At 40.9% G+C, this 461,373-nt stretch carries 417 protein-coding genes, 2 tRNA genes, 1 other RNA gene, 12 pseudogenes and 3 riboswitches (1 of these 435 only partly in view); of the genes and pseudogenes, 265 read left to right on the top strand and 167 right to left on the bottom strand.

All coding sequences use genetic code 11. The annotated features are described in order from the left end of the window. From MORIYA_RS10300 to MORIYA_RS10260, 9 genes are all read right to left on the bottom strand, one after another. On the bottom strand, nucleotides 1–930 hold the 5' portion of the coding sequence (locus MORIYA_RS10300) for an ABC transporter ATP-binding protein (protein WP_112714948.1). 708 nt of this gene lie to the left of the window's left edge; the window shows 930 of its 1,638 coding nt (coding positions 1–930); the start codon lies at nucleotides 928–930; the stop codon falls past the left edge of the window. Nucleotides 931–940: 10 nt separating this feature from the next. Next, complete coding sequence (locus tag MORIYA_RS10295; RefSeq protein WP_112714946.1) at nucleotides 941–1,801, bottom strand: ABC transporter permease; 861 nt, start codon at nucleotides 1,799–1,801, stop codon at nucleotides 941–943. Nucleotide 1,802: 1 nt separating this feature from the next. Continuing rightward, complete coding sequence (locus tag MORIYA_RS10290; RefSeq protein WP_112714944.1) at nucleotides 1,803–2,756, bottom strand: ABC transporter permease; 954 nt, start codon at nucleotides 2,754–2,756, stop codon at nucleotides 1,803–1,805. Between the two features lie 224 nt (nucleotides 2,757–2,980). Next, nucleotides 2,981–4,465: an ABC transporter substrate-binding protein gene (locus MORIYA_RS10285; RefSeq protein ID WP_232011595.1), complete on the bottom strand. Its 1,485-nt coding sequence runs from the start codon at nucleotides 4,463–4,465 to the stop codon at nucleotides 2,981–2,983. 620 nt (nucleotides 4,466–5,085) lie between these two features. Continuing rightward, the gene (locus tag MORIYA_RS10280) at nucleotides 5,086–6,930 is read right to left on the bottom strand and encodes a bifunctional molybdopterin-guanine dinucleotide biosynthesis adaptor protein MobB/molybdopterin molybdotransferase MoeA (protein ID WP_112714940.1); all 1,845 of its coding nucleotides are present in this window, start codon (nucleotides 6,928–6,930) and stop codon (nucleotides 5,086–5,088) included. Between the two features lie 10 nt (nucleotides 6,931–6,940). Then, nucleotides 6,941–7,528 carry a molybdenum cofactor guanylyltransferase MobA gene (gene mobA / locus MORIYA_RS10275; RefSeq protein ID WP_112714938.1) on the bottom strand — a complete coding sequence of 196 codons (588 nt, stop codon included), beginning with the start codon at nucleotides 7,526–7,528 and terminating at the stop codon, nucleotides 6,941–6,943. Further along, nucleotides 7,515–8,219 carry an ATP-binding cassette domain-containing protein gene (locus tag MORIYA_RS10270; RefSeq protein ID WP_112714936.1) on the bottom strand — a complete coding sequence of 235 codons (705 nt, stop codon included), beginning with the start codon at nucleotides 8,217–8,219 and terminating at the stop codon, nucleotides 7,515–7,517. Before MORIYA_RS10270 ends, mobA begins: the two co-directional genes overlap by 14 nt. Nucleotides 8,220–8,234: 15 nt before the next feature. Further along, entirely contained in the window at nucleotides 8,235–8,936 is a 702-nt protein-coding gene (locus tag MORIYA_RS10265) for an ABC transporter permease (RefSeq protein WP_112714934.1), read from the bottom strand. A gap of 15 nt (nucleotides 8,937–8,951) precedes the next feature. Next, a complete protein-coding gene (locus MORIYA_RS10260) occupies nucleotides 8,952–9,788 on the bottom strand; it encodes a substrate-binding domain-containing protein (protein ID WP_112718563.1) in 837 nt (278 codons plus the stop codon). Between the two features lie 177 nt (nucleotides 9,789–9,965). Here MORIYA_RS10260 and MORIYA_RS21795 point away from each other — a divergent pair, with 177 nt between their 5' ends. The 5 genes from MORIYA_RS21795 to MORIYA_RS10245 all read left to right on the top strand — a co-directional run bounded on the left by MORIYA_RS21795 (nucleotide 9,966) and on the right by MORIYA_RS10245 (nucleotide 13,263). After that, nucleotides 9,966–10,076 (top strand): sigma 54-interacting transcriptional regulator, encoded by a 111-nt coding sequence (locus tag MORIYA_RS21795; protein ID WP_174216973.1) that lies wholly within the window; start codon nucleotides 9,966–9,968, stop codon nucleotides 10,074–10,076. 33 nt (nucleotides 10,077–10,109) lie between these two features. Further along, nucleotides 10,110–10,280: a hypothetical protein gene (locus MORIYA_RS20930; protein ID WP_174216921.1), complete on the top strand. Its 171-nt coding sequence runs from the start codon at nucleotides 10,110–10,112 to the stop codon at nucleotides 10,278–10,280. Between the two features lie 121 nt (nucleotides 10,281–10,401). Next, complete coding sequence (locus MORIYA_RS20925) at nucleotides 10,402–10,590, top strand: hypothetical protein (RefSeq protein ID WP_174216920.1); 189 nt, start codon at nucleotides 10,402–10,404, stop codon at nucleotides 10,588–10,590. Between the two features lie 153 nt (nucleotides 10,591–10,743). Beyond that, nucleotides 10,744–12,774 (top strand): PhoX family protein, encoded by a 2,031-nt coding sequence (locus MORIYA_RS10250; RefSeq protein WP_112714932.1) that lies wholly within the window; start codon nucleotides 10,744–10,746, stop codon nucleotides 12,772–12,774. 147 nt (nucleotides 12,775–12,921) lie between these two features. Beyond that, a complete protein-coding gene (locus MORIYA_RS10245; RefSeq protein ID WP_112714930.1) occupies nucleotides 12,922–13,263 on the top strand; it encodes a Fis family transcriptional regulator in 342 nt (113 codons plus the stop codon). Nucleotides 13,264–13,365: 102 nt separating this feature from the next. On the opposite strand, the gene MORIYA_RS10240 is transcribed toward MORIYA_RS10245, so the two are convergent. After that, a complete protein-coding gene (locus MORIYA_RS10240; RefSeq protein ID WP_112714928.1) occupies nucleotides 13,366–15,348 on the bottom strand; it encodes a methyl-accepting chemotaxis protein in 1,983 nt (660 codons plus the stop codon). A 139-nt stretch (nucleotides 15,349–15,487) separates the two neighbouring features. Continuing rightward, a complete protein-coding gene (xseA, locus tag MORIYA_RS10235; RefSeq protein ID WP_232011730.1) occupies nucleotides 15,488–16,741 on the bottom strand; it encodes an exodeoxyribonuclease VII large subunit in 1,254 nt (417 codons plus the stop codon). Nucleotides 16,742–17,038: 297 nt separating this feature from the next. Between xseA and guaB the strand changes: the two genes are divergently transcribed. Continuing rightward, nucleotides 17,039–18,502 carry an IMP dehydrogenase gene (gene guaB / locus MORIYA_RS10230; protein WP_112714924.1) on the top strand — a complete coding sequence of 488 codons (1,464 nt, stop codon included), beginning with the start codon at nucleotides 17,039–17,041 and terminating at the stop codon, nucleotides 18,500–18,502. A gap of 112 nt (nucleotides 18,503–18,614) precedes the next feature. Beyond that, nucleotides 18,615–20,195, top strand: a complete 1,581-nt coding sequence (guaA, locus tag MORIYA_RS10225; protein WP_112714922.1) for a glutamine-hydrolyzing GMP synthase — start codon at nucleotides 18,615–18,617, stop codon at nucleotides 20,193–20,195. 195 nt (nucleotides 20,196–20,390) lie between these two features. On the opposite strand, the gene flhA is transcribed toward guaA, so the two are convergent. Genes flhA through MORIYA_RS10190 form a run of 7 tightly spaced genes read right to left on the bottom strand, consistent with a single transcriptional unit; the run spans nucleotide 20,391 to nucleotide 26,684 of the window. After that, nucleotides 20,391–22,466, bottom strand: a complete 2,076-nt coding sequence (flhA, locus tag MORIYA_RS10220; RefSeq protein WP_174216918.1) for a flagellar biosynthesis protein FlhA — start codon at nucleotides 22,464–22,466, stop codon at nucleotides 20,391–20,393. Between the two features lie 15 nt (nucleotides 22,467–22,481). Beyond that, nucleotides 22,482–23,609 carry a flagellar biosynthesis protein FlhB gene (gene flhB / locus MORIYA_RS10215; protein ID WP_112714920.1) on the bottom strand — a complete coding sequence of 376 codons (1,128 nt, stop codon included), beginning with the start codon at nucleotides 23,607–23,609 and terminating at the stop codon, nucleotides 22,482–22,484. Continuing rightward, nucleotides 23,602–24,384: a flagellar biosynthetic protein FliR gene (gene fliR / locus MORIYA_RS10210; RefSeq protein ID WP_112714918.1), complete on the bottom strand. Its 783-nt coding sequence runs from the start codon at nucleotides 24,382–24,384 to the stop codon at nucleotides 23,602–23,604. Before fliR ends, flhB begins: the two co-directional genes overlap by 8 nt. Nucleotides 24,385–24,386: 2 nt before the next feature. Continuing rightward, nucleotides 24,387–24,656: a flagellar biosynthetic protein FliQ gene (locus MORIYA_RS10205; RefSeq protein ID WP_112714916.1), complete on the bottom strand. Its 270-nt coding sequence runs from the start codon at nucleotides 24,654–24,656 to the stop codon at nucleotides 24,387–24,389. A 2-nt stretch (nucleotides 24,657–24,658) separates the two neighbouring features. Beyond that, complete coding sequence (gene fliP / locus MORIYA_RS10200) at nucleotides 24,659–25,399, bottom strand: flagellar type III secretion system pore protein FliP (RefSeq protein ID WP_112714914.1); 741 nt, start codon at nucleotides 25,397–25,399, stop codon at nucleotides 24,659–24,661. Then, nucleotides 25,396–25,773, bottom strand: coding sequence for a flagellar motor switch protein FliN (gene fliN / locus MORIYA_RS10195; RefSeq protein ID WP_112714912.1), 378 nt, complete (start codon nucleotides 25,771–25,773; stop codon nucleotides 25,396–25,398). Before fliN ends, fliP begins: the two co-directional genes overlap by 4 nt. Nucleotides 25,774–25,790: 17 nt before the next feature. Continuing rightward, nucleotides 25,791–26,684, bottom strand: coding sequence for a FliM/FliN family flagellar motor switch protein (locus MORIYA_RS10190; RefSeq protein WP_112714910.1), 894 nt, complete (start codon nucleotides 26,682–26,684; stop codon nucleotides 25,791–25,793). A gap of 401 nt (nucleotides 26,685–27,085) precedes the next feature. After that, nucleotides 27,086–27,168, top strand: a riboswitch (cyclic di-GMP riboswitch). 215 nt (nucleotides 27,169–27,383) lie between these two features. Between MORIYA_RS10190 and MORIYA_RS10185 the strand changes: the two genes are divergently transcribed. From MORIYA_RS10185 to MORIYA_RS10150, 8 genes are read left to right on the top strand one after another with little or no spacing between them, the layout of a single operon-like run. Further along, nucleotides 27,384–28,238 carry an OmpA family protein gene (locus MORIYA_RS10185; protein WP_112714908.1) on the top strand — a complete coding sequence of 285 codons (855 nt, stop codon included), beginning with the start codon at nucleotides 27,384–27,386 and terminating at the stop codon, nucleotides 28,236–28,238. A gap of 1 nt (nucleotide 28,239) precedes the next feature. Further along, nucleotides 28,240–29,571: a sigma-54-dependent transcriptional regulator gene (locus MORIYA_RS10180; RefSeq protein WP_112714906.1), complete on the top strand. Its 1,332-nt coding sequence runs from the start codon at nucleotides 28,240–28,242 to the stop codon at nucleotides 29,569–29,571. A gap of 15 nt (nucleotides 29,572–29,586) precedes the next feature. Beyond that, on the top strand, nucleotides 29,587–29,916 hold the full coding sequence (locus tag MORIYA_RS10175; RefSeq protein WP_112714904.1) for a flagellar hook-basal body complex protein FliE: 330 nt from the start codon (nucleotides 29,587–29,589) through the stop codon (nucleotides 29,914–29,916). Between the two features lie 8 nt (nucleotides 29,917–29,924). After that, complete coding sequence (gene fliF, locus MORIYA_RS10170) at nucleotides 29,925–31,667, top strand: flagellar basal-body MS-ring/collar protein FliF (protein WP_112714902.1); 1,743 nt, start codon at nucleotides 29,925–29,927, stop codon at nucleotides 31,665–31,667. Beyond that, a complete protein-coding gene (locus tag MORIYA_RS10165; RefSeq protein WP_112714900.1) occupies nucleotides 31,657–32,670 on the top strand; it encodes a FliG C-terminal domain-containing protein in 1,014 nt (337 codons plus the stop codon). The genes fliF and MORIYA_RS10165 overlap by 11 nt, the downstream gene beginning before the upstream one ends. Further along, nucleotides 32,670–33,359, top strand: a complete 690-nt coding sequence (locus tag MORIYA_RS10160; protein WP_112714898.1) for a FliH/SctL family protein — start codon at nucleotides 32,670–32,672, stop codon at nucleotides 33,357–33,359. The genes MORIYA_RS10165 and MORIYA_RS10160 overlap by 1 nt, the downstream gene beginning before the upstream one ends. Nucleotides 33,360–33,391: 32 nt before the next feature. After that, nucleotides 33,392–34,726 (top strand): FliI/YscN family ATPase, encoded by a 1,335-nt coding sequence (locus tag MORIYA_RS10155; protein ID WP_112714896.1) that lies wholly within the window; start codon nucleotides 33,392–33,394, stop codon nucleotides 34,724–34,726. After that, nucleotides 34,716–35,129, top strand: a complete 414-nt coding sequence (locus MORIYA_RS10150) for a flagellar FliJ family protein (RefSeq protein WP_162629266.1) — start codon at nucleotides 34,716–34,718, stop codon at nucleotides 35,127–35,129. The genes MORIYA_RS10155 and MORIYA_RS10150 overlap by 11 nt, the downstream gene beginning before the upstream one ends. A 1-nt stretch (nucleotide 35,130) precedes the next feature. Here MORIYA_RS10150 and MORIYA_RS10145 read toward each other — a convergent pair whose 3' ends face one another. From MORIYA_RS10145 to flgA, 3 genes are all read right to left on the bottom strand, one after another. Next, complete coding sequence (locus MORIYA_RS10145; protein WP_112714892.1) at nucleotides 35,131–35,577, bottom strand: flagella synthesis protein FlgN; 447 nt, start codon at nucleotides 35,575–35,577, stop codon at nucleotides 35,131–35,133. Next, entirely contained in the window at nucleotides 35,574–35,849 is a 276-nt protein-coding gene (locus MORIYA_RS10140) for a flagellar biosynthesis anti-sigma factor FlgM (RefSeq protein ID WP_112714890.1), read from the bottom strand. The genes MORIYA_RS10145 and MORIYA_RS10140 overlap by 4 nt, the downstream gene beginning before the upstream one ends. An 84-nt stretch (nucleotides 35,850–35,933) precedes the next feature. Beyond that, a complete protein-coding gene (gene flgA, locus MORIYA_RS10135) occupies nucleotides 35,934–36,674 on the bottom strand; it encodes a flagellar basal body P-ring formation chaperone FlgA (RefSeq protein WP_232011592.1) in 741 nt (246 codons plus the stop codon). A 75-nt stretch (nucleotides 36,675–36,749) separates the two neighbouring features. On the opposite strand from flgA, the gene flgB reads away from it, so the two are divergent. The 33 genes from flgB to MORIYA_RS09970 all read left to right on the top strand — a co-directional run bounded on the left by flgB (nucleotide 36,750) and on the right by MORIYA_RS09970 (nucleotide 67,809). Continuing rightward, nucleotides 36,750–37,121 (top strand): flagellar basal body rod protein FlgB, encoded by a 372-nt coding sequence (gene flgB, locus MORIYA_RS10130; RefSeq protein ID WP_112714886.1) that lies wholly within the window; start codon nucleotides 36,750–36,752, stop codon nucleotides 37,119–37,121. A gap of 2 nt (nucleotides 37,122–37,123) precedes the next feature. Next, the gene (flgC, locus tag MORIYA_RS10125; RefSeq protein ID WP_112714884.1) at nucleotides 37,124–37,546 is read left to right on the top strand and encodes a flagellar basal body rod protein FlgC; all 423 of its coding nucleotides are present in this window, start codon (nucleotides 37,124–37,126) and stop codon (nucleotides 37,544–37,546) included. A 5-nt stretch (nucleotides 37,547–37,551) separates the two neighbouring features. Further along, on the top strand, nucleotides 37,552–38,208 hold the full coding sequence (locus tag MORIYA_RS10120; RefSeq protein ID WP_112714882.1) for a flagellar hook assembly protein FlgD: 657 nt from the start codon (nucleotides 37,552–37,554) through the stop codon (nucleotides 38,206–38,208). A gap of 9 nt (nucleotides 38,209–38,217) precedes the next feature. Next, the gene (gene flgE, locus MORIYA_RS10115) at nucleotides 38,218–39,420 is read left to right on the top strand and encodes a flagellar hook protein FlgE (RefSeq protein ID WP_112714880.1); all 1,203 of its coding nucleotides are present in this window, start codon (nucleotides 38,218–38,220) and stop codon (nucleotides 39,418–39,420) included. 13 nt (nucleotides 39,421–39,433) lie between these two features. Continuing rightward, nucleotides 39,434–40,156, top strand: coding sequence for a flagellar basal body rod protein FlgF (locus MORIYA_RS10110; RefSeq protein WP_112714878.1), 723 nt, complete (start codon nucleotides 39,434–39,436; stop codon nucleotides 40,154–40,156). A gap of 65 nt (nucleotides 40,157–40,221) precedes the next feature. After that, entirely contained in the window at nucleotides 40,222–41,007 is a 786-nt protein-coding gene (flgG, locus tag MORIYA_RS10105) for a flagellar basal-body rod protein FlgG (protein ID WP_112714876.1), read from the top strand. A 16-nt stretch (nucleotides 41,008–41,023) separates the two neighbouring features. Next, nucleotides 41,024–41,713 carry a flagellar basal body L-ring protein FlgH gene (gene flgH, locus MORIYA_RS10100; protein ID WP_112714874.1) on the top strand — a complete coding sequence of 230 codons (690 nt, stop codon included), beginning with the start codon at nucleotides 41,024–41,026 and terminating at the stop codon, nucleotides 41,711–41,713. A gap of 70 nt (nucleotides 41,714–41,783) precedes the next feature. Continuing rightward, the gene (locus MORIYA_RS10095) at nucleotides 41,784–42,896 is read left to right on the top strand and encodes a flagellar basal body P-ring protein FlgI (protein ID WP_112714872.1); all 1,113 of its coding nucleotides are present in this window, start codon (nucleotides 41,784–41,786) and stop codon (nucleotides 42,894–42,896) included. A gap of 22 nt (nucleotides 42,897–42,918) precedes the next feature. Next, on the top strand, nucleotides 42,919–43,353 hold the full coding sequence (locus MORIYA_RS10090) for a rod-binding protein (protein WP_112714870.1): 435 nt from the start codon (nucleotides 42,919–42,921) through the stop codon (nucleotides 43,351–43,353). Between the two features lie 21 nt (nucleotides 43,354–43,374). Beyond that, complete coding sequence (flgK, locus tag MORIYA_RS10085) at nucleotides 43,375–44,706, top strand: flagellar hook-associated protein FlgK (RefSeq protein WP_112714868.1); 1,332 nt, start codon at nucleotides 43,375–43,377, stop codon at nucleotides 44,704–44,706. Nucleotides 44,707–44,715: 9 nt separating this feature from the next. Beyond that, on the top strand, nucleotides 44,716–45,618 hold the full coding sequence (gene flgL, locus MORIYA_RS10080) for a flagellar hook-associated protein FlgL (RefSeq protein WP_112714866.1): 903 nt from the start codon (nucleotides 44,716–44,718) through the stop codon (nucleotides 45,616–45,618). Nucleotides 45,619–45,622: 4 nt separating this feature from the next. Next, nucleotides 45,623–46,657: a hypothetical protein gene (locus tag MORIYA_RS10075; RefSeq protein ID WP_112714864.1), complete on the top strand. Its 1,035-nt coding sequence runs from the start codon at nucleotides 45,623–45,625 to the stop codon at nucleotides 46,655–46,657. A 281-nt stretch (nucleotides 46,658–46,938) separates the two neighbouring features. Beyond that, the gene (locus MORIYA_RS10070; protein ID WP_112714862.1) at nucleotides 46,939–48,051 is read left to right on the top strand and encodes a flagellin N-terminal helical domain-containing protein; all 1,113 of its coding nucleotides are present in this window, start codon (nucleotides 46,939–46,941) and stop codon (nucleotides 48,049–48,051) included. Nucleotides 48,052–48,154: 103 nt separating this feature from the next. Next, nucleotides 48,155–49,522, top strand: a complete 1,368-nt coding sequence (fliD, locus tag MORIYA_RS10065; RefSeq protein ID WP_112714860.1) for a flagellar filament capping protein FliD — start codon at nucleotides 48,155–48,157, stop codon at nucleotides 49,520–49,522. 16 nt (nucleotides 49,523–49,538) lie between these two features. Next, nucleotides 49,539–49,931, top strand: coding sequence for a flagellar export chaperone FliS (gene fliS / locus MORIYA_RS10060; protein ID WP_112714858.1), 393 nt, complete (start codon nucleotides 49,539–49,541; stop codon nucleotides 49,929–49,931). 182 nt (nucleotides 49,932–50,113) lie between these two features. Further along, nucleotides 50,114–50,431, top strand: a complete 318-nt coding sequence (locus MORIYA_RS20835; protein WP_162629264.1) for a hypothetical protein — start codon at nucleotides 50,114–50,116, stop codon at nucleotides 50,429–50,431. Next, nucleotides 50,428–51,534, top strand: coding sequence for a flagellar hook-length control protein FliK (locus tag MORIYA_RS10055; RefSeq protein ID WP_162629263.1), 1,107 nt, complete (start codon nucleotides 50,428–50,430; stop codon nucleotides 51,532–51,534). The genes MORIYA_RS20835 and MORIYA_RS10055 overlap by 4 nt, the downstream gene beginning before the upstream one ends. Nucleotides 51,535–51,563: 29 nt before the next feature. Next, nucleotides 51,564–52,013, top strand: a complete 450-nt coding sequence (locus tag MORIYA_RS10050; RefSeq protein WP_112714854.1) for a flagellar basal body-associated FliL family protein — start codon at nucleotides 51,564–51,566, stop codon at nucleotides 52,011–52,013. Nucleotides 52,014–52,022: 9 nt separating this feature from the next. Further along, on the top strand, nucleotides 52,023–52,739 hold the full coding sequence (fliA, locus tag MORIYA_RS10045; protein WP_112714852.1) for an RNA polymerase sigma factor FliA: 717 nt from the start codon (nucleotides 52,023–52,025) through the stop codon (nucleotides 52,737–52,739). An 8-nt stretch (nucleotides 52,740–52,747) separates the two neighbouring features. Then, nucleotides 52,748–53,605, top strand: coding sequence for a flagellar motor stator protein MotA (motA, locus tag MORIYA_RS10040; RefSeq protein WP_112714850.1), 858 nt, complete (start codon nucleotides 52,748–52,750; stop codon nucleotides 53,603–53,605). After that, nucleotides 53,605–54,612, top strand: coding sequence for a flagellar motor protein MotB (locus MORIYA_RS10035; RefSeq protein WP_112714848.1), 1,008 nt, complete (start codon nucleotides 53,605–53,607; stop codon nucleotides 54,610–54,612). The genes motA and MORIYA_RS10035 overlap by 1 nt, the downstream gene beginning before the upstream one ends. A gap of 2 nt (nucleotides 54,613–54,614) precedes the next feature. Then, entirely contained in the window at nucleotides 54,615–55,031 is a 417-nt protein-coding gene (locus MORIYA_RS10030; RefSeq protein WP_112714846.1) for a hypothetical protein, read from the top strand. A gap of 153 nt (nucleotides 55,032–55,184) precedes the next feature. Further along, nucleotides 55,185–56,234 (top strand): tRNA preQ1(34) S-adenosylmethionine ribosyltransferase-isomerase QueA, encoded by a 1,050-nt coding sequence (queA, locus tag MORIYA_RS10025; RefSeq protein ID WP_112714844.1) that lies wholly within the window; start codon nucleotides 55,185–55,187, stop codon nucleotides 56,232–56,234. Between the two features lie 133 nt (nucleotides 56,235–56,367). Then, nucleotides 56,368–57,507 (top strand): tRNA guanosine(34) transglycosylase Tgt, encoded by a 1,140-nt coding sequence (gene tgt / locus MORIYA_RS10020; protein WP_112714842.1) that lies wholly within the window; start codon nucleotides 56,368–56,370, stop codon nucleotides 57,505–57,507. Nucleotides 57,508–57,625: 118 nt separating this feature from the next. Then, nucleotides 57,626–57,964 (top strand): preprotein translocase subunit YajC, encoded by a 339-nt coding sequence (yajC, locus tag MORIYA_RS10015; RefSeq protein ID WP_112714840.1) that lies wholly within the window; start codon nucleotides 57,626–57,628, stop codon nucleotides 57,962–57,964. Nucleotides 57,965–57,993: 29 nt separating this feature from the next. Beyond that, nucleotides 57,994–59,838 carry a protein translocase subunit SecD gene (secD, locus tag MORIYA_RS10010; protein WP_112714838.1) on the top strand — a complete coding sequence of 615 codons (1,845 nt, stop codon included), beginning with the start codon at nucleotides 57,994–57,996 and terminating at the stop codon, nucleotides 59,836–59,838. Between the two features lie 10 nt (nucleotides 59,839–59,848). Continuing rightward, nucleotides 59,849–60,793, top strand: coding sequence for a protein translocase subunit SecF (secF, locus tag MORIYA_RS10005; protein WP_112714836.1), 945 nt, complete (start codon nucleotides 59,849–59,851; stop codon nucleotides 60,791–60,793). Between the two features lie 160 nt (nucleotides 60,794–60,953). Continuing rightward, nucleotides 60,954–61,322 (top strand): rhodanese-like domain-containing protein, encoded by a 369-nt coding sequence (locus MORIYA_RS10000; protein ID WP_006031088.1) that lies wholly within the window; start codon nucleotides 60,954–60,956, stop codon nucleotides 61,320–61,322. Between the two features lie 208 nt (nucleotides 61,323–61,530). Beyond that, entirely contained in the window at nucleotides 61,531–62,307 is a 777-nt protein-coding gene (locus MORIYA_RS09990; protein ID WP_112714832.1) for an ABC transporter ATP-binding protein, read from the top strand. Then, entirely contained in the window at nucleotides 62,282–63,346 is a 1,065-nt protein-coding gene (locus MORIYA_RS09985) for a FecCD family ABC transporter permease (RefSeq protein ID WP_112714830.1), read from the top strand. The genes MORIYA_RS09990 and MORIYA_RS09985 overlap by 26 nt, the downstream gene beginning before the upstream one ends. Next, nucleotides 63,343–64,389 (top strand): FecCD family ABC transporter permease, encoded by a 1,047-nt coding sequence (locus tag MORIYA_RS09980; protein WP_112714828.1) that lies wholly within the window; start codon nucleotides 63,343–63,345, stop codon nucleotides 64,387–64,389. Before MORIYA_RS09985 ends, MORIYA_RS09980 begins: the two co-directional genes overlap by 4 nt. A 61-nt stretch (nucleotides 64,390–64,450) precedes the next feature. Further along, a complete protein-coding gene (locus MORIYA_RS09975) occupies nucleotides 64,451–65,422 on the top strand; it encodes an ABC transporter substrate-binding protein (protein ID WP_112714826.1) in 972 nt (323 codons plus the stop codon). A gap of 311 nt (nucleotides 65,423–65,733) precedes the next feature. Further along, on the top strand, nucleotides 65,734–67,809 hold the full coding sequence (locus tag MORIYA_RS09970; protein WP_232011590.1) for a TonB-dependent siderophore receptor: 2,076 nt from the start codon (nucleotides 65,734–65,736) through the stop codon (nucleotides 67,807–67,809). A gap of 76 nt (nucleotides 67,810–67,885) precedes the next feature. On the opposite strand, the gene MORIYA_RS09965 is transcribed toward MORIYA_RS09970, so the two are convergent. The 3 genes and pseudogenes from MORIYA_RS09965 to MORIYA_RS09955 form a co-directional block, all read right to left on the bottom strand. Next, nucleotides 67,886–68,590, bottom strand: a complete 705-nt coding sequence (locus MORIYA_RS09965; protein WP_112714822.1) for an ABC transporter ATP-binding protein — start codon at nucleotides 68,588–68,590, stop codon at nucleotides 67,886–67,888. Further along, nucleotides 68,587–69,188: pseudogene (locus MORIYA_RS09960) on the bottom strand (FecCD family ABC transporter permease). Before MORIYA_RS09960 ends, MORIYA_RS09965 begins: the two are co-directional and overlap by 4 nt. Nucleotides 69,189–69,490: 302 nt before the next feature. Continuing rightward, nucleotides 69,491–71,545: a TonB-dependent siderophore receptor gene (locus MORIYA_RS09955; RefSeq protein WP_112714820.1), complete on the bottom strand. Its 2,055-nt coding sequence runs from the start codon at nucleotides 71,543–71,545 to the stop codon at nucleotides 69,491–69,493. A gap of 139 nt (nucleotides 71,546–71,684) precedes the next feature. Between MORIYA_RS09955 and MORIYA_RS09950 the strand changes: the two genes are divergently transcribed. The 5 genes and pseudogenes from MORIYA_RS09950 to MORIYA_RS21790 form a co-directional block, all read left to right on the top strand. Further along, entirely contained in the window at nucleotides 71,685–72,698 is a 1,014-nt protein-coding gene (locus MORIYA_RS09950; RefSeq protein WP_112714818.1) for a helix-turn-helix domain-containing protein, read from the top strand. A gap of 349 nt (nucleotides 72,699–73,047) precedes the next feature. Next, nucleotides 73,048–74,022 carry a DMT family transporter gene (locus tag MORIYA_RS09945; protein WP_112714816.1) on the top strand — a complete coding sequence of 325 codons (975 nt, stop codon included), beginning with the start codon at nucleotides 73,048–73,050 and terminating at the stop codon, nucleotides 74,020–74,022. A gap of 57 nt (nucleotides 74,023–74,079) precedes the next feature. Then, on the top strand, nucleotides 74,080–74,751 hold the full coding sequence (locus MORIYA_RS09940) for a cytochrome b/b6 domain-containing protein (RefSeq protein ID WP_112718559.1): 672 nt from the start codon (nucleotides 74,080–74,082) through the stop codon (nucleotides 74,749–74,751). A 217-nt stretch (nucleotides 74,752–74,968) separates the two neighbouring features. Then, a complete protein-coding gene (locus tag MORIYA_RS09935; RefSeq protein WP_232011589.1) occupies nucleotides 74,969–75,475 on the top strand; it encodes an NADAR family protein in 507 nt (168 codons plus the stop codon). A 47-nt stretch (nucleotides 75,476–75,522) separates the two neighbouring features. After that, nucleotides 75,523–75,600, top strand: a pseudogene (locus MORIYA_RS21790) (GTP cyclohydrolase II); the annotation flags it as partial. Between the two features lie 184 nt (nucleotides 75,601–75,784). On the opposite strand, the gene MORIYA_RS09930 reads toward MORIYA_RS21790, so the two are convergent. Continuing rightward, nucleotides 75,785–76,540 carry a substrate-binding periplasmic protein gene (locus tag MORIYA_RS09930; protein WP_112714814.1) on the bottom strand — a complete coding sequence of 252 codons (756 nt, stop codon included), beginning with the start codon at nucleotides 76,538–76,540 and terminating at the stop codon, nucleotides 75,785–75,787. An 81-nt stretch (nucleotides 76,541–76,621) separates the two neighbouring features. Between MORIYA_RS09930 and MORIYA_RS09925 the strand changes: the two genes are divergently transcribed. The 8 genes from MORIYA_RS09925 (at nucleotide 76,622) to carB (ending at nucleotide 90,242) form a co-directional block, all read left to right on the top strand. Then, on the top strand, nucleotides 76,622–78,928 hold the full coding sequence (locus tag MORIYA_RS09925) for a response regulator (protein WP_112714812.1): 2,307 nt from the start codon (nucleotides 76,622–76,624) through the stop codon (nucleotides 78,926–78,928). A 272-nt stretch (nucleotides 78,929–79,200) separates the two neighbouring features. Next, nucleotides 79,201–81,129 (top strand): molecular chaperone DnaK, encoded by a 1,929-nt coding sequence (dnaK, locus tag MORIYA_RS09920; protein ID WP_112714810.1) that lies wholly within the window; start codon nucleotides 79,201–79,203, stop codon nucleotides 81,127–81,129. Between the two features lie 95 nt (nucleotides 81,130–81,224). Next, nucleotides 81,225–82,349 (top strand): molecular chaperone DnaJ, encoded by a 1,125-nt coding sequence (gene dnaJ, locus MORIYA_RS09915; protein WP_112714808.1) that lies wholly within the window; start codon nucleotides 81,225–81,227, stop codon nucleotides 82,347–82,349. Between the two features lie 267 nt (nucleotides 82,350–82,616). Then, complete coding sequence (locus MORIYA_RS09910) at nucleotides 82,617–83,549, top strand: ROK family protein (RefSeq protein WP_112714806.1); 933 nt, start codon at nucleotides 82,617–82,619, stop codon at nucleotides 83,547–83,549. A gap of 144 nt (nucleotides 83,550–83,693) precedes the next feature. Next, complete coding sequence (locus MORIYA_RS09905; RefSeq protein ID WP_112714804.1) at nucleotides 83,694–84,311, top strand: FKBP-type peptidyl-prolyl cis-trans isomerase; 618 nt, start codon at nucleotides 83,694–83,696, stop codon at nucleotides 84,309–84,311. A 542-nt stretch (nucleotides 84,312–84,853) separates the two neighbouring features. Further along, nucleotides 84,854–85,672 (top strand): 4-hydroxy-tetrahydrodipicolinate reductase, encoded by an 819-nt coding sequence (gene dapB / locus MORIYA_RS09900; RefSeq protein WP_112714802.1) that lies wholly within the window; start codon nucleotides 84,854–84,856, stop codon nucleotides 85,670–85,672. 166 nt (nucleotides 85,673–85,838) lie between these two features. Next, nucleotides 85,839–86,996: a glutamine-hydrolyzing carbamoyl-phosphate synthase small subunit gene (gene carA / locus MORIYA_RS09895; RefSeq protein WP_197713376.1), complete on the top strand. Its 1,158-nt coding sequence runs from the start codon at nucleotides 85,839–85,841 to the stop codon at nucleotides 86,994–86,996. Nucleotides 86,997–87,023: 27 nt separating this feature from the next. Next, on the top strand, nucleotides 87,024–90,242 hold the full coding sequence (carB, locus tag MORIYA_RS09890) for a carbamoyl-phosphate synthase large subunit (protein WP_112714798.1): 3,219 nt from the start codon (nucleotides 87,024–87,026) through the stop codon (nucleotides 90,240–90,242). Nucleotides 90,243–90,385: 143 nt separating this feature from the next. Here carB and MORIYA_RS09885 read toward each other — a convergent pair whose 3' ends face one another. Continuing rightward, a complete protein-coding gene (locus tag MORIYA_RS09885; protein ID WP_112714796.1) occupies nucleotides 90,386–90,607 on the bottom strand; it encodes a hypothetical protein in 222 nt (73 codons plus the stop codon). 212 nt (nucleotides 90,608–90,819) lie between these two features. On the opposite strand from MORIYA_RS09885, the gene MORIYA_RS09880 reads away from it, so the two are divergent. The 12 genes from MORIYA_RS09880 (at nucleotide 90,820) to tadA (ending at nucleotide 102,435) form a co-directional block, all read left to right on the top strand. After that, complete coding sequence (locus tag MORIYA_RS09880) at nucleotides 90,820–91,344, top strand: GspH/FimT family pseudopilin (RefSeq protein ID WP_112718557.1); 525 nt, start codon at nucleotides 90,820–90,822, stop codon at nucleotides 91,342–91,344. Beyond that, nucleotides 91,331–91,951: a hypothetical protein gene (locus tag MORIYA_RS09875; protein WP_112714794.1), complete on the top strand. Its 621-nt coding sequence runs from the start codon at nucleotides 91,331–91,333 to the stop codon at nucleotides 91,949–91,951. The genes MORIYA_RS09880 and MORIYA_RS09875 overlap by 14 nt, the downstream gene beginning before the upstream one ends. Continuing rightward, nucleotides 91,951–92,418, top strand: a complete 468-nt coding sequence (locus MORIYA_RS09870; RefSeq protein WP_232011588.1) for a hypothetical protein — start codon at nucleotides 91,951–91,953, stop codon at nucleotides 92,416–92,418. The genes MORIYA_RS09875 and MORIYA_RS09870 overlap by 1 nt, the downstream gene beginning before the upstream one ends. Further along, nucleotides 92,419–92,856 (top strand): type IV pilus modification PilV family protein, encoded by a 438-nt coding sequence (locus MORIYA_RS09865; RefSeq protein WP_112714792.1) that lies wholly within the window; start codon nucleotides 92,419–92,421, stop codon nucleotides 92,854–92,856. A gap of 153 nt (nucleotides 92,857–93,009) precedes the next feature. Next, nucleotides 93,010–94,236, top strand: a complete 1,227-nt coding sequence (sstT, locus tag MORIYA_RS09860; protein WP_112714790.1) for a serine/threonine transporter SstT — start codon at nucleotides 93,010–93,012, stop codon at nucleotides 94,234–94,236. A 245-nt stretch (nucleotides 94,237–94,481) separates the two neighbouring features. Next, entirely contained in the window at nucleotides 94,482–95,492 is a 1,011-nt protein-coding gene (gene ltaE, locus MORIYA_RS09855) for a low-specificity L-threonine aldolase (RefSeq protein ID WP_112714788.1), read from the top strand. Nucleotides 95,493–95,645: 153 nt separating this feature from the next. Next, nucleotides 95,646–96,056, top strand: a complete 411-nt coding sequence (gene yciA / locus MORIYA_RS09850; protein WP_112714786.1) for an acyl-CoA thioester hydrolase YciA — start codon at nucleotides 95,646–95,648, stop codon at nucleotides 96,054–96,056. 400 nt (nucleotides 96,057–96,456) lie between these two features. Further along, nucleotides 96,457–97,311: a sigma-70 family RNA polymerase sigma factor gene (locus MORIYA_RS09845; protein WP_112714784.1), complete on the top strand. Its 855-nt coding sequence runs from the start codon at nucleotides 96,457–96,459 to the stop codon at nucleotides 97,309–97,311. A 197-nt stretch (nucleotides 97,312–97,508) separates the two neighbouring features. After that, entirely contained in the window at nucleotides 97,509–99,197 is a 1,689-nt protein-coding gene (locus tag MORIYA_RS09840) for an NAD-dependent malic enzyme (RefSeq protein WP_112714782.1), read from the top strand. 241 nt (nucleotides 99,198–99,438) lie between these two features. Then, nucleotides 99,439–100,629 (top strand): glycine C-acetyltransferase, encoded by a 1,191-nt coding sequence (locus MORIYA_RS09835; protein WP_112714780.1) that lies wholly within the window; start codon nucleotides 99,439–99,441, stop codon nucleotides 100,627–100,629. Between the two features lie 95 nt (nucleotides 100,630–100,724). Further along, nucleotides 100,725–101,750 carry an L-threonine 3-dehydrogenase gene (gene tdh, locus MORIYA_RS09830; protein WP_112714778.1) on the top strand — a complete coding sequence of 342 codons (1,026 nt, stop codon included), beginning with the start codon at nucleotides 100,725–100,727 and terminating at the stop codon, nucleotides 101,748–101,750. Between the two features lie 124 nt (nucleotides 101,751–101,874). Next, nucleotides 101,875–102,435: a tRNA adenosine(34) deaminase TadA gene (tadA, locus tag MORIYA_RS09825; RefSeq protein ID WP_112714776.1), complete on the top strand. Its 561-nt coding sequence runs from the start codon at nucleotides 101,875–101,877 to the stop codon at nucleotides 102,433–102,435. A gap of 287 nt (nucleotides 102,436–102,722) precedes the next feature. Here tadA and mltF read toward each other — a convergent pair whose 3' ends face one another. Continuing rightward, entirely contained in the window at nucleotides 102,723–104,183 is a 1,461-nt protein-coding gene (mltF, locus tag MORIYA_RS09820) for a membrane-bound lytic murein transglycosylase MltF (protein ID WP_112714774.1), read from the bottom strand. Between the two features lie 277 nt (nucleotides 104,184–104,460). Here mltF and purL point away from each other — a divergent pair, with 277 nt between their 5' ends. Then, nucleotides 104,461–108,354 (top strand): phosphoribosylformylglycinamidine synthase, encoded by a 3,894-nt coding sequence (purL, locus tag MORIYA_RS09815; protein WP_112714772.1) that lies wholly within the window; start codon nucleotides 104,461–104,463, stop codon nucleotides 108,352–108,354. 196 nt (nucleotides 108,355–108,550) lie between these two features. Further along, complete coding sequence (locus MORIYA_RS09810) at nucleotides 108,551–109,438, top strand: chemotaxis protein (protein WP_112714770.1); 888 nt, start codon at nucleotides 108,551–108,553, stop codon at nucleotides 109,436–109,438. Between the two features lie 102 nt (nucleotides 109,439–109,540). Here the strand turns inward: MORIYA_RS09810 and arcA are convergent, their stop codons facing one another. Next, nucleotides 109,541–110,257 (bottom strand): two-component system response regulator ArcA, encoded by a 717-nt coding sequence (gene arcA / locus MORIYA_RS09805; RefSeq protein WP_112714768.1) that lies wholly within the window; start codon nucleotides 110,255–110,257, stop codon nucleotides 109,541–109,543. An 819-nt stretch (nucleotides 110,258–111,076) separates the two neighbouring features. Between arcA and MORIYA_RS09800 the strand changes: the two genes are divergently transcribed. Continuing rightward, entirely contained in the window at nucleotides 111,077–111,556 is a 480-nt protein-coding gene (locus tag MORIYA_RS09800; protein WP_112714766.1) for a putative 4-hydroxy-4-methyl-2-oxoglutarate aldolase, read from the top strand. Nucleotides 111,557–111,704: 148 nt separating this feature from the next. On the opposite strand, the gene aceK is transcribed toward MORIYA_RS09800, so the two are convergent. Then, entirely contained in the window at nucleotides 111,705–113,429 is a 1,725-nt protein-coding gene (aceK, locus tag MORIYA_RS09795; RefSeq protein WP_112714764.1) for a bifunctional isocitrate dehydrogenase kinase/phosphatase, read from the bottom strand. A gap of 332 nt (nucleotides 113,430–113,761) precedes the next feature. On the opposite strand from aceK, the gene thrA reads away from it, so the two are divergent. From thrA to MORIYA_RS09775, 4 genes are all read left to right on the top strand, one after another. Next, on the top strand, nucleotides 113,762–116,221 hold the full coding sequence (gene thrA / locus MORIYA_RS09790) for a bifunctional aspartate kinase/homoserine dehydrogenase I (RefSeq protein ID WP_112714762.1): 2,460 nt from the start codon (nucleotides 113,762–113,764) through the stop codon (nucleotides 116,219–116,221). Between the two features lie 2 nt (nucleotides 116,222–116,223). After that, on the top strand, nucleotides 116,224–117,180 hold the full coding sequence (gene thrB, locus MORIYA_RS09785; protein WP_112718553.1) for a homoserine kinase: 957 nt from the start codon (nucleotides 116,224–116,226) through the stop codon (nucleotides 117,178–117,180). A 34-nt stretch (nucleotides 117,181–117,214) separates the two neighbouring features. Then, nucleotides 117,215–118,504, top strand: a complete 1,290-nt coding sequence (gene thrC, locus MORIYA_RS09780; RefSeq protein WP_112714760.1) for a threonine synthase — start codon at nucleotides 117,215–117,217, stop codon at nucleotides 118,502–118,504. A 109-nt stretch (nucleotides 118,505–118,613) separates the two neighbouring features. Continuing rightward, a complete protein-coding gene (locus MORIYA_RS09775; RefSeq protein WP_112714758.1) occupies nucleotides 118,614–119,330 on the top strand; it encodes a siderophore ferric iron reductase in 717 nt (238 codons plus the stop codon). A gap of 12 nt (nucleotides 119,331–119,342) precedes the next feature. On the opposite strand, the gene MORIYA_RS21040 is transcribed toward MORIYA_RS09775, so the two are convergent. Together MORIYA_RS21040 and MORIYA_RS21035 are read right to left on the bottom strand one after the other, a co-directional pair. Beyond that, complete coding sequence (locus MORIYA_RS21040; protein ID WP_197713375.1) at nucleotides 119,343–119,783, bottom strand: hypothetical protein; 441 nt, start codon at nucleotides 119,781–119,783, stop codon at nucleotides 119,343–119,345. Next, the gene (locus tag MORIYA_RS21035) at nucleotides 119,764–120,072 is read right to left on the bottom strand and encodes a hypothetical protein (protein ID WP_197713374.1); all 309 of its coding nucleotides are present in this window, start codon (nucleotides 120,070–120,072) and stop codon (nucleotides 119,764–119,766) included. The genes MORIYA_RS21040 and MORIYA_RS21035 overlap by 20 nt, the downstream gene beginning before the upstream one ends. Nucleotides 120,073–120,230: 158 nt before the next feature. Here MORIYA_RS21035 and MORIYA_RS09765 point away from each other — a divergent pair, with 158 nt between their 5' ends. The 8 genes from MORIYA_RS09765 to fbaA all read left to right on the top strand — a co-directional run bounded on the left by MORIYA_RS09765 (nucleotide 120,231) and on the right by fbaA (nucleotide 129,707). Then, the gene (locus MORIYA_RS09765) at nucleotides 120,231–120,998 is read left to right on the top strand and encodes an ABC transporter ATP-binding protein (protein ID WP_112714756.1); all 768 of its coding nucleotides are present in this window, start codon (nucleotides 120,231–120,233) and stop codon (nucleotides 120,996–120,998) included. A gap of 65 nt (nucleotides 120,999–121,063) precedes the next feature. Beyond that, on the top strand, nucleotides 121,064–121,954 hold the full coding sequence (locus MORIYA_RS09760; RefSeq protein WP_162629262.1) for an ABC transporter substrate-binding protein: 891 nt from the start codon (nucleotides 121,064–121,066) through the stop codon (nucleotides 121,952–121,954). Nucleotides 121,955–121,957: 3 nt separating this feature from the next. Further along, the gene (gene fhuB / locus MORIYA_RS09755) at nucleotides 121,958–123,970 is read left to right on the top strand and encodes a Fe(3+)-hydroxamate ABC transporter permease FhuB (protein ID WP_197713373.1); all 2,013 of its coding nucleotides are present in this window, start codon (nucleotides 121,958–121,960) and stop codon (nucleotides 123,968–123,970) included. A gap of 56 nt (nucleotides 123,971–124,026) precedes the next feature. Further along, nucleotides 124,027–124,884: a TonB-dependent receptor plug domain-containing protein gene (locus MORIYA_RS09750; RefSeq protein WP_269461242.1), complete on the top strand. Its 858-nt coding sequence runs from the start codon at nucleotides 124,027–124,029 to the stop codon at nucleotides 124,882–124,884. Nucleotides 124,885–125,194: 310 nt separating this feature from the next. Further along, nucleotides 125,195–126,061 (top strand): acyl-CoA thioesterase II, encoded by an 867-nt coding sequence (gene tesB / locus MORIYA_RS09745; protein WP_112714752.1) that lies wholly within the window; start codon nucleotides 125,195–125,197, stop codon nucleotides 126,059–126,061. Between the two features lie 193 nt (nucleotides 126,062–126,254). After that, on the top strand, nucleotides 126,255–127,277 hold the full coding sequence (gene epd / locus MORIYA_RS09740; protein ID WP_112714750.1) for an erythrose-4-phosphate dehydrogenase: 1,023 nt from the start codon (nucleotides 126,255–126,257) through the stop codon (nucleotides 127,275–127,277). A gap of 54 nt (nucleotides 127,278–127,331) precedes the next feature. After that, on the top strand, nucleotides 127,332–128,498 hold the full coding sequence (locus MORIYA_RS09735) for a phosphoglycerate kinase (RefSeq protein WP_112714748.1): 1,167 nt from the start codon (nucleotides 127,332–127,334) through the stop codon (nucleotides 128,496–128,498). Between the two features lie 132 nt (nucleotides 128,499–128,630). After that, nucleotides 128,631–129,707: a class II fructose-bisphosphate aldolase gene (fbaA, locus tag MORIYA_RS09730; protein ID WP_112714746.1), complete on the top strand. Its 1,077-nt coding sequence runs from the start codon at nucleotides 128,631–128,633 to the stop codon at nucleotides 129,705–129,707. A gap of 95 nt (nucleotides 129,708–129,802) precedes the next feature. On the opposite strand, the gene MORIYA_RS09725 is transcribed toward fbaA, so the two are convergent. Continuing rightward, complete coding sequence (locus MORIYA_RS09725; protein ID WP_408632082.1) at nucleotides 129,803–130,930, bottom strand: alkene reductase; 1,128 nt, start codon at nucleotides 130,928–130,930, stop codon at nucleotides 129,803–129,805. An 89-nt stretch (nucleotides 130,931–131,019) separates the two neighbouring features. Here MORIYA_RS09725 and MORIYA_RS09720 point away from each other — a divergent pair, with 89 nt between their 5' ends. Further along, nucleotides 131,020–131,916, top strand: coding sequence for a LysR family transcriptional regulator (locus MORIYA_RS09720; protein ID WP_112714742.1), 897 nt, complete (start codon nucleotides 131,020–131,022; stop codon nucleotides 131,914–131,916). A gap of 106 nt (nucleotides 131,917–132,022) precedes the next feature. Here the strand turns inward: MORIYA_RS09720 and serA are convergent, their stop codons facing one another. The 6 genes from serA to MORIYA_RS09690 all read right to left on the bottom strand — a co-directional run bounded on the left by serA (nucleotide 132,023) and on the right by MORIYA_RS09690 (nucleotide 136,754). Continuing rightward, on the bottom strand, nucleotides 132,023–133,252 hold the full coding sequence (gene serA / locus MORIYA_RS09715; RefSeq protein ID WP_112714740.1) for a phosphoglycerate dehydrogenase: 1,230 nt from the start codon (nucleotides 133,250–133,252) through the stop codon (nucleotides 132,023–132,025). Nucleotides 133,253–133,530: 278 nt separating this feature from the next. Further along, a complete protein-coding gene (gene rpiA, locus MORIYA_RS09710) occupies nucleotides 133,531–134,187 on the bottom strand; it encodes a ribose-5-phosphate isomerase RpiA (protein ID WP_112714738.1) in 657 nt (218 codons plus the stop codon). Nucleotides 134,188–134,296: 109 nt separating this feature from the next. Then, the gene (locus MORIYA_RS09705; protein WP_112714736.1) at nucleotides 134,297–134,914 is read right to left on the bottom strand and encodes a 5-formyltetrahydrofolate cyclo-ligase; all 618 of its coding nucleotides are present in this window, start codon (nucleotides 134,912–134,914) and stop codon (nucleotides 134,297–134,299) included. A 53-nt stretch (nucleotides 134,915–134,967) separates the two neighbouring features. Then, nucleotides 134,968–135,150, bottom strand: a non-coding RNA gene (ssrS, locus tag MORIYA_RS09700) — 6S RNA. 4 nt (nucleotides 135,151–135,154) lie between these two features. Next, on the bottom strand, nucleotides 135,155–135,475 hold the full coding sequence (gene zapA, locus MORIYA_RS09695) for a cell division protein ZapA (protein WP_112714734.1): 321 nt from the start codon (nucleotides 135,473–135,475) through the stop codon (nucleotides 135,155–135,157). Between the two features lie 331 nt (nucleotides 135,476–135,806). After that, complete coding sequence (locus tag MORIYA_RS09690) at nucleotides 135,807–136,754, bottom strand: DMT family transporter (RefSeq protein ID WP_112714732.1); 948 nt, start codon at nucleotides 136,752–136,754, stop codon at nucleotides 135,807–135,809. Nucleotides 136,755–136,933: 179 nt separating this feature from the next. On the opposite strand from MORIYA_RS09690, the gene MORIYA_RS09685 reads away from it, so the two are divergent. The 8 genes from MORIYA_RS09685 (at nucleotide 136,934) to gcvP (ending at nucleotide 146,977) form a co-directional block, all read left to right on the top strand. Next, nucleotides 136,934–137,914, top strand: coding sequence for a LysR substrate-binding domain-containing protein (locus MORIYA_RS09685; protein ID WP_112714730.1), 981 nt, complete (start codon nucleotides 136,934–136,936; stop codon nucleotides 137,912–137,914). Nucleotides 137,915–137,958: 44 nt separating this feature from the next. Next, on the top strand, nucleotides 137,959–138,528 hold the full coding sequence (locus MORIYA_RS09680) for a UPF0149 family protein (RefSeq protein ID WP_112714728.1): 570 nt from the start codon (nucleotides 137,959–137,961) through the stop codon (nucleotides 138,526–138,528). Nucleotides 138,529–138,685: 157 nt separating this feature from the next. Further along, the gene (locus tag MORIYA_RS09675; RefSeq protein ID WP_112714726.1) at nucleotides 138,686–139,450 is read left to right on the top strand and encodes a tetratricopeptide repeat protein; all 765 of its coding nucleotides are present in this window, start codon (nucleotides 138,686–138,688) and stop codon (nucleotides 139,448–139,450) included. A gap of 97 nt (nucleotides 139,451–139,547) precedes the next feature. Next, nucleotides 139,548–140,753, top strand: a complete 1,206-nt coding sequence (gene ubiH / locus MORIYA_RS09670) for a 2-octaprenyl-6-methoxyphenyl hydroxylase (RefSeq protein WP_112714724.1) — start codon at nucleotides 139,548–139,550, stop codon at nucleotides 140,751–140,753. Nucleotides 140,754–140,775: 22 nt separating this feature from the next. After that, the gene (locus tag MORIYA_RS09665) at nucleotides 140,776–141,993 is read left to right on the top strand and encodes an FAD-dependent 2-octaprenylphenol hydroxylase (RefSeq protein ID WP_112714722.1); all 1,218 of its coding nucleotides are present in this window, start codon (nucleotides 140,776–140,778) and stop codon (nucleotides 141,991–141,993) included. Nucleotides 141,994–142,443: 450 nt separating this feature from the next. Then, nucleotides 142,444–143,538: a glycine cleavage system aminomethyltransferase GcvT gene (gene gcvT / locus MORIYA_RS09655; protein WP_112714718.1), complete on the top strand. Its 1,095-nt coding sequence runs from the start codon at nucleotides 142,444–142,446 to the stop codon at nucleotides 143,536–143,538. 55 nt (nucleotides 143,539–143,593) lie between these two features. After that, entirely contained in the window at nucleotides 143,594–143,980 is a 387-nt protein-coding gene (gene gcvH, locus MORIYA_RS09650) for a glycine cleavage system protein GcvH (protein WP_112714716.1), read from the top strand. A 90-nt stretch (nucleotides 143,981–144,070) separates the two neighbouring features. After that, the gene (gcvP, locus tag MORIYA_RS09645; RefSeq protein WP_112714714.1) at nucleotides 144,071–146,977 is read left to right on the top strand and encodes an aminomethyl-transferring glycine dehydrogenase; all 2,907 of its coding nucleotides are present in this window, start codon (nucleotides 144,071–144,073) and stop codon (nucleotides 146,975–146,977) included. A 258-nt stretch (nucleotides 146,978–147,235) separates the two neighbouring features. Here the strand turns inward: gcvP and MORIYA_RS09640 are convergent, their stop codons facing one another. From MORIYA_RS09640 to MORIYA_RS09615, 7 genes are all read right to left on the bottom strand, one after another. After that, a complete protein-coding gene (locus tag MORIYA_RS09640) occupies nucleotides 147,236–149,593 on the bottom strand; it encodes an AAA family ATPase (protein ID WP_112714712.1) in 2,358 nt (785 codons plus the stop codon). After that, complete coding sequence (locus MORIYA_RS20830; protein ID WP_162629261.1) at nucleotides 149,590–149,727, bottom strand: hypothetical protein; 138 nt, start codon at nucleotides 149,725–149,727, stop codon at nucleotides 149,590–149,592. Before MORIYA_RS20830 ends, MORIYA_RS09640 begins: the two co-directional genes overlap by 4 nt. An 87-nt stretch (nucleotides 149,728–149,814) precedes the next feature. Beyond that, nucleotides 149,815–151,434: an IS1634 family transposase gene (locus MORIYA_RS09635; RefSeq protein ID WP_112714498.1), complete on the bottom strand. Its 1,620-nt coding sequence runs from the start codon at nucleotides 151,432–151,434 to the stop codon at nucleotides 149,815–149,817. Between the two features lie 149 nt (nucleotides 151,435–151,583). Then, nucleotides 151,584–152,102, bottom strand: coding sequence for an ABC-three component system middle component 1 (locus tag MORIYA_RS09630; RefSeq protein WP_112714710.1), 519 nt, complete (start codon nucleotides 152,100–152,102; stop codon nucleotides 151,584–151,586). Continuing rightward, a complete protein-coding gene (locus tag MORIYA_RS09625) occupies nucleotides 152,095–153,426 on the bottom strand; it encodes an ABC-three component system protein (protein ID WP_112714708.1) in 1,332 nt (443 codons plus the stop codon). Before MORIYA_RS09625 ends, MORIYA_RS09630 begins: the two co-directional genes overlap by 8 nt. Before the next feature lie 593 nt (nucleotides 153,427–154,019). Continuing rightward, nucleotides 154,020–154,415 carry a hypothetical protein gene (locus MORIYA_RS09620; protein WP_112714706.1) on the bottom strand — a complete coding sequence of 132 codons (396 nt, stop codon included), beginning with the start codon at nucleotides 154,413–154,415 and terminating at the stop codon, nucleotides 154,020–154,022. Between the two features lie 408 nt (nucleotides 154,416–154,823). Then, a complete protein-coding gene (locus tag MORIYA_RS09615; RefSeq protein ID WP_232011586.1) occupies nucleotides 154,824–155,924 on the bottom strand; it encodes a transposase in 1,101 nt (366 codons plus the stop codon). A 214-nt stretch (nucleotides 155,925–156,138) separates the two neighbouring features. Here MORIYA_RS09615 and MORIYA_RS09610 point away from each other — a divergent pair, with 214 nt between their 5' ends. Together MORIYA_RS09610 and MORIYA_RS09605 are read left to right on the top strand one after the other, a co-directional pair. Continuing rightward, the gene (locus MORIYA_RS09610) at nucleotides 156,139–156,933 is read left to right on the top strand and encodes a M8 family metallopeptidase (protein ID WP_112714704.1); all 795 of its coding nucleotides are present in this window, start codon (nucleotides 156,139–156,141) and stop codon (nucleotides 156,931–156,933) included. A gap of 207 nt (nucleotides 156,934–157,140) precedes the next feature. Next, entirely contained in the window at nucleotides 157,141–157,389 is a 249-nt protein-coding gene (locus tag MORIYA_RS09605) for a helix-turn-helix domain-containing protein (protein ID WP_112714702.1), read from the top strand. Between the two features lie 186 nt (nucleotides 157,390–157,575). Here MORIYA_RS09605 and MORIYA_RS09595 read toward each other — a convergent pair whose 3' ends face one another. The 3 genes from MORIYA_RS09595 to MORIYA_RS09580 form a co-directional block, all read right to left on the bottom strand. Next, nucleotides 157,576–157,938 (bottom strand): helix-turn-helix domain-containing protein, encoded by a 363-nt coding sequence (locus MORIYA_RS09595; protein WP_162629260.1) that lies wholly within the window; start codon nucleotides 157,936–157,938, stop codon nucleotides 157,576–157,578. Continuing rightward, entirely contained in the window at nucleotides 157,935–159,287 is a 1,353-nt protein-coding gene (locus MORIYA_RS09590) for a type II toxin-antitoxin system HipA family toxin (protein ID WP_112714698.1), read from the bottom strand. Before MORIYA_RS09590 ends, MORIYA_RS09595 begins: the two co-directional genes overlap by 4 nt. A 473-nt stretch (nucleotides 159,288–159,760) precedes the next feature. Continuing rightward, on the bottom strand, nucleotides 159,761–160,156 hold the full coding sequence (locus MORIYA_RS09580; protein ID WP_112714694.1) for a hypothetical protein: 396 nt from the start codon (nucleotides 160,154–160,156) through the stop codon (nucleotides 159,761–159,763). Nucleotides 160,157–160,821: 665 nt separating this feature from the next. Here MORIYA_RS09580 and MORIYA_RS09570 point away from each other — a divergent pair. Then, the gene (locus MORIYA_RS09570; RefSeq protein ID WP_112714692.1) at nucleotides 160,822–162,966 is read left to right on the top strand and encodes a CHASE3 domain-containing protein; all 2,145 of its coding nucleotides are present in this window, start codon (nucleotides 160,822–160,824) and stop codon (nucleotides 162,964–162,966) included. 958 nt (nucleotides 162,967–163,924) lie between these two features. Beyond that, the gene (locus MORIYA_RS09565; protein ID WP_112714690.1) at nucleotides 163,925–165,694 is read left to right on the top strand and encodes a sensor domain-containing diguanylate cyclase; all 1,770 of its coding nucleotides are present in this window, start codon (nucleotides 163,925–163,927) and stop codon (nucleotides 165,692–165,694) included. Nucleotides 165,695–165,782: 88 nt separating this feature from the next. Here MORIYA_RS09565 and hflX read toward each other — a convergent pair whose 3' ends face one another. Further along, nucleotides 165,783–167,129, bottom strand: coding sequence for a GTPase HflX (hflX, locus tag MORIYA_RS09560; protein ID WP_112714688.1), 1,347 nt, complete (start codon nucleotides 167,127–167,129; stop codon nucleotides 165,783–165,785). A gap of 460 nt (nucleotides 167,130–167,589) precedes the next feature. Between hflX and MORIYA_RS09555 the strand changes: the two genes are divergently transcribed. Next, nucleotides 167,590–167,751, top strand: coding sequence for a DUF4223 family protein (locus MORIYA_RS09555; RefSeq protein ID WP_112714686.1), 162 nt, complete (start codon nucleotides 167,590–167,592; stop codon nucleotides 167,749–167,751). Between the two features lie 457 nt (nucleotides 167,752–168,208). Next, on the top strand, nucleotides 168,209–169,654 hold the full coding sequence (locus MORIYA_RS09545) for a methyl-accepting chemotaxis protein (RefSeq protein WP_162629259.1): 1,446 nt from the start codon (nucleotides 168,209–168,211) through the stop codon (nucleotides 169,652–169,654). Nucleotides 169,655–170,301: 647 nt separating this feature from the next. Here MORIYA_RS09545 and MORIYA_RS09535 read toward each other — a convergent pair. The 3 genes from MORIYA_RS09535 to MORIYA_RS09520 all read right to left on the bottom strand — a co-directional run bounded on the left by MORIYA_RS09535 (nucleotide 170,302) and on the right by MORIYA_RS09520 (nucleotide 174,859). After that, nucleotides 170,302–170,604: a hypothetical protein gene (locus MORIYA_RS09535; RefSeq protein ID WP_112714682.1), complete on the bottom strand. Its 303-nt coding sequence runs from the start codon at nucleotides 170,602–170,604 to the stop codon at nucleotides 170,302–170,304. Between the two features lie 239 nt (nucleotides 170,605–170,843). Then, nucleotides 170,844–173,978: a bifunctional diguanylate cyclase/phosphodiesterase gene (locus MORIYA_RS09525; RefSeq protein WP_112714680.1), complete on the bottom strand. Its 3,135-nt coding sequence runs from the start codon at nucleotides 173,976–173,978 to the stop codon at nucleotides 170,844–170,846. Nucleotides 173,979–174,226: 248 nt separating this feature from the next. Continuing rightward, nucleotides 174,227–174,859, bottom strand: a complete 633-nt coding sequence (locus tag MORIYA_RS09520) for a LysE family translocator (RefSeq protein WP_112714678.1) — start codon at nucleotides 174,857–174,859, stop codon at nucleotides 174,227–174,229. 201 nt (nucleotides 174,860–175,060) lie between these two features. Here MORIYA_RS09520 and MORIYA_RS09515 point away from each other — a divergent pair, with 201 nt between their 5' ends. After that, nucleotides 175,061–175,537, top strand: a complete 477-nt coding sequence (locus MORIYA_RS09515; RefSeq protein WP_232011585.1) for an Lrp/AsnC family transcriptional regulator — start codon at nucleotides 175,061–175,063, stop codon at nucleotides 175,535–175,537. A gap of 133 nt (nucleotides 175,538–175,670) precedes the next feature. Here MORIYA_RS09515 and MORIYA_RS09510 read toward each other — a convergent pair whose 3' ends face one another. After that, nucleotides 175,671–176,255, bottom strand: coding sequence for a LysR substrate-binding domain-containing protein (locus tag MORIYA_RS09510; RefSeq protein ID WP_232011584.1), 585 nt, complete (start codon nucleotides 176,253–176,255; stop codon nucleotides 175,671–175,673). Nucleotides 176,256–176,297: 42 nt separating this feature from the next. On the opposite strand from MORIYA_RS09510, the gene MORIYA_RS09505 reads away from it, so the two are divergent. From MORIYA_RS09505 to MORIYA_RS09485, 5 genes are all read left to right on the top strand, one after another. Beyond that, the gene (locus tag MORIYA_RS09505) at nucleotides 176,298–177,230 is read left to right on the top strand and encodes an HlyD family secretion protein (RefSeq protein ID WP_232011583.1); all 933 of its coding nucleotides are present in this window, start codon (nucleotides 176,298–176,300) and stop codon (nucleotides 177,228–177,230) included. A gap of 34 nt (nucleotides 177,231–177,264) precedes the next feature. Next, nucleotides 177,265–178,284 (top strand): DUF2955 domain-containing protein, encoded by a 1,020-nt coding sequence (locus tag MORIYA_RS09500; protein WP_197713371.1) that lies wholly within the window; start codon nucleotides 177,265–177,267, stop codon nucleotides 178,282–178,284. 138 nt (nucleotides 178,285–178,422) lie between these two features. Further along, nucleotides 178,423–179,340, top strand: a complete 918-nt coding sequence (locus MORIYA_RS09495) for a permease (RefSeq protein ID WP_112714672.1) — start codon at nucleotides 178,423–178,425, stop codon at nucleotides 179,338–179,340. 211 nt (nucleotides 179,341–179,551) lie between these two features. Continuing rightward, nucleotides 179,552–179,917: a type II secretion system protein gene (locus MORIYA_RS21595; RefSeq protein WP_112714670.1), complete on the top strand. Its 366-nt coding sequence runs from the start codon at nucleotides 179,552–179,554 to the stop codon at nucleotides 179,915–179,917. 27 nt (nucleotides 179,918–179,944) lie between these two features. After that, nucleotides 179,945–180,502, top strand: a complete 558-nt coding sequence (locus MORIYA_RS09485; protein ID WP_112714668.1) for a DNA-3-methyladenine glycosylase I — start codon at nucleotides 179,945–179,947, stop codon at nucleotides 180,500–180,502. Between the two features lie 264 nt (nucleotides 180,503–180,766). Here the strand turns inward: MORIYA_RS09485 and MORIYA_RS09475 are convergent, their stop codons facing one another. Both MORIYA_RS09475 and MORIYA_RS09470 read right to left on the bottom strand, forming a co-directional pair. After that, complete coding sequence (locus MORIYA_RS09475) at nucleotides 180,767–181,330, bottom strand: YceI family protein (protein WP_112714666.1); 564 nt, start codon at nucleotides 181,328–181,330, stop codon at nucleotides 180,767–180,769. Between the two features lie 415 nt (nucleotides 181,331–181,745). Then, nucleotides 181,746–182,567 carry a 2OG-Fe(II) oxygenase gene (locus MORIYA_RS09470; protein ID WP_112714664.1) on the bottom strand — a complete coding sequence of 274 codons (822 nt, stop codon included), beginning with the start codon at nucleotides 182,565–182,567 and terminating at the stop codon, nucleotides 181,746–181,748. 160 nt (nucleotides 182,568–182,727) lie between these two features. Here MORIYA_RS09470 and MORIYA_RS09465 point away from each other — a divergent pair, with 160 nt between their 5' ends. Then, entirely contained in the window at nucleotides 182,728–183,120 is a 393-nt protein-coding gene (locus tag MORIYA_RS09465) for a type 2 periplasmic-binding domain-containing protein (RefSeq protein WP_232011582.1), read from the top strand. An 84-nt stretch (nucleotides 183,121–183,204) separates the two neighbouring features. Continuing rightward, nucleotides 183,205–183,813, top strand: a complete 609-nt coding sequence (locus MORIYA_RS09460) for a LysE family translocator (protein ID WP_112714662.1) — start codon at nucleotides 183,205–183,207, stop codon at nucleotides 183,811–183,813. Between the two features lie 27 nt (nucleotides 183,814–183,840). Here the strand turns inward: MORIYA_RS09460 and MORIYA_RS09455 are convergent, their stop codons facing one another. Then, entirely contained in the window at nucleotides 183,841–185,058 is a 1,218-nt protein-coding gene (locus MORIYA_RS09455) for an MFS transporter (protein WP_112714660.1), read from the bottom strand. 165 nt (nucleotides 185,059–185,223) lie between these two features. Here MORIYA_RS09455 and MORIYA_RS09450 point away from each other — a divergent pair, with 165 nt between their 5' ends. The 5 genes from MORIYA_RS09450 to MORIYA_RS09430 all read left to right on the top strand — a co-directional run bounded on the left by MORIYA_RS09450 (nucleotide 185,224) and on the right by MORIYA_RS09430 (nucleotide 188,673). Then, nucleotides 185,224–186,099 (top strand): LysR family transcriptional regulator, encoded by an 876-nt coding sequence (locus tag MORIYA_RS09450; RefSeq protein WP_112714658.1) that lies wholly within the window; start codon nucleotides 185,224–185,226, stop codon nucleotides 186,097–186,099. An 86-nt stretch (nucleotides 186,100–186,185) separates the two neighbouring features. Then, nucleotides 186,186–187,031 carry an AraC family transcriptional regulator gene (locus tag MORIYA_RS09445; protein WP_112714656.1) on the top strand — a complete coding sequence of 282 codons (846 nt, stop codon included), beginning with the start codon at nucleotides 186,186–186,188 and terminating at the stop codon, nucleotides 187,029–187,031. Nucleotides 187,032–187,075: 44 nt separating this feature from the next. Then, entirely contained in the window at nucleotides 187,076–187,816 is a 741-nt protein-coding gene (locus MORIYA_RS09440) for an AzlC family ABC transporter permease (RefSeq protein ID WP_232011581.1), read from the top strand. A gap of 1 nt (nucleotide 187,817) precedes the next feature. After that, entirely contained in the window at nucleotides 187,818–188,141 is a 324-nt protein-coding gene (locus tag MORIYA_RS09435) for an AzlD domain-containing protein (protein WP_232011580.1), read from the top strand. A 10-nt stretch (nucleotides 188,142–188,151) separates the two neighbouring features. Continuing rightward, on the top strand, nucleotides 188,152–188,673 hold the full coding sequence (locus tag MORIYA_RS09430) for a GNAT family N-acetyltransferase (RefSeq protein ID WP_112714654.1): 522 nt from the start codon (nucleotides 188,152–188,154) through the stop codon (nucleotides 188,671–188,673). Nucleotides 188,674–188,708: 35 nt separating this feature from the next. Here MORIYA_RS09430 and MORIYA_RS09425 read toward each other — a convergent pair whose 3' ends face one another. From MORIYA_RS09425 to MORIYA_RS09410, 4 genes are all read right to left on the bottom strand, one after another. Beyond that, nucleotides 188,709–189,590 (bottom strand): VirK/YbjX family protein, encoded by an 882-nt coding sequence (locus MORIYA_RS09425; RefSeq protein ID WP_232011579.1) that lies wholly within the window; start codon nucleotides 189,588–189,590, stop codon nucleotides 188,709–188,711. 146 nt (nucleotides 189,591–189,736) lie between these two features. Then, nucleotides 189,737–190,060: a hypothetical protein gene (locus MORIYA_RS09420; RefSeq protein ID WP_112714650.1), complete on the bottom strand. Its 324-nt coding sequence runs from the start codon at nucleotides 190,058–190,060 to the stop codon at nucleotides 189,737–189,739. A gap of 2 nt (nucleotides 190,061–190,062) precedes the next feature. After that, entirely contained in the window at nucleotides 190,063–190,371 is a 309-nt protein-coding gene (locus MORIYA_RS09415) for a hypothetical protein (protein WP_112714648.1), read from the bottom strand. Between the two features lie 10 nt (nucleotides 190,372–190,381). Next, nucleotides 190,382–190,798 carry a hypothetical protein gene (locus tag MORIYA_RS09410; protein ID WP_112714646.1) on the bottom strand — a complete coding sequence of 139 codons (417 nt, stop codon included), beginning with the start codon at nucleotides 190,796–190,798 and terminating at the stop codon, nucleotides 190,382–190,384. 297 nt (nucleotides 190,799–191,095) lie between these two features. Here MORIYA_RS09410 and MORIYA_RS09405 point away from each other — a divergent pair, with 297 nt between their 5' ends. The 5 genes from MORIYA_RS09405 (at nucleotide 191,096) to MORIYA_RS09385 (ending at nucleotide 195,450) form a co-directional block, all read left to right on the top strand. Continuing rightward, nucleotides 191,096–191,518, top strand: coding sequence for a PACE efflux transporter (locus MORIYA_RS09405; RefSeq protein WP_112714644.1), 423 nt, complete (start codon nucleotides 191,096–191,098; stop codon nucleotides 191,516–191,518). Nucleotides 191,519–191,664: 146 nt separating this feature from the next. After that, complete coding sequence (gene yqfB, locus MORIYA_RS09400; protein WP_112714642.1) at nucleotides 191,665–191,988, top strand: N(4)-acetylcytidine aminohydrolase; 324 nt, start codon at nucleotides 191,665–191,667, stop codon at nucleotides 191,986–191,988. A 429-nt stretch (nucleotides 191,989–192,417) separates the two neighbouring features. After that, nucleotides 192,418–192,558: riboswitch (cobalamin riboswitch) on the top strand. A 154-nt stretch (nucleotides 192,559–192,712) separates the two neighbouring features. Continuing rightward, nucleotides 192,713–193,393, top strand: a complete 681-nt coding sequence (locus MORIYA_RS09395; protein WP_112714640.1) for an energy-coupling factor ABC transporter permease — start codon at nucleotides 192,713–192,715, stop codon at nucleotides 193,391–193,393. Between the two features lie 135 nt (nucleotides 193,394–193,528). Continuing rightward, nucleotides 193,529–194,236 (top strand): pseudouridine synthase, encoded by a 708-nt coding sequence (locus MORIYA_RS09390; protein WP_112718537.1) that lies wholly within the window; start codon nucleotides 193,529–193,531, stop codon nucleotides 194,234–194,236. Nucleotides 194,237–194,373: 137 nt separating this feature from the next. Then, the gene (locus tag MORIYA_RS09385) at nucleotides 194,374–195,450 is read left to right on the top strand and encodes a ChaN family lipoprotein (protein ID WP_112714638.1); all 1,077 of its coding nucleotides are present in this window, start codon (nucleotides 194,374–194,376) and stop codon (nucleotides 195,448–195,450) included. Between the two features lie 4 nt (nucleotides 195,451–195,454). Here the strand turns inward: MORIYA_RS09385 and MORIYA_RS09380 are convergent, their stop codons facing one another. Continuing rightward, nucleotides 195,455–196,384, bottom strand: a complete 930-nt coding sequence (locus MORIYA_RS09380; protein WP_112714636.1) for a hypothetical protein — start codon at nucleotides 196,382–196,384, stop codon at nucleotides 195,455–195,457. Nucleotides 196,385–196,515: 131 nt separating this feature from the next. Between MORIYA_RS09380 and MORIYA_RS09375 the strand changes: the two genes are divergently transcribed. Further along, the gene (locus MORIYA_RS09375; RefSeq protein WP_112714634.1) at nucleotides 196,516–196,785 is read left to right on the top strand and encodes an Lrp/AsnC ligand binding domain-containing protein; all 270 of its coding nucleotides are present in this window, start codon (nucleotides 196,516–196,518) and stop codon (nucleotides 196,783–196,785) included. 22 nt (nucleotides 196,786–196,807) lie between these two features. Here the strand turns inward: MORIYA_RS09375 and MORIYA_RS09370 are convergent, their stop codons facing one another. Then, a complete protein-coding gene (locus MORIYA_RS09370; RefSeq protein ID WP_112714632.1) occupies nucleotides 196,808–197,446 on the bottom strand; it encodes an alpha/beta family hydrolase in 639 nt (212 codons plus the stop codon). Between the two features lie 235 nt (nucleotides 197,447–197,681). Here MORIYA_RS09370 and MORIYA_RS09365 point away from each other — a divergent pair, with 235 nt between their 5' ends. The 9 genes from MORIYA_RS09365 to MORIYA_RS09315 all read left to right on the top strand — a co-directional run bounded on the left by MORIYA_RS09365 (nucleotide 197,682) and on the right by MORIYA_RS09315 (nucleotide 209,165). Next, complete coding sequence (locus MORIYA_RS09365; RefSeq protein WP_006030403.1) at nucleotides 197,682–198,059, top strand: DUF2237 family protein; 378 nt, start codon at nucleotides 197,682–197,684, stop codon at nucleotides 198,057–198,059. 99 nt (nucleotides 198,060–198,158) lie between these two features. After that, nucleotides 198,159–198,494: an ArsR/SmtB family transcription factor gene (locus tag MORIYA_RS09360; protein WP_112714630.1), complete on the top strand. Its 336-nt coding sequence runs from the start codon at nucleotides 198,159–198,161 to the stop codon at nucleotides 198,492–198,494. Nucleotides 198,495–198,731: 237 nt separating this feature from the next. After that, entirely contained in the window at nucleotides 198,732–200,177 is a 1,446-nt protein-coding gene (locus MORIYA_RS09355) for a glutathione synthase (protein WP_112714628.1), read from the top strand. 359 nt (nucleotides 200,178–200,536) lie between these two features. Beyond that, entirely contained in the window at nucleotides 200,537–201,487 is a 951-nt protein-coding gene (locus MORIYA_RS09350) for a helix-turn-helix domain-containing protein (RefSeq protein ID WP_112714626.1), read from the top strand. A 10-nt stretch (nucleotides 201,488–201,497) separates the two neighbouring features. Continuing rightward, complete coding sequence (locus MORIYA_RS09345; RefSeq protein ID WP_112714624.1) at nucleotides 201,498–202,700, top strand: EAL domain-containing response regulator; 1,203 nt, start codon at nucleotides 201,498–201,500, stop codon at nucleotides 202,698–202,700. Between the two features lie 201 nt (nucleotides 202,701–202,901). Then, the gene (locus MORIYA_RS09335; protein ID WP_232011578.1) at nucleotides 202,902–203,888 is read left to right on the top strand and encodes an ATP-binding response regulator; all 987 of its coding nucleotides are present in this window, start codon (nucleotides 202,902–202,904) and stop codon (nucleotides 203,886–203,888) included. Nucleotides 203,889–204,107: 219 nt separating this feature from the next. Next, nucleotides 204,108–204,743: a hypothetical protein gene (locus MORIYA_RS09325; protein WP_112714622.1), complete on the top strand. Its 636-nt coding sequence runs from the start codon at nucleotides 204,108–204,110 to the stop codon at nucleotides 204,741–204,743. 187 nt (nucleotides 204,744–204,930) lie between these two features. Further along, on the top strand, nucleotides 204,931–205,998 hold the full coding sequence (locus tag MORIYA_RS09320; RefSeq protein WP_112714620.1) for an efflux RND transporter periplasmic adaptor subunit: 1,068 nt from the start codon (nucleotides 204,931–204,933) through the stop codon (nucleotides 205,996–205,998). Further along, the gene (locus tag MORIYA_RS09315) at nucleotides 205,998–209,165 is read left to right on the top strand and encodes a multidrug efflux RND transporter permease subunit (protein ID WP_112714618.1); all 3,168 of its coding nucleotides are present in this window, start codon (nucleotides 205,998–206,000) and stop codon (nucleotides 209,163–209,165) included. The genes MORIYA_RS09320 and MORIYA_RS09315 overlap by 1 nt, the downstream gene beginning before the upstream one ends. A 69-nt stretch (nucleotides 209,166–209,234) precedes the next feature. Here the strand turns inward: MORIYA_RS09315 and MORIYA_RS09310 are convergent, their stop codons facing one another. Together MORIYA_RS09310 and MORIYA_RS09305 are read right to left on the bottom strand one after the other, a co-directional pair. After that, the gene (locus tag MORIYA_RS09310) at nucleotides 209,235–209,891 is read right to left on the bottom strand and encodes a glutathione S-transferase (RefSeq protein WP_112714616.1); all 657 of its coding nucleotides are present in this window, start codon (nucleotides 209,889–209,891) and stop codon (nucleotides 209,235–209,237) included. 102 nt (nucleotides 209,892–209,993) lie between these two features. Next, nucleotides 209,994–210,257, bottom strand: coding sequence for a YdcH family protein (locus MORIYA_RS09305; protein ID WP_112714614.1), 264 nt, complete (start codon nucleotides 210,255–210,257; stop codon nucleotides 209,994–209,996). 269 nt (nucleotides 210,258–210,526) lie between these two features. Between MORIYA_RS09305 and MORIYA_RS09300 the strand changes: the two genes are divergently transcribed. Further along, complete coding sequence (locus tag MORIYA_RS09300) at nucleotides 210,527–211,159, top strand: hypothetical protein (protein ID WP_112714612.1); 633 nt, start codon at nucleotides 210,527–210,529, stop codon at nucleotides 211,157–211,159. Nucleotides 211,160–211,273: 114 nt separating this feature from the next. Continuing rightward, complete coding sequence (locus MORIYA_RS09295; protein WP_112714610.1) at nucleotides 211,274–212,221, top strand: YeiH family protein; 948 nt, start codon at nucleotides 211,274–211,276, stop codon at nucleotides 212,219–212,221. On the opposite strand, the gene MORIYA_RS20920 is transcribed toward MORIYA_RS09295, so the two are convergent. Next, a complete protein-coding gene (locus MORIYA_RS20920) occupies nucleotides 212,207–212,377 on the bottom strand; it encodes a hypothetical protein (protein ID WP_174216916.1) in 171 nt (56 codons plus the stop codon). The two genes, MORIYA_RS09295 and MORIYA_RS20920, sit on opposite strands and share 15 nt — an antisense overlap. A gap of 465 nt (nucleotides 212,378–212,842) precedes the next feature. On the opposite strand from MORIYA_RS20920, the gene MORIYA_RS21715 reads away from it, so the two are divergent. From MORIYA_RS21715 to MORIYA_RS09285, 3 genes are all read left to right on the top strand, one after another. Next, nucleotides 212,843–213,061 carry a hypothetical protein gene (locus MORIYA_RS21715; protein ID WP_331838543.1) on the top strand — a complete coding sequence of 73 codons (219 nt, stop codon included), beginning with the start codon at nucleotides 212,843–212,845 and terminating at the stop codon, nucleotides 213,059–213,061. 54 nt (nucleotides 213,062–213,115) lie between these two features. Further along, nucleotides 213,116–213,244, top strand: a complete 129-nt coding sequence (locus tag MORIYA_RS21710; RefSeq protein ID WP_331838542.1) for a hypothetical protein — start codon at nucleotides 213,116–213,118, stop codon at nucleotides 213,242–213,244. 166 nt (nucleotides 213,245–213,410) lie between these two features. After that, a complete protein-coding gene (locus MORIYA_RS09285; RefSeq protein ID WP_112714608.1) occupies nucleotides 213,411–214,184 on the top strand; it encodes a ferredoxin--NADP reductase in 774 nt (257 codons plus the stop codon). 12 nt (nucleotides 214,185–214,196) lie between these two features. On the opposite strand, the gene MORIYA_RS09280 is transcribed toward MORIYA_RS09285, so the two are convergent. Further along, nucleotides 214,197–215,195, bottom strand: a complete 999-nt coding sequence (locus tag MORIYA_RS09280) for a LysR family transcriptional regulator (protein ID WP_112714606.1) — start codon at nucleotides 215,193–215,195, stop codon at nucleotides 214,197–214,199. 124 nt (nucleotides 215,196–215,319) lie between these two features. Here MORIYA_RS09280 and MORIYA_RS09275 point away from each other — a divergent pair, with 124 nt between their 5' ends. Then, entirely contained in the window at nucleotides 215,320–216,588 is a 1,269-nt protein-coding gene (locus tag MORIYA_RS09275; RefSeq protein WP_112714604.1) for a D-amino acid dehydrogenase, read from the top strand. Here MORIYA_RS09275 and MORIYA_RS09270 read toward each other — a convergent pair. The 5 genes from MORIYA_RS09270 to MORIYA_RS09250 form a co-directional block, all read right to left on the bottom strand. After that, nucleotides 216,585–217,514, bottom strand: coding sequence for a patatin-like phospholipase family protein (locus MORIYA_RS09270; protein ID WP_112714602.1), 930 nt, complete (start codon nucleotides 217,512–217,514; stop codon nucleotides 216,585–216,587). The genes MORIYA_RS09275 and MORIYA_RS09270 overlap by 4 nt on opposite strands. A 155-nt stretch (nucleotides 217,515–217,669) precedes the next feature. After that, entirely contained in the window at nucleotides 217,670–218,524 is an 855-nt protein-coding gene (locus MORIYA_RS09265; protein ID WP_112714600.1) for a sigma-70 family RNA polymerase sigma factor, read from the bottom strand. Nucleotides 218,525–218,854: 330 nt separating this feature from the next. After that, nucleotides 218,855–219,145, bottom strand: coding sequence for a YkgJ family cysteine cluster protein (locus MORIYA_RS09260; protein ID WP_112714598.1), 291 nt, complete (start codon nucleotides 219,143–219,145; stop codon nucleotides 218,855–218,857). Beyond that, nucleotides 219,145–219,816, bottom strand: a complete 672-nt coding sequence (locus MORIYA_RS09255) for a DNA-methyltransferase (RefSeq protein ID WP_112714596.1) — start codon at nucleotides 219,814–219,816, stop codon at nucleotides 219,145–219,147. Before MORIYA_RS09255 ends, MORIYA_RS09260 begins: the two co-directional genes overlap by 1 nt. A 243-nt stretch (nucleotides 219,817–220,059) precedes the next feature. Next, nucleotides 220,060–220,377: a DUF6172 family protein gene (locus MORIYA_RS09250; protein ID WP_112714594.1), complete on the bottom strand. Its 318-nt coding sequence runs from the start codon at nucleotides 220,375–220,377 to the stop codon at nucleotides 220,060–220,062. A gap of 153 nt (nucleotides 220,378–220,530) precedes the next feature. Here MORIYA_RS09250 and MORIYA_RS09245 point away from each other — a divergent pair, with 153 nt between their 5' ends. Then, nucleotides 220,531–220,995, top strand: a complete 465-nt coding sequence (locus MORIYA_RS09245) for a hypothetical protein (protein WP_112714592.1) — start codon at nucleotides 220,531–220,533, stop codon at nucleotides 220,993–220,995. Between the two features lie 8 nt (nucleotides 220,996–221,003). Here the strand turns inward: MORIYA_RS09245 and MORIYA_RS09240 are convergent, their stop codons facing one another. The 6 genes from MORIYA_RS09240 to MORIYA_RS20915 all read right to left on the bottom strand — a co-directional run bounded on the left by MORIYA_RS09240 (nucleotide 221,004) and on the right by MORIYA_RS20915 (nucleotide 225,616). Then, entirely contained in the window at nucleotides 221,004–221,831 is an 828-nt protein-coding gene (locus MORIYA_RS09240; RefSeq protein WP_112714590.1) for an MlaA family lipoprotein, read from the bottom strand. After that, a complete protein-coding gene (locus tag MORIYA_RS09235) occupies nucleotides 221,818–222,471 on the bottom strand; it encodes an MlaC/ttg2D family ABC transporter substrate-binding protein (RefSeq protein ID WP_112714588.1) in 654 nt (217 codons plus the stop codon). The genes MORIYA_RS09240 and MORIYA_RS09235 overlap by 14 nt, the downstream gene beginning before the upstream one ends. 51 nt (nucleotides 222,472–222,522) lie before the next feature. Beyond that, nucleotides 222,523–222,975, bottom strand: coding sequence for an outer membrane lipid asymmetry maintenance protein MlaD (mlaD, locus tag MORIYA_RS09230; protein WP_112714586.1), 453 nt, complete (start codon nucleotides 222,973–222,975; stop codon nucleotides 222,523–222,525). Between the two features lie 20 nt (nucleotides 222,976–222,995). Then, nucleotides 222,996–223,754, bottom strand: a complete 759-nt coding sequence (locus MORIYA_RS09225; protein WP_112714584.1) for an ABC transporter ATP-binding protein — start codon at nucleotides 223,752–223,754, stop codon at nucleotides 222,996–222,998. 7 nt (nucleotides 223,755–223,761) lie between these two features. After that, a complete protein-coding gene (locus MORIYA_RS09220) occupies nucleotides 223,762–224,565 on the bottom strand; it encodes an MlaE family ABC transporter permease (protein WP_112714582.1) in 804 nt (267 codons plus the stop codon). A gap of 883 nt (nucleotides 224,566–225,448) precedes the next feature. Then, a complete protein-coding gene (locus tag MORIYA_RS20915) occupies nucleotides 225,449–225,616 on the bottom strand; it encodes a hypothetical protein (RefSeq protein WP_174216915.1) in 168 nt (55 codons plus the stop codon). Nucleotides 225,617–226,047: 431 nt separating this feature from the next. Here MORIYA_RS20915 and MORIYA_RS21340 point away from each other — a divergent pair. Continuing rightward, nucleotides 226,048–226,203, top strand: a pseudogene (locus MORIYA_RS21340) (pyrimidine 5'-nucleotidase); the annotation flags it as partial. A gap of 153 nt (nucleotides 226,204–226,356) precedes the next feature. Next, complete coding sequence (locus tag MORIYA_RS09205; protein WP_112714578.1) at nucleotides 226,357–226,959, top strand: hypothetical protein; 603 nt, start codon at nucleotides 226,357–226,359, stop codon at nucleotides 226,957–226,959. A 2-nt stretch (nucleotides 226,960–226,961) separates the two neighbouring features. Here the strand turns inward: MORIYA_RS09205 and MORIYA_RS09200 are convergent, their stop codons facing one another. Beyond that, nucleotides 226,962–229,229 (bottom strand): EAL domain-containing protein, encoded by a 2,268-nt coding sequence (locus MORIYA_RS09200; RefSeq protein ID WP_112714576.1) that lies wholly within the window; start codon nucleotides 229,227–229,229, stop codon nucleotides 226,962–226,964. 158 nt (nucleotides 229,230–229,387) lie between these two features. Next, nucleotides 229,388–230,386, bottom strand: a complete 999-nt coding sequence (locus MORIYA_RS09195) for a GlxA family transcriptional regulator (protein WP_112714574.1) — start codon at nucleotides 230,384–230,386, stop codon at nucleotides 229,388–229,390. A 131-nt stretch (nucleotides 230,387–230,517) separates the two neighbouring features. Here MORIYA_RS09195 and MORIYA_RS09190 point away from each other — a divergent pair, with 131 nt between their 5' ends. After that, a complete protein-coding gene (locus MORIYA_RS09190) occupies nucleotides 230,518–231,126 on the top strand; it encodes a LysE family translocator (RefSeq protein WP_112714572.1) in 609 nt (202 codons plus the stop codon). A gap of 116 nt (nucleotides 231,127–231,242) precedes the next feature. After that, nucleotides 231,243–231,782, top strand: coding sequence for a thioesterase family protein (locus tag MORIYA_RS09185; RefSeq protein ID WP_112714570.1), 540 nt, complete (start codon nucleotides 231,243–231,245; stop codon nucleotides 231,780–231,782). Nucleotides 231,783–232,062: 280 nt separating this feature from the next. Here the strand turns inward: MORIYA_RS09185 and MORIYA_RS09180 are convergent, their stop codons facing one another. From MORIYA_RS09180 to MORIYA_RS09170, 3 genes are all read right to left on the bottom strand, one after another. Beyond that, nucleotides 232,063–233,892 carry a methyl-accepting chemotaxis protein gene (locus MORIYA_RS09180; RefSeq protein WP_112714568.1) on the bottom strand — a complete coding sequence of 610 codons (1,830 nt, stop codon included), beginning with the start codon at nucleotides 233,890–233,892 and terminating at the stop codon, nucleotides 232,063–232,065. Between the two features lie 250 nt (nucleotides 233,893–234,142). Next, nucleotides 234,143–234,823 carry a hypothetical protein gene (locus MORIYA_RS09175; RefSeq protein ID WP_112714566.1) on the bottom strand — a complete coding sequence of 227 codons (681 nt, stop codon included), beginning with the start codon at nucleotides 234,821–234,823 and terminating at the stop codon, nucleotides 234,143–234,145. A gap of 239 nt (nucleotides 234,824–235,062) precedes the next feature. Then, entirely contained in the window at nucleotides 235,063–235,404 is a 342-nt protein-coding gene (locus tag MORIYA_RS09170; RefSeq protein WP_112714564.1) for a HopJ type III effector protein, read from the bottom strand. Between the two features lie 225 nt (nucleotides 235,405–235,629). Here MORIYA_RS09170 and MORIYA_RS09165 point away from each other — a divergent pair, with 225 nt between their 5' ends. Both MORIYA_RS09165 and MORIYA_RS09160 read left to right on the top strand, forming a co-directional pair. Next, a complete protein-coding gene (locus tag MORIYA_RS09165) occupies nucleotides 235,630–236,175 on the top strand; it encodes a hypothetical protein (protein WP_232011577.1) in 546 nt (181 codons plus the stop codon). Then, entirely contained in the window at nucleotides 236,163–237,032 is an 870-nt protein-coding gene (locus MORIYA_RS09160) for an NRDE family protein (RefSeq protein ID WP_112714560.1), read from the top strand. Before MORIYA_RS09165 ends, MORIYA_RS09160 begins: the two co-directional genes overlap by 13 nt. Before the next feature lie 244 nt (nucleotides 237,033–237,276). Here MORIYA_RS09160 and MORIYA_RS09155 read toward each other — a convergent pair whose 3' ends face one another. The 3 genes from MORIYA_RS09155 to MORIYA_RS09140 form a co-directional block, all read right to left on the bottom strand. Further along, on the bottom strand, nucleotides 237,277–238,185 hold the full coding sequence (locus MORIYA_RS09155; protein ID WP_112714558.1) for a cyanophycin synthetase: 909 nt from the start codon (nucleotides 238,183–238,185) through the stop codon (nucleotides 237,277–237,279). Then, a complete protein-coding gene (locus tag MORIYA_RS09150) occupies nucleotides 238,145–239,017 on the bottom strand; it encodes a D-alanine--D-alanine ligase family protein (RefSeq protein ID WP_112714556.1) in 873 nt (290 codons plus the stop codon). Before MORIYA_RS09150 ends, MORIYA_RS09155 begins: the two co-directional genes overlap by 41 nt. A gap of 226 nt (nucleotides 239,018–239,243) precedes the next feature. Then, the gene (locus MORIYA_RS09140) at nucleotides 239,244–239,687 is read right to left on the bottom strand and encodes a YHS domain-containing (seleno)protein (protein ID WP_112714554.1); all 444 of its coding nucleotides are present in this window, start codon (nucleotides 239,685–239,687) and stop codon (nucleotides 239,244–239,246) included. Between the two features lie 183 nt (nucleotides 239,688–239,870). Between MORIYA_RS09140 and MORIYA_RS09135 the strand changes: the two genes are divergently transcribed. Together MORIYA_RS09135 and MORIYA_RS09130 are read left to right on the top strand one after the other, a co-directional pair. Further along, a complete protein-coding gene (locus MORIYA_RS09135) occupies nucleotides 239,871–240,113 on the top strand; it encodes a hypothetical protein (RefSeq protein WP_112714552.1) in 243 nt (80 codons plus the stop codon). Between the two features lie 17 nt (nucleotides 240,114–240,130). Continuing rightward, on the top strand, nucleotides 240,131–240,790 hold the full coding sequence (locus tag MORIYA_RS09130; protein WP_112714550.1) for a DUF2913 family protein: 660 nt from the start codon (nucleotides 240,131–240,133) through the stop codon (nucleotides 240,788–240,790). Between the two features lie 40 nt (nucleotides 240,791–240,830). Here MORIYA_RS09130 and MORIYA_RS09125 read toward each other — a convergent pair whose 3' ends face one another. The 6 genes from MORIYA_RS09125 to MORIYA_RS09100 form a co-directional block, all read right to left on the bottom strand. Beyond that, nucleotides 240,831–241,316, bottom strand: a complete 486-nt coding sequence (locus tag MORIYA_RS09125) for an ATP synthase subunit I (protein ID WP_112714548.1) — start codon at nucleotides 241,314–241,316, stop codon at nucleotides 240,831–240,833. A 137-nt stretch (nucleotides 241,317–241,453) separates the two neighbouring features. Further along, nucleotides 241,454–242,905: a methyl-accepting chemotaxis protein gene (locus MORIYA_RS09120; protein WP_112714546.1), complete on the bottom strand. Its 1,452-nt coding sequence runs from the start codon at nucleotides 242,903–242,905 to the stop codon at nucleotides 241,454–241,456. Between the two features lie 120 nt (nucleotides 242,906–243,025). Continuing rightward, nucleotides 243,026–243,589: a chalcone isomerase family protein gene (locus MORIYA_RS09115; protein WP_112714544.1), complete on the bottom strand. Its 564-nt coding sequence runs from the start codon at nucleotides 243,587–243,589 to the stop codon at nucleotides 243,026–243,028. Nucleotides 243,590–243,677: 88 nt separating this feature from the next. Then, nucleotides 243,678–244,583 carry a hypothetical protein gene (locus MORIYA_RS09110; RefSeq protein ID WP_112714542.1) on the bottom strand — a complete coding sequence of 302 codons (906 nt, stop codon included), beginning with the start codon at nucleotides 244,581–244,583 and terminating at the stop codon, nucleotides 243,678–243,680. 409 nt (nucleotides 244,584–244,992) lie between these two features. Further along, nucleotides 244,993–246,174 (bottom strand): DUF5692 family protein, encoded by a 1,182-nt coding sequence (locus tag MORIYA_RS09105; protein WP_232011576.1) that lies wholly within the window; start codon nucleotides 246,172–246,174, stop codon nucleotides 244,993–244,995. Nucleotides 246,175–246,250: 76 nt separating this feature from the next. Beyond that, nucleotides 246,251–247,159 carry a hypothetical protein gene (locus MORIYA_RS09100; protein WP_112714540.1) on the bottom strand — a complete coding sequence of 303 codons (909 nt, stop codon included), beginning with the start codon at nucleotides 247,157–247,159 and terminating at the stop codon, nucleotides 246,251–246,253. 309 nt (nucleotides 247,160–247,468) lie between these two features. Between MORIYA_RS09100 and MORIYA_RS09095 the strand changes: the two genes are divergently transcribed. Further along, nucleotides 247,469–248,323, top strand: coding sequence for a crotonase/enoyl-CoA hydratase family protein (locus MORIYA_RS09095; protein WP_112714538.1), 855 nt, complete (start codon nucleotides 247,469–247,471; stop codon nucleotides 248,321–248,323). Between the two features lie 287 nt (nucleotides 248,324–248,610). On the opposite strand, the gene MORIYA_RS09090 is transcribed toward MORIYA_RS09095, so the two are convergent. Then, nucleotides 248,611–249,261, bottom strand: a complete 651-nt coding sequence (locus MORIYA_RS09090; protein WP_112714536.1) for a hypothetical protein — start codon at nucleotides 249,259–249,261, stop codon at nucleotides 248,611–248,613. Then, on the bottom strand, nucleotides 249,254–250,414 hold the full coding sequence (locus MORIYA_RS09085; RefSeq protein WP_112714534.1) for an MFS transporter: 1,161 nt from the start codon (nucleotides 250,412–250,414) through the stop codon (nucleotides 249,254–249,256). Before MORIYA_RS09085 ends, MORIYA_RS09090 begins: the two co-directional genes overlap by 8 nt. A 240-nt stretch (nucleotides 250,415–250,654) precedes the next feature. Here MORIYA_RS09085 and MORIYA_RS09080 point away from each other — a divergent pair, with 240 nt between their 5' ends. The 3 genes from MORIYA_RS09080 (at nucleotide 250,655) to MORIYA_RS09070 (ending at nucleotide 252,487) form a co-directional block, all read left to right on the top strand. Further along, nucleotides 250,655–250,981: a MerR family transcriptional regulator gene (locus tag MORIYA_RS09080; protein WP_112714532.1), complete on the top strand. Its 327-nt coding sequence runs from the start codon at nucleotides 250,655–250,657 to the stop codon at nucleotides 250,979–250,981. Nucleotides 250,982–251,202: 221 nt separating this feature from the next. Then, a complete protein-coding gene (locus MORIYA_RS09075; RefSeq protein ID WP_112714530.1) occupies nucleotides 251,203–251,829 on the top strand; it encodes an IS4/Tn5 family transposase DNA-binding protein in 627 nt (208 codons plus the stop codon). Further along, on the top strand, nucleotides 251,804–252,487 hold the full coding sequence (locus MORIYA_RS09070; RefSeq protein ID WP_112714528.1) for an IS4 family transposase: 684 nt from the start codon (nucleotides 251,804–251,806) through the stop codon (nucleotides 252,485–252,487). The genes MORIYA_RS09075 and MORIYA_RS09070 overlap by 26 nt, the downstream gene beginning before the upstream one ends. Before the next feature lie 204 nt (nucleotides 252,488–252,691). Here MORIYA_RS09070 and MORIYA_RS09065 read toward each other — a convergent pair whose 3' ends face one another. Together MORIYA_RS09065 and MORIYA_RS09060 are read right to left on the bottom strand one after the other, a co-directional pair. Continuing rightward, a complete protein-coding gene (locus MORIYA_RS09065) occupies nucleotides 252,692–253,234 on the bottom strand; it encodes a hypothetical protein (RefSeq protein WP_112714526.1) in 543 nt (180 codons plus the stop codon). Nucleotides 253,235–253,381: 147 nt separating this feature from the next. Then, nucleotides 253,382–253,469: transfer RNA gene (locus MORIYA_RS09060), tRNA-Ser, on the bottom strand. A 277-nt stretch (nucleotides 253,470–253,746) separates the two neighbouring features. Here MORIYA_RS09060 and traF point away from each other — a divergent pair. The 5 genes from traF (at nucleotide 253,747) to MORIYA_RS09035 (ending at nucleotide 259,979) form a co-directional block, all read left to right on the top strand. After that, nucleotides 253,747–254,916: a conjugal transfer protein TraF gene (gene traF, locus MORIYA_RS09055; protein WP_112714524.1), complete on the top strand. Its 1,170-nt coding sequence runs from the start codon at nucleotides 253,747–253,749 to the stop codon at nucleotides 254,914–254,916. A gap of 171 nt (nucleotides 254,917–255,087) precedes the next feature. Beyond that, nucleotides 255,088–255,909, top strand: a complete 822-nt coding sequence (locus MORIYA_RS09050) for a crotonase/enoyl-CoA hydratase family protein (RefSeq protein ID WP_112714522.1) — start codon at nucleotides 255,088–255,090, stop codon at nucleotides 255,907–255,909. 17 nt (nucleotides 255,910–255,926) lie between these two features. Further along, nucleotides 255,927–258,380: a bifunctional acetate--CoA ligase family protein/GNAT family N-acetyltransferase gene (locus MORIYA_RS09045; RefSeq protein WP_112714520.1), complete on the top strand. Its 2,454-nt coding sequence runs from the start codon at nucleotides 255,927–255,929 to the stop codon at nucleotides 258,378–258,380. After that, complete coding sequence (locus MORIYA_RS09040; protein WP_112714518.1) at nucleotides 258,373–259,299, top strand: LysR family transcriptional regulator; 927 nt, start codon at nucleotides 258,373–258,375, stop codon at nucleotides 259,297–259,299. The genes MORIYA_RS09045 and MORIYA_RS09040 overlap by 8 nt, the downstream gene beginning before the upstream one ends. Before the next feature lie 68 nt (nucleotides 259,300–259,367). Continuing rightward, nucleotides 259,368–259,979 carry a LysE family translocator gene (locus MORIYA_RS09035; protein WP_112714516.1) on the top strand — a complete coding sequence of 204 codons (612 nt, stop codon included), beginning with the start codon at nucleotides 259,368–259,370 and terminating at the stop codon, nucleotides 259,977–259,979. 96 nt (nucleotides 259,980–260,075) lie between these two features. Here MORIYA_RS09035 and MORIYA_RS09030 read toward each other — a convergent pair whose 3' ends face one another. Beyond that, nucleotides 260,076–262,874: an insulinase family protein gene (locus tag MORIYA_RS09030; protein WP_112714514.1), complete on the bottom strand. Its 2,799-nt coding sequence runs from the start codon at nucleotides 262,872–262,874 to the stop codon at nucleotides 260,076–260,078. Between the two features lie 331 nt (nucleotides 262,875–263,205). Between MORIYA_RS09030 and sixA the strand changes: the two genes are divergently transcribed. Further along, entirely contained in the window at nucleotides 263,206–263,673 is a 468-nt protein-coding gene (gene sixA / locus MORIYA_RS09025) for a phosphohistidine phosphatase SixA (protein WP_112714512.1), read from the top strand. Between the two features lie 158 nt (nucleotides 263,674–263,831). Then, entirely contained in the window at nucleotides 263,832–264,029 is a 198-nt protein-coding gene (locus MORIYA_RS09020; RefSeq protein WP_112714510.1) for a DUF1107 family protein, read from the top strand. 83 nt (nucleotides 264,030–264,112) lie between these two features. Here the strand turns inward: MORIYA_RS09020 and MORIYA_RS09015 are convergent, their stop codons facing one another. Both MORIYA_RS09015 and smrB read right to left on the bottom strand, forming a co-directional pair. Further along, nucleotides 264,113–264,379, bottom strand: a complete 267-nt coding sequence (locus tag MORIYA_RS09015) for a hypothetical protein (protein WP_112714508.1) — start codon at nucleotides 264,377–264,379, stop codon at nucleotides 264,113–264,115. Between the two features lie 55 nt (nucleotides 264,380–264,434). After that, nucleotides 264,435–265,061, bottom strand: coding sequence for an endonuclease SmrB (gene smrB / locus MORIYA_RS09010; protein WP_112714506.1), 627 nt, complete (start codon nucleotides 265,059–265,061; stop codon nucleotides 264,435–264,437). Nucleotides 265,062–265,138: 77 nt separating this feature from the next. On the opposite strand from smrB, the gene prmB reads away from it, so the two are divergent. Further along, a complete protein-coding gene (prmB, locus tag MORIYA_RS09005) occupies nucleotides 265,139–266,068 on the top strand; it encodes a 50S ribosomal protein L3 N(5)-glutamine methyltransferase (protein WP_112714504.1) in 930 nt (309 codons plus the stop codon). A gap of 186 nt (nucleotides 266,069–266,254) precedes the next feature. Continuing rightward, the gene (gene aroC / locus MORIYA_RS09000) at nucleotides 266,255–267,343 is read left to right on the top strand and encodes a chorismate synthase (RefSeq protein ID WP_112714502.1); all 1,089 of its coding nucleotides are present in this window, start codon (nucleotides 266,255–266,257) and stop codon (nucleotides 267,341–267,343) included. 367 nt (nucleotides 267,344–267,710) lie between these two features. Here the strand turns inward: aroC and MORIYA_RS20820 are convergent, their stop codons facing one another. Together MORIYA_RS20820 and MORIYA_RS08990 are read right to left on the bottom strand one after the other, a co-directional pair. Continuing rightward, a complete protein-coding gene (locus MORIYA_RS20820; RefSeq protein ID WP_162629258.1) occupies nucleotides 267,711–267,938 on the bottom strand; it encodes a DUF2778 domain-containing protein in 228 nt (75 codons plus the stop codon). 13 nt (nucleotides 267,939–267,951) lie between these two features. Beyond that, a complete protein-coding gene (locus MORIYA_RS08990; protein WP_112714498.1) occupies nucleotides 267,952–269,571 on the bottom strand; it encodes an IS1634 family transposase in 1,620 nt (539 codons plus the stop codon). 544 nt (nucleotides 269,572–270,115) lie between these two features. Between MORIYA_RS08990 and MORIYA_RS21030 the strand changes: the two genes are divergently transcribed. From MORIYA_RS21030 to MORIYA_RS08955, 7 genes are all read left to right on the top strand, one after another. Continuing rightward, a complete protein-coding gene (locus MORIYA_RS21030; protein ID WP_197713370.1) occupies nucleotides 270,116–270,262 on the top strand; it encodes a hypothetical protein in 147 nt (48 codons plus the stop codon). 476 nt (nucleotides 270,263–270,738) lie between these two features. Next, nucleotides 270,739–271,152 (top strand): hypothetical protein, encoded by a 414-nt coding sequence (locus MORIYA_RS08980; RefSeq protein ID WP_197713369.1) that lies wholly within the window; start codon nucleotides 270,739–270,741, stop codon nucleotides 271,150–271,152. A gap of 103 nt (nucleotides 271,153–271,255) precedes the next feature. After that, entirely contained in the window at nucleotides 271,256–271,669 is a 414-nt protein-coding gene (locus tag MORIYA_RS08975; protein WP_112714496.1) for a DUF2000 domain-containing protein, read from the top strand. Continuing rightward, a complete protein-coding gene (locus tag MORIYA_RS08970) occupies nucleotides 271,666–272,424 on the top strand; it encodes a formylglycine-generating enzyme family protein (RefSeq protein WP_112714494.1) in 759 nt (252 codons plus the stop codon). Before MORIYA_RS08975 ends, MORIYA_RS08970 begins: the two co-directional genes overlap by 4 nt. A 253-nt stretch (nucleotides 272,425–272,677) precedes the next feature. Further along, nucleotides 272,678–272,860: a hypothetical protein gene (locus MORIYA_RS21025; protein WP_197713368.1), complete on the top strand. Its 183-nt coding sequence runs from the start codon at nucleotides 272,678–272,680 to the stop codon at nucleotides 272,858–272,860. A 17-nt stretch (nucleotides 272,861–272,877) separates the two neighbouring features. Beyond that, nucleotides 272,878–273,474, top strand: coding sequence for a LysE family translocator (locus MORIYA_RS08960; RefSeq protein ID WP_112714492.1), 597 nt, complete (start codon nucleotides 272,878–272,880; stop codon nucleotides 273,472–273,474). Between the two features lie 29 nt (nucleotides 273,475–273,503). Beyond that, a complete protein-coding gene (locus MORIYA_RS08955; protein ID WP_112714490.1) occupies nucleotides 273,504–274,319 on the top strand; it encodes an AraC family transcriptional regulator in 816 nt (271 codons plus the stop codon). Nucleotides 274,320–274,415: 96 nt separating this feature from the next. On the opposite strand, the gene MORIYA_RS08950 is transcribed toward MORIYA_RS08955, so the two are convergent. The 3 genes and pseudogenes from MORIYA_RS08950 to copA form a co-directional block, all read right to left on the bottom strand. Then, nucleotides 274,416–274,826 (bottom strand): recombinase family protein, encoded by a 411-nt coding sequence (locus MORIYA_RS08950; protein ID WP_232011727.1) that lies wholly within the window; start codon nucleotides 274,824–274,826, stop codon nucleotides 274,416–274,418. Further along, nucleotides 274,756–275,019, bottom strand: coding sequence for a cupredoxin domain-containing protein (locus tag MORIYA_RS08945; RefSeq protein WP_112714488.1), 264 nt, complete (start codon nucleotides 275,017–275,019; stop codon nucleotides 274,756–274,758). The genes MORIYA_RS08950 and MORIYA_RS08945 overlap by 71 nt, the downstream gene beginning before the upstream one ends. Nucleotides 275,020–275,072: 53 nt before the next feature. Continuing rightward, a pseudogene (copA, locus tag MORIYA_RS08940) lies at nucleotides 275,073–275,421 on the bottom strand (Cu+ exporting ATPase); the annotation flags it as partial. Between the two features lie 182 nt (nucleotides 275,422–275,603). Between copA and MORIYA_RS08935 the strand changes: the two are divergent. Beyond that, nucleotides 275,604–275,747: a DUF2933 domain-containing protein gene (locus MORIYA_RS08935; protein WP_331838553.1), complete on the top strand. Its 144-nt coding sequence runs from the start codon at nucleotides 275,604–275,606 to the stop codon at nucleotides 275,745–275,747. A gap of 107 nt (nucleotides 275,748–275,854) precedes the next feature. On the opposite strand, the gene MORIYA_RS08930 is transcribed toward MORIYA_RS08935, so the two are convergent. Together MORIYA_RS08930 and MORIYA_RS08925 are read right to left on the bottom strand one after the other, a co-directional pair. Further along, nucleotides 275,855–277,195: an SLC5/6 family protein gene (locus MORIYA_RS08930; protein ID WP_112714486.1), complete on the bottom strand. Its 1,341-nt coding sequence runs from the start codon at nucleotides 277,193–277,195 to the stop codon at nucleotides 275,855–275,857. Between the two features lie 552 nt (nucleotides 277,196–277,747). After that, nucleotides 277,748–279,034: a sphingomyelin phosphodiesterase gene (locus tag MORIYA_RS08925; RefSeq protein ID WP_112714484.1), complete on the bottom strand. Its 1,287-nt coding sequence runs from the start codon at nucleotides 279,032–279,034 to the stop codon at nucleotides 277,748–277,750. A gap of 353 nt (nucleotides 279,035–279,387) precedes the next feature. Between MORIYA_RS08925 and MORIYA_RS08920 the strand changes: the two genes are divergently transcribed. Further along, a complete protein-coding gene (locus tag MORIYA_RS08920) occupies nucleotides 279,388–280,755 on the top strand; it encodes a sodium-dependent transporter (protein WP_112714482.1) in 1,368 nt (455 codons plus the stop codon). Between the two features lie 310 nt (nucleotides 280,756–281,065). Then, nucleotides 281,066–282,070, top strand: coding sequence for a porin (locus MORIYA_RS08915; protein WP_112714480.1), 1,005 nt, complete (start codon nucleotides 281,066–281,068; stop codon nucleotides 282,068–282,070). 125 nt (nucleotides 282,071–282,195) lie between these two features. Here MORIYA_RS08915 and ybaK read toward each other — a convergent pair whose 3' ends face one another. From ybaK to MORIYA_RS08875, 8 genes are all read right to left on the bottom strand, one after another. Then, complete coding sequence (gene ybaK, locus MORIYA_RS08910; protein WP_112714478.1) at nucleotides 282,196–282,666, bottom strand: Cys-tRNA(Pro) deacylase; 471 nt, start codon at nucleotides 282,664–282,666, stop codon at nucleotides 282,196–282,198. Between the two features lie 155 nt (nucleotides 282,667–282,821). Further along, entirely contained in the window at nucleotides 282,822–283,628 is an 807-nt protein-coding gene (gene trpA / locus MORIYA_RS08905; RefSeq protein ID WP_112714476.1) for a tryptophan synthase subunit alpha, read from the bottom strand. Beyond that, complete coding sequence (gene trpB, locus MORIYA_RS08900) at nucleotides 283,628–284,818, bottom strand: tryptophan synthase subunit beta (RefSeq protein ID WP_112714474.1); 1,191 nt, start codon at nucleotides 284,816–284,818, stop codon at nucleotides 283,628–283,630. Before trpB ends, trpA begins: the two co-directional genes overlap by 1 nt. A gap of 11 nt (nucleotides 284,819–284,829) precedes the next feature. Then, nucleotides 284,830–286,218, bottom strand: coding sequence for a bifunctional indole-3-glycerol-phosphate synthase TrpC/phosphoribosylanthranilate isomerase TrpF (trpCF, locus tag MORIYA_RS08895; RefSeq protein ID WP_112714472.1), 1,389 nt, complete (start codon nucleotides 286,216–286,218; stop codon nucleotides 284,830–284,832). 43 nt (nucleotides 286,219–286,261) lie between these two features. After that, nucleotides 286,262–287,329 carry an anthranilate phosphoribosyltransferase gene (trpD, locus tag MORIYA_RS08890; protein ID WP_112714470.1) on the bottom strand — a complete coding sequence of 356 codons (1,068 nt, stop codon included), beginning with the start codon at nucleotides 287,327–287,329 and terminating at the stop codon, nucleotides 286,262–286,264. 3 nt (nucleotides 287,330–287,332) lie between these two features. After that, a complete protein-coding gene (locus MORIYA_RS08885; RefSeq protein ID WP_112714468.1) occupies nucleotides 287,333–287,938 on the bottom strand; it encodes an aminodeoxychorismate/anthranilate synthase component II in 606 nt (201 codons plus the stop codon). Between the two features lie 10 nt (nucleotides 287,939–287,948). Further along, the gene (locus MORIYA_RS08880) at nucleotides 287,949–289,604 is read right to left on the bottom strand and encodes an anthranilate synthase component 1 (protein WP_112714466.1); all 1,656 of its coding nucleotides are present in this window, start codon (nucleotides 289,602–289,604) and stop codon (nucleotides 287,949–287,951) included. Next, nucleotides 289,579–289,800, bottom strand: coding sequence for a hypothetical protein (locus MORIYA_RS08875; RefSeq protein ID WP_112714464.1), 222 nt, complete (start codon nucleotides 289,798–289,800; stop codon nucleotides 289,579–289,581). Before MORIYA_RS08875 ends, MORIYA_RS08880 begins: the two co-directional genes overlap by 26 nt. Before the next feature lie 148 nt (nucleotides 289,801–289,948). On the opposite strand from MORIYA_RS08875, the gene rnm reads away from it, so the two are divergent. The 5 genes from rnm (at nucleotide 289,949) to rluB (ending at nucleotide 293,884) form a co-directional block, all read left to right on the top strand. Beyond that, nucleotides 289,949–290,791, top strand: a complete 843-nt coding sequence (gene rnm, locus MORIYA_RS08870; RefSeq protein WP_112714462.1) for an RNase RNM — start codon at nucleotides 289,949–289,951, stop codon at nucleotides 290,789–290,791. Between the two features lie 6 nt (nucleotides 290,792–290,797). Beyond that, complete coding sequence (locus tag MORIYA_RS08865) at nucleotides 290,798–291,418, top strand: L-threonylcarbamoyladenylate synthase (RefSeq protein ID WP_112714460.1); 621 nt, start codon at nucleotides 290,798–290,800, stop codon at nucleotides 291,416–291,418. A 3-nt stretch (nucleotides 291,419–291,421) separates the two neighbouring features. Then, the gene (locus MORIYA_RS08860) at nucleotides 291,422–292,207 is read left to right on the top strand and encodes a segregation and condensation protein A (protein ID WP_112714458.1); all 786 of its coding nucleotides are present in this window, start codon (nucleotides 291,422–291,424) and stop codon (nucleotides 292,205–292,207) included. A gap of 14 nt (nucleotides 292,208–292,221) precedes the next feature. After that, on the top strand, nucleotides 292,222–292,788 hold the full coding sequence (gene scpB / locus MORIYA_RS08855) for an SMC-Scp complex subunit ScpB (protein WP_232011573.1): 567 nt from the start codon (nucleotides 292,222–292,224) through the stop codon (nucleotides 292,786–292,788). A 91-nt stretch (nucleotides 292,789–292,879) separates the two neighbouring features. Then, nucleotides 292,880–293,884 carry a 23S rRNA pseudouridine(2605) synthase RluB gene (gene rluB / locus MORIYA_RS08850; protein ID WP_112714454.1) on the top strand — a complete coding sequence of 335 codons (1,005 nt, stop codon included), beginning with the start codon at nucleotides 292,880–292,882 and terminating at the stop codon, nucleotides 293,882–293,884. A 99-nt stretch (nucleotides 293,885–293,983) separates the two neighbouring features. On the opposite strand, the gene MORIYA_RS08845 is transcribed toward rluB, so the two are convergent. Further along, nucleotides 293,984–296,473, bottom strand: coding sequence for a bifunctional diguanylate cyclase/phosphodiesterase (locus MORIYA_RS08845; protein WP_112714452.1), 2,490 nt, complete (start codon nucleotides 296,471–296,473; stop codon nucleotides 293,984–293,986). A gap of 309 nt (nucleotides 296,474–296,782) precedes the next feature. Between MORIYA_RS08845 and nhaD the strand changes: the two genes are divergently transcribed. Next, a complete protein-coding gene (gene nhaD, locus MORIYA_RS08840) occupies nucleotides 296,783–298,222 on the top strand; it encodes a sodium:proton antiporter NhaD (RefSeq protein WP_112714450.1) in 1,440 nt (479 codons plus the stop codon). A 98-nt stretch (nucleotides 298,223–298,320) separates the two neighbouring features. Here nhaD and MORIYA_RS08835 read toward each other — a convergent pair whose 3' ends face one another. Further along, nucleotides 298,321–300,465, bottom strand: a complete 2,145-nt coding sequence (locus tag MORIYA_RS08835; RefSeq protein ID WP_112714448.1) for an MFS transporter — start codon at nucleotides 300,463–300,465, stop codon at nucleotides 298,321–298,323. Between the two features lie 169 nt (nucleotides 300,466–300,634). On the opposite strand from MORIYA_RS08835, the gene MORIYA_RS08830 reads away from it, so the two are divergent. Continuing rightward, nucleotides 300,635–303,085, top strand: a complete 2,451-nt coding sequence (locus MORIYA_RS08830) for a DNA polymerase II (RefSeq protein WP_112714446.1) — start codon at nucleotides 300,635–300,637, stop codon at nucleotides 303,083–303,085. A gap of 167 nt (nucleotides 303,086–303,252) precedes the next feature. Here MORIYA_RS08830 and MORIYA_RS08825 read toward each other — a convergent pair whose 3' ends face one another. Beyond that, nucleotides 303,253–303,879 carry an arylesterase gene (locus MORIYA_RS08825; RefSeq protein ID WP_112714444.1) on the bottom strand — a complete coding sequence of 209 codons (627 nt, stop codon included), beginning with the start codon at nucleotides 303,877–303,879 and terminating at the stop codon, nucleotides 303,253–303,255. Here MORIYA_RS08825 and MORIYA_RS08820 point away from each other — a divergent pair. The 3 genes from MORIYA_RS08820 (at nucleotide 303,878) to MORIYA_RS08810 (ending at nucleotide 308,247) form a co-directional block, all read left to right on the top strand. Continuing rightward, nucleotides 303,878–304,696: an ABC transporter ATP-binding protein gene (locus tag MORIYA_RS08820; RefSeq protein WP_112714442.1), complete on the top strand. Its 819-nt coding sequence runs from the start codon at nucleotides 303,878–303,880 to the stop codon at nucleotides 304,694–304,696. The genes MORIYA_RS08825 and MORIYA_RS08820 overlap by 2 nt on opposite strands. Beyond that, on the top strand, nucleotides 304,693–307,209 hold the full coding sequence (locus MORIYA_RS08815) for an ABC transporter permease (RefSeq protein WP_112714440.1): 2,517 nt from the start codon (nucleotides 304,693–304,695) through the stop codon (nucleotides 307,207–307,209). The genes MORIYA_RS08820 and MORIYA_RS08815 overlap by 4 nt, the downstream gene beginning before the upstream one ends. 99 nt (nucleotides 307,210–307,308) lie before the next feature. Then, nucleotides 307,309–308,247: a DUF4382 domain-containing protein gene (locus MORIYA_RS08810; protein ID WP_232011572.1), complete on the top strand. Its 939-nt coding sequence runs from the start codon at nucleotides 307,309–307,311 to the stop codon at nucleotides 308,245–308,247. Nucleotides 308,248–308,343: 96 nt separating this feature from the next. On the opposite strand, the gene ribB is transcribed toward MORIYA_RS08810, so the two are convergent. From ribB to nagB, 5 genes are all read right to left on the bottom strand, one after another. Beyond that, on the bottom strand, nucleotides 308,344–308,997 hold the full coding sequence (ribB, locus tag MORIYA_RS08805) for a 3,4-dihydroxy-2-butanone-4-phosphate synthase (RefSeq protein WP_112714436.1): 654 nt from the start codon (nucleotides 308,995–308,997) through the stop codon (nucleotides 308,344–308,346). A 109-nt stretch (nucleotides 308,998–309,106) separates the two neighbouring features. Then, nucleotides 309,107–309,379, bottom strand: a riboswitch (FMN riboswitch). A gap of 407 nt (nucleotides 309,380–309,786) precedes the next feature. Further along, nucleotides 309,787–310,116: a stress response translation initiation inhibitor YciH gene (gene yciH / locus MORIYA_RS08800; protein ID WP_112714434.1), complete on the bottom strand. Its 330-nt coding sequence runs from the start codon at nucleotides 310,114–310,116 to the stop codon at nucleotides 309,787–309,789. A gap of 142 nt (nucleotides 310,117–310,258) precedes the next feature. Beyond that, nucleotides 310,259–311,482: an ROK family protein gene (locus MORIYA_RS08795; RefSeq protein WP_112714432.1), complete on the bottom strand. Its 1,224-nt coding sequence runs from the start codon at nucleotides 311,480–311,482 to the stop codon at nucleotides 310,259–310,261. 2 nt (nucleotides 311,483–311,484) lie between these two features. Continuing rightward, complete coding sequence (gene nagA / locus MORIYA_RS08790; RefSeq protein WP_112714430.1) at nucleotides 311,485–312,621, bottom strand: N-acetylglucosamine-6-phosphate deacetylase; 1,137 nt, start codon at nucleotides 312,619–312,621, stop codon at nucleotides 311,485–311,487. A gap of 4 nt (nucleotides 312,622–312,625) precedes the next feature. Then, entirely contained in the window at nucleotides 312,626–313,435 is an 810-nt protein-coding gene (gene nagB / locus MORIYA_RS08785; RefSeq protein ID WP_112714428.1) for a glucosamine-6-phosphate deaminase, read from the bottom strand. Between the two features lie 291 nt (nucleotides 313,436–313,726). On the opposite strand from nagB, the gene nagE reads away from it, so the two are divergent. Beyond that, nucleotides 313,727–315,181: an N-acetylglucosamine-specific PTS transporter subunit IIBC gene (nagE, locus tag MORIYA_RS08780; RefSeq protein WP_112718531.1), complete on the top strand. Its 1,455-nt coding sequence runs from the start codon at nucleotides 313,727–313,729 to the stop codon at nucleotides 315,179–315,181. Nucleotides 315,182–315,376: 195 nt separating this feature from the next. On the opposite strand, the gene MORIYA_RS08775 is transcribed toward nagE, so the two are convergent. After that, complete coding sequence (locus MORIYA_RS08775; RefSeq protein WP_112714426.1) at nucleotides 315,377–317,284, bottom strand: RecQ family ATP-dependent DNA helicase; 1,908 nt, start codon at nucleotides 317,282–317,284, stop codon at nucleotides 315,377–315,379. A gap of 143 nt (nucleotides 317,285–317,427) precedes the next feature. Here MORIYA_RS08775 and MORIYA_RS08770 point away from each other — a divergent pair, with 143 nt between their 5' ends. Further along, complete coding sequence (locus tag MORIYA_RS08770; protein ID WP_112714424.1) at nucleotides 317,428–318,057, top strand: outer membrane beta-barrel protein; 630 nt, start codon at nucleotides 317,428–317,430, stop codon at nucleotides 318,055–318,057. Nucleotides 318,058–318,114: 57 nt separating this feature from the next. On the opposite strand, the gene MORIYA_RS08765 is transcribed toward MORIYA_RS08770, so the two are convergent. Beyond that, nucleotides 318,115–319,305 (bottom strand): benzoate/H(+) symporter BenE family transporter, encoded by a 1,191-nt coding sequence (locus MORIYA_RS08765; protein WP_112714422.1) that lies wholly within the window; start codon nucleotides 319,303–319,305, stop codon nucleotides 318,115–318,117. 132 nt (nucleotides 319,306–319,437) lie between these two features. Here MORIYA_RS08765 and MORIYA_RS08760 point away from each other — a divergent pair, with 132 nt between their 5' ends. The 5 genes from MORIYA_RS08760 to MORIYA_RS08740 all read left to right on the top strand — a co-directional run bounded on the left by MORIYA_RS08760 (nucleotide 319,438) and on the right by MORIYA_RS08740 (nucleotide 322,945). Further along, nucleotides 319,438–320,082: a helix-turn-helix domain-containing protein gene (locus MORIYA_RS08760; RefSeq protein ID WP_232011571.1), complete on the top strand. Its 645-nt coding sequence runs from the start codon at nucleotides 319,438–319,440 to the stop codon at nucleotides 320,080–320,082. 119 nt (nucleotides 320,083–320,201) lie between these two features. Further along, nucleotides 320,202–320,741 (top strand): GNAT family N-acetyltransferase, encoded by a 540-nt coding sequence (locus tag MORIYA_RS08755; RefSeq protein ID WP_112714420.1) that lies wholly within the window; start codon nucleotides 320,202–320,204, stop codon nucleotides 320,739–320,741. Between the two features lie 59 nt (nucleotides 320,742–320,800). Then, a complete protein-coding gene (locus MORIYA_RS08750; RefSeq protein ID WP_112714418.1) occupies nucleotides 320,801–321,220 on the top strand; it encodes a GNAT family N-acetyltransferase in 420 nt (139 codons plus the stop codon). A 167-nt stretch (nucleotides 321,221–321,387) separates the two neighbouring features. Then, nucleotides 321,388–322,539 (top strand): AAA family ATPase, encoded by a 1,152-nt coding sequence (locus MORIYA_RS08745; protein ID WP_112714416.1) that lies wholly within the window; start codon nucleotides 321,388–321,390, stop codon nucleotides 322,537–322,539. Then, a complete protein-coding gene (locus MORIYA_RS08740; RefSeq protein ID WP_112714415.1) occupies nucleotides 322,532–322,945 on the top strand; it encodes a hypothetical protein in 414 nt (137 codons plus the stop codon). Before MORIYA_RS08745 ends, MORIYA_RS08740 begins: the two co-directional genes overlap by 8 nt. Nucleotides 322,946–323,010: 65 nt before the next feature. Here MORIYA_RS08740 and MORIYA_RS08735 read toward each other — a convergent pair whose 3' ends face one another. Then, on the bottom strand, nucleotides 323,011–325,848 hold the full coding sequence (locus tag MORIYA_RS08735) for an FAD-binding and (Fe-S)-binding domain-containing protein (protein WP_112714414.1): 2,838 nt from the start codon (nucleotides 325,846–325,848) through the stop codon (nucleotides 323,011–323,013). Nucleotides 325,849–326,036: 188 nt separating this feature from the next. Here MORIYA_RS08735 and MORIYA_RS08730 point away from each other — a divergent pair, with 188 nt between their 5' ends. After that, nucleotides 326,037–326,942 (top strand): LysR family transcriptional regulator, encoded by a 906-nt coding sequence (locus tag MORIYA_RS08730; RefSeq protein ID WP_112714413.1) that lies wholly within the window; start codon nucleotides 326,037–326,039, stop codon nucleotides 326,940–326,942. Nucleotides 326,943–327,020: 78 nt separating this feature from the next. Next, a complete protein-coding gene (nudC, locus tag MORIYA_RS08725; protein ID WP_112718527.1) occupies nucleotides 327,021–327,950 on the top strand; it encodes an NAD(+) diphosphatase in 930 nt (309 codons plus the stop codon). Nucleotides 327,951–328,031: 81 nt separating this feature from the next. On the opposite strand, the pseudogene MORIYA_RS08720 reads toward nudC, so the two are convergent. Continuing rightward, nucleotides 328,032–328,450 (bottom strand): annotated as a pseudogene (locus tag MORIYA_RS08720) (aldo/keto reductase); the annotation flags it as partial. A 359-nt stretch (nucleotides 328,451–328,809) separates the two neighbouring features. Here MORIYA_RS08720 and MORIYA_RS08715 point away from each other — a divergent pair. The 4 genes from MORIYA_RS08715 to MORIYA_RS08700 all read left to right on the top strand — a co-directional run bounded on the left by MORIYA_RS08715 (nucleotide 328,810) and on the right by MORIYA_RS08700 (nucleotide 332,851). Next, the gene (locus MORIYA_RS08715) at nucleotides 328,810–329,532 is read left to right on the top strand and encodes a LysR family transcriptional regulator (protein WP_232011570.1); all 723 of its coding nucleotides are present in this window, start codon (nucleotides 328,810–328,812) and stop codon (nucleotides 329,530–329,532) included. Nucleotides 329,533–329,806: 274 nt separating this feature from the next. Continuing rightward, the gene (locus MORIYA_RS08710; protein WP_112714411.1) at nucleotides 329,807–330,148 is read left to right on the top strand and encodes a c-type cytochrome; all 342 of its coding nucleotides are present in this window, start codon (nucleotides 329,807–329,809) and stop codon (nucleotides 330,146–330,148) included. 318 nt (nucleotides 330,149–330,466) lie between these two features. Beyond that, nucleotides 330,467–331,438: a porin gene (locus MORIYA_RS08705; RefSeq protein ID WP_112714409.1), complete on the top strand. Its 972-nt coding sequence runs from the start codon at nucleotides 330,467–330,469 to the stop codon at nucleotides 331,436–331,438. 393 nt (nucleotides 331,439–331,831) lie between these two features. Then, the gene (locus tag MORIYA_RS08700) at nucleotides 331,832–332,851 is read left to right on the top strand and encodes a hypothetical protein (protein WP_112718525.1); all 1,020 of its coding nucleotides are present in this window, start codon (nucleotides 331,832–331,834) and stop codon (nucleotides 332,849–332,851) included. 312 nt (nucleotides 332,852–333,163) lie between these two features. On the opposite strand, the gene MORIYA_RS08695 is transcribed toward MORIYA_RS08700, so the two are convergent. Then, nucleotides 333,164–334,756, bottom strand: coding sequence for an L-lactate permease (locus MORIYA_RS08695; protein ID WP_112714407.1), 1,593 nt, complete (start codon nucleotides 334,754–334,756; stop codon nucleotides 333,164–333,166). A gap of 672 nt (nucleotides 334,757–335,428) precedes the next feature. Here MORIYA_RS08695 and MORIYA_RS08690 point away from each other — a divergent pair. From MORIYA_RS08690 to MORIYA_RS08660, 7 genes are all read left to right on the top strand, one after another. Further along, the gene (locus tag MORIYA_RS08690) at nucleotides 335,429–336,289 is read left to right on the top strand and encodes a (Fe-S)-binding protein (RefSeq protein ID WP_269461241.1); all 861 of its coding nucleotides are present in this window, start codon (nucleotides 335,429–335,431) and stop codon (nucleotides 336,287–336,289) included. Between the two features lies 1 nt (nucleotide 336,290). Further along, on the top strand, nucleotides 336,291–337,790 hold the full coding sequence (locus tag MORIYA_RS08685; RefSeq protein ID WP_112714405.1) for a LutB/LldF family L-lactate oxidation iron-sulfur protein: 1,500 nt from the start codon (nucleotides 336,291–336,293) through the stop codon (nucleotides 337,788–337,790). Between the two features lie 2 nt (nucleotides 337,791–337,792). Further along, the gene (locus MORIYA_RS08680; protein WP_112714403.1) at nucleotides 337,793–338,506 is read left to right on the top strand and encodes a LutC/YkgG family protein; all 714 of its coding nucleotides are present in this window, start codon (nucleotides 337,793–337,795) and stop codon (nucleotides 338,504–338,506) included. Between the two features lie 157 nt (nucleotides 338,507–338,663). Next, nucleotides 338,664–339,566, top strand: a complete 903-nt coding sequence (locus MORIYA_RS08675) for a LysR family transcriptional regulator (RefSeq protein ID WP_112714401.1) — start codon at nucleotides 338,664–338,666, stop codon at nucleotides 339,564–339,566. Nucleotides 339,567–339,711: 145 nt separating this feature from the next. Next, a complete protein-coding gene (locus tag MORIYA_RS08670) occupies nucleotides 339,712–340,356 on the top strand; it encodes a LysE family translocator (RefSeq protein ID WP_112714399.1) in 645 nt (214 codons plus the stop codon). A gap of 75 nt (nucleotides 340,357–340,431) precedes the next feature. After that, complete coding sequence (locus tag MORIYA_RS08665) at nucleotides 340,432–341,898, top strand: hypothetical protein (protein ID WP_232011569.1); 1,467 nt, start codon at nucleotides 340,432–340,434, stop codon at nucleotides 341,896–341,898. A gap of 230 nt (nucleotides 341,899–342,128) precedes the next feature. After that, on the top strand, nucleotides 342,129–343,712 hold the full coding sequence (locus MORIYA_RS08660; RefSeq protein WP_112718521.1) for an ABC-F family ATPase: 1,584 nt from the start codon (nucleotides 342,129–342,131) through the stop codon (nucleotides 343,710–343,712). A gap of 152 nt (nucleotides 343,713–343,864) precedes the next feature. Here the strand turns inward: MORIYA_RS08660 and dcuC are convergent. After that, a pseudogene (gene dcuC, locus MORIYA_RS08655) lies at nucleotides 343,865–345,167 on the bottom strand (C4-dicarboxylate transporter DcuC). Between the two features lie 208 nt (nucleotides 345,168–345,375). Here dcuC and pepE point away from each other — a divergent pair. Beyond that, nucleotides 345,376–346,107 (top strand): dipeptidase PepE, encoded by a 732-nt coding sequence (gene pepE, locus MORIYA_RS08650; protein WP_112714395.1) that lies wholly within the window; start codon nucleotides 345,376–345,378, stop codon nucleotides 346,105–346,107. 131 nt (nucleotides 346,108–346,238) lie between these two features. Here pepE and MORIYA_RS08645 read toward each other — a convergent pair. From MORIYA_RS08645 to MORIYA_RS08635, 3 genes and pseudogenes are all read right to left on the bottom strand, one after another. Further along, nucleotides 346,239–346,796: pseudogene (locus MORIYA_RS08645) on the bottom strand (MFS transporter); the annotation flags it as partial. 302 nt (nucleotides 346,797–347,098) lie between these two features. Then, nucleotides 347,099–348,133: an IS110 family RNA-guided transposase gene (locus MORIYA_RS08640; RefSeq protein WP_112712331.1), complete on the bottom strand. Its 1,035-nt coding sequence runs from the start codon at nucleotides 348,131–348,133 to the stop codon at nucleotides 347,099–347,101. A gap of 52 nt (nucleotides 348,134–348,185) precedes the next feature. Continuing rightward, complete coding sequence (locus tag MORIYA_RS08635) at nucleotides 348,186–348,878, bottom strand: MFS transporter (RefSeq protein ID WP_331838541.1); 693 nt, start codon at nucleotides 348,876–348,878, stop codon at nucleotides 348,186–348,188. Nucleotides 348,879–349,189: 311 nt separating this feature from the next. Here MORIYA_RS08635 and MORIYA_RS08630 point away from each other — a divergent pair, with 311 nt between their 5' ends. Together MORIYA_RS08630 and MORIYA_RS21335 are read left to right on the top strand one after the other, a co-directional pair. Next, nucleotides 349,190–349,858 carry a transposase gene (locus MORIYA_RS08630; protein ID WP_232011568.1) on the top strand — a complete coding sequence of 223 codons (669 nt, stop codon included), beginning with the start codon at nucleotides 349,190–349,192 and terminating at the stop codon, nucleotides 349,856–349,858. Continuing rightward, the gene (locus tag MORIYA_RS21335; RefSeq protein ID WP_331838540.1) at nucleotides 349,809–350,216 is read left to right on the top strand and encodes an RNA-guided endonuclease TnpB family protein; all 408 of its coding nucleotides are present in this window, start codon (nucleotides 349,809–349,811) and stop codon (nucleotides 350,214–350,216) included. The genes MORIYA_RS08630 and MORIYA_RS21335 overlap by 50 nt, the downstream gene beginning before the upstream one ends. A 134-nt stretch (nucleotides 350,217–350,350) precedes the next feature. Here MORIYA_RS21335 and MORIYA_RS08625 read toward each other — a convergent pair whose 3' ends face one another. Beyond that, complete coding sequence (locus MORIYA_RS08625) at nucleotides 350,351–350,578, bottom strand: hypothetical protein (protein WP_232011567.1); 228 nt, start codon at nucleotides 350,576–350,578, stop codon at nucleotides 350,351–350,353. 451 nt (nucleotides 350,579–351,029) lie between these two features. Between MORIYA_RS08625 and MORIYA_RS08620 the strand changes: the two genes are divergently transcribed. The 12 genes from MORIYA_RS08620 (at nucleotide 351,030) to MORIYA_RS20810 (ending at nucleotide 368,177) form a co-directional block, all read left to right on the top strand. Continuing rightward, a complete protein-coding gene (locus MORIYA_RS08620) occupies nucleotides 351,030–351,227 on the top strand; it encodes a helix-turn-helix domain-containing protein (protein WP_112714393.1) in 198 nt (65 codons plus the stop codon). After that, on the top strand, nucleotides 351,224–351,814 hold the full coding sequence (locus MORIYA_RS08615) for a DUF1819 family protein (RefSeq protein ID WP_112714391.1): 591 nt from the start codon (nucleotides 351,224–351,226) through the stop codon (nucleotides 351,812–351,814). Before MORIYA_RS08620 ends, MORIYA_RS08615 begins: the two co-directional genes overlap by 4 nt. A gap of 2 nt (nucleotides 351,815–351,816) precedes the next feature. Beyond that, nucleotides 351,817–352,440, top strand: a complete 624-nt coding sequence (locus MORIYA_RS08610) for a DUF1788 domain-containing protein (RefSeq protein WP_112714389.1) — start codon at nucleotides 351,817–351,819, stop codon at nucleotides 352,438–352,440. 32 nt (nucleotides 352,441–352,472) lie between these two features. Continuing rightward, complete coding sequence (gene brxC / locus MORIYA_RS08605) at nucleotides 352,473–356,072, top strand: BREX system P-loop protein BrxC (RefSeq protein ID WP_112714387.1); 3,600 nt, start codon at nucleotides 352,473–352,475, stop codon at nucleotides 356,070–356,072. After that, on the top strand, nucleotides 356,069–357,130 hold the full coding sequence (locus tag MORIYA_RS08600) for an AAA family ATPase (protein ID WP_112714385.1): 1,062 nt from the start codon (nucleotides 356,069–356,071) through the stop codon (nucleotides 357,128–357,130). The genes brxC and MORIYA_RS08600 overlap by 4 nt, the downstream gene beginning before the upstream one ends. Continuing rightward, nucleotides 357,127–357,654 carry a hypothetical protein gene (locus MORIYA_RS08595; RefSeq protein WP_112714383.1) on the top strand — a complete coding sequence of 176 codons (528 nt, stop codon included), beginning with the start codon at nucleotides 357,127–357,129 and terminating at the stop codon, nucleotides 357,652–357,654. Before MORIYA_RS08600 ends, MORIYA_RS08595 begins: the two co-directional genes overlap by 4 nt. Nucleotides 357,655–357,671: 17 nt before the next feature. Then, the gene (pglX, locus tag MORIYA_RS08590) at nucleotides 357,672–361,136 is read left to right on the top strand and encodes a BREX-1 system adenine-specific DNA-methyltransferase PglX (RefSeq protein ID WP_112714381.1); all 3,465 of its coding nucleotides are present in this window, start codon (nucleotides 357,672–357,674) and stop codon (nucleotides 361,134–361,136) included. 20 nt (nucleotides 361,137–361,156) lie between these two features. Next, on the top strand, nucleotides 361,157–363,064 hold the full coding sequence (locus tag MORIYA_RS08585; RefSeq protein WP_112714379.1) for a DUF262 domain-containing protein: 1,908 nt from the start codon (nucleotides 361,157–361,159) through the stop codon (nucleotides 363,062–363,064). Continuing rightward, nucleotides 363,061–365,649, top strand: coding sequence for a BREX-1 system phosphatase PglZ type A (pglZ, locus tag MORIYA_RS08580; protein ID WP_112714377.1), 2,589 nt, complete (start codon nucleotides 363,061–363,063; stop codon nucleotides 365,647–365,649). The genes MORIYA_RS08585 and pglZ overlap by 4 nt, the downstream gene beginning before the upstream one ends. 68 nt (nucleotides 365,650–365,717) lie before the next feature. Further along, nucleotides 365,718–367,784, top strand: a complete 2,067-nt coding sequence (brxL, locus tag MORIYA_RS08575) for a BREX system Lon protease-like protein BrxL (RefSeq protein ID WP_112714375.1) — start codon at nucleotides 365,718–365,720, stop codon at nucleotides 367,782–367,784. Between the two features lie 36 nt (nucleotides 367,785–367,820). Continuing rightward, nucleotides 367,821–367,964 (top strand): hypothetical protein, encoded by a 144-nt coding sequence (locus tag MORIYA_RS20815; RefSeq protein ID WP_162629257.1) that lies wholly within the window; start codon nucleotides 367,821–367,823, stop codon nucleotides 367,962–367,964. Nucleotides 367,965–368,027: 63 nt separating this feature from the next. Continuing rightward, nucleotides 368,028–368,177 carry a hypothetical protein gene (locus MORIYA_RS20810; RefSeq protein WP_162629256.1) on the top strand — a complete coding sequence of 50 codons (150 nt, stop codon included), beginning with the start codon at nucleotides 368,028–368,030 and terminating at the stop codon, nucleotides 368,175–368,177. 89 nt (nucleotides 368,178–368,266) lie between these two features. On the opposite strand, the gene MORIYA_RS20805 is transcribed toward MORIYA_RS20810, so the two are convergent. From MORIYA_RS20805 to focA, 4 genes are all read right to left on the bottom strand, one after another. Continuing rightward, nucleotides 368,267–368,452 (bottom strand): hypothetical protein, encoded by a 186-nt coding sequence (locus MORIYA_RS20805; RefSeq protein WP_162629255.1) that lies wholly within the window; start codon nucleotides 368,450–368,452, stop codon nucleotides 368,267–368,269. Nucleotides 368,453–368,501: 49 nt separating this feature from the next. Beyond that, nucleotides 368,502–368,699, bottom strand: coding sequence for a hypothetical protein (locus tag MORIYA_RS08570; RefSeq protein ID WP_112714373.1), 198 nt, complete (start codon nucleotides 368,697–368,699; stop codon nucleotides 368,502–368,504). 341 nt (nucleotides 368,700–369,040) lie between these two features. Next, nucleotides 369,041–369,343 carry a DUF496 family protein gene (locus MORIYA_RS08565; RefSeq protein WP_112714371.1) on the bottom strand — a complete coding sequence of 101 codons (303 nt, stop codon included), beginning with the start codon at nucleotides 369,341–369,343 and terminating at the stop codon, nucleotides 369,041–369,043. A gap of 321 nt (nucleotides 369,344–369,664) precedes the next feature. Further along, on the bottom strand, nucleotides 369,665–371,128 hold the full coding sequence (gene focA / locus MORIYA_RS08560) for a formate transporter FocA (RefSeq protein ID WP_112714369.1): 1,464 nt from the start codon (nucleotides 371,126–371,128) through the stop codon (nucleotides 369,665–369,667). 163 nt (nucleotides 371,129–371,291) lie between these two features. Here focA and MORIYA_RS08555 point away from each other — a divergent pair, with 163 nt between their 5' ends. The 7 genes from MORIYA_RS08555 to MORIYA_RS08530 all read left to right on the top strand — a co-directional run bounded on the left by MORIYA_RS08555 (nucleotide 371,292) and on the right by MORIYA_RS08530 (nucleotide 377,925). Further along, nucleotides 371,292–372,197, top strand: a complete 906-nt coding sequence (locus MORIYA_RS08555; RefSeq protein WP_112714367.1) for a LysR substrate-binding domain-containing protein — start codon at nucleotides 371,292–371,294, stop codon at nucleotides 372,195–372,197. 321 nt (nucleotides 372,198–372,518) lie between these two features. Beyond that, nucleotides 372,519–373,097, top strand: a complete 579-nt coding sequence (locus tag MORIYA_RS08550) for a VOC family protein (protein WP_112714365.1) — start codon at nucleotides 372,519–372,521, stop codon at nucleotides 373,095–373,097. A 103-nt stretch (nucleotides 373,098–373,200) separates the two neighbouring features. Beyond that, entirely contained in the window at nucleotides 373,201–375,114 is a 1,914-nt protein-coding gene (locus tag MORIYA_RS08545) for an ABC transporter ATP-binding protein (RefSeq protein ID WP_232011566.1), read from the top strand. 46 nt (nucleotides 375,115–375,160) lie between these two features. Continuing rightward, nucleotides 375,161–375,583 (top strand): peptide-methionine (R)-S-oxide reductase MsrB, encoded by a 423-nt coding sequence (gene msrB / locus MORIYA_RS08540; protein WP_174216969.1) that lies wholly within the window; start codon nucleotides 375,161–375,163, stop codon nucleotides 375,581–375,583. A 12-nt stretch (nucleotides 375,584–375,595) separates the two neighbouring features. Further along, entirely contained in the window at nucleotides 375,596–377,101 is a 1,506-nt protein-coding gene (locus MORIYA_RS08535; protein WP_112718515.1) for a protein adenylyltransferase SelO, read from the top strand. A 168-nt stretch (nucleotides 377,102–377,269) separates the two neighbouring features. Then, complete coding sequence (locus MORIYA_RS21785) at nucleotides 377,270–377,389, top strand: HAMP domain-containing protein (protein WP_162629306.1); 120 nt, start codon at nucleotides 377,270–377,272, stop codon at nucleotides 377,387–377,389. Between the two features lie 251 nt (nucleotides 377,390–377,640). After that, the gene (locus MORIYA_RS08530) at nucleotides 377,641–377,925 is read left to right on the top strand and encodes a hypothetical protein (protein ID WP_112714363.1); all 285 of its coding nucleotides are present in this window, start codon (nucleotides 377,641–377,643) and stop codon (nucleotides 377,923–377,925) included. A gap of 160 nt (nucleotides 377,926–378,085) precedes the next feature. On the opposite strand, the gene MORIYA_RS08525 is transcribed toward MORIYA_RS08530, so the two are convergent. Further along, nucleotides 378,086–378,436 carry a phasin family protein gene (locus tag MORIYA_RS08525; protein WP_112714361.1) on the bottom strand — a complete coding sequence of 117 codons (351 nt, stop codon included), beginning with the start codon at nucleotides 378,434–378,436 and terminating at the stop codon, nucleotides 378,086–378,088. 363 nt (nucleotides 378,437–378,799) lie between these two features. Between MORIYA_RS08525 and MORIYA_RS08520 the strand changes: the two genes are divergently transcribed. The 9 genes and pseudogenes from MORIYA_RS08520 to MORIYA_RS08485 all read left to right on the top strand — a co-directional run. Further along, nucleotides 378,800–379,132 (top strand): hypothetical protein, encoded by a 333-nt coding sequence (locus MORIYA_RS08520; RefSeq protein WP_112714359.1) that lies wholly within the window; start codon nucleotides 378,800–378,802, stop codon nucleotides 379,130–379,132. Between the two features lie 290 nt (nucleotides 379,133–379,422). Further along, the gene (locus MORIYA_RS21015; RefSeq protein ID WP_162629254.1) at nucleotides 379,423–379,656 is read left to right on the top strand and encodes a hypothetical protein; all 234 of its coding nucleotides are present in this window, start codon (nucleotides 379,423–379,425) and stop codon (nucleotides 379,654–379,656) included. Further along, the gene (locus tag MORIYA_RS21010; RefSeq protein ID WP_162629228.1) at nucleotides 379,634–379,897 is read left to right on the top strand and encodes a zinc ribbon domain-containing protein; all 264 of its coding nucleotides are present in this window, start codon (nucleotides 379,634–379,636) and stop codon (nucleotides 379,895–379,897) included. The genes MORIYA_RS21015 and MORIYA_RS21010 overlap by 23 nt, the downstream gene beginning before the upstream one ends. Before the next feature lie 305 nt (nucleotides 379,898–380,202). Further along, the gene (locus tag MORIYA_RS08510) at nucleotides 380,203–381,102 is read left to right on the top strand and encodes a Fe(3+) dicitrate ABC transporter substrate-binding protein (protein WP_112714357.1); all 900 of its coding nucleotides are present in this window, start codon (nucleotides 380,203–380,205) and stop codon (nucleotides 381,100–381,102) included. Between the two features lie 2 nt (nucleotides 381,103–381,104). Further along, nucleotides 381,105–382,109, top strand: a complete 1,005-nt coding sequence (locus MORIYA_RS08505) for a FecCD family ABC transporter permease (RefSeq protein ID WP_232011565.1) — start codon at nucleotides 381,105–381,107, stop codon at nucleotides 382,107–382,109. Further along, on the top strand, nucleotides 382,110–383,084 hold the full coding sequence (locus tag MORIYA_RS08500) for a FecCD family ABC transporter permease (RefSeq protein ID WP_112714353.1): 975 nt from the start codon (nucleotides 382,110–382,112) through the stop codon (nucleotides 383,082–383,084). A gap of 1 nt (nucleotide 383,085) precedes the next feature. After that, nucleotides 383,086–383,850, top strand: a complete 765-nt coding sequence (gene fecE / locus MORIYA_RS08495) for a Fe(3+) dicitrate ABC transporter ATP-binding protein FecE (protein ID WP_112714351.1) — start codon at nucleotides 383,086–383,088, stop codon at nucleotides 383,848–383,850. 106 nt (nucleotides 383,851–383,956) lie between these two features. Then, on the top strand, nucleotides 383,957–384,604 hold the full coding sequence (locus tag MORIYA_RS08490) for a GntR family transcriptional regulator (protein ID WP_112714349.1): 648 nt from the start codon (nucleotides 383,957–383,959) through the stop codon (nucleotides 384,602–384,604). Between the two features lie 215 nt (nucleotides 384,605–384,819). Next, nucleotides 384,820–386,592, top strand: a pseudogene (locus tag MORIYA_RS08485) (TonB-dependent receptor family protein); the annotation flags it as partial. Nucleotides 386,593–386,656: 64 nt separating this feature from the next. On the opposite strand, the gene MORIYA_RS08480 reads toward MORIYA_RS08485, so the two are convergent. From MORIYA_RS08480 to MORIYA_RS08465, 4 genes are all read right to left on the bottom strand, one after another. Beyond that, on the bottom strand, nucleotides 386,657–388,021 hold the full coding sequence (locus MORIYA_RS08480) for a TrkH family potassium uptake protein (RefSeq protein ID WP_112714347.1): 1,365 nt from the start codon (nucleotides 388,019–388,021) through the stop codon (nucleotides 386,657–386,659). Nucleotide 388,022: 1 nt separating this feature from the next. After that, nucleotides 388,023–388,676 (bottom strand): potassium channel family protein, encoded by a 654-nt coding sequence (locus MORIYA_RS08475; protein ID WP_112714345.1) that lies wholly within the window; start codon nucleotides 388,674–388,676, stop codon nucleotides 388,023–388,025. Nucleotides 388,677–388,770: 94 nt separating this feature from the next. Continuing rightward, nucleotides 388,771–389,469, bottom strand: a complete 699-nt coding sequence (locus MORIYA_RS08470) for a response regulator transcription factor (RefSeq protein ID WP_112714343.1) — start codon at nucleotides 389,467–389,469, stop codon at nucleotides 388,771–388,773. Next, nucleotides 389,470–390,498, bottom strand: coding sequence for a sensor histidine kinase (locus tag MORIYA_RS08465; protein WP_112718513.1), 1,029 nt, complete (start codon nucleotides 390,496–390,498; stop codon nucleotides 389,470–389,472). A 228-nt stretch (nucleotides 390,499–390,726) separates the two neighbouring features. Between MORIYA_RS08465 and MORIYA_RS08460 the strand changes: the two genes are divergently transcribed. The 3 genes from MORIYA_RS08460 to MORIYA_RS08450 all read left to right on the top strand — a co-directional run bounded on the left by MORIYA_RS08460 (nucleotide 390,727) and on the right by MORIYA_RS08450 (nucleotide 391,883). Further along, nucleotides 390,727–391,275 (top strand): DUF2975 domain-containing protein, encoded by a 549-nt coding sequence (locus MORIYA_RS08460; RefSeq protein ID WP_112714341.1) that lies wholly within the window; start codon nucleotides 390,727–390,729, stop codon nucleotides 391,273–391,275. A gap of 9 nt (nucleotides 391,276–391,284) precedes the next feature. After that, nucleotides 391,285–391,509 (top strand): helix-turn-helix domain-containing protein, encoded by a 225-nt coding sequence (locus tag MORIYA_RS08455; RefSeq protein ID WP_006031345.1) that lies wholly within the window; start codon nucleotides 391,285–391,287, stop codon nucleotides 391,507–391,509. A 119-nt stretch (nucleotides 391,510–391,628) separates the two neighbouring features. Further along, nucleotides 391,629–391,883, top strand: coding sequence for a hypothetical protein (locus tag MORIYA_RS08450; RefSeq protein WP_112714339.1), 255 nt, complete (start codon nucleotides 391,629–391,631; stop codon nucleotides 391,881–391,883). Nucleotides 391,884–391,962: 79 nt separating this feature from the next. On the opposite strand, the gene MORIYA_RS08445 is transcribed toward MORIYA_RS08450, so the two are convergent. Next, nucleotides 391,963–392,550, bottom strand: a complete 588-nt coding sequence (locus tag MORIYA_RS08445; protein WP_112714337.1) for a LysE family translocator — start codon at nucleotides 392,548–392,550, stop codon at nucleotides 391,963–391,965. Between the two features lie 110 nt (nucleotides 392,551–392,660). On the opposite strand from MORIYA_RS08445, the gene MORIYA_RS08440 reads away from it, so the two are divergent. Then, a complete protein-coding gene (locus tag MORIYA_RS08440) occupies nucleotides 392,661–393,104 on the top strand; it encodes an Lrp/AsnC family transcriptional regulator (RefSeq protein WP_112714335.1) in 444 nt (147 codons plus the stop codon). A 64-nt stretch (nucleotides 393,105–393,168) separates the two neighbouring features. Here MORIYA_RS08440 and MORIYA_RS08435 read toward each other — a convergent pair whose 3' ends face one another. The 3 genes from MORIYA_RS08435 to MORIYA_RS08425 are packed head-to-tail and all read right to left on the bottom strand — an operon-like array spanning nucleotide 393,169 to nucleotide 394,370. Further along, nucleotides 393,169–393,636 carry a DUF6691 family protein gene (locus MORIYA_RS08435; RefSeq protein WP_112714333.1) on the bottom strand — a complete coding sequence of 156 codons (468 nt, stop codon included), beginning with the start codon at nucleotides 393,634–393,636 and terminating at the stop codon, nucleotides 393,169–393,171. Then, nucleotides 393,636–394,058 carry a YeeE/YedE family protein gene (locus MORIYA_RS08430; protein WP_112714331.1) on the bottom strand — a complete coding sequence of 141 codons (423 nt, stop codon included), beginning with the start codon at nucleotides 394,056–394,058 and terminating at the stop codon, nucleotides 393,636–393,638. The genes MORIYA_RS08435 and MORIYA_RS08430 overlap by 1 nt, the downstream gene beginning before the upstream one ends. A gap of 18 nt (nucleotides 394,059–394,076) precedes the next feature. Next, nucleotides 394,077–394,370, bottom strand: coding sequence for an ArsR/SmtB family transcription factor (locus MORIYA_RS08425; protein WP_112714329.1), 294 nt, complete (start codon nucleotides 394,368–394,370; stop codon nucleotides 394,077–394,079). A 178-nt stretch (nucleotides 394,371–394,548) separates the two neighbouring features. On the opposite strand from MORIYA_RS08425, the gene MORIYA_RS08420 reads away from it, so the two are divergent. The 5 genes from MORIYA_RS08420 (at nucleotide 394,549) to MORIYA_RS08400 (ending at nucleotide 398,515) form a co-directional block, all read left to right on the top strand. After that, nucleotides 394,549–395,067 (top strand): rhodanese-like domain-containing protein, encoded by a 519-nt coding sequence (locus MORIYA_RS08420; protein ID WP_232011563.1) that lies wholly within the window; start codon nucleotides 394,549–394,551, stop codon nucleotides 395,065–395,067. 124 nt (nucleotides 395,068–395,191) lie between these two features. Further along, nucleotides 395,192–395,503 (top strand): type II toxin-antitoxin system HigB family toxin, encoded by a 312-nt coding sequence (locus tag MORIYA_RS08415; protein ID WP_112714327.1) that lies wholly within the window; start codon nucleotides 395,192–395,194, stop codon nucleotides 395,501–395,503. After that, nucleotides 395,500–395,922 (top strand): helix-turn-helix domain-containing protein, encoded by a 423-nt coding sequence (locus MORIYA_RS08410; protein ID WP_112714325.1) that lies wholly within the window; start codon nucleotides 395,500–395,502, stop codon nucleotides 395,920–395,922. Before MORIYA_RS08415 ends, MORIYA_RS08410 begins: the two co-directional genes overlap by 4 nt. A 211-nt stretch (nucleotides 395,923–396,133) precedes the next feature. Next, nucleotides 396,134–396,307 carry a hypothetical protein gene (locus tag MORIYA_RS08405; protein ID WP_232011562.1) on the top strand — a complete coding sequence of 58 codons (174 nt, stop codon included), beginning with the start codon at nucleotides 396,134–396,136 and terminating at the stop codon, nucleotides 396,305–396,307. A gap of 297 nt (nucleotides 396,308–396,604) precedes the next feature. Next, nucleotides 396,605–398,515 carry a methyl-accepting chemotaxis protein gene (locus MORIYA_RS08400; protein ID WP_112714323.1) on the top strand — a complete coding sequence of 637 codons (1,911 nt, stop codon included), beginning with the start codon at nucleotides 396,605–396,607 and terminating at the stop codon, nucleotides 398,513–398,515. Nucleotides 398,516–398,599: 84 nt separating this feature from the next. Here MORIYA_RS08400 and MORIYA_RS21705 read toward each other — a convergent pair. Further along, nucleotides 398,600–399,061 (bottom strand): annotated as a pseudogene (locus MORIYA_RS21705) (anaerobic C4-dicarboxylate transporter family protein); the annotation flags it as partial. 9 nt (nucleotides 399,062–399,070) lie between these two features. Further along, nucleotides 399,071–399,178, bottom strand: a complete 108-nt coding sequence (locus MORIYA_RS21780) for a transposase (RefSeq protein ID WP_197713364.1) — start codon at nucleotides 399,176–399,178, stop codon at nucleotides 399,071–399,073. 51 nt (nucleotides 399,179–399,229) lie between these two features. On the opposite strand from MORIYA_RS21780, the gene MORIYA_RS21320 reads away from it, so the two are divergent. Next, nucleotides 399,230–399,487 (top strand): extracellular solute-binding protein, encoded by a 258-nt coding sequence (locus tag MORIYA_RS21320; protein WP_331838552.1) that lies wholly within the window; start codon nucleotides 399,230–399,232, stop codon nucleotides 399,485–399,487. A 306-nt stretch (nucleotides 399,488–399,793) separates the two neighbouring features. Further along, nucleotides 399,794–399,973: a hypothetical protein gene (locus MORIYA_RS08380; RefSeq protein WP_162629204.1), complete on the top strand. Its 180-nt coding sequence runs from the start codon at nucleotides 399,794–399,796 to the stop codon at nucleotides 399,971–399,973. Between the two features lie 3 nt (nucleotides 399,974–399,976). On the opposite strand, the pseudogene MORIYA_RS21775 reads toward MORIYA_RS08380, so the two are convergent. Continuing rightward, nucleotides 399,977–400,189 (bottom strand): annotated as a pseudogene (locus MORIYA_RS21775) (EAL domain-containing protein); the annotation flags it as partial. A 232-nt stretch (nucleotides 400,190–400,421) separates the two neighbouring features. Between MORIYA_RS21775 and istA the strand changes: the two are divergent. Further along, nucleotides 400,422–401,969 carry an IS21 family transposase gene (gene istA / locus MORIYA_RS08370; RefSeq protein ID WP_112712098.1) on the top strand — a complete coding sequence of 516 codons (1,548 nt, stop codon included), beginning with the start codon at nucleotides 400,422–400,424 and terminating at the stop codon, nucleotides 401,967–401,969. 10 nt (nucleotides 401,970–401,979) lie between these two features. Next, the gene (istB, locus tag MORIYA_RS08365; RefSeq protein WP_112712100.1) at nucleotides 401,980–402,732 is read left to right on the top strand and encodes an IS21-like element helper ATPase IstB; all 753 of its coding nucleotides are present in this window, start codon (nucleotides 401,980–401,982) and stop codon (nucleotides 402,730–402,732) included. A gap of 47 nt (nucleotides 402,733–402,779) precedes the next feature. Here istB and MORIYA_RS08360 read toward each other — a convergent pair whose 3' ends face one another. The 3 genes from MORIYA_RS08360 to MORIYA_RS08345 form a co-directional block, all read right to left on the bottom strand. Further along, nucleotides 402,780–404,159 carry a putative bifunctional diguanylate cyclase/phosphodiesterase gene (locus MORIYA_RS08360; protein WP_162629253.1) on the bottom strand — a complete coding sequence of 460 codons (1,380 nt, stop codon included), beginning with the start codon at nucleotides 404,157–404,159 and terminating at the stop codon, nucleotides 402,780–402,782. A gap of 366 nt (nucleotides 404,160–404,525) precedes the next feature. Then, entirely contained in the window at nucleotides 404,526–404,879 is a 354-nt protein-coding gene (locus MORIYA_RS08350) for a VOC family protein (RefSeq protein WP_232011726.1), read from the bottom strand. Further along, the gene (locus MORIYA_RS08345) at nucleotides 404,801–405,601 is read right to left on the bottom strand and encodes a helix-turn-helix transcriptional regulator (RefSeq protein WP_232011560.1); all 801 of its coding nucleotides are present in this window, start codon (nucleotides 405,599–405,601) and stop codon (nucleotides 404,801–404,803) included. The genes MORIYA_RS08350 and MORIYA_RS08345 overlap by 79 nt, the downstream gene beginning before the upstream one ends. A gap of 430 nt (nucleotides 405,602–406,031) precedes the next feature. On the opposite strand from MORIYA_RS08345, the gene MORIYA_RS08340 reads away from it, so the two are divergent. Next, nucleotides 406,032–406,325: a phage integrase N-terminal SAM-like domain-containing protein gene (locus MORIYA_RS08340; protein WP_232011559.1), complete on the top strand. Its 294-nt coding sequence runs from the start codon at nucleotides 406,032–406,034 to the stop codon at nucleotides 406,323–406,325. Here MORIYA_RS08340 and MORIYA_RS21315 read toward each other — a convergent pair. The 3 genes from MORIYA_RS21315 to malK form a co-directional block, all read right to left on the bottom strand. Next, nucleotides 406,249–406,695: a methyl-accepting chemotaxis protein gene (locus MORIYA_RS21315; RefSeq protein ID WP_232011753.1), complete on the bottom strand. Its 447-nt coding sequence runs from the start codon at nucleotides 406,693–406,695 to the stop codon at nucleotides 406,249–406,251. The genes MORIYA_RS08340 and MORIYA_RS21315 overlap by 77 nt on opposite strands. Nucleotides 406,696–406,978: 283 nt before the next feature. Beyond that, entirely contained in the window at nucleotides 406,979–407,278 is a 300-nt protein-coding gene (locus MORIYA_RS21310; RefSeq protein WP_232011558.1) for a hypothetical protein, read from the bottom strand. 307 nt (nucleotides 407,279–407,585) lie between these two features. Next, nucleotides 407,586–408,695 carry a maltose/maltodextrin ABC transporter ATP-binding protein MalK gene (malK, locus tag MORIYA_RS08330; protein WP_112714313.1) on the bottom strand — a complete coding sequence of 370 codons (1,110 nt, stop codon included), beginning with the start codon at nucleotides 408,693–408,695 and terminating at the stop codon, nucleotides 407,586–407,588. Nucleotides 408,696–409,092: 397 nt separating this feature from the next. Between malK and malE (MORIYA_RS08325) the strand changes: the two genes are divergently transcribed. The 5 genes and pseudogenes from malE (MORIYA_RS08325) to MORIYA_RS21770 form a co-directional block, all read left to right on the top strand. Beyond that, nucleotides 409,093–410,268 carry a maltose/maltodextrin ABC transporter substrate-binding protein MalE gene (gene malE, locus MORIYA_RS08325; protein ID WP_112714311.1) on the top strand — a complete coding sequence of 392 codons (1,176 nt, stop codon included), beginning with the start codon at nucleotides 409,093–409,095 and terminating at the stop codon, nucleotides 410,266–410,268. 76 nt (nucleotides 410,269–410,344) lie between these two features. After that, the gene (gene malF, locus MORIYA_RS08320) at nucleotides 410,345–411,943 is read left to right on the top strand and encodes a maltose ABC transporter permease MalF (protein WP_112714309.1); all 1,599 of its coding nucleotides are present in this window, start codon (nucleotides 410,345–410,347) and stop codon (nucleotides 411,941–411,943) included. A 24-nt stretch (nucleotides 411,944–411,967) separates the two neighbouring features. Next, nucleotides 411,968–412,858, top strand: a complete 891-nt coding sequence (gene malG, locus MORIYA_RS08315; RefSeq protein ID WP_112714307.1) for a maltose ABC transporter permease MalG — start codon at nucleotides 411,968–411,970, stop codon at nucleotides 412,856–412,858. A gap of 375 nt (nucleotides 412,859–413,233) precedes the next feature. Beyond that, complete coding sequence (locus MORIYA_RS08310; protein WP_112714305.1) at nucleotides 413,234–415,882, top strand: TIM-barrel domain-containing protein; 2,649 nt, start codon at nucleotides 413,234–413,236, stop codon at nucleotides 415,880–415,882. Nucleotides 415,883–416,522: 640 nt separating this feature from the next. Next, nucleotides 416,523–416,774: pseudogene (locus MORIYA_RS21770) on the top strand (DUF6404 family protein); the annotation flags it as partial. Between the two features lie 97 nt (nucleotides 416,775–416,871). On the opposite strand, the gene MORIYA_RS08305 reads toward MORIYA_RS21770, so the two are convergent. Beyond that, nucleotides 416,872–417,780, bottom strand: coding sequence for a LysR family transcriptional regulator (locus MORIYA_RS08305; RefSeq protein ID WP_112714303.1), 909 nt, complete (start codon nucleotides 417,778–417,780; stop codon nucleotides 416,872–416,874). A gap of 236 nt (nucleotides 417,781–418,016) precedes the next feature. Between MORIYA_RS08305 and MORIYA_RS08300 the strand changes: the two genes are divergently transcribed. The 5 genes from MORIYA_RS08300 to MORIYA_RS08275 all read left to right on the top strand — a co-directional run bounded on the left by MORIYA_RS08300 (nucleotide 418,017) and on the right by MORIYA_RS08275 (nucleotide 427,332). Beyond that, nucleotides 418,017–419,660, top strand: coding sequence for a glycoside hydrolase family 13 protein (locus MORIYA_RS08300; protein WP_269461240.1), 1,644 nt, complete (start codon nucleotides 418,017–418,019; stop codon nucleotides 419,658–419,660). A gap of 552 nt (nucleotides 419,661–420,212) precedes the next feature. Beyond that, on the top strand, nucleotides 420,213–421,517 hold the full coding sequence (locus MORIYA_RS08290; RefSeq protein ID WP_112714299.1) for a carbohydrate porin: 1,305 nt from the start codon (nucleotides 420,213–420,215) through the stop codon (nucleotides 421,515–421,517). Between the two features lie 131 nt (nucleotides 421,518–421,648). After that, nucleotides 421,649–422,500, top strand: a complete 852-nt coding sequence (locus MORIYA_RS08285; RefSeq protein ID WP_112714297.1) for a MalM family protein — start codon at nucleotides 421,649–421,651, stop codon at nucleotides 422,498–422,500. Between the two features lie 771 nt (nucleotides 422,501–423,271). After that, nucleotides 423,272–424,372 (top strand): maltose/maltodextrin ABC transporter substrate-binding protein MalE, encoded by a 1,101-nt coding sequence (gene malE, locus MORIYA_RS08280; RefSeq protein ID WP_112714295.1) that lies wholly within the window; start codon nucleotides 423,272–423,274, stop codon nucleotides 424,370–424,372. A 137-nt stretch (nucleotides 424,373–424,509) separates the two neighbouring features. Then, nucleotides 424,510–427,332, top strand: a complete 2,823-nt coding sequence (locus MORIYA_RS08275; protein ID WP_112714293.1) for an amylo-alpha-1,6-glucosidase — start codon at nucleotides 424,510–424,512, stop codon at nucleotides 427,330–427,332. Nucleotides 427,333–427,708: 376 nt separating this feature from the next. Here the strand turns inward: MORIYA_RS08275 and malT are convergent, their stop codons facing one another. After that, on the bottom strand, nucleotides 427,709–430,420 hold the full coding sequence (gene malT, locus MORIYA_RS08270) for an HTH-type transcriptional regulator MalT (protein WP_112714291.1): 2,712 nt from the start codon (nucleotides 430,418–430,420) through the stop codon (nucleotides 427,709–427,711). A 419-nt stretch (nucleotides 430,421–430,839) separates the two neighbouring features. On the opposite strand from malT, the gene MORIYA_RS08265 reads away from it, so the two are divergent. The 5 genes from MORIYA_RS08265 (at nucleotide 430,840) to MORIYA_RS08245 (ending at nucleotide 440,544) form a co-directional block, all read left to right on the top strand. Beyond that, nucleotides 430,840–433,296, top strand: a complete 2,457-nt coding sequence (locus MORIYA_RS08265; protein WP_112714289.1) for a glycogen/starch/alpha-glucan phosphorylase — start codon at nucleotides 430,840–430,842, stop codon at nucleotides 433,294–433,296. Nucleotides 433,297–433,314: 18 nt separating this feature from the next. Then, nucleotides 433,315–435,501, top strand: coding sequence for a 4-alpha-glucanotransferase (gene malQ / locus MORIYA_RS08260; RefSeq protein ID WP_112714287.1), 2,187 nt, complete (start codon nucleotides 433,315–433,317; stop codon nucleotides 435,499–435,501). A gap of 10 nt (nucleotides 435,502–435,511) precedes the next feature. Then, nucleotides 435,512–437,449, top strand: a complete 1,938-nt coding sequence (gene glgB, locus MORIYA_RS08255) for a 1,4-alpha-glucan branching protein GlgB (RefSeq protein ID WP_112714285.1) — start codon at nucleotides 435,512–435,514, stop codon at nucleotides 437,447–437,449. Nucleotides 437,450–437,669: 220 nt separating this feature from the next. Further along, complete coding sequence (locus tag MORIYA_RS08250; RefSeq protein WP_112714283.1) at nucleotides 437,670–439,139, top strand: carbon starvation CstA family protein; 1,470 nt, start codon at nucleotides 437,670–437,672, stop codon at nucleotides 439,137–439,139. Between the two features lie 301 nt (nucleotides 439,140–439,440). Continuing rightward, entirely contained in the window at nucleotides 439,441–440,544 is a 1,104-nt protein-coding gene (locus tag MORIYA_RS08245; RefSeq protein WP_112714281.1) for an OmpA family protein, read from the top strand. Nucleotides 440,545–441,146: 602 nt separating this feature from the next. On the opposite strand, the gene MORIYA_RS08240 is transcribed toward MORIYA_RS08245, so the two are convergent. From MORIYA_RS08240 to MORIYA_RS08230, 3 genes are read right to left on the bottom strand one after another with little or no spacing between them, the layout of a single operon-like run. After that, complete coding sequence (locus MORIYA_RS08240) at nucleotides 441,147–442,415, bottom strand: sigma-54-dependent transcriptional regulator (protein ID WP_112714279.1); 1,269 nt, start codon at nucleotides 442,413–442,415, stop codon at nucleotides 441,147–441,149. After that, a complete protein-coding gene (locus MORIYA_RS08235) occupies nucleotides 442,402–444,780 on the bottom strand; it encodes an ATP-binding protein (RefSeq protein ID WP_112714277.1) in 2,379 nt (792 codons plus the stop codon). Before MORIYA_RS08235 ends, MORIYA_RS08240 begins: the two co-directional genes overlap by 14 nt. Before the next feature lie 6 nt (nucleotides 444,781–444,786). Beyond that, nucleotides 444,787–446,055, bottom strand: coding sequence for an ABC transporter substrate-binding protein (locus MORIYA_RS08230; RefSeq protein WP_162629252.1), 1,269 nt, complete (start codon nucleotides 446,053–446,055; stop codon nucleotides 444,787–444,789). 375 nt (nucleotides 446,056–446,430) lie between these two features. On the opposite strand from MORIYA_RS08230, the gene MORIYA_RS08225 reads away from it, so the two are divergent. The 3 genes from MORIYA_RS08225 to MORIYA_RS08215 all read left to right on the top strand — a co-directional run bounded on the left by MORIYA_RS08225 (nucleotide 446,431) and on the right by MORIYA_RS08215 (nucleotide 449,679). Continuing rightward, nucleotides 446,431–447,786, top strand: coding sequence for an MFS transporter (locus MORIYA_RS08225; protein ID WP_232011557.1), 1,356 nt, complete (start codon nucleotides 446,431–446,433; stop codon nucleotides 447,784–447,786). Between the two features lie 66 nt (nucleotides 447,787–447,852). Beyond that, nucleotides 447,853–449,313 (top strand): pyruvate kinase, encoded by a 1,461-nt coding sequence (gene pyk, locus MORIYA_RS08220; RefSeq protein ID WP_112714271.1) that lies wholly within the window; start codon nucleotides 447,853–447,855, stop codon nucleotides 449,311–449,313. Between the two features lie 289 nt (nucleotides 449,314–449,602). Further along, nucleotides 449,603–449,679, top strand: a tRNA-Arg gene (locus tag MORIYA_RS08215). Between the two features lie 56 nt (nucleotides 449,680–449,735). Here the strand turns inward: MORIYA_RS08215 and MORIYA_RS08210 are convergent. Further along, complete coding sequence (locus tag MORIYA_RS08210) at nucleotides 449,736–450,392, bottom strand: nitroreductase family protein (RefSeq protein WP_112714269.1); 657 nt, start codon at nucleotides 450,390–450,392, stop codon at nucleotides 449,736–449,738. A 29-nt stretch (nucleotides 450,393–450,421) separates the two neighbouring features. Continuing rightward, nucleotides 450,422–450,715: a putative quinol monooxygenase gene (locus MORIYA_RS08205; RefSeq protein WP_112714267.1), complete on the bottom strand. Its 294-nt coding sequence runs from the start codon at nucleotides 450,713–450,715 to the stop codon at nucleotides 450,422–450,424. Nucleotides 450,716–450,827: 112 nt separating this feature from the next. Between MORIYA_RS08205 and MORIYA_RS08200 the strand changes: the two genes are divergently transcribed. Continuing rightward, nucleotides 450,828–451,040, top strand: a complete 213-nt coding sequence (locus MORIYA_RS08200) for a helix-turn-helix domain-containing protein (protein WP_232011556.1) — start codon at nucleotides 450,828–450,830, stop codon at nucleotides 451,038–451,040. 192 nt (nucleotides 451,041–451,232) lie between these two features. Further along, complete coding sequence (locus MORIYA_RS08195; RefSeq protein WP_112714265.1) at nucleotides 451,233–452,450, top strand: M24 family metallopeptidase; 1,218 nt, start codon at nucleotides 451,233–451,235, stop codon at nucleotides 452,448–452,450. Nucleotides 452,451–452,588: 138 nt separating this feature from the next. On the opposite strand, the gene MORIYA_RS08190 is transcribed toward MORIYA_RS08195, so the two are convergent. From MORIYA_RS08190 to MORIYA_RS08170, 5 genes and pseudogenes are all read right to left on the bottom strand, one after another. Continuing rightward, nucleotides 452,589–453,872 (bottom strand): sensor domain-containing diguanylate cyclase, encoded by a 1,284-nt coding sequence (locus MORIYA_RS08190; protein ID WP_112714263.1) that lies wholly within the window; start codon nucleotides 453,870–453,872, stop codon nucleotides 452,589–452,591. 290 nt (nucleotides 453,873–454,162) lie between these two features. Then, nucleotides 454,163–454,354 carry a hypothetical protein gene (locus tag MORIYA_RS21765; RefSeq protein WP_408632081.1) on the bottom strand — a complete coding sequence of 64 codons (192 nt, stop codon included), beginning with the start codon at nucleotides 454,352–454,354 and terminating at the stop codon, nucleotides 454,163–454,165. Nucleotides 454,355–454,482: 128 nt separating this feature from the next. Beyond that, nucleotides 454,483–454,707, bottom strand: a pseudogene (locus MORIYA_RS08180) (hypothetical protein); the annotation flags it as partial. 295 nt (nucleotides 454,708–455,002) lie between these two features. Continuing rightward, a complete protein-coding gene (locus tag MORIYA_RS08175) occupies nucleotides 455,003–457,150 on the bottom strand; it encodes a CHASE3 domain-containing protein (RefSeq protein ID WP_174216911.1) in 2,148 nt (715 codons plus the stop codon). A 365-nt stretch (nucleotides 457,151–457,515) separates the two neighbouring features. Continuing rightward, nucleotides 457,516–458,250: a glutathione peroxidase gene (locus MORIYA_RS08170; protein WP_112714261.1), complete on the bottom strand. Its 735-nt coding sequence runs from the start codon at nucleotides 458,248–458,250 to the stop codon at nucleotides 457,516–457,518. Nucleotides 458,251–458,758: 508 nt separating this feature from the next. Here MORIYA_RS08170 and MORIYA_RS08160 point away from each other — a divergent pair. Continuing rightward, nucleotides 458,759–459,049, top strand: coding sequence for an antibiotic biosynthesis monooxygenase (locus MORIYA_RS08160; protein WP_112714259.1), 291 nt, complete (start codon nucleotides 458,759–458,761; stop codon nucleotides 459,047–459,049). Between the two features lie 2 nt (nucleotides 459,050–459,051). Here the strand turns inward: MORIYA_RS08160 and MORIYA_RS08155 are convergent, their stop codons facing one another. Together MORIYA_RS08155 and MORIYA_RS08150 are read right to left on the bottom strand one after the other, a co-directional pair. Then, nucleotides 459,052–460,410: a heavy metal sensor histidine kinase gene (locus tag MORIYA_RS08155; RefSeq protein WP_162629251.1), complete on the bottom strand. Its 1,359-nt coding sequence runs from the start codon at nucleotides 460,408–460,410 to the stop codon at nucleotides 459,052–459,054. Next, the gene (locus MORIYA_RS08150; protein ID WP_006032580.1) at nucleotides 460,407–461,081 is read right to left on the bottom strand and encodes a heavy metal response regulator transcription factor; all 675 of its coding nucleotides are present in this window, start codon (nucleotides 461,079–461,081) and stop codon (nucleotides 460,407–460,409) included. The genes MORIYA_RS08155 and MORIYA_RS08150 overlap by 4 nt, the downstream gene beginning before the upstream one ends. Nucleotides 461,082–461,373 lie beyond the last annotated feature (292 nt).

Here is a 461,373-nt window from a genome sequence, read left to right as displayed (position 1 = left end):
GGCTTCAGGCTCTGCTTTTCGGGTTATTGATTGCCATAACGTGTTACGGTGATAGGATATTTTTAGATTATTTAACGAGATGCTGGTTTCTTTTTCCACCTCATCTTGCGGCGTTACTGGCAGGGTGTTTTTTTGGTTTTTACCAATAACCGGTACTGCTTTTAGTAACGCTTGGGTGTAGCTATGTTCAGGTTCTAATAATACTTTTTTGATGTCACCGTGTTCGACTATCTCGCCTTTATACATCACACATACTTTATTACACAGTCGAGAAACCGCACCAAAGTCATGACTTACAAAAACCATCGCCACGTTATGTTTATGGATTAATGCTTTTAATAAATCCAGAATATGGACCTGAGTGGTCGCATCAAGGCCAGTGGTTGGCTCATCTAAAATGAGTAGCTCAGGTTTGACCGCTAACGCCATCGCAATTGCTACGCGTTGTTGTTGACCGCCTGACAGTTGGTGTGGATAACGTGAAAATATTTGTTCTGGATCTGGTAATTTAACATCGTTTAATAGCTCAATGACTCTCGATTTATAATTTGCTTTGTCAATATCACTATGAAATTGTAACACTTCTTGTATTTGCGGACCCACTTTCATGGTTGGCGTTAATGCTTGTCCTGCATTTTGAGGTATTAATGCGATTTGACTACCTCGGATTGCGGCTAACTCTTTGATGGGTAGCTGTACGATATCTTTATTATCAAAATGGATAGCGCCAGATTTAATAAAACAACCGTCGTTGGTGTATCCCATTAAAGCCAGGGCTAAGGTGCTTTTTCCTGAGCCGGATTCACCCACCAGACCGATAATATCTTTGGGTTTAACTTGGAGATTGACATCTTTGAGAATATGACAGAAATCCCCCGATTTATTGTTGAATCCCAAATTTAAATTTGAAACTTCGATTATATGGTTCATCTTTTTCTCCTTATACTGGCGAGCTGTTATCACGATTTAGACCAACCACTTTTGATAAGGCGTCTGAAATAATATTGATTGAAAATATAAGTGAGCTTAAAGCGATTAACGGTGCAAGGGTAGCCCAAGGTGCGACTGACATAAATCCTCGCGTATCTGCGATCATCAAGCCCCAATCTGGCGTCGGCGGGTTAATACCAAAGCCTAAGAAAGATAAAGAACTGAAAATGAGTAACATCCATGACCAGCGCATCGCGCCATCCACTAAGATAACATTCATGATATTAGGTAAGATTTCATAGCGAATGATAGAACTGGTGCGTTCTCCGCGTAAGCGTGCGGCTAAAATATAGTCATGAGTAATAACGTCAAGGGTGGCACCCCTAACAACTCTTATCACAGCAATACCGTAGAAAAAGCCTAAGGTTAAAATTAATGTCGCATCGCTCTGTCCAATCACACTGATGATCAGCAGTAAAAATAGGATCCAGGGAATGGATAATAACGCATCGATGAAACGCATCACGACTTCGTCAAAACGTCCGCCTACAAAGCCGGTAATAATGCCTAAGCAGCTGCCCCATAGTATGGCGATGAAACTCCCCGCAAAGGTAATCATTAGCGCCGCTCTGCCGCCCATAATGGTTCGGCTTAAGATATCTCGGCCTAATTGGTCGGTGCCGAACCAGTGTTCCAGGCTTGGACCCTTAAGAATATTAAAGCTGTCGGTTTGTCCATAATCATAGGGAATAATATAGGTAGCAAAACAAGCTAATATAATATGGGAAATGAATAAGATTAAACCAACTTTAGCGGATGGTGTGGCGCTAAGTTGTTTAAAAAAGTCCACGTACAATTTAATCTGACTCATTTTAATATCCTTGCAGTGTGCGAAGTTTAGGATTAAGAACACCGGTTAGCAGATCTGCACAAAGGTTAACCAAAATATAAATAACCGCTAAAGCGATGGCAATACCTTGCACGACCGGGAGGTCTCTATCGTAAATAGCTGCAATCATCAGACTGCCAATACCAGGGTAGTTGAATACTTGTTCAATGATAACAACACCACCAAGTAGCCAGGCAATAGTAAGCGCGATAATGTTAATAGCCGGAAGCAGGGCATTAGGAAGTGCATGATAAAAAACGATATGCCAATAAGGCATGCCTTTTAAGTGACACATTTTAATATAATCTGAATTCATTACGGTGATCATACATGCGCGCACCATGCGTAATATATGGGCAATCATGACCATCGACAGGGTAATGGCTGGTAGTACTAAGTTAGGCAGTAATTCAGAAAACGAAGCACTGTCTCCGATTAACGTCACGGCTGGAAACCAGGGCAGCCAGATACTAAATACTAACGTTAATAGGGTGGCGGTTACAAATTCAGGTACTGTCATAGTGAAAAGGGAAGCCATTGAGATAATATGGTCTGATTTTGTATTGACTCTAAGGCCGGCGATACAGCCAAGCAGAATGGCGATTGGGATCCCTATCGAGGCTGCTATGCCGCCAAGAATTAAGGTGTTTTCTAATCGAGGAATAAGTATGTCACTAACGGGTTTTTGACGTTTTAACGATGTGCCCAAATTGCCATTAACAATATTTTCGGACCAAAGTGCAAAACGTTCAATTAAAGGGGCGTTTAAATTATTGTCGATGCGACATTGTTCTAATCGAGTGCCGCTGGCATTTTGTCCTAAATAACTAGTACAAAAGTCACCGGGTAATGATTCAGTAACAAAAAAAACCAGAACACCCACAATCATAAGAGAAAACATTGCGGTGAAAAGGCGTTTATAAATCATGGTAAACATGAAAGTCCTCATTATATTAAAAGATATATACCCAAGCCACTTCATCACCCCGAAGATGCCTTATTTCGGCTGGCCCTGTGGGGGGGTAGTTGATATAGCATAGTGAAGTAGCTTGGGTATAAATACAGATATACGTAAGTTGAAATTTTCTAACGAATAAAAGCATAAAAGTAGAATTTAAACTCTACTTTTATGCCATTAAAATTAAACTGTATTTTTAAACATTAGTCTTTAGTAACAAGATCCCATCGAATTGAAAAATCGTCTACAGCAGGGATCGTTACATTTTTCATCGTTACTCGATGATTGCGTAAGTGGAATGGAATTAAGCTACCACCTTCTTCCCATAGCATTTTTTGAGCTTCGATATACAGCTTCTTACGGGAATTAAAGTCTAACGTTAGACGCGCTGTATCTAATAACTGATCAAACTCGGTGTTATTCCAAACCGATTCATTCCATGACGCGCCGCCACGATAGGCTTCATTAAGTATTTGATCGGTTGGTCGCTGGCCCCACACTGTCGTAAATGCAGATTTTTTCATCCAGACGTCATTCCAATAACTATCAGACGGGGTCATTTTTATATGCACACGAATGTTGGCTTTGGCGGCTTGGCGTTGGTAAATTTCAACTAAAGGTCGAAAGTAGGTATCGGTGTTACTGGTATAAAGATCGATATCGATACCATCAGGAAAACCTGCTTCGGCTAATAATTTTTTAGCGCCTTCGATATCTTGTTTACACTCTATCTCCATGCGATATTGATCGCCTTTCCATACTGGTGTGTCGCAGCTGATAGCTCCGCCATCACCACCCAGTATAAGTCTGGCCATTTCTTCGCGATCAGCAACTATGCGCATTGCTTTACGTACTTTTGGATCGGTAAATGGCGCTACGTCATTTTTAAATATAATGCCACGCCATTCACCGGTGGCAATAGAATCGACCTTAAACATGCTGTTAGATTGAAATAAAGGCAGCTGTTGCGATGTTACTCCAGACCAACCAATCCAGTCGATTTGTCGTGCTAGCAGGGCTTGTACTCTCGCTGAATCATCAGCAATCGCGATTAAATCAATACCGTCAAGTTTCGGCTTGCCTTCCCAGTATTCATTATAGGCAATAAGGCTGGTGGTGCCTTCAACATTAAGATTTTCAAGTTTAAATGGACCTGTGCCTATACCGACGAGAGATTTATCTTGATCAACGTTTGCGGGTAATATTTTTACGCGATAATCCATCAATAAAATTGGAAAATCGGAATGCGCTTTATTCAGCGTAAACAGAACTGTATAATCATCTATGGCTTTTGCTTCTTGGATTATTGACAGTACTGAGCGGACAGGAGCATCACGTTTAACATCAAGAATTCGATCTATTGTCGCTACCACATCGGCAGCAGTGAGTGCTTGACCGTTATGAAATTTTACATTTTTGCGTAGATCAAACGTCCATTCAGTGGCCGTTTCATTCGCTGTCCATTTGGTTGCAAGTTCTGGAGATGGTGCGCCTGTTTCATCTTGTCTTACTAGGCGGCTATATAACATTTGGGTAGGGTAATAAAAGCGTGTTGATGAAATTGGATCAAGTGATTCCTGTCCTCGCCATTCTAATTGATGCGGCGTTCTCAGTGTTTCTGCATAGGCTGCTGAGGAGAGCATACACGTGACGAATAAACTTCCATACACTAGTTTTTTCAAAAGCATTTAATTATTGTCCTTTTTATCATTTATTATTAAATAATTATCCATTTACTATCTTGAGCCTAAGACTCAGAATTTAATTATCCCTTTTTCATTCGTTGAATAATGAAACCTTATCGCCGCAATACGATAAGCACTATGTTTATCTGCGACGTCTTCATCGTCAATCGTCATCTTTGTGTGCTTATTGATGTCCTTGATTGCAAGTTTTTAAAAGCGACGACGAAAATCATTCATGCATTGACACGACTAAGAGAATTCATAACGTTGTATCATCCAATTGACTGCACGCGTGACGGTTACTGATCGAGCCATTGTCGTAATGACGCGTAAACTCTGCCTGCTTCATCCATGATGAATCGGGTAAGATTATGTACTGCGGGGATTAATGTGTTCGTTTGGTGAATGACACCTAAATCTTGCGACGAGAATACCATTTTTTGAGCTGTATCACAAACAGGGTATTTTCCGTATTTAGGGTTATGCTGTTATTTGCGTTGCGGAATGAACATGATTTATGTTGTTTAGTACAGCGTAACATGATGAAAATAAAAGGGCAGCGTGGAATTAATTAAGCTAGCCTTGTCGTTATTCGTTAGCCATTTCAGGTGACAATTAATGGATTAAATACGTCCTTGCAGTGGAATAATGCGAACTAAATCACCAATCTCTGCATTAGTCTGTTCAGGTAATACTTCAACTAAACAATTTGCTTCACTCATCGAACGCAAGATACCTGAGCCTTGTTGCCCGGTACTTTTCACGATTAAACGACCGTTAGCATCAAAACTAAAAATACCACGTGTATACTCAGTACGATGAGGACGAGAGCGGAACCGTTCTGTGGCAATAGCATTGAATACTTGTGGCTGCCAATCTGTTATGCCTTGCAGTTTTCGGATCGCAGGTTCAACAAATTGTAAAAATACCACCATTACCGCCACTGGATTACCCGGTAAACCAAAGAATGGCGTATCGTTGATTTGGCCAAATGCTAACGGACGACCCGGACGCATGTTGATGCGCCAGAAGTTGATTTGTCCCAGTTTGTCCAACACGGTTTTGATGTAATCGGCATCACCGACCGAAACACCGCCGGATGACAAGATCAAATCCGCTTGTTCACTGCCTTGCTGTAATGTCGCTTCTAATGCGGCTTCGCAGTCTTCGATAATGCCTAAATCAATCACTTCACAGCCCGCTTGAGTTAGCATTGCATGTAAGGTGTAACGGTTAGCATCGTAAATACAGTTATTCTGTTGTGCTTCTCCAGGATGCTGTACTTCATCACCGGTTGAAAAGATAGCAACACGTACCGGCTTTTTAACGGTCACTTGGTTAATGCCGAGAGAGGCTATCATACCTAATTCTGGTGCAGTGATCTTACTACCTGCGGCTACGGCGGTTTGTCCTAATGCTAAATCTTCACCCGCTTGACGGACATTCTGACCTGGGTGGATGGAGGCCATGGCGAGATTAAAGCGTACCGTAGTTTTTATTACATTATCGAGAGCTGTATCTGTCTGTTCAGCTTGCTCACGCATGACGACAGTATCCGCAAATTTAGGTACTGCAGCGCCAGTCATGATCCGTACTGCTTGGCCTTTTTCGAGGGGTAAATCATAACTGTGTCCCGCCATTACATGGGCGACAACCTCATAGCTTGCACACGCTAAATCATCACCTCGGATCGCATAACCATCCATTGCTGAATTGGTATGTTGTGGCACATTTACTGGCGAAAGTACGTCATGTGCGACAATGTGACCCAAAGCTGTTTTTAAATTAACCGTCTGAGATTGCGTAAGTGGTACAATATGACCAAGAATACGCTCCCGTCCTTCGGCGACAGATAACATGCCTGGTGGTGTTAGGTCGCCACATTGTAACCCTTGTGGCTGTTCAAGCTGTGTCGCATGGACTTTACCTTGAATAAAGCTCACAACAAAATCAGTGATCTGATCAAGGTTGTTAATATCGAGCAGTGGCAATGGCGGCTTTTCTGCTAAAGGTGCTGATCCTGACGCGGGAATGGGCACATTGGCTGCAACAGCAATAATATTATGGTCTGTTGGATGTAACCAAGGTTTGCCCACTTCGGCACGGTGTAATTCAATTTTAGGGAAACTGAGTTTCTTAAAGCCTTCAACCAGAATTAGGTCGAGTTGAGTTTGATCTAACTGGGCGATCAAGTGCGGCAGTGTCGCTTCTTGATCAGGTGTTTCAGTGACTAAAGCGTGACGGCAACGAGATGAAATCAACATCTGGCTGGCACCCGCTTTACGCAGGCGGTGGCTGTCTTTGCCTGGCTGGTCGATATCAAAATCATGATGCGCATGTTTGATCACGGCCACACGAATACCACGTGCAACTAACTTGGGTAGTATGGCTTCAAGCAGGATGGTTTTGCCTGTACCACTAAATGCTGCAAAGCCGAGTAAAGGGAGTGATGCGTGTATTTGACTCATAGATGTAGACTCATTTTGTTTGTCCAAATTGTTGCAGTTCTGCAGGGGTATTTAAGTTTACAAAAGCATTGGGTTGATCGCTAAAGTCGACCGTGAGCATGTTGCATTGACGGTACAGTAAAATGATCTTACGGTCACCGTTCGCTAAAAAGGCTTCTAGTTTCGGAAGTATGCGACGATGTAATAGCGTCACTACTGGCTGAATATGTTCGCCATCATGGGCTACCACAATATCGGTATCGGCTTCACAAGCTGCCGCCATTCGGGTGACTAAATCGCTTGGTAATTGTGGACAATCACAGGGTACAAAGCCAATCCACTCAGCATTGTTTAAATGTAATATTGCCGCATGTATACCACCGAGAGGCCCTTGATAACCTTGTAATTGATCGCCGAATACATCGCCGTATTGGCGATAGCTATCTTGATTTCGATTGGCGTTAATGGCGATCTTGTTGGTTTGTGGCGACAGCGTATCGATGACATGCTCAATCATGGCTTTGCCGGTTAATGTGACTAAACCTTTATCATGACCACCCATGCGACTGGCTTGTCCGCCTGCTAAAATTACCCAACTTGTTTGTTCAGCCGAAGGCATAATGGTCCTTATCTTTGTTAATGAGCTGTAGATCTGCTCGTTCGATTAATTTGTTATTGCTAATACACCACTGACGGCGACAAAGTGCGGTAAGCGCATTCTGTTGGTGGCTGGTGATCACCAAGGTTGATCCACGTTCGAGTAAATCTTTAGCGAGTATCACCTGGCGCTCGATGGATTCTGTATCCATGCTGGCACTCGATTCGTCCATTAATAGTACGCTTGGTTTCAGTACCCATGCTCTTGCCATCGCCACGCATTGACGCTCACCACCGGATAATACCGAAATATGTTCATTAGCGAGAGTTTCTAACCCTACCATACGTAGGGCTGTTATCGCTTCACTTCGTTGTGCTTGGCGACCTCTAATGGCGAATTTTAAACCATAACTGACATTATCCAGTACGCTAGTATCAAACATGTAAGGTGTTTGATGCATATAGATAACGCCATTTTTAGCATTACTTTTAAATAAACGGGCAAACCAGTTGTTACACTGCAGGTTAACTTTACCTGTGGTTGGGCGTTGTAAACCGGATAATATTTTTAATAATGTGGTCTTACCTACGCCATTGGCACCGGTGAGGTAAATCGCTTCTTGTGGGCCGAATTTAAGGTGAGGTATGTGAAAAAGCAGCCGATCTTTAAAGCGGATCGAGATATCTTCTGCTTGAATTGTAATTTGCGACATGCTCTATACCTCAGCCTAATTGGTACGCAAGTGGGCTTTACCACGGGCGAACGATAATAAAAAATTAAGTCCTAGTGCCAAGATCAATAAGACCATGCCTAGGGCAACACCTTGTGCAAATGCGCCTTTTGAGCTTTCTAAAGCGATTGCGGTAGGAATATTACGGGTGGTATTTAAAATATTACCACCGACCATCATTGAACAACCAACTTCGGTAATAATACGGCTAAATGCCGCGATAATGGCGGCAAATAGTGGGAATCGACATTCCCACATTAAGCTTAACAAGGCGCGAGGTAAACTTGCGCCTAATGTCAGCGCTGTTTCCCAAGCGCGGCGATCACTGTTTTGAAACGCGGCGTGCATCATGGACACTAAAATCGGAAAACAAACGATCATTTGTCCTAAGATCATGGCCCTTTGGGTAAATAGCATCTGCCAGTCACCGAGTGGACCAGCACGAGACAGCATCATGTAAAGTAATAAGCCAATCACCACCGTTGGAATGGACTGACAGGTATTAAATAATGACAATAATAACCAACGCCCAGGAAATTTACTGTAGGCGAGGGCAAAGGCGATCAGTAACGCGGGTATTAATACCAGTGTTATTGCCAGTAAAGACACTGAAAATGATACCCCGACGATCCCCCACAGTGCCATATCACCACTGAAGAGTAGTTGTACGGCGTCTTGGGTTGTTTGCCAAATATCCATAAGGTATCTAAGTTGCTAAAGGATTAATGACGATTTTGCATTGGCTACAAATAGCTGTTTGCCGTTACGCTTATAACTGTTGATCATGGTTTGTGCTTTGGGATTGACTAACCAGTCACTGAAGATCTTAGCTCCTTGGTAGTTGATACCTGGGTAACGGCTTGGGTTAACTAAGATCACTTGGTATGGGTTAAATAAACGCTGATCACCTTGCACTACAATTTTAAGGTCTAGTTTATTTTGGTAAGCCAGCCAAGTACCACGGTCAGTTAAGGTGTACGCTTGCAGTTCCGATGCCATGTTCAGCGTTGGTCCCATGCCTTGGCCTACGGCTTTATAGCCAGCAAAGTTTGGTTCCATGTTAGTTTGAGCCCATAAGCTAAGTTCTTTTTTGTTGGTGCCAGAATCATCACCACGGGAAATGAAGGTGGCGTTGTAAGACGCGATGCCAGCTAATGCTTTCACTACATCGTTACCAGCATTTATTTTTGCGGGATCGGCTTTTGGACCAACAAGGACAAAATCGTTATACATGAGTTGACGTGGCAGGACACCGTAACCTGCATCGACAAATTTCGCTTCTGACTTTGGTGCGTGAGTCATGACCAAATCAACATCGCCATTTTGACCCATGCGCAGTGATTTACCGGTACCAGCAGCAAGTACATCAACCGTATAACCTGTGTCTTTTTTGAATTCGGGTAACAAGAAATCAAGCAGCCCTGAATGATAAGTACTGGTGGTGGTGGCCAAACGGATCGTCATGTCGTCAGCTGCATGGACACCTGCAGTCGTTGCCAGCGCGAATAGCGCAAGTGCTGTTTGGATACATGTCATCGGTATTACAGTCATCGATTTTATAGTCATAAGTGTTCCTGACGTGAAGTGCTGTTAAGAGTCTCCTCAGTGTAAAGGCAAATAAGGTGCCAACTCATCTGTCGTGTGAAATACCCGGTTTTTTTAATGTAATAACTTGATTTTAATCAATAAAACAATATGTAATTTAACTGGGTTCAGGAAAATCAGGAAATCATTCAGATTTCTCCATCCAAGGCCGCGGTATTAATTGCAGGTGAATCGGGTACCGATAAAGAATTAGTGGCGCTGGCTATGTACTGGACGGTGACGTATACATGGTAAAACGCCTTAATAAACGTAAAATCAGATCTTACTGTGGCGCATAACAGCATTGAGTTATTACAAAAAGAACAGCGGATGCAATTAACGTCGTTGTCATCCTCGTATGAGTTTCAGCGCTTGTTACGTACCGATGAAGCGGAATTGCCAGAATGGGTTAAACACCAAGCTGAAAACTATGCTACATCCTGCGTCAGACTTCGATGACTTCCCACTGATCAATCAGCAGTTATTATTAACGGCAAAACCATAGACATTTTTCCAAGTACTGAATAATCAGGAATTACACAGGTTAAATAGCAGTCTGCCTATCGCGGCTCATATCCCATTGTTAGGTGAAAAAGAATTTGAATCGAGAGGACTGATTAGTCGTAATTTACTGCCAATTTTTAGCAGTGAGAATAAGCTAGAATGGATCATGGATAGCGGTATATTACTCAATAATAGTACCCAGGTTGTTGATCGGATCTGCGATCTGATTTACGGCTCGGGCACATTGCCCGTTGAGGTGTGTTAGCAAGTCAGGATTTATTTGCCATTGAATTTAAAGTGTAATAATTTTAGCCGTTTATATGGTTGATTACAAAAACTGTCATATTATTAAAATAGAAAGTACATAATTGCTTGTTAGTTTATATCAGTCTTAAATTATAACTTGAGTAGATAAAGCATGAGCAAAGATACATTTGACCCCACTAAATATAATCACAGTAATAACGAACCATTTGCAGCGGTAATGGAAAGGGCGTTATCTCGCCGTAGTATATTAAGAGCGGGCATGGGGATGGCTGCTGTTGGTATGTTAACGAGTGTTGGTTTAGCCGGTTGTTCGAGTACTGCGAATAATAAAAATATGGCGGCTCGCTCGAAAGTGAAATTAGGTTTTGATTCTATTGCTGGCGCAAAGCTAGATGCTGTTGTGGTACCTAAAGGTTATAGCGCACAAGTTTTAGCGCCTTGGGGCACGCCACTCAATGATCTCGCTCAGGAGTGGCAAGCTGACGGTTCCAATACCGCGTTCGATCAAGCCAATTCACTGGGTATGCATCACGATGGTATGCATTACTTTCCGCTAAATGGTAGCGCTACCGATGGTCTATTATGTATTAATCACGAATACATAGATCAACAGGCATTACACCCAGCAGGTCCAACTCAAGATAGTCATAACTTACGGACAATCATCGATGAAGTGCGCAAAGAAATTAATGCCCACGGAGTGACAATTGTCCGTATTAAGCAAACTAATGGTATTTGGGAGGTAGTTAAAAATGATAGCCATAATCGCCGCTTTACTGGTGCTACTACTATGGATATTAGCGGTCCAGTGGCTGATAAAACGTTACTTGAAACGCCTTTCTCTCCCGCTGGCGATAAAGTCAGAGGCACATTAAATAACTGTGGTAATGGATATACGCCATGGGGTACTTACCTGACTTGTGAAGAAAACTGGCCGGGTTATTTTGTGAATACCGGCACACAGACTGCCGATCAGCAACGGATTGGCATTGATGCTAACAACACGCGTTATGGCTGGGATGATTTAACCGGTGTTCGTGATGAAATAGACGATGAGTTTAAGCGTTTTGATATTACCAAAACGGGGAAAAATGCCTCTGAAGATTATCGTAATGAAGCCAATGGCCACGGTTATATCGTTGAAATAGACCCTTATAATAATCAATCTAGCGCGATCAAGCGTACTGCTCTGGGGCGCTTCCGTCATGAAGGCTGTGTATTTGGTCAAGTTGTCGAAGGCAAACCGATTGTATTCTATTCAGGTCATGACTCGCGCTTTGAATACATCTATAAATTTGTTTCTGATGTGGATTGGCATGCTGCAGATGCAAAACGTGATGATCGCTTAGCGGTTGGCGCAAAATATATGGATCGGGGGACGTTATACGTGGCCCGTTTTGATGATAATGGTGCGGGTTATTGGTTACCATTAACATTAGCGAGCAAGACGAAGAATGGTGGCACACTGGCCGATACATTTACTGATCTTGCGGGGCTTATCCTTAATACTGCTGGCGCGGCTGATTTAGTGGGGGCAACACCGATGGATCGCCCTGAGTGGGCGGCGGTTGATCCGGTGAATGGCGCGGTATACATGACTTTGACCAATAATACCAAACGTACAACTGAAACTAACGCTGCGAATCCAAGATTGAATAACAGCACCGGCCATATTATTCGTTGGCAAGAAGGTGATGATGCTGAGCTATTTAGCTGGGATGTTTTTGTGTTTGGTGCGCCTGAGGATGGAACCGCAGAGGTTAACCGTTCTGGGCTTGAAGCGTTAAATCAGTTCGCCAGCCCGGATGGTCTTGCCTTTGATGCTCGTGGTATTATGTGGATCCAAACTGATAATGGCGCTCCAGAATTAACGGAATACACCAATGATCAGATGCTGGCTGTGGTACCAAGTCAATTAACGAATGACAGTGGCGATCTAGAGACCATTAACAGTGATAATCAAACTGCGCTTAAGCGTTTCTTCGTCGGCCCGAATGGCGCAGAAGTCACCGGTTTAGCGTTTAGTCCTGCGCAGACGGATCTGTTCTTGAATATCCAACACCCTAAAAATTGGCCACACAGTAATGATGCGACAATGGAAACGCCGAGTAATAAAACGGTTAGGCCACGGGCTGCGACGGTTATTATTCGTAAGAATGACGGTGGCGAGATCGGGGTTTAGTTAATACCAATGACGTTGTTAGCGATTAATGGCTAATTACACCTTGTTAAGTATTGCCAGCCTTGGGGGCTGGCTTTATTGTTTATCGGCGATGATTTACGGTAGGATAGCGTTATAAACAAATAAGAAGATAACAGCTGGCTGAACATGACCAAAACAGAAAAAAAGATTGATAATAATTTATGCAAAGTGCTTACCGTGGTTTGCGAAGAGGCAAAAGACGAAATTCAGGGCTTTCAATGGTTAACACATACCGTTAATTACGCTAATTTCCCCGCCTCTTTAAAAATAATCTGTGTGTTCGATAGTAATGCTGATATTGCCAAGTTGACGGCATCGAAGCAAGATCAGCGTTTACAGGGGTTAGTGACTCAAGCACTTAACGCTGTGGATGTGACACTCAAAAATATCAGCAAACAAGTGCAGTTCGACAGTGAAGAACATTGCAGCCGAGATCACGCCGGTAATTGGGCGAAGCGTTTGGGTTAAGTTCGTTACTTTTGATTAGGGTTACGATTAAGACAAACCAGCCTTGTCTGCGATAAACAAACAAGGCTTAGTAGGTTCAAGTCGAGTTAGTGATTGCGGTGGTTATAAATTAAATTTACTAACGACATCTTTTAATTCGGTATTCATCACCCCAAGTTCTGTCGTGGTCGTTGCTGTTTGCTCGGCATTACTTGATAGTTGGCTTACGATATGCTGTATTTCACTCATGTTACGCGTGACTTCGGCGCTGACCGTGCTTTGTTCTTCTGCCGCAGACGCTATTTGGATCGTCAGTTCACTAATGGTGGCAATCGCTACTTCCATGCTGTCTAGATCTTGGTTTACTTCTTGGGTATCCGTTGCTGTGGTAATACAGCGTTCTTTGGTTTTATCCATCGCACTGACCACTGCATTTACCCCAGAATTTAGCTTCGTCAACATGGCATTAATTTCAGCAGTACTGTTTTGTGTACGTGCTGCTAATGCTCTGACTTCATCGGCTACCACGGCAAAACCACGACCTTGTTCACCTGCTCGCGCAGCTTCAATTGCGGCATTAAGTGCGAGTAAGTTAGTTTGTTCAGCAATGTCACCAATGACGGTTAACACGGTACTGATTTGCTGGGTATGTTGCGCCATACTTTCAATATTGACCACGGTATCTTCAACATCATCGAGTAAAGTTTGTACATTATTCGACGCGCGAGCCACGGTTAATTTAGATTGCGACACGGAGTCATGTACTTGTTGGGTTGCCGCCGCCGCGTCTGCCGCGTTCGTTGCCACAATATTCGCGGTGGTGCTCATTTCTTCCATCGCAGTCACGGCTTGTTCCGTTTCTTTGGCATGACCGAGAATAATGCTGTGTGTGAGCTTTGTTTGTTCTTCGACCTGTATTAACGAGTCCGAAATTTTGATGGATGAATTATTTACTGACAGCATTAACGTATGTAAGTAGTTGATGAAATTATTTACGGAGTGACCAATATCACCCACTTCATCATTTGCCTTGATCTCTACACGGGTTGTGAGATCTGCATTACCTTGTGAAAGTAGGTCGATGTTTTCACGTAATATAATAAGACGCTGTGAAAGACGCTGAAAGGTGATGTAACAAAAACAAATAATGGCGAACATTAACGGTAATTGGATTGCCGCAATAAGGGATAAAATAATCGACTCATTTTCATGCAAAGAGGCAACGGGAACGGCGAGTGCAATTGACCAGGGTGTCCCCGTTAATGGCTGGAAGTATAATGCGTATTCTTCGCCATTTTCAGCGTCATAACTGATGTAATGACTGTTGTGTTGATTGTTTAAATTACCGTTGACGGCATTAATAAATGCAGAACGTGAGGCCAGTGATGCGGTGGTTTTTAATAATAGCTCCCCTGGCGTTGCCGCCGTATTATTCAGGATCTTACCGTCTTGCTCGACCACCAAAATGTAACCACCAAACTCTTGTTCTAAGTCTTTAGCAAGTTCATTGAAGAAACCGAGTGTTACGTCAATCGTTGCTACACCATATAGACGCCCGTCTTTATAAATACCCATGCTGCAGTTAGTACGCGCTTCGGTACTGGCTGAATCTTTGTATGCTGGCGCCCAGGCACAGCTGCCTTTGGGGGCATGTTGTCCGGCTCTGTGCCAAGACTGTTCAAAATAATTTGGCGCCGCCGCGGTATTCCAATAGTCGCTGCGGATCAGTTGATTGTTATTATCACGATGGACAAAAGAACTGAATTTACGTACGCCTGCTTCGCGCTGATCTGGGAGTGGCCAGATACCACCACCAAACACGTTACTGTCGCCATATTGATCGACCAAGGCAGGTAACAAAGCGTCAATTTGTTCACTCGAGAGTTCAGGAATAACTTGAGTAATATTTTTCTGTTGGGCCTCTACTTTATTAAGCTTTGCGAATACGTTTTCAGCGACTTTTTGTAATGACTTATGGATGAGATTTTCTGAAGATTTAAGTAATTCTGGTGAGACAAAGGTTTTAATTCCAACGGTTGTTAACACCATGATTGCGAGCATAAACGCAATGAAGTAGGAAGAGTAAGTATTTTTAATCGATTTCATGTAGAGACTGCCTTGTGATTACCATGATGATGAGCTAATCAGGTTATCGACCAAATCATGGATAACACAAGGGATTTATTCATTATTTTACCACTTTATATATATGACTTACTGTCATTATAGGGTTGATTGTTTGGTATTAATCAATCGTTGATTGTATTTCACCATCGGTAAAGCGGGTGATCAGCTTGTCGCCAGATTTTAATTTGGCTACCGAGGTGATGACTTGTTGTTGGTCATTCTGGGTAATTGAATAACCACGGGTTAATGTGGCTAACGGACTGACCGTTTGTAATTGCTGTGCCAGATTTTGTAAATGACTTTGTTCTTGTTGTATACGACGTTGCATGGCAGTGTGTAAACGCGTTTGCAAATTGGCTTGTTGTTGCTGCATCGCGGTAAATTTATGCATTGGTGAGCGCGACTGTAATCGGCCTGTTAGCTGGGTTAAGTGTAATTTCTGTTTGCTGATGTGGCGATTAACCGCTTGATTTAAACGTAGGCTGAGTTCATCGAGTTTTTGATTTTGTTGCTGCAGTTTATGCTGCGGATGCTGGTTTATCAAGGATTGTTGTAAGTAACGCTGCTGATGTTGTTTTTTCGCTAACTGGGTTTGTATGGCTTTGTTTAAACGCTGGCTTAGGTTGGTTACTTGTTGCTGTAAATGTGCTTGATCTTGACTGACTAATTCAGCCGCCGCAGAAGGGGTCGGGGCGCGCATATCGGCGACGAAATCGGCGATAGTGACGTCGATCTCGTGGCCTACTGCGCTGATAATCGGTAATTGACTGTTAAAAATAGCTTCGGCGACGCTTGCTTCATTAAAGCACCAGAGATCTTCTAACGAACCGCCACCACGACCAACAATTAACAGATCCACTTCGTTACGCTGATTGGCAATATTAATGGCATTAACAATCGCTGATGCTGCTTGTGCGCCTTGTACCAAGGTTGGGTAGATAATCACCGATAAGGTAGGACTACGACGTTCAAGTACGGTCAAAATATCATGTACCGCAGCACCGGTTGCCGACGTGACAATACCAATGCGTTTAGGATGTAAGGGCAGGGCTTTTTTATGTTCTTGAGCAAAATAACCTTGTGCGTCTAATGATGCCTTTAACTGTTCATATTGCTGTTGTAATAAGCCATCGCCCGCTGGGCTTAATGATTCAATGACTAACTGATATTCCCCCCGCGGCTCATACATAGTCACGCGTACTTTGGCTAATACTTGCTGGCCGTTGGCTGGGCGGAATGTCACCCGACGGTTATTGCCTTTAAACATGGCACAGCGAACTTGTGAACGACTATCTTTGAGGGATAAATACCAATGCCCAGATGCCGGGGCGACAAAGTTGGAGATCTCACCGGTTAACCACAGTGTCCCCATCTCTGATTCGAGCAATTGCCTAACGCTGGCATTTAAATGAGTCACGGTATAAATATTGGCATTGTTCAAAATAAGGCTCTCTAAGCGTTAAGCAGTTAAAATTAGGTGTAATTGCGTCGGCACCATTGTCGAGACATTGTAGCAGCTTTGCTTTTTAAAGGGCATTAAGATCAATGACAACTAAAAAAAGTTGAAATATAATTTGCTTTCCCACCTAACTATCAATATAATTCGTCCGCAATATTTATACCAAATATGTCGTCCATTTTATACCTTATACAAGGTGAGATATTGCCCATGCTAAGAATTGCCAAAGAAGCCCTTACCTTTGATGACGTACTACTTGTACCTGCTCATTCAACTATTTTACCGAACGATGCTGACCTCAAAACTCAACTAACAAAAAACATCCAACTAAATATCCCTATGCTTGCTGCTGCGATGGACACAGTAACTGAAGGCCGTTTAGCGATCGCGTTAGCTGAAGAAGGTGGTATTGGTTTCGTTCACAAAAATATGTCTATTGAACGCCAAGCAGCGGAAGTACGTTTAGTTAAAAAATATGTAAGTGGTATTGTTGCTGAGCCCGTTACTGTAAAACCTGATATGACTATTGCTGCGGTTGCTGAACTCGCTAAGCAATACGGTTTTGCTGGCTTTCCTGTAGTAACCGAAGCCAATGACCTAGTGGGTATCATTACTGGTCGTGATGTACGTTTTGTTGATGATTTAACTGCCCTAGTTGAATCTGTGATGACACCGAAAGATCGTTTAGTGACAGTAGGACGAGATGCTCCTCGTGAAGAAGTACTTGGTCTTATGCACAAACACCGTATTGAAAAAGTACTTGCAGTAAATGAAGACTTTAAACTAACGGGTATGATCACAGTTAAAGATTTTAAACAAGCTGAGAAAAAACCAAATGCATGTAAAGACGAATTAGGTCGTTTACGTGTAGGTGCTGCTGTAGGTGCTGGTGGTTCTACTGCCGAACGTATCGACGCATTAGTAGCAGCGGGCGTGGATGTATTATTAATTGATTCATCTCACGGTCATTCTCAAGGTGTTTTAAACCGCATTAAAGAAACACGCGCGGCATACCCTGATTTAGAAATTATCGGTGGTAACGTTGCAACTGGCGTTGGTGCTCTGGCATTAGTTGACGCTGGCGTTAGCTGTGTGAAAGTAGGTATCGGCCCTGGTTCAATCTGTACTACCCGTATCGTTACTGGTGTTGGTGTGCCGCAAATTACGGCAATCAATGACGCTGTAACGGCATTAGAAGGTACTGGTATTCCAGTTATCGCTGATGGTGGTATCCGTTTCTCTGGTGATATCGCCAAAGCACTTGCTGCTGGTGCATCATGTGTGATGGTTGGTTCTATGTTCGCTGGTACTGAAGAAGCACCGGGTGAAGTTGAACTTTACCAAGGTCGTGCATACAAATCTTACCGTGGTATGGGTTCATTAGGCGCTATGTCTAAGGGTTCATCTGACCGTTACTTCCAATCAGAAAACGCAGCTGACAAATTAGTACCAGAAGGTATTGAAGGCCGTGTTCCTTATAAAGGCAAATTGAAAGAAATCATCCATCAACAAATGGGTGGTATTCGTTCTTCAATGGGTCTAACTGGTTGTGCAACTATCCATGAGATGAACACCAAAGCTGAATTCGTTCGTATCACCGGTTCTGGCATCACAGAAAGCCATGTTCACGATGTGATCATGACTAAAGAAGCGCCAAACTACCGTTCAAACTAAGCTAGCTTAGCTGAACAGATAGTTAGAAACTGATAATGTAAGAGGAGGCAAGTGTCTCCTCTTACTATTATTACAAACATAACGACTAAATATATTTACAGGAATATCTTTAATGACCACAAATATTCATGAACAAAAAATCCTAATCCTGGACTTTGGTTCTCAATATACGCAGCTAATCGCGCGTCGTATCCGTGAAATCGGGGTTTACTGTGAATTATGGACATGGGACGTAGATGAAGCGGCAATCCGTGAATTCAATCCAAACGGTATTATCCTTGCTGGTGGCCCAGAAAGCGTAACAGAAGCGGGTTCACCACGAGCTCCTGAATATGTATTCAACGCAGGCGTACCTGTACTGGGTATCTGTTATGGTATGCAAACAATGTCTGAGCAACTTGGTGGCAAAGTCATTAAAGGGACAGGCGAAGGCGAATTTGGTTATGCACAAATCGAGATGCAAACGCCTTCTGCGCTGTTCAAGTCTATCGAAGATGCGGTATCGGATTCTGGTAAAGCACTATTAGACGTATGGATGAGCCACGGTGATAAAGTTGCTGCTATCCCTGAAGGTTTTGTAACGGTTGCTAATACCGCGACTTGTGAGTTTGCTGCGATGGCAAATGAAGAGAAACGTTTTTACGGTGTGCAATTTCACCCAGAAGTAACACATACTCGTCAAGGTGAGCGTATGCTTGCGCACTTTGCGAAAGATATCTGTGGCTGTGATGGACTTTGGACGTCAAGCTCAATCATCGATGATGCAATTGCACGTATGAAAGCGCAGATCGGTGATGATGAAGTTATCTTAGGTCTATCTGGTGGTGTTGATTCATCTGTTGTTGCGATGTTATTACAACGTGCCATCGGCGATAAACTGACTTGTGTATTTGTTGATAATGGTTTGCTTCGTTTAAACGAAGGTCAGCAAGTAATGGATATGTTTGGTGATCGTTTTGGGTTGAAAATTGTTCACGTAAAAGCTGAAGATCGTTTTCTAGATCAAATGGCTGGCGAACATGATCCTGAAGTTAAGCGTAAAATTATCGGCCGTGTATTTGTTGAAATATTTGATGAAGAATCAAAGAAATTAACCAATGCCAGATGGTTAGCACAAGGTACTATCTACCCTGATGTTATCGAATCTGCAGCGACCAAAAACGGTAAAGCACACGTGATTAAATCACACCATAACGTCGGTGGTTTACCTGACGATATGGCAATGGGTCTTATTGAGCCATTACGTGAATTATTTAAAGATGAAGTGCGTAAGATTGGTCTTGAATTAGGTCTACCATACGACATGCTTTACCGTCACCCATTCCCTGGGCCAGGTCTAGGTGTGCGTGTACTTGGTGAAGTGAAGAAAGAGTATTGCGACCTATTACGTCGTGCTGACGCTATCTTCATTGAAGAGTTACATAAAGCGGATCTTTACCATAAAGTAAGCCAAGCATTTGTGGTGTTTTTACCGGTACGCTCTGTCGGTGTAATGGGTGATTGCCGTAAATACGATTGGGTAGTCGCACTACGCTGTGTTGAAACAATCGACTTTATGACCGCGCGTTGGTCACATCTTCCGTATGATTTGATCGGTCATGTATCAAACCGTATCATTAATGAAATTGATGGTATTTCTCGAGTAGTTTACGATGTATCTGGTAAGCCACCTGCAACAATTGAGTGGGAATAATCCTCACCTAGTTAAGTAAGTAGTTAAGTAAGTAGTTAAGCAGTAAATACTGATATGAATATGAAAGCAGCTCTCGGGCTGCTTTTTTATTGGCTGATATTTAGTTTGCAATGAAATGCTAAGGTTGTTGGGAGTCGGTATCGGATCCATTCAGGTAACGGGCGCAGTTTAGTTATCCGAATAACGCGACATTAATTATCCCAAGGTTCCCACAACATCAACCTGAATATGTTCAGGTATTTCATTGTAAGATAAAACCGATAATCCTTTAGCAAACGATCGTGCATAGCGTGCAAGTAATGGACGCAGTTGCGGTGTCACTAATAGGGTGGCGGGATGACCATTTTGTTGTAATTGTTCTTTTACTGTCGGCATTTTTTGTTGTAATTTACTTAATAAACTTGGATCTATTGGGAAGCTATCTATTGCGGTTTTAGCTTCTTGCTGAGATTGGTTTAATGCTGTAAGCAGCGTTTGTTCTAATTCATCAGCAAGGGTAAAGGTATTCAGTTTGGTTCTATCGCCAATAGCGAGTGTGATCAGACTACGTTTTAAGGTGCAACGAATATCAGAACTTAATAAAATAGGGTCTTTGGTCGTTTCAGCTGAATCAATAATAGTGGTCGCAATATTCGCAATATCAACTAACGGCACTTGCTCTCGGAGTAACTGGCGGAAAACTTTAAGTTGATCATTATTTGTTAGTGCTTTCTCCAAATTATCGCTGAGTTTTGGCGATAAACTTTGGAGTCTTTCCATTAGCGCTTCATTTTCATTATAACCAAATATCTCAGCCAAGTTGTCACGAATTATTTTACTAACGTGTGTGGCAATGACCGTTGGACAATCAACCACAGAATAACCGAGATTGAGCGCTTTTGATTTCATGTTTGGAGAGATCCAAACTGCTTCCATGTTGTAAGCTGGATCACGTGTTATCTCACCGTCTAAGGTACCAAATATTTCACCTGATTTTATCGCAAGTAACTGGTCATGTTTAACAGAAGCTTCTGCGACTTTGGCTCCATTGAGTTTAATGCGATATTCACTCGGTTTTAATGTTAGGTTATCTTTTATACGCACTTCTGGTATTAAGAAACCCATTTTTTCAGAGTTGGTTTTGCGAATACCTCGAATACGATTGAGTAATTCACCATCTTGTTCTTGATCTACTAATGAAACGAGCTGATAGCCAAGTTCAATAGACAAGCAATCGATAATCGGTAAGTCACTCCATTTCAGCGGTTCATCTCTTTTTGTTAATGATTCAACTATTTTTTCTGCTTGCTGAATTGGCGCGTGATCTGTTAAGTGGTCTTTTTGTTTCCAACCCACGAGAGCAAGTACAGCCGCGAAGACTAAGAATACAAATGTTGGCATACCCGGAACGAGACCAAGTATCAGCATGACGATTGCTGAGGTATAAATGACACTTGGGTTAGCTAAAAGTTGGCGGCCAATCTGGCCCGATAGCTCACCATCATCATTATTAACACGCGTCACGATAATAGCAGCGGCTGTTGCTAATAATAGCGACGGGATTTGTGCAACTAATCCATCACCAATAGTGAGCAATGCAAAACGTTGAAAAGCATCGGTAACACTTAAATCATTTTGGAATACACCAATGGCCAAGCCACCGATCAGGTTAATGAAAAGGATCATCATACTCGCAATTGCATCCCCTTTTACAAATTTACTGGCACCGTCCATCGAACCATAAAAATCAGCTTCATGAGAAACATCGGCACGACGGATTTTCGCTTGATCCTTATCGATAATGCCGGCATTGAGATCGGCATCGATAGCCATCTGTTTACCAGGTAGCGCATCAAGTGTAAAACGAGCTGACACTTCAGCAATGCGCTCTCCACCTTTAGTGATAACAACGAAATTGATGATCATTAAGATAATAAAGACCACCATACCAACAACGTAATTACCGCCGATAACAACTTCACCAAACGCTTGGATTACTTTACCCACAGCATCGGGACCCTCATGGCCGTGTAGTAATACCATTCGGGTTGACGCGACGTTAAGCGTTAATCGTAATAATGTTGCAAGTAATAACACGGTAGGAAAGACAGAAAAATCCAGCGGACGCTTTGCTGATACCGCAACTAAGAGTACGAGTATTGAGAGTACAATGTTGAAGGTAAATAAGCTGTCGAGTATCCATGCTGGCAATGGCAGCATCACCATTGCGAGGACTGCGAGTAAGAATATCGGTACACTTACTTTAATATTTTTTATGGTGTTCCAGTTCACGAATAACCTCTTTAATTAACGTTTTAACGTTGCTGGTATTTCAAAGTTGGGTAATGTATTTGGCTGTTTTCCACGCCCTTTGCGGTATGCACTCAGTTGCATTATATGCGTTAGAATGTACGCGACAGCGGTATATAATTGTGCGGGTATTTCTTGGTCAACTTGTGTTGAGTGATAAATAGCACGCGTTAATTCAGGTGCTTCAATTATGTCTAAATCATGACTTTCGGCAATTTCTTTGATCCGGAGGGCCATGGTGTCAACACCTTTAGCCACAATAAATGGTGCTTGACTACGCGCCGCATCGTATTTAACTGCAACAGCATAGTGAGTGGGATTCACAATAATAAAGTCTGCTGTCGGGACGGCTGAATCAATTCTTTTTTGGCTCATTTGGCGTTGGATTTGCTTGATTTTTTGTTTTATTTCGGGGTTTCCCTCTGCGCCTTTATGTTCATCTTTTATTTCTTGTTTACTCATCTTCAGCTTTTTATTCATCGACCATTTTTGGTAAGGTAAGTCGATTGCAGCAACGATTAATAAAGCCGCACCCATAAAAGAGAGGGTGATAGACATGATATACATGGCATTGTTAAGGACGTTCAAGAGCGGCATTTGCGCCATTGCAGCCAATTCATGCCAATGTAAACTGAGCACTTTATACAAGGTGAAACTAATAAGCGAAATTTTTAATATGGACTTGATAAGTTCAATGATGGTGTCTTTAGATACCATGCGTTTCAACCCTGAAATAGGGTTCATTTTACTTATTTTGGGCTGAATATTTTTTAATACAAAGATCAATCCACCGGGCATTATACCGAGCAAAAATGTGGTTAAGTTTAATACCAAAATAAACGGAATTAATACTTTGAGCATGTTGATGATGGCTTCGCCCAACATAACGACCATATATTGAGGGTCGCGAGTGACCTCTCGGGTAAGCTGCATTTGAATGGTAAATAAGGCACTAAAAAACGCACTAAAAGAGGGGGCGAACCAACTCAAACTAGAGCCACTTATTAAGATTAAACCCGCAGTAGCAAGCTCTTTTGAACGTGCTATTTGACCTTCTTTTTTAGCATCATCTAGTTTTTTCTGGGTGGGTTCTTCGGTTTTATCTTGCGTTGAACTGTCAGACATTTAATCCCCCAGAAATGAATCGCATTTGTTCGAGAATAAATACCGAAAAATCAAAGAAACGGTTGGGAATGACACGAAATACCAGGCCTAAACAGATGATGCCCAACAACATGCCCATCGGGAAACCTAATGAATGAACGTTTAAAGACGGTGCACTTCGGTTCATGACACCAAAGGTGATATTAACTAACAGCATGGCGACAATAGCAGGCATGGCTAACATGAGTGCGGCCATAAACATCCAACTGACAAGTTTTAAAATTATATCAATATTTAATAAATAAATAGAAGAGCCGATTGGCCAAGTCGTAAAACTTTCAACTAGAATATCTAAGACAATTAAATGGCCATTGAAACTCAAAAATAACAGCGTAGCAAAAATAGTCAGTAAATGAGAGTTAACGTGAGAACTACCACCACTGCTTGGATCATTCATTACGGCCATCGATAAGCCCATTTGCATTGAAAGTATTTCACCAATCAATTTCATCATTGCAAATAGCATCGTTAAGCTGAGACCAAAAAATAGTCCAAACAAGATCTGTTCTAAAGCTAAAATGATACTACCTAAAGAAAAAGGATTGATGTTGTCAACGATGGGTACCACTGGAGCTATTAAAATAGCTAAAGTTAAAGCAAACAAAATACGCACACTTGGTGTAATGCGGGTATCACCAAATATAGGTAATAGCCATAATGCTGAAATAATGCGAAAGAACGGCCACCATATTTTACCAATAATGAGCATTAATTCGATGCTAGAAAAGTTAAGCATAGCTAACCGATTAACCCTGGGATATTTAAAAACATATAATCAAAAAGCGCTTTAACTTGTGCTAACAGCCAATGACCTGCAAATGTAACCATTAATAAAGTGACGATTAATTTTGGCAAAAAGCTTAACGTCTGCTCTTGAATTTGTGTTGCGGCTTGAAAAACACTGACAATTAAGCCGACAATTAATCCAGGGATCACTAATACAGACACCATGGCAATAATAGTGTTAACAGCTAAGCCCATCAACGATACGACCTGTTCAGGAGTCATAACTAGCCTCCAAAACTAGCGGTTAATGTACCGATCGTCATGGACCAACCATCAACCAAAACAAATATCATAAGTTTGAAAGGCAAAGAAATAATAAGTGGCGATAGCATCATCATGCCCATAGCCATTAGCACACTTGCGACGACAAGATCGATGACTAAAAATGGAAGAAACAGCATGAATCCAATCTGGAATGCCGTTTTTAATTCGCTGAGGACAAATGCAGGCATTAAGACAACAAAGGGGATATCATCAACCGAGGTTACTGGGGGTTCATTACCAATTTTCAACATTTGTTCAAGGTCGGTTTCGCGAGTTTGTTTAAGCATAAAGGTGCGCAAAGGGATCTCGGCTTTACCTAAAGCCTCAATAAGCGTAATGCTACCGCTATCGTAAGGTAAGAAAGCATCCTCGTGTATCTGAGTCCAGACCGGTCTCATGATCAGTATCGTTAGTGTTAGCGCAATACCAACGAGTACTCGATTGGGTGGGCTTTGTTGTAAACCAATAGCTTGTCGTAATATTGCCAGAACAACTATAATGCGGGTGAAGCTTGTCAGCATCAATAACATAGCGGGTAATAAACTCAATGCTGTCATCAGTAATAACAGTTGTAGTTTTATACTGTATTCTTGAGATTGCCCGCCATTATTGACAGAAAACAAGGCTAAATCAGCATGCGCTGGTGCCGCAAGACTGATAAATGCTAAGAATACGGCTAAGTAGATACTGAACTTTTTCATGTTTTTAATCCACTCACAACATCATCTACAACATCAATTAACTTAACGCCGTACTTACCATTGACAACAACCACTTCGGCGGTGGCTAAAAGTTGACCGTTAACTTTCAGATCAAGAGGCTCATCGGCGAGCTTATCTAATTCTATAACAGCACCGCTGCTTAGCATCATTAAGTCACCAATGACGAGCTTGGTGCTGGCCACTTCGAGCGTTACATCAATGGGGATATTATGAAAAAAGCTAAGATCTTTCTTTAGTGGCTTATTTTCTGCCGTCATAAGCGAACTATCATCTTGTAAGATATCGTCCAGACTATCGATAGTATCGATACTATCCAAATCTAGGTTGATATCTTCTACATTAAAATTACTCATTATTTAGATCTCCAAAATTAATCGTTTGTATCGGTTACTTGCATTACTAATCGTCCAGATTGGACGACTACTCGGCCATGAGCTATAACATGATTACCAGTGCAGGCACTGACAATTTCGGGTAAGTCCATCATAATGAAATCACCTGATTTTAGCTGTGTGAGTTGTACGAGATTAAGCTGAGTTTTCGCAAGAATAACCTTGATATTAGTTGGTATATTCGTTGCGGCGTTAGCCAGTTTTGCTGCTAACAATTCATAATCAGGCAGCGTACGGTTACTTGATAGTTTTTGGTTAATAAATTCTTTTGGGTACCAAATTCTCCAACTAGACATGTACTCTTTTATCGTACAATCAATAGTTGATGTAATAAACTCATCGCCTATAGTTGGTTGATTAGTATGGCTTATAGTCCATTCGTGATGATGGCTAAGCTGATTATCTAATGCGTCCAGCAGGATTGTTAAAATGCGTTTAAGTAGTCGATACTCAGAATCACTCGGTTGCGCTAAGTTATCTTTGTTGCTCGGTTTAGTTGCCCCAAGAAAGATTTCTGTCAGGGTATATAGCATCGTATTATTGATCGATAATAATACTTTCAGACCCGCGTTATTTTGGGCTTGAAGCCAAATTATATTGGTCCCTAAATCGACAGGGTTAACCTTCTCATAAGTGAATTTTTGTAGCGTTATTCTGTATTCATATTCATTAAATAATTGAGATAGACGGCGCTCAATTTCCCGATGAACCAAGGAAAGATCAGCATTAATGACTTCAAGGCAATCAGTCCACTGACGACGTTCACCGAGTAGATCGTATTTTTCAATCTCAGCTGATTCGGCAGCGAGAGTAATTTTAGAACTGGATTTTGTAATTTTGGGACTAACCGCTGTAGGTTTTACAACCAACATAGTAAATTCTCCAATGGATAATGCCTATAAGATTTAAAATGATATTTGATGACGCCAGTTGAGCATGTTAATCAACCGGAAAGTCAGGTTCGACATACGTATAAAATAAGTATTTCACGCGTATTTTTTTGGGGGGAGGGTAAATGCTAATTAATTTAACGGGGTATAGCAAATTAAATATCGATATTATTTTAATATAATACCACGGGCATTGCTTTGTGGGTATTACATTGTACTTTGGTTAATAATTATACCGATATTTTATGCTGTTTGTTCATTTTAATTTATCGAAAATCAATTTATTATCATATCGATATATCGATATTTACATATATTTACATATTTTTACATATTTTTGTATTTGGAATTGCTTTATGGTTTGCGATGTTGTTAAATGCACCTCTGTAAAAAGGCAAACAAATCGTGAGGTTTGGACGCAAAGTTACCAATCTGTATTTTTATTACAGATAGTGGAACTGCCAAAAGGTAAATTGTTTATATTTTTTGAAAATATTAACTCCGGGGGGAAGATCTATCTTTTTGCCGCTAAATACCTCATCTGTTGCTTTTTTCTTTACGTTTATAAGCTAGTCAATCGAGTGTTACTTAAACGTCGCTATTGAGCTACTTATCATCATCAACGTATTCATTTGGGTTGATCTTGTACTGTAAATGATTTAAGTAAGTGAGTGAGGAATCATGTCTCTAAAGGTTTTGTTGCCTGCTGCCGGCAGCTTGTTTTTTTGTTCAATATTGAATGCACAACCTTTTATTTCTGAGCTAGACCAAGTGCAATGGCAATTGAGCTCAAATTCGTTTGAGTGCAAAATGACAACGAATGTTGAAACATTAGGGACTGTTAGTATTGTTAAGAAAGCGGGCTATCCTGAATTTATCGACGTCACATCCACAATTTATACACAAAAAATTAAGCGTTATAGGCTTGGTAGTTCAAAGGCACCTTGGGGAGTTAAAATACTGCCTGACCCTCGTTGGCTAGGGCCTGCCTTGCCGTTTGAAAATGAAATTTTAGTCGGTGTTGCGAGTTTTACTCGACAGCTGCAGCAGGGGGATTGGGGACATATTGCCTTAACCTATGTTGACAGCGACAATATACATGCAGTACTACCCTCAGTAAATCTAGGTGACGTATTTGATGGTTACTATCAATGTCTCCGCGACATATCTCCTTTTTCATATGAGCAAGTAAGAGACCGGAATTTATATTATTCTGGTGGCTCGTATTTATTGAATACCCAACAAAAACAAGAAATGGCAGCGATCGTTAAATACATATCTCTTGATGGTTTAGTGACGAAAATACTCATCGATGGACATTCGAATAGTATTGGCAATACAGTAAATAATTTATTGTTATCACAACAACGTGCTGATGATGTGTATATGTATCTGATGGAGGCCGGTATCCCTACAAAACTAATGGAAGTGCGCTCTCACGGCGATCGTTACCCATTAAAATCAGATCGGACAGCCTCTGGTCGTGAAAAAAATAGACGCGTGAATTTACGTATTATTCGTCGGTTGGGTAAATAATATGTCGGCTAATCATGAACAAGATAATATGTTATTGATCCTCGAATCTCCTTCAGTAACGAGACTTGATAGCAAAGAGTTAGAACAACAAGGCTATGTCGTACATCGTTGTCTGAATGCTGACGACGCTTTATTAAATGCCTCGACGTTATCACCAGCCGTTGTTCTCGTCGATGCCGAATTAGCTGATATGTCATTAGTTAGTTTTGTGAATGTCTTCTCTCGTAATCACCCTGACACCGTTATCATCGTAATGGTGAAAAGTAGTCAATGTGAACTTGCTGCTGAGGCGATCGTAGTAGGTGCTGCGGATTATTTACTGAAACCATTCTCTGATTACCAGTTGATTAAAGCGATAAAGCGAGCTGAGAGCTTACGCAAACCAATGGATGATTTTATTCTTTGTTCGGCTGAAAGCCGTCAGGTTGTGCAACTCGCACATCGTGCTGCACAAACCGATGCAACTGTATTGATCCGAGGCGAATCGGGCACTGGTAAAGAGTTGTTGGCTCGCTATATTCACACACATTCTCCGCGTGCAGATGGGCCGTTTGTGGCTTTCAATTGCGCAGCCATGCCTGAATCGATGATTGAAGCCATGCTATTTGGTCATACAAAGGGGGCCTATACCGGTGCAACGAGTGAGCTGGTGGGGAAGTTTGAACTCGCCAATAATGGCACCATCATGTTAGATGAAATTGCTGAAATTCCATTGCAATTACAAGCTAAGTTACTGCGAGTGATTCAGGAACGTGAAGTTGAACGGCTCGGTAGTAATAAAAAAATCAAGCTTAATATTCGTATTATCGCTGCAACAAATAAAAATTTGCAAGAGGCCGTTGAAAAAGGTCTGTTCCGTCAAGATTTGTATTACCGATTAGATGTATTACCTTTGCAATGCGGGGCGTTGAGAGAGCGTAAAGATGACATCCTGCCTCTCGCGGAGTTCTTCATTCGTAAGTATGCGCCAACGCCTAATTATTTCATGAGTAGTGCTGCCACATTGATGTTATTAGGACATGCTTGGCCTGGTAATGTTCGTGAATTAGAAAATGTAATTCAACGGGCTCTCATTATTGCTCGAGGTATGGAAATACAAGTGGCAGATTTAATGCTGCCAGCGCAGTTAAATGAAAAGAAAACGGCGCTGAAAATTATTCACCAATCTGAAGGATTGGAATCAACTAAAAAAAGGGCAGAGTACCAATATGTTTTAGATACATTAAAACAATTTAAAGGGCATAGAATGAAAACCGCTGCAGCACTAGGTGTAACCACGAGAGCGTTGCGTTACAAAATGGTAGCAATGCGAGAGCAAGGTATAGCAATTTAACTGGTGGTAATTAATATGAAAATCGAAGCAAATACCCAATCAATTAATTTGATGAATAAAATGGAGCTAATGAAGCTTCAAGCTGGTAATGAAATTGCAGGTAATCCATTAGGTACTCATCAAGCTGTGTCATTTAACCAGACAATGAAAATGATGATCAGTGATGTTAATCAGCAGCAGTTAAAAGCTAATGGCATGATGTCAGCTGTCGATTCAGGCCGTAGTGATGACTTAGTTGGTGCGATGGTCATGGCAAAAAAAGCACAGTTAAGTTTTTCGGTATTAATGCAAGTTAGAAATAAGTTGATGACCGGTTTTGATAATATTATGCGTATACCGTTGTAGGGGCTAGTGTGGAAATTTTATCTCAAGAAAGAGGTCTTATCAAAAGCCCAGGTGCAGGTAATGGAAACGTGATAAAGAACATGCGATCAGGGTTGAAACTAACCCGCGACAAACTTTATCGATTTAGGTCTTTATTTTTAATCGGGTTGCTATCGAGCCTTATTGCTGCTGCTATTGTGGCCTCGTTATGGACTGCTGAGCAGTATGTTCCCATATATGGGAAACAAGAAATGTATGATAAAGCCAATATCCTTGAGCTGTTAGAGCAACAAAAAGCTGATTTTCAGTTAGATACCGAGTCGGGACAAATTTTAGTCGCGAAGAGTCAACTAGCTCAATTACGCATGGCGTTGGCTGCGCTGGGTGTCAAAAAGAACATCCCGATGGGGATGGGGGGTCTTGAAGGTAAAATGGGACTGGGCACTAGTCAGTTTATGGAGTCTAAAAGCTATCGTTTTGCACTTGAGGGCGAGTTAGCATTATCGATTATCACTATCGATGCTGTTCGTAATGCGCGTGTACATTTGGCGTTACCTGAGCGCACACTGTTTATTGGACGTGATGAGGCTTCGGCTTCGGCGTCGGTCATGCTTGATTTGCAACCCGGTCGAGAACTTTCTCAAGGGCAAGTTACCGCGATCATTAATTTAGTCGCGAGCAGTGTCATAAATATGAAGCCCGATAATATTTCAGTGGTCGATCAGGCGGGTAGATTATTAACCTTATCCGGTAGTCAGTCGAGTAATCGCGGCCAAGTGGCCACGCAACTGGTTACATTTAAACATGATCTCGAAGCACGGTTAATTAGTCGAATAAGTGATCTGTTATACCCACTTGTTGGTGCTGAAAATTTTAGAATACAACTAACCGCAGATTTAGATTTCAATGAAGTCGAAGAGACGATAGAGACGGTGAGCCCTGAAACTGTATTAACAAAGGAAAATATACGTGAACAAGTTTCTGGCGATGTCAATGCTGTTGGTATTCCAGGTTCGTTATCAAATTTACCACCAATCAAAAAAGTGGCAAAGAAAGGTGAAGAAACAGCATCGAGTGAAGCGGCATTATCGATGATAACTAAGCGTAATGATTACAGCAAAGAATATGCTGTTGGTCGCTCTGTGATGCATAAAAAATATGAATTTGGTCGTATTAATAACTTGAGTGTTTCTGTTATTTTGAATAATAAAATAGCAACGGGTAAAGAAGGTTGGAGTGATCAAGAGTTAGCTAAAATATCTATCACGATAAAAAATGCTATTGGTATCGTTGCTAGTCGTGGCGATCAGTTAAATATTTCTGGTTATGATTTTATCGCTGTTCCTGAAATAACGTTTGAAGCGTTACCTTGGTGGCAGATGGATGTAATACAAGCGTACTTGCGCTATATCGTTATTACAATCCTCGGCTTAGCGTTAATTATATTTGTAATCAGACCGTTAATTAAACACTTTGTTAGTCAATCACGACCAACAGAAAATGCTGCGCTTGCGTCGACAGAACAAACAAGTGACGCTAAAACGAATAGCTTAAGCACTGATATTAAGCCAGATGAGCTCAGTAAGGCAAGTAAGCTGGTCAATATGACTGAGTTGACATCAGTTGAAATACCCGCTTTACCAGCCCCAGGAAGTGAGTTTAGTGTGCAATTAAATCACCTACAAATTTTAGCAGATAAAGAAGCTGTTCGTGTTGCGGAAGTATTGAAAGGCTGGGTTAAGTCTAACGGAGGGAGTCAGAATGAGTCGTAATGATATGACTACAGCGTTTAGTGAAAGAGATAAAGCCGCTGTTTTACTGTTAAGCATGGGTGAAGAATCAGCTGCAAAAATATTGCGATTGATGGAACCTGAAGAAGTTAAAGATGTGTCAATGGCAATGGCTCGCCTCAGTAATGTATCAAGTATTGATGCTCAGCAAATTTTACAACAATTTTTTGAACAATATACTCAGCAAAGTGGAATAAGTAGAGCATCTCGCGAATATCTTGAGAAATCATTAGATATGGCGCTTGGACGAAAACTGGCTAGTGGCATGTTAGATTCCATTTATGGTGATGTAATGTCGAATGATATTCAGCGCTTACAGTGGTTACCAGCGGATGTTTTAGCACGTTTTTTCCGTCATGAACACTTGCAAATGCAAGCGGTTATGTTGGCATTTTTATCACCTGATACAGCCAATGCGGTGCTAAAACATTTACCCTTAGAGTCTCATGATGAATTGATCTATCGTATCGCTAATTTAGAAAACATCAGTGATCATGTAATCAGTGATTTAAGAGTCACACTACAACTTTGTATTGATTTTGTTGCTGAACAGTCGGGTGCTAAAGTTGATGGCAGCAGTCAAGCGGCGAATATCCTTAATCGTTATAGTGGCGATAAAGCTAACTTAATTGAATTAGTTGAGATGCATAACGTTGATACAGCGAATGCGATTAGAGATAACATGTTCAACTTTATGATTCTTGGACGACAGCCATTAGATATTCTGCAAGCGCTTATTGAAGCCGTTCCTAATGAGGTTTTCGCCACAGCGTTGAAAGGTGCGGATAAATCAATTATCAATAGAATTGAAGAAGCATTGCCAAAACGTATGGCTGAAGCGCTTAATGCTGAAATTCAACGTTTGGGTCCTATGCCGTTGAGTAAAATAGAAGTTTCACGCAAAGAGATTATGGCTATCGCCCGTAAGCTCTTTGAAAGTGGTGAGTTACAGTTACAATTATTCGAAGAACAAGTGGTTAGCTAATGAACTCAGCTCAAATTATTAAAGCCAATAACATCAGTTATCGACGGCATGTATTTCCGCCATATCGTGTTGGTGGCGGTGCGACCCTCGGCGCTGTGGATGACATATCACCTAATGTGGAGCAAGAATTTCAGCAGGGCTTGGAAGAAGGACATAAGGAAGGTGTTGAGCGTGGCTTGCAGCAAGGTTTAGTTGATGGTCGTCAAGAAGGGTATAATACGGGTCTTATGCAAGGTATTGCGGAAGGCCAAATTAAAGGCGCGCAGTTATTTAAAGATGCCATTACTCAGCTTTCAACAGTGCAGAAAAAAGTCGATGAATTAGCTAAGCATAAGCTCGTTGTTCAACAAGAACTGATTGCCGATTTAGTCGGACAAGTATCTCGCCAAGTTATTCGTGCCGAACTGACGTTAAACCCTAAGCAAGTGTTAAATCTTGTTGAAGAAGCAATCCAAGTGTTTGCCGATGATATTGACAAAGTACGTATCTTTTTAAATGTAGATGATAAAAAACGCCTTAAAGACCTCGGTATCTTAGACTTGAATGGTTGGGCACTGGAAGTTGATGAGGAATTAGCTGTCGGAGATAGCTATATTAAGAGTTCAGATAAGGAGATTTCAGTTGATACCGAAGAACGTTTTCAGCAGTGTATGGAATCTATGAATCAGTCAATGACAGACGCTAACTAGTCCAATTTTGATGTTACAAGGGGAACTCGGCGATGAATGAAGCCTTAAAAGAGCGGTTGATTCAGGCGGTGGAAAGTATTGATGCCGGTGCTGTCGCAAAAGTTTATGGGCGACTTGTGCGTATTAATGGTTTGACACTCGAAGTGACGGGTTGTCGACTTTTTATCGGTCAGCGTTGCTTTATTGAAACGCTAAACAATGGCAGTTTAGTTGCTGAAGTGGTTGGTTTCAACAGAGATATTAGTTATTTAATGCCACTTCAACATGCCGTGGGCTTGTTTTCGGGTGCGAGGGTTTCACCACAAAGTGGTATTGAAAAAATTGTTGTTGGCGAACAATTATTAGGCCGGGTTGTTGATGGACTACTGCAACCGCTTGATGGCCTGCCAGCCATTACTGGTGAGTCGATCCCCCTCTTTTCTTTGCCAAATAACCCACTTAGTCGTCAACCTATATCTGAACCCATTGATGTCGGCATTCGCTGTATTAACGCGGTGTTAACACCCGGTAAAGGGCAGCGTTTAGGTCTTTTTGCCGGCTCAGGTGTCGGGAAAAGTGTGTTATTAGGCATGATGACTCGTTATACCGAAGCTGACATTATTATTGTTGGGCTTATTGGTGAACGCGGTCGGGAAGTACGTGAATTTATAGAACATAGTTTAGGTGAGGAAGGCCTAAAACGCGCGATTGTTGTTGCAGCTCCAGCGGATTCTACCGCTCTGATGCGCTTGCGTGCGGCACAAGTTTGTCATCGTTTAGCTGAGCATTTCCGTGATCAAGGTAAGCACGTTTTATTATTAATGGATTCTTTGACCCGCTATGCGCAAGCGCAGCGTGAGATTGGTTTAGCGATGGGAGAGCCTCCGGTAACGAAAGGTTATCCGCCTTCCGTATTCAGTCTACTCACCCAATTAGTTGAACGCGCAGGTAATGGACTTGGTAGTGGTAGCATGACTGCTATCTATACTGTACTGGTCGAAGGCGATAACCAGCAAGAACCTATTGCTGATGCCGCTCGCGCTATTTTAGATGGTCATATCGTGCTTAGCCGTGATCTCGCTGAACAAGGACATTATCCGGCCATTGATATTAGTGCATCGATTAGTCGTGTTATGCCGCAAGTAGTGACAAAAGATTATCTCGCGCATGCGCTCAAACTAAAAAAACTATACAGCAGTTATCAACAAATAAAAGAACTGATCCCGTTAGGTGGTTATCAACCCGGCAAGGATATACAAGTAGATTATGCTGTACAGAAGTTTCCTGCGATTGCTGCATTTTTACAGCAGGGCCTCGATGAGAAAAGTGGGCTAAGCGATAGTATGAATCAATTGATAGATCTGATGGATAATGAGCATGCTAAATAGATTAATTGGTATAGAACAAAAAAAACTAGATGCATTATCGGCGCAGCGAGTACAGTTTAATGAACAACTGCAGCGCAAAAAATATCAAATATCTCAATTAGCGACTTACCAGCAAGCCTTAACTGCAAATAATGGCGATAGCCAAGTATTGCATTTACAAAATATGCAGTCGATGCGAAATCAAGTTGACGGTTTGATTGATAACCAACAGTTTGAAATTGATCTACATGAAGCGGACCTATTACGCCAGAACACGCTTATCAGCCAGAAAATTGGGCAGGTTAAAGGTTTTGAATCCGTGCTCAGGAGGCGTGAATCTAAGGCGCAGTTAGCACAAGATATAGCTGAACAATTTCAAAATGATGAACTAGCTATACAGGTTTTTTTACGGAATCGAGATTAACTTAGTATTCACCGGCGGTATTGGGTGAATACTCATCTTGCGGTTGAATATGTAAGACTTTATTTAATAGTTCGAATTGTAATGCGAGTAATTGACCATTCACTTCATTCTGGTCGTGGCAGTGGTGAGTTAGCTGCTTTAATTTATCCCATAATATGGCGACTTGAGGGCCAGATTGCGCATCGAGTGCGGCCAGTATTTTTTCCATACCCGCATTATCAGCAGTAACACCAATATGACACATAAGTTGTTTACGGCGTATAGCGTGCTTACTAATTGTTTCTATTAATATACTATGATCTTGATTTAACGTGATGAGTGCTTCACTGTTATGTTGCTGCATCAGGTTGTGCTGTTTGTGCAGTAATTCATGGAATCGTGAGTAATTTTTAATATCTGCCTTTAGGCCTGAAATTAAAGCGATGATAAATTGACGAACTTGACTCATCGACGGTGCATCTCAATAATACTATCAGTCAGTATGTCTAAATCTAAGCTTAGTTTACCTTCTCTAAGTAGTGCCGAAATGCGGTTCACTTTATCCATGTCTATATCCGAAGTCGGTGCTAACTTATTGCTGATATTAACAAAGTTATCGGCTTTTCGATTCACTTCAGTGGTTTGTTTCAAACCTTGAACTGCAGTATCAGTGGTTACTTTAGTTGCGCTTGATACGGCTTTAGCCATTGCGTGACCATTAATGCTATTGGTTATTTTCATGCTGTTTTCGTACCTACAATTATCCGGTTATTATAGTTAAGCGACACAAACAGAGTGTAACTGTAATGCTAAATGGAAAATAAACTAAAATAAAGTTTCAACAACGCCTGATGCAATGATTTTAGCCTGAATTTTTTTCCCTGATGACAAGTTCTTAATATAGATTTTATCACCTAATTGACCATTCTGCAGGGCTTTTCCTTTCATTGATACTACAAAACCGCCTGAACCGGCCCTGATTATGACTTCATCCTTACGCTCGACTAACAGACGTTGCTGTAATTGACTTGGTAAGATTATTTTACCTGACCTAATTCGGCGTTTAGCTCGTTGATTGACTAATTGTTGTGAGCTGGTGATAAAACGCTGGGTGTGACGGCTTATTACTCCCCGTTGTAACTGAATATGTTGTTTTTTTAGTATCTGATTGGGGTTAATGTCTGTTTTAGCATGCCACACTTCTAAGCCTATTTTTACTTTAGCATGCGCGCGGACCTTCCAGCTTGGCTGTGTACAAGATATTAAATAATTGACTCGACCAATCGGTGCATTATTTGGTGTTGTCCGTTGATATTGCACTGTGTCTTTACAGGCAGGCAAGTGATTTGCTTTATTCGGTAGCCAGATGAGGACCTCAGCATCATAATTTAGCCAGTTTTGTTGCTGGCTATAGTGTTTAATATCTTGTTCAACCTGTTGCTTAAATAAATGCGCAGACACGCTGTTACTCAGTGACCACAGAATAGTTAATATCAGTAACTTCCTTAGGGGAAGTTGCACTTCCGTTCCTACTTCCCTTTTTTGTCTATTTACATTGTAAGTCATTGTTTTAAAGCCCTTCAATTTGTGGTGTGAATATTGCTTAAGTTTATGATAACAAACCATTAGGAATCACAGTTCATGGCAATAAATTTTGATAAAGCACTGGGAATTCATCCTTACGCTTTACAAGCGCGCGTTCAACGCAGTGAGATTTTAGCTGGTAACTTAGCCAATGTTGATACTCCGGGTTATCTGGCCCGCGATTATGATTTCAAGTCAGTGCTGATAAATTTAGAAACACAATTAAATCAATCAACAGGCGGTAGATTACCAGAATTAGAAATGCATAGTCTATATCGTGTGCCATTTCAAGCTTCAAAAGACGGTAATACTGCTGAGTTAGGTATCGAACAAGCAAAATTTAATAACAATGCGATGAACTTCCAAAGTAGTTTAACGTTCTTAAATATGCGTATTCAAGGACTTCAAAAAGTAATCGATGGACGCTAATTATGTCATTTAATAATATCTATGAAATTGCTGGCAGTGGTATGCGAAGCCAGATATTACGTTTGAATACAGTCGCCTCAAATTTAGCGAATGTGAACTCAGCAGCAAGCAGCGAAAAAGAAGCATATCATGCGTTGAAGCCGATCTTTGCGACTGTTTATCAAACGAGTCAAGAAACTTTAGAGGTGACGGGAGCAAGCGTTAATATGCTTGGTGTTACTCAATCACAACAAGCTATTGAACGTCGATATGAGCCTGAGCATACACTCGCAAATAACGATGGTTACGTTTTTTATTCTAATGTGAATGCGGTGGCTGAAATGGCTGACATGATGTCGGCATCTCGTAGTTTTGAGAGTTCAGCTGAGGTCATGCGCCGTGTCAATAGCATGCAACAAAGTCTATTAAGACTTGGGCAAGGATAGTGGTTATGAATCCAATAAATAATAGTAATAGAACGAACCCAGCTCAGACGTCTGAGGTTACAGCCAATAGTGCTTTGGGCTTGAAAAATGAATTTTTACAGATGATGGTTGCGCAAATTAAAAACCAGGACCCGCTTAATCCGCTAGATGGTGCTGAGTATGTCAGCCAACTGGCCCAGTTTTCTATGGTTGAAGGGATTGAGGGGTTACGTGCTGGTCAAGCTGGTCAAGCAGAAATGCTCTACACCCAACAAGTACTACAGAGCACAGCCTTAATTGGTACCACAGTGTTAGTCCCATCTACTGGCATTGCTGCCAAGCAAGGTGAACAACCAAGCGGTGTTATCCGTCTCGATAGTGCGGCTGATGAAGTTACACTGACTGTAAAAGATTTGAACGGTAAGGTTATTAATACACAAATTTGGAAATACCCTGAGTCTGGCGATATTGCATTCGAAGTACCAGCACTAGATGAAGGCAGTTATGTGTTCGATGTTGAAGTTAGAATGGGTAGCCAAGTATTAAATGGCGCACCTCTATTATCAAGAGAAGTTGAAAAAATCAGCTTGCCAAAAACAGGTTCTGATATTCAACTGTCAATTGCAGGTATGGGCAGTGTCTCGCTGTTCTCTATTTCTGAATTTGGTAAAACAATAAGTTAAGGGTTTAAAATGTCTTATAGTATCGGTTTGTCAGGGCTTCGTTCTACTAATGAGCAGTTGAATGTTATTTCGCAAAATATTGCCAATGTAAATACCTCGGGTTTTAAATCAGGTCGTGCAGAGTTCTCTGCTGTTTACAGTGGTGGTTCTGCTGGCGGTGTGGAAGTTGCTGCGATTTCAAGTAACTTTGATCGCGATGGCGATGTCGTTAATACTGGCCGTGCAATGGATCTTGCGATCTCTGGTCGTGGTTTCTTTGTATTAAATAATGGCGGTGAAACATCTTATACGCGTGCAGGCTCGTTTGTTCGTAATGCGAGCAATTATATTGAAACCAGTAGTGGTGCGCGTTTACAAGGTTATCCTGTGGATGCCAATGGCGCACTGTTAAGCGGTGTTATTTCGGATCTAAAGGTCGGCACCGGTACATTACCCGCGAAAGCATCGTCGAGTGTTGAATTTGCCGCTAACTTAAAAGCGGATGCGCCAGTACCTGCTAGCGCATTTGACCCTGCCAATATCAAGCCTGATATGTATAACTATTCGCAATCAGGTAAAGTTTACGACTCACTTGGTACTGAGCATGTGTTAACCCAGTATTTTGTAAAGTCGGCGGCCCCTGCGACAAATGAGTGGACTGCACATTACTTTATCGATGGCAAACCAGCGGGTACAACTGCAACGCAGACTTTAACCTTTGACACCAGTGGTAATATCACGTCGCCGACGGGGTCTGTTACGGTTTCTCAGGCCATCACGGGAGCTGAGCCTTTAAGTATCAAAATATCAATGACTAATATGAGTCAGAATGCAGCAAGTTTCAGTTTGAGTCGTAATGAAACGAACGGATATGGCGCTGGCGATCTGAAAACAATTCGTATTGATGATGATGGTTCTCTGTACGGTGTTTACACTAATGGTCAAGATAAGTTACAAGGCAAAGTAATTTTGGCTAATTTTGCTAATCCAAATGGCTTACGTCAAGGTGATAATACCACATGGGGTCAAAGCTTTGCGTCGGGTGCACCAACTGTAGGCTTACCAGGTAGTGGTACGCTGGGTTCATTAACCTCGGGTGCTTATGAAGGTTCTAACGTAGACCTGACTGGTGAACTCGTTAGTTTGATGACCGCACAGCGTAACTATCAAGCTAACTCTAAAACTATTTCAGCCGCTGAAAAAATGACGCAAGTGTTATTTAACGCATTTTAATAGGAATTAGTTGATGAAACTACTCTATACCGCTTTATCGGGTGCCGAGCAAAGCCAAACGGCAATGAACATTCGTGCTAATAATCTGGCGAATGTGAATACCAACGGCTTTAAAGCTGATATTGCTCGCGCTGTCGCTTACAAGATCGAAGGCGCGGGTTATGCAACCCGTTATCTCAGTCAAAGTACAGCGTCAGGTACTAATTTTGCTGCTGGTGAGCTAGAAAAAACCGGCCGTAGCTTAGATATCGCAATTCAAGGCGAAGGTTATATTGCAGTGCAAACGCCGGGTGGGGCTGAAGCATATACTCGGGCTGGCAGCATGACATTAGACAGTGAAGGCCGTGCTTTCATTAATGGTAACGCTGTGGTTGCTGATGGTGCGCAACTTACTTTCCCTGAATACCAAAGTATCGAAATTGGCAGTGATGGGACTGTGACTGCCATTACTTTAGGTGGTGCACAGGTTCAAGTTGGCCTAATAAAGCTGATTAAACCTGAAGCGGGCAGCATGGTGAAAGGGCAGGACGGCTTGTTGCATTTAAAGGCGGGCGCGGTAGGAAATCGAGCTGAAGATGTCGCATTAGTGTCAGGGTTTCTGGAAGGTTCTAATGTGAATGCGGTGACCGAGTTGGTTGCATCAATGATGGTTAATCGCCAGTTTGAACTGCAAATTAAGATGATGAAAACGGCTGATACATTGGCTCAAAAAGGCAATCAACTGATCAGCGGTTGATAATAATTAATTACTTTAGCTTTAAATAATTAATCACCTTAGGTTTAAATAGTAGGAATAATATAATGAGTTCAGCACTTTGGACAAGTAAAACCGGGTTGGCAGCACAAGATGTAAAAATGTCAATAATTGCCAATAACCTCGCCAATATTAATACCATTGGTTTTAAAAAAGATCGCGTTGCATTCTCGGATCTATTTTATGATATCAAACGTCAGCCAGGGGCATTAGCAGACCAAAATAATGAAATACCAACGGGCGTTCAAGTTGGTAATGGTGTTCGTGTTACCGGTACTCAAAAAGTTTTCACGCCGGGCAGCTTTTCTGAAACGGGTCAAGAGCTGGATATGGCTATTATTGGGAAAGGTTTTTTCCAAGTTGAACAAGTCAGCGGTGAAATAGCATATACGCGCAATGGTCAATTTACGTTGAATTCAGATAGTCAAATTGTGAATAGCGATGGTTTACCCTTGGTTCCAAACATCCAAATTCCAGAAGACGCAACCAGTATTACAATTGGTTCGGACGGTACTATAACAGCGCAGTTAGCGGGTGAAAGTGCGCCACAAGACATAGGCCAAATAACGCTGGCAAGTTTTGCTAATCCAGCAGGTTTAGTGGCGTTAGGCGGTAATTTATATACTGAAACTGGGTCATCTGGTGCGGCACAAGAAGGCGTGGCTGGTGAGGCCTCATTAGGACAAATTAAGCAACGCGGGTTAGAAGGTTCAAATGTCAGTGTAGTGGAAGAAATGGTAGATATGATTTCGACGCAACGCGCTTATGAAATGAATGCCAAAGTGGTGTCTGCTGCGGATAAAATGTTGCAGTTCGTTACTCAAACTTTATAACCGATAGGTACTCATTATGTTGGCGAAATGGCTGGTGAAACTGAGTGTTTGTGCACTTTTAGGAGGTTGTGCCGATAGCGTTTACAATGTGTTAGAGGCAAAACCGGGTGAGGCAGAATGGTCACCTACTATCACCACTAAACCGATAGTACGCAGTGATACAACTACCCTAGGTGATGGTAGTTTATTAGCTAATTATTCGCTATTAAATATGTTTCAAGATCGTCGCGCATACAAGGTCGGTGATATTTTAACGGTAATACTCGAAGAGCAGACTCAGTCTAGTAAGCGAGCAAACTCAGGCATTAAAAAGAACGCTAAAGCTAGTGGTGATTATGCCAGTAATCTGCCGTCTTTTGATGCAACAGGTTCGTTTAGTTTTGGCTCTGACCGATCATTTAATGGTGGTGGTACATCAAGTCAACAAAATGCATTATCTGGTGCGATTACGGTGACGGTGGCTGAAATTTTACCGACTGGCGCGTTGCGTATTCGTGGTGAGAAATGGATCAAACTCAACCAAGGGGATGAGTATATTCGTTTGACAGGTTTAGTCCGGGTTGAGGACATTGATAAGTCGAATCGAATAAGCTCTCGAAGACTTGCAGATGCGAATATTACTTATGCTGGGCGTGGCGAACTTGCTGAATCGAATCAACAAGGTTGGTTTACACGATTCATTAATAGTAAGTGGTTTCCTTTTTAGTCATCAATCAGTGGTTGCTAGAACGTATTCAGGATTGTGATTTAGAGACAATATAACTTAGGTTAAATGAATGAAGAAACTAATATTGTTATCAGTGTTATTATGTTCGACACTGTTATCTGTCGGTGTCAGTGCTGCATATCAGCGTATGTTATTGGATATTACCGATATCCAAGGGCTACGTAAACATCAGCTGATTGGCTATGGGCTTGTTGTGGGTTTAGATGGCTCGGGGGATAAGAGTCAGGTGAAATTTACGACTCAGTCAATGATTAATATGTTGCAGCAGTTTGGCGTAAAACTCGGTGATAAAGGCAACCCTAAATTAAAAAATGTGGCAGCAGTTATGATCACTGCTGAGGTGGCATCTCAGGTTGGTAAAGGTCAAACCATCAATATTACCGTGTCTTCGATTGGTGATGCGAAAAGCTTACGTGGTGGCACCCTGTTATTAACACCGTTACGTGGTATGGATGGTGAAATATATGCTACGGCTCAAGGTAACCTTGTGGTTGGCGGCATAAAAGCGACAGGTAGCTCTGGTTCTTCAGTGACAGTGAATACGCCGACTGTGGGTATTATCCCTAACGGGGGCACGATTGAAAAAGAGATCCAAACGAATTTTATTAGCGCAAAAGAAGTGGTACTTAATCTTAAAACACCGAACTTTAAAACGGCGCGTAACATCGAACTTGCCATCAATGCTATTTTTGGTGACGGCGTAGCACAAGCGCAAGGACAACATCGTGTGACCGTGGCCGCACCCGTTGATGCCCGTCAACGCGTTACCTTCATGTCGATGTTAGAAGAGATAGAAATTGAGTTAGGTCGAGTTAAACCGCGTATTGTGTTTAATAGTCGAACAGGGACTGTGGTCATGGGGGCGAATGTGAAGGTGCGCAAAGCGGCTGTTAGTCACGGTAATTTAACGGTAACCATTAATGAACGCTCAAATGTAAGTCAACCCAATGCATTCTCTAATGGTAATACTGCGATAACACCAGAGTCGTCAATCTATATACAGAAAGGCGATAACCCGATGTTTATTGTGCCTGAAGGTACATCTCTAGAGGTTATTGTCCGAGCTATTAATAGTTTAGGTGCATCGCCAGACGATTTAATGTCAATTTTACAAGCACTTGATCAAGCGGGTGCATTAGAAGCTGAATTGGTAGTAATTTAATGACAAAGCTGGTAGTAACTCAATGACAAAAATAGAAATAACGGGGTTAGCAATGGACCCAACAACCGTTAATGCAATTAAAGAACATGGGAATACGGTTGAAGGTTTGATTCAGGTGGCCGATCAATTTGAAACCATGTTCTTACAAATGGTATTAAAAAGTATGCGCACTGCGAGTGATGCGTTAGCTTCTGATGATTCATTTGTTAATAGCGATCGCCAGCGAATGTACCGCGATATGTATGATGGGCAGTTAACAATGGCGATGGCGGATAAGAGTGCTCTAGGTATTGCTGACGCAATGGTCAGGCAGATGTCGCCACTGGTGGCGAGTGTTGCAGATGCACCTCTGGAAAATAATTTAAACTTTGGATTAAAGTTTAATGAAAAACAGGTCGCTAATAGTATTCAAGAGACCTTGCTTGGCTCGTTTAGCCAGCCGCTATTAAATATTTAGTAGATTAAGAGAAAATTAATTATGAGCATGTTCAGTAATGGGTTATCTGGTTTAAATGCGTCGCAGATAGCATTGAATGTAGTCAGTAACAATGTCGCGAATGTGAATGTTTCTGGTTATAGCCGTCTTGATGCTATTAGTAGTTCGCGCTATAGCGCGAGTAACGCAAACTTAAGCACGGGGCAAGGCGTTGAGATCACCTCGGTACGTCGTATCGCGGATAACTATCTTAATAATAGCTTGTGGCGAAGTAATTCAAATAATGGTTTTGCGCAAGCGTATAGTAGCTATCTTATGATCAGTGAACAGCTCGTTGCTAACGAAAACCTCAGTATAGCGAAAGGCCTTGATGGCTTGTTTAGCGCGTTAGACTCGGCAACTACAGAACCAAGTACCATGGCACCCCGACAGCAAATTATTGCTTCTGCGGATGCGCTTGCCAATCGGTTTAATTCTTTATATTCAAATTTGGATATTCAGAGTACCGATATTACACAACAAGTTAATGGCATGATGAGTTCTGCTAATACCATGTTTTCGCAAGTGGCTGCTTTAAATAGTAAAATTGTAGAGAGCAGCGCGACGGGTGGTAATGTGACCGCATTACAGGATCAACGAGCTGAAACGATTAGCAAATTAGCTGAATTGATGGCGCTTGATGTCAGCCGTCAGGGCGATGGGTCTATCACGCTCTCTCTTTCCGGCGGACAGCCGGTGGTATTGGGAGCCAGTGCCGCCACGCTATCAAGTAAAGGGTCAGGTTATGCGGCGAGTATCGCGGGGCAAAATTTTACTTTTAATGGTGACGTTGGCGGTAAAATAGGTGGTGTTTTATCTTATCAGAGTCATGTTTTAGATCCAACGAAAGCAGAATTAGATAAATTAGCCAAAGACATTGCTGATGCGATGAACAACCAATTGGGATCAGGTCAAGATATTAACGATCCCGTTGGCGTAGGTAAACCATTGTTTAGTTATGATCCATCCAATCCCGCGGGTTCATTCCAGGTGTCTGATGGATTTAAACCGAAAGATTTAGCCTTGGGTGCGGCCGGTACTGGTCCCGGTGATAATACTAATTTAACCGCATTACTTGAGATGAAAGATGGCTTGTTAGGTATTTATAATGGTTTGGTTGGTTCTCTTGCGATTAAAAGTGGTGAGGCACGGTCTAGTGCGCAAGCAAGTAAAACGATGGCTGAAGCTGCATTAGCTCAACGTGACTCGGTGAGTGGTGTTAACCTCGACGAAGAAGGTATTTCATTAATGAAGTATCAGCAGTCTTATAATGCTAACGCAAAAGTAATTAGCATTGCTGATCAGCTATTTGCAACCCTATTAAGGATGATGTAAGGAATAATTATGCGAGTGAGTACAGTTCAACTTCAGCGTATCGTCATGAGCGGTATGGATCGAGGCGCAAGTCGTTTTGCTCATATTATTCAACAACAGGCATCGGGCAAGCGCATTATTAAACCATCAGATGATCCGTTAGGTACGGTGAAATTGATGGCGTTACAAGCGGAACAAGCCAATTTAAAACAGTTTAATACTAATATTGAAAACGCTCGTCGTCATCTTTCAGGGGCTGAAACCTATGTCACCAGTATTTCCGACCAGCTCGGGAAATTGCGTGATTTAACTTTGGAAGCGGGTAATGGCACGCTAACCGCGGCAGGACGCAAAGCGATTGCTCAAGAAATGGAAGCGGTAAAAGAGTCATTACTGGCGAGTGCAAATGCCAAAGGCAGTAATGGAAAATATCTATTTTCCGGCTCAGAAGTCGAAAAAGCACCAATTGCAGGACCCGATCCTGTCACAGGGGACTACACCTATGTCGGTGATAATCGTGAACGTAAAATAACCATTGCTTCCGGTGTTAAGGTTGTTTCGAACATAGATGTTGGAGAAACTTTTTTTGATGGTGGCCAAGATTTTTTTAAAGACTTAGATGGCTATATCGAGAAGTTAAACACGGATAGCCAAGTCCCTGCCGACAGAAAGGTTATGTTAGCGGCGATAGACTCGAGTGCTGATACCAACTTACAATTACTGACGATTATCGGTACTCGTCTATCAGAAATTATACAAACGAAAGATACCAATGCTGATATTAGTTTATATGGAAAAAAACTGCAGTTATCCTTAGAGCAACTCGACTATGGCACGGCCTCATTTGAGTTTGCTCAAGCTGAATTGGCACTAAAAACAACACAGATGGTGTATGTTAAGGCAAGTAGATTAAGCTTGTTTAATGTGATGTAAGATAATGATAAATCTACTTAATAAAGTTAGTGATAATTTAGTTAATAGCACTAAACATTTACCCTCGCTTGTTACTCCTGCGGCAAACCAATCGACTAAAGGGTCGAGTGTTAATGTCGTGGATAGCAAGCTAACGACGACTGAACGGCACAAACAACGCAATGGTAATGTGACAGCATCAGGCTTAGCGCGTTGGTCTGGGCTGAATTCAAACCAATTGACTTTTAGTCAATATAAAAGTGCAGAGAATAGTTTAGGTACTGTGTATCGGGAGCTTGTTAATATTAGTACGATGCTCAATAACAAAGTTAATAATGCTGACGTGATGGCTAATCGAGTGCGCCAACTTGACCATGTCACGAGTAAAGACTTAAATGGCCAGTTACAGCCAAAAGTATTGAATCGCCATACAGAACGCCCTAATTACGTGTTGAATAGTGTGAATTTATTAGCGAAAAAACCCGCAGAAACACTGAGTATGGTACTGCCATCCGCGGGTAAGTCGGTGAGTTTTCACATTCCTGCTTATGCTGAGCCGAAAGAAATATTAATGAGCATTAACCGTTCTTTAGCTGCGGTTGATACCCACGTGACGCTTAATGCCGAGCAAAAATTAGTCTTCAATCCAACATCTGATAATAGTCGGTTTTTTAATGAACCGGTATTATTTTCTGGTGAAGGTATTCGAGTGCCGGCGGGCAATCCAGTCCCGGTGCAGATGCAATTACAAGTGGGCGCTTTATTGAGTTTGGCTGACGCCATCGATGGCAATGCCAATAAAAAAAATGGGCATAAGCAAGACGTTAATGAGCAAGTAAGACAAGTACAAGCTGATGTGCGTCATGCTATCGTGCAGCTTAGAGCGGCCATGGATCAGGTTCGAAATAAAGGGTCTCACTCTGCGCCTATTGATATTAGCGCCGTGGCATCTGAGCTATCAGCATTACTCAGTGACGGTGATTTTGGCAGTCGGTTAACGAGTTTATTAGCGCAAGCCAATATATCGCGTAATACCGCAGTAGCATTATTGAATAAGTAAACTGGTTGAATTTTTGGTTTTATAATTACTAACCTGTTGTTATATAATGAGTATGATGGAGTCTGATCTGCAGTGATACGTAAAAGTAGATCGCGATTGTTCATGTGCATTAACGCTTAAATTAAAAGATACAACGCATTATGTTTATTTATTTAAAATAAAATAAAAATAAATTTAAGTTTTTAGGATCGAGTGTCGCTTTGTATTTATAAGCGAGATGAGAAGGCATTAAATACTTCTATTTCATCTCTTTATAATCAATAGCATTAGGATACTTTCACATGGCTTTATCAGTTCATACTAACTACGCGTCACTGGTTACTCAAAACCAACTGGGCAAAACCAACAGCATGCTGTCAACTGCAATGCAACGTTTAGGTACTGGTCTACGTATCAACTCTGCATCGGATGATGCTGCTGGTCTACAGATCGCAACGCGTCTACAGACTCAGTCTAACGGTCAGAAAATAGGTATGCGTAACGCCCAGGATGCTATCTCAATGATGCAAACTGCAGAAGGCGCGTTATCAGAAATGACCAGCATTGGTCAGCGTATGAAAGATATTGCTACGCAAGCGGCTAACGGCACTAACGGCAAAGCAGAATACACGGCGCTAAATGATGAATACAAAGAGTTAGCGGCAGAATTAACTAACATCGCGCAAAATACTCAGTACGGTGAAGGTAAGAAACTGTTAGCGACAGAAGTGTCAGTAGCTGATGCAACAACGAACCGAAGCCTTCATTATACTGTTGAAGCAGCACAATCTACTCTAGATGCAGCTATTGGCTCAACAGTCACTGGTACTACTGCAGCAGGTGCTACGGTAACCGCAGCTACTGATACAACTAAAATTACAGCGGCTGTAGTGGGTACATTTGACACTGCGGCTAGTCAAATAACCGCGGTTGATAGTGCTAAAACTGACCTTAAAACCGCTGAAGACGCGGCAGCAGGTAAAATTGGTGTTGCATCATCAGCCGGTGCCTTCGGTGCTGAGATCACTTTCCAGATCGGTTCTTCTGCGAATGAAAACATGAAGCTTGATACTTCAGGTAAGCTTGGTAATTTGGCTGCAGCACAAGCAGGTTTGGGTAAAGTTACCGATCAAGCGAGTGCAAAAACAGCAATGGCAAGTGCTGACCGCCTGCTTGATGCTATTGGCTCTTTACGTGGCCAGTTCGGTGCGTCAATCAACCGTTTAGACCACACAATCAATAACCTGGGCAACATGAACCAGAATATTGAACTGTCTAAAGGCCGTATTATGGATGCTGATTTTGCTGCAGAATCTGCAAACATGACTAAGCAACAGCTGTTAATGCAATCTGGTATGTCTGTACTAGGCAAGAGCAACCAGATCGGCGGCATGGTAATGGGTCTGTTACGTTAATCGCGTAATGACCGAGTTATACATTAATTCCGTTTGGAATTAAAAATATGATCCTATATCCAAACCCGGAATATAGGATCTTTTTTGTTTTTATGGAGTTGTTATGGCGATAGATCCCGCTTCTTTTTCCTCACAGTTGGTGGCTGCTACTCGTGCCGGTTTGGATAAACACAATAATACGCAGCAAGCGACAGTCAATAATAAGATCAGAGCGTTCAAAGCATTAGACGGAAAGGTGGGCAATTTATCGACGGCACTTAAAGACTTAAGTAAAAGCAGTGATTTAAGGGCGACCGACACCAAGTTAAGCAGTGAAGGCATTATTAAGGCCAGTACCACTGACGGCGCTATTGTCGGTGATTACAGCATTGAGGTCAGCCAGTTGGCCAAGGCATCGCGCATTGGCCTGACGTTTACAGATGAGAATGTGAAGATACCTCGTGAGGGGGCGCTGAAGTTCTCGGTGGGCTCAGAAGACATGGTGTTGAATCTTCACGAATTGCCCGAAGATGCTAATCTGATGGATCTACGGAATGCCATTAACAATGCGGAAGATAATCCCGGGGTGCAGGCGTCCATTATTCGCACCGGTACTGATGTTAAACTGGTATTGAGCAGTACAAAAACCGGTACCGAGCATGCGCTGACAGTGGAGTATGCTGGCGTTGCTGATACATTATTAGATACAGCCGTTAACAGTAAAACTATTCCAGACCCTGATGATGCCACGAAAACTATAGTCACAGGTCAAATCGAATTGAGCAAGGCGCAAAACGCCGAATTAACTTTTAACGGCATCGCTATTACTTCGCAGTCAAACAAAGTTGAAAATATTACCGATAATCTCACCCTGGAATTGACCAAAACCAATGTCGGCGAGCCGCTGACATTAACGGTCGGGCGTGATGATGATGCCATCACCAAATCATTAGAGTTACTGGTGAGTGCCTATAACGGCCTGATGGGCCGGGTTAAAACCGCGACGATCTCTAAGGTCGAGACCGGCGCGACGAAGAATATAACCCGAGCACCCCTGTCTGGCGACAGTACCGCCTCCTCGATGATGCGGCAGTTGCGTTCTGTGTTTTCCAATCTGCCCGACGGTGGCTACCTGAGTCAGGTCGGTCTTAAGTTTGATAAAAACGGCGAAATATCCCTAGATAAAGAAGCTCTGGCCAAGTCACTGGATAAAGATCCGGATATTCTCAACAACATGTTGCTGGGTAAAGATGGCATTGTGGACAGATTATCCACAACGTTAAAGCCCTATAGTCAGTCAAAAGGGATATATGATAATCGGGTGTCGAGTTTAAATTCAGAAATTGATAGACTGCAAGACAAAACCGCGCAGTTAGATGTGCAGATGGAGAGTCTGTATCAGCGTTACTTGAAACAGTTTACCGCGATGCAGCAATTACAGAGCCAGATGCAGCAGACCAGTGGTCTGTTTGGTATGATCCAACAATTTTAGTCAATAGGATAGAAACATGAACGAATTTGATCTGGGTTATGATGCCTACCAGGAAACCAATACCGAAGCACAGGCTGCCACGGCCGATCCCCACAAATTAGTGGTGATGTTAATTGACGGGCTATTAGATGAAATAGCCCGTGCCGAAGGTCATATTGTAGGTCGTCGATATGAGCATAAAGGTAAATCTATCAGTAAATGTTTAGATATTGTATCGGGTTTAGATGCGGCACTTGATATGGAAGAGGGTGGCGAAGTAGCGGCTAATCTTCATCACTTATATGAGTACTGTGCCAATACGCTCTATAACATCAGCATCAGTAATGATGTTGAAGAACTGAGTACTGTGGTTAATGTGATGGAAAAATTGAAAGAAGGTTGGGCCAATATAGGCCGAGATGCAGCTTAGTTTAGCGCTAATGTAGCCAATAATAATGCAGGGTATCCCGGTGTTATTATTTCCGCTGGCGGAAGTTGAGCGGAAGTTAAGTTTCCTTATACTATTTTATTTTCCTTTAATAACAAAGCTTTAAAAGTTGGTCTGTAGTTTGCATAATATTTCATTAGGCCGTATTGACTAAGGTGATAAGCGTGTTAGATATAAAATCATTACAGCAGCAAATTATAATTTTACATGCTCATTTTTGCCGCGTTGTAAAAGCAAGTAATGAAAATATTAACGTTAACGAGGTGGTTAAATTAGATCATGAAGTGGCCACCTTACTCTCGTTATTGAATTTAAAACCAGCGCTAAAGTTACAATTACAGAGAGAGCTCACAGCCTTAAAAAGCAGCCATTCTAAAGTGCTAGAGCTATGCAAACAGCAACAAGCGCATCTCGCTGGTGTAATGGCAAATCATACCAAAAACAGAGAAGGTATTATGGCTTATCAGGAACTAGAAATATGATTGCAATGACCACGACAATAGCCAGTCATGCAGGCGCTCAAAATAATACAGCTACGAATGCTATCAAACCGCAACCACTGCAAGCTAAAGAGGCTGATAAAAAAAGTGGTCATAGCATTGATGCTGAAGAGCAAGATAGTATTGATTTTGTTAGCCCAGAGCATCAGGACAATTTAGTCCCTCGAGACCAAACTAAAGACCATTATTTTGCTCATTTTTTAGCACCAGAAGCGAATGCCACAGATACCGCAACAACAACGAAGGTCCCTACGTCGCTACTTGCTGATAACTCAGCGTCGGTAAGAGGCTCTGTTAATCCTGTTGAACTTAGTCATCAACAATCACCGTCAATCTCGCTGTTACAAGCTGTTAAGCATCAAACACAAGCTACAGAGACGAGTGCAATAGAACGTCACGTTAATCAGTTAAATACGAGCGCGACGGATGCAGTAAAAGCTAACGTGACCAAATTAGCGTCTGGCGAGATGTTCAGCCCAGAAATGAAAGTGATGAACACGACGCAAAAATTATCGACAGTCGTATTGCTGGATAAGTTAACAAGCGCGAATCTTAACGATAACAAGCCCGTTGATGTTGCGAGCCTGCGTATCGAGCAGCAAATAGCCGATATTAACTCGCCTGAACGCTTGATGACACAAGCGACTCAAGGACGACATGAGTGGTCTGCCGTCAAAATGGAGAGTCAGCAAAATGCATGGTCTAAGCAGTTATTTAATGTGCTACAAGATCGTATTGAAATGCAAGTTCATCAAAACATAAAGCAAGCTAATATACGTTTGGATCCACCTGATCTTGGCCGTTTAGATGTATCTGTGCGCATGGACGGAGACCGCTTGACGGTGATGATTAATACCAGTAACAGTGCGATTAGAGAGGCACTACAGGCATCATTACAGCAGCTCCGAAGTGAGCTTTCTAATCAGTTTGGTGCTGGGGTCGATGTTAATGTCGGAGGCGGTTCTGGCGAGAAAGAATTTCAGGAACGTGAACATAATGTCGCACTCTCTTCTTCTGAGGAACAAGAAGAAAATGTAACGCTTTTGCCTATCGAGCAGCGCGGCTTATTTAATACTCTGGTGTGATTTTAAAAATTTAAGGTTTTAATACATATATGAAAGGCAAAATATTAATTATTGGGTTAGTTATTATCACAGCAATGGGCTTTTTAGGTTTTAAATATCAGGTGCAGATTAAAGCGCAGATTGCAGCATTAATGCCAACGCCAGAAGTCGCAAAGTCACCCCGACCGTTTTATATACCGCTTGATAAAATGGTGGTAAGTGTTGAAAGTGAACGCACAATTTACTATGTCATGATGGAGGTTACTTTAGAGACTAAATTAGAAGCGTCTATTGAGAGGATTAATTATTTTATGCCGGTGATCCAAAATTCTTTTGTCCAAAACCTCAGTCAACGCAGTTATGACACGATCCGTAAAAATTTGAAAAATATAGAGCAATTACAAATAGAGATGTTATCAGGCTTAGATGAAGTACTCATTCGGCATGACATGAATGGCATCATTGATAGTGTGCTGATTACCAAACTGGTCGTTCAATAGGAGCTTGCTGTGACAAACTCGGTTGCTTGGGACAACAGTGCTTTTAATGCGAGGGCATCGGTGGTAGATGAAAATGCGTTATTGATTAAATATATGCATTTAGTCAAGCGAGCTGTGACGCATTTACGTAGCCAGATCGGTACGTTGCAATCCTATGAGGATCTTGTTCAGATAGGGACAATGGGTTTACTCGAAGCTATTCGCCGTTATGGTAGTGAGCCAGATTATGGATTTGAAAGCTACGCTTTTCTGCGTATACGCGGTGAAATACTAGACGAACTAAGGCGGCAGGATTGGCGCCCACGTCAAGCGCGTCAACAAGGCCATTCATTAAATCAAGCTAGACGTACTTTATCGCGTACGTTAGGCCGGGAAGCGAATGAAAAAGAGTTAATGGCATTTTTAGAGATAGATGCTGGGCAGCTGCAAGATATGATCTTTGATAGTGTCTCTGAAGAGATGCAGAGCCTCGATGAGTTACTGCAAGCAGGTACGGATATTAAAGATGAAAACTCAGATATTCAAAAATTTGATATTAAGCGTAGCCTGAAGCAAACGCTGTCTTTACTCGATCAAAGAGATCAATTATTACTGACCTTATATTATCAATATGAACTTAATATGAAAGAAATATCCCTTACCCTTAAGATCACCGAATCTAGAGTGTGTCAGTTACATCAATTGGCGCTTAAGAAGCTCCATTCTCATTTAACCAATTTATTGTAAGGCTTGTTATGCAAAAATTTGTAGGTCTGGGGATCATCCTCCTCTGTGTTTTCGGTGGTTTTATGCTCGCAGGAGGAAAACTTGCTGTTATGTGGCAACCAGCTGAATTGCTGATTATTCTAGGTGCTGGTATTGGTTCAATGTTGATCGCAAATCCTAAGTATGTATTGGTTGAATTAAAAAATCAGTTTTTCGCGTCTTTTAAAAAAGAAGCCGATCGCGGCGAAGTAATGAAAGAATTACTGTTGGTGATGCATACGCTGATGGAAATGGTTCGCAATAAAGGACTAAAGTCGATTGATGACCACATTGAAAACTGGGAAACCAGTTCATTATTTTTACAATACGAGCATATCCATTCTGATCATCTATTAATGCATTTTATTACTGACAACTTTCGGATGATGTCAATGGGGAAAATGTCGTCTCATGAATTAGAGCATGTGTTAGAAAGTGAGATTGAAGCGCTTGAAGATGATTTATTAAAACCATCTGAAGCCTTGCATACTACGGGTGAAGCTATGCCTGGTTTTGGTATTTTAGCGGCTGTAATGGGGATTATCATTACCATGTCTTCGCTAGATGGACCATTAATGATGATAGGTTTGCACGTTGGTGCCGCTTTAGTCGGGACTTTCCTGGGTATTTTTTTCTGCTACTGCTTATTTGAACCGGTTGGCGAATCACTTGCTGCACGAGTACATAATCAATTACTGCTATTAACTTGCGTCAAAACGATGATGGTGTCACATATTTCAGGTAAATCACCCGTGCTATCTGTTGATTCTGGACGCAAGTTGATAGATCGAGAAATTAAGCCGACATTTGTTGAAATGGAACAATGGCTTAATTCTAAGGAAGGCTAATGTCAGAAAATATTATTATTATTAAGCGTAAAAGAAGACGTCGAGGTAAATCTAAAGGTGGCGGTGCTTGGAAAGTCGCATTTGCTGATTTTATGTTAGCGTTGATGGCTTTTTTTATGGTGCTGTGGATCCTTGCTGTTTCAAACGCCGATGAACGTAAGGAATTTTCTGAAAGTATACGTAATTATTCAATATTTGAGAGTGAAAGTAATCCATTCGATTTTAGTGGTAATCCTTTACCGACAAGTATTGGCGCTGATTTATCTGTATTAGACAGTAGACATCAGCCAGATTTAACAAAACATTCAATATCTAAAAAAACGGCTCGTTCTTTAAATCAGCGTACTGCAGATGATGAAGGGGATAGTGGTTACGGTGATAAGCCCATGATGAATTCATTGCTGAAAGGGCAGTTAACTTCTCCAGAGCAATTAGCATTATTAGCTTCTAAATTAGAGGCTCTTACTGATTCGATTGGTGCCGCGGAAAATATTGACATTGAAGTGGTGCCACAAGGTTTGCGAATTCTATTACATGATAACGCTAAACATAAAATGTTCCGCCGTGGTAGTGCGCAGATGACACCATTTTTTCAGGATGTCTTACGCTCATTAGCGCCCGTTTTTATTCCTATAGAGAATAAGTTAATGATCTCTGGGCATACAGATCGCTCTAAGTTTCATAATGCGGCATTTACTAACTGGGAGCTGTCTAGCAAACGGGCGCTGCAAGCAAGGCAAATGCTACAGATTGGCGGTATGCCGAGAGAGCGGGTTGCACAAGTCGTCGCGATGTCAGATACGATGCCGATTGATGCTGCGAACCCTAAATCGAGTGTTAACCGCCGAATCGAGTTATTGTTGCTGACTGAAGACGCAGAGGAAGCCATTAAGTCGTTATTTAATCGAGATAAACCGGATAATGCTATTGATAACGCGGTTGATAGAGCAGAATATAATAGACCAGTATTAAGATCAAAAGTCTTGTTTGATAACGTAGGAAAGTGATCATGGAGATTGAACCAAATCGTAAATTTTATCGTTGGAAATTTGAATCAAAATCTATTCCACTCATCTATCAAACTAAAGGCGTGCCCATAAAAATTTATCGACGTTTTTTGTTTATAGATTTTTTTTGGGCTAAAGCAGTCGCTAAAGATATTAGTATTGGTGGTGTGGGTTTTGTTGTTTCACGTAGATCAGGTCGTAACTTAGCGCGTAAATTTGTAATTCGTTGGCCGAATGGAGAGCGTATTGTCTGTACTGAAAAACATCACTTTGATATTGGTAGTAAACTTATTTTTTACGGTGTAGCTTGGAGTGAGCATGAAGCCAGCCGAATTTTACCTTTGTTAAAACTTTACAGCCGTAAAGCATTTAGAGGCGATACAATAACGAGTAATGTAACTAAGTTTGTTAAAAAGTGAATAAATTTGTTATATAAAACGCGCTACTTTAGCGCGTTTTGTATAAGTATTCAATTGGATGTTTGCAGCTGTGGTGTTCTTAACTTGATCTTCTGCGACTTGATAACTAGACTAGCGGACTATTTCAATTTTAAGTTCGATTAAGGTACCTTCATGCAGGTTTCAGATTTCAATTTTAGTCTTCCTGACGAGTTAATTGCGCGTTATCCGAAAGCGGATCGACGTTCAAGCCGTCTACTCCAACTAAACGGCAATAGTGGCGAACTTACTGATAAGCAGTTTGTTGACGTCCTCGATTTAGTTGAAGCTGGCGATCTGATGGTATTTAATAATACCCGCGTTATTCCTGCGCGTATGTACGGTAAAAAAGCCTCTGGCGGTAAAATCGAAGTGCTGGTTGAGCGTGTGATTGGCGATCATTCAGTACTTGCGCATGTACGTTCTTCTAAGTCGCCAAAAGTAGGTGCGCAACTTATCTTAGAAGGTACCGTGAAGGCCGAGATGATTGCCCGTCATGATGCATTATTTGAATTGAAATTTTTAGACGAGCGTCATGTATTGGAAATATTAGAAGACATTGGCCATATGCCACTGCCTCCTTATATCGATCGCCCTGACGAAGATTCAGATAAAGAGCGCTACCAAACGGTTTATAATGAAAAACCGGGTGCTGTCGCGGCGCCAACAGCGGGCTTACACTTTGATGAAGCATTGTTAGTAGAACTCGCAGATAAAGGTGTAAACATCGCGTTTGTGACGCTACACGTTGGAGCGGGTACTTTCCAGCCAGTACGTGTGGATAATATTCTTGATCACCATATGCATTCAGAATATGCCGAAGTATCTGCAGACGTTGTCGCTAAAATTGCTGAAACAAAGGCCAATGGTGGTCGTGTGATCGCGGTGGGTACCACATCGGTACGGTCTTTAGAAAGTGCAGCGCAAGCAACCATGGCAAAGGGCTTACCGTTAGCGCCATTCTTTGAAGATACTGACATCTTTATTTACCCTGGTTACAAGTTCCAACTTGTTGATGCCATGATAACCAATTTCCATTTACCAGAATCAACCTTGATCATGCTGTTATCTGCGTTCGCAGGGTATGATCATGTGATGCCTGCTTATCAACATGCGATTGCTGAGAAATACCGTTTCTTTAGTTATGGTGACGCGATGTTTGTCACTAAGCAAACGGCAACATAAATTCAATTAGTCGTGCGTTGCTGTTTATCCATTCACGGCTAGTTTGTTCACGATAAACAACGACTGATAAAGTACGTTGTTTGAATTTTTTGAGAGAAGTAATGTCAGACTGTTTCTCTGACTTGAGGTTGATATGAAGTTAAAATACGAATTAGATAAAACCAATGGTAACGCGCGTCGTGGTCGTTTAATCTTTGAACGTGGTGTAGTTGAAACGCCAGCATTCATGCCAGTAGGTACTTACGGTACGGTAAAAGGCATGACACCTGAAGAAGTTGATGCAACCGGCGCTGATATCCTATTAGGTAATACTTTTCACCTATGGCTGCGTCCTGGTCAAGAGGTAATGAAACTACACGGTGGTTTACACAACTTCATGAACTGGCAGGGTCCTATCCTGACTGATTCAGGTGGTTTTCAAGTATTCAGTCTAGGTAAAACGCGTAAAATTACCGAAGCAGGTGTGCATTTTCGTCATCCTGTAAATGGTAGCAAGATCTTCTTAGATCCAGAAACCTCAATGGAAATCCAAGATGACTTGGGTTCTGACGTAGTGATGATTTTTGATGAATGTACGCCATATCCAGCGACAGAATCAGAAGCTGAGAAATCAATGCGTATGTCATTACGTTGGGCACAACGCTCACGTGATCACTTTGATAAATTAGAAAACAAAAACAACTTGTTTGGTATTATTCAAGGTGGTGTTTACGAGCACTTACGTGATATTTCGGTAAAAGGCTTATTAGACATTGGCTTTGACGGTTATGCGATTGGTGGCCTAGCAGTAGGTGAACCAAAAGAAGACATGCACCGTATTCTTGAGCACACTTGCCCACAAATACCTGAAGATAAACCACGCTATTTAATGGGCGTTGGTAAACCTGAAGATTTGATTGAAGGTGTGCGTCGCGGTGTGGATATGTTTGACTGTGTAATGCCAACGCGTAATGCCCGTAATGGTCATTTGTTCACAAGTGAAGGCGTTATTAAGATCCGTAATGCCAAGCATAAAACCGATACCGGTACACTTGATCCTGAATGTGATTGCTACACATGTAAGAACTACTCGCGTTCATACCTGAACCATTTAGACAAATGTAACGAGATCTTAGGTGCGCGTTTAAATACAATGCATAACTTACGTTACTACCAAAACCTGATGCAAGGTATCCGTGACGCGATTGATTCTGATACGTTTGAACAGTTTGTTACAGATTTCTATACTAAACAAGGCCGTGAAGTGCCACCTTTAGCGAAGTCTGACGCTTAATTATTAAGCAAACACTAACCTGATTGTCGATCTAAGTTTGGTAAACCTTTCTCATTAGTAGTAATGTGATGTGATTGGTTTATCATATCAATATTAAAATTTATAAAGGAAAATAAAAATGAGTTTGTTCATTGCAAATGCAGTTGCTGCTGAAGGTGTTCTAGGTCCAGCTGGTGGTGGTTATGAAATGTTGATCATGTTAGGTATTTTCGGTGTGATCTTTTACTTCATGATCTATCGCCCACAAGCGAAACGTCAAAAAGAACAGAAGAACCTAATGTCATCGTTGTCAAAAGGTGAAGAGGTACTTACTGTTGGTGGCATCGTAGGTAAAATAACCAAGATTTCTGACGGTAATGATTACGTGGTGATCAGCATTACTGATGCAACTAAAGTTACTATTAAGCGTGATTACATTGTCGCAGTATTACCAAAAGGTAGCATGCAGTCGCTTTAATCTTTTCCGTATCCCAGTAAGGTAATATTGTGTTAAACAAATATCCTCTGTGGAAGTATCTAATGGTGATCGCTACGATCGCCATTTGTTTACTCTATGCCACACCGAATCTATACGGGGAAGACCCCGCTGTTCAAGTCTCTGCTGCACGTGGTGCTGTTATTGAAGTAGCAACTCTCGATAAAGTGAAAGCAGAACTCGATAAACAAGATATCAGCTATAAAAGTGTTTCATTAGAGAATAATCAAGTATTGGTTCGTTTAACCGACAGTGAACAACAGTTACTTGCTAGTGAAATCTTAAAAGAGCAACTTGGTCAGAAATTCATTGTTGCTTTAAACCTTGCCCCTGCCACACCAGACTGGCTACAAAGTATTGGTGCTGGACCATTAAAACTCGGTCTTGATTTACGTGGTGGTGTTCACTTCTTATTAGAAGTTGATATGCAAGAAGCGTTAGTGAAAGCACAAGATCAAATGTTGCAAGATTTCCGTACCGATTTACGGGAAGAAAAACTACGTTATACCGCAATACGTAAAAACAGTAATGGTGTTACCGCGCGTTTTCGTGATGCTGAAACACGTGATGCAGCAATCAAACTTATTGAAACTAAATATCAGGACCTACTGTTAACCGACAGTGAAAATAATGGTCAATTTAGTCTCACGGCAAAAATGACAGAAGACAAACTTGCCGAAATCAAAGAATATGCCCTGCAACAAAATATCACTATTATCCGTAACCGTGTAAACCAATTAGGTGTTGCTGAGCCGTTAGTACAGCGTCAAGGTGCTGATCGCATTGTGGTTGAATTACCGGGTGTTCAGGATACCGCTGGAGCCAAAGAAATTTTAGGCGCAACGGCCACGTTAGAATTCCGTTTAGTTGATAATAAAGCGGACCCTTATAGCAGCCGAGTGCCTGCTGGTAGCCAAAAATATATCACGCGTGACGGTCGTCCTGTGGTATTGAAGAAACAAGTTATCTTAACGGGTAATCACATCACCGGTGCCACATCGAGCTTAGATGAGTTTGGTCGTGCACAGGTTAATATCGATCTTGATTCGCAAGGTGGCAGTAAAATGTCTCGTGCGACGAAAAAAGCAATCGGTACATCAATGGCGACAGTATTCATTGAATACAAACCAACGGGTGAAAAAACGGCTGATGGAAAATCGAAACTGAAAAAAATTGAAGAAGTCATTAACGTGGCGACAATTCAAGCGCAGTTAGGGCGTAGTTTCCGTATTACTGGCTTAGACAGTAGCAGCGAAGCGAAAAATCTGGCGTTATTATTGCGTGCAGGTGCGTTAGTGGCGCCCGTTCAAATCGTTGAAGAACGTACCATTGGTCCTAGCCTAGGTAAGCAAAATATTGAAAACGGCTTAGCTGCGATGATTTATGGCATGATTGCTATTGTTATCTTCATGGCAGTCTACTATCGTAAATTTGGTCTGGTTGCCAATGTGGCGTTATCTGCCAACATCATCATGATCATTGGTATCATGTCGATGATTCCTGGTGCGACAATGACGTTACCTGGTATTGCCGGTATCGTATTAACAATCGGTATGGCGGTTGATGCCAACGTTCTGATATTTGAACGTATTCGTGAAGAGCTAAGAGAAGGCTGTAGCGTGCAACAAGCGATTCATCGTGGTTATGAGAATGCGTTATCAACCATTGCTGATGCCAATATTACCACGTTATTAACAGCGATCATTTTGTTTGCGGTTGGTACTGGTGCGATCAAAGGTTTCGCTATTACGCTAGCAATTGGTATTGCTGCTTCTATGTTTACTTCCATCATAGGGACACGTGCGATCGTGAATTTCCTTTGGGGTAATAAAAAGATCGATAAACTTTCAATCTAGGGGATTAATTATGTTTGAAATTATTAAAACCAAACGCACGATCCACTTTATGAAGATGACGAAATCCGCGTTTATTTTATCCGCGCTGTTAGTTATTTTATCGATATCTTCTATTGCGATCAAAGGCATCAATTGGGGTCTTGATTTCACTGGTGGTACGGTGATTGAAGTGGGTTATGATAAACCTGCTGATCTTGAAGTGATTCGTCCGTTGTTATCCGCGGAAGGGTTTGATGATGCGGTGATCCAACATTTCGGCTCTAGCCGTGATGTATTGATCCGCCTTGCACCACGTGAAGGTTTGGACAATGAGCATCTTGGTAGCCAAATTATTACCGCATTACAGGGCTATGATAAGAGTGTAGAAATGCGCCGTATCGAATTTGTTGGTCCAAATGTAGGTGATGAATTAGCTGAACAAGGTGGCCTCGCGCTGCTTGCTGCATTAATTTGTATCTTGCTTTATGTTGGTGTACGTTTTGAATGGCGTTTAGCATCGGGTGCGGTATTGGCACTGGCGCATGACGTTATCATCACGTTAGGTATTTTTTCGGCATTACAGATTGAATTCGACTTAACTATTTTAGCGGCGTTATTGACCGTTATTGGTTATTCATTGAATGATACTATCGTGGTATTTGACCGTATCCGTGAGAACTTCCGCCGTATGCGTATTGATGATTCAGTGGAAATCGTGGACGTATCATTAACGCAGACATTATCACGTACGTTAATCACCTCTGGTACAACATTAATGGTTTTAGTATCATTATTCCTGAAAGGTGGCGCACTGCTCCATGGTTTTGCATTGGCACTATTAATCGGTGTTGTGGTTGGTACCTATTCTTCGATTTACGTAGCGAGTGCATTAGCACTGCGATTAGGCGTATGTCGTGAAACGATGTTACCACCCGTGGTCGAAAAAGAAGGCGCAGACCAAGATCCAATGATGTAAGTCTTAGAGATATATAACTAACGTATTGGTCTTCGGACTGTTATAAAACCCGCCTAGTGCGGGTTTTTGTTGTTTTATGCGCTGGGCGATTGAATTATCAGATATAAAATGAAATTATAGTTCGGTAAGAATTTGCTATTAAACAAAAAAGGATAACAACATGGCTCATAGTCAGCGATTTTTAGATTTATGTAATGAAGCACGCAAAGTGGTTAAAGAATGCAGCTGTGATGATGTAAAGCAGTGGCAAGATGAAGGTAAACAATTTGTACTGGTAGATGTGCGTGAAGAAAGCGAATGGGCTGCAAGCCGTATTAGCGGTGCTGAGTACATGGGCCGTGGCATTATTGAGCGTGATCTAGAAGGCAAATATCCAGCACTTGATACCTGTATCGTACTGTATTGTGGTGGTGGTTATCGTTCAGCATTATCTGCTGAATTTATCCAGCGTATGGGTTATACCGATGTTATCTCTATGGATGGCGGTTTCCGTGAATGGAAAATGAAAAGCTATCCGATTAGTAAATAGATTAATTTGATTATCGAATGAATGTTGTAATGTGAAGTACAACATTCATTATTCAAGTGAATCCTTAATTTCATTTTAGTCATTAAATTTAAATAAAAGCTCAACATTTCTATTGCAACTGCTCCTTTTTCATCCACTTCATGCTTGATGTTTACATCATATTTGTTATTGGTTATCATTCTCATCAACGCCATTCTGTTGATATACTATGACTCTCAAAATCGATAACGTCAGTTTTGCCTACCAAGCTGATCATAAAATATTAGATGCCATTTCTCTGACTTTTGAACCGGGGAAATTCTATGTGATCATCGGTCAAAATGGTTGCGGTAAAAGTACCCTGTTCAATTTGATCATGCGTCATTTACCCTTGTCATCAGGGCTGATCAGCATTAATGGCAAAGACCTACAGCAACTTTCCTTTAAAGAGCAAGCACAGCGTGTTTCAGTATTATCGCAGTCCATGCCATTGCCTGAGTTTATGACCGTCGCGGATATGGTGATGCAAGGGCGTTTTTGCTACCAAGGCTTTTTTTCTCGATTTAGTGCCGAAGACCGAACGATAGCCGAGCAAGCAATGCAAAAAATGCAGCTTACCGAACTGGCAAATAAACGCTTGTCGACACTGTCCGGAGGTCAACAACAACGTGCCAGAATGGCAATGTTACTCACCCAACAAACGGACATCGTATTGTTGGATGAACCGACTACACATTTAGATTTAAAGCATCAATATATGCTGTTAGATCTAGGTCGAGAGTTGGCTCAGCAAGGTAAAATTGTGGTTGCTATCTTACATGATATGACTCAAGCGGCGTTATACGCGGATCACGTGATCGTGCTTGCCGAGCAAAAGATATATGCACAAGGTGCAGCACAATCGGTGATCACCGATACCATGATGCAACATGTTTTTCATGTAAACACGTCACGTGTTGGTAACGAAAAGGTCGGTATTCATGTTCCAACGCATCTCATTGCCTAGCACTTTATCGCGTTCTTTATTTAGAATATTACCCAGCTATCGTTTTTTCGGCGCGGTATTTTTATTGACGCTGATGCTGTTACTGGTGGCGTTAACTCACATCAGTATTGGTGCGCGCCCGATAGCTTGGGAAGATATTTTTCAAGCCATTTTCGCTTTTGACAGCCAGCAGTTTGTTCACCACATCGTGATCAAACAAAGATTACCGCGTTTGGTTGTTGCCATGGCCTGTGGGGCAATGTTAGGTCTGGCTGGTTTTAGCGCCCAGAAAATGTTTCAGAATCCGCTGGTATCGTCTTCCACACTCGGGGTCAGTAGTGGGGCGGTATTCTTCAGTTTGTGTGCCATCTATTTTTTTAATGTATCTGAGAATGATATTTTTATTCCGGCGTTTCTCGGTGCCGCGGTTGCCGGACTCTTTACGCTGTCGATGACGGAAATGATGAACCGCTCGAGTATTTCCAAGAACTTGCATATTGTGCTGGCTGGCAGTCTGGTGTCTATGTTGTTCTCCTCGCTAAGCAGTTTTTTGATGCAGCTCGATCCACTGCGTTTTGCCAATGTTCAAGACTGGTTACTGGGGGATATTAGTCCCGCTGATTTCACCGATTTAAGTCGGATTTATCCTCTGGCATTGCTGGCGATCGGGGTGCTGTTAAGCCAAGGACGCTCGTTGGACGTGATGATCATGGGGGAGAAACAGGCGCGCAGTGCCGGGGTTAATGTCACCCGAACCCGTAATATCACCTTGCTGTGTATTTTTTTACTGGCCTCGTTGGTTGTTTCGATTGTCGGTCCTATCGGTTTTATTGGCTTGGTCGTACCGCATATCAGTAAGCTTTTTGTCAGCGAGGTGGGTAATAAAGGGGCCTGGTTATCGATGCTTATCGGTGGTTTATTATTGAGTCTGTCAGACTTACTCGCTCGTATCATTATTGCGCCCAAGGTATTGATCGTCGGTGGTGTCAGTGCATCTATTGGCAGTATCTGTTTTTTATGTTTACTGTATTTTATGGTCCGGGATAAACGTATGTCATGAATATATTTGACGATCAAAATATGATCATAAGTCCCTCGAAAGGGATCAGCTTACCGATTTATAAACGCACTGTCTGGGTGCTCTGCGCATTAATGCTAGTGCTGAGTCTGAGTTTTGTTTACAGTCTTAAATTAGGCTCGGTCAGTGTGTCGTGGGCAGATGTGTACGCGGTTATCGGCTTTGATGTCGCGCTTAATGACGCTACGTCTACTATCTATGAACTAAGATTACCCCGTATTATGGGGGCTATTGCTGCGGGCGCCTTGATGGCGTTATCGGGTTACTTATTACAGACTGCCGCGCGTAATGCGTTGGCCGATCCTGGCGTATTAGGACTTTCTGATGGTGCGGCGCTGTCAGTCATTGTGCTGTATGTGGTGTTCTCACAGGTTTCCTTAACGGCGAGTATTCTTGCTAGCTTCTTTGGGGTATTCGTTACCGCGTTGCTGGTGCTCTGGTTTGTCCATAAAAACCTCAACGGTACCTTTATCGTATTAGTCGGTATTGCCGTGGGTGCGGTTGTGTCTGCGTTCAGCGATATCCTGTTGTCGTCGGTCACTATCGAAGATATGGCTTTTCTTATGGCATTTTTATCTGGTAGTTTTTTATCTCTGGATCTTGCCAGTGCCAGCTTTTTAAGCATTTGGATGACGGTGATCATCGGGGTGTTTTTGTTGTTAAGCCGTTATATTAATCCGCTCAATTTTGGTTATCAGCACGCCATGTCATTAGGCGTCGATGCCAAAAAATATTACATATTTATTATTATATTAGCGGTCTTTGCGATGGCGCCTGTGATTGCCTTGGTTGGTTCTATCGGATTTATTGGATTGATCGCTACATTTTTAGCTAAAAATATTATTGGCTATCGCGGTACGGAATTAGGCATTGTCAGCATGCTGTTAGGGGCATTAATGACGCTTTGGGCTGATACCCTTGGACGGACACTCTTTGCGCCGATTATGATTAATGCTGGGGTATTTATTGCGTTAATCGGCGCATTATTTTTTATTATCATGACGCGTTACATTGTTAGGCAGTAGCCTGATGATCGTTAATATAATGATTAAATAATTTAGTATAATGATGAAAGAATATAGGAAAATGATGAAATTAATAACATTTGTGCAGGGCGCGTTGTTGCTGAGCTTATCGCTGCAAGCGGTTGCTAACGAAACCATGATGATAACCGACCATGCGGGTAACAAGGTTGAAATATTAACCCAACCGAAACGTATCGCATCTCTGCATGTGATGTCGACAACGTCTATTTTGTTAGATGTTGATGCCCCGATAGTCGGTACTTCGACTTATATTAAATTACCGGGGAATACGCCTTATATTCGCGGCGGTGAAGAAGTTTTTGGTATTAAATTTGCCGATACGGGTTACTTCAACTACGGCAATAAAGGCAGTGATATTGAACAGATCAAAGCATCGAAACCGGACCTGATTATCGGTACGGTAAAATATCAGAAAAAACTATTTGATAAACTCTCTAAAATTGCCCCGACGGTATTGATCCAACGCTATACGCCGAACATTTTTGATGCTTACCGCGATGTAGCTACCTGGGTGGGTAAAAAAGATATTTTCGAGCAGAATTATAGCGACTACCAACAAAAAATTGCTCGCTTTAAAGATAAATATACCGATGAATTGTCGGGTAAAACATTTATTTATGCGGTACCCAGCAAAGGTCAGGCGGAAATTAAGATCCGCCAAAACTCGGGGATCATTACCCAGGTATTATTTGATTTAGGCTTAACCCGACCACAATTTTTACAAGATAATTTTGCCCCTGACGATGCGGGTGCTGAAATAAGCTCAGAACTGATTGAGTCATTAGATGCAGATTGGTTTTTTAGTACCTACACATCGCAGTTAGGCGCGGGTCCCGAGTCAATCGACGCCGGTTTTGATGATGTTGCCCCCGGTTGGCAGTTTGCCTTAACGGCTTATCAAAACAACCAGTTCATCCGTTTAAACCGTGAACAAGCGTATACGCCTACTTTTGTTTCTGCAGATTATGTATTAAATGCATTAGAACAACAGATTTTGAAAAATAGAAAATAGAAAATAGAAAATAGAAAATATAGGGTCGAGATGGCCCTTTATTTTAATGACCTGATTAATTTTATTCACAACCGTTCCAGTTCCTGCACTATCAAAAAGTTCCCCATTAATGGATATTTTACATACTTATTTAATAAACGATTAAAAACCAAGCAGTTCAAACTTGACACCAGTAAGCTAATCAATAAAATAAAGGCAAATAAGAACGATTCCTATTTCAGTTTGTATTTGGGTTGTTACAGTCCCATACAAAATATTTTAGCGATTAAATATATCTAATGGATGTATTAAGCTACAAAGGTTTTATTTACATGAACACTCAAGTTAAATTTATATCCGCCGTTATTTCGACAATCCTTTATTCACAAGCGAGCCTCGCACAGGCTGTTCCAGCAGACAGTACAGAAACGATGACTGTGGTTGGCTATCAGCAGCACTATAAAATCGATCAGGCTCATGCCGCGATGCGCTCGGATGTCTCCTTGTTAGAAACGCCACAAATGGTCACTGTGATCCCTGCTGAGGTGTTAGAGGATCAATTAGTTGTCACCTTAGGTGATGCATTAAGAAATGACGCGAGTGTTTCATTAGGTCGAGTTACATCGGATCGAGAACGCTTTAGCTTGCGTGGTTTTAGCTTAGATGAAAATACTAATATCCTGAAAGATGGTCATCAGCATTTTGCTAAATACCGGATGCCGATGGCATTGATTGATAATGTTGAGGTATTAAAAGGACCATCAAGTTTATTATACGGTCAGTCAGCACCCGGCGGCATCGTTAACTTAGTCACGAAAAAGCCATCGAATGAAAGTTCGGTTAAATTTGCGGTTAAAGGCGATGATGATGGTTCATTCCGTCACTCGATTGATGCGACTGGCAGCTTGAATGACAATAAAACCATTCGTTACCGAGCCATTATCGAGCAGCAAAACAATAATAGCTGGCGTGAATACCAAGACGGCAGCAACTTAGAAAGTGAGTCGTTGGTAGGCAGTTTAGTGACTGAGTTTGATGTGACGGATGCGCTGACTATCGCTCTGCATTACGATAAACTGGATGATGTTTCTGGTCAGGACAGTGGCGCTTTAGTTGATGATCATGGCAATGTGATCGGCGGTGACAGCACCATCTGGGACATGCCTTGGACTAAGATCGATGCTCAAAGTGAAAACTACGGTGTTGATGTGACTTATCAAGTGAATTCATATTGGCAAGTTGCGACGGGTTACAACAACCAGCATAACGAACGTGAACGCTGGGAAAGTAAACCGCAAACGGGTAAGTATGATCCCCTTGATGGCAGTTATGGCAACAAACCTTATAACAAGTTAGAAGACTGGCAACAGCAGTCATTCTATTTTGATCTGATAGGCTCGGTGACAACCGGCGGTATTAGTCATGAGTTATTAGTGGGTGGTAACTATCTTGCGCATGAGTATACCTCGCTAAAAGTGAAAGGTGATAAGTTCGATGGCAATATTAACGATGGCACCATTATGGATCAACCGGAATTAGATTATGCTGATGGTGACGCTAAGACTGAAGATTATAAGTACTATGGTATTTATGTTCAGGATCTGGTGACCTTGAATGATCAATGGCAGGTATTAGTGGGCGTGCGTTATGATCGTCAGGATAAAACCGATGCGAATAACAATGTGGTATTACCTAAATTTGGCGTTATTTATCACCCACAAGATAATGCATCAATTTATGCGAACTACAGTGAAAGTTTTGAACCTCTGGGTCGTGTACTTGAGGACGGCCTTAGTGGTAATAATGGTATGGAGTTAGATCCAGTTAAGGGAAAAATGTATGAATTGGGCACTAAGTGGCAAGTTATGAATAATAAGTTAGCGATTAACGCCGCTATCTTTGATATTACTCGCAGTAATATTGTACTAACTGAAGACGCTTCAGATGGTGATATAACAACTCAGGGCGGAGAACAGCATCACCAAGGTGTAGAGCTGAGTGCGATTGGTAAGGTTAGTGCTAATTTGTCTTTGATTACCTCGGTGATGTACCTCGATGCTAACTATGAAAAACATAATAAGTTAGCAGGCAATCGTCCGGAGGATGTGCCGGAATGGACTGCATCAATCTGGAGTAAATATGCATTTACTGAGCAGTTATCGGTTAATTTAGGCGCGTATTATGAAGGCGAACGTTATGGTGATGAGGCTAACGAATTCTTAAAAGACAGTTATATCCGCATTGATACTGGGATTAACTACCAGACTTCAGTGGCTGGTAACGCGCTGCAACTTCGTCTTAATATCGATAACCTGTTTGATACCGACTATCTTGCTGGCGGTGAAAATGGCGAGGTTAATGTGGGTGAGCCAAGAACCTTTAAATTTGGCATTAGCTATACGCTCTAGTAGCGGGTTACTTTTCTAACTATTAAAATGGCCAATTTCGATTGGCCATTTTTTTATCTCAACGAAAGTATGTCCATTAGTCCGTTACTACCCGCGCTTTAATGCCATAAATTTGCGCTAGCATGGCGCTGTTAACAACGTCATTTGGTTTTCCAAAATGGGTAACCCCTGCGTGTCCTAATACCCATACTTGATCACTAAAGCGCAATGCCAAATTAATATCATGGATAGCAATAATGGCGATACAATTGGTGCGTTGTACTTGTTGTTTTAAAGTATTAATGACTTTTAATTGCCAGCGTAGATCAAGGGCACTGGTTGGTTCATCAAGTAATAGTAATTTCGGTGTTCTAGTCAGCACGTTTGCCACTGCCACCATTTGCCGTTGCCCTCCAGATAGTTGCGATAACGGTGTAAGTGCAATATCTGATATTTCTAATTGCTTAAACACTTGAGTAATTAAGGTATTTATCTGGTGTTCTGGCGTTTTCTGGAGATGTAAAAGGCTACTCCTTAACATTTCGAAAGGGGTGAGAGGGGTTGTTTGTGGCAATGCTTGTGGCACATAACCAATATGCTCTAGGCGCTGTTTTGCGGTCATATCACTGAGTGGTAACTGATTTAAACACAGCTCACCTTCAACCTTTAGTAACCCTGCGATTGCTTTTAATAAACTCGATGTACCTATGCCATTGGCTCCGATGAGTGTCACCAGTTGACCAGGTTGTATATGAGGAATTGTTATTTGTTGTTTGTGCGGTAAAACTATGTGCTGCTTCATAAACGACTCTGACGCGATAAGATTAAAGTGATGAATAAGGGAATGCCTACAATGGAGGTGACGATGCTAATAGGCAGAAAGAAAGTATGATCTTCACCCACTAGTAAGCGTGCAATATGCGGCGCAATCAGACCAATAAAGCCAATCTCACCGACAAAGAAAATCGACACTGCCGTAAGTAATGAGACGCGGATTATAATGCCATAACGCAGCTTACTGACATCAACCCCATTGTCCAGAATACAATTTGTTGTAGTGCATTTTCGTCACTTAAGAATTGTAGAAAGGACACCGCAGCGTTCAAAGCAAAAAATAGTGATATACCAAACAAGACAATTGTGCTGATATTGGCGTTAATGTAGCGGATCACAAGCAAGATGATCATGGTTGCCAATATTGAAAAAACAAACGCCATGATAGGTAATAGGTATTGATTTTAAATTCCAGGTATTTGTAGATTAAACACCACTACAATGGCTGCGCCTAATGTTGCGGCGGCAGAAATACCTAATGTAAAAGGACTCGCTAAAGGATTGTTTAACGCCGTTTGCATTTCAGCCCCTGCGAGCCCTAAGCAAGCACCGACCACTATCGCCATAAGGGAATAAGGTAACCGAACCGCCCAAACAATGACTTGTTGATAGAGGTCTGCTGGTTATACTCCTGTTGTAATGATATAGGTGTACTATCGTCTGAGTTAATGGCTTGTGTTGATGATAAGCTCATAACAGGTCCTTCGCGCTATTGTGTATATTGTCGCAGATAATGAAAAACACGAAAAAATTGTGAATAAATATAACAGGTTTTTTAAATTATATTGCACTTTGAGTTCCTTTCTAAAGCCAATAAATGCATGACTACATTTATTGGCTTTAGGTTTTATATTTAATAAACAAGTTGTTAGAATTGATAAGCAAGCGTTGCTTTAACATTTCGACCGGGTTCATAGTCAGTCATGTTAATTAGCTGACCACGATTAACGGTACCGCTGCGCGATGCATGAGACGCATACTGCTCGTTAAAGATATTGTCGATGCCAAAGGTGAGCGCTAACCCTTCAATTTGACGAGGTAACCATTGCGCATATAAGTTATGTACATCGTAGCTTGGTTTGACAGGTTGGTCTTGAGCGACGTTATCTTCTTCAAGGATAAAGCGAGAATTCCAACCCAAGATGACATCTAATGACGTCAGGTCATAATCAAGATTAAGTCCGATTGAATCACCAATATCAGTACTACGTGCAGAGTCTCGAGAAATAATCGGGGTGTTTGCCGTTTTATCCCAGTTATCTGATTTAGCGTAGGTAACCTGCGCACCAAAATCATAAATACGGTATAAAATACTTGCCTCAAAGCCTTCGTATTCCACATCACCAATATTTTCAACATCGTAACCATGGTTCTGTGGGTTATATGTTTTTTGGATATAATCGTCGATATCAGTTCTAAATACCGTTAAGTTAGTGGCGATACTGCCATCACCTAAGTCATGCTCAAAACGGAAACCAACTTCAGTGTTCAAGCCTGATTCTGCTTTGATATTAGGATCTAAATAGGTCACCGCTTGATAGTTAATAAAGGTTTCGAGCAGTTGCGGTGCTTTGAACAATTGTCTGCTGTTCGCAAATAGTGTGAATCCATCTGTGATGTCATATTCAGCGGCGAGTGCAAAGCTTATATCATCAAAACTTTTGGTACTGGTAACGGCTTTACGTTTAAAGTAGTCATAGCGAACACCGGGTGTGATAGATAAACTATCAGTAATATTGATTCTATCTTCGACGAATACTGCACCACTGATTGCTTTTTCTTTGGTCTTTTCGGCATTACCGTATTGGCTAATACTTTGTTGCTCGTTACCATCAATACCATAAGTGATTTTGTGGTTCATATTCACAAGTTCAACCTGACTTATCGCCGTGGTATTAAATCCGGTATTAATATTTTGCGCATTGTTTTCAGATAATCGATCGCCAGGCCAGCGGATCGTTAATCCCGATTCATCACGGGTTAAATCAATGTGGTTGCGATAGAGGCTACTGGTTAAATACAGATCTTCATTTTTTTCTAATAAGTAATTTAAACTCAGCGTCTGTCTAATATATTCAGTTGGCATTACGGTCGCTTGTGACAGGGCTTCATTGGCAGAAGAGCCCATGTCAGGTCTTGGGTTGTAGTCACCTTTATCTTTATAAAAATCATAAGCAAGGTCGAATCGTTGCTGGGAATCTGGTGAGAATCCGATTTTGAATAAGGCGTTGCCTATGGTGCCGTCAGAGCCGAATGTTGGCGTACCGTCGCCGTCAGAGAAATTGTTTCTATCATAAATGTAGCCATAAACCATGGCATCAAACTTTTCTGAAAGTTGGCCATAAAATGCTAATGATGCTTGTTGGTAATCATTTGAGCCGTAATTCAGGCTTATGCGACTACCAAAGTCTTCATCTGCCTGTAACAGATCTTGTGCATTTTTGGTGGTGAAGCTAACTGCACCACCAATGCCCCCATTCACCACTGAGTTAGCGCCAACCTGCACATCTGCAGATTTCAAAATATCGGCATTTAAGGTTAAATTACCAATGTGATGGAACATGTTTGCTGACTGTGAGGCGCCATCTAATCGGATCTGTAAGTCTGTTTCATTCATGCCGCGTATATTGATACGCTGATTGACTGAGTGGGTCCCACCAACATCGACCCCTGGTGTATCCCTTAATAAATCAGATAAATGATCGGCTTGTTTAATGGCTATTTGATCATCCCCTAAAAATACCGATGAGCTATTAATTTCAGTCGCCCAAACTGTGGTGGTACTCGTCGTATCTTGCTCGTCATTGGTAGATTCAATATTTGCATAGACATTTATTGGCAATATTAATAATGACAGCTTTAAACAGCGAGTAAGGTAAGACAGTAAATATTTTTTACTTGTTGATGGGATACTGCAAGTCATGAACGAGATCCTGTTGTTTTTATAATAAAAAAGTTGGGTTGTATAAATTATTATTCTTTTTGATAATAATTCTCATTAATGTTAGCATTTTGGACACAAACTAATAGATGAAAGCGTTATTCGAAATCGGCGGTGAATTATGAAAATTGAGCAAACCGGAAAAAGTTCAAATAAAGGGGTGGTTGTCGGTGCGCAGCATATTGCAATGACGGAAGTCGTCAATGGCACCCAGATTATCAATAGAGGTAAGATTAAAAATGAGGTTTTAATTAAGGGGAAATTGGTTAATTTAAAATTACCTTCAGGCATCTTATTGTTTGGAGGTTCAACATTAGAGCAAGACAGTCGAACAGTGTTAGGGAGAGCTGGGCAGAGTTTATCTATTTGTTTGGTGTTAGAAGGTAAGCTGAATTTTAGCTATGGCGATAGTGCATTTGAATTACAGGGCAAAGAAGGAAAAGCCCATGCAGTCGCAGTACGACTTAAGCATGGTATTCCATTCACGCGAACCTTAAAATTAAATCAGCATATTAAAAAATTACATATAGTTTTAACGCCTGAATGGTTCACATTGCAAGGGTGTCAATTACAAGGGTTGCCACTGGCACGGCTACAAACACACTTAGCTGCATTTTATTGGACGCCTTCCACGGATGTTGTTATGGCTATTAATAATTTCTTTATTGAAGAATTGCCTGAGTGGCAAATTGCATTTTCGGCTGAGCGTATAGTGTCACTTATTTTACAGCAAATGTTAAAACTACTTGTTGAGAATAACTCGTTATCAAACGCTGATACAGAAGTCGAAAATCATGATAAACCGCATAGCAATAAAGCGATCGGATTAGTGGTAAATTATTTGGAAGAGCAATTACATAATGATATTAATCTGACAGAACTTGCCTATAGTCAAGCGATGAGTATGAGTAGCCTGCAGCGTAAGTTTAAAGCCGAGTTTGGAGTGACGATTGCATTTTATATTAAAGAGCGCAGGTTAGAGCACGTCATGGCGGGTATTAAGAGTGGTCAGATAAACTGTGTCGCTGAAGCGGCTTACCAAGCTAAATATCAGCATAGCTCAAATTTTGTTACTGCATTTAAGAAGAAGTTTGCTGTAACGCCGGGTGAGTTAATGCAGCGTTATAAAAATTAAGCCGCGTCTATTGAGTAATACATAATTAAATCTATCCTGTTTATCGCTATATTTTTACTATATAAAAGTTAACCCTCGCGCTAAAGTGAGCATTTATATTGATTCGCTGCTTATCAAAATTATGAGCTTGTTCAATATTATGGTAACTGTCATGATGAATCTTAACTTTAGATCAAGGTAAGGGTGAATACTAATGACAATTTATTTTCGCGCTTACTTTATTATTCGTTTATGGCTGTTCTGGAAACCAGAGTAGCAGCTAACTAATTTTGGCGAGGCTACGGGATCTGTAGTCTGCTATCTGTTTTATTCTACTTATTCCTAGCCTTCATTTTATCTTGGAGGGGTCATGGAACAGACTACTATCACCAGTAATAGCACCAGTACTACCAATAGCACAAAGCAACGTACTATTCGCTCAGCGCTACGCGATAGATTATCAGCTCATAAAATTGGTCTGCTGTGTGCATTTTTTGCTACCTGTTTGTTTTCGACAAAAGGTATTTTCATTAAACTGGCTTATCAATATGGGATCGATAGCATCACGTTAATGACGTATCGCATGCTCTTGTCGCTGCCTTTTTATATCGCCGTATTTGTGTGGATGATAAGAAAAAAACCGGCATTAAAATCACCGATAAAAGCACAGTTTATGCCGGTGATGGGCATTGGTCTTTTAGGTTATTACTTGTCCAGTTATTTTGATCTGCAAGGACTTAACCATATTAGTTCACAGCTAGAACGGTTACTGTTATTTACCTACCCAACAATCGTAGTGATCCTCAGCTGGTTGGTATTGGGTAACCGTATTAATCGACAAGTGATAGGTGCACTTATCTTGGCCTATGCGGGGGTTTTTGTACTGTTTTATCATGACTTGGGTAAACAAGGGGAGGGCGTGATAACAGGATCCTTGCTGGTGTTAACCGCGTGCTTTACGTTTGCCTGTTATTTGTTGTTTAGTAAAAATAAGATCCAAATGCTAGGCAGTTTAGTGTTTACCTGTATTGCCATGTTTGGCGCCAGTTTTATGATCTTTGTGCATTTTTCAATTGTGCATGATGTCGCCGATCTAAGCATACCTATGCCAGTATTTTGGATATCACTGTGGTTGGCGATTGGCTGTACTGTGATCCCTTCTTTTTTAATGAGTGAAGCCATTGCCAGAGTGGGGCCAGAGCAAGCCTCGATTGTGGGGGGCAGCGGCCCAGTATTAACTGCGTTAATGGCGGTGTTTTTACTGGATGAAGCATTCACTATTTTCCATTTTTTAGGTATGTCGATGGTAATTGTTGCTATTGTCTGGTTAAGTGTTAGAAAATAGCCCTATTATCTCAATGTGAGTTGGGCATTTACGTCGTTATTATCTGCAGAGGGTTGTATGGTTAAGGTTAAAGTTTGGGACGGATTTATTCGTGGCTATCACTGGTTACAAGTGAGCTTGTTATTTGCATTGTGGTATTGCGCTGATAACGGCGAAATGGAATGGCACTTTGTGTTTGGCTACACATTACTTGCGCTTTGGATCACCCGCTTTATTTGGGGTTTTATTGGCAGTGATACGGCTAAATTCAGTTATTTTATAAAAAGTCCAAAAGCGTTAATCGATTACCTAACGGATAAAAACAAGTTTGACCGGGTTAAGTTTGGTCATAATCCTGCTGGCGCTTGTATGGTGTTATTGTTTTTAGCTTTGCTTGCAACCCAGTTATTCAGCGGGCTCAGCTCCAGTGATGATATCTTGTCAGAAGGCCCATTAGCACAATATTTTTCTGCGGATACGGTCAGTTTTATGACCTGGTTACATAGCGTTAATTTCGACTTACTACTTTGGGCAATAGGCTTACATGTCATTGCTATCGGCGCTTATAAACTCAAGAAGCAGCCGCTAGTGAAAGCGATGTTTACTGGCGTTGCAGAATATAAGTTAGTGAGTTCTATTACACAACCAAAAATGATGAATGGGTTAGTGGCTTGGGCTATCTACGCTGCTATTGCGGGTGTAATTTGGTGGCAATGGGGACATGAAAACTTAGGTTACCTGTTTTATTAGCTCTAACTATTTAAAATAATGTATAAAATGTATTTCTGCAGACATTAAAGTTAATTTTTAACTTTAATGTCTTAATCTTTTAAGCATGTAACACTATTGCTCTCGTCATAGCTCATTCCTTACTATCCGCCCTATACTCATTTTTATGCATGATATTCACGTATTTACATCTGATATATCGATGTTCATTAATATCTATATTCATGGAGTAGAGTAAATGATAGATGAAATACAGTTTTATGAACCAAATGATGATTTTGGTTTTTTGTCAAATTTTGCGCTCGCAGCAATTAAGCTCGACGGCGTTGTATGGCCGAGCAGTGAGCATTTTTATCAAGCGCAAAAATTCAATGATCCACAATTACAGAGCCTCATTCGCAGAGCCTCTACATCAGATGAAGCTTTTAGTTTAAGTCGAGAGTATGCACCATTGGTCAAATCGGACTGGGTGGCAGTACGTGACGGTGTCATGCGTGATGTCGTGATGGCAAAATTTAGTCAGAATCCATTTTATGCCTACCAACTTGTTGCGACGGGTGAACAAGTATTAACAGAACATTCCCATAAAGACGCGTATTGGGGCGACGGTGGTGATGGTCAGGGGCGTAATGAACTTGGTAAAATATTAATGGATGTACGTCATCAGTTAGCATCACAAGCGCCGTATAATCTTGTCAGTTATGTTGATAGTGCAAAGTTACCGACTAAATTCGGCACATTTTAGATGAATGGTTTTATCGAGCACGCCCCGGGTAAAGAGCACTTAGCCTTGGTATTGGTTTGCTGAATAAGAGCAGAGCTTATCACTTACAAGATGACGGTGCCGATACTGTCGAAGCAAACGAACGCGGATATCAATATTGCCGAACGCGTGCCGTTACAAGCAGGTTACCTTAAAACCAAGGCAAGCAAGTTAGGGCGTATGTTTGAATCTAATTTTATTAATTAAATGTGATAAGTCAGAATAGGTTTTCAGGGGCGAAATAGATACACCGGTAACTAAGTTGGCGATTTATTTACCGGTGTTATTGTCTTAAATATAGCGATTAATAATTTCTTGCAACGACCCTGATTTAGATAACATCGATAATTGCTGATTAATGAATTTTTGGATATCGCTATCCATGTTCGGATCAAGTGCTAAGTAAATCGGGTAACTTGGGATCAATGCAGAAAAGTCTTGTAATTTATAGCCGTTTAGGTTTCTTGAAAGCAGCTTAAGGTTATATTTAATGCGTGATGTCATTTCAACAAATACGGCATCTTGCGGCATTCTATCTAAGATACGAAAGGCGGCCGCATAATCTTTCACTCGTAATTCTTTAATTTCACCACTATCAATAACTGGTTGTAAGCTCGGGTAATCAAAACCATTGAGTAATATAAAAACTTTGTCGTTTAAGTCTTTAAAATCACCGAAAACTAGGCCAGATTTAGCATGGGTTAAAATACTGTGACTCACGGTATAAATAGGGTTGTCAGATAAATTTGCTGCTTGAACCCCCCCCCAATTGGGGCTGCCATAAGTTATCCAGTTTTTTTTACCACCAGATTCCAGTTCTGAGATCATTCTGTTGAACGGGTAAGTGTGATAATTAACGGTATAATTTTCAGCAAATACACTGGATATAATATCTGAAACAATACCAGTATGCTGATTATTGTTGCTTATGATTTGAAATGGCATTGCTTGTTTGGCAATGACATAATAATTAATAACTTCAGCATGAGCCGTAAAGCTAGCAAGATAAACCTGTAGAGTTAACATTATTGTAATAAAACGTTTCATTTTTATGTCCTTATCGCCGTAATTCCATTTCTAGTGTCTATTATTAGGTTAGTCGATTAGTAACAGGATGTGAGTTTAGGGATGAATAAAGCGACGTTGCACAAGACAAAAGTAGGCATCGCGAGGCAATTGCTCGTATCAATCATGCTTATCAGTTCTATTTTTACATTATTCATTACAGGCTTGAATATCTATCTTGATTATAAAGACGATGTTTCAGGTATAGAAACTCAGCTTGATCAAATAAAACAAAGTTATTTATCTAGTTTAACGGCAAGTTTGTGGGTTGAAGATCGAGAACAATTAAAGTTGCTGGCAGAAGGGATCATGCAGTTACCAAGTGTTAATTATCTCGAAATTAGGGATGATAGCGGTATCGTTCTGCAATTAGGAAAACCGCTCGTTGAATATCAGTATAATGTAACTTGGCCAATGCAGAAGCACTTTGCAAGTAAGACATTTGAGCTGGGTATATTTAAGGTTCAAGCCGATCTTTATCCTATCTACAAAGGCTTGTGGGATAAGTTTGTTGTCTTGTTATTATCGCAAGCAGTGAAGACCTTCATGGTTGCACTTTTCATTATTTTTGTGGTGTATAAAATTATTATTCGGCCCTTGGCTGAGATGTCAGATGCCGTTAACAAATTTGATAGCGAACAATTACCACAACCGCTTGAGCTTTCAACGCGGTTATTTGATGATGAAATCACCACTCTCACCACCAGTTATAACGCCTCGATTGAAAAGATTAGACTTAACAATCAGGAGCTTGTAGTTGCAAAACGTCAAGCTGAAGAAGCCAACTTGAAGAAAAGTGAATTTTTGGCAAATATGAGTCATGAGATCCGCACACCCATGAATGGGGTTATTGGTACGGCATCCTTGTTACAAGAAATGCCAATGGGGCGCGAGCAGAAAGAGTTTGTTGATATGCTTTACTCTTCGTCTATTACGCTACTTGATTTGATTAACGATATTCTCGATTTCTCAAAAATAGAGTCTGGCCAACTTATTCTTGCGAAAAATCCACTGAATCTATTTGAGTTATGTAAAGAGATTGAATCCAATTTTTCTATTATCGCGAGACAGAAACAGATCGCGTTAGTCTGTCATATTGATGACAACATACCTGATATTGTACTCGGTGATATCACGCAATTACGTCAAGTGTTGAATAACCTATTATCTAATGCGATCAAATTCACCTCGATAGGTTGTGTACGTTTGAATATCAAATTAATGGATCGTAAAGATAATAATGCCGGGGTTATGTTTCAGATTATTGATAGTGGAATTGGCATTGCCGCCGAGAACCAACAAAAAATATTTGAAAAGTTTCAGCAAGCAGATGGCAGTACAACACGTAATTATGGTGGCACGGGTTTAGGTTTAGCGATTTGCCGTAGCATTGTAAAATTAATGGATAGTGACATTCTTGTTTACAGTAAGCCTGATAAAGGTAGCCGCTTTGAGTTTGTGATTCAATTCGAATCTATTGACGAATTATTGCAGCGGCCTGATTCAGAACAAAGTCTTGCCGGGTTATCTATATTGCTGATTGATGACAGTATGTTGAATATGCGCATTACCTCTGCGCAATTGAAAAGTTTGGGGGCAACATCGGTATGTTGTGATGATCCCTGTTTAAGCAAGAAAGTTGTACTTGATGCGTTAGATAAAGGTAAGCCTTTTGATTTAGTTATCATCGATAAAGTGATGCCGACAATGGACGGTTTTACGGTTGCGAAACAATTACAAGATGAGTTTGCTGAGCTCACACCGCGGTTAATGTTAATGTCTGCAGAGGCGCAAGTAGGTGATGATGTATTAGCAAAACAACTCGGGATAAAAGCTTTTTTGAGCCGTCCTTATAAAGCCGATACATTAAAAACAGTCGTACTTCAAACGCTGATGAAGGAGCAGCCTAAGCAAATTGAAACGGTTGTAGAACAAACCATAGCGGCCGATGAAATGCGGGTATTATTGGTTGAGGATACCTTAATCAATCAGAAAGTAACGAAGATGATGTTACAAAAGCTGGGTATTGTGGTTACGATTGCTGACAATGGTCAAATAGCGGTAGACCTATGTAAAGAACAAGGGTTTAATTTAATCTTGATGGATTGTCAGATGCCAGTACTTGATGGTTTTGAGGCGACAAAAATTATTCGCGATAATGAAACTGCTGGTCAGTACACCCCCATCATTGCATTAACCGCGAATGTACTGCAAACCGAAAAAGATAAGTGTTTTGTGGCTGGGATGGACGATTTTATAGCTAAGCCCGTCAGCAAACAGGTATTAACCCTGATGTTACAAAAACATTTATCGCCTTGGTTAGCGGATACGCCTTACAAGTATACCGTGATCGAAATTGATACAGCGTAGCGCTGATTGCGGAGGACCATCGCAGTATTGATAAAGGTATCTTTGCTGTCGAACACCGAGTATTTAAGTCGATTTTTGCAATTATATTCAATTTTTTTTTAATAAATTCATTTTTCTGCTTGAAGCGTTCAATTTCGTCCCCATATTTATTTTCAATCGCAGAGATAACCTTGCAAGGTGCGGGTTGTCAGTGACAGTTAAAGTATTTTAATTGTCACCATTTATTCTGTATCAAATTTGTAAATAAAAGTCTTTATTGGAGAATTACGATTATGGGTAGAATCATTGGTATCGATTTAGGTACAACGAACTCTTGTGTATCAATCTTAGAAGGCGACACTGCTCGCATAATCGAGAATGCTGAAGGTGATCGTACTACTCCGTCAATCATCGCTTATAGCGAAGATGGTGAAACTTTAGTTGGTCAGCCTGCAAAACGCCAAGCAGTAACTAACCCTGAAAACACGTTGTTTGCAATCAAACGTATGATCGGCCGTCGTTTTGAAGATGAAGAGATCCAACGTGATATCAAAATCATGCCTTTCAAAATTGTGAAAGCTGACAATGGTGATGCATGGGTTGAAGTTAAAGGCGAAAAGATGGCTCCGCCACAAATTTCTGCTGAAGTTTTGAAGAAAATGAAGAAAACAGCAGAAGATTATCTAGGTGAAGAAGTAACTGAAGCTGTAATTACGGTACCTGCATACTTCAATGACTCACAACGTCAAGCAACGAAAGATGCTGGTCGTATCGCTGGTCTTGATGTTAAACGTATCATCAATGAACCAACTGCTGCTGCATTCGCTTATGGTGTAAACACAGCTAAAGGCAACAGCATCGTCGCTGTATATGACCTTGGTGGTGGTACATTCGATATCTCTATTATCGAAATCGATGAAGTTGATGGCGAGAAAACGTTTGAAGTATTAGCGACTAACGGTGATACGCATTTAGGTGGTGAAGATTTCGATACACGTCTAATCAACTACCTAGTAGCAGAATTCAAAAAAGAACATAACTTTGACCTAACAAACGATCCGCTAGCAATGCAACGTCTAAAAGAAGCTGCAGAAAAAGCGAAAATCGAACTATCTACAACACAACAAACTGATGTAAACCTACCTTACATCACTGCTGATGCAACAGGTCCTAAACATTTAAACATCAAAGTGACACGTGCTAAATTAGAATCTCTAGTTGAAGACCTAGTTAAAGCAACGATGGAACCACTACGTATTGCATTACAAGATTCAGACCTAGCTGTTGGTGACATTAACGACATCATCCTAGTTGGTGGTCAAACTCGTATGCCTATGGTTCAAGCGGCTGTTACTGAGTTTTTCGGTAAAGAAGCACGTAAAGACGTTAACCCTGATGAAGCTGTAGCGATGGGCGCGGCGATTCAAGGTGCGGTACTTTCTGGTGAAAAAACAGACGTACTTCTTCTAGACGTTACACCTCTATCTCTGGGTATTGAGACTATGGGTGGTGTTATGACTAAGCTTATCGAGAAAAATACAACTATCCCGACTAAAGCGTCACAAACATTTTCTACTGCAGAAGATAATCAATCAGCGGTAACCGTTCACGCAATCCAAGGTGAGCGTAAACGTGCTGCAGACAACAACTCACTAGGTCAATTTAACCTAGAAGGTATTCGTCCTGCACAACGTGGTATTCCACAAATCGAAGTGTCATTCGATATTGATGCGGATGGTATCTTACACGTATCTGCAAGTGATAAAGATACGGGTAAAGAACAAAAAATTACAATCCAAGCATCGTCTGGTCTTTCAGAAGAAGAAGTAGATGCAATGGTACGTGATGCTGAAGCAAACTCTGCTGAAGATGCTAAATTCGAAGAGCTAGTACAAGCACGTAACCAAGCTGATGCTATGGTTCACAGTACGCGTAAGCAAATTGAAGAAGCTGGCGAAGCACTACCTACTGATGACAAAGAAAAAATTGAAGCCGCAATTGTTGAGCTAGAAACAGCAATTAAAAGCGATGACAAAGAAGCGATTGAAACGAAAACTCAAACGTTAATGGAATCGGCTCAAAAATTGATGGAAATTGCTCAACAGCAAGCTCAAGCACAACAAGCTGGCCCAGAAGCCGGAGCAGAACAGCCAAAAGAGAAAGACGTAACTGGTGATGTTGTTGACGCTGAGTTCGAAGAAGTGAAAGAAGATAAAAAATAATAACGCCTAAGTTATTAGTTTTTAAATAACAAAGGCGTTGGTGCTTCACCAACGCCTTTCGTGTATCTAAATTATTTAAATTTAAGCTGATTATTATGTCAAAACGCGATTATTACGAAGTGCTAGGTGTATCACGCGACGCTAGCGAAAGAGATGTTAAAAAGGCCTATAAACGTATGGCTATGAAATGTCACCCTGATCGAACTAAGGGTGATAAAGCGATGGAAGAGCAATTTAAAGAAGTTAAAGAAGCTTATGAAGTGCTAAATGATGCACAGAAAAAAGCGGCTTATGACCAATATGGACATGCAGGTGTAAATCAACAAGGCGGACACGGTGGTCAAGGTGACGTCGGTGATGTATTTGGCGATGTATTTGGTGACATCTTTGGCGGCGGTGGCCGTGGTCGTCAACAACGTGCTGCACGTGGTAGTGATCTGCGTTATAACATGGAACTTAACCTTGAAGAAGCGGTTCGTGGTGTAAACAAAACGATCCGCATTCCAAGTCAATGTCATTGTGAAGTATGTAATGGTTCAGGTGCTAAATCCGGTAGCAAAGCAACGACTTGTAGTACTTGTCATGGCCAAGGTCAAGTGCAAATGCGTCAAGGTTTCTTTGCGGTAAATCAAGCATGCCCAACCTGTCATGGTAAAGGCAAAATCATTAAAGATCCTTGCCGTAAATGTCATGGTGAAGGTCGTTACGAACGTAGCAAAGATCTAAAAGTAACCATTCCAGCAGGTGTTGATACTGGTGATCGCATTCGCTTAACTGGCGAAGGTGAAGCGGGTGATATAGGCGCCGCATCCGGTGATCTGTATGTGCAAGTCAGTGTGCGTCAACATGCTATTTTTGAGCGTGACGGCAGCAACCTGTACTGTGAAGTGCCAATTAGTTTTGCCCATGCCGCTATCGGTGGCGAAATTGAGGTTCCGACCTTAGACGGGCGCGTTAAATTAAAAGTACCCGCGGAAACACAAACTGGTCGCATGTTCCGTTTACGCGGTAAAGGCGTGAAATCAGTACGTGGCGGTGCGACGGGTGATCTACTGTGTAAAGTAACACTTGAAACGCCAGTTAAGCTAAACGCTGAGCAGACCGAGTTGTTACAGCAGTTTGAAGCATCATTAAACAGTGCGTCGGCAAAGAAACATAAGCCAAAATCAGAAGGTTTCTTTAACGGTGTGAAAAGCTTCTTTGATGATCTCACTAAATAATTAAGTCGTTTTATTGATTTAACTATTCCAAAGCCGTGGTTTTAACCGCGGTTTGTTATTTACCTATTAACGACTTGCCACTCTCTCGTTCATTCTTTCCTCATTGTTATCCTAATACCACTTACTGGTAGTAAATTGTTGATGTGTGATCGATTGCACAGATATAAACCTGCTCATTCGTATGAAATTGATTAAACTTTCATTATGAATTGAAACATCACTATATCATTAATTATTTAGCTGTTATTTAACGGTTATGGGGGTTAAATGTATTACGGTTTTGATATTGGCGGTACGAAGATAGAATTTTCGGTTTATAACACCGAGCTTGAGTGTGTTTTCAATGAGCGGATCCCCGCACCGACCGACGATTACGAAGAATTATTAGATGCACTTGATACCTTTATTTTTCAAGCCGATAAAGAGTTTGGTTGTAAAGGCATGGTTGGTATCGGTTATCCGGGGGTGATGGATCCAGAAAATAATACCACCATTTGTCCTAATTTACCCAGTTTACATGGCCAAAATTTACAAACCGATTTACAGAAACGTATTAGTCGTGACGTAAAAGTGCAGAATGATGCCAACTGCTTTGCGCTATCAGAATGTTTTAAAGGTGCAGCGGAAGACGCAGAAATTGCTATCGCGGTGACTTTAGGCACAGGTTTAGGTGGCGCGATCTGTATCAATAAAACTATTTTGTCAGGGCATAACTTTGGTGCGGGTGAGTTTGGTCATATGGCGATCCCTGGCACCATGTTACAACGTTATCCTGAGCTGCCACTGACACATTGTGGCTGTGGGGGTCATTCCTGCTTAGAAACCTATTGTTCAGGAACAGGACTTGCTGCGTTATATAAATTTTACAAAACTCATATAGATGGTTCATGCAGTGAAGAACAGGCATTAAAAGGGCCTGATATTATTACTGCATATGAAGCGAATGATGCCGTAGCAGTAAAAACGGTGACGGTATTTTTAGATATTTTAGCCGCTGCACTAGGCAGTCTGATTATGATCCTAGATCCCCATGTGGTGGTGTTCGGTGGTGGCTTGGCTAGCTTTGAGGCGTTGTATTCTCAACTGCCTGAAAAGATAAAGGCTTATGTATTTGATAACATGAAATTGCCGCAGTTAAAACAAGCCAAATTTGGTGGTGAAGGCGGTGTTCGTGGTGCGGCGCTGTTGAATTATACTTAACTATTTTTGTGTTTATTAAATGTGAAATATGATTTAAGCGATAAAATTTTTATTGTCTCCCTTGTTTTTAAGTAAATCGCCCATACCTAGTTATTTAAGCAACACAGCACTGTGTTTATCATTAAGAATTATGGAAGTTTAATTATGTCTGAATTTGCAACAAGTGAACAAAAAGGTAGTTACGGTATTGGTCTACAAATGGGTCAACAGCTTGCGGCTAATCCATTTGAAGGTCTAGAAATTTCAGCTGTTCAAGCTGGTCTTGCTGATGCGTTCGCTGGTGCAGAAAGCAAAGTTAGCGATGAAGAGCTAAACGATGCTTTTAAACTGATCCATGAGAAATTAGAAACTGAAAAAGCTGAAAAATCTAAAGTATTTGCTGCTGAAGGTGAAAAATTCCTAGCTGCAAATGCAGAGCGTGAAGAAGTTACTGTCACTGAATCTGGTTTACAGTATGAAGTTATGGGACGTGGCGACATCGAGGAAAAACCAACTGCAGAATCTACAGTGCGTGTTCATTATCATGGCATGCTAACTGACGGTACTGTATTTGACAGTTCTGTGGATCGTGGTCAACCTGCTGAATTCCCAGTTGGCGGCGTTATCGCTGGTTGGACTGAAGCACTACAACTAATGAACGTTGGTGATAAATTCAAGCTATCTATCCCACACAACCTTGCTTATGGCGAACAGGGCGCAGGCGCTGCAATCGGTCCATTCCAAGCACTAGTATTTGAAGTAGAACTATTAGACATCATCTAATCAGTTCTATTACAAACTAGCTAAACGCCTTGTTCATCGCGATATGAGCAAGGCGTTTTTTTATGTCTTAAATATGCTTTCCGTTAATTCGGTGGTATTACATCAGCATAATTTCGCTATTGCTTTAGTCGTGAAACTTTAAATCGCACTACCTATAAAGGTATAAATTTGTTGTGTGGCTGATATAGTTGCTGCTGAGCCATTATTATTTAGGTAAGATGATTTTTGATTTAGATCAATTGATGGATAATGAGTAATGGCAACGTATAACGATTTTAACTGGAAATATGCATTAGTATTTTTAATTGTGTTTTTAACAATACCGATGATACACCTATGGGCTGGCCTATTTGGTATCTTCGGTTGATTGCTAATATTCAGTATAAGAAAACCCGCATTCTAGTAGTTAGAATAGCGGGTTTTTTTATGTCTAATTTTTATGCTTAAGAAACGCAAGTTAGCGTTGTTGATGTGTTTCGAGGAGTGCTATTATCAAAGTACTATAACTATTTGATTAATAATAAACACAGGGAGAAGTCTAGATGGGACAAACGGTAAGAATTGCGGTGATGGGTTGTAATGGTCGTATGGGCCGTACGATTTTAGAAGCCATTCAAGATAGTGATGGTGCAGCCATTGTTGGTGCAGCAATCGAACGTCCGGAGTGTAATTTCTTAGGCGCAGATGTTGGCGAGTTAGCTGGTCTTGGTTCACTCGGTGTTAAAGTGGTTAGTAGCCTGGCTGACGTGGTTAATGACTTTGATGTCATTGTCGATTTTACCGCGCCAGAAGCAACCTTGCAGCATCTTGAGTTTGCGGTTGCGAATCATAAGAAAATAGTCATTGGAACAACGGGGTTTAGCGATGAACAAAAACAACTGATCCATGATGCCGGTAATGCGATTGGTGTGGTATTTGCACCCAACATGAGTGTTGGTGTTAATGTGATGTTTAAACTGTTAGAAATGGTGGCTAAGGTTATGGGTGATTACACTGACATTGAGATCATCGAAGGTCATCACCGTTATAAAGTGGATGCACCGTCTGGTACCGCATTAGCTATGGGCGAAGTGATTGCCAATACCCTTGGTCGTGATCTGAATAAAGTGGCTGTGTATGGCCGCGAAGGTAATACCGGTGAGCGCGATCGTGAAACCATTGGTTTTTCTACCATTAGAGCCGGTGATATGGTTGGTGAGCATACCGCTATGTTTGCGGACATTGGAGAACGCATTGAAATTACACATAAAGCATCAAGTCGTATGACATTTGCAAAAGGTGCTATACGTGCATCAACTTGGGTATTTGCCCAAGAGCAAGGCTTGTATACAATGCAAGATGTACTTGATCTTAAATCTTAAATTCAAAACATAAAAAAACAGTTGCGTAACATTTATTTTGTCTGTATTATCCGCGGAATTTGCCAAAATTTAGTAATTCAGAGGTTGGTTTTTTATCTCGAATTATTATGCTGTGTGACAGCCTAGGGTAAATAGTTGATTTATTTTATTATTTTTCTATCTATTTTTGGAGGTTGTCTTGAGTAATATCGCCTTGTTGGTGTTGGAAGACGGAACAGTATTCCGTGGTGTGTCTATCGGTGCAGAAGGTCATTCGGTAGGTGAAGTTGTTTTTAATACTTCAATGACTGGTTATCAAGAAATATTAACCGACCCTTCCTATTCTCGCCAAATCGTTACTTTCACTTACCCACATATCGGTAACACTGGTACAAATGATGAAGATGCAGAATCTTCAGATGTTCATGCTTGTGGACTAGTCATTCGAGATCTTCCGTTAGTTACTTCTAATTTCCGTAATCAACAATCACTTACTGATTATCTAAAAGAACGTAATGTTGTTGGTATTGCGGATATTGATACCCGTAAACTTACCCGCATCTTACGTGATAAAGGGGCGCAAGCTGGTTGTATTATCGCGGGTGAAAATCCAGATGAAGCGAAAGCATTAGAATTAGCTAAGGCATTCCCTGGCCTAAAAGGCATGGATTTAGCGAAAGAAGTAACCGTTAAAGAATCATACGAATGGAACCAAGGTAGCTGGACATTAATGGGTGGTTTACCTGCTGATGCTACAGACTCTCGCTTCCACGTCGTTGCTTATGATTATGGTGTTAAGCGCAATATCTTACGTATGTTAGTTGATCGCGGCTGCCGTCTAACGGTTGTCCCTGCGCAAACATTGGCGAAAGACGTACTGGCGTTAAATCCCGATGGGGTGTTCTTATCAAATGGCCCTGGTGATCCAGAACCGTGTGATTATGCCATCGCAGCAATTAAAGAAATTTTGACGACAGATATTCCGGTATTTGGTATTTGTTTAGGCCACCAATTACTTGCATTAGCAAGTGGTGCTAAAACATTAAAAATGAAATTCGGTCATCACGGTGCTAACCATCCTGTAAAAGACATGGAACGTGATGTCGTTATGATCACCGCGCAAAACCATGGTTTCGCAGTAGATCAAACAACGTTACCGGACAATCTAAGAATGACGCACAAGTCATTATTCGATGGCTCTTTACAAGGTCTACATCGTACTGATAAAGCCGCATTTAGCTTCCAGGGTCACCCTGAAGCAAGTCCTGGTCCAAACGATGCGGCGCCACTTTTCGATCACTTTATCGAGTTGATGGAAAAGAATATGGAAAAAAGCCAAGCCTAAGCCTGATACCTAGTAGAGAATTGAACTATGCCAAAACGTAATGATATAAAAAGTATTCTAATCTTGGGCGCTGGTCCTATCGTAATCGGTCAAGCGTGTGAGTTTGACTATTCCGGTGCTCAAGCTTGTAAAGCACTTCGTGAAGAAGGCTACCGAGTTATTCTAGTTAACTCAAACCCAGCGACAATTATGACTGACCCAGAAATGGCGGACGCGACTTACATCGAGCCGATCCATTGGGAAGTGGTACGTAACATCATCGAAAAAGAACGTCCAGATGCGCTATTACCGACGATGGGTGGTCAAACGGCATTAAACTGTGCACTTGAGTTAGAAAGCAAGGGTGTGTTAGCCGAGTTTAACGTTGAGATGATTGGTGCAACAGCTGACGCGATTGATAAAGCGGAAGACCGTAGCCGTTTTGACAAAGCAATGAAAGCCATTGGTCTTGAAACGCCTCGCGCTGGTATCGCACATACTCTCGAAGAAGCACACGGTGTATTAGCCGAAGTTGGCTTCCCCTGTATTATTCGCCCATCATTCACTATGGGTGGCACAGGTGGCGGTATCGCTTATAACTTGGAAGAGTTTGAAGATATTTGTACCTTGGGTCTTGAGCTTTCACCCACCACGGAATTATTGATTGATGAATCATTAATCGGTTGGAAAGAGTACGAAACGGAAGTGGTTCGTGATAAAAACGATAACTGTATAATTGTCTGTACAATTGAAAACATTGACCCAATGGGTATTCACACCGGTGACTCAATTACGGTGGCACCAGCGCAAACACTCACGGATAAAGAATACCAGATCATGCGTAATGCATCGATGGCTGTGCTACGTGAAATTGGTGTAGAAACAGGTGGTTCAAACGTACAGTTCGGTATCAACCCAGTTGATGGCCGTATGGTTGTTATTGAGATGAACCCACGCGTATCTCGTTCATCTGCACTGGCATCAAAAGCAACGGGTTTCCCAATTGCTCGAATTGCGGCGAAATTAGCGGTTGGTTACACGTTAGACGAACTATCCAATGATATTACGGGTGGTGCAACACCTGCATCATTTGAACCAACACTGGATTATGTGGTTACTAAGATGCCACGCTTTAATTTCGAAAAATTTGCCGGTGCTAATGACCGTTTAACCACCCAAATGAAATCTGTGGGTGAAGTCATGGCGATTGGTCGTAACTTCCAAGAGTCAATACAAAAAGCAATACGGGGTCTAGAAATCGGTAAGAATGGTTTTGATCCAGAAGTGAACGTAACCGATGAGTCTGCAGCGGCGAAGATCCGTCAAGAGCTAACAGAAGCGGGCGCTGAACGTATCTTCTATATTGCGGATGCTTACCGTATTGGCATGTCAACCGATGAGATTTATGCGATCACATGTATTGATCCTTGGTTCTTAGTACAAATCGAAGACATTGTTAGCGCTGAAGCAAACGTCAGTAAAATTGGTTTTGCGGGTCTAAACGAAACGTCATTACGTCAACTTAAGCGTAAAGGTTTCTCTGATTTACGTCTGTGTAAACTTGCCGGTGTAAGTGAAAATGAAATCCGTGAATTACGTCATCGTTTAGAGATCTTTCCGGTTTACAAACGTGTAGATACCTGTGCCGCCGAATTCTCAAGTGATACCGCTTACATGTATTCTACTTACGATGAAGAATGTGAAGCGAATCCAACCGATAACGATAAAATCATGATCATCGGTGGCGGTCCTAACCGTATTGGTCAAGGTATCGAATTCGATTACTGTTGTGTACACGCTGCCTTAGCAATGCGTGAAGATGGTTACGAAACTATCATGGTTAACTGTAACCCTGAAACTGTGTCAACAGATTACGATACATCTGACCGTCTCTACTTCGAACCGATTACATTAGAAGATATATTAGAAATCGTCCGCGTTGAAAAGCCGAAAGGTGTGATCGTTCAGTACGGTGGTCAAACACCACTTAAACTAGCGCGTGCCTTAGAAGCGGCTGGCGTACCAATCATAGGTACATCACCAGATGCGATTGATCGTTCTGAAGATCGTGAACGCTTCCAACAAGCGGTTGAGCGTTTAGGTTTGTTACAGCCAGATAATGCGACGGTAACAACGACTGAACAAGCGATTATTTCCGCCGAATCTATCGGTTATCCGTTAGTTGTACGTCCTTCGTATGTACTTGGTGGCCGTGCGATGGAGATCGTATATGACGAAATCGATTTACGTCGTTACTTCAAAGAAGCGGTAAGTGTTTCTAACGAATCTCCAGTATTACTGGACCGTTTCCTTGATAACGCAATCGAACTTGACGTTGATGCTATTTGTGACGGTAAAGATGTTGTTATTGGCGGCATCATGGAGCACATTGAACAAGCAGGTGTTCATTCTGGTGACTCAGGTTGTTCATTACCTCCTCATTCATTAGGCCCCGAAATTCTTGATGTTATGCGTGACCAAGTGCGCGCGTTAGCATTAGAATTAGGTGTTATTGGCTTAATGAATACCCAGTTCGCAGTGAAAGATAATAAAGTTTACCTTATTGAAGTAAACCCTCGTGCTGCACGTACGATTCCTTTTGTTTCAAAAGCAACGGGTGTGCAACTAGCAAAAATTGCTGCACGTGTAATGGCGGGTCAAACGTTAGTTGAACTTGGTTTCACTAAAGAAGTTATCCCACCATATTACTCGGTTAAAGAAGTGGTATTACCATTCTCTAAATTCCCAGGTGCTGATCCGTTATTAGGTCCAGAAATGCGCTCTACTGGTGAAGTAATGGGCGTGGGTGATACATTCGCTGAAGCTTATGCTAAAGCACAGCTTGGAGCTTCTGCGGAAGTGGCTAAGAGTGGTCGTGCTCTTATCTCTGTTCGTGACGGAGATAAGGCTCGTGCCGCTGAATTAGCGAAGCAGTTAATTGCACTTGGTTTTGAGATTGATGCGACTCACGGTACTGCGGTTGCACTGGGTGAAGAAGGGATTAATCTTCGTCTCGTTAACAAGGTACATGAAGGTCGTCCACATATTCTTGACCGTATTAAGAATGGCGAATACAGCTATATCATTAATACGACGGAAGGTCGTGTTGCGATTGAAGATTCTCGCCAACTACGTGCAGCTGCGTTACGTTATAAAGTGAACTACACAACCACAATGAATGCTGCATTTGCAACGTGCCAAGCGCACTCTGCCGATGCCCGTGGTACTGTTCGTTCAATACAAGAGTTACATACTCGCATTAAGTAAGCAGTAAGTATTTATAGTTAATAAAAAACCTCGCTACTTCAGTTACAGCTAGTAACAATAAGTAGCGAGGTTTTTTATATCTGCAAAATTTTATATTTATAAACAGTTCTTGATTATAAATAGCTTACGGTTAATCACCGCTATTACAGTTCAAATTCCAATTCAATAAACGTGCAACCTTTTACGCAGCCCACACCGGTTCTAGATTCATCATTTTTGTTCTTTGGTGGTAATAACTTTAATGCTTGTTGACATACTGGGCATAAAACCGTTTTTCCAAGGCATACATTTTTAATAGTATTACGCTGTTCATGAAACGATTTTGAACTGCTTTTGTTAATTGCTGAAAAATCTATTTTTGACATGATAACTCTTTAATTTTACGTGTTTGTCTTTAATTACACCTGTGATTTACTTGTTTGTTTCACTGCGTTTAATCAAAGCGAACAAGTCGTCACTGTGGCTGGATTCAATAATAATGGAACATGTTACCTGTTTATTAATATAAAAGTATCAGTGATTACATTTTATTCTAAGGTTAGTGTTACTCAACCTCGAATAAATGAAGCTAATGCGAATGATGCACTGTAAATTAAAATCACTAGGACTAACCTTAATCGAATTACTGTTATCGTTGGCAATAGTGACTATATTGATGGCTTTAAGTGTGCCTTCATATAGTGCATACGTGAATAAAAATAAATTATGTAATCTCACAAGGCAATTAGTTGAAGCGTTAAATGTTACTAAACAATTAGCGATAGCTCGGGGGGTGCCACATTATTTTAATGTACAAATAAACAATTCGGTAATGACTGCTGGTGAATCATGTTGGGTCATCAGTCAGTTCGAAAATTGTGATTGCTTTACATCGAGTGCATTATGTCAGTCTAAATATGGCCAAGTTAGCGCCACGATAAATGATATTGAGCTCTCCACTAATCGTTCCCAGTTATCTTTTTCACCATTATTTGGCATGACCAACGGGACTACCTATCACCTTGTATCCGGCGGTTTCGCCACTAAGGTAATTGTGAGTACTCAGGGGCGTATTCGAATTTGTATGGATAGAGGAGAGAGTGCTATTTATGCGCCCTGTTAAAGCATCATTACCTTTGCGTGTTTATAGCACTGGATTTGTGCTAATCGAAACCATGATTTCGCTTGCTTTAGTCGGTGTTATCTCGGTTGGAATTTTTAGTATATTCGCCACACATGAGGTGCAAAATAATCGGGCAGAACAATATTATCTCGTGCAGCAGGAAGCGCAAAATTTACTGATCATTATGCAGCGCGAATTAGCGCGCGCGGGTTATAAAACTAATATAGCAGAAGTGAACCCTTTTATTTATAACAACGATAAAATTTTTAATGTGAATACCCGGCAAGATTGTATTACTTACCGTTATGATCGTAATGAAGATCGTATTTTTAGTGGCGAAAATTTTGGCTTTCGGTTATATAATGGTGGCATACAGTTACGTAAAGGCAGTGAGGTTGGTTGTGATGGTGGCTTAGGATGGGAGATGATTTCTGACACCGCGAGTATCGAAATTACCTTATTGAAATTTACAGTTGTGCAGCAGTCGTATACGTCGCCGCAAAGAATGAAAGGTTATGTCACTATCGCGTTAAGTATACGTCATCGTCACTTAATGGATATTGAACTTCACTTTTTTCGAAATACTAGTGCGAGGGTTTTTCTATAGTGTGCGATAAACAATCGCCATGTTTCGCTGTCCATGGTTTTGCTTTGCTATCGATGACGCTAATTCTAGTCTTTATTATGATCAGTGCCAGTTTGTCGTTTGCACATATTCAGCAACAGCGCATTCAACGTAATCAGTTTCACCTTAATTACTTAAAAGCGAGAATTATAGCGGTAAATGAGTTGGATTTATTTTATATGGTGCTCTATGAATCCCCTGAATTATTTGCTTTGGTAGCACCATGTACTAACTTAACATTAGATAGTCGTCAGGTAGTCATACCTAATGATATGATGCGCGAATATAGATTGTCAGCGCTGTTTTATTTATGCGTTGAGCGAGAAGGTGTTTTCAATGTGTCACTCGCGCTCCCATACAACAATATCGAGCAACTTGTGGTGCAGCGCAAGCTTATTACGACATTAGAGCATTGGGTTTGGCAACCCAGTTCTTTATTCGGATTTTGAATGCGGCTTAAACGATACGTGTCGCAGCAGGGAGCAAGCTTACTTGAAGTGATGATCTGTCTATTTATGCTATCACTGCCTCTATTGGGCATGACAGCGCTAAAGTTAATTCAGGCGAAAATTGTATTACAGCAATCACAATATACCGCTGCATGGGCGTTAATGGAGTATAAGCTGAATGAAATACGGTATTTGACGGATTCGATTGATGGATATAGTGCTTTGAATACCAATGTTGGCGGTAACTTGAGTGCGGGGGATATTCAATATGACCAGCACTGGTTTAATTTAACTTGGCAAGTGAGAACGTTAACTACGACCAGCACATCAAGTCTGCTAAAGGAAGTCGAGATTAAGATCCACTGGCAGGATAAGACTAATTCCCCGCAGATGATTAGCAGTATGACTATGCTGAATAAGGACGTTATTGTCAGATAAATAAGCAGCGCAAGTGTCGAGAGCTATAATTCACGTTAAAATTTAATATTTATTGTTGTTTTGTGACTAATTACTAATGTTTAATATTATCTTTTTCATTTAATTTGATATTATCCTGCCTTTATTGGTGTTTATAGATATTTAGGATGTGGTATGGGCAGTAAAGTAGCAGGGCTTTTTCAATTAAGTTTGGTTAAGCAGATCATAATTAGTATTATTGCGGGTATTGCGCTAGCGTATGCAGCCCCTGAAATTGCTAAAGAAGCAAGTCTATTTGGCGGGCTATTTGTCAGTGCGCTAAAAGCTATCGCACCTTTATTAGTATTTGTATTAGTTATCTCGGCGATAGCCAATCAAGAAGTGAATACCAATGCTAATATGCGCCCTGTGATTATCTTGTATCTACTTGGCACCTTTGCTGCTGCGTTGGTCGCGGTTAGTCTCAGTTTTTTATTTCCGGTACAGTTAGTTTTAATGACCGAAAGTGCAACGAATACGGCACCAAGTAATATCACCGATGTATTACGGAACCTTATTTATAAAGTGGTCGATAATCCAATCAATGCGATCGTGACCAGCAACTTTATTGGGGTGCTGACGTGGGGTATCGGTTTTGGTGTAGTCTTGAAGCACGCATCATCGACTACTAAGCTGGTTATCAGTGACATTGCTGGTGGTGTGTCAAAGATAGTACATGTGGTGATCCGATTTGCACCTTTAGGTATTTTTGGTCTAGTGGCGTCAACATTTGCTACGGTGGGTTTTTCGGCAATGGCAAGTTATACCCACTTATTGGCGGTATTACTGGGATCAATGCTGATTGTTGCGTTAGTGATTAATCCGGCCATTTTATTTTTCATGTCACGTCAAAATCCGTACCCGCTTATTTTTCAGTGTCTACGTGAAAGTGGTATTACTGCGTTCTTCACGCGTTCATCCGCAGCGAATATACCGGTAAATATGGAGTTATGTAAAAAACTAAACTTACATAAAGATACTTACTCGGTTTCTATTCCACTGGGTGCAACCATTAACATGGGCGGTGCGGCGATCACGATCACGGTACTTACTTTAGCGGCAGTGAATACTTTAGGTATTGCGGTTGATTTACCAACTGCCTTACTATTAAGCGTTATTGCGGCTATTTCTGCATGTGGTGCTTCCGGTGTCGCTGGCGGTTCATTATTGCTGATCCCATTAGCTTGTAGCTTATTTGGTATTGATAACGATATTGCCATGCAGGTGGTAGCTACCGGATTTATCATTGGGGTATTACAGGATTCAGCCGAGACGGCGCTGAACAGCTCAACGGATGTGGTATTTACCGCCGCCGTGAGTCATGCTCATGCAAGAAAAACGGATAATGTCGTTAATTCATAATGTCGCTAATATAAATTAACCCGATTTCATGCGGTGTTATATTTGCTGTCATCATTAAGCTGTAGGTAATTTTATTACCTACAGCTTTTTTACGGGCTGGTTAATAAATACGAATCAATCTTGTACTCAGATGTTATACTAATTTCAGATAACTTAGCTGAGATAGTCAGGTATTCAAATATTAATTGTTATCAAACTGTGTAAAAATAGATGTTTGTATGGATGTAAAGTGAAGGACGCTGTAAATGTTTGATTTTAGAAGTGATACGGTAACGCAACCCACCGCCGCTATGCGTGAAGCTATGGCGACTGCCGTTGTAGGTGATGATGTTTATGGCGATGATCCAACCGTGAATAAACTCGAACAAATGGCCGCAGAGCGTTATGGATTTGATGCTGCTATCTTTTGTTCGTCAGGTACACAGGCTAACTTGTTAGCTATTATGGCGCATTGTCAGCGAGGTGATGAATATATTTGTGGTCAAAATGCCCATAACTATCGTTGGGAAGGCGGGGGTGCTGCGGTATTAGGTAGTGTACAACCACAACCTATTGCCAACGAGGCCGATGGTAGTATTTGTCTACAAGCCATTCGTGACAATATTAAACCGGATGATGATCACCATGCTAAAACCAAATTGTTATCATTAGAAAATACCATTGGCGGTAAAGTCTTATCGCTTGAGTATCTAGCTCAAGCGCAAGCATTGGCCTTTGAGCATGGATTACGTATTCACCTTGATGGGGCGCGTGTCTTTAATGCCGCGGTTAAACTTAACGTCGATGCGAGTGAGATCACCCAATATTTTGATTCCGTATCTATTTGCTTATCGAAAGGACTTGCAGCACCGGTTGGTTCATTATTACTTGGCTCTGAATCATTAATTCGCAGTGCCAGACGCTGGCGTAAAATGCTGGGTGGCGGTATGCGTCAAGCGGGTATTCTGGCCGCAGCCGGTATTTTAGCGTTAGATGAGCAAATTGATAAGTTAGCGATTGATCATGAAAAAACGCAATATTTAGCACACCAATTATTGACCCTGACTGAGTTTACTTTTGATTTAGACAGTGTGCAAACCAATATGATCTTTACTCAATACACAGGGAAAGATGGTAAAGCACTGTCGGCATATTTACGTACTAAAGGCATTATTATTAGTGCCAGTAATGCGATCCGTTTTGTGGTTCATCAAGATATTACCGTTGACGCAATCGACTTATTAATTACAGAGATTAAGCATTTTCATTCAATGTAAAATTAAGCCTTATTTGGCGTAAATAGGGCAGTTCGAATATAATTATTATAATAAAGGCGATCTCGGCGTTAGCATGTCAGATAGAATAACGACTAAAGAATATGTTTTACTTAGCATCGCTACTTTTAACTAAATAAAATCAAATACTAAGAGATGATTATGACTATACCAAAAGGCCAACTATTAACACGAACGTTATCAATGCCGAGTGATTGCAATGCCAATGGCGATATCTTTGGTGGTTGGATCATGTCACAAATGGATATCGCAGGTGGTATTTTAGCAAAAGAGATAGCACAAGGACGAGTAGCTACTATTTCAGTTGATGGTATGACATTTCATAAACCGGTTGCTGTTGGTGATGTGGTTTGTTGTTATGGTTCGTGTACTCGCATTGGTAATTCTTCAATGACGATTAAATTAGAGATTTGGGTTAAGCCGTTAATCAACGCACCTAAAGTGAACTACCGTTATATCGTTACCGAAGCAACATTTACTTATGTTGCTATCGATGATAATGGTCAGTCGCGTAAAATTGAACGTACGTGCGAACTGCCATCGTAATGCAGAAATAAAGTGATAGTCATGCAGTAGGGTGTCCTTAGTGGGAACACCCTTTTTTATAGCTAAAATTTAGGGTTAAATACCCCCGTCATTAGTTCACGCCGTATTCAACTTGGTATTCTCAGCATCATAACGGTCAATAAACTTATTAACAATAGTGGCGGATAATGATTGTCTGGTCTGACCTTGTTTGGTTTTATTGTATTTTATGACTAATCTAATAATGTTATTGTTTTTTTTAAGAATAACCGTTCTAAAAATTAATTCCCGACTAACCTTATTTCTACTGAATTATGTTCTAATCAAAATTTGTTTCTAGTTAGTTTTATAGTTGTTGCTAGGTATGTTTAATTTGTAAGCGTGGTTTCATGTGGAGATACTCGCTTAGGGAGATAGAAAAATGGAATTATCTAACGAATCGAATGCACTAGATGTATACATGTATCAAGTTAACCAAAGTAGTAAACTATTAACGAAAGAGGAAGAATATGAAACAGCTATCGCTTCTAATGAAGGTGATGAAAAAGCCAGACAACGCATGATCCAATCTAATTTACGTTTGGTGATTAATATCGCTAAACGCTACCAACATACTTCTCTACCGCTCGTTGATATAATCCAAGAAGGGAACACAGGGTTAATCCATGCTGTCGAGAAGTTTGACGCGACCAAAGGTTTTCGTTTTTCTACTTATGCTGTGTGGTGGATCAAAAATAATATCGAACGCTTTATTATGAACCAATCACGTACTATTCGCGTGCCAATCCATATTGGTAAAATATATAAACGCATTTTAAAAACAGCACGTGAACAAGAATTAGACTTACAATGTAATCATGATGTGATGACATTGGCAGAATTATTGGAAATGCAGTACGCACAAGTTACTGAAGTGTTATCCTATTATTTTAATGAAGCAAGTTTAGATAAAACAATCGTGACTGATCGTGATTCGAGTACGGCGTTGGTCGATATGTTAGAAGATTATTCTATTTGTAAACCAAACGAGGAACTCGAAGATGCTGATACATTATGTTATTTGAATGAAGTATTGGGACATTTATCTGAACGTGATAGAAAAATCATTGAATTAAGATTTGGGTTAGGAGAAGAAGATCCACTGACTCTACATGTTATCGGCGAACGTCTATCGATGTCGAGAGAGCGAATTCGCCAAATTATTAATTTAAGCTTACAGAAAATTCAACCTGAGTTACTACAAAACACAGTACAAAAACAAGATTATCTCAATTAAATAATCGACCTCAGTGCTTGTTAACTTTCTGTATATAAAAAAGAATATATTGGAATATATTGTCAGCGATTATCGTTATCTTTAGTTTTTTTCTTTAGATCATGATAGCTTAGTTGGGTATATTCCTTCGTCATTTTAGCCCGTCCAGTAGTTATGGCTGGTCGCATACTGCACTCTTTCATCTATATGAGATATCAATGAGCACAACAAGTCGTCCTCTGTATTTACCCTACGCTGGCTCTGCATTATTAGAAACCCCTTTATTAAATAAAGGCAGTGGTTTTAGTACTATAGAGCGTCAAAGTTTTAACCTTACGGGATTAATCCCGCCGATGGTTGAATCTATCCAAGAACAATCGGAACGTGCATATAAGCAATTTTCTGGCTTTGAAAGTGCGATGGATAAACACGTTTATTTACGCAATATCCAAGATACCAATGAAACATTATTTTACCGTTTAGTTGAGAATCATCTTGAAGAGATGATGCCAATTATTTATACCCCTACGGTTGGTGCAGCTTGTCAGCAATTCTCGGATATTTACCGCCGTGCTCGCGGTCTATTTATCTCTTACCCTGAGCGTGAAAACATGGATGATATTTTACATAATGTAAATAAACAGAATGTTAAAGTGATCGTAGTAACGGATGGTGAGCGTATTCTTGGTTTGGGTGATCAAGGTATCGGCGGCATGGGTATCCCAATTGGTAAACTATCACTCTATACTTCGTGTGGTGGTATTAGCCCAGCAAACTGTTTACCTATCGTGCTCGATGTGGGCACCAATAACGAAAAACGTCTGCAGGATCCGATGTACATGGGCTGGCGTAGCCCGCGTATTGACCAAGATAAATATGATGAATTTTTAGAGCTGTTTATTGATGCAATAAAACGTCGTTGGCCAAATGTATTATTGCAGTTTGAAGATTTTGCACAACAAAATGCAATGCCATTATTACAACGTTACAAAGATGAAATTTGTTGTTTCAATGATGATATTCAAGGTACAGCTGCGGTGACGCTGGGTAGCTTGATGGCGGCCTGTCGCGCTGCAAAAACTAAAATTAGTGAGCAAAAAGTTGCGTTCTTAGGTGCGGGCTCTGCGGGTTGTGGTATTGCCGAACAGATCGTAGCGCAAATGAAGTCAGAAGGTCTATCTGATGACCAAGCGCGTGAGCGTGTATTTATGGTTGACCGTTTTGGTGTGTTAACAGACAAAATGCCAAACTTACTCGATTTCCAACAGAAATTAGTACAACATCAGGGACTGCGAGACGAGTGGAAAATTGATAGCGATGTGATCTCACTACTTGACGTGATGATACATGCTAAACCATCGATTCTAATTGGTGTATCTGGGCAGCCGGGTCTGTTTACTGAACAAGTCATTAAAACCATGGCGGCAAATACTGAGCGTCCGATTATATTCCCGTTAAGTAACCCTACATCACGAGTTGAAGCGACACCACAAGATCTTATCCGCTGGACAGAAGGTCGTGCATTAGTCGCTACTGGTAGTCCGTTCCCACCGGTAAGTTATGGTGATGAATTGATCACTATTGCACAATGTAACAATAGCTACATTTTTCCCGGTATTGGTTTAGGTGTGCTGGCTGCAGAAGCGACGCGTGTAACAAATGCAATGTTAATGGCGGCCAGTCGTGCATTAGCGGATTGTTCACCATTAGGTCGTGATGGTGAAGGTCCACTATTACCACCATTAACGGACATTCATTCGGTCAGTAAAGAGATTGCTTTTTGGGTAGCTAAAACAGCACAATTGCAAGGTGTTGCTCTGCAGACATCTGATGAAGCGATCCGTAACAAGATTGAAAAGAACTTCTGGTTACCAGAGTATCGTGAATATAAGCGTGTCGCTAACTAGTTAATACCACTAAATATGTAATGCATACAGATTTTCTCTCCTGTCGTTAAAAAAAACCAGCTACTTTAGCTGGTTTTTTTTATCAACGTTATTGGTGATATGTTGCAATAAGTAGTGCTACGTAACAACTTGGCAAAAAATACTTGCGTATTTTCCATATATTTCTGGCTTGATCCGCTATGTTTAGTAAAATGCGTGGCGTTTCACTATCAAATCGACATTAACCTTAGGAGTTGGCCAGATGACCACATCATTTTATTCGCAAATTCAATCTCAGCTAGAACAAACTAAAGCTGATGGCCTTTATAAAAACGAGCGCGTGATTACTTCAGCCCAAAATGCCAACATTCAAGTGGCAGGTAATGAAGTTGTTAACTTCTGTGCGAACAACTATTTAGGTTTGGCTAACCATGCTGATTTAATTGCGGCGGCACAATCAGGTTTAGATAGTCACGGTTTCGGTATGGCGTCAGTACGCTTTATCTGTGGTACCCAGGACAAACATAAAGAATTAGAAAGCAAGATCAGTACTTTCCTTGGTATGGAAGATACTATCTTGTATACGTCTTGCTTTGATGCAAACACGGGTTTATTTGAGACGTTATTAAGTGCAGAAGATGCCATTATCTCAGATGAACTAAACCACGCATCAATTATTGATGGTGTACGTTTATGTAAAGCAAAACGCTTCCGTTACAAAAATAACAACATGGCATCACTAGAAGAACAGCTGATTGCGGCCGATGCTGCAGGTGTTCGCCACAAGTTGATCGCAACGGATGGTGTATTTTCAATGGACGGCGTGATCGCTAACCTAAAAGGCGTTTGTGATCTTGCAGACAAATATAACGCACTGGTGATGGTTGATGATTCACATGCGGTTGGTTTTGTTGGTGAAGGCGGTCGTGGTACCCCTGAACATTGCGGCGTTATGGATCGTGTGGATATTATCACCGGTACATTAGGTAAAGCATTAGGCGGCGCGTCAGGCGGTTACACATCAGCTAAAAAAGAAGTAGTTGATTGGTTACGTCAGCGTTCACGTCCATACTTATTCTCCAACTCGGTTGCCCCTGCGATTGTGGCTGCATCAATTCGTGTTATCGACATGATGGAAGAAAGCCATGAATTACGTGCCAAAGTTAAATCTAACGCTGAACATTTCCGCCGTGGAATGAGCGCAGCTGGTTTTACACTGGCAGGTGCTGACCACGCAATTGTACCGGTAATGATTGGTGATGCGGCACTGGCTGCTGAAATGTCAGAGCGTTTATTAGTGGAAGGAATTTATGTTATCGGTTTCTCTTTTCCAGTGGTTCCACATGGTAAAGCACGTATCCGTACGCAAATGTCAGCAGCGCACAGCGTAGAACAAATTGATATTGCCATTGCCGCATTTACCCGTATCGGTAAAGATCTTGGCATCATCTAAATAGACAATTAATTAAGCTTCGAAGTACCTAGTACCTACTATCGAGAGTCTAAGTATTGAAGCTTAATATCATCGAGACAAGTGGATTTAAGAAAATGAAAGCACTAGCAAAATTAAAACCTGAACCAGGTATTTGGATGACAGACGTGGAAAAGCCAACGCTTGGCCACAATGACCTGTTAATTAAGATCCGTAAAACCGCGATCTGTGGTACCGATATCCATATTTATAACTGGGATGAATGGTCACAAAAAACCATTCCAGTACCTATGGTTGTTGGTCACGAGTATGTGGGTGAAGTTGTTGGTATTGGCCAGGAAGTTCGTGGTTTCACATTAGGTGATCGCGTTTCTGGTGAAGGTCACATTACCTGTGGTCACTGTCGTAACTGTCGTGCCGGCCGTACCCATTTATGTCGTAATACGATTGGTGTTGGTGTTAACCGTGAAGGCGCATTTGCTGAATACTTAGTTATTCCGGCATTTAATGCATTCAAACTACCCGATGATATTTCTGATGACATGGCGGCTATTTTTGATCCGTTTGGTAACGCAGTACACACTGCGTTATCATTTGATGTGGTTGGTGAAGATGTATTAATCACCGGTGCTGGTCCAATCGGCATCATGGCTGCGGCAGTATGTAAGCACGTTGGTGCACGTAATGTTGTGATCACTGATGTGAATGAATACCGTCTTGATCTTGCGCGTAAAATGGGAGTTACTCGTGCGGTGAACGTCACCAAAGAGTCACTGAAAGACGTGATGGACGAGCTTAAAATGACTGAAGGCTTCGATGTTGGCCTTGAAATGTCAGGTGTGCCATCTGCATTTCGCGATATGCTAGACAAGATGAACCATGGCGGTAAAATTGCTATGTTGGGTATCCCTCCAAATGACATGAGCATCGAATGGGGCAATGTTATCTTTAAAGGTTTAGTCATTAAAGGTATTTACGGTCGTGAAATGTTTGAAACTTGGTACAAAATGGCTGCATTAATTCAGTCAGGCTTAGACCTAACGCCTATCATCACGCACCACTTCCCAATTGATCAATTCCAAGAAGGTTTTGATATTATGCGTTCAGGCATGTCAGGTAAAGTTATCCTCGACTGGACATAATATAACGTTAATCTCCTAGATTAATGCTGAAAGGGTAAGCCGGAGAGAATCGGGCTTACCCTTTTTTTGTTGCTGTTTAATTTATGCTATTATCGTCATAAATTACACTGCATTGTAGATAGTCATGACCGAAGACATTACCGAAGGCATTAGTGAAGATAGAAGCCCTTTATCTGATTTAGCCCTAACGCCTGAACAACTACACGTTGACGAACACTGGATGCAACATGCGATCATATTAGCAGGCAAGGCCGAAGCGATTGATGAAGTTCCTGTTGGTGCTGTGATTGTGCTGGATGATCAAATCATTGGTGAAGGCTGGAATCAGTCGATTCATTTGCACGATGCGACCGCGCATGCTGAAATTATGGCATTACGTGAAGCGGGTAAAACCGTTGAGAATTATCGACTTATTGATGCCACTCTCTATGTAACTTTAGAACCTTGCCCTATGTGTGCAGGTGCCATGGTGCATAGTCGTGTAAAGCGTTTAGTGTATGGGGCAGTCGATTTAAAAACGGGTGCGGCGGGGTCGGTATTCAATCTGGTTGAGCACGTGCAATTGAATCATCAAATAGAAGTACGTTCAGGGGTTTTTGCTAGTGAGACTGGCGCATTATTGAGTCAGTTTTTTAAAAGACGCCGTAAAGAGAAAAAAGCCCTGAAGTTGTTACTGAAAGGTTAATCTAATAAATCAGGTAAGTCGGCAAATTCATTTTGTAAAAAGAATGAGCGCTGGCGGTGAAGCAGTGAACGATTTATTCTTGAGCGCGCTATTAGGCGTCTTGGTGTTTTAAGCTTTAATTTTGATCTTTTCTTTAGCATCTTGTGATCCTTAATATTCTAGTCCTAGTCCTAGGCGTTATCTTATCGTTATGGTTATAAACATACAGTAATATAAATAAGATGCACATGAAACTTTTATGTCAGTTTTATGCGTATATTGTGACAGCGAATAGATGTTATTTAAATTCAGCGGTCACCAGCCACCAGCCGTAGCTCTGTTCTTGTCGATAACTTAAAGCCCACATCACGTGCAACTTGTTCGGACAGGTTTATTTGTTCGTCAAACCAACGCAAGCTATCGTAATACTTACGAATATTACTGACATACTTGATCGCCTCATTGCCCCTAGCGTAACCAAAACGGGTATATTGATGCCATTTACGTTGTTGCAATAACGGAATGATGTCTTTGACTTCAGTCCAGCTATTTTCATTGCCACCGAGTTTTGCGGTGATTTTTCGCGCATCAATTAAATGACTGTAACCTATATTATAGGCGGCTAATGCAAACCAAGGTTTTTCGTGCTCAGAAATAGTATCCGGCAGGCGATTAATCAGTTTGGCTAAATAGGCTGAACCAGCCCGTACACTCTGCTCGGCATCAATACGTGAGGTCACGCCAAATTCTCTGGCAGTGGGCCAAGTTAGCATCATCATGCCACGTACCCCAGTCGGTGACTTTGCCTTGGGATTCCAATGCGATTCTTGGTAACTCACCGCAGCCAGCAAGCGCCAATCTAATTGTCCGGCATATTGACGAAATAAAGCTTCGTATTTGGGCAGTTGAGAATCAACACGGCGTAAGAAAGTACGGGTATCGACAAAGTCAAAGGTATCAATGTGGCCAAAATACTTTTCTTGTAATTGCTCCATCTTACCAGATACTTGCTGCAAGGTGAAAAAGGCTAGTACTGCATTGGCTAATGAATCATCATCGTTTTTATCCATAAGCCAAACGATATCAAGTTCATTATCCAGTATAAAGGCTTTATTTAAGTGTGGGTAATAATATTGGTGCTGAGATAATGAGGTATCATCGGCGATCGCGAGTTTGATGTTACCTGCTTCTAAATTACTGAATAAGATCTCTTCGTCAGGAAACGTTTTATAAGTAATGTTGAGTTCGGGGTGCTTACGTTGCAGTTTTTGCACGTACTCTTCATGACTGGAACTTTTTACTACGTAGATAGGATCGACAATCTGCTGCAGATTACGCGGTCTTAGGCTGCCTTTACGATAAATGAGTAATTGTTTTACCTCATAATAACTTGGTCCCATACGATATTCAGTTAAGCGTTTTTTGGTGCGTGTTAAGCCTGCCGCGGATAACGCAAAAGGTTTATCTTTGGTCGAGTTTGCTTCTAACATAGTTTTTAGTGAATGGTAGGGGTGGATAATTAACTCGACACCCAGATAATCGCTGAATTGTTTTAACAATTCGTATTCAAGCCCAGCAGGTTTATTGCCTTCAATATAGTAGTTAGCAGGACCATAAATGGTTTTCACATGCAGTTCTTTTGCAGCTTTGATCTTTTCTAATTGGGTTCTGCTATCTTGTTCTTGCATGCAGCCGGAAACAACCAGGCTTAAAATAATGATCAAGCCGAGTTTAAAAAAGAGTTGTAAGCGTGCTAAAAATGTCTGCAAATCATAACCTTTAATATAAAAATGTGAATATCTATATGAGTTCTATCTTTATAGCGTTTTCATTGCCATTACACAATACTCAATTACTATTAACTGTATAAAAAAACAGTGATGATGTATGTGTAAAATAAGAATGTGATCAATATTATTAACGATGTTATTGGCTAGGGGGTTAAAAAATTAATGAGTAAATTAACGTAACGCTATCGTTATTGTAATTATTTGCATATAATAATCGGGATTTTTCCCCAGTAACCCTTTTAGTGAGAAAAAGTTAATGCATATAATGCGAGGGGCGCCAGCGCTTTCTGAGTTTCGTACTAATAAATTAGTTGAACGTTGTAATGATGTAGGATTATCGGATATAACAATTTACGCGGAGTACATTCATTTTGCTGATGTAACAGAGCCGCTCAGTGACAATGAACGGAGCGTCCTGGAAAAATTGTTGACCTACGGGCCAAGAATTGCAGAACATGCTCCCGAAGGAACTCTCCTTCTCGTCACTCCTCGTCCCGGCACTATTTCTCCTTGGTCTTCTAAATCTACCGATATCGCAATCAACTGCGGCCTTTCTAAAATAAAACGTCTTGAACGAGGCATCGCTTACTACATCTCTTCATCTACACCACTAACACCAAGCCAACTGCAAACTACAGCAAGCCTTATGCACGACCGTATGATGGAAGTTGTATTTGATAACTTAGATGCGGCGGAACAGTTATTTGTGCAAGCACAAGCGCGCCCATTAAAGTCTGTTGATATCTTAGCGGGTGGCCGTGAGGCACTTGTTGATGCGAATGTTAAATTAGGTTTAGCACTGGCTGAAGATGAAATCGATTATTTGATTGCCAGCTTTACGCAATTAAAGCGTAATCCAAATGACATCGAATTAATGATGTTTGCTCAGGCAAACTCAGAGCATTGTCGTCATAAGATTTTTAATGCTGACTGGACCATTGATGGTCAAAAGCAAGAAAAATCATTATTCCAGATGATCAAGAACACCTTTGCACAAACCGGTGATCATGTTTTATCTGCATATAAAGACAATGCTTCGGTGATGGAAGGTTCAAAAGCCGGCCGTTTCTTCCCTGATCCACACACGCAGCAGTATGAATATCACCAAGAAGATATTCAAATTCTGATGAAAGTTGAGACCCACAATCACCCAACAGCAATATCTCCTTGGCCTGGTGCCGCGACAGGTTCTGGTGGTGAAATTCGTGATGAAGGCGCAACGGGTCGAGGTTCGAAACCAAAAGCTGGTTTAGTTGGTTTTAGCGTATCTAACTTACGTATTCCAGGATTTGAACAGCCGTGGGAAACCGACTTTGGTAAGCCGGGTCGTATCGTTAGTGCATTAGACATTATGCTAGAAGGCCCACTAGGTGGCGCTGCATTTAATAACGAATTTGGTCGTCCTAACTTATTAGGCTATTTCCGTACTTATGAAGCTGAAGTTAACAGCCATAATGGTGTGGAAGTACGTGGTTACCACAAGCCAATTATGCTGGCTGGTGGTCTGGGTAATATCCGTGACCAACATATTAAAAAAGGAGATATCCCAGTAGGCGCGAAACTTATCGCTCTGGGTGGACCAGCCATGAATATTGGTTTAGGTGGCAGTGCTGCTTCATCAATGGATTCAGGTCAATCACACGAAGATTTAGATTTTGCTTCGGTACAACGTGAAAATCCAGAAATGGAACGTCGTTGTCAGGAAGTGATCGACCGTTGCTGGCAGCTTGGTGACGACAATCCAATTGTTTTTATTCACGATGTGGGCGCGGGTGGTTTATCAAACGCATTCCCTGAACTTGTGCATGACGGTGGTCGTGGCGCCAAATTCGAATTACGTGATATCAATAACGATGAACCAGGCATGTCACCGCTTGAAATCTGGTGTAATGAATCACAAGAACGTTACGTCATGGCTGTGGCACCTGAAAACCTTGCCACATTCGAAGCGATTTGTAAGCGTGAACGCACCCCATTCTCTGTGGTTGGCGTGGCGACCGAAGCGTTGCATTTGACGGTGACGGATTCGTTATTAGACGAAACGCCGATTGATATGCCAATGGAAGTATTATTAGGTAAAGCACCTAAGATGCATCGTGAAGCAACAACGCTGGTAACCGAAGGTGAAGCATTAGACTTTACTGGTGTAACGGTTAAAGATGCTGCAGAGCGGCTATTACGTTTACCTGCGATTGCTGAGAAGACGTTCTTGATCACTATTGGTGACCGCTCGGTAACGGGTTTAGTTGCACGTGACCAAATGGTTGGTCCTTGGCAAGTGCCAGTAGCCGATTGCGCAGTAACCGCAGCAAGTTTTGATACTTACGCTGGTGAAGCAATGGCCATTGGTGAACGTACGCCATTAGCATTGTTAAACTTCCCTGCATCAAGCCGTATGGCGGTTGCAGAAGCATTAACCAATATTGCGGCGACTGAAATTGGTGATTTAACCCGTATTAACTTGTCTGCTAACTGGATGTCTGCAGCGGGTCACCCGGGTGAAGATGCGGGTTTATATGCGGCTGTTAAAGCGGTAGGTGAAGAACTTTGCCCTGAATTGAACCTGACTATTCCAGTGGGTAAAGATTCAATGTCAATGAAGACGCGCTGGGAAGATAACGGTGAAAACAAAGAAGTTACGTCACCATTATCACTGATTATTACTGCATTCGGCCGTGTGACTGATATACGTAAAACAGTCACCCCGCAGCTACGCACTGACAAAGGCGCAACTGACCTTATTCTTATCGATTTAGGTAATGGCCAGAATCGTCTAGGCGCTTCATCATTAGCACAAGTATACAAGCAGCTGGGTCAACATACACCCGATGTGGATAGTGCTGAGCAGCTGAAAGGCTTCTTCGATGCGATGCAAGTATTAGTGAAAGAGCAATCATTACTGGCTTACCATGACCGTAGTGACGGTGGTTTATTCTCGACAGTAACAGAGATGGCATTTGCTGGTCACTGTGGTGTTGATGTTGAACTTGATATGCTAGGTACTGATGATCTTGCGGCACTGTACTCAGAAGAGTTAGGTGCGGTGATCCAAGTGTCTTCAGCAATGAAGGAACAAGTACTAACAACACTAGCAGGCCACGGTCTCGCTGCATGTTGTCATGTGATTGGTTCAACCAATGAAGATGATATGATTCGTTTCACCCGTAACGGTGAAATCGTATTAGCTGAATCGCGTACTTATTACCGTGCGATGTGGGCTGAAACAACGCTGAAAATGCAAGCACTGCGTGACAACCCAAGTTGTGCTCAAGAAGAATTCGATCTTAAACTTGATGTGAAAGACCCTGGTCTAAATGTTAACTTAAGCTTTGATGTGAACCACGATATTGCGGCACCTTACATAGCAACAGGCGTACAACCAAAAATGGCTATCTTACGTGAGCAGGGTGTAAACTCGCAAACGGAAATGGCTGCGGCATTTGATCGTGCAGGTTTTGCTGCTCAAGATATTCACATGAGTGATATTCTTGCCGGCCGCGTTAACCTAGCAGACTTCGCAGGCTTGGTTGCTTGTGGTGGTTTCTCTTACGGCGACGTACTGGGTGCAGGTGAAGGTTGGGCTAAATCAATCTTGTTTAACCCCCAAGCACGCGATCAGTTTGCGGCTTTCTTCGAACGTGAAGACAGTTTCTCACTGGGTGTATGTAATGGTTGTCAGATGTTATCTAACTTGGGTGAGCTTATCCCAGGTTCAGAATTATGGCCACGTTTCGTGACCAACCAATCGGAACGTTTTGAAGCACGTTTTAGCTTGGTTGAAGTACCTAAAAATCCGTCATTATTTTTAAGTAACATGGCTGGTTCAAGAATGCCTATCGCTGTATCTCACGGTGAAGGTCGCATTGAATTACGCGATGATGCGCATCTGCGAGCACTACAAAACAGTGGCACAGTGACACTTAACTTCGTTGATAACTATGGTCAACCTACGACGCAATATCCATCAAACCCAAATGGTTCCCCATTAGGTATTACGGGTTTAACAACCACGGATGGCCGCGTAACTATCATGATGCCACATCCGGAACGTGTATTCCGCAGTGTGAGCAATTCATGGCATCCAGAAGAGTGGGGCGAAGATAGCCCGTGGATGCGTATGTTCCGCAATGCGCGTGTGAATTTAGGTTAATCTTATCTAAGTTATATTGTCAATAATTAAGACCGCATTTATTGCGGTCTTTTTTTGTAAATCACTACTTTCTACTAAATAAGTATAGGCATCATGTCCTAGTCACTATTTTTATTACATAAAATAGTATAAATAATTAACTATGCTATAGTCGGAGGTCAAAGGTAAATGTATTAATTAATAAGTAGGAAGGGTAATGAGTCAGTCACAAGGTTTATTATTATTTAAGTTGAATCTCCAGCAAAAATTTGCCATAGGCACGTTGAAAGTACAGGAGATCGTACCCTCCCCCCGCCTTTATTCTATACCGGGTTCTCACCCTATGGTGATGGGTGCAGCGACACTGCGAGGTCGGACTATTCCTATTATTGATATGGCGAATGCTGTTGGTTATCGCCCTGTCAGTAAAGAAGAATATGACTCGTGTAATATTATTATCACCGATTGTAGCCGTCAGGTTGTCGGTTTTTTGGTACGTCATATTGATAAGATCATGCATTGCAGTTGGAAAGATATCTCGGCGCCAGATCCATCACTCGGTTGTAATATATATACCATAGGGGTGATGAAGCTTGATGATCAATTAGTGCAATTGATGGATGTGGAACGCTTGTTAGCGGACATTTATCCAAATTATGATGTGGAGTTACCCCAGTTTAGTGAGCTTGAACTTGAACAACTGCGCACTAAAGAAATTTTGGTGGTGGATGATTCAATGGTCGCGCGTAATCAACTTGCTGGTGCACTCGATGCAGCAGGTATTCATTATCAAGTGTCAAATAATGGTCAAGATGCATTAGCCATAATGCAGTCGGCAGTCGAATCTGGTAAGCCAATCGATGTGTTGGTCAGTGATATCGAAATGCCAGGCTTAGACGGCTATGAAGTTGCATTTGAAGTGCGTAGTACACCGAATGTATCTGCGACTTACATCATTCTGCATACTTCGTTATCGAGTGCTATTAGCACTGAACGTGCACAGCAAATCGGTGCCGATGAAGCGTTAACTAAATTTGATGCCAGTGAGTTATTGCAAGCCATTCTACGTGGCGTAAAAGGGCGAGATAAGCTTAGTCAGATTTAATAAGCAAGAATGCTAGGCACAAAAAAAGCGCTAATTATTAGCGCTTTTTTTATAATTTGCTACACAGTAAAGCGCAGCGAATTATATGTGAATGAAGCTAACTTAGCTTAATTCACCACAAAAACGGTAACCTTCACCGTGGATTGTCGCGATGATCTCTGGCGTATCAGCAATGCTTTCAAAATGCTTACGGATACGACGAATAGTTACATCGACAGTACGATCGTGTGGTTTCAGTTCACGGCCTGTCATTTTTTTCAATAACATTGCACGCGTTTGAATTTTACCTGGGTTCTCTACAAAGTGTAGCATTGCACGGAATTCACTACGTGGTAGTTTGAACGAATCATTCAGCGGACTAATTAAAGAACGGCTGTTGATATTCAGACGCCAGCCATTGAATTCATATTCTTCAATGATTGCTTTTTCTTCGTCTGCTACTGGGGTTTTCGTAAAAGTACGGCCTAGTAGGTTACGCGCACGAATCGTTAATTCACGTGGGTTAAATGGTTTGGTAATGTAATCGTCAGCACCAATTTCGAGACCTAAAATCTTGTCAACTTCATTGTCGCGACCAGTTAAAAACATCAGGGCTAGATTATGTTTTTCACGTAGTTCACGTGCTAACAGTAAGCCATTTTTACCTGGAAGATTAATATCCATGATTACCAGGCTGATAGGGTTATTGGTAATGATCTCATACATTTCATCGCCGTTACTTGCTTCATGTACTGAATAACCTTCAGCTTCGAAGATGCTTTTGAGAGTATTACGTGTAACGAGTTCATCTTCTACGATAAGAATGTTTGGGGTTTGCATAAACGTACCTAGTTCCGCGTTGGATCAAATAGAGCCCAGCTTATTGATATTGACGATTAATTCGCATATCAATTAATGCAGGAGTAAGAGTAATACATCCATGAAATATAAGACTATTTACCTAAAACAGCGGGCTGCAGTAGGATATATAGTATTACGGCTTCCTTAACTGTAGGATTATATGTTATTAACAGCAGTATAACAACCTAATGTAATTATGTTACGTAATAACTCAACATGATTTGATATTTATCAAATAACTCTAATTAGTTATATTTTATATTTAAGCATGATTACTAGACTAAATTTAATTAAAATAGTGGTTTTGTTATATATTTTAGTGTATTTAAAATATATAAATCAATTTGTTACAAATATTTTTTGAAATTCACACATGGCTTTAAACGTACATACGTTGGGCTTAATGGCGTGTAAATTACGCCGTAAGCCCTGCTGATATATACTAAAAATATTTTCACCAATAGTATTATTTGCTACTTCAGCCCGCATTTAGCGGTGTTAGTGGGTTTATAGTGCTTACTCTTCATGTTTATTTATCTGGATGTGGTGTGATATTATTTATTGATAGTGACTTATTTTGATGAATCGTGATGTTGATGACTAAAGAATAGTTTTATTCTTTAAAATGTAATCAAATTACAATTTGGTAAGTTTTATTGATTAATTCTTGTCTATGTATATATTTTGTTAATTAATTATAGATTGGAATAATTGATCTGCGCTAATATGTGGGTAGTTTTATTAACGAATTGCTATGGGATTGTCAGCAATAAAGAATAACGATGCTAAGGATGGACTATGTTAGACCTATTACCCGATCTGTGTGATCACCATTTCGATCAATTATCCGTGATGGAGCCTATTTTTCAAAGTTATGGTAACGCGACTATTTTTAGTGGCCAAGCGGTCACGGTTAAATGTTTTGAAGATAACTCACTGGTGAAAGAACTTGCCGGCACGCCAGGTGAAGGACGTATTTTGGTTATTGATGGCGGCGGGTCGATACGGCGTGCACTGCTTGGCGATATGATTGCCGAAAATGCGGTGAACAATGGCTGGGCTGGTTTTGTCATTTATGGCGCTATTCGAGATGTTGCAACCATTAATACCCTGAACCTAGGTGTTAAAGCGATAACGGCCTGTCCAGTCAAAACTGAAAAACGTGGTTTAGGTGACGTAGGTATCGACTTGCATTTTGCTGGCGTGAGTATTGCTGACGGTGATTATATCTATGCCGATTTAAATGGGGTTGTCGTAGCGAAAGAACCCTTGCTGTAACAGCGCATGATTAGCGTTAGCAGTGATTAGGTATTTTTATGAAGGGAAGAGTAGATAATGAGGTTAATGGATAATTAACCTCATTATGTTTGTATTCAGTTATCTTCTGCTAACTGTTGTTGCTTTAGCTCGGTGTTTCGGTCAAAGATTATGTGTTCCGGTTAAAACGTCGAGCTCGGCGATAAGGAAATACATCATTGTAGTTACCGCGATTAATATTGTCTTGCAGTCCTTTCCAGTAATCAGCATCAAGCAGATCTGAATGGTATTTTTTAAACAACTTGTTAATTTCAGGTCGAGATAATAAGAAAGTCTCAAACTCCTCCGGAAAAACATCGTTGGGTGCGACAGCAAACCAAGGTTCAGCCAGCATGATGTCCTCAGGGTAGCGTGGCGGTGGAATGTAGCGGAAGTTAACTTCATGCATATATGAGATCTCATCATAATCGTAAAATATCACCCGATGATGACGGGTCACGCCAAAGTTTTTAAATAACATATCACCAGGGAAAATGTTTGCGGCAGCAAGTTGCTTGATCGCATTGCCGTATTCATCAATGGCGTTATCCAATTCTTCTTCATTTGCTTGTTCGAGATAGATGTTTAATGGGATCATTTTACGCTCAATGTACAGATGTTTGATCACCACTTTACTGTTAGTCAGTTTTATAATTGACGGCGCAACGGCCAATAACTCATCTAGGAGTTCTTGACTGAAACGATCTTTTGGAAAGGCAAAGTTCTTAAATTGCTGGGTATCTGCCATACGACCGACTCGATCATGGGATTTCACGATCTGATACTTAGCTTTTACTGTGGCATGATCGATTTGTTTCGGTGGTGCAAACTCATCTTTAATGATCTTAAATACCACATCATAAGAAGGCAGGGTAAATACGCTCATCACCATGCCTTTAATACCTGGGGCAATAATGAATTTATCGTCAGAGTTATCTAGGTGCGCTATATAGTGGCGAAACAGTTCGGTTTTTGCGTGTTTTTGACAACCGATAGCAGAGTAGATCTCAAAGTTGGTTTTATGCGGGAGCATGGGTTTTAGAAACTGCACGATAGCACCAGGCTCAGGGGCATAAACAAAGAAATAAGCACGGGCAAAACCAAACAGAATACTGGTTTCTTCTTTTTCAAAAATAACCGTATCTAAATAGATCTCGTTTTCTTCGTTATTCAAAATCGGAAATACCAGTGGATACATTTGTCCATCTGCAAAGATCTTACCCATCAGGTATGCGCCCTTGTTACGATAGAATACCTCGTTGAGCATGTGCACTTCGATATGCTTGGCATCGGTAAGTTGTTTAGGCGCATGCTGGTTCAGGTAATCCACTACATTAGCAAGGTCCCGGTCCAAGTTCTCCCAACGTGCGGTAAAGGTATAACCACTAATGATCTTGCGTAAGATCACCGAGAAATCACTACCGCGGCTATAACGGCGATAAAAATTATTTGGGAAGGTGGGATCTCGCACGCGATTGGCATTGGTGATGAAGAGTTGATCTTTGTATATATTGGTATGTTTAAAGACACGGCGATAAACCGAATTAAAGAAACTCTCGGCTATTTCAAAATTGGGGTAATGTTGTAATAGTGCCTCGTACTCACGCTTAATGCCTTGCAGAAATACTTGGTCGGCTTCGGCCTCTGCGGCAAGCGCCTGCATTTGCTGGGCGGTTTTACCGACGTGGTCATCATAGAGGCTGATACGTTGTTTTGCGGCGATTTGCACACCGTGCCAATCGGCGTTCTCAAAGCGTAACTTTGCACCACGGGTGACTTCTAAAAAACGGCTGTAAAAAGCATCAAATGATGCTAATAATGACCCGGCTATTTGCGCTTCTAAAATTTTTTCCATACCACCAATCCTTGGACTTAAGACATATCTAAATATCGCAAACTTTTAATATTACTTTAACATATTTACCTCCTTTTATCGATATCGAGTAAAACAACTAAATCTATTTTAAACTTGATTCGGCTCTCATTTTTTGCTATTGCTATAGGTATTGAAATTATTAACAGATTGATTAAATATTATGATGACTTATTGCTTAGCGTTCATTACCACCACCATTATTAACACTGTGATTATAACGGTGGGATGACACGCAGGGCTAAGACAGACATAATAAAAGAGCCCGTTACCGATTTAGGAACGGGCTTTTTTGTATCAACAAGGAGCAAAGGATGCGAGTTTTAAAATTTGGTGGTACATCGTTAGCGAATGCTGAACGATTTGCCTGTGCGGCAGATATCTCTGTGAGTAAGATTGAACAGTCACAGGTAGCATTGGTGTTATCTGCGCCAGCAAAAGTGACCAACAATTTGGTTGCCGCGGTGCAACAAACGGTTCGTGGCCTTGACGCCGAGTCTTCACTGGAAGAAATCGACGGTATTTTTAAAGCACTTGTTGCCGGCTTAAAAGCACAATACGTTAATTTTAATGCGGAGTTAGCCTTAACACAGCTGGAAACATCGTTAGCGACATTAAGAGAATACTTATATGGCGTTAAATTATTATCGCAATGCCCAGAAAACATTGAAGCAAAGATTTTATGTATCGGTGAAAAACTGAGTATTGTGTGCATGGAGCAACTGTTATTAGCGCGTGGTTTTAAAGTTGAAGTGATTGTTCCGCAAGACAAACTAGTCGGAAAGGGCAGTGTATTAGAAGCCACTGTGGATATTGAGGCTTCTCGTGCTCGTTTCGAACAAGATCCAATTAAAGCTGATCATATTTATTTAATGCCGGGCTTCACTGCGGGTGACGAACAAGGCAACACGGTGGTGCTTGGTCGTAATGGTTCTGATTATTCTGCAGCGGTATTAGCGGCGTGTCTGTATGCTGAATGCTGTGAGATATGGACAGACGTAGATGGTGTTTACGCCTGTGATCCGCGTTTAGTAAAAGATGCCAAATTACTTAAAACATTAAGTTACCCAGAAGCGATGGAACTGTCGTATTTTGGCGCCAAAGTATTACACCCAAAAACCATTGCCCCGATAGCTCAGCACCATATTCCTTGTCTGATTAAGAATACCAATAACCCGGAAGGTGAAGGCACCTTGATCGGTGGCTTAGTATCGAAAACTCAGGCCGAAGTTAAATCATTATCAGAGCTAAGTGGCATGACCATGATTAACGTGTCTGGCCCGGGAATGAAAGGTATGGTGGGCATGGCTGGTCGTATTTTCGAGACCGTATCACGCGCTGGTGTATCAATTGTCCTTATCACCCAATCATCATCAGAATACAGCGTGAGTTTCTGTATCCACAGCTATGATGCAGGTAAAGCCAAACTGGCATTGAATAACGAATTTACTTTAGAGATAAGTAACCAATTACTCGAGCCTATCGAAATGCGTCATGGCTTAGCGATTGTGTCGCTGGTGGGCGATGGCATGCGTAAAGCCAACGGTATTGCTGCGCGTTTCTTTACGGCATTAGCACAAGCATCGGTCAATCTTGTAGCTATTGCCCAAGGTTCATCAGAACGTTCTATTTCTGCGGTTATTGATGAAAGCAAAGCCAATGACGCGATTAAAGCGTCACATAATATTTTCTTTGGTAAACAACAATACATCGATCTATTCTTATTAGGCTGTGGTGGTGTGGGCGCGGCATTAGTCGAACAAATTAAACGTCAAAAAGAATTTTTAGCAGAACGTCATATTGTGATCCGAGTGTGCGGTATCGCTAACAGTCGCCAAATGTTACTCGACTCAGAAGGGTTATCATTAACCCATTGGGCTGACGATCTTGCTGCCAGTGATATTGAATTTTCATTAGCCACACTAGAAGATTTGGTTAAACACAGTCACATCATTAATCCTGTGATTGTTGATTGTACCAGTAATGAGAATCTTGCCAGTCAGTATGTGGACTTTCTTGGCCGTGGTTTCCACGTCGTTGCGGCAAATAAAAAAGCCAATACTATGAGCATGGATTATTACCACGAACTGCGTTCAACGGCATTAAAAACCCGTCGTCGTTTCTTATACGATACTAATGTGGGTGCCGGTCTGCCGGTGATTGAAAATCTACAGAATCTATTAAGCGCGGGTGATGAACTGGTACGCTTCAACGGTATTTTGTCGGGTTCTATGTCATATATCTTTGGTAAATTAGAGGAAGGTATGAGCTTCTCACAAGCAACAGTGCAAGCGCGTGAAAATGGCTTTACGGAACCCGATCCACGTGAAGATCTAAGCGGCATGGATATCGCGCGTAAACTGTTAATTATTGCACGTGAAGCGGGCATGGTGTTAACCTTAGACCAAGTTGAAGTTGAAGCGGCAATACCAGCTGATTTTGATGCAACAGGGACCAATGACGAGTTCATGGCTAACCTGCCAAAAGTCGATGCGTACTTTGCAGATCTGCAAGCCACGGCTGCTGCAGAGGGGAAAGTATTACGTTATATCGGCCAGATTGAAGACGGTAAATGTAAAGTATCGATTGCGGCAGTACCAGAATCTGATCCCTTGAATAAAGTTAAAGATGGCGAGAATGCATTGGCATTTTATAGCCGTTATTATCAGCCAATCCCAATGGTATTACGTGGTTATGGCGCTGGTTCAGAAGTGACTGCTGCAGGTGTATTTGCTGATGTATTACGTACCCTTAACTGGAAGCTGGAGGTTTAATGATGAGTCTTGTCGCATATGCTCCGGCATCTATCGGTAATGTAAGTGTAGGGTTTGATGTATTGGGTGCTGCGCTAGCACCGATTGATGGCACCTTGGTTGGCGATCGCGTTTATATCGCCGCGACCGAGGGTGAGTTTACATTAGCATCCAGTGGTCGCTTTGCCCATAAACTGCCGGATGATTACCGTGAAAATATTATTTATGACTGCTATTTAAGTTATGCCAAAGCATTAAAAAAACGTGGTTTAACGATTAAATCACTGCTTATGGAACTGGAAAAGAACCTGCCAATTGGTAGTGGTCTGGGCTCGAGTGCTGCATCAATTGTAGCTGGTTTAGAAGCGTTAAATGCCTTCCATAATAACGTACTTGATGACAATGAAATGGTGTTGTTAATGGGGGAATTAGAAGGCCAACTCAGTGGCAGTGTCCATTATGATAATGTGGCGCCGTGTGCGCGGGGTGGTTTGCAATTAATGCTCGAAGCCAACGGCGTTGTTAGTCAGTCGATACCTTGCTTCGATGAATGGTATTGGGTCGTGGCTTATCCGGGCACCAGTATTTCGACAGCCGCTGCGCGTGAAATTTTACCGACAGAATACAGCCGTGCCGATTGTTTAACTTATGGCCGCAACTTGGCTGGGTTCATCCACGCTTGTTATAGCAAACAACAAGATCTTGCCGCTGCAATGCTAAAAGACGTGATTGCAGAACCGTATCGTGCGCAGTTGATTCCAAAATTTGATGAAGTGCGTGACTATGCCAAAGAGTTGGGTGCATTAGCCACGGGTATTTCCGGCTCTGGACCAACGGTATTTAACGTGATGACTGACTTAGCCCAAGCTGAAAAATTACAAACCTGGTTAGAAGCTAACTTTATCCAAAACGGTGATGGTTTCTGTCACATCTGTAAACTGGATAAACAAGGCGCACGTATCGTCGGTACAACGCTGTAATAAGCACAAATAATGTTTTAGGGAATGAACAACAATGAAATTATATAGCATTAAAGATCACGCAGAGACGGTAAGCTTTGCACAAGCAGTAAAGCAAGGGTTGGGTAAAAATCAAGGCCTGTTCTTTCCGAGCGAAATTAACCCGATTGACGATATAGATGCCTTACTAGAGATGAACCTAGTGGATCGTAGCCGTGTTATTTTACAATCACTGATTGGTGATGAATTTAGCGAACAAGAATTACATGACATCGTTGCTACTGCGTTTAACTTCCCTGCGCCAGTGATAAAAATAAATGACAAAATTAGCGCGTTAGAGTTATTCCACGGACCGACATTAGCATTTAAAGATTTTGGTGGTCGTTTTATGGCCCAGTGTCTGTTGCGTCTAAGCTTTGATAAAAAAGGCAATGGCGACAAAATCACTATTTTAACGGCAACATCGGGTGATACCGGTGCCGCAGTGGCGCATGCCTTCTATGGCATGGACAATATCGACGTGGTGGTGATGTATCCAAAAGGTAAGATCAGCTTCTTGCAAGAACAGATGTTCTGTACGCTCGGCGGTAATATCCGCACCATCGCAATTGACGGTGATTTTGATGCCTGCCAAGCATTAATGAAGCGCTCTTTTGATGATGAAGAATTGCGTCAGGCTATTGGCCTTAACTCAGCGAATTCCATTAACATCAGCCGTCTCATGGCACAGATTTGTTATTACTTCGAAGCATTCGCACAACTGCCAAAAGCGCAGCGTGCACAAACCGTGGTATCAGTGCCAAGTGGTAACTTTGGTAACCTAACCGCAGGTCTATTAGCAAAAACATTAGGTCTACCGGTTAAGCGCTTTATTGCTGCGACGAATATCAATGATACGGTGCCGCGTTATTTAGCAAGCGGTGAGTGGGATCCAAAAGCAACCCAAGCAACGCTATCTAATGCGATGGATGTCAGTGTACCAAGCAACTGGCCACGTATCGAAGAACTGGCGCGTGTTAAAGGTTGGGACTTATCTGAACTCGCTTCTGACTTCGTATCGGATGAAGATACCAAGCAAGCCGTTGCTGCGTTAGATGAACAAGGTTACTTATGTGAACCCCATGGTGCGATTGCCTATGACTGTTTAACGGCACAGCTGAGCGAAGATGAATTCGGTTTATTCCTCTGTACAGCGCACCCAGCGAAGTTCAAAGAATCAGTTGAAGAGATCCTCGGTCGTGATATTGGCTTGCCACAAGAACTGGCTGATTGTGCCGACAAGCCAAACTTATCGATTGATATGGCAAATGATTTTGCCGCATTACGTGCATTCTTGATGGCGTAGCAGGTAAGCCCAAGTAACAACAGGTAATTGATAATAATTTGCATTACCATATTCAAATGATTATTCTAGTTTATTATTTATGATTAGTTGATATTGTTTATTCATCCTTATGCAAAATAACGAATATTTTGAAGTACTCTTTGAGTCATCTAAGCAAGTGACACCTTACTTATCTGGGCAGTTAGCTGCAGATAACGGAGAAGGGATCCATATTTCTCGTCACAACAGTGAGACTATCCAGCAGCTTTACCAGCAATTGTCGCTGTCATCAGCAGAAGCCGGCCGCGCGTATTGGTTAACGCGAACCTGGGATCTGCTCTGCTGGCAACCTATCTATATCGCTTTTATTTCTGTGTATAAGCTCAACGTAATACCGGATATTAAAAACATCAATCAATCTATTCATTCAGGGTTCATTTCTGGGTATAGGTTTCATACGTCGGCGCTGATCTTTGGCTCGAACGACGAACTGATCGCTGTGGTCGGATTGCAATTAACAGCGCTGTTTGAGTCATATCGACAAGCGATATCGCAATGGACACGGATTCGACCGGGGTTTACCAAGCACTTAATTGCCGATGGTTTACTTAATTGCATTATAAAAATGCAAGCATATGCGCCCACGTTATCTAATGCGTATTTATTGGGACAAGCTAAATTGTGGTTGGATGCTTTTGAATTGCCAGATAAGCATTTGTCCGGTTTACAAGTTGACGCAACCTCTAACACGCTAAAACTGGTTCGAACCAGTTGTTGTTTGGTCTATAAATGCACAGGCCGCAATCTATGTGCCGATTGCCCGCGCCTCCCGGACAACAAGCGTTAATTGGCGTATTTTTTAATGTTTGCTATTTGCGTATGCATCAATGCAATTGCCATAATGCCACTCGATAATACAGATATAAATAGGATAGACAGGTGAAAAGGTCGAGGTATAAGCCAGTAATGAGGCAAGCCCATATCCTAACGTATGCGACATAGATAGGTAGCCTGCTATCGCGCCTAAACGATACAGGGTGATGAGTTGTAATTTTTTCTGTTTAATCACGATTATTTGAGTGAATAAGGTGATCGCTGCGCTAATGGTGAGCAATACCCCAATAGCGTCACTGATTTTATTGGTCGGCCACTGGGTTATATTTTCAATAAGTGGGGCAAAGCTGTATTGCAGCAACGCTATGGTTAAACAAAGTAGCAGTCCGGTAAGTAAATAGGGTGTTAATGCACGTTTAGGAACAACCGCGGCTGAAGGTTTTGCTTTACGTTCTTGATGTTGCATTGTTGGAGGGGGGCAGCAAGATTGCCCAATGCTGGATCGCAGGTACCATTCCTGCCACGGTACAGCCATGTTTATCGCTGTATCGCCCCCAAAATGGCGCCGCGGGTAAGAATAAAAAACTACCAATCGCCATGATAATTGACCATGTAGGGAGAGAGAACACAGAATGAGTCACCAGAAAGGGTAATGACACGAGTAATCCATTTTGTCCTATTCCCATTAACGCGGCGATTAATCCAATAATAGACAGTTGGACTCCTTTTCTCGCTATTTTATTGCTGTGCTTCATTGGTACTTCCGGTCTGAATTATGTGTACAGCATAGCCTACCCGTAATAAACAATAAATAGCAATAGCAATAGCAATAACAATGAAAACGATTATCATTACTCATCGTTTGTGTTAGAGTTCGGCTAATTATTCATTAACAAATAGCTCATATTATTTTATGTACCAACTTGTCGATGCGTCGTTTGAAATTGACGGAAAACCGATCCTGCACGCCACTAATTTGGTCTTTGCTAAAGGGAAAATAACGACCTTACTTGGTCATAATGGCTGCGGTAAATCGACGCTGATTAAATTACTCAGTCGTCAGAATTCCCCGACTCAAGGTCATGTTCTATTTGATGATCAAGCGGTTGATCATTTATCTCATCAAGATTTTGCACTTAATGTTGCTTATTTGCCGCAACACCCACCAATCACGGATGGCGTTACGGTTCGAGAATTGGTGTGCTTTGGTCGATATCCGTGGAAAGGGGCATTTGGTCGATACAGCAAGAAAGATTATCAGCTGGTGGATGATGCGATAGAGAAAGTGGGGCTAAGTGCGTTTAGCGAGCGCTTTGTTGCTACCTTGTCTGGTGGCGAACGTCAAAGAGCATGGATGGCGATGTTATTGGCTCAACAAAGTCAGTGTATTTTGCTTGATGAACCAACGTCGGCCCTGGATGTGGCACACCAATATGAATTATTAACCTTGATCCGGGAGTTGAATGAAACCTTAGGGTTAACCGTCATTATGGTACTTCATGACATCAATATGGCGGCAAAATTTAGCGACCACCTTATTGCTTTACATTCAGGGAAAGTAATTGCACAAGGTACGCCTGATGAATTAATGACTCCTGCGGTATTACACAAAATATACGGGATGGAATTGGCTTTATTTGCGCATCCAAAAACGGGTCAGCAGATCAGTTATATCCCATAATTTCACGTCTTTAACCCTCCTGCTTTATAGCAAATAAACATGGACGAACAGCTAGGAAAACGCCCTTGAATAAAATTATTGGTTTCATTATTAGCTTATGTATTTTTCCGGCTCAGGCTGTAGACATTAAGCATGAACTTGGTATGACTCACTTTGAACAAACGCCACAGACAGTGGTGGCATTAGATTGGGTGTTAGCCGAAACGGTATTAAGCCTTGGTATTATGCCGCAGGGAATCGCGGATGTTAAAGGCTACCAAACTTGGGTGACGGAGCCTGAACTCAATAATTCAGTGGTCGATGTGGGCTCACGCAGAGAGCCTAACTTAGAGTTGCTGACAGAATTGCAACCAGATGTGATCCTGATTAGTAAGCACATGGCTGCTGCCTATAAACAACTCAGTGAGATAGCCCCAACCTTAGTGTATAGCGTCTACAACAATGACAAAAAACCGCTTATTTCAGCAACACAGATCACGACACAACTCGGTCTATTACTGGATAAAGAACAACAAGCCAAACAAGTAATTACCCAAACACAGCAACGATTACAGGCGAATGGCGATAAAATTCGACGTCTGCAAGCTAACCAGAATCCGTTGATGTTTATCCGGTTTATTAATGACAAAACGGTTCGGATCCACGGTGCAGGTTCATTAGCGCAGGCAACTATTGAAAATATGGGACTGGTTAACGCTTGGCATGAACAAAGCAATTTGTGGGGGTTTACGACTGCTGGAATCGAAAAATTAGCAGAACACCAGCAAGCAAATGTATTTATTTTTGGTCCATTAAAAGCGGCAGAAAGAAAACAGTTAACCCAATCGGCATTGTGGCAAGCGATGGCATTTACCCGCACTGATGCAGTGTTTGAGCTGCCTGCTATTTGGACGTTTGGTGGACTTGTTTCTGCGCAACGATTTAGCGACCACATTACTCAACAATTAATTAAGTAATCAATGAATACATTTACTCTATTTAGCGCCTCAAAATTGAATGCCTCTAAACAGCAAGGCATGTGGTGGCGTTTTTTTCTGTGCACACTTATCGCTGCTGTATTATTGAGTTTGTTGCAGTGGACCGCGCCTTACTCGCAAGGGTTGAGTTTATTGTGGCAAACGGTATTTCATTATGATGCGAGTAATTATCAGCATCTTATTACTCACCTTACGTATCTACCCCGCTTAGCAATAGCGATATTATGCGGTTTTGCATTAGCGGTTGCAGGCTGTGTGATGCAGTTTGTACTGCGTAATCCAATCGCCTCTCCTACGACCCTAGGTGTTGCTGCTGGTGCCGAACTAGGGTTAGTGTTAGGCATCTTGTTTTTGCCCGTTAATAGTAGCATTAATGGTTTTATTCCCGCGTTCTTAGGCGGGGGGCTAGCCACGTTATTGGTATTTATATTATCGGCCAAGCGTGGATTTTCTCCTGTGCATATGGTGTTGGCAGGTATGGTGATCAGTTTATTTTTTGGTTCACTCAATACCATGTTATTGCTATTGAATGAGCAAAAATTGACCAGTGTATTTGTGTGGGGGGCAGGGACATTAAACCAAAATGATTGGTCGAGTGTCATCACGGTATTACAGCTTATTACACTCCCCATTATTGCCGTGTTATTACTTGCTAGGCCCTTGTCAGTATTGCAATTGGGAGACACCGTTGCTTCCTCTATTGGTATTAACATTAAGCAAATGAAAGTGATTTCATTGACGTTAGCGATATTTATTACTGCCGCTGTGATCAGTGAAGTTGGCTTAATCGGTTTTATTGGTATTGTCGCCCCGGCTATTGCGCGGATGTGCGGGGCGAGAAAATTCACTGCTCAGATCCTTGTTAGTGGGATGATTGGCAGTTTAATGTTGTTATTGGCAGACCTCATTGTGCAACCATTTTCGGGCGTTGGCGGGGCGTTACTGCCGACCGGTGCAATGACGGCATTATTGGGTGCACCCTTTTTACTTTGGTTATTAAATCGAAAGTTACTGCAATCGGAGCTTAAATCGAGGGAAATCAGTCAAATAGAATATAAGCACAAGAATATCCAAAAGGTGTTGTTTCCGCTGGTTATTCTCGTGATTGTCTTCTTTGTGGTAGCTTTAGTGGTCGGCAAAAATCAAACGGGTTGGATGTTGTCATTTAATACTTCAGTCATGGAACTGCGATTGCCAAGAGTACTTGTTTCGCTTTTCGCAGGCATAGGTTTGGCTATTGCGGGGACGGTGATTCAACGGGTTTCCACGAATCCAATGGCAAGCCCGGAAATATTAGGCATTAGCTCTGGCGCGGCGTTAGCGTTAGTGCTTGGCGCACTGTTTGGCTTGACGGTTGAACGCTATGAGCAAATGTTACTCGGCACCTTCGGTGCGTTTGCGGTCACTGCGGTTATTTGGTTGATGGGGCGAAAACATAATTTTGCGCCGGCGCAAATGTTATTAACCGGTATTGCGCTTAGCGCAGGACTCGATGCTTTTTTACGCATCGCAATGTCATCAGGGCAAGATAACGTGACCGCATTGTTAACTTGGCTGTCAGGCTCGACGTATTTGGTCAGTATGAGTGATGTGTACCTATTAGGTGCGGGAGTGGCCTTGTTCGCCGGTATTGCTTTGTTAAATCATCGACGCTTAGATCTGGTTGGCCTTGGGGAAATCACCGCCACCAGTATTGGCTTGGATTGTCGCAAAGTGCGATTGCTGTTATTACTCCTGGTGGCTGCGTTGACAACCTTGAGCACCATTATTATTGGACCACTGAGTTTTATTGGCTTGTTAGCCCCACATATGGCGCGATCGCTGCATCAGTATCGGGCATCTCATCAATTGTTAACGGCCAGTCTATTAGGTGGCTGCTTGATGATCCTCGCTGATTGGATCGGACGAACATTCTGGTTTCCGTGGCAATTCCCTGCAGGGTTATTGGCTTCGTTGCTTGGTGGTGCGTACTTTTTGTATCTGATGAGGAAATAGTAAGTGGTTGAATTTCTGAGTCTTAAGTCTGAATACGAATTATTCACTCACACTCGTTGCTGCCGCCGAGTCGAACTGCAAAAGCGATCAGTGACGCCAGAACTAATAAAGGACAAAATTTACGTGGCCGTGCCATGTTAGTGATGATTGATGGGGTGTCATTACAGTCTTCACGTTCTATCAGTCGTCAATTGGACTCGATAGACCCGTTTAATATTGATCGTATTGAAGTGCTTTCAGGCTCTACTTCGGTTTATGGTGCTGGCGCAACTGGTGATGATCTTGATTATAAAGTGGCTCAAGCTATTTCCGGTGGCAATGACACGCTATCTGCGCGTGTTTCGGCGGTGTATACCGAAACACAAGGGTTTTATGATGCCGAAGGCGAGATTGTTACCCCAGATATTTTCCAGGGTTCATTACAATATAACAAAACAATCGATTTACAAACAACCGTTGATGTAACCTTGTCTGATACCAAAAGCATAAAATTCTTGGCGCAATATTATGATAGCCAGCAAGATTCTCCTTACGGTTTATATATTGTTGGTCGTGATATTGATGTCAGAAAAGGCTTCGAATCTGACCGTCAACATGGCACTGAGCGTATCATGTTAAGTTCGGCATACAATGATTCAGACCTGACACTTAAAGTTCAAAGTCAAACTATGTTTGATTATAAAGGTGCAGATGACAGTGAGTTAGACGGCTATACCGTGTTTGATTTATTGGGCAGTTATGAATTGCCAGTAGGTAGTATTGGTTTTGGTGTTCAGAACTTATTTGATAAAGACTATACTACGGCGTGGGGGCAACGAGCTCAGATCTTCTATGCAGCTCACTATGATGCGGCAGCTTATGATTATAAAGGTCGAGGTCGTACTTATACGCTTAATTACCAAGTTAAATATTAATAATTACGATTAATAGCTAACTACCTTGTACAGTGATAACGCAAATGTTCTCACATTGGTGAATATGTCTTGTTTTTGTGTCCTCATTGAAGGCATGAGAACAAGGTATTTTTTTGTCCCTATTTTAGAGTTAAGTGAGCGATGAGGTTAAGTTATTAAGCTTAATTTTAGGACTTAAACGCTAAGATTACGAAATGTTATGTTATTTCAGCACTGCAATATCAGTAAATAGCGCTTGAATATCTCTCATAACAGGGGTAGCTTTGCCCCTTCGTACTAAAATAACAACCGGAATTCAAAAAAGGCATTTATGGGTAAGGTATTAAAAGATCTGCTTGGACAGTTAACATTAGAAACCATTGAAGAAGGCATTTATCGTGGTCAAAGCCAAGATTTAGGCTTTGGCGCGGTATTTGGCGGGCAAGTAATGGCACAAGCATTATCGGCAGCGAAAGAAACCGTTTCAGCCGATCGTAAGGTGCATTCTTTCCATTCTTATTTCCTGCGTGCTGGTGATGTTAAAAAGCCGATTGTTTATGAAGTCGAAAATATTCGCGATGGCGGTTCAATTACCACCCGTCGTATTCGCGCAATCCAAAATGGCAAAGCTATTTTCTACATGACGGCGTCTTATCAGGTTGAACGTGAAGGTTACGACCACCAAGATGAAATGCCAGATGTGCCGCCACCGGAAGAGCTGATGTCAGAGCAAGACCATGTATTATCACTGCGTGATGAATTACCCGATGATATTTGTGCCAAATTTGTGTGTGAAAGACCGATTGAAATGCGCCCTGTGCATTATTTTGATCCACTTAATGAAGAAAAGTCTACGCCAGAGCGTTATATTTGGTTTAAAGCCAATGGCCAAATGCCGGATGATGCCCGTATTCATAAGTATCTATTAGCATATGCGTCAGATTTTTGTTTCTTACCAACCGCATTACAACCACATGGTAAAGGCTTTATGAGTCCCAACATGCAAGTGGTGACCATCGATCATTCCATGTGGTTTCACCGCGATTTCCGTATGGATGACTGGTTATTATATGCGGTAGATAGCTCGAGTGCGTCTGGTGGTCGCGGACTGGTGCGTGGTCGATTCTTTACCCGTGATGGAAAAATGGTCGCAACCACAATGCAAGAAGGATTAATTCGTAATCGAGAGATCGCTTAATTACGTACTTAATTACGTAATAGGACAACATTTCGCTTGTAAGCGCCTTAATGTTGTTTTATTACGAAAGTTTGTGGCCGGGATCATGCTTTCCTGAAAATTATATACATTTCCTATCCCAACATATTCGCTTATGCCTAATTTTAATCTACAATGAAGTTCGTTTCTTGTTACTAGGTATACACCCCCTATTATGTCAGTTAGAGTTGCTATTAATGGTTATGGACGAATTGGACGCAGTGTTGTTCGAGCCTTGTATGAAAGTAACCGTCAGGATGAAATTAAGATCGTTGTTATTAACGAGCTAGCAGATCCTGAAGCGATCGCGCATTTAACTCAGTATGACTCGACTCATGGCCGTTTTCCCTTCCCAGTAAAGCTGGGCGATAACATATTACAAATCAAAAATGATTGTATTCATTTAGTCCGTCATCCCGAACTTGCTGATTTACCTTGGCGGGAACATGATATTGATATCGTACTCGATTGTACTGGTATCTATGGTACGAGGGCGGATGCCGAAGCACACATTGCTGCTGGCGCTAAAAAAGTCATCTTTTCCCATCCGGCCAGTGCCGATGTGGATGCGACCGTAGTATATGGTATTAACCATACCGAATTAACCGGTGATGAAACTTATATTTCTGGTGCCTCTTGTACAACTAATTGCATGGTACCAGTGATCAGTATCTTGGATGCCGCCTTTGATATCAAATGTGGCACGATCACCACGATCCATTCGGCAATGAATGATCAACCCGTCATTGACTCTTATCATACTGATTTGCGCCGTACCCGTGCTGCGAGTCATTCTATCATTCCGGTTGATACTAAATTAGCCGCAGGTATAGAACGTATTTTACCTAAATTTGCCAACAAATTTGAAGCCATTGCGGTGCGAGTACCCACGCTTAACGTGACAGCGATGGATCTAAGTATCACAGTCGATAAAAGAGTGACCATTCAAGATATTAATGATTGCTTACACGCGGCGGCTGAAACTGAATTACGCGGTATCTTGGGTTATACCGAGGCACCACTGGTATCAATAGATTTTAATCATGATCCACGCTCTTGCATTATCGATGGTACTCAAACTCGAGTCAGCGATGGTCATTTAGTTAAATTATTAGTCTGGTGTGATAACGAATGGGGCTTTGCCAATCGTTTACTTGATACCACGCAGTACATCGCTACATTAGCGAAAATGACGTGAAATAAATCGAATTGAAATAAATTTTATAAAATTGATAGATTTAAGGATTGAATAATGACTATTATTAAAATGACAGATCTTGATCTTGCAGGTCAACGTGTATTAATTCGTGCTGATTTAAACGTACCGATTAAAGATGGTAAAGTAACATCAGACGCACGTATCCGAGCATCACTACCAACAATCAAATTAGCATTGGCTGCCGGTGCAAAAGTGATGGTTACATCACATCTTGGCCGTCCAACTGAAGGTGAATTCGCTCAAGAGTTCTCATTAGAGCCAGTGGTAAACTACCTTAAAGAAGCGTTAGAAAATAACGTTGTGCTAGCACGTGATTACTTAGACGGCATCGAATTAAATGTCGGTGAATTAGTGGTATTAGAAAATGTTCGCTTTAACAAAGGCGAAAAGAAAAACGAAGACGCGCTATCAAAAGCATACGCAAATTTATGTGACATATTCGTGATGGACGCATTTGGTACTGCTCACCGAGCACAAGCATCAACATACGGTGTTGGTATGTTTGCACCTATCGCATGTTCTGGTCCACTGCTTTCGGCGGAGCTAGAAGCGCTCGGTAAAGCAATGGACAAGCCTGCTCGTCCGTTTTTGGCAATTGTCGGCGGTTCGAAAGTATCAACTAAATTAACCGTGCTTGATTCATTATCAACCATTGCTGATCAGTTAGTTGTTGGTGGTGGTATTGCTAATACATTTATCGCTGCACAAGGTCATAATGTCGGTAAATCACTGTGCGAGCATGATCTAATTGATACCGCTAAAGCATTAATGGCGAAATGTAATATCCCGGTAGCCACCGATGTATTAGTCGCGACTGAGTTCTCTGAAACAGCGGAAGCGACATTAAAACCCGCATCTGAAGTGAACGATGATGAAATGATCTTGGATCTAGGCCCTGATTCGGCCAATCAAATTGCAGAGATGATTAAAGCAGCTAAGACAATTATCTGGAATGGCCCAGTTGGCGTATTTGAATTTGCTAACTTCTCGAAAGGTACTGAGATCATCGGTCGTGCGATTGCCGAAAGCGACGCATTTTCTATTGCTGGTGGCGGTGACACATTAGCCGCTATCGATCAATTCGGTCTGGCTGATGGTATCTCTTATATCTCTACTGGTGGCGGCGCGTTCCTTGAGTTTGTCGAAGGTAAAGTGTTACCAGCAGTTGCTATGTTAGAAGAACGTGCGAAAAACGCGTAATTTATAGTTAATAACTAATCGTTATTTTGCTGCTACGACTATAACTATAGATTAACGGTAGTAGCAAAAAATATTTTTAAATTTGTGCTGAATGATTCAGTACTTAAATATGTAAATAATAAGGCTAATATTATGTCTAAGATCTTTGATGTTGTAAAACCTGGTGTTGTAACAGGCGATGACGTGCAAAAAATCTTTGCGATTGCTAAAGAAAACAACTTCGCGTTACCTGCTGTAAACATGGTAAACACTGATTCAATCAACGGTACATTAGAAGCTGCTGCAAAAGCTAAATCACCAGTGATCATCCAGTTTTCACACGGTGGCGCTGCATTCTTCGCAGGTAAAGGTATTGGTCTAGAAGGTCACGGCGCATCTATCATGGGCGCAATCGCCGGTGCTAAATACGTACACATTATGGCTGAAGCTTATGGTGTGCCAGTTATCATTCATACTGATCACGCAGCGAAAAAATTATTACCTTGGATCGACGGACTACTAGACGCAGGTGAAGAATTCTTCGCACAAACTGGCAAGCCACTATTTAGCTCACACATGTTAGATCTTTCTGAAGAATCACTAGAAGAAAACATCGCTACTTGTGGTGAATACCTAGCACGTATGGCTAAAATGGACATGACTATCGAAATCGAACTCGGTTGTACTGGTGGTGAAGAAGATGGCGTAGATAATTCGGATATGGACGCATCTGAGCTTTACACTTCTCCAGAAGACGTTGCATACGCTTACGAAAAGCTAACGGAAATCAGCCCGCGTTTCACTATCGCTGCCTCTTTCGGTAACGTACACGGTGTATACAAGCCAGGTAACGTTGTGCTTACGCCAACTATCTTACGTGATTCACAAGCATACGTTTCAGAGAAATTTGGCCTACCAGCTAACTCGCTAAACTTCGTATTCCACGGTGGTTCTGGTTCAAGTGAAGCTGAGATCCAAGAGTCAATCGGTTACGGTGTTATCAAAATGAACATCGATACGGATACACAGTGGGCTACTTGGGAAGGTATCAAGAACTACTACGAAGGTAAGAAAGATTACCTACAAGGTCAAATTGGTAATCCAGATGGCGTTGATGCGCCAAACAAGAAACATTATGACCCACGTGTATGGTTACGCGCTGGTCAAACAAGTCTAGTTGCTCGTTTAAGCCAAGCACATAAAGACCTAAACAGCGTAGACGTACTTTAATTAATAAGTGAGACGATTTATCTTTGTGATAGATCGCGTTGTTAAAGAGTAATAAATAAAAAGCCTGCTAATTTAGCAGGCTTTTTTATTTTTAGTTAAGCTATATATTCAGCGTAATCCGCGTAGCCTACTTCGGTACCACCGTACATCGTTGCCGGGTCCACCTCATTGAATGTCCAATCATGTTTAATGCGAGCGGGCAAATCTGGGTTGGCAATAAATGGACGGCCAAAACCAAAGATATCACCGTAACCGAGGTTAAGGATATGCTTGGCTTTTTCTACCGAGTACTTACCTGCATACATGATGGTGCCAGTAAATGTGTTACGTACATCTTGATAGAAAGCGTCAGGTAAATCAGGGGCATTATCCCAATCGGCTTCTGCTAATGACAGGTAACCAATACCGATATTTTCGATTGTTTTAATTGCTTCGATATACGTTTCATGTGGATTATCTTCCACTAAGCCAAGATAAACGCGTACATCGTCAGTGCTGGAAAACAGTGGTGCAAAGCGAACACCGACATTTTCTTTTCCCACTTCGTCGGCGACTGCTTGGGTGATTTCTTTTAAGAAGCGTAAACGGTTTTCTAAACTACCACCGTATTCATCGGACCGTTTATTACTGTGCTCCGAGATAAATTGATTCACTAAGTAACCGTTCGCGCAATGTAATTCAACACCGTCAAAACCGGCTTGCATGGCATTCTTCGCGGCTTGTGCATACAGAGTGACAAGTTCTTTTATTTCAGCGGTTGATAGCTCACGTGGCATGCTTGGATCTGCCAATGCACCTTCACCTGGCGCTGTCTCAATGAATACTTTCACGTTATCCGCTAGAATTGCTGATGGTGCGACGGGCGCTGCGCCACCGGGTTGTAAACTGGTATGGGAAACACGGCCGACATGCCACAGTTGAGCAAAGATAATGCCACCTGCATCATGCACAGATTTTGTTACTTTTTTCCAACCTTCAACTTGCTCATCAGAGTAAATTCCCGGTGTCCATGCGTAACCTTGACCACGAGGTTCAATCTGAGTACCTTCGGTGATCATAAACCCAGCAGACGCGCGCTGAGTGTAATACTTAGCCATTAATTCATTCGGGATATTGTTCGGTTGTGTACTACGCGAACGTGTTAATGGGGGCATTACAATGCGGTTTTTTAAAACGTGAGTGCCTAATTTGGTTGGTGTGAATAATACGTCATTTTTCATCATGGTCTTTATCTCGTGAGTGGCTTATTAGTTGCACTATATCGCCGCTTCGGTACAATGAAAATCAAGTGAAGTGTGTATGAGAAACAAATATGGCTGATATCAGTAAGCTGGAAATAAAACAATTAAAGGTACTTGCGGCATTATTACAGTTACACAGCTTAACGAAAGCGGCTGTGAAGCTCGGTATTACTCAGCAAGCCGTTAGTGAGCAATTGAAAAAATTGCGGGATATATTCCAAGATCGGTTATTTATTCGTGGCAGTCATGGCGTGGTACCCACCCCAAAAGCGCAAGAGTTAGCCCCCAAAATCCAACAAATATTAATGGCTATTGGTGAATTAACTGAATTAGCAGAGTTCGATCCGCAACGATTGAATGGGGTATATAAAATCAGTGCTTCAGATTACGCGATGCGCGTTATTTTACCTTCTTTATTAGTGCAGATCAGGCAACATGCCCCGCATTTGAAAATCATCATTCGTCGCTTTGAATCGGATAATTTAATGCAGTTAATGGCCACTGGCGAGATTGATTTAGCGTTAACTTTTCCCGCGTTTATTCCGATCACTTGTCCGTCGATGCTGCTGTATGAAGAGCGTCATGTGTGTGTGGCAGCGAAGGCGGTTGCCAGTGAATATCAGGGACTGAGTTTAAAAGAGATTGCCGCAGCGCCACAACTGGTGATTTCACCTTCGCGAGCGACGCTAAAGGGCTCTGCAGACGAATGGTTCGCTGCCAAGGGTTTTCAGCGCAATATCATTATGTCATTACCGAGTTTCTCAGCCGCGCCAGATTGTATTGAGGCGATGGGAGTGTTGGCATTTTTACCATCACGTATGTTACCCAATGACAAATTAGTGGAAGTAGTATTACCTGAGCCATTACCCAGTTTTGAGGTTGTGGCGGCATGGCATCAACGCTCGAATCAAACTCAGATCCATCAATGGATCACGGGTTTACTGCGTGAGTTATATCCACAAAAATAGCCACAAACATAAGCAAAAAAAGCCTGTCAGCGCAAACTGACAGGCTTTTTTGTTCCCTTCCTGTGTTCGCTATAAAAGCGAGGGGGGAGGGTTAGATAGGGTCTATCTAGCGTAATAAACGCGAACGGATAGTACCGCTAATCGATTTAAGTTTTGCTAGACCACGTTCTGCATGTTCACTTTCAACATCAATAACCACATAACCAATATCGCCTGCAGTTTGCAGGTATTGACCAGAAATATTCACCCCTTCTTCAGCAAACGCTTGGGTGATCTGGTTTAAGATACCTGGTTGGTTCTGGTGGATATGCATCAGACGGCTTGAACCATCATGGCTTGGTAGCGACACTTCAGGAAAGTTAACGGCAGACAGGGTTGAACCATTATCCGAATATTTAGTCAGTTTACCAGCCACTTCATAGCCGATATTTTCTTGTGCTTCCTGGGTACTACCACCCACGTGTGGTGTTAGGATCACATTATCAAACTGGCGTAACGGCGAGATGAACTCGTCATTATTTGATGCGGGTTCGGTAGGGAATACATCAATTGCTGCACCCGATATTTTCTTGCTTGCCAGTGCTGAGACAAGCGCGTCAATATCAACCACAGTGCCGCGTGAAGCATTAATGAAGATCGCGCCATCTTTCATTTGTGCGAATTCAACTTCACCCATCATCAGTTTGGTTTGTGGGGTTTCTGGTACGTGTAGCGAGATAATATCAGACGTCGCTAACAAATCTTCCATGCTTGTTAACTGCTCGGCATTACCCAATGAAAGCTTGGTTTCCACGTCATAATACTTCACGCGCAGACCTAAGCTTTCTGCCAAAATACTTAATTGAATACCGATATGACCATAACCAATAATACCCAACTGCTTACCACGTGCTTCGTAAGAGCCCGTTGCGGATTTTTGCCATTCGCCACGGTGTGCTTTCGCATTTTTCTCTGGAATACCGCGTAATAATAATAGGATTTCGCCGAGTACTAATTCAGCCACACTGCGGGTGTTCGAGAATGGTGCATTAAACACAGGGATCGCGGCTTTCTGAGCTGCAGCAAGATCAACCTGATTTGTACCAATACAAAAACAGCCGATACCAACCAATTTTTTTGCTGCTGCAATGACGTTTGCATTTAAATGAGTGCGGGAACGAATACCAACAAAATGCACATCTTTAATTTTTTCACACAGTTCTTCTTCACTTAATGCGGTCTTAATCGATTCGATATTGGTGTAACCGGCATTAGTGAACGTATCGACTGCACTTTGATGTAGTCCTTCAAGAAGTAATATCTTGATCTTATCTTTCTGAAGAGAGAGGTTGGTCATGTAAATTCCTTTATCACATATTTTGCAAATCGCACTAAATTCTAAAGTAGCAGGTTTTATTTCATTAGTGAATATTTGTGACGAAAATCAAAGAAAATAGTTATTTTGTGATTTACAGCTACCTGATTTGTTTGATAATTGCAGAATTTGGATTATAAAGATGTTTATTTATCAAATAAAGTTGAATATAACTAATTGTTATACTTATATAATATATTTTGTTTATCTTCAGAAAGGAGAGGGGACTGGTGTCGTTAGGTAACACCAGTTGACTATTATTACTTAGTTGTTTTCACGCCATTTTGTGTGCCAGTTAGCACAATGTCTGCGCCTCGAATTGCGAATAGACCATTTGTTACTACACCCACCAAGCCATTGATTGCAATTTCGAGTGCTTTCGGGTCGGTGATCTGCATGTTGTATACATCCAGAATAATATTGCCGTTATCAGTCACGACACCTTCACGGTAAACCGGATCACCACCGAGTTTAACTAACTCACGACCCACGTAAGAGCGGGCCATTGGGATCACTTCAACAGGTAATGGGAAATCACCTAACACGTCTACATTCTTAGTATCATCAATAATACACACGAATTTGTTTGCTACTGCAGCAACGATTTTTTCACGGGTTAGCGCTGCGCCACCCCCTTTGATCATGTTGTTGTTGCTATCGATTTCGTCGGCCCCATCAACATAAATATCAAGGCACGGGACACTGTTTAAATCAAATACTTCAATGCCCAGTGCTTCTAAGCGCTGAGTTGATGCGATAGAACTTGAAACAGCACCTTGGATATCTTCACGGATTGTCGCTAATGCATCAATAAAATGATTAACAGTTGAACCGGTACCGACACCGACAATGCTACCTTTTTCTACATATTCTAATGCTGCCCAGCCTGCTGCTTTTTTTAATTCATCTTGAGTCATGTTATATCCATTATTATTGATTGGGGTGATGTGTATACCCAAGTTACTTTAAGTATATTATCGATCTGATTATATACTTAAATTCCCCTAATATGCCAATGACGTATGGTTAACAAAACGCTAATGTTCTGGATGGCGTAATTATTTCTTTAATCGGCATATCCCACGGCGCAATGGGTAAATTATCATGCTGTTGGCAGTCGTGGGCTAAGCCCAGCACGTAAGGAGGTTGTTGATCGTGACGTACAAACTGATGTTGCGAAAAAGTACGATCATAATAACCGCCGCCCATGCCTAAACGATTACCGAATAAATCAAATGCGACTAACGGACTACACACCAGATCTAACGCCAGATACGGGATCACTTGAGTGACATTCAGTTGTGGTTCACTAATGCCGTATTTGTTTTTGATTAATGGTGTTGTCGCGGTAAGCCGGGTAAATAACAGTTGCTTGTGACTAAACGGGTGTAAAATAGGAATGTAAACTTGTTTGCCTTGCTGCCAACACCAGTCAATAACCGCTTGGGTATCGAGTTCGCCATCGATATGTAAATAAATAGCAATATGCTGGGCAGATTGGATATGCGGGTGCTGACTAAACTGATGAACAAGATCGCGGCCTGCTTGTTGCTGCTGCTGGATTGAAAGCTGCTGGCGACGCTGGCGTATTTGTTGTCTTATTGCGGTTCGGGTAGTGGTTATTAATGGTGTTAAATCAGACATAAACAAGATCCATACTTGTTAAATTCGGTAATTGATTGACGTTAACACAAGAAATGGGCCCCAGGGTGCGGCTACAAGGTTTAGTCCTGAACCCGAAGGTTCAGGTCGGCTCTCCAAGCTATTACCTCAGGCTTCTCAGTATGATCTGAGCATGCACAATAGTAACAGGAATGGGCGCCTAAAATGTGATTATCGGCTCAGGGACTTAACCCGCACACCAATCACCCCAGGATTATTTGGTTATACTGCAGACGGTTCTTTATCAACCTTATTATTGATTAAAGCACGTTCAATGGTGTCTTGTAACAATTGAATGCGATCATCTACGGTATTTGTATATTCTGTTATTTTATGGCGTTCTTGACGAAGTTCATGGCAAAAATTTAACGCCGCCATGACAGCTAATTGCTCTAAACTTTTGATATTAGTCTTCGCTTTTATTTCTTCTAACTTATTGTTCAGTGCAGCCGCTGTGTGATGAAGTTCATCAATTTCTTCACTTGGACTTCCGACTTTAAAGTGGCGACCCAATATTGAAATATCAACCGCAGTTGTACTCATGTTTATACTCTAAGTTATCTGGCTACAAGGGCTATATCAAGCACCTTGGCTGATATGTCTGAACTGACTATATCTCGCAATTGTGAGCATTGCAAGGGCTTATCTAATTGAAATTTTGAGTTGCGGATCGAGATTAATCAACTTGCCCATAAATCCAACAGCTTAGTATGGATTTTAGTGGTTGGTATGGATTAATTGGTATAAAATACGGGGATTTACGGGAAAAAATAGACGTGACGGTTAACTATTTCACACTGATTCCCCGAGTGATTTGACCGCGATCACGTATGCATAGTGGCTGTTGACCGTTTTAGGTGTCAGTTACGGGTGTTTATTCGCCTGTGATGTTGGTCGCTAAGATTGGTTTTGCCAAGCTGTTATCGACTGCTTGCGGAGCTTTGGTTGGTTCTGCGTTAGCTTGTTTTGCCAAACGTTTATTTTTCGCTTCCACTTTTGCTAACCACAATAACGGCAGAATAATAAAGGCGGTGCCAATTGCCATGCCAATATCTGGAATTTCATCAAACCAGATAAGACCGACAACCACAGCGCCAATTAACCCACTGTATTCAGCACTGGCAATTTTACTTGCTTCGCCAGAACGATAAGCCAACACACAAAAACCGGCATAGATAAGGATAAACAGTGTCGACCCAGCCGCGGTTAATAATGGTGCAAAGTCCCACGGCTTACCTTCCCATACCGTTAAGCCTAATGATGCTGGCATCCCCACTAAATTAGTTAACAGTAGTGTTTGAAACACCGTCTGGTTTTTTGGCAGTTTACGGATCAATAAATTATTTGCCGCCAACGTAAACGCCACAACGAGCGCTGCCATTGCGGCCCAATCAATTTCGGTTGGACGGACCACAATTAATACGCCAACAAAGCCTAATATACCCGTGGCGACAGAAGGTATGGTGAGTTTCTCTTGGAACCACAGCATCGCCATTGGCAACATGATTAATGGTGCGGCATAAAAGATGGCATTGGCAGTGGCCAATGGCATCGCATTGAGCGAGTAAACCATGAATACCGCGCCAAGCAGCCAAATATGCCCACGTACCGCGTGCCATTTCAACCCGTTAACGAAACTTTTTCTGCTGCTGGTTAAACAAAATGGGATAAGTAGCAGTACCGCAGTCAGTTGTCGGAAAAACACAAATTGATAAATGGCGGTATCGTCTGATAACGTCTTCACTAAGGCATCAGAAAAAACGGCAATAATGTTACCTATAATTAGCAAGGTCATGGCTAAACCGACAGTCATTTTTGGCATGGTGAGTTCCTACAATAAAAAGATACAGTAATAAAAGTTATAAATAGCCAAATAAAGCGCTAAATAAACAGCCAACAAGGCGGGTAGTGAAAGATAAAAAGTGTGATATGGCTAGCATATTCCAAATGCTATGATGAAGTATAATGATAAATATATTTTTAGTATGAGCTGAGCTAATAATGAAACTGCCGCCGTTACGTGCGTTACAATGTTTTGAAGCGGTTGCCCGTTTTAACAGTTTTTCCAAAGCGGCTGATCAACTTAATATCACCCAAAGTGCGGTCAGCCATCAGGTGCGTCAGTTAGAAGAGTATCTGGGGGAATCGATGTTTAACCGTAAAGGTCGACCCTTGTCAATGACGGAAATGGGTGAGCGTTATTATGAAGAAGTCAGCCAATCACTGGCGAATATCTCTACCGCCAGTCAGCAGATCCGAGAAGGTAAGTCCGGCAAGATCCGCTTAGCCTTATACAGCTCATTGGCGGTAAAGTGGTTGATCCCGCGATTGGATAACTTACGTCAGCAATACCCCGAAATTGATCTGTCATTAAACATGGTGGCGGATGAACCTGACTGCAGTGATCAAGTGGCGGATTGTTTTATTACCGTGAATCCACCGAAACGTAATTTTGTCAGTCAGTTTTTATATGCCGAGCGTTTATATCCGGTGTGCGGTAAAAAACTCTGGCAACAGATCCAAGATCAACCGCTACCCGATGCGTTATGGCAGTATCCATTATTATCGGTACAGTCGATTTATCCCGATAGTGCACTCGGAGAGGATTGGCAGCGTTGGTGTGAATTAGGGGGATTTACCCTACCGAAAACTGCCACCGTACACTATTTTAGTCATATGTTAATGGCGGCGGAAGCAGCACGTTATGACCAAGGTATCACGTTGTTAAATCACTACTTAATGAATGATCAAGACCGCCAGCATAATCTGGTGCGGATCCCCATGCACGAGATCTTAACCGGAGATAACTTTTATTTTGTGTATAAAAAATCCCGCGCTAAGCAAACCGATATTGTTAAGTTAGGACGTTGGCTGAAACTGCAATGTTATGATCAAGAGTTACCTGGTTATGATCAAGAACTGGGCAAATCGGACTCGCATTTGCTTGGCTATGGTCTTGATCTGGGCGAAATGCTAATATAGGCCCCATTATTCTAAATACATTAATCTATTGGTAAGGTCCTCGCATGGATAAAGTTAAACTTCCTCTTTTTGCTGACGTGAATACGCAGCTACAACACAGTGATTTATTAGTGCACCCTGCCGATGTGCACGGTGTTATCTGTGGTTTATTATGTGGTGGCGTTAAGCTAGACAACAAAGCCTGGTTAGAACCGTTTGATCAACTTATGAACGAAGGTTTAGGTATTCCAGATTCATTGGAAGCAGTATTCGCGGACATATATAACGCTAGCGAAGCTGCATTGGAAGACATGACGTTAGGTTTTGAATTGTTGATCCCAGATATGGATCAATCGTTAGAATCGCGTATGGAAGCATTAACTGAATGGCTGCAAGGTTTTCTTGGTGGTTTTGGCATGGTGCATTCTACATCAACCAATGCCAGTGATGAGGTGAAAGAATTGATTGCTGACTTCGCCAGTATTGCGCAACTCGACCTTGATACCGAAGATGACAGTAACGAAGCGGAAGAAGCTTTTTACGAGCTCGTCGAATACGTACGTATGGGCGCTACGTATTGCTTCAATGAATTAAGTGACTGTGGTGACATTAAAAAAATACCAGTACTGCATTAATTTATCGCAAGCGCAATATAACCTTGGCTCGTTATGATATTAATGCTGGCTAAGATTATATTGCGTGTATTAACGTTTACCTAAATGGAGACTTATCGACGCAATTGCAGCGATGAGGTTATAGGTAGGTTTAAGTGGATAGGACAAGGAGTGTGTTATGTCTTTAATAAACAAATTAACGGCGAAATTGAGTAAGAGAGCAAGTGCCTCTGCAGCCGTCGTTTGGCCCGAAACGGCGTTTACCCGCGAACAGCATGCAGTGCGTAATACGCAGTTTAGTCAAACTTACCATGCTTATACTAATCCACAGCAAGCCTTCGAATTTTGTCGTGCACAAGCCGATGAAGGTGTGGTCATGGCCCTGTATTTATTGGCCCTACAGTATGAACAAGGTGATGGTAAGCAAACTTATTTAAACCAAGCGGTGAGTTGTTATCAACGTGCCGCCGATTGTGGCCACCCAGAGTCGTTATTTAATCTGGCGTTATTACAATTGCAGGGTCAATTAGGTAAGCCAAATGCGGTATTGGCGTTTAGCTATTTTGAACAAGCGGCAGAACAGGGTCTAGTACAAGCGCAGTATAATCTGGCGAGTATGTTGGATCAGGGCTCCGGTTGTTTCCAAGATCAAACCGTTGCATTTAGTTGGTATAACAAAGCCGCGCAGCAAGGTTATACCCAAGCATGGCAGAACATAGCGGTGATGTATTACCGTGGTGAAGGTGTGAAAACCGATAAATTACAGGCGTATGCGTGGACATTATTAGCGGCAAAAGCCGGTGTCGACGAAGCGATTACCGCAGAACCCGAGATGACGCAAGGGTTAAACTCGACCGAAATTTTGGTGGGTAAAGCGCAGTTTGATCACTTACAACAAGGCTTTTTAGCTTATCTACCAATCGAAACGCGATTTGAAGGTTAGCCGCATCTAGTTTAAGACGCGGTCTGTATTGTTTGTCGTTGTGCGATTTTGTTATAGTGTCATCGTTTTTTAATTCCAATAACTTGTTAGGATCGAAATGTCAGTGGTTGAATATGATATTGCAATTGTGGGTGCCGGCATGGTCGGTGCGACACTTGCACACGCGCTAAGCCAAATACAACACCAAGATGGCCGTCAATTATCGATAGCGTTAATTGATGCCAATCCGCCTACGACCAGTAACCACCCTGGGTTTGACGCGCGTGTGATTGCATTATCTTATGGTTCACAGAAGATCTTAACTCAGTTTAAGCTGTGGCATAAGATCGCACCCACAGCGACAGCGATCAAACACATTCATGTTTCTGATCGTGGTCACTGGGGTATTACCCGTCTTGATCACAGCGAATACAACTTGCCCGCATTAGGCCAAGTGATCGAACTGCAAACCGCTGGGCATATATTCCAACAAGGTCTCGCTGAGATTAACAATATCAACTGGTATTGCCCAAATCAGTTAGTCAGCCTCGATCGTCAAGTGAATTATATCGACCTAACCCTCGATGATGGTCAGCAAATACGCTGTAAGTTATTGGTCGGTGCCGATGGTAACAATTCAATGGTACGCCAGTTAACCAATGTGCCAATTGAAGTGACTGATTTTGAACAAACCGCGATTATTGCCAATGTCACCACCAGTAAACTACACGAAGGCAAAGCCTTTGAGCGTTTTACTGACAGCGGTCCGTTGGCACTGTTACCGATGTCAGATCAACGCAGTTCGTTAGTATGGTCAGTGCGTTCTGATGAAGTGGATGCGATTATGGCATTGAGTGATGAGGCGTTTTTATCGCGTTTACAACAGCGTTTTGGCTATCGTTTAGGTAAGTTCACCAAAACCGGTCAACGTTTTTCATATCCGCTGCTATTAACCGAAGCGCTAGAGCCAACCCAACATCGTAGTATCGTCGTTGGGAACGCGGCGCATGCATTACACCCGATTGCGGGTCAAGGTTATAACCTGGGTTTACGTGACGTGGCCGTATTACATCATCAAATTGAACAAGCCTTTTTAAACGACCAGGATGTCGGCAATCAAGCCGTTACCAAAGGCTACTGGCACAAGCGTAAAGGCGATCACCAAACCACTATTTGGATGACGACCTCGTTAGCGACCTTGTTTGCTAATAATTATGCACCGCTGGTGGCAGGGCGTAATTTAGCCCTACATATCATGGGTCATAAACCAGAATGTAAACGCGCATTAGCACGTCAAGCACTTGGCGCGTTCAAGTTATTTTAAGAGATCAAAATTAGGATGTTATATGCAATCTTATGATATTGCGGTTGTTGGTGGTGGCATGGTTGGTCTTGCTTTTGCTGCAGCATTGAAGGAAACCACCCTTAAGATCGTGGTTATCGAAGGTAATGAATTTGATCGCGAATTAGGTGATGCACCTGAATTACGCATCAGTGCACTGAGTCGTGCCAGCCAAAACATATTACAAAATTTAGATGCCTGGACCGGTATCGAAAGCCGCCGTTATCAAGCGTACAACGCCATGCAAGTTTGGGATCGTAATGGCTTTGGGCATATCGAATTTGACGGCGACGGACTAATGACAGATACCTTAGGTCATTTAGTTGAAAACAAAGTGATCCAATTAGCGCTGTTAGAACAAATCGAAACAGCCAGTAACATTACCTTATTAACCGGTACCCGTATTCGTAAATTAACCCGCAGCGGTGATGCTGCTTGGTTAACCTTAGAAGATCAAGAACCCGTGTACGCGAAACTGATTGTTGGTGCAGATGGTGCTAATTCATGGACGCGTGCACAAGTGGATATTCCGCTGACGACCTGGGATTATAATCACCATGCTATCGTCGCGAATATCCGTACTGTTGAACCACATCAATCTTGTGCGCGTCAGATCTTTAATCCAGAAGGGCCACTCGCGTTTTTACCGTTATGGCAACCGGATCTGTGTTCAATCGTGTGGTCATTACCACCTGATCGAGCCACCGAACTGTTAGCAATGGACGACGCTGAGTTCAACAAACAACTGACCGTGGCGTTTGATGGTCGTTTAGGACTGTGTAAAATTGAAGGTCAGCGTCAGGCATTCCCACTTAAAATGCGTTATGCTCGTAGCTTTGCTAGCGATCGGGTGGCATTGATTGGCGATGCGGCGCATACCATTCACCCATTAGCAGGGCAGGGCGTAAATCTGGGTTTGTTAGATGCGGCGAGTTTGGCGCAGTGTGTATTAGAAAATCATCGCGCCAACAAAGATATCGGCACCCATGCCCATCTGCGTAAATTTGAGCGCTGGCGTAAAGCCGAAGCGGCGGTGATGATCTCAAGCATGGAAGGGTTAAAGCGATTATTTAGTGGTGGTCATCCGGCGAAACGTATTTTCCGGGATATTGGCTTAACCTTATCCAATACATTACCTGGGCTAAAGCAAAGCTTTATTAAACGTGCCATGGGCTTGGATGGTGAGTTACCTGAACTGGCTAAACTAAACAGTAGTCGTTAAGCTGATCACTGTTAATTGTTTAATAGTGTAATTAGTCCAGCTGTTTGGAGACACTATTAATGAGAATAACTAATGTAAACACCCTATTTATATTAGTTGTTCTAATGTTATTAGGGTTACTTTTAAACATTGCAGCAGCGTAATCATTGTTAACATAGTTCCTACTTGGTAAAACCAACTGCCTAATCCAGTATTTTTGTGATCTACTACGTCATTACCCCCCTCAAATAACTCTTTCCACGGTTTAAGTGTTAACCTCATCCGCATTATTATTTTCTTAACCATTAGATTTTCTATTCTTTAAATGATTTTTAACGAATGCTATCTAAGGGTATAATCGAATTATAGTCATGTAATAGGCTTTACATGACTATTTTATACAAAAGCAAAAAGCAATTTTACTTGATCCCAAAGTCTTGATTAATAACTGTCAATTAAAGGAATTATAGAATGGCTCAACAAACAGTACTGTTCCCGAAGCACGTAGAAGCAGGGGCGAAAATGGTGGACTTTCATGGTTGGGATATGCCAATCAATTACGGTTCCCAGATTGCTGAACATAATGCTGTCCGCGAAGATGCGGGTATGTTCGATGTGTCACACATGACTATCGTTGATATCAAAGGCGCTGACGCTAAGCCGTTCTTACGTTATTTACTTGCCAATGATGTGGCAAAATTAACTGTTTCTGGTAAAGCGCTATATACCGGAATGTTACAACAAGATGGTGGGGTTATTGATGACCTTATCGTTTACTTCTTCAATGATGAATATTACCGCCTAGTGGTTAACTCAGCGACTCGTGTTAAAGATTTAGCATGGATCAACAAACAAGCTGCAGAATTCGCTGTTGAAGTGACTGAATTACCTGAACTGTCAATGATTGCAGTACAGGGCCCGAAAGCCAAAGAAAAAGCCGCTACTGTATTCACCGCTGAGCAAAACGCCGCGGTTGAAGGTATGAAGCCATTCTTTGGTGTACAATCGGGTAGTTTGTTTATTGCGACAACGGGTTATACCGGTGAAGCAGGTTATGAAATAGTGGTTCCACAAGACCAAGCTTGCGATTTATGGCAGAAACTTGTGGACGCAGGTGTACAACCAGCAGGTCTAGGCGCACGTGACACACTACGTCTAGAAGCCGGCATGAACCTTTATGGTTTAGATATGGATGAAACTGTATCGCCGCTAGCCGCTAACATGGGCTGGACAATTGCTTGGGAACCACAAGAACGTGACTTTATCGGTCGCGCAGCGCTAACTGCTCAAAAAGCAGCAGGCACTGACAAACTTGTTGGTTTAGTACTTGAAGCGAAAGGTGTATTACGTACTGGTCAAAAAGTCGTATTCACTAACGCAGCAGGCGAAGCATGTGAAGGCGTCATCACCAGTGGTAGCTTCTCACCAACACTGGGTTTTAGTGTTGCATTTGCACGCGTACCAGCATCAATCGGTGACACGGCTGAAGTTGAAATACGTAAAAAGCTTGTGACTGTTGCCGTAACTAAACCAGCGTTCGTTCGTAATGGTAAAAAACTAGTTTAGTGCGACCAAATAACAACATAATCATTTAAGTAAAAGACAAAAGGAAGTTTCAACAATGAGTAATATCCCAGCTGAATTAAAATATGCATCTTCGCACGAATGGGTTCGTAACGAAGGTGACGGTACTTACACTGTCGGTATTTCTGACCATGCGCAAGGCCTTTTAGGTGACATGGTATTCATTGATTTACCAGACGTAGGTGATGAAATCACTGCTGGCGAAGATTGCGCAGTAGGCGAATCTGTTAAAGCGGCATCAGACATCTACGCCCCAATCAGTGGTGAAATTGTCGCAATCAATGAAGAATTAGAAGACTCGCCAGAGTTAGTAAACTCGGATGCATTCGGCGAAGGCTGGTTGTTCCGCGTGAAAGCGTCTGACGAAAGCGAACTCGCAGCGCTACTTGACGCGGCTGGCTATGCTGAGTCAATCGAAGACTAATTGTTGTTGAAACCCTGAGCTAGCCTCGGGGTTTTTTTTAGTACTTATTTATTTTCGTAATAGTTAATAGTATAAAATACAGGGAATTGCATGAAAACCCATACCCCACTTGCCCAGTTAGAGCAGATTGATAATTTCGCCCGTCGCCACATTGGTCCTTGCGAAGCAGAAACTAAAGCGATGTTAACGAAAGTTGGCGCTGACTCTTTAGAAGACCTTATTCAACAAACAGTACCCAGCTCAATCCTATTGGCAGAAGATATTGTTGCTGGCCATCAGTTATCTGAAGTTGCCGCACTGCAAGAATTAAAAGCCATCGCAGCAAAGAACACAGTAAATAAAAGCTACATTGGTATGGGCTATTATGGTACCAACGTGCCGAATGTTATCTTACGTAACGTATTCGAAAATCCAGGCTGGTACACGGCATATACGCCTTACCAACCAGAAATTGCTCAAGGACGTTTAGAAGCATTACTAAACTTCCAAACCATGACGTGTGATCTAACCGGCATGGACTTAGCAAGCGCATCATTACTTGACGAAGCAACAGCAGCTGCTGAAGCAATGGCAATGTGTAAGCGTGTTTCTAAAAATAAAAAATGTGATAATTTCTTTATCGCCGACAGCGTACACCCACAAGTAGCTGACGTGATGATCGAACGTGCGGAGCACTTCGGTTTCACTATTATTCAAGGCCCTGCAGAAACAGCGCCTGAGCATAACTTGTTTGGTGCGGTACTACAGTATCCTGGCACTAACGGCGAACTAACAGACATTAGCGGCATCATCGCGGCAATCCAAGCGAAAAAAGGTGTGGTTGCAGTCGGCGCTGATCTATTAGCACTTACCTTAGTTAAATCACCGGCGGAACTGGGCGCTGATATCGCGTTCGGTAGTTCACAACGCTTTGGTGTACCAATGGGTTATGGCGGTCCACATGCGGCATTCTTCGCTACGTGTGACAAACATAAGCGTTCTATGCCGGGCCGTATCATTGGTGTTTCTAAAGACACCCATGGTAAACCAGCATTACGTATGGCAATGCAAACGCGCGAGCAACACATCCGCCGTGAAAAAGCTAACTCAAACATTTGTACTGCACAGGTATTACTGGCGAACATGGCTGGTTTCTACGCCGCCTATCACGGTCCAGAAGGCCTAAAAGATATTGCTAAGCGTGTACACCGTTTTACTGATTTATTAGCCGCGGGTGTTGTTAAAGGCGGTCTAAGCCTCGTCAACAATACTTGGTTCGATACCATCACCGTTAAACTCGACAACGAGTTGCTGGATAACAAAGAGAAAGTTGTTACGCGCGCATTAGCAGCGGGCATTAACTTCCGTCTTGACGCTGAACATCAAGTGGGTATCAGCATCGATGAAACCATGACTCAAGCTGATTTAGCGACGTTATTTGACGTATTACTGGGCGATAACCACGGTATTACGATTGACGCACTCGAAGCTGAATTAGCAGCAATCGGTAGCACGTCTATCCCCGCTGAACTTGAGCGTGAGTCGGCATTCCTAACTCATCCAGTATTTAATACGCACCATTCTGAAACAGAAATGATGCGTTATATTAAATCATTGGAAAATAAAGATTTAGCCCTTAACCATTCAATGATTTCATTAGGCTCTTGTACCATGAAACTGAATGCAGTTGCCGAGATGATCCCAGTAACCTGGCCTGAATTTAGCAACATGCACCCGTTCTGCCCAGCAGATCAAGCGGTTGGTTATAAAGTGATGATTGACCTGTTAGAAGACTGGTTAATTAGCATCACCGGTTATGATTCAATTTGTATGCAACCTAACTCGGGTGCGCAAGGTGAATACGCGGGTCTATTAGCCATTCACAAATACCATGAATCGAAAGGTGAATCGCACCGTAACATCTGTCTGATCCCTAGCTCTGCGCACGGTACTAACCCTGCATCAGCGCAAATGGCGGGTCTGAAAGTGGTGGTCACTAAGTGTGATGAAAACGGTAACGTTGATGTTGCAGACTTACGTGAAAAAGCGGAAGAGCTAAAAGACAACCTTTCTTGCATCATGATCACGTACCCATCGACTCACGGTGTATACGAAGAATCGATTAAAGAAATCTGTCAGATCATTCATGACAACGGCGGCCAGGTTTACATGGACGGCGCGAACATGAATGCACAGGTAGCATTAACATCTCCGGGTTCTATGGGTTCTGATGTTTCTCACCTTAACTTACACAAAACATTCGCTATCCCACACGGTGGCGGTGGTCCAGGTATGGGTCCTATCGGCGTTAAAGCGCACCTTGCCCCCTTTGTTGCTGGTCACTCTGTTGCTGACACAGGTAAAGAAAGCCGTCACAACGGTGCGGTATCTGCTGCACCGTTCGGTAGCGCAAGCATCTTGCCTATCACGTGGATGTACATCAACATGTTAGGTACAGCAGGTCTGAAACGCTCTACACAGACAGCTATCTTAAATGCTAACTACCTAGCAAAAAACTTAGACCCACTGTTCCCAGTGCTTTATAAAGGCCGTAATGATCGTGTTGCTCACGAGTGCATCATTGATTTACGCCCACTTAAAGAAATCACGGGTATCACCGAGTCTGATGTGGCTAAACGTCTCATGGATTATGGTTTCCACGCGCCAACAATGAGCTTCCCAGTAGCGGGTACGCTGATGATTGAGCCAACTGAATCAGAGTCTAAAGCGGAATTAGATCGCTTCATCGAAGCAATGACCAGCATCCGTGCTGAGATTGCGAAAGTTGAATCGGGTGAGTGGACTGCAGAACAAAGCCCACTCCATCACGCACCACATACATTGGCTGATATTGTTGACGCTAACTGGGATCGTGTTTATGACCGTGAAACGGCAGTTTACCCTGCACCTTACGTGAAGAAAGACAAGTTCTGGCCTACTGTAAACCGCATTGATGATGTGTATGGCGACCGTAACTTATTCTGCTCATGTCCTCCAATTGAAGCGTATAACGACTAATTTTGGTTGTAGCTGAGTTTTATAAATTCAGGTTCAGATAATAAAAAAGACAAACTTCGGTTTGTCTTTTTTTTTACTGAATCGGGGTGGGAATATGGAATTAAGTTGGTTAACGATTTAATTAAGATGGTTAACTTTAACAAGTTGGTTAATTTCCCTGTTAAATAATAAAAAAGGCGAATCAGAGATGATTCGCCTTTTTGTTTTTCTATGCCATATACTCATTAAACGAGTTCAGAACATCATTATTGGGTATTCCTATGTAACATTCATGCTACGTTGAATATCCTTGAAGTTTATTCTCTGTGTTTCTAGATCCGCCTTTCCAAATTTATATCTGAAATAACTTGAAGTGTGGTCTTCATGAGTAGAGATGAAAATCTGTCGGTCTTTAAACTCATGCCTTAGTAGGTCAATAAAACCTGCAACATTAATTTCATCCATTGTCTGCACTGGGTCATCAATCAACAATAGTGAGTGCTTGGCATATTTGTGGTTTAATGCCATTGTGAATGCAATGACTAATGATGATAATTGCCCTGAGCTCATAGTGAAAATTACATCATGTTCAGCAGTAGGAGTATCTTTGAAGGAGATTGATTTGCCATCGGATTCAATAAATATACCTAAACCATTATGAAAATTCTGAAGTAAACGACCAGAATAGATATGAAATAAGATTTCAATACCTTTACTGATGCTCTCTATATAGTCGTTAACATTATCAGTGTATAGACTAATTAGATTACCGAGATGTGTGTTAATTTTAACCGCATTATCGAATTTGTTTTTTTCTTGTTCGTATATTTTCTCTTTGTCTTTTATATCTTGTAATTTTGATTCAGCATATTGTTGTTGTAAGTACTTTATTTTTAAATCTATTGTAGCAATGGTTAATTTAAGTAATTTATTTTCATTGTTTTCAAAGACCTCAGTAAATACATCATCTAGATCTGTGGATAAATTATCGTAGATAACAGGCTTATACAGAGTCTTAACTTTATCTATTAATAATTCGGTTGGTATATCTATTGATAAATCAAACGATGGTAAATAGTAACTAGATAAATCTATCTGATATTCATCAAAGGTCTTTTTTAATCGATTCAGGTGATTTATTTGTTTATCGTCAAGCTCGCATATTTTTGTCTTATAATCAATTTTAGACTTTTCAGCGTTAATTATATCAATACAAATACTTATAATCGGGGATAGGTATTTGGTTTCAATATCTTGAACTTTTATTTGTAAACTTGAGTCGCTAGCCTTAAGAATCGACGCCAATGCTTGTGCTTGCATTTTAAATTGAGCAAGAAGTTGTTCATGGCTTAACCAGTCATGCCCACATGTAGGGCATTCTGATGCCTTTGAATCAAGCTGTTTTTGATAGGTATCATGATCTTCTAAATATTGCGCTCTAGATGATTTAAGTTGAGATAAATGCTGGCTTAACTGATCAGATGATTTTAGTAGAGTTATTAACTCTTCAATCTGTGATTCGAACTCTTCAAATTTGAGGTGTTCGGGGAATTTGTCCCTAATTGATTCTTGTGGAAAGATTTGTTTATTGTTAACTAATTTAACTAATCCAGCTTTTGAATTTTCCACATATTGCTTCGCATCCTCACATAAATCCACTTCAATTTTATATTGAGCAATGTTGTTAATACGGTTACCAAACCGCAATAAAGGTATTAGCACCTTAGGCTGTAAAGCTAACCTTTTTTTGATGTTCTCGTTATAACGGTTGTTTAAGAAATTATCGCTATTCTCTTTTAAATATTTTAAGCGCGTTAATATTCCGGTTTCACTAGTCCATTGAGCATATGTACCAGTGCTAAAGTCAACGGTTTCGCGATCCCAAGGGAAATTTTTGGTCTCAATTAAGCGGGTATGGGGTATCAAATTTGAGCTGTCTGGTAGCGATTCTTTTTTTAAAGCGTCAATCTCAGCGAACAAAGTATCCAATGTGCTTTTCTTAACAGGCGTTTTTAGTTTTGCGATACTAGTTCTGATCTTTGTTAATTTTTCTATCTTTTTTCGGTAATCTTCAACATCAAATAGGTGATCAATTTTTTGTTGCTTTGACTCACCTTTGCTTTTAAGCATTAAGGTGTTTTCTTCTTGTTCTATATAGTGGAATAAACCATAATTTTTTTTGTAGTTACTTCCAAGTAGTTTAGATAAATAAGTCTCGTCATCTGAAATTTTTTCCCACTTATCACTTTCTAATTCTTTGACATAAAAGTGGAACTTAGCATCCGCTATACGCTTTGTACTTTCCAGAGTTTCTTTTGTTGCGCATCGTTTTATATATTTCACACCATGGCCTAACTCAATTTCGGCCTCAATGGATAATGAGTCACCGGACTTAGTACCATCATAAAGAAGTGGAAAACACCCAATATGTTTCCTTTGATTAGATACATTTGAGTCTAAATCAATATACCTTGTTACTTTCCCCAAAAACAGGAGCTCTAAGGCATCATAAAATGTTGTTTTTCCAAAGCCGTTAGGGCCATCAAGTAGAGCCAAATTATTAGTTGTAATTTCTAACTCAACAAAGGGGAATACTTTGAAGTTTTTAATAATTAATTTTTTTAATTTAATGTTCATAACTCACCAGCCTTAAGTTGTTCCATTATTAAATTAAGTAACTCATCAGGTTCACAGGCGAGTTCGTTTTCACTTAATTTTTGAGCCACGGTGTTTAAACTTTTTAAACTATCTTTATCTTTTATTTTATTCATAGCTATTTCATGATTTTTGTACAGGTTTGATATGTCTTCATTAGATCCTTTTGCAATATGTATGAAACCGACATTCCGCACCCCATTTTATGAATAAATCTGCTGATATGTCGGCCCCATACAATCAATAATTATTCGATGTCGCTCTTTAATATTCAGCACTAATTGCGGCTCTTCTGAGAGAGTTAAAATGTCGATACCTTGAAAGCAAAAGAAAACCCAACGGGCGGTAGGATTTTGACAGGGCTTATATTTTAAATTGGGAAAATATACGTCTTTAGTTCTCAACTCCTCTCGGATCTTATGCTCAAGTGCCGCGTATACCATCAAGCAACACGTCATGATCATCAGCAATGCCTCAATCCGCTCTGCCTTTTTTAAATATAATGACGATGTTAAAAAATCAGGACTTTTTAAGAATCTAAACCCTTTTTCCACACTTTGCTGTGACTTATATAGTTCAAGCATTTTGCTCATCGTTAACGTATCGCTACAATCATTTGTCGCTAACATGAATAACCCTTTTTCGGATAATTTACGTTCGCGAAAATTTAATTTTGAAGCAAGCAAACCGGTTACTTGATATTCATAACCATCCGGCTCTTGACCTGTTTTAGGTCGACCACTTTTAGTGAAAATTGGATGCTCAATAACGTCAATTTCACTCATTGACATACTGGCTTGAGATTTCATCCAGATACTCAGCATTTTCATTGCGTCAGCATGACAAGCAAAACGTTGTTTACTGAGTTTTTCCAGTGATTTTAATGCCGCAGTGGCGTCTTTTAGCATACGTTTATCTAATGTGTGTTGTTCACGTTTTTTTGCTTGTTCACTGAACACTAACAACCAACGCTGCTTAACATCACCGTAGTTTGAATCTATCCAGGTTGCGCTATAGCCATTTCCTAACTCAGTGAAATGGTAATTGTTTTGTTCTGATATGGCGTCTTTGACTAATTTTAACTTTTGCGGCGCTCTCGATATGAATAATTGGCCTTGTTCATCGAGAGATTGGATCGTTTCGGCGACATATAATGCAGCATCGCCAATGAAATAGCGGTTGTTATGGGCCGCTTTAAGACTTTTAACATGTTGCTTAACGATATTTTTAAAACCTTCATTATCGTTAATATTGCCACTTGCCGCCTGCATGTAGACGGGGATACCGGCCTGATTTTCAGTGATCAGGTTTAACACCACCTGATTCAATTCAGGGCGATGATCACGGCTGTAGCCTCGCACTAGTTGAATGGCTGCATTACCGTCTTCGTCTTTATATTCACCATCAACATGAATGCTTGTGGAGTCCAGATTAAGCCCTTCACACGGAAGCTTTAAATGTGAAATTGTACGGGCGGACAGTCCTTGAAATAGCTCGGAAACGCCAGTTTCATAGAGTTGGTCAAGACAGCGACCGAGTGCATCGTCATTAATATGCTCCGCTTTTACACCCTTACCAAGAAGGCGTTCGACAGGCCGTTCTGCAAAATATTCAGGATACATATGCAATGTTCTACCAACAAAACCGAGTCCATTTAAAATCATGGCTTCTACGAGTTGCCCGTATGAAATGTGCTTATCCTTACTTTGTTCGGGATGTGCGTCATCAATAAACTTGGCGATACCAATATCTTTGCACATGCCTGAAACTAAACCGAGGTGATCAAGACTCTTTGTTGAATATGATATGGTCATAATTTTCATCGCCCAAAGATAACTAATAGATCAAATATGGGGATCGCCGTCAAGCTTTTTTTTATTTCACGCGGGATTTAGCAATTTATGTATAACATCAACATTCACAAATACATCATGTCTACATTTGCATTGAACGTGTCGTTAAAAAGCGATAATTAATACCTATAATAGGGTGCGGAATGTCGGATGAAAGTTAATTTCATGCATATTCTATAAAGTAATGATTCCCACGTGCCTTTATTTATATTTTCTTTATAGCGTTGGAATACCTCAGGGTTTGTTGGACTTTGTTGAAGTAAATTTTGAAGAGGGTAAGTTGAAGACTGTTCTTTATAGCTAGTAAGTTCACTTTGAGTATAATAAAGCACGTTTTTTTTGAAGAAGTAGATATCTTCTTCTGCATGATGGAGTTGGCGAATGGTTTTTTTATCTATCGATTCAACATTCCATAAGCAAATAATATTAGCATTTTTTTCGAAAGCTGGATCGGTGCAAACTTTTTTACACTGAGCCATTAACTCACTCTGTACTTTTTTTTCTAAAAGTTGGCTTGGAGAACCTTGATAAATTACCCAGTAATCATCCATTATGTTAGATTTAAATATGCGATTATCACTATTTGGTAATTTAGAATAGTTAAATATTTCAAAGGTATTTATTATTATTTCAATCATTTATAACTCGATTGGCTTCTGCTATGGATATGAGTGATACATTCCTAAAACTATTTATTCTGTTCTCGTTTAGATCACTAGAAAATTCATCTTCAAGGTTAAATTCAATCTGATTACCAACTACAACACTTGAGAAAATAGATTGACAATTAATATGTCGATTAACTAATTTTCCACCCTCAAATAAAAAGTTAACGTCATCAGCTATTGATGCCTCGATTATTTCAATACAGAGTTCTTCAGCATCGTCTGGGTGATCGTGAATTGCTGTTGGGTATAGATATTCATCGTCATTTTTCCAGAAAAAAAACGACGGTAATTGTAAGGATTCATCAAATTCAGATTGTGCCATTTGATCCAATACTTTTAGCAATCCTCTCTTAAAATCATCTCGATTGAATGTATTATCTTTATATTGAGATATGTTATTAAATCCAACTTTTTTATGAGGCGCTATTGCTCGGATAAACTTTGTCAACGAACTAGGATTTAGTGCGTTAAATTTAGAAAAATAATAATTTAGCTTAAGTAATGTATTTGCGTTGTTGTCTTCCACATTCTGGCAGTAGTCATGGAAATATGTCCCTGCATCCTTTAACAGCAAATAGTGGAAATAACTCTCATCTAAATAGCGGTCAGTAAGGTCTTGGGTCAATATTTCTAAAATCCGATCAAATTCAATATATCGGCTGGCTGCTACTCTGCTTTGTACAGCGCCTGTTACTGTGCTTTGTTGTATTTCGCGGTGAACATCAATAACATGCTTGATAATAATATCTTCTAGGAATTGACGGCTCTTAATTAAATAGTCGTTACTAGCGCGATACTCTTCATCAGGAAAAACCACTTGATAAACTTTCTTAATTTGGTGTTCGATAAACATATCGACACTCTCAAGGGGGCAGTGGTCAACGGGGCTATCGTTGGTATCAAAGTATTGGTAAAATGTTATAGGGGAGTATTCACTTGTAAACGTGCTAGGTATTAATCTCAATGGTAAAGATACGTGGAAGAACGGTTCAGAATCTTCGTGAAGATTTGCTTTATCTCGAAGTTTTTCAACATCGGGGCGATAGTCTGAGAATAGACGATCTTTTCTCGCTTTCACTTGATGTAATGATTTACAAGTATTATCAGTATTTAAAATTGCAAAATCTTCAATGCTTTCAATTTGTAATTTTAGTCTTCGGCTTTCTTCTGGGGCTTGTTCAATTAATCTAAGACAATGTAATAGAGCTATTTTTCCTTGATAAATATAACCACTGTAGCTTGTTATTGCAGTATGAGGGTGAGCCATCTCAATATTTCCGACTTGATCTACCATATTTCCCTTTATAACTATTCGCAGCTTGAATATCACGCTTAAAATCACATTGTAAGTACCGAGTATTACTAACTTGAAATATTAGCTATCCCTCAAGGATTTCGTGTGTAATTAATTCGTAACCATAAGAAATTGAAGGGATTATCCTATCACGTATTAAATTTAAGGACTATTTCAAGATCAAGTTTTGAATGTTTATTAGATTATAATGATCGGTATTTATCTTCGTATTGCTAAAGTTATAATCTTGCTATTTGTCAATATCACTATAAAACCCTTACAGTCATAAATATATTTATCCCTATAATCGAGTGCGTAATACCTCGATTTAGAGTGGAGGGTCACTTTATGCACCTTTTTACACTGAAACTCTGCGGTCTTATCTATTACTATCATCCTGTATTAAATCGGCAGTGCCAATATCGCTCAAGCCAACAATGTAGTCAAAATCGTAACCAACGGTGCACCGACCTTTGAGCTTGGTTTTGAAGGTGAGGTATACATAATACATAGCGGTCGTATATTTCTCTAAGATCAAAAAAGCCTCCAAATAAGGAGGCTCATTTCAATTAACCACAACAGTTAAAGTATTATTATGCTTCAGCAGTTGCTGGTACTTTAGTTATTTTTTTAGGTGCAGTTTTTAGTTCGCTAACCATCGTAGTAAGTAGGTCTATTTTGCTTTCTAATTCACTTAGTTTTGAACCTTGAACACCCGTAAAACGGCTAGTGATACTTTGTGCTTTCGTTTCAATTGATTCTAACGTGATTTTTTTAGCAAAGATTGCAGACATTTGTTCTTTCAGTTTAGGCTCTACTTGCGTACCGCGCTCAACCAGAGATTCAAAAAGTTGCGTTGCTTTATCTGATGATTTTGATGCTTCATCAAGGATAGTGCCATAAACACCAAAACCAGCAGTGACAGATGTTTTGGCAGTGTCTTTTGCGACAGTTAAGATAGTTTGTGCTTGGTTAAGTAATTTACTCATGATAATCACTCCTCGTTAAATAATTCTGATTAAGGTTTGTTTCAACTGAGTTAATCATATTGGTTTTATTTAGAAAGGTAATACCAGAGTAAATCGATACATTTATAATTTTATCTACAAATATGTCTCAATAGGCCGTAATTGTAAAAAAACTGATTTAAAGCGTTGCCATTGGCTAGTCTCAGAATTGCTTCCCCAACGTTGAGTGCCCGAATACTAACGGAGTTCGCCGTCAGTATCCAATACCCAGTTATACAATATGAAAATGCTAATCTTGAAGTACCCCTAGCTGAAGCAAGGGGATTCTTGTCGTCTACGGTTTAGGCATTGCAATATTAAATTGCGTTAGTCTTCTAAAACCTCTTACAAGCATTTAACGTGTCGGTACTACCTACCGCCACAAATTATTTAAGCTGCTAGTCTTAATCCCTCTTTATGGATATTGATAGCAGCATTATGATCTCTATCGTGAACAGCGCCGCATGCGCAAGTCCACGTCCTGATCGCTAATGACCACTGCCCAGCGTATAACGCACCACACTCGCTGCACATTTTAGACGAAGGAAACCACTGGCTAATAGCTGATAATTTACGCCCGTACCAATCAGCCTTATATTCTAACTGCCTTGCTATTTCACCGAAATTAGCATCATGGAGATGCTTTGCCAACTTGCGATTTTTCACCATATTTTTGACTTTCAATGACTCGATCCCTATCACTTGGTTTTCGTTTATAAGTGTCGACGTCATTTTATGCGTAAAGTCTCTACGGGAATTCGCTATCTTTTCGTGGATCTTAGCAATAACAAGCTTTTGCTTTTTGAAATTGCGAGAGCCTTTTTTTCTTTTCGCTAATTTTCGTGAAGCCTTAGCGAGTTTTTGGGCATATCGATTTGTTAAGCGCGGGTTGTTAAATTTAACGCCATCCGAGCAGATCGCTAAATCTTTAATGCCAACATCGACACCGACCGTTTTATTAACAATCGGCAGCTGTTTTATCGCTTCTTTCACTAATATTGAAACAAAATACTTACCTGATTTAGTCTTGGATACGGTAAGTGAACTTGGTTTTCCAGTGAAGTAGCGCGACCACTTTATTTTAAGCGGTTGCTTCATTTTAGCGAGTAACAATGATTGTTTATCTGCATCCCATTTGAACCCGTTACTCATGTAACTGGCTGATTGATTATTATGCTTTGATTTAAATTTAGGGTAACCAAACCCTGACTTAAAAAAGGACTGAAAACCTTTGTTAAGATGTTTTAACGCCTGTTGCAAAGGCACGCTTGATACGTCTTTCAGCCACAACAAGTCGGGGTTCTTTTTAAGCTGAGTGAGGTTCTTACTCCAATCGTTATAATTGGTTTTATTGCCTAGTTCATACTGCACTTTAGAAAACGCCAATGCTGAATTATAAGCGACACGCACACAGCCAAATGTCTGAGAAAGCATGACCGCTTGCTCGTTATTCGGGTAAAATCTGTATTTGTACGCGATTAACTTCAACATAACACCCTAGTTAACTGTATATAATTCCAGTATCAAATTCTAAATTTAGACCTTGTCACTTTGTATGTCAACAGCAATAAAGGCCAGGGCGCTTATTGCTTCGCAATAATGACTTACATCACCGACATAAATGACGGGGTTTTACGTCAAAAATGATAAATATATTTATCCTTATAATTGAGCACACACCATCTCGATTTAGGAAAACCACGTTATGCGTTTTTTTACACTGAAGAACTCTGCGATCTTATCGATCACTACCATTTTGTATTTAATTGGCTGTACCAATACCGCTCAAGCTAACAATGTCGTGAAGACGGTGAGTAACGGTGCACTGACTTTTGAGCTTGAGTTTGAAGATGAGCTACAACTAACGCATGGCAGGGCGTTGGTGTGGAGTGATGCCTTACAGCAACCTTATATCGATGCCGCCAACCAGTGGTTAACGGCATTGGTCGGGGTTGAAGGTAAGTCACAGCACACTATACGCATGCGCATCGCGGTTGAAAAAATGAATGACGGTAATGGTTATGCGGGTCCTGATTCAGAAGAGCAAGTGGGTGAGTATGAGATACCAACGAGCGGGACGTTAGTTATTGGTAATCATACTTACGAACAAGGCTTTGATCAGGTCGAGTTTAAAGCCAATATCCTCCATGAAATGGGACATATCCTGGGTATCGGTTCGTACACAGAAGCGTTTACCGAATACAGTGAAGCATATCAAGGTAACGTATTGAAAGTGCCAAACAGTATGGCAGCGAAAAAGTATAATCAGATATACGGTAATACTTATTTGTATGTGCCAATCAGTGATGACGGCGGTCACTTGTATGATTACGTGCTGCAAGAAGACAAAAAACGGATATTGGATAACGGCCAAGTATTAGCGCCATTAACCCAAGAGTTTATGGCCAATGGCGTGGTTTTTGGTGCGGTGACGCTAGGGGTGTTAGATGATATTGGTTATGACGTTTCTTATCGTGGGGCGGAGGGTTATCAGCCATAAAGTCTGATATAGCTTCATGCATGATACCTTAAGTGAGATTGCAGGGCTGGGAACCTTTTATCAAATCCTATTAAAAGTGAACGATCGTACACTTTAATCTAAATACCAATGTCAGCAATAAGAAAAGTGTATATAGGTACACTTTTTCTTGATTCTAGGTATATGAAGACCTAAAGTAACCATAAGTACACTTTTTAGGGCAATAGAATGGTTACTCAACTCGATCCAAGCACCTTAGGTAAATTGATTAAAGACCATAGAAAGGCAGCATCGATGACTCAGGAAATCGCAGCGTCATTTTGTGGTGTTACCAAGAAGACCTTGATCAGAGTTGAAAAGGGTGAAGATGTATATTTTTCAACAATAGTTAAAATCCTTAATGGTCTTGGTATCAGCCTCGCTGTAGATACACCTAGTAGCAAAAATATATTAGGTGGCAGCAATGAATGGTTCTAACTTTAATACGCTAGAAATGCATTTCTGCCGATACCTATGGAGATAACAATGAACAATGCATTTGAAAGTATTCAAAAAGGTTTAATGGAAGCGATTGAATTTTCTGAAGGTAATACCAAAGCCGCTACTATGCATACATTTGATGCTGTAGACGTTAAAGAAGTGCGTCATAATCAAGCTATAGCTCTAACTATTCGCTCGAGCCTTATCCAGAATAGCCAAATCTCTTGGCATCACAGTAACGACCATACCCAAGGGACGGAATGCTTTTTGTAAAATGGCCTCGGTATAATTTCCTTTGCCGTTTTCTATTTCAGATAGCACCTTACGACTGATACCAACCATTTTTGCATAGTCGGCTTGGTTCACTGAAAATAGGTTTAACCTTAGGTATTTTAATGCTTCACCTTTGGTCATGGTGCCTTTTAACATATTAACGGTCACTTCAATCACTAAGGCTTCGCGTTCTGCTCGGGATAAGTTAATGCGCTTGCTTACGATTGCATTTCGACCTGCTGAGTTCGTCTTTTTAACTTCTGTTGCGCTCATGCTAGTAGCCCCCATTTTTTCAATTTAGTTTCTAAATTAGTAAAACCAATAGAGCTATAATTGATGATTGATTCGGGCACTCCACGTTGTTCTAAGCGCGTTTTTAAATTAATTAGTTGCTTTGCTGTTACTTGTAATGCGTTAAGTAATACGTCGGGTTCAACCCATTTTTCAAGGTGTTCGGCTATTAACAGGAAATTATAATTGCCACCACGTTCCATATTATGCCCCCATGTAAATGTGCGACTGATGACCTCTGGATCGGCTTTCATCGGTGCAAAGTCATAAATCGGAGCGAGAGTGACGGTATTATTTGATTTAATAAATGAGGTGTTACGGCCATGATTATCAGAGTTACCAAACGCTATATTGAGTAAATCACGACGCACCCATTCAATGACGAAATTAGCGATGCCATTTGGTTCATCTAACATCGTTTTAGTATTCCCGAAGTAGTCATCTTTGGTCATTTTTTGAATAAGCCTTGCTAGTACGTCACCATGTAATAATGGTCTTGCAGCTTGCTCGTCAAGGATTGAATAGACAGACTCTAATCCACTGTGCTGCATTTGATTTTCACTGATATAAACATCAAACCTTGGCAGCCATAATGACGGTACACGAGCGCCTTCAAGTAAATGCATATTCTCAGTTGGAATCGTATCAAAGCCCATCGCTTCCAGTTCATGATAAAAATGAAACTCGGCTCTTAAAATATCTTTATCAATAGCGGTTTTACCACGGGGGAATTTAACTAAATAATGGGTATCTAAGTTTGTAGGATCATCTTGAAAGGTATCGATCCATACATTACCTTGTGGACTACAGCGTAATAACATTTTTGGTGCAGCACCACCTGCACCAGTTGCACCACCTGCAGCCGCGCCGTTCTCTTGTGCATATTCAATAAAATCTATATCGCGTTCGATAACATGCTTGATTGTAAAATCAATCGTAATATCGTGAGTCACTTTGACTGGGACAGCCTCTTTGATTCTTAGATTACCAATGGGGGCAATAGTGCCTTGTTTTAATAAGATGAAATCTTGTGTTACAGGGCTTTGATCTGAAATACCGAGTTTTTTAACCCAATATTCTCTGCTTGAGCCAGCAGGCATAATATCGTCGATGAATCGTAACCAGTTATTTTTATGGTAGCCCATTGTTTCAACGGGGTAACAAAAGCTAACCGCGGTTTCTGCGCGTTCATCAAAATGCGATAAATAATCTAGGTGGTAATTAAGTTCAGATGCGCTAGCACGACCGAGCTGAGGTTCGGTAATAATTAATTCTGCGGCATCATGCCATTGATTATCTGTATATATTTGTAGTGTTAATCGCTCAGTCATTGTTGTGTACCATATTACTCAATTAATCTAACAATAGATTATTGTTGAGCGTTATACAACGCAAAAATGGTGATTACGGCATTTTATGGGGCGTATAGTACGCGTTAATTGTTATTGCCAATAAATTATGGGTGATATAGTACGCATTAATTAATGTGTATATCGACCTACTGGTAAGTGATGGTAATAGCTGTGCCGGATCCAAATCAAAACAACCGAGTCCCGTAATGAATCCCATGTTGTGGAAAATAAATGGGGTAATGCCAACGGTCTTTAAAAACACGGATTACGTGATCTATTTCTCTCGGGAAGATAATTGGGGTTATATCTTAAAGCCCTTCAAGCAGCGAACTAGAAAACTTAACTCAGCTGGTGGCATCCGCTTTCATCAGCCTTTCGCACTTTACCCCAAGATCAAAAAAGCCTCCAAATAAGGAGGCTCATTTCAATTAACCACGACAGTTAAAGTAATATTATGCTTCAGCAGTTGCAGGTACTTTAGTTATTTTTTTAGGTGCAGTTTTTAGTTCGCTAACCATCGTAGTAAGTAGGTCAATTTTGCTTTCTAATTCATTTAATTTGGAACCTTGAACACCCGTAAAACGGCTAGTGATACTTTGTACTTTAGTTTCAATTGATTCTAACGTGATGTTATTAGTAAAGATTGCAGACATTTGCTCTTTCAGTTTAGGCTCTACTTGCGTACCGCGCTCAACCAGAGATTCAAAAAATTGCGTTGCTTTATCTGATGATTTAGATGCCTGATCAAGGATAGTGCCATAAACACCAAAACCAGCAGTGACAGATGTTTTTGCAGTGTCTTTTGCGACAGTTAAGATAGTTTGTGCTTGGTTAAGTAATTTACTCATGATTATCAGTCCTGGTTAAATAATTTAGATTAGGGTTTGTTCCAACTGAGTTAATCATATCGGTTTTATTTAGAAATAGAATTCCAGAGCAAATAAATACATTTACAAGTACTTCTCAATGGACAATAAGTGTAAAAAACTTGATTTAAAGCGTTCCCATTGGCAAGTTTCTGGATCGCGTTCCCAACTTGTGTCCCCGAATGCTAATGGATATCACCGTCATCTAAGTCTAGGCGCCAGCTATTATCTTCACTCATCGCCTACTCAATATCATCAGCCAGACTGCGTGACTAATGGCTTTGCAGGATGTCTGATCTCTTCGGGCTGTGACGCACAGCCTCTAAGTATATGGTCTAATTAACTATGAGCCTGTAATAACGCTTTCTATTTTGATTATAAGCTGTTCGAAATAGTCCGGATTCAAATGTTTTAAAATATTTTCAAGTATTTGATTTAAAACGATTGGTTAATTTAAATGAGAATCAATCCGGTATTTAACTCTGTCATATCAACGACTTAACAAGTAACGCGAAGAGTCGGCAGCATATTTCCCTCCTTGAGGCGCCACATGTTGTCATGTATAAGCTTACCCTGAGAATCTAAGTTATAAACCCTATTAAAATATTATTAAAATATTATAAGAATATATATAAACGAGATTAAATATGTTTGAAAAATTAAAATTTAAAACCAAATTACTCTCTGGCTACGGCCTCATATTATTGTTAATGCTCATGATCACAGGAATGGTGTTTGTCAGCGTAAAGTCATTAGTCAAAGATTTCGGTTGGGTAAATCATACTCATGGCGTTTTAGCCGATGCGTCAAGTCTTGAAGCCGCCGCCGTGGACATGGAAACGGGCATGCGGGGTTATCTGCTTGCCGGTAAAAGTGAATTTTTAGCGCCCTATAAGCAGGGAAATAAAACGTTTAACAGCTTGCTCCAAAGCCTTTCCAATACCGTTGCGGATAATCCAGCGCAAGTTAAGCTACTAAAAGAAATTTCTTCCACCATCAGTCAATGGCAAAGCAAGGTCACAGAACCTGTTATTGCATTAAGAACTGAAATTGGCGATGCCAAATCCATGAATGATATGGCTGACATGATCAAAAAAGCGCAAGGGAAACAGTTTTTTGATAAGTTCAGGGGACAATTACAAACCTTTATTGCCCGTGAAAGAGTGCTGATGGAAACGCGTCAGGCTAAAGCGAAAACTAGCAATAATGTCGACGAACTGAAGCGCCTTAATGGCTGGGTTGAACACACTTATAACGTGATAGCAACGGCACAAGCGATTGTGGCATCGGCAGTCGATATGGAAACCGGAATGCGTGGTTTTCTACTGGCCGGGCAAGAACAATTTCTGGCTCCCTATACGGGAGGTAAAACACGTTTTTACCAGTTAATTGATGAGTTAGCTCAAACGGTTTCTGACAATCCCGCGCAAGTCGCTTTATTAGGCGAAAGTAAAAAAACTATCGATGACTGGATAAGTCGCGTTGTTGAAACGCAAATTACCTTACGTCGTGAAATCGGTGACGCCAAAACAATGGATGACATGGCCGATATTATCGGCCAAGCCAAAGGGAAAGTCTATTTTGATAAATTCCGGGAGCAAATAAACACCTTTAAAGAAAGAGAACGTCGCTTAATGGCAACACGTATGGATTCATTGAAAAATACGGAATCCGTTGTGATTAACAGTTCAATTTTTGGCACTTTATTTGCGATTGTTTTTGGGATGGGTATCGCATTATGGTTAACTCGTCATATTATGCGCCAGTTAGGTGGGGAGCCTGCTTACATTGCAGAAATTGCAAAGGCTGTAGCCGCGGGTGATCTAACCATGAATTTAAAGGATGACGGGACTGCTGAAGGTATTTTTTATGAAATGAAAAATATGGTGGCGACGTTAAGAGAAAAAGCGAGTCTGGCCAAAAAAATAGCCGAGGGCGAACTTGATCAAAATATCACATTGGCTTCTAGCAAAGATTCACTGGGTCTCGCGCTACAAGAAATGAGTGAAAACTTAAATACCGTATTAGGACAAACTCAATGCGCGAGTGCAGAAATTGCTCAAGGCAGCAATAATGTTGCCTTAAGTAGCACTGCACTGTCGGAAGGGGCATCACTGCAAGCCGCCAGTTTGGAAAATATTTCGGTGTCATTAAATGAGCTAACCTCCCAAATTAATACCAATGCTGAAAATGCTGAGCAGGCTCGTCAATTTGCCGCGCAAGCGCAAATAGAGGCGAGGGAAGGCAGCGATAAAATGGCTGCGATGATAACGGCCATGAATGAAATCTCTGATTCAAGCAAAAGTATTTCTTCATTTATCAGCACGATTGATGAAATTGCCGCTCAAACCAATTTACTGGCATTAAATGCGGCTATCGAAGCCGCTCGTGCTGGAGAGCAAGGGCGCGGGTTCGCCGTGGTTGCCGATGAAGTCCGTAATTTGGCTGCCAGAAGCACTGCAGCTGCCGAGGAAACGTCAAAACTAATCGCTGGTTCTGTTGAAAAAGCAGAAAAAGGTAGCCTGATTGCTAACGAAACCGCCCAAAGTTTGAATAGCATTTTTGAAAGTATCAAAAAAACGGCGGAACTTGTTGATGAAATTGCGAATGCAAGTAATGAACAAGCAACAGGCGCGGAGGTTATTAATCAAGGTCTGGTCGAAATTGATGGTGTTACCCAACAAAATAACGATACCGCTCAAGAAAGTGCTGTGGCCGCAGAGCAACTATCACAACAAGCGGAGCAATTAGAAGTATTGCTGTCACGTTTCAAACTCCGCGCCGTAACTTAAACGATAATCGTGCCAGTTAAGTCAGATAGTTATCCCGCCCTTACTAGTGTGCTATCTGACTATTTCAATTGTCATAATTTGTATTCGTCTCGGCTTGATCTGACATTTATCGGAAAAGCAGCACAGATTTATCTTGTTTATTTCGGTAACGCTCCGGTAATCTCAACTCACCCTTGGTCATTGTTCCTTTTAACATGTAAACCGTCACTTCAATAACTGAGGCTTCACGTTTTTCTTGGGAGAAGTTAACTGGTTTGCTTACAATCGCTTTCGACCTACAGTACTAAGCTGTGTTGGTGTTGTGTACCATATTACTCAATTAATATAACTGTAGATTATTTGTGAGTATTATATGACGCATTAATTTATACGCCTACAATGTCGTCAAAACAGTAACCTATGGTTTACGGCATTAGTCGGGATTGAAGATAAGCAACAGCACCCATACGCATGAGAATAGCGGTTGTAGAAATGAATGATGGTCTTAAGTCTTTTCGGTATGCCAGTGACCGGATTAAATCTGGCGTTTACGATAAAGTCATCATCGATCCGGTTGAGTTTTATCCACGTGCTGCAGGAGAATACTCCCCATGCTAGTTAGCCGATTATCTTATTGTATTATATTGATAAATTGTTTCTCATAAAGAAGATTAACGCGTTGTTGCTGTGAATGATGCATGTGATATACTTCACGTCACCACAATAGTGATGCTATTGGTGAATATGAGCGGTAGGGATAAGACTCAGAAACGTGATAACCAAATGTTATCGCATGGCTGTAATATGAATTTAAGTGTCGATCAAAAAGCATCTACGTCACAGAAGATTTCAACTAACATAAATCATTCTACTTCGCTTTCAAAATTTATTGCTCGAAAGAGCGGATCTTGGAACCGGTAATGAGTGCCGTTTTTATCCCGAGTTCAGGTTACAAACTATATAAAAGGATGAATAGTAAGTGAAGTCTGTTCCATTACGCGGGTTGATTGTTGTCCCGTTTGTTGTGCTCACATTGATTGCCGGGATCACCCTGTATCTCGTTTCTACGATAACGATTGCGAATGTTGCGAACAGTGTCGGAATACAGTATATAAAAGAAGTTGAAGATCGCATTTACGGTCATGTTCGACATTTCACCGCGCCACTCAGCTCGATCGTCGATATTAATCGCAACGCCTTCTCTTATCGACCCGAATTACTTGATAGTTTAACCCCGCTGGCGAGCCGACTTTACGAACAAGCGATGCCTTATCCACATATGACGTTCATTTCTGTCGCTACGACGGATGGCCGCTACCTCTCTTCTACACGCAACCCTTTTAAGACAGATCACCATAGTGTTGCAGCGAACTACGTCAATAAAACACTGACAATGGAAGGGTTTGAATATGATCCGGTTCGCCATATAGGCGATAAAATAGAAAAGGATCCGAGCTTTAGTTATGATCCGAGAACACGTCCATTTTACCAGGATGCGGTACAAGCGCAGGGCATGGTGTGGAGCAAAATCCATCTTTACTACGGTTTTCCAACCCTGGGTATTGGTTTGTCTGGCCCTATCTACGATCAGCAAGGCAAGCTGCTGGGAGTCACCGCGACAAGTGTGGCGCTAACTGAATTGGATGATTTTCTTGAGTCGATAGCATTGGTAGACAACGCTTATATTTTTCTAGCTGAGCGAAACGGCGCGTTAATTGCGACGTCCAGCAAAGATGAGCTATATACAATTGCCAATGGGATTACGACCAGAGTCAGTCTTGTTACTCACCCGGACAAAGTCTTCCAAATGGCAAGTAAGCAGTTAGAAAGTGGAGCTCACCGCTTAGAGGTAGATGGGGAAAATTTCTTGTACCATGTTCGCTCTATTTCGCTTGGATATGGAGAAACTTGGTTAATCGGCATACTCATTCCAAGTTCTCATCATGAAAGTGTATTAGCAGAGCACAATCAAGCTGCACTCTTTATTACGCTGATGTTGTTTGCGTGTATAGCGTTAGTTGGCTCACTGATCGCGTGGTATATTTGCAAGCCAATTCAGCGACTCAATCAAGCCGCTAATGATCAAAATTTAGAAAGTATTCAAAAACTGCCTCAACCTTTGAGCGGTATTAGCGAAATTAATTCTCTTAGTCAGGGCTTACATTTAATGGCGGATAACCTTGCTGATATTATGCAAAACCTGGATAAAAAAGTAGCGCAACGAACATCGCATTTGGAAGATGAAAACGAAAACTTGCTTGAGTGTTCTATCACCGATGAGCTAACAAATCTGCATAACCGACGTGGGTTAAATCAAGCGTTTGAGCGGACGTTTAAATACGCTCAGCAGCAAAACAAGTCAATTACATTTGTGTTATGCGATATCGACCACTTTAAGGGTGTCAATGACAAATTTGGACACTCTGCCGGTGATCTTGCGCTTGTCGAAGTTGCAAAAATCCTAAAAAGTCATCTTAGATCAACACAAGACATAGTTGCTCGTTATGGTGGTGAAGAGTTTGCGCTGGTATTTGTGGATACGGATCTGAATCATGTAATAGCAAGAATGAACAAAATTCGCCAAGATTTTGTTGCGAAACCTGTGTTCGATAATCAACACATCACGATGAGTTTTGGCATTACCTATATTGAGGACGCTTCATCTACTTCGCAGCAGATGCTGATTGATGTCACTGATGCAAAGCTCTATCGAGCAAAAAATAGTGGGCGTGATAAAATTGTGAGTTAAACCAAGATCGGCATTTTTAAGTTCACGCTGTTGAAATGGTTTAAAAAGGTGACCCATAAAACGGTCACCTTGTATGTCTAACGACGGATTAAAACGTAGTGAGCTGCAACATTTTATGTAATCGCTCTAAGGCAATCGGGCTGGCTTTTAATGTGATGCGAATACCATGTTCATGATATTCCTCTTCGAGGACCTGCATTTTACTGTGAATTTCCCCCATGACACCACTGGCTGTGTAAGGGATGTCAAAGCAGGCTGAACACATTTTCTTTTCCAGTATTTTTTGAATTTCCCGATGTACGAATGCGACATCAGCGTTGTTATGCGCACTGATTTGTAGCGCATCTGGGTAGCGTTCCAGCAGGTCTAACTGCTGTTCTTCGCTTAAACAATCAATTTTATTCAGCAATAATACCTTGTTATTCAAATCGATATTTAATTGCCCTAATACATGGTCAACAATGGCTAATTGCGACATGAAATTTTCGTCCGATGCATCAGCCACGTAAAGCAATAAGTCGGCATTTTTTGCTTCTTCTAAGGTTGAATGAAATGATGCCACTAAATCATGAGGTAACTTTTGGATAAAACCAACGGTGTCGGAGATTAAAATACGCGGTTGTGTTGGCGGCTGTAGTGTACGTACCGTGGTATCTAAAGTAGCAAAGAGTTTATCTTCAATTAATACATCAGAGCCTGTTAGGGCACGCATTAAAGATGATTTACCAGCATTGGTATAACCCACTAACGCCACGGTTAACTGTTCGATACGACCACTGCTTCGACCATGCATCTCACGTTGTACTTTGGTCAGCTCACGTCGTAGTTCGGCTATTTTAGTGCGAACACGGCGACGATTAATCTCAAATACAGTTTCACTGATTGAACGGCCTTTTTGGCGTTCGCGATCGCCACTACTTTCATCACGTAATCGCGGTGTTAAGTAATTAAGTCGCGCGATTTCTACTTGCAGTTTAGCGGTGCGGGTATGTGCATGTTTACTAAAAATTTCGATAATAACGCGGGTACGATCGTAAACCTCGACGCCTAATGCCGCTTCAACATTACGTAATTGATTCGGGCTCAGTTCACAATCAAATACCACCAAATTAGCTTGTTCTTGAACGCCCTGTGTGGCTAATAATTGGCTTAATTCGTCTTGGTCAAATTCAATCTGTGCTTCGTCTTGTAGAGATGGCTCTTCATCACTTGTTAACGTGGCTAACTCTTCCAGTTTACCAGTGCCTAATACAGTTAGCTGTTTGGTCGATTTTTGGCGTTGGGTTTTAGTCCCAACCACAGAAAAGCCGAGGGTATTAACTAAACGGCATAATTCAGATAATGATTCGTCCACGTCCTGTTGCGAAATACAAGGGGTGCGAATAGCGATTAATAAGGCGCGGGTAGCGGTGTTTTCTGTTGTTGCGATCGACATGTCGGTCTCATAGCTTTAAGTAATATGAGGTGCATCCTACCCGTTTGTGCTGTTCTTATATACGCATTTCGAGTTTCTATTGTTAATGGTGCGGATGTGAATGCGAAAAGTTGCGGTGGGTATTGTGAAAAGTGGTACTGCAAAGAGCTTTTTGACGTCAGTTCGCTAGCTATTTCTGTATTATTATAGCTAAACGAACTGCTAGTAGATTTTATTTATTCCAGCAGTTAGACTCTACTCATATTCAGAAGAGTAAGTCTCTTGGTAAGTGTGTGAATAAAGCTCAATCGTTTTATCTATGTCTCCGACGAATAACCCGATATGATTCATTGTCATCATATGCTCCAAGAAGTTAACTAATTAATGCGTTGAATGTTAGATATGAAATTCTAATGTCATTCGTTACATTGACGATGGAAATAATATTACCATTGATATTATATGTTTAAATGGATTTAACATGAAAACTTTTGCTAAATTAGCTGTTGTTGCTTTTACTTTCACTATTCTTTCTGGCTGTACTGGTACTACTTACAACCAAGATAAAAGCTGCTCTGCAGACTACCTGATCCACCCAGCGGTTTCTATTCCGACAATAATCGGTGCGTGTGAAGCGAAATAATTTTTGTTACGGGGATTAACATGCCAAGGTGAGTCCAAATTTCTGGATTCGTGTTGGTGAATGATAGTGCTCGTTGTCATTATTTCAAAAGGCTACTAATTAGTAGCCTTTTCTATTTGGATTTATGTCCATCAATAGACTCATTTTTATACACTGCCTACGTTCAATCATCGGGACCCCGTGCAGTTGCGCTAATGTTACCTGATATTCATATATCCGGCCTGCATTTGTTAGTGACCTTACTGTCTAATAATATGGATATAGTTATTTACGATATATTCTCACTACGTATCTCTCTCTTTGGTCACAATTTGTACGCGACACGATAACGAATATAGGATTTACATCTACTTATCAGATGTAAGATCTTATTTTAATAGTAAAATCATGTAAATATTGATATTAGTATCTAAATGCATTACGTGATGTAGTGCTTTGTTATATCAGAGGCGTAATAATGAAAGAAGTTAACTTCAGAACCATAGATAAGTTGTTTATAAAAATGAATATTACTGATAAGTTTTGGCTATTGTTCATTATAATATCAGCGACTTTAATTGGTTTTTCTGGCAGTCATTATTACGCGACCATCGCGCAAAGCAATGCTGCAAACCATCTGCAGGCACAAACCAGACTCGTGTCTACGGTGAATGCGTTGAAAGGGGTTGGTTTAAATAAAGATGATTTACAAACATTTCTTTTACAGCAGAATATTCGCGTGGTCAGCCAGCCTCCAAAAGCCGCAGCACGTGATACTGAAATAACCGTGTCGATGCCTTTTGGCAAGGGCTATGCTGTGCTCACTCATTCCGTGGATAACACCGAAGTGGAGAAACAAGCGTTCTTTAGTTTTTTACTTTCTCTACTGCCACTTGCACCAATTGGACTATTTAGTTACTGGTTTGCAACACACCTAAGCGGCGCCTTGTGGACTATGCATCAGGCGACTCGCCGCATTGCTAATGGCGATTTGACGTCGCGCCTTGGCTTTCATATGGGACGTGATGAGTTTGGTGTGATCGGCTATGAACTTGATCGTTCAATGGACACCATTAGTGAATTAGTCGAAAGCGTTAAAACCAGTACCGTTACTTTCCATCGGACCACCACGGCATTTGAAAAAGATGCTCGAGATTCAGAAGACCAGGTTAATCAACAGTATGCTTCGGTTGATTCTGTGGCGACTGCAATGGAAGAGATGTCGGCTTCGGCGAAAGAGATCGCGGGTTTGGGTTTACAAGCATCCCAGCAAGCGGATAGTGAAACAACCAAGATCTTACAGAGTAATGAAAGAGTCAAGGATGCGATTGTCATGGTGACTGAATTGTCTGAGTACACTAATGCGGCGTCAGTATCTGTGGTTAGTTTGAATGAGAAAGTGACTGAAATTGATAATGTGATCATTACTATTAATGCGATCTCTGAGCAGACCAATCTGTTAGCGCTGAACGCGGCGATTGAAGCTGCCAGAGCGGGTGAGCAGGGGCGTGGTTTTGCTGTTGTTGCTGACGAAGTACGAACTCTTGCCGGGCGTACGCAACAGGCTACCGTTGAAATTCGGGATATGATTGGCAAGCTGCAAGTTGAAACTCAGGGTATTTCAAAAATAACGGCTGAAACATTAGAACAAGCGAATAAAAGTCGAGAAATAATTACTGAAATTGGTGCTGATGTGAATGATATTGCTGAATCTGCGCAGTCAGTGATGGATGTGAATACTCAGATTGCGACTGCCGCCGAACAGCAAACCTCAGTCGTTAATAATATTGCATCTGACCTTAATGACATTCGCTCGCAATCAAGTGTGCTACGTGCTTCAACACAAGCGTCAGTTACCGGTATTCAAGAGCTTGTCGGTGCATCACAGTCATTGGGTAGTATCTTAGAGAAGTATCGTACCTAACATTAAATGATGAGATTTTCTAAACCTATAGACTCACAGATTATGCGTTTTTCACTTTCAGTTCCGGTTTCTAGCACTTTTATAATGTAATAAACTTGATGTTGTTCTATATCGTTGAGTAATAGAAATTCTTTGATTATACACTCTATGTTTTCGATCATGTTTTGCTCCTTGTTATTGTTGAGGAGCTTTCTTGGCTGGATATAACCTAGCATTAAGCAATATTATATTCATAAGACGGTTCCTTCCATACTTCATATTGTTATGTCGTCTAAAAGTTTTGCTTGGAATGATGAATATTAATCCTTAAGCGAAATTGGCGTCCCTCATTCAATATAATCACTAAGATATAAATAGAATTGTACGCTTACAATTTAGAAAGTTTTATCTAACAACTAAGGTCTATAGATATTATTATCAAGGATTTATATATTTGGAACATCATGCACATACTAGGTTGGAAGTATAAGTTCTTAATCTATTTGGTGATGATTGGTTTTAGAGGGTTTTTGAAGGCGTAATATGTCAACAGGTATGCGTAAAGATGCAAGAAGAGAGCCGCTCTTATCAATAAAGAGCATCGCCGCTCGCCATAGTATCCCGATGGAAATCGAAAAGGTGTAGTTTAATATCGAGTAGGGTGAAGTTTATGCTAACTCTGGCCCTAAACGTAGACGCGCTTCATCGTCGTCGTAATAATCTCTTTCTGCTAATAACACAGTTAACTGTTCTAATGTGAATTCTTGATTACTCATGCCATTGGCTAAACGTTGTAAGCAATGACCAATCGCTGTTTTTTCGTCTTGCGCTAAATATTCACGGCAAAAGTACAGTGGCGGCAGGCCATAAGCAAATGAAGTTAATTGGGCAATGTGCATTGCATCGAGTGGTTGTGCTAATTGTGCGAGAGAGATGTTGGCAATTGATTGATCTTGACCAGTACTAGACATTGAAAGCGCTCATATAAGAAAGACTCTAAATATACTACAGTAAAACTATTTTTATTACTGAGCTTATTCGACATAAATTCGATGGTTTCTGGTGCGGAATTGCTGTCGCCACAACGCAAACGATGTATTGAACTCTTTTGCAAATATCCGCGACAGTGTGCGCTCTGATGGCCCGACTATCCTTCCCCATTTGGACAAGGTCAAATCAAGTTCTGGTTGCGCTGTTAATCGCTCAAAGATCACTTTAATTCTTCTATATTATCTTTGTTGAGCCCACTATCTAGCCATTGCTGATTTGGGATATAGTTGTGTAACCAATTTGGGATATCAGCTGCTGGCATGGGGCGGGCAATGCCATAACCTTGTGCTGCATAGCAACCCATTGCGAGCAACATCAAGCCGTGCTCTGTTGTTTCAACGCCTTCTGCAATGACTTCGCGATTAAAGGAGTCTGCTAGCGCAAGCACGCCCTTGATAATGGCATAATCATCTGGGTCGTCGAGCATGTTTTTTACAAAGTTCTGATCAATCTTGATGGTATTAGCAGGCAAGTTTTTTAGGTGCGTCAGTGAGGAATAACCGGTACCAAAATCATCCAGCGCGATATTTACGCCGAATACATCCCGACAGGTATCGAGAATATTACGGATGGTATTGAGATCACCCAGTGCGCTGCTTTCTAATATTTCTAATTGTAAATATTTGGCATTTAAACTGGGATGGCTTGCCAACGCACTTTCAAGCAGGGTTAAAAATTCTGCGGACAGCAAGTGATAGGACGCGATATTAACACTTACTTCCATAAAAATGCCCTGCTTTTGCCATTCCACAATTTGCTTCAGTGCTTGGTTAATAACCCAGTCACCGATCTGGTTCTCTAGCTCTGTGCCCTCAATAATCGGTAAAAAATCAAGTGGCGGGATCAAGCCTTTCTCTGGGTGAAACCAACGAATTAACGCTTCTGCACCAAATACCTTGCCGGTCTTCATATTGATTTTCGGTTGGTAATACAAAGCAAACTCGTTATTTGATAAGGCTTGCTTTATCTCATCAAGTTGCTGGTGTTTTTGAATTGTTTGTTGATCTCGTTCTGGATTAAACAGATGGAAACGATTTTTCCCGGTTAATTTTGCTTGATACATCGAATAATCAGCGTGACGTAATAAGGTATCCAGATCGGCATCATCATCTGGATATAGCGTTACCCCAATTGAGACACTGATATTAAAAGTATGCCCTGCAATGATATAAGGTTGGGCAAGAAAGTAATTAATCCGTTGCAGTATTTCGTCACAGTGCTCAAGTGATTCAATATCACCCAGCAACAGGACAAATTCATCGCCACCCTGGCGTGACGCGGTATCTTCATCTCTGATATTGGCTTTGAGACGTTGGGCTACGGCGATGAGTAATTGATCGCCTACGTCATGGCCATAGCTATCATTGACGGGTTTGAAATTATCCAAATCGAGAAAACAAACACCCAGCATAGTGTTAGTGCGGTGACTATGGGCAATGCCTGATTTAAAACGGTCAGCAAGCAGTGAGCGGTTGGGTAACTTGGTGAGCATGTCATAATGCGCCATCATTTCCAGCTTTTTATCTGACAAATATCGTTCAATCGCTATCACACTGAGTTGCACGGCGAATTCGAGCAATTTGAAATCGTCATCAGTTGGCGTACTCGGTTGACGATGATAAATGGCAAAGGTGCCAAGCAGTTGGTTGTTTGCACCGATAATCGGCTCGGACCAACAAGAGGCTAACTGCGCTTTGGCGGTTAGCTCTTTAACCTGTGTCCAATAGGGATGGGTTTGAATATTCTCAACAATCACTCTTTTTTTGGTGAAAGCCGCGGTGCCACAACTACCTACGCCATCGCCAATTTCAATGCCATTTATGGCCTCATTGTAATAATCAGGAATGCCTGATGATGAAAACCCAGAGTTAAGATGCGTGCCTTGTGCATTGATCAGTAGCACAGAACACAGTGCCCCTGTTTGTTCTTGTTCGATAAAGTTAACTATGTGTTCCAAAATTATTTTTAATGGATCGCCTTTTAATAATTTCTCTAATACCGCGTTGCGGGCATTATCACGCAGCTCTATCTGTTTGCGCTGGGTGATATCGGTATGAACGCCGGTGCACCAGATAGGTTTATGATGCGCATCCCATGCTGTAAATTCACAGCCTGTGTGGACCCATAACCAGTTTCCATCTTTGGTTTTTCGCCGGTATTCAAGTTCAAATGGTATTCCTGTTACCAAGGATGCTTTATATCGATTGGAGGCTAATTCAAAGTCATCGGGATGAATTTTCTCTAACCATTGTTCCAAGATCGTTTGAATATCGGATGGATTGACATCCGTCAGCTGTTCGTTTTGGCCGCCAAATAAAACTTCACCGCTCTGTATGTTTAGCTCAAACCATACTTGACCAGTTGACGTTAGCGCCAAATTTAAGCGTGTTAAATTATCGCCCAATTGCTTAGTACGTTCAGCGACAATATTTTTAAGCGACTTTTGGTTGTCCTTTATCCGCATGATTAAGATGGCGGAAAAGGTGGTCAAGATCGTAAACGTCATACTGAGCAGAGACATGACTAGAAGTGAAATGTAGTGAACCCAGCCATTGATGGGGGACATTTTTAACATCCAAGTCACGTTGGCGATGTTTATACTATTTGCAACAGGGTTAGCTAATAGTGGTTGTGGTGAGTTTGATAAAACTTGGAGTTGTCCAGTGTCTGGATTAATGCGAGATAACTGATATGCGACCCCTGCTTCTACCAGAGCCGGTAGTTTTACTGCGTCGAGTACTTGTGGAAAATGCATTAAAACAATAACGAAGCCCCAAAAAAACTGTTCACCGCTTGGGCGATCCAAATAGATAGGTAACCGTCCAACGGCGCCATAGCCTCCTTGGACTAAATTAAAAGGGCCTGCTAGGGTTAATTTACCGCTATCTCTGGCTGCAAAAGCTTCTTTATTCCGGTTCGGAGAGGTAAGCAAATTATGGCCAATTGCCTTTTCATTTCCTGCTAATGGCGCAATATATTGGATAATACCATTAGGAGCGAGTTGCAGTGCCGCGACACCAGGATAGAAAGGCAACATTTCAGTTGCGAATCGGCTAAAACTAGCCTCATCAAGGTGTTGATTTTGGATCAAGGCTGCAAGTGGGAATGTGGCCGATAATGCTTGATTGATGTTAGTTTCAATGAGATTGACATAACTGCGAGATAAGTTTTGAATCGCTAAGCGCTGTTGTTGATGTTTGTCACTATCAATGGCGTAAATGGTAATGACAGATAGCGCGATTGAGACGGCAAAGATCAGTTGTATGATTATGGATGTTTTTAATTCTTTCAACATGTAATTCTTCAAGGCCGCTACGCCAGTCCTTGCTCTATGGTTACGGGAAATTATGCTCCTTTCCCTGCCGACTTTATTCGAGGTTTGTTAGGTTTTCGTCATACTGATGGTCGAATTTCATCGGAGATAGCCCGTTATTAGTACCATGATGCCGCTTAACGGTATATAAGCATTAAGTGTAATAAATATAACTAAGTACGATTAAGAATCGCTACGCTGCATTTTTAGTTTAATATCGTCTTGTGTAATTATAAAAAATGAAGTTGATAACTGTTATAAATTTCCATTGATGCGTAGGAGACAAAAATAACGCCTGCTATTTTTTCAACGGGTTGCACGATTTTATTCACATAAGGTTTCATACTACCTGTTGTTAACATTATTGAGATGAAGCAAAGCCAAGAAAAACAGATAATAGTGATGACCACACCATATCCGACCTGAAGGACGATCGGGGTGTTGGGAGAGACCACTTGACTAAAAATACTGATAAAGAACAGCGTGGCTTTGGGGTTTAGTAGGTTATTAATAAAACCTTGTTTCCAAAATGCAGAGCGTTTAATTTTATCCATTTCTGTTTTTTCTTCCAAAGACTGTCCTGTCGACGTCAATGATTTCCACCCGAGCCAGAATAGATAGGTTGCCCCGAGTAGTCTTATTACCTCAAATATAAATTCAGATTGTGTTGCCACAAATTGGACGGCAACAATAGAATAAAATATATGTACCCAAATTGCCGTGGCAATACCAAACGCAGTTAAAAACCCCGCCCGTCTCGATACCCCAACCGTATTTTTAACCACCACCACAAAATCTGGTCCTGGGGTGATGACAGTGACTAATGTGATAATCACTAAGGCATAAAATTCATGACTAAACATCAACGTTCCTTATTATTTAACATGGCCTGTACTTTGTGAACATTCACAAAGTACAGAGATATACCCAAGTTATTTCAAAATGCTGATTGTGCATCTTGAAGTAGCTTGGGTATATGTTACATAAGTACGTTGAAATTAAACTGCTATGTACTTTACAATAACGCTTCAAAATAGAGATTTTTTTCGTTTAATGGAGTAAATGTGAAAAAAAACACTAATACAATGCTTGATGCCACCGATTTAACTATCCTGGAACATTTGCAACGCGATTGTCGAATTAAGATTAATGAGTTAGGAGCGCGCGTTAATTTAAGCGAAACACCCTGTTGGAGACGTTGGAAGCGACTTGAGAAAGAAGGGATTGTGACGCATTATACCGCGGTTTTAGATCGCAAAAAACTGGGTTTCAATGTGATAGGTTTTAGTATGGTTTCTTTAAATAATCATGCTCCAGAAGAGACGGATAAATTTGAGCAGATTATTCAAGATTTTGATTGGGTGCTGATGTGTTTTTGTATTGCGGGCAGTGCCGATTTTATTCTGCAAATTGTAGCGAGAGATCTCGATGAATACTATGACAAGATTTCTGAAATACGCCGTATCAAAGTGGTTGATTCAATTCAATCTAATATTGCGGTAAAAGAAATTAAGAACTCGACCAAATTACCCCTGTTCTGAGGTACCGCTTAGTCCTCAGTTTCAGATATTGCTCAAGCGTCGCTTTATGCGGTAATTCATGTGCAGGAAAGAGAGTGCACTCAAGTGCCCAAATATGATTGCTCTTGTGTCACGAACATTAACAACACTATTATTAGTAATTTAAAAATTTATCTCTGAGTAAGTTGATCATGGTTTTGGTTTTTTTTGGTAAAAATTGTCGCGAAGAATAAATCAAGGTCATGGCAATCTCGGACTGATAAATATCAGGTAAAACATGAATTAATTCCCCTTGTTTAAGTTGCTGTTGGACTAAAATCATCGGGAGTAATGCAATACCATGGCCCGATTGCGCCATCCGGTTCACTAATCCCAAATCCTCTGAGATCAAACGTATATTCAATCTTTCTGGCAGTATGCTGGAATCATAATGACTGGTTAAAATTGCATGTTCAAACAGATCATTAAGACAGTGTGGCATCTCATGGCTTTGTAAGTAATGTGGTGAACAAAACAAGCCTTTTTTAGACGGGAAAAAGACTTGCTGCACGTAATCTACATTAATGATTTTGATCACATCAGGCAGCAGTTGCAGGTCTATATTTTCACGTTTCAAATCGACGCTTTCGTGACGGTGAATAATTTCCAAGGTGATATCTGGAAACTGTCGAGCATAGTCATCTAATAATTCTGCAAACAAGGTCGAGGCAATAAACGCGGCTGGTACGGCAATGCGCAATACGCGCCGCTGACAACGGAGAGCCGAGTTTATGGTTATGTGGTGCAACTCGCACCTGAAGTGTCGGGGCCGATCATCGATGTCGCGATCGGTAATAATCAGCATGTTGAGAAAGGACAACTGTTGTTTACCATTAATCATAGTAAATACACCCTTGCGGTTAACGAGGCGAAAGTGGCGTTGCAGCAAGCGTATGAGCAAGAAAAATCACTGTATGCGCAGGTCGAAGCGGCCGTCGCGAACACGGCAAGCAGTAATGCTAATTATCACAATGCCACCGCAGAGTATCAGCGTATCAGCAAGCTGGCGAAAAAGAATTTAGTCTCTACGTCGATGCGCGATAGGGCGTATGCCAATTACCAAGCCGCGCGTTCGACACTGCATGCCTATAAGCAACAAACACTCGCGATTAAAGCCAAGTTAGGAGAGAGCGGTGGTGATAGTTCGCTGGTGATGGCGGCTAAAAATCATCTTGCTCAAGCGGCGTTAGATTTATCCCATACCCAAATTTTTGCGCCTAACAAAGGGGTGATCACCAATCTACAACTTGAAGTGGGTGCGATGGCAACGGCGAATCAACCTATGCTGACCTTTATTCCGATCGATTCGTTGTGGGTTGCCGCTGATTTTAGAGAGAAGGCCATTGCGCTGATCAGTAAAACATCCGCCGCGTATGTCACCTATGATGCCTTGCCGGGGCAAGTATTTAACTTTACTGTCGCCAGCCGTGATTTTGGCGTGGCAGCAGCGCAGCAAACCGCGAGTGGCCAATTAACCTCGGTTGAAGTCAGTAATCGTTGGGTGCGAGATGCACAGCGGATCAGGGTAAACCTATCCAGCGAACAGGTTATTCCTGAACAACTCTTTGTCGGCTCACGTGCGACTGTGGTGCTTTACCCTGTTGATAATGTCTGGTGGCAAACCTTGGCAAGTATGCAAATTAATCTTGCTGGTCTGCTGCACTATATTTATTAAGTTCATCTAGGTTTATTAAGTCTATCGGGAAAGTATGATGAAAACGATGCGAATTTGGTTTGCTTGTGTGTTTGGCTTGGTGTTAAGTATGGTGTTTGGTTGGTCGTATGGATTTTTTGCGGTGTTATTACCCGCGTTTATTATCGTCCGTGCGGATGATTGGCATTGCAGCTTAATAACCCAAATGGTTTTCGGCATTATTTGGGTGACGTTGGAGGTCAATTTTATTTCAGGATTCTTGCAACCTTACCCTTTCTTGATGACTGTTGCGGTGGCGATGTTATTTCTCAGTAAATGCATCGCTATGACCAAACCAAGCGGTTATCTGTTTGGGTTTACAGGCTTGCTGGTGGGGTCTATTACGCTTAATTTTATCAGCTATCCGAATTTTGATATTGAAGAATTCACGCTGACATTGTGGGTCAGTGCGCTTGCTATCTATCCTATTTGTGCGCTGGCGTATTATTTGTTTCCCGAGCCTGTGCGCGAAGCAGAGGATAGGGCATCACACATCAGTAATGGCGCAGTACAACACGATCATATTGGCTTGTTACGGCAAACCGCAATGGGCTGGAGCATATCCATGTTGGCGTTTCTGATTTTTCAGTTTGGCGATCTGAGTGATTCTTTATCTGCGCAAGCGTCTATTTTTGTTGTCCTCACACCAATGACCTTTATTGGTTCAATGGCCGCCGCTAAAATTCGAATAAGCGGCACATTTTTAGGGTGTTTGGCTGGTATGGCAATTCAATTAGGTTTATCAAGTTGGGCTAATAATGGGCTGCTATTTTTAATGGCGTATGCGATAGCCGCTGGTTTCTTTGCCCGGTTATTATCATTGGGTGGGGTTAAATCTGGCCTTGGTTTTTCGGCTCTGGCCGCGTTATCTGTGCCTCTTACCACCGCTTTCCAGCCGGGACAGCAAGATGCTTTCTTTTCGATTCTCTATCGTTTTAGCTCGATTACCTTGGCCGTTATCCTGACGTCGTTGGCGATATGGCTGACTCATTGTGTTTTAGTTCGAGTGATTAAATCACCGGCTGAATGTCGTTAAGTATGTTTGAAGATTACTATATTAGTTATTCGATTTTTATATTTCTAAAATTATATTTCGACATTTATGGAAATAGTTTGACATGATTTATTTATAGGTTTATATTTCGAACATTCCAGAAATATAGAGATTAAAATCATGTTCAACATTACACAAGCAATGGTGATGGATACCTTAGGTATGTTTGCTTTCTTAGCCGCAGAGTTAACGGTGCTTTTTTTACTGATTAGTTATCTAGTCGGTGTGCTGCAAGAGTATATTCCGCCAGCCAAGATCCAAAGTATCCTGAGTGGTAAAAACGGTAAAGGTTATATCGTTGCCGGTTTGTTAGGGGCGATCACACCGTTCTGTTCATGTTCAACAATTCCTTTCTTGAAAGGTTTGTTACGCGCCAAAGCAGGGTTCGGTCCTATGATGGTGTTCTTGTTTGCCAGTCCGCTATTAAACCCTATTATTATCGGTCTGTTTGCCGTTACCTTTGGTATGAAGGTAACCGTGTTTTACTTTACTATTGCAATGGGCGTATCCGTTATCGCTGGTTATACCTTAGAAAAACTGGGTTTTGAAAAATACGTCAAACCACAAGCGTATATTGAACCAGAAGCCAAAGGGTGTGCATCTGCGTATGGCGGTAAACAAGCACCGGTAAGCAAGTGGATGAAAATTTGGTACAGTACCTGGGCTGACTTTAAAAAAGTGCTACCTTATTTAATCGGTGGTATTGCGTTGGGCTCAATGATTTACGGTTTTATGCCAACAGAATTTGTTGCGCGTATCGCGAGTGAAGATAACCCGTTCGCAATTCCGGTTGCTGCCGTCATTGGTATTCCACTTTATATTCGAGCAGAAGCGGTGATCCCATTAAGTGCCGCGTTAGCAGCAAAAGGTATGAGTCTTGGCGCTGTGATGGCATTAATCATTGGCAGTGCAGGCGCGAGTTTAACAGAAGTGATTTTGCTTAAATCTATTTTCAAAAACCAAATGATCGCCGCGTTCTTGTTCGTTATCTTAGGGATGGCTGTAGGTGCTGGCTTTCTATATCAGTTCATTTTCTAAGCGATATTTTTAGTTAACAAAGCGTGACATCGTTATCGGTGTGGCGTTTTTTAATTTTTGCTTAAAGAAATCAGGTTATTATTAATTACATAGTAAAATAGTTAAAGATGAATTAATTATTTTGTAATTAAACATGTGGTACTAAGTATTTTATTGGGCATACTGTTGCAAATCTCTAACATAGAGTGAAAACGTTTAACAGAGAGAGATAATGGACTTTACTGCTTCTAAAAGGAATAAGGGTTTTACGCTAATTGAATTGGTTATTACCATTATTGTGCTTGGTGTGCTGGCCGCAACAGCGGTACCACGTTTTATTGATTTAAAAGATGATGCAAAAAAAGAAACGGTTGAAAATTTTCACGGCAGCCTGAGGGCAACGGTGCGATTACTGCATATGAAATCCCAAATCGATAATTTATTGGGTGATAATGTCACCATTGCCACCGATTATGAAGATAATGGCTACTCGCGCATTGGTTATGGTTCGGGGGATCTAAAGAGCGGTTTGTGTTATGCCGAATATCACCACACCGACTTGGCTCAAGATTTCACGGTTAAAACAGCGGGCTGCTGATTTATTTTTTTGACTAAAGGACAAGCAATGAACAACAGATGCACTTGGTGTGGCGAAGACCCGTTATACGTAGCTTATCATGATGAAGAGTGGGGCGTGCCAGTTCATGATGAACAACGCTTATTCGAATTTCTGATCTTAGAAGGTGCGCAAGCGGGACTCAGTTGGATCACCATATTAAAAAAACGTGAAAACTATCGAAACGCTTTTCACCAGTTTGATTATACGATTATCGCCAATTACACCGAAGACGATGTTAAGCGCTTACTCGCTAATGAAGGGATTGTCCGCAATACCTTAAAGATAAGATCAGCAATAAAAAATGCCAAGGGATTTTTGAATATTCAAGCTGAGTTTGGTTCGTTTGATGCCTATATTTGGGCCTTTGTTAACGGCGTTACCTTGCAAAATGATTTACCCTCACTGGCTGCAACCCCGGTAAAAACTGAAATATCAGAAGCCATGAGTAAAGATTTGAAGAAGCGGGGTTTTAATTTTGTCGGGCCCACGATCTGTTATGCCTTTATGCAAGCAATCGGCATGGTCAACGATCACACCACCGATTGTTTCCGCCATCATGAGTAACCCGGTGATGCAGAGGCGAGTTGCAGCATCCCATGGATGTAACCAGCTTGATGTTCTGAATAACCATTGTTCACTAAGATACTCGGTAACCAAGCCAAGTGTCACACCGCAATCATATTTCGTTAAGTTCAGATGTCTGTATGTTATTTGTTGATCCTGATATTTCCGGCATACCCGACCACCGAAACAATATATGAAACAGTTAGTTTAAATATGAGGGGCTGGAAAAGGGTGAACCGCTATTTCAAACGGTCGTGTCGAGAATTATTTTTTAAATACTAGATTAATATTTAAAGGAATAATATCAGAAAGGGCAAGGCCGCCGACTGTTGCTGCAAGCTTGGTTAAGTTCTCTGTAGGAATACCAAAATCACTGGCTCTGACGATCACTGGCGCATACGAACTGACGGTGATGGTATTCTTTGTTTTCGTGATAATGACAGGGAAGTTAAATGTTTTCTTATTACCATAGAAAGACACGTCTGCAGGTACGGTCAATTTGGTAATATCTTGCGCTAACGCGGCTAATTCAAACTGCCCCGTGATATGGACTGTCGGATTTAACCCTGAATTAAAAAATAATGAATTAAGCCGATCATTTCTGATGCCTATACCTGTTTCAACATTGATCACTGGAACCGTGATAGCAAATTTACCATTATCATCTAGGCTACCCGTGAGCCCACTAATTGTTGCTGGTTCCACTACAAATTGTTTTTTGATGGTGGCAAAGCTCACCGATGAAAAATCAGTCATTATATTAAATTGGTCAGATGCGAATGATTGAAATGAAAGTAATACCAGTGATAAAAATATGTTAATTCTCATGTTTATTTTCCTTATTAAGGTGATGTTCAATAATATCGCGCTAGACTGATAATACTTATCACGTTTTCATCACTTTTTCATCACATCTTTATCACATCTTTGTCACTTTTGTTGGGGGCTAGATTACTCAAGGCTGGTACTAGCGTTGCTTTATGCATTAAATGTCCATGACTTACGAGTAGTTTCTGTAATTTCGGTGTTTTGATAAGGCTCCATGGCATAGACGGCACTGCGATATTTGTCGCGCATAATAAGTCACTATGATACCTTCTGAAAACCAATAACAATTGCCACTGAGTCCTATTTTTTGACTGTATAGTCCATTGCTGATCCTTGCGGGTAAGTGCTTGCGAAGTAACACTTAACTCAATTTAATTATGGACGATAGCAAGGCCTCATCACGAGGCTAGTGGCATTATTTTTTATAAATCTGCTTGGTTTTTATCATGCCTAAAGGAAACAGTTTTCGCACGCTTTGACGCAACGCATTATCAGCTTGTAAAGCCACATCTCTGACGCCCTGCTCGGGCCTACCGCGAAATGAAGTGACATGGAATTGATCTGTGGGTTTGAGCGCATCATCCGAAAAGTAATAATTTGATACACAGGTTCTATTTTTATCGGCGGTGATGGGGCTAACGGAGTGCCATGACCCATCATGTGTGGCCATGACGATGAGTCGATTGAATGAGCTATCTATGGTGAGTTGCTTGTTTTCGATGCCGCCGGGCCAGAGTTCTAAATTACCGCCGTTGGCCTGCTGCCAATCTGGTGTTACATAATATAACAGGTTGAGAACACGCCATTGTTTGCGGTCTTTTTCATGTGAATTGTCTAAATGCGGGTTGAGGAACTGGCCTTGGTGCATCAATGAAATTCCCCCTGCATACAGGTTTTCATCGGGATAGAGGCTATCAATACCACAAATATTTTTAATTAAGGCAAGAATACGATGGTCTTGAAATGCAAAAATAGTTTCTTCTAATAGTGGATGGTGATCATTCATTTGGGCGGTGACGTATTTGTATTCTCTGAGGTTATATTTGCCACCAATGAGCATCATGTCGTTATAGCTGGGAAATGCATCATGTATTTTTGTGGCTAAATCAACGGGAAGGAAGTTATCAATATAGAAGTAACCAATATTACTGACAGAGCTCTCATACATATTTTTGACTGTTTCAGCTTGCTCCGTTATTTTAGCGATAATTAAGTCTGCAATATCGAGTCTGTTCATCGTTTACCTACTTTCACACTGTTTGCTCAGTTGATATCAATTTTAGCACATGAAAAAAGACTCAGAAGCGGCGTTCTAGCTAGCTAAATAGCGGCATCACTATTTAATGAATAAGCTCAGAGAGTTAACGTTTAAAATCATGACAAAGAAAATTTACGTTATGATGACTAATCGATTGTCTTGTATGGCGAGTGCACCTTTGAATAACTACAAATTATTACCGGCGTTAATTTCGATATTACAAACTCGTAATTTGACCGAGTCGGCACGACAACTCAATGTCACGCAGTCGGCGATTGAACTGTTAGTAAAGACGGATACCTTACTGACGACACCATTACATATCGCGGCAGACTTTGCCCAGACATACGATCTCCGGATCATCGCACTGCCGATCGCATTAAAACCACAGCAGTATTACTTGTTGAGGCATGCCAAACACCATCAAGATCCAGAACACACTTGGTTTAGAGAGTTGTGTCATCCGTTCCTAAAAAATCATCTTGAACGTACGAAAACACTAGGTATGAAATTACTTCATACCTATAAGTAGTAAATACAGTTTTCACTCATGCTTTGGCTGCGTTAATATGAGGGCAATTAATTAAACTGATATAAAATAAATTAGGGGGTGAGTATGGAATTAACTGCATGGCTGTCTTTAGCACTGATTTGTATGATGGGCGCGATGACACCGGGTCCGAGTCTGGCGGTGGTATTAAAGCATACTATTTCAGGTGGTCGGGTTAATGGTGTTGCAGCCAGTATTGCCCATGGGGTAGGTGTCGGCGTGTATGCGACGTTAACTGTGGTTGGTTTAGCGATTGTGATCCAACAAACGCCTTGGTTATTTAATGTCATTAAATATGCCGGTGTGGCGATGTTATTACGCTTGGCTTATAAGGCATTAACGTCAAAACCTGCGTTAGGCGATGTTGCTCAACAGCAAGAAGTGGTGACCTTAAAAGACAGTATTGTACAAGGTTTTATGATCGCGTTTCTGAATCCTAAATTAGCGATATTCTTTTTAGCGTTATTTGGTCAATTTGTCGAAGCGGATGCGGGCTGGTTACAAAACCTGATCATGGTGGGTACGGTATTTAGTATTGATACCTTGTGGTATTGCCTTATAGCAGTGGTGTTATCACAGTCGGCGATGTTGGATAAATTAAGAAATAATGTGCATAAGATTGATAAGGTAACTGGCGTGGTATTGCTGGCGGTTGCTGCGCGTGTAGCTATGTAGCATCAGGGTTATGAAAATAGATAAGCGTCACTGACAAGACACAAGCTTGTCAGTGACGTCGATGTGTGGATTGCGAGAAACCCATTGAAGCGCCAAGACCAACCCCACCATGAGGGTATGAATAATGCTTGTTGCGGTTAATACCGCCCACCAACCACCGACTTGCCAGCAGTAGATAAGAATAAAGCCACCGACACTACCACCCGAATAATAGATCACTAGGTATAGCGCGGTTGCGGTTGATTTACCTTGTGTTGCGCTGCGGCCAATATGACTGTAAGCCAGCGCATGAATAAAGAATGCGCCAGCGCTTAATACCAATAACCCGATCATGATTGCGATTATTGTTTGCACCGACATGATGATTAAACCAAGCACACTAATGCTAATACCCAATAGGATCCCGCTGAATAAACTGTGGGAATGCATCCAGCGACCACTTAATCTTGCTGATAATGTACCGCTGAGGTAGCACAAGAACATCAGTGATAATAGACTGGCAGGTAGTGAAATGGGCGCGGCAGATAATTTAAATCCCATCACCGAAAACACATTAATAAACACGGCAAAATTTAATCCACCAATCAGCATAGCCAAGATTAATGTTGGCGTTTTAATATGTCTTAATATTTGTTTTCCGTGTGTACGCAATCGTCCTGGCTGGGCAATAAAGTGGCGTTGTTTTAATATCAGCGGAAATATAATGAGTAGAGCCATGCCACTGAGTATCGACATCGCAAGCGTGGTCCACTGTAAGCCGATTGCATCTGTCATCACCCCGCCATATATCCGACCAATAATACCGCCTAAGGTATTCGCACTGATGTAACCGCCTACTGCGATCAACAATGCGGGGGGCGCGAATTCTTCTGCCATATACGCCACTGCCACAGCAATGAATCCTGCGAGCACAATACCGAGTAATGCACGCAGTAAAATTAATGTGTGTAGATCTGAGCTAATAAACATTAAAAGGTTAATAAAGGGAATGAGTATTAAACTGCAACGCATGATGGGGCGGCGGCCGATCACTTCAGATAAGATCGCCCAAGGCAGCAGTGATAAGGCGATAGCCAGGGTGGTGCTGGAAAATAACCAATTAACTTGTAATTCAGAGGCGTTAAACTTAACCATGAAATACGGCAGCAGCGGCTGAAAATAGTATAAATTGCAAAACACCAGAAATGAGCCCAGTCCAAGCCCTAAGGTGACTTTTTTATAATCTTGAGAATGCAGTGCAATCATTCATCCGTCCTGCTGATAACTAAGGTAAATAGCTAAGGTAAATAGTTAAGGGAATAGCATGATCTGCTTTATTAAGCTCATGCGGTACTAACAATGCTTATAGAGTAGTGGAGTAGTGCTAATATGAAAAATATATAAATATCATAGAAGGTATCTATTTTAGTTATGCTTAATTCTAAAATACTGCATTATTTTGCCACGATTGTTGCACAGGGCAGTTATACCAAGGCGGCCAAGCATCTTGGTATAGCCCAGTCGGCGCTGAGTATTGCTATGCGTAAATTTGAACAGAAAATTGGTATGCCGTTATTGATCCGCAGCAGCAAAGGTGTGGTGGTTACCAAAGAAGGTGAAGTATTACTGGTTCACAGCAAGGATATTCTGGCTCGTATCGTGGATGCTGAAATGGCATTAAACGATTTACGCGATCTTGAACAAGGTGAGGTCAGAATTGGTATTCCCGGGATGATGGGATCGTATTTCTTTCCCGAGATCTTAATGGCATTCAAGTTTAAGTACCCTAATCTAAATCTGAGTATTGTCGAAGATGGTACGCAAATCATTAAAGAAAAGTTACTCTCGGGTGAATTAGACTTGGGCGTTATTGTCGATGATCATGTGCCTGATAGCTTGCAAATTCAGCGTTTAATTCGTCCGCAGATGGTGGCTGCTGTCGGAAAAAATCATGCCTTGGCAGAGGCGAAATCGGTGACTTATGCTGACTTTTTTACCCATGAATTAGTGATGTTTAAGGCCGGTTATTTTCATCGCGAAGTGATTGATGGTTTATGTAAAGCCAATAATATGACCGCGAAGTATTCTTTTGAAACCAACTTGATCACCATGATCCTTAATATCGTGAAGAATGAATTTGCCATTACCGCATTATTGGAGTTGGTCACAGATCAAGAAGCGGACGTTAAAGGCATACCGTTTGATCCACCGATTTATTTGGATCTGGCACTTGCGTGGCGTAAAGATGGGTATTTATCGTTGGCTAATCGACGCTTTGTTGAGTTTACCCTGGCGCAGGTGAATTAATATAAAGGCCACTTTAGCCAATATATCTTCAAAAATATAAGCAATATTGTACTATAAAATAACGCTTTAATAGGATGAGTAAGCAGATGTCTCACATCAGCAAGGAAAAAGCTGAATTTAAAATCGTAGATGCCTTTAACGGGTTGGAAATTGTCGATGCTGATTATCAAGAGCAGACATTTTCAAAACATGTGCATGAAGGTTATACGATAGGCGTTATCGATAAAGGCGCACAACGGTTTGAACGCAGTGGCAGTATCCATATTGCCGATGAAAATTCGATTATTTTCGTCAATGCCGACGATGTCCATACGGGGGAGTCGGCGACACAAGACGGTTGGCGGTATCGGGCGATGTATCCGCATCCGTCACATTTTGAGAGTATGACGAATGATCTCTATGATGGTCAGTTTAACGCGCCTTATTTTAATCATGCCGTGGTTAAAGACCCACAGTTATCAGCGCAATTAAGATTACTCTTTACCCAGATCGATAATAACGCTTCAAAATTACTCATTGAAACGATCTTATACAGCATCATGATGTATATGACGCTCCGCCATTCATCGATGAAAAACACACCGGATGATATATCGGGCAGTAAGCAGAGATTATTGTTAGCGAAAGAATATCTTGATGCCTATCCTGAAGAGAATGTGTCACTGCTAACGCTGGCGACGATGGCTGGACTCAGTCAGTTTCATTTTATCCGTCAATTTAAAAAAGTGTTCTATATTGCTCCGCATAGTTACCAGATACAGATGCGATTAAAGAAGGCTAAAACATTGTTAATGCTCGGGGTTAAGCCCGTGCAAGTGGCGATTGATTGTGGTTTTCACGACCAGAGTCATTTCAATCGACATTTTAAAAAAGCGATGGGTACATCTCCCAGTAAATTTCAAAAACAAGCAGTTTTGTACAAGATGCTTTAGCACTTTAACTTTAAGCTACTTCTAAATATTGAAGGAGTTTACTTATGCTAAATGAAACTGATGTCGCCTGTAACCTTGTAACAAGCCCTATAACAAGCCCTATAATAAGCGATGTAAAAACAATTAATCGTGCGGTGCTCGATATTATGCCGTTGGCACTGGCGACGGTACCGTGGGGGATCTTATGCGGTTCGCTAGCCATTAAAATTGGACTGACTGCGATCCAGACTCAGTTAATGTCGTTATTGGTTTTTGCTGGTGCGGCACAGCTCGCCAGTATTACGATTTTGGGCGCAGCGGGAGCCATCTCCTCTATTTTTTCATCTACCTTTGTGATCAGTTCTCGCCATCTTTTATATTCAGCGGTGTTTAGAGAGCATGTTCGGCAGCGATCTTTTTTATCACGCTGTTGTATTGCCTTTTTCCTCACGGATGAAATGTTTGCAGTCACTTGTGCTTATATCGAGAAACATAAGACCTTCTCGGCGTTATATGCGATAAGTGCTGGTATTACGTTTTATGTCGTTTGGAATGTCTCAACGTTCGCAGGCATTGTTGCGGGGCAATACATTCCTAACCTGGAAAATTTAGGGCTAGAGTTTGCGATAGCAGCGACCTTTATTGCCATTGTGATCCCGTCAATCAAAGATCCATCCATCCTCATTGCTGTACTTGTGAGTGGCTTTAGTGCCTTAGTATTATCTATTTACATCCCTGATTCTGCACTGATTATTGCAACTATCACTGGCATGTTAGCGGGCTATTTTACCCCAATTAAGGAGTAAGATGATGGATGATTTTTGGTTAGTGTTAGGAGGGATGACATGTATTACGTTTTCATGTCGGTATTTGTTTTTATCTCGACTTGTTTCATTTGAATTAAGTCCGAAAATAAAGCGTGCTTTAAGCTTTACAGCCCCAGCGGTATTAACCGCGATGTGGGTGCCGATTGTATTTTTAGGACATCAAAGCAGTGAGGTAGCATTTTTGAATAGTCCGTTTTTATATGCAGGTTTATTGACTGTGTTATTAAGTTTAAAAATAAAGAATACCTTAGCTGTGGTATTTATAGGTATGTGTGCTTTTATGGTATTTAGGCTTACTTTGTAAAAGGAATAATATGCAGATCACAACCCCGCGCTTAAGTATGCGTCAAATAATGGCACAAGATTGGCCGTTGTTTTTACGGTTACATACCGAATCACGTGTGATTGAAAAATGTTTTGATCAACCAAGTGACGATGATATTCGCGCTAAGTTTGAATCGCGTTTACCTCACTGGTCTGTGACCTCGGGTGCTTGGCTGTGTTTGCTGATCACCGATGTTGAAACCAATACGGCGGTTGGCATAACGGGATTCGATTATGATGGCCGATCTGCAGAAGTTGGTTGTCTGTTATTACCGGAATATTTTGGCTTGGGCTATGCCACTGAGTCATTGCTGGGACTTATCGCTTGGGCAATGCGCGTGCACCTTATCTCGGTATTTCAAGGTATTGTCACTGAAGGTAATAGTGCTTCAGAGAAGGTATTGGCGAAGTGCGGTTTTAAGCTTAATGAAGTGATACCGCAAGCGTATAACATAGGCGGCATATTGTATGCTGATCGGATTTATAAACTGAATACAAATTCACAGGCTTAATGTTGTGAACTTGTATCTAGCTGTTGATTATGTTCTTAGGCTGCTTGTTCGTTTTGCACTATTGGATTTACCAGCCAAGGCGCTAAATTTTTCGCCATCTCTATTTCAGTGTCATCTAACCATTGGTATCGCTTAGTGTACATTTTTCGTTTGGTTTTTTTCAATGTTAGCGGATCTTTTCGTGGAGTGAACACTGACAAGCCAAACATGTATGGGTCGATTTTTGTCGCTTCAAATTCGTTCCATAAACCATCGTAATCAAAGGTCACTGAGTTTCGTTTTGAGCCCATGTAGCGTATTGCTTGATAGATATGACCTTTGTTAGAAATCGCTTTTACTTCACTGATCCCTAAAATACGGGACAGCATTAACGCCATTTCAACCAATAATGATTTAGTGCGTAAACCATGTAATGATTTGGTTAATTCTTTAATCAGCGCATGGCGATTTTCTACTGAATCACGAGGACCTTGTAACATACCAATATGCATTGTTTTAGTATGCGTACCAGAAATATTACAGGATAAAGCATAGACACTTTGGTTTTTGCCGTTAACTAAACGAATGCCAAGTCCGCCTTCTCGACTTGAGCCTCGATATAGCTGAATGCGATATGTCTGTCCGCTTAAACTTTCGAACGCTAAGATGGTAATACCGTTACTTGAAATAACGGCATTAGCATGTTCACCAAAAGTATCATCAATAAATTGGTAATGCTGGGTTAAGTGTTTAATTCGTTCCTTACTTGACCAGTTAACACAAAGATAAGGTTTCAGTGGTTTCTCTAGGATCTCGGGATTATTTTTTAATATTGGCTTTAAATGCTCGCTGGAAAAAAGCGTCGCCATCGCATTGACAGCCTTACCGTTTGTCATTGCCCAAAAATAGAATCGTCCTTTTTTTTGTATCTTTCTCATTCCTTTTACATTAGGGTAAATTAGGTTTGTCAGTTCAGAGAGATTAATCTTAGGCATCAATTTGTTATTCCTAGTAAACGAGCATTAATGAGTAGTATTTCAATTGTACTGTATTTAACATTTCGACACTGTCCGGTCGGCGACAATTAGATACAAATCCCTTTCATCAAGATCTTATTATTCCAACTTAAGAAACCATGGTCTGTTGAATACTGGGTGCTGACTGCTGTTAATTCACCATCACATTGCGTAATGAGTGAGTTACGTGCGTCATCGACATAATTAGTATCAAACGCAAAGCCTAAAATAACATGTTGCTGAGCCGTTGTTTCAACGTAACGGTAATCAGTATTGGCTGGTATTGTGTGTTCAAAGCCCGCCACGTTAACCATGTGGATACTGCTAGTACAGCCATTTAATACCAACAAACCAGGCAGTAGTATTAAGGTGCTAATTCGTTTTTTTATCATCGTTAGGCCTTAGGCAGGTCGCAATACCCACTCACAATAACTTCACGTTTGAATACTAAAACATAGCTTGTGGTTTGGTGCTTGGTGTAAACACCACTGATTTTACCGCCGACACATTGTTGTTTTAATTTTGTTACTGCGCTATCAGCAAAATCATTCTGAGTGGTGAAATTCATAAACACCCAATCATGTGCATTCGCCTCGACAAGCTGGCCTTTATCTTTTGGTATTTGTGTCATTGATACACTGTTTAAACCAACACAACCACTCAGTGTTAAAACGATAAGCAGTAAATAAAAATTACGGTTCATGATCTTTTCCTTACATTATACAGTCAGCGTCGATGCGAACAATTTCACCACTGGCAATGGCATAATCATTTGCTTCTCGAATACTACGGATAGCGGTTATTTTGCCGGATGGGCATTGGGCATAAAGTTGATTTAGTACATTTTGAGCGTAGCTATCATTAAATACGGGATAACCGGTTCTTGGTCCCATATTCATTAGTGCCCAGATAGTTCTGAGTGCTTCTACCTCATTGCTGCCTGATGCGTTTTTTACTATTGCATCCGTAACCGCTAAAGCGGCGTCTATATTTACCGTGTTTTCAGACACTGTTACTGAAATCGGTTTTAGTTGTCCTTGGCTTTGGTCTATATCACCGATTTGGATATGATCCATTCGGGCACAGGCAGAGAGTAATAGTATGGGGGTAAGCAACAAATATTTTTTCATTGTGAATTTCCCATTCGTTCACATTAGTGCATAACACGAAGCGGTTTGATGTTGATATAACAGGCTTAGATAAACCTTTATATAAAAATACATTGTAAATGGGCCTAGGGTATTTAGGCGTAAAGTTATGTATGCCTTTGTCAGGAAATCTAATCATGATTTAATCATCTATCCGAAAATCGGGTGGAAAGTAACTTTTTATTATTATTTTTCATATAGAATAGCAGCCATAACTGATGTTTAGACGAGCATTCCTACTACAGTAATGCTTAGAATGATGATGTGGAGATCGATAAAATGAGAACAAGATTAGACCGTATTAGACACGCTATTTTATTTGAGATAATTGGTTTAGTGGCGATCATGGGTATATTAAGCCAATTAGGTTTTGAGCTTGGTCATGTTGGTGCTATGGGTGTATTATTCTCAGTTGTAGCGACGGGCTGGAACTATGTTTACAACATTGGTTTTGATAAATACATGTTGAAAAAAATGGGAACCGTGACGAAAACAACCCTGATCCGTATTGTGCATAGCTTAGGGTTTGAAGGCGGCCTGCTGTTTTTAACTATTCCGTTTATGGCGTGGTTCTTAGATTTGAGTTTATGGAATGCGTTTGTGCTTGATATCGGCATGGTTGTTTTCTATTTGTTTTACGCTTATGGCTATAACTTAGCGTATGACAAGCTATTTCCAGTGCCTGCAGTGACGGCTCAATAGGCCAATTTATAAAGCGGTGGCTAAATGTAGTCACCGCTTTTTCTTACACTTTTCCCACCCTAAATAGCGTTTATACATAAATATTAGCGCAATGCAGTTTTCTGTTGCTACAATAACTATCTCTTATTTTTATAGTTGAAATCTGTATGACACAACCAACTACCATGACCTTCTTTGAACGCTTCGAAACCGATATTCTTTCTGGTAAAAAAACCATTACCATTCGTGATGAATCTGAAAATAACTATGTCCTGGGTTCGACAGTAACGGTTTCTACGCTAGAAGGCGGACGTGAATTTTGTCGATTAACTATCCTGTCTGTAGAGCCTATGTTATTTACTGAGCTGTCGAACTTTCATGCTGAGCAAGAAAACATGACATTAGCCGTGCTTAAAGCGGTGATCCAAGATATTTACCCGGGCATTGAACAGTTATATGTGGTGTCTTATAAGCTCGTTGGTGCGGCTTAATCGATAACTTGTAACACGATCTTACCACGCTCGCGATATCTACTTCATCAACCACGTGTACCTTAATGAGTACTTGATTATTGGCAATCTCTGGCTTAGGTAATACATATTAATGTTATCAATGTATTGGCACTTACGTAATGATCGTGATCCGGCATTATTATGGTTAAGAAAACAGGTATTAGCAGTGTTACAGACGCACTTACATCCCCGATTAGAATCGGTGTTGTAGCGATTTTCAAACGCGTTAAGGTTTTATGATTAGTATGAAAATCTTTATACTTTGAGTTTTCATTTCTTTTAGCCTGAATAGCAGCGTCGCATTAAATTATAATGCTGGTTTTTTATTTATTTTCAAATGCTTGTTCTGATTTGACTGTGTTTTATGTTGTTGCCTTTAAATTGACGGCAATGAAAAAAGTGTGTAGTTTCCTTGCCTGTTCTTCTGGTGCTGATTTTTTACTTAAATTTAGCAGGGAAGTTGGTGTGAATCCAACGCTGCCCCCGCAACGGTAATTGAATGTTTTATTATTCATAAGTCCGGAGACCGACCTTAAGAATTTAAGAATAACGTGAACAAGCGGAGGGCTTGGGCAAGTGGTTATTAGCTACATATTTTAGTTATATTTACATATTCTAATTATATTTTTCATATGCTAGTTATAGTTGACCTCTGTCGTCGTTCTTTCGTATTTTATTATATTTTAAATTACGAGGAAAAGTTATGCATATTGAACCAGGAATGGTTGAAGCAAGTAAAGTTGGACTGTCTTATATTTCTGCTGGTGCAGCGATTGGATTAAGTGCCAAATTTACCTGGGAACATATTAAAGACCAGGGGATGACGTCTTTATTATTCAAGTCGTTACTCGCCATTATTTGTGTCTTTCTGTCTTTTGAAGTGTTGCCACATGAACCTGTTGGGGTATCGGAAGTCCATCTCATTATGGGGTCGACATTACTCCTTATCTTTGGGATTGCGCCTGCTGCCATTGGTCTTATTATGGGCTTGTTAATTCAGGGGGTATTTTTTGCACCGTTTGATTTACCTCAGTTTGGCATGAATGTAACGACGTTAATTATGCCGCTAGTTGTTATGTCCTATCTGGCTAAAAAGATCATTGATCCTAAAACGGCTTATAAAGACCTGTCTTATTCACAAGCATTTAAACTCTCTACTGCTTACCAAGGTGGTATCGTTGCTTGGGTTGGTTTTTGGGCGTTCTATGGTCAAGGTTTTGGTGCTGAAAATGTCGCCTCTATCTCTTCTTTTGGATTAGCCTACATGACGGTCATTATTGTTGAACCATTCGTTGATTTGGCTGTATTAGCGCTTGCCAAGCAGTTCCCTAAACTGGCCAACACGCCATTCATTGCAAACCGTGTGTTTAGTGCAGCAAGCTAAATGTAGTAAATCTTGTTGTGGTTAATATCACTTGCCCTCTCTATAAATATTAAAGAGGGCAAGCAGATTAATTATTTTACTTAATCATGAGAACACGGATAATAGCGATCTTTATTTGATTATAGAATGTTGTTAATGCGCCTTGATAAGTTTGTTTGTAAGAGTACTGAGTTAACCCGAGCCGACGCAACCGCGATGATCACTGGCGGCTGTGTATCGGTTAATCACGATGTCATTTTAGATGTTGCTACACAAGTACATGAAAATAACCACATCAGTTTAAATGGCGAGAGACTCACCGCAAGGCCGTCTCGTTACATCCTCTTGCATAAACCCGCTGATACCATTTGTTCTAATATCGATGAAGCGTACCCGTCATTATTTAATTATATCGATGTCGCTAATGCATCAGAATTACATGTTGCCGGACGTTTAGATGCCGATACTACTGGGCTAGTACTGGTGACCGATGATGGCCGTTGGTCATTTAATATTATTACCCCAACCCAACATTGTCAGAAAGTTTATCGAGTCGGCTTATCTCGTCCTATTGGCGATGATGTCGCGGCTAAATTTGCCCATGGCGTGCAATTACAAGGCGAACCGCAATTAACCCGTCCGGCAATCTTGGACGTTGTAAGCTCAAAAGAAGTATTACTGACAATTACCGAAGGTAAATTTCATCAAGTAAAACGCATGTTTTCGGCTGTGGGCAATCGGGTTGTGAGCCTACACCGTGAAAAAATTGGTGCAATACAGTTGGATGTTGCCGTCGGGCAGTGGCGTTATTTAACCGATGATGAAATACATTCATTCACACATTCATTGGGGGATGATGCGTAATGATTAATCCCGTTAGGCTTTATTGATCATCCCGATATCTGCACGAATACTGATTATTTAAAGGGCGATATAATACATGATTCGCTATTACAAATGAGATGCATTACTATTTATGGTCGTTATTATTAGGGTGTTATATGTTTACTTTTACTCAGTTAGGTTCTCCATTTGCAGGTGTATTTAAAAATTATAAACGCAGTTGTATCTGTGCGGTACTTGTTTCCATACTTGCTGGTTGCACAAGTTCTTCTTTCTTGTCTGCGGCAGATGAAACGAACCTGTCATTGGAAGTAACTACTTACTATGATTATAATTTACAGTCGCCGTCGGGTCAGGATATTAATTTAAAAGACTTTGTTGCAGACATTCAACATGCCGATGTGGTGCTGGTGGGTGAGTGGCATACTCATGCTGGTATTCATCGCTTTCAAACTGAATTATTACAAGCCATGATTGCGGCTAACGGCAATGTGACCCTATCAATGGAACAGTTTACTCGCGATAAACAAGCGATTGTGAATGCTTACTTAGCGGGTGAAATAGGGGAAGGGACGCTAATAAAACAAGCGAATGCCTGGCCAAATTATACCAGTGATTATCGTCCACTTGTTGAGTTAGCAAAGCGTAACAATATTGATATTATCGCTGCCAATGCACCGAAAAATATCATCCGTTGTATCGGCAAAGCAGGTATTAGCTATGTGGACAAATTACCTGCGGATGAACGCATGTGGTTAGCGGCGAATATCAATACCCAAGACTCACCGTACAAAACCCGTTTTATGGCGTCGATGCATCATGGCGATGAAAGCCAAAATGAGCATAAATTTGCTTCGCAAGTGACATGGGATGAAACCATGGCTGAGAGCATTGTTAACTATTTAGCCGATAACGCGAATAAACCATTATTAGGTAGTAGAAATAAACTGTCTGTAGTTAGTAAAAATAAACAAGTCATGCATATTGCCGGTAAATTCCATACCGAGAATGGCTTGGGGACGGCGGCCAGTATTTTGGCGCGCGCACCCGAGTTGAACGTGGTTATTATTACGCCTGTTGACGTGAATAGCGCGATGACGACAACTGTAACCTCATCACACGACTATCGCTTACAAGTGATAACGCCACCTAAGCAGTTTGTAAAAAAAGCTAACATGATGGCGTCATTCAAAGGCTTGTCTAAGCGTAATGATGACCTTAAATGTATTGAGTAAATGCTTATCTGATTTTAATGTATGCTTCCTGCTTGATACAGCGTGCTAAAATAGCGATAACAATAAAACCAAATACTAATCGTCCCCATAAAATCGACATCACATCTGCACCTAGCAGTAAGATTAAGAGCGTATCTTCAATAATGCTGTGGGTTAGTCCTAAAAAGCAGACCGCGAGGAAAATATCACGCTTACTGATTTTACCTGTACGCGCCTCATCAATTAATAACCCCGCACCAAAACTTAAGCCCAGAACTAAACCAATCACACAAACATTGGTGGTTTCTTTACCTATGGTTAATGCTTTTAAAAATGGCGATAGCAGCGTTTGCATGATTTTTTCGATCCCACACCATTTTAATAACCGCAGTAATATCATCAGTGCAGCAATGATAACAAAGATAGAGGCGAGCATGGTTAATTGCGCTATGCCCCAATCAAATAGGCTGGATGATGCGGGTGTCGGTTGCCACACTATCTCGGCAGGTTGCTGTCGCCAGTTTCCCAATAGGTACACTTGATTGGTGATCATACCCAGTATAAAACCGCCGCCAATACGCAGTGGTAAGGTCACGCACCAAGAGATACCCGTAAGCTTGGCGACAGCGCCTTCAATAGGTAAAGAATGTGCCAGTAGCATCATGATACCAAGGACTGATACTTGGGCTACGGTGAGTGGATTATCGCCAGCTAAATCAAAAAATACCGCCATACCCGTATAGATATTGGTGAGCATAGCGGTTGCCCATACCAAGCCCATCGCTTCGGGTAAACCAACCAAACTCATCAGCGGTGCTAACAGCTTTCCTAACCACACAGTGCCGCCAATCATATCTAATACTTTAACGATAATAAGCGTGGGTACCATGACTTTAAGCAGTGTGAGATAAACACGCCAAACGTCGAGAAATAAAGATTTTAAGCTTGTTAGCATGTGACGGTTTCCATGTCTGTGAGGTAATTAATGTGTTATGGCGTTTATTATATTCAAGCGGCTAGAAATGATTTCAATAATCAGGTACAAATATTTCTATATATTTCTTATTTACTGAGGTTAAGTTAATTATGTTTCTCGATCGGATTGATAAAGCCATTTTGCGCCAGTTACAGCAAGATGGCTTTATTAAACATATCCGCTTGGCCCCCGAGGTCAGAGAATGTTATCAAGTCACCGGAGAAGTGGATTTTGTGTTATTGGTGACGGTTGAAAATATGCAGCAGTATGACGACTTTTGCCAACGTTACTTGTACAGTGACCCGAATATGAAAAACTTTAAAACCCAGATATCGATGAACCGAGTAAAATATGATACCTGCGCTGTGATCCCCGATTAGCAGATTAAAGCGATTAAGATACCTATGCTAATACCTGCTTAATAAACGCCGCCATATTATCTATGGTTTTCTGCAGGTGAGCTCGATGGGTAAAACCACTTTTTACTCTTGGTTTTAAATCATGATCGCCATCTTCTAGCCATAACCAGTCAATATTATCTGGTAAGCCATAACTCGCCACTTCTTCTTTGGTGCCTAACTTATCTCGCTCACCTTGAGCAATAAAAATCGCTTGTTTAATCAAGGAGAAGTGCGCGGTGCGTAATGTTTCGGGTTTATTGGCGGGATGAAAAGGAAAACCTAAACAGGCGATGCCTTTTATTTTTGAATTAACGGATAACTCATCTGTCGTTGGATCGGATGCCACTAAACTGGCCATGCGTCCGCCCATTGATTTACCCCCGATCACCATAGGTTGGTCAATGCTGGCAATAAGTTGTTGGTATTGGGCGATGAGTTTCGGCGCACGCTCTGGTGGTCGGCGAGTACCATTATCAACACGTTGCTGCATATAAGGAAAATTGAAACGTGCCACGCGTATTCCCTGTAAGGCTAATCCTTTGGCGATGGTTTCCATAAAGTCAGCACTCGCAGGCGCGCCAGCACCGTGAGCAAATACAAATAATGGGCCATCAACAGGGCCGTTATAAATGAGTTCCATGATCTTCCTATGCCGTGAATAGTATCTATGCGCAAGAACGCATTAAAAGGTCATTATAAGCGATTGTTAGACTATTGACACGATTGCTAGACTATTTACGCGATTGCTAATAGCGGCGTAATGACATCATCAAACACGCACCATAGACGGTTAAAATAATAAGTGCTAGGGTTATCAAGTTTCAACTTTACTTTAATTCTAAGTAATCTAACTCTTACTATAAAAGGCGTTTGTAATGGAAATGTATGATTCAGTCAATGTATTTGGCGAAGCGTTGGAATTATGTGGCGATGATCCTATGACTGGTTTTTATCGTGATGGTGCCTGTAATACCTGCAGCCAAGATGCGGGTTCGCATACGGTGTGCATTGAAGTGTCGGCTGAATTTTTAGAATACTCGCGTTTTAAAGGTAATGATTTATCAACACCGGTGCCAGAATCTGGTTTTCACGGTTTGCGAGCGGGTGATCGTTGGTGCTTGTGTGCCGCGCGCTGGTTACAAGCGTTAGAAGATAAGATGGCGCCTAGAGTGTATTTAAAAAGAACTCATATACGCGCATTAGAGATAGTGCCAATGGAATTACTTAAACGTTATACCATGGATTTGAGCTAGCGTATGAGGATGCCCTTTGTTGGTTCAGTTGGCATCCCACATATGTTTCTGCTAGTATCGAAATATATGTTGTTAACGGGTATGGTGGAGATATAAATAATGGATATTGATGTAATTGCGAAAGCGCTGAAAGAACTGGGGCATCCAACGCGATTAACTATTTTTAAAAGTATTATTCGCGCCGGTTATCAAGGTATTGCTGTGGGTGGTTTGCAATCACAATTATCCATTCCAGGGTCGACGTTATCACACCATATCGCTAGCTTAGCGTCTGCAGGATTACTGTCACAGCGCCGTGAAGGACGTACTTTGTACTGTGTGGCTGAATATGAAAAATTACAATCTGTGATTGGTTTTTTACAAGATGAATGTTGTATTGATGAAGTGAAGAACACTATTTGCAATGACAGCATTGGTAACGAAAAGCAGTGTTAGTACATTTTTAACTGTTTTTTAAATTATGGTTTTAACTATTGTTTTTATTAAGCTTTTACACCACCTATTCTGAGTGGTGTTTTTAATTTCCTGTCTTTTTTGTGCTTCATATAGTTCTGCATTTATGGCAATATATTTGACAGTTAAAACCAGCCAATCTATATTACCAGTTTTATGGAAATAGTTGGCATCGATTATTGGTGATGCTTTAACGTTGTTTGCAACGGGGTCGACAGTATGAATAATGTAGAAATAGCGGTTACAGATAGTGTTGAATGGGCATTCGCGCACTCGTTAGTGTTCAAGCAAAGTAATGCCAGTAGTTTGCATTGCCCGTTCACCTTAACGCCAAGCAGTATCGATAAAGTACGTTTTGAGGGGCTGCAGCAGGCGGCTGGATTGTTTGGTCAATTATTACATGCTATTTCCAAAGATGACGATTTTATTCAACAAGCTATAGCACCTATTGCCGATACAGATCCTTTATTTTCGGCATTATTAACATTACATAATAAGTTATCGTTAACCCAATCTCGTCGAGCGACGCCTTTACTGATCATGAGAACTGACTTTATGGATGATCAGCAATTAGGTCCTAAGTTGATCGAGTTTAATGGGATTGCTGCTGGTATGGGGCCTTTTGGTCAACGCGCATCTGAATTGCATCGTTACATTGCGGCGCAGCATGCTGATTTATTTCAAACTTATGTAGAGCATCATCATTCTCAGAACCAACCAGGCACACAAATTCAGCCTGAATTTATCGCGAATGATGCAATCGAAAAACTCGCGGATGGTATCGCCAAGTCTGCACGTATGATTAAACAAAAACACAATGATGCGGGTAAACCGACGTTTGTCATGGTAGTGCAAGCGCATGAAGATAATGTCTATGACCAGCGTTTATTAGAATATGCGTTACATGCAAAAGGTATTCGCACGTTAAGGAAAACATTTACCGAGTTACACGGCCAATTGTCGACAGGGGATAACCATCGTCTGTTATTAAATAATGAGCCAATTGATGTGGTCTATCTGCGTGCCGGTTATCAGCAGTGTGATTATTATGATAAAACCATTATCGAAAAGTATTGCTGCAGAACATTGATGTCGGTTCGGATGATGCTAGAGCAGCATGATATTGCGATGAATGCGACCATCGCTCAGCAACTGGCATCGAGTAAACGGGTACAAATGTTGTTATCTAATTTACCTGCACAAGCACTGATGAAATTTGGGTTAACTGAGCAAGAAGCATTCACCATTAAACCCTTTTTTGGTGAGATGCTGCCATTGCATGCTGATTCAATTGCGCATTTGATGACAACTGGACTCGATAATTGGGTATTGAAGAATCAGGGCGAAGGTGGTGGTCATTGTGTGTTTGGTGAGGATATTGTGACTAAACTAAGAACACTTGATGAAGCTGAGTATGAGTCTTGGTCGTTGATGCGCAAAATCGTGCCCCTGCCTCGTTCGCACCCGACCATGATTATTCGCAATGGTGAAGCGAGCATGATTGGCGATATGATCAGTGAAATCGGTATTTTTACCGTCAACATTGATGGTGTTGCTATTGATGATGCTGTGGCGGGGTATTTAGTGCGGAGTAAACCGGCGAACGTTATGGAAGGCGGGGTTCATAGTGGACAGGGAGCAGTCGATTCATTGGTTTATCGTTAGTGTTTTTCATATCATAAACGCCATGCTCATTTAATTTAAACGTGTTGACATAGCGCTCTGCCGCGCTCCATTACCGCGTGATGAACATAACGATCTGGCACACTTCACGCTAGAGTAATATTTTATGGATATGTAAAAATATCTGCCTAGTCGTTGAGATAGTGGTGATATTGCTTAGCATGTAGGCATTGTTTTTAAAGAAATTAAAAGTATTACTGTGGAACTAGTGCATACATAAACATATATTTAGTTTTTTATAAATTGATAGTGTTTTTGTTTCAAACTTAGTGTTTAATGTCGTTGAGCAATGACAGTGCTTAGGTTAGTGATAAGGGCATTAGATATAATTGGAAGCGAAGATGGAATTTAAAAAATACTCTTATCCAAAAACAATAATAATGAGGGTATTCTCAAGTTTTTTAAGAAAAATACGCGCAGAGCATAACCTTTCACAAGAAGGGTTACGGGCGTTATTAAATGAAAGAAGTCATTCTTTTGATAGCTTAGATACGATCTCAATTAGTCGTTGGGAACGTGGTATTAACACACCGTCTTTAACAAAACAGTCAGAAATAGCCGAAGTGTTTGGTGATGATCTGTTTAATATCTATAGTTCAGATCTTGATTTTGTCAAAGAAAGCTTATATGCCATTCAGCTTTCGGGTAACGGAAAAAATGACAAAGCAGCACATCCGTATTATAAAAATGATCAATACCATACCAAGTCAATGCTGCCTGACCACGTTGATTTTGCATCGATGTTAAAACTTTGCTTAATGTATGAAGGTAACCCGCGTTTATTACCGATACATCAAGAAATAACCTCAACAGCATTACTAAAACCGCTTAATTTAGTCTCGGCATTTTGCAATTCCAGCCAATTAGTAGGGCATTGCCTGTTTTGTAAAGTAAATACCAAAGCATTATTTGAGTTCATGAATTGCACTATCGGTATTATGGAACTACTGAATGTTGCGAAACAAGAGCGCGCGAATGTATTGGTGGTACTGTCTTCTTTTGGTGTTTCACCTGCCATTGATAATCATATGATGTCTGTTTACCTTAATCAGTTAGCGACAGATAAAGCGATTGAATATTTAAGTTTTAGTACTTGTGATAGCAAATTGAAACAAAAATTAATGCAGATGAAGATCCCCATGTTTAAAGTTAAACCAATTGAACATCAATCTAAAATCATTCAGAACTATTCGTTTATTATGAGTCGTTCTGAAGTCATGGCAAACCGAAATATGTTGATGCTTTCTGTGATAGCAACACGAGAATTACAATCCACGAATGTCGGTATATAGCGGAGTAATTATGAATATTTTGATTATCGATGACCAAAAGTTTGTCCGAGAAGCGATTAAAGCCGATCTTATCGAGAGTAGCTTCGAACATGATTTTCAGACGTTTGAAGCTGAAGATGCAAATCAAGGTATTGAAGCGATTGTGGCTATTGAAGGTAATATTGATTTACTGATCTTGGATTTGAAAATGGATAACTGTGATGGCATGGAGGTGATTAATTTTTTATCTGAGCACCCGAGTTATGCCGATATTCCCCTCGCTGTGATTAGTTCTTCGAATAAACGAACTTTGGCGTTAGTGGGTAGTATTGCCAGTAGTTTGAAACTGAACCTCGTCGGCGTTTTTGAAAAGCCGATTAATATGGACTTTATATTAGCGGAAACAGCACGTTTGCAACGTCAGCACGACCATCAAATGGTCGTTAAATCACCGGTAAGTGTCTCTGATTATGACATAAATCAGCTGTTTGCCGATGAACAAGTATTACTTTGCTTTCAACCTCAAATAGATATGAAAAGTAACGCTATTATCGGCTTTGAAGTATTAGCCAGAATGTATGATGAAAATGGTTATATTTATCCCGATACGTTTTTACCTTTGATTGATAAAGCGGGGTTAAATGTTGATTTTACTAAGATAATTATCGCGAAAGCATTCAAATTTTGGGCTCATGAAAAGATGTTATCGAGTTATACACTATCGATTAATGTTACCGCCGAAGACTTAAGTTGCGATAACTTGATTGACTACATCATCCGCCATAAACAAGCACATGCTGATATCAAATTAACGTTAGAGCTGACCGAATCACAAGCAATTATTAATCAAGCCAGTGTATTGAATTCTATCGCCAGACTGATTATTAATGACATTGGTATTTCACTGGATGATTTTGGTAAAAGTTATTCGACCTATGAACGTTTAGATACCATTCCTTTTAATGAAATTAAAATTGACCGCTCTTTTGTCTGTGATATTGATACCAATGAACAACACCACCTCATTGTGGAGTCGACGATCGCCTTAGCTAAAAAAATGTCGGTGAGTGTCGTTGCCGAAGGTATTGAGACTGAAAGCGTGCTTAATATTTTAGCTGAACTGGGTTGTGATATCGCGCAAGGTTATTTATATAGCCCGCCGATTGAAGGCCGTTATTTAACTGCCTGGGTCAATCGTTATCTGCATAAGGACATTGCCGCTAATGGTCATTGATATCAGTGATAACTTGCGTCATTTCTTCTGTCATTATCGTCAATAAAGGCGGTTACCTTTATACCAAGCCTTAGTCGGAGAGCTTGTTAATATTAGCTCGAAAACTGGATCAGTTGAAAATGATGACCAGCTGAATGCGTTAAAACATCAGCTTAAGGAATATGCCGTTATTTATCTATTGAGCTTGATGCACAGATTGAAGTGATAACAAGGCGTCAACAATTACATTGTATGGTTGAGCATATTCACGGGCAAGTTGTCGCGATGGTATCGAGTATTAATCATGAGATAAGAACGCCGATTAATACGTTGCAATACTTCAATAATATCAAAGATTATTATAACAAATTGAGTATGCCTGAAGGAAAAACACTGAATTTCCATGTCAGTGATACATTACCTAAAACAATCAGTGTGGATAGCTCTAAGTTATTTCAAGTCATTACTAACATGCTCAATAATGCATTGAAGTACAGTACGGGTAAGGCCGTAAGTTGCCATGTTGATATATGCCAGCGCCCTGCGTTTAACGAGGAATCAATCATCCGGGGTTATTATTTACGTATTTTGATCCAAGACTCTGGACTTGGTATGTCAGCATCAACCAAGGAATTGTTAATTAACCCTTTTTCGGTCGATACCGAGTCGAAGCAGCAACAAGTCTCGAGTATTGGTCTAGGGATTTATACTTGTAACCAATTACTGACCCAGATTGGTGGCAAGCTAAGGCTGCACAGTGTGAAGGATGAAGGCACTAAAATTATGCTGCACTTCCCCTGTCAGTTTGATCCATCAAGGTTATCGCAACCGTTAAGCCCCGTTAATTATGGTGATATGCATATTTTAATTGTCGACGATAACAGCTTTAATCTGGAAGTATGCAGCGCGATGCTGGCAGAACAGCAGTTTAATACGGTTTGCGCGAATAACTCGAAAGTTGCGTTAATCCAATTGGTGAATACCGAACCCGATGTTGTGATTGTTGATTATCAGTTAGATGAGATGAATGGCTTGGAATTAATTGCCAAAATGAAATGTATTCAAGCTAATACGCAAACCCAATATGTTATTTTGTCGGCGAATGATAAAAATGAGATAGCAGGCAGTGAATGTCATTCTGATATTGTCTTTATGCAAAAGCCGTTTAATATCGCGATATTTTTAAGTTGCTTGAGCAGCGGTAATTAATTTGTCCTTGTAGGGTGATGCTTTAGATCTTTCCACAAGCGTTCGTCATCGGTATTATTGATCGCATTAATTGGCGTATGACGATTGAACTCGATAACAAAAATTTAGCGGATAAAACTTTTAATATATCGCTGGAACACTGTTAAAATCCAATTCTCATTACCGTATTTACCCACATATCTTGAAGTAATATGGGGTTAACCAACAAAGGCAGCAACTGTGGACGCTTATATTTCCAAAAAAATTGATAACTCAGCGTTAAGATCTCATCCGTGGACGAGTATGGTTTCGGATGAGTCGAGTGTATATATGGATTTTAAATTACAGCCTCAGTTGATCCGTAGTGCATTAGAAGATCTGTTACCGTTTAAAAAGTGGGATTTTGTTGAACAGTTTTATAGCTTAATTGAATGGGTGAATGGTGCCAGCTCGTTATTGGAAAGTAACGACTGTGTGTTTAATGCCGCTGAAGATAATACCGATCAGCAGTACCCGTATGCGAAGAAATGCAGTGCGCGGTTAATGATCTTGTTCCGCGATATTCCTGAAAATTGTCAGGACAAAAGTATTCATTGGTTAATGAATAATATTCAATCAATGGCATCGTCGATGAAACCGAGTTTCAGCGCTGGCGCGATTGGTTTGTCGCAATCACCAACCTGCTATTTGGCGTTGGGTGATAAACCGGATACTGGCGGTATGGGTTATCAAGTGACGTTAAATTTCTTTGCTTATGGTAAGCATGAGCAAGCTTGTTATGAGAGCATGAAAGACGTGTTGAAAATTGCCCAACATGCTCTATTGCGGGTGAATATGCGCATTAAAAATGGTGAAATTGACGCGCTTTATCGTTAATGTTCACGGTTAAATAATAGTTTTTATAATATCATCTTGATCTTGACAAACTTTACACTAGTTGACCCTAATCTCCTCATTTTCTCCATATTTCCCTGCCTATTTTGCGGTATTATACGGTATCAAAATTGTAGATTTGCTATTCATGGATGAAGGCAGACACGCTCATTTTTATAGAAGAGATATAATGCATAAACGTACCACCTCCCTTGCGATCATTAGCGCACTGATGTTTAGTTTTTCTAGTTACACCATTCCAGTCCAGGCCAAAGGCGCGAAAGGGGGGAAAGGCCCAGAACGTGTGGTTTCTGTTTATACCGATACCGTGCAATATCACGAAGTTTCACAATCTATTTCGTTAATCGGTAAGTTACAGTCAGTACAATTTGTCAGCGTCGCACCGGAAGTTGCAGGTAAGGTTGATAGTATCAACATTGCTGCTAATCAAACGGTGACAGCAGGGCAGTTATTAGTGCAACTCGATGATAGTAAAGCACAAGCGGCCTTGCTTGAGGCTCAAGCTTATTTTACTGATGAACAACGTAAGCTAAATGAATATGCAACGCTGGTAAAAAGTAACGCTATCACGCAAACCGAAGTGTATGCACAAACGACATTAGTGGCTATTGCAAAAGCACGTTTAGCGGCAGCACAAGCCAATGTCGATGATCATTATTTAACCGCACCTTTTGCTGGTACAGTTGGTTTATTAGATTTTAGTCGCGGTAAGATGGTATCAATTGGTACTGAGCTGTTAACGCTGGATGACTTATCGATAATGCAGCTTGATCTGGCAGTGCCAGAACGTTATTTATCGCAATTATCAACGGGCATGGTCGTGACGGCAACAAGTCGTGCATGGGCTGACCAGCGTTTTAAAGGCGAGGTCGTTGCCATTGATTCTCGTATTAATCCTGATACATTAAATTTACGTGTACGCGTTAATTTTGAAAATGCTGATAACCGCCTTAAACCAGGCATGATGATGTCATCAAGTGTGATTTTTCCGGTGATCAACGAACCTATCATTCCAGTACAAGCAATAGAATACTCAGGCACAAAACGTTTTGTATACGTTGTCGGTGAAGATGAACGTGTTACGCGAACTCAAGTATTCTTAGGTGCACGTATTGTTAACCAAGTATTGATTGAAAATGGACTCGATATTGGCGACCGAATTGTTGTGCAAGGTCTGGTTAATATGCGTAACGGACTGCAAGTGAATGATTTGACTGGTCAACAGGAGACTAACTAATGTGGTTGTCTGATACGTCAGTTAAACGACCGGTTGTTGCGATTGTACTCAGCTTATTGCTGTGTATTTTTGGCGCAGTGTCGTTTAGTAAACTTGCGGTACGCGAAATGCCGGATGTTGAAAGCCCTGTTGTCACCGTGATGACACGTTATGATGGTGCTGCGGCCTCTATTATGGAAAGCCAGATCACCTCGGTGATTGAAGATCAAATTACCGGTATTAGTGGTATCGATGAAGTAAAATCGGTTACCCGTAATGGTATGTCGCGTATTACGGTGACGTTTGAGCTGGGCTGGAACTTAACCGAAGGTGTCAGTGATATTCGGGATGCGGTTGCCAAAGCGCAGCGTAGCTTGCCGGATGAAGCCGATGATCCCATCGTATCGAAAGATAACGGCAGTGGTGAACCCTCGGTTTATATTAATTTAAACTCCACCGAAATGGATCGTACTCAGCTTACCGATTATGCCCAACGGGTATTGGAAGATCGCTTTAGCTTGATCTCTGGCGTGAGTTCGGTTGATTTATCCGGCGGATTGTATCAGGTCATGTACGTTAAGTTGTTTCCTGATTTAATGGCTGGCCGTGCGGTTACCACCAGTGATATTGTCGATGCATTAAAAACTGAAAACGTTGAGAATCCAGGTGGTGAAGTACGTAACGATACCACGGTAATGTCAGTGCGTACCGCTCGTTTGTATGCCGAGCCACAAGACTTTGAATACCTTGTCGTACGCACGACCAGTGATGGTTCTCTGGTGTATTTACGCGATGTCGCCCAAGTGTATGTCGGCGCTAAAAATGAGAGTTCATCATTTAAAAGTAACGGTATCGTTAACCTGAGCTTGGGTATTGTCACGCAATCGGATGCCAATCCTTTAGATGTCGCGTCTGCGGTACGTGCAGAAGTCGATAAGATGCAAGCCTTTTTACCCGAAGGTATGAGTCTGACTGTGGATTACGATTCTACCGTGTTTATCGACCAATCTATTTCGGAGGTTTATAGTACGCTATTTATCACCGGTGGTTTGGTGGTATTAGTCTTGTACATCTTTATTGGTCAGGCGCGTGCAACGTTGATCCCAGCCGTTACTGTGCCTGTCTCTTTGATTTCGTCATTTATCGCCGCTTATTATTTTGGTTTTTCGATTAACTTAATTACTTTAATGGCATTGATCTTATCCATTGGTTTGGTGGTGGATGACGCCATTGTGGTCATCGAGAATATTTTTCATCACATTGAGCAAGGTGAAAAACCATTATTAGCGGCGTATAAAGGCACGCGAGAAGTGGGCTTTGCGGTAGTTGCAACCACCATGGTATTGGTTATGGTGTTCCTGCCTATTTCGTTTATGGATGGTATGGTGGGGCTGTTATTTACCGAGTTCTCGGTATTACTCGCAATGTCAGTGATTTTCTCGTCGTTGATTGCATTGACACTAACCCCTGTACTTGCCAGTAAGATGTTAAAATCAGAGCAAAAAACCAGTCGTTTTAGTGTGTGGATGGAAGGATTATTCCAGCGCTTAGAAAACGCTTATCGTAGTCTTGTCACCAAAGCAATTGCATATCGCGTGGTTGCGCCTGTGGTTATTATCGCCTGTGTGGTGGGGAGCTTCATTTTAATGAAACAAGTGCCATCACAGCTGTCTCCACAAGAAGATCGCGGGGTATTATTTGTGTTTGTTAAAGGTGCGGAAGGCACCAGTTTCAACCGTATGACCGCAAATATGGATATTGTTGAGAGGCGCTTATTACCGCTGGTTGGCAAAGGTGTTATTAAATCGTTTAGTACCCAAGCACCTGCATTTGGTGGCCGTGCTGGGGATCAAACCGGCTTTGTGATCATCATTCTTGAAGACTGGGCAGACCGTAGTGTTAGCGCAGGTGAAGCGTTAGGCATGGTAGCAAAAGCGTTAAAAGATATTCCCGATGTGATGGTACGTCCTATGATGCCTGGTTTCCGTGGCGGATCGAGTGATCCGGTGCAATTTGTACTCGGTGGTTCTGATTATTCGGAACTAGAGAAATGGGCGAATTTACTGAAAGCCAAAGCAGAAGAAGCCGGCGTATTAGTCGGCGGCGATCTGGACTATTCAGAGAAAACTCCTGAGCTGGTGGTGACTATCGATAAAGAACGTGCTGGCGAACTGGGCATCAGTGTTGATGAAGTGTCAACAACGTTAGAGATCATGCTCGGTGGCCGCAGTGAAACCAGTTATATCGAACGTGGGGAAGAATATGATGTTTACCTGCGTGGTGATGAAAATAGCTTTAATAACGTTAACGATTTAAGTCAGATTTATATTCGTAGTGCTAAAGGTGATTTGATCACGTTAGATACCATTACCACAATCGAAGAGGTTGCATCGGCAAATCGTTTATCGCACAGCAATAAGCAAAAATCTATTACCCTAAGCGGTAGTGTAGGTGACGGTTATACCTTAGGTGAAGTCTTGGACTTTTTGGATGCGCAAGCCGTTGCATCATTACCGAGTGATATTTCCATTGCTTATTCTGGCGAGTCAAAAGACTTTAAAGAAAACCAAAGTAGTATTTTAATTGTGTTTGGTTTAGCGCTGCTGGTGGCTTATTTAGTATTAGCGGCGCAGTTTGAAAGCTTTATTAATCCGATGGTGGTGATGTTCACTGTGCCTATGGGCGTGTTTGGTGGCTTCTTAGGCTTGTATGTCATGGGGGGTGGTCTGAATATTTACAGTCAGATTGGCATGATCATGTTGATTGGTATGGTGACTAAGAATGGTATTTTAATTGTAGAATTTGCCAATCAGCTACGTGATCGTGGTGTAGCAATTGAACAAGCTATTATAGATGCGTCTGCCCGTCGTTTACGTCCGATTCTGATGACCGCATTTACCACGTTAGCGGGTGCTATGCCATTGATCTTGTCTACTGGCGCTGGTTCGGAAAGTCGTATTGCTGTGGGTACTGTGGTGTTCTTCGGCATGGCGTTTGCGACCTTGGTTACGTTATTCGTGATCCCTGCAATGTACCGTTTGATTTCAGGCGCAACACATTCTCCAGGTTATGTAGAAGCGATGTTAGAAGCGGAATTAGCAGAGCAATCAGCAAAATCGTCTGCAGCTAAAACAGATAAAACGAACACACAGATAAGTGATGTGCATGTAGTGAAAGAGGTGGCTTAATTTTTCATTGTCGTTCAAACTAACGATAAGGGCAAACATAATTGATATTATGTTTGCCCTTTGTTGTTTTTAGTCGGCATGTCCAAATAAAAATTCTTCGTTAGTTTCTAACCACTGCGGGTATTTCGCCATTGCTTTAGCAAAGCGTTGATCTTGTAAATGTTTATTCAGCCAATTACGTAAGTGTGGTAGGGGAGCTTGCAAATACCACTGGCGATCAACACGGGAAAACTGACGGATGAGCGGTAAAATTGCGTAATCAGCCAAACTGACTTTGTCACCTATTAAATAAGCATGTTGGCTTAGATGCGATTCGAGCATGGTTGCATAAACCGCACATTGTCTGCGTAACTCAACTTCATTATCGGTATGGTAACGTACCGCGTATTTGTATTTACTTAATGCGGAAGTAAACACCGTATCGTGAATGTCAATCAGGGCGAGCATGGCTGGATATGCTTCGGGTTCATTTCTGTGCAGTAAGTCTAATGGATCACTCTGATGCAACGCCCAAATCATAATGTCTAAACTTTCGTCAATAACAGTACCGTCATCAAGTACTAATACTGGTACTGTCGCCTTCGGTGATACCGCGAGCATTGCAGCCGGTTTATTTTTCATTACCACGGCACGTAACATCACGGCTTGTTGGGCGAGTAATAACCCCAGTCGTGCGCGCATCGCGTAAGGACAGTTTTGTAATGAGTATAAAATTGGCAGTGACATTGAGCGTTTCCTTTCTTCTTCGTCAACGTGATTGTAAATTACAGCATAAGACATTTTAATTGATTGAATTAAAAAGCGAACCATAAGATCCGCTTCGTTATTTTAAGAGGCCGCTATGACTTCGTCATGGTGTTGTTTTAGTTGCTTATATAACACATCTTTTAAATTGGCACGTTGTAATTTTAACTGCGTCATGTGCTCATCACCCGTCGGACTGCCATCCATTTCTAATTGGCGAATGTCATAATCGAGCACGTGATATTGTTTTGATTTTTCTCTAAACGTTTCATTTTTATGGGTCAAATATACGATATCTTGTTTTAATTCTGGAAAGTCAAAAATAAGTGCGTGATTCTCATTTAGCATAGGTTTTCCTCAAGAGTGAAAGTAAACGTCAATAACTACCTTATTACTATAGCACCCCACTATTTACGAAAGTTGACTTAATCGTGGTTACAGATAATTTTGCACTAACAACGAGGTAGGCGTATGACTGGTAAATATACCAGTCCACTGCTATTTTAATGTATTTAATTGTATTTAATTATATTTGTAGTATGTTGCACATCTTTATTCTCTGATTTATGCTAGTCACGTTGGGACGCTACTAAATTTAAGTTCAATAGGAGCTCATTATGCAAGTTCATTATTCCTCTTCACCTACAATCAAAACGATTCAACAAGAAATAGTACAGTTTATTTTATTAATACTGATTGTCGCGGCTGTATGTTTAACTATATTTTTGGATGTGATGGTATTAGAACACGGTGTTGGCGAGCGCTCTTTAACTGAGTATTATCAGCAAGTATTGATTTTTTCAGTTGCGTGTAGTTTTGCCTATGCAGTAAAAATAGATAAAGGTAATCGTCATTTTCATGTGCTGGTCATGGGTTTTTTCACTTGTATGCTGATTCGTGAATTAGATAGTTTTTTTGATCAGATAGTGCATGGATTTTGGCTTTACCCCGCGTTATTGGTTTTTGTCACATGCAGCTTGTATGCATCAAGGAATAACCGTGACACATTAGAAGGGCTCGCTCAGTTTACGCGTCATCGTAATTTTCAAAGTATTGTTGTAGCTTTAGTTATCATCCTTGTTTTTTCGCGCTTATTTGGTATGGGAGAGTTGTGGAAAGCGATCCTTGTTGATCATTATATTCGTTTAGCCAAAGATATCGTTGAAGAAGGCACTGAATTATTAGGCTATTCGTTATTGTTTTTCAGCTCGATTGGTTATATTCGTAGCCTGCCTCATCGCGATTTATGACATTGATATTATTCATTGATGTTCAATTTAAATGAACATCACGTTCACTTCATTCTGATGTTTTTAACCAAGATGACAGGTTATACTGATGACTCTTATAAATAGAGAGTCCTTATGTTTAAATCACTTGCCCATTATTCATTCCAAAAGACAGATTTGTTATTTATTGTTATTGGCTTTTTATGTTTAACACCGCTTATCTCATCACCTGTAGCGTTAGTGCTGGGTTTTACGCTAGCCACACTAGGTTTAGTGCCTAAACATATTAATTTAAGCGTGATAACTAAAAAAACCCTCGCTTACTCTATTGTTGGCTTGGGCTTTGGGATTAACTTAGAAGAAGCGATTGTCGCGACCCAAGATGGGCTGGGCATTATCGTTACTTCGATTTTTTGTACGTTAATACTTGGCTGGATCCTGACTAAAGCATTTAAAATTGAAAAAAAGACCGGGTATTTAATTTCTGCAGGTACGGCGATTTGTGGTGGTAGTGCGATTGCCGCTATTGCGCCCGCCATTAATGCCAAAAATGATCAAACATCATTAGCGTTAGCGACCGTATTTATTCTTAACTCTGTGGCTTTATTTCTCTTCCCTGTGATTGGTCACCTATTGGAAATGAGTCAACATGCCTTTGGTGTTTGGAGTGCGATTGCAATTCACGATACGTCATCTGTTGTCGGTGCCGCTTCTGCTTATGGCGATGAAGCATTATTAACGGCGACAACATTAAAGTTGGCGCGCGCATTGTGGATCGTACCGGTGGCTTTTATCAGTGCCTTACTATTTAAAGGTGACAGTAAAAAATTAACGATCCCGTTTTTCATCTTATTCTATTGTTTTGCCATCTTCATTGCGTATGTACTGCCGGATTACCAGTCGCTATATCAAGGTATTTTTAGTGCCTCTAAACAAGTATTAGTGATGTGTTTATTCTTGATCGGCGCGGGGATCACAGTGCAAAAAATAAGAGATGCAGGTGTCAAACCATTACTACTCGGTGTGTTACTTTGGATCGTGATCAGTGTTAGTTCGCTGACTTATATTTTATTTTTTATGTAACAGTATCGTTTTTTCGTCTTTATTTTTTCTTAATAGATAGGTTATCAATAAAGAAAATGCGACGAGATCTAATGCTGATGACGTTAATCCACTCGTGAAGACTGACAATAATATGGATAAACATACCAGCAGCATGATGAGTTTGTTAATAAGCATATTGGCCCCTTGTTATTACCTCTGTTTATATTATTGGAGCAAGGGGGTAAATAGGAAATACCGTAAACTTATAACTTATAACTCGTAAGCGATAATTAACCACATGATAAATAAAGTTCAAAACACTGATTTTAGTAAGGTTATGTTGGTATTTAACCACTTTCTGTTTGATATGCACCCGAGGATATGTGTTTTTTCATATGAAACGTGAGGTCTGTCAAAGTATATAAAATGTTTTATAGTTGTGATCAACGTTAAAGGATTCTGCGTGTTCTTTTCCTAAAGTTAAAAAATTAACATTGGCTGTAAGCCAGCATCAGGAAAAAAATAATAATTAAAATAACAATAAAAACAAAGCTAATTACGCACAGAAATTAATACTTTCAGACAAACCATCTCGAATATATATGCCAACAGTGCGTCACCCGTTCAGGCTAAGCTGAGTATTTATTAATAATTACCGAAATGAGCACCGCTGCCGATATTATTGCGCAAAATGCGGTGCAGACCGCATCGAATACCTTGAGTGCGAATGATGAAGCTAAGGCCTCTAAAATTTCGGTCGTGGATGCATCGAGTAGTGTGATGGCGTGGGTTCGAGAGATGGGGAGTGCATCAGCAAGTATTCATACCATGAATAAAAATACTCAGCAGATTGCAGAGGTATTGGAAGTTATCGCATAAATTGCTACTGCATCGGAAGAGCAAAATTCAGTCACGGAAGAGATCTCTCGGAACATGCATTCGATTCAAGATATGGTGCTGGTATTAAGTAAAAATGGCGAGGAAACAAAGGAGAGTACCAAAAACCTTGCGACAGCGAATGAACAACTTGCAGCGCTAGTGAGTCAGTTTAAATTGGTGTAATTTAAGTAGACATATGACTTAGTGTTAACCTATATTAGATTTATATCTATAGTATGGTTAACGCTAGATAATACGTAATAGAACTCTCTGACTGAGTTTAATTAATACCGCACGTTGCCTTAGTTAAGGGAGTTACCACCAATAATATACATTTGTGAGGTCGGTAATGAAGGAAATACCACATGGTCTAGTTAAAGGAGAAGTTACTGGGCGTATTAACTGGACTGATAGTGAATTCAGTTTGCAGATCACCGCCGATATTTCTCGCTATACAGCTGGTCAGTTTACTAAACTGGCACTGCGTGATAATGCTGGTGAGTGGGTTCGTCGTGCTTACTCATTTGTTAACTCTCCGAATCAGGCGCGGGGTCAACAAGTGATGGAGTTTCTTATTATTACCGTTCCGGATGGGCAATTATCCTCGCGATTAGATAGTTTGCAAGTCAGCGATGACGTGTATGTGGGTAGAAATCCTGCCGGTTTTATGACGCTGGATGAGATCCCGCGTTATACAAAAGATCTGTGGTTATTGTCTACTGGCACCGCGATTGGCCCTTTCCTAGCACTACTTGATGAAGCAGAGACGCAACAGCGTTTCGAGAACCTAATATTAGTTCATGCGGTAAGAACGTCGGCAGAATTAGTATATCAGGAAAAAATACAGCAACTTGAAGAACGGTATCAGGGTAAGTTTCATTATGTGCCGATTGTGTCCCGAGAAAATAGAAAAGCGACATTACGCGGTCGGATCCCGGCGTTCTTAGAAACCGGAGAATTGGTTAATGTAGCCGGGGTGCCATTGAAGCCTGAACGTAGTTTTTTCTATTTATGTGGTAATCCGAGTATGGTTAAAGACACGAGTGAAGTGTTAAAGCAACTTGGCTATCAAAAACACTCACGTCGCAGCGCTGGCCACTTTAGTTCTGAAAACTACTGGTAATTATTTTCGCGTTTATTTTTTACGTTGTTGCGAGCTCAAAACTTGTTGTTTTAACCAGATTTTAAAGCACTCAATGGCAGGTGAGTGATGATGTTGAATCAAGTAGTATCCAGCGTTTGCATCGATAGGGCTGAAAGGTGAGACTAACCCTTCCTTGGCTAAATCGGCGGCGGTTGACCCGCTATTAAACAGTGCACAGCGTGCTAAGGCAACCCCTAAGCCGGCAGCGGCAGCGGCCATTGCCATATCCGTACGGTTAAAATAATGACCGTGTTTACTGAGCGTTTGTCTTCCTGTTGTTGTGCCCGCCATCTGCTGTAACCAAAATTGCCATTCTGCGTCTTTATCCGCGTGCTGCCAAGGCATCGCATCATGTAACAGCGTAATACTCTGCCAGAGTTCATTATTATGACACTGCTTAATATCGTTCGATGCCACCACTTTCTGAGCATGATGCCAGTCAAAATTAGCCATGTATTGTGGGCTCATCACGGGTAATAACTGCTCTGCCAATAACAATTCCGCGTTAATCTTTTGATCACTCGATTGATAGGGGCTTTGGCCATAATCGATTGCCAGATCAAAATTAGTATCGGTATGATCCACCAATGCACCTTCGGCAAAGGTATGGATCTTGATATTGGGGTATTGTTGATAGAAATCTTGTAAGCGGGGGACTAACCATTTATATGCAAAAGACGGGGTGAGTTTAAGATGCACCTCACCAGCATGGCGATTAACTTGTTGTAACTGGCTAATGACATCGCCAATATCCGTTAAACTTTGTGCGACGACTTGATGTAATTGATATCCCGCGGAAGTTAAACGAATACCGCGAGAATGGCGCTCAAACAGGGTTAATTTAAGGGTTTGTTCTAACTGTTTTATTTGTTGGCTGATCGCGCCTGTGGTGAGGTGTAGTTTTTTAGCCGCTTGCGTAAAACTATGACAGCTAGCGGTGGCTGAAAATGTGGCTAAACCAGATAATAGATTATCGTTCACTTTTAACATCAAGGATCTCTTCGCATATGCAGCGTTTAGTTTTACTAAAGGCTAATGTTAATACTTATGGATTGTTAAGTAAATGTAACGCTCTTATGCTAGCCGATTATTCATTAGCGATAGTCGGTATAAAATGGAAGTCATGGTATTAGGTTGTGGGGTGATTGGGTTAACGTCAGCGTGGTATTTGGCGCAAGCTGGGCATGATGTGACTGTCATTGATCGCCAGCCAAGGGGGGCTGAAGAAACTAGTTTTGCTAATGCGGGACAGATTTCTTATGGTTACTCATCTCCTTGGGCTGCGCCTGGTATACCGGTGAAAGCAATTAAATGGCTGGCGCAAAAACACGCCCCGTTAAAAATAAAACCGGGACTGTCACCCGATTTGTATTTATGGGCAGCAAAAATGCTAGCCAATTGTAATCAACATAGCTACGAGATTAATAAAGCGCGGATGTTGCGCATTGCCAACTATAGCAGAGACTGTTTGATTGAATTACGTCAGCAGCAAGACATTCAATATGAAGCTCGGCAGCTGGGTACATTACAAGTATTCCGTCATGAGTCACAGTTAGCTGCAATAGCCAAAGATATTAAAATATTGGCTGATAGTGGCACGTTATATGAAGAGTTAGATGTTGCGGCTTGTATTGCTGTGGAGCCTGGATTGGCAGGTGTTAAAGATAAAATTGTCGGAGGGTTACGTCTACCGGATGATGAAACCGGAGACTGTTATATGTTCTGCCAGCAGCTAACAGCATTAGCGCAAGCTGCGGGGGTTAAGTTTAAATTTGATGTAACGGTTAATAAACTTAACCATAGTGACAACAAAATCAAGTCAGTCAGCACCAATGTGGGTGAGTTAACGGCAGATGCTTATGTGGTCGCGATGGGGTGTTATTCATCGGCATTATTATCACCAATCTTGTCACCGCAAGGTTTAGTTATGCCTATTTATCCGGTAAAAGGGTATTCGCTCACGGTGCCGATTGTTGATAGTAGCCAAGCGCCAGTATCAACCGTGATGGATGAAACCTATAAAGTGGCGATGACGCGTTTTGATCAACGAATTCGGGTTGCTGGAACAGCAGAGTTGGCTGGATATAATTTAGACCTGACAGAATCTCGAAAAGACACGATAGTGATGGTGATAAACGATTTATTTCCTAACGCTGGTGATATGAGCAAAGCTGAATTTTGGACTGGATTACGACCTATGACGCCCGATGGTACGCCGATTATTGGTAAAACGCCGATGGCTAATTTATTTACTAACTGTGGGCATGGTACGTTAGGTTGGACCATGGCGTGCGGCTCGGCGCGTTATCTTGCTGATGTTATCAGCGGTGTTACACCTGATATTGATAGCAATGACTTGGATATTTATCGCTATGGCCGTTAGTGCTCGCTAAATAACGCGGCATGATGACTCGATAAGAATTGGGTGCCCATTTCGTAGCCCATGTTGTAATCGGCCGCTAATGCTTCATCACTGCTACCAAGAATACGGCTTGCTAACGTTTTTAATGGGGCGATTTCAATTATCTGCGCATCTTCTGGTGGTGACTGTATAAAGTCTAGCGCCTCATTGTAGGCGTTTTCATGACCCGTGATGATATCCAATACTTTTGGACAGCGCTGTGAGCTGCATACCCAAGACTTGAGTTTATGCGCCCACGAAGATTGTACATATTGATGTGCAGGGACAGTGCGCAGTACAATGATCTTTTTAGCGCCGCGATGATAAGCTTCTTGAATTGGAATCGGCAATGCCACTCCGCCATCCACGTAGTGGCCGTCACCAATCGCTACACCTTTCTTATACAAATAGGGCAACGCACTGGATGCTTTTAGCATGGTGAGCCAATTATCTGCGGTTGGTTCAAGAAAAGCGGGACAGAATCCATTGATATTAGTCGCTGAAAAGAGCAGTTGACGGTTTTTTAATTGTGCTTGTGCGCAGTTCATATTGAGCTGATACTCGGGGTCGTTAACTCTATCAAAATACCAATCTAGATCCACCGTATTACGTCCGGATAGCGGGCGCTTTATATCAAAAAAATCGGGGTGTTTGGATAGTTGCATGATCGAACGTTTAGCATGTCCTGATTGCTTCGTCATGTAACTTGATAAATTTTGAGCACCTGCGGATGTCCCGATAAGTAATGAAAAAGGGTTAAAATCATGGGCTAGCCAACTATCTAAGATACCCGCTGTAAAAATACCGCGTTGCCCACCGCCTTCGACAACCAGTGCTGCGTCTTTGATCGGTGTTGTCGCTGGACAACTTACGACATTGGTTAAGGTATTGTTTTTTAATTGGTACATATATCCTCCGGCGGTAGCAAGGAACTAATTTACCTGATTATAGGTGAAAGGTTAATTCGATTGTTTGTTTTAAATTGATAGTTTTTAGCTATTGAGACATTATATTAGCCCTTTGAAAGGCTAATATAATTAACGGCAGGAGCGATTCAGATTAGTTAGTTTAGATAGTCTTGTTGGTTTACGCTGTTGACTAATAACTCGGGTTTAATTTTTTGTAAACTAGCCGTAATAATTTGACGTACACGTTCTCTTGACATAAATAGACGTTCACCAATGGCATTAAGTGTCATAGGATCTTCTCTACCAAGACCAAACCTGAGTTCGATGATCTCTCTGTCACGATCACATAGGTGATTTAATACTGTTATTAGATAGCTAGATGTATCGGTTTTTTCTATTTCATCATTCGGTTTACAAATAGAGCTGTCTTCAATCAGATCGACTAATGCTGTATTTGAGTCATTCTTAGTTGCAATTGTTTTATCTAGACTGGCCTCAGTGAAGTAATAAGAAAGTACATTAACAACTTCATCGAATTCAAGTTCTAAGTTTATGGCAACTTTTTTTAAGTCATTATTACACTTTAGATCAAGTACTTTTTCACGGGCATTTTTTAGAATGCGTTTGTATGTTTTACCGATATGAATAGGTACGCGGATCGTACGGGATTGATTCATGATAAAACGTTCGATATTGTTTTTAATCCACCACACTGCGTAAGTTGAAAAGCGGAAACCTTTGGTGGCATCAAATTTTTCAACCGCGTGAATTAAGCCCGTATTACCTTCTTGAATTATATCAACAAGTGATAATGAAGTATGTTGATAACGTTTAGCTATGTTGATCACTAAGCGCAAGTTGGACTGGATCATACGTTGACGTGCTTTTTGGTCTCCTCCATGAACTGCAATGGCAGTATCGTACTCTTGTTCTTTGGTAAGTAAGACACTGGTTTTATTCACTTGTTGCATGTAAAGGTCTAATGCGTTTGATTCATTAAATAATTCCATTTTGTAACCCTCAACGTATCCTATTAGCGATATTCGCTCATCCCTGTAAAATACGTAACTCTATGACAGATGAAGAAATTCATTATGTGACAGCTTGTCTAATTATATTCCTCCAAATCTAAAAATATAGATAGTGATATAAATAAAAAGAGAGCCATGTTGTGAATAGGTTAAAAGAATGGAAAAAATAGGAGTGATGTCTGACCAGTTTTTAGAAAAAACTAACTAATTTTGTATAGGGAGGAGTTCATTTATACCGATAATTGTTCTATATCAATCTGTGGGTTGCTTGTGTCCCCACAGATATTGCGAGCATATACTTACGTATAGTTACATATGCGCTTTACGTTCTTCTTCACACTCGAATGATGCCATTTCAAATATGCGACATACCCAAGGCCTATTTTCATAGATACTGCACATTAACGTGTCTCTATCGAGTGCAGCACACCAACCATCATGACCCTGCGCCATTACTTCACCACCCCAGTCATCTGTTGATATGTAACGTTTCGGTACGCCTGTATCGGTAAGAAGCATCACTTCTAAGCGGCAACAGCATGCTTCACAGTTCGAACAGGTTATTTCTGTTACTGGCAGATTAGTTATTTCAATGGTCATTATGATGCCTTTTCTACCGGTTTAATGCGGTTATTAACAAACGCATGGGCAGCCAGTGCAATATCAGCGCCTTCAGATTGCCGACCTAGATTGGCTGCTGCCACTAAGGTTGCGCCTGAACCAAAGAAGGGATCAATAACCAGATCATCAATACTTGAACTTTGTGTAATGAGTTTTTCAATTAATGGCACCGGTTTTTCGGTTGGATAGCCACGCCAAACACGTTTTTCTTGTAATACATCTGGCATACCTAAATCCTGTAATTTACGTTTCCCTTTTTCGAAAAATAAAATGAATTCATAACGTGCACGATAATGGTAACCCATGCCAATGACGCATTTGTCCCAGACAATTGGTTTCCAAAATTTAAACCCGAGCTCTTCCGCTATCGGTTTAATCACAAACATGGTTTCTTGATCGCAAAATAAATAGAAGTGACTGTTTTTTTTCAGTACTCGATAAATTTGTTCAATTAATGCAGGGAAATCACTGTTAGGGAAGATACTAAACCATTGGTTACTCGAACCAGCACTATTTGTTAAGCGGGTTGTGGTACCTATTTTACGGTGTTTTTCTAAGGATTCATAAGGTGGGTCTGTGATAACTAGATCCACGCTTTCATTCGGGAGGGTTTTTAACCAATCTACAGCATCAATCTTGTGTAACTTCATTTATTTTTTCAACATGTTTGCAGAGGTCTGCATGAATTAGGTCGCCATGTTATCAGGTAACGCTCGCAAACAGTAGTTTTGCATTCGGTTAGTAAAATATAACCACAACGGCCGTTATGACTAAGCGGTGTTACTTTGCTAGCAGGTTAAGCAAACGTTTAACTTGAATGAGCAGGGATGGGGGATTGTACTGCGGTAATAGGTAATATCAGCAGAGAGTATCGAGACTCCCTGCTGATATTATTATTCTTCGCCGTAATCTAAATCTTCGTCTTCTTCACTGATCACGCGAATGCCATCTTTTACCAACACTTCGATATAGAAAGATGCATCTTTGCTTAGGTCGCCACTATCAATTGATTTATTGATTTCAGATAAGTGAATAACCTGCGCTTCTTGTTCTGTTGCACCATACTTACAATCAAAGTCCCAGTAGTCCACGCCTTTAGGTAAAACCTTGTTGCGTTCTCTTTTAATGTATTTTCTGATCTCGCTTTTAATCGAATCAATTTGGCGCGCAGGAGCAATTTTTGGATGGTTTAATATAAACGTTTTTTTCATTTTTACCCTTTAAGGAATAACGGAATAATTCATAACATAGATTAATTATATCAGGGAAAAGAATAAATGTGGTGAACAGTACAATTTGTCTGCACTTTTAATCGAATTAGATGTTATTGTTGCTGATAATTATGCGTCATAATCGTGGGGGGGATGATGAAATATAGTGTATTAATGATCTTATGCCTACTGACCTCGACTGCGCAGGCCAGTTATTGCAGTGGTAAAAATTGGCAGGATGCTTATCAGCTTTATACGCATAATATTGATTTACTAAATAATCACATCGACCGCTATAATGTACTGTTGGATAAAGTCAATTTATCTGAAGTCGGTAAGGGTGAGCAACGGTTTCGAGTGGCAAAATCATCCATTGAAGAGTTAGATCAGCTCAATATTGAGGTGGAAAGTTTAGAGAGTAAGTTTAATAAGGTAAAGCAATTCTGGCAGTTGATCAGTGATAACTGCTTACATGATGATGAACTCGATTATAATAATAAAGCGCTGGAAAATGTACGAGGGGCAGATATTGGACGCAAAGAAGTGAATGACTTGTTGTCGCGAATTGAAATTGTAAGATCACGTTTTTTTCAAGCCATTAAACTTACTCATTATTAAACCTATCACTAGTCTTCCGCAACGAGATCTGCACGGTTTTCGATATAAAACTCTTTCATGCGCTCGTAAGGATCGATGTAGGCTTGTTTGAAGGTTTCGTAATCGCCGAGGCTAAAGTATGTCGTATTTACTTTATCGACTGCTTGTACCGTGATTGACAACTTATCGGGTTGTAAATAGGTCAGTGGACTCAGAAAATAGTCGGTACTACGTCCAATAGTATCCCTTAAGGTTGAAGGGCCAAATACTGGCCAAACAATATAGGGACCATTGCCAATCCCATATTTTCCTAATGTCAGCCCCATGTCTTGGTCATTTGTTTGCCAATCCAAGTAATGTGCTGCAGGGTCCATAACACCGAGTATACCAACCGTAGAATTTACTGCAAAGCGTCCCAATTCAGTGCCTGTCGACGCCAAATCTCCTTGCATTAAGCTACTGATAAAGCGTATCGGCATAGTGATATTGTGAAAAAAATTGGTCACACCGACACGAAAAAACAGCGGTGTAATCGCTTTGTAACCTAATGCAGTCGGACGTAGTACCCAGAAATATAGCTTATCATTGACATGAAACATGGCTTTATTGAAGTAATAAAAAGGGTCTGATATTCCAGTCTGTGGTGCCGGTTCAATAGGGCTATCATCACTGAATAAGTCATCATCATCTTCATCGAATAGTCCATCGTCGTCAATAAATACTGACGCTGAGGATGAAACCGAGGCGACTGAATAAGATGCATCACTATTTTTCGAATTGGCACCACCACTCATCACTAAAATGAGCAACGATAGCACCACCTTAGCTGAAGACAGTGATTTATTATTGTTTGGCATTATTCCCCGAATGTGCTAAGTTTTTTTCATTCAACAGTGCTAATAATTCATCCGGTGTATTTTTTAATAAAATTGCCGAGTACTCTTTACGAAATGAACTAATCAGACTTCGACCTTCAACTTTAATGTCATAGATACGCCATTCATCATTCTTTAGTCTTAATGAGTAATCGATGGTAGTTTTATTGTTAATTAAGCTGTTTACACGTGCTCGTTGCATCTTACGTATTGGTTTCATTGCTGATGTTCGGGTCAGTTGTACCGATAACTGGTTGTTGTTATTGAGTTTGTCTAAATACAAGTTACCCAAGTGAATTGTAAATGCATTAATAAACTCGGCTTGCTGCTTGTCCGTAAAACGACGATTGCTGTAATCACCCAGCGGACTTGTTGCACCAGCAGAAAATTTACCCAGCGTTAACTCCGAAATCAAGATGAAATCAAAATAACTTATCACAATAGGCCAGAGTTTTTTACGTTTGATTACAGTTGTCAGCGTGGGATCATTAATTATGCTTAAAGATTCTTGCATCGCACTGTCAATCAATGCAGTCGCTTGGTTAATGTTATGGGTATTCGCATTAACTGCTGTCGTTAAGAGTAAAAGTGTTGCAATACATAACGTAATAAATTTTTTCATAGAATGCCTCATAATGCAAAGTTCGAATATAGCGTAACGCTTGTGAAGTGATTATTCCCCTTCACTACTAAATACATATTTACTGATGAGATCTTCAATATCAAGCGCGGACTCTGTTTCTTCAATACTATCACCTGCTTCTAGATATTCATCACTCCCACCTGGGGTAAGAGACAGGTATCTATCGCCGAGTAATCCTGCTGTTTTAACGGATGCAATAACATCGACAGAGAGGGTTATCTCTTTGTCTATATTTAGTTTTACCCGGGCAATTTTAATATTTGGCAACAATACAATATTATCAATTTGACCGATCTTAACGCCCGCCATTTCCACATTTGCCCCACCTTTTAGGCCAGTAGCAGAATTGAAATCGGCATACACGCTATAATAGTTATCGCTGAGTAACTCCATTTTCCCGAGTTTAATCGTCAGGTAACCGACACACAGTATACCGATTAGTACAAATATACCGACAGAAGTTTCAATGGATGATTTTTTCATAATGGTTCCAATTTATTACGTTAATCGATATCGAGTAGTGAGGACTCATGCCCGTGAATAAATGCTGAAATAACGGGATTGTCATCATTGTTAAGCTGTTCTGGAGTACCTTGAAAAATAATGTCACCTTTATTAAGTAATGCAATACGCTGAGAAATACTAAATATCTCAGGGATTTCATGACTGACAATGACCCCAGTAAAACCAAGTTTACGTTGATAGTTTGCAATCATCTGATGAACCGCTTTTTTACGTATCGGATCTAATCCCGTGGTCGGTTCATCAAATAAGATAATTTCAGGATCTGTCACCAGAGCTCGGGCTAGCGCGACCCTTTTGCGCATACCACCCGATAGTTGTCCGGGATATTGCTGCTCAGTACCGATTATGTCGAGTTGTGTCATGCGTATTTTAACACGTTGTTGTATCTCTGTTTTAGTTAATTGACTAGCTTCTTGTAAGGGCAGAGCGATGTTGTCATATACCGTCATTGAGTCAAACAGAGCCGAATCTTGAAACATATAACTAAATTTCTTTTTTAAGCTAAGCTGCTCAACCGAAGAGTGAGCAGAGAAGGCCTTACCTGTAAAAAGTATAGTGCCTGAATCAGGCTTAAGTAAGCCGATAATATGCTTGAGTAAAACGCTTTTCCCTTCACCACTTTTCCCTATGATCGTGGTTATTTCACCCTTAAAAATACTGAGGTTAATGTTATTTAAAACTGTGTTGTTGTCGAATGATTTACTGACATTACAAAGCTGAATCAGTGGCGTATCCATAGCATCCCTATAATAAAAACGACGTTAAAATATAATCGATGACAAGTACTAGGATACTGGCTTGTACAACTGCGGTTGTTGTGGATAGACCTACACCTTTCGCACCAAAATTGTCACGACGAATATGGGTATAATAACCGTGATAGCAGCAGACGATTATTACCGTTATGGAAAAAAATATTGATTTAATAAAACCGCCAGCGACATCGGCCATGATAACGCTATTTTCGACGCGATAGAAATAAGTCGCGGGATTAATGCCTAATAATTGAGACCCAGTAAGATAACCGCCAAAGATACCCACAGTATCGAAGATAGCCGTTAATAGTGGAAAACTAATCAGCGCAGCAATAATACGCGGGCTAACGAGGAACCTGATTGGATCTATGGTCATTGTTTTAAGCGCATCAATTTGTTCAGAAATACGCATAATGCCAATTTCTGCTGTCATTGCTGAACCGGCACGGCCGATAATCATGATAGCGGTTAATACCGGGCCTAACTCACGAATGAGAGTAAGTGCAACCGCAGAGCCAAGTAAGCTAGTTGAGCCAAATTGAGAGAGGGTATAATAGCCTTGTAGTCCTAATACCATACCGGTAAATAGTCCGGTAATACAGATAACGATGATGGACTTAGCACCAATAAAATACAGTTGTTCAAGCACTCTGCTCCATTGCCAAGGACGAGAGAACATATGTACTACACTATGTATGAGGAAGAGTGTAGCTTTACCAAAACCTTGGAGTAAAGCGAGTGTTGCACGGCCAAGTTGGGTGATTGGGTTTATCGAAATGTTCGCTTGAGACATGCGTATTCCTTAATAACGTTAAATCTGTTTTATTTTTTAATGCACAGCATAAAATAAAACAATATAGAGTACTATCAAATATTTAATGTGTCAAAGCGAACTGGTCAGTAATCTGATTATTATGGACATGGCTACCTATCTAAATTTATATAATGTATTTTAGCTAATTCCAGCGCAAATAAATGACGGTGTACTATATTAGTTATTAGGTCGACCGGAATATTTGTTTCTATCTACCTCCCGTAATATAGTAAGTAAAGTAGTAAAAGTAAGTAAGTAAGTGTAAGTGAATGTAAGCGAATACTGTACGTGGCATATACGTGTAAGAAAGTGTTAGTGAAGACCGCATATGAGAGATGCGTGAAGTGAAGAAGTAAGTGTAAGTGAAAACGTAGATGTAAGTGAATAACGTAGGTGACAGATACGTGTAAGAAAATGTAAGTGAAGACGTAAGTGTTAGTGAATAGCGTATATTAAATGTACGAGTTAGTGAAAAAATGTAAGGAAGTTAGTAAGTGATAAAAGTAAGTCAATGTAAGAAGTGTATTACGGATACAGAAGCAGGCTTTTTGGCCGACCCCCTTTTCCTTATATGTAAGTCAGGCTGGCAGTCTGGCTTTTTTTTGTCTAAAATCCCGTCCAATTATTCTTTCCAATTTAGTTGCCACTGATCAATACCAATCACAATAAATAGATGATCATTTATTTAATGCAATCGGTATGAGCCAATAAACGGATGTAGATGTTTTTTATTAGATCATAATAGGCATGATTTTAGTTGGGATAAGATAAACACGCAGGAATATATGAAAAATGGTGGGGGATAATATCCCGATATTAAAACGCTTTGTAGTTAAAACATCGGGAATTGGTATTGATGTGATTAGCTATTTACTAGCATATCAATAAAGTTACGGCGTTCTTTTACTGTTGCAAGTTGAGCTATTTTCTCACCTTGTGAATCTGTAAATGCTACTCGGTTTTTGTGAACTGAAATCGAGTGTACCGGTTGTTTAATTTGGATCTGTGTACCATTAAAAATAATAGTCATAATAAAACTCACTATAAAGGCGTAGCTTAAAGCTATCGCGTTATTTGTAATAAGCTTCATTACCGTATAACGATAATATTCTGAAATCTAACTATCTTTATTCTTTTATAAATAGCTGATTTGATTAGAAGTGTTTACAGCACGCAACATTTGCTGTATTTCGTTGTTCAATAATTTAGCTTTATGTGTTGGATTTTTTAATCTGGCTTACGGAATTTTCTAGGTAAGGCTTTAATCGCTGATTTTTATTTCGAGGATTGTTATTAAATAAATCTGCACTGATAGTAACAGGGTGTTTCTTTTGTGGCAAGTTTATTTTTGGATGTTTTTATTTATTGTTTAGTTGTATGTCATTGTTCCGCGATTATATACCCAAGCTACCTTCGTTCTGCATCCCAGCGAGTCTCTAATATAGCATATTGAAGTAGTTTGGGTATAATCCCCATTCTGATATTTTAGGTCGGATGAATGCAGGATTTGATACTTGTTGGCTTAACAGTGAGAACTCAGTATTACCTGACGGTATAAAACCCAGCTATCAAGTGACGTCACTCACACAGTTACAATCATTGTTATTCACGGCTTAATTTAGCTCGTATTTATAAAAATACTTATATTTTTTGGCTACTTGCCGATATACTTTGAGCGATCAATTCACGTATTCAGTTTTTTTTAAAAAGTGTAGCAAAACACTGAATACGTGAATTCAAGTTTAATTTGTTTATAGAAAAGGAAAAAACATGTTTAAAGTTTCAACGCTTGCAAGCATACCGTTACTTATTGTTGCACCAACACTTATGGCTGAACCATTTAGCCATAATAATGCGCAGATAAGTTATCGAGCAGAGCATTGGGCGCTAAATGTTGAACGTGCTGTCACTGAAGATTTCTATATTACAGGCTTTTATCATCAAACTGGTGATATCGCACAAAGTTCGAACGTAAAAGCCAAAGCCAAGATTTTGGGCGCAGGTTTAATGACGTCAACGAATATTGGTCATATGACCGAATTTTATGCGGGTGCTAATCTTACTCAAAATACCGTTAAGTCGTGGGAGAATGGCATATCACGACCAGAAGAATCAGATTTTTATCCGAGTGTGATTGCTGGTGTGAAAATTTCTTCGAGTCCTGAATTTGAAGCAGATTTTAATGTTAATCATGGGTTTAGTAATAGCAAATATACGTATGGTTATCTTGATTCAACATCATTTACTGTCGGCGGTAAGTACTTTATCGATCAGGCGATGGCTCTCGGTTTATCTTATGTGTGGATTAAAGATCAAGATAAGGCGATGAGTCGGGACAATATAAGTTTGTCATTCAGCCTGTACTTTGAATAATATTATAATAATTGATTTAGGGTCAGCATATTGTCAATGGGTTGCGGTTTCCCTATGCCATAGCCCTGGGCAAAGTCGATACCAATTGCTTCTACTTTTTGTTTAATGGCATCGTTTTCAACGAATTCGGCGATGGTTTTCAATTTCATTAAGTGGCCTATCTCGTTGATTGATTTTACCATCGCGGCATCAATGGGGTTGGTTAAGATATCTTTAATAAATATGCCATCAATTTTAAGGGTATTGACGGGGAGGTTTTTGAGATAGGCAAATGAAGATAAGCCACTACCAAAGTCATCTAATGCAAATTGGCAACCAAAAGTACTTAACGTATTAATAAAGATCGTGGCACTGGCAAGATTACTTATCGCGGCTGTTTCGGTTATTTCAAACATGATCTGTTGAGGTGATACTTCGGCTTGAGTTATCGTTGTCATGATATGTTGCAGCAGGTCGCTGTCACCCAGTGACGCGCCGGATAAATTAATACTAATGTGGTCAAACATATCAAGTTGTTGGCTATGCGCTTTCATCCACTGTAATGTACGGTCTATGACCCAACGATCTATCGGTTCAGATAAGTTATAACGTTCTGCGATTGGCAAGAATACGCCTGGCGAAATTAGTGCCCCATTTTTATCTTGCATGCGCAGTAATACTTCAAAAATAGGTTTCTGGGCAGTGTCTTGCAGTGCGACGATAGGCTGGGCGTAGAGTTCAAAACGGTCTTCATTGAGGGCTTCTTTGATTTCATTTACCCAACGAAATTCATCATCTCGAGCCGTTAACAATTCATCGTTATCATGGTAGGTATGTACCCTGTTACGGCCTAAGTCTTTCGCTGCATAGCAGGCTAAATCGGCATGAATAAGTACTTCACTGGTATTACCTGAGTCACGGCTGATCTCTGCAACACCAATACTGACACCCACACTAAAACAACTTTTTTTCCATATGAATTGGAATTTTTTCACTTTGTCTAATATTTCATTCGCTGCAACTACTGCTTCTGTAAGCTGACAATCTCGCATTAATACTGCAAATTCGTCGCCACCTAACCGTGCTAAAGTATCGTTGGGTTTTAGGTTATCACCGATTAACCCTGCGATTTGACGCAATAACTCGTCACCAGCAGCATGGCCACAAGTATCATTAATTATTTTAAATTGGTCTAAATCTAAGAAGCATAATACATGGGTAAGTTGGCTACCTTGTACACTGCATACTGCATCGCTAAGTTGATGCTCAAACTCATAACGATTGATTAGGTCGGTTAGCATATCGTGTTTTGCTTGATAGGTTATCTGCTTAGATATGATCCTTGATTTTGTGATATCGACTTGAATGCCAATAAAGTGGGTTATTTCACCGTCGGTATTCGACATTGGAATGATCGTTACTTTAGCCCAGTATAATTTACCATTTTTACGTTGGTTTTGTACTTCATCAGTCCACTCTTCACCTTGTAAAATACTAGTCCACAGTTTGTTATAAGTGGTATTTGTGGTTGTTGTTGAGCGGAAGAAATTGGCTTTTTTACCAATAGATTCTTGTGATGTATAACCTGTGATTTGGGTGAAATGCGGATTAACGTATTCAATAATACCGCTAGTATTGGTGATCATAATACCGTCTAAGCTGCATTCAACAACGCGTGATAATTTTTTTAGATTGGCAGTATTCTGTTGTTGTAAAGTGATATCGTCGCAGACACCAACCCCCCCATCTATTTCACCGGTATTTGAATATAGAGGGACTAGATTGACTTCGAGGTAGGATTTTTTGTTGTGTGATACCGAGATGTATTCGCCTTTAAAGGTACTTACTTGACCTTTTAATGACGACTCTATTGCCTTGGAAAGATCTATATTTTGGATATTTTCTAGTATGTTAAAGCCAATCAAACCATCTTTATTTGCACCGATAATATGTTCAAAACGACGATTAGTTTTTAATAACACACTGTGTTTATTGTAATGAAAAATACCGACTGGTGAATGTTCAAAAATAGAGTTTAACTTTGCTTCGCTCTGTACCAGTTCATCCGTTTTTAGAGTGACTTGGTAACGTGATTTTTTTAGTTGTTGGCGATAGATTAGGGTTTGTATCAAAAAGAAGGAGAAAGCAGAGAAGATAACAACCGTAGATAATATTGTATCGTCATTAAGATTATGATATTTGAAATAGGCATATGCAAGCAGGGAAATAAGCGATGCGATATAGATCGAAATTGAAATGAAAATCCGTTTATGTGATTCAAAATACTGCATTTTAGTGAACTATTATAATAAATGAGTTTTCAATATGCCGTTTTTGGATGTTGATTGCAATATACGTGAATGATTTATGTTACTTCTTAGAATATAGCTTGTAATACGAGCACTTAAGTTACGGGCACTTAAGAATAGTTATTGCGCTAAGCTGTGAACTATTTATTAGAGGTCAATGCATATTTATCCCGAACTTGACTGCGCAGTTGACCCGGTGAAAGGTTAAATCGTTGTCGAAATACTTTACACAAGTAACTGCTATCTTGAAAACCAACTTCATCAGCCAGATTCTCTAAAAGATGGTCTGAATTAAGTAAACGCCAATGCAAATGTTGTAAGCGCATTTCGTGCCAATATTGATGTGCAGACATATTCAAATGCTGTTTGAAACGTCTATCTAACTGTCGGCGACTTGACCCAGTGAGCGCGGCTAATTGTTCAATTGAGGTATTGCTGGCCATAATATTTTGCATTAAGGCAATGGTACGGCCAAGGTGGCGATCATGATGTATTGCTTGTTGACGTGATTTTAATTGATGCAATTGATTGCGGCTTTCATCAACCAGCATATCTGCCAGTCCTTTTACTGCCCTGCTTTGTCCAAGATGACGACTGAGTATCGCCACGGCTAAATCAATAGCAGCCGTTCCTCCCGCGCAGCTGACGCGTTTATGATCGATGCAGTATAGTTGCTCATTTGCGATCTTTAAGCGCGGGTAAGCGTGACTAAACTCATTGATATGACGCCAGTGTACGGTCGTTTTATGCGCATTTAATAAACCTAATTCAGCCAAGGTAAAGCAAGCATTATCAATGCTAATTAAGGTAATGCCAACTGCTGCTGCGTGTTTTAAAAACGCCCCGTAATGCTGTGCTTGTTGTTGTGATTGACGCGCAGTGCGACAACCAAAAATGACTAGATAATCATACTGGCAAAGGTTTATATCAGCAGACGCGGTTTGTATCTCAATGGCTATGCCACTACTGGATGTCACCGGGGTAGTGTCTAAACCGACAACTTGCCATGAGCAATATCGCTGTTGGCTATGGTCTGCATCATCAGCCGAAAAGCGTAATTTATCTAAAAAACCACCAAACGGTAGCATATTAAATTCGGGTAGGGGTAATAGTAGAAAACGAACGTCTGCTGAGTTCATGGTTGGTATCCGTTAATGGCTCATGTATTTATCGCGCTGTCCAAATAGTACCATTAAACGTCCAAATTATACCGTTCATTTTTATTGTTGGAATTTATACTCATTGTACTTTTGTTCATGTGGGTATGGTTATGGCGTTTCATCTTTGGTTAGTATTTTTAGTTGCGGCAATGGGGCTGGCGGTCGTGCCTGGGCCTAATTCATTATTGGCATTGAGCCACGGTGCACGTTATGGACATCGGCGCACATTGTTTACTATATGTGGTGGTGTGTTTGGATTTTTGATCTTAATTGCAATCGCTATGTTTGGTTTAGGCGCGGTATTGCAAGCGCAACCTGACGCGATGACGGCATTGCAGTGGGTTGGTGCTGCGTATCTAGTTTGGCTGGGTATCAAACTATGGTATGCCCCTGCGCTGGAGTTGACTAAGCTTGCTGAAAGCCAAATATATAGTCCTACTAGTTTGTTTCGACAAGGTTTTTTTGCGGCGTTATCAAATCCGAAAGTATTACTGTTTTTTACCGCATTCTTAGCTCAGTTTATTGATCCTGAGGAGGCGTTACTGCCGCAGTTTATTGTTATTGCGATTACCTTTATTTGTGTTGAATTTTTGGCTGAATATGGCATCGCGTGCGTTGCTCACCGTATTCGTCCTAAATTGATGCAAAGCGGGCAGCGTTTTAATCAGGGTTGCGGCATGTTGTTTATTGTACTCGGTGTTTCGATGACATTGGCGTAGCGAGACTCAAAATAATATGAATACTATTTTATAGTCGCTTTGTTTTGTATTTACTTTACATTATATGTGCTTAGGTCAGTATGGTACGTTAATTTATTTTTATGAAAGGGAGTTACATGAATTTATTTTTTAGAATGCTCATCATTATCTTTAGTGCCCGTAAGCAGGATGCGGTGGCGCTGGTTGATAAACGCAGTGATCGGTTTCGAGTTTGGTTACACGATCTGGGTTGGCGTGATCATTTACCTAATTACCGGGTATTTAGTTTCATGGAATTAGGCCGTTTTGGTATCTGGCATAGTTCTCGACTGGCGTTATCTGGTCGTTATGGTTTACGTATGATTGCCGCACAAGATTTTATTTATTTAAAACCTATTCGTCCATTTCAAGCGTTTACGATGACCACGGAAATTTTGAGTTGCGATGAGAAATATTTCTATTACCAGCATCAATTTTTTTGTGGTGAAAAATTGGTAGCAATTGGGTTGGTGAAAGAGATTAACTTGAAATCAGGCAAGGCTGTGGCACCGCATTCATTATTAACGGCTGACGCAGAACTGAACGGCTCGGTGATGGTTGATCTGGACAATAGGGTATTGCATCCGGTAGTCGAAAATTGGTTGGCGATGCAACAAGCGATAAAAGAAAATAGTTAATCTAACGCTCTGATGGTGAGGGCATATACCCAAGCTACTTCAAGATGCACAATCAGCAAACCGAAAGGAAAGGATATTCAAGGCATGAAGTCGAAGATTTAGTTATTCTAAATTAAGACTTCATAACGCCGAAGATTCATTCTTTCGGCTTGCCCTACGGGAGGCGAGCAGAAATAGCAGCACAGCGTTACAATATTTGAAAATGGAATAACCATTCTCTACATATTGCGCCTTGTTCTGTTATCCAGTTATTATCAAAACGTACCGATAAGTAGTGTCATTACACTGTGTATTGCGCAATGGCTCGGTCTAAATTTTTAGCCTGATCCGCAATCGCGCTGGCTGCTTGTGCATTTTCATGTGTAATTTGTGAATTTTGGCTAGTGATATCACGAATTGAAGTGACGTTACGGCCTATTTCATCAGAAACGACGGTTTGCTGCTCAACAGCTGTCGCTATCTGAGTGCTGGTATCCATGATGAGCTGCATATCAGACATGATCTGACCAATCTTAGACTCGGCACTATCGGCTTGTTCTACGCTTAATTCGCCTTGTTCATGACAACGGCTAATGTGTAGAACAACCTGACCCGTTTGCTCTTGCAATGTCGCAATAATATCGGTGATCTCTTCAGTTGATTGGCGGGTTCTTAATGCCAAAGAACGTACTTCATCGGCCACAACAGCAAAACCTCGACCTTGTTCGCCTGCTCGTGCAGCCTCGATAGCGGCATTTAGTGCCAGTAAATTGGTTTGCTCTGCGATTGACCGGATCACATCCAGCACTGACCCGATGTTATCTGACAGGGTAGAAAGGTTTGAGATTTCATCACTGGTTTTAGATAAATCGTCAGATAAAATGCGAATACGATCTTTAGTCGCACTGACTTCAGATAAGCCTTCCATTGCGCCATTATGGCTCTTGTCCGCATTACTTGCTGCACTTTCGGTATTGTGAGCAATTTCTCGAATGGTTGAGCCCATTTCTGTAATTGCCGTTGCGACGGCATCTGTTTCGGCTTGTTGGCGGCTCATTGCGTCTTCAGAATCAATACTACGCTTTTGTAATTGTGTCGATGCTGAACCAAGTTCATATACGGCAGACTGAACATTGCTGACAAGTTCACGTAAATGGGCTAATAAATAATTAAAGTTACCGGCCATTTGTGATAATTCATCGTTACCTTTTTCATCCGCAACAGCGGTTAAATCATGGCTTTTAGCGATCGAGGCCATCAAGCTACTTAGGCTTTGTATACGACGTTGGATAGAATTGCTAATTAACCAAGACAGTGTGATCATGAGTATGATCACGATCAATACTGCCACAATAGTGAGGGTTATCGTTTGCTGTTGCTGGTTTTCGATTTCGTTATTAAGTTGCTGACTCATGGTTTTAAAGGTACGTTCAACTTGATGTGAATACCCGCGCATCTCACCACGTAATCCCGTTTTTGGCGTATTACCTATCGTGTTATATTGCGTAATGATCTCAGCCATCGTGGCACGGAAATCAGTATAGTTACTACCAAAGTCAAGCGCGAGCTGCTGGTCATAAAGCGCCAACTTAGTTTGGTAGTCTAGGTAGTATTCTTGTTTACCCAGTAATGCAAATATTTTAGCGGTTTGTGCAAGATCGGTGGTAATTAACAGATTACGGTTATAGCGATCTGCAGTTTGCAGCAATCGCTTATAACCACTATTTAGGCGTTTCAGTAAACCCTGTTCATTGCTCAGTCCCAGTTTTTGATAATTGCTGACCAGTGCGTTTACCGTGCGATTATAATCTTTCATTGACGCCGGCAAGGTGGCTGTACTTGGCACAATAATATTGAGTGTGGTGAGTTTTTCTGTTAGTAGCTTAAATTCAGTTTGAAATAATATGTAGTTGGCTTGAAATTTATCGAGATACTTTGTATCTAAGCGTAATAAAAAATCTTTTTCATTACGGCGTAAATTTAAGAGTGTAACTTCTAATTGCTTTACATCGGTAGCTGCATGGTTAATATTCATCACTTTGTCGTTGGCCACCCAAGACATACCGAGTACTAATAAGAGTGCGCTTACAGAAATCCCCGTAAGCCCTAATAATTTATCTCTGATTTTCATTTTCTACAATATCCTAACTAATTAATATTGCCGACATCACGGCTTGGTCTATATTTTCGGCTTGAAATGTAATTTCTTTAAGAATATATGGAGTAAAATCATCTTTTTTAGCTGGGAAAATATAAATGGTTTAAAAATTAGTTTGTTAACAATAAAAATAAATTGATAAATATTAATTTATTGTACATATTTTTATTGTTAAAGCGGGGGGATGTGGCTTTATATACTTATTTGTTGGTAATTAAGTTGGTTAATCTTCGGTATTAAATTCAAGCTCAAATAAACAGGTTTCTAAACCTGCGGGTAAATTTAACAGTAGCCGATCAGTATTAAGCTCAAATTCAATCTCATTATGCTGGAGGGCATCAAGAATATTGAGTTGATCTGAAAATAACAGTAACCCTGTACTGACAAGAATGGCGTAATGGCATTGTCGTGATACGGTGTCTTCGGTTTCCATAATGGTTTTAAATGTTTCTAAAAACAGTATAAGTAGTTGTTCTGGTGTTTTGTCTTGATAAGATTCTTCAAGTTGAATTAACTGGGAGTAGGTAAGGGCAAATTGATGGTCAAAATTACGCATATTAATACATACGGTGTCTTCTGTTTTATTATCATTGAGATTTAAAAATCGGGCAAAGCTATCACTTTTGACATCAATTAAAAAACTGACATTGATATCGCTATATGTCGATTCTTTGATCGCATCAACACTGATGCCATCTTCATTCAAAGCACTGATATGGTAGTTTAATATCGCGGTTATCAGTTCGTTTTTACCTATACCTGCATGCAGCATCTGCTGATAAGTATCGGCAAGGTGGATACCTGCTATGTCAGACGATTGATGCTGATAATCAGTGCTGTTGATAAAAGAAGCGATCACTTGCTTTGAAAACTCAAAGTCAAAGCCATTTAGATGAATATACATATCAACTCCTTGTTAGCTGTTTGCTAAAGCTGGGAGACATAACGCAGTTGCTATAAGTATAACGGGTTAAATTTGGTTAGTAAGATAGATTCAGTATGGTGATTATTTTATGCTAAGCAATGTTGCTAGGGGGGGCTCTGTAACGTGAGATAAAGTGATTAATCGTGCTTCATATGCAGGTGATGTGAGCAGAGAAAATAAGGCTTTCTCTGCCTCAACATAACGTTAACGCATTAACATTATTTTAATGTTAGCGGCAGTGTTTCGAATTGAATACCTGACCAACCCGTACGCATAAAGTAACGGATGTTAGCATGGTCATCACCGTCAGGATTATTTAGTACGTCATCACGGTAATAAGTACCAAAACACTCTAGCATTTGCTGTTTGGTGAATTTATTTAAACGACCTAGTGCAAACAATTTGCATGAACCGGTGTTTTCCGTTGCTTCGTTTACTAAGTAGCCATTATAAAATTTAGTGGCTGTGAAATCATAGCTTTCATCAATAACAGCGATGACATCTTCGAACTGAATAGTAGTTGGCTGTGCCGATAATTTATTTAAAAAATCATTTAACATGGAGTATCCCATCAATTTAAAGTATTTGCTATCTTCCCTTAATTTATCATAAATGTTAGCTAAATGAGTAATAATTTACCAATTAGTTTCAATGATCACCTCTTTATTCAGTAAACGCGGGTTGCTATGGTACGCTTTCTCACTCAAATTGTTATTTTTTCGTGATAAATTAAACCCCGTATTTGTTGTATGCTTTACTTAGAAGACGTACTGATAAAAGGAATAATGATGGTGTCAGGCCCTGTAAAGCAATTTAGAACGGTAATAAAAGGGAACATAGAAGGTTTAGACCAGGGGATCACTTTACTCATGGCGATGACCAATGAGCAATATTGCATGCGTGCGAAGCCTTATATGACGAGCTGTATTGGTGAGCATTTACGTCATATTCTCGATCTTTATTATGTATTAAAAGAACATGTTGAAGTGATTGATTATGATGTTCGTCGTCGTGGTGCTCTGGTTGAATCGTGTCGTATGACGGGTTTATCTGAATTAGAACATATCAAAATTTGGCTGCTCACATTACAGCCGCACATGATGAACAACAAAATAATGATGTCGACAGAAGTATCCGTGCTTAATACCTTAGTCGCAGAAGTTGAAACATCATTAATTCGTGAGCTTATATTTGTCAGTACGCATGCGATCCATCATTATGCATTAATGGATATTTCGGCAAAATTGTGTGACTTCGATACACCGAAAAACATGGGCATAGCCCCTGCGACACTCACTGCATTGAGGAATGGCTTATCATGTGTACAGTAAGTTGGTTGTTGGCAAATGATGGCTATCAAGTATTCTTTAACCGAGATGAGCAAAAGGGCCGTGCTCTGGCACGCTCACCAAAATACTTTAATGATCTTGGCGTTAAATATTTAATGCCTGTGGATCCGGTTGGTGGGGGCAGTTGGATTGCGATTAATCAAGCGGGTTTATCAATATGTTTACTGAATTATTATCAACAAAAACCGCCCGAGAAAGAACTGATCAGTCGTGGTTTATTAGTCAAATCATTAATCAGTAATACGTCATTGACGAAGATCCGGTCGGCATTAAAAAAACTGCCTTTACAGTGCTATGCTGCCTTTACGTTATTAGTGTTCCCAAGTCATCTCACGGCACAAATTGGCGATGTTTATGCGGTACGTTGGGATGGTTTTGAACTCACCACTCTGACCGCTGTATCACCGATGATATCGTCATCAATTGCGCTAGCCGAAGTGACTAACTACCGAGAAGACCACCATAACGCCATCTTATTACCGCACCAGGTGTTATTTTCAGGCGACGGGTGTAATGATGAGCTGGAAATAAGACCAACGCCTGCGCGGGTTGATATTGATAGCGTTGCAGTAAATATTATCGAGTTAACGAATCAGCGTTGTATTGATGATAAGAACAGTTTAGCGCTGACTCAATTTCATGCCAGTCATGAGCCTGCACCGTCTTATTTATCGGTTTGTATGCACCGTGATGATGCGCATACGGTCAGTTTTACTCATCTCATTGCTACCCGTAAGCAACTTAAAATGAATTATGTCTGTGGTTGTCCGTGTTCATCAAAGCAACATCAGTCTTATGCTTTATATCCACATCGAGAAACTTGCGTTGCAGTAGTCTAAACTTGCCAGTATTTTTATGGCCTTAAATTAGCTTAGGTATATAACGTTTAGCCGTATCTCTACGGCTTATCGTTGTTATCAATCTGCTGATACAATACATAAACTGCAATCAAGGGTAAGACTGCCCAATATACCTAGTTTAAGCTAAAGTTGGTTAGATTCGATAGTACCGTTAAACCGGTAAAAACATCACAGTGCCATTACATAGCCTGCACTGGTGCCAGCTTAGGAAGTACCGAGGACATTAGAAGGTGTCTGCTTGTTGATTAGTCGCAACGTTGATTAACCCTAAATGTCCTGACAGATCATCTGCTTCACCGTAACGTGGGTAGTTGTGCATGTTTAGATAAGGGCGTGAGTTTACTTCGAGGAAGATCAACTTTTGCTCACGGGCATCATGCTCAATACCTTGTTCCATGATCACATCAATACCTAAGATCTCAGCATCAAATAAATTTAATACCTTGGCAAACAATTCCTGGTTGTAGGTTGGTATCAGATCGCGCTGAATGGTTTCAACCACGCCGCCTGGTGCTAACGATATACGATAAAACAATTCAACTTGCTGTGCGTTATCTGGCACTGAGGTTAAGGTTAAACCTTGCTTCGCAAGATAACTGATTGTTTGTTGGCCTTGAGATATCGGGTTATTGCATGGATAAAGCCCCATTTTTTTACGCACCGCGTTTTCTGTTTCGATTAAGCTGCTGATGGTATTGACCCCATCACCTGTTACAAATGCGGGATAACGTTGTAGGACTGAAATTACGCCCGCTTTGGTGATCACTACTCGGTAGTTTTTACCTTGTAAATATTGCTCTATAACTGTCGTCGGCCACCACAGTTTAGCCAGGAACATTGCCCGCCAAAGTTCTTTATAATTACGAATAGGAAAATGACTGCCACGCGAAAAACCACTGACATTGGGTTTGATCACTAATGGAAAACCATGCGTTTTAGCAAACTTTACCGCAGTGAAAGGGTTAAAAAAAATGGTCCCTTGTGCATGAGGAATATTACCCGCAGCAAACTTATCACGTGCCTGCTTCTTGGAGCGACAACCGCGGCGTACTTCTAGGCTGTTGTAGTTGCTACAGCCATGCATGAATTTGCTACTGATCCATTTGTAAATTAGTTGTTTTACTCGTTTCATCTTGATTCAAGATCCTTGTGTTATGACCTCGTCTGGCGGCGATCAACTTATTAAAGAAAATACCTTGGGTTACTTTTTTGCTGTTTAGCTGTTGCGCTAACTGAGCAAGTGAATACGTGGTGTTATACAGTAACTGGTACTTCTGTAACCGGGTCAAATTATGACTTAATAAACTAAGCGGCATCGGTACATATAAATTGACTTCGACGAGTTTAAATTGGCGTAGTAATAGTGCACTTAATGAATCCGCTTTCAAACTATAGCGGGCGATTGTAAAATCACCCATGCGACTTAGTTCTTGCCACAGCTGCTGCTGCTCTGTAGGGCTTAATGCGTCGGTAATATCTTGGTATTGGGTATCATGGTTATAAATGCCATTGACGGGGAATGTATCTGCGCTGTTGTTAATCACTTGCGTTATCGACATTACTGCAAACTGTCCCGCTTGCTGAGGGTGTTTAACAACAAATACCTCAAACTCAATGGCACCGACTGCCGCTTCTTGAATTAAATAATTTTGCGCCTGATAACCGCTGCTTTCTCGTAATACGCCAAGCTCAGCAATATTATGGATACAGCTGACACCGACCGAGTTTTGTCCCCATTCTGGTTTCGCAAATACCGGGTAGCGCTCTGGACATAAATCAGGCCTATCAATGTACTGGTTTAAACGCCATTCAACCGGCGTTATGGCATCTAAATCGTGCTTAGAGAATATTTTTTTTTGCTTATTAAAATAGCGCGCATTGAGCTGAAAATAACGCCACGGAATAGTCAAAAACCGCAAGCAAAATACCATGTAATGTAATATTAATAAGCCACGTATAAGCATAGGATCACTCTGCTTTGATTAATTTTAAGTTAATAGCACATAACACTAAGCCTAAAATGAGGATTGATACAGCAGCCATAAATAATGATCCGCCATCACTGAACCTATGGTTGATAAAATTTGTATGGAATAGAAGATAAAAAGACTTTAGCGATCCAAACCACGATAACCCAGTTAGCAAGAGTGTAAATACGTTTTTTTGTTAACATATGCTAAATCCTTTTAATTAGTTTAATACGTGAGGCCAGTTTTGATCTGCTTTGATTATAAAATTGGTTTTTTCTGCTAACCATTGTTGCTTGATATCAGCGTTGTAATTTAAATAAAGTTTATCGTTTTCAATTGTCCACTGCTCGGGATCTGAAGACGCCGTATCATTTTTGGCAACCGCATAGGCGCAATAACCACCATATTGTGGTGCGTATTTCTCTGGATCTTGTTTAAATAATGTAAGGTGTTGGTTGCTACTAAAATACCAATCTTCACCTTGGTATGCATAACTGAATTTGTTTAAGCCTTTAACCGCTTTTGACTGGGTAAAATAAGCCACGGTATCGTAACCGCTCACGGCTTTACTACTAAAGTAACCAGTATAGATAGGATCTTTAGCGAAACTGTTAAACGATAAAATTAGGCTGCTGATAACTAACAATTTAATAATATATTTCATATCAATTGCGCCCTCTGTAGTTAAGTAAGATGTGTGCTAGGTGTTGTCTATACTATAGCTGTGATTAGATTGCGAGTTATCACAAAGTTATCACAATTTAATAGCAAAAAAGTACATTGCGATAATCTTAATTCTTGTTAGGATCCCTTCATTATTGTTTGTCGTTTTTATAAAGGTAGTTTTATGGATTTTTATACATTGGCCTTAGGTCTATTTATGCTGTGCCATGGCAGCTATATTGCGTTGACTCGTGCTAAAGCTAAACATCAAAAAGCACGTTTAGATTTTATGAAAAAAGCATTAGGCCGACCAATCGGTTTTACCATCTACTCACTCATTTATGTCATCCTACCAATTGGTTTTGGTGCTTATATATCGTACTCAGGTTTCAATAATGTGTCGTTGAGCACAATATTTACTGGTTAATGGCCTGAGGAATAAACATGTCTGAACAAGAAAAAACCTATAACGTGAATATGTTAAAGCTCGTTAGAGAAGGTTTAACGGCCTTATCTGATGCGCAAGCAGAAAAGCGTAGCTTACAAAATCCCGTTTCAGAAACGCATTTTTTGGGTAATTGGATCATTACTGCGTTAAAAGAAAAGCGTTTTGATATTATCTTAGCGGGTGATTTAAATATTTGGGTGCAAGAAAGTCGCACATTAGGGCCAAAGGCTGATTTCAAACAACGTTTCGAAAAAATTGAGCGGGTATATACCCAGATCTGCGAACTGGAATATAAAAATCTAACCCAGTTTGTTTTAGAAGATATCTTAACTGAACTGGATAATGAAGGTTGGTTGATTGAAACTGAAAGCAACGTGACAGATAAGTTTAAATTAAGCTCAAGTGGCGAAAATTCGCTGGTGATCTGTGCTGAAGTCTATGACCGTGCTTTCTCTGATATCGACGGGGTATTGGAAAGCCCGCTGTCAGTGTTTATTCGTCATGGTGATCTGGCATTTATTGATAAAATGTTCTCACACGGTTATTTGGTGTTTGGTTCGACGAATCGGTCGATTGTGAAACGTCACAACCGTTATATATTACGTCCGTTTAACCACGCTAAAAAATTAGCTATTCTGCCGACGTTAGCAGACTAATTTAGCCTGCGATACAGGGATGATCTTGATTATCCCTGTATTAAACGCCTTGTTTGGCCGCTTTGATATCAACACTTTCTGTTTCTGTTTCTGTGACTTCGACCTGGGCTGATAACGCTAACTTAGCAGGAAACTGTTCTGGTAATGGTTTTAATAAACTAAATATTTGTGAAAACATGACGATCACAAAGGTGATAAAAAGATTGAAATGTTGGATGTCAGGTAACGGTAATATTACGCTAAATAACAGAAATATAAGTGCAAACTTACAAGCATAGCCGAGGATCATGAAGATATTAGCTCGCATAATACTGTTAGACCCGATATATAAAAATGACAGTCGGGTAAAGATATATTGTGGTACCAAGAAGATCATCCCCCCCAATGCTGCCGAGCGTGTAGTCTTATGGTCTGTACCCAGGTAAGTTGCTGAAACAATAAATATTACTAACAAAAGCTGACCTAAAATTAGTTTTAGTGCATAACTTTTGATGGCTAATTCATATGCATTATGTGGTGTTAACAACTTACCCTCCAATTCGATTAAATAAATTATACGCTCGCTATTTTACCTTTTTCTATATATCTATGCATAGCTAATCTTTGGTTACGCTATGCAAAGTACAGTAAATAAATGATGTTTATAGCTAATTGCTTATTTCATTATGATAATTCTATTACTGAATTTAGATCATCGGCGAGTGTTTTTAAAATGATGACTTGTTGTGATAGCTGCGTGCCTTGAGTTGCGACTGATTCCGATATTTGACTGGTTTTATCGACACTTTCGGTGACATCTTGGCTGGCGAGATTAAGCTCTAATAACACCTTAACTTGTTCTGCCATGATTTGAGAGAGTTGTTGTACATCGGTGAGCGTACCGCCAACTTGGTTAATAATTTCGGATAATTCTGTCACCGTCTCTTTTATTACAATTTGTCCTTGGTTAACTTCTTTTGTGCTTCTCTCAAGTAGTTGTCTTATTTCACGGGCCGCTTGATTACTTCTAGACGATAAATTGCGGACTTGATCGGCCACAACGCTAAAACCACGCCCTTGTTCGCCTGCTCGTGCAGCTTCAATTGCCGCGTTAAGCGCTAATAAATTGGTTTGCTCTGCCACCGAGGTAATGAGGTCTGCAACAACAGCCATTTCTTGATTGCTATGTAAAATATTGCTAATCGCTTCAGTAGAAGCGGTTAACGATGAAGCGCTGGTTTGGGCTTGATTATTAATTTCTTCACTGCGTAACTGTAATTCCTGTACAAACTGTTCTGATTTCTGGAAATCTAACGTCATTTGCTTTAGGCGACTTGTCATTCTTTCTGCGGCATTTGCTTGTGTATCACACGTTATATTGAGTTCATCGACTTGATTGTATAATTCACTCGATTGTTGTGATAATTGCTCTGCTATGGTTGTTAAATGGTTGGCGTTATCGCCGGCTAATACGAGTACCCGGCTTAAGTTTTGTTCTTCTTGTTGTGCACTTTCTGTGGCAGCCTGGCTTGCTTGCTGGGCGAGCAAGGAGGCAGTTGTCGCTTTTTGGCGCTGCTTCGCGGTATATGCTTGGGCGATACAAATAATAACCAGCGGTACCATAATACCAGACCAAGCCTCACCGACAGCACTCGCTTGAGACAAGACTACATTAGGCAGTTCGGTGTTATGTAATGATTGGTTTAACATCCAAGCAGTAATGGCAATAACAATGCCACTCCAGCATATTGCCATGGTTAAGCTTGCGGTGAGGAAAAATGAAATAATAAGCAGTGGGATCCAGAATGCTTGCGGAGAAGTAATCACCCCACCGGTCTGATAAATTAGATTTAAAGCGTTAACGACCATGCCAACAAAGCCGATATGTAGGGCTAGATTGGTGTTTTTAAATAAGCGTAATACCAGCGAAGCAATCAGTTCGGCACAGATCAAAAAGAGGGAGGTGTAGATCATGGCTTGATGATCATGGTTGTACCATTTTACAAAACTGTAGATCCCTGATAAAAACGACAATAACGTAAAAAAAAGTATAATCTCAACAAATTGAGATTTGCTTGTATCCCAATCATGGCGTTGTGGAAAAAAGAGTTTTCGCCATAGAGAAAATGGGTTCATGGTATTGATTCCTTAATGCGCTCTGTATGGTGACTTGTTTATAGGGAATGCATGGCGACTTTATAGGAAATGGATGCATGACGACCGCCAAGTCGGGTAGGCAGTCGACATTTTGGCGAACTATATATCGAGCATTTCTTCTTTTAAGTCATCATCTGTTGGTTTATCACCTAACCAGATCGCAAGTACTGCTTTTCTAAAGTCTTCACCTGATGTAATAGATATAAACTCGCCATTTTTATAGTTAATCAAGCCTTCGCCTGGCACACTCAATAGTGTAAATTGATCACCTTTTTTAATCGGGTTGGCAAAAGTCTCAATAAAGGCTTCAATCTTACTATCAAGGTTATTGTTTTGCCCTGCGGTGGCACGTTCGAAACCTTCCTGCATTGCGTTGATCATTTTTTCGGACGTGATCATATTTGAGGTGATATTTAAGCGAATCGCCACTGCTTTATCACTATTGATGACCATATCACCTTGGTTCATTTTTTCGTGGGTAAATAATGAACCGACGTATAAATCAATAAAAAACTTGCTGCGAATGCCCGCACCGTTAAATTGTAAGCTTTCTCCTTGTGGGGAAATACTGTCGGGTACGCTGACACCTGCGATGTCTGTTGCCGCCATGGCACTGCTGCTCATCATTAATAGGGTAGTTAATACTAAAGCCGATTTTTTCATTGAATTCTTCCTGAATGTAATTTTACCTGGCTATGTCATAAGGCTATATCGCGGATAACATGCAGATATAGCCTTTGTTTAACTTAAATTAGAATGCGAATTTGTAACCAAGGCTGTATTTATCGTCAGCGCTAGTATTGTCACCGCTATAGAACAATGTGATAGTTTGTGTGCTGGTGAGGTAATAACCAAGCTTGAGATCCCAAGCGGTAGACGCCATCTGTAAACCGCCATCTACGACGTCGGTATCCCATTCTTTACCAGCTAATGCTGTTGTATAGCGAATACTACCTAAGGCAAAGAAATCATCATGTGGCTGGTAACGGACATACGCCATTGCAGTCGCCGTGGTCGTCATCCAGTCCATACCTTCTGAACTAGTTGGTACTGTAAGTTGTTGGCTCATTAATGAAACAAGGGCAATTTTTGCTGCCGCTATTGTATCTGGATTGCCGCCTGCTGTTGCTTGTCCAAGTGCAACTTGTGCTTTACCAACTGCTAGCTCTAGATTTTGAGCTGTATTATCTTCTGCGATTACACCACCGACTAATAACATCGGCCAGATGTAGATGTCATCACCTACTGGGATAGTTGCTACAGGACCTGCTTGTGCAACCACCATGTTACCGAAAAACGGATGTTCAGCCGCCACTACATCAACAAAACCGCCTAGGCCATTTGTAGTATTGATATTACCGTAGCGTATACGGTAGTTACGGCTAGAAACTTCACGACCAGTTACGTCCGATGTATATTTATCATCATCAAGAATATCTTTGGCTTCGAAGATAAAACCACTGCGTTGGGTATCGGTTTTAGTTAGGACACCCATGGCTTCAAAATCAAGGCCGTTGTTACCGTAAGCCAAACCAGCATAAGCATAAACCGCAGTCGGGTCAGCCATATCTGGGCCATCTGTTTTTGCTTCTTCTGCAATCACAGCCATTGACGAAAAAGATGCTAACACTGCAAGAGTTAAGATACCTTTTTTCATTATTTACTCCATTTTTCATTATTTTAAAAGTTGGATACTTTATTTAGAATTTTTGCTCTTCATCTGTAAGCAGTTTCCTCTAAACACAATTTATCTTTATAAACAATGACTTAGATTCTAACTTTGATGTAGAGCATTAACTCTAACCTGGGGTTATAGTAATGTTTTTTTAAATCATTGGACGTGATGCTAGTCACAGAATTGATTTAACATAATACTTTATGGGTAGTTGCTTTAAACAATGCGCTTTGGCTCACACGTTTATTTTTTATAGAAAATAAACGTGTGAAAACCTTACACTTATTTGGGCAATCAGGATTCGTTTGACAAATATAGCCTTAACTTCCAAGGCTATATTTTCATACTATATTTCTAATTTATATTTGTACTGTCGCGTTAGTGGCTAACATTATGCCGTTTTCGCTGCGAGACGCGCTTTCAATTTAGGACCAAATACAGTAACAGCAAGTACACCGTTAATAATGAAGCTAGCTAAACCTGCCGCCAGCATTAATTCATCATTACGCGGCATCATTACTACATTACTTTCGAACATGGCAGGGTTCGAGAAGTAATACATAAATGAACCAGCTAATGTAATTGCGCGGGCTTGTAACCAGGTGCCTTTTTTGATGAACAACGCAGGAAGCGTGGCAGATATCAGTACCATCAATTGGGCTGTGGCAGAGCCAGGGAAGTTTAAGTAAACAAATACAATATTCCATACATCATAAGCAATGATCCAGAACGTTGTCATTGCAGGCCAGATCATGTCTCGCTCTTTACTCTTATCTGCCTGAATGCTGAGCCAACCAGTTAGGGTGATAATGGATAAAATACCGCCAATCGCATTCAATACATTTGCTGTATTGCCCATACTGAAGTCTTGCATTACGGCTTCGGAAATATTAATGGCGAGGAATGCGGCGGCACCAAATTTAGCCAGTTTCATGTTACCTATTTTGGTAAACCTGATCAGCGTGAACAATGCGGCTGCACCGACTACGGAATACAGTTTTATCCATTTAAACCAGTATGTAACATCGTAGCTCATCCAAAGTGGTAGTAATACTACGGGTAGGATGAAGAAGATAACGTAGTTCGACTTTGGTACACGACGACATAATTCGTTGAGTAACATTAGGGCAAGTAATACAAAGATAATGTGTGCATAAGAACGAGCTTCATACCATTTATGAATGATAAAAGAGTCGCCATCTAAGCTAAAACTAACACGGTCATCAGCGTAAAATGTCAGTGTTGCACCCTCAAAATCTTTAATTGTAGAGTTGGCATAACTGCTAATGATGATGCGATTGTCTTGTTGTTTCCAAGTCTGTGCTTCGCTATGGTTAAAACCACCGGATTGCTTGATTACTTGAACTTGATTATCATCACCAAACTCTAAACGATAAAGCAAACTGCCTTCGCCTGGTTTACCGTCTCGTGTACCTTGCCAAACCGTATTTGTAATATCGGTTACGTAGGTCATATCATTATTGGTTGTGGTCGCGTTTACGCCGCTAGCACCGAACATCAGTAGCAATGTAAACATTGCCATAAACAGTGAGTTAATCCTGTTTCTCATCATTATACTGCTCTCTATAATTAGGATTGATAGCGCCCATCCAGTGGACGCTATTTATTGATTATTATCATTTATATCATCAAGATTTGGCTAGTTTTCCTTCTGGGGCTGGGTTTAATTCAGTACCAGCGTAGTCACTAAGTAATGGTTGGTTTTCACCACAAGGCGGCTCGCCCGTTGGGTTATTACGTTTTTTATTGAAGTACCAAACAATGTATGGAACGTGTATAGCCAAGTTGACCGCACCCCAGAAATACAGGAATGTATCGTTAGCCCAGCTTGAAGAGTCCATAATTGGTGTGAAGATGTCACCGTTAGCACGCACTAGGATGTGGAAGGCTAGTGTGAATATTCGAGCTGTGATGTATAACTCTGGACGTCCCTTGATGATAGGATACAATTCAGCAGCTATCAGGATACAGAATGAACTTGCGAAGAAGCCCGGGTTTTCACCAAATACGAATGCAAGGTTCCATGTTGTGTATAGGAAGTTCCACGCCGCGGTTGAAAAAAACAGTACATCACTTGTCTTGTCTTTACTGACAACCCAATATAGACGCTGACCATTTTTGTAACGTGGGAACGGAATCGTAATACACAGGATCAAACCACAAATTGCATTGAAGTAGTTTGCGGTGGCAAAATCTTTTATTGTTGCTTCGGCGATATTCAGGAACAGAACCATGTAAAGTACTTTTAGTACCCAGTCGCCGCGGAAGAATGACAAGAATTTATTCGGGTTATCATGATATAACCACGCGATCCGCGCACCACCGACAACGATAGCAGTTGGGATCAGTACACTTACGGTTTTCACCCAACGGAACCAACCATCAAGGTTTTCAGCCCATAGCGGCGCTGTACACAGAGATAAAATCCAAAAAGCAGTGGTTAATCGTGGTGTACGGCGCATGCCTTCGACCATGAGTAATAAGAATATTATGTATATACTCATCGATACAACATATTGCCAAACAGGAATGTTCATAGAGCCTCCAGTAGTTTTTATTTAAATATTTGAACTATCTTTATCTAGTTCAGGTCTGATTAATAATTATTAGAGCAATAACTCTAACCTGGGGCAATGATAGCCATTTGGGGGTGGTTTTTAAGTGATCTCGATCAATTTTTTGATTTAATTAACCCTAAGTGGCTATATTTTGGTGGGTGTGTGGTTGAGATCTCATTTATGCTATTTTTAGCGGTGAGATACAGATAATAATATGTCGCGTAAAGATAATGCTGACGGAGATTCATTTTGTTAGCATAAAGTAATCATTATCAAGGAACGAAAAAAATGGAAATAGCATCTACTTACAATACCTTTACGCTAACGATTGAAAATAGTGTCGCGCATTTGCAATTTAGTCGACCTGATAAATTAAATTCAATGAACCTGGATTTTTGGCGTGAATTTCCAGCGGCTATCGCAGCGCTGTCGATGGCTGATGATTTACGTGTGTTGGTTATTTCAGCACAAGGCCCACATTTCTGCGCTGGTATGGATTTAGACGTATTCCAAAGCCCTGATAACTTCCCTATGGGTAAAGATAAAGCCAGAGTCAGTGAAGCGATGCGCCGTTTTGTTATGCAATTGCAGCAAGTATTTACTGATCTTGAGCAATTACGGGTACCGGTATTAACGGCGATCCAAGGTGGTTGTATTGGTGGTGCCTTAGATCTGATCGCAGCATCAGACATGCGCTATTGCACGGCAGATGCGTTCTTTACCATTAAAGAAGTGGAGTTAGGCATTACTGCTGATCTGGGGTCATTGCAGCGTTTACCGAGTATTTTACCCCAAGGCATTGTGCGTGAGCTCGCATACACAGGGCGTAATTTTAGTGCTGCTGAAGCAGAGAAATTTGGTCTCGTTAATCAGGTATTTGAAACACACGAAGCCATGTTGGATGGGGTATTACAGATCGCCAGTCAAATTGCGGCACACTCACCACTGGCAGTGACAGGCAGCAAAGAGATGCTTAATTACAGTCGTGATCATGGTGTTGATGACAGCTTGAAATACATGGCGACTTGGCAAGCCGGTATGTTGTGTTTAGAAGAAACCATGACGATCTTACAGGCTAAAAAACAGCGTGAAGCGCCTGAGTTAAAACCGTTACGTAAAGTGACTGGGTTGTTTGATAATTAAGGGCTAAAGGGAATAGCCTCTTGTTCATGAGGCTATATAACCATCGCGCTAGCTCAACACTATTATTTCTTATAAGCTAATTTTTAATCTAATCTGGCATAGCAATAATTAGTCATCAAGAGTCATATGAAATAATTGATTTTTCGTTATTGCCTTTTCCACCTAGCAAGGTGGAAAAGTACCATGGAAAACCTACATTGGTTTAATTTTAATTGTTATCACTTAAAACCACATTGTCCTTTTTCCTAATCTCGAATATTAGTAATTCAAGGTTAAAATTGTATTTTTTAAATTTTATTTGTTAACCAACTATCGTGTAACCACTTTTCTGTTTGTCTTCCAGCTCTAAAAAAATCCCAAACGATATCTCTTTCAAATGTCATCACACTGCGATCCTGGGCAATAACCACCCAAAAATAACGACCATCACTTTTATTTCGGCATTTAACCTTCATACCTGTGAGTGTCATTTTTTTGTTGTTTTGATAGATGATCTCATCATGGGGTTTGATCCATTTCACATCCATGTCTTTAACAAGATCTGGTGCGTATTTTTCTAAAAATTCAATTGCAAGCACGCGAGATTCATCAGGATCAGGTAATGTGCCGGCATTCATCGAAAAGTCAGGAATGAGACGATTAAACCCCATTAGTTTACCCTGTAAATCAAGAACAAAGCTGACATGTTGTTGTTGCAGCATCAATTGACTATTAGCCTGCGGTTGATACCGAACTAAGGAGACTGACGTATTGTCCATACTACCGTCGGCTTGATACACAGGTACAAAGCCGCTTGGTATAAATTTCTGATATTGTTCCATTTCTAACATATCCTTTTGTTTATAAATATTTACAGGTATTGTTTCGTTGGCCGAGACCGTAGTATAAAAACCACAGGACAACATAAAACAAGAGGTCAACAGGATTACCTTACGCATGTTTTTTCTCCTTAACTTGACGGTTAAAGAAAGGCAAATAAAGCAATCCGACTAAAAATAATGCGCCAGCGAGATAAAGAATAAACTGTTCGCCTAGCAATACAGGCAACCAGGCACCAAGACTTGCTCCAATAAACAAACTAAACGTATAAAGCGATACGGCTAATCCACGATTTTCAGGTGGTGACAGCTGATTTACCAACGCAATTAAACTAGGTACTGCAGAAGCAATAGCGGCAACAAACAGTAAGTGATAAACCACAAAAAATTGATTTCCCAAACTGAATACTTGTAGAGCCAACATGGTAGCTGCGATAATCAAAAAAAGGAAAATACTGACTGGCACTCCAAGTTTACCCAGTACCCGACCTATGATTAATGGCATAAACATACAAGGCACCGCCACAATGCGTAGTTTGGCAATATCCCAGCCTTGTGTTTGTAACGCACTAGAATAATAAAGACTAATCGTTGTATATAAGGCTACAAAACTACCCAATAAAACCAAGGCAACTAAATATACTTTTAATAGTTCAGGCATCGCTAAAATAGCGCGTAATCTAGGTAGAAAAGCGGGGATTTTTGAACGTGCAGTCGTAGTTGACGAATCAGGCAACCAGATAAAACCTATCAAACTAAACACATAACAAATGATAAAAATGGGCATTACTCTTGTTAGTGTGCCATCAATCACCGCATTCCCTATCCAGGGTCCGATCAACGCAGATAATAAAAATGCAGTACTCATCCAGGCAATAGCATTCATTTTTTTAGTATTAGGAAAACGCTCAGCAATAAGCGCTAAAGCTAATGGTGGAAATGATGCTGCCATAAATCCTTGAGCAATACGTAATAATAAAACCCAATAAAATGGCAGCGTAAAACTGAGTAACACGGTGAATATCAGTAATCCTGACATACCAGCTAACATAATATGTTTTCTGCTATAGCGATCAGATAACGGCCCCCACACTAAAAATCCCGCGGCGTAAGCAAAACCAAAAAAACTCGTTAACAAGATAACTTTAGAAACGGGTTGGTGAAAATTATTAGCAAGTTCTTCTGCTACTGGCAGTAGAACATACAACTGAGATACCACTGATACAGCAGTAAATACTAACAACATTAATAAACATGTCCATTTAGATAACATTACACACCTCCCAATTACATTTGATGCCTACTGGCCGCTATAAATGTAGTTTAAATGTTGTCAATGTGTCAATGGTTATATTTGTTTTATTTGAATTACATTTATTGTAATTCAAGGTCTTTAAATGTAACTTGGGCGCATTAAAGGCTGCTTGGGGATGTTCATTGTATTTTTATTACATTTATATAAGCCAAGCTGCTATAATCGGTGTTATATATAAAATATAATAAGGCTAGGAAAATGACCGATCAACTATTTAAAGAGAGTGAAAACTCGTATTACGATTTTTTTAAAAAAGTCAAAGTTGGTATTCATGAGGTATCTGATATAACGAATGTACCCGCTAGGAAAATTCGTTATTGGCAAGATAAAGGATATATAGAGGCTAGTAGTGGTAACTCTAATACTCGGCAATATGATTTATTTAATGTAAAGAAAATAGTTCTCATTAAAGAACTATTGGATGATGGTCATACGCTTGAAGGTGCATCACGAAAAGTTGATAACCGAATAAACACCTTAAAAGAAGTATTTGACCTAGTAATACCTGCTGAACTTAAGCCATGATCTAATATACTCAGTATAAAATCATACGTTGGACCTTAAGCATTAATTGGTTCAACGTCATATTGTAAACGTCCGGTCTGACGGTCTTTTAATTGACTCGCTCTTCGAGCATATTGACTCAGATATTTTACTGTTCTGGACCTGTCCCTTAGTCACAAATATTGAACCTTTTTGAAAAACCATGATCTGATCTGTTAACGTCAATAACAGGTATCAATATCATGTCAATATTCAACCCTGAACAATGGGCAAGAGATCACTTCCAACATGCTGATTTAGGTGATATTCGTAAAACAGAACGATTAATTAATACCTGTGCCAATATGGCAGGTAGCAGCGGTAAATCTATCGCCAGATCATGCCTTGGAAATGAAGCTAAACTAGAAGGTTCTTATAGATTGATACGTAATGAAAATGTTTCTCCAGAGATGATTCGAGTTGCAGGATTCGAACATACGGCTTCTTTAGTTAAGGATATCCCTGAAATTCTGGCTCTCGAAGATACAACATCGTTAAGCTATAAGCATCAGGTGGCAGAAGACCTAGGTAAATTGGGTAAAACAACCGATAAATCTCGTGGTTGGAGGGTACACTCCGTGATGTTACTTGACAGCCATAGCACAAGAACATTAGGTCTTATCCATCAAGATTGGTGGTGTCGGCCAGATAATATTAATGACGCTGACGAAAAAGAGAGCGGTAAATGGCCCGACGCTTCATATTTTTGTCGTCAACGGTTAGGTGAAACGATGGCTAATATGATATCTGTCTGTGATCGTGAAGCCGATATCCTGAGTTATCTTCAAGATAAACAGCTGCATAATGAACGCTTTGTTCGAATACCTTAATGAGCAGCCTGAACTAGGCAGTTACACTGCCAATATTCCACAAAAATGCATCAAAAACAGTAAGGGTAAACGAGTTAATAGAGTAGCAATAACCGCTCAGTTAACGGTTAAAGTGGCACAAATTACCCTTAAAGCGAAAACGGCAGCAGGTTCAATCAATGTCGTTTACGCCGAAGAAACCAATGCCACTGGAAAGAGTGACGCATTACGCTGGGTATTATTGACCAGCGAACCAATAGATACATTGGAACAAGCACTACATATCATTGATATTTATGCTGCGAGATGGCGAATAGAAGACTTCCATAAAGCGTGGAAAACCGGCGCAGGAGCAGAGCGTCAGCGCATGACAGAGCCAAAAAACTTAGAGCGGGCAGTATCAATTTTAGCTTTCATTGGTATTAGATTGCTTCAACTTAGAGAAGTAATGACCTTACCGCTCTACCTACGAAAAAAAGGGCTTATCGATGAAGCGGTAGGCATAGAAAATCAACGTTGTGATACGGTATTTGAGCAAGATGAATGGAAGATATTACAGCAACATTATAAAGTCAGAGGTCATGACGGAAAAACCGCGCCCGATATGAAATGGGCTTATAAATCCTTAGCTAAATTAGGTGGTTTTACGGTTAGCGAAAGAAATGTTAGCCGCCGGTAAGGTGTTGTGAGATCTGATCAAGAGACAGATTACCAGCAGGTGATTGCTATATGTATTGGTACTTACTGGTTGATCATGATGCATTCCATAGCTATCTTCGTCATCAATTGATCAATTTCTCTAAAAAAAACAATATTGATATCTAATCTGGGCAAGCTCGTGAGTTACTACGCTTATCGATATCGTGAAATTATTGAGTTATTATTAACGCTCGATGATTGGAATTATCGCTGTATTTTGTGCTAATGAAAACTCAATCAGTTCCAGCATTTTATCCTGGATCATCGGCAGACTTCTAGCCTCTACAGCAGCCGCTAAAGGTTCGTTAAGCGCAGTGCTATAACTGCGATAACCTTTTCGAATTGGAATCGACATTGACATTGGAATGCCCTGGGCAACACCACCACCAATTAACTCGATTGCTTGTGCTGTAATTAATACGGTTTTAGGATCGTGAATCGGTTGGAAAATAATCCCATTTTCGTCTGAACGTACCATGATCCCTGAGAGATCTGGTCTCCAGCTCTCATCTAACTGTGGCATGAAACGCCATGCACAATGCCAGTCTTGGCATACCGAAGGTCTTTTGGTATAGATCTTACAGCCACCTTTTGCCATTAAATTTGTACAGACTTGATCGGCAGGCTTTTTAAAATTGTCATCATCAATTTGCAGTACAACACAGCATGCTGTGCATTCACCACATTCTCGACCGGCAACTAAATGTGATTCGTTATTTTTACTCAATTTTTTACCTACGTACGACAATTTAAAAATGAAAGATATCTGCTACGTTAATATTAATTCATCTAAGAAAAGATACAAACAACAATGGTGGTATTACTGAATTTCAGGTACAAAAAAAGATGCGCTAAGCATCTCAATGTAGTTTGATGGCGGTGACGGAGAGATTCGAACTCTCGAAAGGTTACCCTTTACACGCTTTCCAGGCGTGCTCCTTCAGCCACTCGGACACGTCACCTAATCAGAATGTTATATAAAATATAACGATGCGTACTGTAATTAATCACCTCGTAAAGGTCAATTAAAAACTTATATTTGCAGTTTGACTGCTGCATTACTGAGCATGAAAGGCTGTCAAAGCCACTCGTCCTTAACCCATAAGCAAGGCACCGAGCTGTTTTTTTGTGTGAGTACACGAAATTAACTAAAGTTGTTAGCTGAGATGACGATATAAATCTTATAATTTGTGCGATGGAACATGTCGCTATTCAAATATCATAAGGATTCATGATCTGATGAAAATTCAACTCAGCCAATCATTATTGTTGCCTTTATCATTGGGCCTTGCCGTTATAAGTTGCCAACTTTCTGCAACCGAGTTCGACGCGCGCTCATATGCAATGGGTGGAGTAGGTGTGACTACTGCAGATTATGTTACTGCTTCTTTCCACAATCCGGCGATGGCGGCCAAGCATGATGTACGTGATGACTTTGGTTTATTAGCTCCGGTACTGGGTATTCAATTCGATGATCCTGATGAATTATTTAATGATGCCTCAAATCTTTATGATGTTATTGCTAATGCTGATGTTTCAAAACCTGCTGATGCTTTAATCGTTAATGCAGCATTAACCCAACTTGCGGGTGATAAAGCCTATTCCGAAGCGGGTTTTGGTCTGGTTGCTTCTGTGCCCACACGTTATTACTCCACCAATGTGTTTATTAAAGGTTATGTCGATGCCTTTTTGTTTGCTGATGTCTTAGATAATGATCTGACGGATACCCATGTTGATTCTAAAATGAGTGTCTATGCTATTTCGGTGGTTGAATTTGGTATGACCTTCGCGCGTAAGTTCGATACTCGTTATGGTGGTATACATGTTGGTATATCACCGAAATACAATATCATTTCAACCTATAATTATTCACAAACTATCGACAATTTTGATCCGGGTAAATACAAAGACGGTGCGAGCAGTGATAAGAAAGGCTTCAACCTTGACTTAGGTATGGAAGTTGGCCTGTTATATGGATTAAGCGCGGGTGCTGTAGTGAAAAATTTGATCCCGCAAGAAGTGGATTTAAAACCGATGAACGGGTCAAGCGCGAGTTATAATCTACACCCTGTGATGACCACAGGACTAAGTTGGAGTAGTGACTATGCAACGCTGGCTATGGATATAGATATAAATAAAACCCAGCGTTATGAAGATATCGTTAGCTTGTCTGGGATCAATGATGATTTTGACGATACTCAAATGCTTCGAATTGGTGGTGAGCTAAGCTTGCCTTCTGCAATGCAATTGCGTGCTGGTTATACCACAGATTTGCAAGGTAACAAAGGGCAGGTATTCACGGCTGGTATTGGTTTGTCACCATTTAATGTTTTCCACCTTGATCTCGGTGCCAGTTATGGCGGTTCAAATAAATTTGGCCTAGTAGCACAAACCATGCTGTGGTTTTAAACACATAATTCGGGCATTTGCTCTAAGAATAGGAAAACTTGAGTTATGTCATGATATAAAGTCACTCTTTACTCTACTATCTTGGTATACGATTTATTATTGAATCGCATATCAATTGTATTAAATGAACATTTATTTATTGCGATTGGTATCACACAAGGAATGTAAGAGATGCCAAATAGTCAAGTAACCGCAAAACAACCACGTGTTACCGTGGAAATTATCGATGAAGTGGCGATTGTCACCCTTAATCGAGGTTCTAAATATAATGCGTTAGACATGGATATGTTTTATGCATTAGATAATACCGCGTCAGAACTCGCTAATAATAAAGCTATCCGAGCAGTGATCGTACGCGGTGATGGTAAGGTGTTCTGCGCTGGCCTTGATGTCAAAAGTATTATCAAAAACCCCCTCAATCCCGGTAAACTCTTAAAACGTGAAGAAGGCGAACTGGCTAATCTGGCACAAAAGGTGGGTTATCTGTGGCGTCAAATTCCGGTGCCTGTCATTGCCGTGACTCACGGTGTGTGTTTTGGTGGTGGTTTACAAATAGCGCTCGGTGCAGATTTTCGTTATAGCACGGCTGATTGTGAATTCTCGGTGATGGAAATCAAATGGGGACTAATTCCTGATATGAGTGGCATGGTCACCATGCGTGAACTAACCCGTATTGATATTGCCAAAGAGTTAACCATGACGGGGCGTAAATTTAGCGGTATCGAGGCTGAAAAGTATGGTCTGGTTACGCATGTTTGTGATGATCCGATGGCAGCAGCGATGACCTTTGTCGAGAGTCTAAAAACCCGTTCACCAGATGCGATCGTCGCCGCGAAATCGTTACTTAACGAAACATGGGTGGCATCAGAGCAAGCAGTATTAGTACTGGAAACTGAAACCCAGAAAAAAGTCATGGGTAAGTGGAATCAAATTGTGGCTGTAACTCGTAATTTTGTCAAAAAATCATTACCCTATAGAAAACGTAGTATTTAACAGGCGGTCTTATAACTATGTCCCAACTGAATATTAAAGCATTATTAGAACCTTCATCGATTGCCGTCATTGGCGCTAAAAATAGCACCGAGAGTATTGGTTATTGGGTCATTAAAAATTTAATTGCCAGTCAGTATGATGGTCCAATTATGCCGATATCATTAAAGGCTAATAATGTCTGTGGGATTTTAGCATATAAGAAACCAAGTGATTTACCGATCGCGCCGGATCTTGGCGCGATCTGTACACCGATTCGTTTTGTTGCCAAGATCGTGAAAGAACTGGGCGAGGTTGGTTGTAAAGCGGTTATTTTATTTAGCGATGAACCTTATGAAGGCAATGCTGATACCTGGGAAAAGATTGGCTTAATCGCCGCAAAATACAATATTCGGGTATTAGGCCCGAGCAGTTTAGGGGTATTAAATCCACGTCTGAAATTAAATGTCAGCTTGGCCCATGTTGCCCCGCCAGCAGGTGATGTCGCGGTTATTTCACAATCGGCCGCGTTTGCTACATCTATGATTGATTGGGCTGAAACCCGTGGCGTTGGTTTTTCCTGTTTTATTTCTATTGGTACGCGGATTGACGTTAATTTTGCTGACTTGATCGACTATTTAAGTCGTGATCGCTTTACTAAATCAATTGCACTATATGTTGATAATATTATTGATACCCGGCGTTTTATGTCTGCAGCCAGAGCCGCAGCATTTAAAAAACCGATTGTGGTGGTACGTTCAAGTTCCAACATCTGTGGTGCAACGGTGTTATTACAAGACCGCCGCAATAAGATCTCTTATAACACCGCTTACACCGCCGCATTCCAACGCTCGGGGATGTTACGGGTGAATGATACCTTCGAGTTACTATCTGCTATCAAAACCATTGCGACGGTCAAACGTTATGTGCGTGGTGATAAAATGTTGATCATCTCCAATGGTGGCTCTCCAGCCTATATGGCCATTGATGTATTGCTTAAATCAGGCTGTAAATTAGCTGAATTAAGTTATGAAACCGAGCAGAAACTGTTAAAAGCCCTGCCGGGTAAAATTACCAGCATGAACCCGATTAATATTCTTGGTGGTGTGGATGCCGAGGCATACAGTAAGGTGATAGATATTGTGTTAGAAGATGCACAGTATGATGCGTTACTGATTATTCATGCCCCGCAGGTGACAGAAGAGTGTCATGTCACGGCAGAAAAACTGATCCCACAACTGGTTGAAAATAACAAAAAAGGCCCGCTTATATTCACCTCGTGGATGGGCGAAAGCAGTGGTCGTCTTGCCCGTCAGACCTTGATTAAAGCCGGTATTCCGTCATACGGCACCCCGGAAGTAGCAGTCAAAGCCTTTAATTATATTGTTAAATTTAGACGTCACCAAAAGCAACTGATCCAAACACCTGAAACATTAGCTGATTTAAATCCTGGCTTGATTGCTGACGCTAAGATCATGGTCGACAAAGCCATGCGTATCGGTGTCAAAGAAATTAATGACAAAGGGGTTAATTTATTACTCAGTGCATACGGCATAATGTCAGATACGACGTTAACCAAAGACGAGGTGAATAAGCTTCGGATTGAGGTGATTGATGACGCTGCGTTTGGGCCGATTATCTGCCTAGGCGAAGCGGGTGGTGACTGGGATATCGATCAAGATGCTGGCGTGGCTTTACCACCACTGAATATGGCACTATCTCGTTACCTTGTTGTCGGCGCTATCAAGGACGGCATTATCCGAGAACGCAGTTTATCGGTTCGCTTAAATATGAACGGACTCTGTGAGATATTAACCCGTATCTCACAGATGATTATTGATTTCCCGATGATAAAGTCGATCTTGTTGGAGCCATTAGAATTAGGACGTACTGCTTATAACATCAAAGTAGATAACGTTAGCATTGGCTTACGTGGTCGTCGTTCACAGCAAAAATTAGCGATCTTACCTTACCCGAAAGAATTAGAAAGTATCTACACCATGAAAAATGGCAAAGCGGTACTGTTAAGACCAATTCGTCATGAGGATGAACCTCAGCATCAAGCATTTGATTCTTCATTAACCGCAGATGATCGTTATTTACGTTATTTTGGCGCGCGTTCTAAATTCAGCCACTTTGAAATGGCAATGCTAACGCAAATTGATTATGAACGTGAAATGGCCTTTATTGCCAGTGCGAAAAACCCGATGGGTCAGCCTGAAACATTAGGGGTGGTACGGGCAATTTTTGATTGGGATAAGTCTGAAGCCGAGTTTGCCATTTCAGTACGTTCAGATCTAAAAGGGCAGGGCTTGGGTAAAGCATTAATGTTGAAAATTATTGAATTTTGTCGTCAATTAGGTTTAAAAAATATGGTCGGATTCACCATGCCAACCAACTCGGGCATGATTAAGTTATCGAAATGTTGTGGCTTTAAAGTGACGATGGATTATCGTGAAGGCAACGCAGATTTAAAATTAAAGCTAAATGATTAATTTACAACGTATCAACCTAAACTTATTACTCAGTTTGCAGTACTTGTTGCAAGAGCAGCAAGTCACGGCGGCAGCACAGCGTCAATACATCACTCAATCGGCAATGAGTAAAAACCTGGCTAAATTACGCGAGATATTCGCCGATCCTTTGCTTATTAAAATGGATAATAAAAGTCAGTTAACCGAAAAAGCCAAGCAGTTAAAACCCGAGCTGGCGCAAATCTTGAACAACATCGATGGTTTATTGATGACAGGGGGCTTTGACCCCTTGCAATCACAGCGTGAATTTACAATTGCTTCAACCGATTATGTCACCGATTATATTTTGCCAGCGGCGCTTGCGTATTTGTATCGGCATGCACCGAAGATTAAACTTAATCTTACCTATTGGGATAAGTTTACCCTGGCAGCAATGGAACGTGGTGAGATTGATTTAGGCGCCACGATTATTCGTCCTGAACATAAACACCTGTCCTATTTACCGCTAGAGAAAGATAACTACGTGTGTATTATGCGCCAAGGGCACCCGTTAGAAAATGAAGTATTAACGTTAGCAAATTATACCCAATATCCACATGGCATTATTACCTCGGGCTCAGACAAAGCGGGTGACATTGATGTGGCTTTATCTGCTCAAGGATTGTTTCGAGACGTAGCATTGCGTATTCCGTCTTATTCTTCGGCTTTTAGGATTCTCGCTAAAACTGACCATTTATTAACCATCCCCAACTCTATTGCCGATAAATTAATCATCGGTGAGCAATTTATTCGCAAAGCTTTACCCATTAAATTACCTACTTTGCAGGCTGCAATCATCTGGCACCCCCGTTTTGACCATGATTTGGCGCATAAATGGCTACGTGATGAATTATATGCTCAATTAACTCTCAACATTCCAAATGGGACTGTTGATAAGTAGAATAAGTCATTTTATTCATTTCAACTTACATTCTATGATTACCTCAACGCAATGGAGTGGTGATCAACATGTACGAAATAATAGTGTCATTATTAATTATTAACTTTTTTGGCATGCTCAGCCCTGGGCCTGACATGATGTTGGTCTTAAAATACGGTAGCTTAAGTGCGAAACGCGCGGCTTGGTACTGTGTTGGCGGTATCATTAGTGGTTTGGCGGTGCACATTATGTTAGGTTTATTCGGTATATCGTTTCTTATTTCGAGCAATCCTATGTTGTTCAATGTGGTGCGTTGGTTCGGTGCCGGTTACCTTATTTATATTGGTATTAAATCATTGCGTGCAGGGCAAAGCGACATAGCGGTTGATACGAGTTCATTAGATTTTAGTCCTAGGAAAGCTTATTTAGACGGTCTGCTGTGTAATTTATTAAACCCTAAGATCTTGATGTTCATGGTGGCAGTATTCAGCCAGGTGATTGCACCGGAAACACCAACATCAGATAAGTTATTAATCAGCTTATCTATCTTCTTAGAAACAGCGGTACTGTGGTCATGTTTCATCATATTGCTTAATCGTGGTTCGTTAAAACAAATGCTTAATCGCTATCAAGATAAGATCAATAAAGCGACCGGTGGTCTGTTAATTACGTTAGGTGGCTTCATTGGTTTAAGTAACTAACGCTATTTAGAACCGATCAAGCTTAACAAGAAAGGCGCTGTGGGTGAGTAACCGACGGCGCCTTTTTTGTGCTTGTTATGTTAGTTTTGTTTAGCGCTACAGCTCAAAGAGATGACTTTGCTGCTGGAAGGCTTGTACATCAGCAATATAGGTACCTTCAAACTTTTCTACATGACGTTCTTCGTCGTCATCGTCATGTTTATTATCTTGGTTAATTGTCGCCATGATCAAGCGGTCTGAGGTGCGAGACTTTAACTCCACCATGAAGCGGATCAGGTCGACACGTTCAATTTTTTCCAATTCTTCGGCAATTTTATCTGACTTATTAAAGTCTTTATCTTTAATGCCAATAGCATGCCACAGACGTTTACTTTTACCGTTTATGTTAGCGTCAGGTTCGCGTAATTGAGATGCTAATCCCTGTTTACTGGATTGCCATTGCTGCTCGGTAAAGGAGATCATTCCGAACGGGAAGAAATCAATAAAATCATTGATCGCATTGAGCAGTTTTGTAGGTTGCGTATGTGGAGATTGTACGTACAACATCAATCCGGCATGACGATTAAGCGGGATGTTACTGGTTCCAACGACATAACCCAATTGTTGCTGGGTGCGCAGTTCATAAAAAAACTGCGATGACATGACATGATTTGCTAAGCTGTAATAGGCCCATTGTTTGGGTGATATCTTCGCTGCTTGGTAGTACACAATCAGCGCTGAATCGTTATGTTCAACAGCCACTTCGTGTACCAAAGAACCAGTATCCTGGATATTCACCAACTTACGTATTGTCTCTTTACCTGGCGTGCTAATGGGATGTAGTTTGTCTTTGACGTATTGACCTATCTCTAACGCTTGTGATTGATGCCAGTCGCCGTGTATCAATATTTCCACACTGATGTTTTGATATATTTTTTCCAGATACTGAGGTAATTGTTCCTGCTTAATACCCACCAAGGCTTTAGCAAGACGCTCACTTGACGGATTATTCGGTTGCAGCAGTGAGGTTAACTCTGAAAACAAGCGATTGATTGGTTTTGCTTGTTTCTGGTTTTCCCACGAAATAAGTAACTGGTTACGAATACTCGAGAAGGTATCATTATCAACGGTTTGTAAGTGACGATGACCAATGATCAGTTTTAATAACTCGAACTGTTTCTGCGCAAACCCGGCAAGGTGTAAGGTAAATCCGCCTTGATGGGCGTAGATGTGGTAACTAATACCGGCAATTTCGGCTTGATAAGTCAGGCTATTTAATTGCTCCATCAATAGCTCAACCGCTAATCGGGTCATGGCTATATTATGAGTATTGGCAATGGCGTATTCACTGTCAATTGAAATGAAGATATTACCTTTTGGCAGGTGAAACTCATGTTCTTGCATAAACCAAGTTTTAAACCCTTCACTTTTATCAATTAAACGGGGTTGTTCAGTGAGATTGGCTTTATCAAGCGCAAGGGCTTCTAAAGACGAGCTCATGAATAGGTTTTTAATTGGTAGCGCTAGGCGGTTATCAATCTCTACATTCGCCCAACGTTGTTGCTGGCAAGGCGTAAATGCATCTACGCGATAAGGGGTATCATACCAAGCGGCCTTTTTATCGGTCTCTAAGTTTGGTGCTGAAATCATCAAGCGCATATTTGTCGGGTTAAGCTGCTGCAAGAAGAAACGACACGCTTCAATATCAAACCCAGTCATCATATAATCGCCGTAAATCACATGCTCAGGCTGATAGATATGCAAGTTTTGTGATAGGTGTGACACATTTTTAACGGCGGGTATTTTTTCTTGGTAGCGAAAGGCTTGTTCCAAGAAATTTTTCTTCTCGTCATAGCGCCACGCCTGTAAACCTTGCTCGGCGATCAGTTTGATATATTGCAGGCAGAACTCAACAATTTCGGTGATATGGTTAAAACCATCACTGGTTAAACCGACCATGACATTATAATCTTTAAAGTTAGCACCGCTTTGACCACTGCCCGCTGATAACGCGGTTACCCAACCTTTACGTTTCAGTAATGACAGTAAACTGCCATCGGTTTCATCACCGATTAGCTGGCTAATGTAACTCAGCGGTTTAATTTGGTAGTAGGGGACGATATCGCCTAGCGGGAAGCAGATGTATAATTTTTTATGACCGCCGAGCGATTCCACCCAAATAGCTTGTTGTAATTGCGCTGCTGTATATAGTGGGGTTGCTAAAGGAACGGCATTAATCCCGCGATTAGGCACAGCCGAGAACATCTCCCTAAGCATGTGTTCTTGCTTATCGAGTGTTAGTTCGGATTGGATCACTAACTTCATTATGGATGCGCAGTAATGTTGCTCATAAAATCGCAACAATTCATCACGTAAAGTGTAGCTTTCGGTGTCGGCTAATGTCGTGAGGTTACCCACCGAGAATTTACTAAAAGGGTGGGTTGGATTAACGGTTTCTTTGTGTGCTTGGTAGAAGCGACGTACATCATCTTTAAGCTTTAGTTTATATTCGGAATCAACAGCGTGACGTTCGCGTTCTAACAGATCAGCATTAAAGCTTGGCGCGATAAAAAATTGGGCGAAACGGTCGAGGGCGTTATGGAAATAGCGATTGTTAATGTCAAAATAATAGTTGGTATATTCGGTACCGGTCCAAGCGTTGTTACTGCCGCCATGCATGGAAATAAACGACTGGTATTCACCGGGTTTTGGGTGTTTTTCGGTCCCCAGAAATAACATATGTTCGAGTAAGTGTGCAAGCCCTTCATGTTGCAAGGGATCATCAAAATGACCAACGGCTACGGACATGGATGCGGCTGACTTTTTACATTGATCATCTTGGATCAGTAATACAACTAAACCATTAGGGAGCGTGATGTGGCGATATTGTTTGTAATCATTAGGGCTAGTTATCAAGGTGAATGCTCCATGTGATGACTGCATCAAAAAAAGAGTTTAATTAGATCGGCTTCAAAGAATGGCCAATTTAAAATGCAGTAATGAATGCTGAGGTTTAATCTTACTGAATAAAATAGATACCGCGCGATGGCGATACTATTTGTTAATAATATAAGTTCAGTATGGCGCGAAAATAGCGGTAAGTAAGTCTTTTTTGAAAACAATGTTTAAAAACATAAGCTAAACGTGATTTTTAATATTTTTGTCATCAAGTTGCGCTACCATGCAGTCGTTTTAAGGCGCTGTGTTAATATCTATAAGACTTCAATAGATAATATAGCGTGGTGGTATGAAGATTTATATTATGCGACACGGTCAAGCAGGACTGTATGCCAGCAGTGATGCTGAACGTGAATTAACGGGCACAGGACGCCAACAATCCGCTGATATGGCTAGTTGGTTAAGTGCAATTGAACCGACGTTAGATTGTGTATTACATAGCCCATATGTACGAGCTGCACAAACTTGGCAAGTTATCGGGAACTTTTTTACCGTAAACAAAGTCCAAGTATGTGAAGACATCACCCCTGATGGTGATGCCGAATTTATTGCTGATTATATTCGCGCACTGGTCGCAGAGTATAACTATGAAACCATATTGTTAGTTTCGCATTTACCTGTAGTGAGTTACCTCACTGCTGCATTAACAAATGGTAAGCACATGCCTGCTTTCGCAACGTCTGCGATTGCTTGTTTAGAATTAAATGAAAATGATTGCCAACTGAAGTGGTTAGAGACATCTCAGAGTATAAGTTAGTATGTGGTTTGATAATACATATTATGAATGGCGCTTATACTTTGCACCATGGTTATTGCAGTGTTAAATAGCTTTGCATGGATGTTTTGTTCGTATATTATGCCACCTCTGTTTGGGTGCTTGGATGGTACTTATATAAGCGTATAAAGGAGTGCTAAATGCGTAGTTTTAAACAATTTAACTCGTTCCGTATTGCAAAATATGTAAAGAGTTTTTTTCGTGGAACTCTCTATGTCACAGGTTTGGGATTATTAGAGTTCCAGCAAGGTATGTTAGTCATGCCGAGCAACGCCTGTAACAATGTTAAAATGCGTGTCTCGGAAGTGAATCGTGAAATTAAGCGATTTGCGGTTTAACAGACTGAGCTTGAAAGGTTAGTGTTATGCACTAACCTTTTTTTGTGCTTGTTGTTTAGTATTGAAGGATAAATAGTTTGGTGTTAACCGATAAACATAGCCACATTAAATACCACCGTAATGAGCCAAAACAGCAGCATCATAATGATGACATTGTAGCGCTTTAGAAAGCTTAGCCTTGGATGTTTCGCTTTGAAATCAGCAGCTGATCCGGCCTGTTTCCTGATCTTTTCAGCGTTGATTCGGTGCAATTTATCCTTGGTCTGCATTGCTTGTTCAAGTTGCAGCAGACGCTCATTGTTTTCTTTTTCTAGTTCTGAAAACCACTGATCTTGTTTATCAGTCACCATGCTTTATTACCTTCGCAATAATCATCAATAAATGCTGCCAACACGTGGCAGACAATTAGCAGAAGTCTTCTTTCGTGGTTAGTTCTATCAAGATGGATATGGCTGCACTGCCTCCCCAGGTCTTGGTTGCCTGATGAAATGCTTCAATATCAGGATGCTGCGCTAACCACATTGGTAATTGGCGTTTAAGAATATTCTTGCCATGACCATGCATGACGTTACAGCAGCGAATATGCTGTTTGCGACATTCTGCGATTAATGCGGATATTTCTACCTTGGCTGTTTCTTGGCTTAAACCATGTAAGTCTAACAGCAGCTCAGGTTCGTAATCACCACGACGCAACTTTTTTAACTCATAGGGTGAAACGCCGTCGCGTATATAACGAGTTGGACCTTCGTCAGCAATATGTGGTTCAAATTGATCGGAGAAAAAATGTTCACGTTGCGCTGATTCTTGTCGGATTGAATTATTTGCTTGCGTTTTCGGTTTATTAGCCCTGATTTTTGTTTTGCGTATGGTATCCTGTATCAAAGGTTTTATACCTTTCATACTATCAGAGAAAAGAGCGTGATCATCTGGTTTCAACGCTGCTTGCGATACTTTCACTTGCGCCGCTTGTGCCTGTTCTTTTGCTACATCTATTTGCAGCAACATCTTTTTTTTCATTTGTTTATTAAACATAATGTTAGTTACCCAAATTCAACTGCTAAGCTCAGTTGATTAAACATTTTGTTACTTTACCAAAATTGGAGTCAATTGTGGACAGGATTTTTGTTGATGAAGCAGTCAAAGAGTTAATTACAATACAAGATATTATCCGTTGGGCGGTTAGCCGTTTTAACGATGCTGGTATTTGTTATGGCCACGGTACTGATAACGCGTGGGATGAAGCTGTGCAGTTAATCTTACCGACATTACACCTGCCATTAGATATTGACCCTCAAATTCGTGATGCGAGACTGCTTACTTCTGAACGCCAAAAATTGGTTGAGTTAATCGTTCGCCGTGTAAACGAACGTATCCCTGCGGCATACCTGACTAACAAAGCTTGGTTTGCTGGGTTAGAGTTCTTTGTTGATGAACGTGTATTAGTGCCTCGCTCACCGTTTGCAGAATTGATCATGAATGGTTTCCAACCTTGGTTAATAAACGAGCCAATGCGTATCCTTGATATGTGTACGGGCAGCGGTTGTATTGCCATTGCACTGTCTCATGCATTCCCAGATTCAGACATCGATGCGGTTGATATTGAACATGGTGCGATTGAAGTTGCCGAGATCAATATTCAAGAACACGGTGTTGAGAATCAAGTAACACCAATTCAATCTGACTTGTTCTCGAACCTTGAAGGCTTACGCTACGACATGATCGTATCGAACCCGCCTTATGTTGATCAAGAAGATATTGATAACCTACCTGATGAGTTCAAACACGAACCTGAGGTCGGTTTACAGTCTGGTGTCGATGGACTAGAACTAACGCTTAAAATGTTAGCGCAAGCACCGGATATGCTAAACGACGGTGGTTTACTGTTTGTTGAGATTGGTAACAGCATGGTTCACATGCAAGAGAAATTCCCAGAAGTACCATTTACTTGGTTAGAAATGCAAAATGGCGGTCACGGTATATTCATGATCAGCAAAGAGCAGATCTTAGATTCGATGGCCCTGTTCGCCCCGTTTAAATAGTCGCCCCGTTTAAATAACGCTGTAGCGAACCATTTTGAGGTCTTTAACCCATGATAAACCTGTGATCATCTTATGATGGTTGCAGGTTTTTTTTATTCCTCCTTTTAGCTGTTTGCTATTGTCGCTAGGCCGAGGGTCTTGTATTCTCGAAGGTATTAGTCGGCATTATATAAAGGAAACGCTGTTATGGCAGGGAATAGTATTGGGCAATTATTTAAGGTCTCCACATTCGGAGAAAGCCACGGGCCAGCACTTGGGTGCATCATTGATGGCTGCCCTCCAGGACTAGAAATTTCAGTCGAAGACCTGCAGTTTGATCTTGACCGTCGTAAGCCTGGCACCTCTCGCTATACTACTCAACGACGTGAAGCTGACGAAGTTCAGATCCTTTCTGGTATTTTTGAAGGTAAAACCACAGGTACTTCAATTGGTCTGCTGATCAAAAATACCGACCAACGTTCACAAGATTATTCCAATATTAAAGATACCTTCCGTCCAGGTCACGCTGATTATACTTATCATCAGAAATTTGGGCATCGCGATTACCGTGGTGGCGGTCGTTCATCGGCGCGTGAAACGGCAATGCGCGTAGCGGCAGGTGCAATTGCGAAGAAATATTTGAAAGAACAACACGGTATTGTTATTCGCGGTTATTTATCACAACTGGGCCCAATCAAAGCAGAAGCACTGCAATGGGATCAAGTTGAACAAAACCCATTCTTCTTTCCTGATCCAAGCAAATTAGAAGCGCTTGATGAATACATGCGTGGATTGAAAAAATCAGGTAATTCAGTGGGCGCGAAAGTAACGGTTGTTGCCCAAGGTGTTCCTGTTGGTTTAGGTGAGCCGGTATTCGATCGTTTAGATGCTGACATTGCCCATTCACTAATGAGTATCAATGCTGTGAAAGGTGTTGAGATAGGTGATGGTTTTGGCGTTGTAGAACAGCTTGGCAGCGAGCACCGTGATGAAATGACACCAGAAGATGGTTTCCTTTCTAATCATGCTGGTGGCGTACTAGGTGGTATTTCAAGTGGTCAAGACATCATTGCGCACATTGCCATGAAGCCGACATCAAGTATTACCATTCCAGGTAAATCAATTGATAAGTTTGGTAAAGCCATTGAAGTGGTGACCAAAGGTCGTCACGATCCATGCGTCGGTATCCGCGCTGTGCCAATTGCGGAAGCACAACTTGCTATCACGCTAATGGATCACTTGCTAAGACACCGAGCGCAAAACCTACATGTAGTAACAGACACACCAAATATGTAGTTTTGGGTAGGTAGATAATTAATTGAAGAATACCCATCAGCTTAGGTTGATGGGTATTTTATTGGAATTAAATATTCACTCGGACAATTTATGTCTAGCTAGATATAGTGAAAACAAAGATAAAACTATCATAAGACAAGATGATATATAGCCAGACATAAAATACTCTTTGCCCATCGCATCGATAACGAGCTGCTTAAACGTAGGGTCATAAGCCATATCAAGATAACCGTAGCAGAGGTAGGCAGAGGTTAAGAAAGGGAGAATAATGTAACTTGCTTTGAAATATGTCAGTGTAGCAAAAATGATGGATAAGCTTAGACCTATACCCCACATCGATTCATAGCTGGTAACTTTATCGATAACTTCAGCCATAGTACTGAAGGATATTAAACTTAAAGCGATAATATTTAGATATTTCATTTATGCGACCACCTCCTATGTCTATGCATCCAGCAGAGCCATTTATATCACCGCCATGAATGAAAAAACCATCTCGGCCAAACGTTTTTGTATTTTTTTCAGGATATAACCTAATTCTCCAGTCGCCCCAATCACCCTGAGTTCGGCGCATGATATCGCCTACAACCGACATTCCGCACCCCATTTTATGAATAAATCTGCTGATATGTCGGCCCCATACAATCAATAATTATTCGATGTCGCTCTTTAATATTCAGCACTAATTGCGGCTCTTCTGAGAGAGTTAAAATGTCGATACCTTGAAAGCAAAAGAAAACCCAACGGGCGGTAGGATTTTGACAGGGCTTATATTTTAAATTGGGAAAATATACGTCTTTAGTTCTCAACTCCTCTCGGATCTTATGCTCAAGTGCCGCGTATACCATCAAGCAACACGTCATGATCATCAGCAATGCCTCAATCCGCTCTGCCTTTTTTAAATATAATGACGATGTTAAAAAATCAGGACTTTTTAAGAATCTAAACCCTTTTTCCACACTTTGCTGTGACTTATATAGTTCAAGCATTTTGCTCATCGTTAACGTATCGCTACAATCATTTGTCGCTAACATGAATAACCCTTTTTCGGATAATTTACGTTCGCGAAAATTTAATTTTGAAGCAAGCAAACCGGTTACTTGATATTCATAACCATCCGGCTCTTGACCTGTTTTAGGTCGACCACTTTTAGTGAAAATTGGATGCTCAATAACGTCAATTTCACTCATTGACATACTGGCTTGAGATTTCATCCAGATACTCAGCATTTTCATTGCGTCAGCATGACAAGCAAAACGTTGTTTACTGAGTTTTTCCAGTGATTTTAATGCCGCAGTGGCGTCTTTTAGCATACGTTTATCTAATGTGTGTTGTTCACGTTTTTTTGCTTGTTCACTGAACACTAACAACCAACGCTGCTTAACATCACCGTAGTTTGAATCTATCCAGGTTGCGCTATAGCCATTTCCTAACTCAGTGAAATGGTAATTGTTTTGTTCTGATATGGCGTCTTTGACTAATTTTAACTTTTGCGGCGCTCTCGATATGAATAATTGGCCTTGTTCATCGAGAGATTGGATCGTTTCGGCGACATATAATGCAGCATCGCCAATGAAATAGCGGTTGTTATGGGCCGCTTTAAGACTTTTAACATGTTGCTTAACGATATTTTTAAAACCTTCATTATCGTTAATATTGCCACTTGCCGCCTGCATGTAGACGGGGATACCGGCCTGATTTTCAGTGATCAGGTTTAACACCACCTGATTCAATTCAGGGCGATGATCACGGCTGTAGCCTCGCACTAGTTGAATGGCTGCATTACCGTCTTCGTCTTTATATTCACCATCAACATGAATGCTTGTGGAGTCCAGATTAAGCCCTTCACACGGAAGCTTTAAATGTGAAATTGTACGGGCGGACAGTCCTTGAAATAGCTCGGAAACGCCAGTTTCATAGAGTTGGTCAAGACAGCGACCGAGTGCATCGTCATTAATATGCTCCGCTTTTACACCCTTACCAAGAAGGCGTTCGACAGGCCGTTCTGCAAAATATTCAGGATACATATGCAATGTTCTACCAACAAAACCGAGTCCATTTAAAATCATGGCTTCTACGAGTTGCCCGTATGAAATGTGCTTATCCTTACTTTGTTCGGGATGTGCGTCATCAATAAACTTGGCGATACCAATATCTTTGCACATGCCTGAAACTAAACCGAGGTGATCAAGACTCTTTGTTGAATATGATATGGTCATAATTTTCATCGCCCAAAGATAACTAATAGATCAAATATGGGGATCGCCGTCAAGCTTTTTTTTATTTCACGCGGGATTTAGCAATTTATGTATAACATCAACATTCACAAATACATCATGTCTACATTTGCATTGAACGTGTCGTTAAAAAGCGATAATTAATACCTATAATAGGGTGCGGAATGTCGGCTACAACATTGGGATTACTCAGTTCTGACGGGATTAAATAATAACGACCTATCGGAATGGGTCCTTCATTTTTTTAAAAGTACAAGCTTGTGATGCATTGTTCATGCATCCATTTCTACCACTGGTTGCTGGCAGAGAAATGCTATAGCAGGGGGTTGAAAGTGAAAGGACTCGTTTCGTGATACTAAATGTAATATTCATTGATTAATCCATTAAATTATGAATTTCAACTATATCACTTGAAGATTTAAAATATGTATGAGAAAAGTATGGGTAAATAATTTTGTATGCCAGATTACGTGATTTTAAATATAAAAAGGCACTGAGGATATCAGAGCCTTAACGCTTATATTAGAAACTATCTATGTCTAATTCGGTTTATTTAGCTGAAGCCAAAGTTTGCTTCGCTGCTTCACCTTGTGCTTGCTTCTTTTCGAAGCGAGAGATCCACCGCCATGCGAGTGCAGAGAAGATCATCGTATTTAAGACGGAAGATGATAAGCAACCATAATAAAGATTGGTGGTAACATCGTTGTACCCGCTGTTAGATTGATTGCCGTGCTCATCATCTCTTGTACAGATTTAGAACCGAAACCATTTATCACTAGCATGATCACCACGAACAGGAACTGCCACTAAGCTGCGCGTACTGGTACACCGTGATCGTTAAGACCGCTGCGAGTGTCATAGACAACAAGGCGAATTTACCTATTGTATCGCGTACAGATTCTGACATAGAGCCCTACAAGGGGTTTTGTGCCCATCCCCTCGAAATTAACCTCAAGCCTATTTTTTGAACAATAAGTTAATGTATGATAATGAAAAAATTAGAGGAAATCATTATCACCACTCAAAAAACTAAACTGATCCATATACTCATCAATTTAAAATTACTTTCAAAAAAGCAGTTTTATACAATAATCATCTAACCATTAGCTTTAACTTATTACTCTAGATAAATTAAAGCTTGAAGGGAATTTCGATAAGATGATTACTGAACACGGATTTTGGCTACGTAACAATGAATCCATTACCTGTATTTCAACACTCGGACCTGTTGGTTCAAGTAGCGAGGCAGCAGCTATCCATATGGAAATACTACTAGGTAGGAAGCTTAAGATACATTTATTTAGCAGCTTTGAACTAGCGTCCGCTTATACTGAAAATCATACCGACTGTACTCTTTTAGTTGCTAATGCATATCGGGATTCAGATTATTTCTATATGAATCCAAAAACAACACTAATGGGTTCTTTTTTCTTTAGCCCTCCGCATTATTTTATTTGTTCTCGCAGTAAAGATGAATTAAAAAGAAAGTTAGAGAATAAAAAACGAATCTCTATAGTAACTCATAAAGCCCCCGCATCACGATTAAACGATCTCATTTATCCAATGAAATAGCCGCTAAACATTCCAACTTAGAAATAATTTCACTCCCACTAATTATTGAAATGACGTGGGTTGTATTTGTCCAAACTAATATAAATTTAAAGGAGCATAAGCAATGTCTATTGAGCGCTGTGCAATAATAATTGATAAAAATTTACCTATAGGACTTATTGCTAATACGGCTGCTATATTAACACTGTCTTTAGGGAAATTAAAACCGGAACTTATAGGTGAAGATATTAATGATTATGATGGTAAAGTTCATAAGGGCATAACCACTATGCCTATCCCGATATTAACGGGCGATGGAAGTTTATTGTCAAGTCTGCGTCAACAACTTAGGGAGTACGAACCAGACTTAATTGTTATTGATTTTAATCATGCGGCACAAATGACTAAAAATTATGAAGATTATTCTAATCGCCTATCAGAAGCTACAGCAATGAGTTTAGAATATTTGGGAATAGCTATATATGGTAACAAGAAAATTGTTAACAAGTTTACTGGAAATTTAGGATTACTTAGATGATAAATATGACTTTGATTTCTGGAGAAAAATTCACACGTGGCTCATTAGAATCTCCAGATGAAATGCCACTTATGCAAGTTAAGTTAGATCCATTTTTTATGGATGTGAAACCAGTCACCAATGAAGACTTTCAAGTTTTTATAGAGCAGGGAGGTTACCAAGAAACGGATTTATGGAGCTCAGAAGGTTTGGAGTTTATTTCGAAATTGGGCATCAAAGAACCTCTATACTGGAATGATCCTAATTGGAACCAAGCAGATCAACCGGTCACTGGTATTAGTTGGCATGAAGCTGTTGCATACGCAAAGTTTGTAGGAAAAAGTTTACCTACCGAAGCTCAATGGGAGTTTGCAGCAAAAGGAAACGATAATCGTAAATATCCTTGGGGGAATGCTGAAGCATCACTATTACTAGCAAATTTTGCTCCTGATTGTGAACCAGCGGAATTAAATCGGCGTTCGACACCTTGGCATGCTCATCTACAAAATAGATCACCCTTTGGTTGTATCGATATGGCTGGAAACTTAGCTGAATGGTGCCAAGACAATTATTCCCCTAATTATAACTGGGATCAAAGTGGTATAAATCCATTATATAAAAGCAGCATTACAGATGACTTTGTTACACGAGGAGGCTCTGGTTTACATGATAGTGAATATATGCGCTGTAGCAGCAGAGATCCATACCCTCCAACTGTAAGAGATAATATTGTCGGATTTCGTTGTGTAAAGTTATTAATAAAAGATAGTGAGTAAAATTTAAAATTTAAAATTTAAAATGAATAATACTATACCTAAAACGCCTTGGATTGAAAAAAAAGCCGTCTTCATTACGGTATTACCAAGAAGGGCCACCATCATTAGTTGATTTAAACAAATGGACTTTGAACATATTTATACCTGATCAAGAGAAACCAATTCAAATTAATTATAACGAACTAAGATCTATTATTCAGCGAACAGAAAATCGTAGGGTTGTATGCGTATGCAATTGGAGCATTCGTAGAACTTGTACCGTTATAAAGGAATAAAAGGGCTAAGTGAACTGCACATTACGAATGAGTTTGAGGCTGGTCATTGGGAGGCTATGGCTGGCTATTGTAAGGAAGGTAAAGTAAAGCCTAAAAGGTATCGAATTGTCGATTTACAAGAACACCGCTTTATTGAAGGTGCTGAAGTAACTAATTTTTAAATATTATAAGGACTATTATGTCAACACTTATAGCTATGGCGTTATTTGCATTTGTTACATCAATATCACCAGGACCAGTAAATATAGTAGCAACATCTTCTGGAGCAAACTTTGGTTTCAATAAAACTTTACACCATATAACCGGTGCTACAATAGGTTTTACCAGTATTCTGTTACTATTGGGTGTTGGTGTTATAGAAGTATTTCATGAAAACCCTGAGATTATGAATTACTTAAGTTATATAGGGGCGGCTTTCTTATTATATATGTCCTATAAAATTGCATTTTCTCCTATAAGCAAAGTTGATGAAGAAAATCAAGCTACTCCACCTACCATATTAGAAGGATTACTTTGCCAATGGTTAAACCCAAAAGCATGGATAGTAGCCATTTCAGGCGTTACAGTTTTTTCACCTAATGGAGAAAATAATACATCATCGATATTATTATTTAGCGTGGTATTCTTTGTGGTATGCTTTTTATCAATATCAATATGGGCGGTGATGGGGGTGACTATTAAAAAACTGTTGTCACACCCTGAACATTATAAGATTTTCAATTTAATCATGGGTTGTATATTAGCAAGTACTGTTATTTATTTGCTAATATATTAGATTGCTACTTACAAGGAGATAGTATAAATATGAATAACGGAAAACCCTTATTTTATCATTCAACAGGACTTCCGATAGAAGCTAGAAGTGCTGATAATTCAATAGCCTGTTATAAAAAACATACTCATGAAGAATTTTCGGTTGGTATTGTTGAAAAAGGTGTTAGTGAATATTTTAACACAGGGAAAAAAGAGGAGATAGGAAAGGGCTCAACCGTCATTATTAACCCAAGTGATGTGCATTCATGTAACCCTAAAGATGGCTATACTTGGAATTATAAAATGTTATTTGTTGATCCTCAGTGGTTACATTGCATACAAAATGAGGTGTTAGATAAAACCACAAAAGAGTTTATACCATTTCATCAACATCATTTAACAAACCAAAAAACATTCAATCAGTTTAAATTACTATTTAATATTTTAGTGAGTAACTCCAGTAAATTACATAAAGAACAGTCTGCAATATCATTTTTCGCCCACTTAATTAAAGAAGATCAAGGAAAAGAAACGGTAATAAAAAAATCAAAACACAAGGCTTTAGCGCTTGCCAGAGATTATATTACTGATAATTTCGAGAAAAATATTAAAATAGATAACATAGCCTGTGCTGCTGGACTAAGTAGTTATTATTTAATCCATGCGTTTAGAAAGGAGTTTGGAATGACACCACACGCTTATCAATTAGCAAGAAGGATTAATAAAGCAAAAACGCTATTACGTTATGGGAAAGATATAGCTTCAATAGCTGTAGATGTAGGTTTTACTGATCAAAGTCATTTTCATCGAAACTTTAAACAAATAGTCGCGGCAACGCCAAAACAATATAAAGATTGCTTTGCGTGAATTTAGTCTATTAGGGGATTGGTGCCCATCCCCTCGAATCTGCATTAGAAGTTTAAAGTTAAACTATCTGAAATAAATAATAAATTAGGTCAAGCTTTATAATTTCGTTGTATCAGTTGGTGTTTTTTCAAGAACATTATTCAATATTCTATCAATCGTAGCCGAGCCTAAGTCATAATATTTTGCCAATTGGCCAATAGATACGCTTTCTTTTCTTTTATTATAAATTTCTAAGTCTATTTCATCAGTTCTTTTTGTTGGCCACCCAAATTTAACGCCGTGTTCTTTAGCTTTGGCAATACCTTCTAATTGCCTTTCTGAGCGTAAATCTGTTTCAAATTCTGCGATTGCCGCTAACATTAAACGCCCTGTGGGCGTTGATGTGTCAATTGCTTGATCAATTACCACTAGATTAATACTTTCGTCCTGAAAGCGTTCAGCAACTTGTGACAAATGAATATATTTCAAAGTCAGGAAATATAACGGTTGCTGCACATGGACTGTCATCTTTTCGTAAAAACGCAATGATTGCTTTTTTACCCGATGGAACCTTGATCCTCGCGGGTTGATAAATACCACTATCAACAACAATGGTGCTATTTTCTTCAGTTAACTCTGTTGCATCTGTCGGTTTGTCAATCCAAAACCACCACACAATGAATGCAATTAACCCTAATCCTAAAATATTGATGAATATCATAATAAACTCTCTCTATATTGTTCATTTATTTTGTTAAAATAGCGCATTAAGTGCTAGTGATTTTGTGGTTTAAACAAACGTAATCTATTTGCATTCATCACCACGGTTAATGATGATAATGTCATTGCCGCGCCTGCGACTACCGGACTAAGTAACAGACCAAAGAAGGGGGTAGAGTACACCAGCAGCAATCAGTACACCTGTCATGTTATAAACGAAAGCGCCAACCAGGTTTTGTTTGATATTTCTTAGTGTTACTTTACTCACTGCAATGGCATCGGCAAGCCCATGCAGAGAACCGCGCATTAAGGTAATATCCGCACTTTCAATCGCGACATCGGTGCCGATGGCAAATCCGACGTTCGCGAGTGCTAATGCGGGTGCGTCGTTGATACCATCTCCAGGCTACCAACTTGTTTGGCAACAGCTTGGGCTATGTCTCTATTCATTAGTAGCATCCTTTTATGTGATTGAAATATTGTTCGCTTATTTACTGGTTAAATTTTGTGATTACGTTAACCATAGCCTTACCTTGCAGTTAAGGTAAACCTTAATATTTATCTCAAGGTCAAACCTGAAACAAGATAAGTAGTAGTTTACTTATACCGCTGGTTTTATGTGTGGTGATGATGTTCTTTATGATGAAAATGATGGGCTGTAATAATAAGAAAGAAGAAGATAAAGAGACGGAAAAACCAATTAAAAACATTGAGCGTGATAAGCGTTAATTATGCCACAAAATATAGACACAAAAAAACCGGCGAGGTGACTCGCCGGTTTCGTTTGTTATTAACTTAAGTTTATTGCTGTACTTTTCATTACAGTCAACAGCGGTTTAGAATGCGCCGTAGATAACTGAAGTGATAGCGAGTAGACCACAGATAGTAACAAAAATGTTTGCTGCTTTATCGCTAGCATATTTTTGCATTGCAGGTACTTTCTTGATAGCTACCATAGGCATTAAGAACAAGATAGCGGCAATCATTGGTGCGCCGATTGTTTCAATAAGACCGAGTACACTTGGGTTGATAATTGCTACAGCCCATGTAGTTAGTACGATGAATGCGATAGAGAATGTACTGATTTTTTTCTCTGATGCTTTCGGAATAACTTGTTTAACTAGACCGTTTAGACCTTCTTGAGCACCTAGGTAATGACCGAAGTAGCTAGAAGTAATCGCTGCGAATGCGACGAAAGGACCAAAGTATTGAATTACTACTGAGTCATGTACGTTTGCAAGGTAAGACAGGATTGAGATGTTCTGTGCTTTCGCTTCTGCTAGTTGCTCTGGTGATAGTGATAATACACAAGAGAATACGAATAGCATAACGAAACCAAGTAGCATTTGACCTGCACGTTTACAGATAAGGTCTGATTTTGCTACTGCGTGTTCACCGTAAGATTTACGTTGTGCTTTAGCAAACTGGCTGATTACTGGAGAGTGGTTGAATGAGAACACAATCAGTGGAATCGATAACCAGATAACGGGCAAGAAAGATGATGCTTCAGGTACTACTGTAAGCATGCTTGTATTCCAGCTCGGAATTAAGAATATTGATAGACCGAATAAGATGATTACTAATGGGTAAACTAATGCCGATGTTGCTTTAAGCATTAAGTCTTTACCAAATAGGATCATTGCAGTCATTGCTAAAATTAGACTACCAGATAGTAACCAACGTGGGATACCGCTTACTTTATCCATTAATTGAACACCAGCTTCGTTAAGCATCGGTGCGCCATCAGCCGCTAGGCGTGGAATTTCAGTGAAGATATCAAGTTGGTTAACAATGAAACTTTCAAATGTATTAGTAATACCAACACCGTAGATTAATACGATAGGGTAGATAGCAAAGAAGTAAGCAAATGTAATTAGTTTTGCTGAGCCTTTACCAAAGTGTTCTTCAACAACTTCTGTGATGTCTGCATCAGGATTTTTTGATGATAATACAAAACGCGCCAGTGATCTATGCGCCAACCATGTCATTGGGCCAGCAATCAATGCTAGAACTACCAACGGCCAAAAACCACCTAAACCTGCTTTAATAGGTAAGAATAAAACACCGGCACCTACTGCTGTACCGAATAAACTTAATACCCATTCTGTGTCTGCTTTGTTCCATTTAGCAGCGTTCGTAGTGCTGTCCGTGATCGTTGTAGTTGTTTGCTCTGACATATAATTCTCACCTGTATTTTTATACTGATTTTTAACTGCTGCCTAGGATAGTGATTTGAATTTTTTTTAAAGTGATGCAGATCGCTTTTTCAGCTCTAACCTAAAAAAATCCCCGTATATATCAAAATAATTTGATGTTTTACGTGTTTTTTATTAATTACCATTGTGGTTGTGTATTTATTGAGCGATCAGTTGTTTTGGTGTAGTTTGTGTTGTCTTTTGGTGTGATGTTGGTGTTTTATGCTTTCATTGTGGTTTAAGTTGGTTTTAACCTTGTTCCTGAAATGATCTATAAAATATTTTAATAGCCAACAAGGGGTGTTTAATGGGTTTTAACAAGTTGTTATCAATTTATTTGTATGCACAGATCACACTAATGCTGCTGGGATTCAACTTTATTTGAGTTCCATTTTCGGGTGTTTCAAGGTGAAACTAGTGTTAATGCCTAGTTTTGAGTATTCATCTAGTAGTAATATCGAGTTTTCGGCGGATATTTCTGCATCTAAAGAGAATAGATGCGGAAATATTTATGCGCAGAGTTTTATCCTGTTATTACTTGGTCGGGTAGATAAAATATCCGCGAGCAGCGTAATGGTCTGATAAGTCCCAAATGCCCCAAAGTGATTGTGTCAGTACGCGAGGAGCGAATATTTCTTGGCGGGCACTAATTGGCTGTAAATTGTCATTCCCTGTTAATGTGTAATCCAGATATTCTAAATAAGGTTTCTCTGCCCAATAGTTAGTATTAGAATCAAAAGACAGATTGTGGCCTTTATTCTCTGGTTCAGTGGCATTAAGAATATATGCCATTTGATCACGATCACCAGGCAAGCCAATTTTGTTGACATTAAAGTCGCCGGCTAAAATGACGGCTTCGTCGGCAGGAATGTGTTGTGCGCGAATAAATTCTCCCATTTCTTCTAGCTGGGCTAAACGTGCTGCGCGGTTGGTATCGTCATCTGACGATTGTGTGTGCGTAGCAAAGACATGGTAAATGTAACCTTGCTTATTAATACGGGTATAAATAACCCCACGTGTTGCAGCACACTGAATACCACTACAGCTGGTATACTTTAGGCTCTTTTCTGCTTCGACAGGCCAAGGCGTTAAAATACGCGTACCTGATTGCATGATTTTACCTAACTTAAATATTTCACTGCTGGTAAAACTATATTCTTTACTGAGCTGTTTAAGTAATTTGCTTGTTCGGATTGGATCAAAGACCTCGGTTAGTACTAACGCATCATAACCTGACATTACCGCTGGCATTTCCGTTAAACGGCTATCGACTTTTTTAGAACCGAATATGGTGGTGGCCCAAATGTTGTAGCTTAATAAGCTAAACTCGTTACCGGGTCCGATAGTGGGCTTTTTATCATGCAGCTGTAATACGTAATTTACCCTACCACCTAGGTGTAGGTTTTCACTATTAAAGGCGATGGTATTGTCATTATCGGCAAGTTGGATCTCAAATCGCTGAATAGTATTGTCGGTTTGTGGAGCTATGGTCAGTTCACTGCTATCGAAGCCAAAAGCGAGTTCATCCTCGGTTACCTTCTGCGTTAAATTAAAGCTGTAATCAGCGTTACTCAGTGAGATAGTTATATTCTGTTCTACATTAGTGCGGGTAATATTAGCCACGTCAACGGTACTCAATGGCATCACTTCTGTTGTTAATAAGTCGACATTATTACCTTCTTCAATATACGCATATAAAGTATGAGGCGTACTATTGGTGAATTGAATAATAGTATGGCGTTCCGTGGGCACTTGGCTCATCGCCATTAATGCCGGCGTGAACATGTACAGCCAGAATAAGACGGTTACCTTCTTTAACATAAAGATCCTTATTTTTGTGAGCGTTCTATGACTAACCAAGCGGGAGTATAAAATATTATTTTATATATTAAGTACGCATAGTAGGCAGTTTTGGTGACGCTTTGATTAAAGTGTGATTTTTTATGTTTAAAGTTGATTGGTGACACTTGCTATTTCAAGGATGAATTTAGATTGTTTGCGCAATTTAAAATACATATTTATTATTTTTGTAGTTAGGTGTTGCTTTGAGTTGACCTTTCGAGGTGCTAAACACTAAGTTTTATAGGTTTTTATAGATTTTAATGCTTGTACTTGCTATTTATTTAGGTATAACACCTACCATTGATTGGATTTAGCAAACTTGGTACGGATAAATGGCTGCAATACAGAATAATGATGGTGCGTCTCGAGGACATTTTGGTTCTCGTTTTGGTTTTATAATGGCCGCAGCAGGATCTGCTGTTGGTGTGGGTAATATTTGGGGTTTCCCGACGCAAGCGGCCAGTAATGGTGGCGGTGCATTCTTAATCGTGTATCTGTTCCTTATCTTCTTACTTGGCTATCCAATGTTAGTCGCTGAGTTGATGGTCGGCCGTCATGGTCAAACTAACCCAGCAGACTCGATGGCTAAGTTAGGTCGTACGCCGGCCACTAAAATGATTGGTAGCCTTATCGGTCTGGCATCGATTGTGTGTGCGGCGATGATCTTTAGTTTCTACGCGGTATTGTCAGGCTGGTTCGTGAGTAATACGCTAGCACCTATTGCCACAATGGTTGGCGCAGATGATGCGAGCCGTTGGTTAATCGATTTCTCATTATCGCGTAATATCGTATTTACCTTAGTATTTGCATTAATGTGTGTTTACGTTATTCAAAAAGGTGTACAAGACGGTATTGAAAAATGGTCGAAGCGTTTAATGCCACTATTGTTCACTATTTTGATTGCGAGTGTTATTTATATCTTGTTCCAACCTGGTGCAAGTGAAGGTGTTACTGCGTTATTCACCGTCGACTTTGAAAAAGTAATGCACCCTGATGTGATCATCGGTGCACTTGGTCAGACATTCTTCTCGTTATCGATTGGTACGGGCGCAATGATGATCTACGGTTCATACCTTAAATCAAATGAAAACATCAGTAAGTTAGCGATGCACGTAACCTTTATGGATACAGGTGTGGCTTTCTTAGCGGCAATGTTAATCCTACCTGCTATGTATGTAGCTAAGCACAATGGTGTAACAATCTTTGATGCTGACGGTAACTTATTAAGTTCTGACACGCTGGTATTCACTGTACTACCTGCATTGTTTGCAACGATGGGCGCTGCAGAACATATTGTTGCGATTATCTTCTTTGCATTGATGTCTGTTGCAGCACTCACATCGGCTATGTCGGTAGTCGAAGTACCAACCAGTTATATTGTGGATAAAACAGCAATGTCACGTAAAAAAGTAACGTGGATTGTTGGCGCGGCACTGACTGCATTCGCGATGGTTGTAGTGACTAACTTTGACTTTATGTTTGGTTTCATGATTAAGCTAGCGACAGAGATAACACAACCGCTAGTATGCTTAGGTCTTGCTATCTTTGTAGGCTGGGTATGGCATCGTAATAACCTACTTGCTGAAATTAAAGGTCAAGATGGCGCAGATGTAAATGGCATTTTCTGGAAAGTATGGCCTGTTTATGTGAAGTTTGTTTGTCCTGCTTTAATTATCATATTAATCGGTACAACGCTTTAATTAGACCTTGCGCCTCAAGCGGTAATCAGGCGGTAATCAAGCAGTAATAAAGAGATAAACTTGTTTAGGCCAAGGTAGATAGTTTAAAAAAAAGTAAAAGCAAAAAGTAAAAACAAAAAGCCCAGTAGCGCAATCTACTGGGCTTTTTTTATTTATACGGTTAGCCATTACGCTCTATTAAATAGCGGCAAGCTCATCAATTTCACAGAAAAGAACTACCCTTGACTAGTAGCCAACGTAAGGCTGTAAACACCTACCTTGAATAACATTTACTTAAATAAAAAGTTACTTAAATAGACAGGGAAGAATCATGAAAAAGACATTATTAGTCACAGCAATACTCGCTAGTCTTGTTCCTACAGCACAAGCCACAGTTAATGTGTACCAAGATGATGCTCACCAGGTAGATTTGTATGGACGTGCTTATGGCGCTTATATTTATCAAGATGGTAACGATGTAAAAAGTGATGGTCGTTCAGATAGCTATTTTCGCACTGGCTTTAAGGCCTCTTCAAATTTAGCAGATGATTTAACTGGGCTTGCGCGTATTGAGATGCAATTTGAATCGAGGGATAACAGTGACGCTAATTCAACCTCTAAAACGCGGTTGATTTATGCCGGATTAAAAAATGATTGGGGACAACTGACCTTTGGTCGTAATTATGCCGCAGATGAAATTATTGCGGATTGGGCCGATGCCGGTACCACTAACTATTCGGGTAATCCCGCGATAGGCAACTTAAATCGACAAACTAATATTTTAAAACTGGAAACTAAGGTGCTGGATGATGCCCTTAACTTAGTGGCACATATTCAGCCCGAGTCCAGTGTTGATGCTAGTAATGGTAACTACAGCCAATCAAGTTATGCGTTTGGTGGTGTTTATGGTTTTGATTTTGGTCTGGAGTTAGGTGCAACTTATACCGGTGTCATGACAGAAGATTATAATGCTAATTCAGATTATGATCGATCAACCGTTCTCGTTGCTGCACGCTATAAATTAAAGGGTTTAACAGCATCAATTGTCGGGGATAGTACCTCCGTTGATACACCTAATACAGCCGCTGATCCTAAAGATGCTAATGACTGGACTGCCTATGAGTTATCCCTTGCTTATAGCTTGGATAAACTAACAGGTACCTTTACTTATAAACAACGTGATACAGATAGTTTCAATGACAATACGGTTGATCAAGCCGCATTGGGTCTTGCTTATAAGTTTAATTCCAACTTCCGTGTGGTGACTGAGTATGTCATTTTAGATGTTGCTGATGATGAAGATCAGTGGCACATGGCTGCACGATATGACTTCTAGTTAATTACCTACTATTTAAGTTTCATACAAAACAGTCCAGTAGAGCGATTTACTGGACTGTTTTTATTTTTGCGGATAGAAATTGATAATAGATTTTACTACGCACAGATGGCCACTATTAATCATTAGTCACTGCTAATCGCAGCAAACTCGGCATTGGTTAGCTGCTTTAGGTCTAACGGACTTAATTCGATCTCTAAGCCGCGGCGCCCCGCACTGACGTAGATAGTCTCATGCGTTTGTGCTGAGCTATCAATGACAGTGAACAAGCGTTTCTTTTGTCCTAACGGACTCACCCCTCCAAGTACGTAACCCGTCGAGCGCATCACATCGTTTTTATCTGCCATTACGGCTTTCTTGGCTTTTGCCGCTTTGGCAATGGCTTTTAGATTAAGCATTGCGGTGACAGGCACGACGGCAACGACGAGCTTCTTATCACCTACATTAACTACCAGTGTTTTGAATATGCGTTCGGCGGCGACGGCCATTTTGTCCGCTGCTTCTAAAGCATAAGATCCAACACTCGAATCATGTTTATATTCATGGGTCTTGTGGGCTATTTTTGCTTTTTTAGCTAATTTTACTGCTGGAGTCATGGTGCGTCCTTGTTCCTTAATAGGTAATACGATGGATGCTCTATAGTACTAAAAAAGCCCTTAGCACCATTCTATCATCACCATCGTTTGCGATAGTCATAATCATAGGCACTAAGGGCTTAATAGGTAAAGTGTTATGTTTTGTTTATATTTTACTATTTAATTGTCGCTGCTTTCATTGGCGTGACAAACTCAGCCAGTTCTTGCAGCATTTTTGCATTGTCATTCAGGTTTTTTTCAATGATATTGACAATGGCTGAACCCGAAATAGCCCCCGCAGCACCTGCTGCAATAGCTTGTTTCACTTGTTCTGGTGATGAGATACCAAAACCAAGCAGACAAGGCGCGGCATTAAATGATTTCAGTTTTTCCAGTAATGGACCAACTGGCATTTTTGCTTTGGTTTCTACGCCCGTTACACCTGCGCGGCTAAGTAGGTAGGTATAACCAGACCCTTGCTCTGCTACCAGTTGCAGTGTCGCGTCATCGGCATTTGGCGGTGCGATGTAGATACTTTCGATACCGACTTTATCGCCGGCGTCTTTAAATTGTTGACCGTATTGTACTGGCACGTCGGCAATCAGCAATGAGTCAACCCCAGCCGCAGCGGCTTTAGCCATAAACTTATCGGTACCGTTGCCGTAAACTAGGTTGGCATACAGTAATAAACCAATGGGTATTTGCGGGTGTTTCGCGCGGATCTCGGTGAGCATTTCAAAACAGATATCTGGGTTGATCCCCACGTTTAATGCACGAGATGTGGCTTTTTGGATCGTTGGGCCATCAGCCACCGGATCCGAGAATGGAATACCCAGTTCTAACGCGTCAGCACCCGCTGCAATGAGCGTTTCGATGATCGCCATTGATTGTTCGCGGTTTGGATCGCCAATCGTTACAAATGGAACGAAAGCGCCTTCATTTTTTGCTGCTAGTGCCGCAAAAGTTTGTTGATAACGTCCCATTATAATGCTCCTTTACCTTCAAGAATATCAGCAACGGTAAAGATATCTTTATCACCACGACCGGATAAGTTAACCACTAAAATTTGTTCTTTATCCATATCCTGTTCCATCATCTGTAGTGCATAGGCTAATGCATGTGCTGATTCTAACGCAGGGATAATGCCTTCTTTACATGATAATAACTGGAATGCTGCTAATGCTTCATCATCGGTTACTGACGGGTATTCTGCACGGCCAATGGTATATAGATGCGCATGTTGTGGACCGACTGAGGGGAAATCTAACCCCGCGGATATTGAATATGATTCTTTGATCTGACCATAGTTATCTTGCATCAATAATGAGTGCATACCAAAGAAGATCCCGTTCGTCCCTTCGGCAATCGGCGCGCCATGTTGACCAGTGGCAATGCCTTTACCTGCAGGTTCAACACCGTACAGTTTGACCCCTTCTTCGTCGATGAAGTCATTGAATATACCAATGGCATTCGAACCACCGCCTACACAGGCAATCACGGCATCGGGTAAGCGACCTTCTGCTTTTAGGATCTGTTGTTTGGCTTCTTCACCGATCATTTTTTGGAATTCACGCACAATCGTTGGGAATGGGTGAGGACCTGCCGCTGTACCGAGTAGGTAATGGGCATTTTCGTAGTTGGCAGACCAGTCGCGTAATGCTTCGTTGCAGGCATCTTTTAAGGTGCCTGCGCCAGAATCAACGGGAATGACTTCGGCACCCATTAACTTCATGCGGAATACGTTGGGTTTTTGGCGTTCCATGTCTTTCACACCCATGTAGATGCGACATTTTAAACCCAGTAACGCACAGGCTAGCGCAGCTGCAGTACCGTGTTGGCCTGCGCCTGTTTCTGCGATGACCTCGGTTTTACCCATGCGTTTAGCCAGCAGTGCTTGACCCAATACTTGGTTGGTTTTGTGCGCGCCCCCGTGTAGTAGATCTTCACGTTTTAGGTAGATCTTGGTTTTTGAACCTTTAGTAATGTTACGGCATAGCGTCAATGGTGTTGGACGACCCGCGTATTCATTTAACAGTTTCTGAAACTCTGCTTCGAAGGCTGGATCATTTTGTGAATCGATAAATGCATCTTCTAATTCATCTAATGCAGGTATTAAAATTTGCGATACGTATTGGCCGCCAAATTCGCCAAAAAAGGCATTAAGTTTTGCCATGATAAGTTCCTTTAATAATGTCTAAGCGCGCTAAATGCCGCGATAATTTTGTTTGTATCTTTAATACCGGGTGCTGATTCTAATCCTGAGTTTAGATCCAGTCCTAAGCAACCGAGTTTCGCCGCGTCTTGCACGTTGTCAGGGGTTAATCCGCCAGCAAGCATGATTTTACTGCAATCTTCAGGTGTTAATAACGACCAATCAAATGTCTGTCCTGTACCACCTGATTGTCCCGCTATTTTACTATCAACTAGATGACGATCAACCTTGGCCAGACTTAAATCGGGTGCTTGTTCGCTAACCCCATGCGCTTTCCAAATTTGTATGTCGTTATTGAGTAAGTTTTTTAATATCGCAATGTAGCTTGCATCTTCGCTGCCGTGTAATTGTACCGCGGCCAAACCGAGTTGATTAGCCAACTGGGCCACGATTGTTGCTTGTTCATTCACAAATACACCCACGTAAGCCAGCGGTGCAGCAGCAATGACCTGTTGCGCTGTTGCTACGTTAACACAACGTGGTGATTTTGGCGCAAAGATAAGTCCGCCATAGATAGCGCCTTGTTCATACACTACTTTTGCATCTTCTGGACGGGTAAGGCCACAGACTTTATTGTCACCTAAAATCAATCGGCGACAAGCTAAATCAACGTTGTTTTGCGACATTAATGAACTGCCAACCAAGAAGCCATTTACGTAGTTGGCTAAATCACGGACTTGCTGGTTATTATAAATGCCCGACTCTGAAATGATGATACGATCACTTGGGATCTTCGGGGCAATCTCTTTGGTACGGTTTAAGTCAATGGATAAGTCGCGTAGGTCTCGGTTATTAATGCCGATCACTTTTGCATCTAGCGCAATCGCACGCACTAATTCGGCGTCATTACTGACTTCGGTAAGTACGCCCATGTTTAAGCTGTGAGCGACTTTAGCTAAGGCAATATATTCAGCGTCATCGAGTACCGATAACATTAACAGTGTGGCATCGGCTTGGTATAAACGCGCTAAATAAATCTGGTATTCGTCAATGATAAAGTCTTTGCAGATCACCGGTTGGGTAACGATATTACGTACTGTAGTGATGTAGTCAAAGTCACCTTGGAAGTATTTCTCATCCGTTAATACAGAAACAGCCGCCGCATAATTTTTATAAACACCAGCAATTAACTCTAAATCAAATTCGGGGCGAATGAGCCCTTTGGATGGGGATGCTTTTTTACATTCCAGAATAAACTTGGTTGGTTTACCCGATAATGCGGCATAAAAGTCACGATCTGTCGGGTTTAAATCAGCAATAAAACTCGCTAATGGTTGACTGGCTTTACGCGCGGCGACCCAAGTCACTTTATCGTTAATAATATTACCGAGAATGGTTTGCTGTAACTCTTGCGTTAACATTTATGCTTCCTTCCTGTTGTTAAAACTAAGGTTAAGACTAAGGTTAAACTTGCTGGCTTTTTGCGGCTAGCTGATGGATTAGGGCTAATGCACGGCCATCATCAATTGCCGCCATGGCTAATTCAGTACCCTGTTTAAAATCGGTGGCTAACTTGGCTATCACTAATAATGCCGATACGTTGATGGCAACGGCGGCTTTTTGTGCGTCACTGCCGTGACCCGATAACAGGCGTTCGATAATAACTTTGTTTTCTGCGGCATTACCACCACGTAGTTCAGCCACGTCATAACGCTGCACACCAAAATCGGCAGGGGTTAAGGTGTACTCAGTGATCATGCCATTATTTAATTCGGCAACTTTGGTTTCACCGTGTAGGGCAACTTCATCTAAACCACTGCCGTGCACGACTAATGCACGGCGCACACCGAGCTTATCCATGGTTTCGGCGATTGGGCGAATTAAACATTCATCATATACACCCATTAACTGTACTTGTGGGCGCGTCGGATTTAGCAGTGGGCCGAGCACATTAAAGATGGTGCGGGTTTTCAGGGCTTGGCGCACTGGCATCGCATGGCGAATACCGGCGTGGTATTGCGGCGCGAATAAAAAGCAAATTCCCAATTCATCCAGGCAGGCTTTTGCTTGTTCTGGGGTTTGGGTTAAATTAACGCCAAATGCTTCCAATAAATCTGACGAACCTGATTGACTGGATACGCTGCGGTTACCATGTTTCGTCATTTTCAATCCGCAAGCAGCCGCGACAAACGCAGTTGTTGTGGAGATGTTAATGGTATTCATGTTATCGCCACCGGTACCACAGCAGTCGGCATGTAGTTCGTCTATTGCTGGGAAAGGTGTTGCTGCGGCCAATAATGCTTGCGCAGCACCCGCAATTTCGTCTGGCTGTTCACCACGTATTTTTAATGCTGTTAACACGGACGAAAGTACGATTGGATCCATTTCACCTTGTACTATCTGTGTAAAAAGCGCTTCTGACTCTGTCATAGTTAGTACTTGATTTGCGTATAACTTTTCTAGAATAGCGGTGATTGTTGCTGGTGCTATTTTTTTTGATACTATGTTTTCCGGTACTGTTGATTCTGCCATGACCTACTCCTTAGGGCTGGTTACTGGTGCTGTTGCCCATGCTAGGGTATTTTTTAACAGCTCTGCGCCTTCACTGGTTAATATTGATTCGGGATGAAATTGAAAACCAATTACTTTATCTTCTGGTTGAATAATGGCCATTGGCATCCCGTTAAATTCGGCATTAACGGTTAAGCTGCTCGGTACTTCTGTAGCCACTAATGAATGATAACGGGCAACCGCTAACGGCTGACTTAAACCGGCAAACATCAACTGACCATCATGGTTAATCGATGAGGCTTTACCGTGCATGATCTCTTCTGCACGGCCTATGGTGCCACCATATTGTTGTATCAGTGCTTGATGCCCTAAGCAAATGCCGATCATTGGATATTGACCGCGACACAAGCGGATAAGTTCTAACAAGCAACCGGCTTCAGAGGGATTACCTGGGCCCGGTGAAAGTACCACAACGGGGTTGTTCTCACATTGGTCTATTTGCTGTTTAATCACTTGTGCACTAATACTGTTACGGTAAATTTTAACTTCATGACCGAGACTGCGGAATTGATCCACTAGGTTGTAAGTAAAAGAGTCAAAGTTGTCTAATAAAAATAAAGTGTTGCGCATGTTGCCTCCGTTACTTAGCGTTGTTAGTTGTTGAGTTAGCTTCTGCACTCTCTGCTGCCATACTTTCTGCCTTCATGATGGCAGCTAATGATGAACCTTGTGCGAGGGCTACGGCGTTTAATACCGCGGCTGCTTTACTGCGGGTTTCTTCGGCTTCAGCTTGTGGGTTTGAGTCGTAAACCACACCCGCACCAGCTTGTACATACGCAGTGCCATCTTTAACAAATGCAGAGCGAATGACAATACAGGTATCCATGGTGCCATCACCCGTTAGGTAACCCACGGCACCGCCATAACTACCACGGCGTTGTTGTTCTACTTGACGAACCAGTTCAGCGGCGCGGATCTTCGGTGCGCCAACTAACGTCCCCATGTTCATACACGCTTGGTATGCATGCAGGGCATCAAGGTCGTTACGTAGTTTACCTTTGACGCGAGACACTAAGTGCATCACGTAGCTATAACGATCTACGTTTAATAGGTTAGCCACATAACGTGTACCTGGCTGACTAATACGGGCTACGTCATTACGCGCTAAATCAACCAGCATGATGTGTTCGGCAGTTTCTTTCTTGTCTTGGCGCAATTCTAATTCGATACGGCCATCTAAGTCGGGGCAAATCGAACCATCAGCGCGGAAACCACGGCGGCGAGTCCCGGCAATCGGATAAATTTCTACGTCATTAGTTTGGGCATCATATTTCAATGCACTTTCTGGTGATGCACCAAATAATACAAAGTCAGCATCATTCAGGTAGAACATGTACGGGCTGGCGTTGGTTTGTTTTAGTTTGGCATAAGCCGCTAACGAATCTGGGCAAGGTAAGCTAAAGCAACGCGACGGTACCACTTGGAAAATGTCGCCTTTACGGATGTAGTCTTTTAAATATTCAACCGTGGCACAGAATTCACTGTCGCTGATATCAACCTCGATTGTTAGCGCTGCGGCTTTAGACTCTGGCGTTGCCGTTAATACCGTCGTGCACTCCGTTTGGATACGGGCTAATTTCGCTTGGATTTGGTTAAGTGCAGTGGCAAAGTGCTCGCCACCAAAGACACTACCGATTAATGTTGATTGTTGGGTTTGACGGTCAATCACAATTAAAGTTTCGGCAATATAGAATACAAAATCAGGACAGATATTAGCGCCATCTGGCACACTGGGTAATTCTTCAACACTGGCTATCATGTCATAGGCAAAGCAGCCGCCTAAAAATAGCGCTTCATGAAACGGTGTTTCTGGCATGACACCATTGATAATGGTCCGCAGGGCATCGAATGGTGATGATGACTGTAAACGTGAATCTTCATCCAAGCTGTCGTCAGTCGGCGCGAAGGTTAATGCTAATTGGTGATGACTCAGAGCGGTGATCGCATCGTTGCCAAGTTGAGCTTTAAACTCATCGGCTAAGAAAGGCAGCAGGTTTTCGCCGTTCAGGGTTAATGCGGTGAATTCAACCGTGCGGCCAAAACAGGTTATCTTAACGGCGGCATCAAGCAAGATTAAACTTTGCAGAGCGGTCTTGGTGACGATATCAGCCGATTCTAATAATAAGCTGTTACCACTGGGGCGGTACATGTGGCGATAAAACGCAAGGGGATCGTCAATGTGCGGACAATCTTGCTGAATCGAATGTAATTTACCTGGCGCTAATAGTTGCGTCATCGCACTTTCCTTGCTTTAGAGTGTCTAAATGGCCAATAAAAAAGCCCGTTTCAATGAAACGGGCTTTAATGTTGGTTATTTGTTGTAGATTTACATTTACTGCAGATATCACAAAATCACATGCCCGTTTAGAGAGGGATGTGCCACCACCAACTGATTGTTTGGTTTGTAATATTTTGCATTGCGTCTGAGCCATAAAATTATCTAAGTAGGTTAAACTTAGGCGGTTAGGGCTATTACTGTCAATACATTTATTAATTTTTGTGTGAAATTGTTAAATAAAACTTATAATGGGGCCTTATTGTGCCTTTTCTGACTTTTTATCGCTGGATATACTTTATTTTATGATTTACGATTTACATTCTCATACCACAGCCTCTGACGGCTCTCTAAGTCCAGCTGAATTAGTCCAACGCGCGGTTGAACATCGTGTTGATGTATTTGCTATTACCGATCACGACACCACTAATGGCTTACAAGAAGCGCATGATACGATTGCCGCGCATGCATTGCCTATTACTTTGATCAATGGTGTTGAAGTTTCCACTAACTGGCAAAATCATGAAATTCATGTAATTGGCCTAAATGTGGATCTCGCTAATCCGGCACTGCAGGCATTTTTAGCTGAGCAGCGTAGTAAGCGTGAAGTACGCGCGATTGAAATGGGTAATCGTTTAGCTAAAGCGCGTATTCCTGGTGCCTATGAAGGCGCTAAAGCGCTTGCTGGCGATGCCAGTATCACGCGTAGTCACTTTGCTAAATACTTGGTTGAGCAAGGCGTTGAGAATACTTTTCAAAATGTATTTAAACGTTTCTTAGCGAAGGGGAAAACTGGTTATGTGCCACCCAACTGGGCAACAATTGAGCAAACGATAGAAATAATACATCAATCTGGTGGGCAAGCTGTACTGGCTCATCCGCTGCAGTATAAACTGTCAACTAAATGGATTAAAAGATTATTAGCGGTCTTCGAAGACGCGGGTGGGGATGCCCTCGAAGTCGGACAGCCACAACAAGGTATTGCCGAGCGCACCCTGTTGGCCAGTTATGGTCGCGATTATAATTTAGCTGGGTCTGTTGGTTCTGATTTTCATCGACCAAGCAGCTGGACTGAGTTAGGCCGCAATTTATATATCCCCAAAGATTGTACCCCTGTGTGGTCGTCTTGGCCTGCAGTTAAGGAGTAATAATTTATGAGTCAATTTTTTTACGTGCATCCTGATAATCCGCAAGCGCGTTTAATCAGTCAGGCCGTAGCTATTTTACGTGATGGTGGCGTGATCATTTATCCAACCGATTCTGGCTATGCGCTAGGTTGTCATATTGGTGACAAAAACGCGTTAGAGCGTATTTGTAAGATCCGTAAATTAGATAAAGATCATAATTTTACCTTGTTGTGCCGTGATTTATCCGAACTGTCGTTATACGCACGTGTTGAGAACCAGGCTTACCGCGCGCTTAAAAATAATACCCCAGGTCCATTTACGTTTATTTTTAAAGGCACCAAAGAAGTACCTCGTCGTTTAATGAATCCGAAGCGTAAAACCATCGGTATTCGTGTACCTGACAATACAATTGCATTAGCAATACTCGAAGCGTTAGGGGAACCTATGATGTCGACGTCATTAATTTTACCGGGCAATGAAGGCGCTGAATTTGATCCGGAAGCGATCCGTGACCAACTTGAAAACCAAGTCGAGCTGATTATCAATGGCGGCTACTTAGGTGAGCAAGTAACAACAGTTGTGGATTATTCTGAAGGTGATGCTGTTATTATTCGTCAAGGTGCCGGTGATGCATCCTCGTTTGCTTAACCCGTGGTAGAGTCTAGCACTGTGATTGCCAAGGTTAATGGCGAGTTATTACGTAAAGTACCCAAGGATTTGTTTATTCCGCCAGATGCACTAAGTGTATTCTTAGACGCATTTGAAGGACCATTAGATTTATTACTGTATTTAATTAAAAAGCAAAAACTCGATATTCTGCAGTTACCGATGCAACAAATCACCGCGCAATATATGGAATACGTGGATCTAATGACGACGTTTAAAATTGAACTTGCCGGTGAGTATTTGGTGATGGCTGCATTGCTGGCGGAAATAAAGTCGCGTTTGCTACTGCCTAAATTAGTGGTGGCAGAAGAAGAACTCGACGATCCACGTTTAGTGCTGATTAGACAGTTACAAGAATACGAAATATTTAAGAATGCGGCAGAAAATTTGGACCTACATCCCAGGATCCAACGCGATATTTTTGTTGCTAATGCACAGCTACCAGAAGATATTACCACTATACCGTTATTAGCTGAAGTATCTCTGCGAGACTTGGCGTATAATCTGCAAAAATTACTTAAGCAAGCAGAACACTTCGAGCATCATCAGATCCAACGTGAAGTATTAACCACGCGTGAAAAGATGACCCATATATTGGCATTACTGCAAGATGGTAAAGTGCGAACTTTCCATCAAGTACTCGATCTTAAAGAAGGTCGACGCGGCATTGTGGTGAGTTTTCTGGCGATCCTTGAATTACTTAAAGAGTCTTTAATTAGCCTTATCCAGAATAATCCTTTGGGTGAGATATACTTAAGTTTAGCCGAATAAGTATGGATCAGAGTGTGAATACAACACCTTATAAACAGATTATTGAAGCGGCTATTTTTGTTGCTAAGAAACCGTTATCATTAGCGGCTTTATGCCGAGATGTGCTTGCCAATGAAGATTTAAGCCGTCAGCAAGTGACCACCTATATTGCCGAAATAAGCGCCGATTATCAGGATAAAGGTATCGAGCTGGTGGAAGTAGCCAGTGGTTATCGCTTTCAAGCGCGTTCCCATTTAACGCCTTGGCTGCAGCGTATGTTGCAAGATAAACCGACGAAATATTCGCGCGCGACATTAGAAACATTAGCACTGATTGCTTATCGTCAACCCGTGAGTCGGGGTGACATTGAAGCAGTTCGTGGGGTCGCTGTGAGCAGCCAAACGATCCATATGCTTGAAGAACGTGAATGGATCAAAGTGATTGGCCGCAAAGAAGTACCGGGTAGACCGGCTTTGTATGCGACAACAACCCAATTCTTGGATTACTTTGGCATTAAAAGTATCCAAGAATTACCCCCATTGGACGAAACGTTATTGGCTAAATTAGCCGCTATGGACGAAGAAACATTGTTAGATATTTAACGGGTTCAAAAAAGAAAATTGTTAGATATTTAATACGCACAACATTTTATAATTGCGAAATAAGATCGTAACTTAATATTTAGGAAAACTGATGAGTGAAAAGCTACAGAAAGTACTAGCACGTGCTGGTTTAGGTTCCCGTCGTGAGATGGAAGCTGTGATCGCAGAAGGCCGTGTCAGCGTTAATGGTGAAATTGTGACATTGGGTAGCCGTGTTGAAGAAACGGATAAAATACGTTTAGACGGTAATCCGGTAAACGTGATCAAAGCAGAAGACGCAGTATGCCGTATTCTTGCATACCATAAGCCTGAAGGTGAGTTATGTACGCGTAAAGATCCAGAAGGTCGTAAGACTGTATTTGATCGTCTACCGCCACTTAAGAGTGGTCGTTGGATCGCGATTGGTCGTCTCGATATCAACACATCGGGCTTATTACTCTTTACTACAGATGGTGAGCTAGCAAACCGTCTGATGCACCCGAGTCACGAAGTAGAACGTGAATATTCTTGTCGGATTTTCGGTGAAGTAACGCCAAAAATCATTCAAAACCTGCGTATGGGTGTTGAGCTAGAAGACGGTCCTGCCAAGTTCCAAAAAATTAAAGGTGTTGCTGCTGGTACGGGTGGTGAAGGTCTTAACCAATGGTACAATGTATTGTTGAGTGAAGGTCGTAACCGTGAAGTACGTCGTTTATGGGAATCTCAAGGTATTCAGGTAAGCCGTCTTATCCGTATCCGTTATGGTTCTTTAGTACTTGATCGCCGTTTACCACGTGGTGGCTGGTCAGAGTTAGCACTTGAAGAAATCAACTATTTACGTACCCTGGTTTCATTACCACTAGAAACAACAGCGCGTAGCTTAGAGCGTAAAGAAACACGTATTCGTCAAGGCCGTATCCGTCGTTCATTGAAAAACAATGACGCACGTCAAAAGCCGACTAGAAGCGGTCGATTGGGTAAAGAAATTGAAGAAACTAATGAACCTCGTGGTAAAGGTCGTACTAAGCCTACGGGTTCTGGTATACCGATCCACAAGGGTCGGAAAGGCCCAACTAAACTGCGTAGTCCTAAAGCGAAAAAACGTACGCGTATCTAATTACACGTTTTAAGTACAACGCTTTGGTTATAACAGAATAGACTTTACTGCTAACGCGTTAACCTTGCTATCTAATGGATACAGGGTTAACGCGTTTTTTTATGCCTCATGACTAATTCGACTCGTTTGATAACTTGCCATGAGAGCCGTCAATGAAAGTGGTCGGTCAAAGTAATAGCCTTGAACTAAGTCACAACGATAATGACGAAGATGGTCATACTGCTCTTTTGTTTCAACCCCTTCGGCGATCACCGTTAAATCACAGAATTGACCAATGGCGATGATTGTTTTTACTAACGATTCACTTTGGTCATTGGTCAGTAATTTATCAATAAATGAACGATCAATTTTTATTTCATCGATTGGCAGGTTGCTCAAGTAGCTTAATGATGAGTAGCCAGTACCAAAGTCATCCAGTGACAACTTCATCCCACTGTCGCGGATAGATTGCAAAACGGGCTGTACTTTAGCTAAATCGTTAATCAGCACATTTTCTGTGATCTCTAACGTAACGAGGCGGTTATCAACGGCCATTTCATGAGTGAGATTAATCACATTGCTGACAAAGTCGGGTTCCATCAATTGCTTAGGTGAAATATTAATGGATAGGTGCAATTGAGTATTGCTGCAATTATTAAACTGTAAAATATCTTGTAACGATTTTTTAATGACAAAATTACCGATGTCGTTGATTATACCCACATCTTCAGCCACTTGAATAAACTCTACAGGTGAAACATGTCCAAGTTTGGGATTGTACCAACGCACTAATGCTTCAACGCCGTAAATCAGTCCTGTGGCAGCATTAATTTGTGGCTGATAAAGCACATCTAGTTCATTATTCGCTATCGCTAAATGTAATTCAGATTCGAGTAATAGATCACGTTGTACTTGGGTATTGATAGTGTCATTAAAAAATAAAAAGTGGCCCTTTTGCTGTGATTTTGATTTATACAGGACGATATCAGCCTTACTAATTAGCTGCTCGCTGGCATCACCATCATCTGGATACATAGCTACACCGATACTGCAACTGGAGTAAATTGATTTACCATTAATAACAAAGTGTTGTTTGAAGATCTCGGATATGCGTTTTGCTTTTCTCTCTGCATCGGCCAAATTGTCTAGCTCTGGGAAGCAAAAAATAAATTCGTCGCCACCAAAACGAGCTACACTGTCACCTGCAGATAACATCTGATTAAATATAGTGCCGAGTCTCGCGAGTAATTGATCGCCAACAGAATGACCATATAGATCATTTATTTTCTTAAAATCATCGAGATCGACAAACATCAGTGCTAATTTATTATTGTTTTTCTTTGAGAGAGCAATGCCTTGTTCTATTTGAATATCGAGTAATATTCGGTTTGGCAGTTTCGTCAACGAATCGTGTAATGCTTGATATTGCAATTGCTCTTTAACTTTATTTAATTCAGAAAAATCGGTGCTAATTTGTTTTTCGTACAAGGCAAAACGACGGCCTAAATAATTAGCTAAGAAAAGCGACAAGGTAACAAAAAATAAAGTGACGAATAAACTTAGCCATAAAATGTCGGATAACTGATCCTTATGTTGTTGGCTAATCACTTTTTCACGTGTGGTAAGGTAATTTTCTATTTCGCTAATATAGACCCCTGAGCCGATTGCCCATTCCCAGTCTGATAACCCGACAATATAGCTAATTTTATCTGCGGGTTTAGCGGTGCTTGGCATCACTGCACTGGTATAATACAGGTAGTCCTCCCCCTGCTTAGCCACATCTATAATGCTCTTAATTGTTTTAAGTGATTGATTGTTAGGGTTGCTATTTTTTTTGTGGTCTTTTGTGTAATGCGTTAAATAGTTACCTTGATAATCGATAACAAAAATATAACGATTGGTGCCATAATCTATCTGTGAAATGCGCTGTAATAGACGTTGTTTAATGTCATTTTCTACATCTATTACATATTCACCTGTACCGATGAACCAATCATAAGGTGAAAAATGTTTACTAAAACCAATTTTTTCAAAATCTTTATTTTTGTTCTGTGGTTTTTCAAACCACCATCGGGAGAAACCTTCGCCCTTACTTTTCGCTAACTGTCCCATGTTACGGACAACGTAGTTCCCCTTTATATCCTGATAATCCCACTTTGAAGTTCCCTCGATTACAGGCAGTGTCGAGTGCATGATATTAAGACCATTGGTTTTATAAATGAAATAATAACCACGTCCTTGGTTAAAGCGAATACTTCTCAAGGCGTCGGTAATTAATTTAGTTACTTGGACTTCGGATTTATGTTTATTTGCTTCATAAATGGTCGTAGCAATGCGATGGGCCTGATACACACGTGCTTTAATTTCTTTTTTTAATAAGGCTCTAGTACTGTTTTTTTCGTAATTTATTTGCTGAACAAGCTGCTTAACCTGAGACGTTACTAACTCTTTTTCTGTTTTTATAAAATCTTGGCGAAGTGTTTTTATATCATCTTTCAGTGTTGCTCGATTATTGCTAATAATAATCACGTTAACCAAGCTAGCGAAGATAATGACAATGATAGGGGGAATTATTTTTATCAACCGCAGTATTTTAAGATCTTGAGTCATTTGTATTGAATAGCTTACAGTTGATTAGGAGAACTTAGCAATATAATAAAAACGGATATAAAAAGAAAGGTGTTCTGGCTTAATAAAATCAGAAAACTACTCTTTTTTGGCTAGAACAGGTTGGTTTTTCTACAATATCTTGACGTAGGAACCAATTGTCTGAATCAGCGTTGTTTAATGTATCGCTAGCTGCGAGCCACTGGGGAATTATTAATTACTTCACCAAAATCGATTTTGCTAATAGCATAAAACAATTTATTAACATACATTATACAGGTTTTTATCATTTGGAGAGGGAAGGCACATAACATGGCAATGAAGCTTATTTTAGTTATTTTGTTTGGATTGGCACCTGCAACGTTTGCGTTTGCATCCGGTGGCAGTGGGGAAATCGTTGATCTCACTACGTCCCGAATAGGCTATTTTGCTGTAATTATCTTTACCTGCGCATACTTGCTGGTAATGGCGGAAGAGCACTTACATTTACGAAAATCAAAACCTGTGCTGGTGGCGGCGGGTATTATTTGGTCGCTGATTGGTTGGCACTATGCTAGCTTAGGCATGTCAGATATAGCCGAGGCCGCATTTAGGCATAACCTGTTAGAGTATGCCGAACTATTGCTGTTCTTACTGGTTGCGATGACTTATATCAATGCGATGGAAGAGCGTCAGTTATTTGATGCACTGCGCAGTTGGATGTTAGGTAAAGGTCTCGATCTGAGGGGCTTATTTTGGCTAACCGGTATTCTCGCATTCTTTATCTCACCGATTGCCGATAACTTAACCACGGCTCTGCTTATGTGTGCGGTGGTAATGAAAGTGGCAGGGGAAGACAAGAAGTTTATTAACCTTGCTTGTATTAATATCGTAGTTGCCGCGAATGCGGGTGGTGCGTTCAGCCCATTTGGTGATATTACAACCCTGATGGTATGGCAAAAGGGCATGGTTGAATTTAATGAGTTCGCTGCGTTATTCTTACCATCGGTGGTTAACTTCATCGTACCTGCGACGATCATGACGTTCTTCATTCCTAAAAATGCCAAGTTATCTGGTGTAAAAGAAGCAGTACATACCAAGCGTGGAGCCAAACGTATTGTGTTGTTATTCCTGTTGACTGTTGCATCTGCGGTTGCGGCGCACAGCGTGTTACACATGCCACCAGTATTAGGCATGATGACAGGTCTGGGTTATCTGCAATTCTTCGGTTACTTCTTGCGTAAAACGCTGCCAATCTCGTTAGAGCGTAAACGTGCGAAAGCTGAATTAGCGAATGATGAAAAAACCTTAGAACAGCTCGGTAGTGTCGTGCCATTTGATGTTTTCAGCAAGGTTGCTAAAGCCGAATGGGATACCTTGTTATTCTTCTACGGCGTGATCATGTGTGTGGGCGGTTTAGGCTTTATGGGTTATCTCAGTCTGGCTTCTGGCATCATGTACGGCACGTGGGACACCACGGTTGCCAACGTTACAATCGGTCTGTTATCGGCGGTTGTGGATAATATTCCGGTGATGTTTGCGGTATTAAGCATGCAACCTGATATGTCACTGGGGCAATGGTTATTAGTGACGTTAACAGCGGGCGTGGGCGGTAGTTTACTGTCTATCGGTTCTGCCGCTGGTGTGGCGCTGATGGGTCAAGCACGTGGACTGTATACGTTTGCAGGACACTTACGTTGGACGCCCGTGATTGCACTGGGTTACATCGCGTCGATTCTTTGCCATTTATGGCTGAATGACGCGTTGTTTTAATTTGTAATGTTAAGCTAACACTAACCAAATACATTGTGTTTGGTTAGTGTTTTTTATTTCGGTATCAACTCTTTTTTAGTCTGTTTTAACTCTAGTTATTAACTATTCTTATCCATCTCATCTGCTTGCGTCTGTACTGCGTATTGCAATTGTGCTTCTAGCGCATCATGCTCTGGTTTATCCTTGATCGACATACTCAAATCACTGTCATCGAACACATCAGAACATTGTAAGATCTCGACCATGTCTGAAGCGATGTCTGGGACAGAACCAATCATGGTACTGGCAATATCAACGGCGTATTCCGGAATAGTGTCAGCAATTTGAGTGACGTATTCATTGACCGCCGTTTCAATATTAGCGGTGGTATCCCCGGGTGTTGCTTGCTCTGCTTCGATAAGATTTGTCACATAGGCCTCGGCCACTACGTTCGATGACTCTGGTAAGGCTTCAGATACCGCTAAGGCTAACTCGGCAGACTGCTCTGGCGATACATCGGTTAAACGGCTATACAGCTCAGCTGCGGTCTGTTCAGACGCAGCTGCAGTACGATCAACAGGACGCATTTCATCTAACAAGTTAGATAGATTAGTCATGTATTGGTCGGTCATTTCTAATAATTCTTCAGGGTATTCTTCAACCATATTCTCGGCTGCTAATTCAATCATATCAATGCCGTTGTCTGGCATTGAGTTAGCAATGGCAACCACAATATTAGTAAATTGGTCTGGATATTCGGTGGTGATCCAGTCAACTAATTCATCCGCTTGTTCAGGCGATGCATTGGTTAATGCTTCGGCAATATGAATGCTCATTTCGGGTGCGGCAGCGGTGATCGATTGATACAGTCGACTGATATCAATTTCATCAATGGTACTTAATGCTGCGGCTAGGTTTGAGGCATTATTCGGATCGCGTATCGCCAATGATTTTGCCATGTTGACCGCTGCGGCTGGGTTTTTAGCGGCTAAACTTATCGCTACTTCGACTTCTGAGGTTTGTTCAAAAGAAGGTTGGGCATATTGAGTTCGAGGATCCAGTTCTGATGCCACTCCAGATGGGGTTTGCATGATGAAGTTTTCTTGTGCATCGCGCGGTAATGCTGGCTGCTTGAACATATTACCAATGATCAACGCCAGTAACGTCATGGCCGTGATGCTAATAAATGCAAATAATGCGGCACTGCCAAACATGTCCATGACGATAGCCGCGAGATTGGGTCCCAGAATACTGCCCAGTGCGTAAATGACTAGCAAGGCGCCCATTGCCGCAAGGATCTGCTCTCTTAATACTTTATCGAAGGTTTCTGCCATGCTTATAGGGTAGAGGCAAGCAGTTAGCCCCATCACGACAGAAATCGTTAACAAAGTGAGATTAAATTGCGATGAATTAATCAGTTGCGGTACCAATAAAGACAACACAGCAATGGTTAACACCATACCAATCATGGTTTTACGACGGTCAAAACGGTCGGATAAATAGGCTATTGGATATTGAAAAACGATGGCGCCAAAGATAGATGCCCCCATGAAGATGGATAAATTGAAACCTTGAATACCATTATCACTGGCAAAGATAGGCAACATGTTGACTAAACCGGCATATAGAAACCCGCCATAAAAACAACAGATCACCCCGAGTGGTGACAGTTTTATAATGGTCATTAAGGACATGGACTGACTGTCTTCAATCTGCGGACCTTGTTGCTTGCTGATGACAATAGGGGTGATAGAAAGACTAAACAGAATACCGGAGATAACAAACAAGGTGACATCGGTGACGGGTGCCACGTTTAACAAAAATTGCCCAGAGAATAGCGCAGACATGATCATCATCTGGTTAATCGATAATATTCGTCCACGGTTTTCTTCTGTGGCGCTATGACTTAACCAGCTATCGAGTGTGGCGTTGGCACAGGCGATGCAAAACCCAGTCAGTATGCGCATCGCGGCTAGCATTAATGGTTCTGGATACAGACCTGAAAGTAAGATAGCCACCGAGGTTAAGCTACCGCACATGGCAAATATGCGAATGTGACCAACCCGTTGTAATAGCGTGCGACTATAGATAGCACCCAGTAAGAAGCCCACTGACAGCATAGATAAGATGATACCTATGTTCTCGACGCTGATACCGTCATGTTGCATGCGTACAGGCAATAGGATATTACTCAAACCATAACCAAGCATGAGCAAGAAGCCACTAATGAGCAGTAATATGAAAGGTTTAAGGGTTGTGATCACAGGCGTATTCTCTTATCGATTTAATCTAAAGTTATTGATTTTTCATAGTAAGCTTTATAACATACAATCAACAAATTATGATATCCGATTACGTCTTTGTGTAAATATTTTCACGCTTCTAAAAATGCTGTACACTTAACCAGTCTTAAACTACTTTTTCTGGTTAATTTTGTCAGCTACATATCTGGGTTTTTTATTATCGCGCCATAGCCGTGATCGTAATGGGTACAATGAATTAAGTTACTGGTTAGCATCTGAAATGGGTGCGGTTAAATTGATCCCAGCAACCCAACCGCTGGTGATGTTCATTCCTCAAGATCAACTGACCACAGCCTTAGCTTGTTTAAGTGAATTGAACCCGCGTTTTACTTATAAAGATCTGAAAATGCGCAGTTTTGATTTAGAATTCATGAGTGCCTTTTATTTCCGCACCTCGCATGACTTTCACCGTGCACAAGAGTTATTGAGACGTAAGCTGGTCACGGTTTTAGAAGCAGACATTCGCCCAGCAGAACGTTACTTAATGGAGCGGTTTGTTAAAGGGGCGGTTGAGTTCACGGGTACGCCAGTGCAACGCAAAGGGTATGTTGAATTGCAACAAGCACAGCTTAAACCTGCGGCATTACCAGACAACTTAGTTGACAAAATTAAACAGATCTCATTGGATATAGAATGCTCAGAACACGGTGAACTGTACGCTATTGGTTTGTATTCATTTAGCCCTGCTTATTGCCCTGACGGCCAGCCTTTTAAACGGGTATACATGATTGGCGAAGCACCTGAGAAAGACGTAGCGCAAGATCCCGAAAGCGAGCTGTTAATCCATTGGGTTGCTGACGAAAAAAGTTTATTACTGGCATTGCAAGCCTTTGTGATCAGTTATGATCCCGACATCTTTATTGGCTGGAACGTGATTAACTTTGATTTCCGTTTATTAGCCCAACGTGCCACATTCCATAACCTTAAATTAGCGCTGGGTCGCGGTGGTCAAAACCTGCATTGGCGTGACGGCCGGACCCCACAACAACAAGGCTTTTTAACCTTACATGGTCGGGTAGTGGTTGATGGCATTGATAGTCTAAAAACCGCCACCTATAACTTCCCCAGCTTTAGTTTAGAAAATGTGGCGCAAGAAATACTCGGTGTTGGTAAAGATACTGATGATGTTGATAATCGCATGGAACAGATCAACCACGACTTTCATTTTAACAAGGTCAAGCTAGCAAAATACAACCTGCAAGATTGCGTATTAGTGTGGGATATTTTTGTTAAAACCCGATTGTTGGATTTCTTGTTATTACGCTCGCAGTTAACCGGATTAGAATTAGATCGTAACGGTGGCTCGGTAATGGCGTTCACCAATGTGTATCTGCCTAAGTTACACCGCGCTGGTTATATCGCCCCTAATCTACGTGAGAGTGGGGTAATGGCAAGCCCTGGCGGTTATGTGATGGACTCCTTCCCGGGTTTGTATGATCACGTGATCGTACTGGATTTTAAGAGTCTGTATCCGTCGATTATCCGCACGTTCAAAATTGATCCAGTGGGACTGTTAGAAGGCGTGCAAAACCCAACTGAAGCAATCCCCGGATTTCGTGGTGGGTTGTTTGATCGGAATAAACATTACTTGCCCGATATTATTACCGAACTGTGGGCGCAGCGTGATCAAGCCAAACGTGACAACGATGCCGCCCGTTCGCAAGCCATTAAGATCTTAATGAATTCGTTTTATGGGGTATTAGGATCCGGAGGTTGTCGTTTTTATGATACCCGTTTAGCCTCGTCGATCACCATGCGTGGGCAAGAGATCATGCAAACTACAGCAAAGTGGATCGAAGAGCAGGGATATAAAGTGATTTACGGTGATACCGATTCCACGTTTGTATTACTCGATGCGGCTAAATTTACCGACGGTTATAGTGGGTCGTCAGCTGATCGCGGTTTACAAGCCGACCGCATGGGTGCAGAACTGTCGGCGTATATTAATCAACAATGGCAGCAACTATTACGTGAAGATTACGATATCGATTGTTTCTTAGATATTGAATACGAAGTGCATTATCACAAGTTCTTAATGCCCACCATCCGTGGTTTGGATAAAGGCAGTAAAAAACGTTATGCCGGATTAGTGCATACTAAAGACGGGGAAAAGCTGATCTTTAAAGGGCTGGAAACCGTACGCACCGATTGGACAGATTTAGCTAAGATGTTCCAGATGGAGTTATACCATCGGGTATTCCATAATATTGCGGTCGAAGATTACGTGCTGGAAATTGTCGAGAAAACCTTAGCGGGTGAATTTAACGACAAGCTGGTTTACCGTAAACGTTTGCGCCAAGAATTAGCGCTATATGTGAAAAACGTGCCGCCCCACGTAAAAGCAGCGCGCGCCGCCGATGAAAAAAATCGTCAATTAGGGCAACCGTTACGTTATCAACATAAAGCATGGATCAGTTATGTGCTCACCCTGAATGGCCCTGAAGCGGTCGAGCATCAACATTCAGTCTTGGATTTTGAACATTATATTGAAAAACAAATTAAACCCATTGCCGATGGTATCTTGCCATTTATTGGCTTGAGCTTTGATTTGATAACCGATCAGCAAATGGGATTATTTTAATCCTGACAGTACTTTACCTGCATTTGTGCAACTTACCCTGACACATCAATATAAACTGGTTTATCTTGATGTGTTACTCAGTGATGAGTAATAGCGATAAACCAGTATGTCTTAGCATCAGTTCATGCAGGTTTTGGAACCGACTTGTTCGTGACAGATTGTTGGGGTTAGTTTCGTTCTTGATAAATAGCCGCTAGCTGCTTTGACATGATATCGGCAATTTTAGCTTGGGCGGTGCGGTTGGGGTGAATACCGTCATTTTGCATCAGGCTTGGATCTACGGCGATCGTTTCCATGAAAAACGGCAACACGGTAATGTCTTTTTCACTGCCAACTTGGGTAAATACATCGGTAAACATTTTACTGTAGCGTGGGCCATAATTAGGTGGAATACGAATACTCATCACATACACGGGAATATTCTGCGCGTGTGCGAGATCAACCATTTGCGTCAGGTTACTTTTGATTAACTTAGGCGGAAAACCACGTAAACCGTCATTACCACCGAGTTCGATGATCAGTGCATCAATTGATTGCTTAGCCAAAATTCCCGGTAAGCGAGACAGGCCGCCTGCGGTAGTCTCACCACTGATACTGGCATTGATAATGTTATACGGGGCATTTTGCTTGGCTAACTGTTGATTAAGCAGGGTTACCCAGCCTTCATTTTGTGTCATACCATAACTGGCACTAAGGCTGTCACCCAATAACAAAATTTTATGGTTAGCTGTGGCATGTGCTGCAGATAACAAGATAACCATCAATAATAATACTTTAAAGGCATTTTTAAACATGAAGCTAAATTCCGACGTTATATTAAAAGTAAGTGCCTTAACTAAATCAGTTAAAACAGAGGCTAAAACCCTCGATATCTTATATCCGATGGATTTAACTGTGGTAGCAGGTGATTCATTAGCGATTGTTGGCGCGTCTGGCTCAGGTAAGTCTACCCTATTGTCTATTATAGCGGGGCTAGATTTACCGTCGAGCGGTGAAGTTTTTCTAAAAAATCAGCCCTTGCACCAATTTAATGAAGAGCAACGCAGTGCGGTTCGCGCGAAACATGTTGGGTTTATTTTTCAGCAGTTCTTATTAATCAATAGTTTAACCGCGTTGGAAAATATCATGTTACCGGCAGAGTTAGCAGGTATGGATAACGCTGAACAATTAGCGCGAGAATTATTAGCCAAAGTCGACTTAGTCGATAGAGCCGAGCATTTCCCGTCACAGCTTTCTGGTGGTGAGCAACAGCGTGTGGCGATTGCGCGTGCGTTTATTTCTAAACCAGATATTTTATTTGCCGATGAGCCAACGGGTAACTTAGACACTAAAACTGGAACTCACATTGCAGATTTGTTGTTTGAAATTAATAAGCAGCAGGGTACCACCTTGATATTAGTGACCCATGATCCGAAATTAGCGGCGCGTTGTCAGCGTCAAGTGATCATGGAAAGTGGCCAGCTAAGTGAAGCCAATGTTACGCCAGTAATTGCCGAGACGGTCGTTACAGAAGCTGTCTTTACACAATCAGTGGCGGCAGAGCCTTCAATTAAAAACCCTGTAGTTACCGAACCTTCAGCCACAAAACAGCCGCTGAGTGAGTCATTATGAGTTATTGGCGCATTCATTCCCTGCGTTTATTAAAACACGAATTAAAGCGCGGTGAACTGACTATTATCTTGCTGGCAATCGTACTGGCAGTGTCTGCGGTATTTGCCTTGTCTGGTTTTTCTAGCCGGGTTAAGCAAGCATTAACGGCTGAGAGTAGTATTTTTATTGCGGCCGACCGAGTATTGGATACCGGCAGTGTCATTGATCCTGCGGTATTAGCCAAAGCGACCAGTTTAGAATTAATCCAAGCCCAGCAGATCCAAATGTCATCCATGGTGTTTACCGACGAAAAGATGGCGCTCGCGGCCTTGTCTGCCGTTTCGGCCAATTACCCACTACGCGGTGAATTATTGGTGAGTCCGTCGTTAGATGCCACGCAAGCGGTAGCATCTAACTCGCCCAAATCCGGCGAGGCTTGGTTAGAGGCGAAGGGATTAAGGCAGTTAGATATTAAGCTTGGCGATAGCATTGAGGTTGGGGTGAAGCGTTTTAAAGTCACCGGGATTATTACCCAAATACCGGATGCCTCTTTTAGTGTGTTTAGTTCGGGTCTTGTGGTGTTTATTAATGCTCAAGACATACAGAAGACAGAATTAATCCAACCCGGTAGCCGATTAAGTTATAAATACCTGTTCGCCGGAGAAGCCGACAATATCACTGCATTTGAGCAATGGTTTAAACCACAGTTGACTGATAACCAACGTTGGTATGATATCAAATCACAAAACTCACCCTTAGCGAGAGCGTTAACCAAAGCGGATAAATACTTATCATTAACCAGTATGCTCGGTATTGTTTTAGCATCTGTTGCTGTCGCGGTGGCAAGTCGTCGTTATAGTCAGCGCCATCAATCCGTGGTCGCGGTATTTAAAGCGATGGGCGCATCCAAGGGTTATGTGACTAAGCTGTATTGTCTGCATTGGTCGCTGCTCAGTGTACTGAGTATCAGTTTAGGGCTGGTTGTGGGTTATTTGATATTGAATATGGGCTTGTATGCTATGCGCGATTATCTGGATACCTCGACCACCGGAAATATGGCCTATCCTTTCTTAGTCGCGATTGTTACCGGCATCATTTGCGCCGTTGCGTTTGCGATCACGCCATTAAGAGAGTTGGTAAACACTTCGCCTATGACCCTGTTACGTGGCAGTGATAATGGTGCCAATACCAGTTTATTCACGCGGTTAATGAATCCTGTACCGTCGTTATTGGCTATTTTTACTTTATTGTATTTATTTAGTCAAGATGCAGTACTCAGTGCAGCGTTATTAATTGGCGGTATGCTGGTAGCATTCGTGTTGTTAGTGATTGGTCGCTTGTTTATGTCAGCAGGACGTTCTGCAGGTAGTAAGGCGGGTAAGTCATGGCATTTAGCATTAGCTAATTTAAAACGTCGTGCTAATGAAAATGCGGTGCAATTAATCAGTTTTACCATCGCTATTCAGTTGTTATTAATTATCGTGGTCATGAAGAATGGCCTGATTGATGATTGGCAGAAGCAATTGCCCGATAACAGTGCCAACCGATTTTTAGTCAATATTAGCGCTAGCCAAGTCGAGCCAGTGGACAATTTTGTGGCTGCGTTAGGCATAGAATCCAGTGGTCTTTTTCCTGTGGTTCGCGGTCGGTTAACCAAAATTAATGATGACCAAGTGACCAAACGTGTAAGCAAGGAAGAAACCAAGTCTGCTGATAATGGTCGTCGTGGGGTGGGGCGTGAGTTAAACCTGACGTGGCGAGATGCATTACCTTATGAAAACAGTTTAGTTGCAGGCAGCTGGTGGCAACCAGAAGACACCCGCGCGTTAGTGTCTATCGAATCGACATTAGCAGATAAGTTAGATGTCGCGGTCGGGGATAACTTAACCTTCCAGTTGGGCAGTGAAGAAGTAGTCGTGCTGGTGAGCAGTATTCGTAACGTGAACTGGCAAACGCTGCAGCCTAACTTTTACATGATCTTCAACCAACATGTGCTGGCGGACTTCCCTGCGACCTATATTTCCTCGTTATATGTGCCGGACGATGCGAAAGATGCATTACAGGATTTCTTAACGCAATATCCAACCATTACCTTGATTGATGTGGATGCCATTATTACCCAATTAAGAAGCGTGATAGGGCAGGTGTCGATTGCGATTGAGTTTATTTTGGTGCTGGTGGTACTCGCGGGCAGCTTAGTGTTGGTGGCACAGGTACAAGCTAGTATGGAAGAACGTGAGCGTGAACTCGCTATTTTACGTACGCTTGGCGCGAGTGGCCGCTTACTGCGTAATAGTGTGTTGTTTGAATTTGTGGCTTTGGGCGCACTGGCTGGGTTAATGGCAAGTATTGCCATGGAGCTGGGCGTGTATATTTTACAAAGCCGTATCTTTGAGATGCCGGGTACTTTCCACTTTGAGTATTGGCTGTTAGGGATAGGTGCAGGCGCGATCTTTGTCGGCCTGATTGGTTTGCTTAGTTGCTGGCGTTTATTGAATATGTCGAGTGTGACGTTAATTAGACGGACCATGTAGAGGATTAGGTAACGGGCTATGCAACGGCGATGACTGTTACTATGAGATATTCGTCACACTAAGGTCTATAGTTAATTTACAATTGATTTATAGACGGTGATGTGTGTGAAATTAGCTAAAGTTCTGTTAACAGCCTCTCTTCCTTTATTCCTCACAGCCTGTAGTGATAGCGATTCTAATCCGCATCCTAGGGTTGATTTTTCGGTTTCTGATGCACCAGTTGAAGGGTTATCAGCTGTGGTTATTGCTTTTGATCGGCTTGAGTTTATTCATGCTGACGGCGAACGTACTTTTCATGATATAGCAGGTTATGAACAAATTAACTTATTAGAGTATCCCGACACTCAATCGGCATTGATCATTAGTGATATAGCATTACGTACTGGTGAATATAAAAACCTCATCATCCATATTAAACCTGATCAAGATCTAAACTATGTGATCAAAACAGATGCTCTTGGCGTACAAGAAGATTTAAAACAACCCAGTAATAAATTAAAATTAGGTGGTTTTACCGTTACTGATGAAGCTGTGCAGGCATTTACTATTGAATTCGATTTACGCCAATCTCTAGTATTACGTGGTAATAATAATAACAATAGTGGTTATAACCTTAAACCACATGGAGTGACGATTATTGATAATGATGGTGCAGCTTCGCTGAGTGGCAGTGTGGATGAGAGTTTATTTGCCGCAGATAGTTGTGTTGCAACAGGCCATTTTGTCTATTTATATCAAGGTAAAGAGTTAGATGCTGATGATCTGGTTGATAACGTTGATCTGTTAGACGCTGATTTTAACCATATGAATTCGCCTGCAGCTGGTTTCATCGCGCCATATGCGTCAACTGGTCTCGATGACGTTAATGATTTCGCATTTGGTTTCCTTCCAGCGGGTGATTATACTTTAGCGTTTAGCTGTAGTGCGGTTGCGGATGATCCGGTACAGTTTGATGGTTTAACGATACCAGATCCTGTTGACCAGCTAATAGAGATTAGTTTATCGGCCGGTGAACCAGGTTCGCATACGTTTAACTGATAACAGGGTGATGTAATACCAATATGGTTATTAAATGAAGAGGGCACAGCAAGTATTCTTGTGTGCCCTTATTGGTTAATCTACTTGATTTAACTATTAACTTACTTGTTCTAACAGTGCATTACGATAAGTCACAATATCTTCAATGGCTAATACCGGTAAATCGTGCTTTTCACCAAAAGTGATGATCTCAGGTAAACGCGCCATGGTACCGTCTGGATTGGTTACTTCACACAATACCCCAGCGGGTTTTAGCCCGGCTAGTTTCATTAAATCGATAGTGCCTTCGGTATGGCCGCGACGGGTTAATACACCACCCGGTTGTGCGCGTAGCGGGTAAACATGCCCTGGACGGGCCAGATCGCTAGGTACAGCGCCATCTGCAATAGCGGCTTTAATGGTAGTCACACGGTCTGCGGCTGATACGCCCGTTGTAACCCCCACAGCGGCTTCAATACTGACAGTAAACGCAGTGCCGTATTGGCTTGAGTTGTTCTCGACCATAGGTGCCAGTGCTAACTGTTTAACCCGCTCGTCAGGTAAACAAACACACACGATACCACTGCCTTCGCGGATCAGTAATGCCATTTGTGCATTGGTTAATGACTCTGCGGCATACACCATATCGCCTTCATTTTCGCGGTCTTCATCATCAACAACTAAAACCCCTTTGCCTAAACGTAATGCTGTTAGTGCGGTTTCAACTCGCGTGATCGCATCGCCAAAAGGGGAAAGTAAAGACTGATTCATGGTTTAAATCCTTAATATACAACTATATAAAATATTGGGTTCCAGAATCAGGGCGTGCAGAATTTGAGGTGCGTGATTAACCATCGACCAAGGTAGACGTTAACGCATCTTACATTCTCTCTCATCCGGACTTCGACATACTCGATGAATATGTTCATTACCGTCGGCTCTGGACTAGGCTATGAGGCATAGCATTCACCAGATCTGCTGACCCTAAGCGATGACTTTATTAAATCAGGTTATTTTATCAATCAAATAACTGTATTAATAATAGATAGCTTAGGCGCTCGCGGGCTGAAATAGGATTACGATTGCATCTTAATGAATCTTATACCTTATTATTACCGCCGGTGGGGAATTACACCCCGCCCTGAGAATTATATCGAACAGGATAGTATGATCACTGTTGACCTAGTCATGTTGCCTTGATTTGAGATAAATAACAAGTGTTTAAAGTGATGGCCAGTTTAGTGCTGATGTGACTATTCGTAAGAGGGGAACTACAATTAATTTATCGCTGATTTATATCAGTTATCACATGAGGAATAAATGATGAAAAAATTTATGGTGGTCATCGTTATGCTTAGTTTTTTAGTTGGTTGTAGTAATAGCCAGTTGGAGCCAGAGTAGCCCGGTACAACGCAGGGGCGAAGGTATTATTTTGATGGGCGAATATAGATATAACGCAATGCCAAATTGATATCCCCAGCCACTGGGAAACTAGCATAATGACATTATCAATGTGCTATGACGTATAGCACATAATTTTTTTCAATCAGAACACTGCGATTAACCGCCCGCGAGTTTTACGGTATAGCCTTTGTTCTCTAAAAATGCTTTGGCTATATCTCGCTGATCACCTTGGATTTCGATGATGAAATCTTTCACACTGCCGCCAACACCGCTTTTCTTTTTCAATTCTTTGGCGAGTGCTTTTAATTCTTTTTCGGGTAATTCGAGACCGCTAATTGTTGTCGCGCCTTTACCTTTACGACCTTTGGTTTCGCGGCGAATACGCACTATGCCATCACCTTTAGGTGCCGTTTCAACTTGTTTTTCTTCTTTAATACGGCCGCTTTCGGTGGAGAAAACCAGGCGGATATTGTCATCGAAATGCATATCAATACTCATTAGCAATAATTTAAAAGGGTTGTCAGCGTGGCTGAATTGGTCTGATTATAACAAACAAAAATAAAAATGATAACTAAGCAGTGGCAGGGCAACCCAAACGCATTGAAGTCGCTTGGATACAATCACTCAACTAAGCGTCATGCTCATGAATAATATAGTTCAGTAGGCTACCTTCTAATAGTGCTTTGCGGACTAGCGCAACACCAGCCATTGATGGCTCATTCTGAAATTTAGCTTCATTAATCACCAAGTTTGGCACGAAACTACCTAAAGCATGTTGTTGGACCGTGTGCTCTATCATCGGAAAAATGAGTGCCTTTGCAGCCACGATCTCACCTTTGATTAAGACTTTCTGTGGGTTAAACAAGTTAACTATGATTGCAATTGCTTGACCGAGTAATTTACTCACCCGTAGCAGTACCTGTACCGCTAATTCATCACCGTTATTTGCAGCAGTACAAATCGCTTCGATGGTCAAGTTTTCGGGCGAGAGACAGGTTTCATGACCTTGCTTAATTAACCCCTTGATCTGTTTCAGGATAGCTTCATTAGAGGCAATAGTCTCTAAACAACCATGACTGCCACAGTGACAAGGTAAGCCCAGTGGATCAATACGAATATGACCGATTTCACCAACTTGGTTATTGTAGTTAGTAAAGATTTTACCGTTATTAATAATGCCGGAACCGACACCATCATGCACCGACAATAATACGCTGTCTTGGCAATCTTGCGCAGCACCAAAGTATAACTCTGCTAATGATAAAGCTTGGGTGTGGTTAGCAATATACGCTGGCACGTTAAATTCTTCGGTTAACAGTTTAGCGAGTGGAATATCTTTTAGATTGTGTTTTGGTAGATATACAATGGTGCCTGATTCACGGTCGATCAAGCCGGGTGATGTTACCGCAATAGCGATCAGATGTTGTTTATCAGGGTTAATATTAGCGCTAATGAAGTCAGTTATTTGTGCTAATAAAAACGGGACCACATCGTTGTTGGGATCTGAGTCTAAAGCGACTCGGTAATCGGTCAGCTTAGTGCCTGCAATGTCATGCAAGGCGATGGTTAAATTATTACGACCCAGTTTACAACTTAAAAAGATGAACGGATCTATTTCACAGGTGAGTGAGATGGCCGGTCGACCACCCGTAGAGGCTTGTTGTGCAACTTCTTTAATTAACCCCGCCGCCATTAATTGACGTGTCATTTTAGTAATACTTGCAGGCGCTAGCTCGCTAAGTTTTGCTAAATCAACACGTGAAATTTGTTTCTGTTCATCGATAAGGCGATAAACAGAGGCGGTATTGACTTGTTTAATAAATTCAATATTGGCGACTGGGCTATGTTTCATAATTAGAAGCTTTTCACTTGTCCGTTTACGATCGTTTTTATAACAGTGAAGTCCGCATCAAAGGCTGTTAAATTAGCAACTTTGCCTTTGGCAATGCTACCCAATTTATCGTCTACACCAATGGCTTTTGCTGGGTATAGATTTGCCATACGCAGTGTTTCAGCTAGTGGTAAGCCAACATGTTTCACTGTATTTTCAACTGCTTCGATCATCGTTAATGCTGAGCCGCCTAGTGTACCATCGGCACCCACACATTTACCATCACGATAGAACACTTCTGTGCCCACGAAGTCAAAAGATTCGATGTCAGCCCCTGCAGGCGCGACAGCATCAGTGACTAAGACTAACTTTTCGCCCATTAGTTTATGACTCATACGCACATTGGCGTAATCGACATGGTGACCATCAACGATAATACCGGCGTAAACGTCTTGATGATCGTAAATTGCGCCTACCACACCTGGGTCGCGACCTGTAATTGAGCTCATGGCATTAAATAAATGCGTGGCAAAACGCGCGCCAGCTTCAAAACCTTGCATACACTCTGTATAAGTGGCGTTGCTATGACCGACAGAAACCAATACGTTTGCAGCACTAAGTTGTTGGATATGTGCTGGCGCCGTATTTTCTGGCGCTAAGGTTATTTTGCTGATCACTGCACTGTGACTGCAGATATGGTCGATCATGGTTTGTTCACTGCGGCGAATAAGGTCAATGCTGTGAATGCCTTTTTTCGCAGTAGACAGGTAAGGACCTTCTAAATGTAAACCCAGTGCTTGGTTGCTGTGCTTGTTTAAATACGCTGCCATGGTATCAATAGCAGATTTCATTTCGGTATCAGTAGCCGTGATCAATGTTGGCAAGTAGCTAGTACAACCAAAACGTTCGTTGGTTTGTTGCATGATTTCAAGGGTGTTAATACTAATATCCGTATTAAACAATACGCCACCACAACCATTGAGTTGTAAATCAATAAAACCAGCCGTTAAGCTTGCCCCTGCAAGGTCAATACGTTCGATATCTGTTGGGCAATCCGTAAGCGCAACAAGATCATGAATGAATTCACCATCGACAATTACACAGTGCTCAGTTAACACTCTGTCGGTTGTGTAGATAGTACAATTAGTGAGTGCATACATGGACTTACTCCGCAATAAAGCGTTGAATGTTCTGTGCTTCTAATTCTTTAAAATAGCGCACAGTTTTAACTTTTAATTCCATCGTTGCGGGTTCGTCACAAGCAATAATTGATTTTGGGTGTAACTGTAGCGCAGAGATAGTCCAAAGGTGGTTTACGCACCCTTCAACCGCAGCTTCAAGTGCTAATGCTTTGTTGTGACCAGTGATCAACACCAAAATTTCTTGTGAGTCTAATAATGTACCCACGCCAACCGTCAGTGCTAGTTTTGGTACTTGGCTAATATCGTTATCAAAGAACCGTGAATTAGCCATACGCGTGTCTTGTGTTAATGTTTTGATACGAGTGCGTGAAGCCAGTGATGATGCAGGTTCGTTAAATGCGATATGACCATCAACACCTACGCCACCCATGAATAGGTTGATTTTACCGTAGCTCTTAATTTTATCTTCATAACGTTGGCACTCAGCCTCAAGATCTTCTGCATTACCATTCAACAAATTAACGTTTTTATCTTGAATGTTTACATGATTGAAGAAGTTACTGTACATGAATGTGCGGTAGCTTTCTGGGTGATCTTTATCTATACCTACATATTCGTCCATGTTGAAAGTAACCACGTGTTCAAAGCTAACGTCTCCCGCTTGGTGTAATTTGATCAGTTCTTTATACGTAGTAAGTGGAGTACCGCCAGTTGGTAAGCCTAAAACAAACGGCTTATCTGCAGTTGGGTTAAACGCGTTAATTTTGTTAACGATGTAAGCTGCGCTCCAGCGACCGACTTGAGCAGGGGTAATTAAAGGAATTAATCTCATGCGATACTCTCTATAGTTTTTAAAGGATAATTAATACTTTTTTTTAATTGTAAATTAAGTTTTAAGATCCAGCCATCAAAACTTGTCATTTTATGCTCAAATGGTTGAAATAGATCACATTGCAGGGAATTAAAAGTGAATTTGGTTTGTCATTAACGCTATCTTACTTTACATTACGAAATAAGTTGTGGAGTAAGTACAAAGTCTGTTCTGTTAATGGAACTGCTACAGTTCCATAACAAGAATAAAACATTTGATTGGATTTTAAACTTAGATAAGGATGATGGCTGTATGTTTAGCTATTTACAAAAAATTGGTCGTGCATTAATGGTTCCAGTGGCAGTGCTACCTGCTGCTGCGGTATTAATGGGTATTGGTTATTGGATTGATCCAGTAGCATGGGGCGGTGAAAATATGCTTGCAGCATTTTTCATCAAATCGGGTGCTGCGATTATTGAGAACATGTCATTATTGTTTGCTGTTGGTGTTGCTTACGGTATGTCAAAAGACAAAGACGGTTCAGCCGCGCTTGCTGGTCTTGTTGGCTTCCTCGTGGTGACAACGTTACTTTCACCGGGTTCAGTTGCTGCAATCCAAGGTGTTAGTGCTGACCAAGTATCTGCTGCATTCGGTAAAATCAATAACCAGTTTGTTGGTATTTTAGTGGGTGTTATCACTGCTGAACTATATAATCGTTTCAGTGAAGTTGAGTTGCCTAAAGCGCTGACCTTCTTCAGTGGTCGTCGTTTAGTGCCAATTATTACTTCTTTTGTCATGATGGGTCTGTCCTTTGTACTGATGTACATCTGGCCAATTATTTTTGATGGTCTGGTTACTTTTGGTACGAGCATTAAAGATATGGGTCCTACAGGCGCTGGTATCTACGCGTTCTTTAACCGTATGCTGATCCCGGTTGGTCTTCACCATGCACTTAACTCCGTATTCTGGTTTGATGTTGCTGGTATTAACGATATCCCTAATTTCCTTGGTGGCGCGAAATCACTAGCAAACGGTGACGCAACTATAGGTGTTACGGGTATGTACCAAGCTGGTTTTTTCCCCATCATGATGTTTGGTCTATTAGGTGCTGCACTGGCGTTCATCCATACTGCGAAACCTGAAAACAAAGCGAAAGTAACTTCGATCATGATGGCTGCTGGTTTCGCAACATTCTTCACAGGTGTTACCGAACCTCTGGAATTCTCATTCATGTTTGTTGCGCCTGCACTATTCGTTTTACACGCATTATTAACCGGTATTTCGGTATTCATCGCGGCTTCAATGCAATGGATTGCAGGCTTCGGTTTCAGTGCGGGTCTGGTCGATTTAGTATTATCGTCACGTAACCCACTTGCTGTTAACTGGTACATGCTACTCGTTCAAGGTGCTGCATTCTTCGTAATCTACTACGTATCATTCCGCGCTATTATCGTTAAATTTGATCTTAAAACGCCAGGTCGTGAAGACGCTGGTGAAGAATCGGTTGCTCCGGCTAAAGCGGGTAAAGCTTCACACGCTGAAGTTGCGGCTAAAGTGTTTGAACTGGTGGGTGGTAAAGACAACATAGTACACGTTGATAACTGTGCAACACGTTTACGCCTTGACGTAAAAGATTCTTCACTTGTAAATGACGCTGAACTTAAGCGTCACGTACCAGGTGTGATCAAGCCAAGTAAAACTACGGTACAAGTCGTGATTGGTCCACAAGTTGAATTCGTTGCTAACGCACTTAAGAAACTTGTTTAATAGCCTTATCGCGAGATTAGCCACTGTGTAGTTAATCTCTAGGGAAAAAAAGGGCGATGCATTAAATGCATCGCCATTTTTTTGTTTGTGTGATCTTATATTCAAGCGGGTCTTGGTTATTCAACCTCAACGTCGCTTGCGCATAGGCACTCTAGTTATCAAGCATAGGTATTCTAGTTATCAAATATAGAGAGCCTAGTTATTAAGTAATGTTAGTACTTGCTGATAAGGATAGGCTTGCAGCGCGGCAAAGTTACTGATCTTCTTGGCTTTCATTTTCATGAATAACGGGGTACTTATGCCGGATAAGAAACGGGTGATTAATACTGGTGTAGGCTGTTTTCCGCACGCATTAATAAACGCCTGGCTTAGTTCGACAACGTGCTCTATCGATAACGGTGGCATGCTGACGGGTTGTGGCAACTGTGCAATACGCCCCTGACAGACAGAGCAAGTACCGCATTGTTCTGGTGCTTTTGCATCACCAAAGTAAGTGGATAAGCCTTTGCTTAAGCATTGCGAACTCTGAATATATTGGCCTACCGCATGTATGCGTTTAATTTCACTTTTTTCTTTATTGGCAAATTGTTGATGTAGGGTTTCGGCTAATTGTTGGCTATCAAAGCGTGAGTTCAATATCTGATATACATCGGTCATTAATTTGCTTTCAAGCACAATATTATTGCGTTCATGCAAAAATTCCAGTGCGGTGATCACCCGACTACGCTGTTCTTGATAACCCTCACTCATACGTTCAAAGTTAACCGTTGCCCAAGTACGTTTCGCCGGTGATGCGTTAAATATCGCTTCAATAAACACCCGTTTTTCATCACGGAACTGGCTGAGTATTTGTGCCGGATCTTTTAAGAACTTAAAGCGGTATTCAGCAAAATAGGAATACAGTGGCTTGATGATGCCTTGCATTTCTAAATACACCAATAAGGTTTTTAACGGCGCTTGGCGCAAGTTACTGTTCATCGATAACCCGTATAAAGTGTGTTCCCATTCAGTCCCGGTGGCTTGGATTTCGCTAAGTACCGTGTCAATGCCATTGAGCTCGGGTGTATCACCGTAAACGAAATTTTCGAGAATACTTTGGTTATCTAGATTGGCTAATACCAGGCATTGTGAATCATTACCGTCACGACCCGCACGGCCAATTTCCTGGCTGTAGTTCTCAATCGACTTAGGCAAATCAAAATGCACGACGTTACGGATGTTACTTTTATCGATACCCATACCAAAGGCGATAGTTGCAACAATACAGTCGATGCCATTACGCATGAAGTTTTGCTGTACTTCTTCGCGAATGTCGGTGGGCATACCGGCATGATACGCCACGGCTGCAATACCCGCTTGTTGCAGGGCACTGGCTAATTCTTCTGCGGTTTTTTGCAAGGTGACATAGACAATAGATGCTTGTCCGGCCTTTTTACCTAACCAACGGGTTAACGCATGCAGTTTCTTGTCTTGGGCAATCGGGTGCATTAATAAGCTAAGGTTAGCGCGATGAAAACCAGTTTGTATAATATCTTCGGGCTTGATATTAAACTTGGTTTCCATGTCTTTAATCACCGCGGGTGTCGCGGTTGCCGTTAATAATAAAGCTTGTTTAATGTTTAGCTCTTTTTGGTACTGCGGCAGTTTCAAGTAATCGGGACGAAAGTTGTGGCCCCATTCTGAAATACAGTGGGCTTCATCGATCACCAATAATGAAATCGGTACTTGTTTGATGAATCGACGAAAGCGTTCATTCTTCAAACGTTCCACCGAGATCATTAAGATCTTTACTTCGCCCTCGCGTACCTTTGACATGGTCTCTCTGACTTCATCGACTGACATGCTCGAATCAATTTTAGCTGCCGCGACGTTATGTTTCTTTAAAAACAATAACTGGTCTTGGATCAGGGCTAATAGCGGTGAAATGACTAAGGTTAAGTGAGGTAAGTGTAATGCTGATATTTGATAGCATAGTGATTTACCTGAGCCAGTTGGAAAGATGGCTGCACTTGAATTGCCATTGATAATACTGTTAATGACAGCTTCTTGGCCTTCTCTAAATTGATCATAGCCAAAGTAGTGTTGTAACGTCTGGTGCAGCATATCGGTCTCTCGTATTATTAAACTAAAGGGAGTAGAGGGTGAGAGTATATCGTTTTTTTTTGAAAAAGTGATCCTGTAGATGGGGATAAAAGCGTGGCAATGCTATATTTTTAACAGTCAATCACGATATTACAGGATGTATTATGAGGTATAAGCAACAATTTGGTGCTAGTTTTCTATCGATTAGTGCATTGATGCACTCTGCAATTGCTGCCGCTGAGGTATTTGTCGCTCCGTTTGGTGGATATGGCTTTGGCACGAATGATTTTTCAACAATCGATCGCAATACCCAAGAAGAAAGTTCAGTCAAAATAGCAGAGTCAGGGCATTGGGGCATTATGGCGGGTGTGACAACCCCAGATCCCGGTAGCATTTATTTACTTTATAGCCATCAATCCACAGAATTCAGTATTGGCGATAACTTAAATCAATCCGAGGTGACCGCTCTTGATACGGATTATTTACATTTGGGTGGCGCGTTATATTTCCCTCAAGGTAAGTTTCGACCTTATGTCACCACCAGTGTTGGTTTAACACAAATGCGTCCAAGTGGAAGTTTCTCTAATGAAACGCATTTTTCTATGGGTGTTGGTGGCGGTGCTGAATATCAATTGATACCAAGTTTTTCACTATTTGCCGATTTACGTGGTTACGCCACATTTATTGGTAGTTCACCATCATTATTTTGTAATAGCGGTAATTGTAAGTGGCTGGTGGATGCTGAATTTATGTGGCAAGGGCAGGTGAACCTGGGCGCAAAATTGACGTTTTAAGCTATGCTCAGTGAATGTTTTGACACTATTGGCAGGTATAGTATATCTTAGACTTTATTATCTATTCCTTGCTACAGCAGTCACTGGCTTTTGTATTGTTACTAGCGTTGAGATCGCGATGGTGATTAAGCCCGCGACTATTCCCCATAATGCCGAACCAATATTCCACAGGGTAAAATCCGATGCGGTGACTAAGAAGGTCATGAGTGCGGCTTCTTTATAAGGCGATTCAACAAAAGCTTGCTGTAAGCTAGTACCGATAGTGGAGAACAGGGCAATACCGGCTAACGCATATATCAATGCAGATGGCATGGCCTGGAACAAGGTCATTAGGCTTAACGCACAAAGTCCCATTAACAGATAGAAAGCACCTGCACTTACCGCTGCCCAATAGCGCTTTTTCGGATCTGGGTCGGCTTCTTCAGACATGCATATTGCAGCTGTGATCGCCGCTAAGTTAATACCAAAACCACCAAAGGGCGCAATAAGCATATTGGTAATACCTGTCACCGTCATTAATTTTGATACTGGGGCACGATAACCATGGGCTTTTAAAATGGCGATACCGGGCATGTTTTGAGTCGCCATTGTCACCAGAAATAGCGGCAAGCCGATATTGATTAACGCGGCGACGCTCCATTCTGGTTCAATATAGACCAGTTGGCCGATACTCCATTCTAATTCGGGCATGACAAACAGCCCCTGCACCGATGCCGATGTAATTGCCACAATTAAAATAACTAACATAGCAAAGCGAGGAATAAGTGCTTTACAGACTAAATAGGTGATAAACATCAGACCAACCAGCTGTGGTGAAGCGTTCATGACATTAAATACCTCAATGCCAAATGACAGTAAGATCCCAGCCAGCATGGCACTGGCGATTTGGAGCGGCACGCGGTCCATTAACTTTTCAAATAACCCAGAAACACCTGACAGGGTAATTAAACAAGCGGAAAAGATAAAGGCGGCCACGGCTTCATTAAGGCTAAAGCCTTGGGTACTGGTGATCAGTAACGCGGCACCGGGTGTTGACCAGGCAATTAATAACGGCGTGCGGTAATAGATTGATAAACCAATCGAAGTGAGCCCCATGCCAAGTCCTAATGCAAACACCCAACTTGATATCATCACCAAGTCTGCCCCAAGATTAGACGCAGCTTGATATATCAAGGCAATAGAGCTGGTAAAGCCGATTAAAGCTGCAATAAAGCCCATGTTTATTCTATTTAAAATTGTGCTGTTCATTGCCGCTACTTCTCCAATTATCGATTCCGTGATAAAGTGTTTGTACGTAATAACGCACAAGAATTTATTAAAAATAGCACTGTATGTTATAACGCACAAGCTTATTTTTTTACAGCAGACAGCTTTTAACAAATGAGTTATTACCAAGATAACTTTACAAAAAGAGCGTTCACCAAGGGCATTATTATCAATATTCACACATCTTTAGGGAGTCGTCTTAAAACGGCGCGCAGTAACAAAGGCTGGAGTTTAGATAAAACCAGTCAACATACGGGTGTATCAAAAGCCATGTTAGGGCAAATTGAACGCGGGGAATCAAGTCCAACCGTGGTGAAATTATGGAATATCGCTAATGGTTTTGAGCTGCCGCTGTCTTACTTTCTGACCGACTTAGCGCAAACGCAGGCAGAAACTGCTGCCAATACATCGTTAAATACAGCCCTAAATAAATTGCAGAATAGTGAAGATGATATTCACATCGTGACATTATTTCCTTATGACGCACTGACTAAACTGGAAGTATTCCAGATCACTTTAGATCCACAACGTGAACATATTTCGGCACCGCATAATGCTGGCGTGGTTGAACATATCATTGCTGTTGATGGCTCTATGGAATACTTCTTAGCACTCACAGCCGATGGTATTGAGCTGGAATGGCATACCTTGACACAAGGTGAAAGTATTAAATTTAATGCTGACCAGCAACACGGTTACCGCAATATGACGGATAAGCCAGTGACCTTCCACAATATCATTAGTTATACCCAAGCTTAATAGAATACAAAGCATCAGCCATTGGCGCATTTTTATTTTTCATCTGTGAACGAATACCTTGTTTGAGGTATAAATAAATCCTAATATGAGGGGGTGATAAATCATATTCAAGAGTATGAATGTTTACATTAAATATTGGTCCAGATTTACAATTAGCTATTGTGCAGCCGTCATTCGCTAGACATTATTTAGATATAGTGACAGCAGAACGTGCGTATCTATCAAAATGGTTACCGTGGGCGACACATGCCAATAACGAAGCCTTCTTTCTTGAGTTTATCCGTAAATCATTGCAAGGATACGCAGAAGGTAAGTCGATGACTTGTGCGATTGTTTATCAGCATACTGTGGTGGGTAATGTCAGTTTTAACAGTATTGATCAGGAATTGAAAAAGGTTGTAGTGGGCTATTGGTTAAGTGAAAAATACCAAGGTTCCGGCATTGTAACCAAAGCCGTGAGTTTTTTAATTGAATACGCATTCTCTGAGTTAAGCATGGACAAAGTCGAGATATATGCCGCTGTCGATAATACCGCAAGTCGTCGAGTCTGTGAGCGTTTGAATATGGTCTTAGAAGGCATTATTAGTAATGATGAAAACGTTAATGGTGAGATAGTCGACCATGCGATTTACGGTATTCACCGTACAGATCTACGTTAAGGAACGATTTGTATGGAAGGAACAGTATATGGACATCAGTTAATGAAAATAGCAATTATATGGAGATAGCAACATACTCACCACAATATTTACCGGCGTTACGTGCGCTTTATATGGCATCAAGGACATCAACTTTCACTTGGTTAGATAGCTGCGGTTATCAGCTAACGGATTTTGATGCGCATGTTACCGATGACACTATTTATGTAGCCGTGACTGGTGACAGAGTACTTGGTTTTATCGCCGTTTATGAACCGGATAATTTCATCCATCACTTGTTTGTTGCCGATGATGCGCAGGGCATAGGCGTTGGTTCGAAATTACTCGCTATGCTAACTGAGTTAAATGGCAGACCACAGATATTGAAATGCCTGGTGAAGAATGAAAAAGCGATACAGTTTTATTTTTCAAGAGGGTTTATTGAAGTCGGTAAGGGCACAGGTGCGGTTGGTGATTATCTGGTATTGCGTAATGGATGACTCCTTTAATTTTGGACGTTTTATTTTCGGCCATTAGCGTTATATTTTTCATTAACACACGATTCCCTATTATTTTAAAGTATTGTCATGTATATTTACTTCCGCCATATTTGGTTGATGTTTTCAATTTATGGCGTTTAATGTAATATTAATAGCTAAGGGTATGTATGATTTTAAGGTATGGCGGCAGTAATTATTTTTGTTTTAAAGAAGATTTTGAAATAGATCTTAGATTAAATAAGAATTGCCCTGAAGATATTTCAAACGGGAAAGACTATAGCCAAGTCATGTGCATCAAAGGCGCTAATGCTGCCGGCAAGACCAACGCACTTAAAGCCTTGTCTTTTATCGCCTCATTTATAGCCTCATCATTTAATGAAAAACCTGAAGGTAAGCTGGCTCTCGAAACTTATTTTGGTAATAAAATGCCAACGCATCTTTTCTGTGAATTCCGAATCAATCATTTGGATTATCGATACGATTTGAGCTTGCAGGACAATAAAGTAGTTGATGAGAAGTTAACTTTAATTTCCGATTCTAACAAAGTACTGTTTTTTCGACGAGAGACAGTTCTGGAACATGTGGATGATGAGTATTCAGGCCTGCGAAACATACCACAATTAAGGGCAAACGCATCCATAATTAGCTCCGCACATCAACATGAAATACCTTGTATCAAAGGTATGTACGATTTCTTTAATTTGGCATTGAAAAATGTTGGTTATTCTGGATTTAAGGAGATATCGAAGGACGGCGATTTTTCAAAACTTTATCATGAAAGTCCCGAAATACTCGATTTTGTTAAAGAAAAATTACGTTTTTTTGATACCGGTATAATTGATATACAGATAGATTTTTATGAAAATGGTGACGGTGAAAAAGTTTACTTTCCATTATTTTGTTTTGAGATTAATGGCAAAATAAAAAAATTGAGAATGCATCATCAATCTAGTGGAACCAAGAGACTATATAAGTTACTTGGTTATTGTTTTGCGATTATTCACCGCGATAATGATGAACTACCTTATGGCGCTTTCATGGTATGGGATGAGTTAGATCTTCATTTACATAGCCTTATTATTCCTGAGTTAATTAAGCTATTTGAAAAAGGAAGTAACACACAGTTAATTTTCACCTGTCAAAATGACCAAATACTTGATTCAATGGGTAAATATAGAACAGTGCTCATTAATAAAAGTGACAATGAGAGTTACTCATATCGCCTTGATGAACTGCCTAGTGATCTATTACGTAACAATAGACCAATAACACCGCATTATAAGAAAGGCAGCATAGGCGGGGTGCCTAATATTGGCTAACCAAAATAAAGCTAGATTTCTTGCAAAGCATAAAAAAGAACAAGAAAAATCGATTGATAATGTGAATAATCGCTTTCCTAAATTTTCGTTTGAATTTTGCTTTGCTTCTAATCGAGGCATTCATAAGGCAGATGGAGATACTCAAAAAGCGGTTATTAAAAAAATAATTAATTTGAGCCAATGTACTTGGCAAGATATTAAAGATTTACCGCGCGAACAAGGCTTTGAAAAAATAGAAAAGTCCTCTTTTAATTCACTTCCTAGTGTCCCAAATAAATTTAACGATCAAGAAAAGGTTGTTGTATTTAGATTACCGAATAAGCAGGGACGGTTGATGGGTTATATAGAAGAGGATACATTTTTCGTGGTATGGATTGATACCAAGTTTGATATGTATAATCATTAAACTAGTGAGGCATTATCGCATATGCCTTACTAGTTTGAATTATAGGGGGCCGAACTTACGATCTTCTAGCCCACACGCTTTTCACTCACTTTATCTACCAGATACAATATCGAGCGATATTCAATGCCACTGTGCTCTGACAAGCCAATCTCACACGTTCGGCTATTTGAATAACCCTCACTGCAATTACTTGGTACTTGACGTGCTAATGGTGACAAGGCCGAGGCGTTCAATTCTGGGATAGTAAAGCCTTTATCTCCGGCAAAACCACAGCATTGAATGTCGTCTGGAATAATCACTTGTTGCGCACAAGCACGACTGACTTTTTCCATCACACCCGCTAAACCTTGCTTACGTGAGGTACAGGTAATATGTAACATCACAGGTTCTGCTTGTGGGGTAATATCAACATGCGGCATTACGAACTCAGCCACAAAGCGGAACGGTTCATAAATCGCGATGTCTTTGGTCATCATCTCAATACTAGTACTCGCGCAGGGGCTGGTATCCATTAATACTGGTAGTTTACCCTGCTCAGATGCTTCCCATAATGCCGCTTCTAACTGTGCCGATTTACTCAAGGCTGTCTCCACAAAACCTTTACTCTTATACGGCATACCACAGCATTTTTCCGATAACTTGCTTGGCATAATCACTTCAATACCGGCTTTTTGTAGTACCGCTTGTGTTACTTCAGCAAGCGGGCGGTTATCCATGGCATTCTTTGCTGTGCCCATATTACGTGCCGCACAACTTGGGAAGTAGACGACTTTTTTATGCGTCAGACCATCACTGGCTAATAGCGTCACTTTGCCGGCTGCTTTCGGCATGCTCGGCGTCCATAATGGTACTGCTCCGCCACTGAGTTTACGGGTGGCTTTGGTAACAGTACGCATCGCTTTAGTGCCTAAAACACTATGAATACCATTCGCAATACTTAATCCAGCTTGTGTGGCACTGGTTACCCCAGCAAAGTGATCGCTACTCCAACGTGCGATAACATTGGCGATAGGAGAGTGTTGTTGGCGTAATTTACGGATCAAGTCACCAGTATTAATCTCCACTGGGCAGCGTTCTGCACATAAGCCTGTTGCGGCGCAGGTATCAATGCCTAAATATTTAAACGATTTTTCTAACTCGGCAAGACGCGCCGGATCTTCTTGGCTACGCTGTAAGCGGCTGATCTCACGATATACGGTATTACGTTGTCGTGGCGTTAGCGATAATTCGCGTGATGGGCAAACCGGTTCACAAAACCCACACTCGATACATTTATCAATCAGTGGGTCTGCTGCTGGCATGATTTTTAAATCGGTAATGTGGCTATTTTTATTATCATTTAAGATCACACCGGGGTTTAAAATACCGGTTTTATCAAAGATGCGTTTTATTTCTTGCATCAAGGCATAACCTTCGCTACCCCATTCCAGCTCGACATACGGTGCCATGTTACGACCAGTACCGTGCTCGGCTTTTAATGAACCTTGATACTTGACCGCGACTAACTGCGCCACATCGTCCATGAAACTACTGTAACGATTGATTTCTTTTTCTGTTTCGAATGCTTGGGTAAACACAAAGTGTAAGTTGCCCGCTAATGCATGGCCAAAGATGATCGCTTCATCATAATGGTATTTTTTTAACAAGATCTCTAAGTCACGTACTGCTGCGGCTAGTTGTTCAATAGGAAATGCCACGTCTTCGATGATCACGGTGGTACCCACTTCACGTACCGCGCCTACTGCGGGGAACAGCTCTTTACGGATCGCCCATAACTGATTGTAGATCTTGGTATCGGTACTAAATTCAATTGCGTCAGTTGGGGTAAACTGGTTTATCAATGCGCTAATTTCGGCGATTTGTTGCTGTAACGCTGTTTCATTTTCAGCGTGGATCTCTACTAACAATGCGGCCGCTTCGGTATTGTGTTCAGTAGCAAGCCGAGTGATAAACTCTGGCATCCCCGGTCTATCTGCCACCGAATTTAAGGCGCGATTATCCATTAATTCCACCGCCGCAATACTGGTATTAGCAAGTGTGCTTACGGCGAAACAAGTTTGCTCAATATCGGCAAATAAATACAGACCCGTGGCTTTAAAACTATGGTCGATCACCGTATTGTAAGTGATATCGGCAATGAAGCCCAACGTACCTTCCGAGCCAATAAACAAATGCTGTAATACATCAATGGGATCGCTGTAATCGGTTAATGAGTTAAGGCTATAACCTGTGGTGTTTTTAAGGCGATATTTGTGGCGGATCTTATCGGCTAATGGAGTATTGTCTTTACACGCTTGCGCAAGGTCAGTCAGATCATCGAGCATCTGTTTATGACTGATTTTAAACTGCGCGACACTGTAACTGTCTAAGGTATTGAGTACCGTACCGTCGGCAAGTACCACGGTCATGCCCGCTAAGGTTTGGTAACTATTTTGCGCAGTACCACAACACATGCCAGATGAATTGTTGGCGGCAATACCACCGATCTTACAAGTATTGATCGAGGCTGGATCCGGACCGATCTTACGTTGATAAGGGGCTAAGATCTTATTCGCTTCAGCACCGATAATACCCGGTTGTAGCCAGATCTGTTTGCCGTTGTCTAAGACTTTATGTTCGCGCCAATCAGAGGTCAGCATGATCAGTACCGAGTCTGACAAGGCTTGACCGGATAAGCTGGTGCCTGCCGCGCGGAAGGTCACGGGAATTGTCATCTCAAAGCAAGTCTTAATCACCAATACCACTTCGTCTAAATTAGCGAGTTGTAAGATCAATTTTGGGATTAAACGATAAAAACTGGCATCGGTACCGTAAGCGAAGGTGAGCGTCGGGTCGGTGATAATACGTTTTTCATCAATGGACTGGCGTAATTTGCTAATCAGTATGTGGTAAGGGTCAGACATTGCAGGCTCCTAATAATGCGGCGATGTTATTTTTATTTTGTTGTTAATGTGCCACATTATGTTTATTTAATTTTGTAATGATGCGGTTTTAGACAAATCACTTATGTGATCTTAGATATAGTACCGAACTCGTACTATTTGATATACTAGCCCGATTACACATGACTGTTTCATAAAGTGGACCAATAATGCGAAGTACCGATGATTTTTTAATTTTTTATCACCTAATTGAACAAGGTTCTTTTAGTAAAGCGGCGGATATTGTTGGTTTAACTAAGTCGGTGGTGAGTAAACACATTACTCGTTTAGAAAAAGAGATGGGTGTGCAACTGATCTTCCGCACCACACGTAAGTTAACGTTAACGGAAGCCGGTAAAGTTTTTTTTGAACACGCCAGAACCATCTACCAATCGGTGCAAGGTGCCGTTGACGCGATGAATGGGCTAGGGGATAGCTTATCCGGCTCTATTCGGTTAACTGTACCGACAGTGTCTGGTGAAATGATTTTAGCCGAAGCAATCGCCGATTTTAGTGCCAGTTATCCTGATATTCATGTGCATATGGATCTGGATAATAGCTTTGTTGATTTAATTGATAATAACTTTGACTTGGCAATTCGTACTGGTGCATTACAAGATTCCAGCTATATCGCCCGCCGTCTAGTGCAAGCACAATGGGTGATCTGCGCATCGCCAGCCTATTTAGTTAAAAACGGCACACCGAAACACCCTCAAGATTTAGACAAGTATAATTGTTTGGCTTACAGCCATCAGGAAAGTGGCGCGAATGAGTGGTTGTTTAAAGGCCGTGAAGCAGATTACAGCGTGAAAATATCAGGTAACTTCAGTACCAATAACTCTGCGGCATTACGCAAAGCGGCGTTGTTTAATTTAGGCTTGATCTATGTACCGAAAGTGCTGGTGGCCGATGATTTACAAGCGGGAACCTTGGTTGAAGTATTGCCAAAACAGGTGGCTAAGTCGTTAGGTATTTATGCGATCTACCCGTATACCAAGCTTCAGCCATTAAAAGTGAAGCTGTTCATCGAACATATCTACCAGTTTTATCAACGCCAAGCAGATAACTTTAGTTAAGCTGCGAGGAACTGACAAAACAAGCGAAGCACAAAATAAGTAACAAAATAAATTTGAAAACAAGCAAGGATGATAATGATGCTTAAATATAGTGAGATGTTACTCGACCGTGCATCTAATCAACGTAAAAGCCCCGAGTGGCTAGCAACTCAAAAGAATAATAATAGCCGTTGGGTATTAACCCATGCAGATCAAAACTATTTTAGCCAAGCTGATAACGCGCCATTGTTTTTAACGCTTGAGGCCGTCCAGCAGCTTAATTTAGAGGACGCGGTGTTTTTAGGGCTTGATGAAAATAATGACAATACACCTTATTTTGCGTTGGACTTAACCCATGTTGATGACGTGTTAGTGGCGGCATTTTTGCTTGAGGGTGAATTTAGCGATCTGCGTAAAGTGGCGGTGATACTGGATAATCAATCGGCTTCATTACTGGCACTGGCGCGTGGTTTAGGTTTTTGGCATCGCTCGCATGGTTTTTGTGGCCGCTGTGGCACGGCGAATAAATCCGCGACTGCGGGACATGCGCGATTATGTACCAATCCAGATTGTCAGCATCAGACTTTTCCGCGTACTGATCCTGCGGTGATTATGATTGTGCGAAAGCAGTTTCCGGATGGCATTGAGCGTTGTCTGTTAGGCCGTCAAGTGGAATGGCCAGAAGGGGTGTACTCGACCCTGGCGGGTTTTGTTGATCCCGGTGAAACATTAGAAACCGCCGTTGCCCGAGAAGTACAAGAAGAGTCGGGTATTAGCGTTACCAATGTGCAGTACTTAGCCTCACAACCTTGGCCGTTTCCATCCTCTATCATGCTCGGCTTTATTGCCGATGCCAGCAGTGATGATATTCAGGTTGATAAACATGAAATCGATGATGCGCGGTGGTTCTCTCGCGTTGAAATACAAGCGTTTGGCGAGTGGGGTGATGAGGCCCCCGGCTTTAAAGTACCAAGAGTCGACTCAATTTCGCGTTATTTAATTGATCACTGGGTTAGTCTAGGCGATTAACATTGCTATTTTCCGTATGTAATTACGTTGACTGATAACTCGCTAGCTTTTTACTAGCGAGTTATTGTTATAATTCTATGTCACACGCTCTATTTTTCCTGAACCGATAAGGGCCACAGGATTTGATGGGTGTTTTAATACCCATGCAAAAATCACCTGCTCGATTGAATTTGCCCCTAACTCTTCTACAAGGTCCAGTAATGTCTCACGTAAACGTTTGGCTTGATCGGTTTGTTCGCTGAAGATATTATCTCCCGCTAAACATGACCATGCCATAGGACGAACACGATATTGCTGTAGTTGGTCACTAAGGGCATGTTTAAACGAGATTGTAATAGATCGAACTGTGATGCTGTAAAATTTGATACACCAAAGTGTTTTACTTTACCGCTTTGCTTTAAGTGCGTAAAAGCCTCGGCTACTTGATCTGCAACCATCAGAAAATCGGGACGATGTACTAATAACGTATCGAGTTGCTCCACACCTAAACGGCGCAATGCCGTTAATGCCAAATTTAGATACTTTTTCAACATTATTCATCACCAACTCCAATTAGATGTATGTAGGGTTTGATTCTAGCAGCAATAGTCATAATGCATTAAGTGCACAAAAATGAAATCATTGTTAGTTATATAGAACAACGCATGTCCATTTTTTGTTATAACATAGAATATTGAGTGGTCACGTCTCTGGTCTTGGGTGTGAATAATGCAGCAGCATAAAAAAATTGAATGTTTAATGTTATTTGTTGAGATTGCTCAGCAACTGAGTTTTACCAAAGCAGCACAAAATTTATCGATATAGAAAGGGTATTTATCTGACCAGATAAGAAAACTCGAGGCAGTTCAAATGTTCGTTATTGGTACGAACCACCCGCAGTGTTCGTTTGACGCCTGAAGGAGAAAAAATATTAGAACAGGGCAAGAAAATCAAAGCGACGATGTTGGATTTGGATCGCAATGTTCATCAGGAGCATAATGCAATATCAGGTTCGTTAAGGATCACCGCACCTATTCTGTTTACAGAGCGATTTCTACTCGATATTTGTCATGATTTTAAGCTTAAGTATCCGGACATTCATTTTATTATCGACTCGAGTTATACCAATTACGATTTAAATCAGGATGACTTTGATTTAGCCTTGCGTGCCACGCTACAGCCTCCGCAAAATATAGTGGCCAAAGAACTATTTTCCTATCAACATTGTTTATGTGCTTCACCTGAGTATTTAGCAGCATACGGCACTCCGCAAAGCATCAATGATCTCTCCTCACATCATTGTCTATCGGCAATAGAGACTCAGATTTGGCCGTTAAAATCGGCAGATGTGGTCATCAAAGGTTGGCTGACGATTAATGATCATCATTTACTGAAGCAACAGGCACTGGCAGGCAGAGGGATCGTCCGAGTGGCTAATTATTATGTGGATAGAGAGTTACAAGAGGGACGTTTGCAGACGGTATTAGAAAATGAATATATCCCTGGTCAGAGTATTTATGTACTACATCCACAGTTGATTTACCCATCGGCCAAATTAAAGGCTTTTATTGCATTTGCTCAGGAAAGGTTGGCAAGCCAATAGACATTCACGTTTATAAATGCGCCTTAATTGTTTACCTAAATAACGTTGTTAATCAAAAAGTAAATCGGCGCATTTTGACTTATGTCTAAGTTCAATCACAATGGGTCATAAATAGTCTTACCTCTCTTTCAATTAAATAAAAAGTTTAATAGAATCAGTTGTATAATATATTATTTGATTTTGTTTGTTATGATTGACTAGGGTTAACAGACTTGGGGAATCGAAAGATCCTGCTATACAAACGTTAGCCAAACCATCAACAAAGGAGTTGTCGATGTTCAAACTAAATAACAGAAACAAATCACTTGTTTTTTACACTCTCGCTTTTTGTTTATTATTGGTAACTATAAGTAGTTGCAGTAGAGACATTCATGATCATCCGGACTTGGTTACTGGCGAACAGTTATTCAACTACCATTGCTCTGGTTGTCATAAAAATACTGGCAAAGGGAAATTTCTTAAAGGCATTCCGCCCAACAGAAATACTGTTTTATCTTCGCCACAAATCATACATAAAATTAATGAAAATGATGGCGGGAAAGTAAAAATGCCCTCTTTTCCAAAAATGAGTCAAGCTGAAGCCGTTGCGATAGTGTCTCATCTAAAACAAATGTAATCACGGCTATGGTAAACACCTATCTCAGCGATTTTTAATTACTCCTCAACATTATACATCACATTAAGTTCCACTAAAGTACTGCTGTTTGTGATCTGTGTCATATCTAACAATGCGTTGGACGATTAACAGGTATTTTTACGAGTTACTGCGTATTGGGTTAATCGATATAGTGATTGCAAGTAAGCAAAGCAAGTACACGTACTATAGCTGAGGGTGTCAATGACGCTTATGGATAGCGACGGCGTAAGAACTTGTTTTTAATCTAGAGTTTAAAAAGTTATTTAATTATCGACTAAACTAAATTTGGAATTGTTCATGACAAAAATAAATAAAGCACTATCTCTCACATTAGCAGCCGTTGTCTCTATGCCGACTCTTGCAGAGAACATCAATACCGACGACTTTTCTTTTGGTGGACGTATTGAAGCGAGGGGCGTTCTTGCAGATAGCGATTTTTCAGATGCATCGCGTGTTCGTTTAAACGGCCAAGGTAAGCACGAAATTAATGATGCTATCACTGCGGTTGGTAAATTCGAATTTGAAGTAACTCAAGACGAAGATGCGAGTACCGAAAATGATACTCGTTATTTATACGTTGGTGCTGAGACGGCTTACGGTACAGTAACATACGGTACACAAGATAATGCTGTTACCTATCTGACTAATTTTACCGATATGGCTGAATACTTCAGTGGTTATACCAACGGACACATTACAGCCAGTGATGACCGAGCAGAAGATACGCTCCTTTATAGTGTGACTAAAGGTGATTTAACATTCAATGCATCCGCTAACCTCAAAGCGACGGAGAATGGCGGCGGTGTGATGGTTGCTTATAAATTGCTTCCAAGTGTTGAATTAAGTGCTGGTTATGCAGCAACAGAAGGTTTTGATACAAATTTAAATCCAAATAACATAGCAGGTCTTGATGAGACTGAATCATCAGATGTATACATGATTGGTGCGCGTTATACTAAAGATGGCTTTTTACTTGCTGGCTTAGTACAAACGGGTAGTTATGGTGGTTCTGACTTCGATGCTGTTGATGCATATGCCGCTTATGCATTTGGTAAAAACAATGTAAATGTTTCATATAACTACTACAGTGCCGATGATATAAGCGAGTTAGATATTAACTTCGTAGCATTTGAATATGCCCGCTATATTGATGACGTGGCAGTATATGCAAGTTATAAAATTGCAATCAATAGCGATACTTCAGCAGGTCCTGGCCATAATAATAACAGTGCAGATGAATTTGTCATCGGCGCTCGTTACTCTTTCTAATCTTGGCTAATTAATGCCGAGGTTCATTGAAATTGCCACTCCGACAGAGTGGCGCGTAACTAAAGTTTAGTACATTACTTCTGTCGGTTTCTTAGTCTTGACCGTAGAAGAAAAAAATACATCCTTTATGTAAAATCCCGCTTATTTGCAGTAAGCGGGATTTTTTTGATCTTTAGATAACGGTTTACAGGCGGGGCATGATTGGGGGCTGTGCAGAGATCTAATTTGCATTGCAACCAACTGCGGTTGGTCTTTGATTGACGTTAGATATGACAAACGCTGACAAATTCACGACAACCCCCTTACAAACGCATACCGTTCCTTACCCCAAGTCTCCTTATTTTATGGATAATAGTGTTATCAAATAATTCACTATTAAATAAGAAATTACTTATGAAAAGACTCTCGTTATTGATATTAACAGCGGCACTTGGGTTACAAGGTTGTAATTCTTCAAATGAATCGAAAACAATCACGCCAACAAAACCAGTCGTACCGACAAAGCCAACAATATCAGCGGTACATGAGATAAAGCCAAGTGACGTTGCAAATTATATTGCCGAATTTAAATCGCAGCAATCACGTCTAAAGCTAGTTTTTGATGGTGTTGAGTCAAAGATAAGCCATATTGAAAATACTAAAGATTCTATGATATTGAAATATGATCAAGGCCTGGCTATTTTTGGATATGATTTTGACAATGACGAACCATTACGTTCACTCCAATTACTTGAAGGTGATACGTCAGATTTAGCTAACTTTAAAATTACGCGTACGTTAATGGGCGTTAACATTGAAATAAATGAAGATGATGACACGATGATTTATAGTGGTTCGGTTAAAGATATAGCCACTGGAAATTTATATTTAGTTGATTTATACATTAACGAATCATTACAAGGCGCGGGTGATAGTAAGCTGGTGATTAACGGCAACAAGGCGACATTATCTGGCACCTTAGGTACATCAACATACATTCAGATACAAAACATGATTAATACCACGAGTGTAGATACATTAATACTGAGCAATGTCCCAGGTTCAAAGAATGATGGTATTAATATGCACACCGGACGATTAATTAGAAGTGCCCACTTAACGACGTTTATGCCAAAAAATGGTGAAGCATACTCTGGAGGTGTTGATTTATTTGCCGCGGGTTCGCTGCGTATTTATGAAATGGGTGGCAAGATCGGTGTGCATTCTTGGTGCTGTACTGACGATGGCAAAGATGCTGGCCAATTAAGTAAAAATGATAAAGCCCATGGTGCACAGTTGACTTACTTTAGAGAAATGTTAGGTGATGTAAAAGGACCTGAATTTTACTTTTTTACTATTAACGCTGCACCCGCTAAAGGCATGCATTTAATGACGCCGCAGGAAATGGCGAAATATACATTAACTGCACCTTAGTTATACTTAAGCAGTAGTATGAAATAGCCCCAGTTAGACAGTTAATTGGGGCTTTTTTGACTAGTTAGTTATAAACCAACGATCCATAGTATTATTTATACCTATTATCTATCTGCTGAGTCAATACCCTTTAGATATTGGTTCATCGAATATGACCTTTTCACATCCTTCGCTATTGATTTTGGCAACTTTGTTGAGCGGCATTTGCTATCCTACGACGTTGTTAGGTTTAGCAACCGGTATACTTGTTACATTATATCATCGTGATGGCATGCGTTTTTTATCTACGGCTATTTCCCCTACATATCAATCTTATATAAATGTACTCATTACCGCGGCAATGAGACCGTAAATAATCATTGGAATAACCGTGCGTTTAATGATGTAACCTTCTTTGTTCGAAATACCCAAGATAGTCGATACCGCAATGATGTTGTTAATACAGACCATGTTACCCATAGCGCCACCGACAGATTGCAGTGCCAAGATCGTGGTTTCAGGTAAACCAACTGTGGTTGCGATTGTCTGCTGAATACCACCAAATGTCAGGTTAGATACTGTAGCCGAGCCCGAGAAGAATGCACCCAGTGCGCCAAGGTAAGCAGACGCAAACTGCCAGTTAGTGCCCATCAAATCAGCGAACGCCATACCGATGATTAGGATAGGGGAGTTCTCACCGCCTGCCATCATCAGTTTCACCATGATCAACGCGCCAATCAGGGTAATAAATGGCATTTTGATACGGCTACCAGTTTCAGTGAATACCTGCTTAACCATGCTGCTTTTAAGCTTAAACAGTGGAATAGAGATCAATACCACTAATAAGAACGGAACCAATGCTGGTACATAAAGCGCTTTATAAGCCCAAGCTACGTTAGTACCTAGGATGTTACTTAGTTTGAAGATTAACGCTTGGCTAACACTAAAGTCACCGAAGCCACCCAACGATACCGAAAATGCTTCAGTTGCATCTGTCAGCATAGATTTAATACCAAGCTGTTTAATACGCGTCACAATTAGAATGACAATCAATAGGATCGTAGGCGTCATGGCTTTGAAAATTTCACCACGGCTCACTACTTGTTTAGATGTGTTGCTATCATCAGCACTCGCAGCTACTTTACCTAGACCGACGTTTAACTTGGCTAAACCAATCGAGATAGTCATACCAATCGCGCCACCCACTAACGCAGGGAATTCATAGTTCCATTGTGCGAACAAGAAATACGGGATAGTACACGACAGGGTACTTAATAGAATGAAGACGTAGTTACGACGAATTTCAGTCCAAGATGTGACAAAGCGTAATGCTAATACCGGAATAACAAATGCCGCGAAGAAGTGGATCATCGCTGATTGCTGACCAATTTCAAGTAATGCGGAATCACTTAAACCGAGGTTTGAGAAACCAAACCAAGTTGGCGTTCCTACCGCACCAAACGATACCGGTACCGAGTTCATCACCAGCGCTAACATCGCTACTTGTAATGGTGGGAAACCCAAACCAACTAAGATCGGCGCTGCAATTGCTGCTGGTGTACCAAAACCTGACGCACCTTCAATCATAAAGGCAAACGCCCAACCAATGATCATTAACTGAGCAACTTTATTACGGCTGATGCCTTCTAACCAGCGACTGATAGTATTCTCAGCACCTGATAGACACATCATGCGGTTCATCAAAATTGCCCCGGCAATAATCGATATTGGGGTAATGGCCGACAAGCTGCCCGCGACTACATTTGCCCAGATTAGTGTTAGGTCGGTTTGGAAATAAAAGATTTGCAGTGCTGCCACAAACAACGCCGTTAACGGCAGTGCAATGTACGAGGGTATACCATTCTGTTTGGTCATCATCCAGATAAGGACGAGAATTGGCATCATAGCCAAGATTAGGGATGTCATTGCTACCCACTCCATGTGTGCTCAGGCTATACGTCTATCTGGCTTACGCTGATAGTTATGCATGAGTCTATTTATTATATTGTTTAAATGTATTGTTAATAAAGTACAAGTCAGTAAATTCCTGTGCTTTCTTAAATACCCGTATCGTGTGGGGAATGGATTGTAAGAGCTTAAGCCTCAAACTCCACCCCTCTTTTTAGGTATGCAATTAGGGCTATGGGTAACAAATGTGACATAAATAACAATGTGTAAAACAACGTAAACAAACATATCTATTAAAATCAACGACTTAGTTTAATTGTGATAAATCGTTATAAATGATTGTAGCGGTATTAGAAACAGTGATTGTCATAATGCACGGTAATAAAATGGCGTGTCACTATAGACAAATTAACAGATTGACGCGTTTTGTGTGATGCGGACATTTATTTTGATGAAATTCAACCACGAAAAATAGGGTTTATAGCTTTAAATCCATTATTTCGTCATTTTATTACATGTGAGTATCCTTATTGCCTCTGGCGTGGTAGCTATTCGTTGCTGACTAATTGCACTAAGTTTAAAATGGTTTATTACCGTTAATGTCGAACTTCATTGTTTCCATATCTGATCTAATTATGCCTATCCCAACTCCTCAATTAAAATATAACTTGTTGTTTTAAAGTAATTTGTTTGTTTTTACAAAAAATCAAGATCACACAAACACCGTTATTAAGATATTTACTGGCATTAATCACATTCGTTTTTTGCTGTGCTTGCTTATATCATGCTCCAAAAAATAAGCTCGGTGAGCAAGGTGAGATGATGAAAGTTAATTTTTTTGTAACCTGTCTATGTGATGTCGTTAAATCAAACGTCGCTAAAAAAACAGTGCTATTACTGGAACAGTTAGGTTGCGAAGTTTTATTCCCGAAAGAGCAAGGCTGCTGCGGTCAACCGTCATTGAATAGCGGGTATATAGAATCAAGCAAACCTGCGATGAAATCATTAATTCGTGCCTTTGAAGGTAATGAGTATCCAATCGTCACGCCGGCGGGTTCATGCGCGGCAGCGGTAAAGAAATACCCTGAGTATTTAGCGGATGAGCCAGAATGGGCGGCGCGAGCACAAGCGGTATCGGATCGTTTATTCGAGTTAACCCAGTTCATCGTGAATGAGCTTAAAGTCGAAAATGTTGGCGCGAAGCTAGTAGGTCGGGGTGTTTATCATCCGTCTTGCAGTCTTATTCGTAAGTTAGGTGTGCGTGAGGAACCGCTTAAATTACTGGGTAATGTCGAAGGGCTAGAGCTGGTTGCGATTAAAAACCAAGAAACCTGTTGTGGTTTTGGCGGTACGTTTTCAATCAAGATGGCCGAGATCTCTGGCGAAATGGTGAAAGAAAAAGCAACTCATATTACTGCCGTAACACCCGATTACTTAATTGGTGCTGACGTGAGCTGTCTGATGAATATCGCGGGGCGTTTATCGCGCGAAGGCAAAACCGTGCAAGTCTTGCATATTGTTGATGTGCTCATGAGCCAGGTAGGAGAATAACATGTCGATTAAAACCAGTGATGTGATCTTTAAACAACGAATTAAAGAACAAATGCAAGACGGCTTCATGCGTAAATCGGTAGCCAATGCCCAAGAGCGTATGCTTACCAACCGTCAATTAGCGGCAGACAAACTCGGTAACTGGGATGAGTGGCGTGAAAACGGCATGGAGATCCGTAACCATGTATTAGACAACCTTGATTATTACTTGCATCAGTTAAGTGAAAACGTACAAAAGACCGGTGGTCATGTATTTTTTGCCGAAACCTCGCAACAAGCCACAGACTACATTGAAAACATCATCAAAGAAAAAAACGCCAAAAAAATCGTTAAATCTAAGTCGATGGTGACCGAAGAGATCGGTTTGAACGCAGTCATTCAACGTAACAACTGCGAAGTGATTGAAACCGATTTGGGTGAATACATTTTGCAATTGGATGATTGCGATCCACCCTCACACATTGTCGTACCTGCGTTACATAAAAACCGCGAACAGATCCGCGGCGTATTTGAAGATAAGATTGGTTATACAGGCAGTTCTGATCCGGAAGAGATGACGCGTTTTGTGCGTGAGCATATTCGGCATGATTTTCTGGACGCCGATATCGGTATTACCGGTTGTAACTTTGCAGTCGCAGAATCGGGGTCAATCAGTTTAGTCACCAATGAAGGTAATGCGCGATTGGCAACCTCGTTACCGAAAGTACATATCGCGGTGATGGGTATGGAGCGTATCGTCCCGACCTTTGAAGAACTCGATATCATGGTGAGCTTGTTATGTCGTAGTGCGGTAGGTCTGCCATTAACCGGTTATGTCACCGCTATTACCGGCCCAAGAGAATCGAATGATATGGATGGCGCTGAAGAGTTCCATTTAGTGATTTTAGATAATGGCCGTTCAGACATTTTAGCGTCAGAATTTAAAGATATCTTACGTTGTATTCGTTGCGCGGCGTGTGTGAATACTTGTCCTGCTTATCGCCATATTGGTGGTCAGTCGTACGGCTCTATCTATTCTGGTCCAATCGGTGCGGTACTGTCACCATTACTGGGTGGGTATGAAGATTTCCAAGACTTACCGTATGCGTGTTCGTTATGTCAGGCCTGTAATGATGTGTGTCCGGTGAAAATCCCACTGTCGGATCTGTTATTAAAACACCGTGAAAAAATGGTGGTTCAAAAGATCACGCCATTGGGTGAACGCATGGCGGTATCGGCGTTTAACTATTTAAATGCCAGTCCTAAATTATGGAACATGGGCATGAAGATCGGCGCTAAAGTGGGTGCTAAAGTGATTAAAAATGGCAAGTTACCGATTAATGTTGGCGCGATAGCTGACTGGACGGAAGCCCGCGACCTACCACAACCCGATGGTGAATCATTCCGCAGTTGGTTTGCTAACCGTGATGCCGACACTACTGTTTCAGGTACAGCTGCTGTCACAGGTATAGTTAAAGCAAAAATTAAAGAAAAAATTAAAGCTAACAAGAGTGAGAAATAATCATGCAAGGTAAGATACATAATCGCGATAGCTTTCTGGGTTCATTGGCTAAAAAACTGGGTCGTGAACTCAATACTCAAGGTGTTGAGCGTCCACCGTTACCTCATAATCCGCATCATGATGTGATGGCGGATTTTAGTCAGCAGCAACTTGCAGATGTGTTTTTAGAATACACGAAAACTAATTTAAACTCGTTGGGTGTTAGCTGTAATAAAGAGGAGTTGAGCGAAACCTTAACCAGTATTTGTACTGGTTTTAATGCCGGTAAAATTGTGGTATCGGGTGATCGCCGTTTAGCTGAATTACAAGTAACGAATAATCTTAAACTGCAATTTGATGATGTTTATACTTGGGATACAGACCAAGCACATGACATTAATATCAAGCAAGCAGAGCAGGCAAAAGTCGGTATTGTGTTTGCCGAACAGGCATTAGCAGAGTCGGGGACGATGGTATTGTACAGCGCAGCTTCTTATGGTCGTTCGGTGAGCTTGTTACCCGAAACATCGGTGTTCTTGATCCCGCAAAGCCAGATTGTGCCACGTATGACCCAAGCCACTAAACGGTTACATGATAAAGCCCAAGCGGGTGAGCGTTTACCGTCTTGTATTAACTTTATCTCGGGTCCAAGCTCAACCGCCGATATTGAATTAATCAAGGTGATTGGTGTGCATGGACCTATTCATGCCGCTTATGTTGTGATCGCTGATATGTAATAGAACACGACTCTGCCTTCCTTCGGCCAACGCGAAAGAAGGCATTCTCGGTGTTATAAAATTCGAAATATCCTCTCCTTTAGGTTTGCTGATTGTGCATATTGAAGTAGCTTGGGTATAATTATAAATATTCCCAAAAAAAATAGCTGAGAATTGAATGCCGCAAATTGATGATTTAGTGTTATTTACCCAAGTAATAGAACAAGGGTCGTTTAGTAAAGTTGCACAGACGAACAAGGTCACTAAGTCTGTGGTGAGTAAACGTATCAGTCGATTAGAAGAAGACCTTGGCGTACAGCTAATTTTCCGAACCACCCGCAAACTGACCTTAACCGAAGCGGGCGAGATGTTATTTTATCGCGCTAAAGGCATAGCCCAAACCGCGAAAAATGCCTTTGATACCGTGACCAGTTACAGCGAAACCTTAGCGGGACATATTAAGATGTCAGTACCGACTATCTCGGGCGAGTTGTTATTAGCCAGAGCCGTAGCTGAGTTCTGTGAAAAACATCCGGGACTCACGGTTGATATGTCGATGAATAATGACTTTGTCGATCTAGTGGCTGATGGTTATGACTTGGTGATCCGCACCGGCCATTTAGAAGACTCAAGCCTGATCGCGCGTCATATCTTTAATTCGCGTTGGATGATCTGCGCCAGTCCTGAGTATCTTGCGCAGCAAGGTGAACCGCAATTCCCCGAACAGCTAGTACCATACAATTGCTTAGGTTATACCTGCCAAACCAATGGTGCTTTCAACTGGTTATTTACCCGTGACGATGCCACGTATAACGTTAAAGTATCGGGTAATTTTAGTTCTAACAATGCCGTTGCACTTAAGCAAGCTGCGTTGGCAGGGAAGGGCTTAGCTTACCTACCAAAATGTTTGGTCTACAACGAACTTGATAATGGCAAGCTGGTGGAAGTCTTGTCACAGCAAACAGCGAAAGTGATTGGTATTTATGCGGTGTATCCGTATACCCGTAAACCAGCGAAAAAAGTGCAGCTGTTAATTGAACACATTCGCAGCTGTTATCTGGACATGAAAGAAAACTTTTAATCGCTTACTACTTTACATTTTTAGCGCGAACGATTAGCACCTGCTTCGCGCATAGCGGTTGATTTCGCTTGTTAGTTAAAAAGTAGATGAAAATATCGCTAGTTGTATTACAATCCAGTTCCTTTTTTTGTAATGCGAACCTTTCATGATTGATTTAGCTATTCTACCTATGTATTTAACTGCTGTTGTAGCGTTATTACTGATCCCTGGCCCTGACATGTTATTAATTGCCAGCTCAAGCTTAAGTTATGGCCGCAAGGTAGGGTTCTTTGCTAGTTTAGGGAATGCCACATCAGGTATTATCTTAACGTTATTAGCGGCTATGGGTGTGTCTGCGATGATCGCCATGAGCCCGATGGCACTTAAAGCGTTGCATTTAGTGGGTGGTTTATATTTATTAAAAATGGGTTGGGATTGTTTACGTACCAGCTCAGTCGTGGTGCCTGAAATAGATCAAACCAGCAAAATGGCGCGTTCACTGTACCGTAAAGCGGTATTCAGTAACTTATTAAACCCTAAAGCCTTATTGTTCTTTGTGTTGTTCCTACCACAGTTTGTATCATCAAATATCGAGACTTCTTCAGGTGAACAAATGCTGGCGCTAGGCTTACTGCTTAATGTGTTAGGTTTAATGTTTAACTTACTGCTAGTAGTGACTGTTGGTACCTTAGGTAAATCATTATTAACCAACGAACGTTTCCATATCTACCAACATAAAATCATGGGTTCGGTATTCGTATTACTTGGTGCTGGGCTGTTATTCTCGCAAGTACCAGCTGCTGTGGCCTAAGGAAAATTAACCGCTATACTTACCAAATAGATGATGAGAGGGACCTTATCTTCATTTTCATTGTGAGTTATGCCTATGCCCTCCGTTAACATTAATTTTATTGTCATCTCCAGCCTTGCCATGTTTCCTATTCATACCGCGTTTTCAGCCCCTAACCCAAACGCGGGGCTTAACCCACATCATGCTCGTGTTATACAGCATTGGGATAATTCACGACGCAATGCGGCGATCCCCAGAGACTTACTTATCGATCCTCGTGGGCGAGGCTATATGCGAGTTAAGCAGGGTGAATTAACGCCTTATGGTCATACCGTTGAGCCATTAGCAGGAAAACCAAAGCGTAATGAGGATAGCACCGCGCCATTGATCTCAGATATGTCACCTAGTGGTGGCGTACTTGATACCACCATTACATTTAATGCGACGGTAACCGATAATGTTGCCGTATCACAGGTTGATTTTTACATCACTGGTCCGACGGCTAATCCGAGTAGTTACAGTTTTGCTGCGAGTGCATCCAATGGCGATGTTTGGACCTCGACGATCCAAGATTTTACCGATGGTGGATGGTGCTGGTACGTGACCGCGAAAGATACCGCTAAACGTGGAGGCAATCGAAGTACATCTCAAGAAGCATGCCTTGATGTCGATGCTGGCGGTAATGCCATTGAGCCGCCTGCCACGGACGATATAGTTGTGAATGGTAATTGGAGTATTAGTGCGCAAAATATCAGTGCTGATGTGCAATGGGCTGCAGGACGTATCTATTTTGAAATGCCAGCCAACAAACGAAAAAGACAGTGGAACGGTTATGTATGTTCAGGTACGGCGGTTAAAGATACCACCACTGGCCGCTCACTCATTTTGACCGCGGCACATTGTGTTTATGACGATGCCAATAAAGCCTTTGCCCGTAACGTGTTGTTTATACCAAATCAAAGTGATTCCGGTACAGGTACTGATACCAATTGTAGTAACGATGTGATTGGTTGTTGGAGTACTGAATTTGGTATTGTCGATAGACGTTGGACACAGACGACGTTCCCTAACAATATCGAATGGGATCATGCTTATTATGTTGTCAATGATACGGGGGCACATAGTGGTGCTAGTGCCAGCTCTGACATTCTAGCGAACGCTGTACCGGCGTTAAGCATTAACTTTGTTGCTGCTCGACATGATGAAGGGGACGGCACCAGTAGTGCGGTTGATCATAGCTATGGCTTAGGTTACTCCTATGCCGATGATCCGCACTTTATGTATTGTGCTGAAGGCATGACAACCGAAGGTGCGGTCAATTGGTGGTTACCAAGTTGTGGTTTATCAGGTGGAGCTTCGGGTGGACCTTGGTTACAGCATAATGGTACTGACGTTTGGGATATCATTTCGGTTAACTCTTGGGGTTATACCACAAGTCCCGGTATGGCAGGACCAAAATTGGATAATGCAACAGGGCAGTGCTTATACAGCAAAGCGGACTCAGGTGCAGAGCCAAGCTCATTGAGTGATGGTAACGCCGGTATTATTACCGATTGCCCATAATAGGATGAACGATATTTACTCTAACAAAGAAGTGATAAAGGATTATTGCTTCTTTGCATATCATCAAATTGCCACCTTTTAAAAATAAATTCCAGTTATCCCCATCACTTTTAAATCCTTTTAATTTTACCAATCAGACTACGTGATTTACGTCACATAAGATGCTACACTCCGCCAACTTAAAATTCAGTAATTTATATTTAGTCCATTTTTGGACAGGAGCGTTCCCCATCATTAGCACAGCCAATATTACAATGCAGTTCGGTGCCAAGCCACTTTTCGAAAATATCTCAGTTAAGTTCGGTGGCGGTAATCGTTACGGTTTAATCGGTGCTAACGGTTGTGGTAAATCAACATTCATGAAAATTCTAGGCGGCGATTTAGATCAAAGCTCTGGTAACGTGAAGCTTGATGAAAACGAACGTCTAGGTAAATTAAGTCAGGATCAATTCGCATTCGAAAACAATACTGTACTTGATACAGTGATCATGGGCCACGCAGAAATGTGGGCAGTGAAAGAAGAACGTGACGCAATTTATGCTAACCCAGAAATGACTGAAGCAGATGGTATGCGTGTTGGCGATCTAGAAAGTGAATTCGCAGAGATGGACGGCTACACAGCTGAATCTCGTGCGGGTGAACTACTCATCGGTGTTGGTATCCCAGTAGAACTACACTACGGCCTAATGAGCGAAGTTGCTCCAGGTTGGAAACTACGTGTACTACTAGCACAAGCACTGTTCTCTGATCCAGATATCTTACTACTTGACGAACCAACGAATAACTTGGATATCGCCACGATTGACTGGTTAGAAGAAACACTAAACGCACGTCAAAGCACAATGGTAATCATCTCGCATGATCGTCATTTCTTAAACAGTGTTTGTACTCACATGGCTGATCTAGATTTCGGTGAATTACGTGTTTACCCAGGTAACTACGATGATTACATGTTTGCTTCTGCATTAGCGCGTGAGCAACTACTAACAAGCAACTCGAAAAAAGAAGCGCAAATTACAGAGCTTAAAGCATTCGTTGCTCGTTTCTCTGCAAACGCTTCTAAAGCAAAACAAGCATCATCACGTGCTAAACGTCTTGATAAAATTGAGCTTGATGAAATTAAAGTATCTAGCCGTCAAACGCCATTCATTCGTTTCGAGCAAGAAAAACAGCTTTACCGTAATGCATTAGAAATTCAAGACCTAACAAAAGGCTTTGATGATGGCCCATTATTCTCTAACTTCAAGACTATGGTCGAAGTTGGCGAGCGTATTGCAATTATCGGTACTAATGGTGTTGGTAAAACAACATTAATGCGTATGTTAGTAGACGAACTTACTCCAGATTCGGGTGAGTACAAATGGTCTGAAAACGTAAACATCGCTTATTATGCACAGGATCACGAATCATACTTCGAAGAAGATATGACGCTAATGGAGTGGATGAATCAGTGGAAAGAAAAAGGCGATGACGATCAAACTGTTCGTGGTTTCCTTGGTCGTTTACTATTCTCTAATGATGATATTAGCAAGAAAGTAAGTGTACTATCTGGTGGTGAAAAAGGCCGTATGCTTTACGGTAAATTAATGATGCAAAAACCGAATGTATTATTAATGGATGAACCAACGAACCACATGGATATGGAATCAATCGAAGCATTGAACATGGCTCTTGAGAAATATGAAGGTACATTACTGTTCATCTCTCATGACCGTGAGTTTGTATCTACAGTTGCGACACGTATCTGGGATATCACGCCAGAAGGTATCATTGATTTCGACGGTACTTACGAAGAATATATCGCAAGCAAATAATGAGTTGTATTTAGTGCTAACAAAGCGCTGAAGAAAATATTAAAAAGCCAGTCACGAGCAATCGTCACTGGCTTTTTAATTGCTTCTTTAACGCAGTTAATAGCCACGCGATAGCGATTAGCCACTTTTTGGTATCGTGCGTAAAGTGATGATTAAAATTGAAGAATACTAACAAATATAGAGATAATGATACCCCCCATCATTGGCACTGCTGTTCGTTTCGCGAGATCAAATGGTGAAACATCTGCCACGCCTGCAATAGCAACCATATTTGGAGCGATAGGAGAGATGTTCCGACTCATGCCCGCTACAAATTGCATCGGTAGCAACATCATTACTGGTGCGATCCCCATTTTACCAGCTATATCAGGCACTAGATTTGCGAATGAGAAAAATGCTGTATTTCCGGAACCCATTAAGATCGCAGAAACCATAATGATCAATACCATCACAATGGTCATCATAATGGGGCTAAAACCCGCATGTTCAGCCGCATTAACGATAACATCGATTGCCCCAATTGATTTTAAGCCTTGTGCAAAAGTCTGACCAGCAACGATAAAGGTCACAACGTTAGCAAATTGACGCCCCATGCCATCAAAAAATATCTGTATAGAGTCAACCACTTCTTTTGCATTATCTCTTCTTACAAATTCAAAAATCAAAGAGATCACAATTGAAATTAACATTGCCGTGGTTACGTCCATCTTTACAGTATCAATCATCAATTTACTGAAGGTAAAGATAAGCACAAGCGGAATAACAGGTAAGATAGAATAAATAACTGGCACTTTGTTATCTGAGTTCTCTGTTTGAGTATCTTCCGCTAAATGGAGATGTTCACTCGCTATATGTCCCGATTTTACATCAAAATACTTTTGTACCAATACCTGCAATACTGCGATTACAATTAATGCTGCTGCGACTGGTATTTGGTAGTTAACAACGTAGTCCACCACATCTATACCAATGATCTCGGCGGCAAAACTTACATTACCTTGTGCTGGCCCCATTTCCACGGCAACGGCTGTTGCTATCGGTGCACAAGCTGAAAGAGGGCTTAAGCCTACGCTTCTCATTAATGCACATCAAACACATCGCCATAAACAGGTACGGCATATGTTTGATGTGTATTAACGGACGAGTCAAAACACGAACGAGTGATTCTGAAGCACCTATTTCGTGCATATAAAATGCAAAACCAGCAATGGCCATGATCTTTAAACCAAGCCCTGCACTTTGAGTCGAGAAAGTGATCTTAATAAACTGAAATACATCCAACCACTTTGAACCTGTGGATACTTCTGCTGGTAATGGCAAACCTTGATTTATCAGCATTGCTGATACCATTAATACTATTCCTCCCGCTATTAGTATAACTTGAGCTTTATACCCCTTTAAAACAAAAATTGCGACAATGATAGTCACAAATAACGCAATGATGATGGACCACATATACACCTCTACAATAATGCTAGTGAATTATATTTTGTCATAAAAAAACATGGCCATACTACCACTTTATGGTTATATTTCTTATGTGAGTCTTATCACATAAGAAATGCTATTTTTATTTTAAAATTAGCCATAACGAATAATAAGGCGAAATGATTGATCTGAATACGAAACTAAGTGTGGTCTAACTATAACAGAGGACATATATATGAATATCATGCTCTTTAGCAATGGTAAACTAGCAGATAATACCAAAATTCTTGAGTACGGCTTCGACTGGATCAAAGAGGTTATCTCTAAGACAAAGGCGAAGAAATTAGTGTTTATTCCCTACGCTGTTATCAGGGAGGATCACAAGACTAGAACTCAGGCTGTACAGCAAAGTTTTAGTCAATTTGGTTGTGAGGTAATAAATATAGAAGATCAAGATGATCCAGTTAAAGCAATAGAAGAAGCCGATGGTATATTGGTCAGCGGCGGAAATACTTGGGTTTTAAATAAAAAATTACACGATCTTGGTTTAATTGGACCCATTAGAAAGGCTGTCTTAAAGAAAGATAAACTATATATAGGATGGAGCGCAGGATCAAATATTGGGGCTCCAACGATAAGGACTACAAATGATATGCCAATAGTGACGGCTGCAATCTTGCCATCATTAAATCTCGTACCATTTCAGATAAATCCTCATTATATAGAAGCCAGTTTAGAGGGACACATGGGAGAGACAAGAGATGAGCGGATTTTAGAATTTTTGGTGGTCAATCCTCATGAAATTGTAGTTGCCATACCTGAAGGCAGTGTATTGCAGATAGATGGCTCATCACTTAGCTATAAAACGACAAATAAAAAGCCATTCAAATTATTTAAGAGTGGAAATGTACATCAATACATAACAGCAGATCAAGACATCGATTTTTTGATGGATCACTCGTACTAGACCATATAAAAGCCGACTAATGGTTCTAATTATCGGTAATCCGGCTACGGCTGTTCCTGGATCGGTCAGGAACGCCTGAATATAATCGTTAGAAGAGGTTGAATATGGTTTTGGTCAAATTAAATGTTTATTTAGCCACGATTTGATTGATCTTCTAGATGATTAGTCGCTACAAATTGGCTTAAGATTAACGATAATGCAGCAATCGTCGCACCTGCGTAGAATACTAACGATGGGTTGTATAACCAGATCATGCCGAAAATAACGGGGATAACCACCGCGGCAATATGATTAATTGAGAAACTCACGCCCATGCTGCCAGCGATATCTTTCGGGTCGGCAATTTTTTGGAAATAGGTTTTGAGTGCAATCGCCATGGCAAAGAATAGATGGTCAACGACATACAGTACCGCGGCAAGCTCTGCCGTTTCCACTAAGGCATAACCAATAAACACCAAGATAAGTCCGCTGTATTCCAATGTTAACGCACGACGTTCACCTACGCGTCCAATCCACGCGCCGATCTTAGGGCCTAAATACAGATTGATGACATGGTTAAGCATGAAGAGTGCTGTGATCTCAGTAACGCCGTAGCCAAATTTTTCCACCATTAAAAATCCAGCGAAGACCACGAAGATCTGTCTGCGAGCCCCGGATAGAAACGTCAGTAAATAATACAAACTGTAGCGTGTATGGACACAACCTCTATTGCAAGTAAAATTTCAATGAAAATGAAGGTATGACTGCTCACGTGTATTCGGTTTCTTAAATAATGCTTTTATTTAGCATCGAACCTCAATGGCTTCATTCGCACACTAGATCCCAATCGCTTACACGAGTTATTAACTCTTCGCTCAGTTAGGGTTTTTCTAGTGATGGTTTAACCTATTTTCCATCTCTCTTTTACTTTTGCAATTTTTAAATAATGTGCTTACTATTTGTAACCTAAGTATTACCTACAACTTCGAATATGAAAATTATTTTAATACAATCAACCAGCGGCCAATGTTTCTGTGTATTCGGTGTCGTTAGCAACTAACGCCCATGAAATTCGTGCTAATTTGTTAGCAAGTGCAACGATAACAACATTAGGGTGTTTTTTTTCACTCAAGTGTTTTATCCATAAACTTAAAGGGTCTGTCTTATCTTTGACATGACGAAAAGCTGCTCTAGCGCCATGAACTAATAATTTTCTTAAATAACCATCACCTCGCTTACTAATGCCGAGTAAATTAGCACGCCCACCTGTGCTGTATTGCCTAGGAACCAAGCCTAAAGATGCTGCAAAATCTCTGCCTTTCTTAAAGTGCTTACCATCACCAAGTGCCATTAACAATGCACTACAGACCAAAGGACCAATCCCGATAATTTTCATCAACTTTTTTCCTATGGGATTAGTTGCAACATTATTTTTAATTTGTGCTGTCAGTAAATCAATTCTTTCATCTACAAGAATTAAATCTTCCTGGAGCGTGAGCAACAAAGCCCTAAAATCAAATGTTAAACCGTTGTCGGATTCTTCTAACCACATTGGTATCGCTTTTCGTAAATAAGCGATACCAATAGGCGCTACAATGCCGTATTCACTGACGAGCCCTCTGATTTGGTTTGATTTTGCAGTTCTGTGGCAAATTAATTCTTCACGAACACGATGCTTAGATTGAATATCTTGTTGCTCAACTGTTTTTATATTAACAAAGCGCATATTAGGTCGGCTGATTGCTTCACAAATGGCTTCAGCGTCAACTTTGTCATTTTTGTTTGTTTTAACATAAGGTTTAACAAATTGAGCGGCTATTAATTTAACACTGTAACCAAGTGCTGTGAGCTCTCTTGCCCAATAATTAGCTGAACCACAAGCTTCCATGCCGATTACCGCGGTTGTTGGTACTCGTTTCACAATCGCCTTCAACCAAGTGGTGCGATTGTATTTTCCTTGCCAAACTATTGTTTCATTCTCATCAATAGCATGAATATGAAACACGTTTTTTGCCAAATCAACACCAACTCTAATTATATTTTTCATAATATGTCACCTATGATAAATAAAATTCACCTGCTTACAGCCTACACCATAATCAACAGCGCGAAAGGGTGAGGCGGTGTCCATTCCATTGCTTACGCAAGATGAGTTTTTTATGTTGTACATGCGTGTTTTCGGTTTTAGGCTTATGGGTTGCTAACCACGCGGTGATAGCTAACCCGAGTGATCCACAGACCATGTATACAGTGATGTAGTCAGTATCAAACACACTAAATGCTAGCCAAATACCGGCGAAGGTACAGAGCGCTGCAAATGATTTAATCGCTAACAGACGGCCTAGCAGTGCAGGTGCTTCGGCTTTACTAAACCATTGCAGGCTTAATGATTGGTTGATGGTCTCGTAATAATGGAAACCTATCGACATCAGCACTGTGGTGGCATACAAGCCATAAACAGACGGGAAGAAACCCGTTATCGCCACCCCTATGCATAATAACGACAAGGCGATAATGGCCAAGACTTGTTCTGTTAATACCAGCAATATAAACGCAGCCGTGAAAGCCAGTAAACCCGGTATTTCACGTATCGATTGCAGCGTGCCAATTTCAGCCCCGGTAAACGCAGCATTCTCGATAGCAAAGTTATTTAGCAGGGCATTCCAGGCGGAAAAGGTCATGGTCATGACTATGCCGGCAAGGGCGAGAAACACAAATGGACTTTCTTTAGAGGGTAATTTGGAAAATAATTGAGAAAATAGTTTAGAGCGTGATTTGGATTGTGCTTTCATTACATCGACTGCTAATTGACTGAAGGACAGTTAGATTAGCATTATTAGTGGGTAAATAAAAAGGTCATCATTTTATAGTGATGACCTTTATTATCGAACTAACCGTAATTTAAATTGGTTAGTTATTCCATTGTTCTTTTTTACTTTACTTTATCATCTTTGACGTAAAACCCCGTCATTTATGTCGGGAATGTAAGTCGTTATTGCGAAGCAATAAGCGCTCTGGCTTTTATTCTGTTGACATACAAAGTGACAAGGTCTAAATTTAGAACTTGATACTGGAATTATATACAGTTAATTAAGGTGTTATTTTGAAGTTAATCGCGTACAAATACAGATTTTACCCGAATAACGAGCAAGCAGTCATGCTTTCTCAGACATTTGGTTGTGTGCGTGTCGCTTATAATTCAGCATTGGCGTTTTCTAAAGCGCAGTATGAACTAGGCAATAAAACCAATTATAACGATTGGAGTAAGAACCTCACTCAGCTTAAAAAGAACCCCGACCTTTTGTGGCTGAAAGACATATCAAGCGTGCCTTTGCAACAGGCGTTAAAACACCTTAACAAAGGTTTTCAGTCCTTTTTTAAGTCAGGGTTTGGTTACCCTAAATTTAAATCAAAGCATAATTATCAATCAGCCAGTTACATGAGTAACGGGTTCAAATGGGATGCAGATAAACAATCATTATTACTCGCTAAAATGAAGCAACCGCTTAAAATAAAGTGGTCGCGCTACTTCACTGGAAAACCAAGTTCACTTACCGTATCCAAGACTAAATCAGGTAAGTATTTTGTTTCAATATTAGTGAAAGAAGCGATAAAACAGCTGCCGATTGTTAATAAAACGGTCGGTGTCGATGTTGGCATTAAAGATTTAGCGATCTGCTCGGATGGCGTTAAATTTAACAACCCGCGCTTAATAAATCGATATGCGAAAAAACTCGCTAAGGCTTCACGAAAAGATAGCGAATTCCCGTAGAGACTTTACGCATAAAATGACGTCGACACTTATAAACGAAAACCAAGTGATAGGGATCGAGTCATTGAAAGTCAAAAATATGGTGAAAAATCGCAAGTTGGCAAAGCATCTCCATGATGCTAATTTCGGTGAAATAGCAAGGCAGTTAGAATATAAGGCTGATTGGTACGGGCGTAAATTATCAGCTATTAGCCAGTGGTTTCCTTCGTCTAAAATGTGCAGCGAGTGTGGAGCGTTATACGCTGGGCAGTGGTCATTAGCGATCAGGACGTGGACTTGCGCATGCGGCGCTGTTCACGATAGAGATCATAATGCTGCTATCAATATCCATAAAGAGGGATTAAGACTAGCAGCTTAAATAATTTGTGGCGGTAGGTAGTACCGACACGTTAAATGCTTGTAAGAGGTTTTAGAAGACTAACGCAATTTAATATTGCAATGCCTAAACCGTAGACGACAAGAATCCCCTTGCTTCAGCTAGGGGAACTTCAATTACTTAGTTTCTTCAGTAAAGAAGTCGTTATATAACATGTATAGATGAGCAGCACTCCAAGATAAATTTGGTGCGCCTTGTTGTTCACCTGTTAGTGGGTTGTAGGTCTCACGGATTGGACCGTCTTGCACTAGGCCATCAGCGTTATCGAAGAAAGCAGTTGCCACCTCGACTGCATCTTCGCGGTAACGGTATTTTTCCATGCCTTTTAAGCGATGATCGAGCATGGCGGCGATCCATTGATTTCATACAAGCATCCGGTAACTAATGAAGATATTAATTGTTTAGCAATAGCAGAGGCTTTTGGATCTAGAAATATTCAGCGTTATTTAATCAATAAATATGAATAAACGGCAGATGTTCATTATTTTTTCGTTTACAAGCTATAGATAAAAATGAATCAGTGCCGCTCAATATTTATAGTGCAGCAAGGCTTAGAAATATCTCCGTACATTTTGTTAGTTACGAAAAGTCGGACATCAAGGATCTTTAACACACAATAACGTACATATAAAGTGACAGTAATTGAAAATAATTAAGGATGATAATAGCTATCACAGCTTCTAATGCATACTTAAGTTAACCTATTCATACTTATGCCTACCAAACCCGATTTACATGTCCTTAATTACATGGCATAGTCGCGGTTGTTTATAAATTATTTTATTGGTGGAAATCATGACTGAGCGTTGGCTTTCTGTCGAGGAAATTGCAGGTTATTTAGGTGTTAGTAAAGACACAATTTACGCATGGCGTGATAAGAAAGGCTTACCTGCACATCGCATCGGTCGCTTTTGGAAGTTCAAGGCTATTGAAGTAGATGAATGGGTTATAAGTGGAAGTGCTTCCGAGTCGTCGGAAGGGAGTCGTAAATGAGTGATACCAAATACAAGCTGTCACTTACATTAAGACCAGCATTAATTCATGAAAGTAGATTAGTAGCAGAGCAATACACTCACCTTAAAGATTGGAAGTTGGTTCGTGACGAAGTTTTAAAAAATAATCTTTTACAAGCTCGAACCGAGAGTACATCCCGCACAATATACGGTGAGGTTTCTAAACGTCTCAAAAATTTAACTGATGATGAATTGTCGCTAATGACCACATCAGATTCAGACGCTAAGCAATTGGTTTGGCTGGCTATCTGTCGTCAATACTTATTTACATATCAATTTGCCATTGAGGTTTTGTCTGAGCATTTCACTAAGAGTAGATTCCAATTGTATACAGAAGATTATAATGCTTTTTTTAACGCTAAAGCAGAATGGCACAGTAATCTAGACAACATTACTCAACAATCAAGATACAAAGCCCAGCAAACTATGTTCAAAATGTTAGCCGAGTGCGGGTTAGTAAACAAAGACAAAGAACTATTGCATCAAAACCTTTCTCCTCAACTAAGAGAATTGATCCAGTTAACAAATATTGATGATATGAGAATTTACCCTGGAGCAGAGTTTTAATCATGGCCAACAAATTTAATAGTGGTTTAACCAAAGCTAATTTATCTGACGCGTATGTTCATTTGACTGACGTATTACAAAGTGATTCTTTTTTAAATATGGAAGGCTTAAATGGGGATATTCCGTTTCATATTTGTCCATTTGATCCTGTATTACAAAATGACGTCAATTTATTAATAAAGCAATTGACAAATTATTTGTCAGATATTCAAGTCAAGGTATTAGAGATAAACCTGTATAGCCTCGTTATTGAAATTCTAAAGGAAGAAGGTGACTTGGAGTGGTTACTTGAAAACGAAACGACGCTCGACAGAGATGAGCTAAAAGAAGAATTACAGGGAATTCTAGATATTGAATCGATTATCACCCCGGCTATTACAAAAAAAATGCAACAAGAAGAGTTTCAAATTTTAATAATTTCGGGGATTGGGGAAGTGTTTCCATACATTCGTTCAAACAATATACTCAGCAATTTACAAAAAAATGCCAAAGACAAACCGACACTGATGTTTTTTCCGGGTGAATATAAACACTCTCTTGAAACCGGTGCATCATTAGTTTTATTTGGCAAACTTGAAGATGACAAGTATTACCGAGCATTCAATATATTAGATCGTGCAATATAATAGGCTAAGAAAAGGATTAAGCAGATATAATTATGAAGTTATCACAACTATTTAAGAAAAAAGTCGATCGTCCAATTGAGGGCGTTATTAAAGCCGATGATGATGCGAGTCTAAGACTCGAGCTCGATGAGTATGTTATTACATTGGAAGTGTCTAAGAGGCTGGATGACTTCCTTGATGCTTATTTAAATTATAATAATGCCAACGGCGTTTGGATCTCCGGATTTTTTGGTTGTGGTAAATCACATTTACTTAAAATGCTGGCTCTTTTACTGGAAAATAAATCGGTTGAAGACACATCTCCATTAGATATATTCCTAAATAAGACACCTCTTAATGAAGGTGGAATATTTGCTAATGATCTGAAACGAGCGGTGAATATTCCATCCGAAAGTATTCTGTTTAACATTGACCAAAAAGCCGACGTAATCAGTAAAACCGAGCTAGATGCATTAATTGCTGTCTTTGTAAAAGTCTTTGATGAGCATCGTGGCTATTATGGTAAACAAGCATATATCGCTCAATTTGAACGTGAATTAAGTGAAGATGGTTTATTAGAGGACTTTGCCCAAGTATTTAAGGATACCAGTGGCATGCTTTGGGAAAAAGGTCGTGCCAGAGCTAAAAGAATGAGCAATGCGATTGATCATGCTTATAACAAGATATCAGGCCAAAATGTCACGGGCATATTAGATAAATACCGAGCTGACTATCGGTTATCAATCGAAGATTTTGCAGACCAAGTTAAAGATTATATCGATCAGCAGGATGAAGGATTTCGTCTTAACTTCTTTATCGATGAAGTTGGGCAGTACATTGCTGGTAATGTTAAATTAATGACTAACTTACAAACAGTGGCAGAAAGTTTAGCAACTAAATGTAAAGGCCAATCTTGGATAATAGTGACTGCTCAAGAAGATATGTCATCTGTTTTAGGAGACGTAGGTAAACAGCATAGTAACGATTTTACTAAAATTCAAGCGCGCTTTAAAAATAGAATGAAGCTTACCAGCCAAGATGTTGCAGAGGTCATTCAGCGCCGATTACTTGAGAAAAAAGAGGAGTTTTTACCGCAACTAACTGATTTATACCACCAGCAAGAGAATAATTTTAAAACGTTATTTGATTTTTCAGACGGCTCACAATCATATAGAAACTTTAAAGACCGAGAGCACTTTTTACAAAGCTATCCATTTATCCCCTATCAGTTTGGTCTGTTCCAATCTGCTATTCAAAACTTGTCTACGCATAGTGCATTTGAAGGTAAACATAGCTCTGTTGGTGAACGTTCAATGTTAGGTGTTTTCCAAGCAGTAGCCATTACCATAAAAGATCATGAACTTGGGGAGCTAGCAACGTTCGATTTAATGTTTGAAGGAATTCGTACCGCGCTAAAAACAGCCAATCAGCAGTCAATACTTAAAGCAGAACTTCAGCTTGATAACAAGTTTGCAATTCGCTTACTCAAAGCGCTGTTTTTAGTGAAATATGTCAAAGAATTTAAGCCAACGGTTCGAAATCTTTGTGTACTAATGTACGACAGCTTCTCTCGTGATATTCCTTCACTTAAAATTGAAGTTGAAGAAGCATTAAACCTGTTAGAGAAACAAACCTATGTGCAACGTAATGGTGACTTATTTGAATACTTAACAGATGAAGAACAAGACATTGAAAAAGAAATCAAAAATACTGACGTAGATAACAACGTTATTGCGTCAGAACTGGAAAAGTTGATATTTGATGGTGTACTTAAAACGCGTAAAATTCGTTTTTTAGAAAACAACCAAGATTATGCATTTAGTCGCCGTTTAGATGATAATTTATCAGGTCGTGAATATGAATTAACAATTAATGCGATTACACCTTTTCATGAGCATCCAGACGCCATCGAAAAACATAAATCAGATACATTATTTAATGATGAATTACGGATTGTATTACCTGAAAGTGTGCGTTTATTGAGTGATTTAGTGCTATTTAAGCAAACAGAAAAATATGTGGCACACGAAACTCGCACTACACAGCAAGAAAGCATTAAACGGATATTAACTGACAAGGGCATTCAAAATGTTGGACGGTTAAACCAACTAAAAACATTAATAGCTAAACTTGTTGGATCTGCTAAATATTTTGTTGCAGGGGTTGAATTAGAGTTAAGTGGCGAGGACGGTCAAAGTAAAATTGTTAAGGCTTTTGGGGAGCTCATAAAACATACCTATCCCAATCTTAAAATGCTGCGAGAGATCAAATACAGTGAAAATAATATTGCTGATATTATTAAAAATGCTGCCCAGGGCCTATTCGATGATGATACTCAATTGCCCGAGCCTCAACAAGAAATGCTCTCATTCATTCAAAGTAATAATCGTGCTGGTATCCGAACCACGGTTAAATCATTACTAGAAAAGTTTGAAAGCAAGCCTAATGGTTGGTCATTTGCGGCTATCTTATGTAATCTTGCTGAATTATGTGCTCGAGGTAAAGTTGAAGTTCGCGAGGCAACTAATTTGCTAGATGACAACGACCTCGTGCGAGCATTACGCAATATCAGTGCTCATGCTAATTTAATCCTTGAACCTCAGGTCGAATTTACGCCGTCACAACTAAGAGCCGTTAAAGAGTTCTATCGTGATTATTTTGAAAAAGTTACTCATGCTACCGAAGCCAAAGCGATGGCAAAAGAGATTCAAGAGTCATTCGCCCAACAAGCTATAAACTTAGATAAATTGCAGTCTCAATCAGAAAAATACCCATTTTTAAGGGCGTTAGGCGAGATAGTTTCAAAATTAAATGAGTTTAAAACTAAACCTTATGCATGGTTTATTACTGAACTCACGCAAGATGAAGACACTTGGTTTGATTACAAAGAAAAAATCATCGATCCAATGGTTAAATTTATGCAAGGTCCTCAAAAAGCGACCTACGATAAAGCTAGCCAAGTTATCAATCAACAAACCGCTAATATCGAGTATGTTGAAGGCACTGAATATCAACAAATTAAAGACGCTTTAGTCAATGCTGCAATATTTAAAGGCAGTGCGATACAACAATTAAAAATAGATACTGATATTTTAGAACAAACAATTGTCGACCTAGTGAAAGATGAGCGTAACAAGGCCTTCAAAATTATCCATCAGTTACAAGAAAAGCTAATAGGTTTTGAAGAGTATCAATCACTCAATGGTGATAAACAAAATGAACTTATTAATGAATTTACTCATGCAACTGAAAAGCTAAACCAGCAATCGCTTATCGCCATGTTACGCGACGAAGCTCGTCGGTTTGAGGATCACACCTATTCAACCTTAGTACAAAAATTAATGTTCTGGAGCCAACCGACACCAGAATTAGCACCGGAAGCTAGTCCAACGAAAACCACATCAAGTTCACAAGTTCAACCGCAACCGGGGCTGTTTGTGGGCGATGATGATAATACAGAAAATACGCAAACAGTTAAAGAGCCAACCAAGCAAGCGACTAAACCAGAAATACAGAGTATTTCAACCAAACAAATACGAGTTAACTACCATAAGCCCTGGTTAGCAACACAAAGTGATGTAAATGGTTATATTGAAGCATACAAAAAGGCTTTGTTAGCGGCAATTAAAGAAGGGAAGCATATACAGTTATGATAAGTAACATCACATTAGAAAATTTCACTTTGTTTCATAAAGTAGACATAGATTTTTGTCCGAAGATTAACATCATTATTGGTGAAAATGGCACAGGTAAAACACAATTATTAAAAGTTGCTTATGCGGTGGCTAGTACCCGTCAACAATTAGCTACATCTTCAACAGATAGTGATGTAATTAAACTAAAGATGACAGAAAGGCTAACGAAGCTTTTTATGCCATTAGATGACAAATTAGGAAAGTTACATCGTAATGGTGCGGAATCAAATGCAAAAGTGACCACCACATTTTTTAATGACAATAAACTTGAGTTTAGTTTTCATAATAATTCACAAAACCTAGTATTATCGGGTGATGGTAATTTGAGTAACAGCCAAGCTGCACCAGTCTATATACCAACAAAAGAAGTATTATCTTTTATGAAAGGCTTTAGCAGCTTGTATCAAAGGTTTGAGCTTTCTTTTGATCAAACCTATCAAGATATTTGTCTATCGTTAGATTTGCCAGAAATAAGAGCCGACCAACTTCAAGCAAAAGCTAAATGGGCAATTGAAGAAATTAATAAGGTGGTTGGTGGTCAATTTATCTTTTACGGTGGCGGAAAAGTAACCTTTAAATCGGATAACAATGAATATTCGGCCAATGTTGTGGCCGAAGGTTTTCGTAAAGTCGGCATGTTAGCAAGGTTATTAGAAACGGGGGCGATACAACCGGGTATTACCGGTACATTATTTTGGGATGAGCCAGAGTCAAATTTGAATCCTAAGCTAATGAGAATGTTAGTTGAGATATTATTAGAATTATCACGACAAGGTTTGCAAATAGTGATAGCCACCCATGATTATGTCTTCCTCAAATGGTTTGATCTGCTAGCAAGTGAAAGCAAAGGTGACCAAGTTAAGTATCACTCCCTTTATCGTGATGAATCAAGTGGGAAAATAGAAGTCAATACAACGGATGAATATCTTGATTTGCAACCTAACCCTATTGATGAAGCATTTGAAAATTTAGTTGATCAAGAAATTGTGAAAGATATGGGAGGGTTGGGCAAGTGATCGCAGTAGAAACCGACGGTTTTCGGTTCGAATTCACTGATGCTTTAGAGGCGTTTGTTTTTGATGAAAAAGATAAGTCAAAGCCCACTTTTCATGGTGCCCCGATGAAAGGAGTTGATATTGTAGCCGAATTCGATGAAGCATATGTCTATATTGAAATTAAAGATTATCAAGATGAATTTGCTTCTGCTTACGATATTCAAAACTTTGAATCTGATGATGAGTTGAAAGAAAAGAGAAGAGCTTTTAAATGGTTAAAAAATTACCTTAAGTATAAATACAGGGACTCATATTTATATAGACATGCAGAAGATAAAGTCGAAAAACCCATACATTACATATGTTTGCTAAATTTTGACAATGCCTTGAATTTAAAATTTACTAAATCTTTAAAACAAGAATTACCAATCGGAAGAAAGAGCAGACGATGGAATAAATCATTAGCCCAAAGTTGCCGTGTTCTTAATATTGATAGATGGAATGAACATTTTCCTAAATGGCCTGTTAGTAAGATTGCACCATAAGAAATGAGACATAAATAATGGATACATCCAGATTAAAAAAATTCGCTCAATATGCCCGTCGTAGCTTAATTGAGCAAGTACAAAGTAAACTTAAATTAGTCTTAGCTGAAGATAGTTTAGCTAGCCGTGAGCACCCTAAAGTCGTTAAAGAGTTAAGTGCTAAGTGTCATGAAATGGGTGAAACACAATTAATAGAGCAAGTTGCTTATATCTGGTTTAATCGCTTTTGTGCCCTTAGGTTTATGGATGTAAACCAATACAACCGCATTATGGTGGTATCGCCAATTGCGGGGCAATTTCAGCCAGAAATACTGGCAGAAGCAAAGGCAGGTCATATTGACGATAGCCTTGTGGGTGACAAAGCCAGAGAAAAAGTTTTTGGTTTGTTAAGCGGTACCGTTTCTAGTCGCGATGGTCAGACCGAAGCCTATCGATTAATGATAGTTGCCGTGTGTAACGACTATCACCGTTTAATGCCTTACTTGTTTGCACGTATTGAAGATTACACTGAATTACTGATGCCAGATGATTTGTTATCAGGTAATTCAATATTGGCTTATACCCGTGAAGCAATGACACCTGAAAACTGTGAATCGGTTGAATCGATTGGTTGGTTATATCAGTTTTATATCTCAGAGAAAAAAGACCAAGTATTTGCTGACTTAAAAAAGAATATAAAAATTAGCCCTAAAAACATTCCAGCAGCCACACAGTTATTTACCCCCCATTGGATCGTGCGCTATTTAGTCGAAAATTCGCTAGGGCGACTATGGATGTTGAATAATCCAGACTCAAAAGTAATTGAGCAGATGGATTATTACATTAAACCTGTTGAAGAAGAGACAGATTTTTTGATCATTACTAGTCCTGAAGAACTGAAAATATGCGACCCAGCCTGTGGTTCGGGTCATATGCTCACCTATGCTTATGATTTACTTTATGCCATTTATTTAGATGCCAATTACGATCCCATTGATATCCCCGAGTTGATTTTAACCAAAAACTTATATGGTATTGAGATTGATGAGCGAGCCGCAGAGCTGGCGGCATTTGCCCTAAGTATGAAGGCACTAAAAGGTAATCCAGCGGATGAAAGTAATAACCGCCGTCGTTTTTTCCGTAATCCTATTAAGCCTAATATTTGTCATTTAGAAAAAGTGAAAATTGATGATGATGAGCTTGAACAATACATGGAATTTGTAGGAACTGATTTATTCACTAAAGATCTGCGAACTACTCTTAAAGAGTTTGAAGAAGCCGATAACTTCGGTTCATTGATTCAACCCACATTGACCAATGCCAATGATGTGTTAGCGATGCTTGAAGCTAAAGATGTTGCAGGACAGTTGTTTATTGCAGATACCCATGAATCTGTTTTAAAAGTATTAAAGCAAGCAGATTACCTCAGTTCTAAATATCATGTGGTGGTTGCTAACCCTCCCTATATGGGGGGGAAAAGTATGAACCCAAGGCTTGCGAAGTGGGCAAAAGATAATTATCCAGTAAGTAAAGCTGATTTGTTTGCAATGTTTATGGAACGTGATCTGGCTCTAATTATGAAAAAGGGATATTCAGCGATGATTAATATGCAGAGTTGGATGTTTCTGTCTTCCTTCGAAGGGTTGAGGTACAAGTTACTAGATAACTCAACTATCGTATCAATGGCTCACTTAGGTACGCGGGCGTTCGATAGTATTGGTGGTGAGGTGGTTTCTACTACGGCATTTGTTATTGAAAGTGCTTCTAAACCGGAAGTAGCTTATTCCTATATAAGGTTGGTTGACGGGCGGTCAGAAAAAGAGAAAGAAGCTCTGCTTTTAGGTGATAGAACGGATATTAGTTTCTCTGCCACTATAAATGACTTTAAAAAATTGCCAGGTAAGCCAGTTGCTTACTGGATATCTGATAGGATTATTGATGTATTTTCTAACGCTCAAAATCTATCAGATTTTTCCGATATAGGGAAGGGACTTGATACTGGAGATAATGGTAGATTCCTAAGGTTGTGGTGGGAAGTGTCGAAAAAATCTGATAAATGGCTTCCTTGTCAAAAAGGAGGCTCATTTAGGAAATGGTATGGAAATAATGATTATGTGATTAATTGGGAGGATGAAGGTAAAGAACTGAAAGAATTTAAGGGGTCTAATCTTCGAAATGCACACAACTATAAAAAATCAGGGCTATCTTGGTCTAGGATATCTAGTAATGTAGCTTTTAGGTATTTTCCTGAAGGACATATTTTTGAGTCAACAGGACCATGTGTTTTTGTAAAAGATCTTCCTATTTTCAGTGTCGCTGGATTTTTGAATTCGAAACTAGCAGAAAAATTTCTTCAGTTTATAGCACCCACTCTTGATTTTCAGAGCGGGCATATTTCAGCTCTTCCTGTAAAGAGTATAGATTGGGATGAAATGCCTTTAGCTGACGCCCCAAAAACATGTATCGAAATTTCTAAAAATGACTGGAGTTCTGTAGAGACTTCAAGCGAATTTATGTGCTTGCCACTAGTCGAAGGATATTGTGTCTCAAAAACTTTTAAAGACCAGTTTGATTTGTTTTTTAATAATTCAATTGAAACAACGAGGCATCTACATCAGCTTGAGGAGTTAAACAATAAAAATTTCATAGAAGCGTACGGCCTCAAGCATGAGTTGGATGAGAAAGTTGAGTTAAGTAATATATCTTTATTCTGTAATCCTAATTATCGATATGGAGATAATAACGAATTTGAATTATTGAGACTCTATCTGAAAGATACTGTTGCCGACTTTTTATCTTACTCCGTTGGTTGTATGTTTGGCCGCTACTCGCTTGACAAAGAAGGCCTTATCCTTGCTAACCAAGGCGAGACTTTAGAAAACTACCTTAAACAAGTTCCTTTACCGTCATTTATGCCTGATAAAGACAATGTTATCCCGATTATCGATTTTGATGGCGATTGGTTTGAAGATGACATTACCGAGCGTTTTAAAACATTTTTAAAAGTGACCTTTGGCGAAGATAATTTCACTGAAAACCTCTCGTTTATTGAAGAGGCTATTGGCAAAGACATTAAAAAATTCTTTGTCAAAGACTTCTATGCTGATCATATTAAGCGTTACAAAAAACGTCCTATTTATTGGCTATTCTCCAGCCCTAAAGGCTCGTTTAACGCGCTAATTTATATGCACCGTTATCAGAGTGATACCGTAAGCGTGATATTGAATGACTACTTGCGAGAATTCCGCACCAAACTAGAAGCCCGTAAAGACAGTTATGTGCAAGTTGAAATAAGTGTTTCTGCTAGCCCAAAAGACAAAACTCAGGCGATCAAAGCGATCACTAAAATCAATAAAGTCATCGCTGAAATTAAAGACTATGAGCATGACGTGTTATACCCATTAGCCGGGCAGAAGATTGAGATTGACTTAGATGACGGCGTTAAACATAACTATCCATTATTTGGTAAAGCACTTAAAAAAGTGCCAGGTTTAAGTAAATAGACTTATCAAAAGGAAATAATATGGCTGGTCAGTACGAAAAAGCGATAAGTATAAAAGAAGCGATAGATAGCATTAATAATAATGATTTTTTGTTGCCTGCTATTCAGCGAAAGTTTGTCTGGAGTAGCCAGCAGATATGTGTGCTATTTGATTCGATAATGCGCGATTTTCCCATTAATAGTTTTATGATGTGGGAAGTGAAAGATGGCGAGATAAAGAAAAACTATAAATTTTATCAGTTTTTAAAAGGTTATTGTAAACGCTTTAATGAAGAGAATCCTGAGCAAATTACCAATGCCAGTTTTAAAAACTTTAAAGCTGTTATTGATGGGCAGCAAAGATTAACCAGTCTATACATTGGTCTATGCAGTACTTATGCCTATAAGCAGCCCAGAGTTCATTGGCCATCGGCACAAGATGATAACAAGTTGCCACCTAGAAAATTATACCTCGATTTAATGACAGCAGAAAATCGAGAAGAAGATGAATCATTAATGAAGTATCGCTTTAAGTTTCTTACCGAGAAACAATATCAAGATTCTGTTAGTGTAAATGAAAAGAAGCATCACTGGTTTTGCATGCATGAAGTCTTAAATTTTGCTCAAGAAAATGACGTGGATGATGTTTTATTTAATGTGGTGATGCCCTATTTAGATACACATGAATTAACGGATAACACTTTTGCTAGAAAGACTTTACTAAAGCTCTATGACGCGTTCCGTAACAAAATGATCATCCATTATTTTAACGAAACTAGCCAACAAATAGACCATGTTCTAGATGTATTTATTCGTACGAATAGTGGCGGCACTAAACTTGATTTTTCTGACTTGTTGATGTCAATTGCCATCTCAAATTGGGATGGCGATTTTAGAAAAGAAATTGATACTTTGGTGAAAGAAATTCATCAAAGTGCAGAGATGGGATTTTATTTAAGTAGAGACTGGGTGTTAAAAACCTGCTTGATGCTGACCGATGCGGATGTGAAATTTAAAGTGAAGAACTTTAAAGCTGAACAAGTTGCCAACATCCAGTCACAGTGGAGTAGCATTAAAGATTGTATACGTGAATCGTTTAAATTGATCAGACGCTTAGGTATTAACCCAGATTCGCTTACTTCAAAAAATGCGGTAATACCTATTAGTTATTATTTGTATAAAAAGACAATAAACAATAGTGCTTTGTATGTTTCGATTAATAACCTGGCTAAAGCTGATGAAGAACGTAAAACAATTAGCCAGTGGTTCTATATGGCGTTGTTGAAAGGTGTATTTGGTGGTCAGGCTGATACTATTTTATCGGGGATGCGAGAAGTCTTAAGGAATAATTTACATCAATCTGCTTTTCCACTTGAGCAGATAATTGATAAGTATAAAGGTTCGAACAAAGACCTCCGTTTTGATGCTGAATACTTGGATAACTTGCTAGATATTCAACATGGTAACGGCCGTTGTCGCGCATTATTACATTTACTTTTTCCTGAGATGAATCCGACTGAGACCTTTCATATTGACCATTTACACCCTAAAGATGCTTTTCAAAAGAAAAAAATTAAGTCACACGCTTTCTTAAAAGAAGATGCAGAGTTGATGGTTTTTTACGCTGATGTGAAAAAGTGGAATAGTATTGCCAACTTGCATTTATTGAATGACTCACAAAATATGTCAAAGAAAGCAAAGGAATTAGTTGATTGGGTTGGTAGCCCAGGCATTAGTGTTACGAAACAGAGTTTATTGCTAACGGAAGATGTGAGTTTAGCGTTCTCGGATTTTAAGCGGTTTTATGAACAGCGAAGAAAGGCTTTGATAGAACGATTGCGGAGTAGGGTTTATATGACAGATATGTTAGCAGCGCAAAGTATAGAAGATGAATTAGATGAATTAGATGAATTAGATGAAGAAGTGCTTGAAGAGGAAGTAGCAGCATGACATCACGAATTAGTGTTGCCCTTGAACGTTTATTTGCCAAACATCGTATTGTATTTTGGTACGATGAAAAACAAGAACTCCGTGATGATTTTGAGTCACTAGCGCTTGATAATATTGAAAAGTTAGAGATTACCAATAATGAATTCAGTCTAAAATACAAAGTACTGCGAGAATTCCCGAAACAACAATTTTTATTATATAAAGAAGCTAAACAACCCGAGCCATTACAAAACTGGTTGTTAGATGTAGAACTTGCCCATACGTTTTTTAGAACTGACCAGGTGGCTATTTGGTTAGCTGAAATGGAGCTGCCGAATGAGTTTACTGAATTGGTGGAATTACATTCGGCATTTTTTGGTAGCCAGGCTAATACTCAAAAAGAAAAATCAGATGCTGAACAGCGTAAGCAAGCACTGAAACCGTTATTGTCGACTGATGATACCTTGAGTCAAGTGCGTTTTAAAATGCTGGCTGTTGCTGCGGGTGCAACCCAACAAGGTGATGCACGGTTAGATGTGGTATTAGAATTGCTGTTTAGAGACTTGAGTAAGGGCCGTAATAGTACTTACCAGCTCATCGAACAGTGCAAACTCGAATCATTTTTATGGCAGCAAGTGGCAAATCATTATGGTTATGAAAGTGACACGCCCTCAATGAAAGACTTTGTTTTTGAATTATTTAAATATTGTTATGTGGCTGAACTTGATTCTGGTTTGCATGGCGTTAGTGCTGACGATGATTCAATAAAGTCTCAGCATTTAAATAACAATGCGTTAGTGTTTTTCAAACGATGGAAAGATAGCAGACTTTATCAAAGTGATTTTGAAACGCTTTCAGCTCAATGTGAAACGGTATTAAATATTGAAGCTGATTTACAAAATAGAGATTTACAAGAAATTTTGGCGCTTGATTATTTTAAAGTTATCGATCAAAAAGTGATCCATGAGCTAGTGATTAGCGTAGCGAAACGAACACTGTCGCAGGGAGAAGTAGCCCTATGCTGTCGTCAGCGTCGTCAAGGTCATTGGTATAGTGAATTTGAGCATTTATATGATGCCGTTGATGTTGCTAGTCAATTCTTTGCTCTGCTTGAAAACGTTCAACTTGATATGGCATCAGCAACCGAAGCCGTACAACGGTACACCCAGCATTGGTTTAAGCTGGATCAGTTATATCGGAAGTATGTGTATGCGCTTAAGGTATCGTCACAGAATACTCTGTTAAGCACCTTAACTGAACAAATTGAAAATTTATATATTAATAAGTATTTACAACCATTAAGTAATTCATGGCAACAACATGTTGATGACATGGATTCATGGCAAGTGAGTGATGTTGTACCACAAAACAAATTTTTCAGTCGTTGGGTTCAACCGTATTTGACCAAAAAACACAAAATTTGCGTGATCATATCCGATGCATTTCGCTATGAAGCAGGTGAAGAAATGGTGAGCCGAATTCGTCAGGAAGATCGTTACCATGCCGAGCTTAGTCATGCACTGTCATCAATGCCAAGTTATACGCAGTTAGGCATGGCATCGCTGCTCCCGCAAGATAAAGACATGCCTTTGCAGTTAGCCGACAATAACACTGCGACCATTTTTATGGGAGAGCAATCAACTCAAGGCACCGACAACAGAGACAAAATATTAAAGACCATACTGGGTGAACGTGCCGGGGCAGTTCAAGCAAAATCATTATTAGAGATGACACAAGTGCAAAGTCGTGAGCTATTAAAAGCGCATGATGTTTTATATATTTATCACAATAGAATTGACCACGTCGGTGATAAAATGCAGTCAGAAGGTGAAGCCTTTGAAGCGACAGAAAAAACCTTTGCTGATTTATTAAAGATTATTAAAAAATTAGCCAATGCTAACGCAAATAATTTATTGATCACGGCTGATCATGGTTTTATTTATCAAAATAGTACATTAGAGGAAAGTGACTTTTTATCGAAAGATGTAACTGGCGAAATTCTCTATAACGACCGCCGATTTGTGCTTGGTAAAGGATTAAGTTGTAGTAATGCACTAAAACGATTTACAGCAAAACAATTAGGTTTAGCAGGCGATGTGGAAGCTGTAATCCCCAAAGGTATTCAGCGTTTACGTTTAAGTGGTTCTGGCAGCCGTTTTGTACATGGTGGAGCATCGCTTCAAGAAGTGATTGTGCCAGTCATCAAAATAAAGAAAAAGCGCACTAGTGATACCCGAATGGTTGAGGTTGATATTCTGCGTGGCAGTTCAAGTGTTATCACTTCAGGTCAACTATCTGTTACGTTATATCAAATCGAGGCTGTGACCGATAAAACTCAGCCGAGGAGCCTTCGTGCCGGTATGTATAGTGAAACCGGAAAATTGATTTCAGATAGACATAATGTTGTATTTGATTTTTCGGCTGAAAACCCTCGTGAACGAGAGCTTAAACTACGATTTTTACTTAACCACGACGCTGATGCGGCCAATAACCAAGAAGTGATATTAAAGTTAGAAGAGGCTGTTGCGGGTACTAATCTATTTAGTGAGTACAAGACGTTGCGATATACCATTCGTCGTTCTTTTACTACCGACTTTGATTTTTAAAGTTACGGTGTATTAATGAAAGTAGCATTGGAATATAGAATGGCCAAGCTAATATTTAGGGATTGTAAATGAGTGATCTTAACCAAAAAATTTGTGATGTGTTTGCTGGTCTTGTTGTTAGAAAAGACTTAGTAAAAACCGTTAAAGGCAACGCCATTGTTCCTTCTTATGTGTTGGAATATTTGTTAGGGCAATATTGTGCTACTAGCGACGAAGCGAGTATCGAGTCTGGTATTCAAACCGTGAAAGAAATTTTGGCGAAGCACTATGTCCATCGTAACGAAGCCGGTTTAATACGTTCTACTATTAAAGAGAAAGGTCGTCATAAGGTTATCGATAAAGTCAGTGTGGCACTAAACGATAAGAAAGATGTCTACGAAATGACATTTTCTAACCTGGGCATTAAAAAAGTTTTAGTTGATTCAGGCACGATAAAAAAACACCCTAAATTATTGGTCGGTGGAGTGTGGTGTATTGCCGATGTTGAATACGACCATACTGAAGATAAAGACGCTAGCCCGTGGATTTTGAGCACGATTAAACCTATTCAAATGTCTCATTTTGATCACGAGAGTTTTCTTGAATCGCGTTGTAAATTTAACTTAAATGAGTGGATAGATCTATTAATTCAAAGTATTGGTTTTAATCCTGACTTTTTTGGCCGCCGAAGTAAGCTAATGCAGTTGGTTCGCTTAATTCCTTTTTGTGAACGTAACTATAACTTAATTGAACTTGGACCTAAAGGTACCGGAAAGTCTCATATATATTCTGAATTTTCACCTCACGGAATACTCATTTCTGGCGGTGAAGTTACCGTACCAAAGCTGTTTGTAAACAACTCGTCAGGAAAGTTAGGCTTAGTTGGGTATTGGGATACCGTCGCATTTGATGAGTTTGCAGGCAAACAAAAACGTGTTGATAAAGCCTTAGTTGATATCATGAAAAACTATATGGCAAATAAGTCATTTTCACGTGGTGTTGAAATGCTAGGTGCCGATGCTTCTATGGCATTTATTGGTAATACAGAACACAGCCTGCCTTACATGTTAAAACATTCTGATTTATTTGATGCTTTGCCTGAAAAATTTTATGACTCTGCATTTTTAGACCGTCTTCATTTCTATATTCCTGGTTGGGAAATTGACATTATTCGTGGTGAAATGTTCTCTAATGGTTATGGCTTTGTTGTTGATTATCTTGCTGAGGTACTTCGTCATTTAAGGAATCAAGATTATTCAGATCAATACGCTGAATATTTTTCTATATCTTCACAAATATCAACACGCGATCGTGATGGCATACACAAAACGTTTTCTGGCTTAATGAAAATATTATTTCCGCAAGGTGGCGCAACAAAAACTGAAATTGAAGAAATACTGAAGTTCTCAATGGAAGGTCGTAAACGAGTAAAAGATCAATTATTTAGGATTGATAATACTTATGCTGATGTTAACTTTTATTATAGTGATAAGACTGGTAATGAGATTGCGGTTAAGACGTTAGAAGAATTACAGTACCCAAATTATTTCAATCAAACCGTAGGTGAAGTTACTGACATAGGCATGCCAGAGTCAGAGATGACTTCAGCAGATATAAGCACTGAGCCACTAAACAAAGCCGATGATGACATTGTTAAGGATTCGATGCTAACGGAACAACATCTTACTTTTGTAGAGAATCAGCGTGGTATTGGTTATGACGAATTATTTGGACCTTATTTAAAAGGTGCACGGCATATCACAATAACTGATCCATATATTCGCTTATTTTATCAGGCAAAGAATTTAATGGAGTTATTAGAAACGATTGTTAAACAAAAATCTGAGGATGAAGAAATAGTTGTTAGTTTGGTCACTGTAGAAGATGAATTTAAAGGTGAACAACAGCGAGACTACTTTGATAAAATTCAAAGTGCCATGTTCGCCGTGGGTATTAAATTTTCCTATTCATTTGATACAACAAGAATCCAACATGCAAGGCATATTGTTACCGATACAGGTTGGAAAATCTCATTGGATCGAGGGTTAGATATTTTTCAAAATTATGACGTTAATGATGCGTTTAGTTTATCTACTAGATTACAGAAACATCGCCCTTGCAAGGCGTTTGAAGTGACGTTTATTAAAATAGTTTAGTAAGTTATTAAATAGTGTTAACAGGTTGAAATAAAAATGAAAAACAGCGAAGATTTATTTACTAAAATTGATTGTGTATCAACCTCCTGCCAGCAAGCTATTCTTCCTATTGAAACTATGGATAATTTTGTGAAAGGGATGGGGTTTAACTGGGTGGCATTAGAGTTTCTCGATGAATAAAACATATTAAATTTTTCTCCTTGTAAGAAACATTGGTTTAATGCTCAAGAGCAGAGTGAATTAATGTTTTTTGGTCAAATGGTAAAATCGGGCTTAAGCATAACTGTGATTAGCGAACTAACAGAATCGCTCACCAATGAAAATGATTTAGACTCGCTCATCGAAATTAAAAAAGCGATAGATGAGGCAATCGAATTGGTGCAAGACAATTAGGTTCTGGAGATTAGATCTGTTTAGGAAATTCCGCCATAAGTTATTATAATGATTCCTATTTGTATCCGGCAGCGAGTATTAAATGTTTACTATCGCCAAGTTTTTAAACCCCATACGCTGTATGCAGCATTAGCCGTTTGCAGGTTGGTATGGCTCTTAGGATCGCTGTCGGCAGGGAATACATAAGTTCGATGACCACTTATCGGTTTTACAAATTCTAATAGTGCCAAAGACTGTTTAGTTAATGGAATGTTGTGGTTGCGCTTCATTTTCATTTGTTCAGCGGGGGATATTTCATAACTTATGGTCAAAATCGATGTCGCACTATTTGGCCGTTGCCACTTCATTGGGGCGAGTCACTATTTTGATACTGGCGATGTTTAACGCTGACATCAGGTTTGGTAATTCAGCCGGTGTAATCTTGGGGAGGTGCTTCTTCTTAGGTTTCTCAAACGCTACCTTAATGCCTGATAGCGGATGATTGCCTAGCTGCGGAAAGATGTGTAACTCAAGAGAGCCCATACTTCATCAGCAATATTATCGAGCTCGTTATTGGCGTACTTATTTTTGTTGGTTGGCAGGGTTAATAAATACAAAGCAGCTAAGATGATCACCTTGTGAATTCAAACGGAGTCTACAACCTATTTTAACTTTTATAACTGTAATTTTACTAAAGTGTGATCTGTTTTAGTAAAGTTACATTAGGCTATATTCGGTAACATAGCCCGAATATTTTTCGGGCTATGGGTTCTTGAACGATAAAGTGACGCTGGATATCTGATGTTTATCTCAATGTTGATATCCGCTTATTAGATTTATTTAGGCGCGGATTATCGTGTAGGTGTATAGCGTTCGATTTCTTTTTACTTTTCGCTAACCGCTTTAGTGATAGCTTTAATTTTTTTGCTGATTTCACGACGTTCTTTAGATAGTTCAGCACCGGTAATGATGTGGTCATCAACACGGTCTTCATAATCTGATTTCATGTTCGCAATGATTTCAACAATCTCTTCTTGAGTCATGTCTGGAGAAAGATAATCAAGTAGGTTATCAAGTAGATCAACACGTTTTTGGTTATCGCGGATCTTCTTATCGTTATCGTGGATCTCACGTTTTAGCTTGTTTTTACGACGAGCACTTTTTACAGCATCAAAAACATTATTCATTAGTACACCTATATGTTATGAAAAGTTATTAAAAGAAATCCTCTTTAATTTAACAGGATAATGCCCTAAAAGCTCTGTGTTTTTGAGCTAATTGGAGCCGATTTTAAAGTTTTTGCGCTGAATCAAAAATGGTTATGTTATAAACCGCCTTGTAAAAATATGGCTTGTCGTATTATTACCTGATAATTTATTGCCATTGTAGCGTCTCTACTGGCTTACTATTTTGTCACTTTGGTTCGGAGTAATAAAGAGTATCGTAATTGTAAAAAGGCCATCGCTTGATGACCTTGTATATAATGAGTTAATACCGAGTGACTAAGCTTAGTTTACTGACATATCAACGTCATTTACGGCGCTTACACGTTCACCATAAATAGCACGTAAATGTTGGACGACGTTCTCACGAGTCACGATACCAACTAATTGATTGTTTTCAATTACAGGTAAGATACGCGGTTTACCAATGCGCATTTCACGAGCTCGATCATTGACAGATAAAGTAGTAAAGCTGGTGGCAATACCCATATCAGTCGTTGGGTACAATCTTACTTTATCAATCGCATAGAACTCAGCTAATGCTAGTAGGGTATCGTTTGGCTTCACGCTGACAATATCCGTTTTCATTAGGTCTGCAACCTTACGACCATGTTCTGGGATATAGTCTTCACACCATAATTCGACCAGAACTTCATGCTCAGAGAAGAAGCCAACCACGTTATTAGTTTGATTAATAACAACTGCCCCACTAAGGTTGCGGTCCATTAGTTGATCAAGGGCCATTTCAACTGGCATTTCTGGACGAAGTACAAAAGGAGTTGTGTGCATAAATTGTTTGATAGTTTTATTCGTGTCCATAGTATAGATATCCTTTGGAAATGAGTTTGATTGTGTGAGTATTGATGAGATATTTGATTGTGAAATTAATTTCAGTTTAGGTCGGCTGAAGATCGCCCAATAAGCAAGTCCAACTAAACCTGCACCACCAACAATATTTCCTAATGTGACCGGAATTAAATTAGCGGTAATGAAGTTTGCAACGGTTAAATCTGCAAATTGTGCTGGTGTCGCGCCGACATTTACCCAAAATTCAGCTGGGGCAAATTGTTGAATTGCGATACCCAGCGGTACCATGAACATATTGGCAACACTATGTTCAAAGCCACTGCTGACAAACATAGCAACCGGCAAGATCACCATGAAGGATTTCGTCATCATGTTGGTCGAACTAAAGGTCAACCAGACCGCTAAGCAAACCAGCAAATTACACAAAATACCCAGTGCAAATGCTTCTAATGGCTGATGATGCAACTTATGCTGGGCGATGTTTAATGCTTGTAATCCCCATTGACCACCATCGTTTTGATACAGACCCGCGGAGAAAACAAGCAGCAGTAACAACATAGCGCCAATAAAGTTACCAATATAAACTTTGCCCCATATGCCGAGCATTTTAGTGATGCTAATTTGTTTATTAGCTACTGCAATTGCTGATAATACGGAGCTGGTAAATAGTTCAGCGCCAGTAATGATCACTAGGATAAGGCCCATGCTAAAAGCAAGTCCGCCAGCGAACCGACTTATACCCCAGCCTGTATCGGTATTACCGGTTGTGACGGTGATATAGAATACGAATGATAACCCGATGAATACCCCTGCCATAATCGCTAAACCAATAATCATACTTGTCGACTTGTGTGCTTTTGCTAATGCATATTTCTCAGCTTGCTCCATCATTTCACTGGGACTAAATTGTCCTGTGTTGGTAATTTTCACTTCGGAAATCATAATTTCTCCTGCGTATAGGATTACGGTTAATGCTAGCTAACTCGCTCAGCAAATCCAGATTAAGGCGAAATTAAGCTGAGGTAAAATTGATAATATTTAATCGTCAATTCAATTTTATTGATGATACAATGAGTGTATTTAAACCATTGAAATTTGAGGTTTTATGCGTTATTCATTAAAACAATTAGCTGTTTTTGATGCTGTGGCGACAACCGGAAGTGTAAGCCAAGCTGCCGAAATGTTATCGTTGACACAGTCAGCAACGAGTATGTCTTTGGCGCAGTTAGAAAAAATGTTAGGTCGGATGTTGTTTGATAGACACGGCAAAAAAATGTCACTAACTCATTGGGGCATATGGCTTCGGCCTAAGGCTAAGCGGCTTATACATGATGCTAAACAAATTGAATTAGGCTTCTATGATCAGCACTTAATTAGTGGCGAAATATCATTAGGAGCAAGTCAAACGGGGGCTGAGCACTTGGTTCCAAATATCATCAGTAATATTGATGCTGACTTTCCGGAAATTCGAATTTCTCTAGGTGTGAAAAATACCACCGGGATCATTGATGGTGTTCTCGATTATAAATATGACTTGGGTATTATCGAAGGCCGCTGTGATGATTCACGTATTCATCAGGAAGAATTATGTCGAGACCACCTCATTATTGTCGCTGCGGCACATCATCCTTATGCGCGCCATGACAAGGTCAGTTTAGCGCAGCTAGCGCAGGCCCGTTGGGTGTTGCGCGAGAGTGGTGCTGGTACACGGACTATTTTTGACAGTGCTATTTATGGCAAGATCGCCGACCTAGATGTTTGGCGTGAATATGAGCATGTGCCTGTATTACGAACCTTAGTGACTCAAGGCCAATATCTGAGTTGTCTACCTTATTTAGATGTGGTGAAGTATATTGAGCGTGGTGAATTGGTGGCATTGAATGTACCTGAGCTAAACATGGAACGGACATTATCGTTTATTTGGCGTGCCTCAATGGAGCAAAACCCGATTATAGACTGTATTAAGAAAGAGGGGATTCGTATGGTCAAGAGTCAAAATGTTGTAAGATAGTTGTCATCGCTTTGTATTAATGTAAAAAAACTTATATCTTGCATCAATAATATTGATGCAAGAATTAAATAGTATAAAAATTTATTATTTGGCTTATTATTGATGAGGAAGTTATTAATTCAGTGTTAAATTTTGTAGGTGTAGTGGTATTTACTGGTGTTGTTAACTTACGTTAATGAATGTAAATATTATTGATTTTTATCTTAAATTTTAAATTGTTACAATATTTATGACAGGGGATTTTTAGTTGGGATTCTGAGATAGAAAGATAAAAATGCGGCTTGTGGTATCATTACCCGATAACTCACTGAAGGAATTACCATGCAATATCAAGATCTAATACAACAGTGGCCAGTATTCTCTAAAGAGATTTTAGCGTTTGCACATAAGCTTGGTTTATTCGGTCAATCAGACTCAACAAATGAGCTATTATGGTGTGATCATGTCGCATTGCGCGTTAATGATATTGCCACCGCAGAGTCATTACTGGCGGCATTTAAACAACGTGGCAAGGTCATTTCAGACAGTATTATTAACGGTCGACCGATATATATAATAGTATTAGATGAGCCGTTTACGTTAGGTGATTGGCAAATCGATTGTGTGGAACTGCCGTTTCCTGCCAAGCACTATTCCCAACAAGGCTGGGAACACATTGAATTAGTGCTGCCTGGTAACGCGACGAGTATGGTTGAATTAGAACAGGCATTACGCTTGGCTAATCCTAATATCGATACTTTACTCATAAATGACAGCAGTATTAAAGTGAAGCGTTCTTCACCGCAAGCGGCAGGTGAGCAACTGGCTAATCCAACCATTGCGTTTAAGCAAGGTAATATCTGCATTAAAGTACACAGTGCTGGTATCAAAGCTGTTATTGCGAGTGAATCGGCGCACTAACTCTCTTATCGTTATGCTTATACTTAGGTAAGTAAATTGTGTATTATATCGTAAATGATAATCAATCGTAACAACCTAGGGCAGACGTGGTCTTATAAAAATTATGACAGAACAAAGCGCTAAAACAAGCAATACCGAAGCAAACCGTACCGAAGAAAATAGTATCGAAACAAAGAGTACCGAAGCAAGTCGTTCTGAAACCAATACTCCCCAACAATCTCAAACTACCACCGGCACGCGCATTACTTGGCAACTGATCCGTCAACGTGTATTACGCCAAAAGAAACCATTAATTACCGCGCATATTATCGCGGTTTTTGCTACCTTAGTCAGTGTGCCTATTCCGCTGATGATGCCTTTGTTGGTGGATGAAGTCTTGCTCGAAAAGCCGGGTGCTGCAGTACAGGCAATGCAAAACATGTTCCCTGAATCATGGTGGGGACCGCAACTGTATATTTTGGCGATCCTTGGCTTTGTGGTGCTGTTACGCTTGTCTAGCTTAGTCTTGTCGGTATGGCAAGCAAGACAATTTACCATCATAGGTAAGAACTTAAGCTTTTTCATTCGTAATAAATTAATGCTGCATTTACCGTTGGTATCATTAACCGAATATGAAACACAGGGCTCGGGCGGGATCAGTTCTCGCTGTATTACCGACGTTGAAACCATCGATAAGTTCTTAGCGGAAACCTTGTCAAAACTCCTGGTCAGTATGCTCACTATTATCGGTACGGCTGCGATTTTGTTATGGATTGATTGGCAGTTAGGTTTGATTATCTTATTGCTGAACCCGGCGGTTATCTATTTTTCTCGTTCGTTTGGTAAGCGGATTAAAAACTTAAAAACCCGTGAAAATGCCGCCTTTGAAGCATTTCAAGAAGCCTTGATTGATACTTTAGATGCGATCCAGCAGTTACGTACCGCGCAACGTGAAAAGCAATACTTCAGTCGTGTAATTGAAGCCGCGAGTGAGTTACGTGATAGCGCGATCCAATCACAATGGAAAACCGATGCCGTTAACCGTTTAAGTTTCACTATCTTCTTAATTGGTTTTGAAGTGTTCCGTGCCATTGCCATGTTGATGGTGGTATTTGCGGATCTCACTATCGGTCAGATCTTCGCGGTATTTGGTTACCTGTGGTTTATGATGGGACCAGTACAAGAATTATTAAGTATTCAATATACCTACTTCGCAGCCTCGGCGGCATTGAAACGATTAAACGGTGTGTTTGAGTTAACCCAAGAACCACAACATCCGTGTTTGGTTGATCCGTTTGCAAATCAAGAAGGCGTTGCGGTTGAATTCAAAGATGTGTGTTTTGCTTACAATAGTGAAAACAAAGTCATTCGTCATGTAAACTTAGTGATCCCAAAAGGTAAGAAAGTCGCGATTGTGGCGGTTAGCGGCGGTGGCAAATCGACCTTGGTGCAATTGCTATTGGGTTTATATGAGAAACAGCAAGGCGAGATCTTAATTAACGATGTGCCGCTAAACCAGATTGGTTATGATAAAGTACGTGAAAATATTGCCACGGTCTTACAGCAACCTATCTTGTTTAATACTTCGATCCGTGAAAATTTATCTATGGGTAATAGTTTTACCGATGATGAATTATGGCAAGCACTGCAAGTCGCCGAAATGGCAGAAACAATTAAACAACTGGGCCATGGCCTAGATACCTTAGTCGGACGTAATGGTGTGCGTCTTTCTGGTGGTCAACGCCAGCGTTTAGCAATTGCGAGAATGGTATTAAGTAAACCAAAAATGGTGGTATTTGATGAAGCAACATCGGCGTTAGATACCGAAACAGAAAGTCGGTTACACCATAATTTGAGTGAGTTTTTAGCAGACAGAACGACATTAATTATTGCCCATAGACTCAGTGCAATCAAACAAGCTGACTTGATCTATGTGCTCGAGGATGGTGAAATTAGCCAGTCAGGACAGCATCATGAATTATTACAGGTTGAAGGGCTTTATCAAACATTGTACGGCCGCTTACAATCTACTCATTAATGGTGAGGATAACAAGAGTATGAATAAAGAGATCAAGAACACTGAGATGAAGAACATAGGTAAAAACAGTATTACGGTGACGAAAACAGATGCCGAATGGCAAGCAGAATTAACCGATGAAGAGTTTCACGTGTGTCGTAAAAAAGGCACTGAGCATCCTTACACGGGAACGCTGTTAAACAATGAGACAGTGGGCGTATATCACTGTAAATGCTGTGGTAGTGAGTTATTTACCAGTGACAGCAAGTTTAATTCCGGTTGCGGTTGGCCGAGCTTTGATAAAGAGATCAAATCAGGCGCGGTGGTGTATACCGAAGATAACAGTTTAGCCATGCAACGTATTGAAGTGACGTGCAGCAACTGTGACTCGCATTTAGGACATGTATTCCCGGATGGTCCTACAGAGACCGGTCAACGTTTTTGTATCAACTCGATATCGATGGGATTTAGCAACGGACAAAAGAGATAATTCGTGATCATCATGAATAAACCAGACTCTAGTAATTATAAACTAGCAGGTATCGATTCACTTAAGTGTGATAATCACTATGCGACCTTGCCCGCGCATTTTTATAACAAACAAATGCCTGATGGCATCAGCGACCCGAAAATGGTCAGCCTAAATCCGCAAGTATTGGCCTTGTTAGGCTTGGATAATGCTGACGCTGATAGCGATGCGTTATTGCAACTATGCTCTGGTAACTATCTACCAAGTGGGTTCGAACCACTGGCAATGAAGTATACCGGTCATCAGTTTGGTCACTACAACCCTGATCTCGGTGACGGTCGTGGTTTATTATTAGCGCAGGTAAAAGGCTGTGATGACGCAGTTAACACGACTTGGGATCTACATTTAAAAGGTGCAGGCAAAACGCCTTATAGCCGTCAAGGTGATGGTCGCGCGGTATTACGTTCAAGCATTCGTGAGTATTTATGCAGTGCGGCAATGCAAGGCCTCGGTATTCCAACAACGCAAGCATTAAGCGTGGTTGTCGGTAGTGATGCTGTGATGCGTGAGCAAGTTGAACAAGCAGCCATGGTGGTGCGTGTTGCTGAATCGCATGTGCGTTTTGGCCACTTCGAACACTTTTATTATACGCAGCAGTTAGACGATTTGAAGCTGATGCTAGATTATACCCTAACCAAGCATTTCCCGGATGCCTTAACCGCAGATGTACCTTACTTAGCTTTTTATAAGCAAGTGATGACCACAACTGCAGAGCTAATGGCACATTGGCAAGCAGTTGGTTTTGTTCACGGAGTGATGAATACCGATAACATGTCGATCTTAGGGCAAACCTTTGATTATGGTCCGTTTGCGTTTCAGGATAACTTCGATCCTGCTTATGTTTGTAACCACACCGATTATTCGGGTCGTTATGCCTTTAATCAGCAACCGCAAGTGGGTTACTGGAACTTAATGGCGTTAGGTCGTGCGTTGACGCCGTTCATGGATGTCGAGTCGTTAAATGCAGTACTGCAAACCTATGATGATATCTTCTTAGCGAAATTTCGTGAGTTGATGCGCGGTAAACTCGGTTTACAACAAGTGCACGATACGGATGGTGAGTTGATTAAAAACTTGCTGGAAATATTGGCAGGTAGTGCGGTGGACTATACTTACTTCTTCCGTTCATTAAGTGATTTTGATAGCGCAGAGGATGCTGATAATAGCCCAATACGCGATCAGTTTATCGACCGAGAAGCATTTGATGCCTGGGTGGTTAAATATCAGCAACGTTTGGTCTTAGAATCGAGCGTAGATGAGGTGCGTAAAGTACGCATGAATCAAGTTAACCCTAAGTATATTTTACGCAATTACTTAGCGCAGCAAGCGATCACGCAAGCAACAGATTATGACTATAGCCTGGTGAATGAGTTACTTGAAGTATTAACCAATCCATTTGCCGAACACCCTGAGTTTGAAAAGTTCGCTGCATTACCGCCAGAGTGGGGACGCAAGATGGTACTGAGCTGTTCGTCTTAGTTACTCTAAATGAATACTGCCGGGCGTTATTATTACCCATACAACTTTCGTTTTAATTATGAAATGAAAGAAAAGAGCCCTACATTGTTAGGTGGCCGTCACAACTAATCCTTTGTTTATGTTCTTATTGATTAAAAAATCACTCAATCCACTGCTTAAAGTGACGACATCTTAAAAGAGATCGCGGCCGGAGGCGGTGATCTTACGCATCGTCTTGATGCAAGTAATGAAGATGAAATTGGTGAACTGAGCCAAGCCAATCAAAATCACATGAAAACAGTAACATAATCAAAGAACAACAAACCGCGGTAACAGGCGAGATATCTGAAAATGTGAACAACATTAATAATGTATCCGATATTTTATCCGAAAACGCGGTTGATGCGAATGAGCAGTCTAATGTGCTTAATACCGAAGCCACTAAACTTTACGATAGCGTAGCGATATATACGGTTTAATTGCTGAAATATAATTAAGATAATAACCAGATATCTTGTATTATATACTCTCAGGTTTTATGACCACTAGGATTCAGATAAATGAATGTAGATAAAGCAAAAAAACGTATCGAAAAGCTAGCCAAAAGAGGCTTCAAAGGCTACCCAGTTGTATCATTCGAGTACTTTGGTGCAACGGCTGACATCGCGACAGAGGTTGTGGTGACATTTACGTCAGAAGAAGGCGCAGCGCCACAAGCGCAAAAGTTTGCAAGTAAAACTGACGCCCGCGAAGATGAAACGATCCAATCAGTGCTGGTTAAAACAATAGAACGTACTGATGCGAGTACTGTGGCTGTCGTTGAAGGTGTATCGATTATTAAATAACGTTTTGAGTCAGAGTTAATATGTCATTCTGTAGGGGACATGTCTCTACAGATGGTTTATTAACCAGTTGTGTTTGTGCTTATTATGTCTAGATATTCAAAATAGCCTTTAAACGAAAAATGGCGAGCTTTGGCTCACCATGTCGATTAACGTGAAACAATTACTTTTTAAGATCAGCAATTGCTTTGGTTAATTCATCAACTTTTGCGTTTAATGCGTCAACTTTAGTGCCGTCAACACCTGAAATTTTAGTGAACACTTGGTTTACACGTGTTTCTAAAACTTCAGTAGAGATTTTTTTATCAGACAATTTTGCTTTAGCTGATTCTTCAATCTTAGTGCCTTTAGCAACAAGTTCTTCGAATAATATTGAAGATTTGTCTGAAACTTTGTTCGCTTCATCAATGCTCTTTCCGTATGCACCAAGGCCTGCTAACCAAATGTTTTTAGCAATTTCGTCTTTGCTACTCCAAAGTTTCTTCGCTGTATCAACTACGTTTAATTGTGTCATGGTTTTTATCCTTTCAGGGTGCGTTTCGATTTGTTGAAGCTAGAATAGGGTTTTAAATTAGAAAATGCATACAAATTGTGGATTTAGTTTTGTTGAATAATTAGAATTATTTTTCTGTTTAACTGTGTTTAACTGTGTTTCACTTATTTGCGGTTATACGCGTAAAATAGTGCCTAACATGGGGTTTAATTTTATTTCTCAGCATTATTGGTGCTAGTTTTAACTATTGTTGGCGAGTTACTTATTAAACAACTATCTTATTATTTATAATCATTTAAACCGTTATAATGAAAAATAGTAATAAACAGCATCGTTTTTTTCCTAGGCGATTATAATTTTACTAAATTATTTGGGGTGCTAGCAATGGAATTTGAAATTTTAGTAAACGATGGTTTAGCGCTTGTTTCTCGTGTTAAGCAAGAAATTCGTTTTATTCGTTCATGCAACTATACGCAAGCAAGTCTTGATATCTTACATACAGCTTCTTTTAATTTAGATTCTGTTGAAGATTTGTTGAATTATGCGAATGAACTGGCCTTAAAAAATAATGATGTCGCTGGAGAGAAGGTGTTGATTGCCAGTGATGCAATTAAAAAAGTTCAATCAATGTTATCACGTCAGTTTGATGCCGAACTCGATTGCGAAAGCCAGCCTTGGTTTGAAAATGTGGCTGCAAATATCGGTATTTGTGCGTAATTTGAATGATAAAGCCAGTGTGAAAATATAGATACGTAAAAAGCCAGCGTCTTACTGTCGCTGGCTTTTTACGTATCTATAACCAAGTTACTTCAAGATTCTCACCTAGAAACAATGTTCATTTATCATCTTTGACGTAAAACCCCGACTTTTTGTGGCTGAAAGACGTATCAAGCGTGCCTTTGCAACAGGCGCTAAAACACCTTAACAAAGGTTTTCAGTCCTTTTTTAAGTCAGGGTTTGGTTACCCTAAATTTAAATCAAAGCATCATTATCAATCAGCCAGTTACATGAGTAACGGGTTCAAATGGGATGCAGATAAACAATCATTATTACTCGCTAAAATGAAGCAACCGCTTAAAATAAAGTGGTCGCGCTACTTCACTGGAAAACCCAGTTCACTTACCGTATCCAAGACTAAATCAGGTAAGTATTTTGTTTCAATACTAGTGAAAGAAGCGATAAAACAGCTGCCGATTGTTAATAAAACGGTCGGTGTCGATGTTGGCAAAGCATCTCCATGATGCTAATTTCGGTGAAATAGCAAGACAGTTAGAATATAAGGCTGATTGGTACGGGCGTAAATTATCAGCTATTAGCCAGTGGTTTCCTTCGTCTAAAATGTGCAGCGAGTGTGGAGCGTTATACGCTGGGCAGTGGTCATTAGCGATCAGGACGTGGACTTGCGCATGCGGCGCTGTTCACGATAGAGATCATAATGCTGCTATCAATATCCATAAAGAGGGATTAAGACTAGCAGCTTAAATAATTTGTGGCGGTAGGTAGTACCGACACGTTAAATGCTTGTAAGAGGTTTTAGAAGACTAACGCAATTTAATATTGCAATGCCTAAACCGTAGACGACAAGAATCCCCTTGCTTCAGCTAGGGGAACTTCAATGGTGATCGTATTATGCCGTTCGGTTAATCCAAAATCATCTCAGATGCCATAAAATACTGGGTAATTGTAGCTAGCCAAAATGTAGTTCTATATGATGAAATAGCACAACAGTTAATGACAATGATTGCGATAACCATTATCATTGCGATTATTTTCATCGAGAGTATGGAATGTCCACAACACCTACCTTTATTTTTAAACTATTTATCATAATCCAACTGCTATTAGGTATGCATTCAGTTCAAGCTGCTACGGTAGAGCATGATGCTGGTACCTTAACCTTGACAAAAACACCAACTCGTATCGTGGTATTAGCCTTTTCATTTGCTGATGCTCTTGCCGTTGCTGGAGTATCCCCTATTGGTATTGCTGATGATGGTGATAAAAATAGAGTGATAAAAAATGTGCGAGATCGTATTGCTGATTGGCAATCGGTAGGTTCTCGTTATCAGCCTAGTATCGAAGCGATCGCCGCATTGAAGCCGGATCTGATTATTGCTGATACCGGTCGTCACCAGTCTATTTATGCAGACCTAACACGCATTGCACCCACCTTATTATTAAAGAATCGTGGCATTAATTACCAAGAAAACCTCGACGTTATGAAGAAAATTGCAAAGGCGGTAGATAAAAGTGAGCGGGTCGTCAATCGCTTAGCTGAGCACAAAGCTATCATGCAGCACTTAAAACAACAAATGAAAACGGCGGCAACATTTCAATTTGCCGTTGTTACTGACAAAGGGATGTGGTTGCATAGTCCCGCCTCCTATGCTGGAAGCGTTATTGCGGAACTAGGTTTAAGCAGCCCGCTGTCTGCAGATATTGATAATGCTTATTTACAAACGAGTTTTGAACAATTACTAAAGACCAATCCGGATTGGTTATTTGTCGGGAAATACACTCAAAATACGGTACTGGATAAATGGCAGAAAAGTCCATTATGGAAGCTGTTATCTGTGGCTAAGTCTAAGCAGCTAATTGAAGTCTCACCGTCGCTTTGGTCATTGGCTTCGGGCATGCTCGCTGCCGAGCAGATGGCAATCGAACTCGCCAGTTATGCGAAACGATGAGTATGTACTTAGATACTAAACGAATGAGTTATTTGAAAGCGTTGGCATTATGTTCTGTGCTGTTGATTGGTTTTATTATTTCGTTATATAGCCAATCCGAGTTTTTGTTACAGGTGGGGGATATATGGCGACTTATTAGTGCACCTGATGATAATGATATTAATCAACAGATTATTTTTGCATTGCGTTTACCACGTAGTTTAGTCGCCTGTATGATTGGTTTAAACCTCGGTATTGCTGGCGCATTGATGCAAGGGCTGACACGTAATCCTCTCGCCTCACCGACCTTATTTGCGATTAATTCTGGCGCGGCTTGTTTGATGGCATTAAACAGTATCGGTTTCGCTGTTCTTACGCATATCCCGAGTGAAGTTGCTACTTTTTGCGGCGCATTAATGGGGGGATTATTGGTTTTCTTGTTAGGTGGAGGATTACAGCATAATGCCAATCCATTACGACTTGTACTTGCTGGTATTGCGATTAATGGCTTATTGACATCCCTTACGCGTGCCGCGCTGATCATTGCTGATGATATGGCTTATAGCATGCTGCATTGGTTATCCGGATCACTGAGTGAAGTCGATTGGCAGAGCTGGTCACAGCTGTGGCCGGTTAGCTTATGCGCATGTTTGTTAGCGTTGTCAACGTGCAGGGGACTTAATCTAACCGCATTAGGAGAGCAAACTGCGAGTAGCTTAGGGATCAATACCAGCTGGCTTAAAATACGAGTGTGTTTGACGGTATTATTATTTACCTCTATTTCGGTGACGCTTACTGGACCAATTGTGTTTGTTGGCTTGATTGCCCCACATATTTCCCGAGCGTTATTTAGTCATAACTATTTTGTGCTGGTGCCCACCAGTGGGCTGATTGGCGGGGCACTGGTGTGCTGGGCGGATCTACTTTCTCGGGGCATCGTGCCACCGGCAGAAACCCCGGTTGGTATTGTGACAGCGCTGATTGGGACACCTTTCTTTATCTATCTAGTGCTAAGAGGTAAGTCGTAGATGAACCGTTATCAACAATTATTATTTGGTGGCGTGGCGCTACTGCTGACGTTAGCGGGTATGAGTTTAATTTTTGGTGCGCAAACGTTGTCGATCAATACGGTATTACAGACGTTATGGCAAGGTGGAGAGCAGGATTTCATCATCAATCATTATCGTCTGCCTCGAATTTTAATTGCTATTTTGGTGGGCATTGGCTTAGCGGTTTCAGGCGTATTAACGCAAGGGATTATCCGTAATCCATTAGCGTCACCAGATCTGATGGGGGTCAGTGGTGGAGCAGGGTTGGCGGCTTGTTCCGTATTGTTGATTTGGCCTAATATCGGCAGTGCTTGGTTGCCTGTCGTCGCATTGCTCGGCGGATTTAGTGCAGCGTTGATAATTTGGTTATTGAGTCGCTGGCAACAACCGAGTCCAGCACGTTTAGCGCTGGTTGGTATTGCGATGAGCGCTTTTTTATCCAGCTGTATCAATTTTCTGCTAGTGATACACCCTATTGAAGTAAACAGTGCCATGATCTGGCTGACCGGGAGTTTGTGGGGACGTAGCTGGAGTTACATTTGGCCACTGTTACCTTGGTTACTAACTCTAGTACCGTTTTCATTTTACTTAGCTTGGCGTTTAGATTTATTTGCATTAGGTGAAGACACGGCTGAAGCATTGGGGGTGGATACTCAACGTCTACAGGTGATGGCTTTGCTTTCTGCGGTAGCACTCGCGAGTGTGAGTGTGGCGGTGTGTGGCACTATTGGTTTTGTTGGTTTGTTGGCACCGCATTTGGCTCGGTTATTGGTTGGGTCTAGACATAAGCTCGTGTTACCCATTGCGGCTTTAGTGGGTGCTTTATTAGTGCTTAGTGCTGATACGTTAGCACGTAATCTCGCGCCTCCATTAGAGTTGCCGGCGGGGGTGCTGACGGCTATTTTAGGTGCGCCGTATTTCATTTTTTTGCTACATCGATATAAAGGTTGGTAATGTGTTAACTATTGAAAATTTAACTATCGGTTATGCTGGTAAAATGATTTTAAACGAGCTGAATATCACGATTGCGAAAGGTAAAATTACCGCGTTGATTGGTCCTAATGGATGCGGTAAATCGACGTTACTTAAAACGATTGCCGGTAGTTTAAAACCGGCGAAAGGTAAGGTGAGTCTGGCTGGGCAAGATTTAAGTAAATTAAGCCATAAAAGCAGAGCAAAACTGCTGTCAATATTACCGCAATCGCCGATCACCCCTGAAGGGATCAGTGTTCGACAACTGGTGAGTTGTGGACGTAATCCTTATCTTTCACACTGGGGCGGATTAAGCCAACAAGATCGAGATGCAGTACAAGCCGCGCTTGTCGATACGGGGTTATGCGATCTAGCAGATCGCTCTGTGGATAGTCTATCTGGTGGACAGCGTCAGCGGGTGTGGATCGCGATGGTGTTAGCACAAGATACAGATTATATTTTGCTCGATGAGCCGACCACGTATCTTGATTTGACTTACCAAATAGAATTAATGGAAATGATGCGAAAGATGAATCGGCAGGGAAAAACCTTGGTGGTGGTATTACATGATCTTAACCAAGCTTGTCGCTATTGCGATCATCTGGTAGTGATGAAAAAGGGGAAGATCATTGTTCAGGATGAGCCACATAAGATATTTACCAGCAAATTATTAAAAGACGTGTTCGCGTTAAATGCGATGATAATTACCGATCCTATTGCCAACAAGCCGATGTGTATCCCACTATAACAGTAATGTTTAGTCTGTTACTTGCTTTTGGCGCCAATTTAACAGTTGTGATAAATTTTTCTTTTAGTTAGTATTTTGCCTATCAACTACTGAGATAGAGATACATGTGACAAAAAAAACCATATCCGAGCAGCGTATCGCTGAATTGGCCGATTTTTTACAGGACAAAATTCACAGTGATGAAATTGAAACCTGTGGATTTTTACGTCAGAATGAGCTGGAGAAGATGCTGGATGCGAATCGATTTACGATACGTCAGGTTCTCACTGAGTTAACTAATCGTAATGTGCTCGAGCATATTCCTTATCGAGGTCATAAGGTGCGGGTTCACAGTGCTGATGAGCGTGAACAGATCACGGAGACGCGTTTATTATTGGAGCAGGGTGCTGCAGGTCAGGTCATGATGCAAATTGATGAAGCTGGTTTAGCACAACTACATGAACACGCTGTTATCTTTGCTAAGACGGTTGAATCGGGGGACTTACAGGCGCAGATAAGGGCTAATTATACTTTCCATAGTTTTTATTATAGCTATTGCCACAATGTATTTTTGTGTGATCTTATTAATGAATTAAGAGAGAAAGGTATTCGGGTTAGTCGTAATGCCTGGCGTAGTTCTCATGTTTCTGCACAATCTCGAGATGAACATTTTGCTATAGTTGAAGCGTTAAAAAATAAAGATCTATTAGGTTTACAGAATTTAATTTATCAACATCTTAATGCCTGGAAAAAAGACACGAATACAGTATTGTAAATCGTTCCAGTATTTACTTTATAAGTAAGCAGGCTATCTAAGTCTGCCCCACCGTTGTTATATATTTTTATATTTATCCGACTAAACCCCGATGCTAATTCACATCTTAACGCCGCCTAATAAATAAAATTACAATAGTAATGAAAATTATTATCATTTAGCTTTACAGATTGGCGCCAATCTAGTAAATTTGTCTCCGTTGATTTTTACTTGATGGTATACCGATGACATTAGCGCCTTATGGTCATACTGGACAATCGTTATTCCCTGCATCTTTGCAGATGATTGACAGAATTGATGTTGTGCGTGGTGGTGCAGCTGTGCAGTACGGACCAAATAATGTTGGTGGTGTTATCAACCTGATATCAAAACCAATCCCTGAACAATGGCAAACGAGCATTAATGAACGTATCACTTTTAGCGGTGACAATAATAATCTTTATGATACTTATATCAGTACAGGTGGTGCGGTGACGGATAATTTCTCATTACGTTTTAGTGCTAATATTTTAACCGGTGAATCATTCCGCGAGCATTCAGATACAGACGTACAGAATTGGATGTTGCAAACCGCTTGGTATATTAATGATAGCGATACGTTAGAAACAACCGTGCAATATTATAATGCTGAAACAGAACTACCGGGTGCGCTAAACACCCAAGCCTATGAAGACGATCGTAATCAGTCATTACGCCCTAATGATGAATTCGCGGCGGATACTACACGGGTGTCGATTAAATATAACCATGTATTAAGTGACTTAAGTATCATTGATTATGGTGTGGTAGATGTGATTGCTTTTGGTAATCTAAGTAAGCGTAATTTTCAGTGGGATTTTTATAACAGTAGTAAAGATACCGATGGTGATTTAGGTAACCATTGGGGCGACACCACGCAAGATCCAACTGATTTGCGTACGTCTCCGCGAGAGTTTAAAGTATATGGTCTTGAAACCAAAACGAACTTATATATCGACGGTAAAATAACTCAAGATTGGATTGCTGGTGTGCGTTATGTTAACGAAGATATTAGCTACAAGCTTAACCAAACAGATAATATTACGGGTATGACAACAACGCCACGTGACTGGCACATGGATACTCATGCCATGGCGTATTATGCGAGTAATAAACTTGGTTTTTTAAACGATAGTTTAACCTTTACACCGGGGGTACGTGTTGAAGACGTACGTATGACCTTTACTAATATCGGCAGTAATTATGAGCAAGATAACCACATTACCGAGTTCTTACCTAGCTTCACTGTTGGTTATGAATTCTCTGAACAGTGGTTCACCTATGCAAATGCACAAAAATCGCTCAGAACTCCACAGATCAGTCAATTATGGCCAAAAGGTCAAACCCTTGAATCGGAACTGTCATGGAATTATGAAGCGGGTATGCGCTTTACTCCAACAACAAGCAGCAACCTTAATCTGGCGCTTTACCGTATCGATTTTGAAAATAAAATTCAATACAGTAGACCTGTTAGCCAGTTTATCAATGTCGGTAAAACCCGCAATCAAGGTGTTGAATTTGAAGGTACATTCACACCAATGGTTTTACCTGAGTTAACACTGCGTGGCGCTTATAATTACTTGGATACTGAGCAGCTTGAAGGTGCATTTGCTGGTAATGAGCTACCTTATGCCTCTAAGCATCAAGTATCAGCCAGTGCTTTATACGATCTTAACGGGATAGATCTGGGGTTAATGGCTTATTACTATAGCAAGTCATTTTCAGACCTAGCGAATATAGTAAAAGAGAATGATTCTGGTACTGCAGGTCAATTGCCATCTTATACCGTCGTTAACTTAACGATGGCAACCGAGTTATATCGTCAAGGTAATAAAGCATTAACGCTTGGTTTTGCGATAAATAATTTATTTGATAATGAATATTACTTTAGAGGTTTAGATGTGTCACCTGCTGGTAGAGTAGCTGCACCGGGACGTTCTTATACACTTGATCTGGGGTATACGTTTTAATTACACATTAGATGATTGGCAATATGCTGGCGAGTCATCTCGCCAGTGTTCTGTATTTGTTATTCTAGCCGATCGCCAGTTTAGTTTCTGCGTAGCGCAGTTTTTTTGTTCTTGGGCTCGCGAGAAAGTAAGCTAGCGTTAATGGCCCCAAGCGTCCCATAAACATCATAAAAATGATAATAAACTCACCCGACTCGGAAAGATTGCCCGTTAAACCACGGGATAAGCCGACGGTACCCAGAGCGGAAACCGCTTCAAACACGATATCAATCATGGGCGCATTCTCACTGAGTAACAGTGCGAAAATGGCTAGCCAAGTGATCCCGATTGATATCATCGTCAACGCCAGCGCTTTACTCACCGTGTCTTTGGCTATTTCACGTTTAAATACGTAGATCGATTCATCACGCCGCAAATAACTATACGTAGCCAGAATCAGTAACATAAAAGTGACTACTTTAATCCCGCTGGCGGTACTCGACGAGCCTCCACCAATAAACATTAATCCCAACATTATGGCAGTGGTTGCATCTTCAAGTTGGTCAATCGCTAAGGTATTAAAGCCCGCCGTACGAGGGCTGACAGCCTGAAACCAAGATGCTAACCATTTTCCCTGTTCGCTGAGTGGCGCTAAGGTATTTGGGTTATTGTATTCAATTAGATAGATGGCAATAACGGCTACCGCATTGATGAATATTGTGCCTGTAATCATCATCCGGCTATAAACGGTCAAACGCGACCAGCGTCGGTTACGGCGTAGATCAGCCCAGACTGAAAATCCAAGACCGCCGATAATGAGTAGCCCTGTAATTGTCAGGTTAACAACAGGATCTGCGACATAAGGCATTAAGCTATCCGCACTCAAGGCAAAACCGGCATTGTTAAATGCGCTGATGGTATAGAAAAATCCATGGAATAAACTGGTTGTCCAACCCAATTCGCCACTCCAGTATACCGAGAGAATCACCATACCAATCAGTTCTACGAATAATGAAAAAGCCAATACTGACTTGGCTGTAGATGCCAATGTTGAGGTGTCGGTCTGGTTAAAGGCTTCTCTTGCCACTGTGCATTGCAAAAAACTAATTTTTCCACCCAGCGCAATCAGTGTGACAATCGCGAACGTCATTAACCCCAGACCACCGCATTGGATCAGTAGCGCAATAATGGTTTGACCAAATGGCGTGAATGCAGTTCCCGTATCGACCACCACGAGACCTGTGACGGTTACCGCCGATGTTGCAGTAAAAAAGCTTTGCAACCAAGAAATAGGCGCTAGCGTTGCCATCGGTAATTTCAGCAAGCAAGTTCCAAGTAGAATTAAAAGTGCAAAACTGCCACTTAAGATGAGCGGTGGTGCGCCAAGTAATTTATTACCGGCTTTGGGTTTTCGCTCAATGGGGGAGATTGAAGGATGCCACAATACCACGTTATACCAACCTTGGAGCTATGTACTTAAGTTCTGTACGTGTGCCACACAACAATAATGTGTCATTCACATGTAATACAAAATCATCATTAATGTGAGTGAAAACTTCCTGTTCTCGATTAACTAAAACCGCACTCACCTGATTCCGAGTATGACCAATCACTTCAGAGATTGGCTTATTATGCAGTGTTGGTTTTATGTGAATTTCCACCACATAAAGTCCATGGCCTATGGAGAGATAGTTATTCACCATTGGGTAATTAAGCGCCTGCGCTACACGAATCCCCATTTCTTCTTCTGGGTGAATTATCCGTGACACCTCGAGTTTTGACACTATCGTGTGATGCGCTTTCGTACTCGCTTTAACCCAGATACCTTTCACGCCAAGGTTCTTTAATGCTAACGTGCAAAGCAGGCTAGATTGCATGTCTTTTCCTATTGCAACCAACACGGCTTCACTGTTTGCGAGGTCTAATTCGCTTAGCACACTTTCGTCGGTAGCATCACAGATAACCGCCTGAGTCAGTTCTTCTACGTACTTTTCAACAAGTTTAGGATCTTTGTCGATCCCTGTAACTGTGTGACCAAGATGAATTAACTCCAAGCTGGCTGAGATACCAAACCGCCCCAAACCGATAACTGTAAAATGAGCCATAATGACTGCCTTTTCTATGTTCAAAAAGTGATAAAAAGCACCCGCAAGCGCCGCTAAGTATTGTCATGTTCAGTAAATGAAAGATGTTTTAGGATTAATGACGTCCAGTGTTATCTGAGATTAAGCGGTACCCCAGCCCAGATTCTGTCTTTATTAGTTGTTGCCGATCGGCACTATCGCTCAATTTCTTACGTAGCTGACTCACTAAAATTCGCAGATAATGGGTATCATTGCGATGCGTGTGTCCCCAAATGTCCTCCAGCAATTCTGCTTGTTTCACTAGCTTTCCAGGTTGGTTCATGAGTTTTTCAACGAAAGAAAACTCCTTTTTGGTTAAGGCGATTTCTTTATTATCTAGCCATACTTGGTTCGTGCTTTTCTGTAATTGAAGTCGGTCACTGACGAGTATATCGGAGCACGGCGCGTTATCGACCAAATCACGAACAAGTACTTTAATGCGCACGATAAGTTCTTTAATGCCGAATGGTTTGCTCAAGTAATCATTCGCTCCCGCTTCTAATAGGCGTACTTTTTCTGCTTCCTGATCTCTTGCCGTTAGGATAAGCACAGGTGTTTTAACGGTTTGACGAATAGACTGCAAAAATTGAGTGCCATCCCCATCAGGCAGTCCCAGATCAAGCACAATAATATGCGGTTGTTCCCGATGGAAAATATCCAGAGCTGATTTAATCGATGTTGCACCAATATAGTCGAAACCTTCCGCAGCCAATGAGATACGAATAAAAGTATGAATTTGTGGTTCATCATCGACCACCAATATTTTATAAGTCATTTATTGATCTCCCTTAATGACGGGTAAACGTATACGAATGAGACAGCCATGAGTAATCGGTATCGCTTCAACATTACCGTTATGAGCGGTCAAAATACCCTTCGCGACGGCTAAACCCAGCCCGGTGCCACTATCATTATTTTTGTGCGTACTCTCGCTATAAAACAAGTCAAAAATATGTGCAGCTTGCTCAATCGTAATACCGTCGCCTTCATCCTGAATATCTAAAATGACCTCATCACCTGCTTGGTAGGCGTTGATATTGACCATTTTGTCTGAAGGGGTGTAACGGAGAGCATTGTCTAATACATTAAAAATAGCTTGTTCAATCAAGGAACTGCTTATCTGCAACGTCGGTAATGGCGTTGCAGCGATGAGCTTGATGCGTTGCCGTGATTCTGGAAAACGATCGATAGTTTGGTTAACGACGTTTAAGATGGAATCGTCACTTTTATTGAATTTGAGCGCACCATGCTGCAACTTGGTTGCCTGAAGCAGATTCTCTATGTATTGATGCAGCCGATGGCTTTCTGCTGTGGCGCTGTCTAACAACTCTATTTTTTCGACTTCGCTGAGTTTTTCCATGTACTCTTTTAGGGTCGTTAGCGTGCCTATGATCGTCGCTAATGGCGTGCGTAAATCATGTGAAACTGAGAGTAGGATGCTGTTTCTAAGCTGAGCTTGTTTTAACTCATTTTTTTGACGTTGATAATGCTCTGCCAATTGACTCGCTGTCAGTGCGACAATGACAAATACCAGAAGATTCACTATATCGTCCATATGAAACATCTGTAATGAATAACGCGGAGTCGTAAATAAGAAATTGAAACTCACGGCTTCGAATATAGCGGTAAAATAAGCAAACTTCGCGTTACACCGTAAGGCTACGACCACCACGGCTAACTGTAAAATAAGTAATACCGCAATCGTGGCACCGAACAGCAGATCAATGATAACGCTACTTAATAGCGCACTCATTAATATAACGAATGTGAAGAATATGAGGTTAGAACGCCAATACTTGTACATCATACAAACAGACCATAAGAACGATTTGTAAATACTGTAGCAAATTAGTGTCAGTTGTTCGCGTAAAGAAAGCGTAAAATTAGTGATTATTTATGATGTAAATCTAATAGTTAAACACGTATTAAAGTTGTTATTCAATAATTAATTATCGTTATTCAATAATTAATTATTGAAATGTACTTATTTTTGCCTTAGTATCCAGTTATCTACTCAACAGGATTACTTATTATGTCCAAGATTCAAAAGCAAAGCCGTCGTGCACGAATATTTTTTCAAAGTCTTTTTGTGCTAACTCCAATCGCAGTATGTTATTACTGGCTAACGGTTGAAACATCATATGATTTTCTTACATCATTCGGCGTTATTCAGCTCAGTCACAACATCGACAGTTACACACAATTACCACTAACGTTAACAACGCGAATATTAGCCACCATCGCCAACTTATTTTTATGCAGCATCATTATGTATGCGCTTAAGGTGCTGATTAATTTATTTCGCAGTTACGAACGTAACGAAATCTTTTCGCTCGATAATGTCATGTGTTACCAGAAGTTAGGTTACAGCTTATTCTATTGGGTTGGTGCTTCTGTGGTTTACGGTGCATTGATGTCGGTTATCTTGTCGTTTAATAACGCTCCGGGTGATCGCATGCTGGCAATTGGATTTGAAGGCGTGGATTTTATAACACTAGTGCTTGGTTTTATTATCTTGATTATTTCATGGGTGATGAAAGAAGGTTATATTCTTGCTGATGAAAACAGCCATACGATTTAAGGAACCGAGATGACTATTTGTATTAATTTAGATGTAATGATGGCGAAGCGAAAAATGCGCTTAAAAAGCTTGGCTGAAGCTGTTGGCATCACAGAAGCAAACCTCTCGATATTAAAAAACGGTAAAGCGAAAGCAGTCCGGTTATCAACACTCGACAAGCTTTGTGAAGTACTAGAATGCCAGCCTGGCGATATTCTAGAATTTGAAGTTAATAGTGATGATAACGATAGTTAATATCACAGCTTAGTATGGTCTTTATAATAAGCCGTTTTACGGCTTTTTAATATCTTAAATCTATGATTTAGATTATTTTTTTACCTATTAAAGCCCGAGTTTTACTCGGATTGTATTTATTGATTGTAGCGACTCTTGCAGTTGGCATTCACATTCAAATGACGAATGCTGGTGTTAGTTACCCTCAGTGGTTCGATCAACCAATCTGGGTACCGCTGTCACTTTTTATATTACAAAATATGGGCATATTATGGTTGAGTGAAAGAATTAAAGAATGGAGAACGTCGTTAAGTTTCATCGGTGTAGCGGTGAGTGCTGCTATTGTGTATCTGACACGGAAACAACGTTCTGGCACAATATACCCTGCAGCGTAGCATCGTTGGTTGGTGGGTAAACATACCCACAAACCAAGCGTTATCTCACCGCATATACCTCATCATTTTCAACATGAAGTCAAAGCATTGGCACAATTGAAAATACCAGCAAGCTGGCCATGCTGTAGTTAAACATCTTAATTTTTTTTGGTGCTTGTAAGATACCCTGCAGTTGCTTTCCGGCTGTCGTCCACAGGCTAACGGAAGGCACGTTCACAAGGCCAAAGATCAGAGATACCAGCAAAATATCTTGTGGTTCAGCTGATGTGGCATAAACACTGATTGCGGTTAGTGCCATTGTCCAAGCCTTCGGGTTGACCCACTGAAAACTGGCGGCTGACAGGAAAGACATCGGTTTGTAGTCAGTTGCTGGGTTTGTCATGGGTTGGCTTTTGGCGATCTTAACCGCTAAATAAAGCAGATAAAGCATACTGGCGATGCGTAAACCTTGCTGCACAACTGGGTAGGCGGTAAACAGTCCCATCAAGCCAAAACCGACCAAGGCAACCATCAAACTAAAGCCAAAAGTAATGCCGAGCATGTGGGGAATAGTGCGCATAAAGCCAACATTGGCGCCAGAGGTCATTAGCATAATGTTGTTTGGCCCTGGTGATACGGTTGAAACCAAAGCGAAGGTTATTAAAGCTATAAGTTGTTGATATTCCATTTTCAATCCATTTGTTAGTTCTTATGTGTAGTTGTATTTTAAGCAAGTATGCGGTAAATTTTGTGTCTATATTTGCGCTAATTGATGAAAATACACAAGGAATGGTCGTTATGGACAGGTTTGACGAAAGAATATTGCGCGAGCTTAAATTGAACGGCAGGTTGGCTAATGTTGAGCTTGCAGATCGGATCGGATTGTCGGCCTCCGCGACATTACGGCGCGTGCAAGAACTAGAGCGCAGTGACGTTATTCAGGGCTATCGCGCTGTGCTAAATTCAAAAAAACTGGGTATTGGTTTTATTGCTTATGTCACTATTGGCCTGTCGAGCCACAGTAAAAAATCACAACGTGGTTTTGAAGAACAGATCATGGATGTAGAGCAGGTGACCGAGTGCCACAATGTCACGGGTGCCAACGAATATCTGCTTCGCGTCGAGACGGCCGATCTGACCGCTTATAAACGCTTTCATTCTGATGTGCTAGGCGAGATCCCACAAGTAAATTCCATCACCACACTGGTGGTGATGGAAACACCTAAAGATGAGCGGACCTAGGGTTTAACTTGTCTCAGATGTCAGATGTCAGATATCTTGCTATATTTGAGCGGATCTTCTCTGCTTAGCGGAGTGGTAAAGCACATCGCCCTGCGATATATTTATTTGCGGCTACCATGCCGATAGTCATGCTCATTACAAAGGCTAAAACAGTACTACTGCCACTGGCGATATTGGTTATTGCAGGACCTGGGCACATGCCAGCTAATCCCCAGCCAGCACCGAAAATAATCGCACCCGATAATAATGTGTTATCAATGTGGTTATTGCTCGGGTAAGAAAAAGCTTCACCATTGATGGCTGTTTTTCGTTTCTTAATCACAAGATGATAAAACGGTGAAAAAACCAATAAAGCACCACCCATCACAAAGGCAAGACTTGGGTCCCAATCACCAAAGATATCTAAAAATGCGATGACATTATGCGGGTCGACCATGCCAGATATCGTCATACCACTGCCAAACAGCACGCCGGATATGCCTGCGACCATAATACGTACTATTTTAGATTGAAACAGGCTAGGTTTAATCATTACAATACCCCAAGTAGACGACGGATAAGTACCATCAACATTGCTGATGCCATAAAAGCACAGGTTGCATAAATAGAACGTTTAGAAAAACGACCCATGCCCACGATGCCATGACCGCTGGTACAGCCATTACCTAAACGCGAGCCAAAGCCAACCAATAAACCTGCCAGTATCACGACGAAAATATTATTATCGCTCACATCAGGCAGTGAAAACCCGAAAGGCGCAACGACTAATATACTTAATACCATGCTCACTAAAAAAGCACCACGCCAACGGGTTTCATTTTTTTTAGGCGTTAATAACCCGCCTATGATCCCACTGATACCCGCTACTTTACCGCTAAATAACATCAATACTATCGCCGATAAACCAAGTAACATACCGCCGAACAATGATGCCCAAGGGATTGTAAATTCCATCCTGACCTCTACTTAACATTATTCACAAAATATTTTATAAAAACTCGCAATTAACGCTTCGATACGTTTATCAGCCAAAGAATAAAAAACAGATTGAGATTCTTTACGTACCTTCACAATATTGTTTTTTCTTAGCACCGCTAAATGTTGTGAAAATGCAGACTGACTTAACGTCGAGTTTTCCTGTAGTTGGCTCGCGCTTACCTCACCATTAACAAGTTGGCATAACACCATTAATCGTTCTGGGTGTGTCATGGTTTTTAATACGTCGGCAACTTCGGTTGCACGCTCTTTCATGTCGCTCATTTCCATGATGACGTCCCTTGCTATCCAATTTGATGTTACCTAGTGTACGTCTGAAGTTAAATTAGTCAATGCTTATTTAGGTTTAACTTAATTAGATTAACCTACATTAGTCTTTGCTAATATTATGTTTTATAGTGTGTTCACAAATTAAAATTAATTAATCTCAAATGTGGAGTGAATAGCGATGACAAAGATTGTAATTATTGGTGGTGTTGCTGGTGGTGCGTCGGCTGCGGCACGCGCTCGCCGTTTAAGTGAAGATGCGCAAATAATCATGTTTGAGCGCGGTCCGTTTGTATCTTTTGCTAACTGTGGTTTGCCGTCTATTCCGGGTATTGATAATCCGTTAACGTATTCGCTACGTAATATTCCTGATATGGATAAAATAATCCACACTCTTGAACAGAATAAGCCAACTTATGCCACTGTGGTTGGTGGTGCCATTGAAGAACAAGACTTTGTCACTGGCAAGCCAACCGCGATCCATTTTGATGAAATTGATCACTTAACCGAAAACCAATTACTGCTTGATGTACGTAATCCTGGTGAGCTAGAGAAGTTAGGTTACATTGGTGAGCCTATCAATATTCCCGTTGATCAATTGCGTCAACGCATGCATGAGTTGCCAAAAGACAAAGAGATCATTATCTACTGTCAGGTAGGGCTACGTGGCATATCGTCAATTAGTGAATTATGGCTTTAAAGCACGTAACTTAATTGGTGGTTATCGTACTTATCAGTTTGCTAAAGCTTAACGAGCATATTTCACAACTTGTGAATTGTCCTAATTGATGCTATATTCACATTTAGTGAACTTAGGGGTGTTTATGCACGTAATATCAAGAAAGCCATTCAGTGATGCAGCACGAAAATATCCGAATGATGCGGCAGCCATTGAAGCATTATATAAGTCGTTTAAAAGTAATAATTTTTCAAATCCATTAGAGATGAAAAATGTATATCCAAGCTTAGACAACTTTAAGTATAAAGATAAATGGTATGTTCTCGATATTGGTGGCAATAATTTACGGCTAATTACTTTTATTGAATTTCGAGATAATCGAATGTTTGTTAAGTGCATAGTCCCTCATGCTGAATACGATAAGCTATGTTCAAAATATGCTAAGGAGTCAAAATGAAAAATTTTAATCAAGTAAAATCAACTGCATTAGAGTTATTTTCAATGGCTAGCTTTGTGGGTCATATATCAACAGATGAAGAGTACACAGACGCTTTAGCGTTAATGGATGACTTGATTGAAGAGTACGATGTGTATAAATCATTAATCGAAGTATTAGCTGTTTCGATCGAGCGTTGGGAAGACACTGCTGATGAATTCGCTGAATTTAATGCTCGTATTGAAAGCTTAGATGATGGCGTGGCAACATTACGCGTTTTAATGGATCAATACCAACTGAAAGCTGATGACTTGAAAGATGTCATTGGCGGCAAAAGCTTAGTTTCCATGATCCTTAATGGCACTCGCAAGCTAACCAAAGAACATATTCAGGCTATTTCAACGAAATATAATATTAGTCCGGCGTTATTTTTTGCTTGAATTTAACGTATAAAAACAGGTGTCGCGCAGCCGACACCTTGTCCATATGACTTCCTTACCTAATCTGCGACTTGCTACCAAATAAACATCATTATATCCCTGTGCTTATCAATAAACGTGAAATGGAGAACGGGCTAGACCGTAAGAAGATGGTCGCACTGTCGAACTACTTCGCCTTACGATTCCACGTGCCACGTATACGTAAACCCATATGGACTTTGTTATTGAAGCATTCCAAAAAGTGAAAGAAAACGCAGCAAACGTGAAAGGTCTGGACTTTACTTACGAACCGCCAGTACTACGCCACTTTACTGCGTTACTTAAAGAGGTTGAAATAGAGCCAAAAAAAGGAAACGTAGACACTAGAATTCTAGAAGAAGTTTAATCCAGAGAAAAGAGCGTCACCTTATTGGTGGCGTTTTTTTTGTTTTTTATTAATGTTTTATGAGAAATCGCCGATACACTACATTGTGTCATTGAGGATTATTCAGAATATTCTCGTTATTATGGAGTTATTCTCGTTATTATGGAATTATAAATAGAGAATGAAGGGCGAAACGAAGAGTATGAGGTGACTTTAAAGTCATATTCTAAGTTTGTTAGACACTAAAGCTGCTAATTTTTATGGATGTAAATTATCTTAGCAGTTAATCTCTGATCTATCTCATTGTGGAATAAAATAATGTTAAAAAATTTAGGATTCAAAAGACTCATCATATTGTCGGTAGTTATCTTACTGACCGCTATTTTACTTGTTTCAAACATAATTTCTTATAATATAATTAAATCTAAAACTATTGAAGATGTGAACCTGCTGTCGAGTACAATCGTAAACTACGAAGCCAATAAAATTGAAGATTGGTTTACAGCAAAAACGGATGCGCTTAATGCCATTACCCAACAATACAAGTCAAATAGCCTAGGTGATGATTACGTCAGCATCGCGCGACTCATAAAAGAAACCAGTGGCTTTGGCGGTGTATTTATCGCTTTTGATGATGGTGTCACTTATTCCACTGCACAAGATCCAAGCTGGGTTAATGGCGTTGCTATTACAGCGCGTTATGATGCACGTCAACGTCCTTGGTATCGCCTAGGTAAAAACGCTGCAACGCTCGATATTTCCGATATTTATAACGACATAGGCACAGGTCTTCCGGTTATTTCAGTTGTTCGTAACTTAGGTAATGGTGTGTTACTGGGTGATATTGATTTAAGCATCCTTGAACAAACAGTTAAAAATGTTAATTATCCTGGTTCTGTCACCGCCATTATAGATAGTGACGGTTATGCATTAGCATCAAATTCAACGGTATTGAGAAGGGGGGTTAATTTATCTGATATCGGCATGAGTAATGTTAAAACCGGTATGTTAAGTGGGCGTGCGAACACCACGGCTTATACGGTAGCGGGTGTTGATAAATTAGCCTTTACGCGAGAAATTACACTGGTCAATGGCAAGCGCTGGTACTTATTTATTGGTGTTGATAAGTCTGTGGCTTATGCAGAAGTCGATGAAGCGTTTGAAAGTGCGATTGTGGTCTCTGCTATTATGCTCGCTATTGGTTTGTTCTTGACCATTACCGTACTGAATATCGTGTATCGTCCGATTGTATCACTGAAAGAAGTGGTCATGGATTTATCTAAAGGTAATGGTGATTTAACGCGTCGCTTACCGGTTGAAAGTAACGATGACTTAGGTGATATTTCGGCAGGTATTAATGCTTTCATTACGAATCTGCAAACCTTGATGTTAGAGATCGATAACTCTTCACAACATATTTCCGAAAGTGTAGGAAAACTAGAACAGCAAACTGTGAGTAATAATCAAGTATTGGATGCTCACTCAATTGAAACCGACCAAATTGCAGCCGCAGTAGAAGAAATGAGTGCCACGGCGAATGATGTTGCCAGCAATGCTGAGGAAGCGTCACAATTTACAGATGCAATGAATAAGCAGGTAAATATATCGAAACTGACGGTTACATCGACCACATCAACGGTCTCGAAGCTGGTTGAAAATGTAGAAAGTTCATCAAAAAGTATCCAAGACATTGAGAAAAACACGCAAGCTATCACTAAAGTACTTAATGTGATCGGCGAGATTGCTGAACAAACAAATCTACTTGCGCTTAACGCGGCAATTGAAGCGGCGCGAGCGGGTGAACAAGGTCGTGGTTTTGCTGTTGTTGCTGATGAAGTGCGTGCGCTAGCAGCGAGAACGCAAGTGAGTACGGCTGAAATCAAAGAAACGCTGGATGCATTAACTGCGGGTTCAAGTTCGGCGATTTTAGCGATGGATATGACCCAAGAAACTTGCCAAGAGGCTGCTAAAAACACCTACACGGTAGCTGAGAATTTGGATCATATCGCGAGTTCTGTAACGAAAATTAATGATTTAAACACGCAAATTGCCACCGCGGCCGAGGAACAAAGCAGTGTTTCTCATGAAGTGACGCGTAACATGACTGCGATCCGTGAAATGGCGCAAGAGCTAGCCATAAACGGTCAAGCTACCGCTCAAGAATCGGTAAATGTTGCTGTTGCCAATGAGCAACTGAAATCAATTGTGGCTCAATTTAAACTGAAGTAATCTCGTTCATTTTTATTTTATTGAGTAAAAGCCATTAAGTATGAATACTTAATGGCTTTTTTTTTAATTAACTTAGGGTTTTTAACCAATCACTAACGCAGGTTCGAGTCCTAGCGCCAAACCGACGGGTAACATCATGCGCGCTGTTGCCGCTTGTGAGTTAACCACTACCGAGACGATGGACAGCGATAACGCAAACGTTCAAGGGTGCTGTGTGACCATATCAACTATACTGGCTTTGAATTGCGGCATCGCGTATTGGAAATAAATATCTGACATCCAAGCAATACCAAAAATGTCATTGTATAGGTAACAAAAGGGGCGATGAGCGTCACGCATTTAGGATTCTTTCTTAAAATTCGCTCAGCAACTTGCAGCATATATTTGAGACCGCCAGCGGCTTCGAGGATCGAGGCTCAGGTGACCACCGCTAAGATAATCAGCATGACGGTGATAGGTGGAGACGTTGGCAGCATTTTGAAGATAAATACCTCAATCACCAAACCAATCCCTGATACTACCCCCTAAACCTATGCCTCCATAGCGGCATTAACATTACTTAGGCCTGTTTTGATGCACAATGTATTTTGCAATAACATCTAAATTAGTACCACCGCAAGAACCCGCAAAATAGCTAGGCGACCATAACGCTGCTATCAACATCCACAAAGAGGGGGTTAAGACTAGCAGCTTAAAACCCAGGGCAAGTCGGCAATTATGTGGAATCTAAAAGAACCGTACTTCACTTGGCCGTTAATGGCGGCAAACGGTGGTTATGCCTTTAAAGCCAATGCTAACGGGTATGATGTGAAAGATGCTGGCGTGAATAATGCGGGCGTTAAAAGCAGTATGCAGTTAGTACAAAAACTATTAGCAGATAACGTCATTTCACCGGATATGGATTACTCAGTATCAGAGTCTGAGTTTATCAAAGGTAATGTGGCGATGACGATCAATGGTCCGTGGGCATGAGGCAACATAGACAAGTCAGAGATTAATTATGGCGTCGTTGAGTTACCGAAATTTAATGGCCAGCATTCGAAACCGTTTGTTGGGATATTAACCGCGGGTATCAGTACTGCGTCACCAAATAAAGATTTAGCGGTTGAATTTATCGAAAACTATTTATTGACCAATGAAGGTTTGGCTAAAGTGAATAACGACAAACCATTGGGCGCGGTTGCGCTGACATCGTTCCAACAACAACTGGCGAGTGATAGCCGCATTTTATCAAATGGTGCACCCTCACACTGATTGGGTTAATGAATGGTTACCGCCTTGCGATTAAAGACGGTGGACTTGGTATTACCTAATGGTCATGAAATTCGCATGAGCGGGTTACGTAAATTTGCCGCGGCAGCTGTGTTGTCGGCATTACCAATTACGGCGGTGTTCTTACTTGCACAACGCTGGTTTTATTTATTGCTTAGCCTTACCTTCCCAAGGTTATCATTTTAGTTTCTACTCGTTACAATTCATGATGTTGCGGATTATTGATTCTGGCTTCTGGTTTTCTTTTAATGCTGGTTTCTGGAGCAAGTAACCTTGGACAAGCATTGGGGGGAATTTACGTAAAAATTGTAGTTGCTCAATAGTTTCAAGTCCTTCGGCTACTACCTCGATTTCTAACGTGGTAGCCAGACCAAAAATACCCTCAAATATTTTTGCATTTTTACCATTTAGTGCTACATCTGCATATTAACCACCATGGAGATCACCTAATAACATCGATGGAGATCACCCAATAACCTCAATCAAGATCAGCTAATAACATTCATGAAGATCACTTTTACCCTGAAATGTTATTGAGTGATCTCCATGAATGTTATTGGACAAACTTGCTTTTTTCACTGCCCTGTAGGTGTATTTAACCGTTATTCTGTTCATTTTGATGAAGGGAATGACTATGCCAACGGCACCTATATCTATGCGTAAATTAAAAGAGATCCTTAGACTCAAATACGGTTGTTCACTGAGCCATCGTCAAGTCGCTAAAAGTTTATCTATCTCCCCCTCAGTGGTATCTCGTTATGCCAATCGAGCAGCCCAAATGGGGATCACCTCATGGCCGTTATCTGAGGAATGGGATGATGTGACTCTTCATCAAAAATTTCTGCACACTACCGTCAAAACCAATCCCCAAATCACCACCCCAGATTGGTCGGTGATCCATCAAGAACTCAAGCCAAAAACAATGACTCTGCAATTACTATGGGAAGAATACAGAGAACGAAATAACAATAAATTCTATAGTTACAATCACTTCTGCCGGCTATATAAGAAATGGCTTGGTTGTCAAAAACCATCGATGCGACAACAGCATAAGGCGGGTGAAAAACTATTTATTGATTACTGTGGGCCGACGATGAACATTATTGATCCTACAACCGGTGAAATTAAAACGGCACAAATTTTTGTTGCCGTGATGGGTGCCTCTAATTACACCTATGCAGAAGCCACGTGGACCCAAGGTCTAGAAAATTGGGTGATGAGCCACGCTCGCTGTTTCACCTTTTTAGGCGGTGTTCCTGAGCTCTTGATCCCAGACAACTTAAAAAGCGGTACAACCAGATCGTGTCGCTATGATCCCGATATTAACCCGACGTATTCACAGATGGCTGCGCATTATAATACGGTCATCGTGCCGGCTCGCCCTTATAAACCCAAGGATAAAGCCAAAGCTGAAGTGGCTGTACAGATCGTAGAGCGCTGGATCATGGCCGCATTGAGGCATGAAGACTTTTTTTCTTTGCGACAATTAAATATCCGGATCGAAGAATTGCTACTTGAACTCAATCAACGGGCCATGAAAGTGCATCCTGGTACGCGTCATTCACAATTTATTGCCATTGATAAGCCAGAATTGAAACCCTTACCCCTTGAACCGTATATCTATACCCAAGTGAAAATGGTGACTGTACATATCGACTATCACATTGATATAGAAAAGCATTATTACTCTGTACCGCATTCACTGATAAAGAAAAAACTCGAAGCGCATATTACCGGTGAACTCGTCACAGTATACCATCAGGGAGAGTGTGTAGCGGTGCATCCTCGTTCTCACAAGATTGGTGGACACAGCACGCTTGATGCTCATATGCCTGTTTCACATCGAAAACAAGGGGAATGGTCACCGCAACGATTTGAGAAATGGGCGCAAGATATTGGCCCAAAAACAGAAGAGCTCGTCACTCTGTTAATGCAAGAAAGGCCACATCCTGAGCAAGCTTACCGCGTTTGCTTAGGATTGCTTGCGCTAGGTAAACAATACACAACACCGCGCTTAGAGGCTGCATGTGGACGCGCTTTACATACAGGAATAAGAAGATTAGCGGGTATCAAATCTATTCTTAAAAAAGGCCTAGATAACCAACCACTACCTGAACAACAGTTAGATCTATTAGCAGAAATAGAGCACAACAATGTGCGTGGCAATACGTATTATCATTAAGGGAAATGGAATGAAAACAATTTATAATCAACTGACTACGCTTGGTTTGTCCGGCATCAAAGACGCCCTCACATTACAGACGGAACAGCCGACGCATTACCGAGAACTCGCGTTCGAAGAAAGGCTAAGCTTACTGCTTGATAATGAGCTTAACGCACGTTCACAACGTAAAATAGCGCGCTTAACACGGCAAGCTAAATTCAGAGTTCATGCTGGCATAGAGCAGTTAGATTATCGTGCCAAGCGCAACCTGAATAAGTCACAGATCCGAACCTTGGCGCAGGGCGAGTGGTTGCGATTACATCAAAATATATTGATCACCGGGGCAACAGGGTGTGGCAAAACATACCTTGCCTGTGCCTTCGGGCATCAGCATTGCCAACAAGGGCAAAGCGTATTTTATTTTAGGCTGAAAGAACTACTCGAAAAAATGTTTTTTGCACAGGCTGACGGAACCTATCGAAAACTGATAGGAAAGTTAACCAATGCAGATTTACTGATCTTGGATGATTGGGGACTGGAGCCATTAAATGCACAGCAACGAAGCGATTTACTTGAACTGATTGATGCCCGATATGACAGTAAATCGACTTTAATTGCCAGTCAATTACCGCAAGAACATTGGTACAAAATGATCGGAGAATCGACGCATGCTGATGCAATTCTGGACCGACTGGTACATGGCTCGATAAAGATAGAATTAGAGGGCGAATCAATGCGAAAAATGACCAATAACTTGACTGATGGAGATCACTCAGTATAAATTAAACCTAGCTCTACAGACGGAGAAAAAAGTGATCTCCATGAATGTTATTGAGCGATCTCCTTCATGTTAATACGCACTACATCAACCAAGAAGGACTTATCGATTTTTATTTTATCTATATCAAGGTCTCTCAATCTACCTAGCGATGAATAACCCGTCCCAAAGTCATCGATCATCACTTTTATCCCTAGCTTTTTAAGCCGGCGAATAGTGTTTATCGCTTTGTCATAATCTGCTAGTATCGAACTTTCTGTTATCTCTAGATTAATGATTGTATTTTTATATTTGGATATTGCATCTTCCATTATGGGCAAAAAGTTTTCGGATAGAAATTGTTTAACCGTTACATTGATGGAGATAAACTGCTCAGGCATCTTAAAAAGAGCGCTTTCTTCTAATGCTGTATTTATTAACCAGCAAAAAAATGCCTCTGATAAACCAATGTTTTCAGCAATTGAAATAATACGTTCTGGGTTTATTGAATTACCATTTAACTCCCACCTTGTCAGCGCTTCATACCCTTCGACCTTTCCTGAGTAGGTATTAACAATAGGCTGAAAAACCAGGTAAAGATCTTTGTTAATAATTGCGGATTTAAGGTTTGACGATAACTTCAAGTACTCTTTATTACGTTCGCCTATTTCATTTGTATAGTAAAATACGGGCGAATCTTTATTTCGTTTAGCTTCATACATAGCAGTATCAGCAGCGACCAAAAGGCTATTTACTGATGTTCCGTGTTCGGGGGAAGCTGCGACACCAATACTAAAGCTAGAGCTTATAGATTTACCAAATATATCAAATGGTTCTTTAGTGCATTCTTTAATCCGTTCAATTAGAGGTTCTAGAGGATTTATACCGTCAGAAAACTCAGCGATAATCAAGAATTCATCTCCTCCCAGCCGAGAAACAACTTCTTCACCTCTAATGGTTGATGAGAGCCTGTGACCGATTTTTTTTATTAGTAAATCACCATGATCATGTCCAAAGGAATCGTTAATATTCTTAAACTCATTTAAATCCAGAAAGATAACGGCGACGGAGTGATTGCCGCGGTTCGCTCTATGCAGCATTTTGCCCATTAAGTATTGAGCGAAACCTCTGTTTGGGAGTCCCGTTAGTGAGTCATGATTTGCATTGTATGCATTGGTCTTGTTGAGATCGATAATATCAATTACACGTCGGACTGCGTAAATGACAGCTACAATCGCAATCCACAGAAAACTGAAAATTAACTCATCCAGTTCCCAGTCTTCGTATTCTCGTGTGTAGTCATACAGCGTTTCCACAAAATCCACTTCGAAATAAAGTGAAAACGCTATCAGTATGACGACCGCAACTATTGAATAGAGTAGTTCCACTTGAGCGCGATTATCTTTGTAGTGACTGGCATCTGTATTTCGCTTGGAGACAAATTTATTCATAAGATATCCGACAACCTTAGGCATATATATTATTATAATTTAATATAATGAGCGCTCTGGCTATTGGTTGCAAGCAATTGATTACAAAATGAATTACACTTCAGACTAGTTTAACGGGCATGATGAAAAAACGCATAGCCATATCTACCTAGATCATTCACATGCAAAAGGTTTTTCTGTGAACTTGTGGCGCAATCGACAGGAATGTCCGACACAGGGGGCTTTGCGTTGGTTGGATCCTTTTACTACCACCTTTATTATTCAAGAGAGCTTTGCCGATAAAAAATAATACTTTTAGATTGGGAGCCCTACGAAAACATGGCTAAAATGCTGCAATGGCGATCATTGCATCGGAAGATCAGAAATTTACAGACCATTTTGGTTTTGATTTTGACTCTTTTTATTCTGCGTAAAGACCCTAATTCGATGTCCATCAGGATCAATCGCAACAAATGTAATACCAAAAATTAACTCTACCGGAGTTTGAATGAATTTAACTCCTTTGTTTTTCCATTGTTCGTAAAGACGATGTAATACTTTTGAATTATCTACCATTAAGGATAGTTCTGTACCGCCACCAGTAATATGAGCTTTCGGGGAAACTTGTGCGAGCTGTTTTAACTCAACACTAACACCATCGCCTAATGAGAAAGAGATAAATGTTGGCGATAAAACCTCACCGTCACATTCAAAAGTATTGGTGTAAAAGTTTTTGCTGATTTCAATATTTTCGACATAAAGAACAAGCGAATTTCTTTCTCACTAATCCCTTCTATTTCCTGCCATTGTTTCAGTAAATCACGACGATTAGGTTGGTACTTTTGCTCAAGGGACTGCCACTGATCTATTCTATCGAGCCTAAAATTACGAAATGTATCTCTTGTCTCACACCACACCACTAGAACATAGTGGTACTGGAATAACCCTATCAGAATAGGCCATATTATCCGCGAGCTAGGATTCCCTTGAGAATCGTGATAGTCAATCTCAGCTTTATTCTGATGTTTGATGGCATCTCTAATATATGATAGTTCTGTCGTTAATTCTGGTACTTCAATGATAGAAGCTACACGCATGATATCCGGGCTTCGCTTCACAATGTGATTTTCTGGTAATACTGATGATATTTTAGCAATAGCGTTTTTTGCGGCATTACTAAATTCACCATTAGCCTGTTTGCTAATCCAATCAGCTCCTAACAGGAGAGCCTCTAACTCTTCTGTTGAAAACATTAATGGAGGCAGCGTAAACGTCGGTTTCAATATGTAGCCAAGCCCTGCTTCGCCTTCAATCTCTGCACCTTGTGCTTGTAATGTCGCTATATCACGGTAGATAGTACGAACACTTACATTCAGTTCTTGAGCTAAGTGTGCAGCTGAGACAGGGTATTTATGACAGCGTAACAGCTGGAGTAAGTCAAAGAGTCGTTGGCTTCTAGACATGAAATAAATCCATTAAAATAAATAGGGAGGTTACTGTATGTGTAATGAAAAAAGACTAGATTGGCTGATTTTATACAGTGTTATTGGTATTTCGGTGAACGCTGTCTCAATTTGTCAAAAGGCAGTCAGGTTTATCTTGTAGTCTAGAATTAATCTCAATATAATCAATTATATAGCTAGCTTTTTATATAACTTATAAGACTAAATAAATAATTTACAGGACGGCTCGCTTTCCCATAAACATGTAATTAATAAATTTGAAGTATAATCTTATTTTTCAATGGATTAATCTACTTTTATTGGGTGAATGAATTTGGGAAATCGAGAGTCCTGTTATACAAATGTTGAACTAAGCCGCTGCGCGGAGCCAAAATCTCACCAATTGTTCCACACTTACCTCTAGGGACCATCCCTGCTTAGGAGGTATGTCATGCGACAACTGCGACAACTACTGCAACAATTCAACGAAGAAATCACCTTAAGAGGTTACTCTGAGCGAACACGGAACTCTTACCGTTATGTTATAAATCAACTGTATAAGTATTTTGGGCAACCTTTCGATACTATTTCAGATAAACAGTTGGAAATGTATTTCCGCTATTTTAATTTGGAAAAACACCATTGTAGAGCAACATTAAAGCTACACCTTAATGGTATTCATTTTTGTTTGAGCACGTCTTACATCGCAGTTTTACTATCTCAGTTTGTTCGGAAATGCTCTTGATGACTTCCAGAATATTAGTAATGTTGTCAGCTTCAGTATCCAGTTGTTGAATGGCTGAGACTGAGTTTTTAATCTCTCCAGCTAAACCTTCAATAGACGCAATCGTTTCATTGACAATTATGTTACCTTTTTTGGCCGATTCAATTGCATCATTTGATTTAGTAAGTGCGCCGTCTGCATGTTCAGACACCTGTGTTGAAATTGAATAAAGCTCGTCGAGAGAACCAGAAAGTTTGGTCATTTGTGAGTATTGAAACTCTGCGTCATTAATCTTTTGCTTGTTGTCACTAAGCAGGCCATCTGTTGACTCGTTTAAATTGTTAGCCAATGAAGTGACGGACTTAAAAATATTATTCAAGTTGTCAGTCATGCTGAATACCGATCTTTTAATTTAGCTAATTTCGTCCTGATCGTCTCCAACGTCGATCGTTCGGCTTAGGTCACCTTTGGCTAGGCCATGTGTCACTGAAACAATCGACTGTAGATCTTTCTTCAGTTTCCGAAGCATGAATAAGGAAATAATAATAACGATAAAAAAATGCTGATCGCTAGAATCGTCGATTGAATAACAATTTTATTTTGAGCCGCAATGATTTTTTCTGACCAATTCGTCATGCATCAGATTGATGGCGTCAATGGTGTCAATCACTGGTTTAAAAGCGAGGTGAGCTGCCTTTTCTGCTTTTTTTTCGGACGACAAAAGTGGCTTTGGTTAGCCAAACATAGGTTAATGTTAATCGCGATGAATTAAGATGTTCAGCTCGTTCTACAAGTTGGTCCCGAGTATAAAATACGCTGTCCTCTTGGCTGAGTTTCAGTACTGAGTTCCATTCACGTTCAAGAGCAGTGCTCGCAGTCAATAAACTGGCAACGTAATCGTTAATCAGCGTTTCCACTTTATTGGTGGCTGCTTCTAACTCTTCTTGTTCCACCGCTCTCGCTGAAAACTTCATGCCGATATCTTCTGAAAATTCATAGGCTTTGAGAATGTCTTTCCATTAATTATTGATGTTTGAATAAAATTGCCGGATTTCAGAATCTAAGACGATGTTTTCAACAACGGCGCGACTATTAACGATGAGATTTACAGAAATAAACAGCAATGAACACAGTAAAACTATGACAAGGCTTGATATTTTAAATGATAGCGTTAAGTTTCTAAATAAATTCAAGCTAAATACCTACAAACCTAACGGCAATGTAGGTGGTCAAATAGCCAATACCATGAGGTATTGGCTGCGTTTATTGTTTATCGTTGAATTAACTCGTCGTTTCTTTATGTAAGCGCTGACAAGCACGGCCATCTTTGTGGAACAAATGGCAACGGTGTGCTGGAATACCAATATCCAATTTCTCACCAGCATCAATGGATAGTGTATCAGCAACGCGATAGATCACATCTTCGTCACTGCCTTCAATGTGCAAATAGACTTGTGTTTCATTACCCAGTTTTTCTACTACGATAGTTTCACCCTTAATCACGATATCGGCGTGTTCAGTTGATACTAAGTGTTCTGGGCGAATACCGAGGATCATCTCATCACCGGCATTGACGGTTTTTCCATCCACAGGGATCCAAATACTCTGGCAATTAGGTAACAGTACTTCTACACGTTCAGCTTCTGCTGTTTGGATATGCACGTTAATAAAATTCATTTTTGGTGAACCAATAAAACCGGCAACAAATAGATTTTTAGGATAATGATAAATATCTAACGGTGCGCCGAATTGTGCCACACTACCACCATCGAGTACGACGATCTTATCGGCCATGGTCATTGCTTCAACTTGATCATGGGTTACGTAGATCATCGTACAGCCCAATTGCTTGTGTAGTTTGGCTAATTCAATGCGCATTTTTACCCGTAATGCAGCATCCAAATTTGACAGCGGTTCATCTAATAAAAATACTTTTGGTTGTGATACTAGGGTTCGGCCAATCGCGACGCGTTGACGTTGACCACCGGATAACGATTTAGGTTTGCGATGGAGTAATGGTGTTAGCTGAAGAATATCAGCGGCATGTTTCACCCGATCTTTAATTAACTGTTTATCTGCTTTTGCTAATTTTAGGCCAAATGACATGTTATCGGTTAAATCTAAGTGGGGGTACAGTGCATAAGATTGGAATACCATGCCGACCCCGCGTTTTGAAGGTTCGACATCATTCATGCGTTTACCGTCAATATATAAATCCCCAGAGGTGATATCTTCAAGTCCGGCAATACAACGTAACAAGGTTGACTTACCGCAACCTGACGGCCCCACGAAAACGACAAATTCACCATCCTTTATTTCGAGATTTATGTTTTCAGAAATAAGCACATCATCATAGGCTTTACATACATTTTTTAACGTGACACTTGCCATCTCACGAGTCCTTTTTTATGATTAATTAGAATATCTTACACAGCATTCTTCGATGTTGATAGTGTGTTTTATATGCCCTTGCACTGCATCATCCTTGGCAAAAACTTTTAGGGTGGAGTTGATAGGAGGAGTGCATAGATCACATTTTAATTATTGTTGCTTTATTATCGCTCTAAATAGGTATTTAATTACTGATTAGTGTGCGAGCCATCGCATTTTTATCACCTTTATTAATCAACTAAGTAAAATATATTGTTCAAGTTCACGCTTTTGGCTTTGCGGGAGCTAGGCGTAGGATAAAGGATGATGTAGGCAATGGATTTTTGTATGACTATACCCTCCAACGCAGACAACTTGTCTGGTAAGTTTGAACGCTAATTTAATAAGGATATAAGTGATGAGAAAAACCTTAACGGCGGTAGCACTACTAACTGCAATGAATTCTTTTTCTGCCTTTGCTGCTATTGAAGAAGGCCAGTTAACAATTTGGATTAACGGTGATAAAGGTTACAACGGTCTTGCTGAAGTCGGTAAGCTATTTGAAGCTGATACCGGCATTAAGGTAACTGTTGTGCATCCAGATGGCTTACAAGACAAGTTTGCGCAAGTAGCGGCTGTTGGCGATGGTCCTGATATTATTTTTTGGGCTCATGACCGTTTCGGTGGTTATGCGCAAGCGGGTTTATTGGCTGAAATCAAACCTTCACCAGAATTTAAAGACAGCCTGATTGATTTTACTTGGGATGCGGTAAAATATAAGGGTAAATATGTTGGTTACCCGGTAGCGGTTGAAGCACTGTCACTTATCTATAATAAAGACTTAATTAAAACCCCACCAAAGAACTGGGAAGATATAGCGGCATTAGACAAGCAGCTTAAAACTCAGGGCAAGTCGGCAATTATGTGGAATCTAAAAGAACCGTACTTCACTTGGCCGCTAATGGCTGCTGACGGTGGTTATGCATTTAAAGTAAATGCCACTGGTTATGATGTGAAAGATGTAGGGCTGAATAACAAAGGCGTAAAAAACAGTATGCAGTTTATTAAAAAACTGCTAGATAACGGTGTTATCTCTCCGGATATGGACTACTCCGTATCTGAATCAGAGTTTAACAAAGGTAATGTAGCCATGACCATCAATGGTCCTTGGGCATGGGCTAACATAGAAAAATCTGGTCTGAATTATGGTGTTACTGAATTACCGAGATTTAATGGCAGTCCTTCTAAGCCTTTCGTTGGTATACTTACTGCTGGTATTAGTACCGCGTCGCCAAACAAAGACCTTGCAGTTGAGTTTCTTGAAAATTACTTGATTACGAATGAAGGGCTAAAACAAGTGAACAAGGATAAGCCACTGGGTGCTGTAGCGCTTAAATCGTACCAGCAAGAATTGGACGGTGATGTTCGTATTGCTGCAACCATGAAAAATGCGATGAATGGTGAAATCATGCCAAACATCCCGCAAATGACTGCGTTCTGGGGCGCAACCAGTAATGCCATCGTTAATATTGTTGATGGTCGTCAGTCTATTTCTGCAGCATTAAGTGATGCAGAAAAACAGATGACTAAGTGACCACTTAGTAATAAAAAATAATGATATATGAGGAGAGGTTATCTCTCCTCTTGCTATTTATTAGGTAGGTTCTTCAATGCAGACTGTGAAAGTATCAGAAATTCTTGGCGATACTCCAGAATCGGAACTGACTTCAGAACAAGTCGATTCAACATTAAATTATTCGCGTTTACTTAAGTGGTTTATTCTTACCCTTATTGGTGTAGTCAATGGTTATGCGGCCGTTATCATGTATGCACATGGAGAAACATCGTTTGCCGTGTTAACGCTTGTCTTAACATCGTTAGGGCTGTTTATTTTTGGCAGTAAGAAAACTTACGCTCACCGTTATATTTTTCCTGGTATAGCCGGGATGATCTTGTTTATTATTTTCCCCCTAGTTTATACCGTAGGAATCGCTTTCACTAACTACAGTGCTAAAAATCAATTGTCGTTTGAACGGGCACGATCAGTGTTGCTAGACCGCACCTTCCAAAGTGGTGAGAGCTACCGCTTTGAGCTGTATCGCACTGAAGACGGTCACCGTTTAGCCGTTAAAGACGGTGAACAACTATTGGTAACAGATACGATTAATCTGGAAAAACCGGCTGTGCAGCGTTTTGAACTAAGCCCTATCGATACTGTTATTGGTGAAAAATCGAAGATAAAAGAAATTATCAGCTATCGTGCAGCCCTGAGTTCCATCGATTTGGTGCTGCCGGACGGCAACGAAATCCGCATGAGTGGCTTACGCAAATTTGCTGCTGTGCAACCCCTGTATACCTTAAGGAAAGACGGTACTACTCTCGTCAACAATCAAACTCATGAGATTCTGTTGCCGGATATGGATATCGGTTTTTATCAAGCCATCGATGGTGAGGGTAACTATATCGGTGATCCAGTATCACCGGGTTTCAGTGTTGTGATTGGTACTGCTAACTTTGAGCGCATTTGGCAAGATGACGGTATCAAAGAACCCTTCGTCAGTATTTTTATCTGGACAGTGATATTTTCAGTATTATCGGTTGGCATAAGTCTCATTATTGGCATGGTTTTGGCTAGTATCGTACAATGGGAAGCATTGCGCGGACGTGCCATTTATCGCATGCTACTGATCTTGCCATATGCTGTACCTTCATTCATCTCTATCTTGATCTTTAAAGGGTTATTTAATCAAAGTTTTGGTGAAATCAATATGGTGTTGGAAGCGTTATTTGGCTTTTCACCAAGCTGGTTCTCGGATCCTTTGTCAGCCAAAGCCATGGTATTGATTGTGAATATTTGGTTGGGTTTCCCTTACATGATGATTCTATGTATGGGAATGTTAAAATCTATTCCGGATGACTTATATGAAGCATCAGCGTTAGATGGTGCAGGGCCGTTACAAAACTTCAAGAACATTACGTTTCCGATGATGCTGAAACCGCTAATGCCATTAATGATTGCCAGCTTCTCGTTTAACTTTAATAACTTTGTATTGATTCAGTTGTTAACGAAGGGCGGACCAAACATGATAGGGACCAGTGAACCGGCGGGTTATACTGATCTGTTAGTGAACTATACCTACCGCATCGCCTTTGAGGGCGGGGGTGGTCAGGACTTTGGTTTAGCCAGCGCAATTACCACGCTTATTTTCTTATTGGTTGGTGGTCTCGCATTATTTAATCTTCATTTCGCTAAGCTGTCAGAAAAATAGCCAGCGTAAGTAAGGAGCCATATTATGGCAATGGTACAAGGTAATTCATTAAAATATCGTGTGTGGGCTGCACATTTCGCACTTATCGCCCTGCTGGTGGTAATTCTATTTCCGTTGGTCATGGTTATCGCTATCTCATTTCGTGATGGTAACTTTGCCACGGGGGAAATTATTCCTTCAGCACCGTCGCTGGATCACTGGCGTTTAGCCCTCGGATTTTCGGTTACTAATGCCGATGGCTCAGTAACACCGCCGCCATTTCCTGTACTACTGTGGTTATGGAATTCGGTGAAGGTTGCTGGGATCACTTCTATCTTAATTGTCGCACTATCAACGACTTCGGCTTATGCGTTTGCACGATTACGTTTTAGCGGTAAAGAAACCATTCTTAAAGCTATGATGATCTTCCAGATGTTCCCTGCAGTATTAGCGTTGGTGGCTTTATATGCATTGTTTGATAAGTTAGGTCAGTATGTACCGTTCTTGGGGTTGAATACCCACGGCGGTTTGATCTTTGCTTATCTGGGTGGTATTGCCCTGCATGTATGGACGATCAAAGGTTATTTCGAGTCGATAGATGGTTCGTTAGAAGAAGCGGCCGCGCTGGATGGTGCGACGCCTTGGCAAGCATTCCGTTTAGTATTATTGCCACTGTCGGTACCTATTCTAGCCGTGGTATTCATTCTATCCTTTATTGGCGCTGTAACCGAAGTACCAGTAGCATCACTGTTATTATCGGATGTGAATGGCTATACGCTGGCTGTGGGCATGCAACAATACCTGTATCCACAAAACTACTTGTGGGGCGACTTTGCGGCAGCAGCTGTATTATCTGCATTGCCAATCACTGGTGTGTTCTTACTGGCACAGCGCTGGTTAGTAGGTGGACTGACTTCGGGTGGTGTGAAAGGTTAATACTGACTAGATTTGTTTACTGGTGAAAATCCCCGACATCAACTTGGCTAAATTTCACATTTATCCTCGATACTTCAGATGGGGAGTATAAAGGGTGGGGGAGTGGAGACCCGTTAATGGCCTCTATTAAACTATCGCTTGTGTTAGTCCATAATCAAAGCCGGAACATTCTGCTCCGGCTTAATTAGTATGTTGTCGAGACGATTCACTCGGCGGGTTGTCGGGTGAAACATGAAGTGCTTTGGTTATGTCTTCTTTATACCGTGATGACGGTGTCTACCATGGCTGTCGAATCGATGCGGAAATGATCCTGAATGTCAGTTCGACAGTTATGAAACAAATTAAAATTCAAAGATAACGACGGAAACACATTATATGAAAAAAATGCCAATACAGCACTTGATGTTGGGAATTGCTGTGCCTAGTTTACTTATGGTTAGTTGTCTTACTTATGCAGAGGTCGAACACTTTCGTTATCAAAGCGAGATCAGCTACCGATTGGACGCCGTAGATGTTTTTCGGATGCGCAAAGCCATCCCTGAAGTTAACGTGCGTAAAACGCTTAAGCCTTTAATAGGAAAAACTTTTTATAGCCAGCAAGCATTTCTTACCGCGCTGAAACAAGAACTTGATGATGAGATTGTTAACCAGTACCAGACTATGTTGTTGGAAAAATCACAACAGCAGGGGCAGGATCTAGCCATTGACGTGTTAAGCGATGACATCATTCATATTGCCTACGAGGCTCAGCCGAAAGACACCACTTTACCAACGACTGAACTGATCAATACGGCGAAACTAAATGGAGCCGTTAAGCTAAAGAAAACCTCAGATGGCTTTACGACGAAAAACCTTCAAGTGACAGTTAATCCCCAAAGTTTGTGTGTTTCCGTAGTGTCTTTCAAACACGGGGTACTCACTGAAATTTGTCCTGATAAGGAGCGTAGTTTTACTTTGCTTTCGCAAGGCGACTATCAGCTTAATGGTTTGGGTCAGGAGTTTTACGCCCCAGGTAAGTTGAACAGCAATTGGCTTGGCTTTAAGCGCCAAGGTGGTAATAAAATGGAAGGCTATCAGGGCGGTGCAACAGGCAATACTCAATTCCCGATCCTGTACGCAACTAATCCGCAAAAGCAAAATTATGCTCTGTATCTCGATACTGTGTATGCTGCTAGCTGGGATTTCATGACCACACCCTGGAAGGTTTCGGTGTCACAGGGCAAACCGAGCTTTTTGTTGATGGCGGGTGAGGGGTTACCTGAACTCAGACAGCAATATATGAAGCTGGTGGGTAATCCTTTGGTTCCACCACGAAAAATGTTCGGTATGTGGCTGTCAGAATACGGTTTTGATAACTGGCAGGAGCTGGATGACAAACTGAAAACCTTAAAACAACAAGCGTTCCCGATCGATGGGGTGGTTATGGATCTGCAGTGGTTCGGTAATGTGGAGGGTTACAGCTCAACCAGTCAGATGGGGACTTTAACCTGGGATGCCAAAAATTTCCCTGAGCCGGAAAAGAAAATCCAGTCTCTAAAGGCGAAAGGAATTGGCATGATGTTAATCGAAGAGTCTTATGTGAGTGATGGACTGGATGAACATCAGACCTTAGATGGCAAAGGCTATCTGGTAAAAGATCCGACAACGGGTAAGGCGATCGATACTGATCCCAATGGTGCCGGTCATTGGTGGGGTAAAGGCGGGATGATCGACTGGACCAATGTTGCTGGTGGTGATTATTGGCATGATTGGAAACGTGACCCCTTGATTGAAATGGGGGTAATGGGGCACTGGACCGATCTTGGTGAGCCTGAAATCTATAACGCCCGTGGCGTCTTTTTCGGTGATAAACCGCATAACGATGCGCATAATATATTTAACTACAAGTGGTTAGAGAGTATCTATCGGGGTTATCAACGTAATAAAACGGCGATGCGTCCGTTTATGATGTCGCGATCCGGCGCACCGGGGATCCAGCGTTTTGGCGCGACTATGTGGTCGGCTGACATAGGCACTAATCTAGAAAGCCTGTCGACCCAATTTAGTATGCAGCCCAATATGGTGTTATCTGGCATTGATTACTACAGCTCAGATATCGGTGGTTTCCATCGCGGGGCATTACGCGTACCTTCAAGTGAGCGAGAAGCTGCGCTTAATGAAACTTACACCCAATGGTTTGCTTATAGTTCGTTGTTTGAAGTGCCGATTCGCCCGCACACAGAAAACCTGTGTAACTGTAAGGAAACTGCACCGGATCGAGTGGGCGATCTAGCCAGCAACAAAGCCAGTATCAAACTGCGTTATCAGCTGATCCCTTACCTTTACTCACTTGCCCATCGCGCCAATAATTCGGCTGAGCCGGTTTTCCCGTCAATGGATTATTACTTCGGCAGTGATCCTAAAGCATTGAATCTGCCAGGTCAGAAGATGATGGGTAAAGATTTGATGGGGGCGGCAATTGCAAAAATGGGGCAAAAGGCGGTGGATCTGTATCTGCCTGCGGGTAAGTGGTATGACTACCGCACCGGTGAGATGACAGTCAGTAAAGGTGAGTGGCGTAAGCAGCAGCCGGTTTATTATAACGGCGTGATCCGTTTGCCGTTGTTTGCCCGTGATGGTGCAATTATTCCGGTGAACCCACAGCAGAAAATGCCACTAACCAGCGATGTGCCTTTAACGTTGGCAGCGAAAATTTATGGTACGCCAGGTACTTTCATTTTGTATGAAGACGATGGTGCCAGCAATGCTTATCTGAAAGGGGAACTGCGACAAACAAGCTTGACAACCCGCGTCACAGAGGAAGGATTATTGCTTACTGTTGAAGCAAAAGGTGATTACCGTGATGCGCCGACAGCGCGTCCTCTCTCTATTGAGTGGTACGGCATTGAAGGTAAAGTGAATGCTATTAAGTTGAACGGCAAACTTATCTCCGGCTGGACGCAGCAAGCTGGTGTAGTGAGCGTTAGTACAACGGCCCTGCCGGTGAAGAAAAAAGCTGAGCTTAAACTGGTAATAGGTTCATAATTCAGCGAAATTTTACGGGCAAAAAATAAAGGCACTCCGGATTAAAGGGGTGTCTTTATTTACCATCACTGCTTTGAAAACTTCCGTAAACATACCCAACCCATTACAGCCTTCACAACATCGTTTACTTGCGTATAAGAGACCGCTCATCGATATTTGGCAGAGTTCTGCTTTAAGCTTAATCGATGGTTTAATTTAGATAACGTGCTTTAATAGTTAATAGTATCAAATGTTTGAATAGCATCAATGCCCCTGCGACTGCTCAAATTTACTGATGTTTGGTTGTAATCAGATAGGGACATCTGGATGTGTGCATATGCTGTTGAATAATATAATTTGAAAATTAAATGAGTTCTTTTTTATGTTTTCATTCAATACTTTGAATCGAACTATTTCACCAAAAACAGATCAAGATAGAGCTGTTAGCTAGAGCAATATATAAAACCCCCAAACTACTCACGCTAGACGAAGCCATTAGCAATTTAGATTTTTAATCGTGACGGAAGTTAATTATATAGCCAATATTATTCGGAGATTTAAATCATGAATAAATATGGAAAGGCAACGAAAATATTTAATATCTTTAGGTGTAAAAGAATCAGAAATAAGACCTTATTTCTGATTCTTTTACAAATTAACTGGGATTGATGGAAAACCTATCGTTTTTGAGAACCCATTGAAAATATTATTATTACAATCAATTATTGGTTCTTTAATTTTTGGCGGGGCCCCATGGTTTATAGAGCATAATACTTTAGGATTTAATTACCTATCGCTATTCTGTACTTCAGTAAGCTTTGGTTTTATTTCTGGGCTGTTTTCAGCCACAAGCATTATCTTTACTGTGAAGAATCTAAAGTTACCTAGCTGGGAGCAATGGGAAGAAAAATAATGTTGATTATCACTAATGCTCAGACCTCTTGGTCAGCTCTTAAAGATACCCATTTAACGTCAGTATTTCTTTTACCATAATTGATTTTTTACTACATCTAAATTAACTGGCCATGCAACACCAGTTGGTGCTTGATGTCTGCGACGTGTTTTACCAGTACTTCATTCAAGTGATAAATCCCAACTGTGCCAGTTTGACCGTCTTGGGCTAACGGCAGGGGCACTATATCTGCCTGTGAAAAGTAATCTACCATGCTCCGCGGATAGGGCATAATTGCCGTTGTTGAGCTAAGAATATCTATGCTGGCTGTCAATGAATTGATCTCGTAAACAATGCGTTCTGATACTTTTTTTCGTTCTCTTTCTCGCTGTTTGGGCTGTGGGTTTTCAATCAAATGCTGATAAGCGTCTGAATCAGGCGTTACTTGCAATAAAGGATATAGCTCGGTATCCGCTTCTCGCCATTGATTAACAAGCAAAGGGTGGGAGTGATGGACAAACAGCGCTTCTTTATCCTGCAACAACGGAATAAATGTGACATTGCAGCGCCGCGATAAGCCAACAATTTCATGACCGACAAACAGGTCTATTTTACCGTGTATCAGCATATCCATCAATTTTAGATGGTTACCGAATTCAAGTTGAATCGAGATGGAAGGGTTATCGTCACTATATTGCTGCAGTGCCTGCTTAACAAAAACTTCCCACCAGGCATCACCGGTACCTATCTTGATTTTATCAGTTTTTCTTTCTTTAAGATCTGCCATTTTGTGTAACAGTGAGTCATGACGGCGTTGCAGTTCGAGCGCTTGTTCCTGCAATAATCGTCCATATTCAGTTAGTTCAACACCCTTGGATTTACGGATAAACAAGGGAACATCAAAGCTCGCTTCGAGTTTTTTCATGTTATTGGTCAGCGTTGGCTGGCTGAGACCTAAATGGCTGGCAGCAAGGCTGATATTACTCAGCTCGGCGACGACAAGAAACTGTTTGTAGCTTTTATCCATAACGTAGTGACTCTGCGGCTGAAAGAGTTTGGCGACAAGTATCACACTTATTGAATTTGGTGGGAATCCTGATCCGTTGAAACTTGTGAGCGAGCTCTCTTAAATTATTGGTGATATAGGTAAAACCTATATCACAGACGGGGTAGGATATTTTAAACCGCTAAGTAGAAGATTATGATATAGGTATTGAAGATATCACTTTTTTTATTTAAGCCTATTTAAGGGAAAACCTGTCCATGAAAATGACCCCAAAGTGGTGGCACGATGCAGTTGTCTACCAGATTTATCCACGCAGCTTTTGTGATTCTAATAATGATGGCATGGGTGATCTGCAAGGTATTATCAGTAAGCTGGATTACCTGAAAGCCTTAGGTGTCAACGTGATTTGGTTATCGCCTGTTTACCGTTCACCAATGGATGATAACGGCTATGATATTTCTGACTATCAAGATATCGCCGCAGAATTTGGCTCGATGGAAGATATGCTGCAGTTGCTTGCCGATGCCAAGCAACGTGATATCCGTATTATCATGGATTTGGTGGTTAACCATACTTCCGATGAACACCTCTGGTTTACAGAAGCGCGCAAGTCGAAAGATAACCCATATCGTGACTACTATATTTGGCGCCAGCCAAAAGAAGATGGTTCTGTACCGGATGACCAAGGCTCGGTGTTTGGTGGCGGAGCTTGGGAGTGGGATGACAACACGGGTGAATATTATTTCCACCTTTTCTCTAAGAGGCAGCCTGATTTGAACTGGGAGAACCCGAAAGTTCAAGAAGAAGTGCATAAGATGATGAACTGGTGGATCGATCGAGGTATTGGTGGATTCCGTCTTGATGTTATCGATCTTATTGGTAAGGAAATTGATAAGAAAATCACAGGTAATGGACCTCGTTTACATCCGCTACTACAAGAAATGAATCGCGCGACTTTCGGTGATAAAGATCTGCTCACGGTCGGTGAAACGTGGGATGCGACCCCTGAAATGGCCAAGTTGTACAGTGATCCTGCACGTAATGAATTTTCAATGGTGTTCCAATTTGAGCACATTTCCTTGACGTGGAAGCACGGTGATAAGTGGAACCCGATTGCGCTTGACCTACCTGAATTCAAGCGCGTGCTAACTAAGTGGCAGATAGAGCTGGCAGATGAGGGCTGGAATTCCCTATTCTGGAATAATCATGATCTCCCTCGTGCCGTGTCGAAGTTTGGTGATGATAAGCAGTATCGTGTTGAATCGGCAAAAATGCTGGCGACAACGCTGCACATGATGAAAGGCACGCCGTATGTTTATCAGGGCGAAGAGATCGGCATGACGAATGTCGCGTTCGACAGTATTGATGACTATCGGGATATTGAAACCCTGAATTTCTATAAAGAACGTACCGAAAATGGCGTTGCGCCTGAAACTATGCTGGCTGCTGTTCATGAAAATAGTCGTGATAACGGTCGTACGCCAATGCAGTGGAGCAATACGGATAACGCAGGTTTCTCAACGAGCCAGCCTTGGTTGCAGGTTAACCCTAATTACCCTGAGATCAACGTGGATGCGGCGCTGGAAGATCAGAATTCTATTTTTTATCACTACCAGAAGCTGATTAAGTTACGTAAGTCATTACCTGTGATTGTATACGGCACTTTTGAGCCGGTATTTGAAGAACATGAGCAGGTATTTGGTTATGTCCGCTCAGATGAACAGCATCGTCTGTTTGTACTGAATAACTTTACTGCCAGCAACGTCACAGTTGCTGTGCCGGAGTCACTTCAGACCGCGCAAGCTGAATGCATTATTTTCAACTATGAGTCACATCAGCAGCTAAGTAATACGGTAACCCTGAAACCTTACGAGTCTTTTGCTGTATTGTTTTCGGCGTAAGCTGATATTGGTTTATATCAAGGGTTAATTTTTTCATTGTCTTGGCTCTGTTCAATCGTTATTTGAACAGCGCCTTTTTTATTTTGGGTAAAGAAAATATGATGCATTACAGGTATGAACATAACGATCATATCTGTATTTCTGCCCTGCTTGAATACGAGGAATGAATGGGATAATTGTAACCTAGGTACATCATTCTTTACGCTCCCCTTATTCATATATTTGGCCTAATTAAAGCGTGGAAAAAAAGTTCAATAATAATAATTTTTTTTTATAAAATAACAATGTTTTTTTATAACTACTTCCTTGATAAATGACTGAAATAAGTGATGTTAATCATGTTATTTTTCGAGGTTTCGTATTTTAATTACAGGAATACGCCTGATATTCGTGAGAGTCGTCACGAAACACCAGTGTGCACTTTGTGCTACGTCCTTGTCCTCCTCCCTCCTACTCCCCCGTGAGGAGGAGGCGAAAAACCGTATCAAAGCTTAATATAATTTCCGAAAGATTCTAAACAATTCTTAAAATAATTAATGAAGGGATACTCTTATGACACACAAGCTTTTACCCGTAGCAGCGGCGATACTTGTAGCACTAACTTCTTATAACGTAGCAGCTGAATCTGGTACCGATGTCTTGACCGATGGTTGGGAAGTACACGGTTACGGTTCAATGAATCTTCGTATGGCTGATGGCGAAACAGTACATGAAGAAATGGGTAAGCCGGATTATCATTCAGCAGGTACTTCTGGTCAAAGTACTAACCAGGTTGAACTTACTATCAAGAAACATACTGAACACCAAAATGGAGTATGGTCTGATTTCGTCGTACGTTCTGAATACGGTAACGGTAACTCTTTTGCGTACTCTTCATCAGGTAGTCAAAAAAATAACACTAGAGCTCAATTTGAAGTTAAAGAGTCTTTCGTAGAGATTGGTGGTTTATCATATCTAGGTGAAGATACATCAATTTGGGGCGGTCAACGTTTCCTCAATCGTTCAGCTGGATTGATATCGGGTGAATTTTGGAATCAGACTTCAGGTGTAGGTGCTGGTATCCAAACTAAGTTGGGCGGTAATACTGCAGGTTTTGCGTTTGTAGTTGCTGATACAAGTAGTGATATTAACGGTGACGTTAATGAACTAGGTAAGCGTAGTACTCTATCTTCTTATAACTTCTATTATCACGGTGTTGAGGCGCTGGGTGGTAGCTTGAACTTTGACCTTAAGTACATGGAGCAAGCTAACCAAGAAGACAAGTTGTCTGGTGGTTTGACATCAGCAGAAAATGGTATTGGTGGTGCGATCACTTATAACCGTGACTACTACGGTTTAGATGGCTGGACGCAAACAGGTATTGCATATGGTAAAGGTATTGCTTCGAACCGTGGTGTAAACTTCGGTGATTGGAGTGGCGATTTCAGTGAAGACTCTACGGGCCTGTTTATTACCTCTTATGGTGTATTAAATATCTCTGAGAACCTACAACTAGGTACGGAATTTGTGTATTTCGCAAACGATGAGTTCTACGGTCAGAAAAATATTGAGCGTATCATGTTTGCTGCACGCCCATCATATAAAATCAATGACAATCTACGTCTAGAGCTAACTGGCTCTGTATCGTCAGAGAAGTTGGATGATGGCGCTGCATGGGGTCGTAAAGACGACAATACATACTACATGCTAGAAGTAGCATCAGTATTTACTGTAAATGCGGATTACTTCGGACGTCCACAAATTAAACCATACGTAACTTACTACAACACTGATAAAGAAAGTGCTGGTGGTATTAAGCTAGCAGCTGGTGAAAGCAGCGAAATAGTTGTTGGTGTTCACACTGAAATCTGGTTCTAAACCAATTTGAGTTTAAGGCAGCCTCTGGGCTGCCTTTTTGAGTATATATCTATTGGATTTTGCTGTAGATTCACCGGAATCTAATAGATATACACCCATAAAATAGCGTTTAAGGGTATCGGAGAGCAAAGATGAAAATAATTAAAACCACACTTGTAGCATTTTTGGCAGCAAGTCTGATTGGCTGTGCGGTATCCCCGACAGCAGGAACAACAAAAGACGTCGTCGTAACGGCTCCTGTTTGCTGCAATGCCTATAGCGAATTCTCATGGGTACCGATGCAGGGCAATCAAATTGATTTTGCTATTGATGACTATTCTCAAGTCGGAGAATTCCCTGAAGGGAAAAGCTATTTCGCCGCTTTTGCTTTACCTGCGAACGTCCAACGTATGCAGGTTGATTTAAAAAGTTGGATGAGATCAACGGGTGTTTTGGCACCTAAGGTTATATTGCTAAACTCAAATTTTGAGCCGGTAGAAACGATCGAATTGAATGATTTTGATGTTAAAATGGGTGGTATTTTTAGCCTGGCCAGTTATCAGTATCGTGTTGAAATGGATCAGACAACCACACCATATATGGTGGTTTACTCACCGCAGGAGTATCGCAAAGGCGAAATCCAGATCCCACACCCTGAGCGTCTTCGTGCAGAAGATCTTGGCTTAGCCAGACCGATGGTCATCGATCCGGTGATCCAGCATCAGAAGTTTGGTTCTTTGGAATTAGGCCTTAAACCGTTAAATCTACGTTCTTACCGTGCGAATGAAGTTGCAGCCGCTGCTGCGCCATTGGTACAGAAAGCGACTGTAAATAACGCAGCTAGTGCAAAAATGCTGCCGGAAACGGAAGCTTTCTATAACACGCAAATCAAAGCGGCTGTAGGGAAGAATGACATGCACAAAGCACTTCAGTTGCTAGACGAAGCGAAGCGTGCTGGTTCAAGCTCTGCAGAATCTACCTTTGTTGAATTAATTAAAAAGTGATTATTATAAGATGGAGCAAGGTCAGAAAGGCCGAAGTGCAGTACGTGTCGTTGTTCGTCTAACAAATGGTACTGATAAAACCTAAAGTAAAGAATGCAAGAAAGTCCTTGGGCGGTTTCTTAAGCTGCTCTTTTTTTTGTTTGCAGACGAAGAAAAGACCCTCTGAAAAGGGGGCCCATCCCTAATTCGTTTAATCGTACTAACCTATACCCTCTATTATTGCACTTAGCTAATCCTTCTTTTGGCAACAAACCGTCATTATTGCTATCGAGTTTATCGAAATTATCAACCAGACAACATCAGTCTCTAAGATTTTTATTTTGGATCTAGCTCAATAGAAGTGTAAGTGTGAAGCCGCTGAATATCAGCGACTTTATAATTTTCACAAGACTATTCTTTTGAAGAGTAAAGAGCACTACTTGGAAAATAAGGGGTGCACCAACCTTGATCTTCTATATACCAAGTACAGTGTTCAGACGCTATTACAACGTTGGCAAAGAATAAACTGGTGGCTATAAGTAAAGCGTTCAATTTCATCATTTTCTCCTTGAAGAAGTATAAGATGCATTAATACAGAACGTTATTCTTGGTGATGTCTTTTCATCAAAGACCTATTCATTATAGCAGTTAACTATTTTTACTGTTATGTCCTACAAAGCGTGGTCAGTTTCACAATGCTGATATTAAGTATGGGGGCGTAGTCGTGGAGGGGGATGTTCATTAACCTTAGGCACTGGAGAATAGTTACATACTCATAAATGGATAAATATTATGAAACGTGTACTGAAAACGCTGACTGTTTGTAGCCTTACCTCTCTAATGGCTTTCCCTTTTGCGGCATCTGCAATGCAAGAGGGCGAAATTCTTATTTGGATTAATGGCGACAAAAGCTATGAAGGTTTAGCTGAAATTGGCCGACAGTTTGAAGCAGATACCGGGGTGAAAGTGAATGTTCAACACCCTGATTCTCTTGAAGCTAAATTTCAACAAGTTGCGGCAACAGGTGGTGGTCCTGATATTGTTTTTTGGGATCATGACCGTTTTGGTGGTTATGCGAAAGCAGGCGTATTGGTTGAAATCAATCCGGACAAAGAGTTCAAAAATAAGTTGGTTGATTTTAGTTGGGATGCAGTGACTTATGACGGTAAGTTAGTGGGTTATCCGATCGCGTTGGAAACACCATCATTAATTTATAACAAAGATTTATTGCCTGAACCGCCACGTACCTGGGAAGAGATTGCTGCTATAGACAAGAAAATGCGTAGCGAAGGCAAGAGAGCCATTATGTGGGATGTGAAGAATGCATACTTCACGTGGCCACTCATCTCTGCCAACGGTGGTTATGCCTTTAAGAAAATAGACACTGGCTTTGATGGCAAACAAATTGGTGTGAACAGTAAGGCGGGTATCGAAGGTCTTCAGTTCTTAGTTGATTTAGTCAAGCAAGATGTCATTTCACCAGACATGGATTATGCCGTGTCAGAAGCCGAATTCAATAAAGGTCATGTTGCGATGACTATTAATGGTTCGTGGTCGTGGTCAAACATTGAAAAATCAAACATCAATTATGGGGTAGCGGTACTGCCAATCCTAAACAGCGGCGCCTCAAATCCGTTCGTAGGGGTACTCAGTGCGGGTATTAACGCCGCAAGTCCAAATAAAGATCTATCTGTTGAGTTTCTGGATAATTACTTGATCACAGAGAATGGTCTCAAGACGATGAATGATGATAAACCGTTGGGTGCAGTTACATTGAAGACGTTCCAACAGGTTTTGGCGAAAGATAGCCGTATTGCTGCCACGATGACCAACGCCGAGGCGATTGAAAACGCGATACTAGGCCGTCAGACAGTGAAAGAAGCGTTGGTATAGCGGTAAAACAAATTAATTAACGCCGGTTTAATTAGCAATAAAACCATTGCGTGGATTTATTCCGCGCTTTTATTATATCTGAAATGCGGTTATTCAATAGAAAATGAAAATGGCATTGTTGTTGTGAAGGATTAATTATGAACGATTTAGTTTCAGCTCCTTATATTGAACAGTTGTACGTCAAGGGCACCTTTAATGGCTGGGGGGATGATTCGCCGATGTCTTTCGTAGGTGAAGGTCGGTATCAAGCGGTTATCTGTTTATCGGCCGATCAGCACAGTTTCAAAATATCTGATCAACAAGGTAGTGAAGCGTTGACTTTATCTGCGGATAAACAAAAATCCACAGTTTGTTATCTGGATAATAATCAGGCATTAGTTCCGGCTAAAGGAATTGGTAATGACTTGCTGTTTACTGCGCCTGAAACGGGGCTGTATACTATTAGTCTGCTGATTCAGGGATCTTCTGCTGATGACGCATCAACGTTATCTCATCAGTTAATCATTACTGCTGGTGGTGAGGACCTTGGCGCCGAGCTGAATCGCGAGTTAATCAGTGCTCAGTTCAATAAAATCCCTGCTGTGAGTAAGCCACTTAACGCAAAGCCAGCCCCGGTATTATCCCCGAATGCGCTGTTTGAACAATTGGCTATTCGAGTTGAAGATAGCGCTTCTTTTGCATTTGGCGATAACGTCGATGGTTTTTATGAAGGGACGACTCAGCGCTTTGTCGTGGCGGGGAAATACCGTCATAAACAAGGGTGGTATCTAGGCTCGTTTGGATCGTTTGTCAATAATGTGATTAACGATAAAGCAGCAGCGCCTATTGCCGATATTTACCCATACGGGGTAACACACCACTACGATAATCAGAGTTCAGATACACTCATGTTGCTTTCACAACAACGTGGTGCTGCGTTATCCGTACGTTCGGCTAAACCCTCTATGCTTATGATTGCACCGCAACTAAATTTAGCCATTAATGCATCAACAGTGACTGAATTTGCACAGGGTGTTGTCTATGCGTTAGATCCTGCATTACGTCAAGACAATACGCCAAGTTATATTGCGATTTCAGCTAATAAGCCGTTTAGTTTTAAAGAGACCGTGTTTGCTGATCACCCAGCTCTTAATGAGCATATGCATTTAAACAGTAATCACGTAAAACCCGTGATTGAAACCGTGCATGCAGAAACCGATTTTACAGTTTATTTGGCCTTTGCAGAATCAGAACAAGCGGCCATAGATCAAGCAACGAGTTTGTTAGAGAAAGATGGCTACACCTCACATATTCAACAAACGTACGATATGCTGACCAATAGTTATTTATGGACGTCAGATATCGAATATAACCGTGCATTAATGTGGGCTAAAGCGTCGGGCAAAGTGTTTGTTTCAAATGAGTTTGGCAAAGGGATCTGGGCAGGTTTACCGTGGTTTAAAGACTGCTGGGGACGAGACTCGTTCATTGCTTTGCCGGGTATCACCTTAGTTAATGGTGATTTCAGCGACGCTAAAGCCATTATTGATAACTTTGCATCGATGCAATTAACCGATGTCAGCAGCATGAATTATGGTCGTATTCCGAATCGAGTAACCAGCCTCAGTAATATCATCTATAACACCACCGATGGTACGCCGTGGATGGTACGGGAACTTTGGGATTATCTGCGTTACAGCGGTGATGAAGCCTACGCACAAGCTGTTTATCCCGTGGTACAAACGTATATTGATGGTATCGAAAAAAACTATCTTGATGAGTTCGGTTTCATGACTCATCGTGATCCTGATACTTGGATGGATGCCAAGCTGGAAGGTAAGTTACCTTGGTCATCGCGTGGTAATCGTGCTAATGATATTCAGGTATTATGGTTTACCAGCTTGATGGTGGCTGTGGAGCTGGCTAAATTAAATGACGATGAGGCGAGCGCAACGCATTACCTCATGATGGCAGATAAGGTACAAGCTAGCTTCCAATCTATGTTCTGGGATCAAGATAAAGGTTTACTCGCGGATCGATTAAAAAGCGATAATAGTGGTGATTTTCAGATCCGACCAAACCAGTTAATGACCATCAGTGTACCTTTTGATAAGCCATTAGTTGATGACAGTATTGGCGCTCAGATAGTCAAAAATGCAGTGAGTGAATTATTGTTTCCATGGGGGATCACGTCACTGTCACAGCATGATGCTATGTTCCACCCTTATCATGATAATCGTGATGAGTATCATAAAGATGCGGCGTATCATAACGGTACTGTTTGGGGGTGGAATTCAGGCTTTACGGTGTCCAGTTTAATCCGATACGGTTATGCTGATTTTGCCTATGAACTGAGCAAGAACTTAGCAGAACAAGTGCTTTATATAGGCCACCGAGGTGCGATGAGTGAGAACTTGGATGCGTTTACTAACAAGGAGGGTGAGATAACGACAACAGGTACCTATGCGCAAGCATGGTCAGTGTCAGAGTTTACCCGTAATGGTTATCAAGATTACTTAGGTTTTCTCCCTGAATTAATGCGTAATGCAATCACTTTTTCACCCTGTTTACCAGCTCAATGGCAAATGTTTGATGCTGATGTTGCATTTGGTCAATCTAACGGACTCAAAGTGACGTTTTGTCGCCCTGAAAATGCAATTCAACGCTACCAACTTTGTTATCGTGAGTCAACAACCGTTGTGCTGGAGCTAACGCTAACGGCCGCTGATCACGCGAAATACCAAGTGGTATTACCGATGTCGGAAGGGGGCGCAGTAGTTGAGTTTAATACTCAAACCGCGGTTGTGTCTCTGAATGGTATTGAAGTGGCCGCGAAGCGTGTGCAGGAAAGTTATACTGATAAAATAGGAGTATTAGCGTTTTCAAAACCGGATCTGTCGCTTGAATTCCCAATGCTTCAAGGTCAGCATGTATTACAACAGCAGGTTGAAGCATGTAACTACGTAAGTGTTGTTGATTAACAGCTATCATTAACGGAATTTTGTTGTAATCAAAGACCGAAGTTCACTACGTATTATTGATTGGATTGTTGTTGAAACTTGGTGATAACACTCGCTGGTAACCTAAAGAATGCAAGAAAGTCCTTGGGCGGTTTTTTTAACCGTTATTTTTTTGTTTGCAGATGAAAAAAAAGACCCTCTTGACAAGAGGGCCATCCCCATTCGGTTTTTATATTGATTAAATATCACTTACCCATTAATCCGGTTAACTCTTATTACCTTCTATGACCTCGTTTAATTAGCTTCAGATGCGGCGTATAAAGGGAGGATAGGGCAACGGTATACGATATAATAATAAAGCGGGTTGAAGCGTTAAACCTTGATGATTGGTTTAATATTAATAACCTATCATCTTCAATAAGTTCTCTGCAGTTTCAATCGCCTCTCTACGATTAGCAATATTCAATTTCTGATAAAGATTACGAATATGAGTTTTGATGGTGGTTGACGCGACATCTAACTCTATCGAGATCTGTTCATTGCTGTAACGCGAGTAAATCAAGCCCAGTACTTGCCATTCACGATGCGTCAGTGGGCTGGTTCGGATCAGCTCTGGTACCTCGTGGTTGTTCAACAGTTTATGCACAAAGTCTTTATCAAAATAAACCGTGCGGTTGTGACGTTTTATCGACATTTCAGCCAGTAGTTTTTCAGCGCGATAACGTTCTAACTCCGCCATACCACCTTGTTTTAATAAGCTGTTAAGCAATTCAGCAATCACTTTGGCGTCAATCAAGAAATCACAAATTGAGCTGGTGGTATTGGCCAATGTCAGTGCGGTTTGTAACTTGTCTAATGCTTGGGTTTGCTCACCTGATAGGCCGTAGAGTACGGCTTCCAAGGTGGCATTTTTTTGTTGTTCGAAGACCAGTTGATGGCGCATTGCCGCTTGCTGTAAATGGTCTAAGATCTGGCGTGCTTGTGTGTAGTTCTCCGTTAGCATGTAAGCCCGCGCCAAATTTCGACCGTGACTCTGGGTAAAGTGATTACACGCATTGTCTGCGACCGGCTGACTTTGCTGCAGCCATTGTTCAACCTCACTATTCATTCCCTTTGCTTGCCAGTATAACAATTGCGAAAAGTTAGCATTGGCTACCCAGTCGGCATGATAATCTGATTGCTCGATAAGCTCTCCACACAGATCTATATAACGACCGGCTTTATCCAGTTCACCACGGGCAATATGTACCCGCGCTAAGATGGCATACGATTGTAAATATTTAGATTGGCAATATTTCGGCAGTACATTTAAGCCTTTATGGGCGAATTCCTCAGCAAGATCCAGGTGATTCCAACGCCAATAGATCTGGCTGCGGATCCGTTGTAAAAACTCATATAACGGTAACTGTTGTAAGTGCTGTTTATCTGCCAGTTGGTCGGCATTGTCGAGTAATTCGAACGCCGATTGGATATGACCTTGGGCAATCAATATCTCACTTTGTTGTAACAGGGCCCAAAGTGCTTGTGGATAAACATGGTATTGACGCGCCATGCGTTCTGCTTGTTGCATCATGGATAATGCGCGACCTAAATGACCGAGTACATGGTTGACTTCAGCGATCACCGACGTGGCGACAATTCGACTGCGATAATTACCGGGGTCTAACTGTTCTAAGGCATTTTCAGCCAATTGTAAGGCCAGTTCCGGATTGTTTTGATTCATTGCCACTTGCGCACGCAGGGCGTTGAATTCGCCTTTTTGCGCCAAGGTTAACTCGATATTACGTTGTTTTAATTCGATTAATGCTTGCGCCAGTAAATCACCGACTTGATCATAATTGTGCTGGCTTTGGGCTAACCAAGCGCGTAATAACGGTAGGTGAGGGCTTTGGTATAAGGTATCTGGTTGCAACAGACTAATAGTGGTTTCTAAGTTTGCTAGTTCACCCTGATTAAACATGCGCCAACCGTGTGCTAATAAGATATCGGCGGTTAACGTATTGTCTTTGGCGCGTTGGGCATGGAACAAGGCTTGTTGGGGATTATCATGTTTTAACCAAGCGCGCGCCGCATCTTTATGTAATTGCTTACTCGACTGCGCAAGCTTGGTGTGGCGTTGGTGTTTCAAAAAATCAGCAAACAGATTGTGGAATCGATACCAGTGTTGCTCTCCTTCGAGCGAATGTAGGAACAACCCGTGTTTATCTAATGATTCTAATAAGTTATTTGCCGCTTCATCATCAAAAAAATCGGTGATCAAGCTGGTATTGAAAATGGTAAACACCGAGCATTGCATTAAAAACACTTGTAATGGTTTATCTAACAAATCAAATACTTCTTCGGCCAAATAATCCCAAAGATGAGATTGCTTGATCTGCGAGATCCATTCTGTCGATTCTGCGACACTGTGCTGTTTCTGTTTTACTTGTAAGGCGATTAATTGTAATGCCGATGGCCAGCCTTCGATTTTTTGTTGTAATGTTTGGATCTCGGCATCGCTCATACTACAGCCAATGCGTTGTTCAAAAAATTGCGCTACTTCTTGGTCATCAAACGCTAACAATTCACTGTCGAGTTCAATAAGTAGATCGCGAATACGCAAGTTAGCGGTATTGAGCGGCGGTAAAGTACGACTAGTAACGACTAAGGTGCAGTTTGCTGGCATGTATTTAAGAAAGAAACGTAACCCTTCATGGATCTCGTCATTATTAATACAGTGATAGTCATCTAATACCAGATAAAATTCACTTTGGTAGTTCGCCAACTCGGCAAACAACTCACTAAATAAATTAGGCAGCGAGCTATATTGGCGACGTTCGGCCAGTGCTTGCGAATTGATACAGGCTTGCTCAGTGACTTTGTTGATCGCTTGAATAAAATAGTTCACAAAGCGAAACGTATCGTTATCGGTTTCATCGATATTAAACCAACCTACCTGGCTGTGGTCTTTGAGCCATTGCGCTGCCATGGTGGTTTTTCCATAACCCGCAGGCGAACGAAATAAGACTAATTTATTAAACGCCGCATCTTGGAGATGATCTAAAATCCGAGTGCGGGAAATTGAATTGTGTAAGCGAGTTGGGCGATTTAATTTTGATGTTATCCACATAAGCTGTTCTTATTTTGTTTGAGTATAAAGGCGATGTCGCGTCTTGCTGCGTTTTTACTTAGTTATTATTTAAACAATAACTAAGTAAAAACTAAATAGTACCTAAATATGATTGGAAAAACGGTGATAAGCCCGTTGTTTGTTTCATTTTGTTACATTCAGGTAAGCGAATAATACGCTGCACATCACTTAAATATGCTCATCCTCCCCCATAAACTGCGAACTCTATCACGCCAGCCTAGAAATAGACTCATCTACGCCTAAACTACTCCTCCTTTAATTTCTTAATGCAGGAGGATGTTGGGCTTTATGTATTAAGGCAAGATTCATCTCATTGAAAATTTATTTAACTTTAACTTTAACTTTGAATTTTTGGTTTAGCTTCAAAACCGAATACAGCATAAAGATTAGGATGTAAGATGAAATCGACAGTAAATAAACGTTTTAATAAAACAGCCTTCCAGGCCGCGGTTAATAAATACCTAGTAACAAAATTAGCCACCTTACCAGAGCAAGCTGATGCCCACGCTTGGCGCTTAGCGATGGAATATGCGCTGGCTGAAACCACAACTATGAATTTACTGGCCACAGAGCAAGATCCGAAAATAAAAAATGCCCGTAGCGTTAACTACTTATCATTAGAGTTTCTGATTGGGCGTCTTACTGGCAATAACCTCATTAGCATGGGTTTGTATGAAGAAGTGACAGTAGCCATGGCTGAGTTTGGTCAAAACCTGACTGACTTATTAGAAGAAGAGCGTGATCCGGCATTAGGGAATGGTGGTTTAGGCCGTCTTGCCGCTTGTTTTATGGATTCACTGGCCGCCGAAGAATACCCCGCGGTAGGTTATGGTTTACATTATGAATATGGCCTGTTTAAACAAAGTTTTAATGACGGTCGTCAGCAAGAAGCGCCAGATGTGTGGCGCGATGAAACGGGTTACCCGTGGGAAGTGATTCGTCCAGAACTAGCGCAAAAAGTCGGTTTTTACGGCAAGGTAGAAGAGTACACAGATAATGATGGCTTAAATCAACGTCGTTGGTTGCCGGGTTTACAAGTTGAAGGCATGGCGTGGGATTTACCGATAGTTGGTTATAACAATAATTCTGTGTATCCGCTGCGTCTATGGGAATGTCGTGCGCTAGCGCCGTTTAGTCTTGAGCGTTTTGACGAAGGTAATTATGTTGCTGCACAAGCAAGTCACATCCAGGCGGGTAACCTGACCAAAGTATTATACCCAAATGACAATCATGACAAAGGTAAAGAACTGCGCTTGATGCAACAGTACTTCCATTGTGCTTGTTCTGTGGCGGATATTTTACGTCGTCATCAAGCTGCGGGTCATTCGATTCTGGATTTAGCTAAGCTAGAGTCAATTCAACTTAATGATACTCACCCGACAATTGCTATCCCGGAACTATTGCGAATATTGCTCGATGAGCATCACTTAAGTTGGGATGATGCCTGGGCGATCAGCTCAAAAACATTTGCTTATACCAATCATACCTTGCTACCTGAAGCGTTGGAAACCTGGGGTGAGCAGTTGATGACAACGTTATTACCCCGTCACATGGAAATTATTTTTGATATTAATTTACGCCTGATGGGGGAAGTGGCGCACAAGTGGCCGGGTGATATTGAGAAGTTACGTAAATTATCAATTATTCAAGAAGGCGACGAGCGTCGTGTGCGTATGGCTAACTTATGTGTTGCCAGTACTTATGCGGTGAATGGTGTGGCAGCGATGCACACAGAGCTTGTTAAACGTGATTTATTCCCGGAATTTAATGAGTTGTTCCCAGGGCGATTACACAATGTGACCAATGGTGTGACACCACGTCGTTGGTTGAAATTCTGTAATCCAAAACTGTCAGCGTTAATCAGTAGTAAGATTGGAACTGGTTGGATCAAAGATCTGGGTCAACTGCAAAAATTAGAAAAATTTGCTGACGACAGTCAATTCCAAATGGACTTTATGTGCGTTAAAAAAGCCAACAAACAACGTCTAACGGATTGGGTTGCTGAAAATATGGGGCTCACGATTAACCCTGATGCGATCTTTGATGTGCAGATTAAACGTCTACATGAATATAAACGTCAGCACCTTAATTTATTACATATCTTGTCGCTATATCATCGTTTAATTAATGACGCTGATTTCAAAATGCAGCCAAGAGTGTTTATTTTCGCTTCAAAAGCGGCGCCAGGATATGAGCTAGCTAAAGAAATTATCTTTGCAATTAACAAGGTAGCAGAAAAGATTAACAATGATCCGCGAATCGGTGATACCTTGAAAGTGGTATTCATACCTGACTATCGAGTCAGTCTTGCTGAAATCATTATCCCGGCTGCGGATGTGTCTGAACAGATATCAACGGCGGGTAAAGAAGCGTCGGGAACCGGTAATATGAAAATGGCACTGAATGGTGCATTAACTGTCGGCACGATGGATGGTGCCAATGTTGAGATCCGTGAAGAAGTGGGTGATGACAACATCTTTATTTTTGGTCTTAATGTTGATGAAGTGCAAGCACTGCAGGCGAAAGGTTATAACCCTTACGATTATTATAACTCAGACCAATTACTGCGTACGTCGCTGGATCTGCTGGCGGGTGATGAGTTTACGCCCGGTCAACCTGGTTTACTGAATGCGACACGGCATAGTTTGTTAGCCGGTGGTGATCCGTATCTGGTACTGGCTGACTTTGCGGATTATGTGCAAGCGCAAGGACGCATTGATAAGCAATATGGGGACCAAAAGAGCTGGGCAAAAATGGCAATTTTAAATACCGCACGTAATGGTAAGTTCAGCTCTGATCGTAGTATTCGTGATTATGCTAACAACATTTGGCAACTAAACGCGGTGAGCCGTTAAGTATTCATGGAGGATAAAATGGAACACAGTAATGTGCTAAAACAGGTTGCCAAACAAGCAGGTATCGCAGATAGCTATACCAATGCTTGGGGTCACAATGAAGTGGTTTCCGATGACACGCTAACGCGCCTATTAACTGCGCTAGGTTATGACACTGGATCTGAACAAACGCTGCTGGCGTCGGCGGATAAAAAACATCAAACGCCAATTCTAGCCGCGGTGAAAGTGGTTAAAAAAGGTGAACCGATTCATATTGAACTGAATTTAGGGCAAAGCGCCAGAGTCAGTGATTTTAGCTGGCAGCTAGAAACGGAACAAGGTGAGGTTGTTGAGGGTTATCTGCAATCACAAATTGTTGCCGATACGCGAGGTGACGGCGGGGTACTTACTTTTTCTTTACCCAATGATCTGGCTTTGGGTTATCACAAATTACAGGTATTACGCCGTCGTCGTAAATCGCCTTACGAAATGACACTCATCGTTGCCCCCAAAGCCTGTTACAAACAGCCGTCGATTGAACAAGGCAATAAGTCTTGGGGCCCAAGTGTGCAGTTGTATACTCTGAAAACCGAGCATAACTGGGGTATCGGTGATTTTGGCGACCTGAAACAGCTGGTGGCTGATATTGCCGTGCGTGGTGGTGATTTTGTTGGTTTAAACCCAATACATTCTTTATTTCCAGCTAACCCTGAAAGTGCGAGCCCATATAGCCCGTCATCGCGCCGTTGGTTAAATCTGTTATACATAGATGTGTCTGCTGTACCGGAATTTGCCCTGTGCTTTGCGGCGCAAGAGCGTGTCGGTAGCAATGAGTTCCAGCAAGCTTTACATGCTGTTCGAGCTACCGAGTGGGTAGATTACAGCGAAGTATCACGTTTAAAAATGAGCGTATTACCGCTGTTATTTACCGAGTTTCAACAACGTCATTTAGCGACAAATAGCCAACGAGCACAAGATTTCGCTGCGTTTGTGGCGAAAGGCGGCAATAGCTTATTACATCAAGCAAGCTTCGATGCGCTGCATCAACAGCTGCACGACAAAGATGCTAGTGTGTGGGGGTGGCAAGTATTTCCTGCTGAATTGCGTGATATCAACAGCGATGCAGTACAAGCGTTTATGAAACAAAACCAGCCTGCCATTCAGCGTTATATGTACTTGCAGTGGATTGCGGATGAGCAGATCGCCGATGTGCAAAAGTTTGCCTTAGCACAAGGCATGAATATGGGCATTTATCGTGATCTGGCTGTTGGCGTTGCCGATAGTGGTGCTGAAGTATGGGCGGATGACGGCTCCTTATGTCAAGATGTTAGCATTGGCGCGCCACCGGATGTATTAGGGCCTTTAGGGCAGAACTGGGGCTTGCCGCCGCTTAATCCAGCGCAATTAAAAGCCACGGGTTATGATGCCTTTATTCAACTATTACGTGCCAACATGCAGCATTGTGGTGCTTTGCGTATCGATCATGTATTAGGACTATTGCGCCTGTGGTGGATACCAAAAGGTGAAAATGCCACATCTGGCGCTTATATGTATTATCCGGTGCAAGATATGTTGTCTATTTTGGCGTTAGAAAGTCAGCGTCATCAGTGCACTGTGATTGGTGAAGATCTTGGCACCGTGCCTGATGAGATCGTGAGCTTGTTAAGTGACGCGGGTATCCATTCTTACAAAGTATTCTTTTTTGAAACGGCAGAAGATGGTGGCTATTTCTCACCTGCACATTATCAACCGCAATCAATGGCCACACTGTGTACCCATGATATGCCGACATTGCGTGGCTTCTGGCATTGTGAAGATCTTAAATTAGGTCAAACAATTGGATTGTATCCAGATCAAGCACAGCTGAATGGTTTGTTTGATGATCGCAGCAAGTCGAAACAAGCAATCCTCAATAGTGTATCGTGGCACGGTAAACTGGCAGAATCGGTGGGCCGTAATGCCGACTATGTGCCGATGGATCAAGCACTGAGTAACAGCTTACAATTACATTTAGCAGCAGGCTCAAGTAGCTTGTTGAGTTTACAACTCGAAGACTGGCTAGCCATGGATAAGCCCGTTAACGTACCTGGAACGGTAGATGAATATCCGAATTGGCGGCGTAAATTATCAGCAACATTGGATGACATGTTCAGCTGCCCGAACGTTAATTATTTAACCGCAGAGTTGACTGCTGCCCGCGCGAAAGCCAGCGCGAGTAATGAATAAAGGAATTTCAATGAAGTTGGTTGTTAATGTGGCTGTGATCCACAACCTTGAAGCGTATCCAGGCTTGATGCCAAGTATGGAAACATTACACACGCCAAAATTAATGCATACCGAGATGGGGGCGCAATGCGTCAGTTTCACTTATGCAGGCAAACCAATAGCCGGTGTCCGTTTTTTAATTTTTGCCCCGCATGCCAGTAAAGTCAGCGTGATTGGTGACTTTAATGACTGGAATACTAACGACCATGCTTTGCGCCAATTTGATGCGGGATTATGGGGGGTATTCATTGCTGACTTAAACGTCGGCGAGCGGTATAAGTTTGCCATTGTGGATAGTAATGGTAAGAGCCTGCCACATAAAGCCGATCCATGGGGGGCACATGCCGAGCAGTACCCTTCATTTGCTTCCTTGGTGTATCAGCAAGACAGCTATCAATGGCAAGATGATAGCTGGCAACAGCGTGCTGTTACCGAAAAGCACAAACAAGCATTATCATTTTATGAACTGCATGTGGGGTCTTGGCTGCGTGATGAAAATGATGCGTTTTTAAATTATCGCCAATTAGCCGCAAAGCTGATCCCGTATCTACAAAAAATGCATTATACCCATGTTGAATTGATGCCAATTTCAGAACATCCCTTCTATGGTTCTTGGGGTTATCAACCGATTGGACTGTTTGCACCGACCAGTCGCTTTGGTCACCCTGATGACTTTAAATTTTTTGTCGATCAGTGTCACCAAGCGGGCATTGGTGTCATCATCGATTGGGTGCCTGCGCATTTTCCTGCCGATGATCACGGTTTAGCCAATTTCGATGGCACGCCGTTATTTAATGATCCCGACCCAAAACGTGGTTGGCATCAAGACTGGCACAGTTATATTTATGATTGTGGTAAAGATCATGTACAGCGATTTTTAGTGTCGAATAGCTTGTATTGGTTCGAGCAGTTTCATGTCGATGGTATCCGCGTTGATGCGGTTGCATCTATGTTGTATCTGGATTATTCGCGTAATGATGGCGAGTGGATCCCGAACTGCGATGGCGGCAATCATAACTACGATACCATCAAGGTATTAAAGTGGATGAATGAAGAGATTTATTACCACTTCCCTAATGCCATGACGATTGCCGAAGAGTCGACGGCCTACCCAGGGGTATCGAAACCGACTTTCTTAGGCGGCTTAGGCTTTGGTTTTAAATGGAACATGGGCTGGATGCACGATAGCTTAAACTACATGCAAGAAGAGCCGATTAACCGTAAATACCATCACGATAGCATCACGTTCCCGTTAGTTTATGCATTTAGTGAAAACTATGTATTAGCCCTATCCCATGATGAAGTGGTTTATGGCAAAGGCTCATTATTGGCTAAAATGCCCGGTGATACATGGCAGCAATTTGCTAATTTACGGGCTTACATGGGCTATATGTATGGCCAACCTGGTAAGAAACTCAACTTCATGGGGGCTGAGTTGGCGCAATCACGCGAATGGGATCATGATACCCAATTGGATTGGGCGTTATTACAGGATCCTAAAAATGCAGGTGTGCAACAGTTAATCGCTGATTTAAACCAGTTGTATCAAAATGAAACTGCCTTGTACCAACTTGATTGTGATCCCGCCGGTTTTGAGTGGCGTTTACAAGATAACAACACCGAAAGTGTGTTAGCCCATGAACGTATTAGCGAGAGTGGCGAACGTATTTTGGTGATCAGTAACTTTACGCCGATACCAAGGGATAATTTCCGCATTGGTATTCCGAATGCAGGTCGTTATGAATTGGTATTAAACACCGATTCTGCATGCTATGCGGGTAGTCATTATCCGGTAGTGAGTAGTGCTGAGAGTGAGAAAATACAAAGTCAGGGACTAGCCGATTCGTTACGCTTAACGCTGCCGCCGCTGTCGACGGTGTTTTATCGCTGGCACAACATGACCAAATAAGTGTTCGTTTTAACTATAATAAATTAATCAAACCAGTCTTGTACTGGTTTTTTTATGGAGACCGTAAACATAATTATTGTTTATGGTATTTTTAGTTGAGTGTAAAAACACGACATAGTGCACGGGAATACCCAGTAAGTGTTGATTCCTTGTTACGTGGGTGTAAGTTGATGACATTAATGGCAAAAGATTTAATTTCACAACATGGATGACCTTTAAAATGCTAATTTTCTTTATTTGTATTGCAGCCTTGCTGCTCGCTTACAAGTTTTACAGCCCCTTTGTAGAACGCCAAGCGGGTATCGACCCGCTAGCCAAAACACCCCAAGCTCGCTTTGCCGATGGCGTGGATTATGTGCCCGTTCACCCCGTTAAAGCCTTCCTTATTCAATTCCTTAATATTGCCGGTGTCGGTCCTATTTTTGGCCCTATTTTAGGCGCGTTATATGGTCCTATTGCATTAGTGTGGATTGTATTGGGCAATATTATTGGTGGTGCAGTACATGATTATTATTCTGGTGTACTCAGTATTAAAGAAGATGGTAAAAGTTTACCGGAAATTGCAGGGCATTATTTTAATGTCTACTTTAAAGGTGTGATGCTCGTGTTTACTGCGATGCTGTTATTCTTTGTTGGTGTCGTGTTTATTATGAGCCCAGCAGGTCTGTTAAGTAATTTATCTTATTTTGAAGATACATTCTTGGCTAATAATGTGTTCTGGGTAGTCGTGATCTTAATTTATTATTTCTTAGCAACCATGTTACCAATTGATAAGATCATTACTAAATTGTATCCAATTTTTGGTTTGTTAATGATCGTAATGACATTATCTATGGCTATTGCATTAATATTGAATGCGCCACAGTTACCTGAAATCGGTGATATATTCGCGTATTTCGATCACAGTCATTACAACAATGATTTGTTAGAGCCGAACCCTGATGGATTACCTGTTTGGCCATTACTATTTGTGACTATTACTTGTGGTGCAATCAGTGGTTTCCATTCCACGCAAGCTCCGATTATGGCTCGCTGTTTAACGAATGAGAAATATGTTCGCCCGGTCTATTATGGCGCGATGATGTGTGAAGGTATTGTTGCTTGTGTATGGGCATTAGCGGGTATCGCGGCATTCCCTGGTGGTTATGTGGAACTAAAAAGCGTCCTTGATGCCGGTGGTCCTGGTTTGGTTGTTAATCAAGTTGCGACCACATATCTTGGCGCCGCTGGTGGCATTATGGCGATTGTTGCAGTGGCGATTTTTCCGATTACCTCGGGTGATACGGCATTCCGTTCTTTGCGTTTAACGATTATTGACGCATTTAAAATCCCACAAAGTATGCGTAATCGGTTATTAGTTGCAGTGCCAATCCTCGTTATTGCTTACTTCATGACTAAAATTGATTTCTCACTCATTTGGCGCTATTTTGCATTTTCAAATATGCTACTTTCTACCAGTGTATTGTGGTTAGCAACCAAGTATTTATTTGATCGCGGCGCGTTCCACTGGATTGTTAGTTTACCTGCTGTTGTAGGCACCTGTATCACGGTGTCGTATATCGTGACGGCTGGTATTGGACTTGGTTTACCCCAAGAGATGAGTCAACCTGTGGGGATTGCGGTTGGTGTATTTGGTCTGGTTGGATTAATATTAATGCACGCGAGACGTAAACCTGCGATGAATAACTAAGCATTCGTTTACAGATTAACGATAAAAGGCTGCATTGTGCAGCTTTAATTACCACAAAACCTAACGAAAATATCAAATCATAATGTCCATATGATGCATGTTTAATGCGTTGTATGACGAAGATACATATATCTATGTTTGCGAGTGAAAATACGTATGTATAAGTAGTATTCAACCCCTTAATGGACGTTACAATTCTTCAACACTTAATTTGTTGTTATCTTAATTTTAAATGTTTTTGTAAAATGATATACTTTTAATAACAAATGGTTAGCATTTTGTTAACATTAGGAGATCGTTAATGATAAATTTAAATAGAAAGTTATGTTTAACTATGTGTGGTATGGCTGCATGTTTACAACCAGCATTGGCTGAAGAAGCTGGTAAAATTTATTTAAATCCCGCTGTCGGTTATCACATGTTTGGTTCTGAATTAGATATTGAAGACAGTGCTGCACTGGTTATTGGTGGAGAATACGTTATTAGCCCGAGATTTGGTGCAGAAATAAGTTATCTTTACGGTAATGCAGATATCGATGGTTCCTCTGCTGATGTCGATAACTCACAATATACGCTTGATGGGCTTTACTACACCCCGGCAGTGGGTAATTGGCAACCATTTATCAATGCTGGTGTTGGTCATGGTACGTTTGACTCAGGGGCTAATGATACGAAGGAAACACAACTTAATGTTGGTGTGGGTAGCCGCTATCATTTTAATGATAAATGGTCTGCACGATTACAAGCTAAAATGATTAATAGTTTAGATGATGAACGCTGGGATTCACTCATTACTGCTGGTGTGAGTTATGCGTTTGGCAGTAAAAGTAAACCTGCTCCTGCGCCAGCATTAGCGGTCGTATTACTGGATGTCGATGGCGATGCAATCCTTGATCAGGATGATCAATGTCCAAATACACCGAGTGGTGTTTATGTTGACGATAAAGGTTGTGCACTAGATCGTGATAGCGATGGTATACCAGATTATTTAGATCAATGTCCTGATAGTACATCAATGACCAATCTTGATGAAAATGGTTGTGAAATCTTAGTGGAACAACCAAAGTCTATTCAATTAGAAGTTCATTTTGCGAATAATTCAGCTGAAATTCCGAGTGCAGCAAAGAGCGAAATTAAAGAAGTCGCCGATTTGATGGCGCAATTTTTGGATGCGAATGTAGTGATTGAAGGTCATTCTGATAGTAGTGGCAAAGCATCTTATAATAAAGTCTTGTCGCAACATCGCGCTGATGCGGTACGTGATATTCTCATTCGTGAATATAGTATTGATGCTTCACGGGTATCTGCAGTAGGCTATGGACATGAAAAACCCATTGCTAGTAATAGTACAAAAGAAGGACGCTTAGCTAACCGCCGAGTGATGGCTGAGATTAATTATAAATAAAGCCGTAATTTTACCTTGATATAAAATACCGCTAACGCTTTAATTGGTGTTAGCGGTATTTTTATATTAAAAACACTATCAATTATAATAACATTAATATTTTTGTGATTTTTTAACAACATATCTTTAATACGTTGGATCCTCGCTTATATCAACAGCGTTTAGAAGAAGGTAAAATACTGACCCTTTATGACTGTAAAGCTAAATAGAAAGAGTCAAAATTACGAAGGGACATATTTTCTGTTTTTTCAATGGCAAAATTGGTAACTAGTGGAATAATTTGCTCAGATATACCGCCATGAGAACGAAGAGTGCCATGTAATTGTGATAAATCGTGATGTTGAGCCGATTTTCCTAATACAGCATCATCTTGGGCTATCAGAATTAAATCTCCAATACGATCGGGTGCTAATTCAAAACGCTCGGCGGCTTGTGCGATAGCTTGATTACACTTTGAATTGTTCGACTTCGATATTAAGTTGTTCAGCTAGCTTATGAAGAGTATCCGCTTGTTGTGTTTGATATGGATCAGGCATTCATGGAGTCAGCGTTGTGCTTAAAATTAGTGTTTAAGTTAGTGGCGAGTGTATTGAAAAATTTGACTATTTTATTTTATAATTGGCTTTGTCTAGATCGTATTTTCTCATTCGATGATACAGTTTTTTGCGCTGAATTTTAAGGTAATCTGATACATCATTGATGTGTCCAGCAAACAGGTAGAGCGCATCTTCGATTAACTGTTTTTCATATTGTTCAACCAAATTATCTAACGGGTTCGTCATTTGCTCAATGGGCTGGGAGTGCTCAGTACTTGAAAGCTTAACAACGCCAATAGCATACAGTTCTGCCACACTTTTTAGTTCACGTACATTTCCGGGCCACTGATGACGTTTTAATGTATCCAAGTAGGCTTTCTCAATTTTAGGCCGTTGTTTTCCCAGTAATATGCAGCTTTTTTTCAAAAAATGTCGAAATAACAGGATGACATCATCTTTATGTTTGCGTAAGGGTGGCATGAAAAATCGAACCTGGCTCAGAAAATAAAAAAGTTCTGGTAGTAAACGGTGTTCTTTCAGGTCATCTTCCGGAGATTGACCAAAGATTACCAGCAGCTTAACTGTACGTTTGCCCGAACGTTCTTGATTTAACAGAAAATGGCTGAGAAAACGTTGTACCTCTGTTGGCATTGAGCAGGGATCATGTAATATCAAACTGCCGTTTTGAGCTTCTTTTAATATTTTTTCCAGTTCTTCAATAGACAGTAGATCATCACCATTTTTAACGATCATAGGGTGTGATTTTCGGGGACTAAGTTCATGCAATAGTTTGGCTGTTGTGTATCGCCCTGTTCCACTTTCGCCATGAATGAGGGCATCTCTATCCGCTGTCGCTAATAGCTTGATATGTTTTCGGGTTTCTATAATAACCTGAGTTTCCCCAAGTAATTGTTCGGGCAACACATTATCGATAATTTCCCATTGTTCAATTATTTTTTTACGTTTTTCGATCACGGTTTTAATAAGAGAGAGTAATTTCTTTGGCTTTAACGGTTTTTCTAAATAGTCAACGGCCCCTTTTTGCATGGCTTCGACAGCCATTGCGATATCACCATGCCCTGTGATTGTAATGATCGGCAAATGTGGACTAATGGCTTTGATTTTATCAATGAGTTCCATCCCGCTCATGGTCGGCATATAAATATCTGTAAGAATAACACCAGGCCAGTCCGGATGGATCTCTTGCAGTGCCATGTTAGGATCCAAGAATGCTCGTGTTTGATAACCAGCCAGTTTTAATAAGTGCTGGCACGAGTCGAGTATGTGCTGATCATCATCAATAAGTACGATTTGAATATTATTACTTAGTTTCATTTACAAGGAACTCCAAAATGATCATTGCACCGCCATCCAGTGTGGAGGCGAGTCGAATTGAACCATTCAAACGGGTCATGATTGAACGGCAAATACTGAGTCCAAGCCCTAACCCGACTTCTTTACTTGTAGTGAATGGGGTGAAAAGTTTATTTATAATGTCACAATCAAAGCCTGAGCCGTTATCACAACAGGCGAGTGTTATAAATTGGTCTGTACGCCCTAATTCTATGATTTCGATTTGACCTTGTTTGTCTACAAATGGCGCCAGAGCATCGCAGCTGTTGATGAGCAAGTTAACAAGAACTTGTTCAATTTGAAGTAACTCACCGATGCAAAAGCAGTTATCATCAAGGTGATTATTAAGTTGAATGTTATGTTGTTTAGCGCGGTATGCAACGATGCCAATGGCATTATCGGTTGCCCGTTGTAGCGTTACGGTGACTGCGGGGTTGGATGTCATTGGTTTTTTGGAGAAACCTCGAAGATTAGCAATGATCTGATCCATGCGCTCACAGATTTCATTCATTTTTTCCATGGTGTTGTGGATCTCTGAATATTGGCTACTGTTATAGGTCATCTGTACAGTAAAAATGTAAGTCGATAGGGCTGAAAGAGGTTGATTCAGTTCATGTGCCAGCGTCGTCATCGCTTGACCAACTACCGCCATTTTAGCGGCTTGAATTAGTTCGTCCTGAGTGGAGACAAGATTCAATTCAGCCCGTTTTCTTTCTTCAATCTCATCTTGCAATGCGGTATTTGTGGTAGTCAGTGATTGTGTTTTTTCTTGCACTTTTTGCTCTAGCCAACGCGTGATATTTTCTTGTTCGGTAATGTCAGTCAGCGTAATTATAATCTTCGGGTGTGTGTTTTTTTGGAATACACGCAGATCTAGTCGGAAATAACGAGTTTGATGGTGAGTATGGTTCATTGCTAGGGTCAGATTATAGGCACCATCTATCAGTAACGTACTGTGTGGTAGGAAAATTAATTTAAGTTGTTGGTGTTCTTTATATGCAAATAAATTCCAAATACCCTCTGATTCAACTGAAGAGGAAGAGAGAAGAGGAAATAGCTTTTTTGCTCTTGAGTTCATCGATTCAATGACACCTTCAGTGGTACAGGTGATAATACTTGCTTGTGTATTATTGATGAGATCTAACGCATTGGTTTTCTCAATTTCTTGCATTTGAGAGCAGAAGTTACGAAGGTTAGTCCCGAGCTTTCCGATTTCGTCCTGGCCTGTGACTGAAATAGGCAGATTCACCTTGCCGCTGACTACGGCATTAAGGGCTAAGCTGAGGTCGTTTAGTCGACCAACAATACGCTTGCGCACAAAATAGGTACAAATAAAGGTACTAGAGAGCAGGGCGCACAATAATACAATCAAGAGTACACTATTGCCCATTCTGACGGTTTGCTTGGCTTTTCGTTTGATACCGTTTAATTCATTGCTAGCCGTCGTCACTAGGCTTTTAATTTGTTCTTGCTGATAAGTTAAGCGTGTTTTTATCATCACTTTTTGATTGTTCGTTTGCTTGTTCACCGTTGCGATCTGTTGCAACACTGTATGCAGGCGTCCTTCTGGCTGAACAAGGTCAATGAGCTCAAGTAATAGTTGGCGGTGGGTAATACTTGCGGCATTGTGCAACAGGGCATTACTTAGTGTCTTTAGTTCATCAGTTTTGTAGCCAATGAATTGGAATTCACTATTTAAGTTACGCTGCTGATGTTGGCGGATTACCTCTTGTACGATAGAGATGAGCTCATTTTCATTAATAGTCAGCATCTGGAAGGTTGAGAAATCGGCGTATAGCGAAGTTTGGGTTGCTGCATTAAGAGTGATGGCTCGATCGTGGGTGATCTGCCATTCTACTTCTAGTCTCAAAGGGTTGATCTCATCAACAATATCTTGATGAAGCCATAAAATAGTCTCTGATATTTTATCCAGGTTATGTTTTAATTTTAATTTTTGTGTCAGCAGTTCAGAATATTCCTGAATGTTAGCGTTCAGTCGATGGTATTCCGGTTGTAAGTTGTTTACTAGGGGGTTGGCAGAGAGTTCAATAGTCGCTTGATTAATTTCTTTGATGTTGTGTTGCAGCCTAAGTTTGAGCTGATGGAGTCTTACCAGGTTTGGGGTGATATAAATTTCGTTTAAGTGGGCTTGTAGTTCGGCACTGCTGCGTTCTATTTGATAGCTTAATGTCAGCGCGGGAATATTCTTCTCGGTCATCAGTTCGACTTGGTTTTCTAAGGTATTCCAAGTGGTAAATGCGACAGTGCTCACTAAAAATATCATAAGTAAGATACAGGTAAACGCAGCAACTAAGCGTGAACCGATAGTGGTAAATTTAAATATCACAGGGGTTTACTCTTGGTGAAGTTGATTAGTAAGAAAATTGGCTTGTTGTAAATTTTGTCTGAGGGTTTCTTTCCATTTCTGGAGCTCTTTAACGACAACAGGATCTCTCCCTCGCTTCGCATTACCGTTGTTAAATAATGTTAGATACTCTTCCGAGATGGATTGCGCTGAGGTGACTGGAACTTGTGAGGCATACTGTTTTGCACGTGCGAGTTTTTTAAGTGCACCGGGTGATAAATCTACTAGAGATTCAAGTTGATGAATGGATTGCCACGTGATGTTTAGTTGATGTAACTGTTCGGTAATTGCCTGATCAAACAACAATGAAATTAATGTATCTCTGCTGTGAACTAGCTGCTTATTTAATATAAAAGCTGTTGTTTCAGCTAATTTGGGTTGAGAAAGTGAAAACTTGGCGATAGATGTTTTTTTTAATAGCTGTTGCCCTGATTTAGAACGTAGAAAATCAATGAATTTTATCGCGTCATTTATATGTAGGCTGTTTTTTGCAATGCCTATATATGTCGGCATTAAAATAGAATTAGGTAAATAATTAAAATTAACATAGTCAAAGACTTTCATGCTGTTGATAGCATAACTGTCGATAACCGGGCCCGCACCAATTAAACCGCGAGAAACGGCTTCGTTAACACCAAAACTGCGTGAAGAAATAAAGGCGATATTGCCACCAATTTGCATTAATAATTGCCAACCGTCTTCCCAGCCGTAATGTTGAAGGATATTTTCCACCATTAAGTTGGTGGTACCAGAACGTGAGGGGGTGCTCATGGTGATATGTTGAAAATATTGGGCGTTGGTAAGCGCTTCCCATGTCTTAGGTGCCTGTAGACCATGACTTGTTAAATATTGTTTATTATACATCAGGCCAAAGCCGGAATAGCCGAATGGCGTAACTTTCCCAGAGATATCTAGAATATGCGGTGCTAACCAGCTTGGAACATTATATGTGGGCGACATTGTATGTAGTTTGTTGTTGTTAGCAAGGCGATGGAACAGAACTGGAGAGGATGAGATGACGATATCAATGTTCTGATAATTATTTTTCTCTAATAAACGTAACATAGAATGAGTGCGTCTGAAAATTATTCTCACGTCAGCATTAGGGGAGAATGCATGGTATTTATCAACAAGTTGAGATATAGCGTGTTCGGAAAGTGTGGTTAAAATAACAATAGGTTTTCTTTCGATAGCAAGACATTTCCCAGACGCTAATAAAAATATTAATAATGTAATCAATCCTTTTTTATTGCTCATGATAACCACCGTTACTCCTTGTCATGTATATACTTTTAGAAAACACAAAAAGCATATTTTGTGCGGTCTATCAAAAAGATAGAAATAAACTAAAAAAATCAAAAATCTATTTGAACCACATTGGGAACATTTTGTTTATCACCGTGAAGTATTATTACCTACATATATAAATCTCTCTAGTTTAAATGTCCTTTTATTAACCCATGCGAAATTAATTTTGGGACAAGTCTCACCCAAAACCGCCCTCTTGCAGGTTTTTATTAACCTCATATTATTCATCTCAAGCACCACTGGGTTAACAGTAATGCTCATGATTTTTTATAATTGGAGATTAATATGTTTAAATTTTTTAAAACCAGATCGGATAAACCGATTATGGAAGGAAGCCAGGATAAAATTCAGTCTATCTATAAACGTCACCAATGGTCGGTTTTCCTCGGGCTAGTGTTTGGTTATGCCATATTTTACGTAGTACGCATGAGCTTAGGTGTTATGAAAAAACCGATGCTGGATGCAGATATCGTGACCAAAGCAGAGCTGGGTATTATGGGTTCTGCGTTTTTCTTCACTTACGCGATCGGTAAGTTCACGAATGGTTTCTTGTCAGACTATGCGAATATCGGACGGTTTATGTCTTTTTCGCTGTTGTTGTCGGGCATAACCGCCATCGCAATGGGGATGAGCACTACCGCATTTTTCTTTATCCTTTTATGGGGGGTAAATGGTTGGTTCCAGTCGGTGGGTTCAGCACCATCATGTGTCTCTCTTTTTCAATGGTTCTCTCCAAAACAACGTGGTAGTCGTTATGCTATGTGGGGGGGATCTCGTAACATTGGTGAAGGTATAACCTGGATCCTGACTGCCTCGATAGTGAGTTATTTTGGTTGGCAAGCGGGCTTTATTGGTGCTGGTATTGCTGCTGTTATTGCTGCTCCATGTATGTTCTTGGCTTTGCGTGACCGTCCACAAACATATGGTTTGCCTGATGCAGCTACTGCATTTGGTGAAGAATCTGATATTAAAAACGCGAATGACCCAAAAGAAACACGCCGTGCTCAGCTCTTTATTTTAAAGCAACCGACGGTGTGGTTAATTGCACTGTCGTGCGCGATGATGTACTCCTCACGTTATGCAATATCTTCTTGGGCCGTTTTATACCTTCAAGAAGTAAAAGGCTACAGTCTGATTGATGCTGGTTTCGCAATGGCCGCGTATCCTATTGCCGGCCTTGCTGGGGCGATATTATCCGGCATTATTTCCGATAAGATATTTAATTCTAATCGTCATATTCCAACACTTCTATATGGTCTTGCAAATATCGCGGGTATGCTTCTGTTGTTCTTTGGCGCACATAGCCGAATGATGGATGCTGTGGCACTTTCTTTAATCGGTTATGCCATCGGTGGTCTGGTTGTGTTCCTTGCGGGCCTGACCGCATGTGATCTGATGCCTAAAAATGCAGTGGGGGCAGTAAAAGGTTTCATTGGTTTATTTTCATATATGGCAGCGTCAGCACAGGAATTGATTTCATCTCACTTGATCACAATTACTGAGACTGTTAATGGTGCCGGAGAAATTGTGAAAGTGTATGACTTCGGCAACGCACAGTATTTCTGGTTAGGTACTGCAGTGCTTTCTGTGCTCTTGGCTACGACCGTGTGGAATGCGAAGAAAGTAACAGATATTGATGCTCAGCCTTCAATCGATAATGTTCCTGTTTTAGAGAAGTAAAAACCATTAAGCAGTGGCAGCACTATGTTGCTACTGCTCTATTTCATCATATTCCTAGGTAAAACTATGCGTAAAACTAAAATTGTCGCCACTTTAGGCCCTGCAAGTAATGACCCTCAAATTATCGAAAAATTGATTTTGGCAGGTGTTAACGTTGTGCGTTTGAATTTCTCTCATGGCTCGTCTGAAGAGCATATTGCATGTGCTGAACTAGTACGTTCAATTGCTTTACGGCTGGGCTGCCATGTTGGCGTGTTGGTTGATTTGCAAGGACCTAAAATTCGTATCGCAGATTTCCTCAATGGTCAAGTGAAGCTTGAAAAAGGACAGCTATTTACGCTTGATGCCAATATGGCATTAGACGCGGGAACGGAGCAGGCGGTCGGGTTAGATTTTCCGCAGCTAGTGAGTGAGGTTCAGGTGGGCGATACATTGCTGTTGGATGATGGCCGTATACGTCTAAAAGTGAACAGTATCGATGGCATGAAGGTGCTGACGACGGTGCTGAATTCAGGCATGTTGTCGAATCGAAAAGGCATTAACCTCTTAGGTGGCGGCTTGTCTGCGCCGGCTCTGACCGAGAAAGATAAGCAAGATATTATTACCGCGGCTGAGCTTGATGCTGACTTTGTTGCGGTGTCGTTTCCGCGTAATTCGGCGGATTTGAATGAAGCGCGAGAATTGGTGCAGGCGGCAGGATGCTCTGCGGCGATAGTGGCCAAAATTGAACGTGCCGAAGTGGTAGCGTCACTGAAAGCGATGGATGATGTTATTCTTGCGTCTGATGTGATTATGATTGCGCGGGGCGATTTGGGGGTTGAAATAGGGGATGTTAATCTGCCTTTGGTTCAGAAAAAATTAATTGAACGAGCCCGTTATCATGGCCGTCCGGTGATCACTGCAACGCAAATGATGGAATCGATGATTGAAAATCCAATGCCGACGCGTGCAGAAGTAATGGATGTGGCCAATGCGGTACTTGATGGTACTGATGCGGTGATGCTTTCAGCTGAATCGGCTACGGGTAAGTTTCCGGTTGAAGCGGTTGCCTATATGGCCGACATTGCTTGTGGTGCTGAAAAGCGAGTGGATGAAGCTGGTCAGAGTTGGCATAACTTACTTAACTTATGTTCTGAACCTCGAAAAAGTATGGCATTGGCAGCGATGTTATCAGCATCAAGCTCGGAACAGAACTTAGGTATTGCTATTATTACCGATCAAGGTGATACCCCGCGTCTCATGTCCCGCTGCCAGGGTAAGCAAAATATCTGGGCTTTATCCTATAAGCCTCGCGTATTGCGTCAATTGGCATTATTACGTGGTGTGATACCTGTTTACTTTGATCATCGAGGAATGTCAGGGAATGCGTTAGCAGAACAAGTGAAGGAGCATTTATTTCATGGTGATATGCTGAATAATGTCGATTCGTTGATCCTCATTCAACTTGAATCACTGGAAAATGCTGGCGATACCGATATTTGCCGCTTTATTAAGTTACCGAATATGTTGGAGCTGGCAACGGCCTGAATTTGTTCCATTCATTCTCCTCATGTTTTCGATGTTGTGTTTAATATTGATAATACTTCGAGCTCCATCGAGGTGATCTGAAAGTTTTAATCGGTTTTGATCATCAATTCTAAGCAAGGCCGCACTGATTCTAAAATTCAGTGCGGGTATGCCATACAGGGGGAGTTTAGATGCTCGGTTCATTAAGAAGGACAGCCCAAATTATTTCTTATGATTTAATAACTTTAGCAGTTAAGTAAAGTGGGTCTTCTATTTTGGTTTATTTTATATATAATGCATATTACGAAATGTCCTTGTAGCTCAGCTGGATAGAGCAAGCGCCTCCTAAGCGCTAGGTCGGAAGTTCGAATCTTCTCTGGGACACCATCATTTTATCCGCGATTACAACTTAGTCATTTACTTTAATGGTAATATCTTAACGATTATATTTTAACGAGCACATCTTCCATTGCTAAGCGTGATTTTGGTGGCGCGATATTGTAATCATTTTCTGCATCACGGTAACCAATTGCCAGTGCGACATCACTGACGTAACCATCTAGTTCTACTGCAAATTCTTTACTGACTAATTCGCTATCAATCCCTTCCATCGGCGTAGAATCAATATTTAGACGCGCAAGTGTATGCATGGTATTACCTAGCGCTAGGTAAGTCTGAGCTTTAGTCCATGGCGCGGTATTGCCATGTTCATCTGTGTTTAGTTCAGCAAACGCAAATGCACCGAAGGCACTTTCTTTATCTTCTGGTTTTGTGCGTTTATCAGCAATACCTTTATCAATCACTGCTTCATAGTCTGCACGGGTATACGCTGGGTTATGGGCAAAAATAATAATGTGCGACGCACTCATAATATGCGGTTGGTTAAACTGAAATTTATTGGCAAAGGTATTGTGCATACGCTGTTTTGCTGCATCGCTTTCGATAACAATAAATTTCCACGGCTGAGAGTTAATTGATGATGCTGACAAACGCATGGTTTCCATGATCACGGCAAGATCGTCTTGCGGTATTCTTTTTGAAGCATCGAACTTTTTGGTAGTATAACGATTGTTGAGATCTTTGATAATTTGATGTGTCATAGCCGAACCTTAATGATAAATTTTATTTGTTATGTGATTTTCGTTATTTCATTTACGATGAAACTCGCGACAGCCCCTTCGGTTGCTTGTACATACATTTTTAAATGCGGGCTATTGAGGTGTTGTTGTAATAACTCATGACTCACCCAATTTTCAACGAAAGTAAATAACGCCGGGTTATTATTGTCTTGATGCAAGTCGTACTGAATGCAACCTTCTTCAAGTCGTGTCGGCTCAATCAATTTTAATAGCGCTGTTTTTACGAACTCAATTTTATCTGCTTTCGCTTCGATGTTTGCAACAATCGTGAGTGTGCTTGTCATATTATCGTTACCTTTTATTGGTTGTACACTGAGTGAGTGAGGACATTATCCTTGATTGTTGCTACTCTAAAAAGATGGTAATGCAACTAACAGTTTCAAAAACTATTTGATAATGAATATTAAAGACCTTACTCTTTTTGTGCGTACAGCGCAAACATGCAATATCACCGCATCCGCATTGCAGTTGGAAATGAGCCCAGCTGCTGCGAGCGCGGCGTTAAAACGTCTAGAAAAACAACTCGGCGTACAACTTTTTATTCGCTCGACACGTAAGTTGCGTATCACAGCCGAAGGGGAGCGCTATTCAGTTCAATGTTGGCGATAATTTGGCGGATTTCTATCATGACAAAATTGATATGGCGGCTGACTTACGCTCGGGTCATGTTGCGCGATCTGTTACGCAGTAAGTGTGAAGCTGAATTAAGTTAGCTCAGTTTGGTGCTACATCTCGTTATAAAGGTATGCTAAAGTGATTTTATCTAAATTTTGTTAATCAAGCTGTATAACAAGGATTTTTATGACTATTGGTATTGGTGGTTCAACTGCTGAATTAGAATTAGCTAAACTGGCAGATATGACTGCAGGCGTTACAGCGATCGCGTTACAAGAATTTAATGACCGCATCGAAAAAGCCCAAACGATCATGCAACGTGAAGGCATTAAAGCGATCTATCTTAATGCCGGTACAAACCTGTATTATTTCACGGGTATGCGTTGGGGCGTTGGTGAACGACTGGTTGGTGCTATTTTACCTGCGCAAGGTGAACTACAGTTTATCGCCCCACGTTTTGAACAAGATACTATTAACGAATTTATGCTGGTACAAGGTCCTCTACATTGTTGGCATGAACATGAAAGTCCGGCACAATTATTTGGTGAGATCCTCGCTAAACTTGATATTACCGATGGCACTGTTGGTATTGATGAAGCGACAGCCTTTTTTATGTTTAACAATATTCGTCATGCCCATCCGCAGTTTGAGTATGTCGATGCGAAGGTGGTGACTGCCGGTTGTCGTCAGCAAAAATCAGACGTTGAAATTGCATTATTACAACGTGCAAAAGACATGACGTTAGAAGTGCATAAAGCAGCTGCTCGTATTTTACGTTTAGATATTTGCACGACAGAAGTAGAAGAGTTCATTCACCAAGCCCATAAGGTGGTTGGTGCACCAAAAGGTTCTTATTTCTGTATCGTATTATTTGGCAAAGCGAGCTCGTTCCCGCATGGTGTTAAAGATCCGCAATGCTTGAAACAAGATGATGTGGTATTGATTGATACTGGTTGTCAGCTACATGGCTATAACTCTGATATTACCCGTACTTATGTATTTGGTGAAGCAAGTGACGAAGTACGCGCTGCTTGGTTAAGTGAAAAGAATGCCCAGCAAGCCGCGTTTGATGCAGCTCAGATTGATGTGCCTTGTCAGGATGTTGATGCCGCCGCTCGTGTATCACTGGAAGCGGATGGTTTTGGACCTGGTTATGATCTACCTGGGCTACCGCACCGTACTGGTCATGGTATTGGTTTGGATATTCATGAATGGCCATATTTAGTGGGTAAAGATACCACGCCGTTAGCCAAAGGTATGTGTTTCAGTAATGAACCTATGTTAGTTATTCCTGGGAAATTTGGTATTCGTTTAGAAGATCATTTTTACATGACGGATGCGGGGCCACAATGGTTTACGCAACCATCCCATTCGATTGATGACCCATTTGGTTATGAAGCCTAGTTTTTAAATTAAGCGTCATAAGTTTAAATGACGAAAGCCCGAGAGACTATTTTCGCGGGCTTTTTTTCAATGGTATGGATCATGTACTATTGGCAAGGTGTGTTGCAATTACATCCATTAATGTTGGAGATAGATTGATTATAAGTACACTACTTGGTTACGACCTTTGTTCTTGGCCTGGTATAATGCCTTATCAACCCGTAAAAGTAATTCATCAAAACAGGTGTCAGTCCCAGACAATACTGTGATGCCGATACTCACCGCTACCTTTAAGTCATCGGTAGTTGCCGAAAAATCATGAGCTTGCAGCTGTTTTTGAATGCGTTCCGCCAATGATGTGCCTTGGCTCCGTGTTGTATTCGGCAGCATGATCGCGAATTCGTCACCGCCAATCCGTGCGACAACATCTTCTTGTCGTGTCCCTTGCAATAATTGCTCAGAAATATCTATTAATATTTTGTCACCAAATGGGTGTCCGTAATTGTCGTTAATATGTTTAAAATGGTCGATATCAATTGAAATAATCGTGAGCGGTAAAGCATGACGTTGAGAGCGTGTAAATTCACGTTCAGCTTGTTCGATAAAGTAACGTCGGTTGTATAAGTTGGTTAGATAGTCCGTGTTAGCTTGCTGCCTAAACTGCTCTTTTAGCTCGTATAATTCGGTTACATCGGTGGAGAAACCGATCACGGCGCATTTATTATTGATGGTTATAGGCACTTTTACACTTAAATAATGAACAGTATTGCCAACATTGTCGATGACTGTTTCTTCGATACGTTGAATACTCTTGGTTTTAAAAACCTTTGCATCACTTTCATGAAAATGAGCGGCTATATCTTTAGGTAAAATAGAGGTTTCTAACTGGCCAATGATTTCGGTGATGGGCCGTTCAAATAGCGCTGAAACTTTGGAATTTGCATATAAAAATCGGCGTTCTTCATCTTTTATATACACACATGCTGGGATATTATTTAATACGGTATCGAGTAATTGTTTTTGCTCATGGTTTAAATCGCGTAACCGTTTTTCGGTGGTAATGTCTGTAGAGATCCCACAAATGCCGCATACTCGACCATCGTCGTCGAATAGTGGGCTTTTTACCGTGTGGTAAATTCGTTGCTCACCGCTAGATTTGATATAATTTGTTTCTTCTGCGTTTATGACGGTTGCAGTTTGCATGACTTGATTGTCATTTTCTTTAATGTGGCTAGAAATATCTAGATCGAAGAATTGGGTATCGTCGCATCCTATTACTTCTTCTAAAGATTTATTAAAGAGTTTGAGTACCGCTCGATTGGCGTAGGTATATCGACCTTGTATATCTTTAGTATAGATATAGGCGCCTAAAGTATTACAAACTTGCTTTAGTGCAGCTAATTGTTTTGCTATAGCATCATTGTTATTTGATTGTGTAAGCACTTAAATTCTTACTCCACTATGTTTTATCAAGCTTGAGAATAACAAATGGTAAAACACTAATTAAAAGCAAGGTGAAACTAATTATAGATTAATTACTTATTAAATACCCCTTTAAACTTCAGTATTATAAATAATAATGCTTGAGGACAATCTAGAATAGTTATCATCATGGAGCGGTAATAATGTACCTACATAGACTCCGAATACATTAGCGAAAGCCAACCCCGTTATTTAACATTGTTACTTGCAATAACGAGGTCGACCATACATTTTGTTCTTAAGAGTATGGGTTATTTACTGTTAGCAACGTGTGTTGCAATCACATCCATTAGTGTTGGCGATAGGCAATCATAAGATTCAAGACCTAACGCATTCAAACGTGATCTGATTGCGGTCATGTCTTTTGGATCGGTACCTGTTTCAATAATCGATGAAACAAACGCGGAAAATTCAGGTGCAGACCAACCTTTATCGGCAGACAATTCTGTGCGAACAAAGTCTAAACCAAAGAATGGATGTGTTTTACCGTCACTGGGTTACTGCTACAGTGACACTGTAATGTACCCCCATTAAAGTTATTCGCCGTTGGGGTAATGTCTTTATCCATTGCTGGTGAGAATGATGGATCCGCGTTTCGGTGTGCAGTGTAGATAGCTTCACCATCACTTTCTGCATCGAAGATAACGGTTACGTCTGGAGAGAAAAGGAGCACATCGCCAACCTCTGCCATTTGGCTTTTTAGGCCTTCGACTTCCAATAATTTACTCAGGTAATTTGATTTAAATGAACCAGATTTGAAAAGAAAAATACCGGGTTGAGTTGTTAATGTAGACATTGACGATCCTTTATTTAATCAAATCACATGTGTGTTGATTATTTAGTGTTGAATGTATTTATGTTGCGATGGCGGGCATTCTACATTTCGGAAGGAACAAAACAATATACTGAAACGGTAAAAGATCATTACTTATAGGTAACAATCTTTATTTAAATTATTGTTTAATTTTTTAATTGTTGATTTTTTAGCGTTGTTGTCGTTTGAATTGAACGTTATTATTGTTGAATTTAGAGGGCATTGTGATGGCTACTTGGATATACCAAGTGCCATCATTTCAACGTTTTTGTAGGGATTATGCGTAGGTTTCATTGAGTTTAAAGCGGGATAACATAGATGTTAGTAATTCAGCTTGTTGGGATAGTTGTTCGGCAGCTGCGGCACTTTCTTGTGCTGTGCTATTGTTTTGTTTGGTTACACCGTCGACTTCGGTAACGCCTTGGTTAATTTCTTCTGCACCGATTGCTTGTTCGTTACTCGCTAGTGCGATTTGCTCAACGAGTACGGCAGTTTGACTGACACTTTCAAAAATGCTTTTTAAACTTTCAGCTGTTTCGATGGCAATCAAGCTACCATTTTTCGTTTTCTCGACCGAACTTGCGATCAGTTTTGAGGTTTCTTCGGCAGCCGTTGTACTTCTGGCCGCTAATTGGCGGACTTCATCTGCGACCACGGCGAAACCACGACCTTGTTCACCAGCGCGAGCGGCTTCTATAGCGGCGTTTAAGGCGAGTAAATTGGTTTGATCGGCAATGTCGTCAATCGTATTGATGAAGTCTGCGATACTTTCACTGGCAGCTGATATTTCAGCCATTGCAGCAATCATGGTCTCCATTTTTTCGATACCCTGTTCTGCTGAACTTTGGGCAAGCATGGCTAACTCTTGTGCTTGATTGGCGCTTTTTGCATTTTCGCCGATTTGAGTACTCAATTGGTTTAATGATGCGGAGATGTTCTCTAGACTTTCAGCCTGAGCTGATGCACCTTCTGATAACGCAGCACTCGTTTCTGAGATGTTGTAACTGCCCTGTGATATCTCAATACTGGTTAATTTGGTTTGGCCTAATACTTCATTTAAGTTAGCGGTCATTTCTTGTAATGCTAAGCCTACCGTATCTTTATCTGAGGCTAATATGACTTTATGATTGAGTTCACCAGCCGCGATTGTTTGTGCGAGTTCCGCTTTTTCCTTCAGGTTAGCGATCATGTTCTTCATTTCAGCGTAAATACCACGGTCATTACCATCACTTTTTAATTCTATAGTTAAGTCACCTTTAGCGACTGTCTTGGCTATTTCAGCAATGTATGCCGGCTCACCACCAAGTAAATTCATAATATGACGGGTGAGCCAGACCGCAATGCCAATGCCGGTGATAATGGCGAGTATTGTGCCTAAAATAGTGGTGTTAATAACTGCAGATTCAGTTTCTTCTAACTCGACCATTCTGGCATTCATTAAGTTTGTTTCTCGTTGCTTAAAGGTTTGTATTTGTTCGCGGAATTTATCAAAATACACTTTACCTTTAGCTTCACCAACAAGGTCTGCCATATCATTCATGGTTTTTGCATTACCAATGCTACGGCGTAGGGTGATTTGTTTTTCAACGACTGCACTTATCCAATTATCAACTATTGATTTAGCGGAGCCTAGCAACATTACTTGCGCTGGATTGTCGGATACTGTGTTTGATAATTGACTAATTAAGCGATAAAACTGTTCTTTACCCTTGATATAAGGTGTTAAAAATTCGTCTTTCCCAGCAAGTAGAAAGCCGCGCATACCGGTTTCCATATCAACCGCTGCTGTCACTATTGCCTGCGCCGTGGCGATGACGCGGTAAGTGTGCTCAACCCGTTGACTTAATTCTCTTAGTTCTTCAACATTGGTACTGTTTTGTGCGTATTCTTTACGTTCTGTCATTAATTTTCGTTCGCGTTCAATGAAAGTCGTTAATTGAGCTCTAAATTTATCGAAATATTTTTTCCCTTGTGCCTGGCCAATTAAATCGGCCATATCGTCCATGTTTTTGGCGTTACCGATTTCTGTTCTTAAGGCGATGACGGGCTCGGTGACATTCTTCTGCCATTCGTAGATAGTGCGCTTAATGTCTTTTATTAATGCCACTTGTGCAGGATTATCAGAAACAGTTTCAGAAAGGTTACTGGTTAAAGTATTAAATGTCTGTTCACCATTTTTGTAAGGTGCTAAGAAATCAGCTTTACCTGCGAGTAGATAACCGCGCATACCGGTTTCCATATCAACGGCAGCGGCTTCAATACTTGACGCTTTAGCCAAAACTTTATGCGTGTGGTTTACCCAGCCAAAGTTACTGACAAGTGATTTCACGCTGAATAGTACAACCAGAGTGACGGCTAGCATTAAGGATAGAATAAGCCCATAACTTGAATATAATTTGGTAGTAAACTTCATATTTTTAAACATAACAGTCTCCGCGGTAACATCCTGTAATTACTCCCATCCACATGAATTGTCGATTGAAAGTTTGTATAGATATGAAGTCTAGTAACATAAGGTAAAGTTTTAATTATAATTTTGTATAAGTACTGTTTTCACTGTATATCTGTGAGCGGTGGTTGATAAATGAGATTAAATGCTAAAGTGGCTTTAGTTGTTTAATATTTTACTTAGCTATTTGGGTTTTATTTAGTTGCTGGTTTGCTGTCTAGTTGTGATGTTTTTTTGGAAGGCGAAATAGAAAAGGAAGCGCAGAGGCTTCCTTTTGACGAATAAGACATGTGAGTATGGTTATTCGCGGATGTAATTTTCGGTAATACTAAACCGGATGATTAAGCGAAGTATGTTTCTAGCGCTTCACTACCACCGATGTGTTTACCACCGATAAAGATTTGTGGCACTGTACTTTGACCTGTCACTGCACGTAGGCTAACCGTGGTTGCGTCTTTACCGAGTACCACTTCTTCGTAGTTTAAACCCTGGTCGATTAAGGTTTGTTTTGCTTTAGCGCAGAACGGGCAGCCCGGTTTGGTGAATACGGTGATGGATTCTTGCACTTTATATTCTGGTGCCACATAACCTAGCATAGTGTCTGCGTCAGATACCTTGAACGGGTCGCCTGGTTCGTCAGCTTCAATGAACATTTTTGCTACCACGCCGTTTTTAACCAGCATGCTGTAACGCCATGAACGCTTGCCAAAACCGATATCAGATTTGTCGACTAACATACCCATACCTGCAGAGAACTCACCGTTACCGTCTGGAATGAAGGTAATGTTTTCTGCTTCTTGATCATCTTTCCATGCGTTCATTACGAATGTATCGTTGACTGATACACATAAAATGTCATCAACGCCGTGTGCAGAGAATACGCTAGCTAGTTCGTTATAACGGGGTAAATGGCTTGACGAACAAGTCGGTGTGAATGCGCCTGGCAGACTGAATACAATCACCGTTTTGTTAGCAAATAACTCTTCAGTAGTACGGTTAACCCATGCATCACCTTGGCGAATTGGGAATGTAACTTGTGGAACGGTTTGGCCTTCTTTCGATACTAATGTCGTCATAATATATTCCTTAATGTAGCTATTAATTAAGCTACTTATGTTTGTTATAAAGAGGTTTGTTATAAATGTTGTGAAGACGTTGTGTCTGTGTCGTCTTGATGTAGCTATTATGTCTAATTAGGAGAGATAGATACAATCGATTAAATCTTAAGTTTTGATAGGCTTAAGCTATTAGTCCTGTTGGTATTTAAATTTTAATTTGTTTTGGCTATGGATTAAATCTGTTTATTTAAGATCTAATCCATATTGCAGGGCGGAATAACTTAAATTGAAAGGGAACTAGTGCTGAAGTCTATGCTGTTTATCATGGCTGTAAATATCAACGACCTGCACTAAGGGCATTTATTGATTTTTTGGTTGAGAAGTTATCAATGGAAAACCAGACCGTGTATTGAGGTCGTGAATAAGCCCTCGAATATTGCTTGAAGCATGAATGTTAACTATTTTTAAGTGACGGTAGTGAGTTTATGACGCTGTCATTGGTGAGTTATTTAAGTGGAGAGTTATTATGACGAAGGTATTTATTAGGCATAAAGTTGAAAGTTACGGGTTATGGAAACAGGCTTTTGATGATTTTTTAGCTCAGCGTAAAGCCGGTGGTGAACTGTCTTATACCCTCGGGCACATTCCTAACGAAGCCAATGATCTTTGCCTTACATTCGAGTGGGACAGTGTCGACAATGCCAATGCATTTTTTGCTTCCGATACATTAAAGGCGGTAATGCGGGAGGCGGGGGTTACGGAACCGCCGCTGATAATTGTTTATGAAAATACCGCTGAAGGGCAGACTTATGTTTAATGTCATGATAATACGGTATCACTTGTTTTAGGCAAACGAATATAAAATTGCGTACTTTGTCGTGCTGACTTGACCCAAATACGGCCGCCTAGCGTATTGAGTAACGCTCTGGATAGGGTTAATCCGATCCCGATATTGACGGTTGAGTTATTATTGCGGGTAAAATTTCGTTCAAACAAATGCGTACAGTCATCTGTTGGAATGGTCTTTCCGACATTAGATACGGAGAGTTGGATATTGTCATTTTCTTCTCCAATCGCAATAATTATCTTACTATTATCATCGGCATGGCGTACTGCATTGGATAACAGGTTAGCGATAATTCGACGTAATAACGCGCTATCAGTGTTTAGTTCGGCTTGTCCTTCGATAATGATATTCACGTTTTTTTCATCTGCCAGTAACTGAAAATAGTCCGCAAGTTTAGATGCTAACTCGTATACATCGACCCGTTCATTATTGACGGTGAGTTGCTCACTTTCGGCTTTCGCCATGAGTAAAATATCGGTGACTGTTTTGGACAGAAACTCTAACTCTTCGATATTAGATTCAAGGGTATCTTTGTAATCCAGCGAGCTTCTTTCACCTTGCAACATACATTGATTCCTCACTGTCATGGATGCCAATGGGGTTCTTAATTCATGTGCTAAGTTTGCCGCATAGAATGATAATTGATCGAACGAACCTTCCAGACGTTTGAGCATCAGGTTGAAGACCTGAATCGATGACTGCATCTCTTTGGGATATTCTTGCTGATCAAGTCGAGTTGCCAGCGTATTTATATCTATCCTGCTGGTTTCCATACTAAATTTACGTAGTGGCGATAAACCATACCAAGCAACAAAAGCCCCTATGATGCTAAGAATAAAGAACATTAATCCCATGCTCAAGATCATATTTTTTGTTGAACTATTTAGAAATTCAGCATGATAAGTGACATCCCTGATCACGATTAAACGAAAATTTTCACCTTGGCGATTTCGGGTGATGGTCGCAATACCTTTAAAGTAGGCTATCTCACTTTGCCAGTTAACGAGCTGTCCAGGGCGGCCATCACGCAGTGCAGATGGTACTGTAAGGCCTTGATAAGAAGATGGAATTAATTGATTGGCGTTGTTGATAGCTAATACATGGGTATCAGGATGATCGGTAAGGATAGTACTGAAATTTATATCCTGATCTTGATTAATGCCGTCAATAGCTGCAATAACCATGTCACTCTTGCTAAGAATGTATTGCTTATCCATGTCATTGAAATGTTGACTGCTGAACCACCAAAAAAAAGCAATTGCAGCACTGACGATAAGGAAATAGCTCAGGGTAAAGTGCAAGGTTAATTTGGTGGCAATAGACCCTTTCACGACCTTAGCTCCAACACATAGCCCATGCCCCGCACGGTATGGATCAGTGGTGATGAGAAACCCTGATCGATTTTATTGCGTAAACGTTTAATCGCAACTTCAATGATATTAGTATCACTGTCAAAATTGATATCCCATACATGGCTGGCTATTTGCGATTTGGATAATACTTGCCCTTGACGAGTCAGTAAAAACTCAAGTAAGGCGAATTCTTTAGCCGTAAGATCTATGCTGTCACCGTCTCTTTTTACTTTTCTTTTTAACCGATTAAACTCTAAATCGCCGATAGTGAGAATGGCGCTGTGTGTTGAACCTTTGTCGCGTAACTGATTGTGGATCCGGGCCAATAACTCACAGAAAGAAAACGGTTTGCTCATGTAATCATCTGCGCCAAGCTCTAGGCCTTGGACTCTATCTGCCACATCATCTCTGGCGGTGAGCATTATTACCGGTAAATATTTGGGTTTTAGGCGTAGGCGTTTTAGGATATCCCAGCCGTTCATCCCCGGTAACATCACATCCAATAACACCAGGTCGTAGTCCATTTCGGTTGTTTGATGCAAGCCATCAATACCGTTATCGACAAGATCTACGTTGAAGCCGCTTTCATCCAGCCCTTGTTTAAGGTATTTCCCTAACTTAACTTCATCTTCAATAATTAGAATTTTCATTGATTTCCCACGCGTTTGATAACGGTATTGTTGGACTGGTATAGAGACTTTACGACACTTGCTTAATTTATCATCTTTGACGTAAAACCCCGTCATTTATGCCAGGGATGTAAGTCATTCTGGCGAAGCAAGATGTTACCTACTACACATTAAATGCTTGTAAGAGGTTCGAGAAGACTAACGCAATCTAATGTTGCAATGCACGAACCGATGACGCCAAGAATCCTCTTCGTTCACGTAGAGGAGTGTCAATCTCTTAAACTAATGGAGATTATAATGAGTTTATGACAGA

This window comes from Moritella yayanosii (genome assembly GCF_900465055.1).
Classification (GTDB): domain Bacteria; phylum Pseudomonadota; class Gammaproteobacteria; order Enterobacterales; family Moritellaceae; genus Moritella; species Moritella yayanosii.
The sequence above is the reverse complement of the archived record's forward strand: the minus strand, read 5'-3'. Positions and strand labels throughout refer to the sequence as shown.

Coding starts and splice junctions, on each gene's coding strand:
- MORIYA_RS10295 (WP_112714946.1), bottom strand. CDS start 1,801: ATGAGTCAGATTAAATTGTACGTGGACTTTTTTAAACAACTTAGCGCC.
- MORIYA_RS10290 (WP_112714944.1), bottom strand. CDS start 2,756: ATGTTTACCATGATTTATAAACGCCTTTTCACCGCAATGTTTTCTCTT.
- MORIYA_RS10285 (WP_232011595.1), bottom strand. CDS start 4,465: ATGCTTTTGAAAAAACTAGTGTATGGAAGTTTATTCGTCACGTGTATG.
- MORIYA_RS10280 (WP_112714940.1), bottom strand. CDS start 6,930: ATGAGTCAAATACACGCATCACTCCCTTTACTCGGCTTTGCAGCATTT.
- mobA (WP_112714938.1), bottom strand. CDS start 7,528: ATGCCTTCGGCTGAACAAACAAGTTGGGTAATTTTAGCAGGCGGACAA.
- MORIYA_RS10270 (WP_112714936.1), bottom strand. CDS start 8,219: ATGTCGCAAATTACAATTCAAGCAGAAGATATCTCGATCCGCTTTAAA.
- MORIYA_RS10265 (WP_112714934.1), bottom strand. CDS start 8,936: ATGGATATTTGGCAAACAACCCAAGACGCCGTACAACTACTCTTCAGT.
- MORIYA_RS10260 (WP_112718563.1), bottom strand. CDS start 9,788: ATGACTGTAATACCGATGACATGTATCCAAACAGCACTTGCGCTATTC.
- MORIYA_RS10250 (WP_112714932.1), top strand. CDS start 10,744: ATGAGCAAAGATACATTTGACCCCACTAAATATAATCACAGTAATAAC.
- MORIYA_RS10245 (WP_112714930.1), top strand. CDS start 12,922: ATGACCAAAACAGAAAAAAAGATTGATAATAATTTATGCAAAGTGCTT.
- MORIYA_RS10240 (WP_112714928.1), bottom strand. CDS start 15,348: ATGAAATCGATTAAAAATACTTACTCTTCCTACTTCATTGCGTTTATG.
- xseA (WP_232011730.1), bottom strand. CDS start 16,741: ATGGGGACACTGTGGTTAACCGGTGAGATCTCCAACTTTGTCGCCCCG.
- guaB (WP_112714924.1), top strand. CDS start 17,039: ATGCTAAGAATTGCCAAAGAAGCCCTTACCTTTGATGACGTACTACTT.
- guaA (WP_112714922.1), top strand. CDS start 18,615: ATGACCACAAATATTCATGAACAAAAAATCCTAATCCTGGACTTTGGT.
- flhB (WP_112714920.1), bottom strand. CDS start 23,609: ATGTCTGACAGTTCAACGCAAGATAAAACCGAAGAACCCACCCAGAAA.
- fliR (WP_112714918.1), bottom strand. CDS start 24,384: ATGCTTAACTTTTCTAGCATCGAATTAATGCTCATTATTGGTAAAATA.
- MORIYA_RS10205 (WP_112714916.1), bottom strand. CDS start 24,656: ATGACTCCTGAACAGGTCGTATCGTTGATGGGCTTAGCTGTTAACACT.
- fliP (WP_112714914.1), bottom strand. CDS start 25,399: ATGAAAAAGTTCAGTATCTACTTAGCCGTATTCTTAGCATTTATCAGT.
- fliN (WP_112714912.1), bottom strand. CDS start 25,773: ATGAGTAATTTTAATGTAGAAGATATCAACCTAGATTTGGATAGTATC.
- MORIYA_RS10190 (WP_112714910.1), bottom strand. CDS start 26,684: ATGTTGGTTGTAAAACCTACAGCGGTTAGTCCCAAAATTACAAAATCC.
- MORIYA_RS10185 (WP_112714908.1), top strand. CDS start 27,384: ATGTCTCTAAAGGTTTTGTTGCCTGCTGCCGGCAGCTTGTTTTTTTGT.
- MORIYA_RS10180 (WP_112714906.1), top strand. CDS start 28,240: ATGTCGGCTAATCATGAACAAGATAATATGTTATTGATCCTCGAATCT.
- MORIYA_RS10175 (WP_112714904.1), top strand. CDS start 29,587: ATGAAAATCGAAGCAAATACCCAATCAATTAATTTGATGAATAAAATG.
- MORIYA_RS10165 (WP_112714900.1), top strand. CDS start 31,657: ATGAGTCGTAATGATATGACTACAGCGTTTAGTGAAAGAGATAAAGCC.
- MORIYA_RS10160 (WP_112714898.1), top strand. CDS start 32,670: ATGAACTCAGCTCAAATTATTAAAGCCAATAACATCAGTTATCGACGG.
- MORIYA_RS10155 (WP_112714896.1), top strand. CDS start 33,392: ATGAATGAAGCCTTAAAAGAGCGGTTGATTCAGGCGGTGGAAAGTATT.
- MORIYA_RS10150 (WP_162629266.1), top strand. CDS start 34,716: ATGCTAAATAGATTAATTGGTATAGAACAAAAAAAACTAGATGCATTA.
- MORIYA_RS10145 (WP_112714892.1), bottom strand. CDS start 35,577: ATGAGTCAAGTTCGTCAATTTATCATCGCTTTAATTTCAGGCCTAAAG.
- MORIYA_RS10140 (WP_112714890.1), bottom strand. CDS start 35,849: ATGAAAATAACCAATAGCATTAATGGTCACGCAATGGCTAAAGCCGTA.
- flgA (WP_232011592.1), bottom strand. CDS start 36,674: ATGACTTACAATGTAAATAGACAAAAAAGGGAAGTAGGAACGGAAGTG.
- flgB (WP_112714886.1), top strand. CDS start 36,750: ATGGCAATAAATTTTGATAAAGCACTGGGAATTCATCCTTACGCTTTA.
- flgC (WP_112714884.1), top strand. CDS start 37,124: ATGTCATTTAATAATATCTATGAAATTGCTGGCAGTGGTATGCGAAGC.
- MORIYA_RS10120 (WP_112714882.1), top strand. CDS start 37,552: ATGAATCCAATAAATAATAGTAATAGAACGAACCCAGCTCAGACGTCT.
- flgE (WP_112714880.1), top strand. CDS start 38,218: ATGTCTTATAGTATCGGTTTGTCAGGGCTTCGTTCTACTAATGAGCAG.
- MORIYA_RS10110 (WP_112714878.1), top strand. CDS start 39,434: ATGAAACTACTCTATACCGCTTTATCGGGTGCCGAGCAAAGCCAAACG.
- flgG (WP_112714876.1), top strand. CDS start 40,222: ATGAGTTCAGCACTTTGGACAAGTAAAACCGGGTTGGCAGCACAAGAT.
- flgH (WP_112714874.1), top strand. CDS start 41,024: ATGTTGGCGAAATGGCTGGTGAAACTGAGTGTTTGTGCACTTTTAGGA.
- MORIYA_RS10095 (WP_112714872.1), top strand. CDS start 41,784: ATGAAGAAACTAATATTGTTATCAGTGTTATTATGTTCGACACTGTTA.
- MORIYA_RS10090 (WP_112714870.1), top strand. CDS start 42,919: ATGACAAAAATAGAAATAACGGGGTTAGCAATGGACCCAACAACCGTT.
- flgK (WP_112714868.1), top strand. CDS start 43,375: ATGAGCATGTTCAGTAATGGGTTATCTGGTTTAAATGCGTCGCAGATA.
- flgL (WP_112714866.1), top strand. CDS start 44,716: ATGCGAGTGAGTACAGTTCAACTTCAGCGTATCGTCATGAGCGGTATG.
- MORIYA_RS10075 (WP_112714864.1), top strand. CDS start 45,623: ATGATAAATCTACTTAATAAAGTTAGTGATAATTTAGTTAATAGCACT.
- MORIYA_RS10070 (WP_112714862.1), top strand. CDS start 46,939: ATGGCTTTATCAGTTCATACTAACTACGCGTCACTGGTTACTCAAAAC.
- fliD (WP_112714860.1), top strand. CDS start 48,155: ATGGCGATAGATCCCGCTTCTTTTTCCTCACAGTTGGTGGCTGCTACT.
- fliS (WP_112714858.1), top strand. CDS start 49,539: ATGAACGAATTTGATCTGGGTTATGATGCCTACCAGGAAACCAATACC.
- MORIYA_RS10055 (WP_162629263.1), top strand. CDS start 50,428: ATGATTGCAATGACCACGACAATAGCCAGTCATGCAGGCGCTCAAAAT.
- MORIYA_RS10050 (WP_112714854.1), top strand. CDS start 51,564: ATGAAAGGCAAAATATTAATTATTGGGTTAGTTATTATCACAGCAATG.
- motA (WP_112714850.1), top strand. CDS start 52,748: ATGCAAAAATTTGTAGGTCTGGGGATCATCCTCCTCTGTGTTTTCGGT.
- MORIYA_RS10035 (WP_112714848.1), top strand. CDS start 53,605: ATGTCAGAAAATATTATTATTATTAAGCGTAAAAGAAGACGTCGAGGT.
- MORIYA_RS10030 (WP_112714846.1), top strand. CDS start 54,615: ATGGAGATTGAACCAAATCGTAAATTTTATCGTTGGAAATTTGAATCA.
- queA (WP_112714844.1), top strand. CDS start 55,185: ATGCAGGTTTCAGATTTCAATTTTAGTCTTCCTGACGAGTTAATTGCG.
- tgt (WP_112714842.1), top strand. CDS start 56,368: ATGAAGTTAAAATACGAATTAGATAAAACCAATGGTAACGCGCGTCGT.
- yajC (WP_112714840.1), top strand. CDS start 57,626: ATGAGTTTGTTCATTGCAAATGCAGTTGCTGCTGAAGGTGTTCTAGGT.
- secF (WP_112714836.1), top strand. CDS start 59,849: ATGTTTGAAATTATTAAAACCAAACGCACGATCCACTTTATGAAGATG.
- MORIYA_RS10000 (WP_006031088.1), top strand. CDS start 60,954: ATGGCTCATAGTCAGCGATTTTTAGATTTATGTAATGAAGCACGCAAA.
- MORIYA_RS09990 (WP_112714832.1), top strand. CDS start 61,531: ATGACTCTCAAAATCGATAACGTCAGTTTTGCCTACCAAGCTGATCAT.
- MORIYA_RS09985 (WP_112714830.1), top strand. CDS start 62,282: ATGTTCCAACGCATCTCATTGCCTAGCACTTTATCGCGTTCTTTATTT.
- MORIYA_RS09980 (WP_112714828.1), top strand. CDS start 63,343: ATGAATATATTTGACGATCAAAATATGATCATAAGTCCCTCGAAAGGG.
- MORIYA_RS09975 (WP_112714826.1), top strand. CDS start 64,451: ATGATGAAATTAATAACATTTGTGCAGGGCGCGTTGTTGCTGAGCTTA.
- MORIYA_RS09970 (WP_232011590.1), top strand. CDS start 65,734: ATGAACACTCAAGTTAAATTTATATCCGCCGTTATTTCGACAATCCTT.
- MORIYA_RS09965 (WP_112714822.1), bottom strand. CDS start 68,590: ATGAAGCAGCACATAGTTTTACCGCACAAACAACAAATAACAATTCCT.
- MORIYA_RS09955 (WP_112714820.1), bottom strand. CDS start 71,545: ATGACTTGCAGTATCCCATCAACAAGTAAAAAATATTTACTGTCTTAC.
- MORIYA_RS09950 (WP_112714818.1), top strand. CDS start 71,685: ATGAAAATTGAGCAAACCGGAAAAAGTTCAAATAAAGGGGTGGTTGTC.
- MORIYA_RS09945 (WP_112714816.1), top strand. CDS start 73,048: ATGGAACAGACTACTATCACCAGTAATAGCACCAGTACTACCAATAGC.
- MORIYA_RS09940 (WP_112718559.1), top strand. CDS start 74,080: ATGGTTAAGGTTAAAGTTTGGGACGGATTTATTCGTGGCTATCACTGG.
- MORIYA_RS09935 (WP_232011589.1), top strand. CDS start 74,969: ATGATAGATGAAATACAGTTTTATGAACCAAATGATGATTTTGGTTTT.
- MORIYA_RS09930 (WP_112714814.1), bottom strand. CDS start 76,540: ATGAAACGTTTTATTACAATAATGTTAACTCTACAGGTTTATCTTGCT.
- MORIYA_RS09925 (WP_112714812.1), top strand. CDS start 76,622: ATGAATAAAGCGACGTTGCACAAGACAAAAGTAGGCATCGCGAGGCAA.
- dnaK (WP_112714810.1), top strand. CDS start 79,201: ATGGGTAGAATCATTGGTATCGATTTAGGTACAACGAACTCTTGTGTA.
- dnaJ (WP_112714808.1), top strand. CDS start 81,225: ATGTCAAAACGCGATTATTACGAAGTGCTAGGTGTATCACGCGACGCT.
- MORIYA_RS09910 (WP_112714806.1), top strand. CDS start 82,617: ATGTATTACGGTTTTGATATTGGCGGTACGAAGATAGAATTTTCGGTT.
- MORIYA_RS09905 (WP_112714804.1), top strand. CDS start 83,694: ATGTCTGAATTTGCAACAAGTGAACAAAAAGGTAGTTACGGTATTGGT.
- dapB (WP_112714802.1), top strand. CDS start 84,854: ATGGGACAAACGGTAAGAATTGCGGTGATGGGTTGTAATGGTCGTATG.
- carB (WP_112714798.1), top strand. CDS start 87,024: ATGCCAAAACGTAATGATATAAAAAGTATTCTAATCTTGGGCGCTGGT.
- MORIYA_RS09885 (WP_112714796.1), bottom strand. CDS start 90,607: ATGTCAAAAATAGATTTTTCAGCAATTAACAAAAGCAGTTCAAAATCG.
- MORIYA_RS09880 (WP_112718557.1), top strand. CDS start 90,820: ATGATGCACTGTAAATTAAAATCACTAGGACTAACCTTAATCGAATTA.
- MORIYA_RS09875 (WP_112714794.1), top strand. CDS start 91,331: ATGCGCCCTGTTAAAGCATCATTACCTTTGCGTGTTTATAGCACTGGA.
- MORIYA_RS09865 (WP_112714792.1), top strand. CDS start 92,419: ATGCGGCTTAAACGATACGTGTCGCAGCAGGGAGCAAGCTTACTTGAA.
- sstT (WP_112714790.1), top strand. CDS start 93,010: ATGGGCAGTAAAGTAGCAGGGCTTTTTCAATTAAGTTTGGTTAAGCAG.
- ltaE (WP_112714788.1), top strand. CDS start 94,482: ATGTTTGATTTTAGAAGTGATACGGTAACGCAACCCACCGCCGCTATG.
- yciA (WP_112714786.1), top strand. CDS start 95,646: ATGATTATGACTATACCAAAAGGCCAACTATTAACACGAACGTTATCA.
- MORIYA_RS09845 (WP_112714784.1), top strand. CDS start 96,457: ATGGAATTATCTAACGAATCGAATGCACTAGATGTATACATGTATCAA.
- MORIYA_RS09840 (WP_112714782.1), top strand. CDS start 97,509: ATGAGCACAACAAGTCGTCCTCTGTATTTACCCTACGCTGGCTCTGCA.
- MORIYA_RS09835 (WP_112714780.1), top strand. CDS start 99,439: ATGACCACATCATTTTATTCGCAAATTCAATCTCAGCTAGAACAAACT.
- tdh (WP_112714778.1), top strand. CDS start 100,725: ATGAAAGCACTAGCAAAATTAAAACCTGAACCAGGTATTTGGATGACA.
- tadA (WP_112714776.1), top strand. CDS start 101,875: ATGACCGAAGACATTACCGAAGGCATTAGTGAAGATAGAAGCCCTTTA.
- purL (WP_112714772.1), top strand. CDS start 104,461: ATGCATATAATGCGAGGGGCGCCAGCGCTTTCTGAGTTTCGTACTAAT.
- MORIYA_RS09810 (WP_112714770.1), top strand. CDS start 108,551: ATGAGTCAGTCACAAGGTTTATTATTATTTAAGTTGAATCTCCAGCAA.
- arcA (WP_112714768.1), bottom strand. CDS start 110,257: ATGCAAACCCCAAACATTCTTATCGTAGAAGATGAACTCGTTACACGT.
- MORIYA_RS09800 (WP_112714766.1), top strand. CDS start 111,077: ATGTTAGACCTATTACCCGATCTGTGTGATCACCATTTCGATCAATTA.
- aceK (WP_112714764.1), bottom strand. CDS start 113,429: ATGGAAAAAATTTTAGAAGCGCAAATAGCCGGGTCATTATTAGCATCA.
- thrA (WP_112714762.1), top strand. CDS start 113,762: ATGCGAGTTTTAAAATTTGGTGGTACATCGTTAGCGAATGCTGAACGA.
- thrB (WP_112718553.1), top strand. CDS start 116,224: ATGAGTCTTGTCGCATATGCTCCGGCATCTATCGGTAATGTAAGTGTA.
- thrC (WP_112714760.1), top strand. CDS start 117,215: ATGAAATTATATAGCATTAAAGATCACGCAGAGACGGTAAGCTTTGCA.
- MORIYA_RS09775 (WP_112714758.1), top strand. CDS start 118,614: ATGCAAAATAACGAATATTTTGAAGTACTCTTTGAGTCATCTAAGCAA.
- MORIYA_RS21040 (WP_197713375.1), bottom strand. CDS start 119,783: ATGCAACATCAAGAACGTAAAGCAAAACCTTCAGCCGCGGTTGTTCCT.
- MORIYA_RS21035 (WP_197713374.1), bottom strand. CDS start 120,072: ATGAAGCACAGCAATAAAATAGCGAGAAAAGGAGTCCAACTGTCTATT.
- MORIYA_RS09765 (WP_112714756.1), top strand. CDS start 120,231: ATGTACCAACTTGTCGATGCGTCGTTTGAAATTGACGGAAAACCGATC.
- fhuB (WP_197713373.1), top strand. CDS start 121,958: ATGAATACATTTACTCTATTTAGCGCCTCAAAATTGAATGCCTCTAAA.
- tesB (WP_112714752.1), top strand. CDS start 125,195: ATGGGTAAGGTATTAAAAGATCTGCTTGGACAGTTAACATTAGAAACC.
- epd (WP_112714750.1), top strand. CDS start 126,255: ATGTCAGTTAGAGTTGCTATTAATGGTTATGGACGAATTGGACGCAGT.
- MORIYA_RS09735 (WP_112714748.1), top strand. CDS start 127,332: ATGACTATTATTAAAATGACAGATCTTGATCTTGCAGGTCAACGTGTA.
- fbaA (WP_112714746.1), top strand. CDS start 128,631: ATGTCTAAGATCTTTGATGTTGTAAAACCTGGTGTTGTAACAGGCGAT.
- MORIYA_RS09725 (WP_408632082.1), bottom strand. CDS start 130,930: ATGATGAAAAATGACGTATTATTCACACCAACCAAATTAGGCACTCAC.
- MORIYA_RS09720 (WP_112714742.1), top strand. CDS start 131,020: ATGGCTGATATCAGTAAGCTGGAAATAAAACAATTAAAGGTACTTGCG.
- serA (WP_112714740.1), bottom strand. CDS start 133,252: ATGACCAACCTCTCTCTTCAGAAAGATAAGATCAAGATATTACTTCTT.
- rpiA (WP_112714738.1), bottom strand. CDS start 134,187: ATGACTCAAGATGAATTAAAAAAAGCAGCAGGCTGGGCAGCATTAGAA.
- MORIYA_RS09705 (WP_112714736.1), bottom strand. CDS start 134,914: ATGTCTGATTTAACACCATTAATAACCACTACCCGAACCGCAATAAGA.
- zapA (WP_112714734.1), bottom strand. CDS start 135,475: ATGAGTACAACTGCGGTTGATATTTCAATATTGGGTCGCCACTTTAAA.
- MORIYA_RS09690 (WP_112714732.1), bottom strand. CDS start 136,754: ATGCCAAAAATGACTGTCGGTTTAGCCATGACCTTGCTAATTATAGGT.
- MORIYA_RS09685 (WP_112714730.1), top strand. CDS start 136,934: ATGAAACTGCCGCCGTTACGTGCGTTACAATGTTTTGAAGCGGTTGCC.
- MORIYA_RS09680 (WP_112714728.1), top strand. CDS start 137,959: ATGGATAAAGTTAAACTTCCTCTTTTTGCTGACGTGAATACGCAGCTA.
- MORIYA_RS09675 (WP_112714726.1), top strand. CDS start 138,686: ATGTCTTTAATAAACAAATTAACGGCGAAATTGAGTAAGAGAGCAAGT.
- ubiH (WP_112714724.1), top strand. CDS start 139,548: ATGTCAGTGGTTGAATATGATATTGCAATTGTGGGTGCCGGCATGGTC.
- MORIYA_RS09665 (WP_112714722.1), top strand. CDS start 140,776: ATGCAATCTTATGATATTGCGGTTGTTGGTGGTGGCATGGTTGGTCTT.
- gcvT (WP_112714718.1), top strand. CDS start 142,444: ATGGCTCAACAAACAGTACTGTTCCCGAAGCACGTAGAAGCAGGGGCG.
- gcvH (WP_112714716.1), top strand. CDS start 143,594: ATGAGTAATATCCCAGCTGAATTAAAATATGCATCTTCGCACGAATGG.
- gcvP (WP_112714714.1), top strand. CDS start 144,071: ATGAAAACCCATACCCCACTTGCCCAGTTAGAGCAGATTGATAATTTC.
- MORIYA_RS09640 (WP_112714712.1), bottom strand. CDS start 149,593: ATGAACATTAAATTAAAAAAATTAATTATTAAAAACTTCAAAGTATTC.
- MORIYA_RS20830 (WP_162629261.1), bottom strand. CDS start 149,727: ATGAATAAAATAAAAGATAAAGATAGTTTAAAAAGTTTAAACACCGTG.
- MORIYA_RS09635 (WP_112714498.1), bottom strand. CDS start 151,434: ATGAAAATTATGACCATATCATATTCAACAAAGAGTCTTGATCACCTC.
- MORIYA_RS09630 (WP_112714710.1), bottom strand. CDS start 152,102: ATGATTGAAATAATAATAAATACCTTTGAAATATTTAACTATTCTAAA.
- MORIYA_RS09625 (WP_112714708.1), bottom strand. CDS start 153,426: ATGGTAGATCAAGTCGGAAATATTGAGATGGCTCACCCTCATACTGCA.
- MORIYA_RS09620 (WP_112714706.1), bottom strand. CDS start 154,415: ATGAGTAAATTACTTAACCAAGCACAAACTATCTTAACTGTCGCAAAA.
- MORIYA_RS09615 (WP_232011586.1), bottom strand. CDS start 155,924: ATGTTGAAGTTAATCGCGTACAAATACAGATTTTACCCGAATAACGAG.
- MORIYA_RS09610 (WP_112714704.1), top strand. CDS start 156,139: ATGCGTTTTTTTACACTGAAGAACTCTGCGATCTTATCGATCACTACC.
- MORIYA_RS09605 (WP_112714702.1), top strand. CDS start 157,141: ATGGTTACTCAACTCGATCCAAGCACCTTAGGTAAATTGATTAAAGAC.
- MORIYA_RS09595 (WP_162629260.1), bottom strand. CDS start 157,938: ATGAGCGCAACAGAAGTTAAAAAGACGAACTCAGCAGGTCGAAATGCA.
- MORIYA_RS09590 (WP_112714698.1), bottom strand. CDS start 159,287: ATGACTGAGCGATTAACACTACAAATATATACAGATAATCAATGGCAT.
- MORIYA_RS09580 (WP_112714694.1), bottom strand. CDS start 160,156: ATGAGTAAATTACTTAACCAAGCACAAACTATCTTAACTGTCGCAAAA.
- MORIYA_RS09570 (WP_112714692.1), top strand. CDS start 160,822: ATGTTTGAAAAATTAAAATTTAAAACCAAATTACTCTCTGGCTACGGC.
- hflX (WP_112714688.1), bottom strand. CDS start 167,129: ATGTCGATCGCAACAACAGAAAACACCGCTACCCGCGCCTTATTAATC.
- MORIYA_RS09555 (WP_112714686.1), top strand. CDS start 167,590: ATGAAAACTTTTGCTAAATTAGCTGTTGTTGCTTTTACTTTCACTATT.
- MORIYA_RS09545 (WP_162629259.1), top strand. CDS start 168,209: ATGAAAGAAGTTAACTTCAGAACCATAGATAAGTTGTTTATAAAAATG.
- MORIYA_RS09535 (WP_112714682.1), bottom strand. CDS start 170,604: ATGTCTAGTACTGGTCAAGATCAATCAATTGCCAACATCTCTCTCGCA.
- MORIYA_RS09525 (WP_112714680.1), bottom strand. CDS start 173,978: ATGTTGAAAGAATTAAAAACATCCATAATCATACAACTGATCTTTGCC.
- MORIYA_RS09520 (WP_112714678.1), bottom strand. CDS start 174,859: ATGTTTAGTCATGAATTTTATGCCTTAGTGATTATCACATTAGTCACT.
- MORIYA_RS09500 (WP_197713371.1), top strand. CDS start 177,265: ATGATGAAAACGATGCGAATTTGGTTTGCTTGTGTGTTTGGCTTGGTG.
- MORIYA_RS09495 (WP_112714672.1), top strand. CDS start 178,423: ATGTTCAACATTACACAAGCAATGGTGATGGATACCTTAGGTATGTTT.
- MORIYA_RS21595 (WP_112714670.1), top strand. CDS start 179,552: ATGGACTTTACTGCTTCTAAAAGGAATAAGGGTTTTACGCTAATTGAA.
- MORIYA_RS09485 (WP_112714668.1), top strand. CDS start 179,945: ATGAACAACAGATGCACTTGGTGTGGCGAAGACCCGTTATACGTAGCT.
- MORIYA_RS09475 (WP_112714666.1), bottom strand. CDS start 181,330: ATGAGAATTAACATATTTTTATCACTGGTATTACTTTCATTTCAATCA.
- MORIYA_RS09470 (WP_112714664.1), bottom strand. CDS start 182,567: ATGAACAGACTCGATATTGCAGACTTAATTATCGCTAAAATAACGGAG.
- MORIYA_RS09465 (WP_232011582.1), top strand. CDS start 182,728: ATGATGACTAATCGATTGTCTTGTATGGCGAGTGCACCTTTGAATAAC.
- MORIYA_RS09460 (WP_112714662.1), top strand. CDS start 183,205: ATGGAATTAACTGCATGGCTGTCTTTAGCACTGATTTGTATGATGGGC.
- MORIYA_RS09455 (WP_112714660.1), bottom strand. CDS start 185,058: ATGATTGCACTGCATTCTCAAGATTATAAAAAAGTCACCTTAGGGCTT.
- MORIYA_RS09450 (WP_112714658.1), top strand. CDS start 185,224: ATGCTTAATTCTAAAATACTGCATTATTTTGCCACGATTGTTGCACAG.
- MORIYA_RS09445 (WP_112714656.1), top strand. CDS start 186,186: ATGTCTCACATCAGCAAGGAAAAAGCTGAATTTAAAATCGTAGATGCC.
- MORIYA_RS09440 (WP_232011581.1), top strand. CDS start 187,076: ATGCTAAATGAAACTGATGTCGCCTGTAACCTTGTAACAAGCCCTATA.
- MORIYA_RS09435 (WP_232011580.1), top strand. CDS start 187,818: ATGATGGATGATTTTTGGTTAGTGTTAGGAGGGATGACATGTATTACG.
- MORIYA_RS09430 (WP_112714654.1), top strand. CDS start 188,152: ATGCAGATCACAACCCCGCGCTTAAGTATGCGTCAAATAATGGCACAA.
- MORIYA_RS09425 (WP_232011579.1), bottom strand. CDS start 189,590: ATGAGAAAGATACAAAAAAAAGGACGATTCTATTTTTGGGCAATGACA.
- MORIYA_RS09420 (WP_112714650.1), bottom strand. CDS start 190,060: ATGATAAAAAAACGAATTAGCACCTTAATACTACTGCCTGGTTTGTTG.
- MORIYA_RS09415 (WP_112714648.1), bottom strand. CDS start 190,371: ATGAACCGTAATTTTTATTTACTGCTTATCGTTTTAACACTGAGTGGT.
- MORIYA_RS09410 (WP_112714646.1), bottom strand. CDS start 190,798: ATGAAAAAATATTTGTTGCTTACCCCCATACTATTACTCTCTGCCTGT.
- MORIYA_RS09405 (WP_112714644.1), top strand. CDS start 191,096: ATGAGAACAAGATTAGACCGTATTAGACACGCTATTTTATTTGAGATA.
- yqfB (WP_112714642.1), top strand. CDS start 191,665: ATGACACAACCAACTACCATGACCTTCTTTGAACGCTTCGAAACCGAT.
- MORIYA_RS09395 (WP_112714640.1), top strand. CDS start 192,713: ATGCATATTGAACCAGGAATGGTTGAAGCAAGTAAAGTTGGACTGTCT.
- MORIYA_RS09390 (WP_112718537.1), top strand. CDS start 193,529: ATGCGCCTTGATAAGTTTGTTTGTAAGAGTACTGAGTTAACCCGAGCC.
- MORIYA_RS09385 (WP_112714638.1), top strand. CDS start 194,374: ATGTTTACTTTTACTCAGTTAGGTTCTCCATTTGCAGGTGTATTTAAA.
- MORIYA_RS09380 (WP_112714636.1), bottom strand. CDS start 196,384: ATGCTAACAAGCTTAAAATCTTTATTTCTCGACGTTTGGCGTGTTTAT.
- MORIYA_RS09375 (WP_112714634.1), top strand. CDS start 196,516: ATGTTTCTCGATCGGATTGATAAAGCCATTTTGCGCCAGTTACAGCAA.
- MORIYA_RS09370 (WP_112714632.1), bottom strand. CDS start 197,446: ATGGAACTCATTTATAACGGCCCTGTTGATGGCCCATTATTTGTATTT.
- MORIYA_RS09365 (WP_006030403.1), top strand. CDS start 197,682: ATGGAAATGTATGATTCAGTCAATGTATTTGGCGAAGCGTTGGAATTA.
- MORIYA_RS09360 (WP_112714630.1), top strand. CDS start 198,159: ATGGATATTGATGTAATTGCGAAAGCGCTGAAAGAACTGGGGCATCCA.
- MORIYA_RS09355 (WP_112714628.1), top strand. CDS start 198,732: ATGAATAATGTAGAAATAGCGGTTACAGATAGTGTTGAATGGGCATTC.
- MORIYA_RS09350 (WP_112714626.1), top strand. CDS start 200,537: ATGGAATTTAAAAAATACTCTTATCCAAAAACAATAATAATGAGGGTA.
- MORIYA_RS09345 (WP_112714624.1), top strand. CDS start 201,498: ATGAATATTTTGATTATCGATGACCAAAAGTTTGTCCGAGAAGCGATT.
- MORIYA_RS09320 (WP_112714620.1), top strand. CDS start 204,931: ATGCATAAACGTACCACCTCCCTTGCGATCATTAGCGCACTGATGTTT.
- MORIYA_RS09315 (WP_112714618.1), top strand. CDS start 205,998: ATGTGGTTGTCTGATACGTCAGTTAAACGACCGGTTGTTGCGATTGTA.
- MORIYA_RS09310 (WP_112714616.1), bottom strand. CDS start 209,891: ATGTCACTGCCAATTTTATACTCATTACAAAACTGTCCTTACGCGATG.
- MORIYA_RS09305 (WP_112714614.1), bottom strand. CDS start 210,257: ATGCTAAATGAGAATCACGCACTTATTTTTGACTTTCCAGAATTAAAA.
- MORIYA_RS09300 (WP_112714612.1), top strand. CDS start 210,527: ATGCAAGTTCATTATTCCTCTTCACCTACAATCAAAACGATTCAACAA.
- MORIYA_RS09295 (WP_112714610.1), top strand. CDS start 211,274: ATGTTTAAATCACTTGCCCATTATTCATTCCAAAAGACAGATTTGTTA.
- MORIYA_RS20920 (WP_174216916.1), bottom strand. CDS start 212,377: ATGCTTATTAACAAACTCATCATGCTGCTGGTATGTTTATCCATATTA.
- MORIYA_RS21715 (WP_331838543.1), top strand. CDS start 212,843: ATGAGCACCGCTGCCGATATTATTGCGCAAAATGCGGTGCAGACCGCA.
- MORIYA_RS21710 (WP_331838542.1), top strand. CDS start 213,116: ATGCATTCGATTCAAGATATGGTGCTGGTATTAAGTAAAAATGGCGAG.
- MORIYA_RS09285 (WP_112714608.1), top strand. CDS start 213,411: ATGAAGGAAATACCACATGGTCTAGTTAAAGGAGAAGTTACTGGGCGT.
- MORIYA_RS09280 (WP_112714606.1), bottom strand. CDS start 215,195: ATGTTAAAAGTGAACGATAATCTATTATCTGGTTTAGCCACATTTTCA.
- MORIYA_RS09275 (WP_112714604.1), top strand. CDS start 215,320: ATGGAAGTCATGGTATTAGGTTGTGGGGTGATTGGGTTAACGTCAGCG.
- MORIYA_RS09270 (WP_112714602.1), bottom strand. CDS start 217,514: ATGTACCAATTAAAAAACAATACCTTAACCAATGTCGTAAGTTGTCCA.
- MORIYA_RS09265 (WP_112714600.1), bottom strand. CDS start 218,524: ATGGAATTATTTAATGAATCAAACGCATTAGACCTTTACATGCAACAA.
- MORIYA_RS09260 (WP_112714598.1), bottom strand. CDS start 219,145: ATGACCATTGAAATAACTAATCTGCCAGTAACAGAAATAACCTGTTCG.
- MORIYA_RS09255 (WP_112714596.1), bottom strand. CDS start 219,816: ATGAAGTTACACAAGATTGATGCTGTAGATTGGTTAAAAACCCTCCCG.
- MORIYA_RS09250 (WP_112714594.1), bottom strand. CDS start 220,377: ATGAAAAAAACGTTTATATTAAACCATCCAAAAATTGCTCCTGCGCGC.
- MORIYA_RS09245 (WP_112714592.1), top strand. CDS start 220,531: ATGATGAAATATAGTGTATTAATGATCTTATGCCTACTGACCTCGACT.
- MORIYA_RS09240 (WP_112714590.1), bottom strand. CDS start 221,831: ATGCCAAACAATAATAAATCACTGTCTTCAGCTAAGGTGGTGCTATCG.
- MORIYA_RS09235 (WP_112714588.1), bottom strand. CDS start 222,471: ATGAAAAAATTTATTACGTTATGTATTGCAACACTTTTACTCTTAACG.
- mlaD (WP_112714586.1), bottom strand. CDS start 222,975: ATGAAAAAATCATCCATTGAAACTTCTGTCGGTATATTTGTACTAATC.
- MORIYA_RS09225 (WP_112714584.1), bottom strand. CDS start 223,754: ATGGATACGCCACTGATTCAGCTTTGTAATGTCAGTAAATCATTCGAC.
- MORIYA_RS09220 (WP_112714582.1), bottom strand. CDS start 224,565: ATGTCTCAAGCGAACATTTCGATAAACCCAATCACCCAACTTGGCCGT.
- MORIYA_RS20915 (WP_174216915.1), bottom strand. CDS start 225,616: ATGACTATTATTTTTAATGGTACACAGATCCAAATTAAACAACCGGTA.
- MORIYA_RS09205 (WP_112714578.1), top strand. CDS start 226,357: ATGTTTAAAGTTTCAACGCTTGCAAGCATACCGTTACTTATTGTTGCA.
- MORIYA_RS09200 (WP_112714576.1), bottom strand. CDS start 229,229: ATGCAGTATTTTGAATCACATAAACGGATTTTCATTTCAATTTCGATC.
- MORIYA_RS09195 (WP_112714574.1), bottom strand. CDS start 230,386: ATGAACTCAGCAGACGTTCGTTTTCTACTATTACCCCTACCCGAATTT.
- MORIYA_RS09190 (WP_112714572.1), top strand. CDS start 230,518: ATGGCGTTTCATCTTTGGTTAGTATTTTTAGTTGCGGCAATGGGGCTG.
- MORIYA_RS09185 (WP_112714570.1), top strand. CDS start 231,243: ATGAATTTATTTTTTAGAATGCTCATCATTATCTTTAGTGCCCGTAAG.
- MORIYA_RS09180 (WP_112714568.1), bottom strand. CDS start 233,892: ATGAAAATCAGAGATAAATTATTAGGGCTTACGGGGATTTCTGTAAGC.
- MORIYA_RS09175 (WP_112714566.1), bottom strand. CDS start 234,823: ATGTATATTCATCTAAATGGCTTTGACTTTGAGTTTTCAAAGCAAGTG.
- MORIYA_RS09170 (WP_112714564.1), bottom strand. CDS start 235,404: ATGTTAAATGATTTTTTAAATAAATTATCGGCACAGCCAACTACTATT.
- MORIYA_RS09165 (WP_232011577.1), top strand. CDS start 235,630: ATGATGGTGTCAGGCCCTGTAAAGCAATTTAGAACGGTAATAAAAGGG.
- MORIYA_RS09160 (WP_112714560.1), top strand. CDS start 236,163: ATGTGTACAGTAAGTTGGTTGTTGGCAAATGATGGCTATCAAGTATTC.
- MORIYA_RS09155 (WP_112714558.1), bottom strand. CDS start 238,185: ATGAAACGAGTAAAACAACTAATTTACAAATGGATCAGTAGCAAATTC.
- MORIYA_RS09150 (WP_112714556.1), bottom strand. CDS start 239,017: ATGCTTATACGTGGCTTATTAATATTACATTACATGGTATTTTGCTTG.
- MORIYA_RS09140 (WP_112714554.1), bottom strand. CDS start 239,687: ATGAAATATATTATTAAATTGTTAGTTATCAGCAGCCTAATTTTATCG.
- MORIYA_RS09135 (WP_112714552.1), top strand. CDS start 239,871: ATGGATTTTTATACATTGGCCTTAGGTCTATTTATGCTGTGCCATGGC.
- MORIYA_RS09130 (WP_112714550.1), top strand. CDS start 240,131: ATGTCTGAACAAGAAAAAACCTATAACGTGAATATGTTAAAGCTCGTT.
- MORIYA_RS09120 (WP_112714546.1), bottom strand. CDS start 242,905: ATGAACCCATTTTCTCTATGGCGAAAACTCTTTTTTCCACAACGCCAT.
- MORIYA_RS09115 (WP_112714544.1), bottom strand. CDS start 243,589: ATGAAAAAATCGGCTTTAGTATTAACTACCCTATTAATGATGAGCAGC.
- MORIYA_RS09110 (WP_112714542.1), bottom strand. CDS start 244,583: ATGAAAAAAGGTATCTTAACTCTTGCAGTGTTAGCATCTTTTTCGTCA.
- MORIYA_RS09105 (WP_232011576.1), bottom strand. CDS start 246,174: ATGATGAGAAACAGGATTAACTCACTGTTTATGGCAATGTTTACATTG.
- MORIYA_RS09100 (WP_112714540.1), bottom strand. CDS start 247,159: ATGAACATTCCTGTTTGGCAATATGTTGTATCGATGAGTATATACATA.
- MORIYA_RS09095 (WP_112714538.1), top strand. CDS start 247,469: ATGGAAATAGCATCTACTTACAATACCTTTACGCTAACGATTGAAAAT.
- MORIYA_RS09090 (WP_112714536.1), bottom strand. CDS start 249,261: ATGCGTAAGGTAATCCTGTTGACCTCTTGTTTTATGTTGTCCTGTGGT.
- MORIYA_RS09085 (WP_112714534.1), bottom strand. CDS start 250,414: ATGTTATCTAAATGGACATGTTTATTAATGTTGTTAGTATTTACTGCT.
- MORIYA_RS09080 (WP_112714532.1), top strand. CDS start 250,655: ATGACCGATCAACTATTTAAAGAGAGTGAAAACTCGTATTACGATTTT.
- MORIYA_RS09075 (WP_112714530.1), top strand. CDS start 251,203: ATGTCAATATTCAACCCTGAACAATGGGCAAGAGATCACTTCCAACAT.
- MORIYA_RS09070 (WP_112714528.1), top strand. CDS start 251,804: ATGAACGCTTTGTTCGAATACCTTAATGAGCAGCCTGAACTAGGCAGT.
- traF (WP_112714524.1), top strand. CDS start 253,747: ATGAAAATTCAACTCAGCCAATCATTATTGTTGCCTTTATCATTGGGC.
- MORIYA_RS09050 (WP_112714522.1), top strand. CDS start 255,088: ATGCCAAATAGTCAAGTAACCGCAAAACAACCACGTGTTACCGTGGAA.
- MORIYA_RS09045 (WP_112714520.1), top strand. CDS start 255,927: ATGTCCCAACTGAATATTAAAGCATTATTAGAACCTTCATCGATTGCC.
- MORIYA_RS09040 (WP_112714518.1), top strand. CDS start 258,373: ATGATTAATTTACAACGTATCAACCTAAACTTATTACTCAGTTTGCAG.
- MORIYA_RS09035 (WP_112714516.1), top strand. CDS start 259,368: ATGTACGAAATAATAGTGTCATTATTAATTATTAACTTTTTTGGCATG.
- sixA (WP_112714512.1), top strand. CDS start 263,206: ATGAAGATTTATATTATGCGACACGGTCAAGCAGGACTGTATGCCAGC.
- MORIYA_RS09020 (WP_112714510.1), top strand. CDS start 263,832: ATGCGTAGTTTTAAACAATTTAACTCGTTCCGTATTGCAAAATATGTA.
- MORIYA_RS09015 (WP_112714508.1), bottom strand. CDS start 264,379: ATGGTGACTGATAAACAAGATCAGTGGTTTTCAGAACTAGAAAAAGAA.
- smrB (WP_112714506.1), bottom strand. CDS start 265,061: ATGTTTAATAAACAAATGAAAAAAAAGATGTTGCTGCAAATAGATGTA.
- aroC (WP_112714502.1), top strand. CDS start 266,255: ATGGCAGGGAATAGTATTGGGCAATTATTTAAGGTCTCCACATTCGGA.
- MORIYA_RS20820 (WP_162629258.1), bottom strand. CDS start 267,938: ATGTCGGTTGTAGGCGATATCATGCGCCGAACTCAGGGTGATTGGGGC.
- MORIYA_RS08990 (WP_112714498.1), bottom strand. CDS start 269,571: ATGAAAATTATGACCATATCATATTCAACAAAGAGTCTTGATCACCTC.
- MORIYA_RS21030 (WP_197713370.1), top strand. CDS start 270,116: ATGTCTAATTCGGTTTATTTAGCTGAAGCCAAAGTTTGCTTCGCTGCT.
- MORIYA_RS08980 (WP_197713369.1), top strand. CDS start 270,739: ATGATTACTGAACACGGATTTTGGCTACGTAACAATGAATCCATTACC.
- MORIYA_RS08975 (WP_112714496.1), top strand. CDS start 271,256: ATGTCTATTGAGCGCTGTGCAATAATAATTGATAAAAATTTACCTATA.
- MORIYA_RS08970 (WP_112714494.1), top strand. CDS start 271,666: ATGATAAATATGACTTTGATTTCTGGAGAAAAATTCACACGTGGCTCA.
- MORIYA_RS08960 (WP_112714492.1), top strand. CDS start 272,878: ATGTCAACACTTATAGCTATGGCGTTATTTGCATTTGTTACATCAATA.
- MORIYA_RS08955 (WP_112714490.1), top strand. CDS start 273,504: ATGAATAACGGAAAACCCTTATTTTATCATTCAACAGGACTTCCGATA.
- MORIYA_RS08950 (WP_232011727.1), bottom strand. CDS start 274,826: ATGACAGTCCATGTGCAGCAACCGTTATATTTCCTGACTTTGAAATAT.
- MORIYA_RS08945 (WP_112714488.1), bottom strand. CDS start 275,019: ATGATATTCATCAATATTTTAGGATTAGGGTTAATTGCATTCATTGTG.
- MORIYA_RS08930 (WP_112714486.1), bottom strand. CDS start 277,195: ATGTCAGAGCAAACAACTACAACGATCACGGACAGCACTACGAACGCT.
- MORIYA_RS08925 (WP_112714484.1), bottom strand. CDS start 279,034: ATGTTAAAGAAGGTAACCGTCTTATTCTGGCTGTACATGTTCACGCCG.
- MORIYA_RS08920 (WP_112714482.1), top strand. CDS start 279,388: ATGGCTGCAATACAGAATAATGATGGTGCGTCTCGAGGACATTTTGGT.
- MORIYA_RS08915 (WP_112714480.1), top strand. CDS start 281,066: ATGAAAAAGACATTATTAGTCACAGCAATACTCGCTAGTCTTGTTCCT.
- ybaK (WP_112714478.1), bottom strand. CDS start 282,666: ATGACTCCAGCAGTAAAATTAGCTAAAAAAGCAAAAATAGCCCACAAG.
- trpA (WP_112714476.1), bottom strand. CDS start 283,628: ATGGGACGTTATCAACAAACTTTTGCGGCACTAGCAGCAAAAAATGAA.
- trpB (WP_112714474.1), bottom strand. CDS start 284,818: ATGGCAAAACTTAATGCCTTTTTTGGCGAATTTGGCGGCCAATACGTA.
- trpCF (WP_112714472.1), bottom strand. CDS start 286,218: ATGTTAACGCAAGAGTTACAGCAAACCATTCTCGGTAATATTATTAAC.
- trpD (WP_112714470.1), bottom strand. CDS start 287,329: ATGGCAGAATCAACAGTACCGGAAAACATAGTATCAAAAAAAATAGCA.
- MORIYA_RS08885 (WP_112714468.1), bottom strand. CDS start 287,938: ATGCGCAACACTTTATTTTTATTAGACAACTTTGACTCTTTTACTTAC.
- MORIYA_RS08880 (WP_112714466.1), bottom strand. CDS start 289,604: ATGACGCAACTATTAGCGCCAGGTAAATTACATTCGATTCAGCAAGAT.
- MORIYA_RS08875 (WP_112714464.1), bottom strand. CDS start 289,800: ATGGCTCAGACGCAATGCAAAATATTACAAACCAAACAATCAGTTGGT.
- rnm (WP_112714462.1), top strand. CDS start 289,949: ATGATTTACGATTTACATTCTCATACCACAGCCTCTGACGGCTCTCTA.
- MORIYA_RS08865 (WP_112714460.1), top strand. CDS start 290,798: ATGAGTCAATTTTTTTACGTGCATCCTGATAATCCGCAAGCGCGTTTA.
- rluB (WP_112714454.1), top strand. CDS start 292,880: ATGAGTGAAAAGCTACAGAAAGTACTAGCACGTGCTGGTTTAGGTTCC.
- MORIYA_RS08845 (WP_112714452.1), bottom strand. CDS start 296,473: ATGACTCAAGATCTTAAAATACTGCGGTTGATAAAAATAATTCCCCCT.
- nhaD (WP_112714450.1), top strand. CDS start 296,783: ATGGCAATGAAGCTTATTTTAGTTATTTTGTTTGGATTGGCACCTGCA.
- MORIYA_RS08820 (WP_112714442.1), top strand. CDS start 303,878: ATGAAGCTAAATTCCGACGTTATATTAAAAGTAAGTGCCTTAACTAAA.
- MORIYA_RS08825 (WP_112714444.1), bottom strand. CDS start 303,879: ATGTTTAAAAATGCCTTTAAAGTATTATTATTGATGGTTATCTTGTTA.
- MORIYA_RS08815 (WP_112714440.1), top strand. CDS start 304,693: ATGAGTTATTGGCGCATTCATTCCCTGCGTTTATTAAAACACGAATTA.
- MORIYA_RS08810 (WP_232011572.1), top strand. CDS start 307,309: ATGTGTGTGAAATTAGCTAAAGTTCTGTTAACAGCCTCTCTTCCTTTA.
- ribB (WP_112714436.1), bottom strand. CDS start 308,997: ATGAATCAGTCTTTACTTTCCCCTTTTGGCGATGCGATCACGCGAGTT.
- yciH (WP_112714434.1), bottom strand. CDS start 310,116: ATGCATTTCGATGACAATATCCGCCTGGTTTTCTCCACCGAAAGCGGC.
- MORIYA_RS08795 (WP_112714432.1), bottom strand. CDS start 311,482: ATGAAACATAGCCCAGTCGCCAATATTGAATTTATTAAACAAGTCAAT.
- nagA (WP_112714430.1), bottom strand. CDS start 312,621: ATGTATGCACTCACTAATTGTACTATCTACACAACCGACAGAGTGTTA.
- nagB (WP_112714428.1), bottom strand. CDS start 313,435: ATGAGATTAATTCCTTTAATTACCCCTGCTCAAGTCGGTCGCTGGAGC.
- nagE (WP_112718531.1), top strand. CDS start 313,727: ATGTTTAGCTATTTACAAAAAATTGGTCGTGCATTAATGGTTCCAGTG.
- MORIYA_RS08775 (WP_112714426.1), bottom strand. CDS start 317,284: ATGCTGCACCAGACGTTACAACACTACTTTGGCTATGATCAATTTAGA.
- MORIYA_RS08770 (WP_112714424.1), top strand. CDS start 317,428: ATGAGGTATAAGCAACAATTTGGTGCTAGTTTTCTATCGATTAGTGCA.
- MORIYA_RS08765 (WP_112714422.1), bottom strand. CDS start 319,305: ATGAACAGCACAATTTTAAATAGAATAAACATGGGCTTTATTGCAGCT.
- MORIYA_RS08760 (WP_232011571.1), top strand. CDS start 319,438: ATGAGTTATTACCAAGATAACTTTACAAAAAGAGCGTTCACCAAGGGC.
- MORIYA_RS08755 (WP_112714420.1), top strand. CDS start 320,202: ATGTTTACATTAAATATTGGTCCAGATTTACAATTAGCTATTGTGCAG.
- MORIYA_RS08750 (WP_112714418.1), top strand. CDS start 320,801: ATGGAGATAGCAACATACTCACCACAATATTTACCGGCGTTACGTGCG.
- MORIYA_RS08745 (WP_112714416.1), top strand. CDS start 321,388: ATGATTTTAAGGTATGGCGGCAGTAATTATTTTTGTTTTAAAGAAGAT.
- MORIYA_RS08735 (WP_112714414.1), bottom strand. CDS start 325,848: ATGTCTGACCCTTACCACATACTGATTAGCAAATTACGCCAGTCCATT.
- MORIYA_RS08730 (WP_112714413.1), top strand. CDS start 326,037: ATGCGAAGTACCGATGATTTTTTAATTTTTTATCACCTAATTGAACAA.
- nudC (WP_112718527.1), top strand. CDS start 327,021: ATGCTTAAATATAGTGAGATGTTACTCGACCGTGCATCTAATCAACGT.
- MORIYA_RS08710 (WP_112714411.1), top strand. CDS start 329,807: ATGTTCAAACTAAATAACAGAAACAAATCACTTGTTTTTTACACTCTC.
- MORIYA_RS08705 (WP_112714409.1), top strand. CDS start 330,467: ATGACAAAAATAAATAAAGCACTATCTCTCACATTAGCAGCCGTTGTC.
- MORIYA_RS08700 (WP_112718525.1), top strand. CDS start 331,832: ATGAAAAGACTCTCGTTATTGATATTAACAGCGGCACTTGGGTTACAA.
- MORIYA_RS08695 (WP_112714407.1), bottom strand. CDS start 334,756: ATGACATCCCTAATCTTGGCTATGATGCCAATTCTCGTCCTTATCTGG.
- MORIYA_RS08685 (WP_112714405.1), top strand. CDS start 336,291: ATGTCGATTAAAACCAGTGATGTGATCTTTAAACAACGAATTAAAGAA.
- MORIYA_RS08680 (WP_112714403.1), top strand. CDS start 337,793: ATGCAAGGTAAGATACATAATCGCGATAGCTTTCTGGGTTCATTGGCT.
- MORIYA_RS08675 (WP_112714401.1), top strand. CDS start 338,664: ATGCCGCAAATTGATGATTTAGTGTTATTTACCCAAGTAATAGAACAA.
- MORIYA_RS08670 (WP_112714399.1), top strand. CDS start 339,712: ATGATTGATTTAGCTATTCTACCTATGTATTTAACTGCTGTTGTAGCG.
- MORIYA_RS08665 (WP_232011569.1), top strand. CDS start 340,432: ATGCCCTCCGTTAACATTAATTTTATTGTCATCTCCAGCCTTGCCATG.
- pepE (WP_112714395.1), top strand. CDS start 345,376: ATGAATATCATGCTCTTTAGCAATGGTAAACTAGCAGATAATACCAAA.
- MORIYA_RS08640 (WP_112712331.1), bottom strand. CDS start 348,133: ATGAAAAATATAATTAGAGTTGGTGTTGATTTGGCAAAAAACGTGTTT.
- MORIYA_RS08635 (WP_331838541.1), bottom strand. CDS start 348,878: ATGAAAGCACAATCCAAATCACGCTCTAAACTATTTTCTCAATTATTT.
- MORIYA_RS21335 (WP_331838540.1), top strand. CDS start 349,809: ATGCGAAAAAACTCGCTAAGGCTTCACGAAAAGATAGCGAATTCCCGT.
- MORIYA_RS08625 (WP_232011567.1), bottom strand. CDS start 350,578: ATGCTCGATCATCGCTTAAAAGGCATGGAAAAATACCGTTACCGCGAA.
- MORIYA_RS08620 (WP_112714393.1), top strand. CDS start 351,030: ATGACTGAGCGTTGGCTTTCTGTCGAGGAAATTGCAGGTTATTTAGGT.
- MORIYA_RS08615 (WP_112714391.1), top strand. CDS start 351,224: ATGAGTGATACCAAATACAAGCTGTCACTTACATTAAGACCAGCATTA.
- MORIYA_RS08610 (WP_112714389.1), top strand. CDS start 351,817: ATGGCCAACAAATTTAATAGTGGTTTAACCAAAGCTAATTTATCTGAC.
- brxC (WP_112714387.1), top strand. CDS start 352,473: ATGAAGTTATCACAACTATTTAAGAAAAAAGTCGATCGTCCAATTGAG.
- MORIYA_RS08600 (WP_112714385.1), top strand. CDS start 356,069: ATGATAAGTAACATCACATTAGAAAATTTCACTTTGTTTCATAAAGTA.
- pglX (WP_112714381.1), top strand. CDS start 357,672: ATGGATACATCCAGATTAAAAAAATTCGCTCAATATGCCCGTCGTAGC.
- MORIYA_RS08585 (WP_112714379.1), top strand. CDS start 361,157: ATGGCTGGTCAGTACGAAAAAGCGATAAGTATAAAAGAAGCGATAGAT.
- pglZ (WP_112714377.1), top strand. CDS start 363,061: ATGACATCACGAATTAGTGTTGCCCTTGAACGTTTATTTGCCAAACAT.
- brxL (WP_112714375.1), top strand. CDS start 365,718: ATGAGTGATCTTAACCAAAAAATTTGTGATGTGTTTGCTGGTCTTGTT.
- MORIYA_RS20815 (WP_162629257.1), top strand. CDS start 367,821: ATGAAAAACAGCGAAGATTTATTTACTAAAATTGATTGTGTATCAACC.
- MORIYA_RS20810 (WP_162629256.1), top strand. CDS start 368,028: ATGTTTTTTGGTCAAATGGTAAAATCGGGCTTAAGCATAACTGTGATT.
- MORIYA_RS20805 (WP_162629255.1), bottom strand. CDS start 368,452: ATGAAAATGAAGCGCAACCACAACATTCCATTAACTAAACAGTCTTTG.
- MORIYA_RS08570 (WP_112714373.1), bottom strand. CDS start 368,699: ATGGGCTCTCTTGAGTTACACATCTTTCCGCAGCTAGGCAATCATCCG.
- MORIYA_RS08565 (WP_112714371.1), bottom strand. CDS start 369,343: ATGAATAATGTTTTTGATGCTGTAAAAAGTGCTCGTCGTAAAAACAAG.
- focA (WP_112714369.1), bottom strand. CDS start 371,128: ATGATTTCCGAAGTGAAAATTACCAACACAGGACAATTTAGTCCCAGT.
- MORIYA_RS08555 (WP_112714367.1), top strand. CDS start 371,292: ATGCGTTATTCATTAAAACAATTAGCTGTTTTTGATGCTGTGGCGACA.
- MORIYA_RS08550 (WP_112714365.1), top strand. CDS start 372,519: ATGCAATATCAAGATCTAATACAACAGTGGCCAGTATTCTCTAAAGAG.
- MORIYA_RS08545 (WP_232011566.1), top strand. CDS start 373,201: ATGACAGAACAAAGCGCTAAAACAAGCAATACCGAAGCAAACCGTACC.
- msrB (WP_174216969.1), top strand. CDS start 375,161: ATGAAGAACATAGGTAAAAACAGTATTACGGTGACGAAAACAGATGCC.
- MORIYA_RS08535 (WP_112718515.1), top strand. CDS start 375,596: ATGAATAAACCAGACTCTAGTAATTATAAACTAGCAGGTATCGATTCA.
- MORIYA_RS08530 (WP_112714363.1), top strand. CDS start 377,641: ATGAATGTAGATAAAGCAAAAAAACGTATCGAAAAGCTAGCCAAAAGA.
- MORIYA_RS08525 (WP_112714361.1), bottom strand. CDS start 378,436: ATGACACAATTAAACGTAGTTGATACAGCGAAGAAACTTTGGAGTAGC.
- MORIYA_RS08520 (WP_112714359.1), top strand. CDS start 378,800: ATGGAATTTGAAATTTTAGTAAACGATGGTTTAGCGCTTGTTTCTCGT.
- MORIYA_RS21015 (WP_162629254.1), top strand. CDS start 379,423: ATGAGTAACGGGTTCAAATGGGATGCAGATAAACAATCATTATTACTC.
- MORIYA_RS21010 (WP_162629228.1), top strand. CDS start 379,634: ATGTTGGCAAAGCATCTCCATGATGCTAATTTCGGTGAAATAGCAAGA.
- MORIYA_RS08510 (WP_112714357.1), top strand. CDS start 380,203: ATGTCCACAACACCTACCTTTATTTTTAAACTATTTATCATAATCCAA.
- MORIYA_RS08505 (WP_232011565.1), top strand. CDS start 381,105: ATGTACTTAGATACTAAACGAATGAGTTATTTGAAAGCGTTGGCATTA.
- MORIYA_RS08500 (WP_112714353.1), top strand. CDS start 382,110: ATGAACCGTTATCAACAATTATTATTTGGTGGCGTGGCGCTACTGCTG.
- MORIYA_RS08475 (WP_112714345.1), bottom strand. CDS start 388,676: ATGGCTCATTTTACAGTTATCGGTTTGGGGCGGTTTGGTATCTCAGCC.
- MORIYA_RS08470 (WP_112714343.1), bottom strand. CDS start 389,469: ATGACTTATAAAATATTGGTGGTCGATGATGAACCACAAATTCATACT.
- MORIYA_RS08465 (WP_112718513.1), bottom strand. CDS start 390,498: ATGTACAAGTATTGGCGTTCTAACCTCATATTCTTCACATTCGTTATA.
- MORIYA_RS08460 (WP_112714341.1), top strand. CDS start 390,727: ATGTCCAAGATTCAAAAGCAAAGCCGTCGTGCACGAATATTTTTTCAA.
- MORIYA_RS08455 (WP_006031345.1), top strand. CDS start 391,285: ATGACTATTTGTATTAATTTAGATGTAATGATGGCGAAGCGAAAAATG.
- MORIYA_RS08445 (WP_112714337.1), bottom strand. CDS start 392,550: ATGGAATATCAACAACTTATAGCTTTAATAACCTTCGCTTTGGTTTCA.
- MORIYA_RS08440 (WP_112714335.1), top strand. CDS start 392,661: ATGGACAGGTTTGACGAAAGAATATTGCGCGAGCTTAAATTGAACGGC.
- MORIYA_RS08435 (WP_112714333.1), bottom strand. CDS start 393,636: ATGATTAAACCTAGCCTGTTTCAATCTAAAATAGTACGTATTATGGTC.
- MORIYA_RS08430 (WP_112714331.1), bottom strand. CDS start 394,058: ATGGAATTTACAATCCCTTGGGCATCATTGTTCGGCGGTATGTTACTT.
- MORIYA_RS08425 (WP_112714329.1), bottom strand. CDS start 394,370: ATGGAAATGAGCGACATGAAAGAGCGTGCAACCGAAGTTGCCGACGTA.
- MORIYA_RS08420 (WP_232011563.1), top strand. CDS start 394,549: ATGACAAAGATTGTAATTATTGGTGGTGTTGCTGGTGGTGCGTCGGCT.
- MORIYA_RS08415 (WP_112714327.1), top strand. CDS start 395,192: ATGCACGTAATATCAAGAAAGCCATTCAGTGATGCAGCACGAAAATAT.
- MORIYA_RS08410 (WP_112714325.1), top strand. CDS start 395,500: ATGAAAAATTTTAATCAAGTAAAATCAACTGCATTAGAGTTATTTTCA.
- MORIYA_RS08405 (WP_232011562.1), top strand. CDS start 396,134: ATGGACTTTGTTATTGAAGCATTCCAAAAAGTGAAAGAAAACGCAGCA.
- MORIYA_RS08400 (WP_112714323.1), top strand. CDS start 396,605: ATGTTAAAAAATTTAGGATTCAAAAGACTCATCATATTGTCGGTAGTT.
- MORIYA_RS21780 (WP_197713364.1), bottom strand. CDS start 399,178: ATGTTGATAGCAGCGTTATGGTCGCCTAGCTATTTTGCGGGTTCTTGC.
- istA (WP_112712098.1), top strand. CDS start 400,422: ATGCCAACGGCACCTATATCTATGCGTAAATTAAAAGAGATCCTTAGA.
- istB (WP_112712100.1), top strand. CDS start 401,980: ATGAAAACAATTTATAATCAACTGACTACGCTTGGTTTGTCCGGCATC.
- MORIYA_RS08360 (WP_162629253.1), bottom strand. CDS start 404,159: ATGAATAAATTTGTCTCCAAGCGAAATACAGATGCCAGTCACTACAAA.
- MORIYA_RS08345 (WP_232011560.1), bottom strand. CDS start 405,601: ATGTCTAGAAGCCAACGACTCTTTGACTTACTCCAGCTGTTACGCTGT.
- MORIYA_RS08340 (WP_232011559.1), top strand. CDS start 406,032: ATGCGACAACTGCGACAACTACTGCAACAATTCAACGAAGAAATCACC.
- MORIYA_RS21315 (WP_232011753.1), bottom strand. CDS start 406,695: ATGACTGACAACTTGAATAATATTTTTAAGTCCGTCACTTCATTGGCT.
- MORIYA_RS21310 (WP_232011558.1), bottom strand. CDS start 407,278: ATGAAGTTTTCAGCGAGAGCGGTGGAACAAGAAGAGTTAGAAGCAGCC.
- malK (WP_112714313.1), bottom strand. CDS start 408,695: ATGGCAAGTGTCACGTTAAAAAATGTATGTAAAGCCTATGATGATGTG.
- malE (WP_112714311.1), top strand. CDS start 409,093: ATGAGAAAAACCTTAACGGCGGTAGCACTACTAACTGCAATGAATTCT.
- malF (WP_112714309.1), top strand. CDS start 410,345: ATGCAGACTGTGAAAGTATCAGAAATTCTTGGCGATACTCCAGAATCG.
- malG (WP_112714307.1), top strand. CDS start 411,968: ATGGCAATGGTACAAGGTAATTCATTAAAATATCGTGTGTGGGCTGCA.
- MORIYA_RS08310 (WP_112714305.1), top strand. CDS start 413,234: ATGAAAAAAATGCCAATACAGCACTTGATGTTGGGAATTGCTGTGCCT.
- MORIYA_RS08305 (WP_112714303.1), bottom strand. CDS start 417,780: ATGGATAAAAGCTACAAACAGTTTCTTGTCGTCGCCGAGCTGAGTAAT.
- MORIYA_RS08300 (WP_269461240.1), top strand. CDS start 418,017: ATGAAAATGACCCCAAAGTGGTGGCACGATGCAGTTGTCTACCAGATT.
- MORIYA_RS08290 (WP_112714299.1), top strand. CDS start 420,213: ATGACACACAAGCTTTTACCCGTAGCAGCGGCGATACTTGTAGCACTA.
- MORIYA_RS08285 (WP_112714297.1), top strand. CDS start 421,649: ATGAAAATAATTAAAACCACACTTGTAGCATTTTTGGCAGCAAGTCTG.
- malE (WP_112714295.1), top strand. CDS start 423,272: ATGAAACGTGTACTGAAAACGCTGACTGTTTGTAGCCTTACCTCTCTA.
- MORIYA_RS08275 (WP_112714293.1), top strand. CDS start 424,510: ATGAACGATTTAGTTTCAGCTCCTTATATTGAACAGTTGTACGTCAAG.
- malT (WP_112714291.1), bottom strand. CDS start 430,420: ATGTGGATAACATCAAAATTAAATCGCCCAACTCGCTTACACAATTCA.
- MORIYA_RS08265 (WP_112714289.1), top strand. CDS start 430,840: ATGAAATCGACAGTAAATAAACGTTTTAATAAAACAGCCTTCCAGGCC.
- malQ (WP_112714287.1), top strand. CDS start 433,315: ATGGAACACAGTAATGTGCTAAAACAGGTTGCCAAACAAGCAGGTATC.
- glgB (WP_112714285.1), top strand. CDS start 435,512: ATGAAGTTGGTTGTTAATGTGGCTGTGATCCACAACCTTGAAGCGTAT.
- MORIYA_RS08250 (WP_112714283.1), top strand. CDS start 437,670: ATGCTAATTTTCTTTATTTGTATTGCAGCCTTGCTGCTCGCTTACAAG.
- MORIYA_RS08245 (WP_112714281.1), top strand. CDS start 439,441: ATGATAAATTTAAATAGAAAGTTATGTTTAACTATGTGTGGTATGGCT.
- MORIYA_RS08240 (WP_112714279.1), bottom strand. CDS start 442,415: ATGAAACTAAGTAATAATATTCAAATCGTACTTATTGATGATGATCAG.
- MORIYA_RS08230 (WP_162629252.1), bottom strand. CDS start 446,055: ATGAGCAATAAAAAAGGATTGATTACATTATTAATATTTTTATTAGCG.
- MORIYA_RS08225 (WP_232011557.1), top strand. CDS start 446,431: ATGGAAGGAAGCCAGGATAAAATTCAGTCTATCTATAAACGTCACCAA.
- pyk (WP_112714271.1), top strand. CDS start 447,853: ATGCGTAAAACTAAAATTGTCGCCACTTTAGGCCCTGCAAGTAATGAC.
- MORIYA_RS08210 (WP_112714269.1), bottom strand. CDS start 450,392: ATGACACATCAAATTATCAAAGATCTCAACAATCGTTATACTACCAAA.
- MORIYA_RS08205 (WP_112714267.1), bottom strand. CDS start 450,715: ATGACAAGCACACTCACGATTGTTGCAAACATCGAAGCGAAAGCAGAT.
- MORIYA_RS08200 (WP_232011556.1), top strand. CDS start 450,828: ATGAATATTAAAGACCTTACTCTTTTTGTGCGTACAGCGCAAACATGC.
- MORIYA_RS08195 (WP_112714265.1), top strand. CDS start 451,233: ATGACTATTGGTATTGGTGGTTCAACTGCTGAATTAGAATTAGCTAAA.
- MORIYA_RS08175 (WP_174216911.1), bottom strand. CDS start 457,150: ATGTTTAAAAATATGAAGTTTACTACCAAATTATATTCAAGTTATGGG.
- MORIYA_RS08170 (WP_112714261.1), bottom strand. CDS start 458,250: ATGACGACATTAGTATCGAAAGAAGGCCAAACCGTTCCACAAGTTACA.
- MORIYA_RS08160 (WP_112714259.1), top strand. CDS start 458,759: ATGACGAAGGTATTTATTAGGCATAAAGTTGAAAGTTACGGGTTATGG.
- MORIYA_RS08150 (WP_006032580.1), bottom strand. CDS start 461,081: ATGAAAATTCTAATTATTGAAGATGAAGTTAAGTTAGGGAAATACCTT.